Annotated in this window: 385 protein-coding genes, 4 tRNA genes, 1 other RNA gene and 2 pseudogenes (2 of these 392 running past the window's edge); 190 read left to right on the top strand and 202 right to left on the bottom strand. The window is 35.0% G+C overall.

Annotated features, from left to right (window positions below; all coding sequences use genetic code 11):
• Both BUA98_RS12215 and BUA98_RS12210 read left to right on the top strand, forming a co-directional pair.
• A protein-coding gene (locus BUA98_RS12215) for an ACT domain-containing protein (RefSeq protein ID WP_072972850.1) crosses the window boundary here: on the top strand, window positions 1–36 show its 3' portion. The gene continues 351 nt to the left of window position 1, outside the view; 36 of the gene's 387 nt are visible here — the last part of the coding sequence; its start codon lies off the left edge, out of view; it ends in the stop codon at window positions 34–36.
• A 201-nt stretch (window positions 37–237) separates the two neighbouring features.
• A complete protein-coding gene (locus tag BUA98_RS12210; RefSeq protein WP_072972848.1) occupies window positions 238–855 on the top strand; it encodes a hypothetical protein in 618 nt (205 codons plus the stop codon).
• A gap of 43 nt (window positions 856–898) precedes the next feature.
• Here the strand turns inward: BUA98_RS12210 and BUA98_RS12205 are convergent, their stop codons facing one another.
• Window positions 899–1,462, bottom strand: a complete 564-nt coding sequence (locus tag BUA98_RS12205) for a porin family protein (protein ID WP_072972847.1) — start codon at window positions 1,460–1,462, stop codon at window positions 899–901.
• 162 nt (window positions 1,463–1,624) lie between these two features.
• Here BUA98_RS12205 and BUA98_RS12200 point away from each other — a divergent pair, with 162 nt between their 5' ends.
• From BUA98_RS12200 to BUA98_RS12175, 6 genes are all read left to right on the top strand, one after another.
• The gene (locus BUA98_RS12200; protein WP_244279200.1) at window positions 1,625–2,053 is read left to right on the top strand and encodes a GNAT family N-acetyltransferase; all 429 of its coding nucleotides are present in this window, start codon (window positions 1,625–1,627) and stop codon (window positions 2,051–2,053) included.
• Between the two features lie 273 nt (window positions 2,054–2,326).
• A complete protein-coding gene (locus tag BUA98_RS12195) occupies window positions 2,327–2,674 on the top strand; it encodes a hypothetical protein (protein ID WP_244279199.1) in 348 nt (115 codons plus the stop codon).
• Window positions 2,675–2,850: 176 nt separating this feature from the next.
• Complete coding sequence (locus BUA98_RS12190; protein ID WP_072972843.1) at window positions 2,851–3,933, top strand: efflux RND transporter periplasmic adaptor subunit; 1,083 nt, start codon at window positions 2,851–2,853, stop codon at window positions 3,931–3,933.
• A gap of 155 nt (window positions 3,934–4,088) precedes the next feature.
• A complete protein-coding gene (locus BUA98_RS12185) occupies window positions 4,089–7,256 on the top strand; it encodes an efflux RND transporter permease subunit (protein ID WP_072972841.1) in 3,168 nt (1,055 codons plus the stop codon).
• On the top strand, window positions 7,249–8,688 hold the full coding sequence (locus BUA98_RS12180; protein WP_072972840.1) for a TolC family protein: 1,440 nt from the start codon (window positions 7,249–7,251) through the stop codon (window positions 8,686–8,688). Before BUA98_RS12185 ends, BUA98_RS12180 begins: the two co-directional genes overlap by 8 nt.
• 396 nt (window positions 8,689–9,084) lie before the next feature.
• On the top strand, window positions 9,085–9,693 hold the full coding sequence (locus BUA98_RS12175; protein ID WP_072972838.1) for a GNAT family N-acetyltransferase: 609 nt from the start codon (window positions 9,085–9,087) through the stop codon (window positions 9,691–9,693).
• Between the two features lie 281 nt (window positions 9,694–9,974).
• Here BUA98_RS12175 and BUA98_RS22285 read toward each other — a convergent pair whose 3' ends face one another.
• Complete coding sequence (locus BUA98_RS22285; RefSeq protein WP_139257012.1) at window positions 9,975–10,157, bottom strand: hypothetical protein; 183 nt, start codon at window positions 10,155–10,157, stop codon at window positions 9,975–9,977.
• Between the two features lie 138 nt (window positions 10,158–10,295).
• On the opposite strand from BUA98_RS22285, the gene BUA98_RS22585 reads away from it, so the two are divergent.
• Complete coding sequence (locus BUA98_RS22585; RefSeq protein WP_262987435.1) at window positions 10,296–10,430, top strand: hypothetical protein; 135 nt, start codon at window positions 10,296–10,298, stop codon at window positions 10,428–10,430.
• Between the two features lie 526 nt (window positions 10,431–10,956).
• On the opposite strand, the gene BUA98_RS12160 is transcribed toward BUA98_RS22585, so the two are convergent.
• Together BUA98_RS12160 and BUA98_RS12155 are read right to left on the bottom strand one after the other, a co-directional pair.
• Window positions 10,957–12,663: a tetratricopeptide repeat-containing sensor histidine kinase gene (locus BUA98_RS12160; protein WP_072972833.1), complete on the bottom strand. Its 1,707-nt coding sequence runs from the start codon at window positions 12,661–12,663 to the stop codon at window positions 10,957–10,959.
• Window positions 12,664–12,733: 70 nt separating this feature from the next.
• Window positions 12,734–12,925 (bottom strand): hypothetical protein, encoded by a 192-nt coding sequence (locus BUA98_RS12155; RefSeq protein WP_072972832.1) that lies wholly within the window; start codon window positions 12,923–12,925, stop codon window positions 12,734–12,736.
• A 642-nt stretch (window positions 12,926–13,567) separates the two neighbouring features.
• Here BUA98_RS12155 and BUA98_RS12150 point away from each other — a divergent pair.
• Window positions 13,568–14,200 (top strand): hypothetical protein, encoded by a 633-nt coding sequence (locus BUA98_RS12150; RefSeq protein WP_072972831.1) that lies wholly within the window; start codon window positions 13,568–13,570, stop codon window positions 14,198–14,200.
• 362 nt (window positions 14,201–14,562) lie between these two features.
• Here the strand turns inward: BUA98_RS12150 and BUA98_RS12145 are convergent, their stop codons facing one another.
• Window positions 14,563–15,696 carry a nuclear transport factor 2 family protein gene (locus BUA98_RS12145; RefSeq protein WP_072972829.1) on the bottom strand — a complete coding sequence of 378 codons (1,134 nt, stop codon included), beginning with the start codon at window positions 15,694–15,696 and terminating at the stop codon, window positions 14,563–14,565.
• Between the two features lie 281 nt (window positions 15,697–15,977).
• Between BUA98_RS12145 and BUA98_RS12140 the strand changes: the two genes are divergently transcribed.
• From BUA98_RS12140 to BUA98_RS12115, 6 genes are all read left to right on the top strand, one after another.
• Window positions 15,978–16,346: a hypothetical protein gene (locus BUA98_RS12140; RefSeq protein WP_072972828.1), complete on the top strand. Its 369-nt coding sequence runs from the start codon at window positions 15,978–15,980 to the stop codon at window positions 16,344–16,346.
• Between the two features lie 168 nt (window positions 16,347–16,514).
• Entirely contained in the window at window positions 16,515–16,763 is a 249-nt protein-coding gene (locus tag BUA98_RS12135; protein ID WP_072972826.1) for a hypothetical protein, read from the top strand.
• Window positions 16,756–17,001 (top strand): hypothetical protein, encoded by a 246-nt coding sequence (locus tag BUA98_RS12130; protein ID WP_072972824.1) that lies wholly within the window; start codon window positions 16,756–16,758, stop codon window positions 16,999–17,001. The genes BUA98_RS12135 and BUA98_RS12130 overlap by 8 nt, the downstream gene beginning before the upstream one ends.
• A 191-nt stretch (window positions 17,002–17,192) precedes the next feature.
• Window positions 17,193–17,411 carry a hypothetical protein gene (locus BUA98_RS12125; protein ID WP_072972823.1) on the top strand — a complete coding sequence of 73 codons (219 nt, stop codon included), beginning with the start codon at window positions 17,193–17,195 and terminating at the stop codon, window positions 17,409–17,411.
• A 354-nt stretch (window positions 17,412–17,765) separates the two neighbouring features.
• Window positions 17,766–18,233 (top strand): nuclear transport factor 2 family protein, encoded by a 468-nt coding sequence (locus BUA98_RS12120; RefSeq protein WP_072972821.1) that lies wholly within the window; start codon window positions 17,766–17,768, stop codon window positions 18,231–18,233.
• Between the two features lie 175 nt (window positions 18,234–18,408).
• Window positions 18,409–19,008, top strand: coding sequence for a hypothetical protein (locus BUA98_RS12115; protein WP_072972820.1), 600 nt, complete (start codon window positions 18,409–18,411; stop codon window positions 19,006–19,008).
• A gap of 59 nt (window positions 19,009–19,067) precedes the next feature.
• Here the strand turns inward: BUA98_RS12115 and BUA98_RS22360 are convergent, their stop codons facing one another.
• The 14 genes from BUA98_RS22360 to BUA98_RS12055 all read right to left on the bottom strand — a co-directional run bounded on the left by BUA98_RS22360 (window position 19,068) and on the right by BUA98_RS12055 (window position 28,735).
• The gene (locus tag BUA98_RS22360; protein WP_159433465.1) at window positions 19,068–19,232 is read right to left on the bottom strand and encodes a hypothetical protein; all 165 of its coding nucleotides are present in this window, start codon (window positions 19,230–19,232) and stop codon (window positions 19,068–19,070) included.
• A 34-nt stretch (window positions 19,233–19,266) separates the two neighbouring features.
• The gene (locus BUA98_RS12110) at window positions 19,267–20,619 is read right to left on the bottom strand and encodes a GH1 family beta-glucosidase (RefSeq protein ID WP_072972818.1); all 1,353 of its coding nucleotides are present in this window, start codon (window positions 20,617–20,619) and stop codon (window positions 19,267–19,269) included.
• Between the two features lie 239 nt (window positions 20,620–20,858).
• Window positions 20,859–21,068, bottom strand: a complete 210-nt coding sequence (locus BUA98_RS12105; RefSeq protein ID WP_072972817.1) for a hypothetical protein — start codon at window positions 21,066–21,068, stop codon at window positions 20,859–20,861.
• A gap of 11 nt (window positions 21,069–21,079) precedes the next feature.
• Entirely contained in the window at window positions 21,080–21,490 is a 411-nt protein-coding gene (locus BUA98_RS12100) for a hypothetical protein (RefSeq protein ID WP_086065267.1), read from the bottom strand.
• A 77-nt stretch (window positions 21,491–21,567) separates the two neighbouring features.
• Complete coding sequence (locus BUA98_RS12095; protein ID WP_072972815.1) at window positions 21,568–22,632, bottom strand: type I restriction endonuclease; 1,065 nt, start codon at window positions 22,630–22,632, stop codon at window positions 21,568–21,570.
• A gap of 11 nt (window positions 22,633–22,643) precedes the next feature.
• On the bottom strand, window positions 22,644–23,549 hold the full coding sequence (locus BUA98_RS12090; RefSeq protein ID WP_072972814.1) for a hypothetical protein: 906 nt from the start codon (window positions 23,547–23,549) through the stop codon (window positions 22,644–22,646).
• 4 nt (window positions 23,550–23,553) lie between these two features.
• On the bottom strand, window positions 23,554–24,822 hold the full coding sequence (locus tag BUA98_RS12085; protein ID WP_072972812.1) for an ABC transporter permease: 1,269 nt from the start codon (window positions 24,820–24,822) through the stop codon (window positions 23,554–23,556).
• A gap of 3 nt (window positions 24,823–24,825) precedes the next feature.
• Window positions 24,826–25,221: a hypothetical protein gene (locus tag BUA98_RS12080; protein ID WP_072972810.1), complete on the bottom strand. Its 396-nt coding sequence runs from the start codon at window positions 25,219–25,221 to the stop codon at window positions 24,826–24,828.
• Window positions 25,222–25,233: 12 nt separating this feature from the next.
• On the bottom strand, window positions 25,234–25,566 hold the full coding sequence (locus tag BUA98_RS12075) for an excalibur calcium-binding domain-containing protein (RefSeq protein ID WP_086065265.1): 333 nt from the start codon (window positions 25,564–25,566) through the stop codon (window positions 25,234–25,236).
• Between the two features lie 2 nt (window positions 25,567–25,568).
• Entirely contained in the window at window positions 25,569–25,799 is a 231-nt protein-coding gene (locus BUA98_RS12070) for a DUF4236 domain-containing protein (protein WP_139257011.1), read from the bottom strand.
• Between the two features lie 13 nt (window positions 25,800–25,812).
• The gene (locus BUA98_RS22355) at window positions 25,813–25,971 is read right to left on the bottom strand and encodes a hypothetical protein (protein ID WP_159433464.1); all 159 of its coding nucleotides are present in this window, start codon (window positions 25,969–25,971) and stop codon (window positions 25,813–25,815) included.
• A 145-nt stretch (window positions 25,972–26,116) separates the two neighbouring features.
• A complete protein-coding gene (locus BUA98_RS12065; protein WP_072972806.1) occupies window positions 26,117–26,785 on the bottom strand; it encodes a response regulator in 669 nt (222 codons plus the stop codon).
• Between the two features lie 7 nt (window positions 26,786–26,792).
• Window positions 26,793–28,493 carry a tetratricopeptide repeat-containing sensor histidine kinase gene (locus tag BUA98_RS12060; protein ID WP_072972805.1) on the bottom strand — a complete coding sequence of 567 codons (1,701 nt, stop codon included), beginning with the start codon at window positions 28,491–28,493 and terminating at the stop codon, window positions 26,793–26,795.
• 56 nt (window positions 28,494–28,549) lie between these two features.
• On the bottom strand, window positions 28,550–28,735 hold the full coding sequence (locus BUA98_RS12055) for a hypothetical protein (RefSeq protein WP_072972803.1): 186 nt from the start codon (window positions 28,733–28,735) through the stop codon (window positions 28,550–28,552).
• Window positions 28,736–29,046: 311 nt separating this feature from the next.
• Between BUA98_RS12055 and BUA98_RS12050 the strand changes: the two genes are divergently transcribed.
• On the top strand, window positions 29,047–29,949 hold the full coding sequence (locus BUA98_RS12050) for a hypothetical protein (protein ID WP_072972801.1): 903 nt from the start codon (window positions 29,047–29,049) through the stop codon (window positions 29,947–29,949).
• Between the two features lie 82 nt (window positions 29,950–30,031).
• On the opposite strand, the gene BUA98_RS12045 is transcribed toward BUA98_RS12050, so the two are convergent.
• Entirely contained in the window at window positions 30,032–31,657 is a 1,626-nt protein-coding gene (locus BUA98_RS12045) for a L,D-transpeptidase family protein (protein ID WP_072972799.1), read from the bottom strand.
• Between the two features lie 283 nt (window positions 31,658–31,940).
• Here BUA98_RS12045 and BUA98_RS12040 point away from each other — a divergent pair, with 283 nt between their 5' ends.
• Window positions 31,941–32,726 (top strand): bestrophin-like domain, encoded by a 786-nt coding sequence (locus BUA98_RS12040; protein WP_072972797.1) that lies wholly within the window; start codon window positions 31,941–31,943, stop codon window positions 32,724–32,726.
• 8 nt (window positions 32,727–32,734) lie between these two features.
• Here BUA98_RS12040 and BUA98_RS12035 read toward each other — a convergent pair whose 3' ends face one another.
• Window positions 32,735–35,365: a glycoside hydrolase family 3 protein gene (locus BUA98_RS12035; protein WP_072972796.1), complete on the bottom strand. Its 2,631-nt coding sequence runs from the start codon at window positions 35,363–35,365 to the stop codon at window positions 32,735–32,737.
• Window positions 35,366–35,604: 239 nt separating this feature from the next.
• Between BUA98_RS12035 and BUA98_RS12030 the strand changes: the two genes are divergently transcribed.
• The 12 genes from BUA98_RS12030 (at window position 35,605) to BUA98_RS11975 (ending at window position 52,567) form a co-directional block, all read left to right on the top strand.
• Entirely contained in the window at window positions 35,605–36,651 is a 1,047-nt protein-coding gene (locus BUA98_RS12030) for a LacI family DNA-binding transcriptional regulator (protein ID WP_072972794.1), read from the top strand.
• A 228-nt stretch (window positions 36,652–36,879) separates the two neighbouring features.
• A complete protein-coding gene (locus BUA98_RS12025) occupies window positions 36,880–38,976 on the top strand; it encodes an alpha-glucuronidase family glycosyl hydrolase (protein ID WP_244279198.1) in 2,097 nt (698 codons plus the stop codon).
• Between the two features lie 19 nt (window positions 38,977–38,995).
• Window positions 38,996–39,733: an SDR family NAD(P)-dependent oxidoreductase gene (locus tag BUA98_RS12020; RefSeq protein WP_072972790.1), complete on the top strand. Its 738-nt coding sequence runs from the start codon at window positions 38,996–38,998 to the stop codon at window positions 39,731–39,733.
• A gap of 391 nt (window positions 39,734–40,124) precedes the next feature.
• On the top strand, window positions 40,125–41,288 hold the full coding sequence (gene uxuA / locus BUA98_RS12015; protein WP_086065291.1) for a mannonate dehydratase: 1,164 nt from the start codon (window positions 40,125–40,127) through the stop codon (window positions 41,286–41,288).
• A gap of 153 nt (window positions 41,289–41,441) precedes the next feature.
• Complete coding sequence (locus tag BUA98_RS12010) at window positions 41,442–42,578, top strand: endo-1,4-beta-xylanase (protein WP_072972789.1); 1,137 nt, start codon at window positions 41,442–41,444, stop codon at window positions 42,576–42,578.
• Between the two features lie 190 nt (window positions 42,579–42,768).
• Window positions 42,769–44,202 (top strand): MFS transporter, encoded by a 1,434-nt coding sequence (locus BUA98_RS12005; protein ID WP_072972787.1) that lies wholly within the window; start codon window positions 42,769–42,771, stop codon window positions 44,200–44,202.
• 36 nt (window positions 44,203–44,238) lie between these two features.
• The gene (locus tag BUA98_RS12000; RefSeq protein WP_072972785.1) at window positions 44,239–45,267 is read left to right on the top strand and encodes a glycoside hydrolase family 43 protein; all 1,029 of its coding nucleotides are present in this window, start codon (window positions 44,239–44,241) and stop codon (window positions 45,265–45,267) included.
• Between the two features lie 434 nt (window positions 45,268–45,701).
• A complete protein-coding gene (locus BUA98_RS11995; RefSeq protein WP_072972783.1) occupies window positions 45,702–46,712 on the top strand; it encodes a GntR family transcriptional regulator in 1,011 nt (336 codons plus the stop codon).
• 3 nt (window positions 46,713–46,715) lie between these two features.
• Window positions 46,716–48,203 (top strand): xylulokinase, encoded by a 1,488-nt coding sequence (locus BUA98_RS11990; RefSeq protein WP_072972782.1) that lies wholly within the window; start codon window positions 46,716–46,718, stop codon window positions 48,201–48,203.
• 6 nt (window positions 48,204–48,209) lie between these two features.
• Window positions 48,210–49,535, top strand: a complete 1,326-nt coding sequence (xylA, locus tag BUA98_RS11985) for a xylose isomerase (protein WP_072972780.1) — start codon at window positions 48,210–48,212, stop codon at window positions 49,533–49,535.
• 347 nt (window positions 49,536–49,882) lie between these two features.
• On the top strand, window positions 49,883–50,539 hold the full coding sequence (gene fsa, locus BUA98_RS11980) for a fructose-6-phosphate aldolase (RefSeq protein WP_072972778.1): 657 nt from the start codon (window positions 49,883–49,885) through the stop codon (window positions 50,537–50,539).
• A 114-nt stretch (window positions 50,540–50,653) separates the two neighbouring features.
• Entirely contained in the window at window positions 50,654–52,567 is a 1,914-nt protein-coding gene (locus BUA98_RS11975) for a sialate O-acetylesterase (RefSeq protein WP_072973295.1), read from the top strand.
• 122 nt (window positions 52,568–52,689) lie between these two features.
• On the opposite strand, the gene BUA98_RS11970 is transcribed toward BUA98_RS11975, so the two are convergent.
• The 8 genes from BUA98_RS11970 to BUA98_RS11935 all read right to left on the bottom strand — a co-directional run bounded on the left by BUA98_RS11970 (window position 52,690) and on the right by BUA98_RS11935 (window position 65,187).
• A complete protein-coding gene (locus tag BUA98_RS11970) occupies window positions 52,690–56,703 on the bottom strand; it encodes a PAS domain S-box protein (protein ID WP_072972776.1) in 4,014 nt (1,337 codons plus the stop codon).
• Between the two features lie 12 nt (window positions 56,704–56,715).
• Window positions 56,716–57,165, bottom strand: a complete 450-nt coding sequence (locus BUA98_RS11965) for a response regulator (RefSeq protein ID WP_072972774.1) — start codon at window positions 57,163–57,165, stop codon at window positions 56,716–56,718.
• Window positions 57,166–57,646: 481 nt separating this feature from the next.
• On the bottom strand, window positions 57,647–58,858 hold the full coding sequence (hmpA, locus tag BUA98_RS11960; RefSeq protein ID WP_072973293.1) for an NO-inducible flavohemoprotein: 1,212 nt from the start codon (window positions 58,856–58,858) through the stop codon (window positions 57,647–57,649).
• 126 nt (window positions 58,859–58,984) lie between these two features.
• The gene (locus BUA98_RS22350; RefSeq protein ID WP_072972772.1) at window positions 58,985–59,725 is read right to left on the bottom strand and encodes a ZIP family metal transporter; all 741 of its coding nucleotides are present in this window, start codon (window positions 59,723–59,725) and stop codon (window positions 58,985–58,987) included.
• A 72-nt stretch (window positions 59,726–59,797) separates the two neighbouring features.
• Complete coding sequence (locus BUA98_RS11950; protein WP_072972771.1) at window positions 59,798–61,228, bottom strand: anion permease; 1,431 nt, start codon at window positions 61,226–61,228, stop codon at window positions 59,798–59,800.
• A 22-nt stretch (window positions 61,229–61,250) separates the two neighbouring features.
• Window positions 61,251–62,402 (bottom strand): porin, encoded by a 1,152-nt coding sequence (locus BUA98_RS11945; RefSeq protein ID WP_072972769.1) that lies wholly within the window; start codon window positions 62,400–62,402, stop codon window positions 61,251–61,253.
• Window positions 62,403–62,616: 214 nt separating this feature from the next.
• Window positions 62,617–63,510: a dienelactone hydrolase family protein gene (locus BUA98_RS11940; protein ID WP_072972768.1), complete on the bottom strand. Its 894-nt coding sequence runs from the start codon at window positions 63,508–63,510 to the stop codon at window positions 62,617–62,619.
• Between the two features lie 87 nt (window positions 63,511–63,597).
• Window positions 63,598–65,187 (bottom strand): tetratricopeptide repeat protein, encoded by a 1,590-nt coding sequence (locus tag BUA98_RS11935; protein ID WP_072972766.1) that lies wholly within the window; start codon window positions 65,185–65,187, stop codon window positions 63,598–63,600.
• A 208-nt stretch (window positions 65,188–65,395) separates the two neighbouring features.
• Between BUA98_RS11935 and BUA98_RS11930 the strand changes: the two genes are divergently transcribed.
• From BUA98_RS11930 to BUA98_RS11905, 6 genes are all read left to right on the top strand, one after another.
• Entirely contained in the window at window positions 65,396–65,650 is a 255-nt protein-coding gene (locus tag BUA98_RS11930) for a hypothetical protein (RefSeq protein WP_086065263.1), read from the top strand.
• Window positions 65,651–65,752: 102 nt separating this feature from the next.
• Window positions 65,753–66,958, top strand: a complete 1,206-nt coding sequence (locus BUA98_RS11925; RefSeq protein ID WP_244279197.1) for a DcaP family trimeric outer membrane transporter — start codon at window positions 65,753–65,755, stop codon at window positions 66,956–66,958.
• Between the two features lie 48 nt (window positions 66,959–67,006).
• Entirely contained in the window at window positions 67,007–68,455 is a 1,449-nt protein-coding gene (locus BUA98_RS11920) for an aspartate ammonia-lyase (protein ID WP_072972761.1), read from the top strand.
• A gap of 23 nt (window positions 68,456–68,478) precedes the next feature.
• Entirely contained in the window at window positions 68,479–69,546 is a 1,068-nt protein-coding gene (locus tag BUA98_RS11915; protein ID WP_072972759.1) for a type II asparaginase, read from the top strand.
• A gap of 90 nt (window positions 69,547–69,636) precedes the next feature.
• Window positions 69,637–70,875, top strand: a complete 1,239-nt coding sequence (locus BUA98_RS11910) for an OprO/OprP family phosphate-selective porin (RefSeq protein ID WP_072972757.1) — start codon at window positions 69,637–69,639, stop codon at window positions 70,873–70,875.
• A gap of 352 nt (window positions 70,876–71,227) precedes the next feature.
• Entirely contained in the window at window positions 71,228–73,549 is a 2,322-nt protein-coding gene (locus BUA98_RS11905) for a TonB-dependent receptor (RefSeq protein WP_072972756.1), read from the top strand.
• A 101-nt stretch (window positions 73,550–73,650) separates the two neighbouring features.
• Here BUA98_RS11905 and BUA98_RS11900 read toward each other — a convergent pair whose 3' ends face one another.
• A complete protein-coding gene (locus tag BUA98_RS11900) occupies window positions 73,651–74,220 on the bottom strand; it encodes an LURP-one-related family protein (protein WP_072972754.1) in 570 nt (189 codons plus the stop codon).
• 345 nt (window positions 74,221–74,565) lie between these two features.
• Here BUA98_RS11900 and BUA98_RS11895 point away from each other — a divergent pair, with 345 nt between their 5' ends.
• The 11 genes from BUA98_RS11895 (at window position 74,566) to BUA98_RS11845 (ending at window position 93,337) form a co-directional block, all read left to right on the top strand.
• The gene (locus tag BUA98_RS11895) at window positions 74,566–76,554 is read left to right on the top strand and encodes an ATP-binding protein (RefSeq protein ID WP_072972752.1); all 1,989 of its coding nucleotides are present in this window, start codon (window positions 74,566–74,568) and stop codon (window positions 76,552–76,554) included.
• A 77-nt stretch (window positions 76,555–76,631) separates the two neighbouring features.
• Window positions 76,632–76,997, top strand: coding sequence for a response regulator transcription factor (locus BUA98_RS11890; RefSeq protein ID WP_072972750.1), 366 nt, complete (start codon window positions 76,632–76,634; stop codon window positions 76,995–76,997).
• On the top strand, window positions 76,997–78,211 hold the full coding sequence (locus BUA98_RS11885; protein WP_072972748.1) for a YaiO family outer membrane beta-barrel protein: 1,215 nt from the start codon (window positions 76,997–76,999) through the stop codon (window positions 78,209–78,211). The genes BUA98_RS11890 and BUA98_RS11885 overlap by 1 nt, the downstream gene beginning before the upstream one ends.
• 1 nt (window position 78,212) lies before the next feature.
• Window positions 78,213–79,034 carry a hypothetical protein gene (locus tag BUA98_RS11880; protein WP_072972747.1) on the top strand — a complete coding sequence of 274 codons (822 nt, stop codon included), beginning with the start codon at window positions 78,213–78,215 and terminating at the stop codon, window positions 79,032–79,034.
• Window positions 79,035–79,043: 9 nt separating this feature from the next.
• On the top strand, window positions 79,044–80,474 hold the full coding sequence (locus tag BUA98_RS11875) for a glycosyltransferase family 2 protein (RefSeq protein ID WP_072972745.1): 1,431 nt from the start codon (window positions 79,044–79,046) through the stop codon (window positions 80,472–80,474).
• A gap of 451 nt (window positions 80,475–80,925) precedes the next feature.
• The gene (locus BUA98_RS11870) at window positions 80,926–82,437 is read left to right on the top strand and encodes an alpha-L-rhamnosidase-related protein (RefSeq protein WP_244279196.1); all 1,512 of its coding nucleotides are present in this window, start codon (window positions 80,926–80,928) and stop codon (window positions 82,435–82,437) included.
• Between the two features lie 198 nt (window positions 82,438–82,635).
• Entirely contained in the window at window positions 82,636–83,679 is a 1,044-nt protein-coding gene (locus tag BUA98_RS11865; RefSeq protein WP_072972742.1) for a GntR family transcriptional regulator, read from the top strand.
• Between the two features lie 159 nt (window positions 83,680–83,838).
• Complete coding sequence (locus tag BUA98_RS11860; protein WP_072972740.1) at window positions 83,839–86,175, top strand: beta-glucosidase family protein; 2,337 nt, start codon at window positions 83,839–83,841, stop codon at window positions 86,173–86,175.
• A gap of 217 nt (window positions 86,176–86,392) precedes the next feature.
• Window positions 86,393–89,431, top strand: a complete 3,039-nt coding sequence (locus BUA98_RS11855) for a SusC/RagA family TonB-linked outer membrane protein (protein ID WP_072972739.1) — start codon at window positions 86,393–86,395, stop codon at window positions 89,429–89,431.
• Window positions 89,432–89,457: 26 nt separating this feature from the next.
• Complete coding sequence (locus BUA98_RS11850; RefSeq protein ID WP_072973291.1) at window positions 89,458–90,960, top strand: RagB/SusD family nutrient uptake outer membrane protein; 1,503 nt, start codon at window positions 89,458–89,460, stop codon at window positions 90,958–90,960.
• Window positions 90,961–91,066: 106 nt separating this feature from the next.
• Window positions 91,067–93,337 carry a cellulase family glycosylhydrolase gene (locus BUA98_RS11845; RefSeq protein ID WP_072972737.1) on the top strand — a complete coding sequence of 757 codons (2,271 nt, stop codon included), beginning with the start codon at window positions 91,067–91,069 and terminating at the stop codon, window positions 93,335–93,337.
• 126 nt (window positions 93,338–93,463) lie between these two features.
• On the opposite strand, the gene BUA98_RS11840 is transcribed toward BUA98_RS11845, so the two are convergent.
• From BUA98_RS11840 to BUA98_RS11800, 9 genes are all read right to left on the bottom strand, one after another.
• Window positions 93,464–94,051 carry a LutC/YkgG family protein gene (locus BUA98_RS11840; RefSeq protein WP_072972736.1) on the bottom strand — a complete coding sequence of 196 codons (588 nt, stop codon included), beginning with the start codon at window positions 94,049–94,051 and terminating at the stop codon, window positions 93,464–93,466.
• Window positions 94,044–95,444: a lactate utilization protein B gene (locus tag BUA98_RS11835; protein ID WP_072972734.1), complete on the bottom strand. Its 1,401-nt coding sequence runs from the start codon at window positions 95,442–95,444 to the stop codon at window positions 94,044–94,046. The genes BUA98_RS11840 and BUA98_RS11835 overlap by 8 nt, the downstream gene beginning before the upstream one ends.
• Window positions 95,445–95,468: 24 nt before the next feature.
• Complete coding sequence (locus BUA98_RS11830) at window positions 95,469–96,209, bottom strand: (Fe-S)-binding protein (protein ID WP_072972733.1); 741 nt, start codon at window positions 96,207–96,209, stop codon at window positions 95,469–95,471.
• Between the two features lie 2 nt (window positions 96,210–96,211).
• Window positions 96,212–97,582 (bottom strand): FGGY-family carbohydrate kinase, encoded by a 1,371-nt coding sequence (locus tag BUA98_RS11825; protein WP_072972731.1) that lies wholly within the window; start codon window positions 97,580–97,582, stop codon window positions 96,212–96,214.
• Between the two features lie 2 nt (window positions 97,583–97,584).
• Window positions 97,585–98,859, bottom strand: coding sequence for a sugar isomerase (locus BUA98_RS11820; RefSeq protein ID WP_072972729.1), 1,275 nt, complete (start codon window positions 98,857–98,859; stop codon window positions 97,585–97,587).
• Window positions 98,860–99,049: 190 nt separating this feature from the next.
• Entirely contained in the window at window positions 99,050–101,185 is a 2,136-nt protein-coding gene (locus BUA98_RS11815; protein WP_072972727.1) for a bifunctional aldolase/short-chain dehydrogenase, read from the bottom strand.
• 30 nt (window positions 101,186–101,215) lie between these two features.
• Entirely contained in the window at window positions 101,216–102,265 is a 1,050-nt protein-coding gene (gene rhaT, locus BUA98_RS11810; RefSeq protein ID WP_072972725.1) for an L-rhamnose/proton symporter RhaT, read from the bottom strand.
• Between the two features lie 1,135 nt (window positions 102,266–103,400).
• Window positions 103,401–103,796, bottom strand: a transfer-messenger RNA (tmRNA) gene (gene ssrA / locus BUA98_RS11805).
• Window positions 103,797–104,015: 219 nt separating this feature from the next.
• On the bottom strand, window positions 104,016–105,218 hold the full coding sequence (locus tag BUA98_RS11800; protein ID WP_072972724.1) for a serine hydrolase domain-containing protein: 1,203 nt from the start codon (window positions 105,216–105,218) through the stop codon (window positions 104,016–104,018).
• Between the two features lie 240 nt (window positions 105,219–105,458).
• Here BUA98_RS11800 and BUA98_RS11795 point away from each other — a divergent pair, with 240 nt between their 5' ends.
• Window positions 105,459–106,658: an NAD(P)-dependent oxidoreductase gene (locus BUA98_RS11795; protein WP_072972722.1), complete on the top strand. Its 1,200-nt coding sequence runs from the start codon at window positions 105,459–105,461 to the stop codon at window positions 106,656–106,658.
• A 200-nt stretch (window positions 106,659–106,858) separates the two neighbouring features.
• On the opposite strand, the gene fumC is transcribed toward BUA98_RS11795, so the two are convergent.
• Window positions 106,859–108,244 carry a class II fumarate hydratase gene (gene fumC, locus BUA98_RS11790; RefSeq protein ID WP_072972720.1) on the bottom strand — a complete coding sequence of 462 codons (1,386 nt, stop codon included), beginning with the start codon at window positions 108,242–108,244 and terminating at the stop codon, window positions 106,859–106,861.
• Between the two features lie 318 nt (window positions 108,245–108,562).
• On the opposite strand from fumC, the gene BUA98_RS22185 reads away from it, so the two are divergent.
• Window positions 108,563–108,736, top strand: coding sequence for a hypothetical protein (locus BUA98_RS22185; RefSeq protein WP_026984685.1), 174 nt, complete (start codon window positions 108,563–108,565; stop codon window positions 108,734–108,736).
• A gap of 167 nt (window positions 108,737–108,903) precedes the next feature.
• Here the strand turns inward: BUA98_RS22185 and BUA98_RS11780 are convergent, their stop codons facing one another.
• Together BUA98_RS11780 and BUA98_RS11775 are read right to left on the bottom strand one after the other, a co-directional pair.
• Window positions 108,904–111,366, bottom strand: a complete 2,463-nt coding sequence (locus BUA98_RS11780; RefSeq protein ID WP_072973289.1) for a TonB-dependent receptor — start codon at window positions 111,364–111,366, stop codon at window positions 108,904–108,906.
• Window positions 111,367–111,460: 94 nt separating this feature from the next.
• Complete coding sequence (locus BUA98_RS11775) at window positions 111,461–111,805, bottom strand: arsenate reductase family protein (protein WP_072972717.1); 345 nt, start codon at window positions 111,803–111,805, stop codon at window positions 111,461–111,463.
• A 112-nt stretch (window positions 111,806–111,917) separates the two neighbouring features.
• Between BUA98_RS11775 and BUA98_RS11770 the strand changes: the two genes are divergently transcribed.
• Together BUA98_RS11770 and BUA98_RS11765 are read left to right on the top strand one after the other, a co-directional pair.
• Entirely contained in the window at window positions 111,918–112,850 is a 933-nt protein-coding gene (locus BUA98_RS11770; RefSeq protein ID WP_072972716.1) for a CPBP family intramembrane glutamic endopeptidase, read from the top strand.
• Window positions 112,851–112,856: 6 nt separating this feature from the next.
• Window positions 112,857–113,897 carry an AMP-binding protein gene (locus tag BUA98_RS11765; protein ID WP_072972714.1) on the top strand — a complete coding sequence of 347 codons (1,041 nt, stop codon included), beginning with the start codon at window positions 112,857–112,859 and terminating at the stop codon, window positions 113,895–113,897.
• Between the two features lie 173 nt (window positions 113,898–114,070).
• Here the strand turns inward: BUA98_RS11765 and BUA98_RS11760 are convergent, their stop codons facing one another.
• The 3 genes from BUA98_RS11760 to BUA98_RS11750 all read right to left on the bottom strand — a co-directional run bounded on the left by BUA98_RS11760 (window position 114,071) and on the right by BUA98_RS11750 (window position 118,853).
• Window positions 114,071–115,285 carry an RsmB/NOP family class I SAM-dependent RNA methyltransferase gene (locus tag BUA98_RS11760; protein ID WP_072972712.1) on the bottom strand — a complete coding sequence of 405 codons (1,215 nt, stop codon included), beginning with the start codon at window positions 115,283–115,285 and terminating at the stop codon, window positions 114,071–114,073.
• Between the two features lie 148 nt (window positions 115,286–115,433).
• Window positions 115,434–117,407, bottom strand: coding sequence for a KUP/HAK/KT family potassium transporter (locus BUA98_RS11755; RefSeq protein ID WP_072972711.1), 1,974 nt, complete (start codon window positions 117,405–117,407; stop codon window positions 115,434–115,436).
• Between the two features lie 129 nt (window positions 117,408–117,536).
• Complete coding sequence (locus BUA98_RS11750) at window positions 117,537–118,853, bottom strand: hypothetical protein (protein WP_072972709.1); 1,317 nt, start codon at window positions 118,851–118,853, stop codon at window positions 117,537–117,539.
• Window positions 118,854–118,973: 120 nt separating this feature from the next.
• Between BUA98_RS11750 and BUA98_RS11745 the strand changes: the two genes are divergently transcribed.
• Complete coding sequence (locus tag BUA98_RS11745; protein ID WP_072972707.1) at window positions 118,974–120,035, top strand: sialidase family protein; 1,062 nt, start codon at window positions 118,974–118,976, stop codon at window positions 120,033–120,035.
• A gap of 86 nt (window positions 120,036–120,121) precedes the next feature.
• Here BUA98_RS11745 and BUA98_RS11740 read toward each other — a convergent pair whose 3' ends face one another.
• The 5 genes from BUA98_RS11740 to BUA98_RS22530 all read right to left on the bottom strand — a co-directional run bounded on the left by BUA98_RS11740 (window position 120,122) and on the right by BUA98_RS22530 (window position 123,212).
• Entirely contained in the window at window positions 120,122–120,577 is a 456-nt protein-coding gene (locus tag BUA98_RS11740) for a sensor of ECF-type sigma factor (protein ID WP_072972706.1), read from the bottom strand.
• Window positions 120,578–120,594: 17 nt separating this feature from the next.
• Window positions 120,595–121,011 carry a hypothetical protein gene (locus BUA98_RS11735; RefSeq protein WP_072972704.1) on the bottom strand — a complete coding sequence of 139 codons (417 nt, stop codon included), beginning with the start codon at window positions 121,009–121,011 and terminating at the stop codon, window positions 120,595–120,597.
• A 33-nt stretch (window positions 121,012–121,044) separates the two neighbouring features.
• The gene (locus BUA98_RS11730; RefSeq protein WP_072972702.1) at window positions 121,045–121,587 is read right to left on the bottom strand and encodes an RNA polymerase sigma factor; all 543 of its coding nucleotides are present in this window, start codon (window positions 121,585–121,587) and stop codon (window positions 121,045–121,047) included.
• A gap of 100 nt (window positions 121,588–121,687) precedes the next feature.
• Window positions 121,688–122,827, bottom strand: a complete 1,140-nt coding sequence (locus tag BUA98_RS11725) for an SRPBCC family protein (protein ID WP_072972701.1) — start codon at window positions 122,825–122,827, stop codon at window positions 121,688–121,690.
• Window positions 122,828–123,023: 196 nt separating this feature from the next.
• Window positions 123,024–123,212, bottom strand: coding sequence for a hypothetical protein (locus tag BUA98_RS22530; RefSeq protein WP_072972699.1), 189 nt, complete (start codon window positions 123,210–123,212; stop codon window positions 123,024–123,026).
• A gap of 92 nt (window positions 123,213–123,304) precedes the next feature.
• Between BUA98_RS22530 and BUA98_RS11715 the strand changes: the two genes are divergently transcribed.
• Entirely contained in the window at window positions 123,305–123,685 is a 381-nt protein-coding gene (locus BUA98_RS11715; RefSeq protein WP_072972698.1) for a pyrophosphohydrolase domain-containing protein, read from the top strand.
• 145 nt (window positions 123,686–123,830) lie between these two features.
• Here BUA98_RS11715 and BUA98_RS11710 read toward each other — a convergent pair whose 3' ends face one another.
• On the bottom strand, window positions 123,831–124,901 hold the full coding sequence (locus BUA98_RS11710) for a branched-chain amino acid aminotransferase (RefSeq protein ID WP_072972696.1): 1,071 nt from the start codon (window positions 124,899–124,901) through the stop codon (window positions 123,831–123,833).
• A gap of 308 nt (window positions 124,902–125,209) precedes the next feature.
• Between BUA98_RS11710 and mnmD the strand changes: the two genes are divergently transcribed.
• Window positions 125,210–125,875, top strand: a complete 666-nt coding sequence (mnmD, locus tag BUA98_RS11705) for a tRNA (5-methylaminomethyl-2-thiouridine)(34)-methyltransferase MnmC2 (protein ID WP_072972694.1) — start codon at window positions 125,210–125,212, stop codon at window positions 125,873–125,875.
• A gap of 167 nt (window positions 125,876–126,042) precedes the next feature.
• Entirely contained in the window at window positions 126,043–126,240 is a 198-nt protein-coding gene (locus BUA98_RS22525) for a hypothetical protein (protein WP_017496117.1), read from the top strand.
• Between the two features lie 34 nt (window positions 126,241–126,274).
• Here BUA98_RS22525 and BUA98_RS11695 read toward each other — a convergent pair whose 3' ends face one another.
• The gene (locus BUA98_RS11695) at window positions 126,275–127,216 is read right to left on the bottom strand and encodes a LysR substrate-binding domain-containing protein (protein ID WP_072972692.1); all 942 of its coding nucleotides are present in this window, start codon (window positions 127,214–127,216) and stop codon (window positions 126,275–126,277) included.
• A 108-nt stretch (window positions 127,217–127,324) separates the two neighbouring features.
• Between BUA98_RS11695 and BUA98_RS11690 the strand changes: the two genes are divergently transcribed.
• The 4 genes from BUA98_RS11690 to can all read left to right on the top strand — a co-directional run bounded on the left by BUA98_RS11690 (window position 127,325) and on the right by can (window position 130,692).
• Window positions 127,325–127,804: a Dps family protein gene (locus BUA98_RS11690; RefSeq protein ID WP_072972691.1), complete on the top strand. Its 480-nt coding sequence runs from the start codon at window positions 127,325–127,327 to the stop codon at window positions 127,802–127,804.
• Between the two features lie 134 nt (window positions 127,805–127,938).
• Complete coding sequence (locus BUA98_RS11685; protein WP_072972689.1) at window positions 127,939–128,223, top strand: hypothetical protein; 285 nt, start codon at window positions 127,939–127,941, stop codon at window positions 128,221–128,223.
• Between the two features lie 79 nt (window positions 128,224–128,302).
• Window positions 128,303–129,946, top strand: coding sequence for a SulP family inorganic anion transporter (locus tag BUA98_RS11680; RefSeq protein ID WP_072972688.1), 1,644 nt, complete (start codon window positions 128,303–128,305; stop codon window positions 129,944–129,946).
• Between the two features lie 107 nt (window positions 129,947–130,053).
• Window positions 130,054–130,692: a carbonate dehydratase gene (can, locus tag BUA98_RS11675; RefSeq protein ID WP_072972686.1), complete on the top strand. Its 639-nt coding sequence runs from the start codon at window positions 130,054–130,056 to the stop codon at window positions 130,690–130,692.
• Window positions 130,693–130,740: 48 nt separating this feature from the next.
• On the opposite strand, the gene BUA98_RS11670 is transcribed toward can, so the two are convergent.
• Together BUA98_RS11670 and BUA98_RS11665 are read right to left on the bottom strand one after the other, a co-directional pair.
• On the bottom strand, window positions 130,741–131,943 hold the full coding sequence (locus tag BUA98_RS11670) for an LETM1-related biofilm-associated protein (RefSeq protein WP_072972685.1): 1,203 nt from the start codon (window positions 131,941–131,943) through the stop codon (window positions 130,741–130,743).
• 105 nt (window positions 131,944–132,048) lie between these two features.
• Window positions 132,049–132,576, bottom strand: a complete 528-nt coding sequence (locus BUA98_RS11665) for a superoxide dismutase family protein (protein ID WP_072972683.1) — start codon at window positions 132,574–132,576, stop codon at window positions 132,049–132,051.
• Window positions 132,577–132,789: 213 nt separating this feature from the next.
• Here BUA98_RS11665 and BUA98_RS11660 point away from each other — a divergent pair, with 213 nt between their 5' ends.
• From BUA98_RS11660 to BUA98_RS11645, 4 genes are all read left to right on the top strand, one after another.
• Window positions 132,790–133,215, top strand: coding sequence for an META domain-containing protein (locus BUA98_RS11660; RefSeq protein WP_072972682.1), 426 nt, complete (start codon window positions 132,790–132,792; stop codon window positions 133,213–133,215).
• Between the two features lie 35 nt (window positions 133,216–133,250).
• A complete protein-coding gene (locus tag BUA98_RS11655; protein WP_072972680.1) occupies window positions 133,251–133,772 on the top strand; it encodes a DUF4251 domain-containing protein in 522 nt (173 codons plus the stop codon).
• Between the two features lie 54 nt (window positions 133,773–133,826).
• Window positions 133,827–134,744, top strand: a complete 918-nt coding sequence (locus BUA98_RS11650; RefSeq protein ID WP_072972679.1) for a transporter — start codon at window positions 133,827–133,829, stop codon at window positions 134,742–134,744.
• A gap of 82 nt (window positions 134,745–134,826) precedes the next feature.
• Window positions 134,827–135,315, top strand: a complete 489-nt coding sequence (locus BUA98_RS11645) for a hypothetical protein (protein ID WP_072972677.1) — start codon at window positions 134,827–134,829, stop codon at window positions 135,313–135,315.
• A 75-nt stretch (window positions 135,316–135,390) separates the two neighbouring features.
• Here BUA98_RS11645 and BUA98_RS11640 read toward each other — a convergent pair whose 3' ends face one another.
• The 7 genes from BUA98_RS11640 to BUA98_RS11610 all read right to left on the bottom strand — a co-directional run bounded on the left by BUA98_RS11640 (window position 135,391) and on the right by BUA98_RS11610 (window position 145,648).
• A complete protein-coding gene (locus BUA98_RS11640) occupies window positions 135,391–136,485 on the bottom strand; it encodes a glycoside hydrolase family 18 protein (RefSeq protein ID WP_072972675.1) in 1,095 nt (364 codons plus the stop codon).
• A 335-nt stretch (window positions 136,486–136,820) separates the two neighbouring features.
• Window positions 136,821–138,626 carry an acyl-CoA dehydrogenase family protein gene (locus BUA98_RS11635; RefSeq protein WP_072972674.1) on the bottom strand — a complete coding sequence of 602 codons (1,806 nt, stop codon included), beginning with the start codon at window positions 138,624–138,626 and terminating at the stop codon, window positions 136,821–136,823.
• A 234-nt stretch (window positions 138,627–138,860) separates the two neighbouring features.
• Complete coding sequence (locus BUA98_RS11630; protein ID WP_042563104.1) at window positions 138,861–140,042, bottom strand: thiolase family protein; 1,182 nt, start codon at window positions 140,040–140,042, stop codon at window positions 138,861–138,863.
• 73 nt (window positions 140,043–140,115) lie between these two features.
• A complete protein-coding gene (locus tag BUA98_RS11625; protein ID WP_072972673.1) occupies window positions 140,116–142,506 on the bottom strand; it encodes a 3-hydroxyacyl-CoA dehydrogenase/enoyl-CoA hydratase family protein in 2,391 nt (796 codons plus the stop codon).
• Window positions 142,507–142,571: 65 nt separating this feature from the next.
• Window positions 142,572–143,030 (bottom strand): MarR family winged helix-turn-helix transcriptional regulator, encoded by a 459-nt coding sequence (locus tag BUA98_RS11620; RefSeq protein ID WP_056193743.1) that lies wholly within the window; start codon window positions 143,028–143,030, stop codon window positions 142,572–142,574.
• 227 nt (window positions 143,031–143,257) lie between these two features.
• Window positions 143,258–144,289, bottom strand: coding sequence for a helix-turn-helix transcriptional regulator (locus BUA98_RS11615; RefSeq protein WP_072972672.1), 1,032 nt, complete (start codon window positions 144,287–144,289; stop codon window positions 143,258–143,260).
• Between the two features lie 744 nt (window positions 144,290–145,033).
• Complete coding sequence (locus tag BUA98_RS11610; protein ID WP_072972671.1) at window positions 145,034–145,648, bottom strand: HD domain-containing protein; 615 nt, start codon at window positions 145,646–145,648, stop codon at window positions 145,034–145,036.
• A gap of 486 nt (window positions 145,649–146,134) precedes the next feature.
• Between BUA98_RS11610 and BUA98_RS11605 the strand changes: the two genes are divergently transcribed.
• The 4 genes from BUA98_RS11605 to BUA98_RS11590 all read left to right on the top strand — a co-directional run bounded on the left by BUA98_RS11605 (window position 146,135) and on the right by BUA98_RS11590 (window position 154,677).
• Complete coding sequence (locus tag BUA98_RS11605; RefSeq protein WP_072972670.1) at window positions 146,135–147,652, top strand: TROVE domain-containing protein; 1,518 nt, start codon at window positions 146,135–146,137, stop codon at window positions 147,650–147,652.
• A gap of 636 nt (window positions 147,653–148,288) precedes the next feature.
• Window positions 148,289–149,710 (top strand): RtcB family protein, encoded by a 1,422-nt coding sequence (locus BUA98_RS11600; RefSeq protein ID WP_072972669.1) that lies wholly within the window; start codon window positions 148,289–148,291, stop codon window positions 149,708–149,710.
• Between the two features lie 248 nt (window positions 149,711–149,958).
• Window positions 149,959–150,804 carry a hypothetical protein gene (locus tag BUA98_RS11595; protein ID WP_072972668.1) on the top strand — a complete coding sequence of 282 codons (846 nt, stop codon included), beginning with the start codon at window positions 149,959–149,961 and terminating at the stop codon, window positions 150,802–150,804.
• A 138-nt stretch (window positions 150,805–150,942) separates the two neighbouring features.
• Window positions 150,943–154,677, top strand: coding sequence for a leucine-rich repeat domain-containing protein (locus tag BUA98_RS11590; RefSeq protein ID WP_072972667.1), 3,735 nt, complete (start codon window positions 150,943–150,945; stop codon window positions 154,675–154,677).
• Between the two features lie 82 nt (window positions 154,678–154,759).
• On the opposite strand, the pseudogene BUA98_RS22520 reads toward BUA98_RS11590, so the two are convergent.
• Window positions 154,760–154,867: pseudogene (locus tag BUA98_RS22520) on the bottom strand (transcriptional regulator); the annotation flags it as partial.
• Window positions 154,868–154,884: 17 nt separating this feature from the next.
• The gene (locus BUA98_RS11580; protein ID WP_159433463.1) at window positions 154,885–155,760 is read right to left on the bottom strand and encodes a chloride channel protein; all 876 of its coding nucleotides are present in this window, start codon (window positions 155,758–155,760) and stop codon (window positions 154,885–154,887) included.
• A 1,049-nt stretch (window positions 155,761–156,809) separates the two neighbouring features.
• Here BUA98_RS11580 and BUA98_RS11570 point away from each other — a divergent pair.
• Both BUA98_RS11570 and BUA98_RS11565 read left to right on the top strand, forming a co-directional pair.
• Entirely contained in the window at window positions 156,810–157,286 is a 477-nt protein-coding gene (locus BUA98_RS11570) for a hypothetical protein (RefSeq protein WP_072972664.1), read from the top strand.
• 34 nt (window positions 157,287–157,320) lie between these two features.
• Entirely contained in the window at window positions 157,321–157,866 is a 546-nt protein-coding gene (locus BUA98_RS11565; RefSeq protein WP_086065261.1) for a 3'-5' exonuclease, read from the top strand.
• Window positions 157,867–157,919: 53 nt separating this feature from the next.
• Here BUA98_RS11565 and BUA98_RS11560 read toward each other — a convergent pair whose 3' ends face one another.
• From BUA98_RS11560 to BUA98_RS11540, 5 genes are all read right to left on the bottom strand, one after another.
• Window positions 157,920–159,698 carry an AMP-dependent synthetase/ligase gene (locus BUA98_RS11560; protein WP_072972662.1) on the bottom strand — a complete coding sequence of 593 codons (1,779 nt, stop codon included), beginning with the start codon at window positions 159,696–159,698 and terminating at the stop codon, window positions 157,920–157,922.
• A gap of 180 nt (window positions 159,699–159,878) precedes the next feature.
• Complete coding sequence (locus BUA98_RS11555) at window positions 159,879–160,310, bottom strand: hypothetical protein (RefSeq protein WP_072972660.1); 432 nt, start codon at window positions 160,308–160,310, stop codon at window positions 159,879–159,881.
• A gap of 360 nt (window positions 160,311–160,670) precedes the next feature.
• Window positions 160,671–164,324, bottom strand: coding sequence for a phosphoribosylformylglycinamidine synthase (purL, locus tag BUA98_RS11550; RefSeq protein WP_072972658.1), 3,654 nt, complete (start codon window positions 164,322–164,324; stop codon window positions 160,671–160,673).
• A gap of 349 nt (window positions 164,325–164,673) precedes the next feature.
• The gene (locus tag BUA98_RS11545) at window positions 164,674–166,518 is read right to left on the bottom strand and encodes an endonuclease (RefSeq protein ID WP_072972656.1); all 1,845 of its coding nucleotides are present in this window, start codon (window positions 166,516–166,518) and stop codon (window positions 164,674–164,676) included.
• 361 nt (window positions 166,519–166,879) lie between these two features.
• Window positions 166,880–168,391 (bottom strand): hypothetical protein, encoded by a 1,512-nt coding sequence (locus BUA98_RS11540; RefSeq protein ID WP_072972654.1) that lies wholly within the window; start codon window positions 168,389–168,391, stop codon window positions 166,880–166,882.
• A gap of 127 nt (window positions 168,392–168,518) precedes the next feature.
• Here BUA98_RS11540 and BUA98_RS11535 point away from each other — a divergent pair, with 127 nt between their 5' ends.
• From BUA98_RS11535 to BUA98_RS11520, 4 genes are all read left to right on the top strand, one after another.
• On the top strand, window positions 168,519–168,950 hold the full coding sequence (locus BUA98_RS11535; protein ID WP_072972652.1) for a PaaI family thioesterase: 432 nt from the start codon (window positions 168,519–168,521) through the stop codon (window positions 168,948–168,950).
• Between the two features lie 4 nt (window positions 168,951–168,954).
• Window positions 168,955–170,037: a chorismate-binding protein gene (locus tag BUA98_RS11530; RefSeq protein ID WP_072972650.1), complete on the top strand. Its 1,083-nt coding sequence runs from the start codon at window positions 168,955–168,957 to the stop codon at window positions 170,035–170,037.
• A gap of 63 nt (window positions 170,038–170,100) precedes the next feature.
• Window positions 170,101–170,817: a bacillithiol biosynthesis deacetylase BshB1 gene (gene bshB1 / locus BUA98_RS11525; RefSeq protein ID WP_072972649.1), complete on the top strand. Its 717-nt coding sequence runs from the start codon at window positions 170,101–170,103 to the stop codon at window positions 170,815–170,817.
• Window positions 170,818–170,893: 76 nt separating this feature from the next.
• Window positions 170,894–170,967 (top strand) — tRNA-His (locus tag BUA98_RS11520).
• Window positions 170,968–171,292: 325 nt separating this feature from the next.
• Here BUA98_RS11520 and ypfJ read toward each other — a convergent pair.
• The 8 genes from ypfJ to BUA98_RS11480 all read right to left on the bottom strand — a co-directional run bounded on the left by ypfJ (window position 171,293) and on the right by BUA98_RS11480 (window position 182,058).
• Window positions 171,293–172,141 carry a KPN_02809 family neutral zinc metallopeptidase gene (ypfJ, locus tag BUA98_RS11515; RefSeq protein ID WP_072972647.1) on the bottom strand — a complete coding sequence of 283 codons (849 nt, stop codon included), beginning with the start codon at window positions 172,139–172,141 and terminating at the stop codon, window positions 171,293–171,295.
• Between the two features lie 94 nt (window positions 172,142–172,235).
• Complete coding sequence (locus tag BUA98_RS11510) at window positions 172,236–175,919, bottom strand: response regulator (protein WP_072972645.1); 3,684 nt, start codon at window positions 175,917–175,919, stop codon at window positions 172,236–172,238.
• An 89-nt stretch (window positions 175,920–176,008) separates the two neighbouring features.
• Window positions 176,009–176,812: a hypothetical protein gene (locus BUA98_RS11505; RefSeq protein WP_072972643.1), complete on the bottom strand. Its 804-nt coding sequence runs from the start codon at window positions 176,810–176,812 to the stop codon at window positions 176,009–176,011.
• A 125-nt stretch (window positions 176,813–176,937) separates the two neighbouring features.
• Window positions 176,938–178,266 carry an aldehyde dehydrogenase gene (locus BUA98_RS11500; RefSeq protein ID WP_072972642.1) on the bottom strand — a complete coding sequence of 443 codons (1,329 nt, stop codon included), beginning with the start codon at window positions 178,264–178,266 and terminating at the stop codon, window positions 176,938–176,940.
• A gap of 76 nt (window positions 178,267–178,342) precedes the next feature.
• Entirely contained in the window at window positions 178,343–179,032 is a 690-nt protein-coding gene (locus BUA98_RS11495; RefSeq protein WP_072972640.1) for an RluA family pseudouridine synthase, read from the bottom strand.
• A 60-nt stretch (window positions 179,033–179,092) separates the two neighbouring features.
• Window positions 179,093–179,443, bottom strand: a complete 351-nt coding sequence (locus BUA98_RS11490; RefSeq protein ID WP_072972638.1) for a four helix bundle protein — start codon at window positions 179,441–179,443, stop codon at window positions 179,093–179,095.
• A 105-nt stretch (window positions 179,444–179,548) separates the two neighbouring features.
• Window positions 179,549–180,367 (bottom strand): 3-methyl-2-oxobutanoate hydroxymethyltransferase, encoded by an 819-nt coding sequence (panB, locus tag BUA98_RS11485; RefSeq protein WP_072972636.1) that lies wholly within the window; start codon window positions 180,365–180,367, stop codon window positions 179,549–179,551.
• 263 nt (window positions 180,368–180,630) lie between these two features.
• A complete protein-coding gene (locus BUA98_RS11480) occupies window positions 180,631–182,058 on the bottom strand; it encodes an L-serine ammonia-lyase (RefSeq protein ID WP_072972634.1) in 1,428 nt (475 codons plus the stop codon).
• A 318-nt stretch (window positions 182,059–182,376) separates the two neighbouring features.
• On the opposite strand from BUA98_RS11480, the gene BUA98_RS11475 reads away from it, so the two are divergent.
• The 3 genes from BUA98_RS11475 to BUA98_RS11465 are packed head-to-tail and all read left to right on the top strand — an operon-like array spanning window position 182,377 to window position 185,382.
• Window positions 182,377–184,524: a cation:proton antiporter gene (locus BUA98_RS11475; protein WP_072972632.1), complete on the top strand. Its 2,148-nt coding sequence runs from the start codon at window positions 182,377–182,379 to the stop codon at window positions 184,522–184,524.
• A gap of 38 nt (window positions 184,525–184,562) precedes the next feature.
• Window positions 184,563–184,991: an SMI1/KNR4 family protein gene (locus BUA98_RS11470; protein WP_072972631.1), complete on the top strand. Its 429-nt coding sequence runs from the start codon at window positions 184,563–184,565 to the stop codon at window positions 184,989–184,991.
• A 31-nt stretch (window positions 184,992–185,022) separates the two neighbouring features.
• Complete coding sequence (locus tag BUA98_RS11465) at window positions 185,023–185,382, top strand: VOC family protein (RefSeq protein WP_072972629.1); 360 nt, start codon at window positions 185,023–185,025, stop codon at window positions 185,380–185,382.
• Between the two features lie 18 nt (window positions 185,383–185,400).
• On the opposite strand, the gene BUA98_RS11460 is transcribed toward BUA98_RS11465, so the two are convergent.
• From BUA98_RS11460 to BUA98_RS11380, 17 genes are all read right to left on the bottom strand, one after another.
• Entirely contained in the window at window positions 185,401–186,507 is a 1,107-nt protein-coding gene (locus BUA98_RS11460; protein ID WP_072972627.1) for an acyltransferase family protein, read from the bottom strand.
• 113 nt (window positions 186,508–186,620) lie between these two features.
• On the bottom strand, window positions 186,621–187,301 hold the full coding sequence (locus tag BUA98_RS11455) for a 2'-5' RNA ligase family protein (RefSeq protein ID WP_072972625.1): 681 nt from the start codon (window positions 187,299–187,301) through the stop codon (window positions 186,621–186,623).
• A 9-nt stretch (window positions 187,302–187,310) separates the two neighbouring features.
• A complete protein-coding gene (locus tag BUA98_RS11450) occupies window positions 187,311–188,207 on the bottom strand; it encodes a TlpA family protein disulfide reductase (protein ID WP_072972623.1) in 897 nt (298 codons plus the stop codon).
• A gap of 62 nt (window positions 188,208–188,269) precedes the next feature.
• Complete coding sequence (locus BUA98_RS11445; RefSeq protein WP_072973286.1) at window positions 188,270–188,638, bottom strand: iron chaperone; 369 nt, start codon at window positions 188,636–188,638, stop codon at window positions 188,270–188,272.
• Between the two features lie 81 nt (window positions 188,639–188,719).
• Window positions 188,720–189,187, bottom strand: a complete 468-nt coding sequence (locus tag BUA98_RS11440; protein ID WP_072972621.1) for an SRPBCC family protein — start codon at window positions 189,185–189,187, stop codon at window positions 188,720–188,722.
• A gap of 147 nt (window positions 189,188–189,334) precedes the next feature.
• Complete coding sequence (locus BUA98_RS11435; RefSeq protein WP_072972619.1) at window positions 189,335–190,561, bottom strand: porin family protein; 1,227 nt, start codon at window positions 190,559–190,561, stop codon at window positions 189,335–189,337.
• 85 nt (window positions 190,562–190,646) lie between these two features.
• The gene (locus BUA98_RS11430) at window positions 190,647–191,228 is read right to left on the bottom strand and encodes an LOG family protein (protein ID WP_072972617.1); all 582 of its coding nucleotides are present in this window, start codon (window positions 191,226–191,228) and stop codon (window positions 190,647–190,649) included.
• A 126-nt stretch (window positions 191,229–191,354) separates the two neighbouring features.
• Entirely contained in the window at window positions 191,355–191,882 is a 528-nt protein-coding gene (locus tag BUA98_RS11425) for a GNAT family N-acetyltransferase (protein ID WP_072972614.1), read from the bottom strand.
• A gap of 212 nt (window positions 191,883–192,094) precedes the next feature.
• Entirely contained in the window at window positions 192,095–193,219 is a 1,125-nt protein-coding gene (locus BUA98_RS11420) for a lactonase family protein (RefSeq protein ID WP_072972612.1), read from the bottom strand.
• A 431-nt stretch (window positions 193,220–193,650) separates the two neighbouring features.
• Window positions 193,651–194,748, bottom strand: a complete 1,098-nt coding sequence (locus tag BUA98_RS11415; RefSeq protein WP_072972610.1) for an MBL fold metallo-hydrolase — start codon at window positions 194,746–194,748, stop codon at window positions 193,651–193,653.
• 6 nt (window positions 194,749–194,754) lie between these two features.
• Complete coding sequence (locus tag BUA98_RS11410) at window positions 194,755–195,180, bottom strand: DUF1801 domain-containing protein (protein WP_072972608.1); 426 nt, start codon at window positions 195,178–195,180, stop codon at window positions 194,755–194,757.
• 3 nt (window positions 195,181–195,183) lie between these two features.
• Window positions 195,184–196,233, bottom strand: a complete 1,050-nt coding sequence (locus tag BUA98_RS11405) for a serine hydrolase domain-containing protein (protein ID WP_072973285.1) — start codon at window positions 196,231–196,233, stop codon at window positions 195,184–195,186.
• A 126-nt stretch (window positions 196,234–196,359) separates the two neighbouring features.
• Window positions 196,360–196,728 (bottom strand): nuclear transport factor 2 family protein, encoded by a 369-nt coding sequence (locus BUA98_RS11400; protein ID WP_072972607.1) that lies wholly within the window; start codon window positions 196,726–196,728, stop codon window positions 196,360–196,362.
• Window positions 196,729–196,910: 182 nt separating this feature from the next.
• A complete protein-coding gene (locus BUA98_RS11395) occupies window positions 196,911–197,324 on the bottom strand; it encodes a hypothetical protein (RefSeq protein WP_072972605.1) in 414 nt (137 codons plus the stop codon).
• A 79-nt stretch (window positions 197,325–197,403) separates the two neighbouring features.
• Window positions 197,404–197,889 carry an SRPBCC family protein gene (locus BUA98_RS11390; RefSeq protein ID WP_072972604.1) on the bottom strand — a complete coding sequence of 162 codons (486 nt, stop codon included), beginning with the start codon at window positions 197,887–197,889 and terminating at the stop codon, window positions 197,404–197,406.
• Window positions 197,890–198,238: 349 nt separating this feature from the next.
• Entirely contained in the window at window positions 198,239–198,580 is a 342-nt protein-coding gene (locus tag BUA98_RS11385; RefSeq protein WP_072972602.1) for a nuclear transport factor 2 family protein, read from the bottom strand.
• Between the two features lie 159 nt (window positions 198,581–198,739).
• A complete protein-coding gene (locus tag BUA98_RS11380) occupies window positions 198,740–199,336 on the bottom strand; it encodes an NAD(P)H-dependent oxidoreductase (RefSeq protein WP_072972600.1) in 597 nt (198 codons plus the stop codon).
• Between the two features lie 205 nt (window positions 199,337–199,541).
• Between BUA98_RS11380 and BUA98_RS11375 the strand changes: the two genes are divergently transcribed.
• Entirely contained in the window at window positions 199,542–202,049 is a 2,508-nt protein-coding gene (locus BUA98_RS11375) for a M14 family zinc carboxypeptidase (protein ID WP_072972598.1), read from the top strand.
• Between the two features lie 181 nt (window positions 202,050–202,230).
• Here BUA98_RS11375 and BUA98_RS11370 read toward each other — a convergent pair whose 3' ends face one another.
• From BUA98_RS11370 to truA, 12 genes are all read right to left on the bottom strand, one after another.
• Complete coding sequence (locus BUA98_RS11370; protein WP_072972597.1) at window positions 202,231–203,379, bottom strand: DUF6438 domain-containing protein; 1,149 nt, start codon at window positions 203,377–203,379, stop codon at window positions 202,231–202,233.
• A gap of 29 nt (window positions 203,380–203,408) precedes the next feature.
• Complete coding sequence (locus BUA98_RS11365) at window positions 203,409–204,089, bottom strand: DUF4919 domain-containing protein (RefSeq protein ID WP_072972595.1); 681 nt, start codon at window positions 204,087–204,089, stop codon at window positions 203,409–203,411.
• A gap of 156 nt (window positions 204,090–204,245) precedes the next feature.
• Complete coding sequence (locus BUA98_RS11360) at window positions 204,246–206,579, bottom strand: hypothetical protein (RefSeq protein ID WP_139257009.1); 2,334 nt, start codon at window positions 206,577–206,579, stop codon at window positions 204,246–204,248.
• Between the two features lie 162 nt (window positions 206,580–206,741).
• The gene (locus BUA98_RS11355; RefSeq protein ID WP_072972592.1) at window positions 206,742–207,131 is read right to left on the bottom strand and encodes a DUF1801 domain-containing protein; all 390 of its coding nucleotides are present in this window, start codon (window positions 207,129–207,131) and stop codon (window positions 206,742–206,744) included.
• A 295-nt stretch (window positions 207,132–207,426) separates the two neighbouring features.
• A complete protein-coding gene (locus BUA98_RS11350) occupies window positions 207,427–207,630 on the bottom strand; it encodes a helix-turn-helix domain-containing protein (RefSeq protein ID WP_072972590.1) in 204 nt (67 codons plus the stop codon).
• A gap of 2 nt (window positions 207,631–207,632) precedes the next feature.
• Window positions 207,633–208,172 carry a DUF2975 domain-containing protein gene (locus tag BUA98_RS11345; protein WP_072972589.1) on the bottom strand — a complete coding sequence of 180 codons (540 nt, stop codon included), beginning with the start codon at window positions 208,170–208,172 and terminating at the stop codon, window positions 207,633–207,635.
• Between the two features lie 184 nt (window positions 208,173–208,356).
• On the bottom strand, window positions 208,357–209,016 hold the full coding sequence (locus tag BUA98_RS11340) for a carbonic anhydrase (protein WP_072973283.1): 660 nt from the start codon (window positions 209,014–209,016) through the stop codon (window positions 208,357–208,359).
• Between the two features lie 119 nt (window positions 209,017–209,135).
• Entirely contained in the window at window positions 209,136–210,035 is a 900-nt protein-coding gene (locus BUA98_RS11335; RefSeq protein WP_072972587.1) for an arginase family protein, read from the bottom strand.
• Window positions 210,036–210,197: 162 nt separating this feature from the next.
• The gene (gene lpdA / locus BUA98_RS11330; protein ID WP_070907207.1) at window positions 210,198–211,586 is read right to left on the bottom strand and encodes a dihydrolipoyl dehydrogenase; all 1,389 of its coding nucleotides are present in this window, start codon (window positions 211,584–211,586) and stop codon (window positions 210,198–210,200) included.
• Window positions 211,587–211,933: 347 nt separating this feature from the next.
• Window positions 211,934–212,518 (bottom strand): NUMOD4 domain-containing protein, encoded by a 585-nt coding sequence (locus BUA98_RS11325; RefSeq protein ID WP_072972585.1) that lies wholly within the window; start codon window positions 212,516–212,518, stop codon window positions 211,934–211,936.
• A 145-nt stretch (window positions 212,519–212,663) separates the two neighbouring features.
• Window positions 212,664–214,418 (bottom strand): ABC transporter ATP-binding protein, encoded by a 1,755-nt coding sequence (locus BUA98_RS11320; RefSeq protein WP_072972583.1) that lies wholly within the window; start codon window positions 214,416–214,418, stop codon window positions 212,664–212,666.
• A gap of 81 nt (window positions 214,419–214,499) precedes the next feature.
• Window positions 214,500–215,234: a tRNA pseudouridine(38-40) synthase TruA gene (truA, locus tag BUA98_RS11315; protein WP_072972582.1), complete on the bottom strand. Its 735-nt coding sequence runs from the start codon at window positions 215,232–215,234 to the stop codon at window positions 214,500–214,502.
• A 405-nt stretch (window positions 215,235–215,639) separates the two neighbouring features.
• Here truA and BUA98_RS11310 point away from each other — a divergent pair, with 405 nt between their 5' ends.
• Window positions 215,640–217,553, top strand: coding sequence for an SPFH domain-containing protein (locus BUA98_RS11310; RefSeq protein WP_072972580.1), 1,914 nt, complete (start codon window positions 215,640–215,642; stop codon window positions 217,551–217,553).
• Between the two features lie 189 nt (window positions 217,554–217,742).
• A complete protein-coding gene (locus tag BUA98_RS11305) occupies window positions 217,743–218,237 on the top strand; it encodes a metallophosphoesterase family protein (RefSeq protein WP_072972579.1) in 495 nt (164 codons plus the stop codon).
• Between the two features lie 9 nt (window positions 218,238–218,246).
• Here BUA98_RS11305 and BUA98_RS11300 read toward each other — a convergent pair whose 3' ends face one another.
• From BUA98_RS11300 to BUA98_RS11290, 3 genes are all read right to left on the bottom strand, one after another.
• The gene (locus BUA98_RS11300) at window positions 218,247–219,080 is read right to left on the bottom strand and encodes a sensor histidine kinase (protein WP_244279195.1); all 834 of its coding nucleotides are present in this window, start codon (window positions 219,078–219,080) and stop codon (window positions 218,247–218,249) included.
• An 84-nt stretch (window positions 219,081–219,164) separates the two neighbouring features.
• Entirely contained in the window at window positions 219,165–219,827 is a 663-nt protein-coding gene (locus BUA98_RS11295) for a response regulator (protein WP_072973281.1), read from the bottom strand.
• A 147-nt stretch (window positions 219,828–219,974) separates the two neighbouring features.
• Window positions 219,975–220,391: a DUF4293 domain-containing protein gene (locus BUA98_RS11290; RefSeq protein ID WP_072972575.1), complete on the bottom strand. Its 417-nt coding sequence runs from the start codon at window positions 220,389–220,391 to the stop codon at window positions 219,975–219,977.
• Window positions 220,392–220,574: 183 nt separating this feature from the next.
• Between BUA98_RS11290 and rho the strand changes: the two genes are divergently transcribed.
• A complete protein-coding gene (gene rho / locus BUA98_RS11285) occupies window positions 220,575–222,410 on the top strand; it encodes a transcription termination factor Rho (RefSeq protein ID WP_072972573.1) in 1,836 nt (611 codons plus the stop codon).
• A 201-nt stretch (window positions 222,411–222,611) separates the two neighbouring features.
• Here the strand turns inward: rho and BUA98_RS11280 are convergent, their stop codons facing one another.
• The 6 genes from BUA98_RS11280 to BUA98_RS11255 all read right to left on the bottom strand — a co-directional run bounded on the left by BUA98_RS11280 (window position 222,612) and on the right by BUA98_RS11255 (window position 229,225).
• The gene (locus BUA98_RS11280) at window positions 222,612–223,628 is read right to left on the bottom strand and encodes a M28 family peptidase (protein ID WP_072972571.1); all 1,017 of its coding nucleotides are present in this window, start codon (window positions 223,626–223,628) and stop codon (window positions 222,612–222,614) included.
• A gap of 9 nt (window positions 223,629–223,637) precedes the next feature.
• Entirely contained in the window at window positions 223,638–224,648 is a 1,011-nt protein-coding gene (locus tag BUA98_RS11275; protein WP_072972570.1) for a DUF3667 domain-containing protein, read from the bottom strand.
• A 158-nt stretch (window positions 224,649–224,806) separates the two neighbouring features.
• Complete coding sequence (locus tag BUA98_RS11270) at window positions 224,807–225,580, bottom strand: dienelactone hydrolase family protein (RefSeq protein WP_072972568.1); 774 nt, start codon at window positions 225,578–225,580, stop codon at window positions 224,807–224,809.
• A gap of 98 nt (window positions 225,581–225,678) precedes the next feature.
• The gene (locus BUA98_RS11265; protein ID WP_072972566.1) at window positions 225,679–227,880 is read right to left on the bottom strand and encodes a penicillin acylase family protein; all 2,202 of its coding nucleotides are present in this window, start codon (window positions 227,878–227,880) and stop codon (window positions 225,679–225,681) included.
• A 2-nt stretch (window positions 227,881–227,882) separates the two neighbouring features.
• Entirely contained in the window at window positions 227,883–228,746 is an 864-nt protein-coding gene (locus tag BUA98_RS11260) for a cyanophycinase (RefSeq protein WP_072972564.1), read from the bottom strand.
• 26 nt (window positions 228,747–228,772) lie between these two features.
• Window positions 228,773–229,225 carry an Lrp/AsnC family transcriptional regulator gene (locus tag BUA98_RS11255; RefSeq protein WP_026984584.1) on the bottom strand — a complete coding sequence of 151 codons (453 nt, stop codon included), beginning with the start codon at window positions 229,223–229,225 and terminating at the stop codon, window positions 228,773–228,775.
• Between the two features lie 214 nt (window positions 229,226–229,439).
• Here BUA98_RS11255 and rocD point away from each other — a divergent pair, with 214 nt between their 5' ends.
• Window positions 229,440–230,693, top strand: coding sequence for an ornithine--oxo-acid transaminase (rocD, locus tag BUA98_RS11250; RefSeq protein WP_072972563.1), 1,254 nt, complete (start codon window positions 229,440–229,442; stop codon window positions 230,691–230,693).
• A gap of 231 nt (window positions 230,694–230,924) precedes the next feature.
• Complete coding sequence (locus tag BUA98_RS11245) at window positions 230,925–231,377, top strand: DUF1810 domain-containing protein (protein ID WP_072972561.1); 453 nt, start codon at window positions 230,925–230,927, stop codon at window positions 231,375–231,377.
• Window positions 231,378–231,504: 127 nt separating this feature from the next.
• Here the strand turns inward: BUA98_RS11245 and BUA98_RS11240 are convergent, their stop codons facing one another.
• The 9 genes from BUA98_RS11240 to BUA98_RS11200 form a co-directional block, all read right to left on the bottom strand.
• Entirely contained in the window at window positions 231,505–232,896 is a 1,392-nt protein-coding gene (locus tag BUA98_RS11240; protein ID WP_072972560.1) for a RagB/SusD family nutrient uptake outer membrane protein, read from the bottom strand.
• A gap of 11 nt (window positions 232,897–232,907) precedes the next feature.
• Window positions 232,908–235,895 (bottom strand): SusC/RagA family TonB-linked outer membrane protein, encoded by a 2,988-nt coding sequence (locus BUA98_RS11235; RefSeq protein WP_072972558.1) that lies wholly within the window; start codon window positions 235,893–235,895, stop codon window positions 232,908–232,910.
• A 352-nt stretch (window positions 235,896–236,247) separates the two neighbouring features.
• Window positions 236,248–237,903, bottom strand: a complete 1,656-nt coding sequence (locus tag BUA98_RS11230) for an arylsulfatase (RefSeq protein ID WP_072972557.1) — start codon at window positions 237,901–237,903, stop codon at window positions 236,248–236,250.
• A 50-nt stretch (window positions 237,904–237,953) separates the two neighbouring features.
• Entirely contained in the window at window positions 237,954–239,216 is a 1,263-nt protein-coding gene (locus tag BUA98_RS11225) for a YeiH family protein (protein WP_072972555.1), read from the bottom strand.
• A 302-nt stretch (window positions 239,217–239,518) separates the two neighbouring features.
• Window positions 239,519–240,238, bottom strand: coding sequence for a rhodanese-like domain-containing protein (locus tag BUA98_RS11220; protein ID WP_072972553.1), 720 nt, complete (start codon window positions 240,236–240,238; stop codon window positions 239,519–239,521).
• 105 nt (window positions 240,239–240,343) lie between these two features.
• A complete protein-coding gene (locus BUA98_RS11215) occupies window positions 240,344–241,405 on the bottom strand; it encodes a sterol desaturase family protein (protein WP_072972551.1) in 1,062 nt (353 codons plus the stop codon).
• 373 nt (window positions 241,406–241,778) lie between these two features.
• A complete protein-coding gene (locus BUA98_RS11210; protein ID WP_072972549.1) occupies window positions 241,779–243,704 on the bottom strand; it encodes an arylsulfatase in 1,926 nt (641 codons plus the stop codon).
• Window positions 243,705–243,732: 28 nt separating this feature from the next.
• On the bottom strand, window positions 243,733–245,205 hold the full coding sequence (locus tag BUA98_RS11205) for a RagB/SusD family nutrient uptake outer membrane protein (protein WP_072972547.1): 1,473 nt from the start codon (window positions 245,203–245,205) through the stop codon (window positions 243,733–243,735).
• 16 nt (window positions 245,206–245,221) lie between these two features.
• A complete protein-coding gene (locus tag BUA98_RS11200; protein ID WP_072972546.1) occupies window positions 245,222–248,353 on the bottom strand; it encodes a SusC/RagA family TonB-linked outer membrane protein in 3,132 nt (1,043 codons plus the stop codon).
• Between the two features lie 939 nt (window positions 248,354–249,292).
• Between BUA98_RS11200 and BUA98_RS11195 the strand changes: the two genes are divergently transcribed.
• The 9 genes from BUA98_RS11195 (at window position 249,293) to moaA (ending at window position 256,746) form a co-directional block, all read left to right on the top strand.
• The gene (locus tag BUA98_RS11195) at window positions 249,293–250,465 is read left to right on the top strand and encodes a molybdopterin molybdotransferase MoeA (protein ID WP_072972542.1); all 1,173 of its coding nucleotides are present in this window, start codon (window positions 249,293–249,295) and stop codon (window positions 250,463–250,465) included.
• A gap of 168 nt (window positions 250,466–250,633) precedes the next feature.
• Entirely contained in the window at window positions 250,634–251,380 is a 747-nt protein-coding gene (locus tag BUA98_RS11185; protein ID WP_072972537.1) for a sulfite exporter TauE/SafE family protein, read from the top strand.
• 244 nt (window positions 251,381–251,624) lie between these two features.
• The gene (locus tag BUA98_RS11180; RefSeq protein ID WP_072972534.1) at window positions 251,625–252,197 is read left to right on the top strand and encodes a molybdenum cofactor guanylyltransferase; all 573 of its coding nucleotides are present in this window, start codon (window positions 251,625–251,627) and stop codon (window positions 252,195–252,197) included.
• A 5-nt stretch (window positions 252,198–252,202) separates the two neighbouring features.
• Window positions 252,203–252,994 (top strand): uroporphyrinogen-III C-methyltransferase, encoded by a 792-nt coding sequence (gene cobA / locus BUA98_RS11175; RefSeq protein ID WP_072972531.1) that lies wholly within the window; start codon window positions 252,203–252,205, stop codon window positions 252,992–252,994.
• Entirely contained in the window at window positions 252,994–253,230 is a 237-nt protein-coding gene (locus BUA98_RS11170; protein ID WP_072972528.1) for a MoaD/ThiS family protein, read from the top strand. The genes cobA and BUA98_RS11170 overlap by 1 nt, the downstream gene beginning before the upstream one ends.
• Window positions 253,231–253,242: 12 nt before the next feature.
• On the top strand, window positions 253,243–254,319 hold the full coding sequence (gene moeB, locus BUA98_RS11165; protein WP_072973280.1) for a HesA/MoeB/ThiF family protein: 1,077 nt from the start codon (window positions 253,243–253,245) through the stop codon (window positions 254,317–254,319).
• Between the two features lie 88 nt (window positions 254,320–254,407).
• Window positions 254,408–254,845 (top strand): molybdenum cofactor biosynthesis protein MoaE, encoded by a 438-nt coding sequence (locus BUA98_RS11160; RefSeq protein ID WP_072972525.1) that lies wholly within the window; start codon window positions 254,408–254,410, stop codon window positions 254,843–254,845.
• Window positions 254,838–255,752: a bifunctional molybdenum cofactor biosynthesis protein MoaC/MoaB gene (moaCB, locus tag BUA98_RS11155; protein ID WP_072972523.1), complete on the top strand. Its 915-nt coding sequence runs from the start codon at window positions 254,838–254,840 to the stop codon at window positions 255,750–255,752. Before BUA98_RS11160 ends, moaCB begins: the two co-directional genes overlap by 8 nt.
• On the top strand, window positions 255,739–256,746 hold the full coding sequence (gene moaA, locus BUA98_RS11150) for a GTP 3',8-cyclase MoaA (protein ID WP_072972520.1): 1,008 nt from the start codon (window positions 255,739–255,741) through the stop codon (window positions 256,744–256,746). Before moaCB ends, moaA begins: the two co-directional genes overlap by 14 nt.
• A 154-nt stretch (window positions 256,747–256,900) precedes the next feature.
• Here moaA and BUA98_RS22275 read toward each other — a convergent pair whose 3' ends face one another.
• From BUA98_RS22275 to BUA98_RS11135, 3 genes are all read right to left on the bottom strand, one after another.
• On the bottom strand, window positions 256,901–257,539 hold the full coding sequence (locus BUA98_RS22275; RefSeq protein ID WP_139257008.1) for a hypothetical protein: 639 nt from the start codon (window positions 257,537–257,539) through the stop codon (window positions 256,901–256,903).
• 157 nt (window positions 257,540–257,696) lie between these two features.
• Window positions 257,697–259,127: a rubredoxin gene (locus BUA98_RS11140; RefSeq protein WP_072972517.1), complete on the bottom strand. Its 1,431-nt coding sequence runs from the start codon at window positions 259,125–259,127 to the stop codon at window positions 257,697–257,699.
• Window positions 259,128–259,214: 87 nt separating this feature from the next.
• Entirely contained in the window at window positions 259,215–262,733 is a 3,519-nt protein-coding gene (locus BUA98_RS11135; RefSeq protein WP_072972513.1) for a nitrate reductase, read from the bottom strand.
• Between the two features lie 186 nt (window positions 262,734–262,919).
• Here BUA98_RS11135 and BUA98_RS11130 point away from each other — a divergent pair, with 186 nt between their 5' ends.
• The 5 genes from BUA98_RS11130 to BUA98_RS11110 all read left to right on the top strand — a co-directional run bounded on the left by BUA98_RS11130 (window position 262,920) and on the right by BUA98_RS11110 (window position 268,666).
• A complete protein-coding gene (locus tag BUA98_RS11130) occupies window positions 262,920–263,624 on the top strand; it encodes a Crp/Fnr family transcriptional regulator (RefSeq protein WP_072972510.1) in 705 nt (234 codons plus the stop codon).
• A gap of 404 nt (window positions 263,625–264,028) precedes the next feature.
• Window positions 264,029–265,468, top strand: coding sequence for an alginate export family protein (locus BUA98_RS11125; RefSeq protein WP_208857987.1), 1,440 nt, complete (start codon window positions 264,029–264,031; stop codon window positions 265,466–265,468).
• 28 nt (window positions 265,469–265,496) lie between these two features.
• A complete protein-coding gene (locus BUA98_RS11120) occupies window positions 265,497–266,726 on the top strand; it encodes a CmpA/NrtA family ABC transporter substrate-binding protein (RefSeq protein WP_072972507.1) in 1,230 nt (409 codons plus the stop codon).
• A gap of 137 nt (window positions 266,727–266,863) precedes the next feature.
• Window positions 266,864–267,751: a nitrate ABC transporter permease gene (gene ntrB / locus BUA98_RS11115; protein ID WP_072972505.1), complete on the top strand. Its 888-nt coding sequence runs from the start codon at window positions 266,864–266,866 to the stop codon at window positions 267,749–267,751.
• Between the two features lie 108 nt (window positions 267,752–267,859).
• On the top strand, window positions 267,860–268,666 hold the full coding sequence (locus BUA98_RS11110) for an ABC transporter ATP-binding protein (protein ID WP_072972502.1): 807 nt from the start codon (window positions 267,860–267,862) through the stop codon (window positions 268,664–268,666).
• A 59-nt stretch (window positions 268,667–268,725) separates the two neighbouring features.
• Here the strand turns inward: BUA98_RS11110 and BUA98_RS11105 are convergent, their stop codons facing one another.
• From BUA98_RS11105 to nirB, 11 genes are all read right to left on the bottom strand, one after another.
• Window positions 268,726–269,349: a class I SAM-dependent methyltransferase gene (locus BUA98_RS11105; RefSeq protein WP_072972497.1), complete on the bottom strand. Its 624-nt coding sequence runs from the start codon at window positions 269,347–269,349 to the stop codon at window positions 268,726–268,728.
• A 3-nt stretch (window positions 269,350–269,352) separates the two neighbouring features.
• Window positions 269,353–270,066 (bottom strand): endonuclease/exonuclease/phosphatase family protein, encoded by a 714-nt coding sequence (locus tag BUA98_RS11100; RefSeq protein ID WP_072972494.1) that lies wholly within the window; start codon window positions 270,064–270,066, stop codon window positions 269,353–269,355.
• Window positions 270,067–270,097: 31 nt separating this feature from the next.
• Window positions 270,098–270,769, bottom strand: coding sequence for a hypothetical protein (locus tag BUA98_RS11095; RefSeq protein WP_139257007.1), 672 nt, complete (start codon window positions 270,767–270,769; stop codon window positions 270,098–270,100).
• 164 nt (window positions 270,770–270,933) lie between these two features.
• The gene (locus BUA98_RS11090; RefSeq protein WP_072972488.1) at window positions 270,934–271,299 is read right to left on the bottom strand and encodes a hypothetical protein; all 366 of its coding nucleotides are present in this window, start codon (window positions 271,297–271,299) and stop codon (window positions 270,934–270,936) included.
• Window positions 271,300–271,437: 138 nt separating this feature from the next.
• Entirely contained in the window at window positions 271,438–272,700 is a 1,263-nt protein-coding gene (locus tag BUA98_RS11085) for an alginate export family protein (RefSeq protein WP_072972485.1), read from the bottom strand.
• A 90-nt stretch (window positions 272,701–272,790) separates the two neighbouring features.
• Complete coding sequence (locus BUA98_RS11080) at window positions 272,791–274,269, bottom strand: MFS transporter (protein WP_072972482.1); 1,479 nt, start codon at window positions 274,267–274,269, stop codon at window positions 272,791–272,793.
• Between the two features lie 98 nt (window positions 274,270–274,367).
• Entirely contained in the window at window positions 274,368–275,027 is a 660-nt protein-coding gene (locus tag BUA98_RS11075; RefSeq protein WP_072972480.1) for a response regulator transcription factor, read from the bottom strand.
• Between the two features lie 358 nt (window positions 275,028–275,385).
• Window positions 275,386–277,191, bottom strand: a complete 1,806-nt coding sequence (locus tag BUA98_RS11070; RefSeq protein ID WP_072972477.1) for a PAS domain-containing sensor histidine kinase — start codon at window positions 277,189–277,191, stop codon at window positions 275,386–275,388.
• A gap of 9 nt (window positions 277,192–277,200) precedes the next feature.
• A complete protein-coding gene (locus tag BUA98_RS11065) occupies window positions 277,201–277,785 on the bottom strand; it encodes a DUF4202 domain-containing protein (protein WP_072972474.1) in 585 nt (194 codons plus the stop codon).
• 347 nt (window positions 277,786–278,132) lie between these two features.
• On the bottom strand, window positions 278,133–278,513 hold the full coding sequence (gene nirD, locus BUA98_RS11060; RefSeq protein ID WP_072973274.1) for a nitrite reductase small subunit NirD: 381 nt from the start codon (window positions 278,511–278,513) through the stop codon (window positions 278,133–278,135).
• A gap of 242 nt (window positions 278,514–278,755) precedes the next feature.
• Window positions 278,756–281,269, bottom strand: coding sequence for a nitrite reductase large subunit NirB (gene nirB, locus BUA98_RS11055; RefSeq protein ID WP_072972472.1), 2,514 nt, complete (start codon window positions 281,267–281,269; stop codon window positions 278,756–278,758).
• 291 nt (window positions 281,270–281,560) lie between these two features.
• On the opposite strand from nirB, the gene BUA98_RS11050 reads away from it, so the two are divergent.
• On the top strand, window positions 281,561–282,334 hold the full coding sequence (locus BUA98_RS11050) for an META domain-containing protein (RefSeq protein WP_072972469.1): 774 nt from the start codon (window positions 281,561–281,563) through the stop codon (window positions 282,332–282,334).
• 183 nt (window positions 282,335–282,517) lie between these two features.
• Here BUA98_RS11050 and BUA98_RS11045 read toward each other — a convergent pair whose 3' ends face one another.
• Both BUA98_RS11045 and BUA98_RS11040 read right to left on the bottom strand, forming a co-directional pair.
• A complete protein-coding gene (locus BUA98_RS11045) occupies window positions 282,518–283,798 on the bottom strand; it encodes a DUF2130 domain-containing protein (RefSeq protein ID WP_072972466.1) in 1,281 nt (426 codons plus the stop codon).
• Between the two features lie 315 nt (window positions 283,799–284,113).
• Complete coding sequence (locus BUA98_RS11040; protein WP_072972463.1) at window positions 284,114–284,995, bottom strand: LysR family transcriptional regulator; 882 nt, start codon at window positions 284,993–284,995, stop codon at window positions 284,114–284,116.
• A 240-nt stretch (window positions 284,996–285,235) separates the two neighbouring features.
• Between BUA98_RS11040 and BUA98_RS11035 the strand changes: the two genes are divergently transcribed.
• The gene (locus BUA98_RS11035) at window positions 285,236–285,943 is read left to right on the top strand and encodes a class I SAM-dependent methyltransferase (protein WP_072972460.1); all 708 of its coding nucleotides are present in this window, start codon (window positions 285,236–285,238) and stop codon (window positions 285,941–285,943) included.
• A gap of 115 nt (window positions 285,944–286,058) precedes the next feature.
• Here the strand turns inward: BUA98_RS11035 and BUA98_RS11030 are convergent, their stop codons facing one another.
• From BUA98_RS11030 to BUA98_RS11015, 4 genes are all read right to left on the bottom strand, one after another.
• Window positions 286,059–286,520 carry a DUF3291 domain-containing protein gene (locus BUA98_RS11030; RefSeq protein WP_072972456.1) on the bottom strand — a complete coding sequence of 154 codons (462 nt, stop codon included), beginning with the start codon at window positions 286,518–286,520 and terminating at the stop codon, window positions 286,059–286,061.
• A 58-nt stretch (window positions 286,521–286,578) separates the two neighbouring features.
• Window positions 286,579–286,857, bottom strand: a complete 279-nt coding sequence (locus tag BUA98_RS11025) for a putative quinol monooxygenase (protein ID WP_072972453.1) — start codon at window positions 286,855–286,857, stop codon at window positions 286,579–286,581.
• 2 nt (window positions 286,858–286,859) lie between these two features.
• Window positions 286,860–287,465, bottom strand: a complete 606-nt coding sequence (locus BUA98_RS11020; RefSeq protein ID WP_072972450.1) for an NAD(P)H-dependent oxidoreductase — start codon at window positions 287,463–287,465, stop codon at window positions 286,860–286,862.
• A gap of 314 nt (window positions 287,466–287,779) precedes the next feature.
• Entirely contained in the window at window positions 287,780–288,766 is a 987-nt protein-coding gene (locus tag BUA98_RS11015; protein ID WP_072972447.1) for an aldo/keto reductase, read from the bottom strand.
• A 119-nt stretch (window positions 288,767–288,885) separates the two neighbouring features.
• On the opposite strand from BUA98_RS11015, the gene BUA98_RS11010 reads away from it, so the two are divergent.
• Window positions 288,886–289,731 (top strand): AraC family transcriptional regulator, encoded by an 846-nt coding sequence (locus BUA98_RS11010; protein ID WP_072972444.1) that lies wholly within the window; start codon window positions 288,886–288,888, stop codon window positions 289,729–289,731.
• Between the two features lie 139 nt (window positions 289,732–289,870).
• Here BUA98_RS11010 and BUA98_RS11005 read toward each other — a convergent pair whose 3' ends face one another.
• Window positions 289,871–290,632: a C40 family peptidase gene (locus tag BUA98_RS11005; RefSeq protein ID WP_072972441.1), complete on the bottom strand. Its 762-nt coding sequence runs from the start codon at window positions 290,630–290,632 to the stop codon at window positions 289,871–289,873.
• A gap of 70 nt (window positions 290,633–290,702) precedes the next feature.
• Window positions 290,703–291,881, bottom strand: a complete 1,179-nt coding sequence (locus tag BUA98_RS11000) for an acetyl-CoA C-acyltransferase (RefSeq protein WP_072972438.1) — start codon at window positions 291,879–291,881, stop codon at window positions 290,703–290,705.
• Window positions 291,882–292,131: 250 nt separating this feature from the next.
• On the opposite strand from BUA98_RS11000, the gene BUA98_RS10995 reads away from it, so the two are divergent.
• The 4 genes from BUA98_RS10995 to BUA98_RS10980 all read left to right on the top strand — a co-directional run bounded on the left by BUA98_RS10995 (window position 292,132) and on the right by BUA98_RS10980 (window position 294,016).
• Window positions 292,132–292,215, top strand: a tRNA-Ser gene (locus BUA98_RS10995).
• A gap of 15 nt (window positions 292,216–292,230) precedes the next feature.
• Window positions 292,231–292,305 (top strand) — tRNA-Pro (locus tag BUA98_RS10990).
• A 32-nt stretch (window positions 292,306–292,337) separates the two neighbouring features.
• A tRNA-Arg gene (locus BUA98_RS10985) sits at window positions 292,338–292,411 on the top strand.
• Between the two features lie 273 nt (window positions 292,412–292,684).
• Entirely contained in the window at window positions 292,685–294,016 is a 1,332-nt protein-coding gene (locus BUA98_RS10980) for a site-specific integrase (RefSeq protein WP_072972435.1), read from the top strand.
• A gap of 314 nt (window positions 294,017–294,330) precedes the next feature.
• Here BUA98_RS10980 and BUA98_RS10970 read toward each other — a convergent pair whose 3' ends face one another.
• The 4 genes from BUA98_RS10970 to BUA98_RS10955 form a co-directional block, all read right to left on the bottom strand.
• A complete protein-coding gene (locus tag BUA98_RS10970; RefSeq protein WP_072972429.1) occupies window positions 294,331–294,585 on the bottom strand; it encodes a DNA-binding protein in 255 nt (84 codons plus the stop codon).
• A gap of 405 nt (window positions 294,586–294,990) precedes the next feature.
• Window positions 294,991–295,524, bottom strand: coding sequence for an acetolactate synthase small subunit (gene ilvN / locus BUA98_RS10965; protein ID WP_072972426.1), 534 nt, complete (start codon window positions 295,522–295,524; stop codon window positions 294,991–294,993).
• 417 nt (window positions 295,525–295,941) lie between these two features.
• Window positions 295,942–296,631: an alpha/beta hydrolase gene (locus tag BUA98_RS10960; protein ID WP_072972423.1), complete on the bottom strand. Its 690-nt coding sequence runs from the start codon at window positions 296,629–296,631 to the stop codon at window positions 295,942–295,944.
• 65 nt (window positions 296,632–296,696) lie between these two features.
• Complete coding sequence (locus tag BUA98_RS10955; RefSeq protein WP_072972421.1) at window positions 296,697–297,272, bottom strand: Crp/Fnr family transcriptional regulator; 576 nt, start codon at window positions 297,270–297,272, stop codon at window positions 296,697–296,699.
• 200 nt (window positions 297,273–297,472) lie between these two features.
• Between BUA98_RS10955 and BUA98_RS22515 the strand changes: the two genes are divergently transcribed.
• The 19 genes and pseudogenes from BUA98_RS22515 to BUA98_RS10855 form a co-directional block, all read left to right on the top strand.
• Window positions 297,473–297,826, top strand: coding sequence for a DUF6122 family protein (locus BUA98_RS22515; RefSeq protein ID WP_072972418.1), 354 nt, complete (start codon window positions 297,473–297,475; stop codon window positions 297,824–297,826).
• 92 nt (window positions 297,827–297,918) lie between these two features.
• Window positions 297,919–298,866 carry a thioredoxin-disulfide reductase gene (trxB, locus tag BUA98_RS10945; RefSeq protein WP_072972415.1) on the top strand — a complete coding sequence of 316 codons (948 nt, stop codon included), beginning with the start codon at window positions 297,919–297,921 and terminating at the stop codon, window positions 298,864–298,866.
• 104 nt (window positions 298,867–298,970) lie between these two features.
• Entirely contained in the window at window positions 298,971–299,465 is a 495-nt protein-coding gene (locus tag BUA98_RS10940; RefSeq protein ID WP_139257006.1) for a hypothetical protein, read from the top strand.
• 414 nt (window positions 299,466–299,879) lie between these two features.
• Window positions 299,880–301,505: an L-glutamate gamma-semialdehyde dehydrogenase gene (gene pruA, locus BUA98_RS10935; protein ID WP_072972409.1), complete on the top strand. Its 1,626-nt coding sequence runs from the start codon at window positions 299,880–299,882 to the stop codon at window positions 301,503–301,505.
• 377 nt (window positions 301,506–301,882) lie between these two features.
• A complete protein-coding gene (locus BUA98_RS10930; protein WP_072972406.1) occupies window positions 301,883–303,403 on the top strand; it encodes an aminotransferase class V-fold PLP-dependent enzyme in 1,521 nt (506 codons plus the stop codon).
• 544 nt (window positions 303,404–303,947) lie between these two features.
• The gene (gene ppdK, locus BUA98_RS10920) at window positions 303,948–306,728 is read left to right on the top strand and encodes a pyruvate, phosphate dikinase (protein ID WP_072972400.1); all 2,781 of its coding nucleotides are present in this window, start codon (window positions 303,948–303,950) and stop codon (window positions 306,726–306,728) included.
• A 774-nt stretch (window positions 306,729–307,502) separates the two neighbouring features.
• Window positions 307,503–308,072, top strand: a complete 570-nt coding sequence (locus BUA98_RS10915; RefSeq protein WP_072972397.1) for an RNA polymerase sigma-70 factor — start codon at window positions 307,503–307,505, stop codon at window positions 308,070–308,072.
• 168 nt (window positions 308,073–308,240) lie between these two features.
• Window positions 308,241–309,428 carry a FecR family protein gene (locus BUA98_RS10910; protein WP_072972395.1) on the top strand — a complete coding sequence of 396 codons (1,188 nt, stop codon included), beginning with the start codon at window positions 308,241–308,243 and terminating at the stop codon, window positions 309,426–309,428.
• A gap of 96 nt (window positions 309,429–309,524) precedes the next feature.
• The gene (locus BUA98_RS10905) at window positions 309,525–312,983 is read left to right on the top strand and encodes a SusC/RagA family TonB-linked outer membrane protein (RefSeq protein WP_072972392.1); all 3,459 of its coding nucleotides are present in this window, start codon (window positions 309,525–309,527) and stop codon (window positions 312,981–312,983) included.
• 71 nt (window positions 312,984–313,054) lie between these two features.
• A complete protein-coding gene (locus BUA98_RS10900) occupies window positions 313,055–314,500 on the top strand; it encodes a RagB/SusD family nutrient uptake outer membrane protein (RefSeq protein ID WP_159433462.1) in 1,446 nt (481 codons plus the stop codon).
• A gap of 376 nt (window positions 314,501–314,876) precedes the next feature.
• A complete protein-coding gene (locus BUA98_RS10895) occupies window positions 314,877–316,142 on the top strand; it encodes a TlpA disulfide reductase family protein (protein WP_086065257.1) in 1,266 nt (421 codons plus the stop codon).
• A gap of 72 nt (window positions 316,143–316,214) precedes the next feature.
• Entirely contained in the window at window positions 316,215–316,730 is a 516-nt protein-coding gene (locus tag BUA98_RS10890) for a protein-disulfide reductase DsbD domain-containing protein (protein WP_072972383.1), read from the top strand.
• A 22-nt stretch (window positions 316,731–316,752) separates the two neighbouring features.
• Window positions 316,753–318,252: a hypothetical protein gene (locus BUA98_RS10885; RefSeq protein WP_072972380.1), complete on the top strand. Its 1,500-nt coding sequence runs from the start codon at window positions 316,753–316,755 to the stop codon at window positions 318,250–318,252.
• A 42-nt stretch (window positions 318,253–318,294) separates the two neighbouring features.
• Entirely contained in the window at window positions 318,295–319,668 is a 1,374-nt protein-coding gene (locus tag BUA98_RS10880; protein WP_072972378.1) for a TlpA family protein disulfide reductase, read from the top strand.
• A 444-nt stretch (window positions 319,669–320,112) separates the two neighbouring features.
• Complete coding sequence (locus BUA98_RS10875) at window positions 320,113–322,155, top strand: protein-disulfide reductase DsbD family protein (RefSeq protein ID WP_072972375.1); 2,043 nt, start codon at window positions 320,113–320,115, stop codon at window positions 322,153–322,155.
• A gap of 97 nt (window positions 322,156–322,252) precedes the next feature.
• Window positions 322,253–323,779 (top strand): aminotransferase class V-fold PLP-dependent enzyme, encoded by a 1,527-nt coding sequence (locus BUA98_RS10870; protein WP_072972372.1) that lies wholly within the window; start codon window positions 322,253–322,255, stop codon window positions 323,777–323,779.
• A gap of 43 nt (window positions 323,780–323,822) precedes the next feature.
• Window positions 323,823–326,621 (top strand): M16 family metallopeptidase, encoded by a 2,799-nt coding sequence (locus BUA98_RS10865; protein WP_072972370.1) that lies wholly within the window; start codon window positions 323,823–323,825, stop codon window positions 326,619–326,621.
• 209 nt (window positions 326,622–326,830) lie between these two features.
• Window positions 326,831–327,304 (top strand): hypothetical protein, encoded by a 474-nt coding sequence (locus tag BUA98_RS10860; RefSeq protein WP_072972367.1) that lies wholly within the window; start codon window positions 326,831–326,833, stop codon window positions 327,302–327,304.
• Between the two features lie 107 nt (window positions 327,305–327,411).
• Window positions 327,412–328,392 (top strand): annotated as a pseudogene (locus tag BUA98_RS10855) (aromatic amino acid hydroxylase); the annotation flags it as partial.
• Here BUA98_RS10855 and BUA98_RS10850 read toward each other — a convergent pair.
• On the bottom strand, window positions 328,382–329,278 hold the full coding sequence (locus tag BUA98_RS10850) for a helix-turn-helix domain-containing protein (RefSeq protein WP_072972364.1): 897 nt from the start codon (window positions 329,276–329,278) through the stop codon (window positions 328,382–328,384). The pseudogene BUA98_RS10855 and the gene BUA98_RS10850 sit on opposite strands and share 11 nt — an antisense overlap.
• A gap of 183 nt (window positions 329,279–329,461) precedes the next feature.
• Here BUA98_RS10850 and BUA98_RS10845 point away from each other — a divergent pair, with 183 nt between their 5' ends.
• The 17 genes from BUA98_RS10845 (at window position 329,462) to BUA98_RS10765 (ending at window position 343,591) form a co-directional block, all read left to right on the top strand.
• On the top strand, window positions 329,462–330,439 hold the full coding sequence (locus tag BUA98_RS10845; protein WP_072972359.1) for an aldo/keto reductase: 978 nt from the start codon (window positions 329,462–329,464) through the stop codon (window positions 330,437–330,439).
• A 43-nt stretch (window positions 330,440–330,482) separates the two neighbouring features.
• Window positions 330,483–331,322, top strand: a complete 840-nt coding sequence (locus tag BUA98_RS10840) for an aldo/keto reductase (protein ID WP_072972357.1) — start codon at window positions 330,483–330,485, stop codon at window positions 331,320–331,322.
• Between the two features lie 44 nt (window positions 331,323–331,366).
• Window positions 331,367–331,834: a nuclear transport factor 2 family protein gene (locus BUA98_RS10835; protein WP_244279194.1), complete on the top strand. Its 468-nt coding sequence runs from the start codon at window positions 331,367–331,369 to the stop codon at window positions 331,832–331,834.
• Window positions 331,835–331,855: 21 nt separating this feature from the next.
• The gene (locus BUA98_RS10830; protein ID WP_072972354.1) at window positions 331,856–332,836 is read left to right on the top strand and encodes an aldo/keto reductase; all 981 of its coding nucleotides are present in this window, start codon (window positions 331,856–331,858) and stop codon (window positions 332,834–332,836) included.
• 61 nt (window positions 332,837–332,897) lie between these two features.
• The gene (locus tag BUA98_RS10825; protein ID WP_072972351.1) at window positions 332,898–333,758 is read left to right on the top strand and encodes a helix-turn-helix domain-containing protein; all 861 of its coding nucleotides are present in this window, start codon (window positions 332,898–332,900) and stop codon (window positions 333,756–333,758) included.
• Between the two features lie 127 nt (window positions 333,759–333,885).
• Window positions 333,886–334,506, top strand: a complete 621-nt coding sequence (locus BUA98_RS10820; RefSeq protein WP_086065283.1) for a flavodoxin — start codon at window positions 333,886–333,888, stop codon at window positions 334,504–334,506.
• Between the two features lie 15 nt (window positions 334,507–334,521).
• Entirely contained in the window at window positions 334,522–335,544 is a 1,023-nt protein-coding gene (locus tag BUA98_RS10815; protein WP_072972346.1) for an alpha/beta hydrolase, read from the top strand.
• A 200-nt stretch (window positions 335,545–335,744) separates the two neighbouring features.
• The gene (locus tag BUA98_RS10810; RefSeq protein WP_072972343.1) at window positions 335,745–335,957 is read left to right on the top strand and encodes a hypothetical protein; all 213 of its coding nucleotides are present in this window, start codon (window positions 335,745–335,747) and stop codon (window positions 335,955–335,957) included.
• Between the two features lie 137 nt (window positions 335,958–336,094).
• The gene (locus tag BUA98_RS10805; protein WP_244279193.1) at window positions 336,095–336,757 is read left to right on the top strand and encodes an NAD(P)H-dependent oxidoreductase; all 663 of its coding nucleotides are present in this window, start codon (window positions 336,095–336,097) and stop codon (window positions 336,755–336,757) included.
• A 35-nt stretch (window positions 336,758–336,792) separates the two neighbouring features.
• Window positions 336,793–337,419 (top strand): NAD(P)H-dependent oxidoreductase, encoded by a 627-nt coding sequence (locus tag BUA98_RS10800; RefSeq protein WP_072972340.1) that lies wholly within the window; start codon window positions 336,793–336,795, stop codon window positions 337,417–337,419.
• A 1,804-nt stretch (window positions 337,420–339,223) separates the two neighbouring features.
• Window positions 339,224–339,745, top strand: a complete 522-nt coding sequence (locus BUA98_RS10795) for a Crp/Fnr family transcriptional regulator (RefSeq protein WP_072972338.1) — start codon at window positions 339,224–339,226, stop codon at window positions 339,743–339,745.
• Window positions 339,746–339,895: 150 nt separating this feature from the next.
• The gene (locus tag BUA98_RS10790) at window positions 339,896–340,897 is read left to right on the top strand and encodes a vWA domain-containing protein (RefSeq protein ID WP_072972335.1); all 1,002 of its coding nucleotides are present in this window, start codon (window positions 339,896–339,898) and stop codon (window positions 340,895–340,897) included.
• 572 nt (window positions 340,898–341,469) lie between these two features.
• Window positions 341,470–341,718 (top strand): hypothetical protein, encoded by a 249-nt coding sequence (locus BUA98_RS10785; protein WP_072972332.1) that lies wholly within the window; start codon window positions 341,470–341,472, stop codon window positions 341,716–341,718.
• A gap of 37 nt (window positions 341,719–341,755) precedes the next feature.
• The gene (locus tag BUA98_RS10780) at window positions 341,756–342,043 is read left to right on the top strand and encodes a hypothetical protein (protein WP_072972330.1); all 288 of its coding nucleotides are present in this window, start codon (window positions 341,756–341,758) and stop codon (window positions 342,041–342,043) included.
• Between the two features lie 157 nt (window positions 342,044–342,200).
• Window positions 342,201–342,665 carry a hypothetical protein gene (locus BUA98_RS10775; RefSeq protein ID WP_072972327.1) on the top strand — a complete coding sequence of 155 codons (465 nt, stop codon included), beginning with the start codon at window positions 342,201–342,203 and terminating at the stop codon, window positions 342,663–342,665.
• 71 nt (window positions 342,666–342,736) lie between these two features.
• Complete coding sequence (locus BUA98_RS10770) at window positions 342,737–343,144, top strand: hypothetical protein (protein WP_072972324.1); 408 nt, start codon at window positions 342,737–342,739, stop codon at window positions 343,142–343,144.
• A 6-nt stretch (window positions 343,145–343,150) separates the two neighbouring features.
• Window positions 343,151–343,591, top strand: coding sequence for a DUF1810 domain-containing protein (locus tag BUA98_RS10765; RefSeq protein WP_072972322.1), 441 nt, complete (start codon window positions 343,151–343,153; stop codon window positions 343,589–343,591).
• A gap of 71 nt (window positions 343,592–343,662) precedes the next feature.
• Here the strand turns inward: BUA98_RS10765 and BUA98_RS10760 are convergent, their stop codons facing one another.
• The 4 genes from BUA98_RS10760 to dinB form a co-directional block, all read right to left on the bottom strand.
• Window positions 343,663–344,109, bottom strand: coding sequence for a hypothetical protein (locus BUA98_RS10760; RefSeq protein WP_072972319.1), 447 nt, complete (start codon window positions 344,107–344,109; stop codon window positions 343,663–343,665).
• 11 nt (window positions 344,110–344,120) lie between these two features.
• On the bottom strand, window positions 344,121–344,744 hold the full coding sequence (locus tag BUA98_RS10755) for an SOS response-associated peptidase (protein WP_072972316.1): 624 nt from the start codon (window positions 344,742–344,744) through the stop codon (window positions 344,121–344,123).
• 294 nt (window positions 344,745–345,038) lie between these two features.
• Window positions 345,039–348,092, bottom strand: a complete 3,054-nt coding sequence (locus BUA98_RS10750) for a DNA polymerase III subunit alpha (RefSeq protein ID WP_072972313.1) — start codon at window positions 348,090–348,092, stop codon at window positions 345,039–345,041.
• Between the two features lie 4 nt (window positions 348,093–348,096).
• Complete coding sequence (dinB, locus tag BUA98_RS10745) at window positions 348,097–349,278, bottom strand: DNA polymerase IV (protein WP_099049343.1); 1,182 nt, start codon at window positions 349,276–349,278, stop codon at window positions 348,097–348,099.
• Between the two features lie 410 nt (window positions 349,279–349,688).
• Here dinB and BUA98_RS10740 point away from each other — a divergent pair, with 410 nt between their 5' ends.
• Window positions 349,689–350,138 (top strand): response regulator, encoded by a 450-nt coding sequence (locus BUA98_RS10740; RefSeq protein ID WP_072972307.1) that lies wholly within the window; start codon window positions 349,689–349,691, stop codon window positions 350,136–350,138.
• Window positions 350,139–350,242: 104 nt separating this feature from the next.
• Here the strand turns inward: BUA98_RS10740 and BUA98_RS10735 are convergent, their stop codons facing one another.
• A complete protein-coding gene (locus BUA98_RS10735; RefSeq protein WP_072972304.1) occupies window positions 350,243–350,479 on the bottom strand; it encodes a DUF6965 family protein in 237 nt (78 codons plus the stop codon).
• 461 nt (window positions 350,480–350,940) lie between these two features.
• Here BUA98_RS10735 and BUA98_RS10725 point away from each other — a divergent pair, with 461 nt between their 5' ends.
• Window positions 350,941–351,972 carry an IS110 family RNA-guided transposase gene (locus BUA98_RS10725; RefSeq protein WP_072972298.1) on the top strand — a complete coding sequence of 344 codons (1,032 nt, stop codon included), beginning with the start codon at window positions 350,941–350,943 and terminating at the stop codon, window positions 351,970–351,972.
• Window positions 351,973–352,178: 206 nt separating this feature from the next.
• Here the strand turns inward: BUA98_RS10725 and BUA98_RS10720 are convergent, their stop codons facing one another.
• Together BUA98_RS10720 and BUA98_RS10715 are read right to left on the bottom strand one after the other, a co-directional pair.
• On the bottom strand, window positions 352,179–353,171 hold the full coding sequence (locus tag BUA98_RS10720; protein ID WP_072972295.1) for a phospholipase D-like domain-containing protein: 993 nt from the start codon (window positions 353,169–353,171) through the stop codon (window positions 352,179–352,181).
• 18 nt (window positions 353,172–353,189) lie between these two features.
• Window positions 353,190–354,014 (bottom strand): hypothetical protein, encoded by an 825-nt coding sequence (locus tag BUA98_RS10715; RefSeq protein WP_072972293.1) that lies wholly within the window; start codon window positions 354,012–354,014, stop codon window positions 353,190–353,192.
• Between the two features lie 562 nt (window positions 354,015–354,576).
• On the opposite strand from BUA98_RS10715, the gene BUA98_RS10710 reads away from it, so the two are divergent.
• Genes BUA98_RS10710 through BUA98_RS10680 form a run of 7 tightly spaced genes read left to right on the top strand, consistent with a single transcriptional unit; the run spans window position 354,577 to window position 359,757 of the window.
• The gene (locus tag BUA98_RS10710) at window positions 354,577–354,972 is read left to right on the top strand and encodes a single-stranded DNA-binding protein (protein WP_072972291.1); all 396 of its coding nucleotides are present in this window, start codon (window positions 354,577–354,579) and stop codon (window positions 354,970–354,972) included.
• Between the two features lie 45 nt (window positions 354,973–355,017).
• On the top strand, window positions 355,018–356,088 hold the full coding sequence (locus BUA98_RS10705; RefSeq protein ID WP_072972289.1) for a DUF932 domain-containing protein: 1,071 nt from the start codon (window positions 355,018–355,020) through the stop codon (window positions 356,086–356,088).
• Between the two features lie 41 nt (window positions 356,089–356,129).
• Entirely contained in the window at window positions 356,130–356,807 is a 678-nt protein-coding gene (locus BUA98_RS10700; RefSeq protein WP_449757694.1) for a PRTRC system protein E, read from the top strand.
• A gap of 18 nt (window positions 356,808–356,825) precedes the next feature.
• On the top strand, window positions 356,826–357,044 hold the full coding sequence (locus BUA98_RS10695) for a PRTRC system protein C (protein ID WP_072972286.1): 219 nt from the start codon (window positions 356,826–356,828) through the stop codon (window positions 357,042–357,044).
• Window positions 357,045–357,060: 16 nt separating this feature from the next.
• Window positions 357,061–358,233 (top strand): hypothetical protein, encoded by a 1,173-nt coding sequence (locus tag BUA98_RS10690; RefSeq protein ID WP_072972283.1) that lies wholly within the window; start codon window positions 357,061–357,063, stop codon window positions 358,231–358,233.
• On the top strand, window positions 358,226–358,954 hold the full coding sequence (locus tag BUA98_RS10685; protein ID WP_072972281.1) for a PRTRC system protein B: 729 nt from the start codon (window positions 358,226–358,228) through the stop codon (window positions 358,952–358,954). Before BUA98_RS10690 ends, BUA98_RS10685 begins: the two co-directional genes overlap by 8 nt.
• On the top strand, window positions 358,951–359,757 hold the full coding sequence (locus BUA98_RS10680) for a PRTRC system ThiF family protein (protein ID WP_072972279.1): 807 nt from the start codon (window positions 358,951–358,953) through the stop codon (window positions 359,755–359,757). The genes BUA98_RS10685 and BUA98_RS10680 overlap by 4 nt, the downstream gene beginning before the upstream one ends.
• Before the next feature lie 231 nt (window positions 359,758–359,988).
• Here BUA98_RS10680 and BUA98_RS10675 read toward each other — a convergent pair whose 3' ends face one another.
• From BUA98_RS10675 to BUA98_RS10595, 17 genes are all read right to left on the bottom strand, one after another.
• Window positions 359,989–360,546 carry a hypothetical protein gene (locus tag BUA98_RS10675; RefSeq protein WP_072972276.1) on the bottom strand — a complete coding sequence of 186 codons (558 nt, stop codon included), beginning with the start codon at window positions 360,544–360,546 and terminating at the stop codon, window positions 359,989–359,991.
• Window positions 360,547–360,746: 200 nt separating this feature from the next.
• Window positions 360,747–361,175 (bottom strand): DUF3872 domain-containing protein, encoded by a 429-nt coding sequence (locus BUA98_RS10670; protein ID WP_072972274.1) that lies wholly within the window; start codon window positions 361,173–361,175, stop codon window positions 360,747–360,749.
• 11 nt (window positions 361,176–361,186) lie between these two features.
• A complete protein-coding gene (locus tag BUA98_RS10665) occupies window positions 361,187–361,747 on the bottom strand; it encodes a conjugal transfer protein TraO (RefSeq protein ID WP_072972271.1) in 561 nt (186 codons plus the stop codon).
• A 20-nt stretch (window positions 361,748–361,767) separates the two neighbouring features.
• Entirely contained in the window at window positions 361,768–362,661 is an 894-nt protein-coding gene (gene traN, locus BUA98_RS10660) for a conjugative transposon protein TraN (RefSeq protein ID WP_072972269.1), read from the bottom strand.
• 23 nt (window positions 362,662–362,684) lie between these two features.
• On the bottom strand, window positions 362,685–363,968 hold the full coding sequence (gene traM, locus BUA98_RS10655) for a conjugative transposon protein TraM (protein ID WP_072972266.1): 1,284 nt from the start codon (window positions 363,966–363,968) through the stop codon (window positions 362,685–362,687).
• A gap of 4 nt (window positions 363,969–363,972) precedes the next feature.
• Window positions 363,973–364,266 carry a nitrogen regulatory IIA protein gene (locus tag BUA98_RS10650; protein WP_208857986.1) on the bottom strand — a complete coding sequence of 98 codons (294 nt, stop codon included), beginning with the start codon at window positions 364,264–364,266 and terminating at the stop codon, window positions 363,973–363,975.
• Window positions 364,263–364,700, bottom strand: a complete 438-nt coding sequence (locus tag BUA98_RS10645) for a hypothetical protein (protein ID WP_072972261.1) — start codon at window positions 364,698–364,700, stop codon at window positions 364,263–364,265. Before BUA98_RS10645 ends, BUA98_RS10650 begins: the two co-directional genes overlap by 4 nt.
• A gap of 12 nt (window positions 364,701–364,712) precedes the next feature.
• A complete protein-coding gene (gene traK, locus BUA98_RS10640) occupies window positions 364,713–365,336 on the bottom strand; it encodes a conjugative transposon protein TraK (RefSeq protein WP_072972258.1) in 624 nt (207 codons plus the stop codon).
• A gap of 19 nt (window positions 365,337–365,355) precedes the next feature.
• Window positions 365,356–366,351 carry a conjugative transposon protein TraJ gene (gene traJ / locus BUA98_RS10635; protein WP_072972255.1) on the bottom strand — a complete coding sequence of 332 codons (996 nt, stop codon included), beginning with the start codon at window positions 366,349–366,351 and terminating at the stop codon, window positions 365,356–365,358.
• A 1-nt stretch (window position 366,352) separates the two neighbouring features.
• Window positions 366,353–366,985 (bottom strand): DUF4141 domain-containing protein, encoded by a 633-nt coding sequence (locus tag BUA98_RS10630; protein ID WP_072972252.1) that lies wholly within the window; start codon window positions 366,983–366,985, stop codon window positions 366,353–366,355.
• 25 nt (window positions 366,986–367,010) lie between these two features.
• Window positions 367,011–369,515 (bottom strand): TraG family conjugative transposon ATPase, encoded by a 2,505-nt coding sequence (locus BUA98_RS10625; RefSeq protein ID WP_072972249.1) that lies wholly within the window; start codon window positions 369,513–369,515, stop codon window positions 367,011–367,013.
• Entirely contained in the window at window positions 369,512–369,844 is a 333-nt protein-coding gene (locus BUA98_RS10620; protein ID WP_072972246.1) for a DUF4133 domain-containing protein, read from the bottom strand. Before BUA98_RS10620 ends, BUA98_RS10625 begins: the two co-directional genes overlap by 4 nt.
• Window positions 369,845–369,853: 9 nt before the next feature.
• Window positions 369,854–370,159 carry a DUF4134 domain-containing protein gene (locus BUA98_RS10615; RefSeq protein ID WP_072972243.1) on the bottom strand — a complete coding sequence of 102 codons (306 nt, stop codon included), beginning with the start codon at window positions 370,157–370,159 and terminating at the stop codon, window positions 369,854–369,856.
• A gap of 209 nt (window positions 370,160–370,368) precedes the next feature.
• Complete coding sequence (locus BUA98_RS10610; RefSeq protein ID WP_139257004.1) at window positions 370,369–371,214, bottom strand: hypothetical protein; 846 nt, start codon at window positions 371,212–371,214, stop codon at window positions 370,369–370,371.
• A gap of 40 nt (window positions 371,215–371,254) precedes the next feature.
• Window positions 371,255–371,887 carry a conjugal transfer protein TraD gene (locus BUA98_RS10605; protein ID WP_072972239.1) on the bottom strand — a complete coding sequence of 211 codons (633 nt, stop codon included), beginning with the start codon at window positions 371,885–371,887 and terminating at the stop codon, window positions 371,255–371,257.
• A gap of 2 nt (window positions 371,888–371,889) precedes the next feature.
• Window positions 371,890–372,306 (bottom strand): DUF3408 domain-containing protein, encoded by a 417-nt coding sequence (locus tag BUA98_RS10600; RefSeq protein ID WP_072972238.1) that lies wholly within the window; start codon window positions 372,304–372,306, stop codon window positions 371,890–371,892.
• Between the two features lie 4 nt (window positions 372,307–372,310).
• Entirely contained in the window at window positions 372,311–373,078 is a 768-nt protein-coding gene (locus BUA98_RS10595; protein ID WP_072972235.1) for a ParA family protein, read from the bottom strand.
• A gap of 651 nt (window positions 373,079–373,729) precedes the next feature.
• Between BUA98_RS10595 and mobA the strand changes: the two genes are divergently transcribed.
• Together mobA and mobB are read left to right on the top strand one after the other, a co-directional pair.
• Complete coding sequence (gene mobA, locus BUA98_RS10585; protein ID WP_072972229.1) at window positions 373,730–374,167, top strand: conjugal transfer protein MobA; 438 nt, start codon at window positions 373,730–373,732, stop codon at window positions 374,165–374,167.
• Between the two features lies 1 nt (window position 374,168).
• Window positions 374,169–375,467 carry a conjugal transfer protein MobB gene (mobB, locus tag BUA98_RS10580; RefSeq protein WP_072972227.1) on the top strand — a complete coding sequence of 433 codons (1,299 nt, stop codon included), beginning with the start codon at window positions 374,169–374,171 and terminating at the stop codon, window positions 375,465–375,467.
• A 25-nt stretch (window positions 375,468–375,492) separates the two neighbouring features.
• Here mobB and BUA98_RS10575 read toward each other — a convergent pair whose 3' ends face one another.
• Window positions 375,493–376,050: a hypothetical protein gene (locus BUA98_RS10575; protein WP_072972224.1), complete on the bottom strand. Its 558-nt coding sequence runs from the start codon at window positions 376,048–376,050 to the stop codon at window positions 375,493–375,495.
• A gap of 198 nt (window positions 376,051–376,248) precedes the next feature.
• Between BUA98_RS10575 and mobC the strand changes: the two genes are divergently transcribed.
• Window positions 376,249–378,273 carry a conjugal transfer protein MobC gene (gene mobC / locus BUA98_RS10570; protein WP_072972221.1) on the top strand — a complete coding sequence of 675 codons (2,025 nt, stop codon included), beginning with the start codon at window positions 376,249–376,251 and terminating at the stop codon, window positions 378,271–378,273.
• Between the two features lie 42 nt (window positions 378,274–378,315).
• Here mobC and BUA98_RS10565 read toward each other — a convergent pair whose 3' ends face one another.
• The 5 genes from BUA98_RS10565 to BUA98_RS10545 all read right to left on the bottom strand — a co-directional run bounded on the left by BUA98_RS10565 (window position 378,316) and on the right by BUA98_RS10545 (window position 385,857).
• The gene (locus tag BUA98_RS10565) at window positions 378,316–380,397 is read right to left on the bottom strand and encodes a type IA DNA topoisomerase (RefSeq protein ID WP_072972218.1); all 2,082 of its coding nucleotides are present in this window, start codon (window positions 380,395–380,397) and stop codon (window positions 378,316–378,318) included.
• Window positions 380,398–380,402: 5 nt separating this feature from the next.
• Complete coding sequence (locus BUA98_RS10560) at window positions 380,403–381,863, bottom strand: DUF3945 domain-containing protein (RefSeq protein WP_072972216.1); 1,461 nt, start codon at window positions 381,861–381,863, stop codon at window positions 380,403–380,405.
• Between the two features lie 82 nt (window positions 381,864–381,945).
• Complete coding sequence (locus BUA98_RS10555) at window positions 381,946–382,254, bottom strand: helix-turn-helix domain-containing protein (RefSeq protein WP_072972213.1); 309 nt, start codon at window positions 382,252–382,254, stop codon at window positions 381,946–381,948.
• Between the two features lie 224 nt (window positions 382,255–382,478).
• Window positions 382,479–383,330 carry an RteC domain-containing protein gene (locus BUA98_RS10550; protein WP_072972210.1) on the bottom strand — a complete coding sequence of 284 codons (852 nt, stop codon included), beginning with the start codon at window positions 383,328–383,330 and terminating at the stop codon, window positions 382,479–382,481.
• Between the two features lie 100 nt (window positions 383,331–383,430).
• On the bottom strand, window positions 383,431–385,857 hold the full coding sequence (locus BUA98_RS10545) for a bifunctional aminotransferase class I/II-fold pyridoxal phosphate-dependent enzyme/GNAT family N-acetyltransferase (protein WP_072972206.1): 2,427 nt from the start codon (window positions 385,855–385,857) through the stop codon (window positions 383,431–383,433).
• Window positions 385,858–386,099: 242 nt separating this feature from the next.
• On the opposite strand from BUA98_RS10545, the gene BUA98_RS10540 reads away from it, so the two are divergent.
• The 5 genes from BUA98_RS10540 (at window position 386,100) to BUA98_RS10520 (ending at window position 389,843) form a co-directional block, all read left to right on the top strand.
• On the top strand, window positions 386,100–386,483 hold the full coding sequence (locus tag BUA98_RS10540) for a DUF7793 family protein (protein ID WP_072972204.1): 384 nt from the start codon (window positions 386,100–386,102) through the stop codon (window positions 386,481–386,483).
• A 45-nt stretch (window positions 386,484–386,528) separates the two neighbouring features.
• Window positions 386,529–387,452 carry a helix-turn-helix domain-containing protein gene (locus tag BUA98_RS10535; RefSeq protein WP_086065255.1) on the top strand — a complete coding sequence of 308 codons (924 nt, stop codon included), beginning with the start codon at window positions 386,529–386,531 and terminating at the stop codon, window positions 387,450–387,452.
• Window positions 387,453–387,561: 109 nt separating this feature from the next.
• Window positions 387,562–389,082 carry a MauE/DoxX family redox-associated membrane protein gene (locus tag BUA98_RS10530; protein WP_072972199.1) on the top strand — a complete coding sequence of 507 codons (1,521 nt, stop codon included), beginning with the start codon at window positions 387,562–387,564 and terminating at the stop codon, window positions 389,080–389,082.
• Between the two features lie 124 nt (window positions 389,083–389,206).
• Complete coding sequence (locus BUA98_RS10525) at window positions 389,207–389,461, top strand: hypothetical protein (RefSeq protein WP_072972196.1); 255 nt, start codon at window positions 389,207–389,209, stop codon at window positions 389,459–389,461.
• Between the two features lie 106 nt (window positions 389,462–389,567).
• The gene (locus BUA98_RS10520) at window positions 389,568–389,843 is read left to right on the top strand and encodes a DUF6520 family protein (protein WP_072972192.1); all 276 of its coding nucleotides are present in this window, start codon (window positions 389,568–389,570) and stop codon (window positions 389,841–389,843) included.
• 80 nt (window positions 389,844–389,923) lie between these two features.
• Here the strand turns inward: BUA98_RS10520 and BUA98_RS10515 are convergent, their stop codons facing one another.
• The 3 genes from BUA98_RS10515 to BUA98_RS10505 are packed head-to-tail and all read right to left on the bottom strand — an operon-like array spanning window position 389,924 to window position 397,017.
• A complete protein-coding gene (locus BUA98_RS10515) occupies window positions 389,924–392,590 on the bottom strand; it encodes a S9 family peptidase (protein ID WP_086065251.1) in 2,667 nt (888 codons plus the stop codon).
• Window positions 392,591–392,600: 10 nt separating this feature from the next.
• Window positions 392,601–393,983 (bottom strand): RagB/SusD family nutrient uptake outer membrane protein, encoded by a 1,383-nt coding sequence (locus BUA98_RS10510; protein WP_072972187.1) that lies wholly within the window; start codon window positions 393,981–393,983, stop codon window positions 392,601–392,603.
• A gap of 10 nt (window positions 393,984–393,993) precedes the next feature.
• Window positions 393,994–397,017: a SusC/RagA family TonB-linked outer membrane protein gene (locus BUA98_RS10505; RefSeq protein ID WP_072972184.1), complete on the bottom strand. Its 3,024-nt coding sequence runs from the start codon at window positions 397,015–397,017 to the stop codon at window positions 393,994–393,996.
• A 528-nt stretch (window positions 397,018–397,545) separates the two neighbouring features.
• Between BUA98_RS10505 and BUA98_RS10500 the strand changes: the two genes are divergently transcribed.
• Window positions 397,546–397,797 (top strand): helix-turn-helix domain-containing protein, encoded by a 252-nt coding sequence (locus BUA98_RS10500; protein ID WP_072972180.1) that lies wholly within the window; start codon window positions 397,546–397,548, stop codon window positions 397,795–397,797.
• A gap of 178 nt (window positions 397,798–397,975) precedes the next feature.
• Here BUA98_RS10500 and BUA98_RS10495 read toward each other — a convergent pair whose 3' ends face one another.
• From BUA98_RS10495 to BUA98_RS10470, 6 genes are all read right to left on the bottom strand, one after another.
• Window positions 397,976–399,010 carry a hypothetical protein gene (locus tag BUA98_RS10495; RefSeq protein ID WP_072972177.1) on the bottom strand — a complete coding sequence of 345 codons (1,035 nt, stop codon included), beginning with the start codon at window positions 399,008–399,010 and terminating at the stop codon, window positions 397,976–397,978.
• A gap of 1 nt (window position 399,011) precedes the next feature.
• On the bottom strand, window positions 399,012–400,661 hold the full coding sequence (locus BUA98_RS10490) for a restriction system-associated AAA family ATPase (RefSeq protein ID WP_072972174.1): 1,650 nt from the start codon (window positions 400,659–400,661) through the stop codon (window positions 399,012–399,014).
• 3 nt (window positions 400,662–400,664) lie between these two features.
• Window positions 400,665–402,029 (bottom strand): restriction endonuclease subunit S, encoded by a 1,365-nt coding sequence (locus BUA98_RS10485; protein ID WP_072972171.1) that lies wholly within the window; start codon window positions 402,027–402,029, stop codon window positions 400,665–400,667.
• The gene (locus BUA98_RS10480; RefSeq protein WP_072972167.1) at window positions 402,026–403,558 is read right to left on the bottom strand and encodes a class I SAM-dependent DNA methyltransferase; all 1,533 of its coding nucleotides are present in this window, start codon (window positions 403,556–403,558) and stop codon (window positions 402,026–402,028) included. The genes BUA98_RS10485 and BUA98_RS10480 overlap by 4 nt, the downstream gene beginning before the upstream one ends.
• A gap of 544 nt (window positions 403,559–404,102) precedes the next feature.
• On the bottom strand, window positions 404,103–404,906 hold the full coding sequence (locus BUA98_RS10475) for a HEPN domain-containing protein (protein ID WP_072972165.1): 804 nt from the start codon (window positions 404,904–404,906) through the stop codon (window positions 404,103–404,105).
• Entirely contained in the window at window positions 404,903–406,015 is a 1,113-nt protein-coding gene (locus BUA98_RS10470) for a DUF262 domain-containing protein (RefSeq protein WP_072972162.1), read from the bottom strand. Before BUA98_RS10470 ends, BUA98_RS10475 begins: the two co-directional genes overlap by 4 nt.
• Window positions 406,016–406,352: 337 nt before the next feature.
• On the opposite strand from BUA98_RS10470, the gene BUA98_RS10465 reads away from it, so the two are divergent.
• Complete coding sequence (locus BUA98_RS10465; RefSeq protein ID WP_072972159.1) at window positions 406,353–407,135, top strand: hypothetical protein; 783 nt, start codon at window positions 406,353–406,355, stop codon at window positions 407,133–407,135.
• A 470-nt stretch (window positions 407,136–407,605) separates the two neighbouring features.
• On the opposite strand, the gene BUA98_RS10460 is transcribed toward BUA98_RS10465, so the two are convergent.
• A complete protein-coding gene (locus BUA98_RS10460) occupies window positions 407,606–407,890 on the bottom strand; it encodes a hypothetical protein (RefSeq protein WP_072972157.1) in 285 nt (94 codons plus the stop codon).
• Window positions 407,891–407,945: 55 nt separating this feature from the next.
• Window positions 407,946–408,215 carry a hypothetical protein gene (locus BUA98_RS10455; RefSeq protein ID WP_072972154.1) on the bottom strand — a complete coding sequence of 90 codons (270 nt, stop codon included), beginning with the start codon at window positions 408,213–408,215 and terminating at the stop codon, window positions 407,946–407,948.
• Window positions 408,216–408,452: 237 nt separating this feature from the next.
• Here BUA98_RS10455 and BUA98_RS10450 point away from each other — a divergent pair, with 237 nt between their 5' ends.
• The 23 genes from BUA98_RS10450 to BUA98_RS10340 all read left to right on the top strand — a co-directional run bounded on the left by BUA98_RS10450 (window position 408,453) and on the right by BUA98_RS10340 (window position 438,887).
• Entirely contained in the window at window positions 408,453–409,043 is a 591-nt protein-coding gene (locus tag BUA98_RS10450; RefSeq protein ID WP_072972152.1) for a TetR/AcrR family transcriptional regulator, read from the top strand.
• A gap of 112 nt (window positions 409,044–409,155) precedes the next feature.
• Complete coding sequence (locus BUA98_RS10445; protein ID WP_072972149.1) at window positions 409,156–409,920, top strand: SDR family oxidoreductase; 765 nt, start codon at window positions 409,156–409,158, stop codon at window positions 409,918–409,920.
• 25 nt (window positions 409,921–409,945) lie between these two features.
• Entirely contained in the window at window positions 409,946–410,947 is a 1,002-nt protein-coding gene (locus BUA98_RS10440) for an NADP-dependent oxidoreductase (RefSeq protein WP_072972146.1), read from the top strand.
• 302 nt (window positions 410,948–411,249) lie between these two features.
• Window positions 411,250–411,441, top strand: coding sequence for a cold-shock protein (locus tag BUA98_RS10435; protein WP_056194237.1), 192 nt, complete (start codon window positions 411,250–411,252; stop codon window positions 411,439–411,441).
• Window positions 411,442–411,694: 253 nt separating this feature from the next.
• Window positions 411,695–412,516, top strand: coding sequence for a phospholipase A (locus BUA98_RS10430; RefSeq protein ID WP_072972142.1), 822 nt, complete (start codon window positions 411,695–411,697; stop codon window positions 412,514–412,516).
• 327 nt (window positions 412,517–412,843) lie between these two features.
• Window positions 412,844–413,365, top strand: a complete 522-nt coding sequence (locus BUA98_RS10425; RefSeq protein ID WP_072972139.1) for an RNA polymerase sigma factor — start codon at window positions 412,844–412,846, stop codon at window positions 413,363–413,365.
• 46 nt (window positions 413,366–413,411) lie between these two features.
• On the top strand, window positions 413,412–413,651 hold the full coding sequence (locus tag BUA98_RS10420) for a hypothetical protein (protein ID WP_072972137.1): 240 nt from the start codon (window positions 413,412–413,414) through the stop codon (window positions 413,649–413,651).
• On the top strand, window positions 413,633–414,478 hold the full coding sequence (locus tag BUA98_RS10415; protein ID WP_072972134.1) for a FecR family protein: 846 nt from the start codon (window positions 413,633–413,635) through the stop codon (window positions 414,476–414,478). Before BUA98_RS10420 ends, BUA98_RS10415 begins: the two co-directional genes overlap by 19 nt.
• 98 nt (window positions 414,479–414,576) lie before the next feature.
• The gene (locus BUA98_RS10410) at window positions 414,577–417,189 is read left to right on the top strand and encodes a TonB-dependent receptor (protein WP_072972131.1); all 2,613 of its coding nucleotides are present in this window, start codon (window positions 414,577–414,579) and stop codon (window positions 417,187–417,189) included.
• 5 nt (window positions 417,190–417,194) lie between these two features.
• The gene (locus tag BUA98_RS10405) at window positions 417,195–418,037 is read left to right on the top strand and encodes a DUF4249 domain-containing protein (RefSeq protein ID WP_072973267.1); all 843 of its coding nucleotides are present in this window, start codon (window positions 417,195–417,197) and stop codon (window positions 418,035–418,037) included.
• A gap of 174 nt (window positions 418,038–418,211) precedes the next feature.
• A complete protein-coding gene (locus BUA98_RS10400) occupies window positions 418,212–419,315 on the top strand; it encodes a fatty acid desaturase family protein (protein WP_072972129.1) in 1,104 nt (367 codons plus the stop codon).
• Window positions 419,316–419,580: 265 nt separating this feature from the next.
• The gene (locus BUA98_RS10395; RefSeq protein ID WP_072972126.1) at window positions 419,581–420,282 is read left to right on the top strand and encodes an outer membrane beta-barrel protein; all 702 of its coding nucleotides are present in this window, start codon (window positions 419,581–419,583) and stop codon (window positions 420,280–420,282) included.
• 14 nt (window positions 420,283–420,296) lie between these two features.
• Window positions 420,297–421,028, top strand: a complete 732-nt coding sequence (locus BUA98_RS10390; protein ID WP_072973265.1) for an outer membrane beta-barrel protein — start codon at window positions 420,297–420,299, stop codon at window positions 421,026–421,028.
• 30 nt (window positions 421,029–421,058) lie between these two features.
• Window positions 421,059–423,023, top strand: a complete 1,965-nt coding sequence (locus BUA98_RS10385; RefSeq protein ID WP_072972123.1) for a T9SS type A sorting domain-containing protein — start codon at window positions 421,059–421,061, stop codon at window positions 423,021–423,023.
• 92 nt (window positions 423,024–423,115) lie between these two features.
• On the top strand, window positions 423,116–432,988 hold the full coding sequence (locus BUA98_RS10380) for a SpvB/TcaC N-terminal domain-containing protein (RefSeq protein ID WP_072972120.1): 9,873 nt from the start codon (window positions 423,116–423,118) through the stop codon (window positions 432,986–432,988).
• Window positions 432,942–433,346: a hypothetical protein gene (locus tag BUA98_RS10375; protein WP_072972117.1), complete on the top strand. Its 405-nt coding sequence runs from the start codon at window positions 432,942–432,944 to the stop codon at window positions 433,344–433,346. Before BUA98_RS10380 ends, BUA98_RS10375 begins: the two co-directional genes overlap by 47 nt.
• 142 nt (window positions 433,347–433,488) lie before the next feature.
• Window positions 433,489–434,706 (top strand): RHS repeat-associated core domain-containing protein, encoded by a 1,218-nt coding sequence (locus BUA98_RS10370; protein WP_072972114.1) that lies wholly within the window; start codon window positions 433,489–433,491, stop codon window positions 434,704–434,706.
• A 14-nt stretch (window positions 434,707–434,720) separates the two neighbouring features.
• Entirely contained in the window at window positions 434,721–435,092 is a 372-nt protein-coding gene (locus BUA98_RS10365; RefSeq protein ID WP_072972111.1) for a hypothetical protein, read from the top strand.
• A 352-nt stretch (window positions 435,093–435,444) separates the two neighbouring features.
• On the top strand, window positions 435,445–436,461 hold the full coding sequence (locus tag BUA98_RS10360; RefSeq protein WP_072972108.1) for a hypothetical protein: 1,017 nt from the start codon (window positions 435,445–435,447) through the stop codon (window positions 436,459–436,461).
• A 58-nt stretch (window positions 436,462–436,519) separates the two neighbouring features.
• Entirely contained in the window at window positions 436,520–436,924 is a 405-nt protein-coding gene (locus tag BUA98_RS10355; protein WP_072972106.1) for a hypothetical protein, read from the top strand.
• Entirely contained in the window at window positions 436,924–437,331 is a 408-nt protein-coding gene (locus BUA98_RS10350; protein WP_072972103.1) for a hypothetical protein, read from the top strand. The genes BUA98_RS10355 and BUA98_RS10350 overlap by 1 nt, the downstream gene beginning before the upstream one ends.
• A 25-nt stretch (window positions 437,332–437,356) precedes the next feature.
• Window positions 437,357–437,755: a hypothetical protein gene (locus BUA98_RS10345; RefSeq protein ID WP_072972100.1), complete on the top strand. Its 399-nt coding sequence runs from the start codon at window positions 437,357–437,359 to the stop codon at window positions 437,753–437,755.
• A 490-nt stretch (window positions 437,756–438,245) separates the two neighbouring features.
• The gene (locus BUA98_RS10340; RefSeq protein ID WP_072972097.1) at window positions 438,246–438,887 is read left to right on the top strand and encodes a hypothetical protein; all 642 of its coding nucleotides are present in this window, start codon (window positions 438,246–438,248) and stop codon (window positions 438,885–438,887) included.
• A 68-nt stretch (window positions 438,888–438,955) separates the two neighbouring features.
• Here the strand turns inward: BUA98_RS10340 and BUA98_RS10335 are convergent, their stop codons facing one another.
• Window positions 438,956–439,486: a hypothetical protein gene (locus BUA98_RS10335; protein ID WP_072972095.1), complete on the bottom strand. Its 531-nt coding sequence runs from the start codon at window positions 439,484–439,486 to the stop codon at window positions 438,956–438,958.
• A 199-nt stretch (window positions 439,487–439,685) separates the two neighbouring features.
• On the opposite strand from BUA98_RS10335, the gene BUA98_RS10330 reads away from it, so the two are divergent.
• Complete coding sequence (locus tag BUA98_RS10330; protein WP_244279192.1) at window positions 439,686–440,339, top strand: M15 family metallopeptidase; 654 nt, start codon at window positions 439,686–439,688, stop codon at window positions 440,337–440,339.
• On the opposite strand, the gene BUA98_RS10325 is transcribed toward BUA98_RS10330, so the two are convergent.
• From BUA98_RS10325 to tsaD, 8 genes are all read right to left on the bottom strand, one after another.
• Entirely contained in the window at window positions 440,340–440,906 is a 567-nt protein-coding gene (locus BUA98_RS10325) for a hypothetical protein (protein ID WP_072972089.1), read from the bottom strand.
• Window positions 440,907–440,908: 2 nt separating this feature from the next.
• Window positions 440,909–442,090, bottom strand: a complete 1,182-nt coding sequence (locus tag BUA98_RS10320) for a THUMP-like domain-containing protein (RefSeq protein WP_072972087.1) — start codon at window positions 442,088–442,090, stop codon at window positions 440,909–440,911.
• Between the two features lie 2 nt (window positions 442,091–442,092).
• A complete protein-coding gene (locus BUA98_RS10315) occupies window positions 442,093–443,184 on the bottom strand; it encodes an AI-2E family transporter (RefSeq protein ID WP_072972084.1) in 1,092 nt (363 codons plus the stop codon).
• A 112-nt stretch (window positions 443,185–443,296) separates the two neighbouring features.
• Window positions 443,297–444,247 (bottom strand): zinc metalloprotease, encoded by a 951-nt coding sequence (locus BUA98_RS10310; protein WP_072973263.1) that lies wholly within the window; start codon window positions 444,245–444,247, stop codon window positions 443,297–443,299.
• A 159-nt stretch (window positions 444,248–444,406) separates the two neighbouring features.
• Window positions 444,407–444,901, bottom strand: coding sequence for a TrmH family RNA methyltransferase (locus BUA98_RS10305; RefSeq protein WP_072972081.1), 495 nt, complete (start codon window positions 444,899–444,901; stop codon window positions 444,407–444,409).
• 10 nt (window positions 444,902–444,911) lie between these two features.
• The gene (locus BUA98_RS10300; RefSeq protein WP_072972078.1) at window positions 444,912–445,550 is read right to left on the bottom strand and encodes a DUF4159 domain-containing protein; all 639 of its coding nucleotides are present in this window, start codon (window positions 445,548–445,550) and stop codon (window positions 444,912–444,914) included.
• A 65-nt stretch (window positions 445,551–445,615) separates the two neighbouring features.
• Window positions 445,616–446,329 (bottom strand): 16S rRNA (uracil(1498)-N(3))-methyltransferase, encoded by a 714-nt coding sequence (locus BUA98_RS10295; RefSeq protein WP_072972075.1) that lies wholly within the window; start codon window positions 446,327–446,329, stop codon window positions 445,616–445,618.
• Between the two features lie 2 nt (window positions 446,330–446,331).
• Window positions 446,332–447,354, bottom strand: coding sequence for a tRNA (adenosine(37)-N6)-threonylcarbamoyltransferase complex transferase subunit TsaD (gene tsaD / locus BUA98_RS10290; RefSeq protein WP_072972072.1), 1,023 nt, complete (start codon window positions 447,352–447,354; stop codon window positions 446,332–446,334).
• Window positions 447,355–447,560: 206 nt separating this feature from the next.
• Between tsaD and BUA98_RS10285 the strand changes: the two genes are divergently transcribed.
• The 5 genes from BUA98_RS10285 (at window position 447,561) to BUA98_RS10265 (ending at window position 455,812) form a co-directional block, all read left to right on the top strand.
• A complete protein-coding gene (locus BUA98_RS10285; protein ID WP_244279191.1) occupies window positions 447,561–452,048 on the top strand; it encodes a translocation/assembly module TamB domain-containing protein in 4,488 nt (1,495 codons plus the stop codon).
• A 308-nt stretch (window positions 452,049–452,356) separates the two neighbouring features.
• Window positions 452,357–453,343, top strand: a complete 987-nt coding sequence (pfkA, locus tag BUA98_RS10280) for a 6-phosphofructokinase (RefSeq protein ID WP_072972069.1) — start codon at window positions 452,357–452,359, stop codon at window positions 453,341–453,343.
• Between the two features lie 95 nt (window positions 453,344–453,438).
• Entirely contained in the window at window positions 453,439–454,443 is a 1,005-nt protein-coding gene (gene gap / locus BUA98_RS10275; RefSeq protein WP_026984486.1) for a type I glyceraldehyde-3-phosphate dehydrogenase, read from the top strand.
• A 132-nt stretch (window positions 454,444–454,575) separates the two neighbouring features.
• Window positions 454,576–455,427, top strand: coding sequence for an N-acetylglucosamine kinase (locus BUA98_RS10270; protein WP_072972066.1), 852 nt, complete (start codon window positions 454,576–454,578; stop codon window positions 455,425–455,427).
• A 10-nt stretch (window positions 455,428–455,437) separates the two neighbouring features.
• The gene (locus BUA98_RS10265; protein WP_072973259.1) at window positions 455,438–455,812 is read left to right on the top strand and encodes a methylglyoxal synthase; all 375 of its coding nucleotides are present in this window, start codon (window positions 455,438–455,440) and stop codon (window positions 455,810–455,812) included.
• Here BUA98_RS10265 and BUA98_RS10260 read toward each other — a convergent pair.
• Both BUA98_RS10260 and BUA98_RS10255 read right to left on the bottom strand, forming a co-directional pair.
• Window positions 455,793–456,173, bottom strand: a complete 381-nt coding sequence (locus BUA98_RS10260) for a Rid family detoxifying hydrolase (protein WP_072972063.1) — start codon at window positions 456,171–456,173, stop codon at window positions 455,793–455,795. The genes BUA98_RS10265 and BUA98_RS10260 overlap by 20 nt on opposite strands.
• A 24-nt stretch (window positions 456,174–456,197) precedes the next feature.
• Entirely contained in the window at window positions 456,198–458,894 is a 2,697-nt protein-coding gene (locus BUA98_RS10255) for a putative LPS assembly protein LptD (protein WP_072973257.1), read from the bottom strand.
• A gap of 82 nt (window positions 458,895–458,976) precedes the next feature.
• Between BUA98_RS10255 and BUA98_RS10250 the strand changes: the two genes are divergently transcribed.
• The 3 genes in view from BUA98_RS10250 to BUA98_RS10240 are tightly spaced (at most 50 nt apart) and all read left to right on the top strand, a layout consistent with a single transcriptional unit that may run on beyond the window.
• Complete coding sequence (locus BUA98_RS10250; RefSeq protein WP_072973255.1) at window positions 458,977–460,095, top strand: N-acetylmuramoyl-L-alanine amidase family protein; 1,119 nt, start codon at window positions 458,977–458,979, stop codon at window positions 460,093–460,095.
• 50 nt (window positions 460,096–460,145) lie between these two features.
• A complete protein-coding gene (locus BUA98_RS10245; protein ID WP_072972059.1) occupies window positions 460,146–461,111 on the top strand; it encodes an MlaD family protein in 966 nt (321 codons plus the stop codon).
• Between the two features lie 6 nt (window positions 461,112–461,117).
• Window positions 461,118–461,373 carry the 5' end (the start) of a 4Fe-4S dicluster domain-containing protein gene (locus tag BUA98_RS10240; RefSeq protein WP_072972056.1) on the top strand. The gene runs 1,082 nt beyond the window's last position, so the window shows 256 of its 1,338 coding nt (coding positions 1–256); its start codon is at window positions 461,118–461,120; its stop codon lies off the right edge, out of view.

The following is a 461,373-nucleotide window of genomic DNA, read 5'->3' as shown; positions in this document are numbered from 1 at the left end:
ACAGAAAAAGCAATGCAAATTTTAAAAGCGTTTTAAACTAGGCTTTAATTTTTTTTTGGAAGAATTGTGTAGGGTTTTAACAATGATTACGGATAATTTATCGAAATAACCTTCTAGCGCCTGTTTTAATTATTTTAATATGTTAAAATTTCAGTATTCGTAATATAAATAAGGAATGGTATAATATAGTTAAGTCCGAACAATGTACTTTTGCAAAAAACAAAATAATACCTACAAATGAAAAAGCCACTAATTTTTCTTGTCCTACTATTCTCATACACGATGATTGCTCAGAACGATCCAAAGGTTGCATTTCAAAAAACAAGATACGAATTGGCCGTTTCCTGCTACAAGAAAGCTGATTTCGTAAAAGCACTTGATTTGTTTTCTATTGCTTCTAAAATTAAACCTGAAAATGAGCTGGGAAAAGAGTCAATTAAAAAAGTAGATACTTTAAAAATTATGCTTAGAAAAAGCACTTTGGAGAAAGTTATCGGGACCTGGAAAATGAATGGAGATCAACCACTTTGGTCTGTAAATGCTGGTAATACAGCCACTAGTAATGCGGTAGAAGAATTAGTTGAGATTACTCATAATCAGATTTTGTTTTATGAATTTGACACTAAAACGAAAGCAAAAAAGCTTATCAAATCGGAAGATTTAAAGTATTATAATAATGACGTATCAGATGCCTTGTTTTCGGCCATTATTTTGTCTGATGGAACTATTTGGAATTGCTCTTTAAATGAAGATTCAGATATCTTACATGTAATCAATATTGCCAAGCAAACTGAAAACGGTGTTGAGAAAATAAAAGCTGATAATCTTGAAAGATTTTACAGCAAAGTAAAATAAACAAAAGGGAATCATTTGATTCCCTTTTGTTTTATTAGAAGTTTTATAAAAATTTAAAGCCTACCGATAAATTAGAAATTCCGGTTTTGATACTTCGTCCAGAAGGATCGAGATCGGTTACACCGGCAAGATAACGATAGTCTACAGTAAATCGCCATAAATCTACACCGGCACCGCCAAGAAAACTGCTGTTGTTGTTCTCAAATGCAATGTAATTGAGGTTATTACTCGCTTTTATATCAGAATAGTTTTTCCAGTTGTAGCCAACAAAAATCCGGATGTTTCCCATTTTTCCTAACGGAACAATTTTAAAACCTGCAATCAATGTTGCGTCTGTTCCTCCCAATGTATATTCGGTTTCTCCAATTCCGGTTTGCGAAACACTAAATTTTGAGGAGGAGTATCCAAACTCACCCTGACCATAGAAAAGTAATAAATTCACTCTTACAAAACCAGCAAAACCAACGTCGGTTCCAGAGCTTTTTGAGCTAAAATCATCAGTAATTACCGAAGTGATATTGGTAGAGAATTGAGGTCCAATTTGTATCAATTGTGCAAAACCATTCACACTAATACATAATAATGCTGCTAAAATGAATTTTTTCATAATCGGGTTTATTTGTTTTACGTACCATAAAAATAATTATTATTAATCAGAATTGTATCATAATTTGGAATTTATTTTAATGTATCTTTTTGATAATGAATGTTCTGTGATTTATTTGGTCAGTTAATTAAATACGGTACAATTGCTTTAAATTTGTTTTGCATGATAAGCAATTACAATAAAATGAAAATTACATCAATCAAAGCTTCAGAAACCTGGGAAATTCGACATAAAGTTATGTGGCCGGATCAGCCATTTGAATTTGTGCAATTAGAAGAAGATGATTTCGGACTACATTTTGGAGTTTATGCTCAGGAAAAATTAGTTTCAGTTGTTTCGTGTTTTATTGTTGATGATGAAATGCAGTTTCGCAAATTAGCAACGCTTGTCGACTATCAGGGAAAAGGGATTGCTTCACTTTTATTAAATCATATTTTGAAGCTTGCAAAAGATAAAGGTTTGACAAAAGTATGGTGTAACGCAAGAAACAATAAGAAATCATTTTATGAGAAATTTGGGATGGCATCGAGCGGAAAAACTTTTATTAAATCAGATCAGGAATTTTTAATAATGGAAATTTTACTGTTGTAATTTAACCACTTTTGTGGAATAAAATGTTATACGTTAAATAATTACGATTTTGATTTTATAATAACTTTATTAGTAGGTTTTTAATTACAAATTGTTTTTTTATGAGATTTTGAAAGAAATCTTTAAGGTTTTATTATAATTTCTGAGCAAAAAAACGATGAAAACGTTTTCGTGTTTTTTTAATGTTAAAGCTTATAAAAATTTCTTTTTTTGTATAATTACTTTGCTTACTTTCGCACCCAAATGAGAAAGTTAGTAGTATTTTTAGTGTTTATGAATTTCCTTCTGCTAGGCGGAGGGCAATATCTTAATGCTGAAACGCATCAAAGTTCTCATCACTATCTGGAGAAAAGACACCGCGTTAAATTCACCAATCAAGATCAGGGAAGTTCTATTATTGAAGATGCCGATGTAGATCTTGACGAAGAATGTCTTGGTAATGATCTTAAAGATGGTTTAAGTACTAAATTTTTTGCAACAACTTACAGTCTATTAGATAGCTGGTATTTGACAATCTCTCGTCAAATCGTTGTAAAATCTTTTAATCGTTTTGAAATTTTCGGCTCATCTTGTGGCCAATCTAATCCTATTTATATTACTCAACGAGTATTAAGAATTTGATTTACAATATACATCAGTCACCTTTGTTGTGATCGTGCATATCTTTTGATGTATATTTTTTCTACTTCTTCTTATATGAAATTTTAAGATCTGACTTAGGCTTGCTGATGCATTTTTTCATCTCAAGGAATCATCGCATTCCAAGCATTTCAATCGCTTAAATTTCCATTAAAATCATGAAAAGAATTATCGTGTTAACGGGCATGCTTGCCTTGTTGTGCCTAACCAGTTGTACATCAAAAAAAGAAGAAAAAGAAGAAGTTGAAAAATTTACAGTGACAAGCCCTGTAAAAATCGACACTTCATTTACCAAAGAGTATGTTTCACAGATTAAATCTGTTCGAAATATCGAGCTCCGCGCTCAGGAAAAAGGGTTTCTACAAAACATTTATGTTGACGAAGGTCAGTTTGTAAAAAAAGGACAGTTGTTGTTCAAAATTATGCCAAATATGTATCAGGCTGAATTACTGAAAGCGCAGGCTGAACAAAAATCAGTAGAAATTGAATTACAAAATTCGAAATTACTGGCAGATAAAAATATCGTTTCTAAAAACGAATTAAGTGTAGCTCAGGCAAAATTACAATCAGCAAAAGCTGAGGTTGCATTGGCAAAACTTCATTTATCATTTACTGAAATCAGAGCTCCGTTTGACGGAACAATCGACCGTATTCCATTAAAATTAGGAAGTCTTATCGACGAAGGTGAATTGTTGACAAGCCTTTCAGACAATAGCCAAATGTTTGCTTACTTCAATGTTTCGGAACCTGAATATCTTCAATATCAAACAGATGTAAAAGACCGTGCAGAAAACAAAGTGAATTTACTTTTAGCTAATGGGGAGTCTTTTAAATACAAAGGAAATGTTGAAGTTATCGAAAGTGAATTTAATAATGAAACCGGAAATATTGCTTTTAGAGCGAGATTCCCTAATTCAGAAAAATTACTTAGAAACGGTGAAACAGGAAAAGTTCAAATGCTTGTTCCGCTTAAAAATGCGATTGTAATTCCGCAAAAAGCAACTTACGAAATTCAGGATAAAAAGTATGTTTTTGTGATTGGTAAAGACAATAAAGTAAGTTCAAGAGAAATCACCATTACAGGTGAAGTACCTGATTTGTATGTAGTAAAAACGGGACTTACTGAAAATGATAAAATCCTACTTGAAGGAGTTCAGAAAGTAAAAGAGAACGACAAAATTAATTTTGAATTCCAATCTCCACAAACGGTAATCAATCATTTACGCGTAAAAGCAGAATAGAAGTTTTGTTTCAGGTTCTAAGTTTCAAGTTTCAGGTTGCTTCACTTTGGCTTTAGGCCTCAGTTCAAGTTTTAAGTTCAGTTCAAAACTTGAAACCTGAAACTTGAAACACTTTTAAACTGTTGCATGGTTTAATCATAAAAAAAAATATAAAAATGTTTAATAAATTTATACAAAGACCCGTTCTGTCGATAGTAATATCGTTGGTTATTGTCTTTTTAGGAATATTGTCGGTGATGAATTTACCTATCACGCAGTTTCCTTCCATCTCGCCACCGATGGTAAACGTTACGGCAGATTACCCTGGATCGAATGGTGAATTGATGATCAAATCAGTTGTTATTCCATTAGAAAGAGCTTTGAACGGAGTTCCCGGAATGAAATACATGACTTCTGATGCCGGAAATGATGGTGAAGCAAGTATTCAGGTAGTATTTAACTTAGGTACAGATCCGAATCAGGCAGCAATTAACGTACAAAACCGTGTGGCTTCGGTTACGAATAAACTACCACCATTGGTAGTTAGAGAAGGTGTTAAGATTACCCGTGAAGTTCCGAGTATGTTGATGTATGTGAATCTTTATAGTACGGATAAAAATACCGACATGAAGTTCCTTTACAACTATGCTGATATCAACGTATTATCAGAATTGAAAAGGGTAAACGGAGTTGGTTCCGGAGATATCTTAGGAACACGTGAATACGCGATGCGTATTTGGTTAAAACCTGATCGTATGCTGGCTTACAAAATATCTGCTGATGAGGTAATGGAGGCATTATCAAGTCAGAGTTTGGAGGCTTCTCCTGGTAAAACGGGTGAAAGTTCCGGTAAACGTTCTCAGGCATTTGAATATGTATTGAAATATTCCGGACGTTTTACAACCAAAGAACAATATGAGAATATCGTTGTAAAATCAAATAGTAACGGGGAACTTTTGCGTTTGAAAGATATTGCCAAAATTGAATTTGGCAGCTCGATGTATGATATTTATTCTAATTTGAATGGAAGACCATCTGCGGCTATTGTATTGAAACAATCTTTTGGTAGTAATGCGAATCAAGTTATTGAAGATGTAAAAGCGAAACTGGAAAAAATCAAACAGAAATTTCCAAAAGGAATGGATTACGAAATCTCGTATGACGTTTCGAAATTCCTTGATGCTTCTATTGAGAAAGTAATTCACACATTGATTGAGGCCTTTATTTTGGTTGGTTTGGTTGTGTTTCTTTTCTTAGGAGACTGGAGATCTACAGTTATTCCGGCAATTGCGGTACCGGTTTCGTTGGTTGGAACCTTTGTGTTTATGACCTTCTTTGATATTTCATTGAACTTAATTACACTGTTTGCTTTGGTTTTGGCAATTGGGGTCGTCGTCGATGATGCGATTGTGGTTATCGAAGCCGTTCACGCCAAGATGGAGGAGGAACATCTTTCGCCATTGAAAGCAACTAAAAAAGCGATGCACGAGATTGCAGGAGCTATTGTGGCGATTACATTCTTAATGGCAGCGGTATTTATTCCGGTTGCGTTTATGTCTGGTCCGGTTGGAGTATTTTACCGACAGTTCTCAATTACAATGGCAACAGCGATTATCCTTTCTGGTATTGTGGCTTTGACATTGACACCGGCACTTTGTGCGATGATGCTAAAAAACAACCACGGAACACCGAAAAAGAAAACACCTGTAAACCGATTTATAGATGGTTTTAATAATAAGTTTAATCTTGCCCAGGGTAAATACCAAAATGTATTAGCTAAAATCGTCAACAGAAGAGCCGTAACTATTATTGCGCTCCTTGGATTTTGTGCGGGAACATGGTTGATTAGTAGCACTGTACCTTCAGGATTTATTCCAAATGAGGATCAGGGAATGTTTTATGCGATTATCCAGACACCTCCGGGTTCATCATTAGAAAGAACCAATAATATTGCGGAGAAATTGCAAAAAATAGCCGAAACGGTTGAAGGAGTTAAATCTGTTTCTTCATTGGCGGGTTACGAAATTTTGACGGAAGGTACCGGATCTAACGCGGGAACTTGTTTGATCAACTTAAAAGACTGGAACGATCGTAAGCAATCGGTACAGGAAATTATGATCGAACTGGAAGAAAAATCAAAAGATATTCCGGGTGCTAATATCGAATTTTTTCAACCACCAGCGGTACCGGGATATGGAGCTGCAGGAGGATTTGAGCTTCGTTTACTGGATAAAACCGGTGCAGGTGATTTCAAAAAAGTAGAAGAGGTTAATAAAGAGTTTGTTGAAGAATTGAACAAACGTCCGGAGCTATCAAACGTATTTAGTTTCTTTAGTGCGAGTTTCCCTCAGTACATGATGAAAGTAGACAATGATTTGGCACAGCAAAAAGGAGTTTCTATCGAAAATGCGATGAACACTTTGTCAACTCTTGTGGGAAGTAACTATGAGATCAGTTTCATTAAATACGGAATTAACTATAAAGTAATCGTTCAGGCGGCGCCGGAATACCGTGCACAGCCAGATGACATTTTGAAATTGTATGTGAAAAATGATCGCGATGAAATGGTGCCTTTTTCTGCCTTTATGAAATTAGAAAAAGTATACGGTCTTTCAGAAATTACGAGACATAATATGTATACCTCAACAGAAATTAGTGGTGGGCCTGCTCCGGGATATAGTTCCGGTACGGCGATTAAAGTAATTCAGGAAGTTGCGGCTAAAAAATTACCTAGGGGATTTGATATTGACTGGGCGGGTATTTCTGCCGATGAGGTAGCACAAGGAAATCAGGCAATTTGGGTATTCCTGATCTGTTTAGGATTCGTTTATCTGGTTTTGGCTGCACAATACGAAAGTTTCATTTTGCCATTATCAGTAATTCTTTCTTTACCGGCAGGTATTTTTGGAGCTTTCCTTTTATTGAAAGTAACTGGATTAGAAAATAATATTTACGCTCAGGTTGCGATGGTAATGCTTATTGGTTTACTGGGTAAAAATGCCGTGTTGATCGTAGAGTTTGCGATACAGCGACATGCTGCCGGCAAGACCGTTCTTGAAGCTGCAATGGAAGGAGCGAAAGCGAGGTTCCGTCCAATTTTGATGACTTCATTTGCTTTTATTGCCGGATTATTGCCACTTGCATTTGCTTCTGGTCCGGGTAAAATTGGTAACAGAACCATTGGTACTGCTGCTGCCGGAGGTATGCTTATCGGAACTATTTGTGGGGTATTTGTAATTCCGGGATTGTATTACATTTTTGGAAGAATTGCAGAGAAACACAAACTGGTTAAAAATGAAGAAGAGAATCCATTAACTGAAGAAATTGATAACAATCATGTCTAAATTCAAATTATATCAATATAGTGTTGCGGTAGGTCTATGTCTTGCTGTTGCAGGCTGTAAAGCTCCAGCGGCAGAGACGGCAACGACCAGCACACCTGTTCCTGAAGCCTTTGGTATTGCAAAAGCTCAGGATACAACCAATACGTCTACTGTAAAATGGAATGAGTTCTTTAAAGATCAAAACCTTGTTGATTTGATTGATGTGGCCCTGAAAAACAATCAGGAGTTAAACATGACGCTACAGGAAATCGAAATAGCAAAAAATGATGTTAGGGTTCGCAAAGGCCTTTTATTACCAACTGTCGGAGTACGCGCCGGAGCTGGAGTAGAGAAAGTAGGTAGGTACACCAGCCAAGGGGCTGGCGATGCCTCTACAGAAATAAAACCAGGTGTAGAAACGCCTGATCCGCTTGGAGATTTCACCATTGCTGCTTATGCTAACTGGGAAGTCGATATCTGGAAAAAACTACGCAATTCTAAAAAAGCAGCGGTAAGCAGATATTTGGCTACTGTTGAAGGTAAAAACTTTGTAGTGACCAATCTTATTGCTGAAATCGCTGATTCTTATTATGAATTATTGGCTTTGGACAGTCAGCTTGATATTGTAAAACAAACGATCAAATTGCAATCAAACGCTTTGGAAATTGTGAAAATCCAAAAGCAAGCTGCGAGAGCAACAGAATTGGGTGTAAAGAAATTTGAAGCTGAGGTTTTAACTTCAAGAAGTCTGGAATTTGATATTCTACAGCAAATCAAAGAAAATGAGAATAAAATTAATTTCTTGTTAGGACGTTATCCACAGGAAATTAAAAGAACAAATACCAACTTCTTAACGTTGTTGCCAGCTTCAGTTAGCGCCGGTATGCCATCACAATTGCTGATGAACCGTCCTGATGTTAAACAAGCCGAATTAGAATTGGTTGCTGCCAAATTAGATGTTAAAGTAGCTCGTGCCGAATTTTATCCGTCACTTGATATTTCTGCAGCGTTTGGAGTGCAGGCTTTCAAACCTTCTTATTTGTTTACGTTCCCTGAATCTATTTTGTATTCTTTGGCTGGCGATTTGGCTGCGCCTTTGATTAACAGAAATGCCATTAAAGCGGAGTTTTCAAGTGCCAATGCAAGACAGCTGCAGGCTTTATATAATTATGATAAAACTATTTTAAACGCTTATTTAGAAGTATCTAATCAGCTTTCTAAAATCGATAACCTTCAAAAGAGTTATGATCTAAAATCACAACAAGTTGATGCCTTAAACACTTCAATTGATGTCTCTAATGATTTATTTAAATCGGCCAGAGTAGATTATTTTGAAGTTTTAATGACACAACGTGATGCATTAGAATCGAAATTAGAACTGATCGATACTAAAAAAGAACAACTCAACGCTGCAGTTCATGTTTACAGAGACTTAGGCGGGGGTTGGAAGTAGAGTACCATTTTAATTAGTTATTAGTAGAGGCCTCTCGGAAGTGAAATTCTGGGAGGTTTTTTTTTAGGGGAAGAATAAAGAACAAAGAGGAAAGAAGATAGATTGATTCGGTTTGTGCGAAAATAAAAACTCCTTATTGAAATGAATATTTCAGTCGATATAGGATTTAGTTTTTTGAAATGTTGTTGTTAATCAATATTAGTTTGTAATAAATAAAAAGTCCTTTTTGCAATTTGAAAAAAGAAAATAATATATTTGAAAATAAATAAATACTGATATTTGTCAGATATAGCGCTCTGATTTAGGATAGATCAGTCGGATATCGTCAGACACATTTACAAGTTGTCGATAATGCTAAAAAACGACATCAAGATAACCGAAATACATAAAATTTAAATGGGTAAAACAAAATTTGACTACAAAACTGACTATGTTTTAGAAGACGAAACTGTACTTTTACGACCTTTGAAATCAGACGACTTTAAATATCTTTTAAACTTTTCAATTAACGAACCCGAAATTTGGGAATTTAACATTGGTGGTGCAAACGGAAAAGAAAATTTAGTAAAATATATCGACAATGCTATCAATCAAAGACAAAGCGAAAAACAATATCCGTTCATTATTTTTGATAAAAGGACAAACGAATATGTTGGAAGCAGCAGATTTTACAATATTGATTTGGAAATGAACACAATTGAAGTCGGCTACACTTGGTATGGAAAAAAATATCAAGGAACTGGTATAAATAAAAATTGCAAATACTTAATGTTCAACTTTGCATTTGACAAACTAGGAGTTGAAAGAATTGGACTTGGAGCTAACAGTAAAAACACAAGAAGTATAAACGCTATGAAAGGAGTTGGTTGTACAGAAGAAGGAATTTTAAGAAGCCGTAGTTTAGACCAAAATGGGAACAGAATAGACGCAATAATTTTGAGTATTTTGAAAAATGAATGGAATGAAATATGGAAAACAAAGCTTAAAGAAAAAATGATAAAATAAAGTACTACTGCCAACAGCTACAACAGATTTGGGCAATATGCTTAATATAAAGTTGGTTTTGTATTTGGTCCCGATAGCTATCGGGATTGGCAAATCCGAAGAATGGGCTTATTTTAGTCCCAAACCCGCTGTAATACCAGGACGTTAACAGTAATATTCGCAGAACAGAACTTTAAAATTATGATTTCAGAAATTCTAGACATAATAGCAAATCTTAGCAACTTGCCCAACAAGGAAAGTAAACCAGCAAATTCTGAAAAAAATATTGGTCTTTTTATGTGTTATTTTATTTCTGCAATTTGTTTGATATTTTTAATTCCAGAATTTAAAGAAATCAGATTAAATGAAAATTCATCGTTACTTATAAGTTTAATAATCATTGCTTCATTATTTTTAGCTTTAATTGGAGTTAAATTGATAAGGAAACTAAATCTATTTGAACAACAAACTTTTTCAAAATTCATAACTTTATTAATTTCTGCGTTTCTTTTTTTTATGTTTTCAATGTGTTTAATATTTAATAAATGCTTTTAGAATTTATTAATTGAAGAAAATGAGTATATCAAAAAATTGAAAGCGAAAAAAAATAAATAAATTAAGAAATGAGTACAAAAATACTACTGGTAACAGCTATTACAACAGATTTGGGCAATAGGCTTAATGGAAAAATGGTTTTGCATTTGGAAGATTCGGCAAATCCGAAAATAGATCTTAATTTAGTCCCAAACCCGCTGTAGTGCCCGAACGTTGGATACAATGCTAGAACAAATACAACGATAATGATAGTTTTAATTTTATTATTCTGTGGAATTTATATCCTCCCATTTATGGTTGGAGAAGGTAAAATATTGCGAAATCCTGAATATTTCAAATTATCGATATTATTTTCACTAATTCCAATAATATTAGCAATTATTCTACTGATGAAAAGTGGAGAGAATTTTATTTTTGAGTCCCTAATTCCGATATCAATTTTAATATTATTTAAACGGGCAGACAACTATGTATTGAAAAAATTTAATCACCATTTGTATTTTTCAAAAAAACACAGTTTTGACCTTGAATCTAAAAACGCAACTTGGTTGGAATTTTTCATTCAAATGTTTATTGCTTTCGGACCACTATTTTTTTGGTTTTTTATTGGTAGAACTTTAACTTAGTAAGCAGTAGAGTCGACAGCCGTTTGGCGAGATTGGGGTTTTAGTCTGAATTTAAAGATGGTTTGGAATTTAAAATTTAGAATTTAAATTTTGGAATTTCACTTTACTTCGGTATTGAAATTTTGACCTTAAACCCTTTATCAGGTTCTGTGTCAAAATTAATAGTTCCTTTAACGGCCTGAATACGGCTTTCCATGTTTTGGAGGCCATTTTTTGTCATCTTCGTTTTTTCGCAACCTACACCATTATCCGTGTAGTGTATTAAAATAGATTTGTGATCATTTTCAAATTTTATAAGCACTAAACTTGCCTTACTGTGTTTCTTCATATTCACCATTAGTTCCTGTAAAACTCGACTGATGGTAATCTTTTTTGTCTCGTCAATAATTTCCCAGTTGATATCTTCTAAATTAGTGGCAATGATATTTCTTTCATTGGTATTAAAAGCCAAAAGCATTTCTTTTATACTGTTGGTAAAATCTGTTCCGGTTTCAATTCTATTGTTCTCTTTTGAAATTCCTCTCACACGTCCGTAAATATCATCTAATTTTTCGAGTAGATTCTCTTTAGTACTTTCATTAGATAGAGGTTGAGATTCGGCAAAAGCAATTACATGATACACATCGTTTGCTAATTCGTCATGGATTTTTTTAGCAATTCGGGTTTCGGTGTTATACGAAGTTTTAAATGCTGTAACCTTGTTTTTATTTTTATAATAGCGAATTAAAATGGCTATTAAAATGACTAGAAAAATAAAAACAATTCCAAAAACAATCCGTAAATATTTAGCTTGCTGTAGGGATAATAAATTTTCTGCTTTTTCTAAACGAAGTTTTGCGTTTTCGTCTTTTTCTATTTTAGCATCGTATTTAATTTTGGCAAATTTATTTTTAAAGTTATTTCTAACTTTAATGATGCTGTCATTTAGTGTAAAATACTGTTGCACATATTTGCTGTGCTGACTGCTGTGATTATTTGAAATTATAATTTGAAGCGCTTCTAATCTTTCATCAACACTATTTAGTTTGGTAGCAATATTGTAAGCCTTAAAAGCATTTTCATCTGATTTTTGAATGTCTTTTTTGGAATAGTAATCAGCCAGGTGCAGATAACTTTCAATACTACCATAAGTATTCTTAATTTCAATTTTTCTATGGAGCGCTTCAGTCATTAAATAGAATCCTTTTTCATTCATTCCGTTTTTAAAATAGGAATAACCCAGATTATCTTGAATTATTGATAATGCTTGAGGAGTTAGCTTTTTTGATGTTTTTTCGCTTAATATAGATTCTATAAGGATAATCGCCTTATCGTATTTTTTTTGATAAATATAGACATTAGCAATATTGCTTAGGGGCGTGTATTTAGCGACAAGATCTGGCTCATCTTTTATGGATTCCTTATAATAAAAAATAGCATCATCGTAAAGGGATAATTCCTTATCAGCAACACCTAATATATTATATATTGAAGAGGTGTATACATTCCTTTTTTTATAATAAGCTAAGGCTTCGGTAACAGTCTCCTTACTTCCATAGTAGTCTCCATTGACTTGTTGAATGAATGCCATTTCAATAAGTATGTATCCAATATTGGCACTGTCTTTTAAAGTTTCAAAAAGTTGTTTTGATTTATTGAACTCGTAAAAAGCAGTATTAAAGTTTTGTTTGTTTTTATTTTCGATTGCTTTATCTCGTAAGCTAAGTGCTACGTTTTGTAAGGATTCTGAATTAGTAGTAATGGCCTTTTTTTCCTGGCAGGAAAAAAGAAAAAGCAGTATAATGAAATAAAAAAACGGGGACCGTAACATATAAATTTACTTTCCCCGAAAATAGTAATTAATTAAATACTAAAAATATATATTTATTGATCTTAATCTTTTATGGTTTCGTTGGCGGCGGCGGCGGTGTTGTAGGAGTGTCACCAGGACCACCAGGAATAGGAATTTCAGCCTGGATAGGATTAGTAATTTTTTCGATTTTCTTTTTTGGTTGAGTTTCAATCTCATCCGGAGTACAAGAAAATATAGTAAATAGTAAAGCGAAAGCGCTTAAAAGTATTAGTTTTTTCATTTTAATTTAATTTAGAAATTAGACATGGGTATGGCCGTCCGGAATATTCCGGCGCTTGTTAATGGCGACACCAAATTGATTTTGGGAAGTAAAAAGTGTAGAACTGTAAGACGTTATTTATACTTCCCGAATAAACTCGGTCTTACTGTTTTCCACAATGTTAATTTGAACTAGTTTTATATTTTTGTTTTAATCTGCAGACAAAACTTGAACTAATTTCTATGGCAAAGGAAAGGCGCTTTTAGCCCTTTGTTGATAAGGAATTCCCAGAATTCCCGCGTTTTCCTGAGATTCCCGCGAATTCCTAAAAAACAAAATACAATGCATAGTAATTTAGGTTTGTTAGAACATGTTTTGTGAATGTAAAACCACACCTGACCTTTATTTAATAGAGATAAAAACCACTAAAAAGGTTGTCTCGGACTATTAAAAAAAGATGAAAAATGGAGTTTTGAAGAAATCAGCCCGTTTACGGTTTTCCACATTTTTAATTTGAACTAGTTTTATATATTTGTTTTAATCAGTACATAAAACGTGAACTAATTTCTATGGAAAAATAAAGGCGCTTTGAAGTCTTTTTTTATACGGAATTATCAGAATTGTTACGTTTTTCTGAGATTCCAAAAAATCTTAAAAAATACCATGCATCATACATTAGAAGAATATAAAAAAGCGATTAAAATTAAATACGAGATAGAAAAAGAAGCAGAACATTTTGATTTTTTGTATAACCCTTCCCGCGGAAAACTCCGTGACTTGTGCTGGCTCATTTTTGAAAATAATCCAACGAAAGAGGACCTAAATGTTTTTAGAAATTTATTTTGTTTAGATTTTGATCATACTAAAAAAAATAAGTTTAAGGAACAAAAAGACAAGTTCAGGCCTATTGAAACTTTCTTTAAAGGCGAAACAGATCCATCAAATATTGATGCAATAAATCTCGCAGCAGTTATGGTCGATTTTCAACCGCGGCCTTTTAAAAAATTCAATGAAAAATATAGAATTGAAGAAGTAAAACAAATTGAGATTGCGCATAAAGCTAATGCAGTTGTTGAAATAGAAAAAGAAGTCATAGGCGTAGAGTGTTTAGTGAAAAATGAACATGAAGAGTCGAAAGAGCATCCTAAAAAAGGAAATCTTTTGTTTGATTTTGCAGCTACATTTTCTAAAAAAATAGGTCAGAAAATATATCCACGAAAAATAATTACGATAGGAATTGGAGCGGTTGCTCTGATGTCTTCTGCGCTTTTATATTTTGTGCAGAAAAAAGATTAGAAAGCAAAGTTTCTAAAGAATAGTGGAAAGCATTTTTTAGAAAAATAAAATGCGTAAAGAAGTAAAAAGAATAATTTTTTAAAGGGAAATTTTGACTTTGAAATAGTTTGTTTTTCGGCATATATCATCTGTTATTTATACTATAAAGATAAGAAAAATAATCCGTTAAACCTAATAAATATCAAGGAAATAGCGATTTTTTTTGCTATAAAATGCATTTTTTTTTAGAAATTTATTGGATGATTATAGCATGAAAAAATAAGGTATTTTTTAGATCATAATTTCGCAGGGAATGATAAAAAAAAGCCTGCAATTTTTATTTTACAGGCTTACGATTTTTCATTTGTGCAGATCAGTTACTACTAAAGTTGATTATTTGTTTTTGCACCATTTAGTATTTCTATAATTTTTAAAGCTACGTCGCTTGAGGATTGAAAATTTTGTCCGGTAACGATTCTCCCATCCGTTTCTACATGTGAAACATCACCTTTGGAAAACTTAAAAGTGCCACCTCTTGCTTCAATTGTCTTTTGAATTAAAAAAGGAAAGTGCTTAAAATAGGCTCCATCTTGTTTTTCGAAGGAATCGGGATAACCGCTAATTTTTTTCCCCGCTACTAAATATTTGCCATCATTTGTTTTTAAGTTCACAATTCCGGCGGTTCCATGGCAAACAGAAGAAATAACCCCTTTATTTTCTTCATATACTTTTAAGGCAATAGTTTGAATTTGCTTGTTCTCTGGTACATTGTACATAGCAGCTCCACCACCAACGTAATAAACCGCTTTATAATTTTTGGAATCTATTTCTTCTGGCTTTTTAGTATTTTTTATCGCATACATAAAATCCGGGTCAAATAAATATTGCTTTTGTAAAGTGTCGGAGGTATTGATGTAGGCTAACGGAATACTTCCTCCTTCCGGACTTACAAATTCGACGTTGTAACCTGCTATTTTAAAAGTATTGTAGGCGTTTACTATTTCAGCAAAACTATTGCCTGTTGCTATGGTCGATTTGCCATAATAATGAGCATTAGAAACAATAAATAGAATTTGCTGTCCTGATTTATTACTAGTCATACTGCCAGCGGACTTACTGATTATTTTCCACTCGCCCTGAATCTTTTTGAGTAAAAAAAGATCAATAAATTCCATTTTTTTGTCGGGTATTAGTATTTCTGCCTTAGCCAAAGCTATATTGTTAAATAAATCAATTGAAATAACTCTGCCTATGCGACCATTAAACTGTCCCTGCTTATCATTTTTAAACCATGAAGTATATTCACTAATGGGTACAATCCATAACTCCTTGTCTTTATGGCTCAAAAATAAATTGGCCTCCGGATAAAATGCTTTTTCGATGCTTTCCGGTTTGTTGTATGAGGTACCATCAATGTAATTCTGAATACATTTTTTAATAGCTGCCTCTTCTTCTGTTTGTGCCAATAAACAAGTTGGTAAAAATACCAGTGTGATAAAATAGATGATTTTTTTCATAAGCTTTTAGAATTAAAATTTTCACAAAGCTATTATGAGGACTATTGGAACCGGAATAAATTTATAATTCAGGAGTACTGATTTATAAATTAGGACAAAAAAGTACGTTTTTGATGAGTTTACAAGTGCTGTTTCTTTAGCTTTTTATAAGTTAGTCATTGAGAATTATTATGTTTAAAATATGAAAACTTCCTTTTTCCGGACAATTGATTTGTAATAAAATTATTTATATTTATAAAATATTACAATAGAGTCGATCACTTGTAACTAAAAACATTTTTATGAAAAAGCTCCTAATACTATTCATTCTTTTATCAACTTTTGGTTGTAAAAAATATGTTGTCTCGTTTGAACAGCCAACAAATATGAAACTTGATAAATTAAAACTAGAAGTACTTCTGGATAAAAAGAAAGTTCAGGATATTAACTTGAATGCAACAAATGCGCTGCCTTCGTATGAAACAGTAGCATTGTCAGCATCAGGTGATGGAAAACATCTGCTTCAGGTAAAAGTAAAAGATACTGTCTTTAGTTATGATATAAACTATCCCGAAGAAAAATATATTCTTTTGACAGCGCACTTAAAAGAGAATGGCAAGATTCATATTGGGATTTTAAAACAGCAGTATAAGTTTAGATTTCAAAGATAAGTAGTTGTGAATAGAAGCTTTTTTTAATTGAAAAAAAAATTCCTAAAAAAAATAATGCGTGATTAAAATCATACACATCTATCTTAATTTGGGTAGCTATGTATGATTTTATCATACATATAAAAAAGTTACCAGTAATGCCAAATCGAAATTCAAAAATCATAAAAAGTGGAAAATCAGTTTTTTGTTGGACAAGCAGAATTTAAAACCGGACATGTTTTGAGGAAAGACTTATCATTATTTATAACTGGCGGTGACAAAAATGAAATTTATGAAATTTTTGACTCAAAAAACAATGCGATTGAATACGCTAAAAAAATGAATAGCAAAAATCCTGAAATAGAATATTGGGTCGAAAACAATAGCAGAAAAACAGTTTTCTACATATCACAGAAAGAAATAAAGTTTTATGACTAAAGAAGAACTTAATAAAATAGAAGAAAGACTGAATAAGGCTCAAAAGGGAATTTGGAAAGCATATATTGAAGGGAAAGACCATACAAGTGGTTCAAGTTTTATAATGACAGGAATTGGAAGCGAAAGAGGAAATGACATAGAGCTATTTGGTGCAACGGAAGCGGATTATGATTTTATTGCAAATGCCAAACAAGACATTCCGAAATTGATTGCCGAATTGAGAAAATTAGCAGAATAAATGCAATACCCGCCAACAGCCACTACAACGGATTTGGGCATTGGGCATAATGGAAAGATGGTCTTGTACTTGGGATGATTTGGCAAATCGTAAAATAGTGCTTAATTTAATCCCAAACTGCTTATAGCGCGGGAACATTGCAGTGCATAACTTTTAAAATCAGAAACACATTAACTTTTAATCAAAAAATCATGAAACAAATTACAATTGGAAATTTAACTTTCTCAAAAAAAGCAATTCAAATAATTGCCTTTGGTCTTTTTTTTACAGGAATTATGATAGGATCTTTTATTGCTCTAAGCATAAAAACAGAAGCAGATTTTAACTTTGGTTTACTTTTGATTTTTAGTATTCCTCTTTGGTTTTTTTTGAGGTCAAAATTAAAAACTGAAATAGATAAAAAAACATAAAAAAATCTTGATTTGAAAATAAAAGCATTGAGAAAAACTGTAAGCTGTAAATGATTTTGAGTACTATTAGAAAAATTGAGTATCTAAAAACGGGCATAAGGAAGAAACCGTAAAAAAGAAAAAGTCAAGCCAATTTGCGGCCTAAACGGAAGTGAAAAGCAGAATACAAATAGAAACGGAAATGTTTTGCACAGATTGTTACGCCCTACCACACACGTCTATAGCGATTTGCGAATTTAGTGGAATTACCATTTCTCATCGAATTTTCGTTTAACCGAAAATGATCGTTTTCAAAATTCCAAAAAAGCCATAAGTGCGGGAACGTTAAGTAGAATTTGAACTAACAAAATACATATGAAAACACATTTAAAAATATTATTTTCTATTTTATTACTTTTTTTACTAACTAACCAAATACTTGCGCAGGATACCTCAAAAGCGCATAAAGACTCACTAGATACTGTAGTGAAGAAATATTACGATTTGAACCTTAAAATATTTCAGAAAAACTCAACAATCGAAGATATTGATCGCGCTTTTGAACTTTTTACGGATGACTTTGAATATGTTCATCCAAAGTATGGTGGAACTTATACCAGACAAGATTTGTATAATGGATACGTCAGAAATCAAAAAAAAGGAGGTTATGACGGAAAAATTACAGATATAAAAATAGTAAACAAAATTATCGGCCTAAACGCAGTAGTTGTAGAAAAAAGGTTTGTTAAAAAGAAAGATGATGGTATTAAAGTTGGAGACTCAGAAATGACACTTTTCGAGTTCAAAAATGGGAAAATTTCTCGAATCTTTGAATATTGGTAATGAACTGAAGACTACATCTAAAAGCTACTACAACGGATTTGGGCAATTGTATTTCCCGAAGTATCGGGAAGAAAGTTGGTTTTGTATTTAAGGTTATGTCGCAGATCAGAATAATGGATTTAATTTAGTTTTAGACCTACTTTAGTACTTAGAGTTACTATTAATAAAATCGCATATGAAAGAAAATTGGTTGTTTATAAAAACTCCGGACCATTATGGAAAACCTGAAATAATTCAGTTTGATGATAATGTAATTGATTATTTTAACGTTGAGAAAAATGATGCCTCTTTAATAAAAATAGTAAACGAAAACAGAAACGAAAAACTAAGCGAAACGGAATATAAATTTATAAATGAAAACCGAATCAGATTTTTTAGAAATGGAAAAATTTACAAAGTTTTAAGTGATGAAAAGACAATAACAGAAGATTGTATTGTTGAAGATGATTACGAAAAACTAAACGCTACTGAAACTGAATTAACAGAAAGTGAAATTCAGAATTTAAAGTTTGAGATCAATTGGAATGGAGAAAAAATGAATGTCAGGTTCAATGAAGTTTTAGATCCGCCATATATTCAAGAAATAAACGAACGTTTAAATAAGGAAGGAAGTAGAATTATACTAGAAAAACTAAATGAAACACTATTTCTTTCACTTTATACAGATATTTATCTTGATATCCTAATTCCAATAAAATACGTAGACAGACAAAAGATTATTTTATATGGTTTCCATAAAGAACCGTATGAAATTAGCTGTCAAATAATAGAATAGAAAAACAGCTAAAATTACTAATGTGAATGGATTTGAGCAATTGGCTTAATGAAAATGGATTATAAATTAGGATCATTATTGATCTCTACTTCATCAGATTTTTTAGTGAAGTTTAGCTCTTCTTCGATCTTTTTGCGGTCTTTTTTATTTTGCTTGATTAGAAAATAAACTAATATAGCAACTCCAATTACGATTGCAGAAATGATAAGCCAATTGATTTCCATAAGATTGCTATTTTAAGTTTATCAGAATTTTTATTTAAGATAAGAAGTCGCGAAACCATAAACCGGAATGCTTGATGGTTCTTTTCTGCGTTTCAAAATCAACGTGTATTAATCCGAAACGGGCGTTGTAACCTTCTGCCCATTCAAAGTTATCGGTAAGGCTCCACACAAAATAACCTTCCACATTTAAACCATCTTCTTTGGCCTTCAGAATTTGCTCTAAATGATCCTGAATAAAGTGTGTACGTTTGATATCGTAAACTTTTCCATTGGTAACCGTGTCGGGAAAAGCAGCGCCATTCTCCGTAATTATAATTTTTCGGATGCCTTCATATGCATTAAATCTTTTTAAGATATGATATAGGGCAGGAGGATAGACTTCCCAACCCATGTCAGTGGCAATGACATTTCTCTTTTCGGCACTGATTAATTCGGCACCAATGTAGGGCGTCAATAACGAAGCTTTTACAATCTCTCTAGTATAACATTGAAGTCCGATAAAATCAAAATCAAAGGCCAGATTGTTGAGGTCATCTTCTTTGATATAATTGTTCAGTTTTTTTAGTACTGCCAAATCTTTCTGAGGATAACCCATTCCTAAAATAGGTTCTATAAAAGTTCTGTTCAGTAAAGTATCAACGCGTTTTGCGGCTTCGATATCTTTTATGTTCTGAGAGAAAGGTTCAATATGAGTACAGGAAAATGTTGTTCCGATGTTAGCATCAGCCACTTTATCTCTAAGTATTTTTCCGCCGGCAGCTGTGGCCAACGTTACATGATGCATGGCTTTTAGGTAATTGGTAATTCCTTTTTTTCCGGGAGCATGAATGCCCAGAAAATAACCCGCTCCGGTAAAAACAGAAGGTTCGTTAATAACCATCCAGTTTTTTACCCGATCACCAAAGTATTTTGCACAAACCTCGACATAGTCAGAAAACCAGGAAACCGAATCGCGATTGGTCCATCCGCCTTTTACTTCGAGTGCGTGTGGCAAATCCCAATGATAAAGTGTAACCCAGGGTTCGATACCTTGTTCGAGTAATGAATCAATGATTTTATTGTAGTAGTCAATTCCGGCCTGATTTACAGGATGCGTTCCAGTAGGCATAATTCGCGGCCAACTGATCGAAAACCTAAAATTCGGAATATTTAAGTGGCTTATGAGATTAATATCGTTTTGGTACGAATTATAAAAATCACAAGCTGTTAGGGCATGATGACCGTTTTTTACTTTCCCTTTTTGAGATGTAAAAACATCCCAGATAGAAGAACCTTTTCCGTCTGCATCATGAGCCCCTTCAATTTGGAAAGCGGCAGTAGAAACACCCCACAAAAAATCTTGTCCAAATTGGTCTTTATGTAAAAATGACTTCTCAACTTTATTCATTCAATTGACTTTCCTTATTTTTTTAGACTAATAATTTATTTTAAAGTAATAAATTTATTAGTGAAGGAAAGTAGAATGCATCGCTCTTAAAAAAAGCCATTCTTTGAATGAAACCAGAAAATTTAGATTGAAGAATTTCATAATATTTAGTTTTACTCAAATTAATAAAACTAATGTGAATTGAGCGTAATGTTAAGATTATGAAATTGTTAAGAGATTTAAGTGCGTGCTAAAAACCGTTAGTCTTCCCAGCCGCACAGCGTTAATCCGTAGCCTTGTGCCTGTGAAAGAGTTACTTTTGTTAGTACGTGTCTACAGGCGGTGAGTCCGCGGCAATTTTCATTATAATGATATTTCTTTGCTCCCGTTGGGCCGCAGATATATACTTTGGTCTCAACGGGATGAAAAGAGGTCAGGAACATAAATAAAAAGAGTAGGGTATATTTCATTGGGGCGACTTTTATTTGACGATTAATTGGTATTCATTTCCTTTTTTATCAGTTGCTTTTAGTTTTCCAAAAGAGATCCACTCGGTATTAATTTCAAGATCAGCAATAGAATCATTAATCAATATTCCGGCACCATATTTTCCGGAAACGTTAATGTTTCCGAAAACAGAATCACCAACGCTGTTTATTCCTTTTACATCATAATTATATTCATAATGTCCGGAATTCCCTGTCCTGTATTTGTATTCATAAACATCATCTACATGATAAGTTTTAGCTTCTTCAGGAGTAATAGTTTTTCTGTCGTCAGCTGTAATCACCTCCTTATAAAATGTGTTTATTTTTTGAGGAGGCGGAGCAGCTGCTTTTTTACAGGAAACTATAGTTACCAGGAAAAATGATAGTAAGTAGTTTTTTAGCATAGGCTTTTGTATAAAATATTTAATGCCTGATAAAAGTAATTGGAACTGATATTTTATAAATGCGTAGTTATACGGGATTAATTACTTTGTTCGGTTTCATATAGCGCAACGGTTTCTAGTAACTCTTTTTCAAATTGATAAATGTCATCAATACTTGAAAGAGCAGATTTTGTTTCATTCTTATTGTCATTAAAAAGGCTGATATATTTTTTGCCACCATTTAAATGAAGTCTGCATAAAGGTTTACGATTATTGTCATCTAATAAAACTCCAAAATAAGATTGCGTATCGCGATGTACTATTCGGTTAATTGGCAATTTTCGTCGTAAAATGGCAACTACAATACGATAACCGTCTAGTTCTTCATCAGTTGTATTAACCTTATTGTCTTCTTCAATAGTTGTAATTTCTTCATCCTGTTGTTTAATCGTTTCTTTAGTAAGCGCAGCATTTAGTCTGTCATTAATTTTTTCATTAATATATTGACTAACTGATTTTTGAACTAAATCTTTAAATTCATCTACGACTTTTTCCGTAAGTCTTCCAGTATAAACTTTATTCGCAAAAAGTTTAGTAAAATCGTTAGAAGGATTTTCTAATTCGGCGTTGATTTGCTTTTTAATTTCTTTGATATATTTCAGCGAACTGGCATTACTTACAATATTATCAACATTAAAATTTGTTTTATGAAATTTCGCAATTTCATTAATCGTATTTTCTTTAAGGCTGGTAATATCAAATTCCAAAAATGGTTTTTCATCCATTTTATTCTGATCATCCAAATCAGTAAAAAATTGATACGTAATTCCATTTGTTAATAATGCGAATCTTGTTTTAGTAACATGGAAATATCGAAATAATTGCGAATTATGAACGGTCAATTTTTCTTTCCAACTTTTGCATTCAACAATAATGATGGGATCGCCATTTTGAAAAATTGCATAATCTACTTTTTCTCCTTTTTTGAGTCCCAAATCAGCTGTAAATTCTGGAACAACTTCTAGTGGATTAAAAGCGTCATATCCTAAAATATGAATGAATGGTAAAACAAAAGCATGCTTGGTAGACTCTTCAGTCTCAATTTTGCTTTTAAGCTGTGTAATTTTGTCAGCCAGTGATTTAAGTTGAATATTGATTTCCATAATAGTAAAATTTAGATTTGTTGTTTTTTTAATATAAAGTCATTGATGATTTTGTCCATATTCGATGGTAAATCGGCATTTTTAATTTCAAAATGTTTTATGTTCATTTCGGCAAACCATTTAGTCCAATATGCTTTTATTATTTTTTCTTCGTATGGATTGCTTTTACTTGGGTTTATTCCTAAGACTAAAACTTCGAGATTAGATAAATCACTATTTATTTTAATGAATCCAAAATCCTGATCTTTTATTTTCTTTTCCCAATCCTGAGTGTTTAAACCATTTTTGCGAATAAGTTCCGGAGTAATATAAGTACTTCTATTTTTTTCTTTTATTAAAGTACCATCATAATATATATAGCCATCAGTAAGAACAATAAGTATATTTCGATATCCATTTTCAATACATTGATCTTTTACTTTATTGTCGAAAAAGCTCCAAATATCAGACCCTATATAATTATCATCTTTTATCGCTGAGGTGTAAATTTTGGAAGTTTGTGCGGTATAATTTGCATTTATAGAGTTTAGAAAACCTTTTGATGCATTATTTTTATCAATGACAATTCTTAGATCTTTAGAGATTGAATTAATTTTTGGATCTAAAGGTTCCGGATTAAAAAACAATTGCATTTTGTCATCAATTTGCCTTATCCTTTTTTCTTTTAAATGCTGTGTAAAAGTTTCAGAAACTGATTTTATATAACCCAAATCTCTTTGAAAATATTCCATCGTTGGATTTGGATTTTTTTTAAGGCTAATTCTATCTGATAAATCGATTAGGATGCTGAGGTTGTAATTTTCTGCTCCATAGTTTTTAATGGAAATTTCGTTCTCATATTTATGAGTATCTTGTTTGCATGAAAAAATAGAAACTAATAATACAGCCATTAGTATTGTTTTGAAAATATTTTTCATCGTACTAGTTTTTAGAGTATACTAAATGTTGAAAGTCGGGGTCAACTAAATTCAGTTTACCAAGGTGCTCTTCGGATAAGTCTTCGCAACCTTCCAACAATTCTACTTTTTCTTTGTGTGGTAAAGCTATTTCAGTGTTAATTGCCTGGAACCAACCTTCTTTATACTGGTGATGATAATGAAGATATTCTTTGACAGGAAAAACAAAGCCATCAATTTTAGACTGTAATTCTGAAATTTTTCCATTGATAGTAATCACCTGTTGTTTAAAATCATTGATTTTAGCAATAACATCAACCTTCACTTTATTTAAGTCTATTTGTTTTTCTTTTTTACCTCTTATGAAAGCCCTGATTTTATCAATGTTTTCAAATTCTTTCATTACAAAATCAAAAACAAGTCCCCAAATAATATAAACTACAAATCCTGCGAATATGATCATCCAAAATTCAGCTTCGCCTAATGCAATATTTAAATTGTAAGGAGCAGAATCTGTTGTTTTGTTAAACTCGTAAATCTTTTTTTCAATTTGATACGCCAAAAGAGCATCAAATAAAAATGTTGTTACAAATAATCCAATTATTCTAAAGATGTTCTTAATACCTTTTTCTTTTTGAACCATATGAATTACATAACCTAATCCCATAAATACAAACGGAATCGTAATCACTAAAACACCTTCAAGCCAACTTGCTTTAAAAGAATTTGTTAAAGCATCTGCATCAAAAATGGCAGCTGTCAAACTATCATTTGCAAATTCCTTGAAAAAAGCAGAATACGACGCCGAAATATAAAAGACTAATAAATAAAGAGTTATTGGGAATAATAAAAATAAACCAATATAAAATTGTGCTTTTAAGCCTTTACCATCTTCAATACCGTATTTATCAGGATTACGTTTGACTTCGATAATATCATTTTTTATTTGGTCAATTTCATCATTAATATCCTGTTCTTTCTTTTCGAAAATTCCTATTGCGGCTTCAGATTTTTTAAGTTCCGTTCTGTTTTTTTCCTGCTCTTCACGATAAGGCTGCTTTAAGCGATCTTGCTCAAGTTTTTGCTTGCGGCATTGATCTTCAAAACTCATATAGAGATTCTGTAAACATGCTTTTAAAACAATTGGTTTCCCAGTTGCTTTTACTGATGCAGCAAAACCACTTTGATAATAGGTTATTCTTATTTGTTCTCTATCTTCTTCATTGTCATCAAAAGTTTTGACAGGAGAATCTTCAGCTTTTTTTATACTGAATAATTGGGTAAGTGATTTCATAACTTAAGAATTTAATTGACTAATAATTTCTTCTTTCTGAATGTCTTTTTGAACACAATCGATGAGGTAAGAAGAAAGTTCATTTATGTTTTCATCCAAAAAATTGAATTTCCTACAATACTTTTTAAGCATGTTTAATTCGTCATCTGTAATTTTTCCATCGGCCCAAATGATTCTTGTAAAATCATATAAATATTCTATTCGGGTATTTAATTCTTCAGGAATAATAAGCTCTGTATTAATTGGATTTAGAAAAAGTTTATCCAGTTCTTCTCTTGGAATTCCTCTTTCATCGGCAAAATGATACATCATTTGCAGTTCTAATACATCAAATTGATCATCCGATAATGCCATTTGATATAATCTTAGGAAGTGACTTTTTAGTTCTAGTGTTATCATTGTTTTAGATTTTTATTTGCCTAAATTTTCGCATGCTATTCCGTCTCCATCAGAATCCAAATTTTTATAGCATTTTTTGTTGTTGTTGTAAGTTGATTGTGCTGCAGCTTGAGATGAAAAATCGCCGCAGGTTTTGGTCGGGCAATTTGAGTTTGAAGTGTTGCTTGATCCATTTGATGTATCTGAAGATTCTGAGCAAGAAATTACAGATCCTATTAATAGTGATAATAAAAAAATAAGTATACATCCGCTATTTTTCTTTGTAAAAGATCTTGACCTTGTATTAGCGAAATGCCCTTGAACATAAGTTCCATCTTTTTTATAATATCCTTTTCTATATCCCATGATTATAAATGTTTTAGTGTGAAAATTAAAAATGTTATGATTCCTGTAAAGGCAAACAATACAATACAGCCGCTATTTTGGTATCTCAATCCAGATATACCTGTTTTTACAGAATAACCGTTTTTGCTAAATGTTCCCATTTTTGTTCTTAAACTTGGAGAAATTCCGGATTTACTAATATTTAATCCAAGTCCTCCTCCAAGTGTAATTCTCTTTTGAAATCGAAATCCCATGATTTTAGAAATGTTATTTTCTTTTTTTATAGTGGTTATGGGTACTCGAATTTTTGTACTTTCCTCCTTTATGAGAACTTCCTTTTCCATTTTTATAATGACCACTTTGTGCTTCAATACTACCTCCCAGAACCAGGAAGAACAGACTAAATAAAACGACTAATTTTTTCATAATTTTGATTTTAATTTGATTTATAATCCAAACTTAAACCTATTTAAAACCAGTATTTTACGGAAATCCATAATCTCTAAATTATTAATTTTCAGAAATAAAAAAAGCCCCCGAAGGAGCTTTGTAAATTATATAGCGGCTGAGGTTAAATAATCCCCAGATCTTTTGCAATAAAAACCAATTGTACGGTATTGTTTGCTTTGAAAAAATCTTTTAATTTAGAAAGTCTTTTTTCCATGGCACTTTTACTGTTGGGTTTTATACCCAAGTCCTTAAAGATTTGTATGATTTCATCCTGCGGTGTTCCTGATGATAAATGTTTTAAAATCTGAATATCTAAATCATCTATTTCAAAATTGTTTTTCTCCTGAAGTGCAGAAGCAACTTCAGGCGAAATAAATTTTTGATCTGAAGTTGAGGTAATATGAATAGCTTTTTTCAATTCCTCAATGCTATTCAGGCCTTTTAATACAAATGCATCAATTTCGGCATTATCAAAAAGTGATTTAATTCGGTAATTTTTATCTTCAACAGAGTAGGCGATGATTTTGATGTCAGGCTGTAACTCCCGAACTTTCTGAACCAGTTCGTCACCATTAGCAATTTTTACTTCCCGATGATTTGTCTTGAAGGAAAGATCGCTGATCAATAAATCATACGGTTCATTTTTCTGAATAGCCGCGCGTATTTTAAGAAAAGCATCATCGCAATATTTTGAATGTTGAAAATCAACAATATCTAAATCTTTTAAGACTTGCTCGATTCCTAAACTGATAGCATCCAGATCTTCGGCTATTATTACTTTTTTAAACATAAGGCATTTATTTAGGCATGGATATTTTTACTTTGAATCCTTTTTCTGGTTCAGAGTCAAAAGTAATAGTTCCTTTTATGGCCAGAATACGGTTTTCCATATTTTGTAAGCCATTTTTGATAATTTTATCTTTGGGGCAGCCTTTTCCATTATCTGTATAATTGATTTCGATTGTATTTGCAGTACTTTCAAACTTTAACACTACTATTGAAGCTTCGCTGTGTTTTTTCATATTAACCATTAATTCCTGCAATACTCTATGAATGGTAATTTTTTTAATTTCATCAATAGTATCCCAATTTACTTTTTCAATGTTATTTATAATGACATTTGTGTTATCACTATTATAAGTAGAGAGCATTTCTTTTAAATGAATGGAATAATTTGTTCCGGTTTCAATTGTATTGTTTTCTCTTGAAATTCCGCGAACACGAGTGTAAATATGATTGAGTTTTTGTAGTAAAGTTTCTTTTATATCTTCTTTTGTTAATGATTGTGTCTGTGCAAAAGTGATGGCATAAAAAACATCGTTGGCGAGTTCGTCATGAATATCCTTTGCAATTCGGGTTTCGGTATCGTATGATGTTTTTATTTTGTCAATTCGGCTTCTATTTTTGTAATATCGTACGAGAATGACTATTACAATAATCAAAAAGATAATCCCAATTCCAGCCACTATTTTTTGGTATTTAGCTTCCTGAAGTGATAACAAATTTTCGGCTTTTTCTAAGCGAAGTTTCTGATTTTCGTCTTTCTCTTTTTTTGAATCGTATTTAATTTTGGCAAATTTATTTTTGAAGTTGTTTCTGATTTTGATTATACTGTCGTTTAAGCTAACATATTTTTGAGCATATATTGTATTATTAAGGGAATTGTTTGTCATTAAAAATGATAAGGCTTCCAATCGTTCATCAACGCTATTAAGCTTTGTAGCAATTTGGTAAGCTAATTGAGCATATTCATTAGACTTTTTAGAATCGGCTTTGGAATAATATTCAGCTAGATGTAAACAACTTTGAATATGACCGTACGAATCTTCAAGTTGAGTTCTTAATTCAAGACCTTGATTCATGAACAAAAATCCTTTTTCATATAAACCTTTTTTAAAATAAGCATAGCCTAAATTATCTAAAACTCTTCCCTTACTTTTTTGTGATCTTATTTCAGATGTTTTTTTGTTTAGAATTGATTGTAAGAGAGAAATAGCTTTGTCGTACTTTTTTTGTTTTATATATACAACAGCAATATTATTTATTGGAGCTTGTTTTGCCGACTGGTCTTTAGAATTTTTAATCGCTTCTTTATAATAAAAAATAGCATCATCATAAATAGAGAGTTCTTTATCTGCAATACCGAAAAAGTTATTAACTGCAGTTAGATAATTTTTGTCATTTGTAATGTAGGGTAATGCCTCTGTCAATGTCTCTTTACTTCCATAATAATCACCATTTACTTGCTGAATATTTCCCATTTGAATTAAACTGAAGGCAATATTGCTACTGTCTTTTAATTTTTCAAAAACAATTTTAGATTTATTAAAATAATAAAAGGAACTGTCGTAATTGTTTTTCTGAAAATAGGAAATTGCCTTTTCTTGTAAAATTGAAGCTTCTTTTTTGTTTGGATTTGGTTTAATTGCACTAGTTTTTTTTTCTTTACAAGAAAGAAAAAGAAGTATAATTAAAACAAAAAAAGGGGATCGTAGCATAAAAGTTACTTTCCCCGAATTTAGTAATTAATTACAGATTATGAATTTTTAATTAATCATTTTTTAGGCGGATCAATAATCACAGGGTCATCATCTGGACCAGCATATGATGGAGTCGCAGGATTAATTTCCTTTTTTACCTCCGTTGCAGACTTGTTATCTGATGTTTCATCATCATTTGTACAAGAGAAAATTGTAAGACTCAATAGCGCGCACGCTCCCAATGTAAATAGTGTTTTCATTTTTTTTATGATTTAAAATTTAGATAAAGGGCATTGCCGTTCAGAATGGTTCTGAGTTTTGTTATAGCAACACCAAATTGCTTGGGAAGTGAAGTATGTAGAACAGTAAGATTTTATTTATACTTCCCGGATAAACTCCGTCTTACGGTTTTCCATACTTTTTAAGTGAACTAGTTTTGTACATTTGTCCTTATCGCGAATAGAACAGCAACTAATTTCTGATACAAAGGAAGTACGTTTATAAGCCTGCATTGCTAAGTAATTCCGGTATTTCCGATCATTCCGATATTTCCAATAATTCCGTATAGCTTATGAATAACTTTACTATTGAAGATTATAAAACAGCCATTAGAGCTAAGTATAAAATTGCTATTAGAGAAGATGTGTCTGGTGTTTTATCAGATCCAACTCCGGCGCAATTGAGAGATTTTTATCTTAGACTTTTGGAGAGAGGCCTGAGTAAAATTGATGAAGAAATTATAAAAATGTTTTTTGAAGCCAATGAAAGCTTGTCATTAAAAAAAACAATTGGGAATTGTAATATTGGAAAATTGAAACCTATAATTTCTTTTTTAGAAGGTGGCAATACAGATAATAAATCTAGAATTGAAATGGCTGCAATTTTAGTTAATTTCAAGCCACGACCTTTTAGAAAATTTCAAGAAGAGGAAGATAATTTTGAAGATGATAACTCAAATAAGGATTCGAATAAATCAGAATCAATTATTATTGAAAATGAGAGCGGAATGGAAGAAAATGAAAACAAAAACGAAGCTAATTTTGAAAATATTCAAACAGCTAAAAAAACTTCTGTTTATAAATTTCCAAATCGATTTAATAAAAAATTAAAGTTGACTGCTGCTGGCATTTTAATTGTCTTTTGTTTAGGATTTGGAATCAGTTATTATGTTTTTCCAAAAGAACAATGCATGCAATGGTCGAATGATCATTTCGAAAAAGTAGATTGTGATGTGAAAACTGGAAAAATAGAACGATTTGATGAAAGTAAGTTTGGACTTAAAAAAATAAAAGTCTACGATACGACAAGCTGCTTTATAAATGGCGAAGCAGTTGTTTGGTATGCCAAAATTAGCAGTGATAAAGCAGATTTCTTTAATACGCACGGAAGACATCCTGAAAATAATAAGCCATTAAGACCAGTAACTGATTATATCAAAAAAAGATACGCAGAAAAAAGTGTTTACAAAAAATAAAAAAACCTCCAGAAATATCATTCAAGGAGGTTTATTCTCTATACTCTTTATTCTTTACTCTACATTCTATACTCTAAAAAAATCAATTATTAGCTGTCTTATACCCCGTATCCAAAGGAAATAGCAAGCTGTTAAGTTTAACATCACGTTCATAAACGTCAGGAAAAAATCCAATATCACCTTCTTTACTTACCCAGGCAGTGAAATAACCTATATAGATTGGGATTTTTTTAGTTAGCTTGAAAGGTGTTTCTTTTTCGCCACTCATCGCTGCATTAATTTTATCGAGAGTCCAGTCAGGATAGTCTTTCATCATCGAAACAGCAAGATCTTTTGCTTTTTCAACATTGATACAGCCGTGACTGAAGATGCGTTTTTCAAAACCAAACAAGGTTTTAGAAGGGGAGTCGTGCATGTAAATATCGTTTGGATTTGGAAACATAAATTTCACAAGTCCCAAAGCGTTTTCCGGACCGGGCTTTTGTCTTACGTTTCCGCCATTCCATTCCATATTATGATCCGCCAGATAATTTTTGTCTTCCGCAATTTTTAACTGTAATTCATTTTTAATGATACTTGACGGAACATACCAATACGGACTAAAAACAATGCGATCGATCTGTCCGCTAAAGATGACGGTTTTGGTTAATGGAGTACCGATGAAAACTTTAGATACAACATCGTAATTTCCATTTCGGACAAAATATAGCCTGAACGACGGAATGTTAACCATCACATATTCTTCCTGGTTTTCTAATGTTGGCGGAATCCATCGACAACGCTCCATATTGAGCATCAAAGTTTTGATACGATCACTTACCGGCTCATTCATTTGATTAATATGCTCTTTGTTAATAATATAATTTGGAGTGAGTACATGGCGAAGTTTGTATTTCATTACACCATCCATTAATTCCTGATCATAAAAATTACTTTTAGAATCCTGTGCCAAGTCACCAATCACAAAAAGTCGTGTTCTAATGTCCTGAATCGTAACTCCGGTATCATCTGGTCTTAAGTCTTTGTATGGATTTGGCATTGTAATGGTTTTCCAGGTATTGTTTTTTTCAATTTCCCTGTATTTTTTTAAAACATTCTGAAGTTTGTAATATTGACTAAAAAGAATATGATTATTTTCATCCAATAAATTGGGATTGGTAACAATAGAATCTAATAAGGTCTCATAAGAAAGTTTTTTCTTTGGCAAATACCATTCTATTTTATTTTGTTCAGCGGCATCCATTCCCTGAAAAACATGTTTTGCATAAAGAATATACATGGAACTCAATAAAAGCTCAGTATCAGAATCTGAAATCTTTTCAGTCAAATCTTCATCAAAAACCTTATCTATTTTATCTTTATACGGAATTCTGACCTGAACACCTTGTTCGTAAGTAGAGTTCAGTTTTTGATACATTAGATGTCCAAATTCGTTGATGTCATTGCCCTCGTACCAGATTGTTTTATATGATCTGTCTTTGTAAAGCGTTGAAACATCTTTTTGATACTCTTTTAATTGAGAATACTTTTTAAAAAAAGCCAACACAGTTGCATCGTCGATAATGGGGGCTGCGTAATTATCAAAAGAAGGAGCAGGAATAAAAAAAGTAGTTTTCTTATTTTCAGAAAGAGTTTTATCCTTTGAAAATCCAAAGGAAGAAACAGTAAGGCAGGAAATTAAAAAGATTGTCAGAGTAAAATTTTTCATTTTTTTTCATTTTACGTTACTACTATTTGCCAAAAGGTCAATGTAGGTTGAGGTAATAAAAAAAATGATTTGGGGAAATCGTATAGAATGCAAATTTCTATAATCAAATTTAGAAAAAAAATCTTATTATTTTTCCTTTTTCTCTGAGAATAATATTTGATTTAATTTTAAATAGAAAAGAGAAAAAAATAGGTTGTAATATTTTGAAAGTCAATAGTTTTAGGATTGCGAAATAAAGATTATATTTGATTAGCCAGATTTATTATCCAAATACGAAAGAACCATGATAAATGTAAGTTTTTTTGAGCTTTTAGGAATGTTTCTTATTCCTTTCTTCAGTATTTTAATCCCCATTCTTGCAGGTCAGTATTACGGTTTATTTGTAAAGAGTAAATCCGGAAAAGTAAACGATTCTCCAGTCGGATCAGTAGTTGGAGCGGCACTGGGACTTTTGGCTTTCATGCTGGCTTTTACATTTCAGATTGTAGACAATCGCTATAATAACAGAAAAGAGCTTTTGCTGGAAGAAGTGACCATAATCAGAAAGGCGTATCTTCAATCCGGATTAATACCGGAACCCTATCGTTCTTCTTCCCGAAATCTTTTAAAAGAATATACAGATTTGCGTGTTAGTCTTTTTAAAGATCTTTCAGTAAAAAAGATAGAAAATCTAAAGGAAAGATCACAAAGTATCCTTGATTCGCTTTGGAGCTATTCTGAAGCTCTGGCAGCGCAAGATCGCAGTTCTGAAGCGTATTCACTTTATACCGGTTCAGTAAACGAACTCGTTGACAATTATAATAAACGCGTCACTTTTACTTTCGAATACCGACTGCCTGCTACCATTTTATGGGTACTGTTTATAATAACTTTATTTACGATGCTCATTCTGGGCTATCAATTTGGAATTTCAGGTAAAAAGAATCATGTTTTAGCGGTTTTTATTTCCATTATTTTTTCTTCGGTAATGTTTCTGATTTTAGCTTTAGATCGCCCGGAGACGGGAATAATGCAATTAAATCAGGCTCCGATGGAAACGCTTTATAAACAGCTTCATAGTAAAAAATAGCTTTGTCTTTATTGAATCAAAAGACTTTTAGTTAAAACATTACCACTTGTTTTATTAGCTTCATCTGGCTGATGACCGCCAATGGCAATTTTAATTTCGCCATTATATTCCTGCGAAATACCTTCATTGGTAATATGCGATAAATCTTCGGGAGAAAGTGTAAAAGTTATGATTTTGCTTTCGCCTGATTTAAGATTGATTCGTTCAAAACCTTTCAAAGTTTTCAAAGGTGCTTTGATGGTTTTGTTTTGATTGATGAGGTATAACTGCGCTACTTCTTCGCCGTTCATTTTTCCTGTATTCGTAATGCGTACAGAAACAGAAACGCTTTTTCCTTTGCTAATTTTTGATGGCATTTTCAATTGATCATATTTAAAAGAAGTATAACTCAAACCATATCCAAAACCATAAAGTGGCTTGCCTTCAAAATAGCGATACGTTCTGTTGTCCATTTTATAATCTACAAATTCAGGTAAGTCTGAATCGCCTTTGTAAAAAGTAATTGGCAATCTTCCGGCAGGATTATAATCTCCAAAAAGAATATCCGCAACCGCAGTTCCGGCTGCCTGTCCGCCATACCATGCATTTACGATCGCAGGAATATTTTGAGCTTCCCACGGAATAGCGATTGCGCTTCCGGTCATCATCACAAAAACAACCGGTTTTCCAGTCGTTTTGAGTGCTTTCATCAAATCAGTTTGTACCGCTGGTAATAAGATGGAAGTACGATCCCCGCCTTTAAATCCCGGGAAATTCACTTTCATTTCTTCGCCTTCTAGTTGAGGTGAAATTCCACCAGCAAACACAAAAGCATCAACATCTTTTAAACGATTAACAAGCGCTGTAAAATCAGTTTTTTTATAATTTCCTGCATTCAGGGCAACATTTCCTTTTCCTTCTCCCTGCCAATATTCAACTACTAAATTATAAACCGTTCCTTTTGTTGTTTTTAATTGAAAAGTTTGTCCGCCCCAGCGATTCTTTTTCCAGGCATTTAGTTCTTCTTTTCCATTCACAAGAAAACGGTAACCGTCATCAGCAGCAAGTTCAAAAGTAATGCTGCCATCTTCAATTGCAGTGAAATTTGTTGTGTAACGGGCAGAAAAATTATTGGCTTTGATGTTTTGAACAACCGCTTCACCTTCCTGCCAAAAATGATTTAATTTGGGTTCAGTTCTTGTAATTTCCGGTTTCCCTGAAAGTTCGGTGTTGCTAAAATATTCGGCTTTAAAACCTTGTTTTCCTTCAAAAGTATATTGGTTTTTGACATCAGAATATACTAATAAAGTATCATTTGTAAAGTTGATGGCTTGCTCATAAATCACTTCGGTATTGGCACCTAATTTCTCTTTAATGCCTTGTAATACTGTGGTTAATTTGGATGGAGTTCCGTTGTAATTTCCTAGAATAGAAATCGAATTATCTGCGTTTGGACCCAGAACTGCAATCTTCTTTATTTTTTTACTCAGAGGTAAAGTATTGTTTTCATTTCTAAGCAAAACCATAGATTGTTGTGCCATTTTTAAGGCATGTTCCTGATGTGCCGGACTTTCTAAAACAGAAGCTGGAGTTTGAGCATATTTTACCATTTCGACAGGATCAAACATTCCCAATCTGAAACGAATCATAAAAAGACGTTTTACCGAAATATCAATTTGTGATTCCGGTATTTTTCCGGTTTTCACCGCTTGTACCAAAGCTTTGTAGGCATCCGTTCCGCAGTCAATATCCGTTCCGTGGAAAACGGCATCAGCTGAAGCAGACGCAGCATCCGGATGTGTTTTATGATTTTTGAAGAAATCATCAATCGCCCAACAATCTGACGTTACGTAACCATCAAATTTCCATTGATTGCGCAAAATATCCGTCATCAAGATATCGCTGGCACAACAAGGTTGAGTTCTAAAAGCATTGTAGGCACACATTACGCCGGCAACTTTAGATTCGGTTATCAGTTTTTTAAAGGCAGGTAAATACGTATCCCAAAGTTCGTACGGCGTTACATCAACATCAAAAGTATGGCGCAAAGGTTCCGGGCCGCTGTGAACCGCATAATGTTTCGCACAGGCTGCGGCTTTTAAATATTTAGGATCATCGCCCTGAAGACCTTTAACAAAAAAGTCCCCTAAAGCAGCAGTCAAAAAAGGATCTTCACCATACGTTTCCTGTCCGCGTCCCCAGCGAGGATCACGAAAAATATTAATATTGGGTGTCCAATAGGTAAGTCCAAGATAACGTTCGTTTGTTCGGCCTGATTCAACCGCTTTATTGTAAATCGCTCTTCCTTCTAAAGCAGAATAATCAGCCATTGTAAAAAGGGAATTTTTATCAAAAGTAGCCGCCATAGCAATAGCCTGAGGGTAAACGGTAGTTTTAAAAGGAGTTCTTGCAACGCCATGAAGTGTTTCATTCCACCAGTCATAAGCGGGAATGCTCAATCTCGGAATAGCAGGTGAAGAATTCAGCATTTGAGATACTTTTTCTTCCAGTGTTAAATGGCTTACCAAATCATTTACACGCTCTTCAAAACTTAAATTTGAGTTCTGAAAAATATATTTTTCTACGGTTGTTTGCGCATTAGAATGAATTGAAATGCATAAAATTATAATAGTTTGAAAGAAGAAGAATGATTTTTTCATAAGATGTTTATTAATAGATTAATAACTATAATTTCGTACCATAAAATTATTTCGCAACCGATTGTGTAAAGAAAGAAAAATAATTTAATTTTGACAAAGAATAGTAGACAAAATTCTATATATGGTTTTTAGAAAGGTTTTCTGTAGAGAAGTCCTTGTTTTTATTTTAGGATCATTTAATATCCATTTATTGGTTGATCTAAAATATATTTTATCAATTGTTTAGTATTTAAATTTTTATGGAAGAGAGCAAAGACGTTACCATTTATGATATTGCTGAACGAATGAATCTTGCCACTTCGACAATTTCAAGAGCTTTAAAAGATCATCCTGCTATAAGCGATAAAACCATAAAAAAAGTAAAGAAAGTCGCTGAAGAAATGGGTTTTCGGCCTAATATTTTAGCAGCAGGTTTAAGGGGAAATTCAACCAAAATTATTGGAGTTTTAGTAACCCGAATTAACAGGCCTTTTATCTCATCTTTAATTAGTGGTATTGAAGAGATTGCCCAAAAGGAAGGATATAGTATTATGATCACACAAAGCCATGATTCTTATGAGGCTGAAGTTAATTTGTCAAAAGCACTTTATGATAGCCGGGTTTGTGGTGTAATTTGTTCCCTGGCAATGGATACGCGCGATACTTCTCATTTTCAGAAATTTATAGATAAGAGTATTCCATTGGTTTTTGTAGACAGGGTACCAAAGGATTTTAGTACGTATCGCGTTATGATCGATAACTATTCTGCAGGTTATAAAGCGACAAAACATTTGATTGATCAGGGCTGTGTACGGATTGCACACATTACAGGTTCGCCATACAGAAACACTTATAGTGAGCGAAGAAGAGGTTATACCGATGCTTTATTAGAAGCTAATCTGACTGTTAATGAGGAGCTAATCATCGAAACTGCTTTGACTTATGAAGAAGGAGAAACGGCCGCTACAATCTTATTTGATCTGCCAAATCGACCAGATGGAATTTTTGTTGTGAATGACACAGCGGCTGTTGGTGTGATTCAGATTGCTAAAAAACGAGGCTTAAAAATCCCTCATGATATTGCTATTATTGGTTTTAATGATGACCCAATAGCATCTATAATTGACCCGGGATTAACTACTATTTCACATCCTGCCGTAAAAATGGGACAGACAGCAGCCAGGAAAATTTTAAGTCACATAAAGACAGGTAAAAAGAGTGATGAGGTTCTTAAAAAAGATAGTATTACTGAAGTTACTTTTCTAAATACCCAGGTTTTGGTTCGGGCATCTTCGAAGAGAAAATAAATTACCTGGATATAAATTGCTAGTTTCTTGTCAATTATTTCCTTTTTTAACAAAAGAATTTGTGTTGTGTGAAAATTTTTGCAGTAAAGTTTTTTTGTTAAAACACAATATCATATTTTTACGCAACCGATTGCAATTTTTTAATCATTCAAAAATAATCTGATGCGATATCAAAAGAAATATTTATTTATACTTTCTGTTTTTCTGCTTTTGTTTTCATTTAAAACAATGGCTCAAAAGGATTATAAATTGTGGCTTCAGTATGATAAAAAAACTGATGCGGAATTGGTTTCCAAATACCTTTCTAATGTTCAGGGAATTGTTTCTTTAGGGAATGCAGAAACTTCAAAAATTGCTTCAAATGAATTGCAATTGGGTTTACAAAATATGTTAGGGAAGAAGTTCGAAATTAAGGCAAAAATTGATTTAGATAAAACTGTAATTATTGGTTCTAAAGCATTACTAAGTGCTGAAATTCAAAAGGAAATTGGAAATTTTGATCAGATAAATGAAGAAGGATTTATCATTAAAACGATTTTCTTAAAAGGAAAAAATCAAATTGTCATTACGGGCAAAAAAGAGGTTGGGGTTTTGTATGGCGTTTACAATTTTTTGAGATTGATTCAGACCAATAAAAACATCAAAAATCTTAATATAGTCGATTCGCCAAAAACGAATATTAGAATTCTAAATCACTGGGATAATTTAGACCGAACTGTAGAACGTGGTTATGCAGGGTTCTCTTTATGGAACTGGCAGAAATTACCTGATTTTATCGATCAGCGATATATTGATTACGCAAGAGCAAATGCGTCTATCGGAATTAATGGAACAGTTTTAACGAATGTAAATGCCAACGCTTTAATCTTAACATCTCAATATTTAGAAAAGGTAGAAGCTTTGGCGAATGTGTTCAGACCTTATGGAATAAAAGTTTATTTAACCGCTCGTTTTTCGGCACCAATAGAAATTGGAGGTTTAAAAACAGCCGATCCAAAAGACGCTGATGTAGCCAATTGGTGGAAAAATAAAGCCAAAGAAATTTACAAAAGAATTCCGGATTTTGGTGGATTTTTGGTGAAAGCAAATTCAGAAGGGCAACCTGGTCCTCAAAATTATGGAAGAGATCACGTTGACGGAGCCAATATGTTAGCCGATGCTGTTGCACCTTTTGGAGGCGTAATTATGTGGCGCGCGTTTGTTTATTCAGAACATGACGCCAATGATCGTGCAAAACAGGCTTACGCCGAATTTGTAACGTACGATGGAAAATTCAAAGACAATGTAATTGTTCAGGTAAAAAATGGAGCAATCGATTTTCAGCCTCGTGAACCTTTTCATCCCATGTTTGGTGCCATGCCAAAAACACCTTTGATGATGGAGTTTCAAATCACACAGGAATATTTAGGTTTTAGTACGCATTTGGTTTTTCTGCCTAAATTATTTCAGGAAGTTTTAGCATCTGATACCTATCAAAAAGGAAAAGGGACGACTGTTGCCAAAGTTATTGACGGTTCTTTAACGAAAACAAAACTGACCGGAATTGCCGGGGTTTCCAACATAGGAAATGACTTAAACTGGACCGGTCATCCTTTTGCGCAGGCAAATTGGTATGGCTTTGGAAGATTGGCGTGGAATCCGGAATTAGATTCTGAAGTTATTGCGGATGAATGGCTGAGATGCACTTTCTCCAATGATGAAAATTTCATAAAACCAGTTGCAGCAATGATGATTGAATCACGGGAAGCGGTTGTAAATTATATGACGCCCCTTGGGTTGCATCATATTATGGATACAGGTCATCATTATGGGCCGGGGCCATGGGTTTCGAATTTGTCAAGACCAGAATGGAATCCGGTATATTATCATAAAGCAGATAAAAACGGAATAGGTTTCGATCGTTCTAAAACCGGAACCAATGCTACAGCGCAATATGCACCGGAAGTAGCCAAAATTTTCTCTACTTTAGAAACCTGTCCAGAAAAAGATTTATTATGGTTTCATCATGTTTCCTGGGATTATAAATTGAAAAACGGTCAGACACTTTGGAACGGTTTGGCTTTAAAATATCAGGAAGGTGTAAATCAGGTAAAAAACATGCAGGACGTCTGGAATAAAAGCGCAAAGTATGTTGATGAAGACCGTTTCAAAGAAGTGCAAATGTTATTAGAAATTCAGTATAAAGAAGCAAAATGGTGGAGAGATGCGTGTTTACTTTATTTTCAACAATATTCTGGTAAAGAATTGCCAGCAGGAGTAGAGAAACCAACACAAACTTTAGACTATTTTCAATCCTTAAAATTCCCCTTTGCACCGGGAAATTAAATATTCAAATTAAAAAAATATGAGCACAAAAGCAGCAATTGTAACCGGAGGGAATTCGGGATTGGGTTTTGCAACAGCAAAGAAATTATGTGATAACGGAATCAAAACCTATATAATTGGAAGATCAAAAGAGAAAACAGAAGATGCCTGCAAAGAGATCGGACCAAATGCAATTCCGGTTATTTTTGATCTAAATGATTTGGCAGGAATTCCTGCTATGATTGAAAACATAGCTAAAGAAAATCCGATTGATATTTTAGTAAACAATGCAGGAATCAATCTTAAAAAAGAATTTTTGGACGTAACAGATGAAGATTTTTTATCTATAATTCATACGAATCTTTTGAGTGTTTTTGCGGTTAGCAAAGCTGTGGTAAAAAACATGAAAGAAAATGGGACAGGAAGTATTATCAACATTAGTTCGATGGCATCACAATATGGTATTCCAAAAGTAATTGCTTACTCGGCAAGCAAAGGAGCAATTGAATCAATGACCAGAGCAATGGCGGTAGAATTGGCTCCATTTGGAGTTCGTGTAAACTGTGTCGCTCCAGGATTTATCAAAACAAAAATGTCTTCGACGGCACTTGATAATGATCCGGAAAGAAAAAATAAAGTGCTGGGAAGAACGCCAATGGGATTCTTAGGAGAACCATCAGATATTGCAGATGCTGTTTATTATTTCGCTTTAAGCGAATCAAAATATACAACCGGAACCGTTTTGCCAGTTGATGGCGGAAACAGTATTGGGTTTTAAGAAAAAAATTTAAACACATTATAGTTGTGTTGGAAAAGATTTAAACACATAGAAACATAGATTTGGTTTAACGTAAAGACGTTTCACTCGTTTTGAAAACTCATAAGCTGTGTGTTAATTTTTTTTAAACACATAGATACATAGATTTGGTTTGACGGTCAAGGCGTTTTACTTGTTTTGAAAACACATAAACTGTGTGTTTAAAAATCTAAACAGACAACATTAAAGGTTGTAAAAAATAAAATACATTAGTACACATAGCCTGCTATGTGTTTTTTAAACAAGTGAAATGCCTTTTTTCAACACAATGTTAAGCTATGTCTCTATGTGTTTAAAATTTAAAGTGTTTAAAATTAAAGTGTTAAAAAATAAAGTTAGTATTATGATAAAAATGCAACAAACCATGCGCTGGTTTGGCCCTCAGGATAATGTTACTTTAAGAGATATTAAGCAGGCCGGAGCAATCGGAATTGTAACGGCTTTGCATCAAATTCCCGTTGGGGAAATTTGGTCAATCGAAGACATCAAAGAAAGGCAGCAAATTATCAGGGAGGCCGGATTAGAATGGTCTGTTGTGGAAAGTTTACCGGTTCATGAAGAAATAAAACGTGCAACCGGAGCTTATTTGCAATACATCGAAAATTATAAAATCAGTTTAAAAAACCTGGCGGATTGCGGCATTAAAATCATCACCTATAATTTTATGCCGATTCTCGACTGGGTGCGAACCAATCATAATTTTATTAATGAAGACGGAAGTAAGGCCTTGTTATACAATCAGCTTGCTTTTGCTTATTTTGATGTGTTTTTATTGAAAAGACCCAATGCTGAAAATGATTATTCGGAGGAAGAAAAAGCAAATGCATTGGAATTCGGAAATAAACTTTCTGAAGAAGAAAAAGCATTACTTTTTAAAAATGTTTTATTAGGATTGCCTGGCAGTAAAATCAATTTTACAGCTGAGCAGATTCTTTCGTTATTAGATAATTACGCTGAAATTGATAATACTAAACTAAGAGAAAACCTGATTTATTTTTTATCGGAAGTAGCTCCGGTTGCTGAAGAATTAGGTTCTAAATTAGCGATTCATCCGGATGATCCGCCGTTTTCGGTTTTAGGTTTACCCCGAATTGTTTCCACAGAAAAAGATATCAAAACGATTTTGGAAGCTGTGCCTTTAAATGCAAACGGACTTTGTTATTGCACAGGTTCATTGGGAGCAGATCCAAAAAATAATCTGGAGAAAATTATTGATGATTGCGGAGATCGAATCCACTTTTTACACTTGCGAAATACCTTCCGCGAAAGCGAAAACATTTTTAGGGAATCTGCCCATTTAGAAGGAGATACCAAAATGGAAGTCATTATTGAAAAACTGCTTTTATTGATGAATAAAACAAAAGTGAGTTTGCCCATGCGTCCGGATCATGGCTTTTTACATGATGTGGATGAAAAAACAGAAGCGTATCCAGGCTATTCTCTAGTGGGAAGATTAAAAGGTCTTGCCGAATTAAGAGGATTAGAAATGGGAATTGCTTATAAATTGAAAAACTGAGTGTATGGGATTTTGACCTAAAAGATTTTTAAAATCTGTCAGGTCTTAAGGAAAGGAATTATGTTTTTTTATCAAGTGAAACACCTTTGCAGACAAAGAAAATCTATGTCTCTCAGTGCTTAGAAATTAACTATCAACCAAAAAATAAAAAAAATGAAATTAATTAAACCTTGTTTACTGGCAATAACCACATTGCTGTTTGTAAATTGTACGGCGCAAAAAAAAGCCAGCTCCCTGAAAGAGGCGTATAAGAAAGATTTTTACATCGGTACTGCTTTAAGTGCGAATCAAATTGAAATTAAAGATGCCAAACAAGACGCACTGATTCGTAAAGAATTTAATGCGATCACGGCAGAAAATATAATGAAATCGATGTTTGTACATCCTCAAAAAGACAAATATGATTTTGCAATGTCTGATAAATTTATAGCCTATGGCGAGAAGAATAAAATGTTTATTCACGGCCATACTTTAATTTGGCACAGTCAGTTAGCTCCGTGGATGGAAAAAATCAAGGACAGCACAGAAATGAAAGCTTTCATGAAAGATCATATTACGACAATCGTTTCAAAATACAAAGGAAGAATAGGTTCGTGGGATGTTGTGAATGAAGCTTTAAACGAAGATGGAACCTTACGAAAATCCGTTTTTTTAAATACACTTGGCGAGCAATATCTTACTGATGCTTTTAAATTAGCCGCCGCTGCAGATCCTAAAGTAGATTTGTATTACAATGATTATAACAATGAAGAACCTGCGAAAAGAGAAGGTACCATCAATTTAATTAAAAAAGTTAGAGCAGGAGGAGGTAAGGTTGACGGAGTTGGTATTCAGGCGCATTGGCGTTTGGAAAGTCCTTCATTACAAGAAATTGAAGAAAGTATTTTGGCTTATTCTGCAATAGGTTTAAAAGTTGCTTTTACAGAATTAGATATCACTGTTTTGCCAAATCCATGGGATTTAAAAGGGGCTGATGTCAATCAGAATTTTGAAGGTAGTGCCAAAATGAATCCGTATCCGGAAAAACTTCCAGCTGAAGTGCAGGACAAGTTAGCACAGCGTTATGCAGCTATTTTTAAGTTATTTTTGAAACACAAAGACAAAATCAGCAGGGTAACTTTATGGGGTGTTTATGATGGACAATCCTGGCTAAATGACTGGCCCATAAAAGGCCGTACAAATTATCCTTTATTATTTGATACGCAATTGCAACCAAAGAAAGCCTATGAGAGCATAATGCAACTAAAGAATCAGAAGAATACTGGGATCGACAAAGGGTTTAAAGATTAGTGCAACAGGTTGTTTTTCAAAAAAATACGCAATAAAGCAAAGTAAATTTGCATGATATGTTTTTTTTGCTAATTTTACACAACCGATTGCTTAAATAAAAGCCTTTTGAAAACAGTATACTAGCTAACTAAATAATCAAATTTAAATCAACTTTGATTATAAAATTAACCAAAATAACCACAAACAAATAATGAATTTTAATTCTCAAAAACTATCCATAAAAGAAAAAATTGGATACAGCTTAGGCGACCTTGCGGCAAATTTAGTCTTTCAGACACTGATTACTTACCTCGCTTATTTTTACACTGATATTTACGGATTATCGCCTCAGGATTCTTCTATAATTATGTTGGTTGTCGGTTTGATAGCAGCTTTTGTTTTTAATCCAATTATTGGGGTTTTGGCAGACAGGACCAGTACCAAATGGGGAAAATTCAGACCCTGGATTTTATGGACCGCAGTACCTTTGGGAGTTATTTCTTTGTTAGCTTTTACAACACCTAATTTTGCCTATCACGGTAAAGTAATTTATGCGGTTGTGACTTATACCTTTTTGTTACTGTTTTATGCCAGTAACAATTTGCCGTATTCTGCTTTAAGCGGTGTAATTACTGGTGATATGGGCGAACGCAATAGTTTATCATCTTATCGTTTTGTGGCCGTAATGTTTGCACAGTTTTTTGTTCAGGTTTTTATGCTTGGGATCATCAAAAGTGTCGGAAATGGTGATAAAGCAATTGGTATTGAAAAAGTAATGACAGCGTTGGCCATATTTGGTACCATAATGTTATTGATTACATTTTTTACAACAAAAGAACGTATCGTTCCAAAACCAGAGCAAAAATCAAGTATTAAAGAAGATTTAAGTGATTTGGTAAAAAATAAACCTTGGTTAATCATGCTGGCCTTGACGACTTTGGTATTTATTACTTTGGCAATGAAAGGCAGCGCTTATGTGTATTATTTTGAAAATTATGTAGACAAACAACAACTGGCGATTTTTATTCAGCCAATATTAGATGGTCTAGCCGGGATTGGACTGAATCAGTTTGGTGATGACCCTATTGCGGCTGGTTTTGGATTATTTAATGCTGGTGGTATTATTTTCATGATTGTCGGAATCACTTTGTCAAAAAGATTGGCGGATAAACATGGTAAAAGAAATGTTTTTGCATCCTTTTTATTCGTGTCGACTTTATTCATTTTAGCCTTTTATGTGTTTTCATCCAAATTCATCGGTCTGATATTTTTCTCCCAAATTTTGCATGGGTTTTTCTACGGAATCACCATTCCAATTCTTTGGGCGATGATTGCCGATGTGGCTGATTATTCAGAATGGCTAAATAACCGTCGTGCTACCGCAATCATATTTTCGGCTATGATGGTGGGTTTAAAAGCCGGGTTGAGTATTGGAGGCGCTTTAACAACTTCATTATTAGGATATTTTAATTACGTTCCAAATTCGTTAGTACAAACAGACGTCGCAATTAATGGAATCAAATTATTGGTAAGTATTTTTCCTGCGATACCATTTCTAATTGGTGTTGGATTACTGTTTTTTTATAAAATCAATAAGAAAATGGAAGTGCAGATTGAAGCTGATTTGAAAGAAAGAAGAGTTTAGATTATTTAAATAAAAATTAAAAAAATAGAGAGCAATATGCCTGAAGATAGCATTGAAGATATTGATTTTGCAGCGTTAGACAAACGCGCGATATCAAATCCGTTAGTAAATCATATGTATACCGCAGATCCATCTGCGCATGTATTTAATGGAAAAATATACATTTATCCCTCTCATGATATTGATGCCGGAATTCCTTTTAATGACAATGGAGATCATTTTGGAATGGAAGATTATCACGTCATTTCGATGGAAAACGTAAATGCGGAAGCCGTGGACAACGGTCTGGCTTTACATGTAAATGATGTTTCATGGGCAGAGCGACAAATGTGGGCTCCCGATGCCGCATGTAAAAACGGAAAATATTATTTGTATTTCCCGGCCAAACGTGCCAACGGAATTTTCCAGATTGGAGTAGCGATAAGTGATTCGCCAACTGGTCCTTTTATACCGGAACCAGAAGCAATCAAAGGAAGTTATACTATTGATCCTGCAGTTTTTGAAGACAAAGACGGAAAATATTATATGTATTTTGGTGGTATTTGGGGTGGTCAGCTTCAAAAGTACCGAAACAATAAATACGATGAATCGAATGAAGAACCTTCTTCAAATGAACCTGCATTAGGACCAATTGTAGCTTTATTGTCGGATGACATGAAGGAATTTGCAGAAGAGCCAAAAGAAATTAAAATTTTGGATGAAAATGGAGCTGTTTTATTAGCGGGTGATAATGATCGTCGTTTTTTTGAAGCTTCATGGGTTCACAAATATGATGGCAAATATTACTTCTCGTATTCAACAGGAGATACGCATTTCATCTGTTATGCAATAGGAGATAATCCGTATGGGCCTTTTACTTATAAAGGAAGAATTCTGAATCCGGTAATTGGCTGGACTTCGCATCATTCTATTTGTGAGATTGAAAACGAATGGTATTTGTTTTATCACGATTCAAGTTTATCAAAAGGAGTAACGCATTTAAGATCTATCAAAGTAACAAAAATTGAATATAATGCTGACGGTTCGATTGTTACGATTAATCCGTATGATAAAAAAGAGGAATAGGCATTAAAAAAATTTGAAGAAAATCACAACCGGTTGTTTGATAAAGATTTAATAAATAAGTCCCATCGGGACGCCATGTTTATAGAATTGATAAGATTAATATAAATAGCGAACCCCATCGGGGTGACATCATAGACTATGATATCGCTCCGCTGGAGCTCTTATAAAGATGAGGGACTTTTTGCTATAAATATTACGCTCCGCTGGAGCTTTTGAAAATTAGTATCCTGTCACCTCTTTTGAAAACGATTTGCGTGAGGGATAGCAGTGGAAAGCCCGGAGCCTGACGGAGGAAGAGCGAGGACTTGAAACGGATAGCCCGGCCCGGAGGGACACGCCCTAATTATTTTAAAAGTTAACATTTTTATTGTAAAAAGTATTTTTTTATTACAAACATTTATCTAATTTAGCATACCAGAACAGAACGGAACAGTATGTTAAACGAAGAGCAGGAAAAATTTGTATTTGTAATCAATCACGACAGTGATATTCCGAAATACCAGCAGTTGGTCAATGGAATAAATAATGCTATTGCAGAGAATATTCTGCAAAAAGGAGATTTGCTTCCGTCGGTAAATGCGATTTGCAAAGAAAATCAGTTGTCGAGAGATACTGTTTTTAAAGCGTATACTATTTTGAAGGATCAGAATGTAATTGATTCTGTTCCGAATAAAGGTTATTATGTATCGGGTGAAACCAGAAAAGTGCTTTTGGTATTAGATACTTTCAAGGCGTATAAAGAAGTTTTGTATCACTCGTTTGTGAATAATTTACCGGACAATGTTATTACTGATGTACAATTTCATCATTATAATATTGATGTTTTTAAAACGATCATTAATAATAGCGTTGGCAAGTATTACAAATATGTGGTGATGAATTTTGACCACAAAGAAGTGTCGCCAACATTATCGGCAATTTCGAATGATAAATTGCTTTTGATTGATTGGAATATTCATGTGAAGAAGGAGAATAATTATGTTTTTCAGGATTTCGGAAAAGCATTTTATAATTCGCTTAAAGAAGCCGTTGATTTGTTTAAAAAGTATAAAAACATACAATTTATTTATCCGGATTATACGAATCATCCAAAAGAAACATTGGAATCCTTTAAGAAATTTTGTGCCGATTTTCATTTTAAATATGAGATTATCACAGATTCAAAAAAGTTCAATATCGAAAAAGGAATCGCTTATATCAGTGTTAGTGACAGGGTTTTAGGAGACTTTTTGGAACAGTGCAAGGAGAAGGATTTAGAGCCGGGAACGGATGTTGGTTTTTTATCGTACAATGAAACACCAATGAAGAAATTTATTTATAAAGGAATCTCAGTAGTGTCGACAGATTTTAAGGAAATGGGAACAAAAGCAGCAGCATTTATCACAACAGATGAAACGGTGCAGGAATATATAGCAACAAGTTTAACAATAAGAGAATCATTATAAAGTATGTATTATATAGGATATGATATTGGAAGTTCTTCGGTCAAGGTTGCCTTGGTGGAAGCAGCAACAGGCAAAAAAATAGTCGTTTTGCACGAACCGCAAAACGAAATGGAGATCGTTTCATTGCATGCTGATTGGGCAGAGCAGGATCCGGAAATCTGGTGGCAGCACATTTGTGTTGCGACAAAGAGAGCGATTCGCGAAGCAAATATTGATGCCTCTAAAATTCAGGGTGTGGGTATATCGTATCAAATGCACGGATTAGTTATTGTGGATGAAGCATGCACCCCATTGCGCAATGCGATAATTTGGTGCGACAGTAGAGCTGTAGCGATAGGTGATAAAGCTTTTGAAGAAATTGGAGCAGAAAAATGTTTCAGCCATTTATTGAATTCTCCTGGGAATTTCACCGCTTCAAAATTAAAATGGGTTAAAGAAAACGAACCAGAAATATACAGTAAAGTTTATAAATATATGTTGCCGGGTGATTATATCGCTTACAAACTAACAGGCGATGTTACGACCACTAAAAACGGACTTTCTGAAGGAATGCTTTGGGATTATAAAGAGAACAAAGTGGCCGATTGGTTGTTAGATTACTACGGAATCGACCAGTCATTAACACCTACAATTGTGGAGAATTTCACGAATCAAGGGGTGTTGAATGAGAAAGGAGCCAAAGAAGCAGGACTTCCAACAGGAATTCCAGTAGTCTACAGAGCGGGTGACCAACCTAATAATGCATTGGCTTTAAATGTATTAAATCCGGGTGAAGTTGCAGCGACTGGCGGTACGTCTGGCGTATTTTATGCCGTTAGCGAAATGTCAGCCGGAAATAAAAGCACAAGAGTAAACAACTTCGTTCACGTTAATTATGAAGTGTCTAAACCAAGAATTGGGAAATTACTGAATATTAACGGAGCCGGAATTCAGTACAGATGGTTGCGCAATAATATGGGTGATGAAACCTATGAATCGATGAACCGCAAAGCATCAAAAATTGATATCGGATCTGATGGAGTTGTCGTTATTCCGTTTGGAAATGGAGCGGAACGTATGTTCAACAATAAAAACATCGGAACACACTTTTTAAACCTGAATTTGAATATTCACAGCAGTTCGCATTTGTTTAGAGCTTCTTTAGAAGGAATCGCTTTTTCATTTGTCTATGGAATGGAATGTTTAAAAGATGACAATGCGACGATTGGAGTAATCAGAGCCGGAAATGATAATTTATTCCGCTCCGAAATTTTCTCTAATACAGTGGCAACACTTATTGGGCATGAAATCGAAATTTACAATACAACCGGAGCAGTAGGTGCAGCGAGAGCAGTTGGTTTGATCGATGGTGATTTTGAAAAGTTTGGTTCAAGTATTACCACAAACGACCACGTAATGACTTTTTTACCGTTGCAAAACAAAGAGCCATACGTTCAGGCTTACCAAAAATGGAAACAGGAATTAGAATTAATATTAACATACAAAAAATAAAAAGATATGATAGTTTTAGGCAATAAAGAATACTACAAAGGTATAGGCCAGATTAAATTTGAAGGCAAAGAGTCTGATAATCCATTGGCATTTAAATATTATAATCCAGATCAGGTTGTGGCTGGAAAAACAATGCGTGAGCACTTTAAATTTGCGATCGCTTACTGGCATACTTTCTGTGGTCAGGGTTCAGATCCATTCGGACCAGGAACGCAACATTTTCCTTGGGATCAGCCTACAGATGCTATCGCTGCCGCAAAAGAAAAAGCAGATGCAGCATTTGAATTCATTACCAAAATGGGATTTGACTACTACTGTTTTCACGATTATGACTTGGTTAATGAAGGAGCTACTTTCGCAGAATCAGAAAGCAGATTGGCTACCATTACAGCATATTTGAAAGAGAAACAAGCTGCTTCCGGAGTGAAATTACTTTGGGGAACTGCAAACTGTTTTTCTAATCCAAGATATATGAACGGTGCTGCTACTAATCCAGATTTTAATGTATTGGCAAGAGCCGGAGGTCAAATAAAACTGGCATTGGATGCTACCATTGCTTTAGGAGGAGAGAACTATGTATTCTGGGGAGGTCGTGAAGGTTATATGACTTTACTAAACACAGATATGGGAAGAGAATTAGACCACATGGGACAATTCTTAGCTCAGGCAAGAGATTATGCAAGAGCACAAGGATTTAAAGGGAATTTCTTCATTGAGCCAAAACCTATGGAGCCAATGAAACACCAATATGATTTTGACTCGGCTACAGCTATTGGATTTTTGCATAAATACGGCTTAGAGAAAGATTTCAAGATGAACATAGAGGTGAATCACGCTACATTAGCGCAACACACTTTTCAGCACGAAATGGAAGTGGCTGCCAAAGCTGGAATGTTAGGAAGTTTAGATGCTAATAGAGGTGATTACCAAAATGGATGGGATACAGATCAATTCCCAAATAACATTCAGGAAGTTACAGAAGCAATGTTGGTTTTCTTAAAAGCAGGCGGACTACAAGGTGGAGGAGTTAATTTTGATGCAAAAATAAGAAGAAACTCTACCGATATGGAAGATGTATTCTTAGCGCACATTGGTGGAGCTGATACTTTTGCCAGAGCCTTATTGACAGCTGACAAAATTATCACATCTTCTCCTTATGATAAATTAAGAACACAACGTTATAGTTCTTTCGATTCTGGAAACGGAAAAGCTTTTGAAGAAGGAAAATTAAGTTTGACTGATTTGTATAAAATTGCCCAGGAAAATGGTGAATTGAATTTACAAAGCGGTAAACAAGAATTGTTCGAAAATATCATCAATCAATACATTTAATTGATTGACGACAGAAAAATAATTTTCGGTTAAAGTGAAACCGAAATCAAGATTGTTTTTTGTAGTTTTTTTGTCTCTGGCAAAATATTTTGGTTAGTGTATTTGCCAGGGAAAATGAAGTGAATTATTTAGTAATTATGGCCGTTGATGTTGAAGAGATCAACGGCCATTTCACTAATTTCTTATTCAAAACAGATAGTTTTTCAAATTGTCTTCACAGTGATTTCTTTCACTGTTTTTTTATATTTCAAATTATATTTCAATCATATTACCTGTTTCTAATTCATTTTTATGAATTGGAATACAATACTATTATTTAATCAAAAATAAACTTAAACCCAAAACCAATGAAATTTTTTATTGACACAGCAAATTTAGAAGATATTAAAGAAGCCCAGGCACTAGGTGTTTTAGATGGCGTTACAACAAATCCGTCTTTAATGGCCAAAGAGGGAATTACAGGAAAAGAAAATATTTTGAAGCATTATCTGGCAATCTGTAATATTGTAGATGGAGATGTTTCTGCAGAAGTTATTTCAACTGACTTTGACGGAATGATCAGAGAAGGAGAGGAGCTTGCTGCTTTGCACGAACAAATTGTAGTGAAATTACCAATGATTGCTGATGGAATCAAAGCGTGTAAATACTTTTCGGATAAAGGAATCAGAACAAATGTGACTTTAGTTTTTTCACCGGGACAAGCTTTATTAGCTGCAAAGGCAGGAGCGACTTATGTTTCTCCATTTTTAGGAAGACTAGACGATATCTCAACAGACGGAATGCATTTGATTTCTGAAATCAGAGAGATCTATGATAATTACGCTTTCAATACACAAATACTTTCAGCTTCCATCAGACATACCATGCACGTAGTGAATTGCGCTAAAGTTGGATCTGATGTAATGACCGGACCATTATCGTCTATTAAAGGATTGTTGAAACATCCTTTGACTGATATTGGTTTGAATCAATTTATTGAAGATTCTAAAAAGATGCAGCTTTAAAATAAAAGACAAATAGTTTGTTTCGATTGTCATTCAAATTTTCTACAGTCCCTTTTGTATAAAACCAGTTTTCATGCCGTAAATTGTTCATTGATTCCTGAAAGAAAAATAAAAATGAAAAAAATAGTAATCCTTATTGCCTTTTGTCTTTGCAGCGGTATGCATGCTCAGATAAAACTGCCTCGTTTAATTAGCGACGGAATGGTTTTACAACGTGATATTCCATTAAAAATTTGGGGTTGGGCATCGCCAGATGAAAATATTGAAATTAATTTTAATCAAAAGAAATTCAAAACGACAGCTGCAAAAGATGGAAACTGGATGGTTATATTGCCGTCTCAAAAGGCAGGCGGCCCTTACGAAATGACTTTATCAGCCAGCAATATTATTGTCCTGAAAAACATTTTGATTGGTGATGTCTGGCTTTGTTCCGGACAATCGAATATGGAACTTCCAATGGAGCGGGTTAAGGATAAATACAAAGATGTAATTGCAAAAGCTGATAATACCAACATCAGACAGTTTTTGGTGCCTGATCAATACGAATTTGCAAAAGAAAATACAGATCTTTCTTCAGGAGAATGGCTTTCGGCAAATCAGGGAAATATTTTAAAATTCTCGGCGGTTGCTTATTTTTTTGCCGATGAAATCTATCAAAAGTATAAAATTCCGATCGGGTTAATTAATAGCGCATTAGGTGGCTCGCCTGCAGAATGCTGGATCAGTGCCGATGCAGTAAAAAAGTTTCCGGAATATGATGCTGAATATCAAAAGTTCAAAGACGGAACTTTAGGTGCGCAAATTGAGGAAAGTGATAAGAAAATCAGTTCAACCTGGTATGCTACAATTAACAAAGAGGATGAAGGTTTGAAGAATAAATGGTCAAATCCTGAATTAGAAGATTCAGATTGGAAAGGCATGAATATTCCCGGATATTGGGCTGATAATGAAATAGGAAATGTAAATGGTGTTGTCTGGTTCCGAAAAGAATTTACAGTTTCAAACTTAAAAGAAAGTAACGCAAAACTTATTTTAGGAAGAATTGTTGATGCTGATTCGGTTTATGTAAACGGGCATTTTGTGGGTACAACCTCGTATATGTATCCGCCAAGAATTTATCCTTTTGATACTAAATTTTTAAAAGAAGGTAAAAATGAAATCGCGATTCGTGTTATTAATAATACGGGAAGAGGTGGTTTTGTAGAAGATAAATCGTATGAATTGATTCTTGGTAATGAAGTTATTGATTTGAAAGGTTTCTGGAAATATAAATTAGGAGTAAAAATGCTGCCATTGCCTGCACCGACTTTTATCAGATGGAAACCAGTCGGATTGTATAATGCAATGATTGCACCATTAAAAAATTATGGAATAAAAGGCGTGCTTTGGTATCAGGGTGAATCGAGCACTAAAAAACCGGAAGAATATTCGGCTTTGATGGAAACTTTAATCACGAATTGGAGAGCAGAATGGAAGCAAGGTTCCTTTCCGTTTTTATACGTACAGCTTACTAATTTTATGGCACCAAAAACAGAGCCGGGCGAAAGTAATTGGGCAGCATTGAGACAACAGCAAAAAAATATTTTAGCTGTTCCTAATACAGGAATGGCTGTTACTATTGATCTTGGAGAGTGGAATGACATTCATCCTTTAAACAAATACGATGTCGGAAAAAGGCTTTCTTTATTGGCGAGAAAAATGGTTTATGGAGAAAAGAATCTTGTTGCCTCCGGGCCGCTTTTTAAAGCATTGGAACAAAAAGGGAATAAACTTATTTTAAGTTTTACAGATATTGGAACAGGTTTAATATCCAAAGAAAATAAACCGCTTAAAGCATTTGAAATTGCCGGAAATGATGGAAAATTTGTTTGGGCTAATGCAGTAATTGAAGGAGATAAAATTATAATTTCGAACACAACTATTTTAAATCCTAAAAAAGTTCGATATGCCTGGGCAGATAATCCGGATCAGGCGAATTTATATAATAAAGAAAATTTACCGGCTTCACCTTTTGAAGCCAGTTTGTAAAATCATAATCGAATTAAAGAAAAAAAAGCGGGAGTTTTAAAATAGACTCCCGCTTTTATATTGATTTAAATCTTGAAGTTTAAGTTTTGGAATTTGGAATTTAAAAATTGGAATTTAATTCATTATTGAACCGGAAGATAAATATCAAAAGTAGCTCCTTTGTTCTTTTCACCGGTTGCAGTGATAATTCCGCTATGGTTGTCTACAATTTTTTTCACAATGGCAAGACCAATTCCAGTTCCGGTATATTCTAATTTCCCATGTAAACGCTGAAAAACTTCAAAAATCTTGGAGCTGTATTGCTGCTCAAAACCAATTCCATTGTCAGAAATTTTAATATGACAATAGTGGGTGTCTTTTTCTAGTTTTTCATTGTTTAAAAGTGCTCCGCTAACAATTTTACTTTGAATCTTTATTACGATTGGTGTTTCAGGATTGGAGAACTTAAGTGAATTGCTCACCAAATTATACAAAAGCTGTCTAAATTGAAACGGAATAATATTGGCCTCGCAATTTTCACAGTTTTCAATTGTGGCATTTTTTTGCTCAATTTCTTCCTTTAGATCGTCTTTAACTTCATCAATAATTTTAGAAAGATCTGTTTTCTCAAAAACGCGCTCCTGAATATTCGTTCTGGAGTACGAGAGTAAATCATTAATTAGCGTTTGCATACGTTGAGCCGCATTTTGCATGCGCTGAAACTTATCTTTTCCGGCATCAGATAAATTTTCAAACTCTTTTTCCAGGATGAGCGTAGCAAAAGTTTGAATTTTTCTAAGCGGTTCCTGTAAATCATGACTTGAGATATAAGCAAAAGACTGTAACTCCTGATTCATTTTCTCGAGTTCTATGTTTTTTTGCTCCAGTTCTAAAGCATTTAATTTTAATTTGTCATCTGCTTTCTTCTTTTCAGATAGATCATGTGTCACTTTTGAGAAGCCAATAACATGACCTTTTTTGTTGTGAACCGCAGTAATAACAGAACTCGCCCAGAAATAGGTTCCATCTTTGCGAACGCGCCATCCTTCATGACTTGATTTTCCTTTTTCTATAGCTACATTTAGTAGTTTTTGAGGAAGATTTTTCTTTATATCTTCTTCTGTGTAAAATTTAGAGAAATTGTGCCCAATAATTTCTTCAGCTTTATATCCTTTGATCTTTTGAGCTCCTAAATTCCAATTTTCTACAGTTCCTTGATGATCAAGGTATAAGATGGCGTAATCCTGTACCTCTTCCACCATTAAATGATAACGTTCTTCACTTTTTTGAAGTGATTCGTTCATTAAATTCAACTCTCTGGTTCTCGCAGCTACTTGCTGTTCTAGCTCATGCGTAAAGGCTTTTTCAGTATGAATATCGGTGAAGGCACCCACCCATTTTAGAATTTTACCATCAATATCTAAAACCGGTTCACCAATTACGGCGTGCCATCTGTAATTGCCATCTTTCCTTCTAACGCGAACATCACAACGATAGACTTCTCCGGTGGCCAAACTATGGCTCCAAATTCTGGTATTTTCTTCAAAATCATCAGGATGAATCATTGCTCTCCATTCGGCTTCGCCAGCGGGATGGGTTCCGGTGTATTCAAACCATTTTCCGGAAGCAAATAAAGCATTTCCTTTTTCATCCGTTTCCCAAATTAATTGCGGAATACTTTCGGTCAAAGAGCGAAATCTTTTCTCGCTTTCTTCGAGTTCGTGTTGATGGTTTTTTTCATCCGTAATATCCCGGATGGTTCCAATTAACTTTTCTGGGTTATTATCTTCATCGTAGAAAAGTTTTCCTTTTCCTTCAATCCAGTGAATTGAACCATCAATCCATATTGTTCGTGCTTCATAATGAAGATATCCAGAAGCAAGCGCTTCTTTAAAAGCTTTATTGCGAATGTGCATATCATCAGGATGAAGATGTTTAAGCAATTGATCATGGGTTAATTTTAGATTCTCTTTGTAACCACCAACAATTTCAAGATATCTATAAGAATAAATTGGTTCTCTGGTTTTCACATTCAATTCCCAGGTGCCTAATTCACTTGCTTCTACAATAATTTTTAGCCTTTCTTCGTTTTGTTCTATTTCTTTTCGGGCTTCTACTTTTTCGCTGACTTCTGTAACCGTTACGATAATACCTGAAATAGTCCCGTCTTCTTCTTTTAAAGGAGAATATAAAAAGTCGAAATATGAAATTTCCAGTTTTCCATAGCGATTTAAAGGAATAGGAACTTCATACCCGTGAAAAGGAATTCCGGTAGTTAAAACATCATGTAATAAAGAATTTACACTACTTTCGACTTCTGGTAAAGATTTAAATAATGGCTTTCCAACAAAAGTATGCTCTTCTCTGTCAACTAGTTTTAAGTAAGCTTCATTTGCCATTTCAACCATATAGTCAGAACCACGTAAAATAGTGATTCCAATCGGAGCCTGTTTTACAGTATTACGAAATCGTTTATCTGCTTTTTCAATTTCTTGTCTTGCTTTTACCTGAGGTGTATTGTCCAGAACCCAGATAGCGACTTTGGTAACTTTTCCTTCTATATTTTTAAGAGGTGCATATACAAAAGTCACATATACAATTTCTTCTTTACCATGACGCACAAGCATCATTTCTACTTCATTTGCATGAAAGGGCAGACCTTCATTTATAACTTTTTGTAATGCTTCTTCGTAGTAAGGTTTAACTTCGGCAAAGGAATCCCAATAGTGTTTTCCTGCAATTTGATCGTATGATTTTCCTGCGACTTCAATAAAGCTTTCGTTTACGATTTCGCTTATCAAAGTCTTAGCATCTAAAACACAGATGCCAATTGGAGCTTCCAAAACCATGCTCCGCAAATTATTCTCGTTTTCTTCTATTCTTTGCTTTGCGAGATTAAGGTCAGTTGTTTCGGCTGCCGTATTCATTACGCCATAAATGTTCCCATTTATATCGTATAATGGTGTAAAACTATAATCAAAATAAAAAGTTTCTAATATGCCATTTATAGTCAGATCAATACGGGTGTTTTTGGAGTGGAAAGATTCACCAGTTTCAAAAACACGAGTAATCTGATCAAAAACCAATTGATTGTCAAGTTCCGGTAAAATTTCGGTGTATAATTTTCCAACGACATCATTTCCTTTTCCCCAAACGTCCATAATCGATTGGTTAGCAAGTTCAATTCGTTTTTCTTTACCCACATACACACCAATAGGGAAAGGGGCATTTTCTACAAGCTGTCTTGCTTTTTGTTCTCCTTCGTGAATTCTTTCTCTGGCTAGAACCTGTGCTGTTACATCAATAGCAATTGCTACAACTCCAGAGATAGTGCCGTCACTTTCTTTAAGAGCATCATAAACAAAATTCAGATAAAAAGTTTCAATTTTTCCGTTACGTGGCAATTGAACCGGACGTTCATTTGCAATAAATTTTTCCCCCGTTTTATAAACGGTATTGATTAAGTTTTCTAAACCCTGATCTTTTGCTTCTGGCAAGCCTTCAAAAATAGGTTTATTTAATACTTTTTCTGCAGTTGTTCCCCACAATTGAATCATTTTTTCATTTGCAATTTCTACAATATGGTCTTTTCCTCTAACAACACACATTGCAACGGGAGCCTGCATAATATTATTTAAAAAACGGGAATTGCTTTCTTTTAATGCATCAGTAGCCCGTTTCTTTTCTGTTGTTTCAATGACAGTAACAAGGACACCTCCAACGGTACCATCTTCTTTTCTAATTGGGCTGTATGAAAAATCGAAGTAGCATTCTTCTACAAAACCATTTCTATTTAAAGGCAGCATAAAATCTGGAAAGCCAATAGGTCTACCCTCCATTACGCCATCAAACATAGGTCCTATAATGTCCCAGATTTCAGAGAATGTTTGTCTTGTGCCAATCCCCAGAGCATCTGGATGTTTGGTTGAACCTAAAATAGGACGATATCCATCGTTATACAATTGCGTATAATCGTCACCCCAGGCAATATACATTCCAAAAGGGTTTTCAAGCATAACCGCCACCATTGTACAAAGACTCTGAGGCCAGGTTGAAGGATCGCCTAATGATGTTTTACTCCAGTCTTTGGCACGAATCAATTCGCCCATTTCGCCACCACCGGCTAGAAAATAATGTTCCTCGTTTGTACGGTTCATTCTCAAAACTATTTAAGGTTGAAGAACAAAATGCTCTCGTACAGGTTGTTTTAATTTATTTTCAGAAACTACATTCAGGGCGTTGCCGATAACTTTTTTTAACATAGAGAATTCACCGGGTTTCCGGATATAGTAAGTAGCGCCTTTTTTGTACATCAAATCAACAATTTCTGTATCCAGTGATGTTGAGAAAATAATCACCGGCAGCGAATGGAGGTCGGCAATTTCTTTTATTTCTTTTAAGCATTCATGCCCATTTTTACGAGGCATATTAAGGTCAAGAAATAACATATCCGGTAAATTATCAGAAGAATTGGCAGCTAAATAATCCATAAGCTGAACGCCATCATTAACAACAGCAAGTGATACCGGAAGCGACAGTTCATCAAGGGCTTCTTTAAAAAAAGCGCAATCGTCTTCATCATCGTCCGCTAGTAAAAGATTGTAATGCTGTTTATTCATTGTATTGTAGGATATAATCTGGGTTAAAATGTTTTTTTGTTGAATGTTCTCATCCTGTTTAAGTTAGATAAGGTTTTCAATATTTTGTTTCTGCTAAGATAGCACTAATTACAATCTTAGGAATCAACAATATCGCAATAAATTTAACGATTTAAACTAGAAATTCACAATCTTTTTTTTGATTTTACTTTTTTATTTGTCTGTAAAGTACTTTTAAAGTGTAATAAATATTCAAAAAATAAAAACCTCTCAATCAATTGATTGGAGGTTTTTAGGGATTTATCTTTTAGAAGATAACAGAAAGGAAAAAAAGTTTGAAATCAAACAAGCCACGATCCAGGAACGCATCCAAAAAAATAAAAAATTTGATTTGTCCGCACAATTGATACAAGCCAATGTGAACGTGATAAAAAATGTTGTTATGCAATTTTTTAAGAATGGGTTTGACTTTTTTTTCCTGTAAAAAGAAATGAATTTCACTTTAGTTCAGATTAATCAATTGAGGGCCAAATTCTTCATAAAATATATTTTCCTGATTGATATTCAAATTGATTAACGCTTCGTATTGCGTTTTAATAAACATTTCAGGACCACAGATGTAAAATTTTGCTTCTTCCAATAAAATAGCTTCTTTACATTTATGAAGATCAACGCGACCTTCAATTATTTCATTTGAAAAAGCTTCATCATTTGGTGCCGAATCATAAAAAGTAAAGGTTGCAAGCCATTCTGCTTCTTCTTTTAAAGCCGAAATTTGTTCTTTAAAAGCATGAACCGACTCATTTCGGCAGCCGTGAATCCAGACTGTTTTTTTATTTTGAAGCGCATTTAAATTGGTTTCCAACATGCTTAACATCGGCGTAAGCCCAACACCTCCGCTGATTAAAACCAAAGGACTTTTAGAGTCCTTTTCTAAATGAAATAATCCGGCTGGAGCCGAAATAGAAATCACGTCGCCTTCTCGTTTTGAATGTAAAGTTTGGGAAACCAGACCGGATGGATTTGGTGCAATTCCACTTTCTTTTTTTACTGAAATTCGGTAATATTCGGGATTGAAAGCACTCGATAAACTATATTGTCTTGGTTGTAAAAGACCTAATTCCGGAACAAAAACCTGAACGCTGATAAATTGTCCTGCATGAAAGTTGGCAATTTCTTTTCCGTCTTCAGGATACAGATAAAACGATTTGATTTCTGTTGATTCTTCAACAATCTTTTTAATGACAAATTTTCTCCAGCCGTTCCAGCTTCCGGGTTTGGCGGCATTTTCTTCGTATAAGCCTTTCTCAAGATCGATCATAATTTTTGCCAACTGATAAAAAGCAACTGTCCAGGCTTCTAATATTTCGGGTGTCGCAGCTTCTCCGACAACTTCGGCGATTGAAGCTATTAATTGTGTTCCGACAATTTTATATTGTTCTGGTTGAATATTTAAGCTTCTGTGTTTGGTTCCTATTCCTTTCAGAACGCCGATTAAAACACTTGGGTCTTCAATATTTTCGGCGTAAGCCAAAACGGCATTGGCTAAAGCAGATTTTTGTCTTCCGTTTGCCTGATTTCCCATATTGAACATATTTCGCAATTCAGGATGCTCTCTAAACATTCTGGCATAAAAATAATTGGTAAGGTCTTCGCCACTTGCTCTTAATATTGGAATTGTAGCTTTGATCAGTTCTTTTTGATTTGAATTCATTTTGTGATATTTAGAATTTATTTTAAATAAATGCTGTCTGTCGAACATTTATAAGGACAAATCTAATTATCACGTAAGGCTACTTTTTATGACTCAAATCATAAGAGGTAAAAATGATTCTATTTTTTAATGGAAATTTTCAAAAACAACCAGACATACAGAGAAAAAGAATCCAAATACAGTAAAAACTCCTGCCAGTTTTCCTCCATGTTCATAAGCTTCGGGAATCATAGAGTTTGCGAGCATCATTAAAATTGCTCCACCGGCAAAAGCCTGAATAAACGAAAGCCATTCCTGCGAGGCACTGCTAAAAACCGAGAAACCAGCAAGTGTTGCCAGTGCGCATAGCAATGCAATACAGATCCAGAGCAATATGATTTTTTTATTACTCCAGCCACTCGATTTCATTCCGGAAGATCCTGCGATAGCTTCCGGTAAATTAGAAATGAAAACCGCTACTAACATCGTAAGATTTCCTGAAACTCCTTCAAAGAGTCCTAAGCCGATAATGATGGATTCTGGAACTCCATCCAGGATAATCGCCAAGACCATCGGGATTATTAAATTGGAGTTTTTACTTTGCCCTAACTTCATTGGATTATTGGTCCCAAAATTGGCAATAAGCTTGTCTGAAAAATAAAATATGGATGCGCCTGCAAAAAAACCAAAAGCTGGATACATAGTGCCTCTCCCAAGTTTTACTGCTTCAAAGATTAACTCATATGATATGGCCGAAATTAATGTTCCGGCACCAAATCCCATAATGATACCAATGGCTCGATTACTTAGCGAATACCGAATTGCCAGTATGCCGCCAATAATTAGAGATGAAGTTGCTAATAAACCTGTGATAAAAGCTTGTAGCATAATAAATATGTTTTATGGCATGACCGTACTTTTGAATTGCTGATTTTAAATCTAATTGTCTTTTATTTACTTTTAAAAATATCCAATAACTCTCATCCACAATCCGCCAATTACCATGTAAATAAGCAACATGACAAGTCCGGTTATTAAACCTTTAACCCACCAGCTTTTTAAGTCGACATAACCGCTACCAAAGAAAACAGGTGCGGGTCCGTGACCGTAATGTGTTAAAGTTCCGTATAAAGAGCCTACAAATCCAAGCATGAAAGCAAGCAGTAAACCCGGAATTCCGATAGAAATACCAACGCCTAGTAATGCAGCATACATCGCAGCCACGTGTGCTGTTGCGCTGGCAAAAAGATAATGACTAAAGAAGTACACTAAAATAATAATTGGAAAAGCCATTTGCCAGCTTAAACCACCAATCTCCGCTTTTACCTGATCGCTAAACCAGCCAATAAAACCTAATTCGTTGAGCGAGCTTGCCATCATTACCAAAACAGAAAACCAGACAATCGTATCCCAGGCGCCTTTTTCGGCCTTAATATCTTCCCAGGTTAATACAGAAGTTAGTAACAATACAACCAGACCAATAAAAGCTGTTGTTGTAGCATCGATAGAAAATAAATCACCTGTGATCCAAAGAAATAATAAGATGAAAAACGTTAATAACATTAACCATTCATTTCGGGAAATGGGTCCCATTTCTTTTAGTTTCTGACTGGCGATTTGTGGGGCGTCTCCGGTACTTTTAAGTTCAGGTGGATAGATTTTGTACAAAACAAATGGAATGACAAAAAAGGAAACGATTCCGGGAACAATTGCTGCGATTGCCCACGACATCCAAGAAATTTTGATTCCAAGATTAAGCGCAAATTTTTGACACATCGGATTACTGGCTGTTCCTGTTAAAAACATGGAAGAAGCAATCAGGTTCATGTTGTAACTGTTCAATGTTAAAAACGCACCTAATTTTCTATGTGTTTCCGGCTGATCCGGCATGGAACCAAAACTCATAGACATTGATTTCATGATAGGATAAATAATTCCGCCGCCTCGTGCCGTATTACTTGGTACGGCTGGTGCGAGAACAACATCTGCAAGTCCTAATCCATAAGCTAATCCCAGTGAACTTTTACCGAATACTCTGATGAATAGAAAAGCAATTCTGTTTCCCAGACCAGTCTTAATAAAACCTCTCGCAATAAAGAATGAAATTCCAATTAACCAGATAACCTTATCTCCAAACCCCTTTAAAGCCAGTGTGATCGATTTTCCTGCTTCGCCTGGAGCAAGAACTTGTGTAAAGGCAGTCAATGCAATCGCAATCATACACATGGTTCCCATTGGAGCTGCTTTGAGAATGATTCCGAGAATAGTAGCCACAAAAATGGCAAATAAATGCCAGGCTTCAATTACAACGCCCTGTGGAGCCGGAATGAACCAAATAATAAGGCCAACGGCAAATGTGATAATGGTTTGGGTAATTTTTACTTCTTTCATAATGAACGAGAATTAAATTAAACTAAAGGCGGCATTGCAGCTGAATTAAAAATAAATTACTGCTATATACCGACGTATCCGGAATGTCTTTTTCATAATTATCAAGTGTGAATCCTAACTCGATGCGGCCGGTGTAGGCTTTACCAAATTCAAGGCTGATCATTGGCGTATACGTTTGTCTTACGTTTGAGTTGATTTTATAACTGGAATTAAAAGTTTCATATCGGCAGGAAACTTCTATGGAGGATAATCTGTTGTACGCTATTGAATATCTTAAATTAGGCAAAAAATAAAAACCTCTCATTTGATAATCTGCAACACTTGCCGTTCTGCCTTCAACGGGTAATGAAAAATATAAATTATGGTTTGTTCCTTGTTTATATTCAGCTTGCAGCTCTAAATGAAGTTTATCAGCAAGTTTAAAATTGCTTGTAATATCTGCACCAATAGCAAAAACTTCCTGGGTAGAAACTCTTCCGGTTCCTCCGTTTAAACCCAAATTTATGTTGTTCTTTTTTGATAAACCGAAAACCCATCTTGAAAAATATTGTTTTCCGTTATCCTTATCTTTTTCCTGATTCTTTCCATTTCCATTGACGATAGTAAAGGCATAATTTGCAGGAACTTTTCCAATATCAACTGATCCGAGAACAGAAGCTCCAATTTGAAAACTAGTCCAGCCATTTTTTCCGAATTCATAATATTGGTTAGAGAAATCAAAAGATTTTATGATATCCACTGAAACCTGATCTTCTATACCAAATGGGGCTCTAAACTGCCCACCAACTAATGCTGCATATTTATTAAATGTATATTTTGCGTAAGCATTCTCTAAAACTTTCCCTTTTGTATCCGATTTAAAATCGGCTAAGTTTACCAGAATTACGACTTCCGTTTCCGGACTAATTTTAGTGGTAAGACCAACACGCATTCTTTTGATATCAAATGACGTTTGAGTAACTTCTCCAGTGGTATGCTGAACGCCGAGCACATCAACATTATCTGTCATTGCTGCCAGAAACCTTCCCTGAAAAAGTCCTCTAAATTGAAATTGAGGATATTTTACACCACTTTCGGCTGTGGTAGCTTCCGTAGTTTGGGCGTGTATGGTAAGTGGAAACAGTAAAAAAGTAAAACCGGCAAATACTATTAAAATTGTACGGATACAGTTCATAAATAAAAAATTTTAGCTTCTATTATTGATCCTAAATTAGTAATTAAGAAAGGGAAAAGGAATGTAACAGATTGTTTATCAGTATTGATAAAGCCGTACTAAAATAATAAAAAAAAGAACGACTTGTAAAAAAAATAGCATTAAAATAGTGTTATTATTTTTGATTAAAAAAAGATCCCTTTAAGACTATCACCTTTAAAATCAACTCCATAAATTATTTCTTTTTCAATTTCAATTTAAAAAAATCAATAGTCCTTGTCCAGGATAAAGTTGCTGCAGCTTCATCATATCTTGGGGTTGTATTATTATGAAAGCCGTGATTAACTCCCGGATAGAAATAAGCGGTGTTTTCAACTTTGTTTTTTTTAAGTACTTCTTCAAAAGCTGGCCAGCCTTCATTTACGCGTGTGTCCAGACCGGCGTAATGCAGGAGTAACGGAGTTGTTATTTTTTCGGCTTCTTCTTTGGTAGGCTGCCCACCATAGTAAGGAACAGCGGCAGACAAGGTTGGTATTTTTACGGCCATCATATTAGAAATCCATCCACCAAAACAAAATCCGACAACACCTACATAACCGTTACAATCTTTGTGGGCTTTTAAATATTCATAAGCGGCAATAAAATCTTCGAGCATTTCTTCGCGGGTACGTTTTTTTTGTAGTTCGCGTCCCGCATCGTCATTTCCGGGATAACCTCCTAATGGTGTTAAAGCATCTGGAGCAAGTGTAATAAAACCTTCAACAGCGGCTCTTCGGCCTACATCTTCAATGTAGGGATTAAGGCCACGGTTTTCATGAACGACAATAATTCCGGGTAATTTTTTCTTGGTTGCAACAGATTGCGATAAAAGACCTTTAATAGATCCGCCACCTTTAGGAGATTGATAAGTGATATAGTCTGATTTTATTCGTGGATCTCCCGGTTTGATTAAGATGCTGTCCTCATAATTAGGCATCATAAAACTTAAAAGAGATGGAAGTGTAAGAGTTCCTACGGCGAAAATGGATAGTTTTTCGATGAATTGTCTGCGCTCAATTTTATTATGAGCATAATCATCATAGAGGTCAAATACTTCTTGTGAAATATCTTCTTTGGTTAATTTCTGCATGGCATTTATTTTTTGAAACTATATTTTGAAATAAAAATGATTGTTTTTAATTACAGTGCAACTTGTTGATTTTCAATTTTGAAAAAATTAAGTATTTTGAATTAATTCAATTCTTCCTACTGCTTCAATTATTTCTGTTACTAAATCTTCAGAAAGAATCAGGCTTGAAAGTATTTGATGGATTTTGTTTGGCGCTTCAGGCATTAAAACTAAAAGTTTAGAAAGATATTTTTTTGCTTTAATGTCTTCATTGATCAAAGATAGTGTAGCACATTTAAGCAGTGGATCCAAAAACGTTTCTTCAGAATCCATTTTTTCAGCCCATAAAAAAGCGTTTTTATATTCTTTTTTGGATAAATAATAGCAGCAATAACCAATATTAATCCACCATGGAGAATATGGATTTTTTTGAATGGCATTTTGCATAATAGGAAAGCCTTTATCAAAATATCCTGCAAAAATAAGTATACACCCAACTCCGGAAATGCGACCCGACGCATTAGGATTTATTTTAATGCATTGTTCAGCAGAATAGAGACAGGCGTCTGGATCTTTTTTAAATAAATTAATCGCAGTCAAGCTATGCCATGCCTGTTGGCAATGCGGATCTATTTTTAAAGATTTCATTACACATCGATAAGCTTCCTCAATAGTATTTTCATCATTGTCAATAGCAAATACAACTCCGTAAAGATGAAATTCGCCTAACATCGCCCAGGTTGTTGCGTGATTGGGATGTAATTTTGTTGCCTCAGCCAAATTTCTGAAAGCCGACCAGTAATTCTCAAAGGTACAGTCACATTGATATTTATAATAACTGTAAATTCCTTTCCAAATACTCAGATTGTCTGTAATTCTGGAAGGAGAAGTTTTAATGATTTCTTTAAAAATAATTCCATAATATCCGCCTATTTCACTAACAATACTGTGGGTGATTTCATTTTGAATATGATGAATGTCTTTTATATTAATATGATCGAAAGATTTCGTCATTACGAATTCTCCGGTCTTTGAGTTTAAAAGATTAACTCTTATTTGTATTGTTTTATCATTGCATTGAATATTTCCGGTAATAATAAAATCGGCACCTATTGACTTAGCTGCCTCCATAATATTTTGATTAATTTTTGAAATCATCTCTGAAGAAAAATTTCCTACAACAGAAAGATCATCAAATAATGAAAGTTGTGCGCTTAACTCTTCGCAAAGCATTAGCGAAAAAAGATCTAAATTTTGATCAGTAGTGATTGATTTAAATGGGAATATGGCAATGATTGGATTTGTGTTGTTATGGGGAAGCACAATGGGGAGCGCATTTTCCTCTCGATCATTGTTCTTTCGAATAAATTTTGGAATATAACAGCCTTTCGGAATGTCTATTATTAACGAATTGTTTTGGCCAATGGTCAAATAATATTCGTTCAAAATTCTCCTTAATCTACCCGCATGAATACGTACAACGGCATCATCGTTAGAATTAAAATCAGCTGATCTGTTAAGCACATTTATAGCAATAGAATATTCTTTGATAAAGTGTTGGTTCTCATTAACTGTTTCCTCCACGATATATCTCAAAAATTTACTTAAGATAGGAGAGTTTTTTAATGAGTGAAAGTTTAAAACAGATTCTAGTTCGGTAAAAATATCTTCATGCGTATTCTTTTTTAAATTCTCCATGTAAGTTTCATTAAATGAGAATAATAAGGTGAAAATTTGGTATGACTAAAGTTAAAAAAAATATTTTCATTTTATGATAAAATTTGGTTTTTTGTAAGAAAATTTACCAAAAAATAAGGTTTTTCCTGCATTTAACGGTTAAATTTAACGGTTTTTAACTGTTTTTCGATTATCTACTTTTTTATATTTGATTGAATATCAGTGTTTAATGAAAGATAAAATGGCAATTCCGGAGAAATTATATAGCGAAAAGCTTTCCAGTTTTCAAGAATCTATCAAGGTATTGTACCTGGTTGATGATGATTTCAAAAGCATGTGCGATGATTACTGCTGCAGTAAAATCAATGTTGAAAAATATACACAAATACTGCAGGATAATTTTCAGAGGAAGGTAGAGTATGAAAATTTGACAAAAGAACTCGAGGACGATATAATACACTATATAATAAAAAACATGGAATAAATTTTCTCCACTAATTATAAAACCCTTACAGTTAGTGGTTCGGCAATACTAGCAATCAAACAATTTTAAACCATAACCAATATGAAAAAAATGTTTTTACAAATGGCAAGGATTAGAGATCTGGCCATTATAATTTGTTTTCTGACGGCAAACCTTATGCATGCGCAGGAGGATGAGGGTAACAAGAGTATGGAAATTTATGGGTTTATCATGACCGATATTGGTTATAATTTTAATCAGATTCAACCAGACTGGTATGATGCCGTTCGACCTACTAAATTGCCATCCTATGAAAACGAATATGGACCGGATGGGAGTTATTATGCCTCTGTACGTCAGACCAGATTTGGTATCAAAAATTATTTTGATACCGGAATTGGAGAATTGAAAACACAATTTGAATTTGAGTTGTATGGTACAGGTGTTGATGCAGGTCAGACTACTTTTCGTTTACGACATGCTTACGCGGAGTTAGGAAAATTTGGAGCCGGTCAGACCTGGAGCCCTTTTATGGATATTGATGTTTTTCCGAACACATTAGAATATTGGGGACCAACGGGAATGGTATTCTTCAGAAACATACAAATACGCTATATGCCTATTCAGGGCGATACCCGTTTGACTATAGCATTGGAGCGACCGGGAGCAAGTGCTGATCAGGGGATATATGAAAACCGTATAGAACTTCAGGGCGTTAAAGGAAGGTTTCCACTGCCGGATCTTTCAGCAGAATATCACCATGGATTTGACTGGGGATATCTGGAGTTAGCCGGTATTGTGAGAAAGATTGAATGGAAAGACCAAAATAACGATCAGTTTGATTTATCCGGAGATGCTGTTGGCTGGGGATTGAATCTGAGTACCAATGTAAAACTTGGACAAAGTACCGTTTTCAAAGGTCAGGTTGTGTATGGTGAAGGAATTCAGAACTACATGAATGATGCACCAGTTGATATTGGTATTGAAAATAATCCGGGAAATCCTGTAACGCCGGTAAAAGGTGTGGCACTTCCGTTGGTTGGAGTAGTTGCTTTCCTTGATCATTCTTGGAGTGAAAAATTCACCAGCTCAATTGGTTATTCTATGATTGACATTGATAATTCTGACGGACAAACTCCTGACGCTTTCAAAAAAGGACAATATGTAATAGGAAATATATTGTATTCTCCAGCAAAAAATTGCCTGGTGGGAGCTGAATTTCAATGGGGGGATCGTGAAAATTTTAGCGACGGATGGAGTACTTCTATATCAAAAGTACAATTCTCATTTAAGTATAACTTCTCGCAAGCATTCTACAGAAAAAACTAAAAACAAATATCTCTCTAAAAGTTACCAAAAACTAAAAAACAGAACACCATGTGTAAAAAAATACATTATGTAATCCTCTTTGGATTATACATCAGCTTCCTTAGTGCTCAAACCCGAACTGAAAAAGATCTTTTGGGTGAGAAGCAAATTCCGAACAATGCTTACTACGGAGTTCAGACCGCCCGTGCCCTTGAAAATTTTCAGATTAGCGGAATGACAACACAATTTTATCCCGATTATGTAAAAGCTTTTGCTATGGTAAAATTAGCCGCAGCACGTGCCAATGCCGCTGATGGCCGACTTAAAAAAGAAAGGCTGGCGGCGATAGAAAAGGCTTGTCAGGCTGTTATGGACGGAAAATACCACGATCAGTTTCTGGTAGATTTGTATCAGGGTGGTGCAGGTACTTCTGCCAATATGAATGTCAATGAAGTTCTTGCTAACATCGGTTTAGAAATGAGCGGCCACAAAAAAGGGGAGTACCAATATTTAGAACCGCACGACGATCTAAATATGGGACAATCTACAAATGATGTTTATCCGACAGCGATTAAAGTCGCTTTATTACTTCATAATGATAAACTGATAAAAGAAGCCGATTTGCTTGCCAAAGCATTCCATAAAAAAGGAGACGAGTTTAAAGACATTCTAAAAATGGGTCGCACTGAAGGACAGGATGCCGTACCAATGACAATGGGACAGGAATTTCATGCTTTTGGAAATCAGCTTGACGCAGAGATTGCCACTTTACGAAAAGTAGAAGTGTTTTTATGCGAACAAAATATGGGAGCGACAGCAATAGGAACCGGAATTACAGCTTCGCCAGGTTATGCTGAAAAAGTAGCAACTGAACTGGCAAAAATTACAGGAAAACCTATAGTGATGAGTAAAGATCTTATTGCTGCCACTTCTAGTCAACAGGGATTTGTGATTTATTCTTCGGCACTTAAAAGTATGGCTATTGCCATGTCAAAAATAAGTAGTGACCTTATCTTTCTGGCCTCAGGACCACGCGCTGGTATATTTGAAATCAATTTACCCGCACTTCAACCGGGATCTTCGATTATGCCGGGTAAAGTAAATCCTGTAATGCCGGAGTTAATGAATGAAGTTTGCTTCAAAGTAATAGGAAATGACCTGACTGTTACGCTTGCTGCGCATTCCGGTTTACTGCAATTGAATGCTTTTGAGCCAGTTGAAGCTATTGCCATGATGGAATCACAAGGATTGTTTTTTAAAACATTTCCTTTATTCAGAAAAAATTGCATTGAAGGTATTACAGCAAATAAATCAGTGCAAGACCATTATATGGAAAGAAGCGTAGGTATTGTGACTGCTCTTAATCCGGTTTTGGGTTACGAAAAAACTACTGAGCTGGCCAAAGAAGCTCTGCAAACCAACAAAGGAATTCTGGAACTTATTCGCGAAAAGAAATTGCTTACAGAAGATCAAATTAAAAAATTGCTTGATCCAGCCAGTTTAACAGGACAAAAATAACCATCAACTAAAAAATCTATATTATGAAAGTATATACAATATCTTATAAAAAACTGTTTCTTATTATCTTATTATCATTAAGTACAGGTATAATTGCTCAAACGAAACCTAAAGTTTTAATCCTGGCAACCGGAGGTACCATTGCAGGATCTGCTGCAAGTGGTGTCCAATCGGGTTATACTTCCGGACAGGTAACCATCGATGCGATGGTAAATGCAGTACCAGATGCGATGAAGTTGGCAGATATTAAAGGGGAACAAATTTCGAATGTTGGATCTCAGGATATGTCATTTGAAATCATGCTGAAAGTAGCCAACAGAATTAATGAATTGGCAGGCAGTAAAGATGTTGACGGTTTTGTGATCACACACGGAACGGATACTATGGAAGAAACGGCTTATTTTCTGAATCTGGTGGTAAAAACAGAAAAACCTGTTGTACTTGTAGGATCGATGCGACCATCGACTGCAATTAGTGCCGACGGGCCTTTAAATCTTTATAATGCTATTGCTGTGGCTGCAGATCCTAAAGCTAAAGCTCACGGCGTACTTTTGGTAATGAACGACTGGATACATTCGGCACAATCTTTAACCAAAGTTAGTACAACTGCTGTTCAGACTTTTATGTCTCCTATACGCGGACTTATCGGAACTACTTCTTACGGTGTAAACGATTTTTATCATTATCCTGATCAAAAATTCGGAAAAAGTTCTGAATTTGATGTGAAGGGAGTTACGACTTTTCCTCGTGTTGATATTATTTATGCCGATGCCGATATGAAACCAGATTTAATAGATGCCTCAATTGAAAAAGGCGCAAAAGGAATTGTAATTGCGGGCGTTGGTAACGGAAACATGAATAAAGCTTCTCTTGATGCCTGCGCAAGAGCGAGTAAAAAAGGCATTATCGTTGTTCGAAGCACACGTGTTGCTACTGGTATTGTAGGGCGTAACGTAGAATGTAATGATGACGAATTAGGACTTATTGCTTCTTATGGACTAAATCCGCAAAAATCAAGAATTCTACTTACTGTAGCTTTATTGAAACAAAGAAAACTAGATGAATTGCAAAAAATATTCTTAGAATATTAATTCGTAAATAATGGTATTTTGAAAGCAAAACGAATCATAGCGAATTGTTCATTTCTGTCCCAATTGCGAGTTGGTTTGATTGTCTTTATAATGCTGATTTTACCTTGTCGATCCTTATGTCAGGAACTGCCAAAAACTGTACCTGACGGAACTGAAGGTGATGTGTTACAGGCTGCAGATACTACAAAGGCTGAAAAATTACCTTGGAATATGTTTGACACCAGTTTTACAACGATCAAATTGGGTGCTGGTTTTTTATATGAATATGCTGGTTACACCCAGAATGCAACCGGGAAACGACAAATGGATTCTATTGGCAGTGAATTGAAATATGATTTTGATGTTCGTGACTTTAGGGTTTTAATTGGAGGCCAGCTTAAAACAAAAAGAACCATAACCTGGAAAGCCGGTTTTATGTATGACGGAGATGCAAAAGAATGGTATGTTCGTGAGTCAGGAGTAATGATCGCAACTCCAGAAATCTGGGGAAGCATTTTTATAGGTCGAACTAAAGAAGGTTACTCGCTTAGTAAAGTCATGAATGGTTATTCCGGAGAATCTTTGGAACGACATATGGCAATTGATGCGATACCCATTTTAGGTGATGGTATAAAATGGCTTGGCTATCTTCCTAAACAAAGAATCGTCTGGAATATGGGGATTTTTGCTGACTGGTTATCGCATAATCAGGGTTTCAGTACGTATAGCTGGCAATTTATCACAAGAGCTGCGTGGCTTCCAATTCATTCTGAAGAAAAACAAACGACACTTCATATTGGAGGTAATTTCAGAATTGGACAGCCGGAAGATAATATGATCAGACTTAAATCAAGACCCGAGTCCAATACCGCTCCCATTTTTATAGATACAGGTACTTTTTCATCCAATCAGGGAACTTTTGTGGGTTGGGAAATCTACTATAACAAAGGACCATGGTTGTTTGGAACTGAGTATGGCTGGCAAATGTTTAATTCAAAAGAAAAAAACGATCCGGTTTTTCATGGTGGAGAAGTAATGATGAGCTACATTTTTACAGGAGCAAGCAGACCTTATACAACAACAAGTGGAATTTATACTTTCATCCCGGTTAAGAAATCTGTTTTTCAGGGAGGATTAGGAGAAATCGAGGCAGCATTGAGATATTCGACCAATGAATTAAATGGCGGATTAATCGAAGGCGGGCGTTTCTGGAGAATAACGCCTACGTTTAACTGGTATCTTTCTGCAAACTTAAGATTTGAATTTGCTTATGGTTATGGAATATTAGATAGATATAGCCTGAAAGGGGCAACCCAGTTTTTTCAATCCCGAATTCAGATCTTACTTTAATAACACAAATAAATATTCAAAAAATAAAGGTTGGCTTAAATTGTTTCATTGAAAATTGTTTTTTAGTTGAATATAGCGAAGTGGGTTTTGTTATATTGATGAATAATAAAGCCCATTGAGCTATATGTAGTAAAGAAGTTAAAAAGAATTTAAAATACAAAGGTCTGTAGAACTTAGTTTTACAGACCTTTCTTCGTTTGTATAAGTAATCTAATAAGGATACGTATTTTAATTTGCTTTAGCTAAATACCATTAGACAAAATAAATACTTGTTAAACAATTATTAATTTTTACATTTGCACTGTTTTTATTAATTCTAAATAAAAATAAAACCAATCAAATTTGAAAATCAATGAAATATCTTAGTTTAAAAACAGTATTCTTTTTATGTGTTATCACTCTTTTATTTTCAGTCCGTTCGTTTTCACAAAGTCATGGAAAGGTAAAAGGACAAATCACAACTTCAGATGGGGCTCCGGCTGCAGATGTAAACATTACGCTTAAGAACTCAAAATACAATACATCAACAAATGACGATGGAAGTTTTGAATTGACCAGAGTAAAAGCCAATACGTATACTTTGCAAATATCCCTGACAGGTTACGAAACTTCGGAACAAGAAATAAATGTTGCAGATAATGAAACGACTACAATTAGTTTGCAATTGAAAGTTTCAAACAAAGAATTGCAGGAAGTTGTTATTAATAGCAGAAAAAGTATTTTATCAAAAAAGACAACTTATGTAGCCAGAATGCCTTTAAAAAATCTCGAAAATCCACAAGTTTATAGTGTAGTTCATAAAGAACTTTTACAGGAACAAATTGCAGTCGAGATTGGAAGTGCTATTAGAAATTCACCCGGAGTAGTACCGCTTAATTATCCATCGGGTGGTTTTGCGGCGATTTTTAGAGGATTTGCCGTTGGGATAAATTCAAGAAACGGAATGGAAACATTATCAGGCCGTTCTTCAGTTGGGATTGCGAATGTAGAACGAATCGAAATTTTGAAAGGCCCTTCAGGAACTTTGTTTGGATCTTCGGCATCTTCATTTGGAGGAGTTGTTAATTTGGTGACCAAAAAGCCTTTTGAAGCTTCAGTAACTGAAATCGCGTACACAGGAGGAAGTTTTGGATTAAATCGTCTTACAGCCGATATTAATACGCCGCTTACAAAAGATAAAAATGTATTATTCCGACTAAATGTAGCGGTAAACAGAGAAAAAAGTTTTCTGGATTATGGCTTCAACAATACTCTCGAATTCACGCCAAGCATTACGTATAAAGCATCAGAGAAACTTACCTTTAATATCGATGCGGAGTTGTTTAGTACGAATAACACAAAACCTTTGTACCCTAATGCAACTGCTGCATCCGGTATAACAAATCCTGCTGATATAAAACTGGATTATAAAAAAGCATTAGTTCACGATGATGCTGACGCTAAATCATCATCAGCAAAAGCTTTTGTACAGGGAGAATATCAAATCAATGATAGTTGGAAATCGACTACTTTATTTTCTTATGTAAGTGAAAACGTGGAGTATAGTTATCAGGCTTTGCCAACCTGGACTTCACCAACAACGGTGACCATGCGTGCTACCGTTTTTGGTCCGATATCAAGTAATTATACCAACATACAAGAAAATATTAATGGTGAATTTGTAACCGGATTTCTAAAACACAAATTGCTAACCGGTGTGAATTACAGATATTATTCGGATACATTTTCAACTGTTACCACTCCTGTAGCTCCTTTTAGAACAATTGATGTGACAACGAACTTTGTTCCCGTGAGAAAAAAAGAGATTGATGATGTACTGGGAAATCCAACGATAAGAGCGGGCAGGGAAGAATTTACTTTTAGTGCCTACGTTTCTGATGTTATCAGTATCGCTGACCGATTTTCTGCCATGTTGAGTTTACGTGTAGATAATTTTGATCGTAAAGAAAGTGGTACTACGCCAGCTTATAATCAAACTTCTTTGTCTCCTAAATTAGGATTGGTGTATCAAATAGTTAAAGATCAGATTTCTGTGTTCGGGAATTATTTAAATGGATTTCAGAATCTTGCTCCCGTAAATCAACCTGATGGCGGACAGTTGATCTTAGACCCACTTTATGCAAATCAGTTTGAAGCTGGTATCAAAGCAGAAGTTTTCAATAAGAAATTAAGCACTACAATCAGTTATTACACCATTACGAATGATAATGCCGTAATGCGATATGCGGACTTAACTTATGAGCAAGGAGGAAAGCAGGTAAGTAAAGGCTTTGATTTTGAATTGATAGCCAATCCAATTGCAGGCTTAGATATTATTGCGGGATATGCATACAATGAAAATAAGATTGTAAAATCTACTACTTTTCAAGGAAATAAGGCAGCAGATGCACCTGAAAATGTGGTGAACTTTTGGGCTTCCTATAAATTCCAGAACAAGTTAAAAGGCATAGGTTTAGGTTTTGGAGCTAATTATGTAGATGAGACGTATATGTCTACTGCCAATACCTTCTATATTCCATCTTATACTATTTTAAATGCGACTGTTTTTTATGAACGACCAAATTGGAGAATCGGAATAAAATTAAATAATTTAAGTAACGAACAATATTGGAGTACGTGGGGTGCTCCGCAAGCTCCAACTAATTTTTTGGCTAATCTTACTTTTAAATTTTAGTCTTCTTTTTTACGCAGAGGTTAAACATAAGAAAGGGAATAGTATTTTACTATTCTCTTTCTTATTATGTGCTAAAAGATAAACGTATCGACTATCCTCGTTTAAAAAAACATGTTTATAGCAATAGCGGTAGATAATATTGCTACTTTTTCTTCTTTATTAGTATAGTTGGTCGCAATATTTACATTATAGCTATTATCTGATCTGAGAACATTTTTCATTGATCCTTTCCAATCATTATTAATTGTACCTATTTGGTTTTCTGATGGGCCATTAATAATAAAATTAGATTTTTTCCAGACATCGCCTATTTCGGCAATGACTTCGTTGGCATTATTTAGAATTTTAAATTCAGGTTTAAAACGATTTAATTTTTTAGCAATGACTCCCACTTTTTTTCCGGAAGCATCCTGTACAATAATTTGAGATTTTGAAAAGATACCTTTTTTTAATATTGATGCTACTAGACCTCCATTGGCACTTCTAATTTCAATAGAAAAAGGAAATAATGTTTTGCTTACGGTTAAACGCAGTACTTTTTGTATTACAGTTAGTTTTTGTTTAATTCTGCCAATGCGTTCGCGCTTGTCGTTATAAACATTGTAGTGCTCCTGAAAACTATTTTTTTTGTCAACGAAATAGTTATTTGTATCAAAGAAATCTGAGATCATAATTTTGGTTCAAAATGAATTAGTTAAAAAATATTTTAAGGGGCTTTCAAATGTATCACTTAAGTTGAAAAAACAACTAAGTATATATACCTGTTCTTAAGGAATATATGTTGTTTGATTAGAAATTACAAAGTTATATTTGTCTTGTTTTCAGTTGGATAATTAATCATTAGGCCGCAATATAAATTTGTGAAATCATGATGCAAATTGTTAGTGTGGATTGCTATTTCAGAAGTATTTGGAACTAAAAAATAATTAGTTTTCCCTTAAAGTGATTTGTCATGATTAAATTTGTTGCTATAATTTTAGTTGAATTTATTTATATTTATACATTTTACTTTTAAAATGGACCACACAGAAGAACCAATACCGCACAATGAGCTGGCGCGTCTTGCCGCATTAAAACGCTATAATATTCTCGACAGTTTACCTGATCATGCTTTTGATGATGCAACTAAACTAGTTTCCTATATCTGTGGCGTACCCATCGCCCATATTTCTTTTATTGATGAAAGCCGTCAGTGGTTTAAATCTGAGATAGGAATAGGAGTTTCAGAGGTACCGCGAGAAATTAGCTTTTGCCGATATACCATTATGGATTCACATATGGTTGAAATACCCGATACTCATTTAAACGACAGATTTAAAGATGATCCCAATGTTGTTGGTGGTTTTAAGGTGAGATTCTACGCAGGAGTTCCGCTAACAACGCCAGATGGTTATAATATAGGAACTATTTGCGCTATAGATCATGTGTGTAAAGATCTGAATGAAAACCAACGTAATGCACTTTCAATAGTAGCAAAACATGTCATAAATCAATTAGAATTAAGAACAAAAAATATTGAACTCGACGCGCAAAAAAAAATTGCAGAACGTGCAGTATTTGCAAAAGATAGTTTTTTGGCAAACATGAGCCATGAAATCAGAACGCCGTTAAATGCTGTAATTGGTTTTACAGATCTTCTGGCTCAAACCAAATTGGATCCTGTTCAGCAGGATTATATTTCAAGTGTACAAATAGCCGGAGAAAATCTGCTTCTTATTATTAATGATATTTTAGATCTTTCTAAAATTGAATCAGGTAATTTGGTTATTGAAGCGCAGCCATTCAACTTAAAAAAGACGCTAAAACATATTTACAAACTGCTAAAAGTAAAGGTTCCGAAAGAAATTGAATTCAATCTTTTCCTGGATGCCGATATGCCGGACATAGTAATTGGTGATCAGGGTAGATTAAACCAGATATTGGTTAATCTGACAGGTAATGCTTTGAAATTTACAGAAGAAGGTGAAGTAACGGTTTCTGTAAAATTAGTTGATGAAACAGACGATCATTATTCGCTTCGGTTTTCAGTTAAAGATACCGGTATTGGTATACCGGAGGATAAGCTAGTAACTATTTTTGAACGCTTTAAACAAGCGGAAGAAAGCACCACGAGAAGATTTGGCGGTACAGGGCTTGGTCTCAATATTGTGAAGCAATTGGTTGAGTTGCATGGAAGTGAAATTCAGGTAAAAAGTAAACAAAACAGAGGTTCAGAGTTTTTCTTTGTGTTTCATTATAAAAAAGTAACACAGGATGAGATAGCGGTCGAATTAATTTCAGAAAATAAACTAGGGAAACTTAAAATTCTGCTTTGCGAGGATAATTTTTTAAACCAGAAATTGGTAAGAAGTGTTATTCAAAATTTTGGTTTTGAATTGGATATTGCCGAACACGGTGAAGCAGGAATAGAATTGTTATCTAAAAACAAATATGATTTGGTGCTGATGGATCTTCAAATGCCAGTTAAAGATGGGTACCAAACTACAGAATATATAAGGAATGAAATGAATTTATCGATTCCGATTATTGCAATGACGGCACACTCGTTGGTGGGTGAGCAGGAACGTTGTTTTGATGTAGGCATGGATGGATATGTGCCAAAACCATTTAAGCAGGCAGTACTATTAAAGGCTATAAAAACAGTAATGAACAAAGATCTTCATGCTGTAAAGAAAAGAAAAATAGACTTTTCTTACTTAGATGAGATGGCATTTGGTGATCCGGCGTTTAAAAAAGAAATGATAACACTTTTTATAGAAAAAATTCCGGCTGAGTTTGAGCAATTAGAAGAAGCATTCAATAGTGAAAGTTATGATAAAGTAAAGAAACTATCGCATAACATGAAGTCTAGTGTAGGCATGTTTATGCTTGCGGATCTTAGTCATTCTTTATCTATTATTGAGGAAGAAGCTACAATGGGACATTTCACTTCTGAAGCTGGAAATCAAATGAATCTATTAAAATGTGGCGTTAATGAAGTAGTTAAAATTCTAAATGAGCTATGAAAAGAGAGAAATATACTCTAGCTTTACGTTATAACCAAAAGTTTTAAAATCAAATTTGCCTCAAAATCAAGTAACCTATGAGAATCATTTTATCTGAAGATAATGATATTCTACGTAAATCATTATCCTTTTTCCTGGAGTCTAAGGGATTTACCGTTGACCAGTTTTCTGATGGAAAAGAAGCATTAGATGCAATTGAAACAAATAATTATGATTTAATCCTGACGGATATCAACATGCCCGGCATAAGCGGAATGGAAATTACTCAATATGTTAGAGAGACTATAGGTTCTGATGTTCCGATCATTATATTTACTTCTTCAGGTGTCGAGCAAACAGAACTAGATTCATTTGATCTTGGGGCAAACGAGTTCATTGCGAAACCCGTGAGTCCTGCCGTGCTTTTAGTGAGAATTAATAAATTACTAAAAACACGTGCTTAATGAAGTTGCTATATTATACAATTTTCCTGCTGCTTATTTCTCCTGTCGTACTGGCACAGGAAAATACTATTGATGAGGTTATGGGACGCGCAAAGCGCGAAGTAGAAAAAGGTAACTATGATGCCGCACTCTCACTTGTTGAACCTTTAAGTGCAAAATTTCCTGAGAATGAAGAAATAAAAATTTTCACCGGACGTATTTATAGCTGGAAAAAAGATTATAATACTTCTGTCAAAATTTTAGCACCTATGGCAGACCGGACTAATCCAAGTCCCGATGCTTTATTGGCGATTATAAATACGTACTATTGGTCAGAACAATTCGAGAAGTGTATTACGTATTGCGATCGGTATTTAGTAATAGAACCAAATTCGCTTGATGTTTTAAGGATAAAAGTAAATTGTCTGGAAAAATTAAATCGCAATGAAGAAGCTTTGGCCATTATCGAAGAAGTATCGATTACCGATAACAGTACTCAGGCTTTTAGAGGAGTGAGAACACTGATTGGGCAAAAGGCAAAAAATGCAATAGCGGCTTCCTATTTAAATATTTCTACATCAAATCCGGGACAATCACCTTTACATTATGGTTATGTCGAGTATTCTCATAAGTTTACTAAATCAGCACTTGTGGGTCGTGCCAATGTTGGTCATGTTAATGGTGATACGCAAATGCTGTTTGAAGCAGACTATTATCAAACTTTTGCTAAAAAGAATTATTTGTATGTAAATGGAGGTATTTCAACAGGAGAGACAGTGTTTCCTGTAGCAAAAGCGGGTGTTGAATATTATTTCGTTCCACATAAAAAATTTGATTATGCCTTGGGAGTTCGATACATGCATTTTGAAGCAGACGATGTAACCTTACTAACGGGACAATTGGCCTATCATATTGGTGTCAATACAATTGCATACCGACCTTATTACGATACGGCAAACGAACTATTTTCTCATGTTTTGAGCTTTCAGAACACAAATGACGAAAAAGAAAGGATCATAAGATTAGAACTGCAATATGGTAATGTACCCTATCTTTATCTTTATAATAGCCTGACCCAGCCTTTAAAGTCCTACAGAGCTGGTATACAATACCAACATCGTCTTGGTAATTCCTTTTTTGTCAGACCTGTTTTTCTTTATGAGTACGAAGAATACTTACCTGATGAATTCAGAAATAGATTCAATGTTCAGGTTATCCTAACAAAACGCTTCTGATATGAAACTGTGGGAACTTTATAAGAGTGGAACCTGGGTAGAACCTTTTTTAATGCTGTCAATAGGCTTGTTTATTATAACATCTATTATTCTTTACGTATTAATTATTAGTAGCCGAAGCAGGAATATTAGAAGAAACAGACGGCTTACAGATTATAATAAAATAATTGAAAATTTAATGTTTTCGGTAGTTTTTCAGGATATGCCATTTTCTGAAGTGAAAAAGGATGAAAATTTTCACCGACTTATGAATAATACTTTTTTCAGGGAAGTTCTGATAGATTCGATTATGAATCTTCATAAAAATTATGAAGGAAATTATGCCGAAAAACTAGAGCGGTTTTACAAAGATTCAGGATTGATAAAAGACTCCTTCAAAAAACTCAGGAGTCTGAGGTGGGAAGTAAAATGCAAGGGAATTACAGAATTATCAGAAATAAATTGTGCTGACGCTTTTGACAGGATCATAAAAGCATCTCAAGGCGGAAATAAAATTTTAAAAATCACCGCTGTAAATGCCGCTATAAAGCTTGGAGGTACAAAAAGTATAATTTATCTCATAAAGTATTCTTATCCTATTGATGACTGGACGCAGATCAATATTATAAATGCTTTCAAAAAGCATGATATTGGTGATACTAAAGGGGTTGAGTTATTGCTTGAATCTCAAAATACAACAGTTATAGCACTTGGACTTAAGCTTATAAAAGAGCTTAAACTGACACAAAAAATTCCTTACGTAACAAAGCTGGTTGCCAATGCTCCAAATACATTAATAAAGTACGAAGCACAAAACCTACTGCAGATATTAACCGTAAAATAGAATCAACAAATGACTTTTGTTACTACTGAACTATCACTGTTTTTTGAGGAATATCTTTTCCTCATAATTGGTTATGCGGTATTAATTATGTCTTCTTATCTAATATTGGCACACCTTTCTACCAGAGAGCTTAGAGAATATCTTAAAAAAAATAGTTTTGTTGATTATGATGTACTTCTGACAAGTGAATTTGCGCCAAGTCTTTCCCTAATTGCTCCTGCTTACAACGAAGGTTTTACAATTGAAGAAAATGTAAAATCGCTGCTTTCCCTTAATTACAATAATTATCAGGTTATAGTAGTCAACGATGGGAGTAAGGATAATTCTATGGAAATCCTGATTAAAAAGTACGATCTTCTGTTGACAGAACTTGATATTCATCCAAAAATAGAAACTAAAAAAGTTAGAGGAATTTATGCTTCCAGAAATGCCGCTTTCAAAAAATTGATTGTTGTAGATAAAGAAAATGGAGGTAAAGCTGACGCGCTGAATGTCGGACTTAATATCGCCCAGAATCAATATGTGGTTTGTATTGATGTTGATTGTATTCTGGATAAAGATGCGTTGCTCAAGCTGGCAAAACCTTTTCTGGAATCTCACGGTAAACGTATTATAGCAACCGGAGGCGTAGTCAGGATAGCGAACCAATGTGTTATTAAAAACGGTCGTTTGGTTGAGGTAAATATTCCGGATAAGATGCTCCCAAGAATACAGGTTTTAGAATACTTAAGGGCATTTCTTCTGGGAAGAATGGCATGGAGCAGGCTAGATGGTCTATTGCTTATAAGTGGGGCATTTGGTGCATTTGACAAAGAGATCGCTTTATTGGCGGGCGGTTATAGTACAAAAACAGTTGGAGAGGATATGGAACTGGTGGTAAGAATGCGCCGTTATATGTTAGAGAGTAAAATACCGTACGGAGTCAGTTATATACCAGATCCGCTTTGCTGGACAGAAGCACCTGAAGATTTTAAAATTTTCAAGAAACAGCGCAGCCGCTGGATGAGAGGAACTATTGAAACGCTTAGCTTGCACAGAAAAATGTTTCTGAACCCTAAATATAAATTGTTGGGTATGATTAGTGTACCGTACTGGACATTATTTGAATTCCTGGCTCCCGGGATAGAATTTATAGGTCTTGTAATAACATTTGTATTTATTGTGATGGGTTTACTCAACTGGCATTTTTTCGTATTGTTGGTTCTTTTTGTTTACTTTTTTGCTGTAATGTTTTCTGTGATAGCGTTATATAATGAAGAGCGCTCTTATCATAAATACCCAAAGCAAACCGATTTTTTTAAACTTTTAATAGCAGCTTTCATAGAACCAATTTACTTTCATCCACTAACAGTTTATGCAGCTTTAGTTGGTTATAAAGAAAAAATTATGGGAACCAAAGGTTGGGGAGAAATGACCAGAAAAGGTTTTACTAAGAAATAAAAAAAAACGTAAAGACTTTTTTTTAGTCTGTTACGGTTTTTTTGTTGAATTGATGGGATCTCAATTGACCACCTTTTTTTTCGATATAGATATTTCACTTTGATACAGGTAATCTTGTGACAGCAAAAATATTTCATCTTTACTTGAAAAAAGAAGGTTTTACAGCATACTACAGGACAGCTGATATCCTATCTTACTTTATATTTGAGAAATTAAGATGCAAAAGATGTTGTATATTTTTATGGAACATCCTTTAGAATATTGCAGTTATTAATAATACTATTATCTAACAACCATTTTTACTATGAATCAGCAATTAAAAAAAATTATCCTTTCCACATTTGTTTTACTCTTTGCATCACAGCTCTCTGCCCAAGACTTTTATAATACACAAACACGTGATAAATGGCTCAAAATAGCTAAAGATAATCAACCAAAGCTGGTAGAAAAATTGAAATATCCAGTTTCACTGGCAGATATTACTGCCGATGCAAGTGCTTTTCAGGGATATAAAACAACAAAAGGAAAAGACATACAGACACTTTATACAACATCTCTTAAAAAACAGTCTGGAAATGTGATAGATTTTGGAGAGCACCTTACCGGTTATTTTACATTTTCATTGCAAACATTGAATAGTACTGCCGATGCTCCAGTACGCTTAAAGTTTACATTTGGTGAAGTACCTTCTGAAGTTTCTGTGCCATTTGACCCATATACTGGAGGTCTGAGCAGAGCTTGGCTACAAGACGAAGTAGTTACAGTTACAGAATTTCCTGCAACTATAACAATTCCAAGAAGATTGGCTTTCAGATATGTTAAAATAGAGGTATTGGGTAGTTCGCCTTATTTCGATTTTGTATTAAATGATTGCTTTATCAAAGCAACAACATCTGTATCTTCCTTACCAGCTCCATTAGCTTCAACAACACCTGAGATATTTTCAAAAATAGATAAGGTAGCACTAAATACGCTTAAAGAATGCATGCAGACTGTTTTTGAGGACGGACCTAAACGTGATAGAAGATTATGGATAGGAGACGTGGTTCTTGAATCTCAAGCAAATATGTATTCTTTTAAAGAACATACTCTCACAAAACGTTGTTTGTATTTATTAGCAGGGCTTGCGCAAGAAGATGGTTTTTTATACAGCAATGTATTTGAAACCCCAGTACCACATGCTCAGGAAAAATCTCCCTTTTTATTTGATTATTCATTGCTTTATAATGTTGCTTTAAAAGAATATTTGGGTGCTACCGGAGATAAAGAGACTGCCGAAGATTTATGGCCAGTTGCTAAACGTCAGATGGACAATATTTCAAAATATCTTGATAAAGATGGTGTATTTAATGCAGCGCAGGCTGCAAAAGATGGATGGTGGCTTTTTGTTGACTGGAATGATAAGCTAGACAGGCAGGCATCGTTGCAGGGTATAATGATTTATTCCATGAAAGAAACTTTAGCATTAGCAAAGATGATAGGAAAGGAAAAAGAGGTTAACCAACTTTCTGGATTAATAACAAAAATGTCAAATGGTGCAAAAACAAAATTATTTGAGAAAAAACTTGGGCTCTTTGTAAGTGGCGCTTCTCATCAGGTTTCTTATGCTTCACAATCTTGGCTTGTTCTTGCGGGTGTCCTAAAAGATAATGAGAACCAGAAAGTTCTAGCAAACCTTCAAAAGTATAATGAGGCAGTTAAACCAGGAGCTCCATATATGTATCATTATTATGTTCAGGCATTAATAAATTGTGGTCTTACAAATGATGCCAAATCTATAGTCGAGACTTACTGGGGAGGAATGGTAAATAAAGGAGCAGATACATTCTGGGAAGTTTACGATCCAACTAATGAAAAACTTTCACCTTATGGATTTTATCCTATGAATAGTTATTGTCATGCTTGGAGCTGTACGGCTACTTACTTTATTCGTAAATATCCTAATATATTTCAAAAGCAGTAAAAACGTATAAAATAATTAGTCGTTAAGATATAATTCTTATAAAACATTTATGTAAAAGCGGTTTGTCATGTGACAAACCGCTTTTTTCCATTAAAAATAAAAATTTATGTTTATTTCCCTGATAACTCAAAAGTTTAAAGCATATTTTTGCGCAAACTACAATAAGAATGTTAACTTCATTCTTGAAATATTACGATTATGAAAGAGATAGAAATTAAAATTAATGAAGACTCAAGAGTTCCTAAATACAAGCAGATTGTAGACTCTATCATAAATGACATTATATTAGGGAAAATAAAAGTAGGAGAAAAAATTCCATCTATAAACGAATTGAGTGAATCTTGCTACCTTTCAAGAGATACAGTTGAAAAAGCTTATAAAACACTTAAGGATCGAAAAGTAATTGAATCCGTACATGGAAAAGGGTACTATACTACTAAAACAGATTTGATTTCAAAACTGAACATTTTTTTTCTTGTCAATAAGCCAAGTACCTATAAAATGGAGGTCTATAATTCTTTTGTAGATACTATCGGCATTAATGCTCATGTGAATCTTTATATCTATCATTGCGATCAATCACTCTTTATAAATGCTTTAGAGGAAAGTCTGGGTGCATATGATTACTATGTGATCATGCCTCATTTTAGAGATAAAAATTCAAACCATGTTAGTTATACTGATGAAGTTCTTAAAGTAATAGAGAAAATTCCGAAGGAAAAACTTTTGATTCTTGACAATTCAAAACCAATTATCAAAGGAAAATACAGTACCATTTATCAGGATTTTAAAGACGATATCTATAATGCTCTAGGAGAAGCGCTTGAAAAATTAAAAAAATACGATAAAATCATTCTGGTTTATCCCACCAAATCAGTAAACCCATATCCACGCAGAATTCTTAACGGATTTCTTCAGTTCTGTCATGAACATGATCTGGATTTTGAGGTTATGGAGGAAATTTATGAAGGAATGGAATTTACAGGTAAAGATGTTTATATTGCTATTCAGGAAAGAGATCTTGTGAAATTACTACGTCAGGTGCGCTCTAATAAACTTGTATTAGGAAAAGATCTAGGAATTATTTCATATAATGAAACTCCATTAAAAGAACTACTTGACATAACGGTTATCAGTACTGATTTTGTCGCTATGGGAGTTACGGCAGCTAATATGGTATTAGGAAATAAAAAAGAAAATATAAAAAATCCGTTTAATTATATCGAACGTAATTCGCTCTGATTTCCTGATTATACTTTAATTACAGTACACTACAGGACGGCACTCCTGAAAGTTCTAAATAAGTTTGGGGAAAAGAAATTTAGTAATGGATTTTTGCAGAAATTTTAACTGCAATATCCATTTTAAGATTTCTGCTTTACTAACCCAAAAAACTTAAATATGATTAAAGGTAAGATAAAGGCATTTATTCTCTTTGCCGTACTATCCCATCTACAAGGAATTGCTCAAAAGACACCACAACTTGGAAAAGATCCAATTGACAAGGTTATCAATGCCATGACTCCTGAAGAGAAAGCTAGCATGCTGCTCGGATCAGAAATGCATGGTGCAACTTTAGATAACCAACCAAGGCTTCTTGTGCCTGGTGCTGCAGGAGGTACCTTTCCTATTAAAAGATTAGGTATACCGGCAGCTGTTCTTGCTGATGGACCAGCAGGTATTAGACTTGATCCTAAAAGGCCAAATGATCCTAAAAATTATTATGCTACAGCTTTTCCAGTGGGAACAGCACTCGCATCTACCTGGAACACTACATTAATTGAAGAGGTAGGCAGAGCCATTGGGAATGAAGTAAAAGAATACGGAGCTGATATACTTCTTGCTCCAGCAATTAACATACATAGGAATCCTTTGAATGGTAGAAACTTTGAATATTATTCTGAAGATCCTCTTATCGCGGGTGAAATTGCAGCATCATACATTAAAGGTGTCCAGTCAAACGGAGTTGGAACATCTATAAAACATTTTGCAGCTAATAATCAAGAAACGAACCGACTTTCAATCAATGAACATATCAGCCAAAGGGCAATGAGGGAAATATACCTTAGAGGATTTGAAACGGCCATAAAAAAATCACAACCCTGGACTGTAATGTCTTCTTACAACAAAGTAAACGGAACTTATACATCAGAACGAAAAGACCTTTTAAGTGATATTCTGCGTGAAGAATGGGGATTTAAAGGTTTTGTAATGAGCGACTGGTTTGGTGGTTATGAAAGTTTTGAAAGCATAGGAACAACTGCAAGTAATGTAATAGCGCAAATTGAAGCAGGAAATGACTTGATGATGCCAGGTATGAAATTACAGCATGAAAAACTTGTTCAGGCAATAAAAGACGGAACAATTTCTAGTGTTTCTGTAAATAATAGTATTAGAAGAATATTGGAAACTATTATTAAATCGCCTGTCTTTAAAAAATATAAGTACAATAACAGTCCTGACCTTAAAGCACATGCTGCTATCACAAGACAAGCGGCAACAGAAGGAATGGTCTTGTTGAAAAATGAAAATAATGCACTTCCATATTCTGTAAGCAATCTTCCGGTCGCTGTTTTTGGAATTACATCTTATAACTTTATTTCTGGAGGTACTGGAAGTGGTGATGTAAACGAAGCTTATTCTGTATCATTACTTGACGGTTTGAAAAATGCAAATTACAAAATTGATCAAAAACTTGCTGATCTATATATTCCTTTTGTTCAGGACGAGGCAAAAAAAGAAAGCGAACGCCGTGAAAAATCGGGTGGTATTCTGGCAGTTCCAAAAAAAATGCCTGAACTTGAACTTGAGAACTCTGTAATTAAGGAAAAAGCAAATACCTGTGATATCGCCATAATAACAATCGGAAGAAACTCTGGCGAGAATGCTGACCGCCAAATTAGTGAAGACTTCTATCTGGCCCAGGATGAAATCTCTTTATTAAACAAAGTCTCCAAGGCTTTTCATGCACAAAATAAAAAAGTGATCGTAATATTAAATATTGGCGGCGTAATTGAAACTGCAAGCTGGAAAGATAAAGTTGACGGTATTGTTGTAGCATGGCTTCCAGGACAAGAAGGAGGTAATTCTGTTGCCGATATATTGTCTGGAAAAGTTAATCCATCTGGAAAACTCCCAATGACTTTTGTAAACGATTATAATAATCATCCTTCAGCAGCAAACTGGTTAGGAACTCCCGCATCAAATCCAAAAGATGTTTCTTATGAAGAAGGAATATATGTAGGGTATCGATTTTTTAATACTTATGGTGTAAAAACATCCTATGAATTTGGCTATGGAAAATCATATACAGATTTTAAATATTCAAATATAAAATTATCTTCTACAACATTTGAAAACGAAGTTACAGTGAGCGTAACAGTTACAAATACTGGCTCAAAAGCAGGTAAAGAAACTGTTCAGCTTTATCTATCGGCACCAGCGGTTCTGGTTGATAAACCTACTCATGAACTTAAAGGTTTTGCAAAAACAAATATTCTTAAGCCTGGGGATTCTCAGACAGTTTCTTTGATATTAAAGATAAAAGATCTTGCGTCATTTGTTGAAAATAAAAACGCTTGGATTGCCGAAAAAGGTACTTATTCTGTGCAGTTAGGATCTTCTTCCAATGATATCAGACAATCTATTGAATTTAATCTAAATCAAGAAAATATTGTCGAAAAAGTGCACGCTGCATTTCGATTAGATGAGCAACTGAAGGAAATGCATTCAAACTAGAAAATATACATTCAAAAACTGTCGCCTTGGAAGAAATTTCAAGGCGATTTTTCTTTATAAAAATCATAGAAAATTGTTTAAAAGCCCTTTAAAATTAAGCAATTTAAGTTTTTTTTAACCATCTCATAACAGTACAGGACACCTAAGATAACGATTTCGTTTAATATTGAATTATAATTACAAACTAACTTTTTATTAACTAACCAATCAATTTATTATGCTAAAATCATTGCCAATACCTAAAAAGTATTTTTACGGATTGCTACTGCTATTTTTTGCAGCTGCCAATGCGTTTGCGCAGAATAGTAACATCACAGGAAATGTAAAAGACAAAACAGGAGAAATTCTTCCTGGAGTTAACATCGCTGTAAAAGGAAACGCAGGAGGTACTTCAACAGATTTTGATGGGAATTTTTCTATAGCTGCTCCAGCTGGAAGCACATTGGTATTTTCTTTCTTAGGATTTCAAAGTCAGGAAATTAAAGTCTCAGGTAGTAACTCCTTGAAAATTATAATGTCTCCAGACACAAAATCACTTGATGAAGTGGTAATTGTTGCTTATGGTACGCAAAAGCAAAAAAATGTTACCGGAGCTGTACAGACACTTAGTGCTGCTACCTTAAAAGATCAGCCGGTTCCACAGCTGACACAAAAACTACAGGGAAAACTTGCCGGAGTGCAAATTACGCAGAATTCAGGTATACCTGGCCAAGGAATGACAATGAGAATTCGTGGTGCTGCATCAATTTCTTCAGGAAGTGACCCTCTTTATGTTGTTGACGGTTTTCCTTTACAAGGGAATCTTGCAAATATCAATCCTGATGAAATCGAAACGATTACAGTATTAAAAGATGCATCATCCACGTCTCTTTACGGTTCAAGAGCATCAAATGGAGTTGTACTTATAACAACAAAAAAGGCAAAAGCGGGCAAAAGTCAGTTTGCAGTATCTATTTATACTGGTGTTCAGTCAATACCATCAAATGGTTTACCTGATATGATGAATGCACAACAGTTTGCCCAATTTAAAAAAGAAATCGCTATTGAAAGAGGGCAGCCTGTCGCACCAGAATATGCTAATCCACAACAATATGGAGAAGGAACTGACTGGCTTAAAGCTGTTACGCGTGATGCTCCAATTACCAATTACTCAATTACCTATTCTTCTTCAGGTGAAAAGTTCAGTACATCTATTATTGGAGGTTATAATAAAGTAGAAGGTGTTTTACTAAATTCAAGCTATGATAGAATTTCTGTAAGAATGAATTCTGAATATAAATTTAACGATAAGGTAAAAATTGGAGTTAATGCGGCTCCTACTTATACACATAATAAGACTCCTCAAAGTGACGGTATTTGGTACAACTCGCCAAGTATTATACAATCTGCATTATTAACATCACCTCTTGCACCATATAAAAATGCAGATGGAACAATTCCTACCACTGTGGGTTGGGAATATGGAACTGCCGCATCACCAAACTGGTATAATCAGGTTCAGATTATTAAGAATACATCAAGTAACGTGGGGCTTTTATCAAATGCTTTTATAGAAGCAAAATTAGTAAAGGGTCTTACATTTAAATCAAATATTGGAGTAGATCTTGGGAATTCAGTAAGTGATTTTTTCTCGCCTTCAACTGCAGGAAGTATTTTTAATCCACCAAATGAAGCCGATGCGTCACGTATCAGCGGTGCTCACACTAATCAATTCGCATACTCATGGTTGTGGGAAAATACACTTTTATATGAAAAATCTATAGGAAGTCATAATTTTGATGCACTGGTAGGTTATACAACTCAGGCAGCCCATTCTGAAAGTGCTTCTATGACAGGTTCAGGATTTCCTGATAACAGGGTAGAGACTTTAAATGCTGCTAAAACTATTAAAGGATCCACTGATATTCAAGAATGGAGTCTTGCTTCACTTGTGGCAAGATTAAACTACAATTATAAAAATAAATATCTATTCTCTGGAGCAATCAGACGTGATGGTTCTTCAAGATTCGGTTCTGATAATAAATGGGGTAATTTTCCATCTGCATCTGTAGGATGGGTTGCTACAGAAGAGTCGTTTATTCCTAAAAATAACACTTTATCATTTTTAAAACTTCGTGCAAGTTACGGTGTTACAGGAAATAATAATATAGGGAATTATCTTCAATATGCTAATGTTGTAGCTACAAATAATCCGTTCAACAACCAACTATTGAGTGGAAGCAGTATCGCTGGACTTAATAATAATGAACTTGGATGGGAAACAACAGAACAGTTCGATGCCGGAATTGATATAAACTTTTTTAATGACCGTATTCGCTTTAACTACGATTATTACAAGAAAACAACTGATGATTTGTTGTATTCTGTTGACATTCCAATTTCATCTGGATTTTTTAACTATACAACAAACATAGGAAAAATTGAATTCTGGGGACATGAGTTTTCAGTTTCAACAGTCAATTTTACCGGTCCGTTCAGATGGACAACCGATTTTAATATTTCTTTTAACAGAAACAAAGCTCTTGCTTTGGGAACAGCAAACGCAGCTATCTACGGTGATATGACTATTACACAAGTAGGGCAGCCATTAGGGCAGCTATATGGTCTTCAATGGGATGGAATTTACGAAACACAGGCGGAGTATGATTCATCTCCAAAACATGAAGGTGCAAGTGTAGGAAGTGTTAAATATAAAGATATTAATGGTGATGGTGTTGTAACAAATGATTCAAAAGACCAAACTGTCCTTGGAAATACAGCTCCTAAATTTAACCTTGGATTTACCAGCACGATGAATTACAAAGATTTTGATTTTACTGTTGTGTGTCAGGGAGCGTATGGAAATAAAATTATAAATACTGCTGAAAGATTTACAGCAAATCTTGATGGTACATTTAATGTGACTACTGATGTTGCGAATAGATGGAAATCTGAGGCAGATCCTGGTGACGGAAAATACGGAAAAGCATCAGGGAATACAGGACCTGAAAGAGATTGGGCAAGTTCAAAATGGATGTATGACGGAAGCTACCTAACTATCAAAAATATCACTCTGGGCTATAGTTTCAACAATGCCGGAGCAGATTATTTAAAAGGTCTTCGTCTATATCTATCTATTCAACAGGCTTATGTGTTTTCAAAATATCCGGGAAATAATCCTGAAGTTTCAGCAGGTGCTGGTCTTTTCTCAGGGGTTGATAATACAACATATCCAGTTCCAAGAACATTAGCAATGGGTCTAAACTACAACTTTTAATGAATAAATCTAAAAAAAAATATAGCATGAAAATTAAAATATTAATCGCAGTTTCAGTATTGATGCTTTCAGCATCATGCTCTGAAGATTTTTTGGATAAACTGCCAGAAACGGTAGTCTCAGCTGAGAATTTCTATAAAACAGAGACTGATTTTAAATTAGCTACTGTTGGAATGTATGTACCGTTAAGAAATCTATACGGAACAGGACTTGCTGACTTTGGTGCATGGGCAATGGGCGAAATGAGGTCAGATAATACAGTGTTTATTTATAATTATAACAATCGAGGTTATGCCGACCGCGAATATGTAGATCAATTTATCGACGATTCAAATGGCGGAGGAGTAAGTAATAAATATCAAAATGATTATATTATAATAGGACGTGCCAACCAAATCTTAAGTAAAATTGATGCGGCTGATTTTGACCAGACCAAGAAAAACAATTACAAAGGTCAGGCATTATTTTTAAGAGCTTTCGCATACTTCGATCTTGTGAATTACTTTGGAAGTGTTCCATTGACTTTAGTTCCCCCAACTTCGTATGGTGAAACAATTACCCCGCAAAGCCCTGTAGAGGACATCTATAAACAAATTATCGCAGATGCAACCGAAGCAGCTTCATTACTTCCAACAAAAGCCTCACAGGACGCTGGGTTTGTTGCAAATGGCGCAGCATATACACTATTAGGCAATGTTCATATTACATTGAAACAATGGCCTGAAGCAGAAGCTGCACTTTTAAAAGTCCAAGGCTATTCTTTACTTGGAGATTATGCTGCACTATATGATCCTGCAAATAAGAACAATGCTGAATCAATTTTCGAAATTCAATATTTGGACGAACCGACAGCTAATGCTGCAAGTAATTTTGCTTATAATTTCCTGCCTATTTTAGCAGATCCTGGTGTTATTCCTGGTTTTCCGAGCGGAAGCAGTAATACTTATGCAGGTTGGAATACTCCTTCTCCTGAACTGATTGCAGCATATCAGCCAGGCGATCTTCGTAAAGCAAAATCAATTGCTTTTTATACTGGTGAAGGATATAACAATATTCCTTACATCAAAAAATACGTAACAGGAGCAGCAATTGCACCAAATACAAATAATGACTGGCCGGTTTACCGCTATGCAGAAGTATTACTTTTTCTAGCGGAAGCTATGAATGAGCAAGGAAAACCTCAAGCACTTACATACCTTAATCAGGTCCATGCAAATCCAAGAACTGGATTGACTCCTATAACAATAAGTGACCAGACTCAATTGCGTGATCTTATACAAGAGGAAAGAAGGATTGAACTTGCTTTTGAAAATAAACGATGGCTGGATCTGGTTCGAACAGGCAAAGCTATACAGGTACTGAAAGCACAGGGAGAAAATATTAAAGCAAATCCGCAAAAATATTATTATCCTGTAAATATCACTCCTCCGGCATCATCTTATAATGTATCAGAAAAACATTTGCTTTTTCCGATACCAGAGCGTGAAATTAGGCTGAATCCTAGCTTTAAGCAAAACACAGGATACTAACCAAATCCTGAATAATTAATAAAAAAAGTCACTATAGTTTTTTGGATTATAGTGACTTTTTTGCCCTCTGGATTAAAACTTTACTAACCAATAACCACAAAAGAGTATGAAACTAAAAATTTTATCCGCTGTCCTGTTATATCTGATATTTAACAGCTCCGCTTTTTCACAAGCGTTAACCAGTGCTGACTTTTTAAAAACAAATGGAACAGTTATCCGCAAGAATAACGGAACTGGAGCTATAGTCAATCTGCGAGGAACCAATCTGGGTTCGTGGCTCAGCATGGAGTACTGGATGGGACCTCTTGGAACAGGTTCCCTTAATCGAAGCCAATGGACAGCCACTGCTTTCTCAACATATGCGGGAACAAATGTTCAAAATGTCTTCGACCGTAATCTTACCACAAGATGGAGTAGTGGCCAGGCACAAGCGCCGGACCAGTATTTTACAGTTGATTTGGGAAAAAAATCGATCTTTAATAGGATTTCATTTGAAGCAGCAGGATTTACCGGAGACTATGCTCGCGGTTACAAAATCGAAGTTTCAGATGATTCAATATCTTGGGAAACAGCAGTGTCAGGTACAGCTACCACCGAAAATGTTTTTCTTCAGCTACCAAACATATATTACAAACGGTATGTGAAAATTACACAAACCGGTACTGCTTCAGCTAACTACTGGTCTATCGCTGAATTTAATCTGTATATGGAAGATGATATAGCGGTACGAAACAGTCTTTATGATAGATTTGGCGTTGCAGCAGCAGACACACTTCTAGATGGTTTTCAAAACACCTGGATTACAACAACTGACCTTAATAATATTAAAAATATGGGAATGAACATGGTCAGAGTTCCCTTCTACTGGATGGAAGTTATGAATAATGACGGTACAATAAAAACAAACGGTTTTACTCAATTAGACTGGGTTATTGCACAATGTAGCAGCAGAGGAATGTACGTGATTTTAGATTTGCATGGAGCACCTGGTGGAATAAATGGATTTATTACCAGCGGTCAGGCATATATTAATAATTATTGGACTGATGCTACTTCTCAGCAAATGACAATAAATTTATGGAAAGCACTTGCAAACCGCTATAAAACTAATCCGGCGGTAGCAGCTTATGATCTACTGAACGAGCCACTTAGCAGTAATCAAACCCTTTATCCTATCAGTCAGTTTTATAATACATTATACCAGCAGATTAGAGCAATTGATGCTAATCATATTATTTCCATTGGTGCTTTTCCGGGATTCTCATTTGTAGAACCGCCATCAACATATGGATGGACTAACGTACTTTATCAAGTTCATAATTATAACGAAGATAAAACCAACTACAATTCTCAGAGTGGCTTCATAGATGCTATTTTACTGGATATTGCTAATCATCAGAATAACTGGAACGTTCCTGTATTGGCAGGAGAATTTAACTTCTGGAATTTTCCAGACTTGTGGCAGAAATATCTGCGAGGTCTAAATGCACTTAATGCTTCTTGGTCTAATTGGGCATATAAGGTAAAACGTGTTGACAGTCCAGTTGAAAATTGGGGTTATTATCAAGGAAATACCAATCCTGCACCAGACATTCATTATGATTCTTCATCTGTAATTCAAAGTAAATGGAGTATGTTTGGTACTTCAAGTTTTACAGCAAACACGACATTGATCAATACGGTTACACCGTACACAACTGTTGTTCCTTCCGTACCACCAATTGGAAGAACAATCTGGCTTAAAGGTAATAATGACAAATACGTAAGTACTGAAGGAAATAGCAATCCAATGACATGCACTCGATCTACATATGCGGGATGGGAACTATTTCAGGTTGTAGATGCAGGAGCAGGAAAAATTGCATTGAAAGGTTCTAATAATCTGTATGTAAGTTCAGAAAATGGTACATCATCGATGATCTGCAATAAAACAACAATTGGTGCTTCTGAATCTTTTACTTTCATAAATGTTGGTGATTGGAAAGTAGCACTGAAGGGTAATAATGGAAAATATGTATGTTCCATGAACGGAACAAGCCCTGTTATTTGTGACAAAGCAGAAATTGCAGTATGGGAATCTTTTACTTGGGGAGATGGTACATCAACAGCTAAAAAATCTTTAGTTCAACCACAGGAAGAGGATATTGATCAAGGAAATCTCATTTATCCGAATCCAGCTTCCAATACTTTTCATATAAAAGCTGAAATCAATCAATATGCAATTAAAATTTATAACAACGCAGGGACGCTTGTGAAAAATATTGAAAAGAGCAGTGATGCTGAAGACATAAATGTAGAGAACCTTCCCGCTGGAGTTTATTGTGTAAAAATTGAAGGGGAAGGAAAAGTAGTAAACAAAAAATTAATGATAAAGTAAAGAAAGAATACAGAAATACTGTCTTTCATTAGGAAGGCAGTATTTGTTTTTATCATATTCATCAGAATAAAGAAACTGAATCTCTTCACTCTAACTTTGCCTTATTTCCAATTTAAAATAATAAAATTAATCTTTTAGAAAAACCGTAAGTCCTCTGGCGCCATGCGCACCTAAAACCAATGACTGTTCAATGTCAGCCGTTTTTGATGGTCCGGCGATAAAAGTTCCAAAACCATATTCCTGATTTCCAATTCTGTCATAAGCCTGGTGCATTGTCGGAATAATGTCTTTTTTATTTACTATGATAGCCAAATATTGTGTTATAAAAGGCGCAACACGTTGCCCTAGAATATCATCTGTTACCCAAAGTGCACTATTTTCAGCTACTCCAAAATGCGCGTTTATAATCGTTAATTCCACATCTTTAAGTGAATGCGGATCGTCGTTTGTCCAATCTAAAACAGCGATTTCAGAAAGCTCCGGAATTGTCGTTATAATACGTTTTTCAAGTGGATAATTATTTTTGATGTAAGCTATTGCTTCACTATAATCAGCCACTTCTATCGGATTTCCACCAATATTTCTTAATACTGTTTTATACATTTCCAAAACATCAAACTGATCAGAACCCAAAACATTTAAATCAGGCAATTCAGCAGCTAGATTCGGCTGACTTTGTTTTATTTTATTTAAAATTTCAGCTTTACTACTCATCTTTTTTCGCTTTAGACTCCCTTGAATTTTTCTTGTACCATTCTCTAAAAGATTCCTCGGGAACTTCTGGCATTTCGCGCTGGTCGTACCATTTGTTCATTTTATTATTCACTAATCCGGGAATATTTTTCATTACAAATCTTCCCGATTTTCCAGCCAAATTAAATACGGTAGGATTCGCTAAAACGGTTGCCATGGTTTTCATCGCAATAGTTTTGGAAGTTGGCGTATGACCTTTTTTTACCAAAACCTGACGCCATTTATACAACTGGTCGTGAATATCAATTTTAACCGGACATACATTCGTACACGAACCACAAAGGGTACTTGCAAAAGGTAAATCGGCATTTTTGCTCATGTCTAAATTAGGCGCTAAAATCGACCCAATTGGTCCGGCAACGGCATTATGGTAACTATGTCCACCACTTCTTCTGTACACCGGACAAGTGTTCATACAAGCACCACAACGAATGCATTTTAAAGAGTTTCTAAAATCTGCTCTTCCTAATTGTGTACTTCTTCCGTTATCGACAATTACAACGTGAATTTCTTTTCCGTCTCTTGGTTTTTTAAAATGACTTGAGAAAGTCGTAATCGGTTGTCCTGTCGCGCTTCTGGCCAATAATCTTAGGAAAACGCCTAAATGTTTACGCTCAGGAATCAGTTTTTCAAATCCCATACAGGCAATGTGAACATCGGCTAAATGCGCACCCATATCAGCATTTCCTTCATTGGTACAAACTACAAATTCACCTGTTTCGGCAATGGCAAAGTTAACTCCTGTTAAAGCGGCTTTGCGTGTTAAAAACGTATCACGAAGTTCACGTCTTGCAGATTCCGTTAAATACTGCGGATCAAAATTTCCTTTTTCAGTTCCCAAATGTTCGTGAAAAGTTTCACTTACGTCTTCTTTTTTAAGGTGAATGGCTGGCAACACAATATGACTTGGCGGCTCTTTACGAAGCTGAACGATATATTCTCCTAAATCAGAATCGATAACTTCGATGCCTTTGTCTGCTAAATAATCATTCAGATGACATTCTTCTGTAAGCATCGATTTTGATTTCACCATTTGCTTTACATCGTGTTTCTGTAAAATCCAATGCACAATTTCGTTATGTTCTTTTGCATCGGCTGCCCAATGCACAATGATTCCATTTTTTTGAGCATTAGCCTCGAAATCACTTAAATAATCGTGCATATTGGCCAGTACATTATTTTTGATTTGAGAAGCCGTTTCACGAAGCAATTCCCAATCCGGAATTTGATGTGCCGATTTATCACGTTTTTCACGGACAAACCAAAGCGTTTCATCATGCCAGTTTACACGCTCTACATCTTTATTAAAACGTGTTGCGGCCTGGCTATGTTCTATTATTTTTTCTGAAGACATCTTTTGTGAGTTAAAAGGAATCTTTTAATTTTCCAATGAATTTAATATCTCGGCAATATGAATCGTTTTGATGTTGCTTTTTTGTCTTTTCAGAATTCCTTCCAAATGCATCAGGCACGACATATCACCTCCTGTTATGTAATCAACATTATGGCTTTCATGATCTTTAATTCGATCTTGCCCCATTTTTACTGATACAGCTTCTTCAGTCACACAAAAAGTACCTCCAAAACCACAACATTCATCTTTTCTGGTCAAAGAAACCAAATCGAGTCCTTTTATATTGTGTAATAATTGTTCCGGTTTAGAGAAAAACGGAGCGTTTAATTCGGTCATCTGCGAAAGCTTTAAACCGCGCTGTCCGTGGCAGCTCGTATGCATTCCGACCCTAAAGGGAAAGCTCCCTTCTATATGATCTACTTTTAGAACATCAGTAATAAACTCTGTCAATTCAAAAACCTTCTTGCGCATTTCAGTCGCTAAATCTTCTTGTTTTTCATCATGCAAATGATCTTTTACATGCAAAACGCAACTTCCTGATGGGCAAACGATATAATCAAAATCAGAAAAATTGGCTATAAAATTGGCGTCACAGCCTTTGGTTAAATATTGGTAGCCGCTATTTGCCATCGGTTGTCCGCAACAGGTTTGTCCCATTGGAAACTGAACATCACAGCCTAATTTTTGTAAAAGCTCATACGTTGCAATACCTACTTTTGGATAAAATTGGTCGACATAGCAGGGTATAAAAAGCCCAACTTTCATAATTAAAATAGTAAAGGAACTAGCTTTTTCATTCTGTAATTTTCTTTTAGAAATTGAGAAGTAACCTGTTTATCCGAAATAACCATAGCCGCACCCAATGCCGAGCCAAGGGGAGAATGTGTAGATAATATCTTAAATGAACTAAAATGATGTGACATTAACTTCATAAAAACATCATTATCAGTAAAACCTCCATCAATATATATTTTTTTTATTTTACTGTTTCCGATAGCTTTATCTATAGTATCAACCTGCAGTTCCATTAGTTCAATCATCAATTGATGATAAGCCTCCTCAAATGTTGCAAAAGGTTCTAATTCCGTTTTCTGAGGAAGACGCTGAAGAGAAATGCCTTCAAACTTAAAATAAACCGCTGGTTTTTGAATCAGTCCTAAATATATTTCCTGATCAAATTTTACTTCACGATGATAGCCATATTCTTTATTGTAATAGGCAGATAATTTTTCGACTTGAAGGCGGTATTCATTACCCATAAAAAAACGTGAAGCCTTAACTCTCCTGCCGTCAATCCTTAAATAATTTAGGCAATTATTTGAAATATCTTCCTTACTTAGGCTTTCGGAATTAAAGGGATTTAATGCAATACTCCATGTCCCGGTTGAAAGTAAAAGAAAAGGCTTTTTTTTACTTAAAATATAGGGAAGTAAGGCAGATGAACTATCGTGAATTCCAACTCCAATTTTAATCTTTTTATCTTTATAAGTAGTATTAATACTTGCCGATGTAGGTACAATTGGGGGTAGTATTTTATCAATATCCTCTGCATGAACCCACGCATGATAATCTTCTTCATCGTAGTTCCAAAGATTAGTATGACAGCCAATACTAGTATATTCACTAACAGGAATACCCGTAAACAAATAAGACAAATATTGTGGCAGATGAAGACTATACTTTATTTTACCGAATAAAGCAGGCTGCATTTTTTTTAGCCAATAAAGCTGCATGCCCGAGTTTAACATTCCGGATTGTGGTGATGCAGTCTGAGCACCAATAGTAAGTGCGTCCCCATATTGACTGTAAAAACCATCAAGAATTTCCTGAGGAATTTCCTTAATATAGTTATAAAGAGGTGTCAATGGTTTTCCTTTGTAATCCAGATGTACCAAACTTGCTCCATAGGATGAAAAATTCAAAGTTTTAACATCAAAGCGAGTATCCTCTAAAACAGCATCAAAGGTTTCTTTGATCCAATTACGCAGTGCTTCAAGATCTTCAGATTCAAAACCATCTTCGTCCGTTGTCAGCGGCAAATTTGCATAATCTCGATAGACCTCATTATAATCGTCATCAAAAAGGAAAAACTTTTTATTAGTCTTTCCAATATCGAATACAGCGTTTACTTTTTCCATTGCTATAAGCCTGTAGCCATTGTTTTTAATCCTCTTTCACTGATTAGATTTTTTCTAATAGTCTGAGAACGATACAACTCAACTGGATTTAATGCTGCACCAGAACGCAAACGAGCTTCAGCAACCAAAGCACGAACGTCTGTGCGGAAAGCATTCTGCAAAATCTCCTGAGCTTTTACCACATCATTTTCTTCCTGAGCCTTCTCTAAAGCTTTTCTGTCAACTGAAAGCGCTTGTGCATAAGCAATCATAATTGCTTCAACTGACTGCAATAAATCTTCTAAAGGATCTTTTATATTGTGAGAAGCATCAATCATCCAGCCTAAATCTTTGGCGTGATTCATTCCTCTGGCATCCATTCCTTCCACTAATTCATTAAAAATTAAGAATAATTGGTACGGTTTTAATGCTCCAGCAGTTAAATCATCATCTCCATATTTTGAATCGTTGAAATGGAAACCGCCCAATTTACCATCCATTAATAATAAAGAAACTATCTGTTCTATATTAGCATTTGGCAAATGATGTCCTAAATCGACTAAAGTCTGCGCTTTGTCTCCTAATTTTTGAACATATGAATATGATTGTCCCCAATCTGCCACAGTTGTAGAGTAAAAATTTGGTTCAGCACATTTATATTCTAAAAATAATTTCCAGTTTGAAGGTAATGCATCGTAGATTTCTTCTAAACTTTCTAATGTATTTTGATACGCTTTACGGAAGTTTAATTGCCCAGGAAAAGAAGATCCATCTGCAAGCCAAATCGTTAAAGATTCTGATCCCAGTTCAATTCCATGCTGAATCACCTCAATATTGTGAGCAATCGCTTCTTTTCGAACAGCTTTATTAACATTTTGTAAAGAGCCAAATTTATACGAATTTGCCTGAGAAGACTGATCCTGAAAAGTATTGGAATTCATGGCGTCAAACTTTAATCCGTGTTGTGCAGCCAGATTTTTGATTGCTTTATAATCAGTTGGAATATCCCACGGAATATGAAGTGAAATGGCCCCAGAAGCATTGTTTAAAGCATGTAGTAAACCAACATCTTCAATTTTTTCTTCTAATGAACGAGGCTCACCTCCGCCCGGAAAACGCCCAAATCTAGTTCCGCCAGTTCCTAATGCCCAAGATGGAATAGCAATTTGAAAATCAATTAATTTTTGAATGATTGATTCTGTATTTGCAATTTCTGAGGCTGTAAAAACAAGTTTGTTTTGATGCTTTTTTAGCAGCTCCTCATTATGAGATGCTATATTATTCGATTCAATTATCATGTTGTTATCTTTTATTATAGAGCTTACAATTTATAACTTTTGACAAGCTGTGCTCCAAATTAACTTTATTTTTTTTGCCTTCAGATTAATAAAAATTTTGATTTAAAAAATCTAACGTTCGAAAACCAACCGAACGTTAGATTACAAAAAAAACTACTAATGCTTAAAAACAAAATTTACAAAAAACAATTTATCTATAAAAGCCCATTGCAACACCGCCGTCTACGTTTAGGGCATTTCCTGTCGATTTATTTAATAAACCTCCAACAAAGGCAAAACAAGCGTTTGCAATATCATCTGGCAATATAATTTCATTTAGTAAGGTACGTTTTGCATAATAAGCAGGAAGTTCTTCAACTTTCACTCCATATGCTTTTGCACGACCTTCAGCCCATCCGCCAGACCAGATATTAGAATCTGAGATAACAGCATCAGGATTTACAGTATTTACACGAATTTTGTCCACTCCTAATTCAGCTGCCATCAAACGTGTTAAATGTGCCTGAGCTGCTTTTGCTGAACCATAACCTGGATTATTTGGACCTGCAACAACAGCATTTTTAGATACAATATTTACAATGTCTCCCCCAAATCCTTGCTTACGCATTACTTCGATTCCGGCTTTAGAAACAATAAATTGTCCTTTTACTAAGATATCATATAATCTGTCCCATTCTTCAAGTGTATGCTCTGCGATAGATTTAGAAATGCTTATTCCGGCATTGTTCACAATAATGTCAGCGCCCCCAAAAGCTAAAGAAGCTTGATCTAATGCTTTTTCTGTACTTCCTTCATCTGTAACATTTAATAATGTACTGGTAACTGCATCTTTTCCGAAAAGTTTAATAAACTCAGCTGTCGCCAATTCTAAACGCTCTTCGTTAATGTCATTGATTACTACACAAGCACCTTCCTGAGCAAATTTTTTCGCAATTGCTTTACCAATTCCGCCAGCCGAGCCTGTAATTACAGCAATTCTTCCTGACAATGCTTTTGGTTTAGGCATACGCTGGAGTTTTGCTTCTTCTAATAACCAATATTCGATATCAAAAGCTTCCTGATGTGGCAAAGATGTATATTCTGAAACTGCTTCAGCACCTTTCATTACATTAACAGCATTTACGTAATATTCTGATGCCAAACGCGCCATTGTTTTATCTTTCGCAAAAGTGAACATTCCCACTCCTGGATATAAAATCACAACCGGATTTGGATCACGCATTGCAGGCGAATTCGACTTTTTACACGCATTGTAATAGTCTTTGTACATTGCTCTATAAGCTTCAAATGCAGGAGCTAATTTTGCTTTTATGGCATCAACATCTGATAAATCTTCGTTTGGGTCTAATTCCAAAACAAGAGGGCTGATTTTCGTTCGTAAAAAGTGATCTGGGCAAGAAGTTCCAAGCGGAGCCAATTTTGCCAAATCATTAGAATTGATGAATTCCAAAACTCTTGCATCATCTGTATAATGTCCAATCATTTGACGCTCTGAAGAACAGAAACCTCTTAAAATTGGAGCCACTTTTGCCGCTTTCAAATGACGATCAGGAACAGGCAAACTTTCTAGTTTTTGACCTCCAAAAACAGTACGTTTTTTTCCGTAATTATCTTCTAAGTAAGTGGCACATTTTTCGATTACTTCAAGTGTATTGATATAACTTTCGTAGGCAGTGTCACCCCAGGTAAAAAGTCCGTGAGAACCTAACATAATTCCGCGTAATTTTTTACCTTTCTTTTCAGCCTCTTCTAAACAACTTCTTAATTGAAGTCCCAGATCAAAACCTGGACGCTGCCATCCAACCCAGCCAATTTCTCCATTAAATAATTCCTCTGTAATCTTAGCTCCGTCTTTAGCAGCAGCGATTGCTATTGCCGCATCTGGATGCAAGTGGTCGATATGTTTAAAAGGCAAAAATCCGTGCAAAGGTGTGTCGATTGAAGGTGCTTTTGAAGCTAAATCGAAAATGCAATGGTTGAATAATTCTACCATTTCATCTTCAAATTCGATTCCTCTGTAAACGTTTTCAAGATTGCGAAGCCTGTCTAAATAAAGTGCTGCACAGCCAGATTTTGTCAGTGTTCCGATATCTCCTCCGGAACCTTTGATCCACATTACTTCTGAACTCTCTCCTGTTAATGGATCCTTGTCCGTAATTTTAACTGAAGTATTTCCTCCTCCATAATTGGTCAATCGCAAATCAGCTCCCAGTAAATTAGAACGATAAATGAAAAGTGCTACTTCATCTCCTGCCAAAGCTTTTGCTTTAGCATCATCCCAAAGATAACTTACATGCTTAAAAGTCATATTGTTTGTATTTGACATTGTGTTGTTTATGTTAGTTTGATTAATTATCTATAATGAATTCCCGATTCCAACTAATACAATTGAAAGCATGATCAATCCGATACCCCATAAAAAAGTTCTGAAGGTTTTTTTTGATACTCCTGACCATTCTTTCAAATAGAATCCCCAGAAATTGGCAGTCAAAATAATGGTTGCCATATGTAGAATCCATGAACTTGCGCCGTTTCCTAGTTTGCTCTCTCCCATACCGTAGAAAAAAAACTGCAGAAACCACATTGTTCCTGCAAGGGCAGAAAAAAGAATATTTTTAGTAATTGGTGATTTTCTATTAGTGTAGTCACCAAAAGTTTTGTTTTTAAAATTAAGATACATACACCAGATAAAATTCGTTGTAAGTCCTCCCCAAAGCAAAACGATATAAGTAACATTATTTTGGAATAAAGGATTACATCCCGCTACAACAGCTGCTTCTGCCATTGGTTTGCCAGCCTCGATTCCATAATTAAAAAACGAACTCAAAATACCCGATATCACTGCAATAACAAGTCCTTTTACAAGACTAAAATCTTTGTCTTTATCTTCGTGTCCGACTGCAAAATCTTTTTCCTTGAGGATTCCAGCTTTTCCAGAAATAGCAATTCCTAAAAGACAAACAGCAACTCCTAATAATACAAGTTGGCCACCGGGATTTGAAAGCATATCACTAAATGAAATTTTCCCTTCAGTAGGATACAAATCATAATAAATAGATGGGACCAAAGCTCCAAAAGCAGAACAGAATCCTAAAATAATAGAATTCCCAAGAGACATTCCAAGATAACGAACGCCTAAGCCGTATGTTAGCCCTCCAATTCCCCAAACAAGTCCCATCGAATAAGTAAAAGCTTTGATTGCAGGTGATGCAGCATCTATAATTTCAGGAAAATGTGGAATGGTTAAATAAGCTGCAATGGGTGGCACTATAAGCCAGGAGAAAAAACCTCCAATAATCCAATAGCTTTCCCAAGCCCAATTTTTAACTTTTTTGAATGGCATATAAAAACTGCCGGAAGAAAATCCTCCAATGGAGTGAAAAAGAATACCAAGTAGTGATTCCATTTAATAATTTTGGTTTGTGGTTATTGATAGTTAATCTGATAGTGTAAAATAATAAAAATAAAAAACTAGAACTGTCCTGTACACTCCTTGTTGATAACCATAATACACTTATTTTTTAATAATTATTACGAATTTTATATTTTGTTGATTTTACTGTTTATAGTCGCGTCTTTGGATGTTATACTATACCCCACTAATCGAAATAAAAAGTAAAATATAAAAGTTGATTTTATAAAGGCAGGGGGGGAGCTTAATGAGTTCTTTATATAAAAACTTTTGCCTTTTTTTTAACCAAAACAATATTTATATGTAAAAAAGTAAATTATATTATCTTGAAGGATGTACAATTGAAAAAACATGATGGTTGAAAGCTCTTTTCTTCGCTATCTATGGAAGTATACATTCTAAAATCTAACCCTTAAATAATGAAATCGTCAAATAGTCGTTAAAATTCATTTTTTCTATTTTTAACATGTTTTATGTTAGATAGTTGTAGATTTAAAAGGTACTCTAGTCAATAGTACCTTTTGAAATAGTTTTATTTTGGCTGATATAAAAACTGATTTCTACAGTAATAAAGGTATGGACAAGACATAACCCTATACAGCTTGTTTTATTGATATTTGTATTTTTAGCTTTTTGTAAGCCTTTGAATTAAGTGTAAATAATACACTTATTATTGGTTGAAAGGTAACTTAAAAACTGTGTTAGATTTGAGTATAAATATTAGTTTCAATTTTAAATTTAAATAGGCCTTAAATAAAAGATATTTACATGCCTCCAGTTATTTTATGAGCTTTTTTTGCGGTTTCGTGTTCTTTTAGCTCTGTTTAAAGACTAATAATCATAGACGAAATGCATGATAAAAATAAGTATTAATTAAGAATTTAATGCAAAAATCACTTCTAGCACAATTAATACTGGCTTTTCAAATTAAATTATATCATTAATAACATCATAAATCGTATTAAATTGAGTTGCTGAAAAGTTACTGGACTTAAACTATTATCTTTTAATTAAAACTAAATCAGGAGTTTTTTAGTTTAAGATTTTGCAGTATAAAGGGGTGATTATTGGCACCTAAAATAGCACCTAAAAAATAAAACCCTTGAAAATCAATGATTTGCAAGGGTTTTTGTGGAGTCGCCGGGAATCGAACCCGGGTCCAAACAAGCAACTAAAGAGCTTTCTACACGTTTATTTCCTGATTGGATTTTCGATGTTAAGCTAGGTCAGGAACAACCACTCAACACTTATCTTCTTAATTTCGATCTCCACCCGAAGCTCATGGAAATCTAGGTTTATTTTTACGGTTCCCCTAAACTGACCGCCACAAACCAAGGCTTTCAAGGAGAATCCAGCTTCCCTATCTTATAGGGACGTGGCTAATCTTACTATAATTCGGATTATGCAGCTAAAGCGTAGTTATTTTCGCCGTGTAAAATTGTAAGATCTTATATTTACGAGCAAGGTCTCAATGCTCGACGTGCTTACTTTCCAATTCGACTTGCTGTCAAAACCAGTCGACCCCAAAAATGAGTTTGCAAATTTATACTATTTGAAGTTACTTTTTACTAAAATTTTCAGAAAAATTGTATTATTCTATGTAGTCGAAAGTCAAATGTCATAAAGTTTTTAAAGTCACATACTTTCGTGCTTTTTTCACCCAGTTGGTGTGTTTTAAAAAAGTACGAAGTCAATATTGATAATACATTTGTGACTTTACGACTTTTGACTTTCGACTATTGTATTATTCTTCATCCTTGAAATTAAAAGGATAATCTCCAAAGATTGGTGCCAGTTTACGAACCGCATAAGTGTTTCTGGTCATTTTATTGGATAAGGCAATAATCGTAACATTTTCTTTCTTTAAAGTAATGTAAGAAGAGGTGTTACCATGCCACCAGCCATTATGAAAATAGAAATTTTGTCCCGTTTCCCAATTGATCATTCGGATACCTAACCCATAATTTTTTGTGCCTTTTCTTTCGTTGCTATAACCTGTATATACTTCTTTTAACAAAGCAGGCTTCAAAAAGTCAGGTGAATTTCTTGCTCTGTCAAATTTTAAAAGATCGCGTACAGTCGAAAATACGTTTTTGTCTCCATAAACATTATCCAGATAATCAAAACCAATTTCGGCACCATTTCCTTTGTATGACGGAACAATCGTTTTTCTTTCTTTATCATCGTCAAAAACGTAAGTATGCGTCATTCCTAAAGGTTTGAAAATGATTTCAGACATGGCTTGTTTATAAGTTAAGCCTGTAATTTTTTCGATTATAAGGGCTAGCATGGCATAATTGGTATTGCAATAGCCAAAACGCGTTCCTGTTTTGGATTCCAGTCCAATATCTTTTGTTGCTAAAATGTCTAAAATATCCTTATTAGTAAGCTGATTATGTCTGTCCCAAACCGATTTGTCGTGATCTGTAAAATAGGCATAATTACGCATACCGCTGCGATGCGTTAAAAGCATTCGAACCGTACAATCTTCGTACGGAAAAGTTTTTAAGATTGTATTTACTTTCTGGTCTAATTTTAGTTTACCTGCATTGACTAATTTCAGTACCGCCGTTGCAGTTAATACTTTACTGACAGAAGCAATTTGTACAGGTGTTTCTGCCGTTATTTTTGTGCCCTCATTTTTGTTGGCATATCCATTATATCTTTCAAAAATAATCTGACCATTTCGGGCAACAAGAAAGCTTCCGTTCATGCTGTTGTTTGGCCAGTTTTTATTGTAAAAATGATTTATTCTCCCTTTTACTGAATTGATATAGGCCTGTGAAATTCTTTTTTCAGGACCTAATGGCTTCATTCTTGGCATTGTATCTTCAACTGTTGAAGCGGTATCAACACTTGTTTTTTTATCTTTTCCGCACGAACTTAAAACTAAGATTAGGAAAAGTATTTGTGGTATATTTGTTTTTTTTAGGAGACTCATTTTCATCATTCTTTAAAAACAAATATATAGAATTCAATATTTATGTTTTCAGTTTTTGACTCTTTCAGAAATCTGATTTTAACATTGTTTTAACTTCTTTTTTTGTTAGTCGATTGTACATCAGGTATTAGCGTTATAAAAATGTTTAAAAAGAGAAAATCACAACAAAATTTTAACTAATTTTGTTATATTTGAAACAAATTGAATCTAAAAAGTTATATTAATATCTATCTTAATCTCGTATAAATGAAATTTGGAATTATAAAAGAAAGAAAATCCCCACCAGACAGACGGGTAGTGTTCTCGCCAAGTGAGCTTGCTAAATTAAAACAGCTTTATCATGAAGCCACTGTTGAAGTTGAAAGTTCTGATATTCGAATTTTTACTGATGTGCAATATAAAAGTATGGGCATAACAGTGACAGATGATGTATCTGATTGCGATGTGTTATTTGGGGTAAAAGAAGTTCCTGTCGAAAATTTGATTCCAAATAAGGCTTATTTCTTTTTTTCGCATACTATAAAAAAGCAGCCTTATAATAGAAAATTGTTGAAAGCAATTTTAGAAAAAAATATCGATTTATACGATCACGAAACTATTGTGGATGCTGAAAATCGCCGTTTGATTGGTTTTGGAAAATATGCCGGAATGGTTGGTGTTTACAACGGAATTCGTGCTTTCGGAATAAAATTTGAATTGTTTAAATTGCCAAAAGCAGAAACACTGGCTGGAAAAGAAGCTTTAATCGCGCAATTAAAACGTACTACTTTACCACCTTTAAAATTTGTTCTTACAGGAACAGGAAAAGTAGGAAGTGGTGCAAAAGAAATTTTGGATGCTATTAAAGTAAAAGAAGTTACTGTCGATAATTATTTGACCAAAAATTATACGCAATCAGTTTATGTGCAATTGGATGTTTTAGAGTATAATAAACGAATTGACGGACAGGTTTTAGATTTCAATGATTTTACCTCTCATCCGGAAGCATACGTTTCTGATTTTGAAAAATTCACGAAAGTGTCTGATATATATTACGCTGGTCACTTTTATGACAATGCAGCACCAATGATTTTAACTCAGGAAATGTTGAATGCCAGCGACTGTAAATTGAGAGTGGTTGCAGATATTTCATGTGATGTTAACGGACCAATTGCATGTACGCTGCGTTCTTCTACTATTGAAGAACCTATTTACGGTTATTTTCCATTAGAAAATAAAGAAGTTGATGTTTTTCATCCTGCTGCAATTGTAGTAATGGCGGTTGATAATCTGCCATGCGAAATTCCGAAAGATGCAAGTGAAGGTTTTGGAGAGCAATTTATGGAACATGTTATTCCGGCATTTTTTAACGGAGATAAAGACGGAATTCTACAAAGAGCCAAAATTACTGAAAAAGGAAAACTGACTCCGAGATTTGCTTATCTGCAAGACTATGTCAATGGTTAATTATTAATTATTAATGGTTAATTGTAAATTAATGATTTGATCTAATAAAAAAAGGTTTTATAAAAGTCTAGACTTTTATAAAACCTTTTTTTATTATTGAAACTAACATAATTGTTCGCTATTAAGAAGTGACTTTTCTTTAGGTGAAGTGACGCAAACCAAATCAATTAATAATTCACCATTAACAATTAACAATTAAATCAAACCATCTCTTCCGGTTTCACCCAGGCATCAAAATCTTCTGGGGTTACATAACCCAAACGAACCGCTTCCTCTTTAAGAGTTGTTCCGTTTTTATGGGCGGTTTGTGCTATTTCTGCGGCTTTATAATAACCAATTTTGGTATTTAAAGCAGTAACCAACATTAAAGAATTATCAACTAATTCTTTGATACGTTTGTAGTTTGGTTCGATTCCCTGAGCACAATGTTCGTCGAATGAGACGCAGGCATCACCTAATAATCTTGCTGATTGAAGGAAATTTGCTGCCATAACCGGTTTAAAAACATTCAATTCATAGTGTCCCTGCATTCCGCCAATGGCAATCGCCATATCATTTCCGATCACCTGAGCGCAAACCATAGTTAAGGCTTCGCATTGTGTTGGGTTTACTTTTCCTGGCATGATAGAAGAGCCCGGTTCATTTTCAGGAATATGAATTTCACCAATTCCAGATCGGGGTCCGGATGCCAGCATTCTAACATCATTGGCAATTTTATTTAAGGAAACAGCCAGTTGTTTTAGCGCGCCGTGTGTTTCTACAATGGCATCATGTGCGGCCAATGCTTCAAATTTATTCTCTGCTGTTACAAATGGATGGTTGGTGAATTTTGCAATATATTCTGCAACTTTTACATCGTAGCCTTTTGGTGTATTAAGTCCGGTTCCAACAGCGGTTCCGCCTAAAGCAATTTCTGATAAATGTGCTAAAGTGTTTTTTAAGGCTTTTAAACCAAAAGATAATTGAGCGGCATAACCTGAAATTTCCTGACCTAAAGTTAATGGCGTTGCATCCATAAGATGCGTACGGCCAATTTTTACCACATCCTTAAATTCGACTGCTTTTGCTGCTAAAGTTGCATGTAATTTCTCAACTCCCGGAATAGTAGTTTCTACAACCATTTTATAAGCTGCAATGTGCATTCCGGTGGGGAAAGTATCGTTTGAGGATTGCGATTTATTGACATCATCATTAGCTTTTATGAATTGTTCGCCTTCTCCAATTTCAAAACCTTTTAGAACCTGAGCGCGGTTTGCAATAACTTCATTTATATTCATATTGCTTTGTGTACCTGACCCGGTTTGCCAGACAACAAGAGGAAATTGGTCGTCTAATTTTCCTTCTAATATTTCGTCACAAACTGCTGCAATTGCATCTCTTTTTTCTATAGGTAAAACGCCAAGATCATAATTTGCATAAGCAGCAGCTTTTTTTAGATAAGCAAAACCTTCAATGATTTCTGGTGGCATCGATCCCGATGGGCCAATTTTGAAATTGTTTCGGGAACGTTCTGTTTGAGCGCCCCAATATTTATCAGCCGGGACTTGTACTTCGCCCATGGTATCTTTTTCTATTCTGTATTTCATTATATATGTGTGTTTATTATTTTTAAAATTAAAAAATGAAAGGTCTTTTGAAAATGAGTGCCCTAGCCCTGATGGGAGGGAAAATCCTTTTGTGCCGGGGTTCGGCATAAAAGATTTGGAAGGACAGCAGGAAATAGCTCCTGAAAACACTCATAATCTTCTAATTTAAGTAGTTAAATAATAATTGACGAAAACCCTTATTTAAAATCAGTTTAAATATACGGATAATTGTGTTTTTATAAAAATTGATTTAGATTTTATTGCTAAGGAAAAATATAAAACTTACATTTGTCCTTACATTCAAAAATTCCGGAAAACATGTTTGAATTTTCACAGTACTTAGGCTTTTTACTTTTCTTGACCATACTAACTATAGGGTTTTGGTTGATGTTTTTCTTAGTTGGTTTCGTATCTTATTGGGTTACGGGAGCAAGCTGGGAAATGTTCAAAGAGAAAAGAGCAAAAAAGAGACAAGAAGAGCAATCAATTTAATTTTAAATTGACTTCATAAAGAAAGGACCCGTTTTATACGAGTCCTTTTTTTTATGCTAAAAAAATAGAAATTCTAATGAAAAAAATCCAAATTCCAATTTGTAAAACTTTAATAGTAGTCTAACAAATTGGAATTTGGAATTTTTAACTTTGAAATTTAAATAATATTATCCTTGAAATTCTCCACCGCCGTCACCTTCGTTTCTAGGCTGCGCATTCTTTTCTCTTTCGTTTTTAGGTTTGTTGAAACGGTATGTAAACGATAAGTTGAATTGACGTTTACGGAACTGCATTTCACCATAAGAGGTTTGGCTCTCAAGAGTTGTGTCATTTTGAAGGTATGTATACGATCTCATGATTCTTGAGTTGAAAATATCGCTTATGTTGAAAGCAATAGTTCCTTTGTCTTTCATTACATCTTTGCTAAAAGCTGTATTCATAGCAAACTGACCTAAGTTTTTACCTTGCGCTGTTTTTTGTTCACCGTTATAAGTACCGTTTAATTGCCAGTCTATTTTGTATGGTAACGTTATTTTTGAACTAACTCTGGCAAACCAAGTGTTGGCTTGGTTATCAAGATTTTGAACAACGTCGTTTCCATTTACATCTGTATAAGTGTTTGATCCCGTAGTTTTTACATTATAAAGATTGAAGTTACTGTTTAATTTCCACCATTTGTATGGGCTATAATTGAATGTAAATTCAAAACCAAATTTTTGTTCTTTCCCTAAGTTGATTGGTCTGCTTAGAATAACAGGAATTCCGTTAACTTCTTCACCATTAGGAGTTCTTACAAAGCTGAAAACGTCTTTTGTGTCTTCAAAATAGGCAGATGTTGTAAACGTTACTTTGTCCCAACGTTTGATATATCCAATATCATATTTATCAGTCAAAGAAGGATCTAAATCTGGATTTCCCTGAAAGATATTAACGTTACTTGAATAGTTTACAGCCGGGTTCATGAAACGTCCTCGTGGTCTTGTTAAACGTTTACTGTAACTAGCTGTAAAGTTGCTTTGATCTGAGATTTCATAACTGATAAAAGCACTTGGAAACAAGTTATTGTATTTTTTAGTATTGTAATCGTTATTGTCTAACAGGTTAACCTCAATGTTAGTGTCTTCCCAACGTAATCCAAATAAATAAGAGAATTTGTTTACTTTAAATCCGTATGAAGTATAAAGTGCATTGATGTTTTCTTTATACTCTAAAGTGTTTGAAAGGTTCGGATCATTTACACCCTGATCATCAGTAACGAAATATCTATTATTTAAATCTCCGAAACTTCCTTTATATCCAGCTTCAAATTGACTTCCTTTTCCTAATGGCAATACATAATCAGCTTGCAATTGTACTTGCTTTTGAACTTGATTGTTTAATGTTGTATTGTAATTTGGTGACGCTGTAATAATACTATTACTGTCATCAGTATTTCTTGAAATCGATAAATCGGCAGTAAGTTTATGTCCTTTGTCGTTGAAGTTTTTAATCAAGTTAGAAGTATATTCAACATTTTCGCTTCCAGTATCGCCATTGTTTAAACGGAAAGAAGATCCTGTAAAGGCATGAGCGGCATCATAATTACTATAATTAATTAAGTCTGTCGTGTTACCTGAATTTTTTTGATAGTTAATAGCGTTTGTCCAGAAAGTATTTGGCGCCACTGTCCATTCGATACCAGCCCTTCCATTAAATCCATCGTTTGTTCTTTTCGTATCACGATCTTCATCTAAAAAGCCTTTTGGTGTTCCGTCGGCATTAAAGTATGATGTGTTAGTTTCACCACCACCTTCGTTAGTTCTATAATTGTAACCTGCTGTAGTGAAATAGTTTAATTTTTCTGTTTTATAGTTTAAATTGGCGCTTAAACCATAAGTTTCAGGAAGTCCGGTAGAGGCAATAAAAGTTCCGTTGAATCCTTGATTTTTACCTTTTTTAAGGATGATATTGATTAATCCTGAACCACCTTCAGCATCATAACGTGCTGATGGGTTGGTAATAACTTCAACCTTGTCAATCGCATCTGCAGGAAGCTGACGTAAAGCTTCTGCAACGTTTATTGCGTTTGATGGTCTTCCGTCGATTAAAATTCGGATGTTATCACTTCCTCTTAAACTTACATTTCCTTCTGTGTCAACAGAAACTGATGGTACATTATCTAAAACGTCACTCACGGTTCCACCTTTAACCATCATGTCCTGTCCAACGTTGTATACTTTTTTGTCTAATTTAATTTCAACTGTAGATTTTTCAGCACGAACAACAACTTCACTCAATTGTGCTGCATCTTCTGATAAATTTACAGCTCCTAAATTAGTATCGCCTGAAATATTTTTTCCTTTGATTTCGGTTGATTTAAACGAAATAAATTCAACTTTTATATCATAAGTTCCAGGAGCAACAGCTACTTCAAATTCACCTTTTGGGTTGGTGATTCCACCCGCGATAACTTTGGTGTCGTTTGGAGCCATGATCGAGATTGTAGCATACTCAAGAGGTTGTTTACTAACTTTTTCGAATACTTTTCCGGTAACTTTTACCTTGTTTTTACCTGTAGGAGGCTGTTGTGCATAGTTGTAAAAACTTGTAAAAAAAAGAACAAGTAATACAGCAAATTTGATTTTTTTCATTGTTATTTTTGGTTTCATTTACTCTTAGACGGCAAAAGTAGCTTTTGGTTTAAAGAGTAAAATCACAAAAAAATGTTAATTCGATATTTTATATTCAATCTAAAAAAGAGGCCACCAGATCTAAGTCTCTACCGATAATAGCTTTCCCATCTTTAATTACTATAGGACGTTCAATCAAAATGGGATTGTCAACCATCGATTGAATGATTTCGTCATTACTCAATGTTTTCCCTTTGTAATTTTCAATCCAGATTTTTTCTTTAGTTCTGACTAATTGAAGTGGCTCAAGATCTAATTTTTGCAATAAAACTTTTAAATCACCAAATGTTGGAGTCTCTGTTAAGTAGGGAATAATTTCATATTCCTGATTAGCTTGGTCCATAAAAGCAAGGCAGGTTCTTGATTTTCCGCAACGTGGATTATGATAAATTTGTATCATTTTGTTATATTTAGATTGTTGTAAGAATAGTTAATGCAAAAAAAGGTATTTTAGCAACACCAAAAATAAGATTTACTTATTAAATTGAATCCTCATTTTTAAATTTTAAACTATGTTTTTAGAACAGGGAATTAAACCGCAAAATAAATTTTGGCTCTATCTCATCGGGTCCGTTTTAATCATTATAGCATCTTTTATAGGGCAAATTCCTTTTTCTGCAGCGATTTTGTATTCCAGTTTTGTAAACAAAAAAGCTTTTCCTACAGACAATGAGGGGGCTATGAGTATTTTCGACCCAAATCTAACTTTGTTTCTGGTTATGATTTCTTTTGCTTTTGCCTTTGCGGGAATTTACTTTGTTGTAAAATACTTGCATAATCAAACACTTTTATCTGTAACAACATCGCGTAAAAAGGTAGACTGGAATCGTGTTGTATTTTCATTTGTGTTATGGGCTGTATTTTCAGCTTTAAGTTTTTTTGCACTTTATATGAAATCGCCTGAGAATTTTGTCTGGAATTTTAAATTGGTGCCTTTCTTAATTTTAATAGTAGTAGGTACCATATTTATTCCGATACAAACGAGTACTGAAGAGTATGTTTTTAGAGGGTATTTGATGCAGGGATTTGCTAATCTGGCTCACAATAAATGGTTTCCACTTCTCATGACTTCGCTGATTTTTGGGTCAATGCATTTTTTTAATCCTGAAGTAGCAAAAATGGGCTACGTTATAATGATTTATTATATTGGAACAGGATTGTTTTTAGGAATTATCACATTAATGGATGAAGGAATGGAGCTGGCCTTAGGTTTTCATGCTGCTAATAATTTAGTTGGAGCCTTACTGGTTACTTCAGATTGGTCAGTGTTTCAGACCTATTCTATTTTTAAAGACATGTCAGAGCCGTCAGCCGGATATGATGTTATTCTGCCGATATTTGTCGTTTACCCAATTTTGCTGTTTATTTTTGCTAAAAGGTATAAATGGAGTAATTGGAAAGAGAAATTAACCGGGAAAATTAGTATCTTAGAATCATCAAACTAAATACTTATGTTAGAGTTAACACACAAAAATGTTCACAATCATTTTAGAATAAATGGATACCATTTAAACGCAACTGATTTGTGCAGGGTGGCTTATGATTATATAAAAGAAGGTGATTCAAATGAACAGGCGATAGGCGAATTTTTACTGGATTGGTTCGATCATAAAGACTATATCGAAATGAGAACTTCGGGGACAACCGGACTTCCGAAGACAGTAAAATTAGAGAAACAAGCTATGATTCAATCAGCCTTGGCTACTGGAGATTTTTTTGAATTAGAACCTCGTAATAAAGCTTTACTTTGCCTGCCGGTAAAATTTGTTGCCGGTAAAATGATGCTGGTTCGAAGCTTAATTTTAGGCCTCGATTTAGATGTCGTAACGCCAAGTACAGAACCGTTAGCCTTAAATGAAACCAAATATGACTTTGTTGCAATGGTACCTTTACAAGTTCAAAATTCGATTGAAGAATTGGTAAATGTAAAAAAGTTAATCATTGGAGGAGCAAAATTAGATTCGGCACTTGAAGCTAAATTATTGCCTTTGAAAACGGAGATTTACGAAACCTATGGTATGACTGAGACGATTACTCATATTGCTGCTAAAAAATTAGGGGAAAGTGTTTTTACTGTTTTGCCAAATGTAAAAATAGCACAGGATGATCGTGGTTGTCTGGTAATTACCGTTCCGTCAATTTCTGATGAGCCGATTGTTACTAATGACTTAGTTGAAATAATAAGAGAAAATCAATTTATTTTTTTAGGAAGAATTGATAATGTGATTAATAGTGGAGGAGTGAAGCTGATTCCCGAACAAATAGAAGCAAAGCTGATTGAAAAATTAGATTCCAGATTTTTTGTGACCGGAATACCTGATGTTACTTTGGGAGAAAAATTAATTTTGGTTATTGAAGGGGAAAAACAAGATTTTGCTGCTGATTTTTTTGATGTTTTAGATAAGTACGAAAAACCAAAAGAAATAGTTTTTGTTCCGAAATTCAAGGAAAATGAAAACGGAAAATTACTAAGAAAGCCAAGCTTACTTTAATAGAAATTCCAATTAAAAAAATCCAAATTCCAATTTTGGTATAGTCCCTACGGGGCAGATAATCACTTCAGGTATTTTATAATCCTAAGAAACAAAAAAATCCAAATCCCAATTATAAAGTTGGAATTTGGAATTTTTTTATTGGAATATAATCCCAAAGTTGGAATTTAATTTTAAGCTTTACGTTCTAACAATGCCATATAAAATCCATCAAAACCAGACTCAGAAGCCAAAATTTTACGATCTTTTATGAATGTAAATTGTTTTCCGATTTCAGTTTTTAAGAATTTTTCCACTTGTTCCTGATTCTCTGATGGCAATACTGAACAAGTTGCGTAAACTAATTTACCGCCTGGCTTTACAATTTTAGAATAACTTTCTAAAACTTCACTTTGAACTTTACGGATATTATCAATAAATTCAGGTTGTAATTTCCATTTGGCGTCAGGGTTTCTTTTTAAAACTCCTAAACCGCTACATGGTGCATCAATTAAAACGCGATCTGCTTTTTCGTGTAATTTTTTGATCACCTTTGTAGTGTCAATAATACGATATTCAATATTAAAAGCGCCATTTCTTTTAGCTCTTAATTTCAATTGTTTCAATTTGCTTTCGTACAAATCCATTGCAATCAATTGTCCTTTATTTTCCATTAAAGAAGCAATATGCAATGTTTTTCCTCCGGCTCCGGCACAAGTGTCAACCACACGCATTCCGGGCTTTACATCAAGGAAACCTGCAACCAATTGTGAGTTAGCATCCTGAACTTCAAAAAGCCCTTGTTTAAAAGCATCTGTTAAAAATACATTGGCTCTTTCTTTTAAAACCAAAGCTTCAGGCTGATCTTTTAAATATTCTGTTTCAATATTTAAATCCATCAAGGTATTTCTTAAGCTTTCTTTAGTTCCTTTAAGCGTGTTCGTTCTTAAAATTACTTTTGCTGGTTGGTTTTGAGCTGCAATCTCTTTAGACCAAACTGCTTCGCCAAGTTCTTTTACACCCAATTCATCCATCCAGTCCGGAATAGATTCTTTAAGTGCTCTGGTTTTTGAAAGTTCGTCAAAACGGCCTTTTATTTTTCTTTCAGGAGTTCCTTCCAATTGTCTCCAATCCGGAATAGGGTATCCTCTCAAAACTGCCCAAACAGCAAACATTCTCCATAAATTGTCTCTGTCAAAAGGTTCTTTAACTTCTGCAATTTCTGCGTATAATCTTTTCCAACGAACAATTTCGTATATCGTTTCAGCAACAAACTTCCTGTCAGAACTTCCCCAACGTTTGTCTTTTTTTAATGCTCTTGCTACCACTTTATCTGCATATTCTCCTTCATTGAAGATAGCATTTAAAGAATCGATGGTAGTATAAACTAAATTTCTGTGTAATCTCATTTTAATTATTTGAGTTGCAAAGGTACTATTAATTGATTGAAAGTTAAATTTTTAATTTTGATTGTTATTTTTCAACTTTCAGTAAAAGAAGAAAAACACTCTGATAAAGTTTAAAAGAGTGTTTTTCGGCGTTATTTTATAAATGATTTTATTTTATAATTCGGGTCAATCCGATGTTTTCCGGAGCGTGAAGCACCATTGGGAATTTCTCGATTTTCACAGAACTACTATCTAAACCAAAAGCTCTTTCTTCAGACAAACTCAATTTCTTAATAAAGAAATAAGAGTTCATGATAATGTTTTCGTGCCATCTTAAATCGTTGTCATTGGATAAAAATTTCTCAGACAATACAAATTTAAAGTCACCAATAATATTGTTTTTGTTTAATGATTCGTAACGGCTGGTGATATCAACTTCTCCACGTTTTACCATGTCACGAATTACTTCTCTAAACATCAAATTGATTTTGGTTGGTTCTCTAAAACCTAAGTTAAAGTCAATTCTGTAAATATCGTCTTTCGCTATTTCAGTAACTTTATATTGTGTTTTATAAGGTTCAGTCAAAATGTTTACGTGTACGAACCAATAGATATCAGCTCTTTTTGGACGTTTTTGTAAAATAGAGTAAATCACTTTTTCCTCCAATTCATCAACACGATTCGCATTAGTCATATATACTAAATGCGTTGCATATTTAGGGATTGAAAGATCTTCGCTCAACTCCATTAAAACTTTCTTATAATCATCGATTTTGATGATTTTAGTGTAGCTTTTATTAATTTTCTTAGCCAAATACCAAATCGTCATGATCGAAATAAGCATTATTGCAATGATTAAAGTCACATAACCACCTTCGGCAAATTTGGTAATATTAGCAAAAAGGAAACTGAATTCAATTAATAAATAAATCGTGATTAGTGGCACCATAAAATATAGTTTCACACGTTTCATGATTAAGTAGTAATTCAGCAAAATTGTAGTCATGATCATACATAAAATAATGGCAAGACCATAAGCATGTTCCATATTTCCTGATTCCTGAAAGTGCAATACAATACCCACGCAACCAAAAAATAACAACCAGTTAATTGATGGAATATACAATTGTCCTTTTACTTCAGTTGGATATTTGATTTTTACTTTCGGCCAGAAATTCAAACGCATTGCTTCATTTATCAATGTAAATGAACCACTAATAAGTGCCTGAGATGCAATTACAGCCGCTAATGTAGCTACTACAATTCCGAATGGCAAAAACCAGTGCGGCATAATAAGATAGAAAGGATTTCCGTTTTCTCCGCCTAATTGTTGTAATGTATTTCCTTCATGGTGAATTAAGTAAGCTGCCTGACCAAAATAATTTAAAACCAAAGTTGTTTTTACAAAGATCCAGCTAATTCTGATATTTTTTCGTCCACAATGTCCCATATCTGAATACAATGCTTCAGCTCCTGTAGTACATAAAAATACAAATCCTAAAACGAAGAAACCATCAGGATGTATAGATAGCAAATGGTAAGCATAATATGGATTAATAGCTTTTATAACCTCTGGATGATCTAAAATTTGAATAGCTCCCAACGTACCTAACATCGCGAACCAAATTAACATCATAGGAGCGAAAAACTTACCAACTAGTTTAGTTCCAAATTGTTGTATGGTAAAAAGTATGAATAGAATTCCAATTACAATATAGACAATAGTTGAAGTTTCCATTGTTGGATAGAATGCCCTGATTCCTTCTACAGCAGAGGAAATCGAAATGGGTGGGGTAATAATTCCATCGGCAAGCAATGCACTTCCTCCAATAATGGCGGGCACGATGAGCCACTGAATTTTGGTTTTTTTAACTAAGGCATACAAAGCAAAAATACCGCCTTCACCATGATTATCTGCACTTAAGGTGATAAGTACATATTTTATAGTGGTTTGTAATGTCAGTGTCCAAAAGACACAAGAGATACCTCCTAAAACGATGTCCGCATTGATGATATGATCGCCTAATATGGCTTTCATTACATACAATGGAGATGTACCAATATCTCCATAAATAATTCCTAATGTGATCAATAAACCCCCAATAGACAACTTACTGTGTAAGTTTTTATGCGCTGCGCTCATGTATATTTTTATAAAAGACGGTTGCAAATTTACTGTTTTAAAATAAATTAGCGTCAATTAATAGTAAAAATAAAAAAAAGCACAATTAAACAATTGTGCTTTTAGTTTTTATTGAAACCTGGCTTAAGATTATATTCTTCTACCGTTACCTCTTGAACCACCAGAGTTGTTCTCTTTTTGTGAATTACCTCCTCCTCTTGATTCCTGACTTACTCTCGGAGCTTCAGATCTTTGAGGACTTTGAGTAGTTTGTGGTCTTGCAGTACTAGCTCTGTTTTCAGTGTAGTTTCTTGGAGCTTCTGCTCTTGGAGACGAAGCTGCTCTGTTTGTATTCATTCTTTTTTCTGAATTTCCTCTTGAGTTATTCGTATTATAGTCTGAGTTTCTAGGTGCTTCGGTTCTTGGAGTTGCAGCTGTTCTGTTTGTATTCATTCTTTTTTCAGAATTCCCTCTTGAATTATTGTTTTCAGAATAATCACGTCTTGGTTCAGTAGTTCTCTGTGTATTTTCAACTCTTGTAGGTGTACTTACTTTGTTTTCGTTATCTCTTGATGAAACACGATTTGAGTTGTAGTTTTTGTCAGAATTACCTCTGTTTTGAGTATTGTCTCTGCTTATGTTTCTGGTGTTGTTATCAGAAACTCTATTTGTATTAGATCTGTTACTGTTGTAAACATTAGAATTTCTGCTAGATTCTCTGCTTGCAACACGTCTTTGATCTAACTCATATCTATTACTAACATTCGAATGTCTTTGCGCAAAACTATTGTTCGGACGCATTTTTTCATATCCGTAAGTACGTCTTGATTCGTATAAAGCAGGAGCTCTGTAACTCCTTCTGGTGTTTACATAATTGTAATGGTTGTTTACATTAATACAAACATTGATGTTATTTCTGTATCTGTAGATTGGATAAGGTCTCCATGCAGAATAATAAGTAGGATAATAACCCCAGGTCCAGGTAGAAATATAAGGTCTGTAGTTTGTTATCCAAAATGAGGTATAAATTACCGGAACAACACTGTAAACAGGCTCATAAATATAGTTGGCTCCGTATAAGTAGCTGTTTCCAACAACCTGTACATTTACCTGATTGTAATTATCTCTTTCTACATCAATTGTAGCAATATCCTGATACACATCACGATCAAGAGCCGCCTGGATGATTACGACGTGCGTTCTGGCTTCTACAGATTCGATTACACGAAGATAATCAACCTGATCGTCTCCATTTAAATCAAGATTTGATATTTGATATTTTGGATCATTTAAACGTCTTTCGAAATCCTGTAGATTAGCTGATTCTCCAAAAATGGAGGCAACCGCTCTTAAATCTAAATTATCGCTGATATCTGAATTTTTCGCATATACTGTGGTTTGGCTTTGTGCAGAACAAGAGCTAAGACCTATTGCTAAGAACACTAAAAAAAGTACTTTGGCTTTCATGGCAAATCATATTAAGATTAATATTCAGGGATATCCAATTACTGTGCCAGAAAAAAAAACAAAAGCTATTTTATATGTTATAAATAATTGTATTTTAGCAACACCTAAATCTCTACCTATATGAAGAAAGTATTATTGTTTTGTTGCGCTTTTGTTTTATTCGTGTCCTTTAAAACATTGAATAAGAAAGATAAAAAGCTGTTTATTAATGGTTTTACATCGATGCAGGTGGATACTTTATTTCAGGATAAGATTAGTATTAGAGCCATTTCTATTGATAAAAATAAAATTTGGTATGGCGGAGATAATTCACGTTTTGGTTATTATGATTTAGAAAAAAAAGAAAAATTTGAAGAGCATATTTATCGCGATACTTTGAAGCTAGAATTTAGAAGTATTGCCCAAACTTCAAAAAATATTTTTTTATTAAGTGTGGGAAATCCTGCACTTCTTTATCAGGTTTCTAAAAAAGACCATAAAGTGAAATTAGTTTATAAAGAAATTAATACTAAAGTTTTTTACGATAGTATGCAATTTTGGAATGATAAAGAAGGGATTGCAATAGGAGATCCTACTGAAGATACTTTTTCTATTATTGTTACTCGCGACGGAGGGGAATCCTGGACAAAATTATTGTCGGATAAACTACCGACTAATGCTCAGGGTGAAGCAGCTTTTGCAGCCAGTAATACCAATATAGTAATAAACGGTGATGAAACCTGGCTGGTTTCAGGGGGTAAAAAAGCACGTGTTTTTTATTCTCCTGATAAAGGTAAAACATGGAAAGTAACTGAAACTCCTATTGTTCAGGGAAAAACAATGACAGGAATTTTTACTGCTGATTTTTACGACTCTAAACACGGATTTATTGCCGGTGGTGACTATGATCTTCCAAACAAAAAATCTGGAAATAAAGCTTTTACCGCAGATGGTGGAAAAACCTGGCAGTTAATAGGTCAGGATATGGGATTTGGGTACGCTTCATGCGTGCAGTATGTTCCCGGAGGAAATGGTAAAGAGATTGTTTGTGTTGGTTCTGAAGGAATTCAATATTCTCAAAATGGTGGCGAAAACTGGACACAATTATCCACTGATACAAAACTTTTTACAATTCGTTTTGTTAATCGAAATACTGCAATTGCTGCAGGTCATAATAAGGTGGTAAGACTGCGCTTTAAATAGAAAACAAGATAATTTAAAAATAATAAGCCCCCTAAATAATAAAGTAAGTATTATTATATAGGGGGCTTATCGCTGTTGTTGCTTTTTTATTTTCCAGCCTTATCGCGATATTGTTTTAGCAATTTTCGGTTAAAATCATCTTCTGATTTTTTAAGCTTTAATATCTTTTTTGCTGAAAGTATCTTTTTAAGATTTGACATGTATTTTTCACGCAAGAGATAAAGTTCTTTGTCTGTGCTTTCTATTTGAGATAGAAGAGTTGCAGCCTCTTTTTCTGAAATCGAATTAATCTTGTCATCATCTAGTTTACGCAGATAAGTTTTCATTTTCTCATGACGCAATTCATATTGCTTGTCATCAAAAGCATTATAAATAGGCCAGAATTTTTCTGCTTCTGTAGAAGTAAGCTCAAGTTCTGTTGTTAAAAATGATACTTTATAGGCTTTAATTTTCTCGCGTTTTTCATCTACTTTTTCATTTTGTGCATAAAATGAGAAACTGATTAAGAACATCAATAGCGGTAGTATGTTTTTAATTTTCATCTTTTTAAGTTTTTGTTTTATTCTGAAATTAAGTTTTCAATATTAGGATTGGAAGACAAAATATCTTCTAATGTTTCTTGTTCAAGTGCTACACCTTTATTTAGTTTGTCAATATCTTTTGTATCAAGTTCTTTCATTAAATCATATTGATTTAAATTGGATTGATACGATAAATAAGTTTCTAATGTCGCTTCATCAAGCTCTTTTGATGTTGCATTGTAATTGTTTACTACAGGAATCATAAGAGTTACTACAACTGCAGCAGCAGCCACTAGTGAAAGTACTTTTTTACGTTTGTAAATCGGAATTACTTTTACTTCTTTTTTGTCGTTTATTTGCTGTAAAACTTTTGCCGATAAAGTATCAAAATAATGATCCGGAGTTTTAAATCCGGTTTGTATTTTCGGTTCGTTTTCTAATTTAAATGCTTTCATAATGTCTATAAGATAGGTTTAGTTACAAAAGGTTTAATTTGACGTAACATATAATTCAATTTTTTTTACTGCATGATGATAAGAAGCTTTCAATGCACCCACTGACGTTCCTAAAATTTCTGCAATCTCTTCGTATTTTAATTCTTCAAAATACTTCATTTTAAAGACTAATTGTTGTTTTTCTGGTAAGGTAACAATTGCTTTTTGGAGTTTAATCTGAATTTCATCTCCGTCAAAATAAGTATCAGCTTTTAAATTGTCTATGGCTTTATTCTGTAAAGCTTCAGATGTTATTCCGTTTAGCTTTGCTTTTTGGTTTAAGAAAGTCAAGGCTTCATTTGTTGCAATGCGATATATCCAGGAAAAAAGTTTACTTTCTCCCTTGAAGCTTTTTAGGTACTGAAACACTTTTACAAAAGTATTTTGTAAAACATCATCAGTGTCATCATGATTCAAAACAATGTTTCGAATATGATTGTACAAGGGTTTTTGATAATCTGACAAGAGTTTTTGAAACGCAATATTTTGCGTTTTAGGATCTAATAATTGTGCTATAAATTCCTTCTCGTTTGTCAAGCTTTAACCTTTATCTTGTTACAACATATAAAGTTAGGAATTTTAACCTTATAATAATTAGAATGAATTTTTGGCAAAAGGTTTAATACCTTTATTTTTTTTAGAATTCTGAATCTTCTTCTTCAGCTGTTTTTGGTGCAGCCGGAGCAGGAGTTGCTGGTTTTGCAGTTTGTGTTTCTGTCTGAGGCTGATAAACAGGAACTTTTGCAACCGGAATTACTTTAGGTTTTGTTGGGAAATAGATTTCTGTCATTAGTTTTGATGGGCTTTTTGTGTCCAATTTGCTAATAGTTAAGATCTCAAGGTGTGACCAGCTTAAATCCGGAACAATTTTTTCATTATTGATAAAAGCAGTTGTTTTGGCAATTGCTTCATTTATGTGGGTATAATCTCCTTTTAGAGTTGTTTTTACAGCTTCAAATCCATTTAGCGTTCCTGCCGTAATATCGCTTCCTGCGCTTGTTGAGATCTCTTTGTTTATAGGTAAACATATTGAGATTTTTGCCAATCCACTTGCCGTGTCATAAGTATGATAAATGATAAAAGGTTTTCCGTTAGTAGCTAAACCATTTGTTTCGCTGAATTCGATCAGTTTCGGAATTACGATTCGGGCATTTTTGTTTACCTTCAGAATTTCACTTGTGAAAGTCTGTTTGATGTAAGGTGTCTCGATTTTTTTAACTACTCCATTAACTTTTATAGCATAAGTTCTGGTTTCATAATCCAGATTTTTATCGATGTTTGCCAGACTTTTTTCAGAAATGGTTCCAATGATGTTATCTGAACCACCATTTAAGGCAGTGTAAATTTTAAATAAGAAACTCATAGTTCCTTTGGCTTTCCAGGTTACTTTTGTTTTACCTGCCAAAGTATCTTTAAATGTCCAGTTGATATCTGCTGCTGTACCGTCAAAATTCATTTTTTGCTGAATACTTTCTCCTTCTTTTGTTTTAAGAGTTATCGCATTTCCTTTTCCATCAGAACCTTCCCAGTAAAACGAAGCCCCATTACCAGCTGTTTTGTTAGGAAAAGTCATTCTCATTGTAGGATCTTCTACTGACCAGGATTCAAAATCTTCGTAATTTCTAAAATCGTTTACGTAGTTATAAACAGTCGCGCGGGGAGAGTTGATGACTTTGCTTCTTTCTACAGAAAAAATCCCTTTTTGTGTAGCAACAAAAACGGTTAGCGCAACTAAGCTTAATAACGATAAAAGAAATAAATATTTTAAAATCTTCATTGGTGGTAGGTTGTTTGGTGTCGTAAAGTTATAAATTTTATTACTAGTCGCACTATAGCAGAAAAAAAATAAAAGTATACTTTTTAAATTGTTGTTTCTAGTTAAAATTAACTTTAAGCAGAACGATTTTGGTGAAGTTTAATTGCGAAACTTCGGCATTTATTTTATATTTTTAAATATAGAAATAATTACTGAATTACCTTTTAAAAAAGAATTTGATAACAAATAGTATCGCAATAAAAAGTAGAAAAACGATTAAGACTTTGTAATTTCCTTTGTAAAAAATCTTGTGTAATGCAAGATCTTTTCGATAAGCAAATATCATTACGATTACAAAGGCGATGAAAAAACATACTGCGAATATTAATTGTCCCTGACTAAACATAGTTTAAATAATTTTTGACAAATTTAGAGAATTGTATATGAATAGTTGCTAATTTGGCTTTTCATTTCATTAAAAAACAAATTTATCTACATATGAAAAAACAAATAGACGCAGTAAAGGAATTTCACGCTGCTTTTAAAATAGGACACAGCGAAACTCCGATTGCAGATGTGGGCGAAACCAAAAAATATCTTCGTTATAATTTAATGAAAGAAGAAAATGAAGAGTATCTTGATGCAGTGCAAAATAATGATTTGGTAGAAATTGCCGATGCCCTTGGCGATATGATGTATATTTTGTGCGGAACCATTATTGAACATGGTTTGCAGGATAAAATTGAAGCTGTTTTTGATGAAATTCAGCGTAGTAATATGAGTAAATTAGGTGAAGATGGTCAGCCAATTTATCGTGAAGACGGAAAAGTAATGAAAGGGCCAAATTATTTTAAACCTGATTTTTCGAAACTTTTATAACGAAGATTAACCGCAAAGAACGCTAGGTTTTTTTTCTTGAGTTCCTTTACAAACACAAAGTTCGGAAAGCTTTGTGTTATTTTTGTGAAAAAATAAAACCCGACAACTAAAGCTGTCGGGTTTTTGTATTTAATATCCTTTTTAATTACTGAACTTTAACAGTCCAGCCAAAAGTATCTTCAGAAAGCTTGTTTTGAAGACTTGTTAGTTTTTCTTTTAAAAGAGAAGCATAAGAATTTTCAATTGGAGTCATTTCATAGTAAACATCCTGATAAGAGAATCCTTTGATTACGCTAATTACGGCAGCAGTTCCGGCTCCAAAAATTTCTTTTAAAGATCCGTTTTTAGCAGCTTCTACTAATTCTGATACAAGAACTGGACGAACTTCTACATTTAATCCTTCTTTTTCAGCCATAGCAATCAAACTTTTTCTGGTAATACCATCTAAAATTCTTTCGCTTGTTGGAGCAGTCATTAAGGTATCGTTAATTCTGAAGAAAACGTTCATTGTTCCCGCTTCTTCTAATTTAGTATGTGTTGCATCATCGGTCCAGATTACCTGTTGGAAACCATCTTTGTTAGCCAAATTAGTTGGGTAAAACTGTGCAGCATAATTTCCAGCCGCTTTTGCAGCTCCAATTCCACCATTTGCAGCTCTACTATAGTGTTCAGCAATAATTACTTTCACTTCACCTCCATAATATGATTTTGCAGGAGAAAGTAAAATCATGAATTTATATTCGTCAGACGGATTTGCAATAACTCCAGGTCCTGTAGCAATCATAAAAGGACGGATGTACATACTTGCTCCGTTTCCTCTTTGAATCCATTCCTGATCGATTTTTAATAATTCATTTAAACCATCCATAAAAATAGCTTCCGGAACTTCTGGCATTGCCATACGTACAGCAGAATTATTGAAACGTTTGTAGTTTTCATCAGGTCTGAACAACCAAACATCATTATTTTCATCTTTATAAGCTTTCATTCCTTCAAAAATAGCCTGACCGTAATGAAAGACTTTTGAAGAAGGGTCCATTAAAATAGGAGCGTACGGCTTAATGACAGGATTTTGCCATTCTCCATTTTTAAAATCACATTCGAATAAATGGTCTGTGAAAACAGCACCAAAGCTTAAGTTTTCAAAGTCTACCGCGCTTATTTTTGACGACGTAGCTTTTCTGATTTCAATTTTGCTTGTTTGAGTTGTACTCATAATAATATATGTTTTATGTAATTTTCATCTCCAGAGAAAGGCTCCTAACGTGATGATTTGGTGTAAAATAGGTTTTATTAAATGCAAAATTAAGTAAAAATATATAAATTACTTGCTAAAACTGTATTAATTACGGCCTTTAACTGAGATTTATTTATCTTATAATAAACCTAAAAAAATGACTGACTTTTATAAAGAATTTATGAAAAAAGTATCGTTTTTTAAGGCTTTACGCATTTGTTTTGACTAAATTTGACTAGTAAAATGGTCTGAAACACAATAAAATCAGATTGTAAATATCTAAAAAGGTGGAAAGAGAAATAATTAAAACGCTAGATGGTTCAACAACAATTCATTTGAAAGAATGGAATGAGTGTTATCATTCCAAGCACGGTGCCATTCAGGAAGCTAAACATGTATTTATAAAAAACGGACTTTCATTATTCGAAAAAGGTCCGGTTAGTATTCTTGAAATTGGTTTTGGAACTGGGTTGAATGCTTTTATTACTTTTTTAGAATCAGTTAAAAAAAATCAGAAGATTGATTATGTTGGGGTAGAGGCCTATCCTGTAAATGCCGGGGAAGTTTTAGCGATGAATTATGTGGAAGAGCTGGAGGCATTGGAATTTCATAACATTTTTGAAAAAATGCATAAATGTGAATGGGATAATAAAGTGGAAATTTGCGATCAGTTCTCGTTAACCAAAAGGAAACAATTTTTTGATGAAATCGACGATTTTGAAACTTTTGATTTGATTTACTTTGATGCCTTCGGATATCGTGTACAACCTGAGTTGTGGAGCACCGAAATTTTTCAAAAAATGTACAATAGTTTAAAATCAAACGGCGTTTTAGTAACATATGCCGCCCGTGGAGTTGTTAAAAGAAGTATGATTGAAGTAGGTTTTACTGTCGAAAAATTAGCTGGTCCTCCAGGTAAACGTGAAATGTTTCGGGCCTTTAAAAAGGTTTAAATTAGTTATTTATAATGGTTCTATATTGATTTATCTGTACTAAGAAAACGGTTTCGTTGCTAAAGTTTTTAAAAAAAAATAGTTAAAATGAAGCTTTGTATGTGTTATTTGTTTAAATTTGGTGCGAGTTTAGAAATATAGATAACCCCCAAAAATCTTATTTTATTATGTCAAAAATGATGTTTGATTACACGAAATCAATACTTGAGAGAGTTAGTTTCGATCCGATACTTTTCTGCAAAGAGCTGGAAAAAGCTATCAAAACACTGTTACCGTATGAGATGGAACAATTGCAAGAATGGTTATTGAATTTTATTATTGAAAAACCAGAATTAAAACAAAGTCTACTACTAATTAAAGTATAAAGAAAAAGGAGCCAAATTGGCTCCTTTTTTATTTTTATTTCTTTTGTAGCGGACTAATGATTTGAACATTCTGAAAAACTATTGCTCCTTTTACAACTCCGGCAATGGTTGATCGAAGCGCGTCAATGATTTGCATTTTTAATTCGCTCTTCGGGTAAATTAAACTTACCTCACGAGCAGGCTTTGGTTCCTTAAAATTACGTAGTTTCAGTTTATCGGAATCCTTTAAATCCATGGTGTGCAAGTACGGTAGTAACGTTGTGCCCAAGCCTTCGTCGGCCAATTTTATCAGCGTTTCAAAACTTCCGCTTTGAATCTGAAAATTGTTTTGTTCGACATCGGTTCCGTTTTTGCATAAATTCAAAATACCATCTCTAAAGCAATGCCCGTCCTGCAAAAGTAAAATTTCATTAATATTTAAATCAGAAACCTCAATTTCTTCTTTCTGGAAATTAGCGTGATGTTCTGGTATATAAGCGACAAACGGCTCAAAGTACAACACAATCTCTTTTATCTTTTCATCTTCAAGTGGAGTAGCGGCAATTGCAGCATCCAAATGACCATTTTTTAATTTTACAATAATCTCATCAGTATTAAGCTCTTCGATTAAGAGTTTTACTTTTGGATATTTTTTAATAAAATTGTTAAGGAACATTGGTAAAAGCGTCGGCATAATCGTCGGAATAATTCCCAAACGAAATTCTCCCCCAATAAAACCTTTTTGCTGTTCTACAATATCTTTGATTCTATCTGCCTCGTTTACAATGTTTTTAGCCTGATTAACAATTTTCTGGCCAATGTCTGTAAGTTGAATTGGTTTTTTACTTCTGTCGAAAATTAAAATATTAAGTTCTTCTTCAATCTTCTGAATCTGCATGCTTAAAGTGGGCTGAGTCACAAAACATTTTTCCGCAGCAAGAGTAAAGTTTTTGTGTTCGGCAACTGCTAACACATATTGTAATTGAGTTATCGTCATTTTGATAGTATTTTGTGATGCAAAAATAAGAAAATATAATTTTTTTTTATAACTTTTTTTAAGATGTTCCCTTAAATTTGTAGTAACTTACTGTAAAATAATAAAAACATGAAAACGAATATTTTAGGATTGCCTGTAAAAGAGTCAGAATTATTAGTGAAAGAATTGAATGTCTTGTTGTCTAATTTTCAGGTTTACTACCAAAACTTAAGAGGAATACATTGGAATATTAGAGGAAAACGTTTCTTTGATTTACATGTAAAATTTGAAGAGTTATATACTGATTCTCAATTGAAAATTGATATGATAGCGGAAAGAGTTTTGACAATTGGTGGAACTCCTTTTCATACTTTTGAAGACTACATAAAAAACAACAAATTGACGGTTGGAAAAAATATTTCAAACGATGAAAAAGCAGTTCACCTGATCGTACATTCTTTATCAGATCTGCTAAAAATTGAAAGAGAAATCTTAAATCAATCCGCTGAAATCAATGATGAAGGAACAAATTCTATGATGAGTGACTTCATTGCGGAGCAGGAAAAAACGATTTGGATGATGAATGCATGGCTTGAAGAAGAGTTGTAATTCGTTGTTTATAAATAAATTAAAAAGCAGTATTGTCTCTATAGATGATGCTGCTTTTTTTATGAATGTTAAATTTCTATAAAAATTTTTGCTTCAAGCTTTGATTTTATTTGTTTAACACTATTTTTGCGACAATGAAATTACTCGCTCGCATATTATTATTCATATTTATTGCTTTCCTGGCAACGCCTACTGTTGTGACGTTGATGAAGAAAAGTAATGATACGTCTATATTCTTCAGTTTTTCTGAAGAGGAGCACTCACACAAAGAACTTAAGGCTGCGGTTTATCCGGCAATACTTCACCACGAAGTTGTAATGCCTGCTTATATTGAAAAAAAGACCATCGTGTCTGAAAATATTGTAAAATTAGACAATATTTCGCCGAGCATATTTGCTCCACCACCCAATTTAGTATAATACTTCCGATTATTTTAAACTAACTGTATTTATAGTAAACGCAGTAGATCTTTAATGTATCAATTTTTAGTATTGTATTATGTCAAAAAAAATTAATCTTTTTGCCAACCTTAAATCTGATTTTGCTTCAGGTTTGGTGGTTTTCTTGGTGGCTCTTCCATTGTGTTTAGGTATTGCAATGGCTTCTGGAGCGCCGTTATTTTCTGGAATTATCGCAGGTGTTGTTGGTGGTATTGTGGTAGGCTTTTTAAGCCAGTCACATATCAGTGTATCTGGTCCGGCAGCTGGTCTAACAGCTATTATTCTTACCGCTATCACTGATTTGGGTGCCTTCGACGTTTTTTTAATGTCTGTTTTTATTGCTGGATTAATTCAATTAGCATTAGGATTTTTAAAAGCCGGAAGTATTTCAAATTATTTTCCAACCAATGTAATCGAGGGAATGCTTGCGGGTATCGGGATTATTATTATTCTGAAACAATTGCCGCACGCTTTTGGTTATGATGCTGACTTTGAAGGTGATCAGGCTTTTATTCAGAATGATGGTAGCAATTCATTCTCCTTTTTATTCGATGTAATTAATCACATTCAATTAGGAGCTGTAGTTATTTCGCTAGTTTCATTTGTAATATTAATTGCCTGGGAAAAAGTTCCTTTTTTGAAGAAACTAAAACTAGTTCCGGGAGCACTTATCGCGGTTATTGCAGGCGTAGTCTTAAATGAAGTTTTTACTTCTACAGGAAGCTCATTGGCAATTGCAAAAGAACATTTGGTTTCTTTGCCAGTTCCAAAATCTTTTGACGAATTTAAATCAATTCTTATTACACCAAATTTTGCTGCCGTAACAAATCCGCAGGTTTGGGTAGTAGCTGTTACAATTGCCATTGTAGCTTCTATTGAAACTTTATTATGTATTGAAGCTGCTGACAGAATGGACGTTCAAAAACGTTATACCAATACAAACGTTGAGTTAAGAGCTCAGGGAATTGGTAACATTGTGAGTTCACTTTTAGGAGGTTTACCAATGACATCAGTTGTAGTTAGATCATCTGCAAATAATAATGCAGGTGCAAAATCTAAGATGTCTGCCATTATTCACGGTGTACTTTTATTAGTAAGTGTTTTGAGTATTCCGGCAATATTAAATAAAATACCGTTAGCTACTTTAGCTACCGTTTTAATACTAGTTGGTTACAAACTAGCTAAGCCGGCAACTTTCTTCCATTTCTGGGAAAAAGGAAAATACCAATTCGTACCTTTTATCGCAACTTTAGTATTTGTTGTAGCAACAGATTTATTGAAAGGTGTTGCATTAGGAATTATCATCAGTATTATTTTTGTATTGAGAGGAAACCTCAAAAGAGCATACAGCTTTAAAAAGGAACAATACGAGGATGGTGATGTTATTCATATCGACTTAGCTCAGGAAGTTTCTTTCTTAAACAAAGCGGCTATCAAGTTAACATTGAATGAAATTCCTGAAAATTCGAAAGTGATCATCAACGCGCATGATACGGAATATATCGCACACGATGTTTTAGATTTAATTCGTGAGTTTAAAGAAACGCGTGCTATTGATGAAAATATCAAAGTAAAACTGAGAGGCTTTAAGAAAGCTTACGAGTTAGAAAACACACCTGACAAAGATAATCACGTTACAATTGAACATTATTATGATGTTGCGAAGAGAGCATTGGTTAAAAAAGAAACAGTAAAAAAATAAATTAAGGTATTTCTGCAGTGGTAGAACCATCAAAATTTAGGTAACTTTACATAAGTTCTTTTGGTACGTTTAATCACATGGAAATGCCATTCAAAAATTAAAAAACAATGAAAGAGTTTTATAAGCAATTAATAGAAAACAACAAGCAGTGGGTTGAAAAATCATTAGAATTGGATCCAAATTATTTCGCAGATTTAGCAAAAGGACAAACACCGCCATTGTTATGGATTGGATGTTCTGATAGCCGTGTTCCTGCAAACGAAATTATTGGAGCTAAGCCAGGTGAGGTTTTTGTACACCGTAATATTGCTAATATGGTAGTGCACTCAGACATGAACATGTTAAGTGTATTAGATTATGCAGTAAATGTTTTAAAAGTAAAACACGTTATTGTTTGCGGGCATTACGGTTGTGGTGGTGTAAAAGCTGCTATGGGAAATATGTCTGTTGGAATTATCGACAACTGGATTCGTCACATTAAAGATGAATACCGTTTGCATGACAAATACTTAAACTCAATCGAAGATGAAACAGAGCGTTTTAATGCTTTTGTAGAAATCAATGCTAAAGAACAAGTTTATAACTTAGCAAAAACTTCAATTGTACAAGGAGCATGGAAAAATGGTCAGGAATTGATGCTTCACGGCTGGGTTTACGGTTTGAATTCTGGTTTTGTAACTGATTTAAATGTGAACATTGCTTCGAATGCTGAATTAGATGATGTATATCAATTGAGTAATCTGTAAGAAGATAAATTATAAGAATAAAAAATCGCCTCAAAAGGGCGATTTTTTTTATTCGTTTTCATCCAGGTTTTCGTTGAAAGCAGATGGTAACATGGTTGGAATAAACTTTATTAAGATCGGCAATAACAAACTTCCTCCGGGAAGTAAAAAGATGGTAAGCGACGGAATTGTTTTACAGATATCCAAAAGCTGTTTTTTTACTTTTTTCTTTTCCTTGGCATCCAGATCTCTGGTTGTAGAATAGGCCAGTAATACCATTAATTCTTTACTCTGAACAATTTCCTTAACCAGTCTGTTTTTGTTTCTAATAATCAATTTTACGACTGTGTGTGTCATCTGATCGTAAAAATGTTTCACCGGATTTGAATAATTGAAATACGGAATCTTCTTTTTATGTGTTGTGATGAACGAATTGGTAGTATCGATACTATGTGTTACAAAATCGTCTGAAACACGCATCATTGATCCTAAGGAATACAAGAAGTAAGCTTCTTCATTCTCAACCACGCCATCACTCCATAAAGCCATTCCGGCCATATCTATAAGGTAATAATGCTCTAGTTTATTGGTAAAATAATCAAGTTGTAAAGTTTCTAAAGTGTCAACCGTAACTTTTGAAAATTTTGAATAGCGTATTGACGCTTCAAAAAGCTTAATCAGTAAATCATCATGCTGCGATTTAACTGTTTTGGTCTTTAAGGCCAAGCCAACAATACCCAAAACGGTTTCTTCAATTCGTTTTAAATATTTCTCCGGAATTGCACCGTGTTCTAAATATTGTCTAAAAGCTAATACATCAATAAACAACAAAGCATTGGTTACCAGATGCGAAAAGTTTTTACTGATAATACTGTCATTCGTCTGTACTCGCTGATCGATTATACTTTCTAATGAAAGGGAAGGAGTATCTTTTGGAAGTAAAATTTTAAACAGATTAAACCCTTCAGGATTCATTTCTTTATAAAATTTTAAAACTTCGGCAGTGAAATTGTTGGGTTCAGAATTTCTTTTTTCCAGACAAAAAACGCCATATAAAGTATTTAGTAAAGCAATTTTAGAAATCTCGGTTTTAAACCAGCCTTTTATCGGAATAGGAATTTGAGAATCAATCGAAATGATATGGCCATAAATAAATCCCGTTGCTCTGACTTTATCGTAAAACGATTCATTAGTTTCAAAAGGAATTGCTTCTGAAAACTTTTGTTCGCTAAAAAACTTATCTATCCAACCTGGTGCTGATGGGTTAATCATTAACTTTTGTTTGAGGCTACAAAGCTATATCTTTTTCTTGTTTTAGAATTACTTTAAAATGAAATAACCACTAGATTTTGTGAAAAAATAGTGGTTATTGAATTTTTATTTGATGATACCTGCACAGGCAACCCTACCGCCGGCATTTCCGGTAGGCTGAGTAGTAAAATCATCTGTTCCCTGATGTACGATCAAACCTTTGCCTAAAACATCTTTGGATGCATCACCACAGCCAACACACCATTCGTCTGTAGTTAAAGTGATCGTTCCGTTACCTTTTGCATCAGCAGTGAAGTTTCCGATATCACCTTTGTGATATTCATCAACTCCCCATTTTCCGTGTTTTTTAAAGGTTGGATTCCAGTGTCCGCCAGCTGAACTTCCATCGGCTGCAGTACAATCTGATTTTTCGTGAATGTGGATTGCGTGTACTCCGGGTTGTAGTCCGGCTACTTTTGCAACAAAAGTTACTTTTCCGTTTTTCTCTGTGAAAGTTGCTGTTCCGCTTACGGTACTATTGCTTTTTGGCTCTAAATTTACAGTTAAAGTTTTGGCATCATTCGATTTTGTATTTGTCTTACAGCCAATAATTAGGGCAGTAATTATAGCGAAAGAAACAATTATTTTTTTCATACGTGAGGCTTTTAAATTAAAGATTAAGTAAATTTAACATAAAAATTACGATATAACTTAACATCTTAAGTTAAAAAAATCTAAAACTATTCGTTGTATTTTACTAATAGTTTGAGGCTGAAGACAAAAATATTGTTTAAATTCGTAAAGGTTTTTAACGAAAATTTTCCCAGATTCTATTTTCTAATTCATTAATATTTAATCTTTAACGTTATGATGAAGAATGTTTTTATCCTGTTTTTTTTAAGCACTATACTAATTTCGTGTAAATGCAAAAAAGTAGATTCCGTTTCTAAACTAGAAGGAAATTGGGAACTAAATTATATTTCGGGTCCAAGAATTGCTTTTGATGGATTATATCCGACTAAAAAACCAACAATAAATTTTGACCTGAAAGAAAATCATATTTCCGGAAACAGCAGCTGTAATTCATTTAACGGAAAACTGGTTCTCGACGGTAATAAAATTGATTTCACTCAACCTATGGCAATGACCAAAATGATGTGTCAGGACGGACAGGGAGAACAGGTATTTATGAGCACTTTGCAAAAAATAACTTCTTATGACGTGACAGATGATGGTAGGACGCTCAATCTTATTTCTGGTGATATTGCTATGATGCGGTTCACCAAAAAGTAAAACTTTCATTTATTAACTCTATTAAAAATTTATTTATGAAACGTAAATTATCCATTTTATTAGTGTTATTGTGCTTTATAAGCTTTCCGGTTTTGGCCCAGGAAAAAACAAAGAAAGAATTAAAAGCAGAGCGTGAATTACAGAAACAAAAAGAAATCGAAGCACTTATCGATTCTAAAAATTTTGTTTTTGAAGGACAAAAAGCAACTCCACAAGGGGGTAGGATGTTGAATTTAGATTACAATACCTATTTTCTGAAATTTAATACAGAGAAAACAACTTGTGATTTACCTTTCTTTGGACGCGCTTTTAGTGTGCCATATGGCGGAGATGGCGGTATAAAGTTTGAAGGCGTTCCTGAAGATATTAAGATTGAGAAAAAGAAAAAATCGTATACTGTTAAAGCAACTGTAAAAGGTAAAGATGATGTTTATACGCTTTATTTTAATATTTTTTTTAATGGAGGGGCCTCGCTTTCTATCAGCAGTAATAACAGAGCCTCGATTTCCTATGATGGAGAAATTGAAGCTCCAAAAACGGATGAAATTAAGAAATAAGAATAGTAAGAGCGTTTTTAGTTTTAATAATAATATCCCCGAATTCTTTACTTTATGCCAAAAAATACTTTTTATGTTTTGATTGGAAAACATCATTTTCTGATTTTGTTTCTACTAGGAATGTTTTCAGGTTTTAGCCAGGATTTAGAACCTCGGGTATATGCTAATGTTCCTAAAAAATTAAATGTAGCAGCCATCGGATATGCTTTTATGGATGGAAATGTACTAACAGAACCATCATTGCCAGTTTCTGATTTCGTTATTCAAAGTCATAATCTGGCTGCAACCTATGTGAGAACATTTGGTTTGGCAGATAAATTGGCTCGTGTGCAAGTTGCATTACCTTTTACTTTTATGGATGGATCAGCGAATGTAAGTGGTCAGAATATAACAGGTTCAAGAACGGGGTTTGGTGATATGAAAGTGCGATTTGGAATTAATTTATTAGGTTCCCCGGCTCTTGATAAATCAGAATTTAGAAAATTCGAGCAAAAGACCATTTTAGGGGTGAGTTTAGTGACATCAATTCCAACAGGAAAATATTATGATGATAAGCGCGTGAATATTGGTACAAATCGTTGGGGATTTAAACCCGAAATTGGTATCTCGCAGCGGTTCTCTCATTTTTATGCTGAAGTTTATGGAGGCGTCTGGTTTTATACCGATAACAATGATTTTTTAGGAAAAAAAATGGAACAGAAACCTACAGGAAGTTTACAGGCGCATGCTAGTTATTATTTTAAAAATGGTATGTGGCTTGGGTTTAATACAACTTGGTTTTTTGGTGGGCAAACCATAATTGATGGAGTAGGAGAAGCCAGTGAAGTGGATAATTGGAGAGTTGGAGGAACATTCTCAACACCGATTGCAAAAGGCCAGTCTCTTAGGTTTCAATACCACGTCGGGGCTTATACAAATAATGGCTTAAATTATTACGCTTTAACGGCAGCGTATCAATATTCTTTCTTTTAAAGATTGAAATAGTGTAATGTGTTTAAAATCAGTATATTTGATAATGAATAAATGTTTGAAATTAATCTAAAACCAAAAAACTATGAAAAAATTAAGTCTTATTCTTGTTATGGCAATCGCCTCGTTTTCATCGTATGCGCAATCTTCCTATAAAGAAGATGTAGAATTAGTGCAGAGTATTTATGGAAAATCTAAAAGTGACCTTGTAAAACAATATATGAATTTGTCTGATACTCAGAATGCTGCTTTTACAAAAGTATATGACAAATACGAAACCGAACGTAAAGCGCTTGGTCAAACAAAGTTGCAGCTAATTAATTATTATGCAGAGAATTATGCAACTCTTACAGAAGAAAAAGCAGACGAATTAGCTAAAGGAACTTTAAAAAATAATCAGGATTACGAAAAGTTATATTCAAAAACGTATGGTCAGGCCAAAAAGGCAATTGGAGCCATTAATGCAGCAAAATTTATTCAATTAGAGGTTTATTTGCAAACTGTTATTCGTAACGAAATTCAGGATACAATTCCTTTTATTGGAGAATTGGATAAAACGAAGGTTCAGATGTAACAACTTTTACCTTTACTAAAAAAAAGCGACAGTTATAGATTTCTACAACTGTCGCTTTTTTTATTTTTAAACTCTTTATTTAGCTACTTTAACTTCATAAATAGCATTAACCATTCCATTTTTCGGACTATCGAGAGTAAGTTCCCAAAACATGATGCCACCTAATTTTTTTGCTTTGGCATATTCTGTTTTTGCTTTCACAGATCTAATATCATCAGATGTTGCAAATGTTTTTGTTCCTGCGTTGTACCAATAAGGCGCTTGCGCTTTTTCATCATAAAAATATTTCCACCCATTTGCTTCTGTATAAGTTGTAGCAAAGTTTTTGAAATCGGCGCCCGGAATGTGCTCACCAGCCTGATATAAACCATTGTTGATGTTTTCAACATTCTTCCATGTTCTGGTATAAAAAGCAGCACCAATAACTAACTTTTCAGCAGGAACGCCTTGTTTTAATAGATAAGTAACTGCTCTGTCAGTAGATTCTTCTTTCGGATTTGTACTGTATAATGGCGTATGATGTCCAGTGACCTTAGAATACCCGTTTACTAAATCGTAACTCATAATATTAATACGATTTACATATGGTGCAACGCCTTTCCAGTCTATAGATTCATCCAAACATTTTTGAAAACCTCCCGCAGCAAAACTTAGTTCGTACTTTTTACCTAGAGTTGAACGCAATTTTTTTAACAAATCAGTAAAATTAGGTTTATCCGCGACTTGGTATAAATGTCCTGGAAGGCCTTCAATTGATGGGTATTCCCAGTCTAAATCTAAACCATCTACTTTAAAATAATCACTAACTTCTTTCACGGATTTTGCAAAAGCAAGTCTGCCTTCATCTGTCGAAAATGCCGCAGAGCAAGGTTCGCAGCCTCCCCAGCCACCAAGAGATAAAACAATTTTAAGTTGCGGATTCTTAGCTTTCAAAGAAACCAGATGTTTAATTGTTATAGAATCTTTAGGCGAATCAACACTTAGCTTTCCATTTTTTAAATGACAAAAACTAAAAATAATTTGATCCAGTTTGTTGATTTCGTATTCGTTAATCAATTTGTCATCGCCGGTGTAGTAAGCAATGATGTCCATTTTTTTGTTTTTTTGTGCAAAGCTATTTGTAGTAAATAGGCACAATAAAAACAAAGCTATCAGGTTAATTTGTTTCATTTTAAAGTTTTTTGTTTTTTGAATGCTAAATATAAGGCAATACATTTAATATTTAACTATGTTATTTGTATCGTAAAGCTAATTTTAACGAAAATTTGCAAATTTTTGCAAAAATATTGCGCCTCATAAATTGGATTTTCAAAGATTATTTTAATGCTTCAATCTGTCACAAAAACTATTTTATATGCGCTATGGTCTAGATACACTGCTGTGAGTCTCTACTTTTAAATGAACTTATATGACTTATATGGTTGAAAAAAAAGAAAAAAATAAACCCGCACAGTTTCGGACTTGTGCGGGTTTAAACAAATTAAAAGCTAAAAACTATTTTTGTATTAGAAGCAGTATTCGTTTTCTGCAACTAACTTAGAAGTAATCGTTTCTCTTAATGCTACAACATTTGGATTGTTTGTATATTTTGTGAAACGTTTTAATCCCATTAACATCATACGTTGTTCGTCACCTTCAGCAAAAGAAATAATTCCTTCTTTTCCTCTAGAGTTAACGATGTCTACCGCTTTGTATAAGTATAATTTTGCCATAGCAATTTGCTCTTGTACTTTAGCTTCACCTTGATTTTTGGCTAATTTTTCAGTTCTCAAAATAGTACTTTCAGCCATGTAAACCTCGATTAAGATATCAGAAGCAGCCATTAATAACTGTTGGTGAGAATCTAAATCCGGTCCGTATTTTTGAACAGCGCTACCAGCAACCATCAAGAATACTTTTTTCAGATTAGCGATAATTCCTTTTTCTTCAGCAAATAATTCAGAGAAATCAGGAGTATCAAAAGATGGAATTCCCATTAATTCTTCCTGAACTTTCATTGCAGGTCCTAATAAATCAACGTGTCCTTTCATTGCTTTTTTGATCAACATGCCTACAGAAAGCATTCTGTTGATTTCATTTGTTCCTTCGTAGATTCTTGCGATACGAGCATCTCTCCAGGCACTTTCCATTGGAGTGTCTTCAGAGAATCCCATTCCACCAAAAATCTGAATTCCTTCGTCAGCACAAGATTGTACGTCTTCAGAAACAGCAACTTTCAGGATAGAACATTCGATAGCATATTCTTCAACACCTTTCAATTCCGCTTCCTGGTGAGAAGTTCCTTCTGCCTCACGAGCAGCAATTCTGTCTTCGATATCTTTTGCAGCTCTGTAAGAAGCACTTTCTCCAGCGTATGCATTAGTTGCCATTTCAGCTAATTTTGAACGGATAGCTCCAAAAGATGAAATTGCAGTGTTGAACTGTATTCTTTCGTTAGCATATTTTACTGCATTTGAAGTAACTCTACGTTGTGCATCTAAACAAGCTGCTGCCAATTTAATACGTCCAACGTTCAAAGCATTCATTGCAATTTTGAAACCGTTTCCTCTTTCAGATAACATGTTTTCAACAGGAACTTTAGTATCGTTAAAGAAAACCTGACGAGTAGAAGAAGCACGGATTCCTAATTTATGCTCTTCTTCATTCATAGAAATTCCGTTTGAAGGATCGTTTTCTACGATGAAACCTGTAATATTTTTATCATCTCCAATACGGGCAAAAACGATGAATACGCTACAGAAACCTGCATTCGAAATCCACATTTTTTGTCCAGTGATTGAGTAGTATTTTCCATCTTCAGATAAAACAGCTTTTGTTTTTCCTGAGTTTGCATCAGATCCTGCACCAGGTTCTGTTAAACAATAAGCTCCAAACCATTCTCCAGAAGCCAATTTCGGAACGTATTTTTTCTTTTGTTCTTCTGATCCATAAAGTGTAATTGGCATAGTTCCAATTCCTGTATGCGCACCAAAAGCAGTTGAGAAAGATCCTGTAGCACCAGAAATGTAATCGCAAACTAACATTGTAGAAACGAATCCCATTCCTAATCCACCGTATTCTTCAGGAACTGCAACTCCAAGAAGTCCAAGTTCACCCGCTTTACGCATAGATGCTTCTGTATAAGCGTAATCTTTTTTCTCAAAACGATCTTTATGCGCCCATAATTCTTTGTCAACGAACTCTTTTACAGAGTCACGCATCATTAACTGCTCTTCTGAGAAATCTTCTGGTGTAAAGACATCTTCGCACTTTGTTTCTTTAACTAAAAACTGACCACCACGGGTTACGTTTTTTTCGATTGTATCTGCCATTGCTTTTTGTTTTTTGTATATTTTTTTATTTTATAACCTTGTATAATTTAGTATTTCCAGCTTTTTTGTCATTCCGACGGAGGAGGAATCCCCGCAAGTAGCTCCACAACGATTGACAAACTATGCGGATAATTGTCGCGGAGATTCCTCGTTCCTCGGAATGACAAACTAAACGTTTACTTTGTCGAATCACTAGTGTGATTTCTCCTTCGTCGAAATGACAAAGAAGACGTTTTACAATACCTCGTAAATCCCAGCACTTCCTTGTCCAGTTCCCACACACATAGAAACAATTCCGTATTTACTACCTCTACGTTTCATTTCGTCGAATAACTGAACAGAAAGTTTAGCACCAGTACATCCCAGAGGGTGACCTAAAGCGATAGCTCCACCGTTTACGTTTACGATATCAGGATTTAAACCTAACTCACGAATTACAGCCAAAGACTGAGAAGCAAAAGCCTCGTTTAATTCAACCAAGTCAATGTCTTTTAATTCTAAACCAGCTTGTTTCAATGCTTTCGGAATAGCTTTTACAGGTCCGATACCCATAATTCTTGGCTCAACGCCAGATGAAGCAAAATTTACTAATCTGGCAATTGGCTCAAGGTTTAATTCTTTAACCATGTCCTCACTCATGATTAAAACAAAAGCAGCACCATCACTCATTTGTGATGAGTTACCTGCTGTAACGCTACCATCCGCAGCAAAAACAGGTCTCAATCCAGCCAAAGCAGCAACTGATGTTCCGGCTCTTGGACCTTCGTCTTGTTTTACAACGTATGATTTAGTTTCTTTTTTTCCATTTTCATTGATGAAAGTTTGGTCAACAGTAATCGGAACGATTTGTTTGTCGAATTTCCCTTCAGCCTGCGCCTTTAACGCTTTCATATGAGAGTTGTAAGCAAACTCATCCTGATCTTCTCTTGAGATTTTGTATTGGTTTGCGACCGCTTCAGCAGTTAAACCCATTCCCCAGTAGTAATCTTCGTGACCTGCAGCAGCAACTTTATAATCCGGAGTTGGTTTGTAACCTCCCATCGGAATAAAACTCATGCTTTCAGCTCCACCGGCGATAATACAATCTGCCATTCCTGATTGGATTTTAGCAGTTGCCATTCCGATAGTTTCTAATCCAGAAGCGCAATAACGGTTAACTGTTACACCAGGAACATCTTCAACTTTTAATCCCATTAAAGAGATCAAACGTCCAACGTTAAGTCCTTGTTCTGCTTCCGGCATGGCATTTCCTACCATAACGTCATCAATACGTTTTTTGTCGAAATCAGGCAGTTCATCCATCATAAACTGAATAGTTTCTGCTGCTAATTCGTCAGGTCTTTTAAATCTAAAAACCCCTTTTGGTGCTTTTCCAACTGCGGTTCTATATGCTTTAACTATATATGCTGTTTTCATGTTTTTTTCTTGTTTAGATGAAAGAAGAAAGAGTCAAGAGAAAAGACTTTATCTTGCTTCTTGTTTCTTGTCTCTAGTTTCTTAATGGTTTACCTTTTGTTAGCATGTATTGAATACGTTCAAGAGTCTTTCTTTCTGTACAAAGCGATAAAAACGCCTCTCTTTCGATATCTAATAAATATTGTTCAGATACTAAAGTCGCTTCAGATAAATCACCACCAGCCATTACGTAAGCCAGTTTGTTAGCGATTTTTTTATCGTGCTCAGAAATGTATTTTCCAGCTTCCATTTGGTCAGTTCCAACTAAGAACATTCCAAGAGCTTGTTTACCTAAAACCTTAACATCAGTTCTTCTGATAGGCTGCGTATAACCTGCTTCAGCCATTAACAAAGCATGTTTCTTAGCTTCAGCGATCTGACGATCTTTGTTTACTACGATAATATCTTTACCATGTTGAAGAAGTCCGGTATCAAAAGCTTCGTAACCTGAAGTCGATACTTTTGCCATAGCGATAGTTAAGAAATACTCCTGAAGAACATTCAATTCCACATCGTTTTTGCGGAATAAATCTGAAGCTCTCAAAGCCATTTCTTTAGATCCGCCACCACCAGGAAGTACACCAACACCAAATTCAACTAATCCCATGTACGTTTCTGCAGCAGCTACTACTTTATCAGCATGTAAGCTCATTTCGCATCCACCACCAAAAGTCATTCCGTGAGGCGCAACCACAACTGGAATAGAAGAATAACGAACGCGCATCATCGTGTCCTGGAACAATTTGATCGCCATGTTCAATTCGTCATATTCCTGCTCAACTGCCATCATGAAAATCATTCCGATATTAGCTCCAACAGAGAAATTCGCTGCCTGGTTACCAATAACCAAACCTTGATATTCTTTTTCAGATAAGTCAATTGCTTTATTGATAGCCTGAAGTACATCGCCACCAATTGTATTCATTTTAGATTGGAATTCTAAGTTCAAAATTCCGTCTCCTAAATCCTGAATGATTGCGCCACTATTGCTCCAAACTTTTTTGCTTTCGCGAATGTTGTTTAGGATAATGAATGAATCTTGTCCAGGAACTTTTACTTGTGATTTTGTTGGAATATTATAGAAATAAGAAGCACCTTCTTTTACAGTATAAAAACTGTCACTTCCGGAAGCTAACATTTCAGTAACCCAAGCAGCAGGTTCCAGACCTTCTGCTTTCATGATTTCGATTCCGTTGGCAACACCAATCGCATCCCAAATTTCGAATGGACCATTTTCCCATCCAAAACCGGCTTTCATCGCATCATCAATTTTGTATAATTCGTCAGATATTTCAGGAATTCTGTTTGAAACATAAGCAAACATTCCTGAGAAACTCTTACGGTAGAATTCTCCCGCTTTGTCTTTTCCTTTTACCAAAACTTTAAAACGATTGATTGGTTTATCAATAGTTTTTGTCAGTTCAAGCGTAGCAAAATTTGCTTTTTTAGCAGCGCGGTATTCTAATGTATCTAAGTCTAAAGAAAGAATATCTTTATCTACTTTTTTATAAAATCCCTGACCAGTTTTGCTTCCCAACCATTTATTTTCCATCATTTTGTTGACGAAATCAGGAAGTTTAAACAATTCGTGTTGCTCATCGTTAGGGCAGTTTTCATAAATACCGTTGGCAACGTGTACCAAAGTATCCAAACCAACAACGTCAACTGTACGGAAAGTAGCCGATTTTGGACGACCAATTACCGGACCAGTCAATTTATCCACTTCTTCAATTGTTAATCCCATTTCTTTAACCAAGTGGAACAAACTCTGAATTCCGTAAATACCAATTCTGTTTCCAATAAACGCCGGAGTATCTTTAGCAACAACCGAAGTTTTTCCTAAGAATTTAGAACCGTATTCGTTTAAGAAATCCAATACTTCAGTTGAAGTTTTTGGACCAGGAATAATTTCAAATAATTTTAAGTAACGCGCAGGGTTAAAAAAGTGAGTTCCGCAGAAGTGTTTTTGAAAATCTTCGCTTCTTCCTTCGCTCATAAAATGAATCGGAATACCAGAAGTGTTTGATGTAACCAAAGTTCCCGGAGTACGGAATTTCTCGATTTGTTCAAAAACCAGTTTTTTGATATCCAAACGCTCTACAACAACTTCAATAATCCAGTCAACATTGGCAATTTTTGCCATATCATCAGTCGTATTTCCAGTTGTGATTCGGCTAGCAAATTTTTGACTGTAAATAGGAGACGGTTTCGATTTTAATGAATTCGCCAAGTGCTCGTTTACTACACGGTTGCGAACTGCTTTACTTTCAAGTGTTAATCCTTTTTTAGCTTCAGCTTCTGTCAACTCGCGTGGTACGATGTCAAGCAGTAAAACTTCAACACCAATGTTGGCAAAATGACAAGCTATTCCTGAACCCATAATTCCGGATCCAATTACAGCAACTTTTTTAATTGTGCGTTTCATAATTTGTTACTATTTGTTTTTTGTATTTTAAATCGAAATAAGCCGTCTCCATTTACGAATACTGCTTATTCCTTTTCTTTGTTTTCTGTTTGGGTAAATATGTTTTTGTCCTGAATCAACTCGTTGATAATTTCAGAAACTTCAATAAAATGTTTCAGCTTTTCGTCTGATACATGTTTTCTAACCGTTTCATTAAATTTCAGAACGGTATTCTTAGATAAATCTCTTTTTTCTTTTCCAAATTCGGTCAGGTAAATCAAAACACCGCGTCCGTCAGATGGATTTTTTTTGCGAACAATCAAACCTTTGTCTTCCATTGATTTTAATGTTCTGGTCAGGCTCGTGGCTTCCATTCCCATTCTTGGCCCCAACGCTGTCGAAGGTGTTCCTTCTTCCTTGTCGATACTCAAAAGAGCAAACCCGGTGGCCATAGTGGCATCGTACTTTGCAGCTTCTTCATTATACATTCTTGAAACAGCCTGCCATGTCGCTCTCAAAATATAATCTATTGTTTTGTCTTTCATAGGTAACTATATCGATTTCAAATATAATCAAAAAATACTATGCATGCATATTATTTTAAGATAAATTTTTGGTTAATAAATTTTTTGTTCTGGTTTTCAGTGTTTTATGGTTATTTTTAATTTGAAATATACTATTCTTTTTTTAGATTTTAACAAATTTATTGCGGTAAAAATTGTTTTATGACTTTAAAACGAGGTTAAATTCCGTATAATGTAAAAATTGATGTTTATAATGCAGAATTATTATCCAATTCGTATCTGGAAAGTGCCTTTTGCAGTATTTTTTGCATTCGCTTTCGTAAGTTTTCTGGACGAAGAATTTCGATTCCGTCGCCAAAACCCAATAAGATGCGTTCCATTTCATAATTGGGTAAAATAAACAAGTGCACAATGATACTTCCGTCTTCATTTTCTTTAATCAATCGTTGTGACGAATGCAGTGGTTTTGTCAAAACATAAGGCGCATTTACTGCATCAATCCAAAGCTCGATTCTTCGTGGCTGTAAACCCTGATTAACCGTAACGCCAATTACATTTTTATAAAACAAATCGGCATCAAAATCTTCTTCTATATAAGGAAGGTTAAAATCGTAGTCGATGGCGATAATTCGGTCCAAAGCCAAATTGGTAATCGGTTGTGAACTTTTTGTCTTTCCAACCAAAAACCAGCGGTTATTAAATTCCTTCAATATAAAAGGATGGAAATGGAATTTGGTTTCTTCTCTCGATTTAAAAGATTTATACGTAATCACAATAGCGACCTTTTTGATAATCGCCTGATAGATCTCGTCTAAAAAATGAAGCCCTTTCAAATTCTCATTTTTGTCCAGATAAATAACCGGTTTCGTATGCGATTTCTCCGCATAGATTTTATCCTCCAAACGCTGTAAAATATCCGATACATCGCTAAACAAAGAGAAATCCTTAAACTGTTTCAGCATCGAAACCGTTTCGGTCAAAACATTCATATCCGTTTCCGTCAGCGGAATATCCGTTATCGAAAATTCGTCGTCCTCATATTTATAATACTTTTTATCATAAACGACAATCGGTGCATTATAACCCAGTTTTTCACTGCGCATCAACTGAATATCCATCTGAATCGTTCGTTTACTGATCGGGTTTTCCCGACCTTCATATTCAAACAAAGCTTCAGAACAGCATTCGATCAAGTCTTCCAAAGTCCATTGCCGGTATTTATTCTGCAGACATTTATCAATCGTTTTGTAGCGTATTAAGGCATTTTTGTTTTGTGACATAGTTTTATGTTTTGCCGCGAAGGCGCTAAGGCTCAAAGTTTTGTTTCACGCAGATTTTGCAGATTTAAGCAGATTTTGCAGATTTTTTAAATCATTTTAATCCTTTAATCTGTGGCTATAAAAACTTTGCGACTTTGCGTCTTTAAGCGATTCAAATTTCCAGTATTTCAATTACGTATAATTATTTTCAGTTTTTGGGCGTGTTTCGCCGCGGCGAACCGGGCTTTCGGCTTTATCTTTTGTTCCGTTCCACTTCACAAAAGGATATCGCCTCTATCCCTCACGCGTCTCGTTTCATAATGGCGTTTATGTTATTACAATATTATTTACCGTCACAATATTTAAGTCCCAGCGGGACGGCATGTTTATAGAAACCAGCGGGACAACATATTTATAGAAATAATAAAACACGTTTTCATAAACCCCATCGGGGTGACATATTTTGTAATGTATTTACAGCCTAAATATCGCTCCGCTGGAGCTTTGATTCAACAATTCAATATTAAGCTATAAACATATTGCTCCTCTGGAGCCTTTAATTAAATTCAAAAAAATCCGCAAAATCTGCAAAATCTGCGAGAGAAAAATTTTGCGTCAAATTTTTTATAGCCACAGATTAAAGGATTCAATTGATTAAAAAATCTATTTAAATCTGCTTAAATCTGCAAAATCTGCGTGAAACAAAAACTTTGCGACTTCGCTCCCGATAGCTATCGGGATTGCGAGATTAAAACAATCCCAACCTTAAATTAATAGCTTTATTTCTTTTTCAATATTAACCCGTGCCTTCTCTTCATATAATTTCCTGAATTCACCCGTCTGAAAAATAAATTCATTCTCCAGAAAATGTTTCAACGCTTTTGCTCTTCCGGGTTTGTAGAGGAAATCAGGATAAATGCGGTATTCTTTTCTAATCTGTTCAAAATAGATTTTATAATTGTCCCAATCTCTCGCAAGAATCTTCAAATCAAAATCAATCAGCCAGTTAATATCTTCTATTTTATTATGCTGATGCAATTGCGTGGCACAAATCATATCAAAAACCAATGCCGAATTCAAAGTAGTTTCTTTCGGAAGAATCTTAACCGCATATTCAGCGCTTTTTAGTTCGTTGTCTTTTTTAGAAGCCGAATAAATAACATCATGATAAAAGATCGAATACATAACTTCATTCGGAAATTGAAGCTGATCAAAATACTTTTCATAACACGCAATCATATCTTGTATATGCGTCAGATTATGATAATGTCTTGATTTTTTGGAATAAGCCTTTTCTAAATCAAGCCAGTTTTTCTGAATTTCATTTGCTGAAAAGCCAATATTCGAGAGTAATTCAAAATAGATTTTCTGCAAATTCATATTGTTTTATATTTAAGTCTGATGTAACACGCTAAATGAGAGTGATATCTATAGAGAATTATATTTCGAATTGAGATAGCTCCATCGGAGCGATATATTTATAGCTAATTCAGATTGTTGGGCATTGAGCTCCAGCGGAGCGTAATATTTATAGCAATTTATCATAAGAGGATCAAACGCTCCAACAGAGCGACACTTCGGCTTTATGTTTAATCAATATATGTCACCCCGCTGGGGTTCTTGAAATGTTTCTAGAAAAATAACTATAAATATTTTGTCCCTCTGGGACTTTATTGGTTTGTAAAATTTAAAATAAAAACTATAAATGTGCCGTCATTATGAGACTTATGCGATTTCGCTAAATCAATATTTACTCAAATATAGAATTCTTTTTTTACTGCGCAAAATAATTGCGTAGTACTATTGAAATCTTTGTAATGTCAAAACGAAACAACATTGATTGTTTAATTTTAAAAACCAGAAATTATGAAATTCAATTTTTTAGCAAAAGAGAAAAACAATATAGTTAATTACGAAAAGGCACCGGCTTTTTCATTAACATCAGAATATGAATTGTATGCAGCAGTTGTAACAACAAGTTTAAATGCTTCATTTTATGAAAAAGATACTGCACGTTTAGATCGAATAAAAGATTTGATCAATAAATGCGATCCGGTTTTTGTAGCTAAGTTGGCGATTTATGCACGAAATGAAATGCACATGCGCTCAGTTCCATTAGTTTTAATCGTAGAATTGGCCAAAATATATTCAGGCGATTCCTTAATCAGTAAAATGATTGTGAAAGTTATACAACGTGCTGATGAAATAACAGAATTATTGGCCTATTACCAAATGGCAAACGAGCGAAACGATATCAAAAAATTGAATCGTTTGTCTAAGCAAATACAAAAAGGTTTGGCAACTTCTTTCAACAAATTCGATGAATATCAATTTGCAAAATACAACCGTGATGGTGTGGTAAAATTGAAAGATGCTTTGTTTTTGGTGCATCCAAAAGCAAAAGACGAAGCGCAGCAAATATTGTTCAATAAGATAGCGAATAACACTTTAGAAACGCCTTATACCTGGGAAACTGAATTGTCACAATTAGGTCAGGTGAAGTTTTTTAACGAAGCAGAAAAACAAAAAGCATTCACCCAAAAATGGGAAGAATTGATCGATAGTAACAAAATAGGCTATATGGCTTTGTTGCGTAATTTGCGAAACATATTAGAAGCGAATGTTTCTGGTTTTCATATCGCAAAAGTGAGTGATTATCTTTCAAATGAAAAAGCCGTTTTGAATTCAAAACAATTGCCATTCCGATTTTTGGCTGCTTATCGCGAATTGAAAGCCTTGAATTATAAATATACTACAATGCTTTTAGATGCTTTGGAAGATGCCGTTATGATGAGCGCACAAAATATAAAAGGTTTTGATATCAACACAGCTGTTGTAATTGCTTGCGACGTTTCGGGTTCGATGCAAAAGAATATCTCACCAAAAAGTAAAGTCATGCTTTACGATATCGGTTTGATGTTGGGTATGTTGATGCAAAATCGTTGTAAAAATGTGGTAAGCGGTATGTTTGGTGACCGATGGAAAATAATCAATATGCCAAAGCGAGCGATATTAGCAAATGTAAACGAATATTACAAGCGAGAAGGTGAAGTAGGTTACGCAACAAATGGTTATTTGGTTTTAGAAGATTTGATAAGCCGAAAAGAAATCGTTGATAAAGTAATGTTGTTTACCGATGTTCAAATGTGGAACAATGCTTACACCAAAGATAGTTTTGCCAATTCCTGGAACCGATACAAAAAGATCGCTCCAAATGCAAAATTGTATTTATTTGATTTGGCTGGTTACGGTCAGGTACCAATAAATGTCGAGAAAAACGATGTTTATTTGATAGCAGGCTGGTCTGATAAAGTGTTTGATGTATTGAATGCTTTAGATGATAAAAACAGCGCTTTGAATTACATTAACAGAATAGAATTGTAAAAAAAGAATCTACTGCGCAAAATAATTGCGCAGTAGTATTTGAATCTTTGCAATAGAAAAGTTCATTGAAAATTAAAAGTAAAAAAAACAAGTACCGTAAAAAAGAGCTCCTTCGTGTCGTGGGTTCAATTCCCATCAATTTTATTATCAAAGATAGAATTGTAGCTCAGTGGTTAGAGCAGAAAATATATCTTTTTGAATATTGTCTTGTTTTAAAATAAAAAAAGAATGTCGTAAATAAGGGTTACTTCGTCTCAAATTTGGGGAGGAATAGCGAAGTTGTAAAATCAGCAAGGCTATCCAGTTCGACTCTGGCAAGACAAGCCCCGTTTCTCTTATTGCTTTTTACTTCTTTTTAAAACTGAAAAATGTCGTGTGTCAGAGCTACTTCGTAAAGGATTCAAAATACTCTGGCCAATTATCACTTTTTCAAATTTATAAGATGCCGTATATAAGTATTACTTCGTTGGTAGATTTAATTAGGTTCGAATCCTAAAGGTTACTTATAAAATATTGCTCTTAAAAAAAAAGAGTGTCGTCAGGAAATGGTTCCTTCATTCCAAAGAAAATTAAACCATTCCTAAACATTACCTCTTTTAAAATTATTAAATAAAAAACTATCAAAAAAAAGAAATAATGAGTACACAAATCAACGGATTTGAATTAATGGAATTAGGATTCCCGGAAGGAAAAATAATCGGAATCGCATTAAAAATAAACAGTAAAAGACACGGGTTAAAACGCGATGAAATGATAACCAATTTCAAAAGCGTTTTGGAAACACCAGAAAATTATACAGACGATGCTATTTTTAGCAAACTTGCTATTGCCTTAATCGAAAAAGCAAATGAAAAACCAGAAGATTTCATCACTTTAAATCAAAATCCAAACACATATTCGGCTTACGGATTAGAACATATCGAAGATGGAGCCAGAAAACAAATGGAAGTGGCCATGAAATTGCCGGTTACGGTTGCCGGAGCTTTAATGCCAGATGCGCATCAGGGTTATGGATTGCCTATTGGCGGCGTTTTAGCTACCAAAAATGCGATTATTCCGTATGGAGTTGGAGTTGATATTGGTTGTAGAATGGCGTTGTCGGTTTACGATATTCCGGAAGATTTTTACTTTGAAAACGAAGCCAAATTCAAAAGAGAATTAGTGGCACATTCTAAGTTTGGTGCAGGTCATGGTTTTCAGGGACAATACAAATCAGATCACGCGATTTTAGAAAATAACGCTTTCAATATGAATCCGTTTGTGAAGAATTTGAAAGATAAAGCCTGGTCGCAATTGGGCTCTTCTGGTGGAGGAAATCACTTTGTGGAATTCGGAATCATGGAATTTGCCAAAGATGATGCTGTTTTAAATATCCCAAAAGGGAAATATGTCGCTTTGTTAACGCATTCGGGTTCGCGTGGAATGGGCGCAACTATTGCCGGACATTATACCAAAATGGCCAAAGAGGTTTGTAAACTTCCGGAAGTAGCAAAAAACTTAGCGTATTTGGATATGAATTCGCAATTGGGTCAGGAATATTGGATGGCGATGAATCTGGCGGGAGATTACGCTTCGGCTTGTCATGAAATTATCCATAACAAAATGGAGAAAGCGTTAGGAGCAACGATTTTAGCCAAAGTAGAAAACCATCATAATTTCGCCTGGAAAGAAACCTGGAATGGAGAAGAAGTAATTGTGCACAGAAAAGGGGCAACCCCAGCCGGAAAAGGCGTTATGGGAATCATTCCGGGAAGTATGACCGCACCGGGGTTTTTAGTGAGAGGAAAAGGCGAGGAGAACGCGATCAATTCGGCGTCACACGGAGCGGGAAGACAAATGAGCAGAACTCAGGCGATTAAAAATATTACTAAAACCGAAATGCAGTCCATCCTAAAAGACCACGGCGTAACGCTTATTGGTGCAGGTTTAGACGAAGCGCCAATGGCCTATAAAGACATCAATCAGGTTATGGAAGCACAACAGGATTTAGTAGATGTTGTAGCAAAGTTTACCCCAAAAATGGTCAGAATGGCTGATGACGGGAGTAGAGAGGACTAAAAAAGAGGCAAGAAGCAAGAAGCAAGAAGCAAGAGGCAAGAAACAAGAAGTAAGAAGCAAGAAGTAAGAAGCAAGAAAATAGACTTTCCTCATTTTATGTCAGAAAAGACAAACATCGCTTAAAAAACTTTGTGTCTTAGTGTCTTCGTGGCAGAAAGAAAACTTAGTGTCTTCGTGGCATAAAGAAAACTTTGCGCCTTAGTGCCTTCGTGGCATTAAAATACTTTAATTTGCCGAAAAAAAACTGAATGAAATTTATACAGCAGCGAACCATAATCCTAAAGTCCTTTATTGCCGCATTAGCCATATTAGTAATTAAAAATTTTGTGTTCAAAAAACTTTCCCTTTACGGACAGGATTTTCACGATTTGATAGAATTATCCGATATCACGATTATTTTTACCGGAGCCTTTTTTGTATTTGGATTATTATTGGCCGCAACCATGACCGATTTTAAAGAAAGTGAAAAAATCCCGGGCGAAGTGGCCTCTAATCTCGAAGCGATCAAAGACTGGATTTATCTGGCTTTCAAGGCGCCAAGAACAGGAACTTCTGATTTGTGCAAGGAAGAATTAGACAGCACTTTTTTACGCGATCAAATGATTGCCATTACCGATGGTATTATTGCATGGATTTATTCCCACGGAAAAGATTCTACGGTTATTTTTCCCTTAATTCGAAAATCGAATGAGATAGCCTATTATTTTGCTGAAAGAGGTGTCGATAAAGAAGCTATAAAAGGCATACAGGAAAATACGAATGCGATGCGAAAACAGCTTACCCGTGCCTATTCGATTTCGAGAAACAACTTCATCAAACCGGCTTATACCTTGCTGCAAAGTATTTTGTTTATCGTAATGTCGCTTTTACTGATAACCAAATTCAAAAGCCCTTCAGCCGATTATTTGGTAACTTCTGCGATTACGTTTTTGTTTTGCTATTTGTATTTATTAATTAGCGGTTTAGACGATCCTTTTGATATTCTCAACGGAGATACCAATGTCGATTTGAAACCTATCGATCGATTTAAACAACGATTGTGTTCGGATTTTTTGGTTGGAAAAAAAGGAACTTCTTTTGATGAACTCATTTAGAGAAGGGAAGAAACTAAGTTTGTGAAAGAATTTATTTATGTTCTTTAAATCAGGTGTTTTTACTGACGTTAAAGGCTTTTTGTTTAATTACTTTTGAAGAATTCATGAAAGAAAAATGGCAATGATTAAATTACAAATATGAAGAAAAATAAACCTAATGAAATTATAAGTCTAGAAAAGCAACTTAATATTGTAATTTCTGAATATTCTAATTCAAGCTTCAGAAATAAAAATTACTTTTTACTTGATGTAGATGGTAAAATTGTCTCCTTGAATTTAGTTCATAATAAAATTTCGAATATATCTTTTTTAGATAATTTCCCTTTTTTATTATCTCTCAACTTAAGTTATAATCAAATTTTAGATATTTCATGCGTTCAAAATTTACAAAATTTAGAAAGTCTTAATTTAAGTGGTAATCAAATTTCTGATATTTATTGTTTGGGAGGATTAACAAATTTAAGAACTTTAATACTAAATGGTAATTCTATCTATGATGCTTCTTGTCTTGCTAATTTAATATACCTGAATAATTTAAATTTAAGTGAAAATCAAATTTCAGAACTCGAGTTTCTTTGTGAATTAACAGAGTTGATAGATCTAAAATTAAATTATAATATAATTCACAATCTTTCTTTTTTAGATAATTTAATTGGATTGAAATCTTTGCATCTAAATAATAATAATATTTCTAATATTTTTGTACTTGAAGATTTAAAAGAATTAAGTTTTTTAGATCTATCCAATAATGAGATTACTGATATTTCACACTTAGAAGGACTAAAAGAATTAACAAGTTTATATCTAAATAAAAACGAAATTTCTAATATATCTTCTTTGCAAAATTTATTAAAATTAAAAAATTTATTTCTGCAAGGCAATCGAATTTCTGATATAACGCATCTTGAAAATTTGATTAATTTAGAACTTTTACAATTAGAGAATAATAATATAGAAGATTTATCTTCTCTAAAAAATCTGCTAAAAATCTCTAATTTAGATTTAAGTAATAACAAAATTTCGAAAATCTCAACATTAGAAAATCTTATAAATCTTACAGATTTAAATTTGTCCAGAAATGAAAACATTTCGGATATTAATATTCTTAAAGGATTAAAAGAAATTTCTTTTTTAGATTTGAGCAATAACAAAAAAATATCTGATTTTTCTATCATTAAGAATTTAAAAAAAATTAACAGATTATTCTTAAGCAATGTTATAATTTTAGATTACTCTTTTCTTGAAAAACTAAATATCAAAACCTTATTTCTGGGTAGTAATAATATTGTAGACATTTCATTTTTAAAAAAAATGAAAAGTATTGTTACCCTATACTTGAATTATAATAATATTTCAAATATAGATGCGTTAAAAGATCTAATTGAAATCAATTCGTTATATCTAAGCGGTAATGATATTAAAGATATTTCGGTACTTAAAGAACTTAACTCTTTAAAAATTTTAGAAATAGAAAGTAATCAAATTTCAGAAATTGAGCAGTTCGAGTTTATTTATAATTTACCTTCATTAAACATAAAAACCTCTTATAATCCTTGTTTTAAAATTAATGGGATACGTTTAGAAGAAAAAAGCAATCATTATGATACAATTTTGAATGCTTTAAAAAAAATTAACGAGTCAAAAAAATTGTATAGGTTACCAGCTAAGGTTCTATTTTTAGGAAATACAGAAAGTGGAAAATCTACCTTATTAGATTATATTTTACAAAATAAGGAACCAAGAATAATAAAAAATAATCTTCACAGCACTCATATTGTACAAATTGAAACATTACCCAAACACCTTAGAAAAAATGCAATACCAAAAGCAGTTTTTTATGATTTTGGAGGACAAGATTACTACCATGGTTTGTATAAAGCCTTTTTAAGTAATGATTCAATTAATATTCTTTTATGGAATGAAAATTACGATAAGAATCAAATTAGAAGGGATAGAAATTTACAATTAACAAGAGACTATAATCGAGATTATTGGTTGAATCAGTTAAAATTTCAATACGACAGAGGAAAAAAAAATATAGATGTTTTAAAATTAGAAAAAAACGAGCCAATTTTATTAGTACAAACCCATGCTGATAAAGAAAATCATAAACGTCTTGCTTACAAAGGTGATTGTGAAATTTTTAATATTAAAAATGAGTTCTTTATAGCTCTTAATCAATTTTCAATTGAAAATTCTGTTACCCATAATATTGGGTTACGTTATTTAGAGGAGACTTTAAATGAGCTAATTAACCAAAAACAAATTGAAAAAAGGGAGCCAATCTGGTTTAAGGAGTTTTTAAATTATATTTTAAGAACAAGTACTCCAAATTATATTTTATTGTCTGAATTGGCAAATGAATATAAAAGGGATAGCGATAAAGAGAATTTGTTATTACCAGAAGTTTTAAGGGAATTGGCTCAAACAGGTTTAGTTCTATATTACAAAGATGATATTGATTTGAAGGATATTGTTTGGCTTGATCCTTCAAAAACAATTCAATACATTCATGATAGTATATTGTCTAAAGATAATATCATAGAAAAGAAAGGTATTGTTGAAAGAAGTGTCTTAGATGGATTTGCTGATGAAAGAATAGTTAAATTATTAATAAACCAGAAAGTTATATTTTTTGATGAATTTGATGATCAATATATCATACCAGGTTATTTATGTCTGACAGAAGAAGATGATAGAATATATGAGCTACTGACTTTTGATTTTATTGAGCCAAATTTTATAATGAAATTTGAATATTTTATTCCATTTGGATTAATTAATCAGTTAATATGTCATTATGGGAAAAATATGCATAAAAAATATTATTGGAGAGATCAGCTTTTATTTACAAAGGATAATTGTAAAATATTAATTAAACTTGATTTTAATAATTTAGAAATATCAGTTTCAATAAAATCAAAAAAGAGTAATAGTCGATTAAATAAATTGGAACAAGAAATATTTAGAGATATTTTAAATTTATATTGGGACAAAATACCTTTTGAGGGTAAACGAAATGATCTAAAAAGAGACAATATAAAAATTGAGGATATTAATATTGAAAATTTAATTGGAGGTGAGCTGGAAGTTAGTATTTCTCATGAAGATATTAAAGTTGAAAATTTAGTCCAAGATGCATCAGTAAGTAATGCTATTGAGGCTAACAATTATCCACTTGTTAGCCCAGATGATTTATATATTTCAACAGACAATAAATTTTTTGTAAAACATAAAGATTTACAAAATGAAGATAAAACGTTTAGTAAAATAATCTCTTTTGGTTTATCAATAAAAAAAGAAGTACAAAATGATAAAGAGATTGAAATTAGAAGACTTAATAAGAATTTAGTTGTTGAAAAAAGTACTGGCTTATTTAAGAATTTTACAAGTAATAAAAATACTGAAAAAATGAAAAAAATATTTATTAGTTATTCTAAATTTGATGATGATTACAAACGAGAATTTGTAAAACATCTTATTACATTAAAAGATGAAAATTTAATAGATCCATTTAATTGTGATGAAATAGATTTAGGCGATGACTCTCATGAGGTTATTCAACGTAAACTAGCAGAATGTGATTACATGGTTGCCTTGGTAAGTGTTGATTTATTAAATACTAAATATATTAGAGATTTTGAGGTTGATAAAGCGGAAGAATTAGGAAAAAAAATAATTCCTATTATTATAAAACCATGTGACTGGGAAACAAGTAAATTAGGGAAGCATCATGCTAGTCTGAGAGGAACTAATATTTCTTTGGATAAAAAATTATATTTAGACGGAGATATTAAGGAAGTATCAAAAATAGAAAGAGCAGCATTTTGGACAGCAATAATTAAAGAGTTTAGAGAAAAATTATTTAAATAGTATTAAAGAATCATCCAATAAAAAACAAAAAATGCGCAAAATCACTTTTGCGCATTTTGTATATAAATCCCATATAAGAATATTATTTCCCTTTCAACAATTTCTCTAAATACTCAACCTTTTCTTTTTCAGCCAAAACCAAACGTTCATAAAGTTCCACAACTTTATCAAGAGGATTGAATGTGCAATTGAAAACGACAATCGAAATTAAGAAGCAATCACATTCTCAACAGGCTTCAACCCACTAAAATCATCATCCTTCCTTTTCACAAACCTCAAATAAATAAAATACTCTACAAAAGGAATAAGCAAAAACAACAAGAAAAAAAGCAATTCATGTTTCAGGATTTCATTAAAAATAAGATCCAGTCCGGATTGTAATTTGCGTCCTATTTCAGATTGTATGGAGTTTTCGATTCTTTGCGGTTCTATTTGATCTAGTTTTTGTAAAAGCGTTTTGAATTTAGCGTAATCAATATCTTTTACGTTTTTCATGTCGGCTTTGTCGTCAACGACTTTCATAAAACCATACACGCAAGCGCTGTACACTTCCGACTCGTATTTTTGAAGCAAATACGATGTCGACGAATTCTTGAAATTATCTACAGTTTGTAAACCGCTATTGTTTTGTTTGATATAAAGGGCCAATGCCTGGGTCAAAGATTTGCTGACATCTTCTGAAGAATTAGAAAGCAATTGAAGCGAATGCAGAAAATCTTTTTTCTCCTTTTCAGATGAAAAAGTTGTTCCGATTGTTTTCGAATAAATATTGGCGGTTATGTTTTTGTTTTCTGATTTCAAAACAGATTTTCCTCCATACAAAAGGCCAATCATAGCAAAGAAATAAAGGAAAACAATCATAAAATACGGAATCCAGAGTTTGGCAATCCAATTGTAATATTTCCGGTCACGACTGAAAATGTTTTTCCCGTACAAAAAGACGTTGAAAACGATTCCAAGAATAAGCCCCAGAATAACAAATAAAACAAACCAGAATATAAACCAACCAATATTGGGTAAAATAAATTGTTTCGAAAATTCCCAAACTTCAGACCAAACAATACTGTCAATATATTCTTTCATAGGTTTCATTAAAGCGAGATAAAAATAATGAAAAGTAGCTTTCAAAATGAAAATATGTTGAAATCAACAGTAATTTTTTTGTGTTAATTTTAACATTTATAGGAGGAAAAGTTATATTAAATCGAAAAATGATTTATATTTGTCTAAGAATTAAAAATAAAAAACATTCATATGAACCTGTCAGCCATAAAAGTTAGCGATCGTTTAGCGGGATTTTCTCCGGCTAATGATTCAGGATGTCATATGTATTTAATGAATTAGAAATGTATTGTAGTTTCAAACTCAAAAATAAATAGATAAAGCGTCCTCATTGGGACGCTTTTTTTGTTTTAAGGCAGGTTTGTGTCCGGGACTTCGGAATCGGCTTCAATAAGTACGAAAAGAAAATGAAAGAAAAATAATATATAACTAAAAACGATTAAAAAATAAATTGACCAAATGTTTTATGAGTAAACAAAATAGCGAATTATAACTTGGAAAGTAATCTGATTGAGAAACAGTGAATTGATAAAAAAGAGTTCTGCACTAGCATGCGGACAGGAATTTCTTTGCTTTAATTTTGGGTATAAATAATTGATAATCAGCAAAATGATGTTAAAAAATATTTGGATAATTGATTTTTTCGACTTTATCTTTGCCAGACAAATCAGAACAAAAGATTTAAACAACACAATGATTTTAATATATAATACATATAAAATGAATTTTAAAACTAACAGCAGTAAAGCCAAATCTTTAGACGCCATTTCGGGTCTGGAATGGATTAACATATCGGTGCATCACTATAGGCATAGGATAATTTGTATTATCGTATCTGTTATGAAGCACCTTTTATCGGGTGCTTTTTTTATGCCCGTATGTTTTGCCACTTGCCACGAAGGCACAAAGGCACAAAGCTTATTTCCTTAGCGACTTTGCGTCTTTGCGCGAAAATTGCTTGCCAGCATGTACTGTGTCAATCTCACGCAAAGTCGCAAAGCAGCAAAGTTTATTCCTTTGTGTCGTAGTGCCTTGGTGGCAAAAAAAAATAATAAATAAAAAAATATACAATGAGTACAATATTAAAAGAATACAAAAAAGCGATTAAGATTCAATACGAAATCGAAAAAAAAGGAAAACACTTCGATTATTTGGAAAGTCCTTCTCGTGGAAAACTACGTGATTTTTGCTGGCTTATTTTCGAGAATAACCCAACGCAGGATGACTTAAATGTTTTTAGAAATTTATTTTCTTTAGATTTTGATCATACCAAAAAAAATAAGTTTAAGGAGCAAAAAGATAAGTTCAGACCTATTGAAACCTTCTTTAAAGGCGAAACAGACCCAGTAAATATTGATGCAATCAATATGGCGGCAATTTTGGTTGATTTTGAACCGCGTCCTTTTAAAAAGTTTCACGACAAGTACAGAACTGAAGAAGGTAAACAAATTGAAAATAGCGAGAAAAAAGTCATAAGCATTTTCAAATGGCGGAAACGTTATAAAGCAATCGAAAGAAATTTTCGTCAAATGATTGCCCTTTTTTAGAAATAGAATTATAGAATAGTAAAAATTAAAAAAAATGAAAATGACAGATAAAATTATTATTATCGATTTAGAAGCCACCTGTTGGCAAAGTGCGGTCCCACAGGGGCAGGAAAATGAAATTATCGAAATCGGATTGGCGGTTTTAGATTCAGAAACGGGTGAGATAACCCAAAATCAAGGTATTTTGATCAAACCGCAACGTTCCAGTGTGAGTCCGTTTTGTACGGAATTAACAACGATCACTCAGGATTTACTGGATAAAAACGGAATCAGTTTTGAGGAAGCAATTGAGAAATTAGTTGACGAATATCATCCGGATTTATATACTTGGGCAAGTTACGGTAAGTACGATCTCAATATGCTTAGAAAACAGTGTAAATCATTCGGAATCCAGTATCCAATGGCCGACGAACATATTAATGTAAAAGTCTGGTTTGGAGAAAAATTCGGTCTGCAAAAACCAAACGGAATGAATGGCGCTTTGCATTTATTGGATATTCCGCTGGAAGGAATACACCACAGGGGAATTGATGATGCAAAGAATATCGCGAAGATCTTAAATTGGTGTTTGCGCAATTAAAAAAGGCTGTTCTTGGGAGAACAGCCTTTTTCTTGGTTAATTATTTTGGAATGTTATTCGTGACCATAGATTTTAGCGTAAAGATCTTTGTAAATTTCTTTAACGATTTTACGTTTTAATTTCAGCGTAGGAGTAAGCTGTCCGCCGTCGATAGACCAAACATCAGGAGTTAACTCAAAACGCTTGATTTTTTCCCAGTTTCCGAACTTCTCATTAATTGTTTCAACTTCTCCGTCAATACGTTTAATCACTTCCGGATTAGCGCTTATTTCGGCATTTGTGCTTCCTAAAGTTATTTTATGAAGCTTTGCCCATTCTTTTACAAATTCAAAGTTAGGCTGAATAAAAGCAGCCGGCATTTTTTCACCATCTCCAATAACCATAATCTGCTCGATGAAACGCGATTGTTTCATGGCATTTTCGATCAGCTGAGGTGCAATATATTTTCCGCCTGAAGTCTTGAACATTTCTTTCTTACGATCTGTAATTTTCAGGAAACCTTCGCTGTCAATTTCACCAATATCTCCAGTATGGAAATAACCGTCTTGCATCGCTTCAGCGGTTTTTTCAGGATCTTTATAATACCCTAACATTACGTTTGGTCCTTTACAAAGAATTTCTCCGTCAGCAGCAATTTTCACTTCTACGTTGCGAATTACTTTTCCAACAGTTCCAATTTTAAATCCTTTATTTCTTTGATCGTTTACGGCAATTACCGGAGATGTTTCAGATAAACCGTAACCTTCCATAACCGGAATTTCTGCAGCAGCAAAAACTCTTGTTAAACGTGGCTGTAAAGCAGCACTTCCGGAAACCATTAAATCTAAATTTCCTCCCAAACCTTCTTTCCATTTGCTGAAAATCAATTTGCGGGCAATTTTTAATTGAAATTCATACCAGGCGCCATTGGCTCCGTATGGTTCGTATTTTAAACCTAAATCAATAGCCCAGAAAAAAAGTTTTTTCTTGATACCGGTTAATTCAGACCCTTTTGCATAAATTTTATCGTAAACTTTCTCTAAAAGTCTTGGTACAGCTGTAATTACAGTAGGACGAACTTCTTTTAAGTTATCACTGATTTTATCAATTGATTCTCCAAAATATACCGAAACACCATAATATTGATAGATGTACAAAATCATTCTTTCAAAAATATGGCAGATAGGCAAGAAGCTCAACGCAGTGCTTTTTCCCGGATCAAACGGAATTCTTGGCGCGCTGTCTAAAACATTTGAAACAATGTTTTTGTGCGAAAGCATAACCCCTTTTGGTCTTCCTGTTGTTCCTGAAGTATAAATAATGGTTGCTAAATCGTCAGTTTGAATACTGTCTTTTCTGGCTTCAACTTCGTTTTGATTACTTTGGTCTTCACCAAGTGCCAATAAATCACTCCAGTGTTTACAACCCGGAATTTCATTAAAAGAATACACTTCTTTTAAAGTTGGAACATTGGCCTGAATAAGTCTTACTTTTTGAAGTACTTCATCATCAGATACAAAGCAGTAAATACTACCGCTATGGTTCAATATATATTCGTAATCTTCTTCAGAAATAGTTGGATAAATTGGAACATTCTGAGCACCAGTCTGTAGAATACCAATATCCATGATATTCCATTCTGTGCGGTTATTTGAGGTGATTAAAGCGATTTTATCATCTTTCTGAACGCCCATGCGCAACAATGCTCTCGAAACAGCATTGGCTTTTGCAATATATTCTTCGCTAGATGTTTTTTCCCAGACTCCGTTTTTTTTAGTTGCTAAAGCAACCGGAAGGTTGTAAGTTTCTTGTTGATAATAGGGAAAATCAAAAAGGCGTGTGATTGAAACCATGTTTAATATGTTGAATTTTATCGCAAATTAAATAAAAAATAGGTATAATTTTTAATTTTGTGAAATTTTATGGGAAAATTTATAGGGACTCTTGAAAATCAACGAAAACGTTTTCTTTTTTGTGGTAATTTTTCCCAAAAACTAAAAATTATGTAATTTGAGGTCTAATTTTTTTTCAGATTATTGAACATCGTAATCGACATATTCTTTCACTCTTTCTCCCATCAAAAACATTTTTTTCTTTGTAAAATGAATAGAAAATTGAGAGTTAATCCATTCGTTGCTATCGTTTGGCCTGTACCAAAAAGTATAAGAGGCACTATTAAAGCCTTCTCTGAAAATAGGAGTTCCTTCTTCTGTACATTCAATTCCCCAATTCATCTTTGTTTTGCTTAAATCTTCAGACTGAATTACTCCGGTTCCATCAGGATTTAAAACGGTGCTTGGCTCTTTTTGTCCTGTCGGAATATAAGTACCGGGAACGGGATAACCAATTGTTGTGGTAATGTAACGATCACGACCATTATAAGAAATTTTATTTACCTCGACTTGTGAATAAGACTGTGCAACAGTAAAAAATAATGTAATTATTAATAAATGTAGTGCTTTCATTCTTTGTGGGTTTAAAAGTGTTTTTGGGGTTAAAAAAGATTTAGCGGCAAATATTTTTTACGAATATAGTCCAAATTTTAATTACAAATATGTATTATTTTAACTAAAAAGAACCTTTTTTTCTGTGGTGAACACGAAAGTCTATGGCCAGAAAATTTTACCGCAAAGTGCGCTAAGTTTTTTTTTACTGTGTGTTTATAATTGCTTTATTAAGTTCGCAAAGCTATGTGAATAAAACTTTGCGGCCTTTGCGTAGACTCTTTGCGGACATTGCGGTTAAATTCAATTCGTGTAAATTCGTGAAATTAGTGGCATAAAAAACGCCCGAAATTTCGAGCGTTATTTATAGTAATATAATTTTTAGTTTTTCTCAATCCATTTTCTGGCATTGATAAAAGCTTCATGCCAAGGGGTAAACTCGTCATTTCTGTCTTTTGGATAATGTGCCCAGTTCCATTGGAAAGTTGAACGCTCAATATGAGGCATTGTAACTAAGTGTCTTCCTGTTTTGTCACACATCATAGCTACGTCATAATGAGAACCATTCGGGTTTGCAGGATATCCTTCGTAAGCATATTTAGAAACAATGTTGTAGTTTTCTTCACCCATTGGTAAATTGAATTTACCTTCTCCGTGAGAAACCCAAACTCCCAAAGTAGTTCCGGCTAATGTCGATAACATAACCGAGTTGTTTTCCTGAACTGTTACAGAAGTAAAAATACTTTCGTGTTTGTTACTATCATTATGAAGCATTTTTCCATGAACTTCATGCTCCGGATTAATAACTTCTAATTCCATAAACAATTGACAACCATTACAGATTCCAACAGATAAGGTGTCTTCTCTTTTGAAGAAATTATCTAAAGCTGTTTTTGCTTTTTCGTTGTATAAGAAAGCTCCGGCCCAACCTTTTGCAGAACCCAAAACATCAGAGTTAGAGAATCCTCCAACAGCTCCAATGAACTGAATATCTTCTAATGTTTCACGACCAGAAATTAAATCCGTCATGTGAACGTCTTTTACATCGAATCCTGCCAAGTACATTGCGTTTGCCATTTCGCGCTCAGAATTACTTCCTTTTTCACGAATAATAGCCGCTTTTGGTCTTGGTTTTGAAGCATCAATTAAAGGAGCTTTTCCAGTAAAGTGAGCTGGGAAAGTATAATTTAAAGCCTGATTTTTATAGTTTTCAAAACGTGCTTTAGCCGTTCCGTTTTTAGATTGTTTTTGGTCTAATAAATAAGAAGTTTCAAACCAAACATCTCTGTAAGTTGGAATATCCAATTTATAAATTCCAAATTCCAAACTTGGTTTGCTTTGAACTGAACCAATTTTGAAGAATTCGATATTGTTGGCGTTTAATTTAGCTTCAACAGCAGCATCAGATTTAGCCTGGAATACAATTCCGATGTTTTCAGCGAAAAGGATTTTTAATAGATCTTTTTCTGCAAAAGCACTAAAATCAATTTTAGCTCCCAAGTTCACATCGGCAAAACACAATTCTAATAAAGTAGTAATTAAACCACCGCTTCCGATATCGTGTCCGGCTAAAATTTGGCTTTCGCCGATTAGCTCCTGAACCGTATTAAAAGCATTTTTGAAGAAAGAAGCGTCTTTTATTGTAGAAGTTTCATTTCCGATTGTATTTCTAATTTGTGCAAAAGATGAACCTCCTAATTTGAAATCATCCTGAGACAAATTGATATAATAAATAGAATCTCCGTCTTTCTGTAAAACAGGTTCAACTACTTTTCTAATATCCGTACAGTTTCCTCCAGCAGAAATAATAACCGTTCCCGGCGCAATTACTTCGTCATTTGGATATTTTTGTTTCATTGAAAGTGAATCTTTTCCTGTCGGAATGTTGATTCCCAATTCGATTGCAAATTCTGAACAACCTTCAACAGCGGCGTACAAACGAGCGTCTTCACCTTCGTTTTTACAAGCCCACATCCAGTTGGCAGATAATGAAATTCCTTTTAAACCGTCTTTAATTGGAGCCCAGATAATGTTTGATAACGATTCTGCAATAGCATTTCTACTTCCTGCAACTGGATCAATCAAAGCCGCAATAGGAGCGTGGCCAATAGAAGTGGCAATTCCTTCTTTCCCTAAATAATCCAGAGCCATAACTCCAACATTATTCAAAGGCAATTGCAAAGGTCCTGCACATTGTTGTTTGGCAACTTTTCCACCAACACAACGGTCCACTTTGTTGGTTAACCAGTCTTTTGAGGCAACAGCTTCAAGACGTAAAACGTCTTTTAAATAGGATTCGAAGTCTGCTTTGTCGTAAGATACTGCAGCATATTTTCTATCGATCGTTTTATCGGTCATAACCGTTTTTGGAGAACTTCCGAAGAAATCTTCTAAAGCATAATCCATCGGTTTTGAACCATTTGATTTTGATTCGAAAGTAAAACGGTGATCTCCCGTAACATCTCCAACCTGATACATTGGCGAACGCTCTCTGTCAGCGATTCTTTGCAAAGTATCAATATCTTTTTGACCAATAACCAATCCCATTCTTTCCTGAGATTCGTTACCGATAATTTCTTTTGCAGAAAGTGTTGGATCTCCAACCGGTAATTTATCTAAATCGATTAAACCTCCCGTTTCTTCCACTAATTCAGAAAGACAGTTTAAGTGCCCACCAGCACCGTGATCGTGAATAGAAACAATTGGGTTATTGTCACTTTCTACTAATCCACGAATCGCATTAGCAGCACGTTTTTGCATTTCAGGGTTTGAACGCTGAATCGCATTTAACTCAATTCCTGAACCAAAAGCTCCGGTATCTGCAGAAGAAACCGCAGCACCACCCATTCCGATTCTATAATTTTCTCCACCAAGAATTACAATTTTATCGCCTTCTTGTGGTTTCTTTTTGATTGCCTGATCTAATTTTCCGTAACCAATTCCACCCGCTTGCATGATTACTTTATCGTAACCAATTTTGCGGTCGTTTTCTGAATGTTCGAAAGTTAAAACCGAACCAGTAATTAACGGTTGCCCGAATTTATTTCCGAAATCAGAAGCTCCGTTTGAAGCTTTGATTAAAATATCCATTGGAGTCTGGTAAAGCCATTTTCTTTCTTCAAGAGCATTTTCCCATTTTCTGTCATCGTTCAAACGAGAATATGAAGTCATATAAACTGCAGTTCCTGCTAATGGCAAAGAACCTTGTCCACCTGCTAAACGGTCACGAATTTCTCCTCCAGAACCTGTTGCAGCTCCGTTGAAAGGCTCAACTGTTGTTGGGAAATTGTGTGTTTCTGCTTTTAAAGATAAAACCGAATCAAATTCTTTTATCTCGTAATAATCAGGTTTGTCAGCTGTTTTTGGTGCAAACTGCTGCACTTTTGGTCCTTTTACAAAAGCAACGTTGTCTTTGTAAGCAGACACGATATCGTTAGGATTTTCCTGTGATGTTTTTTTGATTAATTTGAAAAGAGACGTTTCTTTTTCTTCACCATCAATAACAAAAGTTCCGTTGAAGATTTTGTGACGACAGTGCTCTGAATTCGCTTGTGAGAAAGCAAAAATCTCAGAATCGGTTAACTTTCTTCCTAATTTTACAGCAAGATTATCTAAGTAATCTACTTCTTCCTGACTTAAAGCCAAGCCTTCAACTTTATTATATGTTGCAATATCATCGATTTCCAGAATTGGTTCCGGTTGTACGTTGATAGTGAAAATTTCCTGATCTAATTGAGTGAATTTTTGAAAAAGCATCGGATCAAAATCACTGAAATCAGCCGTTGCAGGATGAAATTCTTCAATTCTGATGATGCCCGGAATACCCATGTTTTGAGTAATTTCTACAGCATTTGTACTCCAAGGTGTGATCATAGTGGCGCGGGGACCAACAAAAAAATCCGTCAAGGCGGATTTTTCGATCTTATTAGAGTTGGCAAAAAGCCAGTTTAATTTTGAAATGTCTTGAGCCGAAATTTCGTTTTGCGTTTGTACCGCGAAAACAGTTTTGCTTTGGTTTTCAAAGAAATGGATCATTGTGATGTGTAGTTTGTTGTATTGAAGGTGCAAATTTAGTGTAAATAAATAGTAAGCGCAAATTTGAAAAGGAACTCTTTTAATGTTTTTTTGCCACAAAGACACAAAGGCACAAAGTTTTTAATTAAAGTAATGATTAATCGTACTGTTTGTCATTTCGACGAAGGAGAAATCCCCACAAGTAACTCCGTAACGATAGTCCCAATCTTTGAGGAGCTTCTCGCGGGGATTTCTCCTTCGTCGAAATGACATAAAATGAGAATTAATTTTGTGTCTTAGTGCCTTCGCAGTAAAACAAAAAAAAAGCGGCAATATGCCGCTTTTTAAATGAAGTAAGATGTGGTTTTAATTATTTGATAACGATGTTTTTAATAATCGTTTTGGAGTCTTTTGTGATTTTTACCAGATAAATTCCTTTAGCAAGATGACTTACTGAAATGGCAGGATCTGATGTGTTTTGTTTTTCAAAAACTTTTTGTCCGGCAAAGGAGATAATTTCAATAGAGTAAATTTCGTCTAAAGCAGAAAAACCAACATAGAAGTTTCCATCAGAAGGATTTGGATAAAGTATGATTTCATCTGAAAGTTCAATAATTTCGTTCTCTTCTGTTTGAGCCATTTTGCTGGCCAGATTATTACAAGTATCTGTGGTATACGAATCCCATTGCGAACTTAGATTAAATGTTGTTGAGGGAGAAGTCACGGTTGATTTTCTTCTTAAAGTAACATCGGTTGCAAAGTTTGCAGTTCCGCCGCTGAAAGTTCCAATAATATCAATTAAAACACCATTTTTGAATAAACCCACAGCGTCATTTCCGTTGAAAGTTAATTCGGTTGCCGTTGTCGAAATATTGGCTGCACTTGTAGAAAAACAAGCTGATGAAATCGAACTGTTTACGATTACAAATTTACTTCCAGTTGTTAGCGTTCCGGTTAAAGCTAAGCCAGTACTCCAGGAACCGGCACCGTTGGTTTGTTTTTTTATAGTGTAAGCGGATAAGCTAACGGAATTGCCAGTGTTATTTGCAATTTCCAAAGCTTTATTATTGCTTGAGCCTTCAATGTATTCAGAGAAAAGCAAATCGGTCGCGGTTCCGGTACCGCTGCTGTTTGTTGTTATGGCAATTGTGTTGCTTGAAGCAGAAGTATTACCGGCAGCATCTTTTGCTTTAACATAAATTGAATAATTTGTTGAAGCTGTTAAACCAGTAATCGTTGCTGTTACTCCTGAAACAGTAGTTTTTAAAACGCTGTTTGCATAAACATCATAACCTGTTACACTAACATTATCTGTTGATGCTGTCCATGCAACAGTGATTGAAGTAGCTGTTTTTGAAGTAGAAGCCAAACTCGTTGGAGTAGTTGGCGCCTGAGTGTCTCCGGAAGGAGTACCACCCCAAATTTGATTCACATATTCCGGATGATCGATATACGGATTTCTGTTGTTTTGACGCGCGTAGATTGCATTGTTTCTGGCAATTTCTCTCGCACTTACCGGGTCCTGTGTATGCCAGGCCAAAAGAAGATTTAAAAATGCCGTTGTAAAAACTTTATTGCTGGAACCATCAAACATGGCATACGAATATCCGGCAACGGTATTCTCATAACGTGTTGCAAAATAGAGATACATTCTGGCAATGTCGCCTTTAAAAGCATTTACAGGTTCAAAAACAGTTCCTGAATATCCAGATACAGAACTCGAACCTAATTTTCCTCCATTTTGAGCAGTATAAGTGGCTGAAGCTACAGTTCCATGAGGATAGTTGGAACGTATTCCGTTTACTTTTCCATCTGTTGGTGTGATAAAATGAGCATCAGAAACCATTGGAGATTGCTCGTTAAATACTGATTGCGGAATAATATGTTCTCTATTATAACAATCACCTTCAACCGAATAACTTCCGCATCTTTGTGTTGTTCCTGTGCTGTAATTGTAAGGATCTGTTCCCGAAGGATTTTCAGAATACATGTCCAGAACTGTTCCGTCATTTTCGTAAAAATTATCAACGTCAGAAGTTTGATAAGTGGTGTACAAACCAGCATACCCATTATCGGTATGTCCTTTAATGATGTTGTACAATTGTGTTTTTAAGGTATAACCTGTTCCGGTTGCAGTGTTGTAGTACCCACTTGGAATCTGGGCAAAACTTGCCGTAAAAACAAGTAATAAGAGAAAAGAGTAGTGTTTTTTCATAGAAAAATAGTTTTAGATTTGAGTGGTAACAAATTGATTTTAAGAATCTTAGTTTGTTGTTGTATCAAATTTACTATTTTTAAGAATATGCTGAGTTAAGGAATGTTTATTTTTAGATATATTTTCTTACGGATGGTTTTTCTGCCACGAAGACACAAAGGCACAAAGTTTTTTTAATTTCGCAAAGGCACAGAATCCCTAGGTTATTTTCATTTTTTTCCATTTCGAGAAATGAGATCTTTAGCTTAATTGTTTCTTAAAACAAAAAAAAAATGAGACTTTACGAGATTATTTCACCAGCATAGATTCACATAGAAAAATAAAAAACTTGGTGTCTTAGTGCCTTCGTGGCAAATTCTCTTTATTTAGGAAAGACTGCACTTTGATAAGCACCCAAATCCGGAGGAGAAGTTCTTGTTGCTCCAATAATATCCAACGGTATTATGTAAATCTGATTTCCTTTCGCGAAAGCGGGTGACGTATTATCAATGTTAAATTTATTCTGAGAAACATTATAAAATTTAGGGTTTTCATTCAGGATAATCTGATTGTAATGAACAGCATCCGTTTTAAATTGATAATCTGGGTCGGTTGAAGAGCTGCTAAATTTTAACAGACAATTGTTTAACTGATAAACAAATGGAGCGCTGGTACTTTTGTTTAAATTAAATTCATTGGTATTTGAACCGTAAATGATACAATTGTTAAAAGTTGCGTTCGTAAGTGGATTTGTTTCAGGTGTTTCGCCGGCCAGACTATTACTTAAATTAACAGCAAAATGTGTGCTGTTTTGCCAGTTATTATTGAAGGTACAGTGTGCAAAATTATAGTTACCGCCATACACACAAGATAAACTCGCCAAACCAGCATAATTAATTACAATGTTTTCGCCAATGATGTGGGTGTTTTTAGCTAAAATCCCATATTCGACACAATTGTAAATTTGGGTATTTTTTATTTCAACCGTATTAAATGGATTTTGGAAATCTAAACCAATAACAGCATTTTTTAGCGTTAAATGATTGATAGTATGATTTGCGCTTCCATTGGAAAAAATAACCGAATTCCATTGTCCTGGAATATCTGAATAAAGCGATTCCAATCGATCTCCCTCAAAAATAACTTCGTTTTCAAGTTTATCAGTTGTTGAAGCTGCACCATTAATTTGTAGCGAAGCATTGTCACCGATGTATAAGCCCGAATTAGCATGAAAATGAACTCTTGCGCCGGCTTCAAATTTTACAGTTGTAAACTCAGGAACTCCGGCATAACCATAAATTACATAAGGTTTATCATTCGTGAAAATCAATTCATTTCCGTTTGCCGCATCATTTTCATCCAAATAAAATCCATCAACATCTTTGCCGTCAATTTGAATTTTTTCCTTAGTTCCATAAGTATTTTGCTTCGGATATAAAAAAACAGCATCCTGAATTAAAGTCACTAAAGCTACTTGTTGCAGATTCGCTCCGCTGTCAAACTGAATTTCATCAGTATATAAAAAATCAGTAGGATCAGCATCGGTAATATCTGCTGTAGTTTCTACAAAAATATACAAACTGTCTTTGGCTAAAAGGGTAACATTATTGAAGATTTTTCCGTTGTTGCCGGTCATTCCGTCAACCGTCATTCGGTATTTAGAATTCAATCCTTTTTTAAGTTGAATAATCGGAATCGAAATATCGTTTTTAGTTTTATTGTAGACTTTTAGTTGGTAAGTACTCGAACCAATATTCTTAAAAACGGTATCCAAATAAACGGTATCTTTTGAAAACTTTAAATCTCCTGTGCTGGCAACGGTATCAAAATCAGTTCTGCAAGAACTTAAAGCTAAAAGTAGGCCGAGAATGAAGAGTGCAAAATAGTGACGCATTTAAATTCTTTTTTGTAAAAATAGCAAAAAAGGGTCAGGTTCATAAATGATTTTTAATATTAGAATTGGATTTTCTAATTTGTATCTCATCTTTTCTTTAATTTTACGATTTTAAAGCCTATTCTAAATGAAATATACAAAAGAACAAATTTTAGAGCGTTGCAATCAGTTTTCTAAAAACACTTTGATGGAGACGTTAAAAATTGAATATATCGATGCAGGCGAAGATTTTTTAACTGCAAAAATGCCTGTAAATCCAAGTGTTCATCAACCAATGGGTTTATTGCACGGAGGAGCTTCAGTCGCTTTGGCAGAAAGTGTTGGAAGTGCTGCTTCTTTCTTTTTTATCGACACAAAAGAGCAGGAAGTTCGTGGAATCGAAATTTCTGCAAATCATTTAAAAAGTATTCGCGAAGGCTGGGTTTTTGGCACAGCGCGAATCATTCATAAAGGTAGAAGTATTCATCTTTGGGAAATTAAAATTACCGATGAAGCCGGAAATCTTATTTCGCTTTGCAAACTGACTAATATGGTTTTGGATAAAAAGAAAACCGAATAAAAACATGAACGACTTTTTCTCTACTATAAGAAAACATCAAGAGCAAAAATTGCCTTTTGTCATTTATTCTAAACCTAATTCGTCAAGTGTTTTTGCGCTGTTGCAGCAAGATGATACTTTGTATAAAGTCACAGATTATAGCGAAAAAGGTTTCGTTTTTGCTTCTTTTGATGAAAAACAGCTGCTATTAATTCCGGAGAATGAATCGAAAATTATCAGTGCAGAACAAACGACTGGTAATTTTGAATTTAATGAAATTGAGGACCCAACTTTTGATTCAGAAGCAAAAATACAATATGAAACTTTAGTTGAAAAAGGAATTCAGGCGATTAAGAATGAAGAATTCAAAAAAGTAGTTTTATCAAGAAGCGAAATTGTTGACCTGACTGATTTTGATTTTATCGTCACTTTTAAACGTTTGATTCATTTGTATCCATCGACTTTCACGTATTGTTTTTCGCATCCCAAGATTGGATTTTGGATGGGGGCAACTCCTGAACAATTATTAAAAGCAAGTGGAAGTGTTTTTGAAACTACCGCACTAGCCGGAACCCAAAAAGCGGTTTCTGAAGAACATATTTCCTGGCAGCAAAAAGAAAAAGACGAGCAGCAATACGTAACCGATTTTATTATTAAAAGATTGCGAGAAGTGGCCTCGTCTGTAAATGTTACCGAACCATATAGTATAAAAGCAGGATCGATCTGGCATATTAAAACCGATATCTCGGGAGTTTTAAAAGAGAATTCAACTTTAGAAGAAGTTATTGATACTTTGCATCCAACACCAGCTGTTTGTGGCTTGCCAAAGAAAAAAGCAAAAGCATTTATCATTGAAAACGAAAATTACGACAGAACTTTTTATACCGGTTTTCTGGGCGAATTAAACAGCAGTTTTGCCCATAAAGCAGCAAGTTCTGATTTATTTGTAAATTTACGCAGCATGCAAATCAAGGACAATAAAGCGATTTTGTACATGGGATGCGGTATTACAAAAGAAAGTGTTCCTGAGAAAGAATGGGAGGAAAGCGTCAATAAGTCAATGACGATGAAAAGAGTTTTGAATATAAAAAAGAATAATAATTGTTAAAAAGTTTCAAGTTTTTGGAACGTAAAACCTGAAACTTGAAACCTGAAACTTGAAACAAAAAAAATGAAATTAGATATACTAGCCTTTGGTGCTCATCCTGACGACGTAGAATTGGGTTGTGCGGGAACAATTTTAAAAGAAGTTTCACTTGGTAAGAAAGTGGGAATCGTAGATTTAACAAGAGGAGAATTAGGAACCAGAGGAACAGCAGAAACCAGAGATGAAGAAGCGAAAGCTGCTGCAAAAATATTAGGTGTTTTGGTTCGCGAAAATTTGGCCATGCGTGATGGTTTTTTCGTTAATGATGAAAAGCACCAGTTGGAGGTTATTAAGATGATCCGAAAATATAAACCGGAGATTGTATTGTGCAATGCAATTGACGATCGCCATATCGATCACGGAAAAGGAAGTAAGCTGGTTTCAGACGCTTGTTTCTTATCTGGGTTGATGAAAATCGAAACGGTTGTTGATGGCGAAAAACAAGAAGCCTGGAGACCGAAAGTGGTTTATCATTATATTCAGTGGAAAAACATTGAACCAGATTTTGTTGTAGACATTACGGGGTTTGAGGATAAAAAAGTAGAAGCAATTGCAGCTTATAAAACACAATTTTATGATCCAAATTCTGATGAACCTGCAACGCCAATTACAAGCAAAAACTTTTTTGAAAGCCTAAATTACCGTGCTAAGGACTTAGGAAGGCTTGTTGGCAAAGATTTTGCCGAAGGTTTTACTGTTGAAAGATGTTTGGTAGTCAATAGCTTAGAGAATTTGATGTAAAAAGTTTAATATTTTTTCAATTTTTTATTTGCGGAAGTAAACATTAGTTGTATATTTGCAACCGCTAAGCAAAATGGTGGTTGTAGCTCAGCTGGTTAGAGTAGCGGTTTGTGGTGCCGCGGGTCGCCGGTTCGAACCCGGTCAGCCACCCAGAAATTTAAAGCCTTGAAGAAATTCAAGGCTTTTTTTGTGCACTTAATTTTTTCACCATATAAGTCACATAAGCTTTTTTTAAAATTACTGCGGAAGCTTGTGGAGTGATTAAGTTTAAGTACATAAATCTAGTGTGGAAAGGAAATATTTGAACTTCGTATTCTGAAGGAAAAACTCAAACAACACAAATGAAAACTTAAAAAGTCTTTATAAGTTCAAAGTAGTTTTTAAATGAACTTATGTGACTTATATGGTGGAAACAAAAAAAAGCATGACGTTTAAGTCATGCTTTTTCCTGGTTATTATAGTTTGGTTTATTAAATTATCGTATTTCTTCAAATGTAGTTCCTTGCTCAATGTCTCCGGTTTTAAAACCTTTTTTAAACCAATACATTCTTTGCTCTGATGATCCGTGTGTAAATGAATCCGGAACTACCTGATCACTCATTTTGCTTTGAATGGCATCATCTCCCACAGCATTGGCGGCGCTTAAAGCTTCGTCGATATCGTCAGTATCTAAGTTTTTCTGATTATAATGTGTCCATACTCCAGCATAAAAGTCGGCTTGCAGTTCTAATGCAACTGAAAGCTTGTTTGCTTCGGTCTCACTTTTTCCTTGCTGAGCCTGACGCATTTTTGCCGACGTTCCAAGTAAGGTTTGAACGTGATGACCAATTTCGTGCGCTATAACGTACGCAATAGCAAAGTCGCCACCCTTGGCACCAAATTTAGTTTTAAGCTCTTCAAAGAAGCCTAAATCCATATAAACCTTTTGGTCGCCCGGACAATAAAAAGGTCCGGAGGCAGATGATGCCCCACCGCAGGCTGTTTGTACAGAACCTCTAAAAAGCACCAATTTTGGTTTTTTATAGGTCATGCCATGTTCTTCAAATATTTTGCTCCAAATGTCTTCGTTGTCCGCAAGGATTACGCGCACAAAGTTTCCCATTTCCTCATCTTCTTTGCTTAATGGAGCAGCCGCTTCAGTTTGCTGCTGACCACCTTGAAGTTGTTCTAATGCAGATCCGACAGTTTGACCTGTTTCGCCACCAAAAACATTTAATAACAAAATAATGATACCGATAACGCCGCCTCCAAGAGCTACTTTTCCTCCTGAGACACCTCTTCGGTCTTCAACATTATCACTTTGTCTTCTGCCTAACCATTTCATAATATATTGGTTTTAAACTTTTTTAGGTTTTCTTTCACACGAATTTATGTATTTTTTGGGAATTACGCATTAAGAGAAACAATTTAGTTTAAAATTATTTTAGCCACTTTCGTATGGCTTCTTCAACAGTACCTCTTATAATAGGTTTTGAGATATAATCATTCATTCCGGCTGCCAAACATTTGTTTCGTTCTTCTTTTTCAGCACCGGCGGTTACGGCAATTATAGGTATACGCTGACCTATTTCAGTAACTCTGATCGCTTTTGTAGCTTCATAACCGTTCATAATTGGCATCTGAATATCCATAAAAACAAGATCAGGATTGATGCTTTCAATTTGTTTAACGGCTTCGTATCCGTTTTCACATTCAAAAATAATGGCATTCAGATTAAGATTTTTTACAATCGTTTTCAAAAGAAGCATATTTACTTTATTGTCTTCTACGATTAAAATGCTCACCTTTTTTCGATTAGAACTATAGCTTAGGGTATATTCTGGATTATTTTGCTTCGAAATTTCTTTGAATTTTTCATTGATGCTTTCATGACTGGTTTTTAAATTCAGATCAAAGTAAAAATTACTGCCTTCATTTATTCTGCTCTTAAGCTGTAAACGACTTTCCATTAAAGCTAATAATTGATTTGAAATCGTTAATCCTAAGCCCGTTCCTCCAAACTTTCTTGTTGTTGAGCTATCTTCCTGAGAGAAGGCTTTGAATATTTTTTTCTGATTTTTTTCTAAGATTCCAATTCCGGTGTCAATAACAGAAAAACGAATGATGTAGTTATCATCTGCTTTTTTATCCAAAACAGTTACGTTTAGTTTTATTGATCCTTCGTTTGTAAACTTGATCGCATTGGATAAAAGATTGATCAAAATTTGTTTAAGACGAACAATATCTGTCCAGATATATTTTGGTACTTCAGGATCGAGGTTTAATTCGAGTTCAAGATTTTTTTGATTGGATTCGTAAATAATTAAATCAAATATTTGCCCCAATATTTTCTCAACATCATATAAATCAATAAAAAGTTCCAGTTTTCCGGCTTCAATTTTAGAAAAATCAAGAATGTCATTGATGATTTCCAGCAGTGAATGTGCAGACTGATTGATGGTTGTCATGTATTTTTCCTGAATTTCTTCAAGATTGGTCTTCATCAATAAATGGGTAAAACCTATAATACCGTTTAAAGGTGTTCTGATTTCATGCGACATATTGGCCAGAAAGTCTGATTTCGATTTATTTGCAGCCTCCGCAAGTTCTTTGGCTTTAATTGCATCTTCACTTTCTTTTATTCTGGCGATATTTCTGTTTCGGTCTAAGGCAGAAGAAATGTTATTGGCTAATGTTTGAAAAATGTAAATTTCATCATCAGTCCATTTTCTCTCTTTGGTACAATCATCAAAACCAATAAAACCTGAAAAAATGTTGTTGGTAAACAGCGGTAATATTAATATGGATTTAATATTATTGGCAATTAGCAATTGCTTAAAAAAAGTGTCTTCCAAATCACGGGTTCGTGTATTTAAGACTTTTCTATTATGAGAATGAAGAATAATTTCTTTTAAATTGTCTTCAGTAAAATCTTGTAATTCAGTTATCTGGTGTTCAATTCCATCTCGGGACCATTTATACTGCTGACTTATAGTATTGGTTTCAAAGTTTTTATCATGGTAAAAAATATGATCTACTTTTGAAGCTTTTCCAATAATATCAAATGTTTCCTGAAACATTTTTTGCAGACTTTTACTCAGCAGAAACTTTTCGGTACATAAAGCCAATGCAGATAATAAATCACTTTTAAGTTCTAATTTTTTCTCCGCTTTGAGTCGCATTTGAGATGAAATAGCCAGTGAAATTACATCAGAAATAGTTCTGGCGTAGTTGATGTCTTCATTGTCCCAATCTCTTTTTTCTCCCGTACTTTCAAAACAGACTACACCGGCCAGTTGTCCATTTGAAAAGATAGGGACATCAAGCATCGATTTTATTTTATTTTTATTAAAATAAATTTCTTGAAATTCTGAGGTTTCTAATTTATCAAAAACATCAGGCGCATTTATTATGGCTTTGTTTTTTAGGGTTTCAAAATAAATAGGATACGACTCTTTGTCCAGAATGTTTTTATCACTTAAATTTTGATCATCACTACTGAATAAATTTCTGCAAATAATTACATCTCCCGTAAATTTCCAGAAACTCACTCTGTTTGCTTTTGAAATGGTTGCAGCTTCTTTAATTATGGAATCAATTACGGTTTGCAGATTGTTATATTCACGAAAATCTGTTGTCGATAATTTTTTAGTCGAATTATTATAGGCTTCAATTTTTTCTAAACGTCTTTTTTTCTCATTTTCAATATTTTTCATCTCCGTAATATCTCTGGCGATACCGGCAAAACCTATGATTTCGTCTAAATCATTTTTACGGACAATTACTTTTTGTGAGATCCATATTTCACTGCCGTCCTTCTTTATAATCGGAATTTCAATAGTGGGATAGTTGTTTCCGTTTTTTTCCAGATTTTCATAAAAATCAACAGCATTTCTAATATAATCTTCATGAATAAAATTAGAATAATGCTGTAAAATCACTTCATTTTCAGCATAGCCTAAAAGTGAAAAACCAAATTCATTGATAAACGTAAAATAACCATCTGCACTTATTTCAAAAATAATATCGGTCGCGGTCTGGATAAGATTCTTATATTGGTCCTGAACAATAATTTGTTCTGTAACATCCTGACCAATACTAATAATTAGGCGTTCTGAGAATTTTTTATCCTTCCATTGAATGTATTTAAATTCCCCGTTTTTGTTTTTTAATTTTCTGATGTATAATTTATTGTCAATATAGTTTTTTTGATAATTCTCTTTATTGAATTCGGGGTCTTCCGTAAGTCTCCAGAATTCCAGTCCTTTGACATCTTCTGGCTGATAACCTAAAATTGAAGTGATGGTTTCACTGCAAAAAAGCAATTCACCTTTGTCATTTGTGGCAATTGTCAGAGAGTTTCCTTTATGAACAATTTCATTGGTAAACCTAAAGTTGTCGCGGTTGTTTAATAAAACGGCATATTTTACCTGATTGATAATAAAAGTAACAATGCTGAAATTGATCAGTAAAACAGATGATTTAAGCGGAATTAAATTGAAAACAACCGTTATGGTTAGAAAAGTAAAAGTGAACGCAACGAATGCCCAATATATTTTTATTGGTTTTAAGATGTTGTATGAAAAGAAAAATGAAATTAAAAAAGTAATAATGGGCACAACATCATTTGGAAGATAAATAATATTGCTGACAACATAGCTTATATAAATAAAAAACGAGATAATAAAAACGCTCTGAATTTTATCACGTAGTACTTTTATTTTATCTGTAAGGACATAGATTATCAGTACAAAAACACCAATACTGACATTGGTTACCAGTAAGCTTTTTGGTCTTATTTTAAAGATTTCATTTATGATTTCAATTAAAATAACCGCAATACCAAAAAATAAAGTATATAATTGATATTCGTTGTTGGCTGTGTCGGCTTCTCTTTTTTTCTCTATGAAATTACCAATTTTAGCCTTAATTCTAAAAAACTGATAGACGAGAATGCTTAAGAAGCCCAAAAGAGATAAACCTAAAATAATAAGTTTCGGATTGTTGTAGAAAATAATCTCAGGAGCAAACACATACCAATTTGTTATAACTGCTTTCAGGGTATTACCAAAATAGGTAATTCCTGAAAGCAGTGAAGTGTAAAAACTATAGTTTACTACCATAGTATTCGTGGTATGTTGGTTTACTAAATAGCATTTTGAATTTTCTAAACAGAGTTGGTTAAGCTCTTAATTTATTTAGAATTTTCGTTTTATTCTAAATCTGACTGACCTATTGTGTCAATTGGATCTTCTTCTTCCATATTAAAAATTCCGTAGTAAGTCGCATAGGTCATTGATGTATTAAAAGCAAGCGTGAAAATTATTGCAATACAACATCCAAAGAAACCGATGAAAGAGCCTATAAAACCAACAATAACAAGGGCAAGGATTATTAGCGGATTTTTACTAATGATAATTAAACATGATTTCAAGGCGTCTAAGGCTTTTAGATTTCCAAAAATTACCAGTGGAATAGCCAAATAGGTAAGAAATGATATGATTAAATTTAACAAGATCGACATACCAATGATGCCCATTTCGTTGAAATAAGCGCCTATAATTGTTGAAATTGCACCGCTAATAATAGCGATGATAAAACCAACTGTAAATATCTGTGAAAAATGATGTGTTTTATAATAGGTAAAAATAGTTGAAACATTAAATTCTTCATCCTTGTCTGCACAGTCTGCCATTTTAAGAAAACCGGCGCTAAAAGGAGCGATAAGACCACTTATTACTGAAGTACCAAGCAAAGAAATAAGCATTTGTACCGAGCTTTGTTTCTGACTATCGAAATTTTCAAAAAAATCTTTACTCATACTTTCTACTCCATATATAGCAAAAAGCACACTAAAAAGGCCGAAAAAAAAGATAACTGAAAAGACTAAAATTATAAGCCCGAAGTAAAGTGCTATTTTTTTATAGTTTTCAAAAGCATGGTTAAAGACAGTTGAAAAATCTAAGGAATAGCCGTGATTTTTAATGTCTTCGATTTGATCAAGTGTAGATTTCATTTTAATAGTAGAATTGTTTTTTTATATTTTTTACGCTTATGTTAAATACTGAAACGTAAATATAATATTTTTAATCAATTACATATGATAATCTACAAAATATACATGGACACATTTTTGTTTATTTACATCCAATCCAGTAATCGTTTGATAGAGGCTAATTTATCTTTGTAAGGTGCATATCGCATAGGAAGATCTAGCCAATTTCCTTTTTTAACAATTGCTTTATGATGAGAGAAAATGTCAAAACTTAATTTACCGTGATAAGCGCCAATTCCGCTATGGCCAACGCCGCCAAAAGGTAATCTTTTATTTGAGAAATGAACGACGGTATCGTTTATACAGCCTCCACCAAAAGAATAATTTGCTATAAGTTTTTTAGCAAAAGAATGATTTTCGCTGAAAATATAAAAGGCAAGTGGTTTTTCATATTTGCTTATCACGTTGTGAATTTCAGCTTCAGTCTCATAAGTAAGAATAGGTAAAATTGGGCCAAAAATTTCTTCTTTCATTACAGGACTATCAAGTGCCGGTTCTTCGATTAATGTTGGTGAAATAAATAGCTTATTGGCATCTGTTTCTCCTCCAAAAATAACTTTTTCGCGCTCGATCATACTGTCTAGTCGAAGAAAGTTCTTAGTATTAATAATGCGGGCAAAATCGGGAGATTTGTCCAGTTTTTTACCGTACGCTTTTATAATTTCTTCCATTAAAAAGCTAATGAAATTAACTTTCATGTTTTTCTGAATTAGAATATAATCAGGTGCAATGCAAGTTTGGCCGGCATTGATGAATTTTCCCCAGACGATTCGTTTGGCGGCTAATTTTAAATTAGCAGTTTCATCAATAATACAAGGATTTTTTCCACCTAACTCAAGCGTTACAGGAGTCAGATTTTCGGCCGCTGCTTTGGCAACCACTTTACCAACAGCAACACTTCCGGTAAAGAAAATATAATCCCAACGCTGTGCCAGTAATTTATTAGAAACTTCAACGCCGCCTTCGTGTACTTCAACATGATTTACGTGGAAAGTCTTTTCAATAATTTTAGCAATGATTGAAGAAGTATTCGGAGTGAGTTCAGATGGTTTTAAAACAACTCTGTTTCCTGCTGCAACTGCTGCAATAAGAGGGCACAAAGCCAATTGAAAAGGGTAATTCCAGGGGGCAATTACCAAAACGTTTCCGTATGGTTCTTTATAAATATAATCAGTAGAAGGGAAGTTGAGAATGGAAGGAAAAACGCGTTTACGACCGGACCATTTGTAAATGTTTTTGATGGTGTCTTTTAGGTCTGAAATGACATAATTTGTTTCTGTTAGAACAGCTTCAAATTCTGGCTTTTTAAAATCATCGTGTAAAGCTTTTACAATTAAATCTTCGCTTTTTTGTATGTTATATAATAACTTTTTAAGCGTTTCTTTTCTGTATCCGATGTCGTTTTTATAGTCCATTTTTTGATCAACTTGTTTTTTTAGCCTATGCAAGTTAATCGATAAAATTTAAAAAAGTAACAATTAAATCATAAAATCACAACGCATTCCAAATGGTTTCATCAGGAGTAGGCGCAATAATTGTGATATTTTCTTTAGAGACCGGATGTACAAAAACAAGTTTTCTGGCATGAAGATGAATACCTCCGTCAGGATTACTTCGGTCAAAACCATATTTCAAATCCCCTTTTATTGGCGATCCAATAGCCGCTAATTGCGCGCGAATTTGATGATGACGACCGGTGTGAAGATTAATTTCTAAAGCCACATAATTTTGAAGTTCTTTGAAAACAGTATAATCCAAACTGGCAATTTTACTGTCCGGAACTTCTTTTAAATGTGCTTTTGAGGTATTATTTTTTTCATTTCTTTTTAAAAAATGTACCAGTTTGGCAGTTGCTTCCTGAGGTTTATTCTTGACAACCGCCCAATAAGTTTTTTGCGTTTCACGATTACTGAACATTTCGTTCATTCGTGTTAAAGCTTTACTTGTTCTGGCAAAAACAACAATTCCGGTTGTAGGACGATCCAAACGATGAATCACACCCAAAAACACATCCCCAGGTTTGTTGTATTTGTCTTTGATATACTCTTTAACAACATCAGATAAAGGTTTGTCTCCGGTTTTATCACCTTGCACAATATCACCCACGCGCTTATTAACTACAATAATGTGGTTGTCTTCGTGCAGGATTTGGAGGTTGTTTTTATCTGAAATTATTTTCATTTTTAGACTGGCTTAGATTTTTAGACTTACTTAGACTTCTTAGATTTTGGATTTAAGATTTTACAATAAAGTTGCTCTAAATCTTGACGTCATTTTTGTAATTTCCTCTAACATGTTTGTTAATTCAATTGTTTTTTCTTCATTAATAAATCCTAAGTCAGAAGAAATTAAAAGTTGTGTTTCCACTTCGTAAGCTGAGCCAATAGCAATTTCTAAAAATCGGGCAAAATCTTTATTAGAATTTCTAGATGAGCCCTCCGCAATATTAGAAGGAATTGAAACAGAAGCTCTTCGTAGTTGATTTATAATTCCAAATTTTTCTTCACTTGGAAAAGTGGAAGTTACATTATAAATTTTAGAACAAAACAATCTGCTTTTTTTCCAAATTAAAAGTTCTTTAAACTGATGCATTTTTTTTAGATTATTAGATTTTCAGACTGGCTTAGACTTCTTAGATTTTTAGAATATAGAATTAAAATCTAAGAAGTCTAATGTCTAAGAAGTCTAAAATCTAATTTAGTACTGTTCACTAGAATTCGGAAAGTCACTTGACTTAACATCAGCCGCATACTGACCAATTGCTGTAGTCATTTGTTCGTATAAGTTTAAATAACGACGTAAAAATCTTGGGCTGAATTCATTGTTCATTCCTAACATATCATGAATAACCAAAACTTGTCCGTCAACGCCGCCTCCAGCTCCAATTCCGATAACTGGAATCGAAATACTTTTAGCTACTTTCTCTGCTAAATCAGCAGGTATTTTTTCTAAAACTACTGCAAAGCAACCTACTTTTTCAAGCATTTTTGCATCTTCAATCAATTTTTCAGCCTCTTCATCTTCTTTGGCGCGAACGCTGTAAGTCCCGAATTTATAGATAGATTGAGGTGTTAAACCCAAATGTCCCATTACCGGAATTCCTGCGTTTAATATTTTTTTGATAGATTCTTTAATTTCTTTTCCGCCTTCTAATTTTACAGCATGTCCGCCACTTTCTTTCATGATTCTGATCGCAGAACGCAAAGCTTCTTTAGGGTCAGACTGGTAACTTCCGAAAGGTAAATCGACTACAACCAATGCTCTTTCGACAGCACGAACAACAGATGAAGCGTGGTATATCATTTGATCTAAAGTAATAGGCAAAGTTGTTTCGTGACCAGCCATAACATTTGATGCAGAATCTCCCACTAAAATTACATCGACTCCTGCGGTATCAACAATTTTAGCCATTGTGTAATCATACGCGGTAAGCATAGAGATTTTTTCTCCATTGCTTTTCATTTCGATTAATGATTTGGTAGTGATTCTTTTATAATCTTTTTTAGCAACTGACATTATATAAGTAAGTTTTAGTTTTTTTTGAATAGTTTTAAAAGCAGAATGTACTTTTAAAACGAAAATTTTTTGACTGCAAAATTAAGTAATTATATCCCAATAGTCGCAAGTCAAAAGTTTAAAAGTCAAAAGGCATTGTCTATATTGACTTTGCGCACTTTTTGAGTACACCATAAGGGTGAAAGTAAATGAACGAAAATCAGTAAGTACAGGACTTTAAAAACTTTATGACATTTGACTTGCGACTTTAGGGTAATTATATTCTAACAATCGGCCATATTAACCGCAATTGCCAATCCGCCTTCAGAAGTTTCCTTGTATTTAGAATTCATGTCTTTAGCGGTTTGCCACATTGTGTTAATTACTTTATCCAAAGGTACTTTTGCATTTTTAGAATCGGTTTCTAAAGCTAATTCGGCAGCATTTATAGCTTTTATAGCGCCCATTGTATTTCTTTCAATACATGGAATCTGAACCAAACCTCCAATTGGATCACAGGTTAAACCAAGATGATGTTCCATGGCAATTTCGGCAGCCATTAAAACCTGCGCAGGACTTCCACCCATTAATTCGCAAAGTGCCGCAGCAGCCATTGAGGATGAAACACCAATTTCGGCCTGACAACCACCCATTGCTGCAGATATAGTCGATCCCTTTTTGAAGATACTTCCAATTTCTCCGGCAACCATCAAAAATTGTTTGATTTCTTTTTCGCCGGCATTATGGTTTTCAATTACTAAATAATACATTAAAACAGCCGGAATTACACCTGCGCTTCCATTAGTTGGAGCAGTAACAACACGGCCTAAAGATGCATTTACTTCATTCACGGCAAGCGCAAAACAGCTAACCCATTTTAAAATCTGGCGGAATTTAACTTCGGTCTTTCTAATTTCTTCCAACCAGGATTGTGGATTATCATAATTGGCAAGACCAATTAAATTCTGATGCATGTCAAAAGCTCTTCGGCGAACATGTAATCCGCCAGGAAGAATTCCTCCTGTATGGCATCCAATATACATACACTCTAACATTGTATTCCAGATACGCATTAATTCCGAATGAATTTCTTCTTCGGGACGCATCGATTTTTCGTTTTCATAAACAATTTCTGAGATTGATTTGTTCTCTGAAACGGTATAATTTAAAAGCTCAACAGCATTTTGAATCGGGAAGGGGAAAGCGCATTTAATCTCTTCTTTGATCTTGGCATTGGTACGTTCTTCTTTAACGACAAAACCTCCTCCAATAGAATAAAAAGTAGATTCATATTCAGAATCATCAGCTTTGTAGGCTGTGAATTTTAATCCGTTAGCATGAAAAGGAAGGAAGTCTTTGTTGAAAACAATGTCCTGAAGAAAGTAAAACGGAATCGTAATCTGATTTCCTAAAATGATTTCATTTTTGGTTTCGATCGTTTTAATAATTCCCGCAATATTGTCTACCGGAATATATTCAGGATCCTGGCCACTTAAACCTAACATTACGGCCAAATCAGTAGCGTGACCTTTTCCTGTCAACGAAAGTGAACCATATAAATCAACCTTGACTCTGGTAACTTGTTCTAAAATAGATTCGTTTTTTAACTCTTCTAAAAAACGTTCTGCAGCGCGCCACGGTCCCAAAGTATGAGAACTTGAAGGGCCAACACCAATTTTAAGCATATCAAAAACAGAGATACATTCTTCCATTGTACAATTTTTATTAAGACAAAGATAATTGAATAATGCAATGATGATTTATTTTTGATTGTTAATGTTGCAGTTTTGTTAAAATAAATATTAAATATTAATAATTTGGCAAAGAAGTAAATTTAATTACTTAATATCGGTCTTTCATAAAAAGTTCGGGAATTTTTTAGGTATTTTTGTAAATAGCTATTACTAGAAGAAACTGATCTTTTTAGTTTTTAATAATCGAAATAAACTGCAACTTTGGGTATTTTGTCTGAATGCTAAAATGTCTTTTTTAGGACAATTAAAAAATACCACAGGAGCTAAAACCACATTATGATAGAATTTTTCAGGAATTTATTAGAAGAGTTTGAACTGCCACTTAGCAATCCAGTATTGATTTTTTCGTTAATACTTTTTATCATCTTATTATCGCCAATTTTACTAAAGAAAATTAATATTCCCGGAATTATAGGTTTGATAATTTCAGGAGTAATTATCGGGCCTCACGGACTTAATATTTTGGCTAAAAATTCGGCAGTAGATTTGTTCTCAACTATAGGACTACTTTATATCATGTTTATTGCAGGTTTAGAACTCGACATGAATGAATTTAAAGCCAACAAGAATAAGAGTTTATTATTCGGTTTTTTTACCTTTATTTTTCCGCTTTCCATTGGTTTTCCGGTTTGTTTTTACCTTTTAAAATATGATTTTAATGCCAGTTTTTTAACGGCAAGTATGTTTGCTACGCACACTTTGGTTGCGTACCCAATTGTAAGTAAATTGGGTATTGCCAAAAATCAGGCAGTTGCCATTACAGTGGGAGGAACCATTTTGACCGACACTGCCGTTTTGATTATTTTGGCCGTTATTATGGGAAGCAGTGAAGGAAATCTGAATCAGGCTTTTTGGCTGAAACTAACCGCTTCATTGATTATTTTTTCAGCCATTATGTTTTTGGTTATTCCACGAATTGCGAAATGGTTTTTCAAGAAACTGGAAAGTGAAAAACATGCCCATTATATTTTTGTACTGTCTGTTGTTTTCTTTGCTGCATTTTTAGCGCAGGTAGCAGGAGTAGAGCCTATTATTGGTGCATTCGTTGCTGGTTTGGCGCTGAATCCTTTAATTCCGCAATCATCGGCATTAATGAACAGAATTGAGTTTATTGGGAATTCATTATTTATTCCGTTTTTCCTTATTTCTGTGGGAATGTTAGTTGATATCAGTGTGATTTTAAGCGGCCCGACAGCCTTGATTGTAGCCGGAACATTGAGTGTGGTTGCTATTTTCGGAAAATGGTTTGCTGCATTTTTTACACAGATCGTTTTTAAATATACCAAAACCGAAAGACAGCTTATTTTTGGATTAAGCAGCGCGCATGCCGCAGCCACTTTAGCGGTTATTTTAGTAGGATATAAAGCTAAGATATTAGATGAGAATATCTTAAACGGTACAATTATCTTAATTTTAATTACTTGTATCGTAGCTTCTTTTGCAACAGAAAAAGCAGCTAAAAAAATTGCAATTTGCGAAGAAGAAATTTCTCATGAAGATACGCATAGTGATCAGATTTTAGACGAGCACATTTTGATTCCGCTGGCAAAAACCTCTGCAACAGCAAGTTTATTAGATTTTGCACTTTTGATTAAAGATAAAAAATCATCAAATCCAATTACTTTATTGACGATTGTTCCAAATAATGATCAGGCTGAAAAGAACATTTTAAGATACCGAAAAGCAGTTGATAAATTCGTAATTCAGGGTTCTGCCTCAGAAGTAAAAATCAATACGATTGCCCGAATTGACCATAATCCTGCGAGTGGTATTGCCAGAACTTCAAAAGAAATTATGTCGGATATTGTGATTGTGGGCTGGCCGAGAAAAACAGGTTTCTTAGATAAAATTTTTGGTGAGAACGTAGATTCAATTATAAATAACGTTGATAAAAGTTTGTTTATCTGTCGTTTCGAAAAGTCCTTTATAGAAGAAAAAAGAATGGTGTTCATTTGTCCGCCATTTTCTGAAAGAGGTGCCGGATTTCAACTTTTGATTCAGAAAATCGCTCGCTTATCTCAAGAATTAAGTGTTCCGATTGTGATTTACGCCGAATATAAAACGCATCAATCCATTCAGCAAATTGCCAATTATTTGAAGCTGAACGCTAAATTAGGCTTCAAAAGTATTTTAGACTGGGATGATTTCGATGCTATCTCAGATGAAATAAAACCAACCGATTTAATTGTTTTCAATTTATCCCGAAAAGGCTCTGTTTCGTACCAATCAATCTTTGATAAATTACCTCAGAAATTCGAAAAATCATTCAGTGAAAACAACCTGATTTTGGTGTATCCGCAAGATGATAACAAAGTAACTTCTATGGATGCTTACGAAGATTTTACCGCAACGCCTTTGACAAAAGGTCTTGAAGCAATTGAACAGATTGGTAGAGGTTTGGGAAATATTTTGAAGAAAGGATGAAAGAATAATTATTTTTAAAATAGTTTATAAATAGCAATATGACTGAACATTTAGAAAAGATCGTTACAAAATATAATTTTCCAAAAAGAGATGTAACTGATTCAGTTGAAATTGCAGAAATTGAATCCTATTCGAAGTTAAAACTTCCCAAAGATTATATTTTTTACCTAGAAAACTATCATGGGATAGATCAGTTTATTGGTGTTGAATTTATAAATCTTTGGAGTTTAGAAGAAATTATTACATCCAATAAAAATTATAATATAGTTGAAGGTTTACAGCAGACTATTGGAATCGGATCCAATGGCAGCGGAGAATTCATCGGGATTAAATTCGATCAGGATGAAAATGTCAAAATAATTCTTTCGCCTTTTATTAATTTGAATAGTAAACATAATATCGAAATCGGGACTTCTTTTACTGATTTTCTTGTACGTCTTGATAAAGGAGTTGATTGGTTTCCTTGATTTCAAATTAAATTTTTAATGCTAAAAAAAAATGAATCACAAAGCCCATTCCATCAGACCATTCATAGGAGCCAAAGATTTCGAAATCTCCAGAAGTTTTTACCGTGCTTTAGGATTTGAAGAAACGGTTTTAGATCCCAAATTTTCTGTTTTCAAAACAGGAGAAATTGCCTTTTATCTTCAGGATTATTATGCCAAAGAATGGATCGAAAACACCATGGTTTTTTTAGAAGTTGATGATGTCGATCGTTATTATCAAGAACTTTTGGTTTTAAATTTAACTGAAAAATATGGAGTAAAATTAACTCCAACGCGTCATTTAGATTGGGGTAGTGAATGTTTTTTACATGATCCTTCTGGTGTATTATGGCATTTTGGGAAGTTTAAGTGATTCGTTTTTAAAGTAAGATCATTTACGCTGTTGTATTTTGGTTCTTAATTGCATAAAGGGTTTTTCTATTGTTTTATTAAGAATATAAGCAACAATAAGACAGGACATAATGCAAATTATCAATGTAAAAGTGCTGTTGGTATCTACATTAAAAGCCTGCAGTAATTGTTGCGTAAGGTGAATTATTCCCTTATGAATCAAATAAATTCCATAGGATAGTGTAGCGATAAATGTGGTTGTTTTTGAATTCCATTTATATAAGAAACTTGTTGGAGATATTGCACCTAAAACCATAAACCCATATCCTAAGGCTACTAAGGGGAACCCGAAAACAGAGGCATAAAAAGATGTTTCTTCATAACATAAAAAGTAGGCCGCTGTTAATAAAAGAAGACTTACGATTAGAAATTCATTTCCGAATCTGGAAATCCTGTTCCATACATTTGGTAAAAATTGATATAGGGCGGCAATAGATACACCTATAAGCAAGCCATCCAAGCGATTGTAGGTTGGATAGTAAATATATTTAGACCAAAATAGCCATGGATTGTCTGTGCCACTGTTTGGAAAGTATAAAAATTTCCAACTATAAAATCGAATTATAAAACCGAAAACAAACAAGGCAACTAAAATCCAATAGGATTTGCTGAAAAGATTAGTGGATTGTAGAAAAAGCAAAACAAGAGGTAAAAGCAAATAAAAATGTTCTTCAACACAAAGTGACCAAGCATGTGAAAATGTTCCGTAGTCCTGAATATTTAATCCAAAATTTTGAGTGAAAGTTAGTAATTTCCATAGCGGAGGAAGTGCTTCTCTTTCTCTAAATGCCGGAACAAGAAAATATATGGCGGTAACGAACCAAAATAGAGGCAAAATTCTGAAAAAACGTTTTAAGAAGAAATCTTTAAAAGAGATTTTTATTCCATTTTTAATATTAAAAAAGAGTTGCGAAGAAATTAAAAATCCGCTTAAAACAAAAAATAAATCTACTCCGGTCCAGCCAAATTTAGCAATACTGGTTAACCATTCCGGATGCGCAAAAATTGGAATTTGATAGTGATATAAGAAAACGAAACATATTGCAAAAGCCCTTAAATGATCTAGTCCGTATAATTTTTTTTGCACTTCCGTATCTGTGTATTTTGTTTTTAAAAGCTCAAAGATAACAGAATCAAAAGACGTTATTTTTTGAAAATATAACTTTTATTAACAAAATAAAAAGGAGCAAATTTAAAAGCCTACAAATATAAATCTGACAGATTTATTGTGTTTTTTTTTCTTTGATACCAGTCATTATATACTAATTCCAATTTATCAACTGTAAATTCTCCAAAATCGTAATCCCGAAATTTTTCTACAACAGCCATTAATTTCTCCGGATTTTCTACTTTTTCCTGAAATCTCAAAACCGTTGAATGTGCAGTCGCTATGGCATAACGGCTGTCAATACTTTCCTCTAAAGTTGATTTTTTGAAATTCTCACGCAATTTATCCCGTAAAATATTCAAAGATTCATCCGTTGGAAATCCCTGAATCATTATTGCCGAAGTAGAGGCTGTAATTCCTCTAAATTCGATTTTAATTTTATCTACATCAATTAAACTTTTTTCAATAATTTCGATATATTTTTCCGTCCTGATTTTATCCAAAGTAAATCCTTTATAACAAGAAATAATCGACATTAGGGTAATATGAATGTCTGAATTAGGATAATAATATTGTTTGGAATCAATTTCTCTTACTTCGTTTAAAAACAATTGAATTTTAGCTTTGATTTCATCGTTGGGACGAATCAATAGTGTAATTCCGAATCGGGAATCCGATACGTCATTAATTTGGTCATCAACTTTGTAATTTCCTTCTAAAATAGCTTTTGAAGATTTTGTATAAAGTTGGTTGTAATGTTCTTGTAAGTTCATTTCAAAAAATTATTCAGCTTCAAATATTGATTTCATAAGCTGTTGTAAATCATGTTTGTTAATTTCGCCGCTTCCTTTCCATTTTCCAATAATCATTCCGTTTTTATCAATTAAAACTTTATGCGGGATTCCAAAAACGTAATAATCTTTAATCACTCCACTTCCACTATCCGATGTAAAAACATGGTTCCAATGCTCTATTTTTTCTTTTTCAATGGCTTTTTTCCACAAATCAGGTTTGTCATCTTTTGCAATGTTGATTATTTCAAAACCTTGTTGATGGTACTTTTTATAAAGTTCTTTGACATAGGGAAGTTCTTCCCGACATGGACCACACCAGCTAGCCCAAAAATCAATCAGTACATATTTTCCTCTGAAATCCTGTAGAGAAACCGTTTTTCCATTTATATCTTTTAAGGAGAATTTAGGCGCTGTACTGCCCACTTTACTCTGATTGAAAAATTTCAGCTTTTCAGTCATGTCTTTTCCCTGTTCAGAATTTTTAACTTCAGGAGTAAAATTTTGAAAAACTTCCACGAAAGTGTCATAAAAATTCATTCCTATAAAACGATTAACGCTTCTGCGGATTAACTGCAAAGCCTCGATCGAATTTGGATGTTGTCTGGCAAACTCAAAATCAAGTTTTAGTTCGCTTATTTCGTTTTGATCTGATGCATTCCATATCGTATCTAAACGAAGCATTAGCTGAGAAAGTTTAACTGAATCTTTTTCTGCTTCTATTTTTAAATTGTATTCTTTTTTTAATTTTGAAAGAGAATCGTTTATTGCTTTGGTCGGTTTGTGGAGTTCGATAATTTCTTTTTCTATCGAGGGGTCGCCTTGGGCTTTAATAAAATGGCTCGTAAATAAAACTGAAATGAAAAATAGGAATTTTAAATGCTTCATAAGAATAGCGAAATTATTATTGGAATTTGGTTTTCCGAATATAAGAAAATATCAAACAATTCTTATTTCTTTTTAGCTTTCTCCAAATTTTCTTTAACTCTGAATTTTACAATCTTGGTAATCAAATCATAAGGCATTTGTTGATTTAAAGGAAATTGTACAGAACCTTTTCCGGATTTATATAGAGAAAGTTCTTCTTTGAAAGCTTCGTGACCGGTGGGCAAAGCATACAAACCAATATGATTTTTAAAGGCGGCAAAGTAAACTACAATTCCGTTTTGCTCAAATGCCGGCATCGAATAACTGATTTTCTCCGTAGCATCTGGAGCTGCTTTGTGAATCGTCATTCGTACTTTCTCCAGAATTTGCTGAACTTCATTTGGAAAAGCGCCAATGTATTCGTCAATGTTTAAAGGTTTTTTGATATCCATTGTGGTTAGTTTTTTTGTTTCAGGTTTCAAGTTTGTAGGCAACGAACTTGAAACTAAAAAAACTTGAAACCTGAAACTTTTTTATGCAAGTCCCTTAGGGAACCTGTCTAAAATTAAATTTAGTAAAAGATGATGCTCTAAATATGCTTTTGCTCCGGCTAAAACCAACGTAAAACCTTCAGTAGAATTACGAACCTGATCAATTATTTTGTCCGTATCTCCTTTAAAACCTGAATTCGTTATGCTTACAAAGGTTTCGTTTTCATTTAATGCTGTGAAAATCCACTCTACCAAAGTGCTTTCTTCAGGGTTTCCCCATTCGATTACAATTTTTTTATTTTCCTGTAAAACATGAGTCGTGACAGTCAATGAAAAACCATACATTTCCCAGGTCCATTCTGTTTTTTTATCTTGTTCTAATTTGCCTGAGCCTTTTGTAAACCAGAATTTGCTTGTAATTTCCGGGTCAATAAAAGCCTGAAAAACTTCCGATACAGGCTTTCTAATAAGCATTTCGGCTTTTGCGAACTTATTATTTTCTGTTTTCATTTGGGTTGAATTAGAGGTTGTTAATAATATGAAAACAGCTTAAAAAAAGGTTTTAAGCTGTTTTTTAAAGCCCTAATTTAAGAAAAAAGTATTGCAATAAAAAAGCTTTACTAATTACGTAAAGCTTCTTTATTTATTTAATGCGATTTAGAATATCGAATAACCAAAAGTTAAAGCGAATGATTTATAGTTCGAATTCCATTCTCTGTTACTGTCGAGAACATTTTTTCCGAAATTAGCTCTAAATTCAGCACTGTACTTTTTCTTAAATTTATATCCTAGACCAAATGTAAAGCTGGTAGTTGGTTTTAATTCAAGAGTAGTATTTCTCTGTGTAGAATATTCAACATAAGCTTCTGAATTAACTGCATGTTCCATAACCACTTGTCCGTTGATAAATAGACTCGAATTATTTTTTAAAAACATATAGTATCTTATTCCAAATGGTAATTCGATCGAATTGTATTCAATACTTCCTTTTAATTCTTCATTTGTTCTTGAATCTAATCTTGATTTTTCTGCTTTATACCCTCCTACATAAGTTGGTTCAAATATTAGAGCCCATTTGTTTTTGTTGATTGGTAAAATAAACTCCGCTTCAAGACCAATGCGAAAACCAATTTTATTGTCAAAATCTCTATCGTAATCAGGTGTTGACATTGAAGAATTACTTATTGATATTGCCGAAGTGGTAATTCCTGGTCTAATGTTTAGATTAAATAAATCTCTTTTTTCAGTAGTTTCAAAAACCGTATATTTTGAGTTATTACAGTCATTGTATTTTTTGAAAAATTTTATCAGACTATTTTTTTTGTAACTAAGTTTTTCAACATCATTAGTCGTAATATTATCACATTTTAAAGTCATCCATAATTGCTGTTTGTATTGATTGTTTTGCGCAATTTGTACTTCAGAAGTTTTATAAGATTTGTAAACCAACTGATTAATGGACAACGAATCTGTTTTATAAAAGTAACGTTTGGTATTGCCTGAAATATACTCAAACAAACTAGCTTTTCCTTCTAATAAAACCTTCAAGAGCGAGGTCTCTTTTTTGAATTCTGGATTTTTCTCGTAAGTCATGTTGCTGATTACCTGAGTAGATTTATCTATATCTACAGTAAATCGTTCGTATTTGGAATGATTGTCAATTCCGAATGCTTTTATTTGTGCTATTGAAATATTTATTGGCTGATCTTGTTCGTCTAACTTATATTGAATTTCTGTTGGATTATTGCTCCAATCAACGTTTTTAATTAAGCAAGTTGTTTTTTTATCATTATTGTCAACAAAATATCCTTTTTCAAATATAATTTGTGAGTACGTTTGGAAGCTTAAAAGAAACAGTAAGCAGATGAATAATTTATTCTTCATTTTGGGGTTTAGGTTAATTAGTTTTTGATTTTGCACAAATATATATGAAATGTTTTTACTACAAAGAACTAATTTTATACGCTAATTAAACCTTCTGATTATCAATCCATTTTCCAACTGTGGGCGGCGTATAATTTCTCATTTGAAGCAATAAATCATCAATAGTATCGCTTACCAATAGCATTTTTTGATTGACATCTTTAAGTAAACCTTTTTCAACCATAGTTTCGGTTAATGCAATTAAAGAATCATAAAACCCATTAATATTTAAAATGGCAATAGGTTTTTTATGAAGTCCCAATTGTGCCCAGGTTAGCATTTCGAAAAGTTCTTCCAGTGTTCCAAAACCACCCGGAAGTGCAATCACACCATCGCATAAATCATTCATTTTGGTTTTTCTTTCGTGCATGCTTTCAACCAAAATTAATTCGGTTAAACCGAGATGCGCGATTTCTTTTGATCTTAAAAAGTTGGGTAGAACACCAATTGCTTTTCCTCCATTATTTAAAACACCATCGGCTACTGCACCCATCAAACCTACGTTTGCGCCGCCGTAAACCAGTTCTATGTTTTCTTTGGCAAATGTTTCACCAAGTAATGTGGCTTGCTCTGTATAAATTGCTTCGGTACCAAAACTTGATCCGCAAAATACTGTTATTCTTTTCATTTTATTTGTGTTATGGGTTATAGGTTAGGAGTTAGAAGTTAGAAGTTCAGTGTTAAAGATAAAAGAAGGTAGAAGAAGATTGTTTTTTTATTAATCAATACATAACCTATAACCTTCGAATAACTTTTACCCTTTTACCAATTCATATTCATAATGCAAAATGCCATCGGGAGTAGGCGGAAAATTCATCTCATTTACTTTCGTTGCACCCAATTTTAAAACCGCTTTTTGCGAACGGAAATTTTCAGCTCCGATATGAAAAAATATAGAATTCACATGCTCAAAAGCATAATCAATCAATAGCTTTTTGTTTGATTTATTATAAGCTCCGCCCCAATATTTTCTGCCAATAAAAGTGTAACCAATGGCAATACTTGAATTTTCTGGTTTGTAATCATAGAAGCGCGTAGTACCTATTACTTCATTGGTAACTGCATCCAGAATTAAAAAACCACTTTTGGAATCCAAAGCAGCATCAAAGAAACCCTGGAAAACTTCTTTTTTGTAACGGTCTTTTATAGGATGTTGTTCCCAAAGTAAAGGATCTGATGCTATTTCATATAAAGCATCAAAATCGGTTTCCTGAAGTGGTACTAATTTGGTTATATTGTCTTCTAAGATTTCTGGTTGTAAATTGAATTCTTGATTTTTCATTTCTATTGTTTTTAATTTTTGCTACAGATTAAAGGATTAAATTCATTTTTTTGCTCTTGTAGGATAATTAACCATAAAGTTTGTCATTCCGAGGTACGAGGATCCCCGCAAGTAATTCCGCACAGAAATGCGGATAATCTTTGTCGATCTACTTACGGGGATTTCTCCTTCGTCGAAATGACAAAAAAAAACGACAAAATCTTTATAATTATTTATATCCTTTTAATCTGAACACAAGAAACATTTTCCATTTTAATCTCGTTTCCTGTTTTCTTTAGTAATCCTGTTTTCTCATTTCTTTTAAAAACAACCACATTTCCCGTTATAACATTACTGGCAACTAAAAATTTCCCACTTTCATCAAGAGCAAAAATTCTTGGATGTTTTCCTAAAGTCGATTGATATCCAATGGTCTTCAACATTCCATTTTCATCAATAGAAAAAATAGCAATGTTGTTTTCTTTGCCCCGGTTTGTAGCGTAAAGAAATTTTCCATCAGGCGAAATATGAATGTCTGAGCTTTCAAAACCTTCTATGATTTTATCAGGATGTGTATTGATTCGTTGGATCTTTTTTAATGATCCATTTTCGTATTGATACACACTAATCGCGCCGGCCATTTCTTCAATACAATACCCAAATTTCTGATTCGGATGAAAAGTAAAATGTCTTGGACCGGCTTCTAAATCGGTTTTTATAAACGGATTTTTTGTTTCGGCTAAAGGTTTTTTCAGCGTTTCATCAAAACGATAACAACGTATTTTATCTGCACCTAAATCGGGTAAAAATATGTAATCATTTTGAGGAGAAAATACAGCCGAATGCACATGCGATCTCGTTTGTCTTTCTTTATGAACACTGCCATCTGTATATTGAAAATTCTGCGTAAGCGAATCTATTTTTCCATTTTCTAATAACGGATGAACGGAAACACTTCCTTCTGTGTAATTCGCATTAACCAACCATTTACCGCTTTTATGAACAGAAACATAAACCGGATTTTCGCCGCCGCTCCTTTGTTTGTTCAAAAAAGTCAGGGTTTTGCTTTTAGGATTAAATTCAAAACTGCTGACATTCCCGTCGTTTGGCGTTTTGGTTTCGGTGCAGGCATACACATATTTTCCATTTGGAGAAACGGTTAAATAAGATGGATTTATGACATTTTTTGCTGAGGTAACTTTGGTTAGTTTTCCTTTTAAAGTATCTAATTGATAAACCTGAATAGATTCTGCTTCTTTGTCTTTATTATAGCTTCCTAAGAAGACATAGGTATTTTGGGAAAAAAGATTGAAGGTTACCAGAAAGGTAATTACTATGAAGTTGATTTTTAGTTTCAAGGTTTTATATTGTTTCGCGTTTTTTAATTGTTTGCTTCGCTAAGTTGGCTTTTGTTCTCGTGTCCGATTTTAAATTTATGTTCAATTTTGTCATTCCGATTTCTATGATAACACCAAATCTGTTTTTCAGGAGCTAATCCCGCTATCCGTTACAATCTTTTGTGGCGAACCCCGCCACAAAAGGATTTCCACTTCTATCGGGGCTAGGCCAAAAATTTTCATAAGAATATTTTCGTTAGTTTGTCATCCCGAACGAGGACACAAACGATAGTGAACTGGCGAAGCAAATCCCCACAAGTAACTCCACAATCAAAATCGTCAATCTTTGTTGAGCTACTTGCGGAGATTCCTCCTCCGTCGGAATGACAAATGGCACGTTTTCTTATCAGTCTTTAATCTATTCTCTATATTCTATTCTCTATATTCTAAAATTATCTAACTCCTTTCCACCATTGTTGAAATTGTTGATTTTCATTTTTCAATTCGACTACTTCACCAATCTTAGGTGTAATTAACGGAATCGGATTTTCAGATAAACGATTCAATTCGGTCACTTTAATCAAAGGTTCATCCCAGGAATGCAGAGATAAAGGAAATTTTGAATTATGTACCGGAAATACTCTTTTTGCCTTTAAGTCTTTCATCGCTTTTATTACATCTTCCGGTAAATTGTGAATGTATTTCCATGCCGGATTATACTGGCCATTATCGAGCAACACCAAATCAAAAGGACCGTATTTATTGCCAATTGCTGTAAAGTGAGAATCGTAACCGCTGTCGCCGCCCAAATACATTTTAAAATCTTTGGTTTCTAAAATAAATGAAGTCCAAAGTGTATTACAGCGCTTGATGCTTCTGCCAGAAAAATGTCTCGATGGAGCAGTATAAAGTGTCAAATTTTGATCTAATTCTATTTTTTCATGCCAGTCTTTTTCGATAATATTTTCTAAAGAAAAACCCCAAAATTCAAAATGCGAACCAACGCCAAGTGCCGTGATTATCTTTTTTATTTTCGGTTTAAGTTCCATAATGGTTTTATAATCCAAATGATCATAATGGTCGTGTGTGATTAGCAAATAATCAATTTCCGGAATATCATCGTAGGTATAAATATCAGTTCCTTTAAAGGCTTTTGTAGTGCCGTAAATAGGAGAGGCGTTTCCGCTGAAAACAGGATCGATTAAAAAACGCTTTCCTTCCAATTGAATAAAATAAGAGGAATGCCCAAACCAAACTAAAACATCCTGATTTATATCTAATTCTTTCAAATTAGTTTTTATCGACGGAATAATATCAGTTGGGATTTTTCGATCAACTTTCTTGAAAAAAAATTGATTTAAAACATCATAATAACCGTAACCTTCGGCAAGTTCGGGAGTAAAACTTTCATTTTCGAATTTTCCATTTTTGTATTGAGGAGACTTTTGTATTACAGCCAGCCTTTCGCCAGAAGGTTGTTTTCCAAATCTGGGATGGAATAAAAAATAAAATATAACGGCTAGTAGAAGAATTGTTATGGTAAGGATCATGTTTTTTTATTTAGAAGGATATAATTTTTGTAAATATTCAACTGAAGCTGAAGTCATTTCTTTTAGAATTTCTACATTAATATCGCTTAGTTTTTTGATGTAAATACAACCTTTAGCAGCTCTATGTTTTCCTAATTTAGAAAGTAAATCTTCTCTGTTTTCTTCAGACAAATAAACATAAAGCGAAATAGCCGCCTTTCTTGGCGAGAACCCTGCGAGAGGAGCATCGCCTTCGTGTCCGCTGGCATATTTGTAATGATAACTTCCAAAACCAATAATGCTTGGTCCCCACATTTTAGGTTCAAAACCGGTTACGTCCTGCATTATTTTCACAAGCTCAAAAGCGTCCTTTCTTTTTGCTTCATCCTCTACAAAAGTGTTTATAAAATCGATAACACTGACTGCTGTTTCTTCAGTTTTATTTTTTGCCATGATTTATTTTTTTGGATGAACTAAATCGCTTTTTAATAAAATATCTTTGATTTTTCTTTCAGAAGCATAAAACAAATTTGAATCTTCATTCATCTGATTCTCAATAACAATCAAACTCACGTCACTTTCCGGGAAATACAAATTAACAGAAGAAAATCCATCACCTAAACCGGTATGACCAAGATATTTTACTGTGTCTTTTTCAATAGTTCGAATGCTGTAACCGTAACCTTCCTTTTCTTTTCCAAAGAAATTATGCTGTGATAATACCGAAGGTTTAACGATTGATTGATAGGATTCCGGTTTTAGAATTTTTCCTTTATGAAAATTATCGTTCCAGATTGCTAAATCGTGTACCGTCGAAATAATTCCATCAGCACCCAAATTTTCAGGTGTTATAAGGGATTTTTTTACAGCTTCGTAGGTGTTTTTATTATTTATGTATCCAGTGGTCAAATTTTGAATTTTGTCCAGATTATAAGCAAAAGTATGCTTCATCTTAAGTTTCTTGAAAAGCGCATTGACCACTTCGCTGTAACTTTTATTTGTAGTGTGCTCAACAATTTGACCAAGAAGACTGTAGCTCATATTTCCGTAATGAAAATTAGTTCCGGGCTTAAATTCAAGAGGTTTATTAATGTCCACAATTCCGTGTGTGTGATTTAAAAGTTGATGAACTGTAACAGAATCTGCCCATTTTTGACTAAGCTTAGGAAGGTATTTTTTGACTGGATCTTGTAAGTTAATTTTTCCTTTCTCGACTTCTAATAAAATCAAAACAGCAGCAATTAACTTGCTGTTCGACATAATTTCAAATTGGCTGTTGATTGTTAAAGGTTTTTTAGTTTCAAAATTGGCAAAGCCTTGTGCCTTTTCGTATTTTGTTTTTCCGTTTTGTGCAATCAGAATTACACCATTAAATTTAGGATCGGCAACTTTAATTAAGCTATCAATTTGAGTAGCATAATTATCCTTTTTTTGAGCAAAAGAATTACAGTTAGAAAATAGAAAAACGATAGATAGCAGAAAGGAGAATCGGGTAATAGCGTTCATTAAGAGGGTTTTGTTTTTTAGTTTGTTTTTTATTGTTTCAAGTTTCAAGTTTCAGGTTTCAGGTTTTTCAGTCACAGTCACAGTTTTCAGTTGCAGCAACTGTCAACTGTGACTGAAAACTAATTTCTAGAACATTCCGTTTTCGTTAATCGTTTCTTTTGGAATTGGCTGTCCTAAATCCCAAAGCTCTATTATTTTATCTGCTTCAAATCTAAAGATATGAACGACGGCAGTTCCTAAGTCGACCGAATTTTGTTTAACACAGGAATGCACCGCAACCAAATCACCATCTCTCAAGGCATGGTGAATTTTGAAAATCTTATTCGGATTTTTTCTGGAAGATTCCTCCATGGCCAACATCAAAGTATTGGCATCGCCTTTAAAATAAGCATTATGATGCTTAAAATTCTCGCCTATATAAAGCCGGAAAGCTTCGTGTGAATGCCCGTTTGCAGCGAGTTTTAAAAATTCCTGGGCAATATATTTCTTAGTCATGACTCTAAAATTAAAAACAAACTAAGTTATGAAATTTAGAGGTATGTTTTCAAGGAAATAAACCTTAGAAAGGAAGTTTTTATAAATGATTCAATTTGATTTTAGAAGTGTCAATAGCCAATTTTTCAAACTCTTTTTCAACTAATTTGAAATGTTTTAGCAGAGAGATTAAATGGTATTCTCTAAACTCTTCTTTTGACTACTTTAATTGCCAGATAAGCCATTGGAATATACGCAAAAACTAAATCTACAACCGTAAACCACATAGGCGAAGGCAATGAACAGACGCTCACAATACCGCCCAACAAAAAGAAAGCTCCAATAATTAAACCGAGTTTTGTTCTATGATTAAATGCAATTAAAGACGTTGTTAGCGCGCCGGCAAAGGTTCCGATGGCGTGTGCCAAAAAAGGGAAAAGAAAATGTTTTGCTTCAAACAAATGCATCGTTTTTTGCAAACCTTCCATAGTGGTATTATCCGCTCCGTCTGGGGGAGGAATAATAGAACCGCTCATTAAAATAATACTCATGTTAACAATGCTTCCAACAATAAGGCCAGCAATAACGGCCAAAGTATTTTTTAAAATGGGATTCATAAATTTGGTTTTTAATTGCACTAATTTATGAAAAATATCATTAGCGAAAAGAACCAAATCTATTATTTTAGGAGTCTAGTTACTTAGCGCTCAGTTTCTTTTCGTTTTCTGTTTGTGGTTTGTCTTTGCCATTTGGCATTCCTTTTCCCGTAGTAATTAGTTTCTTTAAACTGTTCTGAATGTAATTGGTCCACGAATCTCTGCAAATATCAAAACATTCATAATCCGGAACCAGACCAACATGCGTAAAGCGAAGTGCCGTTTTTCCGTTTTTTTCCGAGATCTCAAAAGTGGGTTTTGTGTCCGTCCATTCCGTTTTGTCTTCGGTAAATTTGAAGTAATTTTGCTCCACCAGCCAAACAATTTTCTGATTCGGAATCACCTCAATCAATTTGACTTTGCAGCGATGTATATCTTCATAATGATAATCAAATATGTCGTTCAATTGGGCTGTATGGCCATCAATTTGTTCAGACCACCATCCGCGAACATTGGTTACGGCATTAAAAACTTCTTCGGGAGATTGGTCAACTATAAGGGTCGTGGTAAAATCTTGCGCACTCATTGTATATCGTTTTTAGAAAGTTAGATAACAAATTTACAATCTAAAAATCAATATGTTAGGGTGTTTGCAAGACAATTATAAGGGGTGAATCAGACAAGTTAGAATTTTAGATTTTTGGAATTTGGAATTTATCCCGAGACTTCGGGATTGGAATTTGGAATTTTTTAATTTGGAATTTTAAATATCAGGAGCAGAAGAGTTATTTTCAAAAGAACGATCAGTCCCGCTGTCCACTATATTCCCGATTAACAAAAACTACGGCTAAAAAGCCTTGTTTTTCTAAATCGGGAGATGCCGTTCCCATCGGGGCTAGAGTAGAGGTTTAGTTTTTAAAAGAAATGAAAACTTTCTACTCCCTCATAATATCCATTCTACTGATTTTTTGGTCTTGTATTTCAAAAATAACGACTTGTTCTTTTTTTTCCTTACTTCCATTTCGTCCGTAAACATATTCATGCACGATTGCTTTATTGGTAAAGTAAATGGTTTTTATAAAATCGGCATTCAAATCAGGTGATTGCTCAAATAGTTTGATAAACATTTCCTCACATTCTTTTTTACCATTAATTACCAATTCATGATCTGAAAAAGTATAAATCTTTGTGTCGTTTGTATACAAAGACATCATCTTTACAATGTCTTTGTTGTTAAAGGCTGACATTTGTCTGTCAATTATTTCTTCTATTGTCATTTTAGTTTAATTGAATTAATCTTTGCGAACTTTGCTGTTAAATTAAATTTTATTATCAGTTCTTCTCAGCAGCCCAATCAATAACTACAAAACTTATTTTAGTAAAGTAAAAACGAAATCTATGAAAATCTGCTTAAATCTGCAAAATCTGTGTCCAACTTAATCGCAATATTTACGAATCCTATCAACAACTTCTTCAATTTCAATAAAATGCTTCGCCATCACTTTCTCCAATTCCAATGTTCCACCTAGAATCAACATTTCTTTATTTTCGAAACGTTTTCCAAGACGGTCTTCGAGCATAATGGTCTCCATACTCTGCGCCATATTTATTTCTTCCAAAAACGCATTCGGATGCCCGGCGGGACAAATCACAAGTCCGTACGGAATGGTTTTCATACTTTGCGAAGTTTCATTTTGTCCGTAAGCATATCCAACAGAATACACACGATCAAACCAACCTTTGAGTTTCGCCGGACAATCGCTCCACCACACCGGATAAAGAAAAATAATGCAATCCGCTTTTTCGATTTTTGCATGTTCATCCAGAACATCATTAGAAATAGGAAGTTCCGTTTTGGCAAAACCTTCTCTTTCATACTCTTGTTCCGACATATCACTCTGAAAATTATTTGCGTATAAATCTGAAATTTCGAGATTCCAGTTTTGCTTTAAAATTTGAGATTTCAAATGTTCCAAAACCTGAAAAGTATATGATTTTTTACTAGGATGTGCGTAAATGATTAAAATATTCATAAGTGATTATCAAAGTTAGGATAATGAATTCTGTATACTATCAAACGAAAATACAAATTAAAACGAGATTAAAGATAACGAATTGAAAAATCAAATTCAGAATAAATAATGCAATGTTTTACTTAAAACGATATTATTTTTTGTGATTTGTAGGTCATTGTAAAGTTAATTCTTATTTTTAACCATCTACAAATTCAATTCACTTATGAAGAAAACATTTTGCGCCGCAGTATTGCTGTTAATTACTTCTTTTTCTGTTTTTGCACAATTAAAAACACCATTAGAGTTTATTCCCAATTACGGAAAACAAATCAGCTACTATCATCAGGTAGAAGATTATTTTAAATATCTGACAGAACAATCTCAGTTCATTAAAAAACAGAAATACGGTGCAACAAACGAACAGCGTGACCTGAATGTTTATTATATCTCAACTCCTGAAAATTTAGCCAATCTGGAGCAAATAAGAAATAACAATTTAGCCGCAATTGGATTATCAGGAAATAAAACCACAACCGTCGATGATAAAATAATTGTCTGGCTAAGTTTCAACGTTCACGGAAATGAATTTGCCGGAACCGAAAGTGCTATGACAGTTGCCTATGAACTTTTGAATCCATCAAACGAAGCTACCAAACAATGGCTGAAGAACACCATTGTAATTTTAGATCCGTGTATCAATCCTGACGGTTATTCACGTTACGGAAATTGGCTTAGAGAAATCACAGGCAAAAAAAATCATCCGGGTTTATATGACAGAGAACATATGGAAGTTTGGCCAGGCGGACGCTATAATCACTATCTTTTTGATTTAAACAGAGATTGGGCATGGCAAACACAAATTGAATCACAGCAACGTATTAAATTATACAATCAATGGATGCCGCAAGTACATACTGATGTACACGAAATGAGTTATAATTCACCCTACTTTTTTCCACCTGCAGCAGAACCTTTGCATGAATTTATTGAGCAATACCAAAAAGATTTTTACAATGTTTTGGGGAAAAATATTTCCCAAAAATTCGACAAGCAAAACTGGATGTACAATACCAGAGAGCGTTTCGATTTGTTTTATCCAAGTTACGGCGATACCTATCCAACGTACAATGGTGCGGTTGGATTGACATTGGAACAAGGCGGAATAGGAGCAGGCCGCGAAATAACAATGGAAAACGGAGCCAATGTAACAATCAAAGATCGTTTAACGCACCACGCAGCAGCAGTTTTAACAGTTGTAGAAAGTGCGGCTTCGCAAAAAGACATTCTCTTAAAAGGTTTTCGTGATTTTCATACCAATGCGCGTATAAAAGCGAAAGGGGTTTACAATACTTATGTTTTAAAAGCAAATCCAAAACTGGATCAGTTGGCCGAAATGCTGAAGAAAAATGATATTGAATTCAGTTATGCAGATGCTTCAGGCAGCGCATCAGGTTTTCATTATCAAAACAAGAAAAATGAAAGTTTTAAAATCGAACCAAATGATTTAATTATCAAAGCAGATCAGCCAAGATCAGTTCTCGCGCAGGTTTTATTTGAACCCAATCAAAAACTAAACGATAGCTTATCGTACGACATTACGGCCTGGGCTTTGCCATTGGCATATGGAGTTGAAGGTTATGCGGTAAAAAATAACCTTTCCGTTAAAACAAAAGCCAAAATAGAAACAACTGCAAAAACGCTTCCGGCCAGCGTTTATGCATTTTATGTGCCATGGAATAACAGAACTTCAGCGCAGGTAATTTCATTATTACATCAAGGCGGAATTAAAGTGCGTTCGGCGATGAAAAAAGCGGTTTTCGGAACCATGACAATCGAACCGGGAGGCTTAATTATTAGCCGCGCCGATAATCCAAAAATAGCCGATTTTGAAAAAACGGTTTCAGATATCATTAAAATTAAAACAGACTATAGTTTTATCACAACCGGATTTTCAACCAATTCGAAAGATATTGGTGGGGAGAATTTTGTATTGCTAAAAGCACCAAAAATCCTAATGTTATCAGGTAAAGGAATTGTTTCAACCGAATTTGGTGCGACCTGGCATTATTTAGACGAAACGATCAGTTATCCGGTAAGTATTGTCGAAACAGCCAATTTCAACAGAGTTAAATTATACAATTACAATACTTTAATTCTTAATGACGGTTCTTATGATTTTTCAGACGATCAGAAAAAACAAATAGATGAATGGGTTAAAAGTGGTGGAAAAGTAATTGCTATGAGCAGTGCTATTTCTTTATTTCAGGACCGCGAAGGTTATGCTTTGAGTTTGTTTGCAAGCAAAGAAGACAAAGAAAAATCAGAGAAAGAAGAAAAGGAAATCGAACTTAAAAAGCGCTTTTTGGACTTCGAAGGGTCGGAGCGAAGAGAGATTTCAGGAACAATTCCGGGCGCGATTATCGAAAACAAATTAGACAAAACCTACCCAATGGCTTTTGGTTTGGGTAATACTTATTTCAGTCTGAAAACCAACGAAAGATCCTACTCGCTTTTAAAGAGCGCCATCAATGTGGCTTATATTCCAAAAGGATTTGTAAGTTATGGTTTCGTTGGACACACGATCAGCAAAAAACTCAACGAAACGGTTAGTTTCGCGGTAGATAAAAGAGGCGACGGAAGTGTCATATACATGATGGATAATCCGCTCTTCAGAGGCTTCTGGGAAAACGGAATACTGTTATTCAGCAATTCATTGTTTTTAGTTAACTAACAAAAAAAATGCTCTTCATATAAAAGTTTGAAGAGCATTTTTTTTTATTTAGAAGCAGAAGATTTTATTTTCAAAAGAGCGGAGCTATTCGTTGTGATTTTTTGTGTTATTAATTAAGCGCGAAGAAGATAATACACAAGTATAGTTTACCATGTATAATTTAGATCTTGTTATAATTTTATTAATTTCCTTTTTTTACAAAACGTTGCATTAAATCATTTTTCTCTAAAAAATTATATCCTAAGTCCAGAGTTATTTGTTTTCCGTTTTCTAATCTAAATTGAAAATATTGCCCATCAGAAAAAATATATTTATAAACATCATTTGACCAATATTTAATGGTATATTTTTTTTCAAAATTGAAAACATTTTCTTTTGCATTTAAAAGAAATGTCATTAAATAAAAACTTTCAGAATCTGTTAAGGCACATTCCTGATCTTTTGCTTCAAAAGTAATATCTCTAAAATTCAGATAATTTCGATTATGATTAATTTTCCTTAGTTTAAGTTTTTGATAAAAAAATCTTAAAGGTGTATACGTCCAGCAAAACTCTGTTGGAGATTCATTTCCATAATCCGTAATAGTTTTTATTATTTTATTATTTTTAATGAAAGTTATGGTTATTGTTTCATCATCTGTATGACTAGCAATGTATCGATCATTAAGTTTTTTCCAATTTGTTTTTTGAAAATCAGTTTCAATTTTCGTGAATAGTTTTGGATTAAATGAAGATTGATATAAACCTTTTGGATAGGTATAAAAAAGACCGTTATAGATGATAGATCCATTTTTATTAATTAATACACTTGAAACGGGACAATTTCCATAGCAGCCAGATGACGAAATAATAACATTATCAAAATTTGCCGTATTATCTATTACATATTTCTTTTTTAAGAATTGTGTTGGCTTTGCGTCACTTCCTAAAATTGTTAAAGTATCAGAGGTAATACTGGAGATTTTATACGAATCCCATGTATTAGAGCTTAAGTCGAAAAGCTTTAAGCTGTCATTTTTAATCTTATATTTAGATTTGTTTCCGAGAAAGAAATTATAACTTCCGTGAGTTTTGGTTTTTTTAATACGTTTATAAAAACCAAGTTTGTTGTCATAAATATCATTTTCCTTAAACGAATAACCGGGCTTTAAATTTCCTAGATACCATAGTGGAGGAGGTGGTAGAGGATGACCTTGTTCATCATATTGCATTTTTTGATTTTCTATTAATTGCCAATCACCAATAATTTTAGTATCATAATCTTTTGTGTTTTTTTTGCAAGAAATTAAGAAGAAAAAAGAAATAATTATAAATTTTAAATATTTTGTCATGGGTTAGAGTCTGCTTTAATATTTATTTTCTACTTCAAAGCCTTAGATTCATTCTCCAACATCTTTTCGATATTAAAATAAATACCATCCACTTTATATTTCCCTTTTTCAAAACTTAGATAATCGCAATTGCCAACTAAAGCCTGGGATTTACTCTCTATTTCAAAAACATTTAGCATTAAATATTCATGTTCAACAAGTATAACATGAAATCCGGTTTCACATTGTTTTCCGTCTCCGGTCGAAAAAATGGCATTTAAAATGTTGTGGAATTTTAAAGAGGCCATTTTTGCAGCTTCTTCATCTCCTTTTAAGTGATAAATATAACTTAGAAAATTTAACTGCTTTAAATCAAAAGGAAAATCACTTAAGGAATGATTCGCTAACTTGATGATTTCATCGTAGTCCTTGGTGTCAAGTTGTTCTTTGCCATAAAATTCACGAAGTTTTTTTTCGTCTGGAGATCTCCAGAAGGCATTGTATTTTGGTTGAAAAACATAGCCAAGATATAAATGCTGATAATCGTCAGTGGTTAAAAGAGTATCATTTTTCACTAATCGTTCCATTAATTTCGGATAATAGTAAGAGGAGTTCTTGTCTTTAATTTCTTTTTCGATCGCTTTATAATCTGGAATTTTAAAAGCCGGTTCCTGAGAGAAAACATGTACTCCCATAAATAATAGGACTAAGATGAAAATTTTTCTGATCATAGGTTTATAATTTAGTTTGTGGTTTTTGGTAAAACTAAAGTACAAATTAATACTAATGTTTTCTATTGTAAGAAAAATAGAATAGTAAAAGATTTGAGTTATGATAAGCGTTTTATTTTTAGCCAATTAAATGAAAAGTAAACGAGCCAGTTAATTTTATTTAATTGTTATGATTTCTGAGATCAAAGAGCCTTCTTGTGTGTAGCCTTGAACTGAAAAAAGATAACCTTGTAATTGTTTATTTTGTTTAATTTTAATGTAAGTTTCGCCACTATTTTCGAGCACTAAATCTGGTTTCCAGTCAATTTCCAGCCAATTAGAATATTTATTTTCGTCGAAATCGTAGATTGGTGCATAGTATTTTTTTTCTCTATCAAATCCGTCGGTCACAAGATATTCTTCAAAAAGTTCTATAATATCTTTTTGATAATTTTCTGAAGTGAAAACCTGAAAAATTTTGTTGCCCCGAATAGGCTGAACCAGAATATTATCTATTTCATTTATTTGCAATGAAACACTTGATAGCTCGTTTGAAGTAATATATTTTCCGTCAATATACAAAAGAGCTTCCTTATTTATGCCGGTCTCTAAGTGGGTTTCAATGCCATTCCATTTTACCAGTTTAGTATCCTGGTCAAAATTTAAAAAGTACATTAAATCTTTATTTTTAAAATGATCTGCTATTGGTAAATTGTCATATTTTCCGATATCAAAAACTAATGGTTTGTATTTTCGAATGATTTTTTTTCGCTCTGTATACGTTTTGTTTTTTGAGGTTATATTAATTTCATCGAGTTTTATAGAACCTGACGTGTTTAATTCAGTCCACAAATCATCGTGTAAGACTGAATCTGTTGTTTTACTTTTTTCTATATTAAAATTAAAAAAAGGAGATGATTGAACAGAATCCACATGAAGGTTTTCGGGTTTAATGGCCTCGTTTTGATTTTTTAAAAACGAAATTTTCATATGATCGCCTTTGTAGATCAGGAGATTATTAAAGCTGAAGTCTTTTTTTTCGTTTAAAAATATTTTGTCAATAATCACATTGTCTTTTGTCATTAAGGCTAGCTGATTAGTTGGTTTAGGAAAAACATTTCCCTTTATTTTAAATCCAGCCTCAAAATCATATTGGTATGGAGGATTTAAATCTGTTATCATTTCTTTTGTGGAAAATTGAGTCCATCCCTGGGTGAGTAGTAGTAAATCAAGATGTTCATTTCTTTTTTGGTTTTCTTTCTTAAAGTAGTAAGCAGGATTTTCAATGTGTCCTTTTACAAATGGCGATAATAAGAAGGCACTTTTGATAGTAACAGTTTCTGTGTAATTTGTGGCATTTATAGGAAGTACTGATACACTTAAATTGGCTTGTAAACTTTTGTCTGTCTTAATTTTATAAGAGATAGAATCATTTTCTACAGTGTCTTTTTCTATTGTAAGGTTAACTGTTTTTCCTTTGTCTTCCTTATAAAATTTACGTTCTGCAATAGGTTGATTGTCTTTGAATAGCGTAATTGTGTTAACGCCTTCGACGAAGTTTTTTTTGTCGAATTCGAAAATGGTATTTTGAGTTTCTAAATCTGGAATCTCTACGTAATCAATAATTTGATTGCGTTGGTGAAATAAGATTTTATAAGTGCTTTTGAATGCCGTATTGCGGTTCGTTTTAATGATTAATTTTAAAATGTCCGAATTGTTGTTGTCAATATTCAGGAGTATACCGTTTTTTTGAGCAGCGGGAAGATTTACTTTAAACAGCGTGTCATTAGTTTTAATTAAGGCGGTATAGTTTTCGTTCAGGTCATAGAAAAAACTGCACTTTGACATTCCGGAATGTTCACTTTTGAAACTTGCAATTTCCTGATTTTTTTGATTAATAATTTTTCCCGAAAAATCATGTCCCTTACCATTAAGTAATGATTTTATACCTATTACGTTCTCAGCTCCTTCTAATAAATATCCTCCTTCTGGAAAAAGTTGAACATCATAATTGTTTTTGCCCTTACTTTCTTTTGATACAAGTTTGTTTATAATGTTGATTTCCTGAAAAAAGCGATGATCTACTCCAAAATTTCTCATGTAATTTGTAGAAGCCAACAGGTAATAAGTACCATTTTTTAAAGTATCATTCAAAACAAACTGGCCTTTGCCGACACCTTTATTTATAAAAATATTCTGGTTTTGAATTGTTTTTCCTTCTCCATTTAAAAGAGAAACATGAAGACGGCTTGTTTGATTGGATGGCTTGCTTTTTATATCACTTACATAGGCTTTGAACCAAATGATATCGTCATCGAAATAAGAAGTTTTATTAAGATGAAGAAATACTTTTTCAAAATACAATTGGTTTTTTTGCAATGGCAGAATTACAGTTTCTTCAAATGTTGTTTTTGGTAAAATGTCTGTGTTTGTTTTTTCTGAAGAGTTTTTTATCCTTGTGTTTTCTTGTGAAAATGAAAAACTGCAAGAAAGTATTAGAATTGATGCCATCAGAAAGTGTAGTTTTATCTGCAGCGTATTCTTAGATTTTGATAAAAAAGAGTTAGTCATAAAAGGCATTTTCAAAAATAGATTCTTCAATTCTTTAATGATCACCGAAGCGGGTTCTTAATTTTTGGAGTTATTATTTAAAGTTCTAGTTATTTCAAAATATCATTTTAATCGTAGCAAAACTCCTTTTCGTTTGACGATGTTTTTATAATCCCACTGTATTTCTCTTGCTTTATTGAGCCAGCGTTTTAAATCGTCTTCATTGATTTGTTCTGATGAAGTATATCGAAATTCGGCTGCTTTAAATGAACCTTCGTTTGAAAGTTTTTCTTCGTCAAAAGATTGACCGCTCCAAAAAAGTAAGCGAACATTATTTTTTAATTTACTATAACCAACAATCGGATTTCCGTCTAAAAACCAAACGGGGTGGGCATGCCATATTTTATTTTCTGCATCGGACAGATTTTCGTTAATTATTGCGGCAAGTTGATTGCAAATTTCTTTGTCTGAATCACTTTGTAAATTGTTATAATCTTGTACCGTTGGATTCATATCAATATATTTTGTAGAAAATAATTTGTTGAATTTTTGATGATTTAATTCTTAATCTAAAATAGTCTTTTTTTATTACAAAAATTTATGAATAATATCTTCTTATGAAAACTGGACCGCGTGAGGGATAGGAATAAGCTACCGAAGTAGCATGGATAGCCCGACAGCATCGCGATAAGAGGGCGTATATGCGCAAAGTAGTTTTGCCCTCTTATTGTGATGGTGGCACGCCCAAATAAAAAAACCGACTTGCTTTCACAAATCGGATTTTGTTTTGAAATTCTATGTAGTGTATTTATTCTACAAATTCTAATATATCGCCGGGTTGGCATTCTAATACTTTACAAATTGCTTCGAGAGTACTAAAACGTACGGCTTTTGCCTTGCCGGTTTTTAGGATTGAAAGGTTAGAAAGGGTGAGATCTACTTTTTCTGAAAGTTCGTTTAATGACATTTTCCTTTTGGCCATCATTACATCTAAGTTTACTATTATTGGCATAGTTAGATTGTTAATTCGTTTTCTTTTTGTAATTCAATTCCTTTTGCAAACAGCTGTGAGATGAAGTATAAGATTCCGGCGAAAAATAAAAAGGCATCACCATGTCCAATATGTTCTGTTAATTGCGACAGGTTCATTCCCATAGCGGTGAATTTTCCTGAATAAGAAACTGTTATGTTACTGAAAATACCAATTAATAGAGAGAAGCCGCTCATTTTCTGGATCAATTTTCCAATTGTTTCATGAAATGGACTAACGTAATTAATTTTTAAGAAAATTTGAATAACGGCATAAAATAGTAATGCTTCGAATATAGTAATTGTCGTAATGCAGAAAACCATAATGGAATAATCTACAACGTCATAGGCTTTTAATTCAGACAGATCTAAACCCAATGACAGGTTTTTTGCTCCGACCTCATTGATAAACATGCTTACGCCATAAGAGCATAATAGTGAACCTGCTTTTATACAAAGTCCAATAAAAACAATCCATGAAACTACATTCAGGAGTTTTAAAATGTAAGTAGAATTTTTTGACATGATTTTTGATTTTAAATAAATATACAGCAAATATAAATAAAAATTTATTGTTTATCAATAAATTTTTATTTTTACGAAAGAAATATTTTAAGCGGATGTTATTCTAACTCTACAGCCATTTCATTTTAAAAAAAAATCCGATCTGTTTTCACAAATCGGATTTTGATATTTTGTTTGAGTTTAATTATAGCTCCACTACTTTTCCTGTATGTACATCATATCGCATAGAAACGATTTTTATCTGATGCTCTTTTACAATTGGATTGTCCTGAATTAATTTTACAGAATGTTCGATATTAGCGTTAATCGCCCCTAAATAATTAGTTGCTTTTGGGGTTGCTTTATCGGCATCAACTTCTTCTTTTTCCTGTGAAATTGTTTCTACAATGTTGTCAATATGATTGAAATGTTTTTTGTACGAACCGTCTTTATCGTTTATATACGCTTTTATAGCACCGCATTCTGTGTGGCCCAGAACAACGATTAATTTAGTATCCAGATGTTCGACGGCGTATTCGATACTTCCCATATCGATATCAGAAATTAGATTTCCGGCATTTCGAATTACAAATAAATCACCAATTCCCTGATCAAATACGATTTCAGGCGAAACTCTGCTGTCTGAACAGGTAATCACTACCGCAAATGGTTTTTGTCCGTCCTGATTGGCTAAAACGGTTTTTTTGTTTTGACGTGGGTGAGCTGATTTCCCACTTAAAAACCTTTGGTTACCCTCTGTTAATTGTTCGAGAGAAGTTAAAATTTTTTCTTCTACTGTTTTGTGTTTTTTGCAACTAATTACAGAAAAAGCGATTAAGACAAGTATTGCGATTCTTATTTTCATTTTATGAATTTTTAAAGTTATTTTAATGTTGAGTTCTTTGTGATTTTTAGAACCGCGCAAAATTATTTTGATTTCACTTTAAAATTTGCCACAAGAAGTTTTTAAAATATCATTTGAGTCTATTTTTTAAAGGAGTTGAATGTAGTAGTAATATTAGCGACGAATTCTTTTGTGTATTGTCCGCTGGTATCTAAATCAGGATCTAAAATGGTTATTTCGAGTCCTGATAATTTTTCACTTTGAAATAAATGGGAGGTAAGTTCATTAAATTCGGAATATGTCAGTCCATCAGGAGTTCTGCTATCCACGCACGGCATTACAGCATCATTTAAAACATCGACATCAATATGAAGCCAAAAACCATCCAAATTCTTTGTTTCAATTTGGGAAAGAAAAGATTTTACACCATTTTCAATACCTTGTTTACGCAACATTTCAAGACTTAAATAAGTAGCAGTAGAATTTCGAATCTCATTTTCGTATTCATCATCATATTCGCGATTTCCTACGCACCAAAGATTTTCTTCTTTTATATAAGGAGATAAATTAAGGATATTGGTTAGTTTTTGAGGTCCGTTTCCTGTTACGATTGACGCTGCCATTCCACCAACTCCTCCCGTTTCAGATAAAGAAACATTTATAAAATCGGTATGGCCGTCAAGATAGAACAAACCGTAATTTCCTTTTTGTTTTAAAGCAATTGCTGATCCTAATAGAATACTGCAATCACCGCCTAATATAAAAGGGAATTTATTTTGAGTCAATAAATTATTTATTAAATAGGCTTGTTCCCGGGCATATTCAACTAAAGAATTTGCATTGAGAATTTGGGTTTCATTATCCTTATTACTGGTATATTTTGGAGGATCAAGTCGGATAATATCTTTATGCGGAATGAATTTATGCAAATTGTTTTTCCATAACCAGTCTGGTAATTTTTTTACGCCGGGTTCTTTTCCGGGTTGAGGTTCTTTTAAACCCAGATTTGATGGAAATTCAACTATGTATACTTCTTTCATAAATAATTTTATTTATTGTAAAGTTATAAAAATAAATAGGTTTGTTTTTGATGAAGAATTAAATACAAAATAAAAAATCCGACTTGCTTTCACAAATCGGATTTTTAAATTGAAAATTATATGTAACTGTGGAGGCGCACAGCAGTGCGTCTCATCTTAGTTTTACAAGTGAATTACTTCGCCGTAAGCATCAGCCACAGCTTCCATAACAGCCTCGCTCATCGTTGGGTGAGGGTGAATAGATTTTAAGATTTCATGACCTGTAGTTTCTAGTTTACGAGCTACAACTGCCTCAGCAATCATATCTGTAACACCAGCACCAATCATGTGGCATCCTAACCATTCTCCGTATTTAGCGTCGAAAATTACTTTTACGAATCCGTCTGGAGTTCCGGCAGCTTTAGCTTTTCCTGAAGCTGAGAATGGGAATTTACCAATTTTTAATTCGTAACCTTTTTCTTTAGCTTGTTTTTCAGTTAAACCAACAGAAGCGATTTCAGGAGTTGCGTAAGTACAACCAGGAACGTTTCCGTAATCGATTGGGTCTACGTGTAAACCAGCAATTTTTTCTACACAGTTGATACCTTCAGCAGAAGCTACGTGAGCCAAAGCTTGTCCTGGAGTAACGTCTCCAATAGCGTAGTAACCAGGAATGTTAGTTGCGTTGTAAGCGTTTACTAAGATTTTATCTCTGTCAACAGCAATTCCAACTTCTTCTAAACCGATGTTTTCAATGTTTGTTTTGATTCCAACAGCAGAAAGTACAATATCAGCCTCAAGAACTTCTTCTCCTTTTGCCGTTTTAACGAATGCTTTTACTCCCGCACCAGTTGTATCGATACGCTCAACAGATGAATTAGTCATTACTTTAATTCCGGCTTTTTTCAAAGAACGCTCAAATTGTTTTGAGATATCTTCATCTTCAACAGGAACTACGTTTGGCATGAATTCTACAATAGTAACTTCTGTTCCCATTGAGTTGTAAAAGTGTGCAAACTCAACTCCAATTGCGCCAGAACCTACAATGATCATAGATTTTGGTTGCGTTGGTAATGTCATTGCCTGACGGTATCCAATAACTTTTACACCGTCCTGAGGTAAGTTTGGCAACTCACGAGAGCGAGCTCCGGTCGCAATAATAATATGGTCAGCACTGTATTCAGTAACTTTATTGTCTTTATCTGTAACGTCAAGTTTTTTACCTGGTTTTAGTTTTCCAAAACCTTCAATAACGTCAATTTTGTTTTTTTTCATTAAGAACTGAACTCCTTTGCTCATTCCTTCAGCAACACCACGGCTACGTTGTACAACTGCAGGGAAATCTTTATCGAATTCAGAAACTTTTAATCCGTAGTCTGAAGCGTGTTTTAAGTAATCAAAAACCTGAGCTGATTTTAGTAACGCTTTAGTTGGGATACATCCCCAGTTTAAACATACACCACCAAGGTTTTCTTTTTCAACTACAGCTACTTTAAAGCCTAATTGTGAAGCTCTAATCGCTGTTACATATCCGCCAGGACCACTTCCTAAAACAATAACGTCGTATTTCATTTTTTTGGTTTTTAGTATTTATAACCGAAAATGAGGTTTATAATTCCGAAACTCACTCTTCGATTTTTCTTTTGTTATTTGTGATTGCGAATTTAAGGATTTATTTTAAAAAACACTTTAAAATTTATTTTTACCCGCGCTGATTTTGACCTTTTCACAGAAACTTAAGTAATTGTTAATTGTAAATTGTGAATTATGAAGTGAAAAATCAGATTTAAAAGCGAAGTCTCAAATTAAATTGTTTATCAAAAAGAAACGAAGTCGAAGTCCTTTCGTATGAAAGACCTTCGACTTCGTGCAAAGTGACTGCAATGATCAATTAACCATTTACAATTCACAATTTATAATTAAACTTTCACGTGTCCCCAGTTTTCTCCGCTGGCAATACGTCTGATTTGCATTTCGCTTACGCCAAATTGTTTGGCAATCATTTTAAGACGAGTTTTTTGTTCCGGTCTTGCCAAAATTTTCTTGATCAACATAACTTTAGTCGTAGTTAATTTTCGTCCGTCTGCTTTTAAGTTGTGTTCAATAAGATTTTTCTTTGCCTGAATTACACGCGGACTTTTACGGCTGTGCGCCATCATTTCGGCTTTTGTTGCCCAGCGTAAGTTGCTGACATCGTCATTACTTCGGTTGTAGTCTAAATGCAAAACATAAGTTTGCTCTTCAGATTCTTTTGGAAGAAAATATTGGGCAACTAATTTGTATAAAAAGAGGTATTTGTTGACAATTTTGTCGTCTTTTTTAACTTTAAATCTAAAGGTAGGATAACCATCACTCAAACCGCCTTTTAGGATGCGGCCGTTTTCAATTTCGTCAGTAAAGCTTATTAAACGGCCTCTGTTTGAAATGGCGTAACGTAATTGTAATGAAGCATTTATTTCTATTTCTTTGAATTGTTCGTTTGGGTAAAATCTGTTTTGTGGCATTTTCTTTTACATTTTGATTTCTATATATCTCAAAGATAAAAAAACCAAAAGTTAAAAAAGTTACATAATTTCCTCAGATTATTACATTTATGATTCCTATAACGCTAATTTAACTTTTTTAAGAACTTTTTTAGCATTTCGAAATCTAGTTTGCAACTGAAAATTGTGAATCGTATAAATTTTTGTAATAACCTTCTGCCTTATTCAATAATTCCTGATGAGTACCTTGTTCGACAATTAATCCTTTGTCCATTACAACGATTTTATCTGCATTTACAATCGTCGCTAATCGATGTGCAATTATAATAGAAGTTCTTCCTTTGGTAATAGTTTCGGTTGCACGCTGAATTAATTCTTCAGAATAAGTATCAATAGAAGAAGTGGCTTCATCCAAAATCAAAATACTAGGATTGCTCACATACGAACGTAAAAAAGCAATCAATTGGCGTTGTCCTGAGGATAACATAACACCACGTTCTTTTACATCAAAATCATAATTATCAGGCAAACTCATAATGAAATCGTGTACGCCAATTTTTTTCGCAGCGTTCAAAACCTGTTCACGGGTAATTTCAGGATTTTGTAAAGTAATATTATTGTAAATTGTATCGGCAAATAAAAACACATCTTGTAGCACCACTGCAATCTGTTTTCTTAAGGATGCCAAAGTATAATTCTCAATATTATGTCCGTCGATAAAAATGGTTCCACTGTTGATTTCATAAAAACGATTCAACAAGTTAATGATAGTTGATTTTCCTGCTCCTGTAGAACCTACAATAGCAATTGTTTGTCCTGCATCAACAGATAAATCAATTCCTTTAATAACTTCTTCTTCCGGAATATAACTGAAACGTACATCCTTAAATTCAATACTTCCATCAAAAATAGGAGCTTCAATCGTTCCCGTATCCTGAATGTGATCTTGTGTATCGATAATATCAAAAACACGATTAGCTGCAATCATTCCTAATTGCATCTCATTAAATTTATCCGCAATCTGACGCAATGGGTTAAACAACATCCCGATGAACATTGTATAAGAGAATAAATCTCCAAAAGTCGTAAAATGATCTCCGTTCAGGATTTTAAATCCGCCATAAACGACAACTAATCCTAAAGTTATAGACGAAATAATATCAGCAATAGGGAAGAATATCGAGTTGTATAGAATCGTTTTGATCCAGGCAACGCGATGTTTATTATTGATTTCTTTAAAGTTCTCCGCTTCGATTCTTTCTCTGTTAAAGAGTTGTACGATTTTCATTCCCGTAACGCGTTCTTGTACAAATGAATTCATATTGGCAATCTGCGTACGAACTTCTTCAAAAGCAACCTGCATTTTACGTTGAAAAATTCGGGTAATGTAAACCAGAATTGGCATCGCGACAATTACAATCCAGGTCAGTTTCCAGTTCATATAAAACATAAAAATCAGTACGACCAGCATTTTCATCATATCACTGATGATCATAAACAATCCCTGGCTGAAAATACGCGCAATCGATTCAATATCTGATACTGATCTGGTTACCAATTGGCCAACCGGAACCAAATCAAAATATTTCATTCTGAAGCTCAAAATATGTTTGAAAAGTTTGGTGCGAATGTCTTTTACAATGTCCTGTCCCAACCAGTTGGCCCAATACACAAAATAGAATTGGGAAAAAACTTCCATTATAAGAACTAACCCCATTAATATAATGTACATCAATAAGCCGTACTTATCATGGGTCTTGATATAGCCGTCGACCGTTTGTTTTAATAAGTAGGGGCGAAGTGCAGCAAAAATAGAAAGTGAGACTGCAAAAATAATAACGCCGTAATAGCGCCATTTATAAGGCTTTGTATAGGTTAAAATTCGTTTGAATAATCCAGTATCGAATGCTTTTGCTTTCATTATGTTTTTTTGCTTTAAGCTTTAGGCTTTAAGCTATAGGCTAAAAAATAAGGCGTAATGCCTACAGCTTAAAGCCTAAAGCTATAAATAATCGTATTTAATTTCGGTTAAATATAAACCATGTGCAGGAACCGAAAACCCGGCCTTTTCTCTGCTTTTACTCGCAATGATATTTTCAACATCAGCAAGAGTAATTTTATGTAACCCAACATTTACCAAAGTTCCAACAATGGCGCGAACCATATTTCTTAAAAAACGATTTGCCGAAATGGTAAAAATTAGCTTATTATTTTCTTGTTTCCAATAGGCCTCAAAAATCGTGCAATCAAATGTGTTGACATCTGTATTTACTTTTGAAAAACATTGAAAGTCGGTATGATTTAACAAAATCTTTGCCGCTTCATTCATCAAAACTACATCTAATTTTTGATTAAAATACCAACTCAATTCCTCCAAAAATGGATTTTTAACAGTGTTGATATGGTATTCATATGTTCGTTTTGTAGCATCAAATCGGCAATGTGCTTCATCATGAACCAATATAATGTCAAATATCGCAATGTCTTTTGGAAGATAAGAATTTAGTTTGTGTACCAAAGTCGGAACATCAATCTGAGTTTCGAAATCAAAATGGCCATACATTTCCTGAGCATGAACTCCGGTATCCGTTCGCCCGGCGCCCATAACATTTATAGGAGCATTCAATAAAACTGAAAGTGCTTTGTTTAAAGTTTCCTGAACGGAAGAAGCATTCGGCTGAAATTGCCAGCCATGATAATGTGTTCCGTTATAAGCAAATTGAATAAAATATCTCAAGGTAAAGGTTCAAAGGTTCAGAGAGGCAAAGGTACAAAGATTTTTTTCTTTATAGGTTCAAAGTCACAAAGGGACAAAGGTTCAAAGATTTTTTTGTTGCAAAGATACATTGCTGTATAAAAAAAAGATAAATTTCTAAAGACGTTCAATTTTGCATTCGTCAATAAAAACCTTTGAACCTTTGCCACTCTCAACCTATGTACCTTTCTCAAGAACTGTTAAAACCCAAAATACCAATCATAGTTTACACAGCAAAAAATCGTGTCAGAAATTGACAATTCCAACGATTTAATCAAAGCATTTTTTTTACTTTTTTTTGAAAAAGTAGTTAAACGTTAATTTTGAAAATATTTCATTTTAACAGGAAATATTTCTCCTATGTTTGTAGTCTAAATATCAAAAATCATGAATGAAATTACTTCTTACTGGTGGATTATTTTAATCTTATTCTCCATCATTTTTTACAAATTTATTTTGCGCGTTTTCTTCGGAATGGTAATGGTTCCCGAAGATAAAATTGGTCTTGTGACCAAAAAATTTGTTTTGTTTGGTACCGACAGGTCGCTTCCGGATGGTCGTATTATTGCGACAAAAGGTGAAGCAGGTTATCAGGCAAAAACGCTTGCTCCAGGTTTGTACTGGGGAATGTGGATCTGGCAATATTCAATTGACATGACTGGATTTACCGTTATTCCGGAAGGAAAAATTGGATTGGTTTTAAGTAAAGACGGACAGGAGATACCAACAGGACGAATCTTAGCCAGAAAGGTAGATAGTGATAATTTTCAGGATGCTACTTTTTTCTTAGACAATGGAGGACAGAAAGGACGTCAGACTGCTTTTATTACAACAGGATCGTATCGTATTAATACGTTCCTTTTCGAAATCGTAATTGCGGACCAAATCAAGATTTATGAGAACATGATTGGTATCGTAACCGCTTTGGATGGAGAACCAATTCCGCAAGGACAAATTGCAGGTAAGTTTGTTGAAGGCCATAATAATTTTCAGGATTTTGACAAATTTTTAGATACTGGCGGAAATCGTGGTTTGCAGCCTCAGGTAATGTTGGCAGGATCTTACTATATTAATACATGGGGAATTCAGATTGAACAAAATCCAATGACTGATGTGCCAATTGGATATGTGGGAGTGGTGATTTCTTATATTGGAGAAGACGGTCAGGATGTAACCGGTGATACATTTAAACACGGAAACATTGTTTCAAAAGGACAACGCGGTGTTTGGATGGAACCTTTTGGTCCGGGAAAATATGCGTTGAATAAATACACAACAAAACTAGAACCCGTTCCTACAACTAATTTAGTTTTGAATTGGGCAAATGCCAGAAGTGAATCGCATGATTTGGATAAAAACCTTTCAACGATTACCGTTCGTTCAAAAGATGGTTTCCCGTTTAATTTAGATGTGGCGCAGATTATTCACGTGCCAGCGGCCGAAGCACCAAAAGTAATTGCGCGTTTTGGTAGTATGAATAACTTGGTTTCTCAGGTTTTAGAGCCTACAATTGGTAACTATTTCAGAAACTCAGCTCAGGATAGTGATGTAATATCTTTCTTAAGTACCAGAAAAGAACGTCAGGAATCGGCTAAAAATCATATTAAATTGGTATTGGATGAATACAACGTAAATGCAGTTGATACTTTGATTGGAGATATCGTTCCGCCAGATTCATTAATGAAAACATTAACGGACAGAAAATTGGCAGAAGAAGAGCAGAAAACCTATCAAACCCAAAGAATGGCACAAGAGCAGCGTCAGGGAATGGAGAAAGAAACTGCGATTGCAGATATGCAGAAAGAAATTGTTCGAGCTTCGCAAAGTGTTGAAATTGCTCAAAGAACGGCTGATGCAACGGTTAAAAAAGCAGAAGGAGACGCAACCAGTTTAAAATTGAATGTAAATGCTGAAGCAGAAGCTACAAAAATGCGTGCTAATGCAGAAGCCGAAGCAACAAAAGCAAGAGCAGGAGCACAGGCTGAAGCAACCAAATTGAATGCAAGCGCAGAAGCAGAAAGAATCTCGAAAACAGGTTTGGCTGAAGCAGAAAAAATCATGGCAATTGGTAAGTCAACTGCAGAATCGTATCAATTGCAAGTAAGCGCAATGGGTGGAGACAACTTTACAAGATATAAAGTTACCGAGGAAATTGGTAAAGGAAATATCAAAGTAATTCCAGATGTATTAATTTCCGGAAATGGTGGATCTGATGGTTCAATAAGCGGTTTATTAGGATTAAAACTAATGGAAATGATGGATACCAAAGATTCAAAGGATGGTAAAAATTCTAAGAATTAATTAAATCCAGATGTTATATAACAATACCTAACAGGTTTTTAAAACCTGTTAGGATACAAATCCGGTTTGCGAAAGCAAATCGGTTTTTTTTAATAAAAAAACTTAACAACTTAGTATCTTAGAACCTTAGCACCTTTAAAAAAAACCTTTGTACCTTTGTACCTCTGAACCTTTGCCCCTTAAAAAAGAATGATCAAAATCCTCCTCCTTTCCGATACTCACAGTCATATTGATGATACTATTTTAAAATATGTGGCTCAGGCCGATGAAGTTTGGCATGCCGGAGATATTGGAGATTTGCATGTTACCGATACCATTAAAAAGCTAAAACCTTTACGTTGTGTGTATGGTAATATTGATGGGGCAGAAGCGAGATTGGAATTTCCTTTACACAATCGTTTTTCATGTGAAAATGTTTCAGTTTGGATTACGCATATTGGAGGTTATCCGGGAAAATATAATCCGGCGATTAGAGAAGAAATGACGTTGAATCCTCCTAAATTATTTATTTGTGGACATTCGCACATTTTAAAAGTAATGTTTGATAAAAAGAACAATTTGCTACATATGAATCCCGGTGCATGTGGGAAAAGCGGATTTCATCAAATGCGAACCATGCTACGTTTTGTGATTGAAGATGATAAAATTAAAGACTTGGAGATTATTGAAATAGGGAAAAAATGATCTTTTCACTTAATGAGGAAGCGGAATTTTAATTCTAATCTTTGTTCCTTCATTGGGTTTTGAATCTATAGTAAAACTTCCTTTGAATTTTTTAATTCGGGCTCTGATTCTGTTAAGGCCGAAACCTTCTGCATCTTTTGTTTTTTTAGTTGTGAAGCCTTTTCCATTATCATGAATTACAATAACTAATCGATTGTTTTTTTCGATTAAAGAAATTGTGGTTTTTTCTGCTTCGCTATGTTTTATAATATTACTGAAAAGCTCAGAAACAATAAAATAAAGCTTCATTTCGAATTTTTCAACATATCTTTTTTCTGTCGGAATTGTACTTGAAAATTCAAAAACAATACTCGAATTAGAATTTCTTTCGCATAAATCTTCGAGGGCATAAAGGAGTCCAAAACGAACTAAGAGAGCGGGAACAAGATCGTGAGATATGTCACGCAAAAGATCATGGACTTCTGCCAGAATTGCTTTTGTTTTCTGAATTTCTTCCGAATTAATATTGTTTTGGGTAGTGAAGACATTTAAATGCAATCCTGCTGATGATAAAAGTGAGTTGACGTTGTCATGTAAAAAAGAAGCAATTTTTTTTCGCTCTACTTCCTGATTGTCAATTCCGGCATTAATGACATTAAGCAGTATTCTTTGTTTGATGTCTTTTCGTTTTATTTTCTGTTTTAGTTGATTGTTCTGGTAGAAGAAATAAAACAGAAAAAATAAAATTACAATTAAGATGATAAATAAGCTGACTACTTTTTTGTTTCTTAATTGTTCGTATTTATGAAGTTCAGAAATGGTAGCTTTTTTTGATTTCTCACTTGTTTGAATTTCTACTTTCAATATCTCTTTTTGCTGACTAAAAACTGGAATTCTATTAGACGTAAAGGAAAAGAGAAGGACGACTAAAAATCTAATAAAAAACATCTAAGGATTAATTAAATTGTTTTTTAAAGCGTATTTAACCAGACCAATAGTATTTTTAGTCTGCAATTTTCTCATAATGTTTTTGCGATGGGTTTCGACCGTATTGGTACTGATGAAAAGTTGTTCACTTATTTCTTTTCCACTATATTCCAGCGAAATTAATGCGACAATCTCAATTTCACGGGGAGTTAAAATCGGATTTTCGATGTAGATGTCTTTATTTAATTTAGAATTATCGTGTGTGAAAACGTGGAAGATTTTCTCTCTCACAGCATCACTAAAATACTCTTGTCCCTGATAAACATTATTAATAGCCTGAATGATATGTTCGCCGGCGCATTTTTTGGTCAGATAACCTTTTGCATTTAATTTCATTACTTCCTTAATGATTTTTAGTTCATCATAACTGGATAAAATAATGACTTTGCAAGAACTGTTGTTGCTATAAAATTCCTGTAATACTTTGATACCATCTTTCTCAGGCATGCTTATATCGAGAACTAAAATGTCAGCATTGTTTTGAAGAACATCGTCATATATAGTAGTACCATTCAAGGAATTTCCAACTACTTCAAAATTAGAAACGGTTTGCAATAAATTGGTAAGACCATCGATCAGTACCTGATGATCATCGGCCAGATGTATCTTTATTTTATTTGTTATCATTGATTTTGGAAATGAAGGGCAAAATTAGAAAGAAGGTGTTTTATCTAAAAGCCTCAATAAAGTCAGATTATGTCATTTTAAGGCACAAAAAAACCCGAATATAAATTCGGGTTCTCTTCGCACAAAAAAATTAAGTTTATAGGTTTACCTCAAACGGTCTACAGATTTTACGAGATCTTCATCCTTCTTGATGGCCTTATTAGCTAAAACTAATAACACGATAGCAACAATCGGTAGAAACATCCCAATACCTTTCTCTGAAACAGCGTTAACTGTCTCTCCAGATAAATTTAGAGAGCGATATACAAATAATCCTAATAAAATTAAATTTAATATTATGTTCAGTCTGCCCATAACAAACTGATTTTGTCTCTTTTTGTATGAAATAATGCTGATAATTGTAAGCATTGTACTTAGACCTAATAGAATGGTGTAAAACTGGTCTTGCATAAAATAGAATGCTTTTCCGGTGTTTAATGTCCAAAGCGGAATAAAAAACATTAAAACCCCTGTTACAACAAAGGTAAGAAGTAAATAAACGGTTTGAATTCTTTGTATCATGGTCTAAAATTGTTTTACAAAAATATATTTTCTTTTTTTAAAATACTATTGTATGATTAAATTTTATTCGTATTATTGCATCATAATACCGTAAGCACTTCATACTGCGGTCAATTGAAAACAATTATCTACCTATTCTTTTTACAGTATTTCCTTTAAAATAATTAAATTCATAGAATATTCATGTTTGATATTTCTGCATTAAAAGAAATGAAGCTTTCTGAGCTTCAAGAAATAGCTAAGTTAGCTAAAACTATAAAGTTTAATGGCGTTAAAAAAGAGACTTTAATAAGTCAGATTTTAGCACATCAGGAAACGACTGAAAAGCCGCCTGTCAATGTTGCGCCCCAGGCAGAAATAGCAGATGATAAACCTAAGAGAGCAAGGATTCTTCCGGTTAAAAAAGCAGCAATTAGTAAAGATGCTCCTGTTTTAGAGTTTAATAAGGTAGAGGAAACAGCCGAAAAGATAGAGGAGGCACCTGAAAAAGTGGTAACACCTAAAATTTCAAAACCAAACGCAAAAATTCAGCCGGCTCCAAAAGCTCACGAAGCTGCAGAATCAGCACCGGTAGAGAAAAAAGGGCCAAAAATCGTAAAATTTAATAAATCTGCTTACGAGAAAAAGGTTGCTTTACAAAAGGAAAAAGAAGTTACTTCTGAACAAACAACCGAAATTGAAGCAGAAACTATTGCTCCGGCACCAGTTACTGAAAAAGTTGAAGGAGCTGCTCCGGTAAAAAAGATAAATCCAAATCAGAATAAAAATCAAAATCCGAACCAAAACCCAAACCAGAATCCAAATCAAAATACAAATGGAAATGGAAATGGGAACGGGAATAACGGAAACCAAAACCCAAATCATAAAAATAAAAAGAATAATTTCAGAGATTCAGATTTTGAATTTGATGGAATTATTGAAAGTGAAGGTGTTCTTGAAATGATGCCTGACGGATACGGTTTCTTGCGTTCATCAGATTATAATTATTTAGCCTCTCCGGATGATATTTATTTATCAACTTCACAAATCAGATTATTTGGTCTTAAAACCGGTGATACTGTAAAAGGAGTGGTTCGTCCTCCTAAAGAAGGCGAGAAGTTTTTTCCTTTAGTTCGTGTACTAAAAATTAATGGTCACGATCCACAGGTTGTTCGCGACAGAGTTTCTTTCGAACACTTGACTCCGGTTTTTCCTTCTGAAAAATTCAAATTAGCCGAAAAAGGAAGTTCTGTTTCAACTCGTATTATCGATTTATTTTCTCCAATAGGAAAAGGTCAGCGTGGTATGATAGTCGCACAACCGAAAACCGGTAAAACAATGTTGTTAAAAGACATTGCTAATGCGATTGCAGCCAACCATCCTGAAGTTTATTTAATCGTGCTTTTGATTGATGAGCGCCCTGAGGAGGTTACAGATATGCAAAGAAGTGTTCGTGGAGAAGTTATCGCTTCTACTTTTGACAGAGAACCACAAGAACACGTAAAAATTGCCAATATTGTTTTAGAAAAAGCAAAACGTTTAGTTGAATGCGGACATGATGTTGTAATCTTATTAGATTCGATTACACGTTTGGCAAGAGCTTACAATACAGTTCAGCCAGCTTCCGGAAAAGTATTGAGTGGAGGTGTTGATGCTAATGCATTGCAAAAACCAAAACGTTTCTTTGGAGCAGCAAGAAATGTTGAAAACGGTGGATCATTAAGTATCATAGCAACAGCATTGACTGAAACGGGTTCTAAAATGGACGAGGTTATCTTTGAAGAATTTAAAGGAACCGGTAACATGGAACTTCAATTGGATCGTAAAATTGCAAACAAACGTATTTTCCCTGCAATCGATCTTACGTCTTCAAGTACACGTCGTGATGATTTGTTACTAGACGAGAAAACATTACAAAGAATGTGGATCATGCGTAAATATCTATCTGATATGAATCCGGTTGAATCTATGGATTTTGTAAACGATCGTTTCAAGAAAACTAGAAATAACGAAGAGTTTTTGATTTCTATGAATGACTAAAAAAGTTGCAAAGGTTCAAAGTTGCAAAGGTTCAGAGGTTTCTCTTTTAGGAATTTAGAATATATAAAAAAAGGGATGAGTTTTTAAACTCATCCCTTTTTTATTTTTGTCTTTATAAAATTAGTTGCTCAGAATTTAATAAACTTTAAAAAAGACCTTTGAACCTTTGCAACTTTGAACCTTTGTCCCTAAAATAAGAACCTATTTCTTATCCACTACCGGTCTATTTTCTCTATTGGCTAAATCCCAGGCCACAACAAACGCTAATTGTGTTCTTTTTGTTAAAGCGTCGTATTCAATTTTTTCTGGTTCATCACCTTTTTGGTGATAATCTTCATGCACTCCATTGAAGAAGAAAACGGCAGGGATACCAAATTTTGCGAAGTTATAATGATCAGAACGCTCATAAAAATGATTAGGGTCTTTAGGATCGTTAAATTTATAATCTAAATCTAATTTGGTGTATTTGTTATTTTGAGCAACAACAGCATTATCTAAATCTGTTGAAAGTCTGTCAGCACCAATTACATAGACATAATTGTTGCTTTTAGCATGTTCAACGTCACGACGTCCAATCATGTCGATATTGATGTCACTAATAGTGTTTGCAATTGGAAACAATGGGTTTTCAGAATAATAACGAGAACCGTGTAAACCATGTTCTTCACCAGTTACATGTAGAAACAAGATAGAGCGTTTTGGTCCATGTCCCTCTTTTTTTGCTTTTGCAAATGCTTTGGCCATTTCTATAACTGCTACTGTTCCAGAACCGTCATCATCAGCTCCATTATAGATTTCTCCTTTTTTAATTCCAATGTGATCGTAATGCGCTGAAATCACCAAAACTTCATCTGGTTTTTCAGAACCTTCAATGTAGGCCCAGATATTTTCAGAATCCGGTAGGTTTTGATTTCGCTTTGCATTTAAAAATGCTGCTGGAATATGTTGGTAATAATCTGTTGCACCTTTTGGGAACGAGACTTTATTTTTCTTGTATTGCTCAATCATGTAAAGTCCTGCTTTTTTCTGACCTTTTGAGCCAGTTTCACGGCCTTCCATTTCATCAGAGGCAATAACATAAAGCATTTTTTTTAAGTCCTTTGCTTTAATCGAGTTCATGTATTTGGTAGGGTCTGAGTTGTCTTTTGAAGTAACAGACTGTACATTTTTACATGAAAATGCTGAAGCAATTAGTAATAGAATTGCAATTTTTTTCATTGATGTAGTTTAGTGTAAGTTGATAAATATATATAGCACGTAAAAAGTGAGTAAAAATAGGATAAAAAAGAAGTTTATAAAGAATAAGATAAAACTTTTAACAAATGAAACTATTCTGGTTTCACCATAAAAACGATGATGTGCCGGATAAAAATAATAAGACATCCAGACAATTCCAACAAAATTAATAATATTACTGACGAAAGTAATTAGGCCATTTTCTCCAAATAAGCCAAGTATTCTGGTGATGATAAATAAAAGGAGAAATATTAAAAGTAAAAAGGAGAAATAATGTAAGGTGAAAATACCGTGATCAAAATAGTACCATTTCTTTTTGCTATGAAAAATCCATAAAAAGAAGGCAAAGAAAGGCATTATAATGAACAGAATTTTGGGGATATTATGAATAAAAGACTCGATGAATTTTGCGATAATTTCCTTTTTGGTATTATGCTCCGTAACATGCACAGCTTTTTCATAAACCCAATATTGAAAATCAGAAAGTTTTTCGCTCTCTTTTCCATACTTTTGAACAGAGTCAATTTCTTTCATTGTTTTTAATTGAAAGTAATTTTTATTGACTTGTTTCATTGTTTTTGATTCAATGTAGTTTTTATCTTTTAAAATTTCAGTTTTATCTTTACTGGATTTTTCAAAATTTGAACTAATTTCTTTTTCACCTTTGGTAAGATTCTCAGTTACCTTGTTCGGAAACATGGCAATTAAAAGGAAAGTAATAAAACTGATAAAAATATAAAGACGAACAGGGGCCAGATACGATAATCTTTTTCCGGATAAATATTCTTTAGTTAAAGTGGAAGGTTTAAAAAGAAGATTTTTGATCGTTTTCCAAAATGCATTTTCATAATGCGTTAAATCTTCAAAAAAATGAATAAATAAATGATGAAATGTTTTTCTTGAATCTGTATTTTCCTGCCCGCAATTTGGACAAAATTTTTGTTCAACGACATGCCTGCAATTTAAACAGGTTTTATCTTTTCTAATTGGACTATGTGACATTGGTTAGTTTTGGTTGTTTTTGGGTTTTAGTTTTTTTTTTGCCCGCGGATGTTACGGATTTAAACCGGTTTACGCTGGTTTTTTTAGCCAGTGGGAATAAATAATTATCTGCGTAAATCCGTTTAATCGGCGTCATCGGCGTGCCATTAAAGCAAGTGTTATTTTTTTAACACTTCATCAAGAAATAATTTCAAATGTTCAAATGATCGCTTAGCGGCAACAGCATTGTAGGCAGCTCCTTTAGAATTGTCATTTCCTGCTTCCGGATTAGTGAAAGAGTGAACAGAATCTGAATAGTAAATCATTTGCCAATCGGCTTTTGAATCACGCATTTCCTGCTGAAAGGCAGCAATTTCCTCTTTAGAAACAAAGGGATCATCAGCTCCGTGACAAACTAGAACTTTAGTAGTAATTGGTGTTGCAGGTCGGGCAGCGTCTTTACCTAAACCTCCGTGGAATGAAACCACTCCTTTTACGTTCAAATGACCACGTGCAGCTTCAAGAACTCCCGTTCCTCCAAAGCAGTATCCGATAACGACAATATTATCTGCATTTGCGCCAGATTTGATTAATTCCTGTAGCGCAAGATTGATTCTTTTGTGATAAGCTTCATAATTCGTTTTATAGAAACCTGCTTGTTTTCCTGCTTCTGCAGTATTTTTTGGGTAGTTTCCTTCGCCATAAATATCAGCGATAAAAACATGATAGCCTAGCTTGGATAAATTCCCAGCAATTTCTTTTGAGGCAGTGTCAATTCCAAGCCATGCAGGCAAAAGTAAAATTCCTGGATTGCTATCGCTTTTTTTAGCAGCTTTTATTGATAAACCATTTAATTTCTTATCACCGTCAGCGTATTTTACAGGTTTTAATTGTGCGTTCATGTTGCCCGAAAAGAGTATGGTTGCAAAAATAAGTGCGATTGAGTTTTTCATTTCTTACAATTTTTAACAAATATCAGAAATATTATGTTACAAAAAAACCTCGAAAGCTATTTCTTCCGAGGTTATTTAACAGATACGTTTAAATTTGATTATTCACCGGGGTGATAGGTTTTTTCGGCATGTTTTACAATATCTTCTTTGTAGAATAAGACATCCTTAAATTGCCCTTTTTGATACATTTCTGCCTGATCGGTAAAATGTTTTGAGTTTTCATCGCCACTATTTCCTCCGGCTAATACTGATTTAGCTTTTATTTTTGGGCCAAATTCCACGGCACACACAAAACTGTTTCCGTTGTAACCGTAACGTTTTTTAGAACCGTTTTGATAACTGCTTTTGAAAGAAGGCAAACTTCCCCAGGAACCCGGGCCAAAACCAATTGGCAAACTAGGTTTGGTATCCTCATATTTCAAATCGATAGCACCGCTTGAACGCTGAAAACGATTAATTTCTCCCCAGGCAACTTGCCAGGTTCCCCATTTCGATTTCAATTCTTTCAACACGGTTTCTAATTGAGGAATAAATTGGTCAACTCCTGCAGTTGCAGCAAAATTTTTGGTATTTTCAACCTGATCCAATTCGCCTTCATCAATGTACGCTTTTTGAATAATAGGGTTTAATTTATAGGCCCATTCAACTGCTAATGTGGTTGCTACTGAATTTTCTTTAGCATAATAATCCCAGTTTTTTAAAATTGAAATTGCTTCTGATAATTCATTATAATCAGGATAATCCGGTTTTATATTTTTTTCAAAAACATTGACCAGACTCGGAATCAAAACTTCAAAAATGGATAATTTAGAATCATAACCATCAATGATTACTTTGTCTAAAGTATATTTATCGCCTTTGCTGAAAATTCGAACGGCATTTACACCTCTGAAATTTTCTCCGTCAGGCGCCATATAAGGCAGATAATTTGCTTCTTTCGGACTGTTTTCTCCCGCAACAGAATACGGTGTTGAATTACAATTCTGAAGCCAGCCGTTTACCGGATTGTATAAATGAACTGTTTCATCAACTTCATGTAAGCCTTTCCATTGTGTAGTGGAAATCGAACCATCAATAACTTTTGACCAATTCAGGTTTTTATCTCTTATCGGAATAAAGTTGCCGTGCCAATATGCGATATTTCCTTTACTATCGGCATAAACCGTATTGTTGGAAGTGTTGGCTTTTAAATCCATTGCCTTTTTATAATCGTCAAAGTTTTTAGATTTTGTCCGAATCCAACTCTGAATCAAACTGGTGATCGAACGATTATTCGATTTTAAACTGATCCATTTCCCGTCACGTTTAGCTATAATAGGGCCATTGTTAGTGGAATAGGTTTTGAATTTCTTCGGAATTAATTTTCCGTTTTCCGTGTAATTTATAGTGATTTCCTTTTCGACTACCGGTAAAAGCTTCTTATCGAATTCGTAAAATAGTTTTCCGTTTTTATTGGTGATTTTCTCTGCATACATATCGGCAACATCTACGTTTGATGAGGTGTGCATCCAGCCACAATTTTCGTTGAATCCCTGATAGATAAAGAATTGCCCCCAGGTTACTGCTCCGTAAACATTCAAACCTTCTTCACTAGTAATTTGAACTTCGGGTCTGAAATAAAAAGTAGTGTGCGGATTAATGTATAAAATGGCATTTCCGTCAACCGTTTTTGATGGTGCAAAAGCAAATCCGTTAGATCCAGTCTGAACATATTTTTCTCGTTCTACATAAGCGACTTTATCATTATTTCCCGAATAAAAAGCTTTTAATTCTGCCGTCGTAAGATCTGCAGTGCTAATGGCGCCAATACTTCCGTCTGTCCAAAGCAAAGGAAACCAAGGTTCAAAATGCGTTAAAAGTACTGGCTTTACTTCAGGATGTTTGTAAAGATAAAAGTTGATAGCATCTGCATAACTATTCAATAATTTTTTAAGCCATGCTGGTGCTTTTTTATAATCGGCTTTGGCATCCTCAACATCAATCAAAAGTTTAATTTCTAAATCATTGTATAAAACAGATTGGCCTTTAATTTCTGAAAGACGGCCCAGTTTTTCAATATAATTCATTTCGATCCTTTTGAAATCGTCTTCGCATTGAGCGTAAAGCAAGCCAAAAACAGCATCGGCATCTGTTTTGCCGTATATGTGCGGAATGCCCCAATTATCCCGAATAATTGTAACTTGTTGCGCTAATTTCTCCAATCGGTTAACTTCTTTTGAATTGTTTTTTTGTGCCGAAATCTGAAAGTTAATGCAGCAAATAAAAAAGGTAAGTTTTATTATTTTAGAATAATTCAACATGCTTACTTGATATTAAATTTTTGTCCCGCCGTATAAATGCTCATTTCTAATTTTTCAATAGAAATAAGATTATTGTTTTTAGATTTTAAAATTCCCTTCGGATTTTTAACGACAATAACTTCGCTTTCTCCAGCAACTTCAATTTGATTGTTTCGAACGATAATTGCGGTCGCTTCATCAATTCCGATTCCGGTTAAAGTTGGAAATTCAACCAATGCAGAAAGCAGACGATTGTAACGGTTTCTCTTTAAAAAATGCTGATCAATAACCGCTGTTTTTAATAATCCCAAACCTTCTGAAGTTTCTAAATTATCATAACGAATATTATCAAAAGTGCCAGAATATTCTTTTTGAAGTTTCTGGTTTCCGGTAATCATTTTTTCAGACATTACAGCCGCTCCGGCACTTGTACCGGAAATAGTGCTTCCGTTTTCATATGCTTTTTGAATTGCCGTTTTGATTGGTGTATTTTGTACCACATTCATAAACCGACTTTGATCACCGCCGCTTATAAAAATCAATTTTGCTTTTTGAAGAGAGTCTGTCAAAGTTTTATTTTGAGCAGTTACTGCCGTGAAATTCAGCATTACAATTGGATTTTGAGTAAGCTTTACCATTTGGTTTTTAAAAAAGACAAATGAACTATCCGGCTCTTCACTCGACATGGGCAAAACCACGATATAATCTTTTTTTCCTAATTCGGCTATAGCCAAAACTTGTTTCATTAACGCGTCAGAACGATCTCCACCACCAATGATAAATAATTTTCCTTTTGGTGTTTGTGCATGGAGAAAATTACAAACGAAAAGAAATAGCAGCACAATAAATTGATTTGACGAAAACCTAAAAGGAAATTTATTTTTCATGGATTGAAAGGGTTAAGTAGATTCTCTTATAAAGTAATATTTCTTTTAAAAGCACAACCCAATTCAATAATCGAATCGGTTTTGGCAATGCCCGGAATACTGTCAATTTTTTCATATAGAATTCTTCGCATATGCTCGTGATTCTTCGCGATAATTTTGATGTAAAGCGTGAAAGAACCCGTTACATAATAACATTCAGTGATTTCGGGAATATCTTTTAGCGCTTCGATGATTCGATCTGAATCAGAATCTTTGTTCAATGTTATTCCGGTAAAAGAAGCCCAATCATATCCAATCTTTTTTTCTTGTATAATTGGTTTTATACCGCCAATTACCCCTTGTTCTATCATTCTGTTGATACGCTGATGCACCATCGTGTTTGATATTTTCAAATTAGCAGCAATTGCAGAAAAAGCCATTCTTCCGTCTTTTTCCAATTCCTTAATTATATTGATATCAAATTCGTCTAATGTTTCCATTCTTTAAATTGAGTTTACTTTTACATTCATAAAAGTAACTATTTTTTTTAATAAAAGGTTCTCAAATGGAATTTATGATAAAATCATATTTTACTTTTTAAGTAGAAAATTTACGTGTTTTGACTTATTTGGTTAAAATTAAAGTCAAATATTGATTTTAAATAGCTTAAATTAATATTTTTAAATACTTTTGTAGCTCTAAAAAAGAAAGATCATGATTCATACTGAAAATACCCTTTCGTCAAAATCAGAAATTTTGATTGAAAAAGAAAATAAATACGGCGCTCATAATTATCATCCGCTTCCGGTTGTACTGGAAAGAGGAGAAGGTGTATATGTTTGGGATGTAGACGGAAAGAAATATTATGATTTTTTATCGGCTTATTCTGCAGTAAATCAAGGGCATTGTCATCCTAAAATTGTGAAAGCAATGGTTGATCAGGCTCAAAAACTGACTTTAACGTCTCGTGCTTTTTATAACGATCAATTAGGAAATTACGAAGAATTTGTAACCAACTATTTTGGTTTTGATAAAGTGTTACCAATGAATACGGGGGCTGAAGCAGTTGAAACAGCATTGAAAGTTTGTAGAAAATGGGCTTATGAAGTAAAAGGAATCCCTGAAAATCAGGCGCAGATTATAGTGTGTGAAAATAATTTCCATGGAAGAACTACGACTATTATTTCATTTTCTAATGATGAAACTGCACGTAAAAACTTCGGTCCGTTTACAGATGGATTTATAAAAATTGAATACGATAATTTGGAGGCTCTTGAAAAAGCTTTAGCATCATCAAAAAATATTGCTGGATTTTTAGTTGAACCAATTCAGGGAGAAGCAGGAGTATATGTGCCTTCTGAAGGTTATTTAGCGAAAGCGAAAGCTTTATGTGAGAAACATAATGTTTTGTTTATTGCTGATGAAGTTCAGACCGGAATTGCGCGTACCGGAAAATTATTAGCCGTTCATCATGAAAATGTACAGCCTGATATTTTAATTTTAGGAAAAGCAATTTCTGGAGGAGTTTATCCGGTTTCAGCAGTTTTGTGTAACAACGAAATCATGAATGTAATTAAACCGGGACAACACGGTTCTACTTTTGGAGGAAATCCTGTTGCAGCAGCCGTTGCTATTGCCGCTTTAGAAGTAATTAAAGAGGAAAAACTGGCTGAAAATGCAGAACGTTTGGGAATCATTTTAAGAAAAGGATTAAACGAAATTGCTGAAAGAAATAATCTGATCACATTAGTTCGTGGAAAAGGTTTATTGAATGCGATTGTGATTAATTGCGGAGAAGATTCTGATCTAGCTTGGGAAATTTGTCTAAGATTTAGAGATAATGGATTATTGGCAAAACCCACTCACGGAAATAAAATCAGACTGGCACCACCATTAGTAATGACAGAAATTCAAATTCAGGAATGTCTTGAAATTATTGAGAAATCTTTGAATGATTTTAGAGATTAAGTTGATAATAAAATATACATAGCAAAAAAGCTGCAGGATAAAAGTCTTGCAGCTTTTTTTTTATGCATGTGAAATTATGTAACGATCTAAAATAATTATATAACTTTTAGATTAAGAGGTTAAGTAGTTTTGGATGTCTTCAATAAAGAAATTAAAATTAACCGTTTTATTTATTCGAAAAGAAGATAAACAACCAAAAACTGAGTTATAATCTTAAATTCAATTTCACAAATGGCTTATTCAAATACTGATATAACACGTTTTTTAGACGCGCAAAACAAACTTTATCTTACTGCTTTTTCTGAAATTAAAAAGGGAAAAAAAGAGACGCACTGGATGTGGTTTATTTTTCCTCAAATAAAAGGTTTAGGAAAAAGTACCATTGCTAATTATTATGCTCTCAATGGTCTTACAGAAGCAGAAGAGTTTCTTAATCATCCCATTTTATCAAAACATTTGATTGAGATTTCACAGCTTTTATTAGATTATAAAACAAAATCTATTGAGGCTATACTTGGAGAATTGGGTGCAAGAAAATTACGTTCTTCTATGACACTTTTTTCTCAGGCTGAAAATGCACATCCTGTTTTTCAGGAAATATTAGACACCTTTTTTTCGGGTTATTCAGATCCGTTCACATTGTCTATGCCAGCAGCATCCAGACAAATTGCTATGGCATCATAAATTTTAACTTTCATCATTTAAAAATAAAATAGATTTTATATTAATTTTCAACCTTATTTATAAAATCACATAAAAAAAACCATCCCTTAGTAGGGATGGTTTTTTTGTTTTATGGTGTGGTTTTAATTTAACTTCCGTAACCCGGGTTTTGGGTAATTAGTTTATTTGCATCCATTTCTCTTAATGGGATTGGGAATACTAAAGTTGGATCATCGTAAGGAATCAATTCTGATCCGTCTGCATTTACATCTATAGAACCTTTTGTTCTTTTTAAGTCATGAATTGCAAAACCTTCCATAGCTAGTTCTAATTCACGTTCTCTTAAAATAGTAGGAAGAGTCAGGGCTGTAAAATTTTCAGCATGTGCTCTGGTTCTAATCAAATTGATATCATTTAGTGCAGTATCTCCAACAGAAGTTCCTAATCTAAAGTTAGTCTCAGCTCTTATTAAATACATTTCAGCTAAGCGAATTATCCCCACATCTCCGTATTGGTTCGTGTATTTTGAAGTCAGTAATCTGTCGTTATCTGGATTTACATAGTTAAAATTTGCTCGATCATCATTCGGATCTGTAAATTTATTGATATAAGTATTTCTAATTTCGACATCACCGCCACGTCCTCCATTTCCTTCAGAGGCATACATGACAACAATTTCGTTTTCACCTGTTTGTTTTGTAATTTGAATGGCAAAGATATCTTCAATTTGGTTTTCATCATGATTAAAAGCATTTGCATAAGTAGTTGATAATGCTCTTCCGCTGCTTTCTATTACTTCGTTTGCTGCATCACGGGCCGCCGCATAATTTTGCTGTTGTAGATAGACTCTTGCTAATAATGCTTTGGCAGCATATTTGTCTGGATAAAAGCTATTCTCCTCAGGAAGTCCGTTATAAGCATCATTCAATTGCTGAATGATCAGGGTGTAAACTTCTTCGACTGTACTTCTTTCTTTTGAAAGATCGGCATTAAAATCATAAATCGCATTAGGTCTTATAATAACTCCAAGCTGTGTATTCTGTTTGCCCGCCTCATATGGCAATCCGAAGAAACGAACTAAATCAAAGTAAGCTAAACTTTTTAAAAAGTTAGCTTCAGCTATCATTCTGGTTCTTTTATCAGCATCTGCTACCTTGTCAATATTTTCAATTACGGTATTAGCGGCATTAATGATTTCGTAATTACGAGCATAGATTTGTCGAACAAAAGCATTATCTACCAGAACTGATTTGGTATACATTTGACGGAATTCACCATAACTTCCTCTCCATCTAAAATCAGTAGTACTGGTTAAGCCAGTTTGTGCCATTAAATCAGCAGAAACTAAGCTTCTTCCACCAAAAACATCTGCATCGGCGGCAATGGCGTACGCTCCGTTTAAAATATTTACGATACCAGTTTCAGTACCTAGGGTGACTTCGGAATCTTGATTTTGTCTTGGTTCAATTTCCAGTTCATCTTCACAGCTTGTTATAAAAGCTGTAAGCAGTATAAATAAGATAAATTTATATGATTTCATTTGTGTCGTTTTTAAAAATTAATATTTACACCTAAAGCAATTGTTCTGGCAGGAGGAGCAGAGTAAAATTCTTCTCCGATACCTGTATCATCTCTTCTGGCTTCAGGATCATAACCATTGTAATTGGTAAAGGTTAATAGATTTACTCCTGTTGCGTAAAAACGTACACTGCTTATTCCTGCATCTTTTAATGTAGTTTTTGGCAATGTATAACCAATTGTTAAGTTTCTTAGACGAACAAAATCGGTTTTATCAAGGAATCTTGTAGATTCGCCAGTTCCGTTACTTCCATATAATCTTGCTTGTGGTACATTTGTGATGTCGCCAGGATTTTGCCAACGGTTTAATTGATCTGTAGTTTGGTTGTCAAAATAATCGGCAGCTACAGATTGGTATTTTCCAGCCGAATTATAAATGCTGGCTCCCCATTCTCCCTGGAAAGTAAATGAAAAATCAATGTTTTTATAGTTTATCGTATTAGTTAAACCAGCCATTAATTCTGGAAATGGATTTCCTGCAATAATTCTTTTTGCTTCACTGTAATCATTAGTAGTGCTTCTGTCTAAGGAACCATCTGCATTTACAGTGTTTTTGTAATATAATGCATCTCCGTTTGCAGAATCAACTCCAGCATATTCAACTAAATAAAAAGATGAAATGTTTTCGCCAACTCTGTTTATTGTAAATGTCGAAACAATATCTTGTCCGTCAGGCATTTCTTCAACCTTAGAATCATTAGTAGTAATATTAAAGCTGGTCGTCCATCTTAAATTTTGATTCTCAATGTTTTTAGTATTTATTGTAACCTCAAAACCACTGCTTTTTACTTTGCCTATATTTTGAGTGATTGTTGTTGGACCTCCTCCACTAAGTGGTTTTGGTACGTCAAAAAGCAATCCGTCAGTACTTTTGTCGTAATAGTCAACTTCAAAGCTGAATTTGTTGAATAAACCCCATTCGATACCAACATCTGTCTGAGTTGATTTTTCCCAGGTTAAGTCATCATTTCCAGCCTGTACAAAAGAAAGACCTGATTTTAGATTGTAAGGTCTGGCACCGTATAATTGGCGCGAAGCGAAGTTTCCAATTTCAGCATTTCCTACTTTTCCCCAGCTTCCTTTTAATTTTAGAAAAGATAAAACATTGTTGTCTTTTAAGAAGCTTTCCTCAGAAATAATCCATCCTGCAGAGAACGCAGGGAAAGTTCCATATCTTTCATTTTTTCCAAAACGAGAAGAGCCATCACGACGAATACTAGCTTTGAAAAGATATTTATTGTCGTAAGCATAGTTTAATCTTCCAAATTGAGACACAAAAGTACTAGCAGTTTCATTTCCTTCTCCTGCATTTACTTCTGCACCTCCATCAATGGTTTGAAAAGAATCATCAGGGAAATAGATACTTGTAACAGATTGATATCTGCGGGTGTATTTATTAAACTCCATACCTGCAACCACATTTAAACTGTGCTTTTCTGCGAAAACCGCATCATAAGTTAGATAGTTACTCCATATGTATGTTTCATTATTTACAGATGTTGCATAAGCTTCTCCGTCTGTTGCCATAAATGGAGCATTTTTTCCTTGCCAATAGTCTTCTGTTTGTCCTAAAAGATCATATGCAAAATCAGAATTTATTTTTAAAGAAGGAATTATTTGATATTCAGCAAAAACTTTACCGGTAATTCTTCTCATCATCGTTTTCCAGAACGAATTATCTGCAGCTAATAAATAGTTAGCATATAGTGTGTTTGGATTTGCTGTACCATCTTCTAAACGTGCTGGCGATAATGGAGACTGTGCTACAGCCTGAAGTGGTGTAGTAAATGAGTTATCATCTTGTACACGATCTATTATAGATCTTGAAAAACTTAAATTCATTCCCATTGTAAAATTATCAGAAATTTTATGGGATATATTTGACCTTGCTGTAATTCTTTCTAATTCGTTACTGTCAATAATACCCGTTGTATTATTGTAAGCACCAGAAAAGAAATATTTTGTTTTAGCATCACCGCCAGAAACAGAAAAATCGACATCGGTAGCAAGACCAGTCTGAAAAGCAAGATCTTGCCAGTCTGTATTTACTTCTCGGTTTCTCCAATCTGTTCCCTGAGCAAGAAAATCGAATGTACTTTCAGCTTCTGCAGCATCTCCCGTTCCATTAATCGAAGCTTCTGTAAATAATTCAATATATTGATCTGTATTTAACCATGATTTTTTGTGAGTAGCTTCACTGACACCCTGAGACATATTAAGTGAAAAAGTACCTTTTCCATCTTTTCCCTTTTTGGTCGTAATGATCACAACTCCATTAGCACCACGAGCTCCGTAAATAGCTGCTGAGGAGGCATCTTTTAATACATCAATAGATTCAATTTCATTAGGACTTAATGTTATTAAAGGGTTTGTCGCTGCACCATTTGTTGATTCGTCTGAAGTGATTAAAGGAATTCCATCTAACACATATAAAGGTTGTGTCCCTGCACTAATACTTGCAGCACCACGAACTCTAATATCCATTCCTCCATCAACTTTACCATTGGTTTGCGTAATTTGTACACCAGCTAATTTACCAACCAAAGCATTCTGTACATTCGCAACCGGTACCTGCTGAATATCTTTTGCAGTAACTCGTGCTATATTATCTGTCGATTTTCTTTTAGTTTGAGTACCGTAACCTACAACAAGTACAGCTTCCAGTTCGTTTTGAGTTTCAACTAATTCAATTTTCATGTCATTTGAAGCTGCTACATTTATAGTTGCAAAACTTAGATAGCTTAGAGTTAAAATAGCACCTTTTTTAGCTTCTATTTTAAAATTTCCATCAAAATCACTTTGTGTACTTGTACTAGTACCTTTCAAAACAATATTTACTCCGGGAATAGGAATTCCTTTTTTATCTGTGACCTTACCGGAAATATATCCTTCCTGCGCGGTTGCTATTTGCACGAATAGTATCAATATGAACCATAAAAAATGCTTTAACTTAATTCTCATTTTTCAAATATTTAGGATTAGTTTTATCAAATATCTTAAAAATATGTTAATGAATCTAATATTAGTAATGTAAAATATAACATTAAAGCGTGTTTTTGTACTATATGTAACTTAAAGGGGTGAATAAATGGATTTTTTAAAAAATAACACCCATAAATTATTTAATATTTAATAGCTATTGATTGATATGGTGTTTAAATTTAAGTGATTTAACATTTTTGTGAATTAAATATATGTATTTTTTGATTTTTAAAGAGTAAAATTTATTTTTTGATTAAACGTTAACAAAAAAGCGATTGCTGTTACAAACAATCGCTTTTGGTTATCACCCCTAAAATATCAAAAAAAGCAGTTATTTTTTTAATAGTGCACCACCAGGCATTACCTCTGGTTTTAATTTGAATTTGCTGTACTCAACAACTCCGGTTCTGTCTGCCCATTCAAAATAAGAAGCAGAAAGTTTGTTTACGATTCCCGGATTTTGTTGTGCCACATTGGTCGTTTCACCACGATCCGTTTCAATGTTGTAAAGTTCCCATTCATAAGAAGGGTAGGTTGAAACTAATTTCCATTTGCCATCGCGAACGGCTCTGTTTCCTGCTCTTTCCCAAAATAATGGTGCGCCTCTGTTTACCTCAGAAACATTTTCAAATAAAACGGGTAATAAACTTTTTCCTGCTAGCGGATTTGAATTAACTCCATTGTATTCCTTCGGATATTCAATTCCGGCCAATTCATAAAAAGTAGGAGCGAGGTCAATAATATGTCCGGTTCCTTTATCGATTCGGCCTGCTTTTATTTTTGATGGGAACCAGGCAATAAAGGGCGAACTGAAACCGCCTTCGTGCATATTATTTTTATATTGCTGAAGTGGAGTATTTGATAAATAAGCCCAGTTTTGTTCCTGATAATCAAACGATCCTGAAGTTCCAACTGGTCCGTCATTTCGAACTAAACCTCTTCCAAGGGGATTATAAGTATTAAATCCACCTTGAGCACCATTGTCTGAAATGAAAATGATAAGTGTGTTTTTATCTTTTTTGAGTGCTTTTAATTTGTCTAAAACTTTCCCCACATTTTGATCCATATTATCAACCATAGCGGCATAGACTTCCATTTTGGCCTTCCAGAATTGCCTTTCGTCATAAGTCAGTTTGCTCCATTCCGGAACTTCAGGATCTCTTGGTGCTATCGTTTGATCAGCAGGCAGAATGCCGTTTGCTTTTAGTTTTTCGATTCTTTTTTCTCTTAAAACATCCCAGCCTTCATCAAATTTCCCTCTGTATTTGGCAATATCAACCGGTTTTGCCTGCAACGGCCAGTGCGGTGCGGTAAAGGCTAAATACAAAAAGAAAGGTTTGTTTTCTTTGTTTTGCTCGTCTAAGAAAGTAACGGCATTATTCCCAATTTCATCTGTAAAATAATAGGAATCATCTTTTGGATGCAGTTCTTCATTATTGCGAATTAGTTTCACGGGATATGGCGTTTTTCCAAAAGGCAAACCTTTGGTGTCAAAATAATTCGACGCCCCTTTTAAGATACCGTAAAATTTATCAAAACCACGTTGATTGGGCCATTGTGCCTGATCTTCAGATCCAACATGCCATTTTCCTGAAAGTAAAGTGCTATAACCACCCGAACGAAAAACTTCACCTAAAGTCAAAGATTCTTTATTCAGATAACCCTGATACGCCGGCAATCCTAAATTAACATCAAAGAAACCCATTCCGGCTTTGTGCTGGTATTGTCCCGTTAAGAGAGATCCACGAGTTGGTGCACAAATCGAGTTATTGTAAAATTCGCGTAAGCGTAAACCTTCACCGGCTAATTTATCCAGATTTGGTGTTTTAATTTCAGAACCATAATTTCCTAAATCGGAATACCCCATATCATCCACCATAATCAGGATAATATTAGGTTTTGAAGCAGTTGAAGTCGTTTTGTTTTGTGCCTGAATCAGCATAACTGCCGAAAGAAAAAGGCTGAATGTAAGAGATAATTTTTTCATTTTATTTTAAATTTAATAAGTCGCTATTCAGACTTATAGTGGTAATCAAATTATTTACTAAAAAGTAAAAAAGCTATTAGTAGTGTGACAATAACATTGAATAATTGGGCTATTAGAAAAGCGTATAGCGGTTTTTTGCTATTATTCTGAAAGAGATCTTTAAAATTCGTTTCCAAGCCAATGCTCGTAAATGCCAATGCAAACCAGATTCCCTGTAGATTTTTTAAACTGTCTTTTACTCCGTCCCGAACTTCAGAAGTAAGGAAAAAGGAAAATACTATTGAGGCCAGAATAAAACCAATTACAAACTTTGGAAAACGTTCCCAAATCACTTTTAATGTAGGTTTTGAAGTTTTGGCTTCCGCCGAATTATTATGTGTGTACGTCCAATAAACAGAGATTGCAAAAGCCGCTAAACCTAACAATACATTTTGAGAAAACTTGACAATAGTACTAATTTTTAAAGCTGTTTCTCCAACCAAAGTTCCGGAAGCCACAACAGCGCCCGAAGTGTCAATACTTCCTCCAAGCCAGGCTCCGGTAACTTCTTCAGGAAAATTGAAATATTTGGCAATTATCGGCATGAAAATCATCATGGGAATGGCAGTTACCAAAACAATCGAAATAACATAAGACAGTTTCTTCGAATCACCTTTAATCGCACCCGATGTTGCAATTGCAGCCGAAACACCACAGATGGAAACGGCACTTGAAATCATCATTGTCAATTCATCATCCATTTTTAATTTTCGGCAAAGCCAAAAAGCAAAATACCAAACGGACAAGACAACAAGCAAAGCCTGAATTAATCCTAAAGAACCAGCTTTCAAAATATCTGAAAAAATCACGCTGCTTCCCAAGAGAACTAATCCAATTTTTACAAAAACTTCTGTAGAAAGGGCAGAACGAAACCATTCCGGAAGTTTAAAAAAGTTGCCAATGGCCAAACCAATTATCAAACTGAAAATTACGGCTTCTAAATTTAACGCTTTTATTTCAGTATTTCCTGCAATTATCAGAGCAGTTACCGTTAAGAAATAGACTATTGGAAAAACCAGTAAAAAATATTTAACCGATTTTCCGATTAAAAAAGCACCTAAAGTGCCAATCGAAATCAGATATAAAAATTGTATTCCGAGGATTTTCAGATTTTCGAAATTAAAAACATCTGAAATTAAATCGGTTCCGTTTGACCATTTGAAAACAGGAACTTCGGGAAGGAAAAGAAATAACGAAATTCCGATAATCAGGAATCCGAGGATAACGACTGTCCAGTCTTCGTGGATGGTAAATTGTTTTGTTTGGGTTGACATATTTTGTTTGAATTAATCTAAACAGATTAAATTTTATTTTGAATTGCCTCCTGCTTTAGCTGGAGGTAAATAGTTTGTGAGTTAAATTGGCTTTAGCCGAATAAAATTTTTGGCTAAAGCCACTACACTATGAAATTTTTACACCTCCAGTTAAAACTGGAGGCTATTCATTTTTCTGCTAAACCGACAAAGTATTTTTGTTTATGGAATGCGTTAAATTAGGCATAAAGGTTTAACTAAACCTTTTTTCAAGTTTTGTAAAGAAGCATGTAATTCTTTTAATTAAGCTCATAGTTTTATTGTTATTTTGAAGCCAATACCACATCAACATCATTTTGCAAATCTCCTAAACCATCTTTTTTGAAAACAATTTCTCCATTTTGATATAAGATCAAAGTAGGGAAGACTTTTACCGTTTTTAAGTCTGCTATAACCTGTGGACTTTCTTCCAGTTCAATTTGAACAATTTTCAGTTTCTCGCCATATTGTGTTCTAAGATTCTCTAAAATTGGTTTTACTGTTCTGCACGTTGCGCAATATTTTGAACCAATGTCTACCAAAACATAATTATTATCGGCAATGATTTTTTTGTACTCCGGTAATGTTAGTCTGCTTTTTAAATTGGTGTAAAAAGGTTTTCCGCCACCAATCCAGCTGGCAATTCCGCCTTCTAAAATATACACTTCAGAAAAGCCTCTTTTTATTAATTCGGTTGATAAAATTCCGCTTCTGTAAGCAGCGATCGAATAAATAAATACAGGTTGTGCTGGGTTTAAAATCGCAATCTGTTTTTCGTAGTCTTCTGATTTAAGATTGAAGTTTACAGCGCCTTCAATATGGTTTAGTGCAAATTCATCAGTTCCTCTGGCATCAATTATTTGCGGATTTTTTTGACTTTTAATTTTCGCATAAAAGGCATCCAGTAATACAATACTACTGGAGCTTTTATCTTGCGAAAAACCACTTGTGGTAAAAAGAAAAAATAAGACTGTAAAACTACTTTTGAATATTTTGTTTGTCATGATTTGAGATTTAGAATTTTCCGGGGCAATAAAAATTAGCAGTGCTTTCAAAGTTTAATTTTGATTACACTGCTACATTTAATTTTAGAAAACTAATTTTAGTTTTTAAGACTGAACCTGTTCGTAATAAACCGGACTTGGCGTAACGTTTTCTGGTTTGGCTTTTAATGGAAATGCAACTACACCTTCAGCAAGTGGGCTTCCTTCTTTTTTAGATTTGAATATTGGCCACAAAAACTGTGCGTACCATTCTTCTTGTTTATATGATTTTGTTCCGTATGATTCTGGGTATTTACGAGTGATTAAACCCGTTCCGAAAATCACATCCCAAATGAAAAACATATTACCGAAATTTCCTTTAAAGTGTCCAACACCGTCTCCACTTGTATCAGCATGATGTGCGTGATGTGTTGCCGGAGTTGAAATCAAGCGCTCTAAAACCCATGCAATAGGGTGTAATGCTCTGTATTTATAAAACGGTTTATCCCATTTAAGACTTGAGTGCGCTCCCAAAGTAATGATGCTTTTGATAACCAAAACAAATAGGGCAGGTAATCCTAAACCTAAATACGTTAAAGTGGCAGTCAAATATATTTGAGAGAAGAAAAGCGTGTAAATAAAGTTTTGTCTTGAAGCCATCGCCATTCCCATATATGGAGCAGAGTGATGCGTTCTATGAAAACGCCATAAAAACGGAACCTGATGATGCAATCTATGGTACCAGTATTGCGTTAAATCATCAGCAATTGCAATCAGGAAAAATCCGCCCCAAAAAGGAACCCATGAAAGTGAATTAGCCAAGTTCGGAATTAAATAGGGTAAAGCAGTCAAGCTAAAAAAAGCAATTACCGGTGGTAAAAGCAATTTTGGCGCTAAGAAACAAATGATATCTACTTTACGTTCCTGTCCTGTCCATTCGTCATCGTATAAACCTGCAGTAAATTCTACTGCCCCCAAAACCAGCATAAAAACAGTTAATCCCCAGGTGCGGATATTCTGGAAAGCCGGTTGTATAAATTCTAAATACGATGGCAAGGTAATATGCGATTCTGCTACAAGACCATTCGTTAATTTGAAATAAAGGAAAATTGCCAGTACAGGCAAACTGTAGATTAAAAGACTAATACTTAAATCTCTTGTTAGTTTTTCTTTTTGAACTATTGCCATGATTTCTTATTTTAAAAATTGATTAATTAATGCTAAACCTCCCGCCAATATGACTAGCGGAACTAAAAAAACGATCGCTCCCACGATGATTTTTTTTCCTATAATTTCATAGTCTACTCGTTTCATTGCCTTTTTTTTTTATTGCTAAATGCTTTATAAAATCGTTTAAAACCTGTTTTTAAAATCCACCACTAGATTGTTGGTGTAAAAATAAAAAATAAAACTATTAATTCTATCTAATTAGTAGAGTTAAATTTAATTATTTTGTAAGATTTTGTTATATAAGTTGTTCTAATTCTATTTTTGCGCTCTTTATTTTTTGCAAATTGAATTTACCCTGCAAGTTTTTATAGACTTGCAGGATAAAATTTTATTAATTAGAACTTCCTGCGCTTCCAGGTTTAGTCGCTTGTTTAATTAAATCCTGAACTGTTTTACCTTTATCGGCACCTGTATTGTGTATTCTTCTGTTGTATACATCTTGCCAGTCAATTAGCGGATAAACGTTATTTTCTTTGGCCTGTTCATCAAACAACTTTTTAAGCTCAGCTAATTTTTCTGGATATTTTTGTGCCAGATTGTTACGTTCATTAAAATCTTCATTTAGATTATACAATTCCCAAACATCTGTATCAAAATTGCTTGGCGCTGGTTTTTCATTTTTCCCAAAAGACTTTTTAACCGCAAACGAATCTGGTAAATGTGCTGCTCCGGCTTTCCAGCCATCTTTGTAAATCGCTCTGTTTCCAAAAATGTAATAGTACTGGACTTTGTGCAATGATTCTGCTTTAGCATTATCCAAAGAAGCATAAAAAGAAGAACCCTGAATAATATCCTGTTTCACGTTTTTGATATATTCAGGAGCTTTTATTCCTGTAATATCAAGAGTTGTTGGAAGCAAATCGGTTACGTGGCTGTATTGATTTCTGATACCGCCTTTTTCTTTAATTCCGTTTGGATAATAAACAATCAGCGGATTATGAGTTCCACCTTCAGATTGAGCATCTTGTTTCCAGTTTTTGAATGGAACATTGGTTGCCTGTGCCCATCCTAAGGGAAAATTGGTGTTTAAACCTTTTGCTGTACCAATTTCGTCAATATTAGCTAAGTTTTTCTTCAGGTTTTCTTCATCAGATGTTCCTTGCGAAAACAAACTTTGATTGATTGTGCCTTCTGTGGTTCCTTCTTTACTGGCTCCATTATCACCAATAGCCACAAAAATTACGGTGTTGTCTAATTGATTGGTTTCTTTTAGATAATTAACGACTCTTCCCACTTCATAATCAGTATAGGTCAGAAATCCTGCATAAACTTCCATGAAACGAGCATAGACTTTCTTTTGATCCGGAGATAGTTTTTTCCAGTCTGTAATCAACGGATTACGCTCTGGAAGAACTGCATTGGAAGGGATTACGCCTAATTTCTTTTGGTTTGCAATAACTTCTTCGCGATAAGCATCCCATCCCTTATCAAATTTGCCTTTATAAGGATCGCTCCATTTTGTGGCCACCTGATGCGGTGCATGAGCAGCTCCGGGTGCGTAGTATAAAAAGAAAGGTTTTCCAGGTGCCGCTTTTTGCTGAGTCTTAATATAACTAATTGCTTTGTCGGTAATCAATTCATTTAAGTGACGCCCGTCTGGTTTAACGTGAGTCTGATCCTCCACTAAATCCGGATTGTATTGATCTGTTTGAGAACCTAAGAATCCGTAGAAATGATCAAAACCTTTTCCGGTTGGCCATCTGTCAAATGGTCCTGCATCTGTTGCTTCTTCGTCTGGAGTTACACCGTATTTACCAACAGCAAATGTGTTATAACCGTTTTCTTGTAAAATCTCAGCAATCGTTCCTTTGTCTTCAGGAATTCTACCATCCCAACCAGGAAAACCGGCTGATAAAATTGTGTGCGAGAAACCACTTACATGCACTCTTCCTGAATTTCTTCCGGTCAATAATGCTGCACGGGTAGGAGCACAAATTGCGGTAGTGTGGAAGTTAGTATAACGTAAACCATTATTGGCTAACTGATCAAAAGTAGGAGTCTGAATCAGACCTCCAAAAGCAGTTGAAGCTCCAAATCCAACATCATCCAATAAAATCCATATGACATTCGGAGCACCTTTTGGCGCTTTTACCGGCTCTGGCCAATATTCTTTAGAATCGGCTAAAGTTTTTCCGATTACACCTTTAAATTCTTCTGGCGCTGTTTGGGCAAAACCAAATTGTACTGCCAGCAATGCAGTAAGCAAAAGTCCTTTTTTAGTACTTTTGATTGAAATGTTATTTTTAAATTCTTTCATAATTTATAGTTTTAACTGTGGTTAATTTTTAATAACCAGGGTTTTGTGGTAAACCATCTGGATTGATGCTTCTTTCGCTTTGCGGAATCGGATACAGATTATTTCTTTCAGAAACCGAGTTTTTAGCGGTTACTTTTTTTACTTCCGTAACTAAAGTTCCCCAACGCACTAAATCGAACCATCTTTGTCCTTCCTGAACAAATTCTTTTTTGCGCTCTTCCTGAATAGCAGCTCTAAAAGAGGTTTGCGTTAATCCAACTAAATCTACCGTTGGATCTGGCGTATTAATATCTTTTCCGTAAGCTCTTCTTCTAACCTGATTAATCAATTCATAAGCTTCGGGTGTTGGCGCTCCTTGTTCGTTTATCGCTTCCGCTAAAGACAATAGAATATCTGCATAGCGAATAAGGGGAAAATTGATTGCTACATTCCCTGGAGTTGCTAAATTGGTTAAATCCAAATACTTTTTGAAGATTGGCTTCGGAAAAGTATACAACGTTCCTGTTGCCGGATTTAGCAATTGTTTGGCATAACTTACATCTCTTCTTGTATCTTCAGGGGCATAAATATCATAAAACAAGGCTACATCCGAGATAATATCAGCCGGTTCTGTTGCTGTAAATCCTGTAAAAGCTGTAGATTGAAAAGTACTTCCGCTTGAACCGTTTCCGGCTTGGTTTTTTTCAAATTGAACAGAAAAAATATGTTCTTTACCATTCTTTTTTGCTTTATTAAAAATGTCTCCAAAGCTTTCAAAAAGAGCATATCCGTATCCGCCATTAATTACTTCTCTTGATTTTGCAATCGCATTTGGCCAGTCTTTTCTGGTCAGATATACTTTGGCTAAAATTGCTTTCGCAGCTCCGGAAGTTGCGCGTCCGGCATCAGTTGCAGGATAAGTTGCTGGCAAACTTTCAGCATCTTTTAAATCGGATATAATTTGAGTATAAACTTCTTCAACAGAAGCTCTCTTGGTTTTTAAGTTTTCCAATTCGATAGAAGTTGGCTCGTGCAAAACAATTGGAACACCTCCCCAAATACGAACGGCCTGAAAGTATAATAATCCTCTTATGAATTTAGCTTCATTAATCAATCTCGTCTTAACAGCTTCCGTACCAGTAACCTTAGGGATATTATCAATAGATACATTCGCCCTGTTGATTCCGGCGTAAATCTGACGCCATGCCACCTGAACACGGTCATTAGTGGCATCGTGTGTTAAACTGCTCATTGCTCTTACCTGTGGATTTGTTGCAGAAACTCCCGCAGCTGCATAATCAGATCCCATATCGGTTAAGAAATAAAGATTTCTTCCGAATAAACTTTGCTCTCCCGGATCAAGGCTTAACGAAGCATAAACCGCATTTACACTGGCAACGGCATCGTCTTGTGTTTTGAAGTAATTATCTTCGGTTACAAAAGAGGTTGGTGCTACCTCTAAATCTGTGCACGATACAAATAGTCCGGCACTAAGTATGAATGTTATAAATATCTTTTTCATCGTTTATTTTTTTTACTTAGAAAGTTATGTTCAGGCCCGAAATGAATGTTTTAGAGTTTGGATAAGAACCAAAGTCAATTCCCGGATATAAGTTGTTTTGTTCGTATGAACTTACCTCTGGATCATAACCAGTGTATTTTGTCCATGTAATTAAGTTTTCTGCCGATACGTAGAATTTAATACTCTTTGCTTTTAATCTTGTTGAAATGCTCTTAGGTAGTGTATAACCTAAAGTAATTAGTTTTAGTCTTAAGAAAGAAGCATCTTCTACGTAACGCTCTGAAACGATTCCTAAAGGAGAGCTTGTTGCTCTTGGAATTTCATTACTTGGATTTGTTGGTGTCCAGCGATCTTCAAGGGTAACATTGGCATTTGTTCCAAGAGTCGAAATCTCTAATTGTTGATTCAGTGCATTGAATATTTTTCCACCGTAAGCGCCTTGGAAAGAGAAATTCAGATCAAAATCTTGGTACGAAATTGTGTTGCTGAAACTTCCAACAAATTTTGGTTGAGAGGTTCCAAGATTACCTTTGTCAAGTGCAGTAATTACACCATCGCCGTTAGCATCAATATATTTTCTATCCCCAACTTTTGTATTGGCCAAACTGTTGATTTTAGGCTGCGTGTTAACTTCTTCCTGAGTTTGGAAAATTCCATTTGTTTTGTATCCCCAAAAAGTACCTAAAGGCAAACCTACTTTTACCGTTACAGGTTGTTGTTGCAATAATGAACCATTTGGAACAACCGGGAAGAATTGATCAACACCATTTCCAATAGCTACTACTTTGTTTTTGTTAGTTGAGAAAACGAAATTAGAATTCCATGAGAAATTATCTGTTTTGATGTTTTCAGTAATCAAACCAATTTCAAGACCTTTATTTTCAACTCCCCCAATATTCTGTAGCACACTTGCATAACCTGAAGTCAACGGAATTGGCACGCTTATTAGTAAATCGTTTGTTTTTTTGTAATAAACATCAAAAACAAAATTGATTTTTCTATCTAATAATGATAAGTCTAAACCGATATTGTATTGGTTTGTTTTTTCCCATTTCAAATCAGGATTTGCTAATCGGGTAGGAGCTAGACCTGTATATAAAGTTCCTCCAAATGCATAGTTAACAGAACCCATTTGAGCAAGCGAAAGATAATTTCCAATTTCCTGGTTTCCTGTTGTTCCTGCTGTTACTCTCAGTTTGGCTTCGGTTACGCCTTTTATGTTATTGGCAAATTCTTCATCTGTAATATTCCATGAAAATCCGGCAGATGGAAAGTAACCCCAAAGTGATTCTGATCCAAATCTTGATGAACCATCTGCACGTCCGGAAAGCGTGAAGTTGTATTTTCCTTTATAAGAATAATTTACTCTCGCCAGCCATGATTTTAATACACTTTCAAAGGCATCTGTATAAGGTTTTACCGGAACTCCATCTTGTAAAGCATTATACGTATTGGCATCGTTTACAAAAGTGTTTGCACCCGCATTTACTACTTCACCTTCTGTATATTGAAGCGTGTATCCAGCTAAAGCGGAGAACTTATGATTTTCGCCAAAATTAGTATTGTAGTTTAGTGTATTTTCATTCAGAACTGAACTCACTAATCGATCTCCAACAGAACCTAAACCTTTTGTTCCGGCTCCTGTAGTGGTTGTTGATGGCGCGTAATAGTTTTGTTTAGTATCAAGGATGTCCCCGCTGACAGCCACTTTTGCAGTAAGTTTTTTGGTGATCTTATATTCGCCAAATAAACTCGCTAAAATTCTATTGATTTTAGTTTCGTTAGTAGTATTTTCCAAATCATTAATTGGATTAGGAACAATACCATTTATAGCTGTTGCGTAAGGGTTATTAGTTAAGTTGTAACTCCCATCAGGATTTCTAATTGGAACTACCGGAGGTTGATATAAAGCAACTACTAATGGGTTGGGTTGTCTGCCGGCAGAAGAACCACCGTTTGTTCCAATACCATTTGATACCGAGTTGCTATAGTTAGTATTTACACCAAATTTAAAGTTCTGCGAATAATTTCTTTCGTAGTTGGCACGAAGTGAAATTCTTTTAAAATCTGAAGCAATTACAATTCCTTCTTGTTGAAAATAACCTGCAGAAACGGCATATCGTGATTTTTCGTCTCCACCTGAAAAAGATAATTGATGATTTTGAACCGGAGCAGCCGTTCTAAAAATAGCATCCTGCCAGTCATAACTTCCTGACGTTTTAAAAGCTTCTATTTGATCTGCTGAAAATGAAGGTGCCTGACCAATACTTGCCTGAACGTCATTACGCAGACTTGCCCATTGGCTGGCGTTCATTACATGCAATTTTTTAGAAACGTTTTGGAATCCGAAATAACCCTGATATGAAATATTATCCTGACCTTTTGTTCCTTTTTTGGTTGTAATAATTACAACTCCATTAGCCCCTCTTGATCCATAAATAGCTGTTGCAGAAGCATCTTTTAAGACCTCAATCGATTCAATATCCGAAGGATTAATGGTTGATAATACATTGACAGTTGCTCCGGCATTAGCTACACCTGCAGTACTGTTGTTATTGTCATTGTAAATTAAAATTCCATCCAAAACATAAAGGGGTTCATTACCAGCGGTAATGGAATTTCCTCCTCGAATACGCACACTCGAAGATGCTCCTGGACGACCGGAACTTTGTGTAACTACCACTCCCGGAATTGCACCACGTAATAAATTATCTGCCGATGAGGTAACCTGTGAAAGATTTGCTTTTGGAACCGAAGCTACAGAACCCGTAATGTCTTTTCGCTTTTGAGAACCGTATCCAACAACTACTAATTCATCTAGTTCTTGGCGTTCTTCTTTTATACCGATCGTTACTGGATTTTTATCAACAATAACTTCGGTTTTTTTATATCCAATGTAGCTTATAATTAGAGTATAAGGTAATTTCTGACCGGTTTGAAAATAAAATTTTCCTTCTGCATCGGTTTGTACCCCGTGAGTTGTTCCTTTAATAACAACCGAAGCTCCAATAATAGGTTGATTTGTAACGTCATCAACAATAGTTCCATCTAGTTTTGACTGTATTAGCGGCGTCGTATTTTGAGCATTAACTCCTGCCGTTAGAAGCAGGAGAAATAGTATTGAGTATATTTTTAAATTTTTTTTCATTTCTTTGTACTGGTTTAAGTAATTAACAAGACGCCCTGGGCACTGATTTTTCAGCACCTGTAAATGTGTTCTTGATTTAGCGATAAATATTCTTTAAGCCTCGCCATTTCTGTTGCCGCAGAAATGGCTTTTTTTATTTATATACAACAGCGATGCATCTTTTTCATTTTTAGTTTTTTTAGTTGTTAATTATTTTTTTTGATTTATAGATATAGTTTCAATAATCAGATTGATACAGAAATGCATCAAATAGATTATTGTAATTTTCAATAAGAATTCTTTTGGTGAATTTTAAAAAGATTCGTTTTTGGTTCCGATTTAGAATGAATAAGAAAATCATCGGTTAACGAAAAAAATTGCTGAGATTTAGCAACAGAAGCACATATAACAAAAAGTGTTATAAGTATATTTTTTTGGAAGATTTAAATACGATATGCTTGCGGTTGTTTTCAAAATATAGTTTTTTTGGTTTTAAATATGATTTTAAACTCTACTAATCCTATAGACAAAGTTAATTTTAATCTAATAAAAACCAAAAATTTCTGAAGTTTTTTTTAAAATTAGTTCGAAAGCTAAGATTATTTTATTTAGTTAAAGTTTGTAATATATTGTTTTTCAGGTATTTAATGTGTATTATTTGAGTTTGTGAAATGTTAAAAAGACAGGGTTTATAAACTTAAAAAAGTAAGTATTTTATATCTTTTTTTAAGTTTTAGTTATCTTTTAAAGAGAAAAAGAGAAAGCTAAAACGTCTGAAAAAGACCAATTTGGATTTTTCAAGATGTTTTTTATTTAAAAACTAGCTTCATTTTCGAAGTTGATTTTGAATAAATTAGACTAATTTTATAGGAATTAAAATAAATTCAAATTTTTTATTCATCCTATGAATAAATACTTATATTTGTAATAAGTATTTATACGTAGTTTATATTTCTTAAAATGATAAAAGTAAGTGAAGCTTTAGCGATAGTGGCTGAAAACAGTTCGAATATGCCGGTTCAAAGAATTCCGGTTCGTAAAGCGTTGGGTTATATTCTGGCAGAGACATTGTATTCTCCAATTGATATGCCACCTTTTCGCCAATCGGCTATGGATGGTTATGCTTTTATTCACAGCGAAAAACATCAATATGATGTGATAAGTACTTCACAGGCTGGAGATCATTCGAATATAAAACTGAATGAAAATGAAGCTGTACGTATTTTTACCGGAGCTTTTGTTCCAAAAAATGCAGATACAGTAGTAATGCAGGAACATGTTTTGGCGAACAAAGATTCGATTTTGATTGCAGCGATGCCACCACAATTTTCCAATATTCGTAACAAAGGAGAACAAATTGCAAAAGAAGAAGTTGTTTTTGAAGCCAATACTTTAATAACGCCTGCCGCAATTGGATTTTTAGCTTGTTTGGGAATTACAGAAATTACAGTTTATAAAAAACCGAAAGTGGCGATTTTAGTAACTGGAAACGAATTGGTAAAACCAGGTAAAAAATTACCGAAAGGTAAAATATACGAAAGTAATTCGGTTATGTTAGAAGCTGCGCTTCAGACAATCGGAATCAATAAAACAAAAGTTTATAAGGTAAAAGACAATCTTAAAGCAACAAAAAAAGCATTAAAAGGGATTCTTGAAAAATATGATGTTGTTTTAATTTCTGGTGGAATTTCTGTTGGAGATTATGACTTCGTAAAAGATGCCCTATTAGCAAATGGAGTAGAAGAGCTTTTTTATAAAATAAATCAGAAACCTGGAAAACCAATGTTCTTCGGATCTAAAAAGGATACGTTAGTATTTGCGTTACCTGGAAATCCGGCTTCATCGCTAACCAATTTTTATATCTACGTTTATCCTGCAATTAAAAACCGAATGGGATTCTCAGATATTCATTTGCCGAAATTAGTTCGCAAGTTAAATGACCCGATAACCAATACAACTGGAAAAACGCTATTTTTAAAAGCGCTCTATGATGAAACCAATGTGACAATTTTAGACGGTCAGGCTTCATCAATGCTAAATACGTTTGCAATTGCCAACAGTCTATTGATTGTTCCGGATGATGTTGAAGGGTTGAAAAAAGGACAGTTAGTGACTTTATTGCCGATTAATTAAAAGATTTTAAGAATAAAGAATAAAGAATAAAGAATAAAGAATAAAGAATAAAGAATAAAGAATAAAGAATAAAGAATAAAGAATTTCAAGCTTAAAGAGCAGTGTGTAATTTTAAACATATAGCATAGAACTTGAAACTTGAAACAAAGAAAAACCTGAAACAAAAAAATGAATCTCCTTAGTTCCGAAAATATCCTCCTTTTTAGCTTCGCATTAATTGTGATTGCATTTTTATATTCTAGTGTTGGGCATGGTGGTGCTTCGGGTTATTTGGCTTTGATGACGATTTTTGCTTTTCCAATTTCAGTGATGAAACCATCGGCTTTATTATTGAATTTATTTGTTTCGAGTATTTCGTTTTTCTTTTATTATCGAATGAATTATTTTAAACCGAAATTGTTTTATCCGTTTGCAATTGCTTCAATACCAGCTGCATTTATTGGTGGTTTTATCACTTTAGATAATACAGTTTATAAAATTATTCTAGGAGTTGTTTTGGTTTTTGCAGCCTTAAGATTGTTCGGAATATTCAATTTTAAAGAAAAAGAAGCAGTTCAGATTAATTTACCTTTTGCCCTGGCAATTGGTTTTGTTATCGGATTATTATCGGGAATGTTGGGTATTGGCGGTGGAATTATCTTGAGTCCAATTTTATTGTTTTTGGGATGGGCATCGATTAAGGAATCGGCAGCGATTTCGAGTTTGTTCATTTTTGTGAATTCATTCGCCGGAATTATGGGCTTCTTTTTAGGAGGAAAAACAGTTCCGACAGAAAGTTTTTATTTGGTCCCGATTGCCGTGGTAGGCGGTGTTTTGGGTGGTTACTATGGCAGCGGTTATTTCTCCAATAAAACATTAAAAATTGTTTTAGGAACGGTGATTTTAATGGCAAGTATTAAATTAATTTTTCCTTGAAACATTTATAATGCGTCTCCCAAGGTTGAAACCTCGGGCTATATTTGAAAAAGGAATTTAATAAACATAGCCAACGGTTCCAACCGTTGGGAGTGCGAGATGATTAATGATACGTCTCCCGACGTTGAAACCTCGGGCTATATTTAAAAGCAAATGAAAAAAATGCTCCAGAAATATAGCCGACGGTTTCAACCGTCGGGACAAAGATTGGCAAAACCTGAAACCTGAAACAAAAATAAAAGTCATGGAAACAATATCAGTATTTATTCTTTGTGGAGGAAAAAGCTCTCGAATGCAGTCAGAAAAAGGATTGGTTTTGTTTCAGGATAAGCCTTTTATTGAACATATTATTCAGGCAATTTTGCCGATTTCAGATCAAATAAAACTGATCACGGCAACCAAAGAATATGATTATTTACCGTATCAAAAAATACCCGATATCATTTTAGATAAAGGACCATTGGGAGGAATATATACGGCATTGACGAATTCTGAAACCGAGTTTAATTTGATTTTGAGTTGTGATATTCCGTTAATATCAACGGAGCTGTTATCAGAACTTATTTCAAAACATAATAATGAAGCTGAAATAACAGTTTTTGCTTCAGAAAGCAGATTACATCCGTTGATTGGAATTTATTCTAAAAAAGTATTGCCCGTTATCAAAAGCGCAATTGATAACGATCAATTAAAAATGATGGATTTAATAGCGGCCATTCCGCATCAAATCCTCAATATTGACGAAAGTGAAAACTTTCATTTAACAAACATTAATTCGGTTGACGAATTAAACGACCTGAATATCAATTTAAGTTAGAAGTTATGCGAAACTCAAAAACACCAAAATTAACAATTGTAGGGGCAGGTCCTGGAGATGTTGAATTGATTACTTTAAAAGCAATAAAAGCACTGGAAAAAGCAGATGTGGTTTTGTATGATGCATTAGTAAATGAAGAATTATTGCAATATGCTACGAACGCAGAAATTGTTTTTGTGGGCAAAAGATTGGGGTGCCACGCCTATACGCAGGATCAGATTAACGAATTGATTGTTTCGATGGCAAGTCGCCACGGCCATGTGGTGCGTTTGAAAGGCGGAGATCCTTTTATTTTTGGAAGAGGAAGTGAAGAAATTGAATATGTTGAAAAATTTGGTTTAGAAACGGCTATTGTTCCCGGAATTTCATCTGCTTTGGGTGTTCCCGCTTCGGTTGGAATTAGCTTAACACAGCGCCAAATTGCAGAAAGTTTCTGGGTAATTACCGGAACGACTTCTAACCATGAATTATCGAAAGATGTATATTTGGCTTCAAAATCGGCTGCAACTGTGGTGATTTTGATGGGAATGCATAAATTGGATGAAATTATTTCGATTTACAAAGAAAACCGAACAGATGATTTGCCAATTGCCATCATCCAAAACGGAACAAAAAATACAGAACAAAAAGTAGTTGGAACTATCAGTTCAATTGGTAATTTAGTGGCAGAAAAGAAGATTTCTTCTCCGGCCATTATTGTGATTGGAGAGGTGGTAAAAAATACGTCAAAATTGACTTCTTATTTTCAGGAGCATTTTGATGATGAGTTTATCTTTCAGAATTTAAATTTAGAATAATGATTGAAGTTAAATATTTTGGAGCTGTGGCTGAAAAGACCAAATGTGAATTCGAAAAAATCCCTTTTTCTGAAGTTTCACTGCAACAATTATTGCAGGATTTAGAAATAAAATACCAATTCGATTCCCTTAGTTTTAGTGTGGCTGTCAATCAAAAAATAGTGCCAAAAACAATCGATTATAAATTGCAGACAAGTGATGTTGTCGCTCTATTGCCACCTTTCGCGGGCGGGTAAATAATGAATTTTATGAATGATTCAACACGTTATAACCGACAAATAATTCTCCCAGAAATAGGAGAGGCTGGTCAGTATAAATTATCAAAAGCGAAAGTTTTGATAATTGGTGCAGGCGGTTTGGGCGCTGCTGTTTTGCCCTATCTGGCTGCGGCTGGAGTTGGTGAAATCGGAATTGTTGATGATGATGTGATTGAAGTTTCTAATTTACAACGTCAGGTAATTTATAAAACTTCCGCTGTCGGAAATTATAAAGTTGATGAAGCCAAAGCAATGGTTTCGGAATTAAATCCGTTAGTGAAAGTGAATGCGATTGCAGAAAAGCTTTCAGGAAAAAACGCGATTTTCTTATTCGAACAATATGATATTGTAGTTGATGCAACAGACAATCTTTCAATTAAATATCTAATTAATGATGCTTGTTTAGTAACAAATAAACCAATGGTTTACGGATCTATTTTTAGATTTCAGGGACAGGTTTCAGTGTTCAATTACCAGAGCGGACCAACGTACCGATGTTTATATCCGGATGAAAATAGTCAATCTTTAAATTGTACAGATGCCGGAGTAATTGGAATTTCAGTTGGAATTATAGGAATGCTTCAGGCCAATGAAATAATCAAAATGATTCTAGAAATAGGAGAGGTGTTGAGTGGTAAAATACTGGTTTATAATGTTTTAAATAATGAGCAGCAAAAGTATGACTTTGAGAAGAATACAATTGCAAAACTGGATAAAAAGACCTTTGAGGAAAAATATAAAGTAACTGAAAATCAAATAGAAGAAATTGATGCAGAGGTAATTTTGAATGAAATAGATAATGATGAGGTTTTGTTTTTGGATGTTCGAAATGAAGAAGAACTACCGAAATTAAATTTCAAAAATGGGATTCAGATTCCGTTAATAAAGTTAGAAAACGAAATCGAAAAATTAAATCCTAATAATACAATTTATATTTATTGTCAATCGGGAATCAGAAGTAATATTGCAGCTGAATTGCTTCAGAAAAAGAATTTCAAAAATGTAAAAAGTATAGTCGGAGGAGCTTTGGCTTTAAGCCAGATAGTAAAAGAAAAAATTGCAGATTAGAGAAATTTTTTCGCCACGAATTCACGAATTTAAAGAATAATCATTCGTGAATTCGTGGCGGAAAAAACCTCAAAAAAAATAAAAGAAAATGAGTAAAAATGTATTTGTAGAAGGACCAATTGCTCCTGAATTCATAGCTGAGTCTATCGCTAAACATCAGTCAAAACATACAATTGGCGCACACAATATTTTTCTGGGACAAGTTCGCGCTGATGTGATTCACGACAATACGGTTGTTGCGATTGATTATTCAGCTTATACCGATATGGCAAACGAAGCTTTGCATGCAATTCGTGAAAAAGCTTTCGCTAAATTCGACTTAACCTGCATGCACATTTACCATAGTTTAGGCGTGGTAAAAGCAGGCGAAATTTGTTTGTTCGTATTTGTTTCGGCAACACGAAGAAAACAAGTTTATGAAGCAACGGAAGCAATCGTAAACTGGATCAAAACCGATGTGCCGATTTTTGGTAAAGAAATGTTTGAAAACGATACATTCACCTGGAAACAAAATACTAATGGTTGATATTACGCATAAAATAAACACTTTAAGAGCCGCGACGGCCACGGCAATTGTCAAAGTTAGCAAACAGGAAACAATTGATGCTGTGGTGAATAATCTGGTTCCGAAAGGGAATGTACTTGAAATGGCTAAAACGGCCGGATTATTTGCAGTTAAAAACACGCATTTATCAATCCCGGATTGTCATCCTATTCCAATTGAATTTACTTCGGTGGAATATAAAATTGAAGGTTTGACGATTCAGATTATCTTCAATGTAAAAACAGTTTACAAAACCGGAGTTGAGGTTGAGGCTATGCACGGCGCTTCGATTGTAGCGCTTACGATGTATGACATGTTGAAACCGATTGATAAAGAAATTGAAATTTCGACAATTAAATTAATTAATAAAGAAGGCGGAAAATCTTCTTTCAAAAATAAATTTCCAAACGTAATAAAAGCAGCCGTTTTTGTTTGTTCTGATTCGATTTTTGCCGGAGACAAAGAAGATCGTTCCGGAAAAATCATTGTTGAAAAACTGGATTCTTACGGAGTTGAAACAGCGCATTACGAGATTATTCCGGATGAAATGGACATTATTCAGGAAAAAACTAAGGCTTTCGCCAAAGAACATCAATTGGTGATTTTTACGGGAGGAACTGGTTTATCGCCAAGAGATGTAACACCGGAAGCATTATCGCCGTTATTAGAAAGCAGAATACCGGGAATTGAAGAAGCAATTCGCAATTACGGACAACAAAGAATGCCGTATGCCATGTTATCAAGAACCGTGGCAGGAACATTAGGAAAAAGTTTGGTTTTGGCTTTGCCAGGATCAACCAACGGAGCCAGAGAATCGATGGATGCTGTTTTTCCGCATGTAATGCACGTTTTTCATATTTTAAAAGGAAAAAATCATGACACCCTCTAAAACCATTTTAACGGATGATTTTGGGCGAAAACACAATTATTTGCGTATTTCGTTGCTGGAGAAATGCAATTTGCGTTGTACGTATTGCATGCCTGCTGACGGAATCGCATTGTCTCCAAAAGCCAGTTTAATGACGGCTGAAGAGATTTTTTCATTAGCCCAAATCTTCGTAGAAAATGGCGTTGATAAAATTAGATTAACAGGTGGAGAACCTTTATTAAGAAAAGATTTTCCGGAGATTATTTCTAAATTAGCAACTTTAAAAACATCACTTTCGATTACTACAAATGGTATTTTAATAGATCGTCATATTCAGGCTTTGAAAGAAGCCAATATCAAAAAAATCAATTTGAGTTTAGATACCTTGGTTTCATCTAAATTTCACACGATAACGCTCCGAAATCAGTTTGAAAAAGTAATTGATAACCTGCATTTGCTTTTAAATAATGATTTTCATGTAAAAGTAAATGTAGTTTTGATGAAAGGTTTTAATGAAAACGAAATTACTGATTTTGTTCAGTTAACGCAGTTTTTACCAATTTCTGTTCGCTTTATCGAGTTTATGCCTTTTGCCGGAAATGAATGGGACAGAAGCAAAATGGTTTCTCAAAATGAGATTTTATCAGAAGTAAATAATGTATTCTCATCTGAAGAAATTCAAAAGTTGGAAGACGAAAAAAACTTCACGGCAAGAACCTATAAAATAAAAGACTTTCAGGGCGATTTCGGAATTATAAGCTCTATTACAAATCCGTTTTGTGATGGCTGCAACCGCATCCGCCTGACAGCAAATGGTAAAATCAAGAATTGTCTATTCTCTAATTCAGAAACAGATTTATTAACGGCTTATAGAAGTGGTGAATCCATTACCAATTTGATCTCAGAATCTATTAAAAATAAAAAGAAGGTTAGGGCAGGAATGGTTACGGTTTCTGAAATGGATGATCCGGCATTGCATTTTGACAATCGTAGTATGATTGCGATTGGGGGGTGATTTTGCACATTTCAGTCATTGCGAGGAACAAAGCAATCGCATGCCGGGTGTCAATTTCGGTTTTTAGTATTTGTAGTGTGGTTGCTTCGTTCCTCGCAATGACTCATTGGAGCGCATAAAAAAAGGTTCAACTTTTACGTTAAACCTTCTTCAATTATTTTTTCTTCTTTTTATCCTTTGATTTACCTTTTTTAGCTTTTTCTTTTTCAGCCTTTTTAGCTTTTGCCTTGGCTTTCTTTTCCTTCTCTTTTTTAGCCTTTTCTTTCTTCTTAGCTTCAGCTTTTAGCTTTGCTTTTTTGGCTTTTTCAAGTTTTTTTATAACCGCTTTTATCGCTTTTTCTCTTTTTTTAGCCTTTTCTTTTTTCTCTTTTAGCTTACTTTTTACTTTTTTGTCCTTTGATTTGTTTTTTACAATTTCCAGGGCAATTTCTTCAATATTCAAAATAGCCTGATGATCCTGAGGTTTATCAATGGTTTTAATTTCAATTATTTCAGGAGTTACTTCTCCAGTTTTTGGTGCAGCCGTCGTTACTCTTTTAACTACCGCTTTCGGAGTACTTTTTGAAGCTGGTTTTACCGGAGTTTGGGCAGTCGCTTTTACAGTTGCTGCCGGAGTTTTAGCCGCGGTTCTTGGTGCTCTTTTAACCGGAGCTTTTGGAGTTGCAGCTTTTGGTGCCGGAGTTTGTGTTGCTGCTTTAGCTTCCGCGGCAATTTCGGTCGTTTCTTTTATAGGTTCTGTTGCTGGTGTTTCAGCATTTTTTACGGCTGGGGTTCTGGTTGTTCTTTTTATCATAACGGTATGTTTTATTGAGTAAATAGACTTAACTAAATGATTATCATAACAAAACAATTAAGTTGTCACAACATTAAATTTTAGTTAAGCTAAATTTAATCAATATTTGAATACATAAATGTTAAGATTTTCCTTAAGAATCTAATTACTAACGCAATTAATTTTCCACAGCCTCCAGAATCTTAAAATTATTCTTCGGAGCTTCACATAAAGAACAGCAATAACTTTCAGCCAAATCTGTAAATAAGATTCCCTTTGGAATTCCCTGACTTGCATCACCGTATTCCGAATTATAAAGCGTTAGACACTCCTGGCATTGATAAATGTCCAATTGCGTTTTCTCTTTTTTCTGTGTGTTTTCTGTTGACTCTGCAACTGAATTACCGAGTTCTTCAAAGTATTTTCGGCTTAATTCGATCAAAATGGTTGGCAATTCTAATTTGTCAATATCTTGAGAATGCACTATATATTCGCGTGTATTGGGATCGAAATTCTTTGCAAATAAAACATTATAAGTATCACGGATTTTGATCGATTCTAAAGCTGCTGGCAATTCGTTTTTTTCAACTACGATCGAAGTAAAATAATGACCGTCACGATTGTATTCGGAGATTCCAAAAGTCAATCCATAGGTACTGATATCAAATTGATCGAGTGTTCGAACTAAAAAGGTTTTTAGGTTCAAAGCCCATTCCATTGCAACCGGTAAATGCCAATTTAATTCCAATAAAGAATGACGAACGTTGATTCCTTTTTTTCCTAAGAATTTCTCCCATTCCAGTTTTCGGTCTTTCGGAATTCCTTTCACGATAAACGATTTCCATGGCGTGATACATATTTTCCCAATTTTGCAATCAAAACACAAATCGCACATTTCTTTGAGGAAATCTAAATCATATAAATTATTTCTCCAATATAAACCCAACCAATACTGATCAATCCCCATGCGGTTCATTCCTTCGTAGTATGGAAAAGGATAAAAAGGAACATTTAGGGGCTTGTCAATCGTTCTGTTATTGGTGTCTAGTGCTTCACTTACTAAGCTGAAAATCATATCAATTCCATAAGATTCTTCAGAAACGATTTTTTCGATTTCGTAATAAAAAGTAGCGATATCCCAACTGTAAATCAGGACAGGATAGACTTCCATACGTTCCCATTTTGGTAAACGAATGTATAAGTACCAATAATCTTCATGCTCTGAAGCAATAAAATTTAAATGTCCGGTAAACAACGGAACCAACTGTTGTTTAGGGTCATTAATGTTGACTTTTAGTTTTGGCTGTTCTTTAAATTGCTCTAAAATATATAAGAATTTGTTTCCCGTAAGCCAATTGGTATTTCTGAAAATATCAGTTGATACATAGGAAGAAACAATGTTGTTACCGCTTTTTTCATTTGGAAAAACAAAATGATGTTTCCCGATTTTTTCTTTACTGGAGAGATTTAATCCCTTCGGAAAAATAATATCCTGTCTTGAACCAAATGAAATCGAATCCAAACCATGATCCATTGCCATATTGACTACTTCACGTAATTCTCCTGGCGAAATAACGCCTCCTTTTACTATTAATCTTGTCAATTCCATAACTTTTGTTTCAGGTTTCAAGTTTTTTTAGTTTCAGGTTTCTGTGCGTTCCAATAACTTGAAACTTGAAACCTGAAACAAAAGAAACTAAATTTTACACTTTGCGAGTATCTCTTTTACTTCGGTTTTACAACTTCCGCAGCCCAAGCCGGCGCCCGTATTTTTACATAAATCGGTGAAGTTGTTGACACCGCCTTTAATAGTTTCTTCAATGTTTCCGGCCCCAACCTGACTGCAGGAACAAACTAATTTTCCTAATACCGGTTTTGCGTTTGAACTTCCTCTTAATAATGAATTCCGCTTGTCTGATAATTCGATTTTGCTTTCGATCATCGTTTTGAACTCAGCAAATTCATTCTTGTCGCCCATTAAAATGGCTCCAACAAGCAAATCATTTTTAACAATGCATTTTTTGTAATAACGCTGTTTTAGATCGGCAAAAACAATTTCTTCGTACGAATCATCATTTTCCGGAATCTCAATATCTCCGATACTGCAGAGATTAATATCTTCCAGTTTCAGAATGTTCATTAAAACCGAGCCTTTGTAATAACTGCTGATATCACCGGCTAAATAATTAGCTAAAATATCAGCCTGTTCTTCGGCAGCAGATGTGATTCCGAATAGTTTATTATCAAATTCGGCTATTTCTCCAATAGCATAAATATCAGGATTTGAAGACTGTAAATACTGATTTACCTTAACTCCACGACCACAGGCAAGTCCTGTTTCGCGGGCAATTTCGATATTCGGAATAGTTCCGATGGTATAAACGATCGTATTTGCGGTAATGATTCTGCCACTTTTTAAGGCAATTTCTAATTCGTTTGGATTCTCGGTTTCAAAGACAGTACTTACTTCATTATCAAAATAAATCTGAATGTCGCGAAGCTGAACTTCCTCAGCCAATAATTTACTTGAAATCAAATCCAACTGGCGCTCCATCAAACGAGAAGCCCTTTGAATTATCGTGATTTTTACTTTTTTATGCTTTAAGGCCGCAGCCAATTCCAATCCTAATAAACCACCACCAATAATAACAACATGTTGTTCTTCAGGAGGTAAATTGGTATTGTCAAGATAGGATTTTAGTCGGTCCGCATCTTCTTTACGACGAACGGTAAAACGACCGGGTAAATGAAGCTGAGCATTTTCAGGAATGAAAGGACGGCTTCCTGTTGCTAAAATTAAAGAATCGTAAGTGTGGGTTTCGCCTAAACTATCTGTTATGGTTTTTGACGTCGCATTTATTTTATCAATTGCCACGCCGGCTTTCATCGTAATTTTTAGTTTACTTAAAGCTTCACCGTCTTTTACTTTTAATAATTGTTGCCAGCTAAATTCGCCTGTCATGTATTCTGGTAGCAAAACGCGATTATAAAACGGATTTAATTCATTCGAAAAAACAATAATTTCATCCGTCGAATTGAATTCGCGATAATTTTGAATAAATCGGAAGGCTGCTGCTCCGGCTCCCACAATGGCAATTTTCTGGAAAAGTTTTACATATTTGGTAATGGCAACAGTCGTATATTTAAAATCTGGTTCTTTTGAAACAGGATCCACAACGGTATTTGTTAAATTATTGGTTCGGTTCAAATCATTATCAAGTTGTTTTCCCCAATGCATTGGCAGGAAAACTACTTTCTCTTTTATGGAATCTGTAACTTTTGCTTTTACGCGAACTTCTCCATTTTTGCTCGAAACAATAACAATATCACCATTTTTGATGTCGTTTTTATAAGCATCAATCGGATTAATTTCTAAAACCGGACTTGGTGTATGCGTCATCAAACGGGATACTTTTCCGGTCTTGGTCATCGTATGCCATTGATCGCGAACCCTTCCTGTAGTCAGGATAAACGGAAATTGCGGACTTGGTTGCTCCGAAGTATTTTCGATAGCCGTTGGTAAATTGAAAATTGCTTTTTTTGATGGTGTATAGAATTTTTTATCTGTAAAAAGGCGAGGCGTTCCCGGATGTCCATAATCAGGAACAGGCCATTGAAAAGTACCTTCGGTTCTTAAACGGTGATAATTTAAAAAGGAGATATCAATATTAGTGTTTTTCGTCAGCGCGCAATGTTCTTTATAGACTTCTTCGGCACTATTAAAATTAAAGCCGTTGAAATTCATTTTTTTAGCAAAGCGAATTAAGATTTCAATGTCCGGAAGTGCTTCTCCGGGCGCATTGATTCCTTTTGGTAGATACGAGATACGACGTTCTGAATTGGTCATGGTGCCTTCTTTTTCTAACCAACCGGCGGCAGGCAATAAAAGATCGGCATATTTAGAAGTATCAGCATTATGTGAAATATCCTGAACCACCACAAATTTGGCATTTTGAAGTGCTTTTTCAATGCGACGAGAATCGGGCAAACTTACCATCGGATTGGTACAAATAACCCAAACCGCTTTCATTTTGCCTGATTCCAATGCTTCAAACATTTCGGTTGCTGTTAATCCCGGTTTATCTGAGATTTCGTCAACGCCCCAGAAATCAGCTACTTCTTTACGATGTTCCGGATTTGCAATGTCTTTGTGTGCTGCTAAAAGTGTTGCCATTCCGCCCACTTCGCGTCCGCCCATTGCGTTGGGTTGACCAGTTAGTGAAAATGGCCCGGAACCCGGTTTCCCGATTTGCCCTGTCAATAAAGATAAATTTAGTAAAGCGGTATTTTTGTCGACACCAACAGCACTTTGATTTAAACCCATTGCCCAAAGCGAAATAAACCCTTTTGCTTTTCCGATAATATCGGCGGCAAGTTTAATGTCGTTTACGGAAATTCCGCAAAGTTTAGAAGCTTTTTCAAGGGAAGTTCCTAAAACTAAATCTTTATATTGTTTGAAATTCTCCGCATGATTCTTTACAAAATCGTGATCAACATATCCTTTCTCAATAATACGTTTTGCAATAGCATGGTATAAAATGATATCAGATCCGGGAATAATTTGCAGATGTAAATCGGCGAAAGCTGCCGTATCTGTTCGTCTCGGATCAATTACAATAATTTTTATTTTTGGATTATTCTCTTTGTGTTTTTCAATTCTTCTAAATAAAATAGGATGACACCAAGCAGGATTGGCTCCGGTAATCAGGAAAGTATCTGCCAGTTCGATATCGTCATAAGCAATTGGCACAGAATCTTCTCCAAAAGTCTTTTTATAACCCACAACCGCAGAACTCATGCAAAGTCTCGAATTGGTATCGATATTATTGGTTTTCAAAAAACCTTTTACCAGTTTATTGACCAAATAATATTCCTCTGTTAAACATTGGCCAGATATATAAAACCCAACGCTGTCAGGTCCGTGTTTTTTTATGATAGAAGTAAAAACTGCTGCCGCGCGATCAAGAGCAGTGTCCCAGCTCACGCGTTCCAGCGGATAGGATTTGCTGCCGCGCATTTCAGGATATAAGATTCGGTCAGAAGTATCATTGACTACGTAATGCAAGTTCATTCCTTTAGAACACAACATTCCTTTATTTACCGGATGATCTTTATCGCCCGTAACCATCACACCATTTTTGGCGTCATTGGTGACGATAATTCCGCAGCCGACGCCACAATATGAACAGGTAGTTTTGATTTTGGTATTTTGCATTACAGCTTCTTTTTTAAATACAACTATAGTAATTATGCCCAGTCCTAAGTGCCTCACGTATTTGACTTAGACAAAAATAAGTATTTTTACGTATAAATACTTATTTTTTGAAATTATTTTTCTATTTTTGATGAAATAAATGAGGAACAACAAATTAGTTTTTAAATCGATTAAAATTTAGGACTCATGAAAGAAGAGCAAGCCATTTGTTATTCCTGCGCGAACGAAAACTGTTTTATTAAAAAACATCTGCATCTGGAGCAAATGAAACAATATGTTCAGAAGAAACATAGTTTTGTTTGTAAAAAAACGCAGCAGTTTATCATCGAAGGCGCTCCAATTCAGGGACTTTATTTTATTTGTAAAGGAAAAGTCAAAACGGTTAAAACCGGAATTAACGGCCGTGAGCAGATTGTTCGCCTTACTAAAAATGGCGACACAATTGGCTTTCGTGGTTTCGGAACCAGCAAACGTTATCTGATTGGTGCTTATGCTTTAGAAGATACAGTTTTGTGCAATTTCAGCAATGAAACCATGATGGAGATTCTTCAAAACGTTCCCGAATTTACATACGCTTTAATGTTGTTTTATGCCGATGAACTCAATAAAAGCGAGAACAATATCCGTAAAATCGCCCACATGAATGTACGTGAACGCGTAATCGATTTGCTATTATACATCCACAGAAAATTCGGCCAAATGAACGGCTTAATTGATATCGAATTGTCAAGAAAAGAAATAGCAGACTTCGCCGGTACTACTGAAGAGCAAGTGATTAGAGTGCTTTCAAGCCTTAAAAAAGAGTCGCTAATAAAAACCGTAGGAAAAAGAATTGGCATCCTCGCCATTCCAAAGCTCCAGTCAGAAATAATGGAACATAAGTATTTTTAGTTTTTTTTGTTTCAAGTTTCAAGTTTCACGTTCAGGTTTCAAGTTCAGGTTTCAAGTTTCAAGTTTCACGTTTGTACCCATAATAGATACAAATCCATTCCTCTTTTCTCTATATTCTTTATTCTATACTCTTTATTCTTGCCTCTTGCTTCTTTGCTCTATTCTCTTTCTTCCAAAAATTATCTAATTGCCAAATCATCTAATTCTCCTAAGTAAATTACGTATACCTCAAAAATCTCTTATTTCACGGGACTTAATCCCAAATTCATGCGAAAACGCAGAAAACAAATTGACTTTCAAACGCTTTTTATGGGTTAAAAAAAATGTTTTAACATGGTATAAGTATTGTACTTAAGTATTTATACGTATATAAATTTGCTTCATACAAATCAAAACAAATTATTATGAGCAAATTAACCAACCTTATATTAAAAAAACACAGCACTATTTTTTCATCAAAATTTTCAAAATCTATTTTATTGTTATTTTTACTTACCATGTTTGGAAGCTATGAAGCACAAGCGCAATTTACACTTACAGGTCAGTTAAGAGACCGAGTTGAAATGCGCGCCGGACAAGGGACTCTTCAACAAGAAGGAGATAAAGCTGCGTTGTTTACAAGCCAGAGAACAAGATTAAATGCCGGATATTCCGGATATAGATTTAAAATATTTACCGCAGTACAAGACGTTCGCGTTTGGGGACAAGATGCTTCTTCGATCAACAGAACAACAACAGAAGCGAATAACGGAATTATATTGCACGAAGCCTGGGCTGAGATTTTTTTGAATGATACGGTAAGTACGATTCAGAATCTGTCTATAAAAGCAGGACGTCAGGAAATTTCTTATGACGATCAGAAGGTCTTGGGGAGTTTAGACTGGTTACAACAGGGGAGACGCCACGATGCGATCATTTTTAAATTCGCTAATAAAGGCTGGATTGCTGATGTTGGAGCCGCTTTCAATCAGAATAAAGAAAATAATGCAGGAACAATTTATAATGGCACAAATCCGGCTTACGGTGCAGGAACTAACGGAATTGGGACGATGTATAAATCATTTCAATATGCTTATGTGGGGAAAAAATTCTTCTTTGGTGACTTGTCTTTTTTATTCTTCAAAGATGATTTTAATAAATATACTTTAGTAACCGCAGGAACTCCGCCAATAACTACTAAAGTAAACGGAACTGGAGTTTGGAGCCGAAATACAACCGGAGTTTACTTCAATACCAATGTGACGAGAAAATTAAATTTGACAGGTAGTTACTATTACCAAGGTGGAAAAAATAAAGATGGAAGATCATTAAACGCCAATTTGTTTTCGATTACATCAACTTTACAAGTAGGAAGAAAATTGTTTATCGGCCCTGGAGTTGATTTTTTATCGGGTGATGACGGAACAAAAACTGTTACAGCTGATTCAAAAGACAATCGATTTGATCCTCTTTACGGAACCCCTCACAAATTCTGGGGAAGCATGGATTATTTTTATGCTGCAAACGGCTTTGGAAAACAAGGTTTACTGGATTACTTCTTCAAAATAAAATATAACGCCAAAGATAATTTAAGTTTCGCATTGGATATCCACGGTTTTGAATCGGCTAACACTTTATCTAATGGCGCTGGCGGAAAATTAAACTCTTATTTAGGAACTGAACTGGATCTACTTGTAAAATACAACCTAACCAAAATCATCAATATCGAAGCAGGTTATTCTTTCATGAAAGCTACAAACTCTATGGCTTCTGCAGCGGTTAAAAATGTTGCCAATGCCGATTTAAGTCCACAATTTGCTTATGTAATGCTAAATATCAAACCTAATTTTTTAGCTAAAAAATAAAAACCAATAACTTTTAAATTTCTTAAAAATGAAAAAAATACAGACAAATACAACAGAAGTTTTTAAAAGAATAGTACTGACTTTAATACTCGTTTTAGCCGTTTCTTTTTCGGAAGTATCAGCTCAGAATGATCCAGTAAAACTCGGGTTTATTCCGCTAACGGATTGTTCTCCAATTGTAATGGCAAAAGAATTAGGATTGTTTAAAAAATACGGAGTCGAAGTAGTGGTAACCAAAGAATCTTCATGGGCCAATGTTCGTGATAAAATTTTAACCGGCGAATTAGACGGAGCGCACTGTCTGTATTCAATGCCGTTTTCGGTTTACACCGGGGTAGGAGGAAAAGCAGGTTCTGAAATGAAAATCGCTATGATGCTGAATGTAAATGGCCAGGCGATTACACTTTCAAAAGATTTTTGTGGAAAAGTAGGTTTCAAACAAATGAATAAAATTGCACCTGTCGTGGCGGCCAAACTTAAAGCGGAGAAGGAAGTGACTTTTGCCATGACTTTCCCGGGAGGAACACACGATTTATGGTTAAGAAACTGGATGGCCATTGCGGGCGTAAATCAAAAAACATCTAAAATTATTACGATTCCGCCTCCGCAAATGGTAGCGAATATGAAAGTGGGAAATATGGATGGGTATTGTGTAGGAGAACCTTGGGGTGGTGTTGCAGTGAAACAGGGAATTGGTTTTACGCAAGTAGCTTCACAAGATATCTGGAAAGACCATCCTGAAAAAGCTTTGGTTGTGAATAAAGAATTCAGCGAGAAAAGAAGAACCGATCTTGTAAAAGTGATGAAAGCCGTTTTAGAAGCCTGTATTTGGCTGGATAATCCTGCTAATCGTAAAAAAGCGGCTGGAATAATTGGAAAAGCCCCTTATGTAAACGCTCCCGCAGATGTTATCGAAAATAGATTAATGGGGAATTACGATTTGGGCTGTAATCAGGGAACGGAAGTTTATGCCAAAGATTATATGTTGTTTTACAAAGGCGGTCTGGTGAATTATCCTAGAAAATCATATGCTATTTGGGCTATGGCGCAATATGTTCGATTTGGCTATTTGAAAGAAGCGCCAAATTATAAAGCAATTGCCGATAAATTGATTCTACAGGATTTATACGAAGAAGTGGCGAAAAGCATGAAAGTAAAAGTACCAAATGATGATATGAAGCCTTTCTCGCTAACAATGGATAAAACGGTTTTTGATCCTTCAAATCCCGCAGCTTATTTAAAAGTGGTTAAAAAATAATTTTTTCCGCCACGAATTCACGAATTAGTTTTTCTATTCAGTGCTAAAATAAATTCATGAATTACTTCGTCTCTTTCCTTCGGTCGGGTCGTGGCGAAAAATCCCTAACATAATTGTCAAATTTAAATCAGAATATCATGTCTAATAAAGATACTTTAACGCTAAACGATATCGCGGATCAAACAGAAGTTTTGATGGAAAACACCGCGATTGATACGGTAAGAAATGAGAAATTAAAATTGATTTTAAATGCAATTGCCATTAAACTAAAATCAACTGCGTTTGCAGGAATCGGAATCGCTTTATTTATTGGTTTTTGGAGTTTATTGAGTGTTTATACGAAAGATGCACTTCCTGGACCATTGGCTACTTTTACCGTTTTGAAAGAAATGTTAAGCGATCCTTTTTACGATTATGGACCGAATGATAAAGGAATCGGACTGCAATTATTCAATTCTATAAAAACCGTTTTATTGGGCTTTTTATTAGGTTCATTAGTAGCAATCCCAATTGGGATTTTGATGGGAGCGAGCACGATTTGCAAACAAATTATGTATCCAATTGTGCAGCTTTTAAAACCGGTTTCGCCTTTGGCATGGTTTCCAATAGGATTGGTCGTTTTTAAAGATACGGGTATGGCGACTATATTTATTGTTTTCATTACCTCGTTATGGTCAACCTTAATCAATACTTCCTTCGGAATTGCCTCTATCCCCCAAGATCATAAAAATGTAGCAAAGGCATTCGGTTTCTCAAAAATGCGTTATCTCACCAAAATATTAATTCCGTTTAGTTTGCCCCACATTATAACCGGATTACGTTTGAGTATTAGCGTAGCCTGGCTGGTAATTGTGGCCGGAGAAATGCTTTCAGGCGGAGCCGGAATTGGTTTCTTCGTTTGGGACAGCTGGAACGCCTTAAGTCTTGAAAAAGTAATTTCAGCCATTATTATCATCGGAATAGTGGGTTTGATATTCGATAAATTCTTCACGTTTATAGAAAATAAAGTTTCTTATAAAGCTTAATCAGAGGTGCAAAGGTTCAAAGTTGCAAAGGGACAAAGGTTTTCAAACTTGAAACTTGAAACTTGAAACCCTCCCAAATCTAAAATCAACAATCTAAAATCAAAATCCATGAGTTATTTAGAAATCAAAAATTTAGAGATATCATTTCCAACTCCAAAAGGGAAATACATTGCTGTTCGTGATATTAATTTATCCATTCAAAAAGGAGAAATCATTTCGATTATCGGGCATTCGGGTTGTGGAAAATCGACTATTATGAATGCTATTGGCGGGATGCTGACACCAACTGGAGGTTCAGTAGAATTAGCCAATCAAAAGATAAAAGGGCCGGGACCGGATCGCGGAATTGTTTTTCAGAATTATTCGCTTTTGCCTTGGTTAACGGTAGAACAGAACATCTTTCAGGCTGTTGATTCGGTTATGAATTGTTCTAAAAAAGAGAAACACGAGATTGTGATTCAGAATCTTAAAATGGTCAATTTGTTTGAACATAAAGATAAATTACCAGGGCAACTTTCGGGCGGAATGAAACAACGTGTTGCCATTGCGAGAGCTTTTGCGATTAATCCGGGAGTATTGCTTTTGGATGAGCCTTTCGGAGCTTTAGATGCCTTAACCAAAGGATCAATGCAATTAGAAGTTTTGAAATTATGGAATTTAGACAACAGAGAAAAAACAATCATTATGATCACGCATGATATTGAAGAGGCTTTGTTTTTATCGGATAGAATTGTGGTGTTGAATAATGGTCCGGCATCAACGATAAGAGAAATTGTAGAAGTGCATTTGCCAAGGCCAAGAAACAAAATAGAAATCGTAAAAATGCCTGAATATATAGCTTTAAGAGATAAATTATTGCATTTATTGACAGACAAATTCTCTATTGAAGATATGGGAATGAAATATAAAAATTAAAGAGAATTAAATTGAGATGTTCTGTTGAGACGCAAAGATTTGCGTCTCAACATTAAGTTTTATTTTTTCCTTCCAACAAATCGAATTACAGAACCTTTTCCGTTATGGAACAAACCTTCATTCAGTTCGATTTCTGTTTCTTCCAATTGAATGATTTCGTAGTTTGGGAAATCGGCTTTTATTTCTTCAATTGAAAATAAAGATTCAATATCTTTTGGTCCGCCAACTTTGTCATTTATTGCCAGATATTCTAAATGTTTTTTGCTGAAAGCTTCAAAAATAATAATACCGTCTTTTCGTAAATAAGTTTCAAGCATTTTATGAAGAGCCGATTTAATTTCTGCTGGAAAATGAGCGTAAATCAAAGCAATGGCATCAAATTGTTGAGGTTGATAATTTAGCGTTTCTAATGCTCCAACTTTATAATCGATGGTTACATTGTTGGCTTCAGCGAGTTTTAAAGCTTTGTTTTTTCCTTCTTCGCTGATATCAAAAGCAGCAACTTCCCAGCCTAATTTGGCAGCGTAAACAGCATTTCGGCCTTCGCCTTCGGCAGGAAAAAGAATCGTTCCGGCATTTAATTTTTCGATTTGTTCTTTAAAGAAATTATTGGGTTCTTCGCCATATGCAAACTCTTCGTTGCTGTAGCGGTCGTTCCATCTTTCCGTCCAGGTGTCATTCATTATTTATAGATTAAAGTTAATAATTAAAGGCTTGTGGTCACTGTGCATCGTCCAGTCGTGATAAGTTCCAATTTCAACATGGTCCAGGACTTCTATAAAATCATTTGATGCAAAACAATAATCCAGATGATAAGGTTTGTTTTCATGACGATAAAGATACAAAGTAGGATGCTCTTCTTTACCCTGAATTTGATTGAAATATTTGTGATAGGTACTGTAGATTTTCTTTGCTTCGAGTTTGTTTACCACTGTAGTATGGTTTCCTTCCCGACGTGGTTTGTCCCAAATGGTATTGCTGTTGAAATCACCAATTAAAATCGTTTTGGTCTCTCTAATTAGATCTTCGTAATAATTGATGGCTTTCCAGACCTGAGTGACGTATTGTCCGTCTTTATCTTCAGGATTATTGGCCCAAACTGCAAACAAAGTAAAGTCAATTGTTCCGCCAGAAACGGCAATAGGAAGAATGTTTTTAAAGCTCGGATTATGACAATCGAGCAATCGAAACCGATATTCACCATAAGAAAAAACGCCAATACCTTTATGCGGATTTGTACCATACCAAAGAATATCTGTTGGTAATTTTGTGTCGGCTGGGAATTTTAGTTTTTCAGGATTTTCACACTCAGAAATTACGACAATATCAGGATTGTACGGCAGAATGAATGCTGCCTTTTTTCTGAACGCCATGTTGCAATTCCAGTTTATGAGTTTCATTTATAAAAAAAATTAAAAAGAGAATAAAAGATTAGGCAATCCAAGTTCCTTCAACTTCATCAATAATCCATTTATTATTGACTTTTTTAATATAAATTCTAAATCCTTGTCCACAAAGCCTTCCGCAAGCAAAACCACCATCTAATATTCCGAATTTTTTATCCTTATCGAATTGTATTCTTGAAAAAAAAACCACTCCTGAAAATAGAAAGTTGTATTTAGTTTGCCAAATTACACCCCTTTCTTTTGGAAATTGAGAAATATTTTTAAGTGCAAATTTATTGTGAAGTTTAATGTTTTCAAATTCAAACAGGTATTCACTGTTTTTGTCTTTTAATTTGACGATCTGCGTTTTGAAGTGTTTTTGAAAATCTTTATTGAGGTCTTCATGGCTGTCTTTTATAACTGGATCAAATGCAACAATAATTTTAGAAGTGTCTTTCTTAATTTTTTCTGTATTGATTTTCCATTCTAACAATTTTTGCTCCTGTTCTTTCGTAGCTTTTGTGCTGTCAACGCCAATATAATGACCTGTTTTATCATATATTGATTCTCCGTATTCTGGTGGAAAATTGGTATATAATCTTATATCAATACAAGTTGAATCGATTAAACTTGGGAAAATTTCAGTCATTACATTTTTCTCAAATTCTAAATCTGTAACTTTCTTTTCACAGCTAGAAAAAAGAATAACTACTAGCATGAATATTACTTTTATAATTCTCTTCATATACCAAATATATCAATAAAAACTGCAAAATAATTTATGCAAATAAAAAAAATACCCTTTTCCAAAACTGAAAAAGGGTAAATTGAAAATGTATATTTTAGAAGATTGGATTAAATATAGCTTTGAACTTTTTAATCTTAACCCACAAGTTTTGTTATACCATTATTGATGTCAATTTCTGCAAAGTTATGTTTTCCCATAACGATAAGCAATTTGTCTGTATTATAGCCTACATATCTTATTTCTGGATTTCCATTTTTTGGTTTTCCGCAAATAGAAATTACATTAGTTTGCCATTTCAATTTGCTTCCTTTGTAGGCAGATATGGTTTGTAGATCGTTTTCAACATAATAAATAATGTTGTTTTTTTTAATTCCTCTTTTTTGTGTTTTTGCAAAATTAATTTCTGAGTTTTTTGAAATTAAAGTGTCATTGAATTTTTGACCAATGCCAGTGTGTGTGACAAAAAATGTCAACATAGATAGTTTTAAAAATTGTTTCATTTGGATAGAATTGGGGGTTCATAATCGATTCAAATATAATTAATTAAAGCAAATAATAACAATTTATTAAGAGAAAAAAAAAGACCCTTTTCCGAAATAGGAAAAGGGTAAAATATCTAACTTAATTTTAAAGAAAAACTATTTTTTCCAACTAAAAATTCTGGGATTCACAGAAACTATCATCCACGCCCAATTGTTGGTATGACCTGCGTCACCAGCTTTTAAAAATTCCAACGTTTTAGAGCCAAACATTTGAGAATAACCTCCCGTAAGTGTAATGTCTTTTTTGAAATTATAACCGGTTGTAAAATCAATTTCAGTTCCTAAATAATGTTTCAATTCTTCATTTTTAATTGGGTTTACAATTTTATTTGGAGTATTAAATACATGTGGAATCAAAGCAAATTGCCATTTGTTGCTGGTATAATTCAGTTTTAAATAAGCATCTTCTAAACCCATTGTATTTTGGTAATTACCCACATAAAAATAATCCATAAAGCCATTGTAAGCATGATTGTTACCGAAAATAGGAGAAAAAGATTTGATGACAGTACTTTTATCGTTTGTGTCTTTTCCTGATAAAAATTCGTAACCTAGACAAGCTTTAAAAGAATCGGTTACAGTATATCCAAAACTACCTCCGGTATACCAGGCGCTTACTTGTTTGTCAGCACTTTTTCCGGTTTGACCGTACAGACCAAGATTTGTGTCAATTTTTTTGGTTTTGTACGTTAGATACGTTCCAAAAGTTTGTTTGTAATCAACCAATAACTTTGCTTGCGTATTTGCGTATTCATAACCTGTATTCAAAAACAATAAGCTGGCACCAAAATTTTCATAATTAGAATGATACCATGCATATTGCATCGCTTTGTAATTTGTCACCGTATAGGGCGTCTGAATGATATTTTCTGCAGTTGAATTATAAGCTGCTCCTAAATCCAATTGATGATTTTCAGGATGAAAAGAAACCACTACTGCATCATGACTTTGTCCTTGTTGTGCCCAATCCATTTCGGCCATAATACGTTGATTATCGTAGGCTAATAATTGTCGGCCTATACGTGCACTCCATTTCTCAGTTATATCATATTGCGCCCAGGCTTCAAAAAGGGCAATGCTATTTTTATCAGCAAGTGTTGTGGTAGGAACATCTCCCCAGGTTCTGATATTTTGCAACGTTAATTTTGTACTTAACTGGTCTTGCTTGTAATTAAAATTTAATCTCGAACGCTGCGAAATTTGAGACGTACCTTCCTGACCTTCTGGTAAAAGTGTTCTGTACCCATTTCGATATTCAAAACGGGGTCTGATTTGTAAATTTGCCTCTAATTCTTGTGCCTGTACACCTGCTGTGATCATCCCCATCATCGCTAAAAGAATTATTCCTGATTTTTTCATATTGTGATTTATTAAAATAAGTCGCAATATTATAGGAATCGGATTATTTTTTAACTGACAAATGTCATAATTTTGATAAGGAAGAAGACATTAATTACGATCAATAACACGGGATAAAATAGGTTGTTTTTCGTTCATAATTTTAGTGATGGTATAATGCATCCAAATCAAACAAATAGCGGAAAAAACAAGAATGAAAATCCATGAACTAGACCAGATTCCGGTTGAAGTTAATAGGTAGCCAAAAATAATCGGTCCAAAGAAACCGCCTAATCCACCAATCATGCCAACCATTCCGCCAACAACACCCACTTCTGTCGGGAAGTATTCTGGAATATGTTTGTAAACCGCTGCTTTTCCAATCCCCCACGAAATTCCAATTAAAATTACTAATACAAGAAAAACCCACATATTGGCATCGAATTTAATTACCGTGATTCCTTTAGCCAGAAGCTCTTTTTTCTTCACTGTTTGGTTTTGTTGCACTACAACTTGCTGCCAGGAAGTTTTGGTTGGAAAAATAGCATCTTCGGTATCATTTTCCTTTTTTTGAGCAACAGCAAAGTCAGTATCGCCAATTTTTATTTTTTCATTTGAAACTTCTGTAATCGTTCCTTTTTTGGTAGCCAAAACTCCTGGTCCTGTAGTTGTGATTTCCATTTTCGGAATCATTAATAAAGCACTTAAAACAACAGAAGAACTCAAAACCCAATACATCACTTTTCGTGCTCCAAATTTATCTGATAAATAGCCACCAAAAGCTCTGATAACACCCGATGGTAAACTGAAAAGCGTTGCAAACAATCCGCCCATTACCAAACTCGTTTGATACACGTTCATGAAATTTGGCAACAACCATTGTGAATACGCCACGAAACATCCGAAAACTAAAAAGTAATATGCTCCGAATCGCCAAACTCGGGCAGATTTTAAAGACTGAAGCATTTGAGAAACGCTTTTGGTATTGTTTTCTATTTTTTTGTTCTTAGCGAATATTAAAAAGGCAATTCCAATAACGACCAATGCTACACCATAGATTACAGGCAATATTTTCCAGCCGTTTTGAGGATCTTGGATAGCAAAATGATTCAATAAGGATGGTGCTAAAAAAGTAGTGATTGCAGCACCGGCATTTCCCATTCCGAAGATTCCTAAAGCGCGTCCTTGCCATTCTTTAGGATACCAGATAGAAGTATATCCAATACCCACGGCAAAACTCGTACCGACCATTCCGAATAAAAAGCTTAGTAAAGCGAATGTTATAAAACTATCTGCAAGAGGCAATAAAAACAACGGAATCGAGCAGAGTAGGAGTAACAGTGAAAAAACATATTTTCCGCCAAATTTATCCGTCAAAATACCAATTGGCAAACGCATAATAGATCCGGTTAGAATTGGAATTCCAAGCAGCCAGCCCACCTGAACAACGCTCCAGTGAAAAATACCATTATCTACTAAAAAGGTTACTAAAACACCATTTAAAGTCCAACAGGCGAAACACACGGTAAAAGCCAGGGTATTTAAGAATAAAATTTTGTGTGATTGCGAGAGTGAGTTTGTAATTTTCATAGCACTTATATTTTTTAACAAAAATAAGTACTATAACGTAGTTAAAAACTGCGTTTTCGCAGTTTTTGAAAAATAATTACGTAATTATACGTAGTTTTCTATAGTAAGGAATACTCAGTCGCTTTATTAGAAAGTTCCATTAGATTTTTTACTTTCAATTTTTTCATCAGGTTAAAACGATGTACTTCTGCAGTACGCTTGCTGATATCAAGAGCTTCGGCAATTTCTTTGTTTCCTTTTCCGGATAATAAAAGTGTCAGGATTTCTTTTTCTCTTTTGGTGATCATCATTTCTTCACCTAAATTTTGCTTAGGTTCTAATGAAGCAGAAGAGTTTGTCAATTGTCCAATAAGTATAGAGGAAATATCTCCACTGAAATATTTTCCACCTGCAGCAACAGTATGAAGGGCCTTTAGAAATTCTTCTTTGCTTGAACCTTTCAATAAATAACCATCGGCTCCGGCTTTTATTGATTTTAATACGTATTCCTCTGATTCATGCATCGAAAGCATAATGATTTTTACCTCATTATTGTCGCTTCTAAGTTTTTCTACTACCTCGATACCGGTTAAGTTTGGCATACGAATATCTACTATAAGTAAATCGGGTTTACTGTCAGCGACAACTTCAAGAGCATCGGCACCATCAATAGCTTCGCCCACAACCTCAATGTTTGCTTCGTTTTCCAGTAAAGATTTTATTCCATCTCTTACAAATACATGATCATCTGCCAGGACAACTCGAATAGTAGCACTCATATTTTACTTAATTTTGATTCTGAATTTTTACGTATATTCATCTATAAAGAAGATGCTAATATACGTAATTTTTTAAATTAGATAATGGGTCAATTAGATAATTAGATAATGTGAGAATTGTTTAATTAGATAATGTGAGAATTGTTTAATTAGATAATGTGGCAATTAGATAATTAGATAATGTGAAAACAACTTTGTTATTTGGTTATTTTTTTGCGCAAACTTGTCATCTCGACGAAGGAGAGATCACACTTGTGGATCGACAAAGATTGGAGATTTTGATTGCGGAGTTTCGCGTGTCATTGATATATACAACGGGAAATTATCTAATTATCTAATTGGCAAATTATCTAATTATTCAAATTGGTATATTAAAAGTAATCCTTGTCCCTTCACCCGGAATCGATTTGAAGAAAACGCGCCCATTTATATATTGAATTCTTTCTTTCATAAACAACATTCCCATTCCGGATTCGCTGTTGCGTTTTTTATCGACAGCGGCTACATCAAAACCTTTACCATTGTCGTCTACAATAATACTTAGTAAAGAATTGCTGTGCGACAGCTGTACAATAATATGCGATGATTCGGCGTATTTAATGGCATTATTAATGGCTTCCTGAGTAAGGCGGTAGATGTTGATTTCGATCAAAGAATCCAAACGTTGGCTAAAATCGGTTTTATTGTAAAACAGGATTTCTTTTCCGGTTAGTTTAGAAAGTTCCTGAGTCAGTTTTGCCAGAGATGAAACAATTCCATGATCGCTTAATTCCGGAGGCATTAAATTGAAAGTTGCGGTGCGAACGCCTTTGATAATATCGAGCGATAATTTCTTTAGATATTCAATTTTTTGAGCCGATTTTTCCTTGTCGTCCAGATTGATACTCTCTAAACTGAATTTCAAACCCGTTAACATTTGCCCAATTCCATCATGGATTTCTTTGGCAATTCGGTTTTGTTCGTTTTCCTGATTCTCAACAATTTTACTCGAAATAACCTTTTGCTGATTGATTTTTTCGGTACTGTTTTCGATATTCAGACGTTCGACTTCACGCTGTGCTTTTTTGCGTTCTGTAATATTGAAACAAACAATTAAAAGTTCTAATTCATCTTTTTTAATCGTAACCGGAACCATTGATAAATCCAGCCAAATATTTTGACCTTCTTTATTGACAATATTAATTTCGCCCTGCCATCCGCTGCGCTGTTTTTCGAAAATAATACGATCAATATTCAGTTGTTCTTTCTCGTCGGTAGTTAGCACTTCTGAGAATTTTTTGTTGGAAGAAAACTTGGTATAATTTAAAAGTTTAGCAAATTTTTCTCCAATATGAATGATGGAACCATCAGGCGCAATACGGCAATAGAGCAGCGTATTTTCCATGGCATAATTCAGGGATTTTAATTCTTTTACGGAGTTTTCTTTTATCTCACTTATAATCTCGGTGTCGTAAGCGAGTTTTAAAGCTTTCTTTTCAGAAGATAAAAGTTTGGCAATCAGTCGCTCGATTTTTTTGTTAGTAGGTTTGAAGATGAAGAAAAACTCCAGAAGCAAAACCAATAGGGTAAAGGCAAAAATCCAATATTCGATTCTGCGTTGTTCGGTGACTTTTTCGTGCGCTTCCAGATCGTACTGACTCACAATCTGATTCATTTTCGAGAGAAAAAGACCTTCGTTTTTCAGAATGGTTTCAACCAGTTTTTGATTTGTTGCTAAGTTGTTTTTTTGCTCTAGATTCAGCAGAAATAAATCGGTTGTTTCTACAATATTGGTGAAACTAGGTTTTATTTCAAGGTATAATTTATCAAGCGTTTCGCTTTTTTCTTTCGGAAAAGCCAGGCTATCACTTCCATTTTCAAGTGAATTCTGATTGTTTTTCCAAACAGATAAAACGTTTTTTAAATGGGAAATTTGTTTTTGAGAAGCGGTATCAGAAACATAATGTAAAATCAAAACTTCTTTGACAATTTTCTGGCTCAGCATTCTCTGCTTTCCTGAAATATTAATGATTTTAGAATCGCTAAGCTGTTGTTTTAAATTGTATTGAACTAAAACCTGACTTATAATTATGGTTACAGCAATAGTCCAGAGTGCAAAAAAATACAGACGACGTAAATTTTTGAAAGTAATTTTATCTGCAGTTTCCTGATTGCTTTTTTTCATAAAATCAGATTACAACCCTAAAGATGCTTTTATCAAGTTTAAGTTTTCTTCAGAATAGTTGATTTTTAGGGCTTCCTGATGTCCTTTGTCCGACATTTTATCCCAGGTTTTTTTGATGATATTTTTTAGCTTTTCCTCATCATGTTTGTGCACAAAAGGATCTAAATAATATTCTAAAAACACCAAACAGATAACATCTTCAAGCAATTGTGTTTCGGCATCTTTTTTAAGTAATTTCTTTTCGATTAAAAAAGAAACGCGGTCAATAAAATCTTGATTATATCCTGCTTTTTCTAAGATTTCTGCAGTAAGTTTAGCATGAAATTTTTTCAATTCTTCTCTCCATCTCAAGTAGCCCACTCGATCCATTGGGTACGATTCGCGAGCGACTTTCCATCGGCAAATGTGTTGTGCTTTTGAGGCGATCTGAACTTCTTCTGAAGCTTCGGGCTCGAATTGCATCAGCCTTTCGTACATCCTGTTAGAATAGAGTAATTCTTTAGGATTTTCGTTGTTTTGGTCGATTTCGATATTTGGATCCTGAGCATTTTCAGCATCAATCCATTCGCTTGCTTTTTGAAAAGGTGTGTTCATTTTTGGTCAGATAATAGATTTCAAATATACTGAATTTAGTTTTAAAGCTTAATTATTTTCAGGAGCTAATCCCGCTATCCGTTTCAAACGAAGTTCACTGAACTCCGAAATAAAATAAAATTAAGTGAAGTAATCTTTTGTGGCGAACCCCGCCACAAAAGGATTTCCACTTCTATCGGGGCTAGGGCAATCATTTTTATAAGAATATTTTCGTCTAGTTTGTCATTCCGACGAAGGAGGAATCCCCGCGAGTAACTCTACAAAGATTGGCGATTTTCTGTGCGGAGCAACTTGCGGGGATTCCTCCTTCGTCGGAATGACAAGATTGAGTAACCGCAATTGTATAATTAATCCACAAACCCAACAAACACTTCGTCTTCAATAACTTTTATTGGATACGTTGCAATTTTTAAATCATCATCTCCATTTAAGTTTGAACCATCAACCAATGAAAAGGTTTTTTTGTGCATTGGACAGGCAATCTTCGGAATATCATCTGTTGAACCTGTCATTCCTCTGGCCAAAACCATTTCCATTTTATGCGGGCAGGCATTTTGACAAGCGTACCATTCGTTGCGGCGTGTAAAATTGAAAATCGCAATTTGCTTGTTTTTGTATTTGATACAGCCTCCGCGGTTGGTTGGAAAATCTTCTACTTTTCCGGCTTTGAACCAAATTGTAGCATCGTTTGGATGTACTGTTTCGTATTGACTTAAGATTTCTTCCATTTTGAGCATTTTTTTGTTCCTGTTTCTTATCCCTCTTTTTACAATCAAGAGAGTTTGATGGCGCAGTAAAAAAGAGGGTAAGAGGACAGCAAACGTTTGTGATATTTTTTTCTTTTTTTTGGAGCTTATTCCTTTAGGACGAAAATTTCTCGCAAAGACGCAAAGGCGCTAATTTTTTTTTCTTTAAGTTTTTATAATTTGACTTTGCGACTTTGCGTCTTTGCGCGATTAAAAAAACTTTTTTACGACCACGCTTTTGGCGCTTTTTGATCTCTTAACGGGACAAAAACAACATTGTCATCTTTCTCTTCAGAGTTTACAAAATGGTTGAAACGTTTTAATAATCTTGGTTTTTCTAATACTTGTTTCCATTCGCATTCAAAAGTGTTAACTAAAGTTTGCATTTCAGCTTCTAAAGTTTCGCAAAGGCCTAAACTATCTTCAATAATTACTTCTTTCAGATACTCTAAACCACCATCTAATTTTTCTAACCAGGTTGAGGTTCTAATAAGCGGACCAGCCGTACGGATGTAATACATTAAAAAGCGATCCATGTATTTGATAACCGTTTCTTTATCAATTTTTTCAGCTAATAAAAGAGCGTGTTTTGGATTGGCTCCACCATTTCCGGCGATGTATAAATTCCATCCGCCTTCAACAGCAATTAGACCAAAATCTTTTCCGCGGGCTTCGGCACATTCACGGATACAAGCTGAAACACCACCTTTTAGTTTGTGCGGAGAACGAATTCCTTTGTATCTGTTTTCCAGTTCGATGGCAAATCCGGCGCTGTCGTCCATTCCGTAACGACACCATGCGTTTCCGACACAGCTTTTAACAGCACGAAGTGATTTTCCGTAAGCGTGACCACTTTCAAAACCATTATCAATTAAGATTTTCCAGATTTTAGGAAGATCATTCAAATGCGCTCCGAATAAGTCAACACGTTGAGCACCCGTAATTTTAGTATATAAGTCGAATTGTTTGGCAACTTCTCCGATAACTATTAATTTCTCTGCAGTGATTTCCCCTCCGGCAACTCTTGGTACAACAGAATAAGTTCCGTTTCGTTGAATGTTAGCCAAAAATCTATCGTTAGTATCTTGTGTGGTTACGTGTTTGTTGGCTGTATCATTATAAATACTAGAGAAAATAGAAGCAACAACTGGTTTACAAACTTCACAGCCGTCACCTTTTCCATGATGATCGATTACATCGTAGAAATTCTCATATTTATTGATTTTTACTAAATCAAATAATTCCTGACGGTTATAATTAAAATGCTCGCAGATAACCTCTTTTACTTCTTTACCAAGTGATTTTTGAGTGGCTTTTACCAAATCAGAGACCATTGGTTTACAGCCTCCACAACCCGAAGTTGCTTTGGTATGTTTTACAACATCTGAAAAACTAGAGCAGGTTTCATCTAAAAGTGAACAACAGATAGAACCTTTTGTTACGTTTTCGCAAGAGCAGATTACGGCTGTATCTGGCAGATCCATAACACTTCCTAAACTTGAACCTTCAGACCCGTCTCTTGATCCTAAAATCAAATCTTCCGGATTTTTCGGCAAAGCCATGGCGTTGCTGTAAATCTGAAAAAGAGAATTGTAATCACTTGAATCTCCAACTAAAATCCCGCCTAATAAGGTTTTAGAATCTTTCGTAACATTGATTCTTTTGTAAATTCCAGATAATTTATTTTCATAAATAATCGCAGTTACATCGTCGTTTTCGATAAAAGGATCACCAAAACTCGCCACTTCAACACCAATTAATTTCAATTGTGTCGACATATCGATCGTTTCTCTCATGGTTTTAGAACCATTTAAGATTTGCTCAGCAGCTACATCGGCCATTTCGTAACCTGGAGCAACAAGTCCGTAAATGTTTTGATTGTATAAAGCCACTTCGCCAATCGCATAAATAGAAGGATCTGATGTTTGCATCTGATTGTTTACCACAACTCCGCCTCTTAAGCCAACTTCGAGTCCTGAAACTCGGGCTAATTCGTCGCGAGGTTTAATTCCTGCAGATATAACCAACATATCAACTTTTAACAATTCTTCGTTGGCAAACATCATTCCCGTTATGCAGGCTGCTCCGTCAATATATTGTGTAGCCTTGTTAAGATGAATTCCAATATTTAATTCTTCAATTTTAGATTGTAACATGTCGCTGGCGCCTTTGTCCAATTGTCTTGGCATCAAGCGTGGTGCAAATTCCACCACATGCGGATTCAGTCCTAAATCTCGAACCGCTTTTGCAGCTTCAAGACCTAATAAACCGCCACCTAAAACGGCAGCTTCTGTCGCACCTTTTTGCTTTATTTTTTTGGCATACCCCATAATGGCATCCAAATCTTCGATCGTTCTGTAGACAAAAACCCCTTCTTTTTCAACCCCGTCTATTGGCGGTACAAATGCCGAAGATCCAGTAGCAAGAACTAAGTAGTCGTACGTATGCGTTTTTTCTAAATGCGTATGTATTGTTTTTTCTTCACGATTAATATCTGTAATTAATTCAGAAGTGTTTAGAATAATATTGTTTTCTGCGTACCATTCACTAGTTGACATTGATAAGTCATCTGCGGTTTTTCCTCCAAAGTATTCACTTAAGTGAACACGGTCGTAAGCGCGTCTTGGCTCTTCACCAAAGACGGTAATCTGATACTTTTCCTGTCCTGATTTTGCAATGAATTTTTCGCAAAATTTATAACCAACCATGCCGTTTCCAACTACTATTACTCTAATCATGATTTCTTTAATTAAGTATTACTACGCAAATATAAGTATTTATACTTATAAAAATACGTATGCAATTTGATTTTTTGTTAGAAAACAATGAAAATTAATACGTATTTTATCGTAATCTCTTAAGTAGTGCGGATTTCAGACGGTTTCCCAACATTTTAAAATTTATGATTTTAGTACCCATTTTCTTAAATTTGAAAAGATTCTAAATAAGGATTTCAGAAAATTGTCGTAAATTCAATTCAATTTTTGAATTTGGATCTTAAAATTCAATTCATTTTAAATAGCAATCTCATGAAAAATATACTTGTATTTTTGTTCTTCTCGTCGTTGATAATCAGCTGTAAACCTGTGTCAACAGGTTCAAAAGAAACAGCTTCGGCATCAAGCACTCAGGAAGCCGATATGACCATCTATTTTAAAGCAACCGGAAATGAACCGTTCTGGGGAATAACAATAGGGAAGGAGCAAACCATTTTTACGTCGCTGATTCCGGGCAAAGAGAAAATCATTTTTTCATCTGTTGAACCAATTAAAGCAATGGATGCGAATGTAAAAATGTATAAATTAAGTAGCGAACAGGCAACAGCGAAAGTTACAATTCAGCAAGTAGATTGTCAGGATTCAATGTCGGGAGCAATTTCGCCTTATAAAGTTTCAATTGAAATTAAAAACAATGCAGAGCTTCAGTCTAAAAAAGTCGAAGGCTGCGGAAAATATATTACCGATTATCGCCTGCACGATATTTGGGTTTTGGAAGAATTAAATGGCTATAAAGTTTTCATAGCCGATTATCAAAAAGAGTTACCAAGAATTGAAATTCATGCTCAGGAAAGCACATTTATGGGTTTTGGAGGATGTAATTCAATCAGCGGAACACTTTTCTATGAAAAAGACGTATTAAGATTTACCAAAGTAATTTCGACTTTAATGGCCTGCGCGCCGGGTAATAAAGAGAGTGAATTTACCAAGGCACTTCAAAGTACGACCACTTATTCAATTGGAGATAACCGATTGACGCTTTCGAATCCTTCAGGGAAATTGTTGGTGTTTAGAAAGGTGGATTAGTTATAAATACCGATATTTTCGAATAGTTTGTCATTCCGAGGAACGAGGAATCCCCGCAAGTAACTCGACAAAGATTGGAATCTTTCTGTGCGGAGCTACTTGCGGGGATTCCTCGTTCCTCGGAATGACATACATCGCGGAAAATTGGTATTTGGAATTTAAAATTATTGGAATTTAAAAAAGTTATTCCAATAATTCCTTAGGATCTTCAGCGTCTTCTTCAATAAAATCCAGTTCTAAAGCACGTACCGTTTGAACCGCGTTTCCAGCGATACCACGAATCGATCCGTACATTCCTAAAGTGTTGTGAACTACTTTTTCGATTTGTTTTTCACGTTGTTTCCAGATACGTTGCATTGCTCTTTTTTCGGCATCAAGATCGCCTTGCATTTGCGTAAAACCTTCTACGATTCCTTCGATTTGTAAACGGAATTCATTGCTTGTTAAAAAATCATACAACATCGACATTTTATCACCTTTGTTTTCCTGCGCCTGAACCGCCTGACTTACCTGAATTAAAGACTGGCGTAAAACAGCGCTTAAACCTTTAAATTCTTCATAAGTACAAATCCAGATACCGTCGCGCATTCCCATTCGGTCCATTCCGGCTGGCATTACTTCGGTTACTAAAACACCGATATTGGCTCTTTTGGTTCGAATATCATTTTTGAATTTCTCAATCCAGGATGGCTGAAAAGCTTTGGTACGCTTGCTTTCGTAATAAATAGAACCACAATTTTGTAATTCGCGAGTGTTTACAATCTGAAGACAATCGGCACCATTTGCTCCTTTTTTAATTTCATCAATACTGTCTAACGGAAAATTATTCGCCAGCCATTCTTCGATGGCTAATTCCATTACTTCGCCTTGTAACTGCATAGAACCTTGTTCCTGCTTGCGTTTCATTTCTTCGATTAGCTTTTTCTGATCGTCAGATTGTTTTTGGTATTCTTTTATTTTAAGCTCGTTTTTTTCTTCTTCCTGTTTGCGGATTTTATCGCGTTCCAAAACCAAAGTAGCGTTCAATTGTTTTTGAGCCTCGGCTTCGATTGCTTCTTTCATTTCCAGTTTTTCACGTTGGAGTTTCGCAATTTCGCCCGTCATTTTATTTAATTCGCGAAGTTTCTCAGATTTCTCAGAAAGTTCCTTTTCCATTAAGGTCAAACGATCCTTGTTTTCTTCTTCGAGTTTGGTTTTTAGTTTTTCGGTAATTTCTTTTTCAGCTGTCTTTTTTTCGCGTTCTAAACGTTCAGCGAAAAGTTCATTTTCCTGTTTCTTTTTAGCTTCAAAGTCGGCTTTGGCTTTTTCGAATTGTTCATTTTTAAGCTCCAATTCTCTGCTTTGAGCATTGGCTTTTTGTTGAAATTCTTTACGGATACTATCTTCCAATTGATGTTTTAAAACATCATTAACATCGATTGGTGTCCCGCAATTTGGGCATATAATTGAAGATTGCTCAGCCATTTTTATTGTTTTTTTAACGAGAATTATAATTTGCTAAGGTATTTAAAAGTTCGTTGTTTTTAAGGAATTTACTTGTGATAAATTGTAACTTTTTTGACGTGAAATTGGCAGGATATTTTATTAATCGCGCAAAGGCGCAGAGTCGCAAAGCTTTTTTTATTATTATAAGTTGTAAGTTAAACGCACTGTTTGTCATTGCGAGGAACGAAGCAATCACGCTAGAAAAGCAAAAACTTATTCAGCTAATGTGGTTGTTTCGTTCCTCGCAATGACATAAAATGAGGAAAAACTTTGCGACTCTGCGACTTTGCGCGATTATCTTTTAAAATTCAACAAAAAATCAACGGCAGATTTTGTAATCTTAGAATCATCTTCTTTTGAAGTTATTAAAGAAACATCCGTAAATAAATTGACTTTTTTTAATTCAATAAAACCAATTTCTGGATCCTGATTATTCTTCGCAATGTTCGATGGAACGATCGAAATTCCCAAACCATTTTTGACCAACTGTACTATCGAATTAATGTTGTTTGATTCGTGAACGACTTTTGGTTCAAAGCCATAAAAGGCGCAAAGTTCCAACAAAACTTCATGATAATGTGGTGCGTAATCTTTATTGAAAAATACAAAAGTTTCCTCTTTTAGTTTCGGAATCTCTTCTTCAGATTTAATTTGAATTAAACTCTTATTATAAACTACAGAAAATCCATCCTTAAACCACAATTGCGATTTTATTTTAGGAGACTTTACTGGTGACCGAATAATACCTAAATCAATTTTCCTTTGTTCCAAAGCTAAAATTTGTTTGGTAGTGGAAACTTCAAATAATTTGAAATTTACATATGGGAATTGTTCTTTCAATTGTTTGATCAAGTCTGAAATAACGGAAGAGTAAATTGAACTGATATACGCAATTCTGAATTCGCCGGAAACATTCTCGGCAATCTTTTTTGTTTTAACGGAAATGCGTTCCAGATCTTGAAAAAGTGATTTGACTTCTTTTTCGAAATATTTTCCAGCTTCGGTAAGTTCTACTTTTTTGTTATTTCGATTAAATAAGCGCGCCTGTAGTTCTTCTTCCAATTCCATAATCTGCCGGCTCAAAGGCGGTTGCGAGATAAAGAGTTTTTCTGAAGCTTTAGTAAAGTTCAGTTCTTCGGCTACAGCCAAAAAATATTTTAAATGACGTAATTCCATAAATACCTATTAAGTATTAATAAGTGACAAAATAAGTATTTTTGAAGTATATATCAAAATGATAGTTTTACAAAAAAAAAATAATGGCACACGGATGACGCGGATTTAAACTGGTTGGCGCAGATTTTATTGTTTAAATTACTCATTTAAAAAATGTAATGGATTCAATGGATAACAAAACCAGCACATATCAGTTTAAATCCGCGTCATCCGCGTACCATCAATAAAGCAAAGAAAACTATGAAAAAATCAACAATTGAAGAGATCAGAGAACGTTTTGATAATGATGTCGAACGATTTTCGAATTTAGAAACCGGACAAGTGGCCACAATTGACGCTACTATTTCTTTAGAATTAATTACAGAAGCCTCTAAAAGGATTGTTCCAAATGCCATAAATGTTTTGGATATAGGCTGTGGTGCCGGGAATTATACTTTGAAAATGTTGTCAAAATTGCCCAATTTGAATAGTACTTTGGTTGATTTGAGTTTGCCAATGTTGAACAAAGCTTTTGAAAGAGTTTCTGCGGAAACAAATGGAAAAGTAGAAGTAAAGCACGGAGATATACGTGAAGTTCACTTACCCGAAAATCATTTTGATATTATTTTAGCCGGAGCAGTTTTACATCATTTAAGAGATGATGAAGATTGGGAAACGACTTTTACTAAAATATTTAAGTTATTAAAACCAGGCGGATGCTTTATGATTTCGGATTTGATAACGCAGGATACTGAATTATTAAACGAATATACCTGGCAACGCTACGGCGATTACTTGGAAGGAATTAGTGGAGCAGAATACCGTCAGAAAGTTTTGGATTATATAGAAAAAGAAGATACACCAAGGTCAATGAATTATCAATTGGATTTGATGAAGAAAGTTGGCTTTACAAGCGTTGAAATTTTACACAAGAATATGTGTTTTGGTGCTTTTGGAGGAATAAAGTAGTTTTTTTTTTCGCCACGAATTCACGAATTAATTTTTTTAAATCTATGCGCAAAGCATTTAAATTAATTCGTGAATTGCTTCGCCTGTTCGCTATCGCTCGGGTCGTGGCGGAAAACTATGCAATTTGTTTTGGTGCAGGAAATTTATTCCTCAAATCAAAAACCAATTGTGAAGGACCATTTTGCTGTAAATAATCTAATTTTTCTACGGCTTCTTCAAGTGTTGGGATATGTCCTTTTGGAATCCACCACATTGCTGTTGCTGCTTTTCCGAATTTTAGGAACCATTCTTTACGGCGTCTTAAAAATTCACTGTGAAAGGTTTTGTACATATAATGTTCCAACGTTTCAATATTCTCCCAAACCGAAACATTCACAATAATCTGTTCGTCGTTATATGGGTTCAGGTTTGTTGCATTGTAACTGTCATCTTTCAATCTCCATACAAAACCTTCGCTGTCTTCGGCTAACTTGTTCACAAGATCAAGATTATCTACAAATTCCTTCATGATTGGATCGTTTATGGTGACTCCTTTCATTTTGGCAATATTAATTTCGGCAAGATGATATTTACTCATGTTTAACTAATTAAATAAGAAGCAAGTTAATTTATTGATGCCTAATTATTGTAACTTTTTATAATGATTGTGTTGTTTTGTAAACCTGAATAGGAGAGGCAACCAAGTCTTCGCTTTGTTTGATAAAATCCTGTAAATACGGTTGATTGTTGTGGAAATCAAGCCCTGGCTGATCTTGCCATTCTTCCCAAATAATAAAAACATTTTCAGTTGTATGCAGGTCGTAACGTATGCATGCAGTTTCTTTTCTGGTTTCGGTAACCAAATGATGAACCATGTTTCGAACTTGTTCGATGTTTTCCTTTTTACTTTTGATGATTGCGGTAATAGAGATCATAGTTATAAAGTTTTAAAAATTTGCTCTAAGTGATTGGTATAGTTTTTCTTAAAAATGTCAATGTTTTCGGCAGTGGCACCTTTTTCAACGTCATGGAAATGGAAACCGTTTAGTTTTTCCATACCTACAAATTTATTCATTTTATGGAAACCAAACATAGCTCCCTCATCTACAGATGTTTCTTCAAAAAACTCTCCCGGAAGTGTGAAGGCAGTTGCAGGTGCGTTCCAACTTGTGGTTAGCATATATTTGCGTCCGTGTAATTGCCCGCCGGTTCCGTAATTGATGTCCGGATTTGTTCTGGTTCTTCCGTCGCTTCTGTAAATTCCTTTGTTGTGTCCGGCTGTGAAAACGTCGTCAATGTATTTTTTGAAAAGATTGGGTAATTGAAACCACCAAACCGGCGTGTGATACACTACAATATCAGCCCACACGAATTTTTCGACTTCTTCGTCAAGATCAAAGTCTTGTTTGATGTCGGTCGTTTTTATTTCGAATTGCTTGCTGTTTGTTAAGTATTCGATTGTCCAGTCGGTAACGGTTTGGTTGAATTTTCCGCCTGAATGTGCGAAATTTTGACTTCCGTTGATGATAAATATTTTCTTCATGTTTTTAAATCTTCTTATGAAATTGTGAGTGTGAGGGATAGGAGCAAATATCCTTTTTGTTTTTTCTTTAAAAACAAAAAGATATTGTGGATAGCCCGACCCCGCTTTTTCTGCGGGGACACACCCTAATTATTTTTATTGTTTTTGTAAATGTGTTGCGAGTAATTTTAAACGCATAGAAACATAGTTTTCTTTGGCTAAAAAAGGATGTGGAAAGAAACTAGTTTCTCACACATAGCTATGTGTTTTTAGGCTAAGTGAAATGCATTTCAACAGTGTGATTAGCTATGTTTCTATGTGTTTAAAAAACTTTTTTAGTTTACTTTTGAAATAGCTTGATGGATGAAATCTAATTCTGAAAGTGATAAATCAAAATCCATTGCTTTTGCATTTGAAATCGCTTGTTCTGCGTTTCTGGCGCCGGCCAAAACGATTGTGATTCCTTTTTGTAAAGTCGTCCAGCGTAAAACCAATTGTGAAATCGAAATGTGTTTTGCATTTGCCAATGAACTCAATTCTTCTACTAAAGTTTTTACTTTTTGAAGATCGAACTGACCAAAATACCCATTTCTGTGATCGTTGTCTTTTAGTTTACTATCTGTGAAATATTTTCCGGTTAATAAACCTCTTTCCATTGGGCTGTAAGCAATAATTCCGATATTTTCTGCAATTGTTAGCGGAATCAAATCGGTTTCGATTTTGCGATTCAGCATGCTAAACGGAACCTGGTTTGAGGCTAATTGAATTGTTTTTTGCGCTTCCTGAATTTGTGAAGCGCTATAATTGCTAACTCCGGCTGCTCTGATTTTTCCTTGTTGAATCAAAGTTTCAAGCGCTTCCATTGTTTCGTGAATTGGAGTAGTGGAATCTGGCCAGTGAATTTGCAGTAAATCGATATAATCGGTTTGAAGGCGTTTTAGACTTTCTTCGACTTCTTTAATAACATTTGCTTTTGAAGCGTATTTGTAAACCGGGATTTTCTTTCCGTTGTCATCGGCATCGAAAAAGAAATCGCCTTTTCCGTTGTTGCTTCCGTCCCAAACCAAACCAAATTTGGTTAATAACTGAACTTTTGAACGATCGTGAGATTTTATGGCTTCGCCAATCATTTCTTCGCTTAAACCAAATCCGTAAAAAGGAGCGGTGTCGATTGTGGTCACGCCGTGGTCGATTGATGCCTGAATAGAAGCGATTGAATCTGCTTTTTCGTTTCCGCCCCACATGTTTCCGCCAATGGCAAATGCGCCGTATGTAATAGTTGATAATTCAAGTTCGGTATTGCCTAATTTTCTATATTCCATAATGTTGTATTTTTAAATCTTAAATTTCACTTGGCAAAATTATACCATTTTTAAGAGTGATAACTTGTATATATTTGTCTTTTTTATGTAAATTTGCGACTTCAAATAATTTACATCTCATGAAAAAAGAAAATTTATACGAGCCGTTTACCGTTTCCTTTGAAACTCTGGATGAATATCCTGATGTGGGAGATCGTCATAATTTCTTCGAATTGGTTTATATTTTGGGAGGAACTGGTTCGCAATGCATCAATAAAAATATTTTTGAATATGATGCGGGACATATGTTTTTATTGACGCCTGAAGATTGTCATAATTTTACGATTGAAACCAAAACGAAGTTTTTCTTTTTGAGATTTAATGATATTTATTTGAAAAATTCGAGTTTACAAAATGAGAATATTCAACGTTTAGAATATATCTTACAGAATGCGAATCATCAGCCGGGCTGTATTTTGAAAAATGATGCTGATAAATGTTTGGTCAAAGTGATGATCGAAGCGATTTGTCGTGAACATCAGGATAAAGATGTTTACAATCAGGAATTGATTCAGCAACTCGTTAATACACTGATTATTATTGTAGCGAGAAATATTGCAAAGTATTTACCAGGACAGGTAAATGTTGGAACGGAAGGGAAAGCGATGGATATCCTGCAATATATTCAGAATAATATTTATTATCCGGAGAAAATAAAAGCAGAATCACTAAGTGAGTATTTTGGAATTTCGAATACTTATTTGGGGCGTTATTTTAAGAAGCATGCGAGTGAAACGATGCAACAATATATCAGCAATTATAAAACGAAATTAATTGAGCATCGTTTGCAATTTAGTGATAAACGGATTAATGAAATTGCTTATGAATTTGGTTTTACGGATGAAAGTCACTTCAATAAATTCTTTAAAAAGCAAAGAGGGAATAGTCCTTCGGAGTTTAGGAAAACGATTCGTGTTAGTGCGTAAGTGTTGGCACGCGGATGACGCGGATTCGCAAGCGAAAACACGGATTATTGCGGATTTTTTCTTTTTTTGACCACGGATTAAAGGATTAAAATGATTTTTAACTTGTGTGAATTCGTGAAATTCGTGGCAGAAAAATAAATTATATAATCTTCTTAATCACTCTCAGTTTATGGGTGTGTTTATTCAATTCGGGATTGTAAATTCCTAAATGGTCTAATCGGTCAATGCGAACTTTTCCACTTGCGTGAATTATGTAATTATTGTCCATAATGATTCCGACATGAATGATGTTTCCTTCGTCGTTGTCGAAAAAGGCTAAATCTCCAGCTTCGCTTTCTTCAATAAAACTTAGAGGTTCTCCGTCAAGTGCTTGTTGTGAAGCGTCGCGATGAATTTTATAGCCGTTTAGTTTATAAACCATTTGAGTAAAACCGGAACAATCAATTCCGAAAGGTGTTTTTCCGCCCCAAAGATACGGAGCGTTTAAGTACATAAAAGCAGTATTTATTAAAGCACTTTTAGGTTTTATACCGCTAGTTTTTGTTCCTTCGAAATCAAAGTTTGAGGTATTGATTTCGCTATTGTTTAAAAAGGTAAGGGAAGCGCCAAGCGGAATTGGCAATAATAAGTTGTCCGGAGCTGTTATGTAATCAATCAAATCAGCATTCAGAATAATAGCCTCTTTGCTTAACTGATTGTAATTTGCTTCAGAAATTACCTGATATTGTTTAGAATCTACCCAGCCTTCATAATCATCAAACTGAATTTTTATTCGGGCCCATTGATTTTGACGTTCTAAAATTTCGATGTGCTCGCCAAACAAAAGTTGTGTAACGATTTCACTTCTGTCACTTGGTTCAGATCGAACGGGTACTATGGCTAGATTGCAAATTCCGAACATTTAGGGTAATTTATAAGTTGAAAATTGGGAGTTACTTAAAGCAATAACTCCCAATCTATTGTATTAGTATTTAAGCTCTTTCGATAACAATTGCAGATGCTCCTCCACCGCCATTGCAAATTGCAGCAGCACCGGTTTTAGCATTGTTCTGTTCTAAAACATTTAGTAAAGTTACGATGATTCTGGCTCCTGAACAACCTAGAGGATGTCCTAATGAAACTGCACCACCATTTACGTTTACTTTATCGTTATCCAGATCAAGGATTTTTGAATTGGCTAATCCAACTACTGCGAAAGCTTCGTTGAATTCGAAATAATCAACATCTCCAATTGCGATTCCTGCTTTGTTTAAGGCTTTAGGTAATGCTTTTGCCGGACTCGTTGTAAACCATTTTGGTTCCTGAGCAGCATCAGCGTAACCTTTGATGTACGCTAAAGGTTTTAATCCTAATGCAATCGCTTTTTCTTCAGACATTAAAACTAAAGCAGCAGCTCCGTCGTTTATTGTTGATGCATTTGCAGCAGTAACAGTTCCGTCTTTGGTGAAAACAGCTGCTAATGAAGGAATTTTATCCAGTTTTACATTAGTGTATTCCTCATCTTTAGAAACGATGATTGGTTCACCGCGTCTTTGTGGTATTTCAACAGGTACAATTTCATTGTCGAATTTTCCGGCATCCCAGGCTTTTGCACTTCTTTCGTACGATTGAATAGCAAAATTATCCTGTTCCTCACGGCTGATGTTGTATTCAGATGCACATAAATCAGCGCAAACTCCCATTGCGTTGTTATCGTAAGCATCTGTCAAACCATCTTTTTGCATTCCGTCAAGCATTGTTGCAGGACCAAATTTAGTTCCGTTACGCATTTGAACGTAATGCGGAATCAAGCTCATGTTTTCCATTCCTCCGGCTACTACAATTTCGGCATCACCACAAGCGATAGCCTGTGCAGCGAACATTACAGCTTTCATTCCTGAAGCACAAACTTTGTTTACAGTTGTAGCGGCAACTTCTTCAGACAAACCGGCAAAAAGCGCAGCCTGACGTGCCGGAGCTTGTCCAACTCCTGCCTGAACAACGTTGCCCATAAAAACTTCATCAACTAATTTTGGGTCTAGGTTAATTTTTTGAAGTGCGCCTTTTATAGCGGCAGCACCTAATTTTGGTGCGGGTACGGTAGATAACCCTCCCATGAAACTTCCGATAGGTGTTCTAACGGCAGAAACGATAACAACTCTTTTGTTCATTTTCTGTTTAATATTAGTTAATGTAGCAAATTTACTCTTTATTTAAATAAATTCAAATTTTGTATCAATATGTATCAGTTTCATTGGATTTTAAATTTAATATCAATTTTTTGTTAATTCTATTCGTTTGATTGTGAAGTGGTTTTAAAAAAAGATTGAAAAAAGATTAAAAAAAGCGCAGAAATAGTTGTGAGATATGGAATGTTGTCTTACATTTGCAACCGCAAAACAGAACACGTTTCTTGAGCTTGGAGAGGTGCCAGAGCGGTAATGGAGCAGATTGCTAATCTGTCGACGGGTAACCGTCGCCAGGGTTCGAGTCCCTGTCTCTCCGCTTAAATTTTGCCTTCGGGGTGTAGCGTAGCCCGGTTATCGCGCCTGCTTTGGGAGCAGGAGGCCGCAGGTTCGAATCCTGCCACCCCGACAGAAACTTTACCATAAAGTTTTAAAACAAATGGTTCCATAGCTCAGCTGGATAGAGCAACGCACTTCTAATGCGTAGGTCGAAGGTTCGAATCCTTCTGGGATCACTTAGACTGATTTTTGACTTATTTAAAAATTGGTTAAAACACCGAAAACCCGCATCTTTACTAGATGCGGGTTTTTTTATTCCTTATTTTTAGTTTCAAAAACACACATTATTGCACTAAATTTTATGGCACATTCATGGCAATTTATTATGATGAAAAAAACTGCCACAGAAAACTAGATAAAGCCTTGTTTTTCAACAGGTAAAGCTCGTTAACGACTTGATTTTGAGATATTATAATTCGACCTTTATTAACTTATTAAATTGTTGAATTATGTTAGAAAGCAGTTTCGGAATTACCTTCTTTTTGAAGAGTTCCATAAAAAGTACAAATGAAAAATACATCTATCTAAGGATTACTGTAGATGGTGTTCCTAAAGAAACATCAACTAAGCGCAAGTGGGATATAAACCGCTGGGAGCAGAAGACGGCCAGGGCGACAGGAAATAAAGAAGATGCTAAGGCCTTGAATTTGTTTTTAAACTCTCTTGAGCTTAAAATAAGCAGATACAGGGATGAACTTTCTGAAAAACGTGACAATATCAGCAGTATAAAGCTCATTAACTACGTTTTAGGTAAAACTGCTTTAAAGTCTACAGTAATGCAGGAATTTCAGCTTCACAATGATCAAATGCTGGCTTTAGTCGAAAAAAAGGTGTTTGCTATTGGTACGCATGTACGCTACAAAATATCAAAAAATCACGTTAAAGAGTTTATGCTTTTTAAGTATGGGGTGGAGGACATGGAATTTAATGAACTGAATTTTGAATTTGTAAAAGATTATGAGTTTTATCTTAAGACGGTAAAGAATATTAGTAACAATACTGCTCTTAAATACATTACTAATTTTAAGAAAATTGTTCTCACTGCTGTTGATAAGGAAATTATACCGGCAGATCCATTTAAGCGTTTTAAATCAAAAAAAATTAAAGTTCCTAAAAAACCTTTGACTAATCATGAGTTAGCATTACTGGAGAAACATAAATTTTCTACAGCTCGTCTAGGTGTTGTCAGAGATGTTTTTGTATTTCAATGCTATACAGGTCTTGCCTATATTGATGTCTATAATTTAAAACAGTCTGATTTAAAAGTGGGTGTTGATGGTGAGAAATGGATAATGGCAGGGAGGCAGAAAACGGGAAGCCCCATTAATATTCCTCTGTTGCCTAAAGCTGTTGAGATTATTGAGAATTACAGAAATCATCCTCTTTGTATGGAAAGGAATTCAGTACTGCCGGTAAGTTCAAATCAGAAAATGAATGAATATCTAAAAGAAATAGCCGATTTGTGCGGAATTACAAGCGCTTTGAATACTCATAAGGCAAGAAGAACCTTCGGCAGTACCGTAACGCTGAACAATAATGTACCGATTCATGTGGTAAAGGAAATGCTTGGGCATAAATCCGTAAGTCAAACTGAGCAATATGCAATAACAGAAGAGGTTGCAATCGGCCGTGAGATGCAGGGTTTAATACAAAGACTGGCAGACAAGGAGAATAAAGCAACTGAGATAACTTTAGAAACAATTGAAAAAATGGAAGTGGAGTTAAAGGAAATGAAAAAAATGCTTGCTCTTATGCCGAATTTATTAAAACACAATCAGTAATTAATTTAATTGTGTTTTATTGTTTGGTTAAATAATAATTCCACTTCACTTTTATATTTAGGATTGTAAGATGGGGTATATTTTATATATCCCATTCTTTGTAACTCTTTGAAATATTTGTGATACGTAGGTAGAGTTTTAACATGTGATAATGACATAATTCTGCTTCTACTGACTCGTATGATTTTTGATTGACCTTGTCTGTATCCTAAATATAAAATGGCGTTAAGTAATGCAAAATGCCATACGGTTAGCCTAATATCTTTTTCGCATATTTTTAAATAGTTGAAAATATTGTAAATTTCCATGCCTAATTAGTCTTTAAAAAGATTATTCAGATCAGTTTTACTGTAGTAGTACGAACCGAGTATTTTTCGGCATCTCACTTTTCCTGTTACGCGTAGACTTTGAAGTGAAGCTGAAGAAATATTCAACGATTTTTTAACTACACGACTTTTTAGCCAATCAGGGATAAATTCTTCTTCTTTTTTGTTGCGATCATATCTAATTTCATTAATGATGATTTGACTAAATTGTCTTAAATCATCTTTTGTTACGTGTTCACTCATAATCTTTCGTTTTTTTAATTTTTAACTCCATATAAAAGTAAACAGCTTAAACACCTATTAATCATAATTGGCTTCTAAAAGGCTATTTTGACTTTGATTTTCTAGTTCTTAATACAAGATACAGTAGATCCAAAGTTGTATCGCCAAGATAAGCTTCGATTATAATATATTCCAGCCAATAATTCCTTTGCATCGAAAAGAAGACTCATTCATGTGCCATTTATATTGTAAAATTAAAATGAAAGAAATTAGTAATAACACTCAAAATTTATCATAATCTTTCATATAAGGAACCAATGAATCAGTCTATTTAAAAGTATAAATTACAAGGCATTATAAGTTATATCGAAAATTGGCAATATTAAATCGTTGGCAAAGGTTCTAAAATTTGTATCGATTAATTTCTTAAGCATGACTTATTGTTTCCATTTCTAATAATTCCTTTTTAAAGCCTTTACCAGATCGTATAAGCGCAATTCTGGAACTTTTTATAAATTCAATAAGACCATACGGAACTAATTCTGAAGTCAACTCGTCCACTTCGGATTCTTGCCCGGTAAGGTCAATTATGGTGTAATCTTTTTCAATTGAGATTAAATTTGCTCCATATTTTCTTAGTATTTGATTTATTACATCGTCATTCATAATTCTATCTGTAGGCAATTTAAATAATGCAGCAAGCGTAGTGATGATTTCTGAATCTCTGCTGTAATAGCACTTATAAACCTCAATAATTTTCTCTATCTGAAATGTCAGGTTTTTCACAATTTCAAAAGTTTCACTCACTACGATAGTAAAGCGGTACATATTATCAATTTCGCATGAGGAAATATTAAGGCTGTTTAAATTAATTTTCTTCCTAAAAAACATTATTGTTATTTTATTGATAAGACCTATTTGATCTTCTGTGTAAACTGTTAAAGTGTATTGTTCTTTCATAATTATTTTTTTTTCTCTTTTTTGTTAATGTATGATCTAAAATTATTTAAATCAATATGTCTTTATTGCATAAAAAAACCTTTCTCGTTAGAAGGAGAAAGGTTCGTATTTCGACAATAAAATCCTACTCCGTTATAAGAGACGAATAATGATTATTGCGATAATAATTGTTAATGAATTTTTCATGTTGATTTTAAACAAAAAAAACCTCCCGAGACAGGGAGGTTTTTAAATTGATATAGTTTTCTAATTATATAACAGCTCCTTCATGATTATCGAATGATAATAATGCAAATGATAATAATGCTGTTAATTAAGTTGTTCATTTCTATTTTTTGAGCAACAAATATATTAAAATTTATTATATTTAAAGTTCTTAGCCAGCGAAGTATTAAAAAAAATATTCTTTTATATTTGTTATAAAGATGCAGCAGCCTCCAAAATTAATTCAGATACTGCCTCTGGTTGTGATACTGCAGAAATATGACCAGATTCAAGATAAATAATTTTTTTAGCACTTATTCTCTCTGCCATTTCTTTTTGCGTTTGCACCGGAATCATATTATCGTTATTGGAAACCTGATACCAAGTTGGTTTGTTCTTCCATGCCGGTACTTTGGTTTTATCACCAAAACACTGCCCATTTATAGGACGCTGTGTCAAAGCCATTATCCTAGCAGTCTGCTTGTCTAAGTCCTGACATAATGCTTGATGGAACTCATCATACTTAATCCAGAAAAATCCTTTTGTGTCAGAATAAATGCTGGCTCCTCCAGATCCGGATCTTTTTTCTAATAGTCCAGCTATATTTTCTTCAGCATCAGGTGCAAATGCCGCTATATATACCAGTCCAACTACATTATCATTATTTCCCGCTCCTGAAATTACAGCACCGCCGTATGAATGACCAACTAAAAGTACATTTGAATCTTGTAAATCAATTAAATCATTTGTTTTATCGATATCTTCCTGTAGTGAGGTTAAATTATTTTGAACGCATCGTACTTTGTATCCCGCTTCAACTAAAACCGGAACTACGTGTCTCCACTGTGATCCGTCGCTCCAAGCACCGTGAACTAAAACAATAGTCAAATCTTTTGCCATCATATTTTTTGAATTATTTTTAAAGAGACAAAATTACCGGCTTAAAACTCAATGGACGTTAACTTAAGTTAACTAATGAAAATACGTTTTCTAATCCTGCTTAGTGATTGTGGAGTAACTCCTAAATAGCTTGCAATTTGTTTTTGGCTGATTTCCTGAAAAATTGAAGGATTTTCAGTCATTAAATTTATATATCGTTTCTCAGGAGTGTAGTACAATAAATCTTCAATTCTTTTTTTAGCATCAATATAAAGTTTTTCTTTCATCTTTCGGCCGAATTCCTGCCAGTACGCTCCTTTCTCGTAAAGTTTTTTTAGATCCTCTTTATGAAGAATTAATAGTTCTGTTCTTTGAACTGCCTCAATATTCAGTTTTGATTTTTTATAGTAAAGTAGGCTTTCATAATCAGCAAAAAACTGATTGATGAAGTGAAAATTAAAACTTATATCATTTCCAGATTCACTGATGTAGAAGCTTCTCATTGTTCCATGTTTAACAAATCCAATGTATTGACATTCGTCATCCTGTTTTAAAAATAATTCTCCTTTCTCAAGGGTTATACATCGAAGAAGGGAAAAAAAATCTTCAAAATGCTCAATGTCAATTTGAAGAAGTTTGCTGTATTTTTGAAAGTTTTCGGACATTTTTAATTTTTAATTTACGCTAAGATAAAATATTTTATGGCTTACCGTATCTGCTTCTTTAGAATATCATAAGAGGTTATTTAGGGGATACACTAAAAAAAAGGCACTATAATAATGAGATCAGTTTTGTATTGACCAAAGGAAGATTTTTTTTTAACTACTTCACTAAACACAGTACTGTAAAAGGTATTTTTTAACTTATGAATATTGAAATTTTACGATTGTTACAAAGTATTCTTCATTACAGCCTTCATTTTTTAGCACCTGGAATAATTGCATTTGTTTTTTTTAAATCACAATGGAAACGTGCCTGGCTAATCATGATAGCTACTATGATGATTGATTTGGATCATCTGCTTGCTACACCGATTTTTGACCCGACCCGATGCAGTGTTGGATTTCATCCCCTCCATTCTTATTATGCTATATGTGTTTATTTTCTGCTGCTAATTTTTCCTAAAACCAGAATAGTTGCTATTGGACTTCTTTTTCACATTATTACTGACTGGCAGGATTGTTATTGGTCAAATTGGATACTTCTTAATTCAAAATGATAAATTTCCTGCAGAGATGATCGATGGCAGTTTTTTTAATCCCAATTAATAAATTATAAATTAAAGTTAAACTTAAAAATTTAATATCAGTTATGTCTCATAGAATCGAAAAAATTAAATGTCTTATTATAGGTTCTGGTCCAGCAGGTTATACTGCTGCGATTTATGCTGCCAGAGCTAATATGAATCCAATATTATATCAGGGAATGCAGCCAGGTGGCCAGTTGACTACAACAAATGAAGTAGAGAACTTTCCAGGTTATGTTGATGGAGTTACAGGACCGGAAATGATGATTCAGTTGCAGGAACAAGCGAAACGTTTTGGTGCTGATATTCGTGATGGTTGGGCAACTAAAGTTGATTTTTCAGGAGATATTCATAAAGTTTGGATCAATGATATTATCGAATTGCACTGTGAAACTGTTATTATTTCAACAGGAGCGTCGGCTAAATATTTAGGATTGCCATCAGAGCAGCATTATCTAGCCATGGGAGGTGGAGTTTCTGCCTGTGCCGTATGTGATGGATTTTTCTATCGTAATCATGAAGTTGTAATTGTTGGAGCAGGAGATTCTGCGTGCGAGGAAGCACATTATTTATCTAAACTTTGTAAAAAAGTTACCATGCTTGTTAGAAGTGAAAAATTTAGAGCCTCAAAAATCATGGAAGATCGAGTTCGCAAAACCGAGAATATTGAGATTTTAATGAACCACGACACTGTCGAAGTTTTAGGAGATAACAGCGTTGTTCATGCTATAAAAACCTTGAATAAAACTACTGGTGAAGTTATTGAGATTCCTGCAACAGGATTTTTCGTGGCCATAGGTCACAAACCAAATACTGATATCTTCAAAGATTATATTAGGCTTGACGAAACTGGTTATATCATCAATACACCGGGAACATCAAAAACAAATGTTGATGGTATTTTTGTAGCGGGAGATGCGGCAGATCATGTATACCGTCAGGCAATTACAGCAGCGGGAACAGGATGTATGGCAGCTCTTGATGCAGAACGATATCTGGCTTCAAAAGAATAAATTATTTTAAGAAATATATTGATAGCTGTAGAACGTTTTGTAAAAAAAAGCAGCAAAGTAAATGAGAGAGTGATGGAAGTTATGAAGGGTAAAAAGTAATAATTTTGAATGCTATATTAATACAATCATCAAAAGAGATAGATGTTCCTTCTGTGCAAATATTTAAGCTCATTACTGATTTCGATCTTTTAATGGCTTTTGATAATGTCCCATTTCTCAAGGGACTTGGACGAATCGATCAGTCACAAATAAATAGAATTGCGGGCAGCGAATGTATTATTTTTTTTGAAGATTGTAATTCTGCCAGGCATATCTCATTGACCTTTATAAACGACTGGTCCTTTTCAGCACGGATTGATAATTTTACATCATTACTATTAAGTCCATTATCGGCAGTGGAGTATCAGTTTACTGTTTTTGATATTGGACATCAGAGTGCTATCGTGTCAGCAAGTTACCATTTTCAAATGCGTTCTATACTTGAAATGTTTTTAATTAAGATTCTTGCGGGGAAATTTATACGCAAACAAATCGATTTTTTTTTAAAAAGAATAATAGAAAGTTCTGAACAATATAAAATTGTGAAGGATAATTATTAAAAAGAGTCATATAGTTTTTATTAATGAGAGATTGCAGTAATGGAGATTACTTTTTAATGGTTTATGCGATCGGAAGTGAGTCTAAGAACTATAGGATACCCGCTGATGCTTATAGCAGCCGCAAGCGGTGGGGGCCGCGCAATGCGCGTTGCTAGATAAGTCAGCGCGTTATCCAATAGCTTCATCAGACCCTAAGACAGACCTAAACTTCTTTTGGCAATCCTTTTTCTTTAAAAATTATTTTAAACTCAAAACTTGTTGAAGTCCCAGATCTTGGAAGAGAACATGGCAATGTCGCATCATTTTAGGGTGATTGTTGTGATCGGAGAGAATTTCAAAAGTTGTGGAGATTAGTTTTTTTAAATATTAGAATTTTCTAAATCATACTTCGTCTAACTATCAAATTTAAATATCATGTCAAAAGGAATTTATAACATACCTAAAGCGATTAACGAACCTGTTAAGTCCTATGCCTCCGGAAGTCCTGAACGAGAGGAAGTTTTAGCTACTTTTAAAAAAATGTACAATGAAAGCGTAGACGTTCCTTTATATATAGGAGGAAAAGAAATCCGGACAGGAAATATCAAACCAATTAAGCCTCCCTTTGATCATAAACATACTGTTGGCCAATACCATCAAGCTAGTAAAGAACATGTTGAAAAAGCGATTGCTACAGCTTTAGTAGCGAAAAAGAAATGGTCTGCTTTATCATGGGAGCATCGTGCTTCAATCTTTTTAAAAGCAGCTGAATTAATTGCCGGGCCTTACCGTGCAAAGATAAATGCCGCAACTATGATTGCCCAGGCAAAAACAGTGCATCAGGCTGAAATAGATGCTGCTTGTGAATTTATAGATTTCCTGCGTTTTAATGCACAATTTATGACACAAATTTATTCAGAGCAACCAGTTTCTTCAGAAGGAGTCTGGAACAGGCTAGAGCATAGGCCCCTTGAAGGTTTTATATATGCTATTACCCCATTTAACTTTACAGCAATTGCCGGTAATTTGCCTGCAGCTCCTGCTTTAATGGGTAATGTTGTAATCTGGAAACCAAGCGCGGCACAAATTTATTCTGCCAATGTAATTGTAGAAGTTTTCAAAAAAGCTGGTTTGCCAGACGGAGTTATCAATGTAATATATGGTAATTCCGAGATGATATCTGAAACAGTTCTTGCGAGCCGTGATTTGGCCGGAGTGCACTTTACTGGATCAACTCGTGTATTTAATGATATATGGGCAAAAATCGGTCAAAATATCAGTAATTATAAAACATACCCTAGAATTGTCGGTGAAACGGGAGGTAAAGATTTCTTAATAGCGCACTCCTCAGCAATTCCGGCTCAAGTTTCGACGGCACTTGCAAGAGGAGCTTTCGAATACCAAGGACAAAAATGTTCTGCTGCTTCAAGAGCATATATACCTGAATCAATCTGGCCTGAAGTTAAAAGATTGTTAGTAGCTGATTTGGCTTCAATGAAAATGGGATCGCCCCAAGATACAGCTAATTTTGTTTCTTCTGTAATTTCTGAGAGTTCGTTTGATAAACTGGCTGGTTTTATTGATGAGGCTAAAAAAGACACTGATACCGAAATTATCGCAGGTGGAAAATACGATAAAACTGTTGGTTATTTCATCGAACCTACTGTTATCGTTACGACTAACCCTCAGTATTGTACGATGAAAATTGAATTATTCGGACCAATCTTGACTATTTATATTTATGAAGATGCAAAATGGGAAGAAACCCTAGCATTAGTTGATTCTACTTCTGAATATGCTTTGACGGGTGCTGTTATAAGCCAGGATCGTTATGCTATAGAATATGCTACGAAAGCATTAGAAAATGCTGCGGGTAATTTCTATATAAATGATAAACCTACAGGAGCAGTTGTCGGCCAACAACCTTTTGGAGGCGCAAGAGCATCAGGAACCAATGACAAAGCTGGATCTGTATTAAACTTATTGCGTTGGGTATCTCCAAGAACCATTAAAGAAACTTTTGTTACTCCTGAAAATTACAGATATCCATTTTTAGGATAACACTTTTCTTAGTACTACCTTATATAATAGTGGTAAAACTAATAAGAAAACCCCAAGAATCATATTATTTTTAATTCTTGGGAATTTTTTTTAATGATAACTTTCTGCCAAAAAATAGTTGAATAAAGAATTGAAAAAAAAATTAATTATTATAGTAATAGTACTATAATTATTTTGTCTTTAAGTGGTTGAAATATAGGAGAATAATATTTGTAGAACTGTGACAAAAAACACACAGTGTATGAATGTGATATTTTACATTCGCACTTTAATAATTATGTCATATTGAATTATAAATTATTTGATTTTAAAATTAAAGATACTGATCTATATTAATTTGAAATTTTAAAAAATAAGAAAAACACAGGACGAAGTAAATGAAATTAAAAGATATCGATACAACAGATAATTCAGGATTCTCCGAGAGAATAGTGAACCTGGAATCTTATTTCAGCGCATTTCGCAATGGAATTGTTGGAACAGAACAAAGTTTTGAATCTCCCTACGGGATTCAGAAAATTATTTATGCAGATTGGACCGCCAGCGGGAGATTATACAGACCAATTGAAGAAAAGCTGCTCAATGAAGTTGGACCCTACGTGGCAAATACCCATACAGAAACAGCTGTTACCGGCTCTGTAATGACGCATGCTTATCATGATGCGAGACAAATTATCAAAGACCACGTAAATGCATCGGCAGATGATATATTGATTACGGAAGGAACAGGAATGACCGGCGCGATTAATAAATTTCAGCGTATTTTAGGACTAAAAGTCAATGAAAACTTAAGAAAGCATACTACTGTTCCTGAGGAGTTAAGACCTATTATTTTTGTTTCGCACATGGAACATCATTCCAATCAGACATCATGGCTTGAAACTATTGCAAGAGTAGAGGTTATTCCGGCTGATTTAGATGGTTTGCCTTCGTTGACTGGCCTTGAAGATTTGCTTAAGAATTATAAAGATACACCTATAAAGATAGCGGCGATAACGGGTTGTTCTAATGTAACAGGTATACGAACCAATTATCATGCTATAGCAGGAATAATGCACAAACATGGTGGGCTTTGTTTTGTAGATTTTGCCTGTTCAGCGCCTTACACAGATATCGATATGCACCCTGGAAAAGAAGAAGAGTATTTAGATGCCATTACTTTTTCACCTCATAAATTCCTTGGGGGACCAGGTTCCTGCGGCGTATTGATTTTTAATAAAAAGCTGTATAAAAATCTGGTTCCTGACAATCCGGGAGGAGGAACTGTATCGTATACCAATCCGTGGGGAGATCGCGATTATATTGATGACATAGAAACCAGAGAAGACGGCGGTACGCCAGGGTTTCTTCAGACTATTAGAACAGCTATGGCCATTAGACTGAAAGAGCAGATGGGAACGAAGAATATTTTGGAAAGAGAGCATGAACTTAATTCAATTATTTTTGAAAGGCTCTCCAAAATAGAAAACCTACAGATACTGGCACCAAAAAACACAGATCGTCTTGGAGTATTTTCTTTTTATATTGAAAATCTGCATTATAATTTGATTGTAAGGTTGTTAAATGATCGTTTTGGAATCCAGACTAGAGGCGGCTGTTCTTGCGCAGGTACATACGGACATTATTTATTGAATGTAGATGTGTCACTGTCAAAATCAATCGAGCAGAAGATATTAGGCGGATGTCTGGCTGAGCGTCCAGGCTGGATCAGAATGTCAATTCATCCAACTATGACTAATAAAGAGATTGAGTATATATGTGATGCTATTGCGCTTGTTGCACAAAATACTGAGCACTGGCAGACTGCTTATTGTTATGATAATAAAAAGAACGACTTTATTCATCTGGCAGGTGAGTCAGTTGAAAAAGATATTATTAAAAATTGGTTCACTGCTTAAAGCTATTTAATTAGTATTATAAATAAGAATTACTAATTTTGGAAAAGATACATATTGAATGAGTTGCGGATAATGTTTTGTTTATAGCAATAAAATTTATCGGAAAGTGAGCCTGACAAAATTTTTTGCTTATTAAGAATAAAGCGTTTAGAAGCTACATTGCATTCAGTACTATAAAATTTGTTTAATATTTTATTTAAATTATTACGATGAGAATAATTTCTAAAATGCCAGTTGCAAATAGAGGAGAGATTGCACTGGGAAGATTCCGTACAGAAACGGAATTTGTAAAAAAAACTGTAGTAGTCAAAGAGCTATTGGTGCAGCGAATTTTATCAATGATTTTACACTTTGTAAGAGAACTGTTATTTCTATGGAAGTATCGGAACTTTTGAAAAAACGAAATTATAGTTAAGGCATTTCTTAATTAGAAAACGCATAAAAAAAATATGAAGTAATTCATATTTTTTTTAACCTATTTAACTATATCGATTTCGTGACTCTTAAATCATTTTAAAAATCAGCACACTAAATAACTTAAACAATGACTGACACAAAAAAAACAGTATACACTTTTGGGAGTAAAAAAGCGCAAGGGAATGCCCAGATGAAAGATCTTCTTGGAGGCAAAGGAGCAAATTTATGTGAGATGAATCTTTTGGGAATGCCGGTTCCTCCGGGATTTACAATAAGTACCGAAATGTGCGCACTCTATTCTGCCGGTGGGCGTTCAATAGTTCTAAACAGAATTAAAGATGAAGTACAAACGGCTATCACAGAAATGGAAAGCCAAATGGGAAACTTATTTGGCAGTAATACAGAACCACTTCTGGTTTCTGTTCGTTCTGGTTCAAGGGCTTCTATGCCCGGAATGATGGACACGATATTAAATTTAGGATTGAACGATAAATCGGCAGAGGGATTAGCAAACAAGACAGGAAATCCTCGTTTTGTTTGGGATTCTTACCGAAGATTTATTCAAATGTACAGTGAAGTCGTTTTACACATTAAGCCTTTAAACAGAGAAGCTAAAAATCCGTTTGAAGAAATTATTGAGGAATTAAAAAAAGTAAAAAACATAAAACTGGATAATGAATTCACAGCCGAGGATTTAAAAGAAATAGTTTATCTTTTTAAATCTATGGTTAAAAAGGTTTCAGGAACAGATTTTCCTTCAGATCCTTGGGAGCAGTTGTGGGGAGCAATTACAGCAGTTTTTGATAGCTGGATGAATGAAAGAGCTGTTTATTATCGTCAGTTAAATAATATTCCGGAAGATTGGGGAACAGCTGTAAATGTTCAGGCAATGGTATTTGGTAATATGGGAATAAATTCAGCAACAGGAGTAGCTTTTACCCGTGATGCCAGTACAGGTGAGAATATTTTCAATGGTGAATATTTAATCAATGCACAAGGTGAAGATGTGGTGGCCGGTATCCGCACGCCTCAGCAAATTTCATTGGAAGGTTCCAAAAGATGGGCGACTTCAGCTGGAGTTTCAGAGGATGAGCGTTTTGAAAAATTTCCTTCATTAGAAGAAACCATGCCTAAAATTTTTAAGGAACTTCAGGATATTGGATTAAGACTTGAAGAGCATTATAGAGATATGCAGGATATTGAGTTTACAATTCAGGAAGGTCAGTTATGGATGTTACAGACCAGAAATGGAAAACGCACCGGAGCGGCAATGGTTAAAATGTCTGTAGAAATGTTTGAAGAAGGAATTTTGACTGAAAAAGAAGCTTTGTTGAGAGTACAGCCAGAGCGACTAGACGAATTATTACATCCTGTTTTTGAAAAAAATAATCTGGAAAAAGCTGTTGTTTTAGGACAGGGACTTCCAGCTTCACCCGGTGCAGCTTCTGGTCAGATTGTGTTTTTTGCCGAAGATGCTGTTAAATGGGCAGAGGAAGGAAAAACGGTTGTTTTGGTAAGATTAGAAACCTCACCGGAAGATTTAAAAGGAATGGTAGCTGCACAAGGCATTCTTACGGCTCGAGGCGGAATGACATCACATGCTGCGGTTGTAGCCAGAGGGATGGGAAAATGCTGCGTGTCAGGAGCAGAAAGTTTTAGAATTAATTATAAGACACGTACTCTGAAATGCGGTGATATTGAACTTAAGGAAGGGGACTGGATTTCTCTTGACGGTTCTACCGGAAAAATTTATAAAGGACAGATTACAACAACTGCGGCAACGTTAAGCGGCGACTTTGATGCATTGATGAATATGACCGATAATCATGCTACAATGAAAGTTCGCACCAATGCTGATACACCTCAGGATGCAGAAGCAGCAAGACGTTTTGGAGCGCAGGGAATTGGATTGTGCCGCACGGAACATATGTTTTTTGAAGGAGATAAAATAAAAGCTGTACGTGAGATGATTTTAGCAGAAGATAAAGTTGGACGCAATGCAGCGCTTGCTAAACTGCTTCCGATGCAACGTCAGGATTTAGAAGGAATTCTTTGGGCTATGGAAGGGCTACCGGTTACTATTCGCTTATTAGATCCCCCTTTGCATGAATTTGTTCCTCATGAAGAAGCAAGCCAAAAAGAAATGGCAGAAGAGATGGATATTTCGGTTGCAGTGTTGCAGGAAAAAATAAGAACTATGCATGAGTCTAACCCAATGTTGGGGCACAGAGGATGCCGTTTAGGCAATACCTATCCAGAAATTTCAGAAATGCAGACAAGGGCAATTATAGAAGCGGCTCTGAATCTGAAAAAAGCAGCTATAAAGACTTTCCCGGAAATTATGATTCCTTTGACAGGAACTCCTGCCGAAATGGAAATGCAAAAAAAGATTGTAAATAAAACAGCAGAGCAGGTTTTTCGTGAATATGGCCAGCGCATAGATTATAAAGTGGGAACGATGATAGAAGTTCCTCGTGCCGCTCTTGTTGCCGATAAAATTGCTCGTAGCGCTGAATTTTTCTCTTTCGGGACAAATGATCTTACACAGATGACTTTTGGTTATTCAAGAGATGACACTGGTAAATTTCTTCCGTTCTATCTTGAAAATGGTATTTTAGAAAATGATCCTTTTCAGGTGCTGGATCAAAAAGGTGTAGGGCAACTTATGAAAATGGCTGCTGCTAAAGGCTTGTCTGAAAGACCTGATCTTAAATTAGGAATCTGTGGAGAACATGGGGGAGATCCATCCTCTATAGAATTCTGCCATAGTATCGGTATCGATTATGTGAGCTGTTCTCCTTTTCGAGTTCCAATTGCTCGACTTGCCGCAGCTCAGGCAGCAATTAAAAATCATAAACAGATAGAATCAGAATCATTCAACAGTCAGCCTGAGCTCTTAGAAATATGATTAATTATTTAGGGCAGTTTCTAGACGATTATTTTGTGCCCAAATAGGCTAATTTCTGCTGGTGAAGCAATATTTATGTCTGCTGGTGCTGCTGGTTAGTATTTGGCTTGTAAAGTCAATTTAAGATCATAATGAAAAAGTAAAAAGTACGGACAATCAATGTTCTACCATTCTCTGTATTATATGATTGATTAATGTATTTAGAAAGTATTTTTTTAATCTATCACTTAATTTTACAAGTTGTTATAAATAAGTAAATTACAAGCGCTCCTTAGGTAAGGAGCGTTTTGTTTTTGTTAAAACAAATGTTTTGAATGATATTTCGTGAAGTGCTTAATTATATATTTTAGAGTAATTTGAATTCATTTTTTTTCTCTAAAATATAATAAAAATAAAATTCTAATTGTAGTTAGTTTTTATCCTGCCTTGATAACGATAATGGATTTTAAATCGACTTTTGTTGACTTAAAAAAAAGTAGACCTGCTGTTTCAGAATGTTTCGCAACATCAAATTTTTAAATATTAATGTTAAAGTGGTTTTTTTCTGATTTTACCTAGTCAGAACCCTCTGCTTCACACCAAATCTAAAGCAACGATTATGAACAGTATATAAAAAAATATTCTTTTTAATTTATGAAAATGGAAATAATACATTCTTTAGAGGTGTTATTGATAGAGAATTCTTAAAAAAACAAGAAATTTATTTGTAGAAAGAAGAAAAAGTGTTGAAATTGTTATCTTTTGGTTAAATTGCAAAAATATTTGTATTACAGAATGAATATTACAGACGACGAAATACTTCAACGCCTCAAAGGGGGCGATAAAAAAGCGCTAACAATACTGTATGATACATATTGGAAACGTCTTTTTGCTTCATCATACCTCTTGCTTAAAGATAGGGAATTATGTGAGGAAATTATTCAGGATATATTCATAGAGATATGGAATAGGCGAGAGGAACTACAAATTAAAGTTTCTTTCAATAGTTATCTTTATGCTTGCGTACGCTACAAAGCTTTTTCCGAATTTAGAAAGGAAAAGCCCGAGCGCGTTGAATTGTATGATGATATTAACGGGAGGTTTCAATATTCCACACCTGAAACCAGAATGATTCATGAAGAATTAGAAGAACAGGTAAAACTATTGGTTGAGAGCTTGCCTGATAAATGCCAACTGGTATTTAAACTTAGCAGAAATGAACAATTAAGCCATAAACAAATTGCCGAGCAGCTTGGTATTTCGACTAAAACAGTTGAAAATCACATAACCAATGCACTTAAAGTATTGCGCGATGCTTTAGGGAATGTAATGGCGATCGAAATTATACTTCATTTTATACGTTAAAACCTAGTTAATTCTAAAATGTTGAATTATTATAGAATTTACGTATTGTTTACAATAAATTCATCATAATTAACCTTTTTTATATATAATTACCTGCGAAATATGAAAAAGTATCTCTTTTTTTAGGGGATACCTTCTTTTACCTACACTCTACTAATATACACTATAATGAACAAACAAAAATCAATGGATACTAACTACAACAAACAAGATTTTCAAGAGCTTATTGAAAAATATCTTGATGGTAAAATATCTTTGGAAGAGGTTAAACTGCTTGTAAACTATTACCATAGTTTTAAGCAGGATAACGACTGGGTTGACGAATTAGGTCCGGAGGATCCTATTAAGCACAGGATGCTTATCAATATTTTAGAAGCTATCCAGGATGAAGAGCCTCAGCAGTCTAAGGTAATTAGATTGTTTAGAAGTAATGTATTCAAGTTTAGTGTGGCGGCGTCAATTTTACTTTTTGTTTTTTTTAATGCAGTTTACAATGATGATAACTTGCAAAAAATTAAAAACCCTCAAACAATTGTTGTAAATAATGATATTAAAATCGGTACAGACAAAGCTACATTAACTACAGAGGATGGTACAACGATTGTTCTTGAAAAGGGGAAATCATATACGGCAAAAAACCTGGTTAGTAATGGCGAAGAGCTAATTTATAATAAGGAGAACAAAGCAAAAAGCGAAGTAGTATACAATTATTTGAGTATACCTAGAGGTGGAGAATTTTTTTTAAAATTAGCTGACGGAACCCAAGTTTGGCTGAATTCTGAGTCTAAGCTTAAATATCCGGTTTCATTTGTTGAAGGAGAAACCAGAAAGGTAGAATTGGTATATGGTGAGGCATATTTTACTGTGTCACCGAGTACTGCCCATAAAGGTGCAAAATTTCAAGTGCTGACTGGTCTTCAGGAAGTCGAGGTTATTGGTACTCAATTTAATATAAAAGCATATAAAGATGAAGATCTAATTTACACTACTCTAGTAGAAGGCAAGGTTGCAGTTGATATTGCGGATAAGAAGGAAATGTTAAAACCGAATCAACAACTGATTTTAAATAAAAGTAATAAAAACAGAGTGATTGCGGAGGTTGATGTTTATTCTGAAACAGCATGGAAAAAAGGATTATTTGCTTTTCAGAGCAAAACTTTAAAAGAAATTATGCAGGTACTCTCAAGATGGTATGATGTAGATGTTGTATTTCAAGATAAGAGACTTGAAAATATTGAATTCAAAGGCGTGTTAAATAAAAACCAAAATATTGAAGAAATACTAACCCTAATTAAGAAAACTAAATTTATAAATGCCTATGAAATAAAAGAGAAGAAGATAATAATAAAGAATTAAAGGGAACAAAGTTTAGACCGACCAAAGTATAAATGCTTTATCCCCTTAATAATGACTAATCAATTAATGCTATAACCAATTAGAACAACCAAATTTATGGAAAATAAATTAACCAGTGTTTTTTTTAACCGCAGAAATGAAATTTTAAAAATAAAGACCTTTCGCAATCTTGTATTTTTAATTTGTATTACCATTTTTGGGTTATTACCATATAATGCTGCAGCACAAAGTGCTAAAATAAAAATAGACCAAAATAAAAGCATGAGCGTCGATGAGATTTTTAATCTGATAATGAGTCAAACCAGCTATATTTTTATTTACCAGGTTGAACAGTTCAAAAATTACCCTAAAGTCAATCTTGAGAAAGGAAGTATTCAGACTGATGTTTTATTAAAAAAAGCTCTTTCACAAGGAAATTTTAATTATAGCTTCAATAATAATACAATTGTTGTTAGTGAATTGCCAAAACTTAAGGAAAAAAGTGAAATAAACATTTCAGGTAAAGTTACGGATGCCGCTGGATTGGGAATTCCGGGTATTACTGTTTATGTCTCAACTACAGGCGATGTAAAAGGGGAGAAAATTAGTAAAGATTTTTTGATCCGTGGAACTGCGACTGATTTTGACGGTTCATTCTCTTTAAAGGCAGAAACAGGAAACTTTATTTATGCAGCAGGCATGGGTTTTGAGGTATATACGGAGCGTATAACCGGTGCCCAAAAGGTTTTTAATATTAAACTTCGTGAAAAGGCAAGCGAATTAGAACAGGTTCTTGTTGTAGGATACGGAACAACTAAAAAGAAAGACTTAACAGGCTCGGTAGGTTCTGTTAAAGCTGAGGAAATTGCTCAGATCAAAACTCAAAGTATTGATCAGGCGCTTGGAGGAAGGGTAAGTGGAGTTTATGTGAGTGCACTTAACGGACGCCCAGGCTCTTCAGGTTCTATAAATATTAGAGGTCTTACCGATCTTAGAGGAGATAACCAACCTTTATATGTTGTGGACGGCGTGCCTATACAGCTTAATCCAAGTTTTGAATATGGAGGTTTAGGAAGTACAGGACAACGTGAAAATCCACTAATGGCTATTAATCCTAATGATGTTGAACGTGTTGATATTCTAAAAGATGCTTCCGCAGCTGCTATTTATGGATCAAGAGCTTCTAAAGGAGTTGTCATAATTACAACTAAACATGGAAAGAAGGGACAGAAACCACAGTTCACCTTTACGGCTAATTCAACCTTTCAAAATCCAACTAGAAGAATAGATTTTTTAAGTGCTGACCAATTCAGAGCATTCAATATCGATCTGGCTCAAAAAAGAATTGATGCCGGTACCGGTTCCCCTGATGATCAAAGTATTGTGGCCGGAACTTATTATGGAAATGCCAATACTGACTGGCAGAAAGAAATAAGCAACCAAAATGCACTTTGGAACGATTACCGCTTCAGCCTTTCGGGAGGTAGTGATAAGGTCACTTACATGACTTCAGGAAACGTTACTGATCAGGAAGGTATGCTGATTGGAAGCAAACTTAAAAGATATACTTTTTCAGCAAATGTAGATGCAAATGTAACTGATCATCTTAAAATAGGAACTTCTATTAATTATAATAATTCAATTAATAAAAGTTCAGATATACAGGGACTTCTACAAGGGGATTTCAGACCTGATCTTCCTGTCTTTGACGAAAATGGCGAATATACAACTGTACCTGCTCTATATGGAGTTAATCCGACTACGCGAAATCCGGTAGGAGGTGAGGGACTTGCTAGTAATAAAACACTAAGCCAGAATGTATTTGGAACTTTATACGCGGAAATTGAGATAATTGAGGGCCTAAAATTTAAATCATTATTAAGTGCTGCCTCAAATAGTGATGAAACTTCCCAGTTTGATCCCTCATTTTCAAGAGGTGCAGTGGTTAACCCAATTAGCGGTACTGCTGATGCTGTACTGAGCGTACAACATAATAGAGGTTATAGTACTTCTTTTAGTAATACTTTAAGCTATATTAAAACTTTTGAGAGCGGACATAGAATTGATGCTGTTGCGGGTGTTTCATGGGATCAGTCCCGCATTGAACTTGCACAACAAAATTATGCAGGCTTCCCGGATGATTTTATTTTAACAAATATAGGTTCGGCTAACCGTGCTACAACCTTTTTTAGTGAGGCTATTGAAAACGGATTAAATTCATTATTTGGAAGGGTAAATTACTCATACAAAGATCGTTATTTGGCTACTTTTACGGCAAGACGTGATGGATCAACAAAATTTGGAACAAATAACCAATATGGATTTTTCCCATCGGGTGCTCTGGCTTGGAATGTTCACAATGAAGAGTTTTTCAAAAATGATGTTATGAGCCAGTTAAAATTAAGAGCGTCGCTTGGAAAGACAGGATCAGATAACTTGGGATCATTTTCTTATTTGGCTTATCTGTCATCACTTCCAGGAGGAGAATCAGTTTATGCTGATATTAATGGTATTGCAATTAATTCACTACCTAATCTTGATATTAGATGGGAGGAAACAACTCAGCTTGATATAGCAGCAGAATTAGGATTCTTTAACAATAGATTGACAGCAGAAGTTGGTTATTTTAGTAAAAAGACAAGTGGAATTATTCTTTATACGCCTGTACCAGCTGAAACAGGAACTTCTTCATACAATTCAAATGTTGCAGATGTAAGTAACAAAGGATGGGAAGTCACAGTAGGTGGTGATATTATCAGAGGTAAAGATTTTAGATGGAATTCGTCATTTAATATTTCTTTTATTAAAAATAATGTTGACCGATTAAATGGTGGCTCTGTTTTCGCTTTTGGAAATATATCAGCAATTACTGAAGGTCAGCCTATTGGAGTTATCATGGGGTACGACGTACTTGGAATTGCGCAGAATCAGGCAGAGATCGATGCTTTAAATACTGCTTCGCCAACAGGAACGTATTACCAAAGTTTGAACCAGCCTGGCGACTTTATTTACAAGGATGTAAATGGGGATGGAAAAATAGATACTAATGACATAATTCCTTTAGGAAGTCCTAATCCTACCTATTTCGGAGGATGGAACAATACCATAAGTTATAAAAATTTTGATTTTGGATTTAATTTTCAATACCAGCAAGGAGCTGAGAAACTGGTAACAGTTGGTAATTTCACAAATGCTGTTTCTCCTGGTATAAATACTACTACGTTAATATATGATACTTGGACACCAGAAAATCCCGATGCCAAATATGCAAGGGTAGGTGCAGCAAATGAATTGTATGGTAATTCAAGACATATAGGGGACGCTTCTTATATCCGTCTGCGCTCTGCATCGATAGGGTATAATTTTCCATCTCAATGGCTTAAAGAAACTGGTATAAGCAACATAAGACTGTCATTACTGGGTAATAATTTATTTGTAATTAGCAATTATATCGGAGGAGATCCGGAGTCAGTTTTTCAGCCTCGCGGTGGGTCAACTACTGATTTGAACCGAGATGAATCATTTAATTATCCACTGGCTAAAACAATAACAGTTGGATTAAACGTGACTTTCTAATTTAAAAAAAGATGAAAATGAAATCAAAATACAACCTATATATTGCTGTCAGTTTTTTTTCCGTGTTTTTTATGTCATGCGATCTTACCAAAGATTTGGACGAATATGAACCACTTTATTCGCTGCCTGCAGAAACTGCAATATCGGATGAGTCCTCAGCTGAACTTGCACTGACCGGTGTTTATGCAATTCTGCAGCAGAAAGGCGGAGCAAATCCGCAAAATTCTATGATTGGAAGTACTCTAAGCGGTATAAATGCGGGCGGTTATCCGGCATTTTTATATGCCGAAGACTATTCTCTTATGGCTAATAATCCGATTACTGACGGTGATATAGTAGCCGGCATTTATGCAGGACAGTATACTATGATTAACAGGGCCAACTGGGTAATAAGCGGGGTCGAGAAATTAACTGCTAATAATTTTGTAAACGATAACCGTCAAGCTGAGATTGTTGGAGAGGCAAAAATACTAAGAGCAGTGGGGCATTTTTACCTGCTTCGTCTGTATGGGCAGTTTTATGATATTAATTCTGAGTATGGAGTCAATGTGAGATTAGAGCCTGCAAGGGATGCAACAGTACACCCTAGGATATCAGTTGGTGAAACGTACGATGCTATCATAAAGGATTTGGATGATGGTATTGCATCTGCCCCGGCCTTACGAACAAAGTATTATGTTAATAAAACATTTGCTAAAGGTTTAAAAGCAAAAGTACTTCTTTATATGGGGAAATATGCAGAAGCGGCAGCTTTGGCAAAAGATGTAATGCAGAATTCCGGCGCAAATTTCGCCTTAACTCCTACCTTCACAGAACTTTTTAATCATAGATCAGGCAATACCATTAAAAATTCCGAGTCCCTTTTTTCTATCTATGCTGATGATAATGAAACTTTGGGTAATGGGGCTTTCTGGTCCGTTTTTGCGGGAGTTTCGGACTGGTACTACAATCTGGCTAAAAATGGTTCGATGACTGTAGGTGGACAGGTTATTAAATATGATCAAAACAGAATTCCTTTTATGGAGACTGGTACTTATATATTCCAAGGCGCTGGTATAAACGGAAATATGAAGTTTGCCCAGTTCACAGGACCTGATGCAATTTTTGATACTCTTTATTACCTTCGTATGGCCGAAATGTATTTGATCTACGCAGAGGCAGCGGCAAGAAGCACAAATAGTGTTCCTGCAGATGCATTAACAGCTTTAAATGCGATTAGAATAAGGTCAGGCGCAACTACCACAGGTGGCAATGGATTCGTAACTTATCCATCATCTATTTCCTATGCGCAATTCTTAGAAGCTGTGCGAATTGAAAAAATGATGGAACTAGGTACTGAATTTGGAGAAGAGTGGTTTGACTTGGTTCGTTATGATTATGCTGATGGATTTGGTACCGGGTTCAAGGCTTCTGATGTAAAACCTACAGCTACGAATTCTGATAAGTTTATTCTTCCGATTCCTGCTATTTCAATTAAAACAGGTAAAGGAATAATCAAGCAAAATCCAACTTATTAAAAGTTAACATAACTGGGCCTTCGGGACGCTGAAGGCCCTTTTTTTCTCATCATTTATTATCTACTTAGCATATACAATATTGTATAATGCTGTGATGCTGCACTGTTATTTATAGTGCTCTGAGATGTCTATTTTTTCAAATATTTTGTAGACAAAGGGATAGATTGTTGTAGAATGATGGCCAAATACTGATATGATAGTCCTAAGAAATGTCAATTATTGCGTGATTTCTCGTATAGTATCTGGCATTCTGAATCCCAATTTTTGCCTAGTTAAGATAAAGAGCAGGTTTAAGCAAGCACAGGGTTTTGTTTTAAAGAGTATGCGGTACCGATTTAAATGAAATAAACTAAAAATAAAAATAAAAAGACCGACCATGAGTAAAAGAGTAAAAATTAATATAAAATCAAGTTTATTTGCGGCCCTTTTGGCTGTTCTAATGATCAGTTGTCAAAAAGAGCAGACATCGTACACCTTCACAGGTATTGTACCGGGCGCTGCTAATGGGACCAAAGTTTTTCTAAAGCCTGTAACTGAAAATCTAATTATGTCTGTATTTTCCACAGGTGATATAACAGACAGCACTGAGGTCAAGGATGGCAAATTCCAATTTACGGGAAAACTACCCCAGGCTAAATTATATCTTGTTGTTATCAATAGTAAAAAGCAGGCTGATGACCCTAATATGCCTAATTATCAGGCGTCTGTACCGGTCTTTTTAGAGAACGGAGAGATTGAGCTTAAAGCTACCCTTGACAGTATTCCCTTGGCAAGTAATCTAATTAATATCGGCAGATTTTCTTTCAGTAATATAACGGTTACCGGTTCTAAAAGCAATGATATTTATATGAATTATGCAAAAGGTCTTGAACCTTTCGCAGGGCAAGGAGATAAAATTTTTAACGAGGAGTACTTGCCATATTTAAATCCAGAGAAAGGAGCAGCTAAACAACCTGTTTTAAAAGGTGTTGATATTGTGACAAGAATGGAAGCCAATAATGACAAAACGAATGCATATGTCCTGGATTTTGTAAAAAATAATCTTACCAATAGTGTAGGTTTAACAATTGCAACACAGGAAGCTTCAAGGTTTAGCCTTTCAGAATTGAATGAAATTAGTTCTCATATCACAAGTGAACTTAAGGCAACCCCACTAGGAAAAGAAACAGCACTGAAAATTGAGGAATTAAAAAATATTGCTCCTGGTGCTCAATATGTTGATCTGCCTTTAAAAGACAACAATGGAAACGATGTGAAACTTTCTAATTACCTGGGTAAAGGAAAATATGTTCTGCTGGAATTCTGGGCATCTTGGTGTCATCCCTGCAGAGCTGATATTCCCCATTTAAAAGAGATTTATGAGTTATATCACCCAAAAGGTTTTGAAATTGTGAGTGTTTCTATGGATAATGACAAAGAAATGTGGCAGAAGGCACTTAAAGAGGAGAATATGCCATGGGTACAAATTTCCGACTTGCAGGCATTTACTGGAAATCTGACTAAAACGTATAAATTTCGTGCTATACCAACCTGTTTCTTAATAGATCCTACAGGCAAAATTGTTACGACCAAAATGAGAGGATCATTTATGGATAAAAGGCTTATCGAGATGTATGGTAACGAATTTGATAAACAAAAGTAAATAAGGATTTCCTGTACAAAGCGTTTGTTTAAACTCTGTGAGATTAAAAAGAAAAAAAAAGGATACTACATTATGATAATTTTAAATCGTCAAATATTGATTTTGTTTTTACTAGCTGGTTTTCAAGTATACAGCCAGAAGCAGATCAGTGAAAAATTCAGCAAAACAGTTGATAAAGCAGTTAAGGCGCTTAACGTGAAAAGTCCGCCTGTTTCAGATCCTGTTTCAGTTAACACTACTCTGGTGTACAATGATGATAAAACTCAGGTAGCAGTTATAGTGAAAGCTAAAATCCTACAGGGCTGGCATATCTATGCTTATGTACCTAAAACAGAACCTTACATCCAATATAAAATGATTTTGGATGCTCCAAAAACTTTGATACCGCTTACCGAATGGAGTAAGCCTGGTTCTTATCCTTATGAGGATAATATTTTTGTCTACAAAGGGGAAGTTATTTTTACAAGATATTTTTCGGTAAAAGGCGTTACCGCAGGAACTAAAATTAGTGCTGGATTAGCTTATCAAACTTGTGATATAAAACAGTGTTTGCCTCCCAATACAAAAGTTAAGGAATTGAAATTATAAAAAATAAAAAAAAATAATAATAATGAAAGAAATAAGAACTTTAGTGGTATTGGTTGCAATACTCATTTTCAGCAGTGCAGGCATTTATGCCCAGCAAGTTCAAAAAGAAAACCTTTCGGTTTTATATGTTGGTTATGATCCTGCTGTTCCTGTAAGTGAAGATATAATTAATTCCCCAACGGGCTCAGGAGGAATGACCCCGGAGCGTTTCAGAGAGGATGTAAAAACAAGGTACAGTGCATTTGAGATTTATCTAAAGCAATACTTTACAACAGTAAAAGCAGTCGATGCAAGAAGTTATACTATGGAGATGTCAAAAAGTTATGATGTTACCATTTTTGACCAGACTATAAATGCATGGGAACAAGCAGTACGTTCTCCAAAATATGTACCTGCAAAATATTTAAATGAGGACTTTGATTTTCCAACTGTTTTCATCGGGCATACTGCGCCGAATATGGGAAATAGTATCGGTTTAAAATTGGACTGGCTTTGCTTGTGCCTGGATGCCGATGCTCATCACATAAAAACGGAGCATCCCATTTTTAAAGGACCTTTTCCAGTAAATCTGACTATGGTGGTCAAACCAACCCCAGAAGGGGTTTATCATTATGCTACAGGTAAAGATGTTCCTAAGGAAATACCAATGTGGAAGGTTCAGAAAGAAGGCTATATTGATGGTAAAGGATACCGAATTGGCCTTGTAGCCAGAGGTGATGGTTTTTTAGATTCACCTGATGCCGAATATATTTCAAGTGGTGTTAATACAAAGGATGTAGGTGCCGTAGCGATAGGCCGTCACGGGAATTTCTTGCTATGGGGTTTTTCCGGATCTCCTGATTATATGACTGACGAGGCTAAACAGGTTTTTGCAAATGCCGTGGTTTATATAAAAAAGTTTAAAGGACAGAAGCCTATTGCCAGAAAATACAATGACCGCATTGCTACTAAAAATTCAATTGATGAAATGGTAGCTAATCTCAATACAGAATCATTCGAGAAATTTAAAGCCTACATGGCCGAGCTCAATGTGTCAAGGGAGATTAATATAAAAAAATTAGTAGCAAAAAAAGAAAAAGGTGAGACTCTTTCTGAAATGGATGAAGCAGTATTAGGGATGCAATCCCAGCCAATTCCGGTTCCTACATGGGAACAATACATGCAGCAGACTGCACAGACTTTCTACAAACCTGAATATCTAAAAAACGTTGGTAAGTTAAAAAAATATTTGCTGGACAATAAAAAATATATGTACTCTGAACCTGATGGTTTCTATGAGTTGAAAGTAGATGAAGATATTAAAAAAATGGGTATCGGAAATGAGGACATAAAATTATTAGAGCGATGCGTGTCTCTTTTAAAAAGTGGAAAGGATGCAGATTTAGCCAATAGAGTTCTACTTCATTATACGGGTATGCAAAAAAGTCCTCAGCAGTGGGAGGAGTGGCTAGGAGATAATTCTTCGAAATTATTCTTTACTGAGGCCGGCGGGTACAAGTGGATGATAGACACTACAAAATAGCAGAATTGTCAGTTTAAAATATAAAAAATAAAATATCAAAAAATGAGAAAAATAATTTATTTAATGGCTTTGGCATTTGTGTTTGTTTCCTGGCAAAAGAAAGAAACAGACTATGCTATTATATCGGGTACTATTACCCATAAGTCGGCAGACTGGAAAATTGTAAGTAAAGACCAATCCTTTTCACATACTCTCAAAATTAATGCCCAGGGAAAATTCAGTGATACTCTTAAAATTAGGGAGGGCATATATTTTCTATATGACGGAAAAAATTTCGCTCAGCTATACATTGAGAATGGGGCGGCAATAATAATCAATGCTGATGCCGCTGATTTCAATAAAACAATAAAGTTTACAGGCAAGGGTAGTGAGGCTACTAATTACCTTGCAGTAAAACAACAAACCGAAGATAAGATTGTAGGTGACCAGAAAGCGTTTTACATGCTTGAAGAAGCTGAATTTAAAGCGAAATCTAAAGAGATCAAAACCGGATTGGAAACAGCGCTAGGAGGTGTTAAAGGGCTTTCGGAAAGTTATAAAACAAAAGAGAAGAAAAATATCAATTACAGCTATCTTTTAAGATTAGACAATTACGAAAAATATCATGAGTATTTTGCTGCAAAACCCGGCTTCAAAGTTAGTCAAGGATTTTTAAACGATCTTGATGGATTGTCATATGAGAATTTTGAAGATTTCAATTTCTCAGAAGATTACAGAAAAATTATTGTTTCCTACTATGCAAGGCAAGCTGAGATCATGAGTAAATCAGGTTCAATTGCAGAGGATGTAGCCACTATAAAATCAATAGGCAGCATTTCAAATGAGGGAATTAAAAATGAACTTCTTTATTCGATGGCTGGCGTAGGAATCACTACAACAACTGATTTGAAGGGATATTATAAAGAATTTATGGCAGCTTCTACTAATGAAGAAAATAAAAAAACGATTACCCAAAGCTATAACAAACTCCTTATTGTTGATATAGGACAGCCTTCTCCAAAATTTGAGGGTTATGAAAATAATGACGGCGGTAAAACATCGCTGGCAGATCTGAAAGGCAAATATGTATACATCGACGTTTGGGCAACTTGGTGTGGTCCATGTATGGCGGAATTACCTTTCCTAAAAAAAATGGAGGAGAAGTACGAAGGTAAGAATATCACTTTTGTAAGTATTTCTGCTGATAAGGCTAGTGCTCATGACAAATGGAAAAAAATGATAATTGATAAAAAATTAGGAGGTATTCAATTAATCGCGGATAAAGACTTTGACTCTCAATTTTTAAAGGACTATTCAATTATGGCAATTCCGAGATTCATCCTGCTAGATCCTTCAGGGAAAATTGTCAGTTCAAATGCTCCTCGTCCGGCTGAAGAAGATAAAATAGTTAAACTATTTACTGATCTAGGGATTTAAATAAAAAAACTGTAGTACATCTGCAAGGCAGAATATTAGTGATTTACTTTGATTAAGCTGTGAAAAAGCTTTTTTTTTAAGTGAGTGGTAAAATTATTGCCTATCTGTAAATAAAATATTAAAATTTTAACAGTTTTAGGCAAGGGTATGAACTCGTTTTAGACTCTATATTTAAAAACAGCGTCATGTTTGAAGTTAGCATTGCCTGCCATTTTTAAAGTACTCTTTAAATATCAACACTTCTTTATAATATTTGTTTCAATAAGAAAATTTTGAATTAGTAAGCAGATTTGGAAACAAGTAAGGAAGAAAGAAAAGAGGACTCAATACAATTGGTCCTCTTTCTCTTATAAATAGTTAATAAAGTACATAAAAACGCGGCAACGACGAATAAGGCTGTTCTATAACCTTTTAATGATTCATCCCAAATAAATATAAATATCTATGAAAAAAGCAATTCTAATAATAACTCTCCTATCTGTTTGGTTTGGAAACGCGCAGGTTCTAGATCCGGTAAAATGGACAACTGCAGTAGAAAAAATTTCAGATACAGAGTATAAACTAATATCAAAAGCTGTTATACAGCAAGGCTGGCACCTCTATTCACAAAGCGTTCCGGAGAACGGTCCGATTCCTACTACTTTTAAATATGATAATGAAAAGGCAACGGTTAAGTTGATTGGTGGCACAAGTGAAGAGAAAGGGCATAATATTGACGATCCAATCTTTAGGATGCAGATAAAATATTTTGAAAAATCTGCCGTTTTTGAGCAGAAAATTAAGGTTACGACTGGTTTGACTACAGTAAACGGAGTAGTAGAATTTATGGTATGCGATGATTCCAGATGTATGCCCCCATCTGAAGTTGAATTAAGTTTTAATTTAAGCAAGGCAAAGAACATCGTTGAGCAGGCAGTAGCGGTAAAGCAACAGAACACGGAAATTTCGGATTCAATTGTTGAGCAAAAGGAAACCGTAGATGTAAATTTAAAGACCGAAAGTAGACAAATTGTTACTGTTGCGAAAGAAGGCCCGGCGAAAACTGAACAAGAAAAAGGGCTATGGGGAATCTTTTTTATCGCATTTCTTTCCGGTTTTGCCGCGCTTTTAACACCATGCGTTTTCCCTATGATACCAATGACTGTAAGCTTTTTTACGAAGCAAAGTCAGAATAAGGCTGTTGGAATAAAAAATGCCATTATTTATGGTGTATGTATTATAGTGATTTATGTGCTTTTAGGAACCGCTGTAACAGGTTTATTTGGTGCTGATGCTTTAAATGCTCTGGCAACCAATGTATGGTTTAACATTATATTCTTTATATTATTAGTGTTCTTCGCAGTTTCTTTCTTAGGAGCGTTTGAAATTATGCTACCGAACTCATGGTCTAATAAAGTTGATTCGCAAGCCGATAGAGGTGGGCTCGTTGGAATTTTCTTTATGGCACTGGCCTTAGCTATAGTTTCATTTTCATGTACGGGTCCTATTGTGGGCACCTTGCTTGTACAGGCTGCTTCTAAAGGAGGTCTTGCGCCAATTATAGGTATGCTTGGATTCTCTTTGGCTATAGCGCTACCTTTTGCTTTATTTGCAGCCTTTCCAGGGTGGCTGAATTCCCTACCTAAATCAGGTGGGTGGCTCAACACTGTAAAAGTTGTTTTAGGTTTTTTAGAATTGGCACTAGCCTTCAAATTCCTTTCTCAGGCAGATTTGGTTATGCAAACGCATTTACTTGAGCGTGAAGTATTTTTAGCGATTTGGATTGCCGTTTTTGGCGCTCTGGCTTTTTATCTTTTCGGAAAGATCACACTGCCTCATGATTCTCCATTACAGCATATATCTGTAGGGAGATTAAGTTTAGGCCTTGTTGTCTTATCCTTTACAGTGTATATGATTCCTGGTTTATGGGGGGCTCCTTTGAATTTAATCAGCGCCTTTCCGCCACCTCAGGATTATAGCGAATCTCCTTATGGTGTGGGGGCATCTAAGGGAGGTTCTTCTGCTGCGGAAAGCCACGCTGATCTACCAGATGGAGCGCATCTTTTGGCACCACATGATATAATGGCATTTAATGACTATGATAAAGGTTTAGCCTACGCAAAAAAAGTGGGTAAACCTGTGATGCTTGATTTTACAGGCTGGGCATGTGTAAATTGCAGAAAGATGGAGCAAAACGTTTGGCCTGACCCAGCAGTTTTAGCTATGCTTAAAAATGATGTTGTTTTAATTTCACTCTACGTAGATGACAAAAGAGAACTTGCTGCTAGTGAAATTGAGGAATCTAAATTACGTCCAGGCAAACAGCTAAAATATATCGGTCAGAAATGGAGTGAACTTCAGACCCTTAAATACAAAGCCAATTCGCAGCCATTTTATGTACTAATGGATCATAATGAAGAAAATCTTACGGTGCCAACAGCATATACGCCGGATATTGAAGACTTTCATAACTGGCTGAAAATTGGAATTTCACACTATAAAAAGTAATTAAAAAAGGTTGTTAATTCTTAGAAAGGAATTGCTTTGAGGATCGCATTCAAAGTGATTCCTTTTCTAAACTATTTAACTTATTAAATGTTTTGTAATGGAAGACAGTATATTATCGACAGTCCAGGATAACTTTGAAAAGGTTCCTTCACTGGAGCATTATTTTGAAAAGTTTAGAGAGAATATAATAGGCAATAATCATGTTTTTAATTCAGGTTATGGAAACCAAAAAATGATTTATGCGGATTGGATTGCAAGTGGACGCCTATATCGCCCAATTGAAGCGGTAATGTGCAGTAAAATCGGTCCAATGGTTGCCAATACACATTCTTTTTCAAGTGAATCTGGAAAAGCATCTACGTATGCATATCAGCACGCCAGAAATATTATCAAAAAACATGTCAATGCATCAGAAGCTGATATATTAGTTACCACGGGAACAGGTATGACAGCTGCTTTGTCTAAATTGCAGCGAATCATGGGACTGCTTAAAGTTGATTTTTTAAAGGAAGGATTTCATAACAGTAATGATGATCAAAGGCCAGTTGTATTTATTACGCACATGGAACACCATTCCAATCAGGTTCCTTGGTACGAAATTAACGCAGATGTTGTTATTCTAAAGGCTGGAAAAGATAATTTGGTTGACACTGCTGTATTAGAGGCAGAACTTAAGAAATACGCATCAAGAAGTTTAAAAATTGGCTCTTTTACGGCGTGTTCTAATGTTACGGGGATAATCACGCCTTATCATGAGCTTGCTAAAATTATGCATCAGCACGGCGGTTTTTGTTTTGTCGATTTTGCAGCATCGGCACCTTATGTGAAAATTGATATGCATCCTGAAGATCCAGGTCAGGAATTGGATGCAATTTTCTTTTCGCCACATAAATTTCTGGGTGGACCAGGAAGTTGTGGCATTTTGGTTTTCAACGAAAAATTATACAAATCCAATTTTCCTGATAATCCGGGGGGAGGCAATGTGAAGTATACTACCCCTTGGGGTGAATTTTGTTATAGTGATGCTATAGAAGTTAGAGAAGACGGAGGAACTCCCGGTTTTCTTCAGGTTATGCGGACGGCATTGTGTATGGAACTGAAAACACAGATGGGTATCGAAAACATGAAAAATAGAGAAAAAGAACTCCTTGAATTATGTTACTCAGAACTACGCAATATTCCAAATATTTCGCTTCTGGGAGACCAGAAAAGTGAACGTATAGGCTGTATTTCATTAAATATCGAAGACATACATTATAATTTGGTGGTTAGGCTTCTCAATGACCGTTTTGGCGTTCAGGTTCGAGGAGGATGGTCATGTGCCAGTACTTATGCTCACAGTTTGTTTGGAATTGAAAGGGAAAAATCTAATGAAATAATAGCCGGTATTAAAAAGCAGAATTTAACGGATAAACCCGGCTGGGTTCGTATATCACTTCACCCGACAATGACTGACCAGGAACTATTATATATCTGTAATGCATTAAAAAGTATAATACTTCACCATAAGGATTGGGGCACTGATTATAATTATAATCAGTGTAATAATGAATTTGAAAATATGCTGGGTACAGATCCATTAATTGATGAAGTGAAAGGGTGGTTTTCGGCAGAACTTGTATAAGATTTATAAAGGGAGATAATTAAATTTAAAAATTAAAATTAAAATGAAAAGTAAAGTTATTTTGGGTTTCGGTTCATTATTTTTCTGCGCAATGGTTACTGCACAGAAAAGCAATCCGAATTTTAGTAAAGTAAAAGTTTTAGGTGGGTTTGAAGAATATTTGTACCAACCTAATGGAATGAACGTCCTACTGTTACAAGACAACGCATCACCTGTTGTTACAGTGCAGATTGTATACAGGGTAGGGTCCAAAAATGAAGTTTTGGGAAACACTGGAAGTACTCACCTTTTGGAGCATTTAATGTTCAAAGGAACGCCGACTTTTAATAAAAACAAGGGAACTACAATCACTGACGTACTTCAAAATACAGGAGCCCAATTAAATGCTACAACATGGTATGACCGTACTAATTACTATGAGACGTTACCAAGCGATAAAATCGCATTGGCGATGCAGATCGAAGCGGACAGGATGCGTAACTCTCTGCTTCTAAAAGAAGATAAAGAGGCTGAAATGACGGTAGTACGCAATGAATTTGAGCGTGGTGAGAATGATCCTAACAGTTTACTTGATAAGGAAATATGGGCAACAGCTTATATTGCTCATCCATATCATCATTCAACAATTGGCTGGAAATCGGATATCGAAAAGGCACCAATTGAAGTGCTTCGTAATTTTTATAATACCTACTATTGGCCTGATAATGCAACTTTGACGATAATCGGAGATTTTAAAAAAGAGAATGTTTTTGAACTTATTGAGCAGTATTTTGGAAAGATTTCAAAGGCACCAAATGTAATGCCTCAGCCTTATACTGAAGAACCACAACAATATGGTCCTCGTAAAATTATAATTAAGAAACCGGGAGAACTTGGAGTAATTAATAAAGCCTATAAAATTCCTGGAGCTTTACATGAAGACCTGCCAGCGCTAAATATTCTTGCCGAAATTATTGGATCAGGACCATCAGCGATTTTGAATAAAACTTTCGTAGATACGCGTTTGGGAATATATGCATACGCAGGTGCCAGTAACTTTAAAGAAGTGGGACTTTTCTCTATTGGTGTTGGATTTCCTACTACATCTAAACACGAAGATATTGATGCAAAATTAAGTGAGGTTGTTGCTAAAATTCAAAAAGAGGGAGTATCTCAGGATGAAGTAGATAGAGTAGTGGCTAAAATAAGTGCCCAAACTATCCTTGGCAGAGACGGATCAGGTATCATTGCGTCTGAATTAACAGAAGCCATTGCCAGGGGAGATTGGGCAGATTATGTAACAGGTGTTGATAGACTTAAAAAAGTGACACCCGCAGATGTGCTACGTGTGGCCCAAAAATATTTAGTGGAAGATCAAAGTACCACAGGTTATTTTGTTCCAAAAGAATCAGGATCAAATGTAAGTCAGGATTCAGGAGCTAGTAAATTAATGGCAGAAAATGGACCTTTTTATTATAGAGATCCAAGTCATGGTCATTTAGAAGATTCTTCTTCTTCCTCTTCTTCTGTTTTAGTTAAAGAAAAAGAGGTTGTTGTAAATAAAACTTATGCAGAGCAGATTTCGATGGAAAAAACTGCTTCCTTTTTCAAAAGAGAAAAAGTAGCAGGGATTGATGTGGTATCGGTTAAGACTTCAGCTAAAGATTTTGTCACAGTTTCTGCAAGTATTTCATTGGGTAATTTTGCCAATGAAAATAAAAATTCTATGATACCGACGCTGACAGCGGCAATGCTATCTCAAGGTACAGTGCTTAATAACAAATTTAAATTCTCTGAAAAACTTCAAAAATTAGGAGTGACTTTAAATGTTTATGGTTCGGCTTCGAAAATAAGCATTGATTTTAAATGTCTTAAAAAAGATTTAGATCAGGTAATCACTTTGTTGGCTGAGGAATTGCGTTCTCCGTTAATGGATAAAACGGAATTTGAAAACCTGAAACAGCAGTTTACAGGAAATACGCAACAAAATTTAAATGATCCTCGACAAAGGGGAAGCATCGCTTTGACCCAAGCGATCTACCCAAAAGCAAACCCTAACTATGACTTAAGTGTTGAAGAGGATTTAAGCAACATTAAAAATACCACTTTGGAGGAAGTTAAAGCTTTCCACAAAAAATATTTCGGACCAAATTCTATGCATTTAGTAATCGTTGGTGATACGGACGGTGCCAATTTGAATAATTCTTTAAAGAAATCATTTAAGAATTGGAGTGGCGGAGTGACAGAAACTTTAAAATTTGAAGACGCTCCAAAAGCCTCAAAAACAGAGGTGATTACAATTGCTGAAAAACCAAGTGCAGAATTATTTATAGGACAGTACACAGGATTAAAAAGATCCGACGCTGATTTTGTACCATTTTATATTGCAACCTACACTCTAGGAGGTGGATTTGCAGGACGCTTGATGCAGACTGTCAGAGATGTTGATGGATTGACCTATAATATTACTTCTGGAATGGGAGGCAATACCATGACTGGTGGTTACTGGTATATCAACGCATCATTTAATCCGTCTTTATTTCAAAAAGGATTGGACGCCACAATGGTTCAGGTTAATAAATGGCTAAAAGATGGTATTACGGCACAAGAATTAGAAAACAAAAAAACAAACCTAATTGGTAGTTTTAAAGTAAGTCTGTCAACGACGACTGGACTGAGTAGAACTATTTTAGGATTTGTTGAAAGAGGGCTGGATCCAAGCTATATTAATCAATATCCAAAGGAAATTGAAAAGGTGACTTTAAAGGAAGTCAATGAAGCTATCAGGAAATACATTCAAACAGATAAAATGGTGATCATTAAATCAGGTTCACTTGATAAGGACGGCAATCCTATGAAATAAGTTTTAATAGTCTGTCTTTCATAATTTTTATTTTTTTAGATAATGTAATTTGTTAACTATTTTTTTGAAGGACTCATGAAGAGCTGTTTGCCGACAGCTCTTTATTTTTAAAACCCCTATCAATCATTATAGTTAGTGCTATCACGCTTTTCTAAGAATATTAATGGATTCAGTTTCTTTATATGAATCATATTTGCTTATTATTTTTTATGAGAAAAGAACTTCAGTCATTTATAATAGTATCAGCACCACTTGAAGAGGTGTTTTCATATTTTTTTTCATTAAATCCAACAGTTGTACTGCAAAATATTTGGTTTGTTCCTAAAAATGAAAAGAATATTTTAAATACAGACATGATAGAGCCTGGGGATGAAGAGCTGATTTATTTTCAAGATGGCTCAACAGCGCTTTATCAATTATTCAGTCTTATTCCTCGTGTTTCTTTTTCAGTTCATATTGACGAATTTAGATCCAAACGATTTAAAGGCTTCAACGCAATGCGCTGCCATTTTACCTTTACACAGTTAGAACATAATAAGATTATAGTGGATTGTCGCTATCAGTTTTATATGGACTCCAGCTTGCGCCAGCTATTTTTTGATTTATTTTTAAAGGGTATTATACAGAAAAAACTTAATGCCGATTTAGCTCTAGGCGCCGATAAACTACATGTATTAGTGTAATAGACATTGCTTTGCCAAATAATTAAAGTTTTGTTATCGAATAAAGCTCTATATCACTTCGTTAAAAATTGCTCATTGATTTTTATTTTAATTGTTAATCTTAAACGATGAATACAAATATTGAAACAAACCCGTTATTAGAGCGCTTGCCAAAACATTTAAAGCAATTTATCAAACCTCAGGATTATAGCGATTATACACCAATTAATCAGGCGGTTTGGCGCTACGTGATGCGCAAGAATGTAGATTATTTATCAAAAGTTGCCCATCATTCTTATTTGGATGGTTTGAAGAAAACCGGAATCGAAGTAGATTCTATTCCAAGTATGTATGGAATGAACCGAATCCTGACTGAAATTGGCTGGGCGGCGGTTGCAGTTGACGGTTTTATTCCGCCAAATGCTTTTATGGAATTTCAGGCTTATAACGTTTTGGTTATTGCTTCAGATATCAGACAATTAGAACATATTGAATATACACCTGCACCAGACATTATTCACGAAGGTGCCGGCCACGCTCCTATTATTGCGAATCCTGAATATGCAGAATATTTGCGCCGTTTTGGTGAAATTGGCTGCAAAGCGATTTCATCTCACAAAGATTATCAAATGTATGAAGCGATTCGTTTGCTTTCGATTTTGAAAGAAGCCGAAGATACGCCTCAGGAAAAAATTGACGAAGCAGAAAAAGCCGTTGCTGATTTGCAAAACAATATGGGCGAATTATCAGAAATGGCTCAGATTCGTAATTTACATTGGTGGACAGTGGAATATGGTTTAATTGGGACTATTGAAGACCCAAAAATTTATGGCGCCGGATTACTATCTTCTATTGGAGAAAGCGCCTGGTGTATGACGGACAATGTAAAGAAAATCCCTTATGATATTTCGGCTGCGAATCAGAATTTTGATATTACACAGTTACAACCTCAACTTTATGTGACGCCAACTTTTTCTTATTTGAGTTTAATTTTAGAGGAATTTGCCAATAAAATGGCATTAAGAACCGGAGGTCTTTCGGGAATTCAAAAACTAATCCATTCAAGTGCTTTAGGAACAATTGAATTAAGCAACAATTTTAGTTTAAACTTCTATATTCAATAGGGGTATACCCTGTATTTTTTTTAAACATTCGATTAAAATGCTGTGGATATTTAAAACCCAGTTCAAATGCTATCTGGCTGATCGATTTATTGGTATCAAAAATTCGTTCCTTGGCTAAATTAATTAATTTTAATTGAATGTGCTCCTGAGCCGATTTGCCTGTTTCCTTTTTAATCAGGTCACCAAAATAATTAGGCGAAAGATGTAAAAGATCCGCAAAATATCCTACAGAAGGCAGACCTAAATTTCGCGTATTTTCCGATTCAAAATAGTCACTGAGCAAATTCTCAAATTTTGATAGAATGTCTGTGTTGATGTTCTCACGGGTTATAAACTGCCTGTCATAAAAACGAACGCAGTAATTTAAAAATAGTTCAATGTTACTTGCTATGATACTCTTACTGTGTTTGTCAATAGACCGATTTAGTTCATACTCTAACTTATTATACAAATCTTTAATAATTTGCTGTTCTTTCAATGATAAATGAAGGGCTTCGTGCGAATCATAAGAAAAGAAAGAATATTGGCTCATTTGCTTTCCTAAAGCAGTTCCTTTTATCAAGTCCGGATGAAAAAGCAGCGCCAGACCAGTAGGCATATAATTTTCCTCATTTTTAACTTCGATTACTTGTCCCGGAGCAATAAAAACCAAAGTCCCTTCGTCATAATCATAGTTATTTCTTCCATAGCGCAGCTCTCCGCAATGTCCGGCTTTTAAAAAAACAGCATACAAACCAAAATGCATTCGGGAATTGTTGGGCAGGGCATTTGTTATTGAATTATCAAAAACACTTATTAAAGGATGTTGGGTTTCAACACCTTTCAGTGCGTTGTACTGTGCTATGGTTTCGACTTTTATAATGTGTTCCATGAGATGAAAATTTAATTAACAGTACAAATATACTAAGCAGATTGCTAATAAGTTAAGGTGAATGTTCAAATCAGTAATAATGGTAATAATAACAGTAATATGTATAATAACCCAGTGACATTATTGGAGGAACTTTGTATTGTCAAAAATGATAAGAGAATTATTGTACGTAAAACTATAAAAATGAAAACAAGAATTTTAGGAACACAAGGGTTAGAAGTTTCCGCCTTAGGAATGGGATGCATGAACTTAAGTTTTGGAACAGGAAAGGGTGTTGATATAAAGGAAGGAATCAAAGTAATCCGTTCTGCTTATGAGAAAGGAATCACTTTTTTTGATACGGCAGAAGCTTACGGACCTTTTACTAATGAAGAACTGGTAGGTGAATCGCTAAAACCTTTTCGTAAAGACGTCATTATTGCCACGAAATTTGGAATGATTTCAGACACCGGAATTAATAGCAAACCCGAACATATCCGTCAGGTAGTGGAGGCCTCTTTGAAAAGATTGCAAACCGATTATATTGATTTATTGTACCAGCACCGTGTAGATCCAAATGTCCCTATTGAAGATGTAGCGGGAACGATTAAGGATTTGATTCAGGAAGGGAAAGTAAAATATTTTGGACTTTCAGAAGCGGGTGCAGAAACGATTCAGCGTGCACATAATATTCAGCCCGTTTCGGCAGTTCAGAATCAATATTCTATTTGGACAAGAGAACCGGAAGCTAAAGTTTTACCACTTTGTGAGCAATTAGGAATTGGTTTTGTGCCTTGGGGACCAATTGGAACGGGTTTTTTAACGGGTAAAATTACACCCGATACCAAATTTGACAGTGATACCGACCTGCGCGCAGTTTTTCCTCGTTTCACTCCCGAAGCGATAAGAGCCAATATGCCTGTTGTGGAACTGCTCACAAAGATTGCCAATAGAAAAAATGCAACTCCTGTTCAAATTGCTTTAGCCTGGTTACTGGCTCAAAAATCATTTATAGTGCCGATTCCCGGAATGGATAAAATAGAGTTTTTAGACGATAATATTAAATCTGTAAATGTGGAGCTTTCCACAAAAGATCTACAGGAAATTGAGGATGGGCTGGCAAAAATCACTTTTCAGGGAGCAAGACTCAATGAAGGACTGCTGGGTTTGTCTGAAGAATAAAAAAAGAGTTCTTTTAAATTATTATTAAATTAATTTCAATAAAATGAAAAATATTGTTTTAAATAACGGAATAGAAATGCCTTTATTAGGATTTGGTGTTTACCAGATTCCAGATGCGGAGGAGTGTGAAAAAAGTGTGTTAACTGCTATTGAAGCAGGCTACAGATTAATAGATACAGCATCGGCTTACGGCAATGAAGAAGCAGTTGGAAAAGCCATTAAGAAAAGCGGTGTGGCGAGAGAAGATTTGTTTATTACCACAAAACTTTGGGTATCAGATACAGGATATGAAAAAACGAAGAAAGCATTTGAAGCTTCACTTGAAAAATTGCAGTTAGATTATCTGGATTTATACCTGATTCATCAGCCTTATGGAGATGTCTACGGTTCCTGGCGTGCCATGGAAGAATTGTATGGTGAAGGAAAAATTAAAGCAATTGGCGTAAGTAATTTTCAACCAGACCGTCTGATCGATTTGATTATACATAACAAAATTGTTCCTGCGGTAAATCAAATTGAAACGCATCCCTTCAACCAGCAGCTTGAGACGCAGCATCTTTTAAAAGAAAATAAGGTTCAGATAGAAAGCTGGGGGCCATTTGCTGAGGGTAAAAATGATATGTTTACTAATAAATTATTGGTTTCAATCGGGGAAAAACATAATAAAAGTGTGGCGCAGGTTATTTTACGCTGGCTGGTGCAAAGAGGAGTTGTAGCCATTCCTAAGTCCGTTAAAAAAGAAAGAATCATAGAAAACATCAACATTTTCGATTTCGAATTAGGCATAGAGGATATGGATATGATTTCAATTTTAGATACTAAAAAAAGTGTATTCTTTGATCATCGTGACCCTGAAATTGTAAAATGGATTGGCAGTCGATAATGATTTTTTGAGCAATTAAACTTCATTTACTTTAAGTAGATAGCATGAAAAAAGTATTAAAATTATTGCTTGTGTTTCTGATTTTAATTTCTACTGAAGCTCACACACAAACAAAATCAAAAGAAATTATGGAAGCCGATAAGATAGCTATAGAAAAATCACAAATCCTTGCTGTAACCCGCCAATTCACTAAGCTTATGATTGACAGGGATATTACAGGATTAAACAAAATAGTAGATCTAAATTTTACCCTTACACATATTACAGGGTACGTTCAGTCAAAAGAAGAATGGTTCTCAGAGATTGACAAAGAAAGCATGAAATACTATTCTTATGAAGAGGTGAAAACTGCAGTTACAATAGATGGGGACAAAGCCATTTTTACGGGACAGAATCTGCTGGATGCAAGAATCTGGGGAACACGAAACAATTGGCGCCTGCAGCAGACAATGAATCTTGAAAAACGAAACGGCAACTGGATTATACTTAAATCAGTAGCATCCGTATTTTAAAATAATATAAGAATTACAATTATGGAAAAGAGATTATTAGGGACACAAGGATTAGAAGTTTCTGCTCTTGGAATGGGCTGTATGGGACTGAGTTTTGGTTACGGCCCTGCAACTGACAAACAGAAAGCGATACAATTAATCAGGGAAGCTTACCAGCAAGGCATCACCTTTTTTGATACGGCAGAAGCTTACGGCATTGCCAATGAAGAATTGGTAGGGGAAGCCTTGGCGCCGTTTAGAAAAGAAGTCGTTATTGCAACCAAATTTGGTTTTAAGGAAGGGGATTCCACTAAAGGGCAAGACAGCAATCCAAAAAGAATAAGAGAAGTTGCAGAGGAATCTTTAAGACGATTAAAAACGGACGTGATTGATTTATTCTACCAGCACAGGGTAGATCCAAATGTGCCAATGGAGGATGTGGCAGGAACGGTTAAGGATCTTATTGCAGAAGGAAAAGTAAAACACTTCGGGCTTTCAGAAGCAGGGGTTGAATCGATTCGTAAAGCGCATGCCATTCAACCTGTATCGGCTTTGCAAAGCGAATATTCTATTTGGTGGAGAGAACCTGAACTGGAAATATTACCAACATTAGAAAAACTGGGAATCGGTTTTGTTCCCTTTAGCCCTTTGGGGAAAGGATTTTTAACTGGTGCCATTACGGAGAACACTCAATTCGATGCTTCGGATTTTCGAAATGTTGTGCCTCGTTTTTCTGAAGAAAACAGAAAAGCCAATCAAAGATTAGTGGTTTTGCTGGGTGAGATTGCCGCGCAAAAAAAAGCCACACCGGCACAAATTGCCCTGGGATGGTTACTGGCACAAAAACAGTGGATTGTTCCTATTCCCGGAACTACAAAATCACACCGACTGACTGAAAATATTGGGGGTGCTTCTATTGTATTATCAGTTGGCGATATTCAGGAAATTGATGCTGCTTTTGCTAAGACTGATGTTCAGGGAGCACGTTATCCGGCGCATTTGCAAAAAAGAGTTGGGAAATAGATTTCGAAATTCGTGTTTATGTAACTGTTTTCCGAAAAAGTAAAATTTATATCTTTGGTAAATGATAACATTCAATGACTTTACTTCATACAACCAATACATAGGATTAGCAAAGCCTTTAGATAACGATATTGATGTAGGCTATTATGACGCCCCGAATATGCTTTTGAAGTCAGAAGCTATCGCGGTAGATTTTTACAGGATTTCTATAAAAGTAGGATATAAAGATAAATTTGATCCCAATTCAAAACCTGTAAACGCTGTATTTTTCAATAGTCCGGAAATGCCTGTCGGATGGGATGTTGACCCAACCTACACAGGAATGTACCTGCAGCTTTCCAAAAAAGCAATTGAAGAAAATCGCTATTTGTTCAAAAGCTACCTGGATTATGGACAACACGAAGCCTTATACCTGACAGATGAAGAAGTACAGGAAATCAGTGCTGTTTTTCATTTGATGATGAAATATTACAAAGCTGAAAAACAAAATTTTAATGTGCTTTTGTCTTATGTAAACGTGCTGGTTTCCTTGGTAGAGGAGTTTTACAAAAGGCAGTTTTCAACCGATCCAAAGCAGTACAGCAGGATTGTCAGCGACTTTCAGCAAAGTCTGATTGATTACTACAAACAGCCTGTATCACAACTTCCAAATGTGCAGTATTTTGCAGATAAACTGGGTTTGACAGCTAATTATCTGGGTGATATTATGAGACACTTTACCCAAAAATCTACTTTAGAAAACATTCATGAATTTGTAATCAAAAAAGCAAAAGAATTATTGGTAGAAGATAAAAAACTAAACACTACTCAAGTAGCTTACGAATTGGGTTTTGAATACCCCAATTACTTTTCAAAATTCTTTAAAAAACAGGTTAATCTCACCCCAAAAGAATACCGATTGCAAGCCATCAGCAAAAACTAAATTTTATACAAACGCCTCCACAAGAGGCGTTTTTTTTATTATCAGGGATTTGTTTCTTTTTTAGTATTGGTCTGTTTCCGTTTGCCGATTTACTTCCCTATAACTTTGCAGTATAAATTAGATGAAAATGGAAACAAAAAATCTTTACGTACTACTTATTTTACTTTTAATGTCCTGTTCAAACGCTCAAAACCCTGTTGAAGAATTAAAAGAATCAAAACCTGATGAGATTTTAATTGTGTATTTATCCCGTACCAAAAACACAAAAGCTGTTGGGGAAATCATACATGAAAATATTGGAGGCGATTTAGTGGAATTAGAACTGCAGAATCCTTATCCGGAGAATTACAGAGAGACAGTTGATCAGGTTTCCAGAGAACTTGAAACAGGATTTTTGCCACCTCTTAAAACAAAGATTGAAAATATAGAAAAATACAAGGTAGTATTTGTAGGCTTCCCAACTTGGAGCATGGCTCTACCGCCGCCAATGAAAAGCTTTCTAAAACAATACAATCTGGAAGGAAAAACAATTATCCCTTTCAATACCAATGCGGGCTATGGTGTTGGAAGCGGTTTTGAAACGGTAAAAGAACTTTGCCCAAATAGTACAGTTACTGAAGGCTATTCTACAAGGGGCGGTGTAGAAAGAGACGGGATTTTATTTGTAATGGAAGGGGATAAAGCTGTTGCAGTAAAAGACGAAGTTCAAAATTGGCTGCAAAAAATAGGAATCATTCAAAAAAAATAATTTAAATCAAACACTATGAAAATTTTCATTTCCATCCTGATGTTACTGGCAGGTTCAATAGACAGTGAAGCACAAAACAATAAAAATTCGAAAAACAAAACTATGACAACAACAAGCAACGGAGTAAAAGTTGAAAAAGTAACTTTCCCCAACAGGCACATTACCATTGTGGCCAATATTTTCTTTCCAAAAGATTTTGATAAATCTAAAAAATACCCGTCTATCGTGGTAGGACATCCTTTTGGAGGAGTAAAAGAGCAGACTTCGGGTTTATACGCAGAAAAATTAGCAGAAAAGGGCTTTATTGCCTTGGCTTATGATGCTTCTTATCAAGGAGAGAGTGGAGGAGAGCCGCGTTTATTGGAAGACCCGGAAATGCGTACAGAAGATTACCGTGCTGCTGCTGATTATATTACAACAAGAGACTTTGTTGATACAAGCAAAGTAGGCGTCCTTGGAATTTGCGGCGGCGGTGGATTTGCAATTCATGCGGCACAAACCGAACATCGTTTTAAAGCCGTAGCCACTATCAGCATGGTTGATGGGGGTGATTTGAGAAGAAACGGAATGAACGGTTCTTTGACAGCTACCATTCAACAAAGGTTAGATGAAGTAGCAAAACAAAGAATTATAGAAGCCAATGGCGGACCTGTTCGATACAACAACTATGTGGCAAATACCAAGGAAGATCTACCTAAAAATGCAACTATAATGTACACTGAAGGTTACGAATATTACAGAGTGACACATAAACACGAAAGATCGCCAAACCAATACAGGTTCACCAGTTTGGATCAATTAATCAATTTCACGGCTCTGGATCACCTTGATTTAATTTCGCCTCGTCCCTTGTTGCTTATAGCCGGTAACAAAGCAGACAGCTATTATTTCAGCGAGCAGGCTTACGAAAGAGCAAAAGAACCAAGAGAACTATACACTGTAGATGGAGCAACCCATATTGATCTTTATTGGAAACCGGAATATGTAACGCCAATTGTAGAAAAACTAACTGATTTTTACGGCAGAAGCTTTAAATAGGACACCGAAAACTGACCCGCCGGATTCAGAATGAAGATTTCAGTGAATTAACTTATAGCATTGAAAAATTGTAAATATGAGATATCAGCATGCATGTAGATTAAAAAAAATTGCGGGCATTTCGATTATTGCAAAAAACAAATAGTGTAGAAACAGAATTGAGATTAAACATTAATGGTATAGAAATATAAATATGCTTTATGAGAACATTTAAAGACTTCGTATCCTTCAACCAGCACATAGGCCTGGCAGCTCCAATTGACAATAATATTGATGTTGGTTATTACGATGCTCCCAATATGCTTTTAAAGTCTGAATCGGTAATAGTTGATTTTTACAGAATATCCATTAAAATTAATTTTGTTGACAAATCAAACCCTAATGCGGTACCTATCAATGCCATATTTTTTTAACAGTCCTGAATTAGCAACTAGCTGGGATGTTGAAAAACCGTCTTAAGATTTTAATGCCGGAAGCTCTTTTAGATAGTATTCAAAATCTTTATATCATGAAAATAAAAAACAAAAAAATGAAACTAAAAATTTATGTAATGGTCTTTCTACTGGCTGTGATCTCGTGCGCAAAAGCCCAGGAGTCTTCCTCTTCAAAAGATAGAACTAAAACTGTTTTACTAATCAATGCCCATTTGACTTATAAGGGGCTATCAGAAGGAACCCTTAATAAATCTTTTTACGAGGAAGCTAAAAAGTTTTTCATCTCTGCAGGGTATCACATTTTGGAGACAAAAATTTCAGATGGATATGATGTTGATAAAGAAGTTGAAAAACACATGCTGGCTGATATCATAGTACTGCAGACCCCTGTGAATTGGGAGTCAACCCCTTGGATCTATAAAAAATACGTTGACGATGTTTTTACCAGTGCCATGTTTAGCAAAAAATTCCTCAACGGGGATGGAAGATCTGCTCAGGATCCTTCAAGACAGTATGGGACAGGTGGAAATATGCAGGGCAAAAAATTCATGCTTTGCGCGACCTGGAATGCACCTGAGGAAAGTTTTAATGATCCCTCACAGCTTGTTTTTAAAGGTAAAAGTGCTGATGATGCCTTATTTAATGTAGCAGTAAACTACACTTTTGTCGGTTATGAAGTACTTGCGGGATATCACTGTTATGATATATTCCACAATAAGCATATCAAAGAAGACTTAAAGAAATATCCGGCCCATTTAAGAAAGGTCCTGACATTATAATTACATCATAAAATACAATTTACAATCAATAAAAAATGGAGAATACAAAAAAGGTTTTATTAATCAATACGCATTTAACTTATCCGGAATGGTCTGAAGGTTCTTTAACTAATTCATTTATCCAAACGGCCAGAGACTTTTTCACTTCAAAAAAATATGAAGTTTTAGAAACAAAAATAGAAGACGGGTATATGCTGGAGGATGAAGTTTCAAAACATTTACAGGCAGAAATTATTATTCTGCAGATGCCCGTTAACTGGTTTGGCGCTCCGTGGATCTATAAAAAATATGTTGACGAAGTTTTTAATACCGGACTTTTTAGCAAAAAGTTTCTTTCCGATGACGGCAGAACAAGGGAGAATCCTTCAAAGCAGTACGGTACAGGGGGACATCTTCAGGGCAAAAAATTTATGATCTGTGCCACCTGGAATGCTCCGGCGGCAGCATTTGGAGATCCACAGCAAATGTTACTGCAAGGCAGAAGCACGGCTGACCTGCTCTTGCCGATATCAAGTAATTACCGTTTCTGCGGAGTTGAGATCATGAGAGGATATAACTGCTTTGATATCTTCAAAGATTCACAAATTGAGTTTGATCTGAAAAACTATCCGGAACATCTTCAGGAAATTTTAAATATTTCTTTTAGAGAATCTCATCAGTAGATATCACTATCCAATTATACTCAGATATGGCAGTATGCAGAAAATCGCTTGTGCAATTAAAGACAAAAAAAACATCGCTTTTCAGGCGGTGTTTTTAGTTCATGTAAGTCCGGTTCCCACAGACATAAAAAAGAGTTGTAATATTGTTTAAAAATTTAAAAAAAAATAACTTCTTACAGTAAAATGTACACTCTGAGTTATCTCTTTTACACCGAATTTTAAAGACAAATATTTCTTTTATACATTTTAGATTTTAAAAAATGAAAAATTAAAACTGTAATGTTTAGCGAAGGCTGAATTTCTTTTTTTTGCTAAAAAGTAGAAACAGGAATGTTCTAATTTTTTCTTCCAAAGACATTGCTAGCGATTTGTTTTTGTGAACTTCATAAAATTAGAGGATTATCTATCTTGGGAGATTTGAGAATCCCAAGAATTAGTTATGTTTCTTTCATCATTGAAAACATTTAATATAATCTAATCGTAAGGTTATTAAATGACCGTTTCGGTATTCAGGTTTGCGGTGGCTGGTCTTGCGCCAGTACGTATGCCCACTATTTGTTTGAGATTGATCAAGAGAAATCTATCTCAATTGTAAATGGAATTCTGCAGAAAGACTTAACAGTAAAACCAGGTTGGGTCAGGATTTCACTTCATCCAACAATGAAAAATGAGGAACTTTTATTTATTTGCGAAGCAATTGAGGATATAGTTGCTAATATAACAGAATGAGAGAAAGCTTACAGGTATAATATAGCAACAAATGAATATGATCATCTTCTTCTACAAGAAAGTATAAAAGAAGAAGTAAAGAACTGGTTTTGCATTGGCCTATGACTTCGTGGTCTGATTTAATTTAATGAATTCTAAAAATTGTATTAAGTTATCCTCTGATAAAAAATGGTTTTCAAATGTTATTTCAGCGTTTCTAAGATGTAGTTTGAGAATATCAATTGAAAACCATATCTGTTATAACTGATCAATTGAGCTGAATGTTTTTTTTAAGCGAGCTTTTATTAAGTATTAATTTAAATAATTTAGAATGTAAATTTATCAAGTTTAGTATTTATTGTTTATTTAATTCTTATAAATTTTGCTTTATTGTCAAATTGTTGATTATTGTTATAATACAATATAGTTTATGAATAATTTGATAAAATAAAACCTGTTTAGTGCTTGTGTATTGTGAAAAGTTAAAAAAGTATATTTTTTTTAGGGGTTAGGTGTTTCTTATTGGCACTATATTAATAGATGCTCATTTGAATGGATGATAAAAGGGAGATTTTAGCCGAATGCTCTCGCTTCTTATTGGCAGCACGCGCGGTAGTATATGTGTATAGCTAACCGTCCACCATGTTATGCAAGACTGAAGGTAGATTTAAGCAAAAGTATAAAGTGTTAGGAACTCCTTAAAATTAAATTATAATATATAAAAAATTCCTATGGACTAAAAACATAAAGCAACACCTTGGGAGATAACTTAAGACCGACCAAATTTATAAAGGTACTTCCTTGGGGTGTTAGCAAACAATTTAATGCTATAACCATTTAAACCCAACCAAAATTTATAACAACTAAATTATTCAATATTTTTATCCAATATCCACAAGAGGGTTCTAAAGTAAGGAAATGTAAAAAGTTTATGCGATTCTGCTTGTGACAATTGCCTTTGTTCTGATACCATATAATATGCTATCGCAAAGTGCCAAATTAAAATTGATCAGTACAAAATGATATGGAGAAGTTTTATTTTCAAATTTATTGTAATTGGGAACTTATTGAAAATTAACTATAATTAAGATCGAGCATGCAGGAAACGCTTAAGGAACATATATGTAAAATAGTTCAAATATCAAATGAAGAATATTTAGAAATAGAAGATTTCTTTGATAATAAAAAATATAAAAAAGATAAGTATATCATAGAGTCAGGAAATACATCAACACATGAGTTTTTTATTATTCAAGGACTGGTTGCGGCTTCTCATATTAATTACGAAGGAAAAAGTCATATTGTTCAATTTGCAACAGAGGGTCAATGGATTTCTGACGTGCAGTCCTTCAATACGGGATGTTCTACAAATATTAGTATTAAATGTCTTGAAGATACAGAGTTATATTGCATATCATATCAAGACAAGGAAAAGCTATGTGCAATTTCTAGAAAAATGGAATTTTTTTTTCGAAAGAGAAGCAATGCTAACAATATCATGCTGCAAAACAGGATCCTGCTTTTTATGTGCTCTAATTCAAAAGACCGCTATGAACAGTTTATCCGACAATATCCGAAAATTCATCGCAGACTCCCCAAGGTATTAATTGCCTCTTAGCTAGGCGTAACTAGAAGGACGCTAAGTCAATTTTGATTGAAAGTTTAGAATTAAACCAGTATTGATAAGAAATAGTATTTTTTGACTTGGGGCTATATACAAGGTAAACAATAACAAAATAAAAATCAATCTTTAACCTATAGGTAACTAATGGAAAAAATAACATTTTTAAATCCTGAATTTTTTTGGCTGTTTTTACTAATTCCAATTGCAATTTGGTGGTCTTTCTCAAAGCACAAGCATCAATCTGCTACTTTAAAAATGAGTTCAATTCAGGGTTTTAAAAAAAGCGAATCAATATTGACAAGATTGAAACCTTGTCTCCATGTCTTCAGGATTCTTGCATTGAGTTCTTTGATTATTGCATTGGCAAGACCAAGAACAGTTAACATCAGCAATGAAACTAAGACAACAAAAGGGATTGACATCGTTATGGCGATTGACGTATCCGGAAGTATGCTCGCCAAAGATTTAAAGCCTAATCGTATGGAGGCCTTAAAAAGAGTAGTAGCTAATTTTGTTGTCGAACGAAGTAATGATAGAATCGGTTTAGTTCTATATGCTTCTGAAGCTTACACTAAAACTCCCGTAACAAGTGATAAGGCAATTATTTTAGAAGCAATAAAAGGAATCAAATACGATAAAGTACTTCAAGATGGAACAGGAATCGGAATGGGGCTTGCAACTGCCGTAAACCGACTAAAAGCAAGTAAGGCAAAAAGCAGGGTAATTATACTTTTAACTGATGGGGTAAACAATGCTGGCTTTATTGAACCCGAAACAGCATCTGATATTGCTAAACAGTTCGGAATAAAAATATATACCATAGGAATAGGTTCAAACGGACTTGCAGAATCTCCTTATTCATATGCACCTGACGGAACATTGATTTTCAAAATGCAAAAAGTAGAAATTGACGAGCAATTATTGAAAAATATAGCTAGGAAAACTGATGGAGTTTATTTTAGAGCAACAAGTAATGAGACATTATCCAAAATATATCATTCTATAAATAAACTGGAGACGACTGAAATTCAGGAATTGAAGTTCTACGATTATGATGAAAAATACAGAGTTTTCGTTCTGCTTGCCGGATTTTTAATAGTGCTGGAAATAGTATTACGAAACACCGTTTATAGAAGTTTTATTTAGTTATTGCAAATCTGTAATAGAGATTTCGAAAAAAAGAATTTGTTTTTGTAGGCATTTTGAAATCTCAAGAATCAGTTCTGCAATTGAAAACGAGAAACCGCTGTAGTGGTGGCTTCTTCACATTGTGAGATTGTGTGAGGTTTTATGACAATCCTAAAACTTTAATTCCTAAAAAAAAATCAATTTGCAATATAAGAAATAACCGCTAAAGATAGGGCTTTTACAATGTTTGAATGGAGAAAGCACGAAAACAGAAAGTTACTGACCTTCTCTTACAAATAAAGACAATCCGAATTCGAATATTTAATTTATGAGATGTTCAGTCGACGAACAGAGTAAATTAAAATCAAATTAAATAGAGGAAAGGAAAACCACCAAATTTTAATCAGATCTGAAAAGATCAATCTATAAAGTCCGGTTCAAACTTGTTAAACCTCGATTTGCCATAAAGCTCAGAAGAGTAATATTTATTCAAATTTTGGCTAATAAAGTTTTAATTTAAGCTGGAATAGACACTAAGAATTTTTATATTTGAATGCTAATAGCATCACATATTTTTTAAACTAATTGCAATGGAAAAGGAGATGAAACTGAAGGTTCGGAAAGAACTCAATGGCAGGCAGCAGTCCAATATTATTAAATTAAAAGGCAGTATAATCTCAATGGGATATACAGAAATCATACACATTGTGGATAAGGATGATGATTTTCATATCAATTTTTTTGACATTGAGAAGGGTACGGCCAGCGAAGTGCAGGAATTTATCACTGCATTTATAGCAAGGGAAAACCTCGAAGACAGCATATCGATTTATAAATAAAGGCCGTTGATGGATCAGAGGTAAAGCTGAAACATTCATGAAAAGCATTTTCTTCAAAAAGTCAGCAGCTTTTCATGCGTGGTATTGCCAAATTCATAAAAACTTAACAGCAGGTTTTCGTGCAATAGAAAACCATATTCTGATCATAGTAATATTGGATAGATATCAGATTAATCATTTTTTAGGAGTTCTTCCTGCTATAATTTCCAATCTTTTGGGCCAGGCCGCGGCAAAGAGTATTTTACTTTTATCGGGGCTAAATGTGGCGGAAGAGCCTGTTTTGTCATGGAGTACCGCACGGTCAAGCCCAAAAGTTATGTTTTAACCGATACTGAATTTTCAGTTTTTTTAGTACCACTTTCGCAATTCTCTCACAAAGATATTGTTACTTACTTCCAAAAACTTTTATAATCCACCCGTGCATTTTAAAATTTAGCTACTTTTATGTTTAAATTTACTTATACCTTTAAATATTTTATGATATGAATATTGATTATCAAGACACGAATTTTTTTAATACAGATTATATATATCGAATTCAAACCTTTGAAAAGTACCTGGCAAGTGGAATGGCTTCGGAGGAGCATTATGCCAATTATAAAGTGGGCCTGATACCTAATATTTTCTATGGACATAATTTATCAACCGTTTTAAGTTTATTCAAAAAGGAGTTCGTAGATGTAAAATATGGTGTTGAAAGATATGAAAAGGATAATAATAATGATTTTCCCATGTTAAAATCCTTTATCAATACCGAGAGAAATTTACGAAAAGTATTGGATGAAAGCCAACTTGGGGATTATACAGCACTTTTAGAACGTTCCTTTGACAATCAGAAAACAGATGCCACAGCGGCAGCAGTGAGCCGATTTTTTTTAGCAACACCGATACTAAAAACATATATCTTTCAAGTTGAAAAAGTATTTGGGAAAGGTATTCTTGATTGATTTGTACTAATTTACAGAACTCTTAATAATTGATTTTTTGTTAGTTTGGGAATCTCATTATTGATCAATTTATGGAATTACATTTTGAAGATTTAGCGCTCACCATTAAAGCTACCGATTTGGATGTTCCTTATAATATGAGGGACGAGACTTTGTTTTTGACGGTTCGCTCTGACTTGACTGATTTATTATCTAACAAGAAAACAGAAATTTTCTACTTTGGACTTGCTCCCGACAATACAGCAGATGGTCAGGATGAACTTTTAGAAAATGGGATTTTCTATCGCATTATTGGCTATGAAAAAAATTTAGGGATTGATTTGGAAAGCAGCCCGGAGGAGATTTTAAGTGCTTTCCATTACTTAGTTAGTAATTTCCAGCCCAGATGGGCTACAATCTTTGTTGAAGAAGGAGTGAGCAAAAAAGAAGTTACAATTGAATTAATGTATCAGGAAATACTATTAAATGATAAAAAATAAGCAGTGATGAACCTTGATGATGGAATAGAGAGATTTGTTACGGCGCAGCAGTATGTTTACCACCAGGCTTTAAATGAAATCAAAAACGGGAGGAAGCAAAGTCACTGGATGTGGTTTGTTTTTCCTCAAATCAGAGGTCTGGGATTTACCGACTTTAATGTGTATTACGGGATTAAGGACCTAAAGGAAGCCGAGCAATATTTAAGTGATCCAATGCTCGGAGGACGCCTAATTGAAATTTCATTGGCGGTTCTTTCTCAACAGGGAAAAACAGCCATGGAAATTTTTGGTAAACCTGACCAGAGAAAACTTAAATCCTCTATGACCCTCTTTTGCCAGGTACAAAATACAAATCCTGTTTTCCAGAAAGTATTAGAAAGATATTATCAGGGATCGGTTGATGAAAAAACTATGGCAATACTGCTATCTCAAAAAAGTAATTTGTGAAACTTTCAATCAAATTAGCATCGAATTATTTGCAAGAAGACAATGAAGGGTCACCTCGATTAACTTTTTGATTATAAATCAATAAAAGTAAGTTTTACGTTCTCAAGATAATCATCCTGTATTTTGGTGAGTTCAGCGTTTAGTTCCTGCATTTTTGCCCTTACAATTGTATTGCGGTTTTCCTGCTCCATTTTATAGCTTTCAGCTTTTTGTTCAGCAGTTGGTTCAATTTCGATTTGGTCCGAATGTGATTGCTGGTCATCTGAGTTTGAAATTGCTTGTTCTTCACTCTTTTGCTGTTCCCATCTTTGAAATTGCGCTTCAGGATAGGCGTTGTACAGGTATTCATATAGAATTCCCTCACATCTGTTGAAGTGTTCCCAAGGAAAAAGGCCATCCTCAGTCATCTCATTGGGATAGGTGTAAAGGGTAATTTCCATACGCGAATACAAATCCAATTTATAGTAATCAATAAACTGCTGATTGGTAACTCCTTTAAAATAATCAATTTCTTCCATGGCTATATTTTTTAAACTTGAAATGCGATAAGATTTCCTTCATATGGAAATGCAAAATCTTCAATTTTAACAGACCCGTCCAGCCATGCCGATTCATCATTTCTTTTAAGCATTATAGGCATTCGGTATTTATGGTTGTGTACATAGGACATTATTTTATTTGCCTTTGTGGTTACCATTGTATAGGTGTTTTTTATTTCATTTGAAACAGGATCTGTCCACGAGGAATACAACCCTGCGAAGGTGAAAATTTCATCATCCTGCGAGTTGATCTGGTATTTATCTTTGCTTTTTCCTTTTTCATCATTCCAATGCCATTCATAATAGGCAGAAGCAATTATGAGACAGCGGTTGTGTGTTATATTTTTAAAAGATGCTTTTTCGTCTATGGATTCAATCCTCGCATTGAGTGTGTTTTTTCTAAATTCAATATCTTTTGCCCATGATGGCAGTAGTCCCCACGTATAGTCCGTTGTAATTAAACCGGGTGAGGAATTGAGGATTATTGGGATATTAGGATGCGCGAATCCATTTATAAAATCTGACTGAAGATAAGTTTCCTCGTTATCCACTTCTGCATTAAAACGTCGTTTTACATTTTCAATTGCCGCCGACTGCTGAACATAGTAACACATAATTTTTTTGATTATTATAGTGTGAAAACACCTTATTTTAATACTATTAAACTTTATTTGGGCAGTTTTGTCAATTGCCCTGTGATAGATTTGCCACAAAAATTGTAGTGATAAATCGGTATCAATTTGACGTAAGGCGCATTGAAAAACTGCTTTTGGAAAATCAACAAAGAAAAAATAATCTTCACCAGAAAAACAGCAATAAACTGTTAGTCCTCTTTATTATTGTCATCTTCATATTTTTCACATTCTATCAAAATTAGTTCATAATTGGGACTTTACATAAATAAAAAATCAAAATTTCATCCGATGACGCGGCAGGTTAATTTCGTGTTCCTGCGGATAGGGTTTCCGATCCGTACTGCTGATGTCCTGCTTAATCTGGTTCTGAGTGACAAACCGTTTGTCTGAATCCATATATCTCGGATCGGGAACAAATGGCATTTTGGCCATTTTGTTTATCGTTATAGTTGGAAAATGATAATCAATTTCTACAGTTCCCAAAAGCAGGTAACATCCGCCCCCCTGAAAAGGATATTGGACGAGACTGTCAGGAAAATGTGCCGTGTCAAAGTAAGCACCTTCAACATCAATCCAAGTTCCGAAATACATATTTCCTCTTTTTGTGGGCACCTGTTTTGTGGAAATTAAATAGGCAAGCATCCTTACCTGCTTTTTAAAATGCTTCAAAAGATCTTTAACCAGTACGTCACCACGGTGTCTGGTCTGCAATAGATCAAAAACAGTACAGGAAACCGGAAAATTTAGAAGTTCAATCTCATCAAATGCATCTTCAAAAACAGAGCGTTCCAAAACGGGGAGTTTAAATTCCTTGGCAGGTTCCTGAAGCAGCATCAAACCACGATTGGCGGGCTTAAAATTATTTAATAGTAAACTTACGAGTACCAAAAGCTGGTTTTTGGTTTGACCTGTAAAGCGGAAGGCACCGATAAAAATCAGTACTTTAATGTTCTCAATTCCCATTGGGACCCTGTTTATGAAATCTTCCAGAGAGAGATATTCACCGTTTTTGCTGCGCTCAAGGGAGATAAACTGTGCGAGCTTTGAATCAATGTTTAAAAGATGCATAAATCCCAGATAGATATCACTGCCATACAAGGCAGTTTCATACTCACTTTTGTTTACACAAGGGTTATGAACAACTGCGCCGGCCATTCTTGCCTCGTGGATGTAAATTTCTGTCCTGTAAAACCCTCCCTGATTATTTATTACTGCTACCATAAATTCAATAGGGTAGTGCACTTTTAGATAAAGGCTCTGATAACTTTCCACAGCATAAGAGGCGGAGTGTGCCTTGCAGAATGAGTATCCGGCAAAGGACTCAATCTGGCGGTAAATTTCCTGACTAAGCGCCTCGGGATGTCCTTTTGCGGCGCAGGAAATAAAGAAATCATCTTTCACTTTTTGCAGTGCTGCCTTGGATCTTCCCTTTCCGGACATTGCCCTGCGCAGGATATCACCATCCGCGGCTGATAGCCCGCCGTAGTGCAGTGCAATTTTTATAACATCCTCCTGATAAACCATAATGCCGTATGTTTCCCCAAGCTGCTGCTGGAAAACGGGATGGAAATATTCAAATTTTGATGGGTTATTGTGCCGAAAGATATATTCTTTCATCATACCGGATTGTGCAACTCCAGGTCGTATTATAGAAGATGCTGCCACAAGGGTTTTATAATTATCGCATTTCAAACGTCGCAGAAGGCCACGCATTGCCGGGCTTTCAATATAAAAGCATCCAATTGTCTTTCCCTCTGCCAGAAACATGTTGGCTGACTGCTCGTTTTTGGACAATGAGGTGTCCCGGATATTGATTCGAAGCCCTCTGTTTTTCTCAATTAGTTTAACTGTATCGTCAATATGGCCAATCCCTCTCTGGCTTAGGATGTCAAATTTTTCAAAGCCGATATCTTCTGCCGTATGCATATCAAAAAGCACAATCGGAAAACCCTTTGGCGGCATTTCCAGCGGTGTATAATTGGTGAGTGGCTCTTCGGAAATTAAAATACCGCAGGAGTGCATACTTCTCATGTTGGGATATTTTTCTAGCATCATCCCATATTGCTGTACCAATTTTACAATTTCATTGGTCTGGTGCATTTTCATTGGGTTTTTGGCCAGCAGGTCCAATTCGTCCTTTGGCAGCCCGAATACTTTTCCGACTTCTCGGAAAATAGACCGGTATTTGAATTCTACGTTTGTGCCGCAAAATGCCACATGCTCATAACCGTAGCGGTCAAAGATGTATTTTAGGATGACGTCACGCTCTTTCCATGACCAGTCAATATCGAAATCAGGAGGGCTTTTTCGGTTTTCATTCAAGAAACGCTCGAAATATAAATCGAGTTCCAAAGGGCATATATCTGTTATGCCAAGGCAGTAGGCAATTATGCTGTTGGCACCGCTACCGCGGCCAATATGAAGAAATCCCCTGCTGTTACTGTAGCGGATGATGTCCCAGGTAATAAGGAAATATCCGCTGAAATCAAGATCATTGATAACTTTGAGCTCTTTTTCAACCCTGGCTTTTGCGGCCTTATTTTGAGGGCCGTATCTCCAAATCAGACCCTCATATGCAAGTGTTGTCAATAAATTAATATCACCTTTCTTGTCTTTGGTATAATACTTTTTATTCCTTGGTATCTGGAATTCATAATTAAAATTGCAGTCCTGAATTATTCTTTCTGTGTTCTCAATAATATGGGGATAGTCTTTGTACCATTCAAGTAGCTGATCGGGAGGTATCATAAGGTCGCTTTTTTTACAAAAATCATCCTGAGTCAGTTTTGATAAAAGCTCATTGAGGTCCACAGCTCGAAGTATCCTGTGCAGGTTGTATTCTCTTTTAGTTCGGAAAACTACTGGCTGCAGCACAACCATTTTTTGCTGTCTGTCTTTCCAATTGGATAACACCAATTTTTGCAGCTGGTCAGGACGAATACCGATATATTCATTTTCTTTCAGGACAGAGGGCGCATTTTCCAAAGGATAAATGATAAAAACATGCTTAAAATCAGGGGCAAATTGCCCCAATACAATATTTTGAAAGTTATGCTGTGTTAGAAAATAGTTCATTTCTGCAAGTCCCTGTGCATTTTTGGCAAGTGCTATATAACGAAGCTGGTGCTCCGAGCGGAATTCCATACCTACAAGGGGTTTTATTCCTGCTGCAAGGCAGAGTTTTATAAACTCATAAATTCCAGTAACGGTATTGATATCGGTAAGGGCCATAGCCTTAACACCAAAAGATGATGCCTGCTGCACCAGCTCTTCAACCGGAATAGTGCCATAACGGAGGGAGTGAAAGGAATGGCAGTTAAGGTACATGGAATTAAGATTTACGTTTTAAAATTTCATTTTTATTGTTGGGCTTAAAAGACGCTCCGGCACATCGCATTACGGCATCAAATCCATAGCGGTTTTTCATTCTGTCCATGGCCTGATAGAGTGCCAGCATTTCTTCGGTATCCTGAAAAATATCAATCTGATACGTTCCCCGTACCAGTCCGCTAAAGCGCACCCCAATAAGGCGCAGTCTCATTCTTCTCTGATATAATTTGTTGAACAAATCCGTTACGGTCCCCGTCAGTATATGATCGGCCGATGTGTAGGCGACCCTGGACTGTTTGGTTTCGGTATCAAAGTTGGCGTATCGGATCTTGACTGTGACAGTGGAAGTCAGCCACTCTTCAGAGCGCAGCTGGTAAGCCAGTTTCTCCACCATTCCCTGCAGCAGCCTGTTTAATTTCGCAACATCAATTGTATCCTGGGAAAAGGTATGTTCGGTGGAAATTGACTTTCGCTCGGTATAGGGTTCTACGGGATTATTATCAATGCCATTGGCCTTTTTCCACAGTTCTATTCCGTTTTTTCCTATCATCTGCTGTAGTGGTTCCACCGGCATTTCTGAAAGGGTTTTGATGGTCCTGATCCCGATGCGCGAGAGCAGCTGGAAAGTTTTCTCTCCTACCATTGGGATTTTCTGGATGGATAGCGGATTTAGAAAAGACTGGACCAGATGTTCGGGTATCTCAAGGTTCTGCTTCTGCTTTCCTTCACCGGTGCCGATTTTGGAAACGGTCTTATTGACCGAAAGGGCAAAGGTGAGTGGAAGGCCGGTTTGCTCGGTGATCCGATGTGCTAGTTCATTAGTCCATTTATAGCTGCCGTAGAATTTATCAATTCCGGTAATGTCAAGGTAAAATTCATCAATGCTTGCCTTTTCCACTACCGGGGCTTTCTCCTGAATAATTTCCGTGATGTCGTGTGAAAGCCTTGAGTATAATTCCATATCGCCTTTCATAATCTTGGCCTGCGGACAAAGCTTCATCGCCATATGAATGGGCATGGCGGAACGCACGCCAAAACGACGTGCTTCATAAGAACAGGAAGCCACTACGCCTCTTTCGCCTCCTCCTATAATCAATGGAATGCCGTTAAGCTCAGAATTGGTAAGCCTTTCGCACGAAACGAAAAACGTATTCATATCAATATGTACAATTGCCCTGCTCATAATCCTTTTCTTTATACAGGTCAAAATTAGTATAGATTGGAACAATTTGTAAAATAAATTATGTTATAAATGATAACAAAATTAAAAATATCTTATTTTATGCGGGATTTCAAAATAGGAAAAAATGGACTTTTTGCCCTTTATTCAGAATTTACATCATCCTAATTTAATAGTATCCTTTACATATTCCGACGGAAATACTCCTTCATTTATCGAAGTGGATTTTTTACTTTTTAATATTTTTATAACGTTTTCAAGGGGAATTATTTATGAAAAATTCTTAAATTTAAAGCTTCAATGTTCCAAAAATATAATCCGATCGTGTAAAGTTTTATAAAGTCTGATGTTTTTTTAATAACATGCCCAGTTTAGATTCCATTTTCTTGAACTGCAATATAAAATAAGAAGCTATGGTACAACAGCAAAACTCGCAAAGAACGATTTTTATGGCAGACGATGATGAGGATGACAGAATGTTGTTTCTTGATGCCATTCTGGAATTAAATCTGTCGGTTGTTGTTGAGTCGGCAGTCGACGGACTCCAACTTCTCGATATGCTGTCACAGGCAGTACAGCAACTTCCGGAAATTATTTTCCTTGATATCAATATGCCTGGTAAAAATGGCTTTGAGTGCCTTGAGGAAATCCGAAGTGCAAAGGGAGATCTGCAAGGAGTCAAGGTTGTTATGCTCTCTACAAGCAGTAATCCCGAAAATATTGAATTATGTTATGAACTTGGTGCCGACCTGTATGCTGTTAAACCCAGCACCTTTGCGGATTTAAAAAAATTATTGCTAAAGGTATTTCAATTGGATTGGTATGCAGTTAAGAAAGGCAATAAAAGAATTCTGATGGCCTGATATTTAGGTATAATTTAAAAGAAAATCCGATTTAAATTAAGTGTGCTAATTGACCTTAATTTCATACTTTTTTAAAGGTCACATCAGGTACAGTTACACTTGATTTATTCCGGCTGATTCTCACTTTTATTCTCCTGAGGGCTTCGTCTGACAAGTAAGTAAAAATCTTTTAAATGCCACCATGCAGGGCACATATCAAGACTTCCTTTGTAATTGTTTATAGTGGAGTAGCAGCTTTTGAGAAAAACCTGCGAATCTGTGATTTTCGCCCAGGGTTTCCAATCCACTTCCTTAGGCGGGGGCGTGGCTTCAAAGTAGCGTTTTATTTCTTCTGGAGTCATGGGACAAAATTAGACAAAAATTAGAGGCCTGTCAAGGGATGCGGGGGACTTGTTTATTCAATATTACACTTCATTTCTGTACAATTTCTCCAATTGTACTGGCAGTCATAGAATTATCCTGCTGATTTTTTTTTATTTTTTAGGAGCATTTCCCTCTATGCGCTGCAATCTTTTTTGCCGAACTCCGGCACAAAAGGATTTTCACTTCTCCTATGTTTGCGAAAGTTATTGGTTTGATGTTTTAAGTTGATAAATTTGACTTTTAAGTGAAAGAAAATGAGAGCAGGTTCGCTTCAAAATAGTCTTCGAGACATATTCGCCGATAGAAACAGCCTCATTTTCTTTTATCTTTTAGAGTCTGAACAGAATGTAAGGAATCGGACAAGATTCGATATCCAGAATATCCAGCCAGGAGAAAAGACGAAGGAAGATTTATCACTTTATTTATCAGATTTAGGTTTATGAAAGAATTAAAACATGTATTAGGAGTTGATGTTGCCCAAAAAGAATTAGTCGTTACGCTAGGCAAAATGTATGAAGACTTTTCAATCAGTTTATATGCCTATAAGGTTTTTAGGAATTCCGAATCAGGAATCCTGTCCCTTATAAATTGGGTTCAAAAGCTATTGAAAGATGAAGCCTCTAAAGTTCATTATGTAATGGAAGCCACTGGTGTTTACCATCAAAAGTTTGCCTATTATTTAAATGATAATGGATTAAAAGTAAGTGTTGTTTTACCTAATAAAATAAGTAACTATATACGGACTTTAGAATTGAAAACTATAACTGACAAGACTTGTTCAGAGGCAATAGCAAGATTTGGTTTAGAGAGGAAATTAGAGTATTGGATAAAGCCAAAAGATGCTTACAGGGAATTGCAGCAATTGACCAGAGAACGCGATCAGATTGTAAATGAAAGAGTTGTTGTAAAAAATCAACTGCATGCAGAGCAATCCGAAGCCATTCCAAACTTAAAAAGTATAAGAAGGCTACAATTAAGAATCAATTTTTTGAATGGTCAGGAAAAGGAAATCAAGTTAGATATTGCTGAAATTGTAAAAGCCAATGCCGAACTAGTAGCTGAGATAGAGAGAATGACTTCCATTCCGGGAATTGGAGCCCTAACGGCTGTTATTATTTTAGCAGAAACCAATGGCTTTGAATTGATACGAAATAAAAAACAACTCGTTAGTTATGTAGGTTTAGATGTGAAAGAAAAACAATCAGGAACATCAATAAAGGGAAAGCCCAGAATATCAAAAAGAGGAAACAGAAGTATTAGAAAGGCAATGTATTTTCCAGCAATGTCAGCTGTTAAATGGGATGATCATTATAGAGAATCATATGCCAGATTGGTATCTAAACAAGGAATAAAAATGAAGGCTTTGGTATCGATTCAAAGAAAACTACTTGAAATGACCTATATACTATATAAAAATAAAACCACTTATGAGAAGCAATACAAAAATAGCGTGCAAACACAAATGGCTTAACACGCTATGGAGTCTAGTTTTAAACTGACTTGATAGCAAAATTAAAAAAAATAGATTAAATTTTGAAATCAACACAGAATCTATCGGGGCTAAAAAATTGAATCCATTGTTTATGTTTAGTCTTTTAGTTTTTAAAGCATTTCCAAATACAACACTAACTTTCCATTTAATCATTTTCTCAAAGCAGTTGTAGCTGGTAGCACCATTTATTCCTTCTCTTCTTCAAGGAGTTCTGTTATTTTTTTGTTTATTACTTGTCGAACACCATTGTCTAATGAGAATTTCTCCATCCTCAAATTACCATAAATATCAATTGTAAAATGATATTTCATTTTTGCTTCTCCAGCGGGTTTCATTGGAAGTCCGTTTATTTTCATATCAGCAAACTTTGTGTTTTTACTTGCTATCGGATTTTCGCCAAAGTGAATTGTAGATGCAGAACTAGTTTGGTTATCCGCAACTGTTTTAACAAATTCGGTTTTATTAACTGGTAGATATGTGTCTTTCGGTACAATTATTAAATACTTATTGTGTTGAAGACTTGAACCAATCGAGTGCTTCAGCTTGTATCGTTTTGTCAAATTAAGATCAAAAGCAGTCTTTTGAACTTCGATATTTTCAGGAGCAATTTGGAAAGCACTTTCTATAATCTCTTTGTTTCCGGTAGCTTTGGCTTGAAATACAATGTCATTTGCTAAATAATCCCTTGCACGTAATAAATTGAATTCATCAACTTCAAATTTTGTCAAAGGTCTAATCTTATCTTCTTTTTCAGTTAGTGATTTAAGCCTGTCAAATTCAGTAATAAAAGCGTTGATTGTTTCCTGTTCATCTTTTATAAGCATTATATTTTCTCTATTTCTGTCTTCTGCATAGTAAGTCCAATTATACGAGCCGTTAATAAGGATTTTATTATCTATTACACAAAATTTATTATGCATCGGATTAAAAGTATTTGAAAAATAAAAATCGCCTCCTTTGTCGATAAAGTCTTGAAAATTTAAACCTGTTTCTCTATTGTTAATATAGTCGTTGTGAATAATTAACTCAACTTTTAGTCCGTCAGCAAGTTTAGTCATTAACTTTTGAAATAAGGTCTGATTTGTAAACCAATAAACAGCAACAACTATTTTCTCAGTCGCTTTGTCAAGTTCTTCTATAATGTTATGTCTTATATTCTCAAAATGTGCTTTTACCATTGTCTGTTATAATTGTTGCTACTGTTTTGGTGCTTGGTGGTAGTCTTTATTAGTCATTAGATCAATAAAATGCTGTTTTTGTCTTCCGATATTTTTACCTGTAGAATAAAAATTTCCACTACCAATCAGCCAAAATATTTTATCAATGGCGTAAGGTGTGACATTATTTGCTTTTGCAATTCTGTCTATTACTTTCAGTGTAGCATAATCTTGCTTAATTACAGACTTTTCATTTTTATCAATTGCGTTTAATGCCTGAAAAATGTCTTTTAAGTGAACATCTGGTTTACCATATTCATCAAATCCCAGTTCTTTCAAAAAGTCACAAGCTAAAGGAAAACCAATTCCTGTTATTTCCATGCTAATCATTAACGGGAGTGCCGGTTTTGCTCTAACATCGTTTGCAAAAAAGTTAGCCCATTCATAAAAATTGTCTGCTGTATCGAATGATTTTAAAAAATGTGCGGAGTCAATAATTGATTTACAAAATTGAGGCCATAAACTTTTTGTCGTTGTTCGAAATTGTCCTGTTGGATTTAACTTCAGCTTGATGTCTGTTAGCAAAGTTTGAGTGTCGCCTTTTTTATAAATGTTTGCTACTTGATGCGGGTCAAAATCGTATAGAATTCTTTTGAGATTGCCTATTCCTCCAATTGAATTTCCAATAACCCTTGTGCTCATTTGTCTATTTTGCGCAGATTCACAAAGGCATCTGTAAATTATTTTAAGGTCTTTTGGCTTTTCATGTTCAGATAAAAGATGCTTGTCCAAATCTTCTTTGGTTACGTCTTTAAATGATAGTAAAAATGCAACTGCTGAATTATAAAGGTCTATGTCTGTCATCGTGGATTTGTGCCATTAGTAAGATTTTTAAGCGAATATAAGAATAAATACCAACTCTTCTTAGATGTGAAGTAATAGTGGTGAGTAAGTAATTTTAGCCACGTCGTTTACAATACTTCGCTGGTTCAGTGGTGATTGTTTTGAATTCATTCCGAAGCTTACTGCTTTAACTTCACGACTAATCTTTATCCACAGTATCCCAATTACTTCCCTTTTATTTTTTATCAAAGAACCTGTATGCTGTTGTCCGATTCAGGAGCAAAGGTAACTCCGTGTTCTTCACGCACCAGCAAGGCCGTGCCTTACAGGTTTGATAAATAATCTCCACCCATTCGGGTTGTATTTTTTATCAAAGCCTTGCTTTTGCTAAACACTCACCTTTTTATGCTCATGAAACGAAACATAGCATACTCCGGCTCTTTAGACGAATAAAAAAAAATGTCAGAAATGACCTTTGAAATATTGAAAAAGCAATGATGAAACAAAACAGCGCCACCTCTCATTGCCGAATAAAATTTCAAAAAAAATAAAATAAAAATTAATCTTTTAAAAACTAGAAATCATGAACATCACAGGACGAGTGACAAAAGATGCAGAGGTACGCACATTGTCAAACAGCAGACAGGTAGTAAATTTTTCAGTAGCAATAAACTACAGCTACCGCAGTAAAGAAGGCAACAAGGTAGAGCAGACAACCTTTTTTGAATGCGCTTATTGGATAAGCCCCAAAGTAGCCAGTATCCTTACTAAGGGCACTGTGGTTGAGCTTACAGGAAGGGTAAGCGCAAGGGCGTGGACAGGAAGTGACGGAGAACCGCGAGCAGGACTAAACTTCAATACCTCCAATATTAAACTGCACGGGGGCGGTAAGAAATCCGAAGGCACGCAGGCAGTCCAAGCGGAAGACAAAAACAAAAAAGTCACAGTTAAAGAGCCTGCGGACGACCTGCCTTTTTAAAGTTCAGTATATAAAAACAATTTATAAATTTTAAAATCAATTATCATGGCACATAATATCAATTACAACAGTACAACAGGAAATTATTCTTTTTTCAGCGTAAAGGAAAAAGCTTGGCACGGGCTTGGGCAGATTGTGGAACAGTACCCGACAAGCTCCGAAGCCATCAAACACGCAGGACTTGATTATGAGGTGGCTAAAAGCCCGCTTTACACCAAGGCTTCGGGAATCCAAACTGCTGACGGTATCGTCACAGCACAAACCGAACTAACAGTGCCTGACTGCTTTGCCACTATGCGCACTGACAGCAATGCCGTACTTGGGGTTGTAGGGAAAGATTATCATATCGTGCAGAACCGAGAGGCGTTCAGCTTCTTTGATGCCATCGTAGGCGGGGGCGATGGTATTCTGTACGAAACAGCAGGGGCGCTCGGGCAGGGAGAACGCATCTTTATTACAGCCAAACTGCCCGATTACATCCGTGTAGGCAACGGGGACGATGTGACAGAAAAATACATTTTCCTGACCACCTCCCACGACGGGAGCGGAAGCATCACAGCGGCTTTTACACCCATCCGCATCGTATGCCAAAACACCCTTAACGCTTCGCTTCGCTCTATGAGCAATGTGGTGCGCATCCGCCACACCTCGGGCGCAAAACAGCGTCTGGACGATGCCCATAAAGTAATGGGACTGGCTGACACTTTTACCACGCAGTTAGAAGGGATTTTCAACCAGTGGGCAAAAATCAGCGTAACAGATGCTGAGGTAAAAAAGCTTATACAGTTGGCACTATGCCCGAATAAAGAAACCCTGAATTTAATCAAAAAAGGGGCAGAGGATGAAATTTCAACAGTGTTTAAAAATACCGTCGACGATGCTTTTGCCTATGCAATGGCAAGCGAATCACAGCAGATGGAAACCACAAAAGGCACGCTTTTCGGGGCTTACAATGCGGTGACGGGCTACTATCAGAATGTTAGAAAATATAAAGACAGCGAAGCAAAACTGCAGTCTATTGTTATGGGCGGTACGGCACAGCTAAAGTCCCAAAAGGCATTTGAACTATGCACCTCCTTTGTAACTGGCGGTGCAGAAATCCTAAACCTTAACTAGATAATTACAGGCTGTCGCCTTCAAGGGCGACAGCCTTATAAATGGGCGAAACCAAAGCACTATATAAACAATTAAATCTTAAAACGATGAACACCAATTTTTTTAATCAGATAGCACAGTTGCCCATTACAGGAGATTTGCACCTGACCATAGCAAAAGGGGCGGAAAACAATCTTATCGTATCGGTTATGCTTCAAAACGAGGCGTGCGGTGACAAAGCAAAGCATATCATACCGCCCCTTAATCTTAGAGGGACAGCCGAGGAACTCGACAGCGGTTTCTTTCAGACTATTACAACGCCCTTGCAGACCGTTTCGGGTCTGATGGTGGATATGGAAGCATTTATGAAACAGTTGGAAGAAGCCAAAAAGCACTCAGCAGTTGAGAAAGAGAAAACAGACAAGAACAAGAAGGAACTCGACGGCAAAGACAAAAAGTTTGCCGATGCAATGGCAAAGGCTGAACAGTTGGAAAAGGAAGGGAAATTCCGTGAGGCTTGGATGAAAGTGCCCGAAGTAGCAGAATTTCCACTTAAGGCTGAGCAGATTCTAAAACGCAGGAGAGAACTCTCAGACCAGTTTTCCACGCCGAGCCTTTTCGGGGCAATGGAAGAACAAAAGCCCGAACCGCCCAAAGAAGCGCTTTTTCCCGAATATGCCACTAATGAGGCGGAAGAAGAAGAAATGCCCATAGAGGAGGACGAAGAAAACGAATACTAACCCTTAAATTAGAAGGAAATGTTATTAGCGACACAGTTACAGCGGGTTTTTATACTCAAAGACAAGGGACAGGAAATTAGATTGACCGACCCTGAACCACGATGGAGCACAGAAGCGGTGCTGAATTTTTATGCCCCGACATACCCCATTTTGACCACCGCCAAAATCTCAGCCCCTGCCATCAGGGATGATGCAGTAGAATATCGATTTGAAACCGTCATGGGGACTAAAGGCTAACCAAAATTTTAAAGCGATGAATTATGCACAAGCACATTATATCGGGGACAGTCAGAATGCCCGAACAAAAAAGACAGAAGCAACTGCACGAACAGCTAAACGGCTTCGCCCAATGGATGCAGAGAACCAAAGATGCAGACGAGGTGCAGAAAGACAAGCGCAGGTCAGTGCCTGCGGGGATGCTTCCAATGGTTTTCTAACAAGTTTATTTCTGCCTAAACTGCATCGTACCAAAACGGTACAGGCTTGTCAGGAAACTGAAAAAATGCAGAAGGATTTTTATACCTCCCTTTGCAGTCTTGCCGAGCATTACGGAATTGTGCCGATGCCGTCCCGTGATTTTGAATATCCTTACAATATGGCACTCGCTGTTTGGGATTTGGAAGAAAAACTCAAACAGAAGTTTTTAAACTGCCACGAACTGCGGGTGGTACAGGACTGTAAGAGAACCTATCTCGTCAGCGAGGAAAAATACAGCACGGGAACGACTCTTTATTATATCCCGATTGAACCGCTTTATCAGATGGCGCATGACCGCAAGCGCAGAAAAAATGCCCAGTTACTGATTTCGGTCTGCTCTTATCTGTACCATATTGCAGGGATTCCATACTACAGGGAGCAGGGCAGTTACCTCTACTGGCTCTATGAAATGCACAGGGAATGGACGGAGCAGGACGAGGACAGGGAGGAAAATGAAAGGTATGTGCGTGAGTTTGACAGAGCGGAATTGATTGGGGACATTTTGGAACAAAAGATTTTCAACCGCATGAGCCTGCAAATATTTGAAAAACGGCTTAACTCTTTTAAAAGCCTTGATGCATTTGACATTGCCTGTGCTGAGGTGGCAGGAAAAGCCTTTGAACTTTACCGACAGTACCCCAGTGAAAGCATTTTTAGAAATGCACCGACACACGGCGGAGAGGAAGAAGACACGGAAACCGAAAGCATCGGCATGGAAAAGTATATTTCCTTTATATCCCACACCAAAGGGTGGCTTTATGAAAGTATTGAAGAGAGCATCAACAATGAGTTCAATGAATACGCCCAAATGGACGAGCCGACCATTTTAAAATGTTTTGACGGCACTGATACAGCAGACAGCAGTCTTGATTTTGAAAGCAGGCTGTTTGCCCTTTTGGACGACCTATGCGAATTACTGTACAACTATACACAGCACGAAAATGAATAATTTAATTGATATAACAGAAAGTTTCGGGACATTGTACCACCCGAAATCCGCCCTTGTTTTCTACGAATCCAAAGGAACAGACAAGGAAATGTATGTAGAGCATTTTGACATGGACAAAAACGGCACGCCTATCAATGCCCACCCGCTTACAGAGCGGGAAGCGGAAGCGCTTGCAAAAGCACTGCACAGTGAAAAGCAGAAGGAGAACGCCTTTTTAAAATCAGGCGGGATTCTCCCGACAAATATACTTCATATCAACCCGAGCAGGGATAAAGGTGCAGTACTATGGTATACGAAATCCCAAAAAAGACCCCTTTACTTTATTGAGGGTTTAGGGATTCCGAGTGGTCAGGCTTTTGTACCTCCCATGATTTGGCAGGCAACCAAAAACAGCCTCAGGGTTTTTGCCCTTATGGGCAACAGCAGACCCACAGAGAAAACACCGCTTTACTACGCACCATTTTTCAACATCTACGAGGATGGCAGGGTCTGTATGGGTTCTGTCCATATCAATATTAAAAATTCTGCATGCGTAGAAGAATTTACCAAAGCTTGGGAAGACTATTTTTTCAACAGTTATTTCAGTCACCTGATGGGAGAGAACAGCCCAGTAAAAGGAAACTGCGTGAGTCTTTGGAAAGACCTAGTCGGCACAGGCAGAAGTTTTCCGACAGCACTATTAAAAGCCAATAATAAAACACTTAAAAATCTATTGTCATGAAAACCGAGAAAACAAAAATACATTTTACAGACCCATACCTGATAAGCCCGACCAATCCTATTGCAATAAACCTGATAGGCGCAGGCGGTACGGGCTCAAAGGTACTGACTGCCCTGATGGAAATGAACCACAGCCTCACGGCGCTTGGGCACGCAGGTCTGTCCGTTCGCCTTTGGGATGATGACAGGGTTACCAGTGCCAACCTTGGCAGACAGCGTTTTGCCCAGTCCGAGGTCGGTCTTTACAAATCCGTGGCACTTATCAACCGTGCCAACCGTTTTATGGGGACAGCGTGGAAAGCTGAAACCGTCAAATTTGAAAAGGATAACTTTGGGAAACAGCCTAAAAATACGCAAGGGTCTATTTATATATCCTGTACGGACAGCGCACGGTCACGCTTTGAAATTGCGGAGATTTTAAACCTGCTCAGTAACCGCAGACACCACAGGTACATGCCCAAATACTGGATGGACTTTGGCAACAGCAACAGCACGGGGCAGGTACTGTTATCAACTGTCGGGGAGATCCCACAGCCCAATTCCGAAAAGTTTGAAACTGTGGAAAGCCTGCCGTTTGTGACCGAAGAATTTGCCGACCTGTTAAAGGAATCGGAAACAGCAGATGACACCCCGAGCTGTTCGGTTGCCGAGGCACTCGAAAAACAGGATTTATATATTAATTCTGCATTGGCGCAGATGGGATGCTCTCTTTTGTGGAACTTGTTCCGTCAGGGGATGACAGCGAACAGGGGATTTTTTCTGAACCTGAAAGATTTCCGCACAATGCCCATTCCTGTTGCGTAAGCCCGAAATCGGGCGGCAAAAAGACACTCCCTTCCTTTGGTCGGGACAGTCTTTTTGCTTTCATAGGTGGAGCGACTTTGCCAAAATGCAGTGCCCGCTATTTTACCAAACCCGCTGCGTTTTTTTTTAAAGGGATGTTTAGCATCCCTTTTGCTGTTTTTGGCGCGCTTCTTTTCTTTTTGGGAGCGGCAAAAGAAAAGAAGCAAAAGAAAACCGCCTTGTTGCCGGCTTTTATTTTAATTGTTCGATCGGCTCTTTTTTCCATTTCGAAAAGCCTTTGAAAAGATAGGCGATGTTTTCAAACTCAATAAAGGCAATGAGCTCTTCCTTGCACTTTATTTTAAATCCCCTGAAATGCTGAAAATCCTTTAGTGGTATATCGGCAAGTTCCCCGATACTTTTGATCTCTAAGGTTTCCAGTACGCCTTGCAGTCTTCTGCTGAAAGGAAAAGCACTGTTAAGGAGCAGTTTCTGCCGGTCTTTATCCGTTTTTTCTTTTCTGATTTGAGCAGGGGTGGGATTTGGATTTACTTGGCGTTTTAGCTCCTGAAGCTTTTTTTGGTAACTTTCTATTTCCGAGAACATCTCAGCCATCTCTTTTGCTTTACTAAAGGCTCTCTGGTAAAGTTTCTCCACATACTGGGATGTAACCCCGTATTGCTGCGCCGCCTCCCTTAAGGAGATCTTTTCCATCAGCAGTTTCTCCAGTACATCATATTCCTTTTCAGAAAGTAATTTTCGGGACATTTCAAGGTAAAATCTGTTGGTGCGGTCTAAAATATTTTGCATAAAAATACAGCTAAATCCTTAATGCCAAAAATGGTTTTTGACTCTTTCAGTTCCATGCTAAGATACTAACGTTAATCGAGTTATGCAATTGCAATGCCAGCCGGGCACAGTTGTCGCAGGCAACAAAAAAAGCCCGAAGCATTGGCTTCGGGCAGTAACTAGATAAGGATTTTCCACAGGGCTGTATTATATTTACAATGCTAGTCAGTGCTGTTAAACTGGAAGCTCAGCTGTTTTTCATTGCCGAAATTATCCGATATCCAGACTTCAAACGACTGTGAAACAACCGACTGCGACGTATAGAACAGCCTGAACTCTTTGGCTTTGAGCGGGTATAAATCGTTGGGCAGGTAAGGCTGCTCGTCGTAATACTGCAGGGTTCCCAGGCCGTCAAACTGAAAATAACGTATAAAATACTCAGCACCTGAATAGCTTTCAGGACGCTCAATGCTAATCCTGATCTCCACTGTGCTGTGATTGGCGACTTCTTTTGGGACTGGCATGACTTTCAATTCAAAAGGAAAATTATGCTTTATTTCCGGCTCATCGGTATCACAGGACAGGAGCGTAAAAAAGCACATCAGCACTGGCAGTATCGTTTTTTTGAATCTGTTAAGAATTGCTTTCATGATGTTGTGTTTTAAAAATTATACCTTACTCCAAGTCCAGCCGAGGCACGGAACTGCTGCAGGTCAGTGCCCCATAATACTTTGATGCGTCCCTGCAGCAACAACACCAGATGGTCACACAGGTATGTTTCAAAAGACAGCCGTCCGCCGGCTCCGTAAAGGAAGCCATCTTCGCTTATTATTTTTGCCCCGTCCTGAAGGAGGTCTTTTCCGCGGTTGATATTTTCATAACCCAGAACGCCAGTAATTGCCACATTAAGAGCGACGTTCCTGCGGGAATCGCCGACCACGAAGAAACTGTAACCGCCTTCCGCGACATAGGTTTCCATGGGCAGGTGCAGCCCCTTATACTTTGAATACTGGTGGCTGTATTCTAAAGCCCAAAGTTGGTAACTCCCGTTTTTTCCGTTTGCAGTCAAGCCAAGGTTCACGTAATAATTTCGCCAAGGGCTGTCACAGGAGAGGCTGCCGGCACTTATTTCAAATCCCTTTTGTCGGGGAATCATGCGCTGTGCCTGCATCATTGTAATGCCGGTCAATACCAGCATCATTGCATAGATATACTTTTTCATTTGTATGTTTTTAATGGTTGCTAAAATTTCAGGTGCATCTCACTTATGAGCGTTGCTTTTACAAGATCTGAGTTCTCGATCTTCAGGGTCTGGTGCCTTCCACCATTTTTCTCGAAAATTTCAATAAGCAGAAGCTTGTCATCTGCTATTGTAAACTGGTCCAAAAGGAATACATTCTGGTCTGTAGCTTTTCCCTGAACCTCCGCAAGAGGCTTGTAGGTGCGAAGCGGTACAAGCGGTATTTCCTGCGCAGCAGTGCGTCTGGCTGTTTTTTTATCGACGACCTTGAAACTCATATAATCAATGTTAAAAGGGACATTGGTGCTGTTTACCAGCTGCGTATGGAAATAATACCTGCCGTTGTGGATATAGATTCCCCTTAAGCTGAACTGTACACCGAAACTCTCAGACGCGATATGCTTTACAATTCGCTTGTTGTTTTTGTAAATGGTTTTCAGGATCAGACCTGCAAGCGACGGCGCTGTTTTTCCGAGCTCTTCAAAAAGAATACCGTTTCCGTCGGCTCTGTCCAATGCCTTTTGCATTGTCTGCAGTTCATAGCTCAGGCTGCTGGGAAATGAGCTGTACTGCACGTTGAAGCTGTAAAAAAGGCCGTCATCGGTAATTACCGAGAAGTTGGTTTCCTCTTCAAAACCCTTGACCGACGCCTTGACACGAAGCACGTTTTCGGCATCTTCTGCCTTTGAGGCTGTCAGGTACTCACTTCCAAGATCCACATAGCGGATAGCGGACGGGAAAATAAGATGGGAAGTTTTGTCATAGGTAACCTGCATATTGTATGGCGGTATCGTTCCCAAATCGAGGTTCGCTGTTTGATTGCCCTGTGCAGAGGCAGATAGTGAAAAGGCTACTAAAAGGGCTGCTGCCCAAAATGTTTTTATAAGATGTTTCATAATTAATTTATTAATGGTTGCTGTTATTTTTTGGACACCAGAAAAACCTGATGCCCCGCTTTTAGGGTAACTTTCGGCGTTCTTACTTTTTTGGAGAAATAGCCCGAGATGCCTTGAACGACCCCTCGGCTCAGGTCGGCGGCCATCTGCTGTCCTGCCGACTGGGTCATCATAAGGCTCGTGCCGGACTGCTGGCTCATATTGCCTGCCATTTCAGTCACTGCACTGCTTTCGGCAGAATAGGGAACAGGAACCCCCTGCTGGCCGTCCAGGTCATAAATTGTAATGTCCACCGGTATAATAGTGCCCTCCAATTCGATGGAAGTGATTTTCAACTGCAGCCGGCCTGACTGTATTTTCGCATTTGCCGTTACTATTGTGCCCGCCGTAACAATAAGGCCTGAAATCTTTGCGGGTTCCAATAAACGAAGCGGTACGCCTGCCTCGCCGATAATGGTCTGGGTATGCTGTACGCAGGCCTTCACGCTGTTTTTTGACGGGTCTGCCTGCTCCGATGCTCCTGCGGCATGAAATCCCTGATTTCCGTCTTTACCGCGGTTGGCCAGAAATGTGCTATCTGAAATCTTTCGGTACAGTGAAGAAACCCTGCTTTTTTTAGCAGGAACGAGTGCCGAGAAAATCTCCTTTTGCGAGTCACTCGTTGCCGCAGCAGTGTTTTTTACTGAAGTCGCGGTTGGACTGGATGATGACGGCAGATATTTTGCCGCCATCTGATAGGATTTTTCCATAAGTGCCAGCTGGTCGTCAACTGTGGCAGCGACCGGAACATCCTTTTGCGCGAGCTCCTCTTTCAGTTCTGCGAGCTGCCTGCGCAGCTCTTTTGTCTCTCCGTTTTCCTGCTGATAGAAAGAGCCCAGCGTGCTCTGGGCAGTGCGATAGCTGTTCAGCGCCGGATTTTTGGGTTCTTCTGCTTCATCGGGAAGTGCTTCTCTCTGCGCTGAACTGTCCTCATTCCAATAATCGGACAACGTGGTTAAAGCGTCCTTTTTTTGCTGTTCCTTCTGCTCAAGCATTTCCTGCTCATAGGCTTTCTGCTTGTCGGACTGCAGTACCGATTCGCTTGCCTGCGGCACGCTGTCGTTCAGCCCTGGGTTTTCAATCTTTTTCCTGTCCGTCGACGGCTTAAAGATCAAATACATGCAGCCCATGCAGACAATTCCCATCAGGGTGAATATCAGCGGTTTTTTAAGTCGCTCCATAACGTTCTTTTTGTCAGGCAAAAATGACGCGCTGTTGTGGCCGGTCACTTCTGTGAGAAGGCTGCTCTTTTTTTTAGTTTCTTTCATGATCTTATTTTTTTATAATTGGCTTCTGAAAGTCCTGCTGCTGCGCAGTACTTTCTATCCCTTCCTGGGCAGGGTTATCGATATGTTCTACTGCCAATCTGTTTTTAGCCTCTGCCGTATCATGGCAGACGTTGAAAATGACAACTGCAGTCAGCAGCACATACGCTGTAAAAAAGTACAGTATTACCTGATGCTGCCTTTTGATCGGCATTGCTTCCCAATTTTTGTCCAGTCTGTCAAGCCATTGGTCAATATTTGCTCTTAATTTTTTCATACTTTTATGATTATGGGTGTTCACATTCTAAACCCTCTTTTTTGGGGAGCAATCTCTTCTATATGTTTATCCGACACTTGGGCAATTGCCTCCAGTACTGTCGGCAGTGAATCTGCTGTAAGGCCTGTTAGTTTAGACTGCTTCAATAACTGCCCGTAGCGGTCTGTACTTCTTATATACATTTCCGTCTGCTCCATGTCGAATTTTCCGTTCTCATATCTAACCCACATATTGCACTCCACCCTTGGCTTTTCTTCGCCATTCCATTCGAGGTAGGTTGATAAATGAAGAAAATTTGCTATTAAGGGCGCATCATTGCCGTTTTTCACAAGCTCCAAAAATTCACCAATGCTGTCCCTTAGTTTGCCTGCACAGCAGCTCTCTGTATGGAAATAACCGTCATATCCCTTATCATTCAGGGTTTTTACAAATTCATCTAAATCAAGTAAAAGTTTCATGCCTTTTAATTTTTAGCGTTCAATGACTTCCAGGTCCTTATTTTCCACCACGGAAAACTTTTCAATATTAAAGCCCTGCGGGTTATTGTCCGAACGCACCGAGTTGACCAGAAGGCAGGATGTCACCAGACTGCGACTCGTTACATTGCTGGAGCGTATGATGATCTGCCGTGCATAGCTTCTTACCGCATACGGGTAGGTCTCGAAATTGCAGACCACGCTGTCCATCTCGATACGCTGCTGCACATTGCCAGATATGATCCGGTTGTAGTAGCCTTTTTCCAAAAGGTCCTTGTAATAATCAAAGGCGCTTTTATCGGCGAGGTTAAATGCCCTTTTGATATTGCTTTCAATAGCATTTTTGTCCGGTGCCAGGGTAAAGAACAGCTCGTGAAAACGCCTTACATGCTCGCGCGCTTCCACAGGTCGGTTGATCGAGGCGTCCTGCGCCAGTGCGAGCATGAGCGATTTTCCGTTGTCCAGCACGTAAATCTTCTGGCGCTGCAGCTCGGCAAAACCATACGATTTCCACAGTGCATATCCGGTCACCGCTGCACACAGCAGGGCAAATACGATAGCGTAGAGCCTGATCTGCCGGAAACTGTTTTCTATATTTCTGAGTGTTTTGAATTCCATTTTATTGAATGTTTATGGGTTACTTATTGATAAGCCTTCCGGCAATGTTGCCAGCGGCCGAGCCTGCTCCTGCGCCTGCTATATTTCCGGATTTCATGGCAGTCTGGTGGATGTTGCGTGAAAAGTTTCCTGCGCCGCCTGCCTGGATTATCCAGCCAGTCACCGTGGGTATGGTAAAATAGCCCACAATGCCGATGATCATAAAAATAATATACACTGTGTTTGACGTGTCGGGAATGAACGCGGGATCGGCAAGCATTTCGATGTCCCTTTCAATGATAAGGGACTGGATCTTTGCAAGCATTGAACTGAACAGGTCGGCCACGGGAAGCCAGAGATAAACACTGACATAGCGGGTTATCCATTGGGTTAGCGTTGACTGGAAGCCATCCCAAACTGATATGGCAAACGCAATGGGTCCAAGGATGGACAGCACGATCAGAAAGAAAGTCCGTATGGTATCGATAACCAGCGCCGCGGCCTGAAATAGTATTTCGAGCAGGTTGCGAAACCATTCTTTTATTATTTTCTCTATCTGATAGGTCTGCCTGTCCATGTACATTCCAGCCATAGTCCCGATGTCCGAAGGCGTCCACCCGAGCTCATCTAGTTTTTTGTCGAACTCCGCGTCCGATACCATATAGGCAGTTTCGGGACTACGGATCATCGCTTCGTGTTCCAGCAGGTCTTTTTTTGCCTGCAGACCGTTCAGGTCCAGTACCTGGTCTTCCAAAATGCCGTGTGTTCCCTGAACTATGGGGCTTAAAACGGCATTGATTGTGCCAAGTACGATGGTCGGGAAAAACATGATGCAGAGACCCAGTGCAAACGGTCTCAGTAGCGGGTACACATCGATGGGCTCTGCGCGGCTGAGGGCCTGCCACACTTTCAAGGCCACAAAAAACAGCGCTCCCAGTCCTGCGACTCCTTTGGCAACTGCCGCCATGTCTGCGGACAATGGGAGCATTTCATCATACAGAGAGCGCAGCACCTCATGAAGATTAGTGAATTCCATGCTACCAGTATTTTTGGTTTGGTGTGCCGTAAAGTTCAAGCACCCTTTTAGTGCTGTTCTGCTTTTTTGCGCGCAGTATACTGACTGAAATATTCTTATTGGTGTAATAGCGCACCAGACTGTGGTATTCTTTCACCTCTTTGTATACTCGGTCGACGATGTCCATGCGTTCCTTATCGCTCAGCGACAGGCTCGATGAGGTGACAATCTGCTTTAGCTCCTTTAGAAGTTCCGTGCTCTCTCCCAGAAGCGCCGAATATCCTTTGGCAATAGCGGTAAGCTCCCTTGGGGAAAAATTGGGATCATTTAGCATCCTGCCGAAATTCTGTACATACATTTCAGATACATCGCCTACAAGAAGCACCGTCTGCTGTACCTTTCGGGCGTCTTTTACTAGATTGTTGATTGCCTGCAGTTTGTCGTAATATTCTTTGCCCTGCTTGTAGACCTTTTCAACTTCCTTGAAATTTTTAACCACATTGCTTACCGTTGAGGAAGTCTGTATGATTTCGTTTGCACTGTTTAATATTCCCGAGGCCAGGTTGGCAGGGTCGGTAACCACAAACTGCGCATTTGCTGATGGCGCGGCGGCAAGCATAACTGCCGCAGACACCATGAATAGTAATTTTTTCATTGTTATCGTTTTAAATAGTTATTGATTATTGATTTTCCTGCTCGCGGCGCCTTATGGCAATCTGCTTGATGGCGAGCTCTACATTTCCGCCAAGTTCATCGGCAAGCTGCATCACTTCCATTTTTTCAGTTTCTTCGGTGGTGTAGGCCAGATACTCTTCAGCGCTCACTTCTGTGGCGTATACGGCGGAGTGCGTTCCTCCAAGTCCGATCCATACTTCCTTGTAAAGACGCGAGGGATCATTGTTCATATTAATGGAAAGCACCTGCGCTTTTTCTTTGTCGGTCAGTCCCAGCATAGCCTGGATGTCATCAAACTTGTTCATGTATTTGCGCTGATCGAGAAGGATCTTGCAGTCCGAATTGTTGATGATGCTTTCCTTGACAATAGGAGACTGGATGATGTCATCCACTTCCTGGGTAACCACTATGGCCTCGCCAAAGAATTTGCGGACAGTCTTAAATAAATACTTAATATATTCGGCCATTCCTTCCTTGGCAATGGCTTTCCATGCCTCTTCAATCAGGATGAGTTTGCGGATACCTTTAAGCCTTCGCATTTTATTGATGAACACTTCCATAATGATGATCGTCACAATTGGAAAAAGGATTTTATGCTCCTTGATCGCATCAATCTCAAAAACAATAAAGCGCTTGGACAGCAGGTCCAGTTGTTTGTCGGAATTAAGCAGGTAATCGTATTCTCCTCCTTTGTAATAGGGCTCCAGTACATTAAGAAAATTGGCAATGTCAAAATCTTTTTCCCTTACGTGTTTTGCTTCCAGTACCAGGCGGAAATCATCCTTAACGTAGCGGTAAAAGCCGTTAAAGGAAGGGAACGCATCAAGTTGTTTGATCCTTTCAATATAGCCGCTGACGGCATTTGAGAGTGCGACTTCCTCAGAACGGGTAGGAGGCTCGTCATCACGTTTCCATAAAGTCAATACCAGTGTTTTTATGCTTTCCCTTTTTTCGATGTCAAATACGCCGTCATCGGTATAAAAAGGATTAAAGGCGATGGGATTGTCTTCTGTATAGGTAAAATACACTCCGTCTTCGCCTTTGGTTTTCCCTTTGATAAGTTCGCACAAGCCCTGATAGGAGTTGCCGGTATCAACGAGCAGGACATGGGCGCCCTGCTCATAATACTGCCTTACCATATGATTGGTAAAAAAAGACTTGCCGCTTCCCGATGGGCCCAGTATGAACTTGTTTCGGTTGGTAATGATGCCGCGTTTCATCGGCAGGTCCGAGATATCAAGGTGGATAGGTTTTCCCGTCAGCCTGTCTGCCATTTTGATTCCGAACGGCGATGGCGAATCATGATAATTGGTTTCCTCAGTGAAAAAACACAACGCCGGTTCAATAAAGGTGTAAAAGCTTTCCTCGCTTGGAAAATCTCCTGCATTGCCGGGCATTCCCGCCCAGTACAGCGACGCCGTATCAGTAGTATTATGTCTTGGCTTGCAATCCATAAGGGCCATTGCGCTTCCGCAATCATTTTTCAGCTGTTTAAGTTCGGAAGGGTCGTCGGACCACGCCATGATGTTGAAGTGTGCCCTTATTGATGACAGCCCAAAAGAATGCGCTTCATTCAGATAGCGTTCGATCCACTCTTTGTTGATCTGGTTGGCGCGGCTGTAGCGCGCCAGCGAATGCATGTTTCGGGCCGACTTTTCAAACTTGAGCAGGTTTTCTTCGCTGTTGTCCAAAAACAGGTACTGGTTGTAGATGTGGTTGCAGTTAAGCAGCAGTCCCACTGGCGCGGCAAAGGAAAGACGGCAGTCGCTGCGGTCGGTAGACAGCTTTTCATATCGCGTATCGGACGATACCGATGATGGCAGGTCGTCGGTGTCGCTAAGGGTATGCAGGGAAAGCCTTTTGTTTCCGACCCGCACCTCTTCACTGCCCAGCGCAATATCCTGCAGCTGTGTACCTGTTTCCCTTGACAGGGTCAGGTATTGTTCCAGCAGTCCCTGTCTACCATCAGCCCCAATAATGTCATCTTCACTCAGGCGGCTGATTTTGACAAATCCGCAGTCGTTTATAATGCGCTCAAACTGCGCCACGGCTTCCATAAAATGTTGCACTGTTTCCTTATCCCTAATTTCTTTTGGTATCACGGCGCCTTTGCACAGCGAGGAGAAATTGCTCTGCATCCGCATGCGTTCTTTGGTGGTCTTGGTCAGAAAAAGGTAACAGTAATGGTTGAGGAACGGACGCTCATTAAAGTGGCGGTCGTATGACCTGGCCAGAAAACTCTGGTCAACTTTATCCATTTCAGGATCATAATTCTCCCTGATGTACCAATCCTGTTTGTGGACAACGGTAAAATCAGGCAGCGTCTTAATGGCCTTATGCCATGCAGAGTGTATTGACTCATACTCGGCTGAAGCAACTGTGAAGAGTTCCGGGAGCCGGACTTCAAAGCATGCCGTAATATCGGCGTCCTTGGAAAGGATGCAGTTGTTCTCGACTGCCAGCAGCGGAAATCTGCTTTCCAGTGTTGTTGTTTTAGCTGTGTTTCTCATACCGCTCTGGATTTAGTAATTGATCTTAAGAAGCGGCGCACAGGCTTGCGGCAGATGATGTATCGGGGATGCTTTTTCTTTGCGGCGATTTTCATAAGTCCGTGTTCTCCGTACTTTCTGTTCAGTGAGAACGTCTGCCATACAATCAGTGAGGCGCCGCCCAAGCCAAGAAAAAGGCAGATGTAGGAACTTGTCCCGGCCATATACAAGATCATGACCAGGATAAGTGTTCCCAGCAGTCCGCCTGCGAAAATGAACAGGTACTGCGCCTTGAGTCCCCTGAACTCTACGGTTCTCCCGATGCCTTTGTTGATACTGTAAGTAGTCATACGGCGGGGTTAAAGAAAGAAGGAGCGCAGGATGGTGGCCGCGACAATAAGAAAGATACAGGCACCGAACCAGCTTGCCGCGGTTTTTGAGGTATCGGGATCTCCGCTGCTGAATTTGTTGTACACCTTGACCCCGCCAATTAAACCCACTACGGCGCCTATTGCATAGATGAGCTGTGTGGCTGGATCGAAATAGGAGGTTACCATCTGCGTGGCTTCTGTGATGCCTGCTGTACCGTTGCCCTGCGCAGATAACTTTAATGACGACAGAATTACAATTGCTGCCGCGACGATTTTTTTTCTCTGTTTTTTCATAACTAAACACTTTAGATTGTTACAGTAGTCCCGCACTATGCGGGCTCTGGAGACAAAAGTGTCATGAAAACCGAATGCCTGCAGTAAAGTGGCAGCAGGTGGAACCAGTTGGCAGTCAGAAGGACAGCAAGTAATTTTCAGACATAAAAAAAACGCCAAAACCGCGGCGTTTTGACGTTTAAATTGTTTATTTATAAGACGTGTTTATGCTAAAATTTTCGCCCGTTTTTTGCCTTTAATGGCAGGTCTGCCAATTCAATTGCAGACGTATTTTTTTCGTGCTGCCGCTTTTGTTCAAGATTCAGCCTGATGCTGCTGGGAATGCTCGTTTCTTCCCAAGAGAGAGTTTGGGCTTTAAAATGCATCTGAAATTCTTTTTCTTTGATGCAGTAAAAAGGCGCAAAGCCATATTTTATATTCCAGCCGACCCTGTCAAGTTCCTGAAGATGGGGAAACTTTACCACTATGATTTCTGTGGGTAGCTGCGTAATAGACAAATGATCTATTTCCTGAAATTCACGTGTTTTCGGATTATAGGGAATGATGTAGGCGTGCGCAATCCGGTCGTAATAATTAGTTATCTGGTCAAGACTGATGCCTTTGGATGCAAAGTCATCTTTTGGACGAAGCTTATTTGCTGGTATATCTACAAAAAATGAATGTCCGGCAATTTTTAAAATTGGCAGCAGTTTCTGGTTCCATCTTAAATCAAGACAACTTCCTGCCGGTATGGTCAGGTCAAAGTCTGACTTTCCTTCAATATTTTTAACAGTCGTATGATACCTTTCAGCCATACGGGAAGGATCGAGCACGGTTAGATTAGGTATTGTGATCTTCTTGACCGCTTCAATTTCTTTGAACCTGCTGGCAGAATCAAGACGTGCAAAATTCTTAGCACTAGCGTCATAATGAAATTGATAGCAATGGCCTAAATAAAACATGTTTTTAATAGCCATTATATTTTGCGGATTAGCTTTCTCCGCCAGTTCCTCCTTTGCCACGTCAATGATAAATTCAGTTCCTTCAATGTTTATTGTTGGCAGTATTTTTTCCATAAGACATACTTTTTTAAAATGATAAAGGGGATTTTCATCCTTAGACAAAATCCCCGATATCAAAATCATTCAAATCAATTTTCCGCAGATAGGAAGGACCGGAATCATTTTCAGAAGAAAGGCTCCCGTCCAGCAGCTCTGCTATCTTCCGGGAGGCACTCTCTATGGAATTTTCCAGCAGGCTGAATAAATCGGTTCCCTGTATTTTTTGAACTAATGCAATAGCTGTTTCCTTTTGGGAAGGCTCCAGTTTTTCTTTTTCCAGCAGCATCCCTACAGCGCTTAGCTCTTCAAAGGTAACCCCTTGGGCAAAACCGTCATTCCCTTCCGGTATTCCATAACCGTTCCATTCTTCTTCTTCCTCTTCCAGATCAGGCTGATTTCTGAAAACATCGTCCAGCTCTTCCCGCGGAATCTCTGCATCGACATCTTCCTGGCCGATTTCAATATCAAAATTATTCGTTTCCTGTTGCTGCTTTTTAATTCGGCTTTCAGGGGCGTTTATTGGCATCGAAAGGCCTCGTGCCGTTCTCGGCTGTCCCATGATATCGGGAAGATCACTATTAGCCCTCTCCTGTTTTGGCTTTCCCTTTTTACTTATTTGAATAACAATCTTATCTTGCAGTAGCAGGATTATTACAAGCATAAGGCAGATTATGATGAGTATTTCCATGATTAAAATATAGGTTTGTATTTATCATTGAAACTTTTTATAATCTGGTTGCCGAACTCCTGGAAATGAAATTCGAGGAGATTGTCCAGATAGGTGTAAATACTGATCTTGTCTTCTCCGATTACCTGTACGATCCGGGTAAGTTTTTCATGAAAATCAGGCCGGATATATACGGTTTTCCCATCCCGCGCGTTGGTGCCGGACTTTTTGAAAAAGAGCCTTTCGTAATCCTGATCATCTTCTTTCCTGATTTTGCTGCGTTCTTTTGCCCATGCCTTTTCCTGTATTGGCTTAATTTCGTCTGCACGATCTTCTTGCGGTATCCGAAGTCCTTCCTTCCTGACCCCGTCTACCATAAGGTTCATCATCATCTCTTCGTTAAATTCGGGGATGGTTTTTTTCTTATTGTTTTTTTCCATGATGTTATAATTGGGTGATTCTTAAAAATTCAGTTATAAACTGGTCCAAACGGCAATTCTTCATTAGCCGCTCGTCAGGCGGCATCAAGGTGGAGCGAAAAACATTTCTGGCTCCCGCTTCGCTCTCTTTTCGGAAACGGGTGCTGCTCATGATCTGGCAGTTCATAAGGCTTAGCCCGAGCTCAGCAATAATACTGTTATAGACTTCGTACAAAGGGGAGCGTTCACGTCCATCGACCTGATTCCAAAACAAATTGATGGTTTCGATCGATGTTTCTCCTTTTTTCATTAAAACATCCTTCAAAAGCTGGCTAAAAATAAGTGTGCTTTCCATTACAACACGGTCTGCTGTTATGGGTGTAAAAATATGATGCATACCTGTCAGCGCTTTTAATATGCCCGGAGTGTTAACTGTTCCGGGAAGATCAAAAAAGATATAATCCACCTTCCCTGATGAAGTCTCTACAAAATCATATGCAGCCTGAAGCACACCTTCCGCTTTATGCTGGAAGATCGGGTATGCTTTTTTGTTAATAGCCGTGTACTGCCTGAATGCTGCCTTCTTTAAAAATTCATTTTCCATTACCATAGATAAATCGCGGGCTTTCATCTTCATAAGGCTGTGCTGTGGGAAGTCGGCATCGAATACCGCTACATTATATCCCAGGCGGTAATGCAGGGTACTAGCGGCAAGTGCCGTAAAAGTGCTTTTGCCTACACCTCCCTTTTGGGATGAAAAGGCAACAAATACTGGTTTGTGTTCTGTTTTCATTTTTATTGTATTTAGTTATTACTTATGTCTGTAAGTGCGTAAGTCCTTCTCTATATGAATTTGTCACTGCGCAGTTACGCGGAAAGCTGCATACCCTTGCAGCTAGTTACTTTTTTGTTTACACACTTAAATATGCATTTGAGTTTATGGGCGGATATATAAGCATGTGCCAATCGACCTATTTATGTATAATTGCAATTCTGTAAATCTGAATCTATGCTAGTGCATACCTGATTAAGTAATTAGGTCACTACATAATTACCTCCCCGCATCTTACTGCACGCACAAAGAAACACAGATATGTATGTACTCGTTTATAGTTGGAACCAGTTGGCGTTCCATGGAATCTTTCGGCATTATGCTGCTGTGTAAGGTTTTGCCAAAGACTTTTTTACTTTGTAGAATGATATTTATTAGTGAACGTATCGAAAAACAGCCTGCATTATCTGGTGGCAAAAAGGACAGCTTAAGGCTGTCAATCCTTCTACATTTAATCCGTCCCGAAGGGCGGATTTTGTGTTCGCCAGAACACGGCAAGTTGTGTTTTGAGGCACTCGAAACGCTGTTCGTGCCCCAAAACAACTTGCCCTGCCGGGGGCTGAAAAAACCTTCCGAAGTCAGGTTTTTTGGAGAATTTAAAATGGATTTGAGATGAAAGAAAAAAATAACGCTAATGGCGGCAAAGGGGGCAGGAATCCCAAAATTGATCCCAGTATACACAGGCATGTATTTCGTCTGACCGAAAGGGAAAATGCTGAACTTTTATCACTGTATGAAACGTCGGGAATGCATAATAAGGCAAAATTTATCATATCGCTTCTATTTGAAAGGGAAATAAAAACCGTTAAAATAGACAAGGGAACAGTTGATTTTTATATGAGGCTGACCTCATTTCACAGCCAGTTCCGGTCGGCAGGGGTAAATTATAATCAGGTCGTAAAACTTTTGTACCGCAATTTTTCGGAGAAAAAGGCTGCCGCATACTTGTACAAACTGGAAAAACAGACCGCCGAATTTGCAGCATTGTGCCGAAAAATTATTCTGATAGCACAAGAATTTGAAGATAAACACTTGAAAAAGGAGCATTAAAATGATCGCGAAAATTGGAAGAGGCAGCAATTTATATGGCGCATTGGCGTATAATCAGCTCAAAGTGCAAAAAGAAGAAGGACAGGTACTGTTTACAAGCAGGATGATCGAAACTGCAGGCGGGACATATTCAACTGCACTGTTAGCACGGTCCTTTGAGCCTTACCTGCTTGCCAACCGCAATACGGAAAAACCCGTAGTACATATTTCACTAAATCCTGACCCGAGGGATAATGTAAGCGATGAAGGACTTATAGCGATCGCAGAGCATTACATGGTGGAAATGGGATACGGGCAACAGCCTTTTGCAGTTTTCAAACACACCGATATTGAACGTGCGCATATCCATATCGTGACGGTATGTGTAGATGAAGAGGGCAAAAAGATCTCAGATAAGTTTGAGAAGAGAAGATCTATGGCCGTTTGCCGGGAGCTGGAAAGAAACTATGGACTGATGGCCGCAGTGGACAAAGAGGGTAAGGGACAAGAGAAAATTTTCAATTCGGTGGATTACCTCGGAGGCGATGTGAAAAGCCAGATTGCATCTGTAGTCAGGCATCTTCCCAAATACTATCAATTTCAGACATTGGGCGAATATAATGCCCTTCTTTCACTGTTTAATATTACTGTTGAAAAAGTGGAGAGCCAGTTAGAAGGAAATATCAGGCAGGGGTTATTGTATATCCCATTAAATGAAAATGGAGAAAAGGCAGGGAATCCTCTCAAAGCTTCGTTATTCGGGAAGAATGCAGGGCTTCCGGCTTTGGATGCTCATTTTGCGCGATGCAAGGAAGCTGTAAAGGAAAATGGAAAAAAATCTAAACTAAAGGAGACAATAGGTATAGCAGTTCAATCAACTGATAACGAAGAAGATTTTAAAAGGCAGTTAATTAGGCATGGGATTAACCCGGTTATCCGCAGAAACGGCGCAGGTCGAATTTACGGGATCACTTTTATTGACCACAATTCCAGAACAGTATGTAACGGTTCGCGTCTGGGAACTGAATTTTCAGCTAATGCATTTAATGAGCATTGGAGCAACAAGACAGTCGCCAGTTCAACGGAAGACGCAGCGTCAAAGTCGAAACACGTACAGCACAATTATGACGATCTTCAGGATGAGGATCCACACGAACTTTTTAATTTTCTGCCTAAAATAAGAGAGGTACTATATGAAGAAAACTTCTTTTCATTAGAAGGTTTTGGAGGACTGATACCAGGAGCTCACGGAGAAGATTATCAGGAGGATAATTTTGCCGCTGAAATGAGAAAGAAAAGAAAGCGCAGGAAGAATAAATAGGTTTTACGGTTAATCTAATAACAAGTTATAAAGACACTCTCAGACCAAAAGCATAACTCCAGTAAAGGAGCCTCGGCGCGTTTGCCGTCTTGAACCGGTAAATGCCATATATGTATATCGCAGAAAGTACAAATACGAACCAGCTGATTACACTGTAAGCTAGATCTTGTTTCTCTTTCAGGTTAAGCATTGCTGCCACAAATGATTTCACTATAAGGGCTGGAGCAATACAGCATACCAGTAAACAGACTGCCCAGGGCACTATCCATAAATTGCTTTTCTTTGCCCGCAGGCCAATGACAATGCCCTTGAAAAAATAGATGATGCAAAAAATTAAATAGGTGAATAAAAGTGTAAGCGCCCAAATTCTAAATTGGCCGGTGTCTTCTCCACACAGCTTTTTTGACAGCATAAATCCAGCATAGAAATAGATGCCGAAAATAACAGCAATTTTAAAAGCCAAAAAAAGCAGGCCGCCAATCCCAAACATAAAACCGGTTGCGGATTGGCTTTCTATGCTTTTCCGTGTTTCATATTCAGTCTCACTTTCTTCCGCAAAAGCATCAGGATTATTATATTTCATTTTTGCTTAATGTTTACTTGTCTATCAGATAAGACTTTGGTATTCAGGGTTATAAATTTACTAAAAATATTGATATAAAAATTAAAGCCGACTGGAGGACGCGCGCCAAAGGAGGACAGAAGCAGCTAAAGTCCGCCTTGTTCTTAATGCCGCGGTGAACAGCATTTAATTTCACGCCCTAACATTAAACATTGTAAAATGCAGGGCGATGATGATTTAAGAGGGCTAGCCAAGATAATGGCATTCATGAGAGCAGTTAGTATACTGATAGTACTAATGCATATATATTGGTACTGTTATGGTTTTTTTCTGGAAAAAGGATGGACACAGCTAACCGTTAATAAGATATTGGGCAGTTTCGACCGTGCAGCGGGCCTGTTTTCGCATAAGCTTTATACGAAAGTTTTTGCCGTTCTATTACTTGCTTTAAGCTGCCTTGGAACTAAGGGCGTAAAGAATGAGAAAATTTCCCGGGCTAAGATCTATAGTGCTTTCGGTACGGGCTTTGTTTTATTCTTTTTAAATGCCCCGTTGTTGAGGCTGCCCGAGGAAACAGCAGCCTTCTTTTATATCCTTACATTAGGACTGGGATACATCGCTTTAATGGTAGCTGGAGTCTGGGCTAGTCGTCTTTTGCGCACCAACCTGATGGATGATGTATTCAATAATGAGAATGAAAGTTTCCAGCAGGAGACAAAACTCATGCAAAACGAATATTCGGTCAACCTTCCTACCCGGTTCTTTTATAAAAACAAGTGGAATAATGGCTGGATAAATATAGTGAATCCATTTAGGGCAACAATTGTGCTTGGCACGCCGGGATCGGGTAAATCATACGCTATCGTAAACAATTTCATCAAGCAGCAGATTGAAAAAGGATTTTCAATGTACATCTATGACTTCAAGTTTGACGACCTTTCCACTATAGCCTACAATCATTTACTGAAGCATCATAACAGGTACAAAGTCAAGCCTAAATTCTATGTAATCAACTTTGATGACCCGAGGAAAAGTCACCGCTGCAATCCCCTGAATCCCGATTTCATGACCGATATTTCGGATGCATATGAGGCCGCATACACCATAATGCTCAACCTGAACAGGAGCTGGATACAAAAGCAGGGAGATTTCTTCGTTGAGAGTCCTATTATTCTTTTGGCTGCGATTATCTGGTTTCTTAAAATCTATGATAACGGCAGACACTGTACCTTTCCCCATGCCATTGAGCTCTTGAATAAAAAATATGCAGACGTTTTTACGATTCTCACATCATATTCAGAGCTGGAGAACTATTTATCACCGTTTATGGATGCATGGCAGGGCGGGGCGCAGGATCAGCTGCAGGGCCAGATTGCATCAGCGAAGATTCCTTTATCCCGTATGATCTCCCCAAGCCTTTACTGGGTAATGACCGGTGATGATTTTTCGCTGGATATTAATAATCCCAAAGAGCCAAAAGTATTATGTGTCGGCAATAACCCCGACCGTCAGAACATCTACTCTGCGGCACTTGGGCTGTACAATTCCCGCATTGTAAAACTGATAAATAAAAAGGGACAGTTAAAAAGTTCGGTAATTATTGATGAGCTGCCGACTATTTATTTCCGGGGACTGGATAATCTTATTGCCACAGCCCGCAGCAACAAGGTAGCAGTCTGTCTTGGCTTTCAGGATTTTTCACAATTAAACAGGGATTACGGCGACAAGGAAAGCAAGGTTATCCAAAATACCGTTGGCAATATTTTCAGCGGCCAGGTCGTAGGCGAAACTGCGAAAAACCTGTCGGAGCGTTTCGGTAAGATTCTGCAGAGGAGACAAAGCATGAGCATAAACCGCAGTGACACATCCACCTCCATATCGACGCAATTAGACAGCCTCATTCCAGCTTCCAAAATTTCAACATTAACGCAAGGCTTCTTTGTAGGGGCAGTTTCGGACAATTTTGATGAGCGTATCGAGCAGAAAATGTTTCATGCTGAAATTGTTGTAGATAATGAAAAAGTAACTGCTGACGCCAAAGCGTATCACGATATTCCCCAAATATTAAATTTTATTGATGACAACGGGAACGATACAATGAAGAGGGAGATTGACGCCAATTATAAAAGAATAAAACTAGATATTGTCAAGGTTATAGAAGTAGAGCTTAACCGCATTAAAAACGATCCTTCTCTACAACACCTGATACAAAAAGAGCAAAAAAAAGGACCATCAGCAATTTGATGGTCCCTCAATCCTTAGTAAGCGTTACAATTTCGGCGAGCATTATTTTTTAGCTTGTCTTGTACCGAATTCAAAAAAGGTTCCCCCTTGTTCGTTCAGTACGATATAAGCGCTAAATTCCTTTCCGGCTTTGCTTTTCATACCGCTTATGAGAGAGGTCCTGCCGTGAAGAACAAGTTTTTCAATTTCAGACAAGCTTAAATGTACGCCGCAGATGCTGCGGTACTGAAACCAGTTACATGCCTCGTCTTTGCATTTGGCAATTTTGTCCCTGATAATGAGATTGTGATTTTTGCATTTGGGACATAAGAGCTGCCTTTGGCTATTTTGAACAGTGGAAGTTTGCATCAATTCATATGTGATGCAGGACGTGTACATTTCCATTTCCTTTTGAAAAACTTCCGCATCAGCTTCATTGTTTTCGATTTTTTTTAAGGCACCCTCCCACTGGGCGGTCATTGCTGCATCGGCAATTTTCTTGTCCTTAACCAGCTCGTAAACCTGTAGGCCTTTTTGAGTAGGCAGGAGTGACCTTTTTTTCCTCTCTATATAATTGCGGGCAAAAAGGGTCTCTATGATACCGGATCTTGTCGCGGGCGTACCGATGGCAATACTTTGCATAGCGCTGGATCCTTCCGGCTTTTCGATGTCCTGTCCGGCTGTCTCCATTGCAGATAAAATCCCTGCTTCGGTGTACAGAACCGGAGGAACTGTTTTCTTTTCCAGAACATAACCATTTTTGATTTTGAACTGATCGCCTTTTTTAAGATCTGGCAGTTCCTGCGGAGCTTCCTTTTCATAAAAGCTGCCTCTGATCGAACGCCAGCCTGGCTCTGTTATTCTACTGCTATGAAGTATAAAATCAAGGTGCAGAACCTCTAGTATGATTTTGGTTGTCTCTTTGATACACGGTTGTGAAACCGCTTCAAGCAGCCTGAGGGCAATCATATTATAAACTGCATTTTCTTTTGCGGGGAGGGACGAGGGGATTTTTTCTGTGGTCAGCAATCCATGGTGATCGGTAACACGAAGGTCATTGACGATTCGTTTGTTTAAATGTCCCAATTTTACTTTTAAAATCTCTTGCCTGAAGATTTTATTGTCCTGCAAACCACTGACCAGGCCTGGGATTGTATCCCATACATCTTCGGGTATATACTTGCTGCCGGTTCGTGGATAGGTTATCAGTTTCTTTTCATACAGGATTTGAGCGACGTTCAGTGTTTCCTGTGCAGACAGGTTTAGTTTTATATTGGCTTCTTTCTGCAAGCCGGTAAGGTCAAAGAGCAATGGAGGCTGTTCTGTCAAATTTATGGTTTCTGCCGATACAACTGTCGCGGTATTATCGTTTCTTTTGATGGACTTCAGTGTATCTTGAGCCCCCTTTATATCATTTTCCCATTTGTTTTTTGAAAGGCTTTTAAAATCAATGAAGTCTTTTGTATGCTGTAATTCTATCTGCCAGTACTGCTTAACGGAAAAGTTTTTGTTTTCCAGATAACGCCTGCAGATCAAGGCGAGGGTAGGGGTCTGGACCCTGCCTAGTGAATAAACGCCATCACCTGCCGCTATGCTTAGTGCCTGCGAGGTATTGATCCCAACGAGCCAATCGGCACGGCTTCTGCTTTGTGCAGCCTTAAAAAGTCCGTCAAAATCGCTTCCCGGTTTCAGATTTTCAAAGCCTTTCTTAATGGCTTTTTCAGTAAGGGAACTGATCCATAAACGCTCAAATGGCTTGCTGCACTTAAGGTATTGGTAGATGTAGCGGAATATTAATTCGCCCTCCCGTCCTGCATCGGTCGCAGCAATAATCTTTTCGCTTCGTTCAATGACATCCTCAATAATTTTTATCTGCGCCAAAGCGCCCATATCTGTGCTATAGATTTTATCCTTTTTGACCTTGCGTATCATCAATAAAAAAGGATTGGGTAATATTGGAAGGGAGGATTTCTGAAATCCGGTAATTCCGTAATCTTCCGGCATCGCCAGCCCAATTAAATGTCCAAATGCCCATGTAACAAAATAGCCGTTGCCTGTCAGGTAGCCCTCTTTTTTTTCTGTGGCTCCAAGCAGTACGGCTATTTCCCTTGCTACACTGGGTTTTTCTGCAATAACAGTTATCATACATTTTACCTTTTACGGCCTTTGGATTGAGAAGATGAATCGGATACTTCCAGTTGCCCCTGTTGCTCCTGTTGTTTTTTATTATCAGGATTTGACTGTCCCGATTTTAAAGGCTCGTTTATATTCTTAGTAGCCTCATTGGTTTTTCCTTCGGAATTGACAGCAGTCTGTGTTTTATGCGCCTCAGAAGGTTTTATCTGTTCTTTGATCTTGTCTGGGTTCTGGAATGAAAATTCTGTTTTATTAGTTTCCTTGCTGTACGTAATGTAGCCATTATATTCCTTGCCTTTCTTATCCACTAAACCGCTGATATAAACGGTCTGGCCGTCTTTCAGTTTTTGATGTTGCTCACTGTCAAGTTCTTTGTCACGAAAGATTTTTGGCGCCCCGGGAGTCTGGTTCTGCTGATTGCCATGTGCCTGTTTATTGGAGTCTGTTCTGTCAAAAAGAAACTCTACAAAACGTTTATCTGCATTGAATTGTACAGTTGCATCAAAAGCAGTTCCTTTCTTGGAAACCATATTTTCCAAAAGAAGAGGTTTTCCTTCCAGCAAAGTCTGTTTCTGCTGATCGTTCAGTTTTATCCCTTTAATATCGTCAGGGATTTTAATGAAATCAGTACGTAGCGCTACCACTTCATTGGTAAGTCTGTCAATACTGATAATAGAGGGCATGATCTCATTATTTTTTGGATTCGTAAGGTTCACTACGCGACCCATATTACCAGTCTGCTGCAGATTTTCTTTATCTTCCTTGCTAAACTCGTGACCGAAGAACGGAAAATTTAGATTAGGCCCTTTACGGATGCCGTGTATGGCCACGACAACCTGTCCTTCGTCGTTTTGTTTAAGGGATAATCGGGCATCCAATCTTGTAACCGCAGTACCAAGGTTAAGACTGACCGGTACAAGCTCATTTGTTTTGTATCCTTTAAGCAGCGGATCGAGCAGGCTCATTTTTTCAAGTTTTTCTTTGCTTAAACCCAAATGGTTTAATGTTTCCCAATCAATCTGCTCCGGTTTGAATTTGTATTCACTTGTTTCCGGATTTGTCTGTGTTGTTTCCATATTATTTTTATTTACTTGTTTATTATTTTCCTGCACTTCTGTTTTAATTTTATTCTGCTCTATTATTTCTTCTATAGTAGATGTCGGTTCATTGATGTTTTTCTGAAGTTCCTTCGCTGCATCAATAGCTAAAGGTTCGGGAACTTTGAAGAACATGAAATTTGTGGGGTTTTTCAGCTGGCTGAAAAAATTGGAGAAGAAATTGGAAAACAGATCGCCTTGCCTGTCCACACGCATAAATTGGTTCTGGTTTTTCTTTACAGGCTGCACGGTTTCCAGATTGCCGTTTTCATCCAGTCCCTTCACAGCCATAATTTTCTTTTTCTCTTTGTCAAATACCAGCAGTATATCTGTCAGTTCTTCATGAGGTCGGACTGTATTTTCAGTTTTTTTATCCATAGTCTGAGATTTTTGAATTCATTTGCGAAATTAAAAGATGCCTTACCGTTGAACGGCAAAGGGAGCCAACTGGCTTCATTTTTCACTTGTTGTCGCATCTAATAGGAATGCGGGCAGTAAAACTGTCCCTGATGAACTGATGTACATCCGACAGCTTGTAATATATCTTTCCGCTGATCGTATAGTAAGGTAGCCTGCCAGAAGACCTGTATCGCTGCAGTGACCTGGAACTTATCTTTAGCATCTGTAAAATATCCTGGTTGTCTAAAAGTTCTTCGCCGTCAACAGTTCCGCGCTTTTTTTCCAAATCATTGATATGCGCGGTCATGAGATCGAAACGTTCTATGATCCGTTCCATCCACGATATGAATTCCATTCTATCTATATTCATGTTGATATCCTTTGCATTAATTCTGCAAAGTTGAGTATGACAAAACTTTTAATCTGCCAATGAAAGCCAATGGAAAAATGTGTTTTATGAAGATTTTAACAATTATCGAGCATTTGAGATTTACCGTTTTGCAACTGTTGGCGAGTATTTTGAACTATTGCTCCGCCTTAGCGCAGCAGCTGCCAATTGCATGACATTGGTAAGACAATTGCTGTGATAATGGTCTAAGCTTCCTTTTCCATATGCTGTTTAAGTGACGATTTCAGCTGGTCCAGAAAAATGCTTTTGCTGTCCGCCCTGTCTTTCATTCGATGGTAGGCATGATGGACATCACCTAGCTGGATTCTGAAAAGCAGCTGAAAAACCATACTTATTTTGCGGATTCCCGCTTTACCATGGGAAATGCTTCCTGAGGCATGAAGTGCGTAAATTAACTCGATCAGGGCATTTTTTGAGTCTGTCCAGAAAAAATCCCTGTTACTGTTATTTCCGTCTGCAAACAGATTGTTTTGCGAAGTATCGGGTTCAATTTTGGAAAGCAGGTAACTGTAAAGTAATTCGTTTGCAATTATGCGTGCTACTTTATAATCGTAATAGGTAGAGAATTGAGTGTCTATTTCAAAAACGAAACTATTGACTCCTTCATGCAGATCTATTTTTCCGAGACAAAAAAAATGATGGTCCCATTCAGTTCTTCCCGTGCGGTAGTACCGATAGAAATCAGTATTATAAAAGTGTTCTTTATATTCCTGTTTGAGCATGTTGAGCTCATTTGAAAAATATTTATGATGCATCTTGCCGCTCACTACGGGGCAAGCTGCCTCAATGCGAAAAACCTTATTATAGAAGATAAGTTTTCCCAGTATTTGGGGCTTAACACTTTTAAAAAAATTGATCTCTTCATTTTCATCTGAAAAACCTTTTTCTAATACATTTTTTTTAACCGTGCATAGCAAGTTGCGCAGCACGGTGGTCATGTGGTAGGATTTTTCAATTATATGTTCAGGATCTAAGCTGAATTCCTGTTCTGCTTTTCGAATAACCTGAAGCGCGTTATCACATGTAGATCTTATCATGGCAACAGAGTTTAGATTTATATGAACAAGGAAAAGCGAGGGCGTTACTGCCCTGAAACGTTATGAAGTCACTTTTCGTTGGAAATTAAAATGTGTTATATCAGCGCGCGGTGTTGGTTTCGTTCTGCAATGTCTGCATAAGTTCCATAGCGTAATTATCCCTGGCTTGTACATAAGCGACCTTCGGTAATATAGATGCGCCAAGTTTTTTCTTCTCGAAAGTTGCAGATATGCCGAAATCGATACGCTTAATCTGAAGTTCTCGTGCTCTTTTGATGGTTTGATAGAGAAGCTGCCTGTATAGATTGAAGCCATCGCCTGCAGCATAGTCCATGCCGATAAGTTCGGGCACATACACGGACGATGGATTTTTGTAGCAGAACATTATGCCTATGAAATCTTTTTCTGGTACATCTTTGAGGGTCAGGATTATGAATTCCCAGTTAGGAGAACTATTCATGTTTTGAAATACTTCCCTGCTATAAGTAAAGGTATTTATTGCGAGGTTGCGCTTTTTAACTTCGCGATACAGAAGGTAGGCCCTGTTTAGTTCTTCCTCGTTAAGGCAATCTTTTATTTTTACATCATAGAATTTTTCAAATGGCAGTATTTCCTTATTGAAGTGCTGGCGGGAGCGGCTAGAAAGAATCGAACCATAGTTCTCGAATACACGCAGATGATTATGTTCAATAACACATGATTCTGGCATATCGATCTTGAAATAGCCTTGGTTTCTAATCATTTCATCCCAGCGAAATCCAGGCTTGAAATCACGTAGAACTAGCATATCGGCACCTAGTGAATTGTAGTTTTCTTCAAGCTTATGCAATAGTATTTGCATTGATTGCTCTGCCAGGGGATGATCATCGTCAATATAACTGTGCAAGCCCTCGGTAAACAACGAGCCGGTACTTAGCACTTTGGAGGTCATATGCATAGGGTCTGTTTTTCGAGTTTCTTCGAGATGTCTGGACACTGATTCTGTAGAAAGCATATCATCTTTCCATAGACCGAATGTGCAGTATGTCATCAATACGATCTGCATCTTCTGGTCACGGATTATATAATAGAAGAAGTCCATCTTAGTGGCGGGATCCTGGCTATTTGCGAAAGTATGCTCTTGGTACAGCATTCCATCCCAATCAAGAATATTATAGGCACCCAAATATCTGTTCCATTCCTGCTTATCGATGTTCTTTATCGTAGTCTGCTCGTCGATTTGCATCAGGTCGCTGTGTTGTTTTTTAGCAGGAAGTTTTGTTCTGATTTCCATTCTAAAGGCTAGCCGTATCTTTTCATCACTGCTGCAGGTCTCTTCGACCGATTTATGGAAATGGTAATCCATTGCACGCGCAAGCTCGGAAATATCTTCGATCCGGTTATGTGCAGATATGGTGATACGTATTCCGGTATTTTTTATTGGTACAGCCGGGTATATGCCAAGGTTGAGGTAAAAGCCTTCTTTGAAGAGCCGCTTCGTGAAATTGTAAGCAGTAGCGGGCGTCCCCATTCCAAGAAAGAAAACAGGAGAATCGTTTTCAGATACCAGTGGCAGGCTGCTTTTTGAAAGTAGTGTTCCGAAATGAGCTGTTTTTTTTGCAAGCTCGGTCTGAAGCTCTTCGATTTCAGAAGAAAGATGTATGTTGCAGGATGCAATGGCTGCTGCTACCGATGCCGGCTCTAGTTGAGCAGAGAAGGTAAGAGGGCCGCCAAAAGTTTTAATCTTCTCACGTAATTTACTATCACTGCAGAAAAAGGTAGCGCCGCTGGCTCCAAATGTTTTGCTAAGTGTGCTGACAACCACAATATTTTCTTCCAGACTTCCAATGGCATCAAAGATAAAACCAGTACCATTTTTTCCTTTCCAGCTCATTCCATGGACATCATCAAAATAGAGGTGAAGCTGCGGATACTTTCGGGCAAGGTTCAACAGTTCCTGTACTGGCGCATAATCGCCGTACATAGAATATACACCATCGGCCATGTACCATATTTTGCCCGATTTGCCCATTAGTCTCCGAATTTTTTCTTCCAGCATTTCCAGGTTATTATGTCGTATCATCTCCACTGGTATTCCCCTAAGCTTAAGAACCTGACAGGCATTCTGTACACTCCAATGGGCCTGATGGTCCATAATAACCGCATCTTCATCTCTTATCAAGGTTGGAATAATTGCGATATGTCCAAGGGTACTGTTCTTTGTTATAATAGGAGGTATGCCGTACATCTGTTCTATCTTGTTTTCCAGTTCCGCATATAGGGGATGCGAGAGGTATGTTTTAGAAAGTGGGAACTGCGTCCCATAATTAGTTATGGCATTTATTGCAGCATCTTTTAACCTTTTGTCCTGTTCAAGCCCAAGATATCCTGTAGTGCCAAAATGAAGCATTTCGCTACCGTTAATTTTTATTGTTCGGCCATTGAGATATTCGCCTTCTGTGTAGAGGTGCAATAGGCCATTATCTTTTGCACTTGAAAAAACAGTGTCGACTGTATCGATAAAATTATTGTGCTTTATTTTTGCCATTTTTTATAAGATTTTAAGTTTTTGATTTAATTGTTAGGTGGGTTTCGAAAATTGATAGTTAAAATTCCTTATAAAAAATGAAACTACTTTTACTTACACATATTTTACTCCCAATTTGGCAAGCGTAATTCCCGATTTGACAACAAATTGCTTAGTTTTGCAAGAATTAATCCACATTTGACAATAATAATGTTTCTAAATCTTTATAATTTTGTTAAATTTCAGTTTTAAATAAACACGTCATGATTGCCTCATATGAATCTTTTGAGAATCAAAATGCAAGGTTTTGGATAGAAAATGGCATCCTCTTTTTCGAATATAAAGCTAATACAGCAATTGATTTGCAGGTAGCAATGCGCGTAGTTGCGGACAGGATTGCATTTCAAAATGATAGGTATCTATGTGTGTTTTGCGATACCAGGGGAATAATATCAATTGACAAGGCAGCCAGGGACTATCTGGCCAAGTCAGGATCACTGCTTGCTAAAGCAGTCGCTCTGATTGGCAGTGAAAATGTTTCTATAACTATGAGCACTTTTTATCTGGAAATCAGCAGGCCGTCCGTTCCCACCCGTATATTTACCGTTGAGAATGAGGCATTGGAATATCTAAAGGACTTCGTTTAATAACAACATAAACACGTAGACAGAAGTATATAAAAATTAACGTAGATGAAAAGCCCTCACAACCTTCAGCGGATGGTATCCATGCACAAGATGTTATTTGAAATGGCAAGGGGCAATTTCAATAACCATATTCCCTTAAGCAGTTATGATGACGAAATTGAAACTTTAGTTGTCCTGGTTAATATGGTCGCCGAGGAACTTAAGGAGTCCGCATTTCATTCCGGGTTTGTTAATCCATATATTACGCACAGGATGGCAACTCTTGCAATATTTATTCTAGATGAAAATAATCGCATAAAAAATGTGAATCAGGGTGCTTTGGAAATTTTAGGCTTTGACGCTAAAAATATGATCGACAGGCCCATCCATGATTTTTTAAAGATTGAAGACGAGGAAATATCCAAAATATCGGATGTCGAAAGAAATGCAATAAAAGAAAGGCTTCTATCTGGTGAAATTATTACATTAAATTTTATAACCTTCAAAAAACTAACTGTAAGCGCACAGTGTTCGGTATCTCGATTGTCGGAGGGAAGCTTCATCGCATTAAGTTTCGTGGCCCCTTTTCTTCAGGTTAACGAAACTTCTACCGAACCATTCGGAATAAAATTAGGACGCCATCACAATTTGACGAAAACAGATGCACGCTTAGTACAAAGAGTATACGATTACATATTAGCGAACTTAGCAGAACCCCTGCCATCGATAAAGGACCTTGCAAGGCAGTTCGGTACTAATGATTTCAAACTTAAGGATGGATTCAGATATTTTTTCCATACAAGCATTTACCAGTTTTATACTGAGGAGCGGCTCAAAAGAGCTTATCTCATGATTGAGCAGACAGATATTCCTCTAAAAAATATTTCATTTATGAACGGCTTTAACAGTTATCCAAACTTTTCTAAATCGTTTAAAAAACGTTTTGGATTTTCTCCAAAAGAGCTCGCCCGGAATAAAACGGAGAATTAAGTCTTGCAGGCGATATAAATCCTTCCTGAGTAAGTATCGCTCCCGATAGTACAAGTGTTATTGACTTGAAAATCTCAATTTTACATTGTCGATTTCAATGTACTGTATTATGATACTTATTGCAAATACTAAATTAAGATTATATATAACTGAAGTAGTAACTCTACTTTATATACTGCTTTTTGTTTATGCTGCAGTAAGCAAATTATTAGATTTTGAGAATTTCCAGGTTCAGTTAGGGCAGTCGCCCCTCTTAAGCGCATTTGCTTCCTGGGTTTCATGGTTGGTTCCGATTGTTGAACTGCTAATAGTACTAATGCTTATCATTCCGACATCCCGCAAGAAAGGCTTGATAGCGTCATTAAGTTTGATGACAATGTTTACAGCTTATATATTTATCATACTGCATTACAGTTCTTTTGTTCCTTGTTCATGTGGCGGCATATTGGAAAAAATGAGCTGGAATGTGCATTTGATTTTTAATATTGTATTTATGATTCTTACCACGGTAGCGATCATTTTCAGTAATTCCCCGGATGGGCATGACAATAGTTCGAGCCTTCTTAAATCCGTCAAATGGATTTCTGCTACAGTTGTCTTGAGCGCCGGCACCGTTATAATTTTATTCCTGAGTTCGGAAGATATAATGCATCATGATAACCCATTCATAAGACGATATTCACAGCATCCGGTTGTGTTTATCTCTGCAAAAGATTTAAAATTTAATTCCTATTATCTTGCAGGCTCTTACAATAATAAGGTATTTCTTGGGAACTTTACTGATCCGCTGCATATTCTATCAGTTGATGCCGGCATTCAAAATTCAAAAAAGAACACTATTGTTTTTGATCCTCAAAAAATCCCTTTTAGGAGCGTAAAGATTTTAGTTAGGGGTCGGTATTTTTATCTGACGGACGGTTCAGTTCCGGCTATATTTAGAGGAAGGATATCTAACTGGAAAGTAACAAAAGAGCTCAAAGGTATTCCATATTTTACTCTAGTTTCGCCTGTTGACAGCTCCACAATAGCATTCAGGTCCAATAATGCGAAAAATGCGGCAAATGTTCTGGGAACTTTTAACGGTGAGAGTGATCCCAAAATAATTTACCACAGGGACCTGCTGCAGGCGCAGGGCGGCGGGATATTTGATACAGACGGGACTATACTTTTTAGTGAGGAATTAAAAAAAACTATCTACCTGTACTATTACCGCAATGAATTTATGGTTATCGATCGGAGGGGAAAATTAGTTTATAGAAGTCATACGATAGACACAATTACTCATGCCAAAATAAAAGTAGCATCGCTTAATAATGGAAAACAATTTGCCATGTCATCGCCGCCATTTAGTGTAAATGCACATGCCGCTGTCTGTAAAAATTTACTTTTTGTTCACTCCGAGGTAAAAGGAAAATTTGAAAATGACAAGTTATGGGAAAAATCCTTTATCATCGATGTATATGATTTGAATAGGAAATCCTATTTAATGAGTTTTCCAATATTCCATACTGAAAGCAACAAGCTTAATTCTTTTATGGTAACTCCTTCACATTTGTATGCGCTGATAGGCAATAACCTTGTGGTCTACGAGATACGGCCTGTCCTTAAAAAAGAAATGAAACTTAATTAAATTTCATATTTAAAATGAATAATATACTGATCAGTGTCAGGAAGAAGATCGAACACCTGTAAAAAAAAGTAGATCAAATAATAATTTAAAATTTAATACCATGAAAAAGTTATTTATTAGAAACATGGCACCTATTGCAGTTGCCGTGTTAGGAATTTCAGGAGCTTTTGTAACAACCTCTATGCAAAATGCAGCGAAAAGTGTTGCTCCGCCTAAGATTGGATATCTTGCAAATGCTCAGGGTAAATGTACAGACACACCAGTGAACTGTAGTGATACCCCTAGTACTTTCATTTGCCGACTTGGAGTTAGTTCAGGACCTGTGGCATATAACAAAGATGCACAAAATAATTGTGTACAACCATTGTATCGTCCATAAGATGCAAGTACTAAAGTTCAGATCAAAAGGGCAATGCAGTTCCATTTGGAGCTGCATTGTTTTTTTGATCCAATTAGTTTTACAACAGCATTAAAAGTCAAAAATCATGAAAAAATCATTAAAAAATATTCTGCCAATTACTATAATAGCCTTTGGAATTTCTGGAGCATTTATATCAACAGCTATGGAAAAAGGGACCGCAAAAATTACTGCTCTACCATTAATAGGCTACCCTGTCAGTCCGGATGGAAAGTGTACGGATATTGCGGTCAATTGTAATGATCTTGGGACAGCTCTTTGCCGGGTTTCAGGATTATCAGGACCTGTAGCATATCAAAAGGACGCCCAAAACAATTGCCTACAACCGTTATATCGCCCATAATGATGGAAATGTTTATTACTCTAAAAAAACCATACATTTCGAAATGGAACTGTATGGTTTTTCTCTGTTACTAATACAATTTATTTAGTGCCATCGTTAATCCAACTGATAGATTTGTCGTCTTTTAAATAATAGTCAAACCATTGCAAAATTCGCTGAGTAAGATTGCTTTGATTTAGCGGTTTCAAAATAAGATGTTCTTCATTAGGATAAAGTAACAATATGCTTTTTTTGCCTAATCTGCGAAGCGCTAGATAATACTCTAAACTTTGGTGTATATCAACTGTTTTATCTTGTTTGCCCGACCATAACAGAACCGGTGTACTGATTTTATCAACATGGATAATTGGGGAATTAGCATTATAAATTGATAAAGCTTCATAGGGTGTTTTATTCATATTCCATTGTACGCTTTGAAATCTCCACATATCGGGTCTCCCATCGAGCTGACTGACAGTATGATAAAAACTGTTTAAATCTGTAATGGCTCCACTGGCAATTGCAGCTGCAAACATTGGTGTTTGTGTAATAATAAATGAAGATTCATAGCCTCCGAAAGAATGTCCCATGAGCCCAATTTTCTCAGGATCAATTATTGCTTTTTCCACTATTTTTTTAGTTGCTGATATAACGCAGTCTGTTGCTGATAATCCCGGGCTTTGTTCTTCGAGTATAATATCAGGTAAAAAAACAAAATAGCCATTACAAGTAAAAACAGAAATATTAAAACCATTCTCATTGTACAGGCTTGGATTGTCATAGACATGAAGTTCATCTGACTGAATCTCATAAATATTTATAATCATTGGATATTTTTTTTCGGGATCATATCCAGCCGGATAGAATAGCGCACCTTTTAATTTCTGGCCTTTTGAGTTCTCATATTCAATTAATTCTGACCTGCCCCAAAAATATTTTTGTTGTTGAGGGTTGCTTTTAAAAAAAGTTTTTCCTTTAGAGGAAAACGGTTTTACAATAAGCAAAGGTGACTGGTCAAATTTTTGTTCACGGAAATAAAAGTTTATTTCATCTGAATTGTATTTTAATTCATCCACAAAGCTGTTAGCGAAAACAATTGGTACTTCACCAGTCTTATTTTTCCATTTAAAAAAACCGGTTTTTTCATCCTGCCCATTAGCCCGTAAGAATAAGTTTTTTTCCAAGTCAAAAGTTCTTGAATCTTGACCATGGAAAACAGTACTCCCTAATGAATTATAAGTATATGCGGCAATTCGGTATCGGATCTTCGCTTCTCTTCCCCGGGTCAGCCTTTTGAAGGAAGTTCCCTGTGGGGAAACAGCCCAAATATCGTACTGATCATATAACAGAATTTCTTTGTCATCATTGCTCCAGCCAGGACTTCCACAAACAGACTCCGGTGCTAGTGTACGCTCCTTACCTTTAAATTTAGCACCTATTTTTGCAGTGATGTTATTATGCGTACCTGTTTGAATATTATAGACCCACCAGTTATTTTCCTTGAAATAGGCGATATATTTTCCTGCAGCAGAAAGTATTAATTCCCCGTCCAAACTGGGCAGTTTCTGCAGAAAAAGTTTTATTTCTAAATTGCTAAGGTCCATTATGTAATAATCCTTTGAGCATTCAGAATTGAATTGTGGTTCATAGTCAGTCGGATTTGATAAGATGGCATATTTAAAATCTCTGGAGATTATAAAGTCAGGCAGCTTTTCAGAATTGACAGAAGTTAATGTGCCCAGATCCGGCTGCCATAGTGCAATTTTTGGAATTTTCTCAAAATCACCATTATGCATCTGTTCGGTGGAGATCCATTTATCATTAGCGTTCCATATTTCAACAGCTGATTCCTTTTTTATTTTTGCCGTAGCCTCTTTGTTTTGAATATAGAAAAAGACTTTGTGAGCGTCATCCGCGATTGTCAACCGGTAATAGTCATCATAGCGTATATTGGATTCAGCGGGGAAATTCGGCTGTGAGTGCGGATCAAGTTTATAAAGTTTATCATTTCCTTTCTTATAATAAAAAACTCCATTAATCTGAAAATCAGAGGAAGCGGTAAGAAAAGCCACCGAACGACCTTCTTTTTGCCAGGTAATGCCTTTAAACTGATTTTCCTGAGCCAATAAAAGAAGTTTGGAATTCGTTAGATTTTTAAGATCGATTATGTGTAATGCATTTATATTATGGGATAATGTCGCATAAGTTAATTGATGACCTTTTGGGCTGAGGGAAAATTGCGTTACAAAATTGATTTCCTGAGCTGTATTATCTTTAAGAGAACGAATAATGAGAGTGTTTTCTTTTGGGCCAGTTCCTATCAGGTAAATCAAATGGTTACTTTCCGGACAATAGGCATACTTTACCACCCCTGTAATAGTTTCCTGTTTTGTGCTTTTCAAATTCTCAATTAGAAGATCCTCGTCGTTTTGGCAGATAAAAAAGTTACTAGGTGTAAAAGTAGAATTATAACCTTTTGCAAAAGCAAATGTTCTATTATTTGAAATGTTTCGTACAAATAAAGTATCCATGCCATTTTCATAGGATAGATTATAGCTTGCCCATTTTCCATCAAATGAAATTTTATCCAGATGAACTTCTCCCCAAAGGTGGAAGTCAGCAGCAGTCAGTTGTTTTTTTTGCACCACCTGCCCCCAAGAGGGACAGGTTACTAATGGCAAAATAAAAAATAAAAATAAAACTATTGAACAAGACAACAAAGAGGACTTGAAGTCTTTACTATTATGTACATTAAAGATGGCAAACATAGCTGTTGATTTAATATCCCGGATTTTGAGGGCGAAGATTTGGATTTGTGCTTAATTCGGTCTGAGGAATTGGAAATAGTTTGTCAGTTGTATTCCATCCCGGTTTTAATCCATTTAATACCGCGTCAAGCTGCGCAAAGCGTTTAAGGTCAAAAAAGCGATGACCGCGTTCGGTAAACAGTTCCCATCTTCTTTCCTGTAGAATGGAATTGAGAATTTCTTCTTTGCTAATGGCATCTGTATCGTTTAGTGCTGCACGTTTCCTGATTTTATTCAGATCTTCTTTTGCCCCGATTAGGTCACCCTGCCGGGCTCTGGCCTCTGCGCGGATAAGATATAGTTCGCCCAAGCGCAAAACAACTGAGTATTCTTTTGAAACTGCTGTCGCGTTGTTCTCTTTATATTTATAGGGGTGGTACCAAACATTAGTTCCGTTCGAAACTGATTTTATCCATTTTGTTTTACGCAGATCATTATCTGAAAAAGAATTAACAAGGTTATAACTGAGAGAAACCTGAGGGGGAGGAACGGAAGTAAAAGTAAAAAATGATGCTTCGGCAGTATTTCTGCCGGATTCTCCGGATTGCAGCTGCCAGATTGTTTCTTTCGAATCTATAAGAAATACGGTATCAATATTTTCCAAAAGATATCTTTCCTCTTGATTGAGAACAGCCGATGCCAAGTTTGAGGCTTCGGGATAAGAATTATTGTAAAGATATGCTCTGGCCATTAATGCTTTTGCCGCGGATTGGTTTGGCCTCAATCTTTCGAGATTATCAGCAGCTGGCAGCATTAAAATTGCCTCCTCAAGATCAAGGATTATACTTTCGTAAATTTTAGACGACGGCATTCTGGTAACAACCCTATTTTTTTTGTAATCAGTTTGGGTGATGTAGGGAATGTCTCCAAAAATATTAACCAGATATAAATGCAGCAATGATCGAATAAAAAGTGCTTCTCCCTTTAACTGTTTTTTCTGTTCGGCAGAAAGACTGCTGCTTGTCTGTAAACCCTCAATTATGGCATTGGCGGCATATATTTGATTGTAAGCCGAATTCCAGTAGCCTGCCACCACTGTATTGGAAGGCAGAAGAGCATTGTTATAAAAAGGAATGCTCGTATTGCCGGGATTTTCATTACTGGTCAATTCGTCTGTGTAATTTCCCAATTGGTTTGAAATTCCATAACCTTCTCCTGAGAGTATTCCTGTATCGCGAATGTTGGCGTAAATATCAGTCAACGCTGCATCTGCTGTGGCATAGTCTTCAAATACAGCTGTACTGGTTAATTGTGATTTCGGGAGATCTACTTCTACAAATGAATCGCAGGATACGGTGGTAGCCGTAATGCAGAATAGAAGAACAAATTTTGTGGTATGATATATTGTTTTCATAATAACTTATTTAGAATGTTAATTGTATTCCTGCTGTTATAACTTTTAATGGAGGCAGGAAACCATAGCTTGTAAATTCGGGATCGCCGTCGTCGTATTTGGTAAAAGTCAAAAGATTCTGACCCTGCAGCATGATCTTACATTGCATTTCCTTTAAATGCAGAGGAACATTATAAGTAAGTGATATGTTTTTTAGACGTATAAATGAAGCGTCAGTTATCGAAGCGTCGCTTTCAGAATACAGGTAATCTGCTGTTAATGCATCACTGTTATACCCTGTTGTAGCTATTTGGTACGGTTTTACATCACCTTGCTGTGTCCAGCTGTCTGCTATTCTTGCCTGTTGATTTGACATCATTCCGGCAGGCCCCATTGGATAGGTTCTGTTTTTTTGCTTTACAAACTGAAATAGGAAATCAAGTGTAAGGTTTTCGTAGGAAAACTGATTTTGAAGCCCTCCGTAATACTTTGGATTTAAATCTGCTATAGTCTGTTGGTCGTCTGGAAAAGATATTTTGCCATCCTTGTTTAGATCTTCAAATTCGTAAACCCCAGTTTGGGAATTAACCCCTTTGTACTTATAAAGCAGTTCAATATTCAGCGGCTGGCCGATGCGGTACTGCTGATTGTAGGGAGAGCTTTCAAGTCCGGGAAAATGCAGAAGTTTATTTTTTGCGAAAGTCAGGTTCAAACTTGTAGTCCAGTTGAATGAACTGCCTTTAAAATTTAGTGTACGTAGTGTAAGTTCCAGTCCCGTATTTTCGACTGTCGCATCCAAATTAGACTGAAGCACCGTAAAGCCGGTTGTTCCGGGAAGAGGAACACCTACAAGCTGGTTCGAAGAACGATTCTGATACCATGCAGCTGTAGTGAAAATACGGTCCTGCAGAAAGCCGAGTTCCATGGCAACTTCCAATTTTTTATTGGTTTCCCATCCAAAATCAGGATTAAAGAGCCTTGATGGTCTAAGACCAACAGTGCCATTATAGAGAACACCTGATGTGGTATATGTATTTAAGAACTGATAATCGCCGATTTGATCATTTCCTGTGGTTCCATAACTTGCGCGGATTTTCCCAAAGGTAAACCACGAGTTGTCATGAAAGAAAGTTTCATTGGAGAAAAGCCAGGCTGCACCGATGGCACCGAAATTGGCAAATTGATTTCCCGGTCCGAAGCGGCTGGAGCCGTCTCGCCTTGCAGTAAGATTGACAATATAACGTTGCTGCCAGTTATAATTAAGCCTGCCAAAAAAAGCCTGATATTTGTATTGGGTTTCATCATTCAGCAGGATTCGGGTTATAGAAGCGGCCGATAAATCATAAATAAGGCTGTTGGAGCTAAAGCCGGTGGCAGTTTGGATATTTCTGTCAGTTGTTTGGTTTTGAAAAGTTGCACCGGCAAGAAAGTCTATTTTTCCACCCCATAGTTCTTTTTTCCAATTAATCTGCGGCTCTATTATCCACGAAGACCGGTCTGTCGAATTTAGAAATATAACGGAATTGGCCGGACTTACATTATAAGCGGGATTGTATATAGTTGAAGGAATCACGCGTGTTTCCTTATTGTTAAGATTAGTATATCCCAGATTGCTTTTAAGCACTAGCTCCGGGAGTAATTCATATGATAAAACCGTATTGGCAACAAGATCATTTGTTGCAGACTCGAATTTTGTATTGAGATTCCGAAGCGGGTTTTCCCACGTCCCGTTCTCCCAGTTTAGTTCTCCATTTGGCAGATAAAGCGCCGGCGCATTTGGAGGCAGGGCACGCGCATCATATGAGAAATCATACGAAGGCTGATCATTTTTTTGAGCATTAAGTCCTGCTGAAAAAGTTAATCTGAACTTTTGATCGTTGGAATGATGGTTAATATTAAGCTGTCCGCCGCCTTTTTTATAGAGAAAGTCGCCTACAAATACAGTCGATTCCGTATGATAACTTCCACTGAATAGAAACTGAGTGTTGTCGGATCCTCCAGAAATGCTTCCCTGAAGATCTGTAATTTGTGCAGTCCCTCCCAAGAGCTCTTTTTGCCAGTCTGTGTACCGGTTTTGATCCCAAGTTCCATTGATGTCATAATCCCAAAAATTGTACTCGGTTAGTCCGTCATTTATAAAAGCCTGTTTTCGCATGGCTAAATATTGATTAGTATCCATAAGTTTTAAAAACTTAGTAACTGTTCCAGTACCTGTTGAGGCGGTAATGCTAAATTTTGTTTTTCCAGCCTTTCCTTTTTTTGTTGTTATAAGCACAACTCCATTCGCGCCTCTTGAGCCGTATATGGATGTCGCATCGGCATCTTTTAGTATTTCAATGCTCTCTATAGAATCTGGATTGATGCTATTCAGCGGGCTAGTTACATTTGGAAATGTAGTACCGGTATAATTGGAGCCAATGGGGTCAGAGGCAAATGGCACACCGTCAATTATATAAAGTGGAGCATTGCCTTCGCTTCGAATACTGTTCTGACCCCTTATTTTAATGTCAAAACCTCCACCAGGCACACCGGTGTTTTGTATGATGTTCACGCCCGCCATTCGGCCCTGCATTGTGGCCAGCACATTGGTTACCGGCTGTGTTTCGATATCCTTGGAGGTAATTCTGGCAATGCTTCCTGTGCGTTCGCTTTCTTTGACAGAGTAATATCCAGCATTAACTTTTACTTCCTGAAGCGTGGTAGTATCATAGGAAAGTATGATATTAACAACCGAGCGTCCCTGAATGGGAACAAGCGCAGTTTTAAACCCCATGTAAGAGACTACAAGTGTATCAAATGGGGACGTAGAAAGCGAGAACTGACCGCTGTAGTCAGTAATTACTATATTGTTTTTTTTGTTTTTAATGGCAATGGTTACGCCAGGCAGGGGATTGGTGCCATCCGTGACAGTGCCTTGAACTTTATGTTGCTGAAAAAACGAAGTGTAGTTCCTATCGGAAGATTTGGCAAAAATTGATGAGAAAGAGAAGCTTAGCCAGATAAAAAATAGGCAATAAAGAGCTTTCCCATCCTTGTAAAATGAAAAATTATTCATAATATTGGGATTGGTTAGTTAAACGTTGGTTTGATTGGCTACGGTCCTCTATACAAGTTTTGTCGCTGGTAGAGGGCCATTTTTTATGCATCCAGTAAACGGCTTGATGGTCATAATTTAATTTCTGGTCTTTTTACAAATAGAAATAGTTTAAGATTAGACATTTCGATTAACGCGAGACTAATTAAAAAAGCAATTGCTAAGAATTAAAGATGAAAATATGAATAGAACGCCCTAAAAAGGAGGCGTGGGTTTAAACTCATCTTATCGTTTCAAAGGTACTTGGCATACCTACCCACAAATAAGTGAGCCCACGCCTTTAAGCGTGAGCAATCTACTTATCATCCTGCGGGTTTAAACTGCCAAGTTTTTTGAAACAGGATTCAAAGCGAAATGCTTCAAATATTTTATATGAAGAATCGCAAATTTACACTTCTTATCAGAAGTAATTGCGCAAATATACAAAATAATTATTGCAGTACCTTTAAGGGTACCAGTTATTTTCTTTTTTCCGATGAAATTTAACGTATGAATGAAATTGACTTTATTAAGGAAAGAGTAAAATTTGGGGAGCATATTTTACAGTTAAGACGAAAAATTAAAAGCTCTGAATATCAAAACCGTCACATTTCACAGCAGGAACTTGCTGATCGAAGTGACTACTTAAACAAAAAGACTATTGGACAGGTTGAACGAGGTGAAGTAAATGTTCAATTCGATACTTTATTAGCTATAGCACAGGTTTTAAACATCTCATTAAAAGAACTTTTAGACTATTAAATTAACTTTTTGTATACTAAAAACTTAGCATAAGATATAGAAAACAAATATCACTTAATTTCAAAAGTTCAATCCTGAAATAGATTATAGAGTAAAATAAACAAGCATAAAAATGTTACTTTTTAAATAAATTATAGTAAGGTCGATTATGCTACTATGAATTTGAAATAAGTAATCGTTAGATGGAATTATTTAATTGTAAGTCTAATGCCGTTACGAAAGGAATTTGTATAAAGTGCTCATGTACATACAATTCATGATCAATCTCATCTATATACTCTTTAATCGCTGCAGAATAATCTCCAAGTTTTGTTTTCTTTTTAAAAATTTTCTTTAAAACTGAATTTGTGAAACCCTGCGTTCGATCAAAATATCTGCTTTTAATATTATATAATTCATTCCATGTATTAACCTTATCTTGCTCACCACCTTTTAATGTAATTTTAATCTGTTTTTGAGATATTTTTGGATTTAAATTATTGACAAGAATATCTTGGATAATATTTGTAAAATCCTTCGACAAAGTTATTTCAATTTGTATATTAGTTGGATTAGCTTGATATGGATAAAATGCTTTCCTCTCCTGTCCTAATTTCCCTAGTACTGGATTGAAATCCCTTTTGTTATCTGAGTTGCATTTACCACATAGTGGAGATAGATTATTTAGATTTATACTTGCAAAGGGAAAATGAGCTTTTGAAAAAAAATGATCTAAATCTTCTCTATTTTTACTAAAAACTCCTTCAAATGGCATATACCCACAACAAGGACAATTAATGAAGTTATTTAAGGATTGAAGCTCCTTGTAATATTCCATTTTCGATATAGGTGAAAGTTTTTTATCAAGGAGATCTTTATATAAATTTTCAAAAAATGGCTTCATTTTTAACTTTACAACATTTGGTAATTTATCAAGCATAACAAGTTGTACGTCATTTTCGCATAATTTTTCAATTTGGTTTGTTTTTATAAAAGCATCCTTTATTTTCCTTTTACTAGCTACTGATAGTTTAGAACACAGGGTATAGATATCATCTATATCTCTTTTTAACCATTCATATTTAGTATAAAGTTTTTTAAAATCCGCCATTAAAAGACTTTCAGCTGTACATACTAAGGAAGCTTCACACCAAACATTACACACTAAATGCTCGATCCAGTTATGTAATTGATTTTTATAGATACTTGCCGGTTGCTTTATATTTTGCAGCATATTAAAATTTCAATTTGTTAAGTCTTAAAAGAGTTAGATCTTTCTCTAAAGAATCTCCTAAAGTGGAGATTGATTTTTTTGCATTAAGTACATCTATTTCTGATTTTATATTAGAAAATTCGATATTCTGTAATTTACTTTTAGAATAGTCTCCGATAGTTTGAGTATTTTTAAAGATTTCTTCAGTTATGATATCAATTGAAGTTCCAAATGTATTAAATTTAGCATTTTCAGGTTTCTTACCTTTTTCAAATATAATAACTTTGTCCGGCAAACAATCAGAAATAATGAAAGGAGAATGAGAAGTTATAATAATGTCTTTTGATAAAAAGTTTTCGCCACCCGCTTCTAAGGTTTTACGAAGAATATAAATAAACTTTGAGCGCCAATTCGGATTAAAATGTGTTTCAGGTTCATCCAAAAGTAGTAGTGTCCTCTTGTTTTTTAGCATTAAGCATATTCCCAGTGTGTGTAAAAACTGTTGTTCACCGTCTGATAGTTGTTTTAAAAGTAAACTTTTAATTTTTTCAGTTTTCATATCATATTGCTTAATAAAGTAATTCGAAAAATTAAAAAACCAGTTGTACTCGGGTTTTTTGTAGTCCGTATAGTAGCCTTTTGAATTATAAACTTCAACTTTTTCAGAATTTTTTTCAACTCTTTCATTTAATGCATGTAGCATTTGAAAAATGCTAAAAAAATCATAAGGGTTGTTTTTAAATTTCTGCCGTATTAACTTTTTTGTGCAATCGTTTATCCAAAAATCAAGTGAGGTAAAATCTTCATTTTTAAAAGTACATGTAGCGCAATCTTCAATTTTTTTTAATTGTTCGCTAATGTGATCTAGTATTCGACCTTTATAATTCTTTTTTTCCTTATCATTTAAATAGTATTCATCGTTAACAGTTTCCATTTCCAATTCTCCCTCATAATTGCTAACTGTTTTTTGCCACTTGTTATTTAAATTTATTGTAAATTGTTGAATCCCTTTAATTCCTAATTCCTCATCTAATGGAAATAAAACGCTTTTTTTACCATCAATTTCAAAATCAAAAAATAATAATATTGTCAATAATACAGCTTGACTCATTTCATAATCTATAAACAATAAACTGCTTTTCGGCTTATCATAAATACTATTTTTTACAAAATCTTGTAAGTACTGATCATATTGAAAAAGCTTTGTTTTTATAAAAGGTAAACTTAATGTTTCATTTTCACCAGATGAATATGCTACTACAAGATCAGGTAAAAAACTTTTACCATAATCTTTAGTGACTTCTATAGACTCAGCACTGTTTATAGACATTTTAGGTGCGAATCCTTGATTTTTTGAAATTTTTATATGTGATAAATCATCAATTATTACTGAATTCACATTAGATATTAGATATTCAATCTCATAGACATCAGGTGTGCTTTCATGTCTTAAAAACGCATATTTGGGAAAATTACTTGTACAGCATTCAAGGTGGTAAAAAATATTGGCTAAAGCTTCTAAAATATTTGACTTTCCCGATCCATTTTGTCCTGCTAAACAAAAGGGATGGAATTCGGCTAAATTACCATTATTATAATCATGGAAGTTTATTTCAAAGTCATCTTTTAAACCTCTAAAATTATCTTTGATTTTCAATTTTATTAATTTCATGATTTATGAAATTTGTATTTGTATTTTTTCGTTATTTTCACAAGTTTGTGAAATTTTACTTTCACCGCTTTCTAGTAAATCAAACAGGATTTCTTTTGCTCTATCATATTCATTTTTTAGCTGAAAATCTTGTGTTGTAATTTTTCCAAATAATTCCTGTTGCAGAAACATATCATTCAAATATTTATGCAACTCAGTTTTTTCTTTACTAGTATTTTTTAAAAATGCAATTTGGAGATAGGATTTAAAAAGCATTTCTAATGTTTCCAGATTCGCAACAAGTTTTAATTTCTGCTTTTCAACTACTTTTATTTTTTTTTCAAATTTGTTCTGTAAATCAATAGGAGGAATAAAAAGGAATTGTTTTTTTAATAAGGGCGGACTGAAATTACACTGGTTTCCAGAGGCCTTTGCATAATTGAATAGCATTTTTTTTCCATAGTGAGAATTTAAAAACGCATTTATAAAATATGGATTTGCGGATTTTTTCAACTTAATCCTAACTAGGTATCCAGCAAAATAAAATTTTTCATCTCTATCCCATATAGCGGTTTTCCCCACTAGTTCTCTACTATTAGTTCTATTAAAAAGTAAGTCTCCTTTTTTAAGCTCATAAACAGAAGATTCTTTTGAATTTAATTTAATCCATTTTAGATCTTTTAAATCTAGTTTGCCGTCATAAGTAATGTTATTCATTCTTAAAATAGGAAAATCAGTTTTTTCTCTTGTTAAAGATTTTGGCAAGCCATATTGAGTAGTCAAAATTGCATCATTAAAAGTTCCTTGTTTCCATTCTTTCTTATTTTCTCCAAACATATCTAAAAACACAGATTGAGTTATTTCGTCAACGATTCTAATTGTCTTTTTTCTTAGTTCTATTAATGATTGAATTTTGTCTAAACTATTAACAATCTTATTTTGGACTTCAATAGATGGTAAGAATATTTCGGTACCTTCAATATCGGTAGTGCTTATATTAGCTTGGGCTCCACCCTTTTCTTTACTCTTTATCGAATCTATTATTTGAAATAAATAATAATATAAATATTTTATATTGACATCATTATTTAATGGTCTAATTAGAGCTACTCTTTGATTTAATAATGATGCTTGAGGATTGTCATACAGAGCAAATTTTCCTAAAGTCGCGCCTGATAATGCTATTAATATATCATTTTGTTTTACTAAAAAACTTGAGTGATCATTCAAATAGGAGTTTGGCAAATAATCCATATTCGTAAATGATAAGTTAACAGAATTTTCAGTAATATTCTTTATTTTAATTAGAGGAATACCAGATTTAATAAAGTCATCACTTTTAAAAGCAAATCCATTTTTTACTAAAAAATGATCTTTAATTTTTATCATAAAATTTCTTTTAATTCTTCAAGTCCATCAACAATTTCTTTTTCGAAGTCTAGTAACTTATTTAATAAAATTTTCGGATCTTCAAATTCTTGATTTTCATAAACAAATGATTTATATTGGTTAAAGCTTAATTGAAAATTATTATTCTTGATATCATCTAAACTGACAAAAAAATGATCTTTCTTACGATCAAAGTCTGAGAGTTGTAATCTATCTTTAAATGCATTTACAACTTGTGGTAAAGGCTTTTGTTTAAGCTGCTTTCTGCTCACATCTAAGCTGTAACCGTCGTTAATCATTCCGTAAAACCAAATTTTTTCAGTATTAAATCCTGATTTTTTAGTTTTCTTCTTAGTAAATACTAGTATTGAAGTTTTAACTCCTGTGTAAGGCATAAATACGCCACTTGGTAAAGAAATTACGGCATCAAGAGAGCAAGTATTTAATAATAATTCTCTAATGCTAGTTGCTGCCCTAGCTGATCCAAATAAAACTCCTTCGGGAACTATAACTGCCGCTTGTCCATTAACTTTTAGCAATTGAATTATTCTTTCTAAAAATAAGATTTCTGATTGGATTATTTGTTTGGCTCTCTTTCCATCTTTATAAATTGGTTTGTAAATTTTGCTAGAAGTTGTCGCTTCCAAACTGTCAATTCTTCCAGTAAATGGTGGATTCGCTAAGATTTTTGAGTAAGTAGTACCTTTCTCAATTTCATCAAATTTCTCAGATATTGAGTCGATATGTTTAATCTTTGGCTCTTTTATGTTGTGCATCAAAAGATTCATCATTCCAAGGCGAATCATAGTAGTATCTATGTCGTAACCGAAAAAAGTATTCTTTGTTAGTTTTTCTTCCTTTTTTGATCCTTTGATAATTAAATTTCCAGAATTTCTCTTTGGAAAGCCATTTTCATCAATTTTTACTTCTTCATCTGAATTTTGGCTTATAATATATTGATATGCACCGACTAAGAAACCTGATGTTCCAGCTGTAACGTCACAAATTGTATCATCAATAGTTGGTTGCAATATTTCACACATTAATTGAATTATATGTCGCGGAGTTCTGAATTGACCGTTCTTTCCAGCTTCACTAGTTTGTTTTAATATTAGCTCATAAAAATCCCCTAATGTATCCTGAAAATATTGACCTTCCTCTCTTTCTTTATCAGCCTCAGCATATATTACATTTATTAATTCTATTGCCGCATTTAATAATGATAATTTTTCAATCCGAAATTCTGCACCTTCCATAGCTGCAGCAAAAGACTCCTGTTGTGAGTACAAGTTTTTAATATAATTGAAGACTTCTTTCATATACGTAGGTAAGTCTGCTTTATATTTTTGCTCTGAAGTGTAAATACTCCATTTATATTTTTTTTCTTTAACAAGTCCTACATCCTCTGCTCTTTTCATAAAAAGTAGATATGATATTTGTTCTAAAGCTGTTAAAGGGTTTGCCATTCCTCCTGACCAGAATAAATCCCACAACTGATTGATTTTATTTTTTATTTCTTGATTAAGCATTTAATTTTCTTTATTTTATTGTATTTTAAACTATTGATAAAGCAGTCTAACATCAATTTAGTTTTTCACGAATTTTATTTTTTTTATCAAAATTTCTCGCAACTTAATGTATAATTTCCAACGAATAATTTACTTTAAATCGTTACTTGCAAATCGTATTATATTAAGACTTATCACTTTTCTGATCAATCTCAATGTAATGGTCCTTATTTCCAAATTTATATTTACGTGCTGACGAAAAATTGTAGACTAACATACTTGATTGAATTATCATACTATTTTGCTCCATTTAAATGATATAATTATAGTACGTACTTATAAATGATTTAAGTGCTTAGTAGCACTAGATTATATCGCAATTCTCTAATTAAAAATCCATTTTGTTCCGAAATGTAATATGCGCACGAAAAGCAAAATTATCTATAAGAAACCATTTGACAATATGGCTTTCAAAATTCTTCTGTTTCTGTGTCGTGCTCTGCCTCTTTAAGAGAATTTTATCTAAAATATAATTATTGCAATTTTCGATTAAAAATAACATTTTTTATTCTGGTAAATATATTATTGGACTCGAATTTGACGAAATGTTGATTATGTATACAAAAATAATTATTTCAATTTTTATTTTAGCTGATAGGAGTGATTCATGGTCGTTAGGATTGTCTAGCGTGTGACCGTGAATAATATTATGTCTTTCTTTTAAAAAATTATTTATGAAATCTTCCCATAGAGTTCTTTTCTTTTGGGTGTTCTCTTTGAGAGTTGGATTGTAAATACTTGTGTCAACTGTGTACGGGAAAGTCTGCGTGGACTTTTTACAGTACATTAAAAGTTTATTCCGCAGTTTCATGATTTTTGTTTTCTGGTCTTCAAAAACAATATCAAGATCAGAACCTTCTAGCGACCAAAAGAAATTTTTTATTCCAAATTTTTCTAAAATAGATTCAATTATTTGCGGCGTGGGATTTTTATTATCTACAAATAAAAATGGTCCATAATCTAACTTGCATGGATAATCTTTAAATGCCTCCCATAATCTTTGCCTGATAGTTTCAGAAGATTTGTCAGATTCACTTTGATGGATAAAATACGAGCAATAAGTCTTAAAAATTGGCCTTTTGATTTCATAAAATGTCGATCTGGAATTTAAATCGTCGATAATGTCCTTAGCAATATCTTTATACAGTCCTTCAAAATGACTAACTAGCATAACGTGGGCTGATCTACATAAAGATTGGTAAGTTTCTATATCAGATTGATACTGAACTGCTAATTTTATAAGTATCTCAACTTCATTAAACCGTTTTTCTATTTGTTCAAATCTTAAGCTTATATAAGTTTCGTTCATCTGAGAATTTCTTTGACTTTTTCTATTCTAAATTTAAGCTTAGTTATATCTAAATAACTTCCTGATATAGAATCATAAAAATCTCGGTCAAAAAACAGTTTTAAAAATTCCTGTTTTTTTGCACCAAACTCGAAAATTCCTTCATTAAAAATTAAATCATGACAAGTAGTCGCAAGTGCATCAAAAACTGCTACGTTATATTTGGACTGCAATTTTAGATTTTCATCATCATCTTTATATTTTGCAAACGCAGTATCTCCAAAATCACGATTAATTATAAAAAACGTTTTCTCAAATTTTGTTTTTAATGTTAGTAATTCACCGTCTTCTGCTTGTGAATATCTTTTCATGGTTGCTGAAAGAAAATCTGTAAAACCTTTATCTTTTGTTTTCTTGTAATTTTCGTAATTATTATCAATTAATGTAAAAAAACGCAAAACTATTTCTACATCTTCCATTTTTTTTACACGATTGTTCATTTCAGGAGTATCTATGTCGATCTGTAGAAGTTTTCTAAAATTAACATTTGAGCATAGGCTTTTACATAAATCATTAAATTTACCGCTATAAACAGCATTTCTTAATTCTTGTGCTTCAAGCTTAATGGATCCAGAATTTAGGCGTTCAAAAATATCATATTTTACTTGGGAATCGATTGTTGAATCGATTCTTAAACATTTTACACTTCTTTCCTCTAATCTTCTAATTAAAAATGGGGGTAAATCTTTATAGTAACAACCGTTAAGTTCGTCTAAGGTTTCAATACCAGTCAGAGCATACTTATTTTTTAAAAAATTATACATTGCTGTAAGTCTCTGTTGACCATCAATAACAGAATACCTGGATTCTTCAGTTTCTGAGTCTACATCTACATCCTGTGATATATAAACTATGGGTATTGGAATATTCAAGATAAGACTTTCAATTAGTCGTGAAGATGTTTTATCGTCCCACCTATGTCTTCTTTGATAATCAGGGTCTAGTTTCACAACACCTTTGTCGATCTTTTTAATCAAGGTCTCAATATCGTACTCAATACCTTGCGTTTTGACTGTCCGCTCTTTTGCTTTTTCCTGTAATGATGTAAGATTGTATTTTAAATTATCCATATGTAAAATATTAAAAACCAAAGATAGCTTATTTCACTAATTAAAAATCTTGAAATTAGACGTCGTGTTTACTTATAAATCTTTGTACTGCTACAAATGTGATTTAGTTGAATGTCAATTCAGATGGAAACAATTCAAAAACTTGGTTAAGTGTTTTTTTTTTGGATCTAAGAATTTTATTCTTAGATTTGTACATGCTTGTTGGCAAGCTTGCTCGTTCGTGCAAAGATTTTATCAGCCAATAGTTTAATAGTGCAAACCTTCCTGCATATTATCCAAACAAGATTACGAACGCTCAAATTCAGGATAATATTGCCGGTATTAAAAGGAATGTATTATGAAAACTATTGAGTACTTCAAACTCCAAGCAAAAAATCTTTACCGAGATTTTAAAACACAAAAGCCCTATTACGATCCCACTTATGGCCGCGACCTTTATCAGTATACGCCAAAGTATTTCGATGTAGATGCGCTAGCTCTCGATTTCGATATCGATGAAGGCAATTTCACCTTAATGAACGCTCAGCACTGCATTGCAAAGTTGGCGGGCTTTACAAAATGGACAGATATGCTAAAGGCATCTCCTTCGGCACTTCAATTGTCTAAACTACTATTCGAAAATATGCACAAAATCAGCATTATAGAATGGGATATATATCTTTCGGCAGAACAACGAGAGAAAGATTTTCTGTTCGATGACGAGGATAAACTGGATATTTTCCAAATTGTTTTTGCTGATGTAGACGGGCATCAAACTGATGGTTACGATTACCGTTTGAGCAAAAGCGAAAAATCTTCTGATAATAATCAAATATTTAAACCCATGAAAATTAAAAATAATTTGCAAATTTCTGCTTTACCACTGGCTGGAGCAGACAGGATTGAATTTCTCGAAACAGCTGAAGCATCTTTCGAAAGGGTAATGCAACGAGTTGAGCCTGATCATCCGGACTTAGTGAGGAACTTATGGAATGCGGAAAATTATATTGATGAAGTTTTACAACGGGATATGCTGCCTATTGATAAGGATTATGCACTTTCCCTGATTGATGCTTTTCTGGTTCAGCATGTTATTCAACTTGCAGTTGAAACGGACCAGCAGGCTGAATCACTGAATTAAAAAGTTTAGTCAATTAACGAAAATTAGTCGGGAATAATTAACTTTGCAATAGAATTACGATATTCTCTAGAATCAATAAGTAGGTTGTTTTTAAAACATCTAAAATAAATGTGGCAAAATCGTGGCAAACGGTTTTTGAAATTACTGAAAGTATAGTGTTGTTGCGGGTTTGTGACCTATGGTTCGAATCCTTCTGCGTTCACGTAGAAAGCCACTCATCAATTTGAGTGGCTTTTTTTGTTTATTTTAAGTGTTTTCAAAATCGATCAAAAAAATGTGGCAAAACCGTGGCAAAACGGTTTTTGAAATTACTGAAAGATAGAATTGATGCGGGTTTGTTGCCTATGGTTGCAATCCTTCTGGGATCACAACAAAAGCCACTCAATCGAGTGGCTTTTTTGTTTTTTGCATATTTTTCTAAAACTTAAAATCATTCCTTTTTATATTCTTCTTCTTTGGATATTTTAAGTTTATATTAAAAAAGCTCCAGGTTGTCCTTCGTTTTTATCATATTCACCTTCTAGGCCAATAGATTCCAATTCTTCCCAGTCATTTTCGTCGTATTCAGACTCCATATCATCTGCAAGATTTTCTTCCAAATAACCAAGTTCCAGGTTGTAATGGTTGCTGGCAGTCAATTCAGCCTCAAATGCGTTATCCAGATAATCATCATAATTTAATAACAACTGCTCTTCATAATATGTTATATCATCTATAGGTTCCTCAGATGAATAAAGATAATTTTCAGATTTCATATAAATTAGTTTAAAGTTAGTAGTTTGTCAGCAAACTATTTTTCAGTTAGACAGATTACGAAACTTCCTGTTCAGGGTTTTCAAAACTTGCAATTCCTGATTTTAAGACGTCTTTATATTTTGCAAGACCTATCCCTGCTATAGGCACAGCCAGTGATCCAATTATAGAGGCAGCATGCGTATGGCCTGTTTTATTTAAATAAGAAGATAAAATTATAGATCCAAGTGCGCCTGCAAGAATCAATTCTCCGGGAATATCTTTTATTTTGTTCTCTATAAGTTCTCTAATATCTTCGAGGTTTTCCTGATTAATTAAGTTTTCCATATGTTTTTATTTAAGTTTAATAACTTCATAAAATAAAATTACCTGTTTAGTAATAGATCATTTTATATAATAGGTCAGGTGTAATTATATAATTCACAGTACATTTAATTGTCAGAAATAAGAGTAATCAATTTTATTAGCTTTTTTTACGAGGTTAACAGTAAAGTATTTTTATTTTATTTTTATGTTGTTAAAATATACTTTTTAGTATATTTGTACTCTAATTTAGAAATTGCAATGCTAACAAAAGCAGAAAGAACAAAACAATTTATACTAGAAACTGCGGTGCCAATATATAATGAGAAAGGCATTGCAGGAGCGAATATTGATGATGTACTGGAAGCAACAAAGCTGACAAAAGGATGTCTTTATGGTCATTTTGATGGTAAAGATGATTTGTCGGAACAGGTTATTGATTTATCGCTTAAAATGGTTTCTGATAAAATCAGGGCAGAAGTTTATAAAGGAAAGACCATTAAAGCTAAAATATTTGCCTTTTTAGATTTCTATAAAAATCCTTTTGAAACTTATATTTCTGGGGGATGTCCGATATTTAATACTGCTGTACAAGTAGATGATAATTACCCGGTTATAAAGGAGAAAGTAGCAAAAGTAATTAAAATTGGTCAGCAGGAATTGACTGCTTTGCTTCAGTATGGAATTGATAATGACGAATTTTCAAAGGATCTTGATCCTGTAATTTTTGCCTTTAAATTAGTTGCTTCAGTTGAAGGAGGTATTGTAATGTGTAGAGTTATGGAAACAGCAAAACCAATGCAAGGTCTTATCAAAAGCTTAAAAATGGAATTAGAACAATATATAGTATAACTTTTTTTTATTACAAAATATACTTTTTAGTATATTTTGTAACATACTAAAAGTGTAAAAAATCTTCAGGTTATTCCTGTTGCTAATGCAAAACAATTTAAATAATTAGATTATGACTATTGAAGGAAAAACGATTTTAATTACCGGAGGTAGTTCTGGAATTGGTTTAGAATCTGCCAAACAATTTTTAGACGAAGGAGCTAGGGTAATTATCACAGGGAGAAATCTGGATAAATTAGAGGCGGCGAAAAAGTTACTTCCGTCAGTAATCATTATAAAAAGCGATGTTGAGAATCCTGATGATTCAAAAGTACTTTTTGATACAGTGGTTTCTTTAGGTGGAATAGATATTTTGTACAATAATGCAGGCGTTGGAAGTCCGGCGCTTAATCTCGGAATTAAAAATGAAGAAATTTTGAAGAATGCGATTTACGAAATGAATATCAATTATTTTGGAGTTTTAAGATTGAATAACCTTTTTATAGATATGTTGAAGTCAAGAGAAGAAAGTGCAATAATAAATACAACTTCAATTTTGAGTATTGTACCGGCTTTGGAAGAACCAACTTATTCGGCAACTAAAACGGCCTTGAGTTTTTATACCAGAACACTTAGAAAGAATTTGGAAATTTTAGGTAGTAAAGTAAAAGTATTTGAGTTGCTTCCTCCTGTTGTGGCAACAGAGATGACTGCCCAAAGAAAGGATAAGAAAATGACTCCGGAGCAGTTGGTAAAAGAGTTAATTACCGCTATTAAAAAGGATCGATATACCATTCGCGTAGGCGATACAAAACTGCTTTATATAGTGAGCAGGTTTTTTCCACAACTGGCTTTCAATTTGGTAAACCCTAAAAAAATATACCAAAGTCTGAAGTAATAAATAGAACTCTAAAATCGATAAAATGAAAGCATTTATAATTAATAAATATAGTAAAAAAGGAAGTTTGCAACTTACCGAAATGCCTGTTCCTGAAGTAAAAGATACTGATGTTCTGGTTGATGTTTACGCAGCCGGAGTCAATCTTTTAGATTCTAAAATAAAAACGGGCGAGTTTAAACTCATCCTGCCATACAAATTGCCATTAATTTTAGGGCACGATGTAGCAGGAATTGTTACGAAAGTTGGAAAAAATGTAAAAAAGTTTAAAGTTGGTGACGAAGTTTACGCTCGGCCGGCAGATCATCGTATTGGTACATTTGCCGAGTTTATTGTAATCGATGAAAGAGAGGTTGCGCTTAAACCTAAAAATATTTCGATGGAAGAGGCAGCTTCTATTCCATTAGTGGCTTTAACGGCTTGGCAGGTCTTGCTTGAAAGGGCACAAATTAAAAAAGGAGATAAAGTATTTATTCAGGCGGGTTCTGGAGGAGTGGGGACAATTGCAATTCAGTTAGCAAAATATTTTGGGGCTACAGTTGCTACTACTGCAAGTGCCAAAAGTTTTGATTTCCTAACAGAACTTGGAGCTGATGTTGTTATTGATTATAAAAATAGCGATTTCGAAAATAGACTGAGTAATTACGATGTTGTTTTGAATAGTCAGGATCAAAAAACGCTTGAGAAGTCTCTAAAAATATTAAAATCCGGAGGGAAACTCATTTCGATTTCAGGTCCTCCAACGCCAGATTTTGCAAAAGAAATTAAAGCACCCTGGTTTGTAAAAATAATTCTTTCTTTAATAAGTTCAGGTATTCGAAAAAGAGCCAAAAATAAAAATGTCGATTATTCTTTTTTATTTATGAGAGCAGATGGGCAGCAATTAAGCGAAATTACCTCACTTATAGAAGCAAAAATAATTAAGCCAACAGTTGATAAAGTCTTTTCCTTTCAAGAGACAAATGAAGCTTTATCTTATGTAGAAAGCGGGCGAGCCAAAGGAAAAGTTGTTATTAGAGTCAAATAAGAGTTTTTTAAAAGATTGATGATAAACTTCCAATTTGAAATGAGTATCTAATTTACAAATAGTTATAAATGAAATTTTGTAATTTCATTCATTGTGGCCCTATATGTAATTTAAAGGAAAATCAATTATGATTTAAATTTGGGAATGGGATTTAACTGATTTAGACCATAACCAAATGCTTGTTTTGAATTGGAATTGTTTATTATATTTAAAAATATTTTTTTATTTGAAATATAAGTGATTCTTTTTCAGTATGGTACTATTAATTGTCTTACATTTACGCTCAACAAATAATTATTAATATGCAAGAAGGTACAGTAAAATTCTTTAATGAAGAAAAAGGTTTTGGATTTATAACACCAAAAAATGGAGGAAGTGAAATCTTTGTTCATGTTTCTGGTCTATCAGAAAACATTCGTGAGAATGATGAAGTACGTTACGACGTAGCAGAAGGTAAAAAAGGACCTAATGCAGTAAATGTAGTTGTAGCTTAATACTACTTCTTTACAAAAAGTATAAAGCATCCGCCTATGGCCGATGCTTTTTTTTATTCCCAAAATTGATTTTATTTAGTTGGTCTGGAACTATAAATAAGGCTGCTTTGTTTTAAGAGAAAATAATCTATTAATAAATTTAACTCACTAATGATTGATTGAGACAAATCTCATTTTTATTGAGTCAATACCCTTCATTAAATTAATAGACATTTATAAAGTTTAAAAAATAACCCCAATTTAATCCTTATAAATGCATTTCAAATATCTATTCCTTTGTTTGATTTTCTTTTCTTTTCAATCCAATTCGCAAATTTTAGAAGAGAAGAAAAATTTTCGGGCTGCAGATTCACTACTAAAGGAACCTAGTTTTTCTGTTCATAAGGACAATTATTTTTTAACGGGAGTACCTTTGGATGAGCCTATCGATCGCAATTCTGCGGATGTGAAATACCAGATAAGTTTTAAACTGCGACTGAAATCAAAACCTTTGTGGGGTGGTTTTTTCCCTTATTTGATGTATACTCAAAAAGCCTTTTGGGATATTTATGCGAGTTCAAAACCATTTTCAGAAATTAATTTTAATCCGGGAGTAGCAGTAGTTCGCCCTTTTTATTTAAAAGGAGGGAGGCTTACTTACGGAACAATTTCGCTAGAACACGAATCAAACGGTAGAGATTCCATTTATTCTAGAACCTGGAATATGCTTGCTTTTTCTTTAAAATCGCAAATTTCACCACGATGGATTGTCGGGTTGAGAGGCTGGATTCCGATTGTGGATAAAGAAGATAATCCTGAACTTACGAAATATGTAGGATATGGAGAAGCTAGCGCAACTTATCAGATACAACCAGGAAGATGGAGTGCTGACATTCTTTTTAGAAAGGGAAGTGGTCTTATCAATTATGGCTCTTTACAGACACAGCTAAACTGGAGGCCTTATAAAAATGAGAATTATTATCTCACCCTTCAATGGTTTATAGGTTATACTGAAAGTTTAATCGACTATCAGGAACACAAAAATATGATACGTATTGGATTTACTATAAAGCCTGAAAATATGGGTATTTTTTAGAATAAATATTCGAATTTTACCCAATTAGATTCCAAAAAAGCCACTCCAATCGAGTGGCTTTTTATGATTGTTAAACAACGCTTTTTTAGTTACTTAATAAGATAGTTCGGTTTCTAATTTCTTTAATTGGACACTTTTTTCTCAATAGAATTTATAAAGAGTTGATGTTAAGATTACAAAATTTTAAAATTATATTTTTCCTATTAGATAATTTTGGTATAAAAAATTCAGTTCTTTGTAGTCATAACTTATTAAGTGAATCTTCAGCTATCAACTTAAAGGCAATATTATTCTGAGCATTGAGTTAAGACTAATGGTTATATTAGGATGGACAATAAAAAATTTATACTAAGTTTAAAAAAAGGTAATGAAGCTTCTTTCAAAGAAGCTTATTTGCAGTACTACGATAAACTTATAAATATTGCCAGACGCTTTAATTTTACGGTTCTTACCCCGCAAGATTTTGTTCAGGAGACTTTTTTGAGATTATATAATAAAAGAGAATTGCTTAATGAAGATGTTTTGTTTGATAAACAATTATTCACGATCTGTAAGAACATCATCATTAATCATGTTAATCGCGAGAATAAAATAATACAACTTGATTCTTCGCAAGTTGAAATGGTCGAAGAAACTGTAGAAACTGGTGTTTTTGAAGAAAGAAGAGAAAAATTACACAGCTTTATAAATCAGCTTCCTGAGCAACAGCAAAAAATATTTACTTTACATAAACTGGAAAACCTTAGCTATAAGGAGATTGCGGCTATGACGGATCTTTCTGAAAAGACCATTGCCAATCATATTTATCTTGCCAGTAAATTTATTCGAAAAAAAATCGAAGACCATTAGGAACTTTTTTGTTTTCGTTTGTTATATATAAAAACGAAACATAAATATGCGTATTGAGTCTTATAAAACTGACGTTAGAACGAAAGAAGATGCAAACTTTATTGTAATTCTTTTGCAGTTCGTTATTTCTGATTGTAAAATGAAATTTGATTTAGAAGATCACAATCATATTTTAAAAATTGAAACCAGCAGAGATATTAAGGAATTAGTTTATGGTGTTTTCAATAAGCAGGGTTTTTATTGTCAAAAACTTAACACTCCAAAAAAATGGATGACAAAAGAATAGAAGAAGAATTGAAAAAAGTTTGGGGAGAAATTCCTGTTTCACATTCTGATGATACAAAGGAAGCTTCCTGGGAGAAATTTCAATCTGAAGCATTTCCTTCAAAAAAACGAAAATTTAAGGCTTGGCGTTATTATGCTTCTGCCGCTGCAATTTTAATTTGTGGACTTATAGGAACAGGAATTTATTTTAAGAGCAGTCCTTTGCAGGATACTATTTATGTGGCTTCAAATGTTGTTGAAAATACTACTTCAAAAGTAAAAACTGTTTTGTTACCTGATAATTCCAGGGTTGAATTAAGTCCGTATTCTAAAATTGTTTATGCGAATAATTTTGAAAGTAACAGAAAAATTAAGGTGGATGGAGAGGCTTACTTTAAAGTTCAAAAAGATAAAAAACATCCTTTTCAGGTTTTCTGTAATGAGACGACGACAACAGTACTAGGAACTTCTTTTACTGTAACAGGACAAGAAAAAAGTGGTGTAATAGTACAGCTTTATGAAGGAAGTGTTCAGATGAATGTAAAAGACCAGACTCAAAAATGGATCTTAAAACCTGGAGAAAAATTTACTTACGGAAACAAAATAGCTTCGGTAATAGGATTCAACAGATTTACTGATTTTGATAACGAAAAACTAACAGCTGTTAGCGCATATATTGAAGCTAATTATGGATACAAAATGATAATTCCGCAGGAATATAGCAATCAGCGAATTACGGTTAGAATCAATAAAAAAGAAGATTTAAAAACAATTGTGCAATTACTATCAGAAATGTATAACCTAAACTTTGAAATAAATGATGAATTAAAGCAAATTACTTTTCGATAGAAAAGAAAAGGATGCAAGCCGCGAAACTACACATCCTCCTCATAATCAGGGTAGCAAAGAGCTATCCCATTTAATATTATTCAAAAATACAAAATTTCATGAAGCATATAATTTCAGCGTGCTTTTTTTTATTCAGTTGGTCAGTATTTTCACAAAGCATAACCGTAACTGTAGACAAAACCGTAACGCTAAAAGAATTATTTAAACAAATTGAAAATCAGACAGATTATAAATTTGCCTTTACCGATCAGATAGATACAAGTAGAAAATATTTTACTAAAAAAAAGACGTATAACGGTATCGAAATAAAACAGTTTGTCAATGAGCTGAATAGTATTACACCAATTCAGTTTTCGATCGTAGGCAATAATATTTTTGTCAAGCAAAAGCCCATAAATGCTGCTAAAAAAACAAGTAAGCTAACGGGTCAGGTTCTTGATGAAAGCAGGCAACCTGTTATTGGTGCTAATGTTTTCATTAAAGAACTTTCGACTGGGGCTACAACAGATGCAAATGGAAAATTTTCATTAGAACTTGATAATGGAAACTATACTGTTTTAATTACTTATGTGGGTTTTAAAAATAAGGAAAAACAAATTACGGTTTCTGGTGATGTACGAACTGATTTTAACATTGAAGCGGACAGTCAGCAATTAGATCAGGTTATTATAACAACCTCTAAAGCGGTTGATGTAAGAAATACTCAAATGAGTGTTAATAAGCTGACTATGGAAGAAATCAAAAAGATTCCGTCTGCAATGGGTGAACCGGATCCTTTAAAATCAATACTGACATTGCCAGGAGTTACAAATGCCGGAGAACTTTCTTCTGGTTTTAATGTCCGCGGAGGTGCAGCTGATCAGAATTTACTTCTTTTAGATGGTGCTCCTGTTTATGGAGACTCTCACATGTTTGGGTTTTTCTCGATTTTTAACGCAGATGTAGTCAGCGGACTGGATTTATATAAAGGTGGAATTCCGTCTAAATTTGGGGGAAGAGTTTCTTCTGTACTAGATGTAACGCAGCAGATTGGTGATTTTGAAAATTACAAAGTAAATGGTGGGATTGGTTTAATATCAAGCCGTTTATTGGTACAGGGGCCTATTCAGAAAGATAAAGGCTCTTTTCTTGTGGCAGGGAGGACTTCCTATGCGCATCTATTTTTGAAATTGGCAGATAATAATAATTCGGCTATGTTTTATGACATTAATGCTAAATTAAATTATCGGCTGAATGCTAATAACACACTTGCTTTTTCAGGATATTTTGGGAATGACGTTTTCGATATAAATGATCGTTTTGGGAGTACCTACGGAAATACAATGGGAATCGTAAGCTGGAAACATAAATTTTCAGACAATATAAACACGAATTTAGCTGTTTTCTACAGTGATTATAAATTTAATCTTGACATTACTACAGAGAATTTTGAGTGGAATAATGTTATAAAAAGTTACGGACTTACTTATAAATGGAATCATTCATTATCTGAAAAGCTGAAGCTTAATTACGGAATTGATGGCCAGTATTATGATTTTAATCCGGGTACTGTTAAGCCTACGAGTTCAGATTCGCAGTTTAATTACAAACAGTTCAATAAAAAATATGCTTTAGAATCTTCTGCTTATCTTGATTTCGAACATCAAATTACAGAGAAACTGAATCTTCGCTATGGAATTCGTTATAGCATGTTTTATCGTTTAGGAGGTGAGGAAATTAGTACTTACGAAAATGGACAGTCGGTAGTCTATAATCCGTTGTATAATATTTATGAAAAAGGTACTCCCACAGGAAGTATCTCATACAAAAGCGGAGAAACGATAAGTAAATTTAATAATTTAGAACCTCGTGCTGCATTGTCATATGCTTTTAATGCTAATACTTCAGTAAAAGCAAGCTACAACAGGATGGCACAATATATTCATATATTATCCAATACGCAGTCTCCACTACCAATGAGTATCTGGACACCAAGCGGACCTTTTACAAAACCGCAGCTGCTGGATCAATATGCAGCAGGGTATTTTAAGAATTTTAAAGATGATACTTATTCTTTTGAAGGAGAGTTGTTCTATAAGAATATTCAAAATCGTATTGATTACATAGATGGAGCTGATATATTGGCCAATAATAATATAGAGCAGGTTATTTTAAACGGTAAAGCCAGATCATATGGTATGGAATTATTATTTAGAAAAAATACGGGTAATTTTACAGGATGGGTTTCTTATACCCTGTCAAGGGCAGAGCAAAAAACTCCTGGCAGAACAGCTGAAGAACCTGGAATAGCAAATGGAGACTGGTATTTGTCCGGATATGATAAAATGCACAATTTGAATATTGTAGGAAGTTATCAATACAATCCGAAATGGTCTTTTAATGCCAATTTTACTTTGCAGTCTGGCCAGCCAGTAACGTATGCAAATGGTTATTATGAATTTGGAGGAATCAATATCCCTAATTTTTCGCTTAGAAATGAAAATCGGCTGCCACTTTACCATCATTTAGATCTGGCCGCAACTTACACACCTAAACCGGATAAAAAGAAAGGCTGGCAAAGCTATTGGGTGTTTAGTATTTATAATATCTACAACAGAAAAAATGCTGCTTCGATGACATTTGCGACAAATGAAGATACAGGAGCGAATGAGACCAGAAGACTATCTATTTTTGGGATAGTTCCTGGTATATCTTATAATTTTAAATTTTAATGACTATGCAAAGGATTGAAAAATATAATTTTAGAAATAAAGTATTGACTTTATTGAGTTTATTTTCTGTGCTGTTTTTTTCATCTTGTGAAGATACAGTGACTCTTGATTTGGAAACTGGTGAAACAAAAATAGTTGTAGACGCAGAAATTATCTGGCAAAAAGGGACAACCGGAAATGAACAAACCATTAAGATTAGTAAAACCGCACCCTATTATAATAATACTACACCAAAAGTTTCTGGTGCTCAGGTAAGAATTGAAAATACAAATGGTGATGTTTTTACTTTTAACGAAACGCAGCCAGGTTCTTATGTGTGTACTAATTTTGTTCCCGTTATCAATATGGATTATACACTTTATGTAACTGCAGAAGGACAAAGCTTCACCGCTGTAGAAAAATTGACTTCGGTAACACCTATTGATAAAATAGAGCAGGCGATTGTTCCTGATTTTGATGGAAAAGATGTGATCGAACTTACATTTTATTACAAAGATCCAGCTAATGAAACGAACTACTACCTTACGGATTACCAAAGTGAATTTCTGCTTTTTCCAGAATATGAACTTACAGATGATGAATTATTTAATGGAAATGAAATTAGTACACGATACTCAGACTCAGACAAAATGAAAGCGGGAAATACGGTTAACATTACACACCGTGGTGTTTCTAAAAACTTTTATAATTATATGAACTTAATTTTAGAAGTATATGGAGGAAGTCCTTTTTCGATTCCCCCAGGAAATATTAGAGGTAATATTGTCAATACAAGTGATTCTAATAATTTTGCTTTTGGTTATTTCAGACTTTGCGAAGCAGATAAAGTCAGTTATTTAGTAAAATAAGAAACGGCATTTTAAATTAAAGCTAAAAACCATTCAATCGAGTGGTTTTTTTGTTTTATATTGTTTTGATATTGGAATTATTTTATTCTTTTAATTAATAGTAACCTTTTCTTATACTGCGATTTAACTTTTTTTTATTAAATTTGATGTAAGAATTTCTAGCCATTAATCATTATGGAAAAATTAAATCGCCCGGTTTATGTAAAACCTGGTACTGATGATTTTTTTAAAAAGATTCGAAAGGAAGTAAATGAAACGGTTTTAAAAAAAACATCCCTGTATCGGTTTAATGTAATTAAGTCTTTAGGACTAGTAGTACTTTTCTTTTTGTTTTATTCCTGTATTTTGCTTTTCGGAAACAGCACACCTTTATTATTTCTCTTTTATATTTTGTGCGGTATTACTATGATCGTACTTTTTATAAATGCATTTCATGATGCTGCGCATGGCGCATTGTTTAAAAAACCTAAGCATAACGAATGGTTTATGTATGTGCTGGAACTTTTTGGTGGCAATCACTGGCTCTGGACACGTCGCCACATCAATCTGCATCATGCGTTTCCAAATGTTCCTGATTGGGATGTTGATATCAAACAAAGTGATATTATCCGGATTTTCCCTAATAGTCCGCTGTTTAATTATCACAAATATCAGCATTTTTACATGTGGCTTATTTATCCCTTGTACAGTTTGAATTGGATTTATATCAGAGATTTTAAAGATTTTTTTGGGAAGAAAGATAACTATGTAAAAAAAGTAGTGGATAAAATTCCAACCATAGAAATCTATAAAATGTTTGCTGCTAAAATAATTAATTTAGTGTATGTGCTTTTTGTTCCAATGTTATTACTGAATCAGCCCTGGTATATGGTCTTATATGCGTGGCTGGCAATGCACATGTGTGGTAGTGCCCTGGGCGTAGTCGCGCTCGTATCGACGCATGTTGATGAAGACGCACATTTTCCGGGTACAGATGAAGAGGGGAATCTTTCGGCAACATGGGCTATGCATCAAATGATCGTGACTAAAGATTTTAGTACGGATAGTAAATTGGCTAATTTCTTATACGGCGGCTTCACACATCATGTGGCACATCATCTTTTTCCAAACGTTGGTCATACATATTATCCATATATTACGCCTATCATAAAACGATATGCTGAAGAGTATGATCTTCCGTACACTTCCTATCCTTTTTATCATGCCGTACGTTCCCATTTCAGAATGCTGAAACAGAAAGGTGTGCAGGAGAATATTTTGATGACTGGGGAGATATAAGAGTTTTTTTATAAAAGTTTTAATTAAATCCATTCGTGCCAGAGTGGATTTTTTTGTTTTGAAGTACCCTTCCTTAAAGTTCATTTCAATTTTTTTAACATAACAAAAAAATATTTGATTGTAAATTAAGATCTTTTTTGTCAATTCTCGTATTTCAGTCGTTTTTTGTAAGAATGTGCAATTCGTCGGATTATTTTGATTTTAATCGATTTTATTCCGCTAGTTATTTGAATATTAATACATATATTCGCAAAAAATTTTGTGGATGAAAGTAATATTACACTTATTAATATTTGGTTGCTTTTTTAACGTTGCTCTTTATGGGCAGAATGAAACAAACATAACCTACGGTTTAAAGTTGGGTGGATTGTCTTCTAAAATTAGTAATTTGCCTGAAAGCATAAAAGGCCGCGACAACACTTTTGACAACAGTGTAATGGAAAGCAAAGGCGCTTATGGCTTAGAAGGCGGATTTTTCATGAACTGCAAACTTTACGATACCCGTGTTGCCATTCAACCTGAAATTTTGTTCAGACAAGCCGGAGAAACCGTTAACTATCATGATACTACAGGAAAAGAATTTGAGTTAGGTCTGCACTATGCTTATCTGCAGCTTGGGGCTTTGTATAAAGTTTATCCTTACGAAGGCTTAAATTTAGGCTTTGGTGCATTTTACGGAATCAGCTTATCGGCCAATAATGTTACTTATGAGTCTAATGAGGCAGGAGGTATGTACGATGTTGCCACCAGACAATTTTATAAAGATGGTCTTGACGGCGCAGACGATTTTTCTTTGTGCTTTGCAGTTGGTTATGAATTACACCAAAGTATTCACTTCGATTTGCGCTATTATTTAGGCGTAAAAGATGTGGTCAAAAGTAATTCTTCTTCGTTTCAGTTTATCGAAAATCAAAACAAAAGCAGTGTCATTTGTTTTTCGTTAGGCTATAGTTTTCATCAATGGTAATTTCAATAAAAAACATGAAAAAAATTATTTTACTTCTTTTACTAGTAAGTACAAAATCACTATTTGCGCAAGGGGACAGAGAGATAACGTACGGCCTTTTTGCAGGTGGAATTTATTCGTCAATGTCTAATCTTCCAGATGTGATAGTTCCAAAAGGAATTTATGAAGGTTATACATTAGAAGAAGAGGGCAAGTTTGGGGGCACGGCAGGTCTGGTCATCAATTGGAAATATCCGTATGCCAAAGTCAGTGTTCAGACCGAGCTTTCCTATTCCGGCCAAGGTACTGATTTGAATTATGAAGATAACGAAGGGCTTAAATATAAAATGACCTTTGGTTATAGTTATATCAATGTTGGAGCCCAGTTTAAATATTATCCTGTTGAAGGATTTTACATTGGGGCTGGGCCTTATGTAGGTTTCAACATTGCGAGCGATAATATCAAATATACCTCTAATGCACAGGAAGTTTTTGGAAACTCAGGTGCTTATTTTGAACCGGACGCCAATGTGCAAAAAGTGCTCAAAGAGTCGTTGACGGGGAAAAATTATTTTTATGGGATGTTAGCCTTAGGATATGAATTTAATTCCAATTTAAACATTGGTGCAAGATATACTTTGGGGCTTACGGATGCTTTGGCTACGGAGGAAAATGGACACCGTTACAGCGAAAATAAAAATAAAATCAATAGTATTTCATTGATTATCGGCTACTCTTTTGACTTTGATGACTTAGCCAATTTCTAATCGTTGCTTATCCTTTAAAACATAGAAATTATGTGTAAAAAGATTATTTTGATTTCAGCTGTTGTGACTTTGTTGACAAACAATCCCATTTTTTCACAGCAAAAAGTTTTACCCGGTTTAGTTGAAGAACCGCTATACTGGATTAAATCCAGAAATAGTGGTGACGCTTATTATTGGCAAAGTCTAACAAAAAAAGAAGCTAAAATATCAGGTAAAAAGCACGATGGAAGTGCTTTCAATTTTAATCCAAGTATTGTTTTTGACACTTCACAGGATTCTCTGACTTTGCCTTTGGGAGTTGAGAGTAAAAGAAAACAAACGTTATTTATGGTTTACAAAGTCAAAGATAGTTTGAAAGAGCAATTTTTATGGACTATAAACGACCCTCAAAAAACACTTGCCGTTGGAACCAATAAACGTTTGGTGGATTTAAAAAGATATTCCTATCAATCGTATCAGGAAAAAATTAAACCTCATAAAGCTAACATTCATTTTTTTCAGCAAAACGTAACAGATAGTCTTGCAAAGTTATCATCATTAACGATTGGGCAAAAATCAAAATTTGAAAAACTTCCGCCAGAAGAATTTAAAGGAAATATCAGCGAAATTCTGGTTTATAACCGGGTTTTATCAGGCCTTGAAACGCAAAAAGTAGCCAGTTATTTAGCGATCAAATATGGCGTTTCGCTTTCGCAGTTTGATATCAAAAACTACTTAAACAGTCAGGGACAAACCATCTGGGATATCAACCAGCATAAAGGATTTGAAAATTCGATTACCGGAATTGGCCGTGATGATGCCAGCGGATTATTACAACCCAAAAGCAGTAATATGGCCGAAGAAGGACTTTTGACCATTGGTCTTAAAAGTAAATCAAATACGATTCCGGATAATTTCTTTGCATTTTGGAGCGACAATGGAAAAAATCTTCTGGTCAAAAAACAGGAACAGGGTGAGCCAGTTGGAGTTTCAAGAGAATGGCAGTTAGACTTTAGCAATCCAACGGATCTAAGTCTGGACTGGAGTTTTAATCCAAATTTTATTAAAAGTGCATTACCGAAAGATACCTACTACTGGTTGTTGGTAGATTATTCCGGCAAGGGAACATACGATGAAAAAGATTCAGAATACATTCGTTTGGCAAGCACATCTAGTAAAGAAAAATTGGTTTTGACAGATTTTAATTGGGACAAGCAAAAATCTGGTAAGACGAAATTCACGATCAAAGTGGCACCTGCAATGTTTAGCAGAGTCTGGATTACGGAGGCCACTTGTGGAGTAGCCGGATCTGGTGAGTTAAATTATACTATCGAAGGTGGTGAAGCTCCCTTTACTGTTACGGTCAAAAAAGAAGGAAGTGAGGCTATTGTAAAGCAATGGAATCAGGCTGCAAAAAGCACTTCGGGACTGAAACTTACATCAGGAACTTATGATTATGTCGTAAGGGATGCAAAAGGAAATTTATATGCTGAAACTGTGTTTGTGGCAGATAAACAAGGAACATTTCCAAACCTAAAATCAGATTATCTCTTAACGAACGGAAACGCTTTAACACTTGACGCGAGTGCTGGTCTACCGACAGGAAATTACGAATACCAATGGTATTATGAAGGTAATTTTATAGATAATACCCCTAAAATATTAATTGATCAGCCGGGTACTTATGAATTAAGATTACTGAACGACCTGCAATGTAAAACCGCTACCCAGTTTGCAGTAACAACAGATGGAAAAGAGATTACGGATTCGAGCATTCTGATTTTGTATCCCAATCCAACAGTTGACGGCCATTTTTCTGTGGCGATGCAATTTCCAACAAAGACAAATGCAACAATCAGTATCTATTCGCCAACCGGAGCCCTTATACAACAAAAACAATTCACACAAATAGAAACGTATTTGCATGATGAGGTTATAAAAAGCGCCGCCGGTCTGTATCTGGTTACTGTAAAATCTGATTTTGGAAGCAAGACTTTTAAAGTTATTGTGAAGTAATTTAAACTGTTTTCAGAATAAATTACACGAATTGGATCTTGAAATAATTAAAAAAAAATAAACGATTGCCCCATAAATCGATTATCATACGTATGAAAAAGAAAATTATAATATTGGTATTTTTAATAGGTTCCTTTTTGTTTGCAGCCAATTTTGGCCCGTACAAAATAGCTTCTTTATTTACCCAAAATAATTCAGAAAAAGAGTCAATTGTTTCCGTAACAGATTCGGCTGCAGTTTATCATAAAGAAAATAAAAACACAAAATCATTTAGTGCCGATATTGTTGAAGGTATAATTGGAGTTAAGGATGAGTCTGACGTTGACGATGCTTATGATAACGTTTTCCATCTTAAAGTAGATGCGCTGCCTTCTACAAGTGAAAATGCTTATTTAGAATATGAATTGTATGGTTATGATCAGGCAGCTTCTGTTTCAAGAAGTTTAAACAATCAGCCGAGTATTGGAGGACAATTTTTATCTCAAAATAAAAACTGGACCAAACAATCGGAGTTGCTTTCCGAGAAGTCTTTGAGGCCAGGTGATAACGTTTTGTTGTTTACAGCGCCGGAAGGAATTTCGAACGGGTATCGCATTAAGAATGTTCGAATTGTTTACAAATCGGCAACACCTTCTTTTCAGTATACTTTATTACAATCAGAAAATAAACTGTACATCAAAGGCACCAATTTTCCTTCGCAGATCAAAAAAATGAGTATTGGTGGAATGGCTATTGATGTCAATCAGCCTGAATTTGAATTGGTTTTCGATGCTGCAACTGTAGGAAAATCGATTCAGGTTACGAAAGAGACTGCTTCCGGTGTGCTTATAAATGAAAAATTAGAAATTAAGCAGTTTATAAAAGTAGATAGTTTCAGACCAATTGAAAATGCTAAAGAACGCATTTCTAAATTAATTGATTTTCAATCTGAAAACATGCTGGTTTATAAAGATTTTTTAGCTGTTTTTCCTGTTGGAGTTTTAAAAAATAACGTTTCCGTATCGGTAAGTGCTTTACGAAAAATTGATATTGCACCGCTAAATTCTGCCATGGTCAATGTTACCGGAACAAATGCCGGATTTAGATTATTGCCACACGGTACTATTTTTGAAAAAGCCGTAACCTTATCATTACCATTTGACAAAAAAGCGATTCCGGAAGGCTACACAGAAAAAGACATCAATGTATTTTATTTTGATGAAAATAAAAGATTGTGGCAGGAAGTAACCAAAGACTCTTTGGATATTAAACAAGGAATTATTAAAGCTAAAACCACGCATTTTACCGACTTTATCGCCGGAATCATCAAGATGCCGGAATCGCCTGAAACTTCTGGATATACACCAACCAGCATAAAAGATTTAAAAGCAGCAAGTCCATTAGTCGGAATTCAGTCAATAGCGCCGCCTTCTGCAAATGGAAGAGGAACAGCAAGTACAGGATTTTCTATCGTGATTCCAAACGGAAGAGGAGGTATGCAACCCTCCTTTAACCTGCAATACGACAGTGATGGCGGTCACAGTTGGGCGGGTACGGGCTGGGATATTTCGGCACCGGCTGTAAGTATCGAAACCCGTTGGGGAGCACCACGATATGATGCATCAAAAGAAACAGAAACTTATGCCATTGCAGGAGAACAATTAATTCCCAACTCCCATAGAGCGGACTGGGTGGGCAGAGCTTCCGATAAGCAATTTTATCCAAGACGCGAAGGTGCTTTTCAGCAGATCATCCGTAAAGGATCTTCCCCTAAAAATTACTACTGGGTTGTACGAGACAAAAGCGGTGTAGCGAGTTATTATGGTGGAACAGCTTCAGGACTTTCTACTGATGGCGTTTTGCAGGATGTTTCCGGAAATATCGGGCATTGGGCCTTGTGTGAGCAGGTCGATTTAAAAGGAAATAAAGTCACTTACGAGTACGATAAAAAAGACGGGGAACTGTATCTTAAAAAAGTGTACTACACCGGTTTTGGTTCCGAAAAAGGGAATTACAATGTGACTTTCGTAAAAAATAGCGATTTAGGAGAAGCAAACCGTAGAGATGTTCAGGTTTCGGCCAGATTAGGTTTTAAACAACTGAACAATCAATTATTAAGAAAAATTGAAGTACGCTATAAAAGCGAAATGGTTCGCAGCTACGAACTGAATTATAAGGAAGGTGCTTTTAAGAAAACACTTTTGGAATCCATTTCAGAATACGATTCGGAATCTAAATTGTTTTATACCAATAAACTGGATTATTTTGATGATGTTCGTGATGCTTCAGGGAAGTATAATCCGTTTGGGGTTGCTCAAAGTTGGAGTGTACCCAATGACAATCTTAGAAATAATTCTATTCCCTCCTTTAGTGATGTGTTATTTTCAGGAAAACATTCTTTGGTAAGTAGTTCTGAAGGTGCTACAAATGGTGTAAGTTACCGACTTGGAGTAGGTTTAGCTACTAATGCCGGAAGTTTAAAAGGTTTTACCGTTGGAGGTCACGGAGGAAACAGCTGGGGAACTTCGGATACGGCTGTCATATTAGAAGATTTAGATGGAGATGGGTTACCAGATAAGGTTTTTAAAACAAAAGACGGTGTTTATTACCGAAAAAATTTGGCAGCAAGCGGGCAAAACGCTTTCGGAGAATTGCAGTCGATTAATATTAGTGATGTCGGGTTTTCAAAGTCAACTTCGTTTAACTGGGGTGTCGATTTAAATTTAAAATACGGAAATATAGGGTACGACCAACAGCGTTCAAGCAGTAAAACGAAAGTCTATTTTATGGACTTTAATGGAGACGGACTGATTGATTTTGTTCGAAACGGACAAGTATATTACAATAGATTAGAAAACGGAATTCCAACATTTAAAACGAGTAGTACCGGAACTCCATCACCTGTTTTTGGAGGAGGAAATGTAACTATTCCCGGTTATACATCCATTTCGCCGGAAGAGATCGAAAAACAAAATCCGTTACACGATGTCGTTCGTATGTGGGAGGCTCCTGTAAAAGGAATTATCTCTGTTTTGCATAAATATCAATTGGTTCAGGAAGCAACTCCGGAAGGAATTAAAGCCCGTGCAGAATATGTTAATAATACCGGAAATGATAAGGCAGATGGTGTTCATTTGTATTTTCAAAAGGGAAATCAATTGTTGTGGAATGAAGCAATAAATGCGACTGATTATACTAGTAAAAGCAAACAAAATACTGCAATTGCTGTAGAAAAAGGCGAACGTTTGTATTTTAGGGTGAGTTCTCTAAAAGATGGAAGTTTTGATACGGTAATTTGGGATCCGGTTATTACCTATTCACAGGTAAAACAGTATGACCGTAATGTTAACGGAAATTTGGTGGAAAGCGATGTTGTAGTATCAACTACTTTGAAAGATGTCAATTCTTATTCATTAAGTACTTATCAGGTAAGTACAGATTTTTTGAGTAGTTCTCTGGCAGGAAAAACAATAGCCACAGCCGGAAATGTTTTAGTGAAAGGAATTTTAAATAAACCTGTCACATCAGACCACGTCAGACTTGTCATTACCAAAACGTATCTGGATCAGTCGAATGCTCCTGTGGTTGTTTTCGAAAAGACTTTTTTAGCCAATGAAGTTACTTCTTTTAATCTGTCTTCCATCGCTTTACCAGCATTCGAAGCCGAAACGCAAATTAGTCTTGCCTTAGAAACAGACACCAATATCAATTGGCAAACTATTTCTTTTGCGCCAACAGTAACAGTACCTGCTTATCCGGGAGGAATTGTAGAAGAAGTACCTATGGAGGTTTCTCATTTATTGTACAATAAGAGAGAAGGAAATTATACAATTCCGGGTATTACTTCAACCATAGCAGGAAAAGTGAAATTAAATATATTGCCTACAGACTTGGTTTTGGCAACAGCTTTTCCTCCGGGGTCTTTGAATACCTATAATGGCGATGTAATTGTTTCGGCTAAGCAAAATAATTTACTATTAGCACGTAAAAGGTATAAACTGACAGCCGGAACTTTGACTGAAGTGATCAATGCTTTTGACAATGCAGTTGATTATCCTTCTGCAGTAGCGGGAGTTCCCATTCAATTAGAAGTAACTGTTTCCAATCCGTCGTCAACGGCTATACTTAGAAATTATCCCAAACAAAATGCATTAAATATTCAGGTTCAGGTTACCGATTTAAAAGATTTGGCTGATCTTACTGATGATGTAATTTGGAATGCTGCAACCGATGATTTTGCCATTTACAGTCTTTTAAATCCGGATGAAAGAACATTAGGATTGTACCATAGAAATTGGGGAGGTTTTGTTATTAATGGAAATTTAGCTTCCAATACCATAGATCAAACGCAATTAAAACAATCAGACGCTTATAATACAGAACCGGATTTAAATAATACCGATCCTGATAATTATGATGGTAAAGGTTATGAAGTCGCAGACAGTTATTTTGTTTCTTTAAATCCTTCTTATACAAAATTGAAATGGGAAGGTCTTGAGGAAGGAATTTATATCAAAGGACAAACTATCGGAACTTCAAGATTGGGAGAAGATGATATTGCTGATTATGCCGATTTTTCATTACCAACTTTACAGGGAGGAAGCACCACTGCACTTGATATGATTAGCGAAAGCAAAAGTAAAAGTATCTCAGCAGGCGCTTCTGCCGGATTTGCCAATATAGGTTACAGCAAATCGATAGATGGCGATTCGTATGTAACTCAGACTATGAGTGATTTTAACGGTGACCGTTTTCCGGATTATATTCGTGGTGGAAGTGTTCAGCTTACTGCTCCGGTTGGAAAAATATCAGATGAAATCATTGATATTGGAGACAATTTCAGTCATGCAAAGACAACCTCTGAAGGGCCGAATTTTGGAGGAAGTTACAGCCACGGCTCTGCTAAAAGCGGATTAGGTATGACAGTTGGAAAAGTAGCAGCTCAAAGAGAAGCTTCAAAAACTTGTGCCGATGAAGAAGCAGAAAAAGCAAAAGACCAGATATCTGTTAGTGCTTCTCAGGGCAAAGGAACAGATCGTGCCGTAATGGTGCACAGTGATATTAACGGCGATGGTTTGCCAGATAAGATCACAGATTCAGGTGATGTTTTGCTAAATACAGGTTACGGATTTGTACCAGGTGGAAACTGGAATCTTGGAAGCCTGAATAAAGGATTTTCTACCGACTGGAGTGCCGGATTAGGTTTTAGCATTAAGCAGGGGTCGATCTCGGGAGGAGCCAATTATGCAAGATCAGAATCAGATGTTGATGAATCCTTTTTGGATATAAATGGAGATGGTTTGGCTGATAAAATTAGCTATCAGGGCAATACGATGCGTGTGGCTTTTAACTTAGGAGGCTCTTTTGATACACCGGTTGTTTATCCAAAATATTCAGAAATGAATTTAAACAAAGGGGTGAGTTATGGTATGAATGCCAATTTCTCCTTTGATATTACCGTTTGGCTGCTGCGTATTACACCAACCGTTGGAGGAAGTAAAGGATGGAGTACAAGCCGTTCTGAAGGAACTTATATGGATATTGACGGTGACGGAAATCTGGATTATATCGTTTCTAAAGATGATAATAATCTTACGGTACAGCTTTCAAATATTAAGAGAACCAATAAACTTAAAAGCGTTACCAACGGAGCTGGAAACAGTTACGTTGTCGATTATGAATTAGTAAAACCAAGCTACGAAAACCCGTCAGCAAAATGGGTTTTACAGTCTGTGAATATTTTTGACGGACATGTTGGTGATGGAATTGATCATTCGATTGCTAAATTCAGATACGAAGAAGGATATTACGATCGTCGTGAAAGAGAATTTTACGGTTTTGCAAAAGTAATTCAGGAACAAATTGATGCGGCTGACAATTCGGTTTTCTCAACTACGGTTCAGGAATTTTACAATCAGGATTATTTCCGTAAAAACCTTTTGAAGCACAGTTATACGTTGGATAAAAACAATAAAATGCGTCAGGAATCAGAAAACGAATATAGTTTTATTGATGTATCAACGCAGGCTAGTGTTTCAGTATCAGAACTAAATTTACCTTTATGCGATGCCAAACGTATTTTCATAGGATTGATTCACGCCAATCAAAAGGTATATGAGGGAGGAAGTGATTATCTGGAGACGAATACGTTTAATACCTATGATGCCAACGGAAATATTTCGCAATATGAAGATTTAGGAAACGGAACGGCGACTGATAAAGTAACTGCCAAAATTAGTTATTACGAAAGCACAACGCCGTATTATGGCGGAATTCCAAAACAATTAGAGGTATTTACTACGGATGGTTTACGCCGTAAAAGGGCCACGACCATCAATACGACAACAGCTGAAGTTATACAGATAAAAAATTATAGTGCTGCCGATAAAATAGCTTTAACGGATATTACCTATGATACGTACGGAAACCTTCAAAAAATAACCGGTCCCGCCAATTACAAAGGGCAGCGTATGACTTTGGAGTATGCATTTGATGCTGACAATCATCAGTTCATGACCGAGATTAAAGATGCATTTGGGTACCAGAACAAAATGGAATATGATTACCGTTTTGGAGCACCCTTAAAAACTACGGACCGTAACGATCAAAGTACGCTTTATACACTCGATGGTAAAGGACGTATCGCTACAATCAAAGCACCTTACGAAATCGCCTCAGGAAAACCCTATACCATTGCGTATGAATACTTCCCTGAAGCAAAAGTTCCGTATGCCAAAACTAAAAATTACGATCCGGAATTGGATAAGGATATCGAAACCTTTACCTACACTGATGGATTAGGCAGAGCCCTGCAGGTGAAGAAAACAGCCAGTTTATTTACAGCAGCCGGAAGCCCGGATCAGGAGGCGCAAATCGTATCTGGAAAAATAATTTATGACGGATTGGGAAGACCTACAACAAGCTATTACCCCACAACGACTGCCACGATAGACAATAATTTTAGTACCGCAATTTCCAACGTAACACCCACTAAAACAGAGTACGATGAAGTAGGACGCGCGGTAAAAGTTACTTTGCCTGATGGAAGCAGCAATACCACAACTTTTGCTTTAGAGAATTATGATGGAGTTCCGGCATTACGTACTACACAAACCGATGCCCTGAATAAAACAAGCCAGACGTATACCGACGCCACAGGACAAAACATGGCCAGTTTGCAAAATGATTTGCTAACCAAGTTTGAAACTAACGCATTGGGTGAAATGATAAAAGTAACCGATGCGATGGATCATGTTACCAAAAGCAGTTACGACTGGTTGGGAAGACGAATTGAGTTTACGCATCCCGATGCAGGAACCACAACGATGCAATACGATTTGGCAGGGAATTTAACCTCCCGTATTACGCAGGATATTAAAAATACAGTTCCAAATGGAGGTGCCATACAATACGAATATAATTTTAATAGACTCGAGTCTATTAAATATCCTAAAAACCCACAAAACAATGTACAGTACAATTACGGTAAAGCCGATGGAACTGCAGCGCGCCGTGGCCGATTATGGTTTGTACAGGATGCCAGTGGCGGACAGGAGTTTTTCTATGGTAAGCTAGGAGAAGTAGAAAAAGAAATTCGCACCCTTCGTATTACACCAACAGATATACAGACGTATATTTCACAATTCGAATACGACACCTGGAACCGAATCCAGAAAATGACGTATCCTGATGGCGAAGTAGTGGAATACACTTATAACCGTGCCGGAAACCTGCAAAGTATGCAGGGTAAAAAAGAAAGCCATACCTACGATTACATCAAACAATTGAGCTACGACGAGTTTGAACAGCGTAAGTATTTAAAATACGGTAACGATACCGAAACGACTTATAACTATGATGCCGTTATGCGTAGATTACAGCAACTGCAGGTAAAAAGTGGTACACGACAAGTCATGAATAACAGCTATAGTTATGATCTGGTTGGAAATGTTTTAGGGATTAAAAATACTGCCCCGGTAGTAAATAATACTTTGGGTGGAACATCCAACCACGAATATCAATACGATGATTTTTATAGATTAAAATCGGCAAAAGCAACCTATCAGGGCGAGTTTACCAAAGCGAGTTATGAGCTGAATATGAGCTATAATAAAATGCACAATATCACAAAGAAAGATCTGGTGCATACAGTAAACAATGAGCAGAAAGGCTATGTGTTGGATTATAACTATGATAATGAACTGCATCCTAACGCGCCCAACAAAATCGCGGAAGCAGGAAAAGCTATTCCGAGAGAATATGCGTACGATGGTAACGGAAACCCAACAGGTTATACGGAAGAAAAAAGTTTCAGAAAAATGACCTGGGATGAAGAAAACCGCTTGTCAGGCATTAACGATAACGGAAGAATTCACCAGTTTACCTATGATGCCTCAGGGGAACGCGTAATTAAAAGTTCGGGAGATTCACAAAACGTTGCCATTAATGGAGAAACGGCTGCGACGATAGTACATACGGATGATTATACCGGTTATGTTTCTCCCTATTTTGTAATAAGCAAAGGAAAATTCACCAAACATTATTTCGAAGGAGCAGGACGTATTGTGAGTAAACTGGGTAACGGGTCATTTGCCCAACCGTTAAAATTAACGGCGGGTGGTGTAAATTATTCCAAACTTACAGCTGAACAGCAAAAAGCATTAGACAATTACGTAAGAGGTTTGGGAGTTCCTCCGGGACCACCAACACAACAAGGCATTTATGCGACACCAGAATTTACAGGCGATCCTTATCCTAGCGAAGTATTAAAACCTGTTGAAGAAAACCAGGAACCACCGGAAGGCTGGCCGAGAAACCCAATTTTTAATGCTCCGGGCGATGTGCCGGGACCGCCTGTACAATTTGGCCCTCCCGTTGAACCTGAAACTGTAAAAGCCGGTGAAGGGTTTACCGGAATTGGCTTGCCAGAGAATGATATTTTTTATTTTCATCCTGATCATTTGGGAAGTACTTCGTATATTACAACCCGAAACGGAAGCATAAGCCAGCATGTGGAATACATTGCTTTTGGAGAGGTTTTGTTTGAAGAGCATTCATCATCTTTTTCCAGTCCTTATTTATTTAATGGAAAGGAATTGGATAGGGAGACGAATCTTAGTTATTATGGGGCTAGGTATTTGGATATGAAGACTTCGTTGTGGTTGAATGTTGATCCGTTGGCTAATTATAATCCTATAATCGAAGAAGAGTTCTATTTTAATGGAGATCATAATGGAGGAATTTATAATCCTAGAAATTTGAATGTATATGGTTATTGTTATCAGAATCCAATTAGATTAGTTGATCCAAATGGAAAACAGGTAGATATAGTTGCAAATGAACAATCTAATACAATTACCATGACTCAACATTTAGTTTTTTACGGTGCCGAAGCGAGTACAACTTTATCAGGCACCATAGCAAGAAATGTTACTGATCAATTTAATAGAGAAAATTTAACATATAATATGGGTGGCAAAACATATAATGTAAAATTAAGAACTACCTATCAAACTGTATCAGTAGATGATGCAATTGAAATGGCTGAAAATAATACAGATAATAAAGTTCAATTTATAAGGGTCAGTAGTAATAAACGATCGAGCTTTCATAATATTAATGAAAACAGTGGTTTTTATAGTACTAACGATGATTTACTAAATTCAACAACAGCTTCTCATGAAGGCGCGCATGGTTTGGGTTTAAATCATACACAAGGAAGTAACAGTAAAACTAAGAGTCGTCCGAATATCATTACTCCTAGAGGTACCAAAGTACTTCCAAAATGGTCTATTGGTGGAAAAACTAAAAATGGAATTAATCCCTATTTAAGAGTATGGACAAATAGTTTAGTGAAAAAAATTCTTGATAAAGCAACTTGGTCAGGAGATGGTAAAACAGGAAGTACAGGACAAGCTACTAATAAAATATATTTATCAAATGGAGAAAAGAGAGGTCTTTGGGACCAAATTAAAGATTTATTTTAATTTTATATTAAAAATTTTAAGCATATTCTTTTTAATAAGTTGCGCAAAAGAAAAGAATAGTAAGCCATTTAATAAATGGATTGATGACAAATATGGGTGTAAAGGTTATAGAAATATAGAATTAGCAAAATCTATAGTATCTACAAATAAAATGATCAATAATTCTTCAGAATCTAGTGTTGTAAAAATATTTGGAGAGGCTGATCTTATTGAGGGAAATTTACTCAATAAAGAATTATTTTATTTGTCAAATTCAAATTGTGAAAATGGTAATCTCGTGAAAGAAAGTGATAAGTGTTATATCGTGTTTAGTTTTGAGTTAAATAAATTAAAATCGATAAGTGAATTATGTGAGTAACCCATACTCCTCATGCTACCGAGAATATCTATCTCGTGAATGAAAACGCTTATTGTCATGAAAAAAAAATCCATATTTATACTAGACGTAAGATTTAAATTCATTAGAAGAACCAGATTATAAAAAAAACTCGTCCTTACGGATGATTTTTTTTATAATATTCACAGGAGATCCATACCCGAGTGAAGCGCTTAAACCAGTTGAAGAAAACCAAGAACCACCGGAAGGCTGGCCTAGAAACCCAATTTTTAATGCCCCTGGCCATGTACCGGGGCCCCCAGTACAATTTGGCCCTCCCGTTGAACCTGCAACGGTTAAGCCAGGAGAAGGATTTACAGGAATTGGTCTGCCGGAGAACGATATTTTCTATTTTCATCCTGATCATTTGGGAAGTACTTCGTATATTACAACCAAAAACGGCTCTATTTCGCAACATGTTGAATACATAGCTTTTGGAGAGGTTTTATTTGAAGAGCATAATTCTAGTTTTTCTAGTCCTTATTTGTTTAATGGGAAGGAATTGGATCGTGAAACCAATTTATCGTATTTTGGTTCCAGGTATTACGATGCTAAGACTAGTTTATGGTTGAGTGCTGATTTACTCACAGAGAAGCACCCAAGTGTAGGCTCCTATGTTTACTGTTTAAATAATCCTATTAATGCAAAAGATCCTGATGGTAATGATTATATCTATGTAAATGGAGATGGGAGCATTAATAAAGTTGTCGTTAATAATTCACCTTTTATTACAGTAGTTTTACCTAATGGGAAAGGAATTTTGCTTTCAGATCTGGATATTTCAGGAAGTACATTTAAATGGAATAATACTAATAGACAAATTGTGGCAAATGTTGCGGGTTATTATGGTAAACAAGCAGGAGTAACAGGAATTGGAGCTAATTACGATGTCGACGACAAAAGTTTAGCTTATACGGATCCGAATAATAAAGTGTGGGTTCATCCAAGTTCTAAGGGTGGGGTTGATGCTACTCTTAATAATAAGTACGATCTAATGAGTACTTTAATACATGAAAATTTACATAAAAAAGAAGGAAATAGGAAAAATTATACCTATTCTAAACATGCTAAGGTCTATTTAAAGCAATTTCAACATAATAGTTTTAAAAAGACAAGTAAAGCTTTCTCTGAGGGTCAAATGGCTAATTTTATCCAATATTTAGATTATGCAGCAGGAGCAAAAGAAACTGGCTGGGAAAATATCCTAAAAGAATTTAATGATTCTAATATTTTAGGAGGTTATCAAATTAAATATAGAGAATCAGGCGGAACACAATTGTTTAACAATGAAGGAAAAGAACTTAGAATTCAAATACGTGAAGGTTTAGATGGACCACATTAAATAAATAGAGGAATATGAAAAGTAAAATTTTATTATTGATGTTAATTTTTATTCTTTTTTCATGTAAAAAAAGAGATGAGTTAGGATTAACGAATCCTAAAAAAAAATGGGTTTATTATGATTCAGATAATAAATTTGATAAAGACAGTAGTGAATTTATAACCTATTTAAAGTTTGATAATAATGGAAAATGTGTGAATTATTTCTTTAACGGAAATCAATATAATGCTTACATGGAGTGGGAATTTACAAAAAGTGATAGTATTTTAAAAATCAGTGACAATAAATTTTTAATCACAAAGATTTATAATGATAGTATTCTCATGAAAGATTTAAAATATAATAGAAAAGTCAAATTTTTAAATTGGAATATTTTGGAAAAGTAGTTAGGCTCTTTGTGTTGGAGGTTGATAATTTTAGTAACATGTACAGATAATTAGAGATTTATCGAAATATCGCATAAATAAAAAAACAACCTTCGGGTTGTTTTTTTATTTAAAATGTCTTAAATCGAAAAAAAAATAGGTCAAACAGAACTAGATGTTGGTGACCTTCGAAACATGTTAAAGTATGGAAGGCCAAAATCTGGTAATCTGAGAGTAAAATACTGCCACGGTAGTAAATAATACACTGGGCGAAACATCCAACCACGAATACCAATACGATGATTTTTACCGATTAAAATCGGCAAAAGCAACCTATCAGGGCGAGTTTACCAAAGCTAGTTATGAGCTGAATATGAGCTATAACAAAATGCACAATATCACAAAGAAAGATCTGGTGCATACCGTAAACAATGAACAGAAAGGCTATGTGCTGGATTATAACTACGATAACGAACTGCATCCTAATGCCCCAAACAAAATTGCCGAAACCGGGAAACCTCTTCCTAGAGAATATGTTTACGATGGCAACGGAAACCCAACAGGCTATACCGAAGAAAAAAGTTTCAGAAAAATGACATGGGACGAAGAAAACCGCTTGTCAGGTATTAACGACAATGGAAGAATTCACCAGTTTACCTATGATGCCGGTGGAGAACGAGTGATAAAAAGTTCAGGTGATTCTCAAAACGTTGCCATTAATGGGGAAACCGCTGCTACCATAGTACATACAGATGATTATACCGGTTATGTTTCACCGTATTTCGTAATAAGTAAAGGTAAATTCACTAAACATTACTTTGAAGGCGCGGGACGAATTGTGAGTAAACTGGGTAACGGATCATTTGCCCAACCGTTAAAATTAACAGCAGGAGGTGTAAATTATTCCAAACTTACAGCAGAGCAACAAAAAGCTTTAGACAATTACGTAAGAGGTTTGGGAGTTCCTCCGGGCCCGCCAACACAACAAGGCATTTATGCGACACCTGAATTCACAGGCGATCCTTATCCTAGCGAAGTATTAAAACCTGTTGAAGAAAACCAGGAACCACCAGGAGGCTGGCCAAGAAACCCAATTTTTAATGCACCCGGAGATGTTCCCGGACCACCGGTACAATTTGGGCCACCCATAGAGCCTACGACTGTAAAGCCGGACGAAGGCTTTACCGGAATTGGTCTGCCAGAAAATGATATTTTTTATTTTCACCCTGATCATTTGGGAAGTACTTCGTATATTACAACCCGAAACGGAAGTATAAGCCAGCACGTGGAATATATTGCTTTTGGAGAGGTTTTGTTTGAGGAGCATTCATCATCTTTTTCCAGTCCTTATTTATTTAATGGGAAGGAATTGGATAGGAGGCGAATTTGAGTTATTATGGTTCGAGGTATTATTCCTCTAAAGAAAGTATTGGTATGGATTAGATAAAATGGCAGAGAAATACCCTGATTTTGGAGGTTATATTTATACTTTTAATAATCCAGTTCGTTTTATAGATCCGGATGGGAATGATCCAAAACCTGTATATAATGGCTTTTCGAATGTTTTAAACGTTCTGTCAGGAAAAAAATGGATTCCATATATGTCTAAGACAATCCAAGAAAGTGAATGGAATTTTAGTTGGGGTAAAGGGTTTTATAAACAAACATCTTATAGAACTGGTGAATGTGCTGATTACAGTCGATTACAAGTAAACCAAGGTTCAACAGGAAAATATTTTTCTGACGGAGCAGATGGTAATATTCCATATAATCAAAATAAGAAAGTTGAAGTAGGTAATCAAAATAAACAACCTGCTAGATATATTTTAACAGAAGTAAGAGACAATGAATAATGGAAAAAAAAATAAATTTTTTAATTATATTAGTAATGATGTCATTTTTTTTAGGATGTAACAACATTTCACAAAATGAAATATTAGGCGTATATGTTATCGATAAGCAACCAATAGAATTGGCAAATAACAACATGTACTATTACCTTATTTTAGAAAACAATAATAAATATTATCTTAAATCTAATAATAACAATAAAGAAAATATTATTAGTTCTTGGAGAATACTAAATTTAGAAAATGATACTTTAAATATTGAATTTAAATACATGAATAAAACTGTTATAGGAAAACTAAAAGGAAATACTTTTTTGTTTGAAAAAAACAATATTTTTGATAAACGCATGCCTGCTTCATTATATGTAAAAACAAATTTAGAAAGTGGGAAAATTATAGGTTCCAATTAAAATACCTTCTCTATTACTTATAGAAATGAAAAAGAGAATACAACACAACAATAAAAAAAGTATTAGTCCAATTAAAGAGAAAAAAGAGATTAAATGGACTAATATTGGAAGATTAAAATTGCTTTTAGTGTTTTCAGGAATTATTCTTTTTTTCGTTTTTTTTATTAAAAATGGTATTGAGGATCGTGAAAAAGAACATAATCTTGTAAAATCAGATTATAAAGTAACGAAAGGAATTATAACTAAAATGTTTGTTTATAAAGGCAAAACTATTAGAGTTAAATTTAAAATTAATGATAAAACATATATTGGAAGCGATGGTATGTTTGAAAGAAAAAACAAAAATGTTGGAGACTCAATTTTTTTAAAATATTATGCAAAAGATCCTAATCTTTTTATTACTGAATTAAACAAAAATTATTAAAGTGATTTAACTTAATATTCCCCTCCGCTCTTCAAAGTGTTATCATGAAACGCTGTGTAAAATAAGAAGACTTCACAGAGCGGGAACTATTACAGACCTTTTTTATGATAATGTATTTCGCATTAGAGGCTATGAAAGATAAAGGGCATTATATAATTAAAGAAAATTTTTAATGAAAATAATAATTTATACTTTATTGGTATTAGCCTATGTTTTCTTTCTGTGTATATGCTTTCTATGGTTAATTACTTATGGTAGTGGTCATAATATTCCGGAAGAAACGAATAGATGGTTAATTTATATGACAATCTTCAGCGTATTATTTGTGCTAGTTTTTTCTATAATGAAAAAGAAGTTAACAGATAATTAATGTTTAAATATCAGTTATCAAAAAGTATTAGAGACTGATTATTTTTGTTTGATTTTTCTTGTGTTTTTATTTGTTTGATAAAATTAGTTTATACTATATTTACTGTTAAAATAATCAAACATGAAAAAAATAATTTTACTGGTAATTGCACTTTTATTTGCAACTACAGGACATGCTAAATTTAGCAAAGCAACTTTGTATATGGAAGACGGGTCAACAAAAAAAGGACTTGCTGAAATGGTAGAGAGCGATGATTCTAAAGTCGTTTTTAAAACAGATGAAGAAGCTAAAAAAGAAAAAATTGCAAGTGCTGACATTAAAAAAATCGAATTTGAATCTGATGATAAAAAGTATGTTGCCGAAAGATTATATGCAACTACAGCGAATCTTTTGACAGGGAAATTTTCGAGATCCAAAAAAAAGGTTTGGTTTTATATTATATATGACAAAGACGTAAAAATTGGCGGTATTGGTGCTGAAGGTGGCCGACGACCAAACGCAGGCGGGACCAGCACTGTAGTTACTTTTGCCAATACAGCGTATTATTTTGGTAAAAAGAACAGTGAAGAACTTGTTTTTGGTAATGCTACTACAGCCTCAAACGGTTTTGCAATAGGAACAGATTCATTAATTAGAAAAATGGCAAAAGAAGCTTTTGCAGGCTGTCCTAAACTAATTGAAGCAATTGAAAAAGAAAACTTTAAAAACGGTGATGTTTTGAACCAATTAAAAGCAATCTTCGAAAAATATAAATGCAAATAAATTTTATAGTACAAAAAAGAAACCCACTCAAATAGAGTGGTTTTTTTTTTTTTTTGAAGGTAACTGTTCTATTTCTCTTTCGGAATATTAGCATTGAGTTTTTTGGTATTTAAGTCCTGCAATAGGGAATCTTTTAATACGATGCGGTAATCATCCTCGGCAAAAACAGTAAGTTTAGATTGGCTAAATTTATAGACATTGATTTTATTGTTTTTTGTATCAATATAGAGATCATATGAGTAAGTATTACAATCATGTTGTTTACACCCGCTTGCATGTAAAATTTCTCCTTCTTTTGTGAAAGGAGTCTCTGTGTTCCAGTGTTTAACCATTTGATCATAATCAGTTCCTAAAAGGCTTTTTAGCCTTGGTGAAAGCGAACTCTCTGTTAATAAATGGGTTCCAATGACACTTTTGTCAACTAAATTATTTAAAGTATCTGATGGATTAATTACTGCTGAATCCGATTTTAAGGAATGTGTTATTATTGAAGTTGAATCTGTCGCAGGAACGCTTTTAACTGTTTCTTTTTTGCATGAAATCAAAGCTAAACTACTCAATGCAACTATAAATAAATATTTTCGTGTCTCTTCGTTCATAGTTATAGATTTTTAAATTAAATAATTGATTTTTAAAATCTTACTTAGCTAATTTAATGAAAAAACATCAAACGGTTGTAGTGAACAAGTGTAAAAAGCAGGAGGTCTTCTTCTTTAAAAGGATTTTTGCAGGTCTCAAATCGGCTTATTTATTCCTATATTTACTTTTCAGAAAATCTTTCAATCTAAAATGTCCGTCATGTCAAAATACATTAACTCTATATTTTTTTTAATTGCCCTTTTTTCAGGATTAGTTGCCAATGCTCAGAATGAAGTATATACAAGTGAAGCAAAACAAGCGATTGCCGATACCGTTTTTGTAAATCTAAAAGACTTCAGTCAGGATTTTATTTATGACATGAAATATGCAACCGATGATAATTTTCTGAAAGCAAAAGTCTATGATTGCGCTGAATGTTTTTTACGTTATAAAACAGTTCAGGCGTTAATTGCAGCTAATAATGATTTTAAGAAAAAAGGCTATAAAATCAAATTATATGATTGTTACAGACCCTTATCAATCCAGAAAAAGATGTGGGAAATAGTTTCAAATCCCGAGTATGTGGCGGATCCAAAAAAAGGCTCCATCCATAATAGAGGAGGAGCCGTTGATATTTCATTAGTGGATAAAAATGGTAAAGAAGTTGATATGGGAACTCCTTTTGATTTCTTTGGTATACAAGCTAGTCATAATTATACTAAACTTTCAAATGAGGTGAAATCCAACAGAAAGTTGCTGAAAAAAGTAATGATTAAAAATGGCTTCAATTCATTTGATTCGGAATGGTGGCATTATAATTTAAAAACAGGTTTAAAAGATAAAGTTTCTAATCAAAAATGGAATTGCGAATAGTTATTCCACACATCTGATGTTTTCCATCAAATAAGTATCGGGTTTATATACTTTTCCGTTCATTTCAGACTTCAATTCATTTTTTACAATATAATCTTCGGTGGAGGTTAAATATTTAATACGCATTATGTTGATTGGAGATTTTTTTAGTTCCTCAAAATTATCTTTTAGGAACATAAAGATCCCTGTGTTTACACGGTTATCATAACCTTTGTCATCACGAATTAAAGTGCCGCAGTTTTCCTGATCAACATGCATTAAAGTCACAACTTTGCCATTTTGTAATTGTAAAAATACTCTTGAATTTTTATCAAAGCAATTGGCTTTTATAAAGTCCTTACTTTTTTGAATTAATTGTAAATTTAGGGTTGGTAAACCATCTGTTTGTGCTAATGCAAAGAATACGTAATTAAACGTGTTTCCAAAGTTCTTCTCACTGATTAGGCATTCATTTGTAATTTTATAGGTACCAATCGAATCAGTAACATTGGCACTATATTCACAAGGTTTTTGAGCAAATGCGGTAAAGGTTAATAGAAAAAAAGTTAGTGTAATTAGTTGTTTCATTTTTAAGTTATTTTTCTGCAAATTAAAACTATTTTGTTATCATTTTTATCTGTTGTAAAAAAACAATATAAATCCCCTCCATTTTTTATTTTCCATTTTTTCCGAATGTTTTCTACTGTGTCCGGAAAATTGCGGGTTGTGATATTGGCTTGCTGATTTAAAAGCTCGGTTTTCATGTCATTTTTGTTGTAGGAAATCACTTTTTCTATTTCAAAAGTTCTTCCCGGAAATGCAATTAGCTCTTCAGAAGTATATAAATGAGAATGTTTGTGAAGTTTATTTATTTTAAAAATAGAACTCACTTCATCAAAGCCGCCGGATTTCATTATGGACGAATTGGGTTCGTACAGGTATTTTTGAGGTAAATTATAGGTCGGGAAATCCGATTCATTGCCTAAAACAAATTCAAATGATTCAATTTTATCTTTTAAGATATTAGCCGTTTTAATTGTGATTTCACCTGAGTAATGATTGTGAATTTCAAAGAGCAATTCTTTAACCTCATTTTCCAAAGCAATAATATGAATATTTTTAACGAATTTTAATTCTGATAAACCGGCTGATAGATCTAACAATGGAGCAGTCTTAATTAAAATAGAGTTCGTTTTTTCAAAATAGAAATCCAAAAATTCAGGAACATTTGGCAAGCAGTCTTTCAGCATAAAAACTTTGCCTTTTGCGTCATTTCTTCTGGATGGATCAATGTAAATCCAATCCCATTTTTGATTCATTTCATTTAAGACATTCGTTGAATCATCAGCAAAAAAATAACAATTTGTTATTTGTAATTGTTCGAAGTTATGTTTAACAATTTCAGATAAGTCTTTGTTTATTTCGCAATGGGTAACTTTTTCAAATCTTTTCGAAAAATAATAATCATCAACGCCAAAACCTCCTGTAAGATCAATTAAACTTTTCCCTGAAATCAAAGAAGCCTTATAAGCAGCTGTTTTTTCAGATGAGGTTTGTTCGACTGATATTTTACTTGGGTAAATGATGTTTTCGGTTGCAAACCAGGTTGGTAATTTGTCTTTTGCTTTTGTTTTTGCTTCTATTTGGTTCAGAATCAAAATCCAGTCGACTTCTGGAAAAGGATTTTTCTGAAGTGCAAGCTTTGTAAGGGATGCACCAGTATTTTTAGCTATAAATTCCTGAATGTTTTTACTTAAAAGAGACAAATTCAATGTTAGATTTTTTCAGTTAATACGGAAACAATTTTATTGTCAGGAAAAAATTCTTTTAAAATTACTTTTAACATGGTAAATACCGGAATTGCAATCACCATTCCGATAATTCCAAAAGTAATTCCACTGATTAAAGTAATCAGAAATATTTCTAACGGATGCGAATTTACACTTTTTGACGAAATTATGGGCTGGCTGATATTGTTATCAATAGCCTGCACCAGTAAAAAGCCAATTACTACGTAAATGGTTGTTGGTAAAATTTCTGATTGAAAATCATTTCCAATTAAGCTAATCATAGTTAATATGGCTGCTAGTATAGTTCCTATAATTGGCCCGATGTAGGGAATAATATTTAAAATGGCACATAAAAAAGCAATTACCAACGCATTTTTATTTCCGAAAATCATTAAAACGATTAAGTATAAAATAAAAACGACGGTTAATTGCAGCAGTAATCCAATGAAATAGCGGGTGAGTAAATGGTTTATTTTGGTAATAGAATTTAAGATTTTATCTTCGTTAGAATCGGGAAGAATCCTTTTGGCACCTGCTTTAAAATTCTCCTGGTCTTTGATGAAAAAGAAAGTGATAAAAAAAACAGAAACAAGTCCCATTCCCATATCAGCCATAAAACCCATTATTGAATTTATAAAACTTGTAAAATAGCCAAAACTAAAAGCAGTTGTAATTTTTGATTCTTTCAAAACTTTATTCAGATCAACATGCTGAATATTGAAGTAGCTTTCAATACTGCGTTCTGTTTCAAAGAATTGCTGTTGAAGATGATTAGTGTCTAAAAGAGACAAGTTGTTTGCCTGAGAAATAATTAACGGGACAAACAGCAAAATGAAACCAACCATTAGTAAAATAAAAAATATAATAGTTGTGGTTGCGGCTAATGAATTGCTAAACTTTAATTTGTTTTTTAAAAATTGAACCAAAGGATTTGCGATCAGACATAGTATTAATGAAATGCATAAATAGACAATCACAGTTTGTATTTCATATAAAAAATATAAAATAGCTGCCACGATCAGGATTGTAGTTAGAGCTCTTAAAATTCCGTTCGAAATGATTTTTGATGTTACCATGATTAATTTTTAGACTATAAATATAGGAAAAGCTTTTAAATTTTTTACGAATAAAAAAAGCGAGATGGTGAGATCTCGCTTTCTTGTTTGGTATGTTTGGTATGTTTTTTCTTTAGATTCCAAATCCTGCTCTTGGACCTCCAGAAGTAAATATAGCTGCCATTCTGCTTTTTTGACCTAGTGAGAACATGTACATTCCTCTGTCATCTGTATAGTCCATATAGTTCATGGTCATTTCTACAGGTGTTCCTGTACAAGTACTGTAGTGTGGGTAAGCTGGTACACCATAGTTTGCAGTATTATGTGTAGGAGTATCAGATACTAAATCGCTTCCACAGCTTGCATCTCCCCAAATATGACGTAAATTCATCCAGTGACCAACTTCGTGAGTTCCTGTTCTTCCTAAGTTATAAGGATAATTTGCAGATCCTGAAACACCAAAGTATTTAGAGTCAATTACAACTCCATCGGTTGCAGATGATCCACCAGGAAATTGTGCATATCCTAAAATACCACCACCAATAGTACAAGCCCATAAGTTAAGTTTTGTAGTTGGAGATGTAGGATCTAAACCACCTTGTTTGGTTTTCTTCATAGCATCTCTTGTACCCCATGAAGTTTTTGTAGTTGATTTTCTGTTGATTTTCTCCAGAACAAAAGTAATACCAACGTTTGCTTTAACACCTGAAAATAAAGCTGGTACATCATTGTAATCTGAGTTTAACGCATTAAAGTCAGCATTTAAAACATCAATTTGCGATTGAATCTGAGCATCTGAAATATTTTCAGCAGCAGTTTTGTACAATACATTTACTACAACTGGTATTTCAACTTTTCCATTTACTAAACGGTTTGTTAATAATCTATTGCTTGTAAAAGCTTCGATTTCATTCATTCTAATAGCCAATGTTGGGTCTTCTTTTAACTGTGCTTCTAAAACTTCCTGGGTAGCACAGCCACGATGCGCGATAGCGGCTGAAGTTGAATCAGACGATTCTGTTTGTTCATTTTGACAAGAAAACAGCACTAAAGCTGTAAATGCGGTAATAAAAACTCTTTTCATAATAGTTTGGTTTTTTGTTATAAAAAAATACATTTGGTTAATGATTTAGCAATTTTATAACAAAATAGATATTTAACCAAATTTTAATAACAAATTTTTTGTGAGAATTTTAAGAACCCCCCGTACAGCTTGATTCCTACAAAAATTAACGAGTGTTAATTAAGAGGTTAATTCGTACAAAGCGATACTAGTCGCCTGTACTACGTTCATACTGCTGTTCTTACCAAACATATTTATATGTACAATTTGGTTTGCGATTTTTAGAAGATCATCTGAAATTCCATCAATTTCGCTTCCTATAATAAGTGCAATTTTTTGATTTTCAGGAATATTGACTTCCTTTAAGGGTTTGCTGTTACTTGCTATTTCTAACGCAATAATTTCGAAGTTATTTTGTAGTAAATAGGTAACTAAAGCAGATGTTTCTTCGATTATAGTGTGTAGAACATGAAGATGAGTGCTTCTTGATGTTTTATTGATTTTTCGTGGCGTTAACGGAATGTCTTTTCCTAAAAAAATAATATTCTCGACACCAAAAGCCTCACTTATCCTAAATAAGGAACCAATGTTTTGCTGAAAGTAAATGTTATCACAAATCAGTGTTATCGGAAATGTTTTTCTCTCAAATTGATTTTCTTCGTGAGTAAGCTGCACTTTCTTAGAATTAATTAGTAAAAATATAGTTGATGATATTCGCGCCCATTTTTAAGGCTTTATCACGAACAGTAGCAGGGTCATTATGTACTTCAGGATCTTCCCAGCCGTCCCCTAAATCGCATTCGTATGTATAGAGTAAAACCAGTTTGTTTTCAACGAAAATTCCAAATGCCTGAGGACGTGTTCCGTCATGTTCGTGAATTTTTGGTAATCCGTTTGGAAATGGAAAAGGTTTCTGAAAAATAGGATGATTTGCCGGAATTTCCACTAAACTGTTATTTGGGAATATTTTTTTGATTTCTTTTCGAATGTATTGATCCATTCCGTAATTGTCATCAATATGAAGAAATCCTCCGGCAGTCAGGTAATTTCTAAGATTTGTCGCATCAGCATCGCTAAAAACAACATTCCCGTGTCCGGTCATATGTACAAAAGGATAAGAGAGTAAATCCGGATTACTTGGCTCAACCGTTGATGGTTTTGCTTTTATTCTGGTATTAATATTCGAATTACAAAAACGGATAAGGTTTGGTAATGAAGTCGGATTTGCATACCAATCGCCACCACCGCTATACTTTAATAAAGCGATTTCTTGTGAAAAGGAAGAAATAGAAAAAAGTAATAATAAGTAAAAGATTTTTTTCATATAATTATAAATTATCTGGGTAATTTGCTTTTTACATATGCCGCTTTTTGTGACAAGATCACGATTTAATTAATAATCTCATTAAAAAAAACAACACTATGGCAAGCCACAACCGCAGCAGTTTCAGTACGTAAGCGGGTATTTCCCAGCATAACCGGCTGGAAATTATTTTCTAAAGCCAATGCAATTTCCTTATCTGAAAAATCACCTTCAGGGCCAATTAAAATCGTGATATTTTCATTGGGTTTCAAAACTTCTTTCAACGATTTCTTATCTGCTTCCTCACAATGCGCGATTAATTGTAAGCCTTCATTCTTTTGTTTGATGAATTCCTTAAACGAAATTGCTTCATTCAATTTAGGCAGATAAGTTTCATTAGATTGTTTCATTGCCGATAGAATTATCTTTTCAAAACGCTCTAAATTAACCACTTTCCTTTCTGATCGATCACAAAAAACAGGAGTGATTTCCTGAATTCCAATTTCGGTGGCTTTTTCCAGAAACCATTCAAAACGATCATTCATTTTGGTTGGAGCCACGGCTAAATGCAAACGGATTTTTGGTTCCGGAGACTTTTTTATCGACAGCACTTCAACTATACATTTATTATCAGAAGCCAATGTAATTTCTGTTTCAAACAATAAACCTAAACCGTTTGTGACATGTAGAATATCCGAATCTTTTTTTCGTAAAACTTTGATGATATGTCGGCTTTCTTCTTTGTCAAAAGAAAAAGTTTCGGTCGTTTCGTCTATATCAGGATTGTAAAATAATTGCATAATTAAAATTGAATTCGTGCTTTTGAAACTACAGCCTGAGTTTCAAAACGATTTGATAAATATTTTTGGTAACCCACAATTCCAATCATTGCAGCATTATCTGTAGTGTATTCAAATTTTGGAACAAAAGTTTTCCATCCGTATTTGCTTTCACTTTCTTTCAATCGGGTTCTAATTCCGGAATTTGCCGAAACCCCCCCGCCAATTGCAATTTGTTTTATTCCGGTTTCTTTTACCGCCAATTTCAATTTATCCATCAAAATTTCGATAATAGTATATTGAATAGAAGCACAAATATCATTCAGGTTTTCTTCAATAAAATTTGGGTTTTCTAATTTCTTCTTCTGAATAAAATATAAAATAGCCGTTTTTAATCCGGAAAAACTAAAATCTAATCCGGGTACTTTTGGCTTGGTAAAAGCAAAAGCTTTTGGATTTCCTTCTTTTGCATACTTATCAATTAATGGACCGCCAGGATACGGTAGTCCAAGAATTTTGGCACTTTTATCAAAAGCTTCTCCAACAGCATCATCAGTGGTTTCTCCGATAATTTCCATATCAAAGAAGCCATTTACTTTTACAATCTGCGTATGACCTCCACTAATAGTTAATGCTAAAAACGGAAATTCAGGTTTATCAAATCCTTCCTCATCAATAAAGTGTGCTAAAATATGAGCATGCATATGATTGACAGCAATTAACGGAATTTGTAATGCCAATGATAGTGATTTACTGAATGAACTTCCCACTAATAAGGATCCCATTAAACCAGGTCCTTGCGTAAATGCAATGGCTGTTAATTGTTCTTTTTGTACATTTGCTTTGCGTAGTGCAGCATCAATTACTGGAACAATATTTTGCTGATGAGCTCTTGAGGCTAACTCAGGTACAACACCGCCATATTGGTTGTGAATAAGCTGATTGGCCACAACATTTGAGAGTACTTTATCGTTATGTAGAACTGCAGCAGCAGTATCATCGCAAGAACTTTCGATGGCAAGAATAAAAACCTCTGAATTTTGCATATAAAGGCACGAATTTTGGATTATATTTGACAAATCAAATTTTTAATTTTCTTTGATTATAAGGAGAAGCCAAAATTAAAGAATTTTTATCAAAAACAGTCGCTCTTTGTCTGTTCAAAGTGAATTTAAAAGAAAACTAAAATTAAGAAGCTATCAAAAAAGTAAAGAAAATAATATCAAGAACCCTAATTGGGTTAATTTTACTTTTGTTAGCACTTGCTATAACGCTGTCTTTGCCTGTCGTTCAGACTGAAATTGCACAATATGTGACCAATTCGCTGAACGAAGATTTTAAAACAGATATTCATGTTGATAAGGTTGCCATAAACATTTTTGGAGGCGTAAAACTTAAGAAAGTTTTGATTTATGACCATCACAAGAAAGTTTTAATCTACTCTGATATTATTTCTACAGACATTTTAAGTATCAAAAGATTGCTGGATGGTGATTTGATTTTTGGTGATTTGCGTTTAACAGGTTTGATCTTTAACCTGAAAACTTACAAAAACGAAAACGAAAACAATATCAATAAGTTTATACGACTTTTTGATTCTGATAAGCCATCAAAAACAAACAAACATTTTTTACTGACAGCTAAAAACGCCTATATTTCAAAAGGGATTTTTTCTGTAGTTGATGAAAATAAAAAGACACCTAAATTTTTGTCATTCACAAAACTTAATGCTTACATCAGTGATTTTAAACTCTATGGACCTGATGTAAATACGACAATTCATCGTTTTTCATTTTTGGATCACCGCGGTCTTTATGTGTCTAATTTTGCAGGGAAGTTTAGTTATACCAAAAAGCAAATCAAAGTTGAAAATCTTGCCATAAAAACGAAGAGATCCTCTATTTACGGTCAGGCAATTTTAAATTATAAAGTAGAAGATTTTTTAAATTTTACTGATAAAGTAAAGTTTGATGTTAGAATTGATTCTTCATCAATTGCGACAAATGATATCCGTTATTTTTATGATGGATTAGGCAAAAACCAGCATTTTAAACTGAAGACAAAATTAAACGGCCCTCTTAATAATCTTAATTTAAAAGGTTTGAGACTTACAGATACCAATGGTTCAAGAATTATTGGTAACATAAATTTTAAAAACCTCTTAGGAACCAAAGAACAAAAGTTCTCAATGGATGGGAAATTTGACAGATTGGTTTCCAGTTATGATAATATGGTTGCTTTGCTGCCAATTGTGTTAGGTAAAAAACTTCCAAAAGAGCTTAAAAGAATAGGTAAATTTACGATTATAGGAAAGGCAAAAGTTTCTACAACTGCTCTCGAGGCCAAATTTAAAATGGTTACGGATTTAGGTGGCGGTGATATTGATCTGCATTTAAACAATATGGATTTTATTGACAAGGCATCTTATTCAGGAAATATTGTTTTGGAGAATTTTGATGTCGGAACTTTACTCCAGCGTAAAGATCTTGGCAGAACAACTTTAAATTTAGATGTTGATGGAATTGGTTTTACCGAGAAATACCTTAACACTATTATAAAAGGAGATATTATAAAATTAGATTATAATAAATACACCTATAATAATATAGTAGTAAATGGGAATTTTAAATTGCCTTACTACAAAGGACAAATTTCTGTAAATGATCCTAATTTATCCTTAACATTTGATGGTTTAGTTGATTTAAGTACGCGCGAGAACAAATATGATTTTCATATTAATGTGGAGAATGCTGATTTACGCAAACTTAAATTCATAAATGATTCTATTTCGCATTTTACCGGTGATGCAGTTGTTCAGGTTTCAGGAAATTCAATTGAAAATCTTCATGGAAATATTTACATAAAAGATGCTATTTATCAGAATCCAAAATCAACATATGAATTTGATGAAGTGACAATCAATTCAAGTTTTGATGCAGATAGATTACGAACCATAACAATTAATTCTACTGATATTGTTGATGGTAAAATCGTGGGTAAATTTCAGTTCGCCCAATTAGGTAAATTGGCAATGAATTCCGTTGGAAGTCTTTACACCAATTACAAGCCATATAAGGTTAAAAAAGGGCAATTCTTACGTTTCAATTTTCATGTATATGATAAGGTTGTGGAGATGTTATATCCCGAAGTTAATGTAGATTCATCCACTGTGGTACGTGGAAAAATAGATGCTGATTTAAATGAATTTAAGTTTAGATTTAATTCGCAAAAAATTACCGCTGCAAAAAACACATTCGATAATATCCGAATAAGTATTGATAACAAAAACCCGCTTTACAATGCCTTTATTGAGTTAGACAGTATTAAAACGCCCTATTATAAAATACGCGATTTTAATTTGATCAATGTAACATCAAAAGATACTTTGTTTGTTCGTTCAGAATTTAAAGGAGGAGAAAAAGGTGAGGATTATTTTAATCTTGATTTGTTTCATACTATTGATAAAAACAAAAATAACGTAGTCGGTATCAAAAAATCTGAAATGAAATTTAAAGACTATTTATGGTATTTAAATGAAGATGAAGGAGATGATAATCAGATTATTTTTGACAAAAACTTTAAAAACTTTACGATTGATAATATTGTGCTAAGTCATGAAGATCAAAAAATTGATTTAAATGGAGTCTTGCGTGGTACTGATTATAAAGATATTGTGCTGAATTTTGAAGATGTAGATATTAATAAGATAACGCCTTTAAATTCTAAATTTGTTTTTAATGGAAATTTAAACGGGAACGTTAATTTTAAGCAGAATAAAGATGTTTATCAGCCCACAGCATCTATACAGATAGATCATCTTAACTTAAATAATACGGAATTAGGAACTTTAGATTTTGATATTTCAGGAGATGAGAATCTGAGAAGATTTACTATAAACTCATCAATTCATAATGGCTTTACAGAATCATTCAATGCTAGCGGAAATTTTGCCATTGAAAACAAAGAAACTATTCTGGATTTGAAGCTTAAACTAGAAGGGTTTAATTTGGCAACGTTAGGAAAAGTTGGTAAGGATGTTTTGTCTAATGTACGTGGTTCCGTTTCCGGAAATGCTGCTGTTGTAGGAAATATTAAAAAACCTGAAATAAACGGAAGGTTGTATGTTGAGAAAGCAGGAATGACAATTCCTTATCTGAACGTCGATTATGAGTTAAGCGATAGAACTGTAATTGATTTAACTGATGAGAAATTCTTGTTTAGGAATAACCAATTAACAGATACAAAATACGGTACAAAAGGGCTGTTGAATGGCGCTATTGAGCATCATAATTTTGGAGACTGGAAATTAGATTTGACCATTACTTCAAAACGATTAGTGGCGCTTGATACTAAAGATAGTGACGATGCGGCTTATTTTGGTACGGCATTTATTAATGGAACAGCAAGTATTAAAGGTCCAACGGAAAGCTTATTTATAAAAGTAGCAGCTAAATCAGAAAAAGGTACTGAGGTTAAAATCCCAATTAATAATGTACAAAGTGTTGGTGAAAGCAGTTGGATACATTTTGTAACTCCAAAAGAAAAATACAATTTAGCGAATGGAATTGTTGAGAAAACCAGAAACTATGGAGGTCTTGAATTAGAATTTGATTTTGACATTACACCAGACGCTGAAGTTGAAGTTATTCTGGATCGAAATTCAGGTCATGGAATGAAAGGAAAAGGATACGGATCGTTATTGTTTAAGATTAATACCCTTGGTAAGTTTAATATGTGGGGAGATTTCCAGGCATACGAAGGAACCTATAATTTTAAATACGGAGGTTTAATTGATAAAAAGTTTGCAGTTAAAAAAGGAGGTTCTATCATTTGGGAAGGAAACCCGATGAAAGCGCAGTTAAATTTAGAAGCCGTATACAGAACGTCTGCAAATCCGGCCGTACTTTTAGAAAATTCTTCTTTCAATAAAAAAGTTCCGGTAGAAGTTGTCATTGGATTAAGAGGGGATTTAGCAAGCCCTGAACCTAATTTTGATATTCAGTTTCCTTCTGTTAGCAGTGTTTTAAAATCAGAGATACAATATAAGTTAGATGATAAAGATGTTCGTCAAACTCAGGCTTTGTACTTGCTGTCAACAGGTTCGTTTATGAGTCCGGACGGATTTAACCAAAGTGATTTATCTGGAACATTTGCAGAGACAGCTGCCAGTTTATTAGGGGGGATTATAAAATCAGATAATGATAAGTTTAATATTGATCTGAACTTTATATCTGCAGATAAACGAATTGGACAGGAGGCAGATGGTCAGTTTGTGGCTAATATTTCTTCACAGATTAATGAGAAAATCTCGATTAATGGAAAAGTTGGTGTTCCGGTTGGGGGAGTCAACGAATCTGCGATTGTGGGAGATATTGAAATACTTTACAGGGTAAATGAAGATGGGTCTATGAACCTTCGTTTATTTAATAAAGAAAATGATATTAATTATATAGGACAAGGAATTGGTTATACGCAAGGTGTCGGTATTTCATATGAAGTAGATTTTGATACTTTTAGCGAATTGGTAAATAAGCTTTTTAAAAGCCATAAGCTGGAAAGAACAATAAAAAGTTCTCCAGATGATTTGCAAGATTCTAATCTGAATCCTGATTATATTAATTTCTCTACTAAAAAAGAGAGTGAAAAGAATAAAAAGAAGAACGATAAAAAAGAAGAAGAGAAGCCACCACAGCCTCAAAATAATAATCAGGGATTAATTCCCGATAATGACGACTTTTAAGCTTTTGTTAAAAAAGTACAATTATAAAACCATTCGCTACAACGAATGGTTTTTTTATGCTAATTTTAGATGTTGCAATTTTTTTTACCAAATATAGCGACTGCATATTTTTATAACACTTCATTTATGTATTGTTAATTTTAGAGATTTAATTAAAATAAGGTGCTTTTATTATTTTAAATGAATTTTTTCATATCAAAAAACTTATTAACGAAAACGTTTGAATTTAACATATTTTATTAATTTATTACAATCATAACCTGAAAAGTGGTGAATGTTTGCTAATTTTACACTTTAATACTTAAATAATGCCAAAAACAATAAAAAAAGTTGGTGTTCTAACCTCAGGAGGAGATTCACCTGGAATGAATGCCGCAATAAGAGCAGTAGTTCGAACATGTGCTTATCATAATATAGAATGCATAGGGATTTATAGAGGGTATCAGGGAATGATCGAAGGAGATTTCAAAGAAATGGGACCTCGAAGCGTAAATAATATTGTAAATAAAGGTGGGACGATCTTAAAATCGGCTCGTTCTCTTGAATTTAGAACCCCTGAAGGTAGAAAGAAAGCTCACGAAAATCTTGTGAAGGCTGGTGTAGATGCACTAGTTGTTATTGGAGGAGATGGAAGTTTTACCGGCGGTTTAATTTTTAATTCAGAATATGGTTTTCCTGTAATGGGAATTCCTGGTACAATTGATAATGATATTTTTGGTACAACTCATACTTTAGGTTATGATACTGCTTTAAATACCGTAGTAGATTGTATTGATAAAATTAGAGATACTGCAAGTTCACATAATCGTCTGTTTTTTGTGGAGGTTATGGGTAGAGATGCAGGGCACATTGCTCTTAATGCTGGTATTGGAGCTGGTGCTGAAGAAATCCTTATTCCTGAAGAAGATTTAGGTTTAGACAGATTGCTAGACTCTCTTCAAAAAAGTAAAGCTTCAGGAAAATCATCAAGTATAGTTGTTATTGCCGAAGGAGATAAAATTGGTAAAAACGTTTTCGAATTAAAAGATTATGTTGAAGCTAATTTACCTGAATACGATGTAAGAGTTTCTGTATTGGGGCACATGCAGCGTGGTGGTTCTCCGTCTTGTTTTGACCGTGTTCTGGCAAGTCGTTTAGGAGTAAAAGCAGTAGAATCTTTATTAGAAGGAAAATCAAATTATATGGTTGGACTTCGTGAGGATAAAGTGACTTTAACACCATTAGAGCAGGCAATTAAAGGTAAATCTGAAATTGATAGAGAATTATTAAGAGTGTCTGACATCATGTCAACCTAAAGATAAATAAAAGTTTAAAAAAGGAAAGAAGTTTATTGTGAGGAAATTAGACTTTTAAATTAGTGTAATAAAAACAAAAGCAAAAATTAAGTAAAATGTCAAAAGTAAAATTAGGAATAAACGGATTCGGACGTATCGGAAGAATCGTTTTTAGAGAAACTTTCAATAGAGATAATGTAGAAGTAGTTGCAATCAACGATTTATTAGATGTTGATCACTTAGCTTACTTATTAAAATATGATTCAGTTCACGGTCGTTTCAACGGGACTGTAGAAGTAAAAGAAGGAAAACTTTATGTAAACGGAAGAAATATCCGTATCACTGCAGAAAGAAATCCAGCTGATTTAAAATGGAACGAAGTTGATGTTGATGTAGTTGCTGAATGTACTGGTATCTTCACAACTATCGAAACTGCAAATGAGCACATTAAAGGTGGTGCTAAAAAAGTAATCATTTCTGCTCCATCTGCAGATGCTCCAATGTTTGTAATGGGAGTAAACCATGAAACTGCAAAAGCTACTGATTTAGTAGTTTCTAACGCTTCTTGTACTACAAACTGTTTAGCTCCTTTAGCTAAAGTTATTCACGATAACTTCGGAATCGTTGAAGCTTTAATGACAACTGTTCACGCTACAACTTCAACTCAAATGACAGCTGATGGTCCTTCTAGAAAAGACTGGAGAGGTGGACGTGCTGCAAGCATAAACATCATTCCATCATCTACAGGTGCTGCAAAAGCGGTTGGAAAAGTTATTCCAGAATTGAATGGAAAATTAACTGGTATGGCTTTCCGTGTTCCTACTGCTGACGTTTCTACAGTAGATTTAACAGTAAAAGTAGCTAAAGAGACTTCTTACGAAGAAATTATGGCTGTTTTAAAAAATGCTTCTGAAACTACAATGAAAGGTATCTTAGGATATACTGAAGATGCAGTTGTTTCTCAGGATTTTATTTCTGACAAAAGAACTTCAATCATTGATGCTACTGCAGGTATTGGTTTGAATTCAACTTTCTTCAAATTAGTTTCTTGGTACGATAATGAGTACGGATACTCAAGTAAATTGATCGATTTATCTGTGCATATCGCAGGTTTAAAATAATATTATATATTTTTGCAAAATCCCGTTATTTAATTAGTAACGGGATTTTCTTATTTTGTTTCGTCTTTAATTAATGTAAAAAATACACTTTTTAATTAAATTGAAGAAAAACTAATCCAAAAACAAAAAAAAATGAAATTAATAGTTGATAGTGGGTCTACTAAAGCCGATTGGATTGCAATTGATGATAATGGAAAAGTATTATTCACGACACAAACTTTGGGATTAAATCCTGAAATTCTTGACGGTCCGGAAATTATTGAAAGATTAAACGATCGTTTTGACATTTTACAAAATAAAAAAAATGCCTCACATTTGTTCTTTTACGGAGCTGGATGTGGTACTGACAGAATGAAAATTGCATTGACTCAGATCTTTCAGGAGTATTTTGTTAACGCAATTGTAGAGGTTCATGAAGATACTTATGCGGCTGTTTACGCTACAACTCCAAAAGGAGAAGAAGCTATTGTAAGTATTCTTGGAACAGGTTCTAACTGCAGTTATTTTGATGGAAAAGTATTGCATCAAAAAGTTCAGTCATTAGGCTATATTGCTATGGATGATTGCAGTGGGAATGTTTTTGGAAAAGAATTAATCAGAAAATATTACTTCAATAAAATGCCTAAAGAATTGGCTGTTGAATTTGAAAAAGAATATGATTTAGATCCTGATTTTATTAAAAATAAACTATATAAAGAACCAAATCCAAATGCGTATTTAGCGACTTTTGCAAAGTTCTTAATTAAACATAAAGACACTGATTTCTGTAGAAAAATCATTTTCAAAGGGATGAAATCATTTGTTAAAAATTATATCAAACAATATGATAATTGTAAAGAAGTGCCTGTGCATTTTGTAGGCTCTATCGCTTTTTATCTAAAAGACGAATTACAAGAAACATTTGATAAGTATGAGCTTCAATTAGGGAATGTTTTAAGAAGACCAATTGATGGATTAATTGCGTACCATGTTGCTAATCAATAGTTCTGGTTTCATGGAGATTGCAATTATTGCTCATGATGGTAAAAAAGCAGATTTAATTGATTTTTTAATTAAAAATGAAGCTGTTTTACATCACGAAAAAATAAAGCTTATTGGTACTGGTACTACCGGAGGAAAAGCAGAAGCAGCGGGTTTTAAAACCCAAAGAATGCTTTCCGGACCTTTAGGTGGAGATGCGCAAATTGCTGGAAGAGTGGCGGAAGGGATTACAAAAATGGTTTTCTTTTTTAAAGATCCATTATCAAGTCACCCACACGAGGCGGATATAAATATGTTAATTCGCGTTTGTGATGTACATAATGTGCCGCTGGCAACGAATGAAGCAACGGCACAATTATTATTAGATGCTATTGCACTGCAATTATAGAGATTTCAACATTTACATTTTTTGGCAAACATGCCACTTGAACCGTTTCACGTGCTGGAGCGGTTTTTTCGTTAAAATAAGATCCGTAAATGGTATTGATAGCAGCAAAATTATTCATGTCCATAATGAAAATAGTTGCCTTAACAACGTTTTCAAAAGTCATATCTGCAGCTTCCAGAATTGCCGCAATGTTTTCCATCACTTGTTTTGTTTCGTCATTGATGTTTTCAGTAACAATTTCTCCTGAAGCCGGATTTATTGCAATCTGCCCGGAAGCATAAAGCGTATTACCTGATAATACGGCCTGATTGTATGGTCCGATTGGAGCAGGAGCCTTTTCGGTAAAGATGATTTTTTTCATAATAATTATTTTAATCGATGTGAATTATCGGTTTGAAGTACTTCGTTTATTCCACTTAATATCACTTAATACTCCGGATTTAATTCCGATGAAAAAGTTCCAGTTTGAGTTTTCTCCAAGTGGTGTCCAGTTAAAAGCCATTCTCCAGCTTAATAAATCTCTTTCAAAACGGAATTGCGTAAAAGTAACTCCTTTTTGAACAAAGTCGTAACCCGTAGAAACTCCACCTTTCCATTTAGGAGTAATGTCCATATTGATGGAAACCATTATGGAGTTGTTGGTGATCTTGCTTTCTCTGTTGGTGTTAGAATAGGTTAATGAGTAAGCCATTGTCATATCCCATGGAATCTTTGAATTGAAGAATTCGGTTATAACATCTTCTCCGTCATCTTTTTCCTGGGCAAACTGGCTGTTACGACTGTCGTTTAAGTCTGTATTGGTACCAAACAAGTCATCTTTACGACCTCCATTCCGCTCACTCTGTTTGTTTTCTTCTTTTGTTCCTTTATTTGAAAAAGAGTAATTTAACGTTAAGTTCGCACTTGTCATTCTGAATAAACTACCACCGTTTTCAATGTTGTAGGTGCTCATTCTTTTTCCAGAATTGTCAATAGCGTATGGGTCTAGAGTAGCACCAAAATTCACATTCATTTTGTTGTCAAGAAGTTGTGTTCCACCGCTTACCAATACCGGTTGCCATGCAAGAATGTCTTTACCATCAGCGTTAAAATTGTAGCTGGTGCTAAAATTTAAGTTGTTTAACAGCATGATTTTTTTAGGTTCAGTCTTTGTACTGTCTCTGTCTCTTACTTTAGCTTCAAAAGTGTTACTTAAGGCAAAACCTACGATGTTTGAGTTTTCTTTACTAGGAGCTCCGTAAACACCTCCATCAAAGCGTGAATAAGAGTTTGATATCTTTCCTGATGCATCTACGTAATAATTGTCGTAATATTTTTCGAAGCTAGGAGTGTATGCATACGTAACAGAAGGTCTCATGACGTGACGAATTGATTGAATTCTTTTGTCATCACCAAAATTAAACGTACCATAAATTGTAGTTCCTAAGTTAGAACTAAAGTTGTAGGTTCTGTAAGCATCAAAACCGTTGACAGTTTGGGTAACAACTTGATTCTGACTTGCATCATAATTTTTTTCTACCGTTTTAGTAACCCAGGTTTCCTGATAGTTTGTAGATGCTCCGGCACTAAAATATTTGAATATTTTAAAGTTTGTACTAATCGGAATAGACTGTTGTAGTCCAATTTGTGCGTCTCTAAACATTTGAGGTTTAAAGAATAAAGAATCTGTTGTTACAAATTTATTTTGGCCGGTAACATTATATTGTAAGTTAATGTTTTTAATAAAACCTTTTTTAACACCATCTTTACCAACAAAAGGATAAACACGATCAATACTACCTTGTAATGAAGGTAATGTCATTTGAATTTCTTCCGTTTGTGTATTTTGCTGATGTGTTGCTGTTAATGCAATACGGGCTCCTGGGATTGTATTAAAGGTTTTATTGTATGAGATAGATGAACTTAAGGTGTTGTTCAGATTCGATCCAACGTTTGCCTGATTAATAGATTGCTTAAAGTATTTACTGCTACCCATATTCACCGAAGCAGAAAAACTTGAGTTCGGGTTTGATTTTGTATCCTTTGAGTGCGACCACTGAATATTGTAAATGTTTTGCTTCGAATAGTCAGGATAACCTCTTTCGCTGTTGATCAGGTTCTCAAAACGTATATTTACATTTCCACGATATTTATATCTTGTAGCATACGAAGATTCAAAGCGCATGGCATAACTCCCGTTGGTATAGTAATCTCCTAAAACGGTCAGGTCATAATTATCGCTTAAAGCAAAATAATAACCACCATTCTGTAAAGAGAATCCTCTTGTATTTGAGTCGTTATAACTTGGAATAATGATTCCTGAAACACTTTTCTCCTGACTCATTGGGAAATAGGCAAATGGCAAGGCGAGAGGAGTGGGTACGTCTGCAATAACCATATTAGTTAAACCAGTAACTACTTTCTTTCCGGGAATAAATTTTACTTTATTAGTTTGAAAATAATATTCGGGATTGTCAACATCTGCTGAAGTTGTGAAGCGGGCACCTCTTAAGAAGTAAACAGAATCGTTTTCTTTTTTGGTAACTGCTGCTTTAATTTTAAATTCACCCTGTTCTGTTCTGGAATTGAATATTAAAGCTTTTTTTGTTTTGAAATTAAAACGAATAGAGTCTGGCTGAACTTCACTGGCTCCTTGCTTAAAATTAGGGTATTGACTCAAAACACCTGCAGAATCTTTTATTCTTCCGGCATATACTTCGTCCTTTTCATAATCCAAAACAATTATACCCGATTTTAATTCTACATCTTTATAGTATAATTCAGCTTCGTTATATAAGGTGATGCGTTTGCTTTTCTGGTCGATTTTCGCATAATCCTTTGCCCTATATTTTACTTTTCCATCAAGAAAAGTCTTTTTAGGTTTAACAGTATCCAGTTTTATAGTATCAAGTACAGTAGTGACAGGTTTATCTGTTTGTTTTACAGCAGGTAATGCGTTTTTTTTTGATTTTATCTCTTGCGAATATAATTTACCACATCCTAGTGTTAGGAAAAATGATAATAAAACGATATTAAATAAGTTTGTATGCAAAGGTTTAAATGCTATTTTTGTAAAAGTATGGCTTGTTTTTTGACATGTCAAACTTACATATAATTTTTTGGCAAAAATAATCAATTGTAAAAATTATATCAGTTGCATTTTATTAAAATTAACTTTTAGATTTATGAATATATTTAACAAAACTAGGCTAATATTTAGTTTTTTTCTAACTATAATTTCATTTTGCGCATACAGTCAGGCAAATGTTTTTAAGGTAACTCTTGATGCTGGACACGGTGATCATGACTTTGGTGCTGTATATAGCGGAAGAATAGAAAAAAATATTGCATTGGCCATTGTGTTAAAAGTTGGAAAAATATTAGAGGACAGTCCAAATATTAATGTTATTTATACTCGTAAAACAGATGTTTTTATCGATTTGGTGGAAAGAGCCAATATTGCAAACCGTGCTAATTCTAATATTTTTGTTTCTATACATTGTAATGCCAATAAAAATACGGCTGCAGACGGAACCGAAACTTATGTAATGGGTCTAAGTAAGGTTGCATCGAATCTTGAAGCAGCGAAAAAAGAGAACTCGGTTATTACATTAGAAAAAGATTATAAACGTAAATACGAGGGTTACGACCCAAATTCGCCAGAATCTATGATGGCAATGACCTTGATGCAGGAAGAATATTTAGATAATAGTATCGCATTAGCGACTAAAATTGAAGATAATTTTGACAGATTAGGGAAAAAGCTTCGTCAGGGTGGAGTGAAACAGGCACCATTTATGGTGTTGCACAAAGCGTATATGCCAAGAGTTTTGGTTGAAACTGGATTTGTATCCAATCCAACAGAAGGAAATATTTTAAATTCAGAAGAAGGACAAAATGATATAGCAAAAGCTATTGCAGAAGCTATTATAAGTTATAAAAGAGAGTATTTTGGTTCTGGAGTTCCGGAAATAGCGGATGCAAGACCCGTGAAAGATACTGCCAAACCAAAAACGGTTGCAACTCCTCCAGCAAATAAAAACACACCAAAAGGAACTGTTTTTAAAGTACAGTTAATTGCCAGTATCAAGAAAACACCATTAGAGCCTAAAAATTTTAAAGGACTGACAAATGTAACAATGTTGTACGAAAATAATATTTATAAATATTTCTATCAGGAAACTTCAGATTACCAGGCAGCACAAAAATATTTGCAAGAAGCTAAAAGTAAGGGATATGGAGCTTCTTTTTTAATTGCTTACAAGGACGGCGAAAAAATCAGTATTCAGGACGCTACTAAATAATAAGCACAAGTTCGAATATTTATATTAATTTTGTACAAACACTTAGAATTTTGAAACTAACAAGAGAAATTAAAACGGCTATTTTAGTCATCGCGTCAATTTTATTATTTATTTGGGGATACAGCTTTTTAAAAGGCAGAGATCTTTTTACAAATTATAAAACATTTTATGTAGAATATGATAATGTGGAAGATTTGGCTCAGTCTGCCCCGGTTACTTTAAACGGATTGGCGATTGGTAAAGTAAATAAAATCACTATCAACGAAAACACTGGTAAACTATTAGTAGAACTGCAATTGAAAACAGACTTTCCAGTTTCTAAATCAAGTACTGCATCTTTATATTCTCCAAGTTTAATTGGAGGAAAACAGATCAAGATCATACCAAATCTTGCTGACAAGGAACTTGCAGTTGATGGTCAAACATTAGCTCCAGCTGTTGAATTAGGTCTAACGGAATCTTTAGGAGGTAAAATCGAACCAATTCAGCAAAAACTGAATGTGATGCTTGAGAATATTAATACTTTGGTAGCTGGTTTAAACAATGTTCTTGATAAAAAAGGGCAGGAAGATCTTAAAAAATCATTGGCAGAATTGAGTCAGACAATGGAGCAGTTTCATAAAGCTTCAGGAAGTATCAATTCTATCTTAGATACTAATAAAGCACAGATCAATGGAGCAGTTACTAACTTTAATAAAATGTCAAGTAACTTCAATAAAATCTCAGATTCTTTAAATAAAGCTGATTTAGGAAAAACGGTTAGAAATTTAAATCAGACTTTAGCTAAGCTAGATGGTATTATGAGTAATTTAAACTCTGGAAAAGGTACTGCCGGTAAATTATTGAATGATGATGCTTTATATAACAATTTGGCTAAAACTTCAAAAGAGCTTGAATTATTATTACAGGATGTTCGCTTATATCCAACACGTTATGTGAATGTTTCTCTTTTTGGAAAGAAAAACAAACCATACGTTGCACCTACAGAAGATGCCAATACAACTGAAAAAAAATAATAAAGAATGAGTTATTTAGATAATATTTTATTCGCTATACTTCTGATAGCTGGTTTTGGTTTTTTTGCTTCAAGTATAAAGAAAATCATTAGAAACATAAATTTAGGAGTAGATGTAGATCGAAAGGACAATCCAAAAGCACGTTGGAAAAACATGGCTATGATTGCTCTTGGACAATCTAAAATGGTGAAACGTCCGGTTGCGGGAGCATTACATATCATAGTATATGTGGGGTTTATTATCATAAATATTGAATTACTTG

The sequence above is a fragment of the Flavobacterium saccharophilum genome (assembly GCF_900142735.1).
Classification (GTDB): domain Bacteria; phylum Bacteroidota; class Bacteroidia; order Flavobacteriales; family Flavobacteriaceae; genus Flavobacterium; species Flavobacterium saccharophilum.
This window is presented reverse-complemented; position numbering and strand designations above follow the sequence as displayed.

Bases quoted from the DNA above. Each gene is read 5' to 3' on its own strand.
- BUA98_RS12210 (WP_072972848.1), top strand. From the start codon at position 238: ATGAAAAAGCCACTAATTTTTCTTGTCCTACTATTCTCATACACGATG.
- BUA98_RS12205 (WP_072972847.1), bottom strand. From the start codon at position 1,462: ATGAAAAAATTCATTTTAGCAGCATTATTATGTATTAGTGTGAATGGT.
- BUA98_RS12200 (WP_244279200.1), top strand. From the start codon at position 1,625: ATGATAAGCAATTACAATAAAATGAAAATTACATCAATCAAAGCTTCA.
- BUA98_RS12195 (WP_244279199.1), top strand. From the start codon at position 2,327: ATGAATTTCCTTCTGCTAGGCGGAGGGCAATATCTTAATGCTGAAACG.
- BUA98_RS12190 (WP_072972843.1), top strand. From the start codon at position 2,851: ATGAAAAGAATTATCGTGTTAACGGGCATGCTTGCCTTGTTGTGCCTA.
- BUA98_RS12185 (WP_072972841.1), top strand. From the start codon at position 4,089: ATGTTTAATAAATTTATACAAAGACCCGTTCTGTCGATAGTAATATCG.
- BUA98_RS12180 (WP_072972840.1), top strand. From the start codon at position 7,249: ATGTCTAAATTCAAATTATATCAATATAGTGTTGCGGTAGGTCTATGT.
- BUA98_RS12175 (WP_072972838.1), top strand. From the start codon at position 9,085: ATGGGTAAAACAAAATTTGACTACAAAACTGACTATGTTTTAGAAGAC.
- BUA98_RS22285 (WP_139257012.1), bottom strand. From the start codon at position 10,157: ATGAATTTTGAAAAAGTTTGTTGTTCAAATAGATTTAGTTTCCTTATC.
- BUA98_RS22585 (WP_262987435.1), top strand. From the start codon at position 10,296: ATGAGTACAAAAATACTACTGGTAACAGCTATTACAACAGATTTGGGC.
- BUA98_RS12160 (WP_072972833.1), bottom strand. From the start codon at position 12,663: ATGTTACGGTCCCCGTTTTTTTATTTCATTATACTGCTTTTTCTTTTT.
- BUA98_RS12155 (WP_072972832.1), bottom strand. From the start codon at position 12,925: ATGAAAAAACTAATACTTTTAAGCGCTTTCGCTTTACTATTTACTATA.
- BUA98_RS12150 (WP_072972831.1), top strand. From the start codon at position 13,568: ATGCATCATACATTAGAAGAATATAAAAAAGCGATTAAAATTAAATAC.
- BUA98_RS12145 (WP_072972829.1), bottom strand. From the start codon at position 15,696: ATGAAAAAAATCATCTATTTTATCACACTGGTATTTTTACCAACTTGT.
- BUA98_RS12140 (WP_072972828.1), top strand. From the start codon at position 15,978: ATGAAAAAGCTCCTAATACTATTCATTCTTTTATCAACTTTTGGTTGT.
- BUA98_RS12130 (WP_072972824.1), top strand. From the start codon at position 16,756: ATGACTAAAGAAGAACTTAATAAAATAGAAGAAAGACTGAATAAGGCT.
- BUA98_RS12125 (WP_072972823.1), top strand. From the start codon at position 17,193: ATGAAACAAATTACAATTGGAAATTTAACTTTCTCAAAAAAAGCAATT.
- BUA98_RS12120 (WP_072972821.1), top strand. From the start codon at position 17,766: ATGAAAACACATTTAAAAATATTATTTTCTATTTTATTACTTTTTTTA.
- BUA98_RS12115 (WP_072972820.1), top strand. From the start codon at position 18,409: ATGAAAGAAAATTGGTTGTTTATAAAAACTCCGGACCATTATGGAAAA.
- BUA98_RS22360 (WP_159433465.1), bottom strand. From the start codon at position 19,232: ATGGAAATCAATTGGCTTATCATTTCTGCAATCGTAATTGGAGTTGCT.
- BUA98_RS12110 (WP_072972818.1), bottom strand. From the start codon at position 20,619: ATGAATAAAGTTGAGAAGTCATTTTTACATAAAGACCAATTTGGACAA.
- BUA98_RS12105 (WP_072972817.1), bottom strand. From the start codon at position 21,068: ATGAAATATACCCTACTCTTTTTATTTATGTTCCTGACCTCTTTTCAT.
- BUA98_RS12100 (WP_086065267.1), bottom strand. From the start codon at position 21,490: ATGCTAAAAAACTACTTACTATCATTTTTCCTGGTAACTATAGTTTCC.
- BUA98_RS12095 (WP_072972815.1), bottom strand. From the start codon at position 22,632: ATGGAAATCAATATTCAACTTAAATCACTGGCTGACAAAATTACACAG.
- BUA98_RS12090 (WP_072972814.1), bottom strand. From the start codon at position 23,549: ATGAAAAATATTTTCAAAACAATACTAATGGCTGTATTATTAGTTTCT.
- BUA98_RS12085 (WP_072972812.1), bottom strand. From the start codon at position 24,822: ATGAAATCACTTACCCAATTATTCAGTATAAAAAAAGCTGAAGATTCT.
- BUA98_RS12080 (WP_072972810.1), bottom strand. From the start codon at position 25,221: ATGATAACACTAGAACTAAAAAGTCACTTCCTAAGATTATATCAAATG.
- BUA98_RS12075 (WP_086065265.1), bottom strand. From the start codon at position 25,566: ATGGGATATAGAAAAGGATATTATAAAAAAGATGGAACTTATGTTCAA.
- BUA98_RS12070 (WP_139257011.1), bottom strand. From the start codon at position 25,799: ATGGGATTTCGATTTCAAAAGAGAATTACACTTGGAGGAGGACTTGGA.
- BUA98_RS22355 (WP_159433464.1), bottom strand. From the start codon at position 25,971: ATGAAAAAATTAGTCGTTTTATTTAGTCTGTTCTTCCTGGTTCTGGGA.
- BUA98_RS12065 (WP_072972806.1), bottom strand. From the start codon at position 26,785: ATGTTTAAAAAAGTAATAATAGCCGAAGATCTGGATGCTATCAGTTTA.
- BUA98_RS12060 (WP_072972805.1), bottom strand. From the start codon at position 28,493: ATGCTACGATCCCCTTTTTTTGTTTTAATTATACTTCTTTTTCTTTCT.
- BUA98_RS12055 (WP_072972803.1), bottom strand. From the start codon at position 28,735: ATGAAAACACTATTTACATTGGGAGCGTGCGCGCTATTGAGTCTTACA.
- BUA98_RS12050 (WP_072972801.1), top strand. From the start codon at position 29,047: ATGAATAACTTTACTATTGAAGATTATAAAACAGCCATTAGAGCTAAG.
- BUA98_RS12045 (WP_072972799.1), bottom strand. From the start codon at position 31,657: ATGAAAAATTTTACTCTGACAATCTTTTTAATTTCCTGCCTTACTGTT.
- BUA98_RS12040 (WP_072972797.1), top strand. From the start codon at position 31,941: ATGATAAATGTAAGTTTTTTTGAGCTTTTAGGAATGTTTCTTATTCCT.
- BUA98_RS12035 (WP_072972796.1), bottom strand. From the start codon at position 35,365: ATGAAAAAATCATTCTTCTTCTTTCAAACTATTATAATTTTATGCATT.
- BUA98_RS12030 (WP_072972794.1), top strand. From the start codon at position 35,605: ATGGAAGAGAGCAAAGACGTTACCATTTATGATATTGCTGAACGAATG.
- BUA98_RS12025 (WP_244279198.1), top strand. From the start codon at position 36,880: ATGGCTCAAAAGGATTATAAATTGTGGCTTCAGTATGATAAAAAAACT.
- BUA98_RS12020 (WP_072972790.1), top strand. From the start codon at position 38,996: ATGAGCACAAAAGCAGCAATTGTAACCGGAGGGAATTCGGGATTGGGT.
- uxuA (WP_086065291.1), top strand. From the start codon at position 40,125: ATGCAACAAACCATGCGCTGGTTTGGCCCTCAGGATAATGTTACTTTA.
- BUA98_RS12010 (WP_072972789.1), top strand. From the start codon at position 41,442: ATGAAATTAATTAAACCTTGTTTACTGGCAATAACCACATTGCTGTTT.
- BUA98_RS12005 (WP_072972787.1), top strand. From the start codon at position 42,769: ATGAATTTTAATTCTCAAAAACTATCCATAAAAGAAAAAATTGGATAC.
- BUA98_RS12000 (WP_072972785.1), top strand. From the start codon at position 44,239: ATGCCTGAAGATAGCATTGAAGATATTGATTTTGCAGCGTTAGACAAA.
- BUA98_RS11995 (WP_072972783.1), top strand. From the start codon at position 45,702: ATGTTAAACGAAGAGCAGGAAAAATTTGTATTTGTAATCAATCACGAC.
- BUA98_RS11990 (WP_072972782.1), top strand. From the start codon at position 46,716: ATGTATTATATAGGATATGATATTGGAAGTTCTTCGGTCAAGGTTGCC.
- xylA (WP_072972780.1), top strand. From the start codon at position 48,210: ATGATAGTTTTAGGCAATAAAGAATACTACAAAGGTATAGGCCAGATT.
- fsa (WP_072972778.1), top strand. From the start codon at position 49,883: ATGAAATTTTTTATTGACACAGCAAATTTAGAAGATATTAAAGAAGCC.
- BUA98_RS11975 (WP_072973295.1), top strand. From the start codon at position 50,654: ATGAAAAAAATAGTAATCCTTATTGCCTTTTGTCTTTGCAGCGGTATG.
- BUA98_RS11970 (WP_072972776.1), bottom strand. From the start codon at position 56,703: ATGAACCGTACAAACGAGGAACATTATTTTCTAGCCGGTGGTGGCGAA.
- BUA98_RS11965 (WP_072972774.1), bottom strand. From the start codon at position 57,165: ATGAATAAACAGCATTACAATCTTTTACTAGCGGACGATGATGAAGAC.
- hmpA (WP_072973293.1), bottom strand. From the start codon at position 58,858: ATGAATTCAAATCAAAAAGAACTGATCAAAGCTACAATTCCAATATTA.
- BUA98_RS22350 (WP_072972772.1), bottom strand. From the start codon at position 59,725: ATGCTACAAGCTTTTATCACAGGTTTATTAGCAACTTCATCTCTAATT.
- BUA98_RS11950 (WP_072972771.1), bottom strand. From the start codon at position 61,228: ATGAAAGAAGTAAAAATTACCCAAACCATTATCACATTTGCCGTTGGC.
- BUA98_RS11945 (WP_072972769.1), bottom strand. From the start codon at position 62,402: ATGAACTGTATCCGTACAATTTTAATAGTATTTGCCGGTTTTACTTTT.
- BUA98_RS11940 (WP_072972768.1), bottom strand. From the start codon at position 63,510: ATGCAGAAATTAACCAAAGAAGATATTTCACAAGAAGTATTTGACCTC.
- BUA98_RS11935 (WP_072972766.1), bottom strand. From the start codon at position 65,187: ATGGAGAATTTAAAAAAGAATACGCATGAAGATATTTTTACCGAACTA.
- BUA98_RS11930 (WP_086065263.1), top strand. From the start codon at position 65,396: ATGAAAGATAAAATGGCAATTCCGGAGAAATTATATAGCGAAAAGCTT.
- BUA98_RS11925 (WP_244279197.1), top strand. From the start codon at position 65,753: ATGGCAAGGATTAGAGATCTGGCCATTATAATTTGTTTTCTGACGGCA.
- BUA98_RS11920 (WP_072972761.1), top strand. From the start codon at position 67,007: ATGTGTAAAAAAATACATTATGTAATCCTCTTTGGATTATACATCAGC.
- BUA98_RS11915 (WP_072972759.1), top strand. From the start codon at position 68,479: ATGAAAGTATATACAATATCTTATAAAAAACTGTTTCTTATTATCTTA.
- BUA98_RS11910 (WP_072972757.1), top strand. From the start codon at position 69,637: ATGCTGATTTTACCTTGTCGATCCTTATGTCAGGAACTGCCAAAAACT.
- BUA98_RS11905 (WP_072972756.1), top strand. From the start codon at position 71,228: ATGAAATATCTTAGTTTAAAAACAGTATTCTTTTTATGTGTTATCACT.
- BUA98_RS11900 (WP_072972754.1), bottom strand. From the start codon at position 74,220: ATGATCTCAGATTTCTTTGATACAAATAACTATTTCGTTGACAAAAAA.
- BUA98_RS11895 (WP_072972752.1), top strand. From the start codon at position 74,566: ATGGACCACACAGAAGAACCAATACCGCACAATGAGCTGGCGCGTCTT.
- BUA98_RS11890 (WP_072972750.1), top strand. From the start codon at position 76,632: ATGAGAATCATTTTATCTGAAGATAATGATATTCTACGTAAATCATTA.
- BUA98_RS11885 (WP_072972748.1), top strand. From the start codon at position 76,997: ATGAAGTTGCTATATTATACAATTTTCCTGCTGCTTATTTCTCCTGTC.
- BUA98_RS11880 (WP_072972747.1), top strand. From the start codon at position 78,213: ATGAAACTGTGGGAACTTTATAAGAGTGGAACCTGGGTAGAACCTTTT.
- BUA98_RS11875 (WP_072972745.1), top strand. From the start codon at position 79,044: ATGACTTTTGTTACTACTGAACTATCACTGTTTTTTGAGGAATATCTT.
- BUA98_RS11865 (WP_072972742.1), top strand. From the start codon at position 82,636: ATGAAAGAGATAGAAATTAAAATTAATGAAGACTCAAGAGTTCCTAAA.
- BUA98_RS11860 (WP_072972740.1), top strand. From the start codon at position 83,839: ATGATTAAAGGTAAGATAAAGGCATTTATTCTCTTTGCCGTACTATCC.
- BUA98_RS11855 (WP_072972739.1), top strand. From the start codon at position 86,393: ATGCTAAAATCATTGCCAATACCTAAAAAGTATTTTTACGGATTGCTA.
- BUA98_RS11850 (WP_072973291.1), top strand. From the start codon at position 89,458: ATGAAAATTAAAATATTAATCGCAGTTTCAGTATTGATGCTTTCAGCA.
- BUA98_RS11845 (WP_072972737.1), top strand. From the start codon at position 91,067: ATGAAACTAAAAATTTTATCCGCTGTCCTGTTATATCTGATATTTAAC.
- BUA98_RS11840 (WP_072972736.1), bottom strand. From the start codon at position 94,051: ATGAGTAGTAAAGCTGAAATTTTAAATAAAATAAAACAAAGTCAGCCG.
- BUA98_RS11835 (WP_072972734.1), bottom strand. From the start codon at position 95,444: ATGTCTTCAGAAAAAATAATAGAACATAGCCAGGCCGCAACACGTTTT.
- BUA98_RS11830 (WP_072972733.1), bottom strand. From the start codon at position 96,209: ATGAAAGTTGGGCTTTTTATACCCTGCTATGTCGACCAATTTTATCCA.
- BUA98_RS11825 (WP_072972731.1), bottom strand. From the start codon at position 97,582: ATGGAAAAAGTAAACGCTGTATTCGATATTGGAAAGACTAATAAAAAG.
- BUA98_RS11820 (WP_072972729.1), bottom strand. From the start codon at position 98,859: ATGATAATTGAATCGAATAATATAGCATCTCATAATGAGGAGCTGCTA.
- BUA98_RS11815 (WP_072972727.1), bottom strand. From the start codon at position 101,185: ATGTCAAATACAAACAATATGACTTTTAAGCATGTAAGTTATCTTTGG.
- rhaT (WP_072972725.1), bottom strand. From the start codon at position 102,265: ATGGAATCACTACTTGGTATTCTTTTTCACTCCATTGGAGGATTTTCT.
- BUA98_RS11800 (WP_072972724.1), bottom strand. From the start codon at position 105,218: ATGAAAATGAGTCTCCTAAAAAAAACAAATATACCACAAATACTTTTC.
- BUA98_RS11795 (WP_072972722.1), top strand. From the start codon at position 105,459: ATGAAATTTGGAATTATAAAAGAAAGAAAATCCCCACCAGACAGACGG.
- fumC (WP_072972720.1), bottom strand. From the start codon at position 108,244: ATGAAATACAGAATAGAAAAAGATACCATGGGCGAAGTACAAGTCCCG.
- BUA98_RS22185 (WP_026984685.1), top strand. From the start codon at position 108,563: ATGTTTGAATTTTCACAGTACTTAGGCTTTTTACTTTTCTTGACCATA.
- BUA98_RS11780 (WP_072973289.1), bottom strand. From the start codon at position 111,366: ATGAAAAAAATCAAATTTGCTGTATTACTTGTTCTTTTTTTTACAAGT.
- BUA98_RS11775 (WP_072972717.1), bottom strand. From the start codon at position 111,805: ATGATACAAATTTATCATAATCCACGTTGCGGAAAATCAAGAACCTGC.
- BUA98_RS11770 (WP_072972716.1), top strand. From the start codon at position 111,918: ATGTTTTTAGAACAGGGAATTAAACCGCAAAATAAATTTTGGCTCTAT.
- BUA98_RS11765 (WP_072972714.1), top strand. From the start codon at position 112,857: ATGTTAGAGTTAACACACAAAAATGTTCACAATCATTTTAGAATAAAT.
- BUA98_RS11760 (WP_072972712.1), bottom strand. From the start codon at position 115,285: ATGAGATTACACAGAAATTTAGTTTATACTACCATCGATTCTTTAAAT.
- BUA98_RS11755 (WP_072972711.1), bottom strand. From the start codon at position 117,407: ATGAGCGCAGCGCATAAAAACTTACACAGTAAGTTGTCTATTGGGGGT.
- BUA98_RS11750 (WP_072972709.1), bottom strand. From the start codon at position 118,853: ATGAAAGCCAAAGTACTTTTTTTAGTGTTCTTAGCAATAGGTCTTAGC.
- BUA98_RS11745 (WP_072972707.1), top strand. From the start codon at position 118,974: ATGAAGAAAGTATTATTGTTTTGTTGCGCTTTTGTTTTATTCGTGTCC.
- BUA98_RS11740 (WP_072972706.1), bottom strand. From the start codon at position 120,577: ATGAAAATTAAAAACATACTACCGCTATTGATGTTCTTAATCAGTTTC.
- BUA98_RS11735 (WP_072972704.1), bottom strand. From the start codon at position 121,011: ATGAAAGCATTTAAATTAGAAAACGAACCGAAAATACAAACCGGATTT.
- BUA98_RS11725 (WP_072972701.1), bottom strand. From the start codon at position 122,827: ATGAAGATTTTAAAATATTTATTTCTTTTATCGTTATTAAGCTTAGTT.
- BUA98_RS22530 (WP_072972699.1), bottom strand. From the start codon at position 123,212: ATGTTTAGTCAGGGACAATTAATATTCGCAGTATGTTTTTTCATCGCC.
- BUA98_RS11715 (WP_072972698.1), top strand. From the start codon at position 123,305: ATGAAAAAACAAATAGACGCAGTAAAGGAATTTCACGCTGCTTTTAAA.
- BUA98_RS11710 (WP_072972696.1), bottom strand. From the start codon at position 124,901: ATGAGTACAACTCAAACAAGCAAAATTGAAATCAGAAAAGCTACGTCG.
- BUA98_RS22525 (WP_017496117.1), top strand. From the start codon at position 126,043: ATGTCAAAAATGATGTTTGATTACACGAAATCAATACTTGAGAGAGTT.
- BUA98_RS11695 (WP_072972692.1), bottom strand. From the start codon at position 127,216: ATGACGATAACTCAATTACAATATGTGTTAGCAGTTGCCGAACACAAA.
- BUA98_RS11690 (WP_072972691.1), top strand. From the start codon at position 127,325: ATGAAAACGAATATTTTAGGATTGCCTGTAAAAGAGTCAGAATTATTA.
- BUA98_RS11685 (WP_072972689.1), top strand. From the start codon at position 127,939: ATGAAATTACTCGCTCGCATATTATTATTCATATTTATTGCTTTCCTG.
- BUA98_RS11680 (WP_072972688.1), top strand. From the start codon at position 128,303: ATGTCAAAAAAAATTAATCTTTTTGCCAACCTTAAATCTGATTTTGCT.
- can (WP_072972686.1), top strand. From the start codon at position 130,054: ATGAAAGAGTTTTATAAGCAATTAATAGAAAACAACAAGCAGTGGGTT.
- BUA98_RS11670 (WP_072972685.1), bottom strand. From the start codon at position 131,943: ATGATTAACCCATCAGCACCAGGTTGGATAGATAAGTTTTTTAGCGAA.
- BUA98_RS11665 (WP_072972683.1), bottom strand. From the start codon at position 132,576: ATGAAAAAAATAATTGTTTCTTTCGCTATAATTACTGCCCTAATTATT.
- BUA98_RS11660 (WP_072972682.1), top strand. From the start codon at position 132,790: ATGATGAAGAATGTTTTTATCCTGTTTTTTTTAAGCACTATACTAATT.
- BUA98_RS11655 (WP_072972680.1), top strand. From the start codon at position 133,251: ATGAAACGTAAATTATCCATTTTATTAGTGTTATTGTGCTTTATAAGC.
- BUA98_RS11650 (WP_072972679.1), top strand. From the start codon at position 133,827: ATGCCAAAAAATACTTTTTATGTTTTGATTGGAAAACATCATTTTCTG.
- BUA98_RS11645 (WP_072972677.1), top strand. From the start codon at position 134,827: ATGAAAAAATTAAGTCTTATTCTTGTTATGGCAATCGCCTCGTTTTCA.
- BUA98_RS11640 (WP_072972675.1), bottom strand. From the start codon at position 136,485: ATGAAACAAATTAACCTGATAGCTTTGTTTTTATTGTGCCTATTTACT.
- BUA98_RS11635 (WP_072972674.1), bottom strand. From the start codon at position 138,626: ATGGCAGATACAATCGAAAAAAACGTAACCCGTGGTGGTCAGTTTTTA.
- BUA98_RS11630 (WP_042563104.1), bottom strand. From the start codon at position 140,042: ATGAAAACAGCATATATAGTTAAAGCATATAGAACCGCAGTTGGAAAA.
- BUA98_RS11625 (WP_072972673.1), bottom strand. From the start codon at position 142,506: ATGAAACGCACAATTAAAAAAGTTGCTGTAATTGGATCCGGAATTATG.
- BUA98_RS11620 (WP_056193743.1), bottom strand. From the start codon at position 143,030: ATGAAAGACAAAACAATAGATTATATTTTGAGAGCGACATGGCAGGCT.
- BUA98_RS11615 (WP_072972672.1), bottom strand. From the start codon at position 144,289: ATGTCACAAAACAAAAATGCCTTAATACGCTACAAAACGATTGATAAA.
- BUA98_RS11610 (WP_072972671.1), bottom strand. From the start codon at position 145,648: ATGAATTTGCAGAAAATCTATTTTGAATTACTCTCGAATATTGGCTTT.
- BUA98_RS11605 (WP_072972670.1), top strand. From the start codon at position 146,135: ATGAAATTCAATTTTTTAGCAAAAGAGAAAAACAATATAGTTAATTAC.
- BUA98_RS11600 (WP_072972669.1), top strand. From the start codon at position 148,289: ATGAGTACACAAATCAACGGATTTGAATTAATGGAATTAGGATTCCCG.
- BUA98_RS11595 (WP_072972668.1), top strand. From the start codon at position 149,959: ATGAAATTTATACAGCAGCGAACCATAATCCTAAAGTCCTTTATTGCC.
- BUA98_RS11590 (WP_072972667.1), top strand. From the start codon at position 150,943: ATGAAGAAAAATAAACCTAATGAAATTATAAGTCTAGAAAAGCAACTT.
- BUA98_RS11580 (WP_159433463.1), bottom strand. From the start codon at position 155,760: ATGAAAGAATATATTGACAGTATTGTTTGGTCTGAAGTTTGGGAATTT.
- BUA98_RS11570 (WP_072972664.1), top strand. From the start codon at position 156,810: ATGAGTACAATATTAAAAGAATACAAAAAAGCGATTAAGATTCAATAC.
- BUA98_RS11565 (WP_086065261.1), top strand. From the start codon at position 157,321: ATGAAAATGACAGATAAAATTATTATTATCGATTTAGAAGCCACCTGT.
- BUA98_RS11560 (WP_072972662.1), bottom strand. From the start codon at position 159,698: ATGGTTTCAATCACACGCCTTTTTGATTTTCCCTATTATCAACAAGAA.
- BUA98_RS11555 (WP_072972660.1), bottom strand. From the start codon at position 160,310: ATGAAAGCACTACATTTATTAATAATTACATTATTTTTTACTGTTGCA.
- purL (WP_072972658.1), bottom strand. From the start codon at position 164,324: ATGATCCATTTCTTTGAAAACCAAAGCAAAACTGTTTTCGCGGTACAA.
- BUA98_RS11545 (WP_072972656.1), bottom strand. From the start codon at position 166,518: ATGAAAAAACACTACTCTTTTCTCTTATTACTTGTTTTTACGGCAAGT.
- BUA98_RS11540 (WP_072972654.1), bottom strand. From the start codon at position 168,391: ATGCGTCACTATTTTGCACTCTTCATTCTCGGCCTACTTTTAGCTTTA.
- BUA98_RS11535 (WP_072972652.1), top strand. From the start codon at position 168,519: ATGAAATATACAAAAGAACAAATTTTAGAGCGTTGCAATCAGTTTTCT.
- BUA98_RS11530 (WP_072972650.1), top strand. From the start codon at position 168,955: ATGAACGACTTTTTCTCTACTATAAGAAAACATCAAGAGCAAAAATTG.
- bshB1 (WP_072972649.1), top strand. From the start codon at position 170,101: ATGAAATTAGATATACTAGCCTTTGGTGCTCATCCTGACGACGTAGAA.
- ypfJ (WP_072972647.1), bottom strand. From the start codon at position 172,141: ATGAAATGGTTAGGCAGAAGACAAAGTGATAATGTTGAAGACCGAAGA.
- BUA98_RS11510 (WP_072972645.1), bottom strand. From the start codon at position 175,919: ATGGTAGTAAACTATAGTTTTTACACTTCACTGCTTTCAGGAATTACC.
- BUA98_RS11505 (WP_072972643.1), bottom strand. From the start codon at position 176,812: ATGAAATCTACACTTGATCAAATCGAAGACATTAAAAATCACGGCTAT.
- BUA98_RS11500 (WP_072972642.1), bottom strand. From the start codon at position 178,266: ATGGACTATAAAAACGACATCGGATACAGAAAAGAAACGCTTAAAAAG.
- BUA98_RS11495 (WP_072972640.1), bottom strand. From the start codon at position 179,032: ATGAAAATAATTTCAGATAAAAACAACCTCCAAATCCTGCACGAAGAC.
- BUA98_RS11490 (WP_072972638.1), bottom strand. From the start codon at position 179,443: ATGCATCAGTTTAAAGAACTTTTAATTTGGAAAAAAAGCAGATTGTTT.
- panB (WP_072972636.1), bottom strand. From the start codon at position 180,367: ATGTCAGTTGCTAAAAAAGATTATAAAAGAATCACTACCAAATCATTA.
- BUA98_RS11480 (WP_072972634.1), bottom strand. From the start codon at position 182,058: ATGGAAGAATGTATCTCTGTTTTTGATATGCTTAAAATTGGTGTTGGC.
- BUA98_RS11475 (WP_072972632.1), top strand. From the start codon at position 182,377: ATGATAGAATTTTTCAGGAATTTATTAGAAGAGTTTGAACTGCCACTT.
- BUA98_RS11470 (WP_072972631.1), top strand. From the start codon at position 184,563: ATGACTGAACATTTAGAAAAGATCGTTACAAAATATAATTTTCCAAAA.
- BUA98_RS11465 (WP_072972629.1), top strand. From the start codon at position 185,023: ATGAATCACAAAGCCCATTCCATCAGACCATTCATAGGAGCCAAAGAT.
- BUA98_RS11455 (WP_072972625.1), bottom strand. From the start codon at position 187,301: ATGAACTTACAAGAACATTACAACCAACTTTATACAAAATCTTCAAAA.
- BUA98_RS11450 (WP_072972623.1), bottom strand. From the start codon at position 188,207: ATGAAGCATTTAAAATTCCTATTTTTCATTTCAGTTTTATTTACGAGC.
- BUA98_RS11445 (WP_072973286.1), bottom strand. From the start codon at position 188,638: ATGGATATCAAAAAACCTTTAAACATTGACGAATACATTGGCGCTTTT.
- BUA98_RS11440 (WP_072972621.1), bottom strand. From the start codon at position 189,187: ATGAAAACAGAAAATAATAAGTTCGCAAAAGCCGAAATGCTTATTAGA.
- BUA98_RS11435 (WP_072972619.1), bottom strand. From the start codon at position 190,561: ATGAAGAATAAATTATTCATCTGCTTACTGTTTCTTTTAAGCTTCCAA.
- BUA98_RS11430 (WP_072972617.1), bottom strand. From the start codon at position 191,228: ATGAAAAGAATAACAGTATTTTGCGGATCAAGTTTTGGTACCGAAGCA.
- BUA98_RS11425 (WP_072972614.1), bottom strand. From the start codon at position 191,882: ATGAAAAATCAAGAATTCAATTTACAACCAGAAATCTTAGAAGACAAT.
- BUA98_RS11415 (WP_072972610.1), bottom strand. From the start codon at position 194,748: ATGATCCTTACCATAACAATTCTTCTACTAGCCGTTATATTTTATTTT.
- BUA98_RS11410 (WP_072972608.1), bottom strand. From the start codon at position 195,180: ATGGCAAAAAATAAAACTGAAGAAACAGCAGTCAGTGTTATCGATTTT.
- BUA98_RS11405 (WP_072973285.1), bottom strand. From the start codon at position 196,233: ATGAACGCTATTACCCGATTCTCCTTTCTGCTATCTATCGTTTTTCTA.
- BUA98_RS11400 (WP_072972607.1), bottom strand. From the start codon at position 196,728: ATGACTAAGAAATATATTGCCCAGGAATTTTTAAAACTCGCTGCAAAC.
- BUA98_RS11395 (WP_072972605.1), bottom strand. From the start codon at position 197,324: ATGAATCCCATTTTAAAAAATACTTTGGCCGTTATTGCTGGCCTTATT.
- BUA98_RS11390 (WP_072972604.1), bottom strand. From the start codon at position 197,889: ATGAGTGCGCAAGATTTTACCACGACCCTTATAGTTGACCAATCTCCC.
- BUA98_RS11385 (WP_072972602.1), bottom strand. From the start codon at position 198,580: ATGACAATAGAAGAAATAATTGACAGACAAATGTCAGCCTTTAACAAC.
- BUA98_RS11380 (WP_072972600.1), bottom strand. From the start codon at position 199,336: ATGAATATTTTAATCATTTACGCACATCCTAGTAAAAAATCATATACT.
- BUA98_RS11375 (WP_072972598.1), top strand. From the start codon at position 199,542: ATGAAGAAAACATTTTGCGCCGCAGTATTGCTGTTAATTACTTCTTTT.
- BUA98_RS11370 (WP_072972597.1), bottom strand. From the start codon at position 203,379: ATGACAAAATATTTAAAATTTATAATTATTTCTTTTTTCTTCTTAATT.
- BUA98_RS11365 (WP_072972595.1), bottom strand. From the start codon at position 204,089: ATGATCAGAAAAATTTTCATCTTAGTCCTATTATTTATGGGAGTACAT.
- BUA98_RS11360 (WP_139257009.1), bottom strand. From the start codon at position 206,579: ATGGCATCAATTCTAATACTTTCTTGCAGTTTTTCATTTTCACAAGAA.
- BUA98_RS11355 (WP_072972592.1), bottom strand. From the start codon at position 207,131: ATGAATCCAACGGTACAAGATTATAACAATTTACAAAGTGATTCAGAC.
- BUA98_RS11350 (WP_072972590.1), bottom strand. From the start codon at position 207,630: ATGCCAATAATAGTAAACTTAGATGTAATGATGGCCAAAAGGAAAATG.
- BUA98_RS11345 (WP_072972589.1), bottom strand. From the start codon at position 208,172: ATGTCAAAAAATTCTACTTACATTTTAAAACTCCTGAATGTAGTTTCA.
- BUA98_RS11340 (WP_072973283.1), bottom strand. From the start codon at position 209,016: ATGAAAATAAGAATCGCAATACTTGTCTTAATCGCTTTTTCTGTAATT.
- BUA98_RS11335 (WP_072972587.1), bottom strand. From the start codon at position 210,035: ATGAAAGAAGTATACATAGTTGAATTTCCATCAAATCTGGGTTTAAAA.
- lpdA (WP_070907207.1), bottom strand. From the start codon at position 211,586: ATGAAATACGACGTTATTGTTTTAGGAAGTGGTCCTGGCGGATATGTA.
- BUA98_RS11325 (WP_072972585.1), bottom strand. From the start codon at position 212,518: ATGCCACAAAACAGATTTTACCCAAACGAACAATTCAAAGAAATAGAA.
- BUA98_RS11320 (WP_072972583.1), bottom strand. From the start codon at position 214,418: ATGAAAGCAAAAGCATTCGATACTGGATTATTCAAACGAATTTTAACC.
- BUA98_RS11310 (WP_072972580.1), top strand. From the start codon at position 215,640: ATGAATGAAATTACTTCTTACTGGTGGATTATTTTAATCTTATTCTCC.
- BUA98_RS11305 (WP_072972579.1), top strand. From the start codon at position 217,743: ATGATCAAAATCCTCCTCCTTTCCGATACTCACAGTCATATTGATGAT.
- BUA98_RS11290 (WP_072972575.1), bottom strand. From the start codon at position 220,391: ATGATACAAAGAATTCAAACCGTTTATTTACTTCTTACCTTTGTTGTA.
- rho (WP_072972573.1), top strand. From the start codon at position 220,575: ATGTTTGATATTTCTGCATTAAAAGAAATGAAGCTTTCTGAGCTTCAA.
- BUA98_RS11280 (WP_072972571.1), bottom strand. From the start codon at position 223,628: ATGAAAAAAATTGCAATTCTATTACTAATTGCTTCAGCATTTTCATGT.
- BUA98_RS11275 (WP_072972570.1), bottom strand. From the start codon at position 224,648: ATGTCACATAGTCCAATTAGAAAAGATAAAACCTGTTTAAATTGCAGG.
- BUA98_RS11270 (WP_072972568.1), bottom strand. From the start codon at position 225,580: ATGAAAAACTCAATCGCACTTATTTTTGCAACCATACTCTTTTCGGGC.
- BUA98_RS11265 (WP_072972566.1), bottom strand. From the start codon at position 227,880: ATGTTGAATTATTCTAAAATAATAAAACTTACCTTTTTTATTTGCTGC.
- BUA98_RS11260 (WP_072972564.1), bottom strand. From the start codon at position 228,746: ATGAAAAATAAATTTCCTTTTAGGTTTTCGTCAAATCAATTTATTGTG.
- BUA98_RS11255 (WP_026984584.1), bottom strand. From the start codon at position 229,225: ATGGAAACATTAGACGAATTTGATATCAATATAATTAAGGAATTGGAA.
- rocD (WP_072972563.1), top strand. From the start codon at position 229,440: ATGATTCATACTGAAAATACCCTTTCGTCAAAATCAGAAATTTTGATT.
- BUA98_RS11245 (WP_072972561.1), top strand. From the start codon at position 230,925: ATGGCTTATTCAAATACTGATATAACACGTTTTTTAGACGCGCAAAAC.
- BUA98_RS11240 (WP_072972560.1), bottom strand. From the start codon at position 232,896: ATGAAATCATATAAATTTATCTTATTTATACTGCTTACAGCTTTTATA.
- BUA98_RS11235 (WP_072972558.1), bottom strand. From the start codon at position 235,895: ATGAGAATTAAGTTAAAGCATTTTTTATGGTTCATATTGATACTATTC.
- BUA98_RS11230 (WP_072972557.1), bottom strand. From the start codon at position 237,903: ATGAAAAAATTATCTCTTACATTCAGCCTTTTTCTTTCGGCAGTTATG.
- BUA98_RS11225 (WP_072972555.1), bottom strand. From the start codon at position 239,216: ATGTCAACCCAAACAAAACAATTTACCATCCACGAAGACTGGACAGTC.
- BUA98_RS11220 (WP_072972553.1), bottom strand. From the start codon at position 240,238: ATGACAAACAAAATATTCAAAAGTAGTTTTACAGTCTTATTTTTTCTT.
- BUA98_RS11215 (WP_072972551.1), bottom strand. From the start codon at position 241,405: ATGGCAATAGTTCAAAAAGAAAAACTAACAAGAGATTTAAGTATTAGT.
- BUA98_RS11210 (WP_072972549.1), bottom strand. From the start codon at position 243,704: ATGAAAGAATTTAAAAATAACATTTCAATCAAAAGTACTAAAAAAGGA.
- BUA98_RS11205 (WP_072972547.1), bottom strand. From the start codon at position 245,205: ATGAAAAAGATATTTATAACATTCATACTTAGTGCCGGACTATTTGTA.
- BUA98_RS11200 (WP_072972546.1), bottom strand. From the start codon at position 248,353: ATGAAAAAAAATTTAAAAATATACTCAATACTATTTCTCCTGCTTCTA.
- BUA98_RS11195 (WP_072972542.1), top strand. From the start codon at position 249,293: ATGATAAAAGTAAGTGAAGCTTTAGCGATAGTGGCTGAAAACAGTTCG.
- BUA98_RS11185 (WP_072972537.1), top strand. From the start codon at position 250,634: ATGAATCTCCTTAGTTCCGAAAATATCCTCCTTTTTAGCTTCGCATTA.
- BUA98_RS11180 (WP_072972534.1), top strand. From the start codon at position 251,625: ATGGAAACAATATCAGTATTTATTCTTTGTGGAGGAAAAAGCTCTCGA.
- cobA (WP_072972531.1), top strand. From the start codon at position 252,203: ATGCGAAACTCAAAAACACCAAAATTAACAATTGTAGGGGCAGGTCCT.
- BUA98_RS11170 (WP_072972528.1), top strand. From the start codon at position 252,994: ATGATTGAAGTTAAATATTTTGGAGCTGTGGCTGAAAAGACCAAATGT.
- moeB (WP_072973280.1), top strand. From the start codon at position 253,243: ATGAATGATTCAACACGTTATAACCGACAAATAATTCTCCCAGAAATA.
- BUA98_RS11160 (WP_072972525.1), top strand. From the start codon at position 254,408: ATGAGTAAAAATGTATTTGTAGAAGGACCAATTGCTCCTGAATTCATA.
- moaCB (WP_072972523.1), top strand. From the start codon at position 254,838: ATGGTTGATATTACGCATAAAATAAACACTTTAAGAGCCGCGACGGCC.
- moaA (WP_072972520.1), top strand. From the start codon at position 255,739: ATGACACCCTCTAAAACCATTTTAACGGATGATTTTGGGCGAAAACAC.
- BUA98_RS22275 (WP_139257008.1), bottom strand. From the start codon at position 257,539: ATGATAAAAAGAACAACCAGAACCCCAGCCGTAAAAAATGCTGAAACA.
- BUA98_RS11140 (WP_072972517.1), bottom strand. From the start codon at position 259,127: ATGGAATTGACAAGATTAATAGTAAAAGGAGGCGTTATTTCGCCAGGA.
- BUA98_RS11135 (WP_072972513.1), bottom strand. From the start codon at position 262,733: ATGCAAAATACCAAAATCAAAACTACCTGTTCATATTGTGGCGTCGGC.
- BUA98_RS11130 (WP_072972510.1), top strand. From the start codon at position 262,920: ATGAAAGAAGAGCAAGCCATTTGTTATTCCTGCGCGAACGAAAACTGT.
- BUA98_RS11125 (WP_208857987.1), top strand. From the start codon at position 264,029: ATGAGCAAATTAACCAACCTTATATTAAAAAAACACAGCACTATTTTT.
- BUA98_RS11120 (WP_072972507.1), top strand. From the start codon at position 265,497: ATGAAAAAAATACAGACAAATACAACAGAAGTTTTTAAAAGAATAGTA.
- ntrB (WP_072972505.1), top strand. From the start codon at position 266,864: ATGTCTAATAAAGATACTTTAACGCTAAACGATATCGCGGATCAAACA.
- BUA98_RS11110 (WP_072972502.1), top strand. From the start codon at position 267,860: ATGAGTTATTTAGAAATCAAAAATTTAGAGATATCATTTCCAACTCCA.
- BUA98_RS11105 (WP_072972497.1), bottom strand. From the start codon at position 269,349: ATGAATGACACCTGGACGGAAAGATGGAACGACCGCTACAGCAACGAA.
- BUA98_RS11100 (WP_072972494.1), bottom strand. From the start codon at position 270,066: ATGAAACTCATAAACTGGAATTGCAACATGGCGTTCAGAAAAAAGGCA.
- BUA98_RS11095 (WP_139257007.1), bottom strand. From the start codon at position 270,769: ATGCTAGTAGTTATTCTTTTTTCTAGCTGTGAAAAGAAAGTTACAGAT.
- BUA98_RS11090 (WP_072972488.1), bottom strand. From the start codon at position 271,299: ATGAAACAATTTTTAAAACTATCTATGTTGACATTTTTTGTCACACAC.
- BUA98_RS11085 (WP_072972485.1), bottom strand. From the start codon at position 272,700: ATGAAAAAATCAGGAATAATTCTTTTAGCGATGATGGGGATGATCACA.
- BUA98_RS11080 (WP_072972482.1), bottom strand. From the start codon at position 274,269: ATGAAAATTACAAACTCACTCTCGCAATCACACAAAATTTTATTCTTA.
- BUA98_RS11075 (WP_072972480.1), bottom strand. From the start codon at position 275,027: ATGAGTGCTACTATTCGAGTTGTCCTGGCAGATGATCATGTATTTGTA.
- BUA98_RS11070 (WP_072972477.1), bottom strand. From the start codon at position 277,191: ATGAAAAAAAGCAATCAGGAAACTGCAGATAAAATTACTTTCAAAAAT.
- BUA98_RS11065 (WP_072972474.1), bottom strand. From the start codon at position 277,785: ATGAACACACCTTTTCAAAAAGCAAGCGAATGGATTGATGCTGAAAAT.
- nirD (WP_072973274.1), bottom strand. From the start codon at position 278,513: ATGGAAGAAATCTTAAGTCAATACGAAACAGTACATCCAAACGATGCT.
- nirB (WP_072972472.1), bottom strand. From the start codon at position 281,269: ATGATTAGAGTAATAGTAGTTGGAAACGGCATGGTTGGTTATAAATTT.
- BUA98_RS11050 (WP_072972469.1), top strand. From the start codon at position 281,561: ATGAAAAATATACTTGTATTTTTGTTCTTCTCGTCGTTGATAATCAGC.
- BUA98_RS11045 (WP_072972466.1), bottom strand. From the start codon at position 283,798: ATGGCTGAGCAATCTTCAATTATATGCCCAAATTGCGGGACACCAATC.
- BUA98_RS11040 (WP_072972463.1), bottom strand. From the start codon at position 284,995: ATGGAATTACGTCATTTAAAATATTTTTTGGCTGTAGCCGAAGAACTG.
- BUA98_RS11035 (WP_072972460.1), top strand. From the start codon at position 285,236: ATGAAAAAATCAACAATTGAAGAGATCAGAGAACGTTTTGATAATGAT.
- BUA98_RS11030 (WP_072972456.1), bottom strand. From the start codon at position 286,520: ATGAGTAAATATCATCTTGCCGAAATTAATATTGCCAAAATGAAAGGA.
- BUA98_RS11025 (WP_072972453.1), bottom strand. From the start codon at position 286,857: ATGATCTCTATTACCGCAATCATCAAAAGTAAAAAGGAAAACATCGAA.
- BUA98_RS11020 (WP_072972450.1), bottom strand. From the start codon at position 287,465: ATGAAGAAAATATTTATCATCAACGGAAGTCAAAATTTCGCACATTCA.
- BUA98_RS11015 (WP_072972447.1), bottom strand. From the start codon at position 288,766: ATGGAATATAGAAAATTAGGCAATACCGAACTTGAATTATCAACTATT.
- BUA98_RS11010 (WP_072972444.1), top strand. From the start codon at position 288,886: ATGAAAAAAGAAAATTTATACGAGCCGTTTACCGTTTCCTTTGAAACT.
- BUA98_RS11005 (WP_072972441.1), bottom strand. From the start codon at position 290,632: ATGTTCGGAATTTGCAATCTAGCCATAGTACCCGTTCGATCTGAACCA.
- BUA98_RS11000 (WP_072972438.1), bottom strand. From the start codon at position 291,881: ATGAACAAAAGAGTTGTTATCGTTTCTGCCGTTAGAACACCTATCGGA.
- BUA98_RS10980 (WP_072972435.1), top strand. From the start codon at position 292,685: ATGTTAGAAAGCAGTTTCGGAATTACCTTCTTTTTGAAGAGTTCCATA.
- BUA98_RS10970 (WP_072972429.1), bottom strand. From the start codon at position 294,585: ATGAGTGAACACGTAACAAAAGATGATTTAAGACAATTTAGTCAAATC.
- ilvN (WP_072972426.1), bottom strand. From the start codon at position 295,524: ATGAAAGAACAATACACTTTAACAGTTTACACAGAAGATCAAATAGGT.
- BUA98_RS10960 (WP_072972423.1), bottom strand. From the start codon at position 296,631: ATGATGGCAAAAGATTTGACTATTGTTTTAGTTCACGGTGCTTGGAGC.
- BUA98_RS10955 (WP_072972421.1), bottom strand. From the start codon at position 297,272: ATGTCCGAAAACTTTCAAAAATACAGCAAACTTCTTCAAATTGACATT.
- BUA98_RS22515 (WP_072972418.1), top strand. From the start codon at position 297,473: ATGAATATTGAAATTTTACGATTGTTACAAAGTATTCTTCATTACAGC.
- trxB (WP_072972415.1), top strand. From the start codon at position 297,919: ATGTCTCATAGAATCGAAAAAATTAAATGTCTTATTATAGGTTCTGGT.
- pruA (WP_072972409.1), top strand. From the start codon at position 299,880: ATGTCAAAAGGAATTTATAACATACCTAAAGCGATTAACGAACCTGTT.
- BUA98_RS10930 (WP_072972406.1), top strand. From the start codon at position 301,883: ATGAAATTAAAAGATATCGATACAACAGATAATTCAGGATTCTCCGAG.
- ppdK (WP_072972400.1), top strand. From the start codon at position 303,948: ATGACTGACACAAAAAAAACAGTATACACTTTTGGGAGTAAAAAAGCG.
- BUA98_RS10915 (WP_072972397.1), top strand. From the start codon at position 307,503: ATGAATATTACAGACGACGAAATACTTCAACGCCTCAAAGGGGGCGAT.
- BUA98_RS10910 (WP_072972395.1), top strand. From the start codon at position 308,241: ATGAACAAACAAAAATCAATGGATACTAACTACAACAAACAAGATTTT.
- BUA98_RS10905 (WP_072972392.1), top strand. From the start codon at position 309,525: ATGGAAAATAAATTAACCAGTGTTTTTTTTAACCGCAGAAATGAAATT.
- BUA98_RS10900 (WP_159433462.1), top strand. From the start codon at position 313,055: ATGTCATGCGATCTTACCAAAGATTTGGACGAATATGAACCACTTTAT.
- BUA98_RS10895 (WP_086065257.1), top strand. From the start codon at position 314,877: ATGAGTAAAAGAGTAAAAATTAATATAAAATCAAGTTTATTTGCGGCC.
- BUA98_RS10890 (WP_072972383.1), top strand. From the start codon at position 316,215: ATGATAATTTTAAATCGTCAAATATTGATTTTGTTTTTACTAGCTGGT.
- BUA98_RS10885 (WP_072972380.1), top strand. From the start codon at position 316,753: ATGAAAGAAATAAGAACTTTAGTGGTATTGGTTGCAATACTCATTTTC.
- BUA98_RS10880 (WP_072972378.1), top strand. From the start codon at position 318,295: ATGAGAAAAATAATTTATTTAATGGCTTTGGCATTTGTGTTTGTTTCC.
- BUA98_RS10875 (WP_072972375.1), top strand. From the start codon at position 320,113: ATGAAAAAAGCAATTCTAATAATAACTCTCCTATCTGTTTGGTTTGGA.
- BUA98_RS10870 (WP_072972372.1), top strand. From the start codon at position 322,253: ATGGAAGACAGTATATTATCGACAGTCCAGGATAACTTTGAAAAGGTT.
- BUA98_RS10865 (WP_072972370.1), top strand. From the start codon at position 323,823: ATGAAAAGTAAAGTTATTTTGGGTTTCGGTTCATTATTTTTCTGCGCA.
- BUA98_RS10860 (WP_072972367.1), top strand. From the start codon at position 326,831: ATGAGAAAAGAACTTCAGTCATTTATAATAGTATCAGCACCACTTGAA.
- BUA98_RS10850 (WP_072972364.1), bottom strand. From the start codon at position 329,278: ATGGAACACATTATAAAAGTCGAAACCATAGCACAGTACAACGCACTG.
- BUA98_RS10845 (WP_072972359.1), top strand. From the start codon at position 329,462: ATGAAAACAAGAATTTTAGGAACACAAGGGTTAGAAGTTTCCGCCTTA.
- BUA98_RS10840 (WP_072972357.1), top strand. From the start codon at position 330,483: ATGAAAAATATTGTTTTAAATAACGGAATAGAAATGCCTTTATTAGGA.
- BUA98_RS10835 (WP_244279194.1), top strand. From the start codon at position 331,367: ATGAAAAAAGTATTAAAATTATTGCTTGTGTTTCTGATTTTAATTTCT.
- BUA98_RS10830 (WP_072972354.1), top strand. From the start codon at position 331,856: ATGGAAAAGAGATTATTAGGGACACAAGGATTAGAAGTTTCTGCTCTT.
- BUA98_RS10825 (WP_072972351.1), top strand. From the start codon at position 332,898: ATGATAACATTCAATGACTTTACTTCATACAACCAATACATAGGATTA.
- BUA98_RS10820 (WP_086065283.1), top strand. From the start codon at position 333,886: ATGGAAACAAAAAATCTTTACGTACTACTTATTTTACTTTTAATGTCC.
- BUA98_RS10815 (WP_072972346.1), top strand. From the start codon at position 334,522: ATGAAAATTTTCATTTCCATCCTGATGTTACTGGCAGGTTCAATAGAC.
- BUA98_RS10810 (WP_072972343.1), top strand. From the start codon at position 335,745: ATGAGAACATTTAAAGACTTCGTATCCTTCAACCAGCACATAGGCCTG.
- BUA98_RS10805 (WP_244279193.1), top strand. From the start codon at position 336,095: ATGGTCTTTCTACTGGCTGTGATCTCGTGCGCAAAAGCCCAGGAGTCT.
- BUA98_RS10800 (WP_072972340.1), top strand. From the start codon at position 336,793: ATGGAGAATACAAAAAAGGTTTTATTAATCAATACGCATTTAACTTAT.
- BUA98_RS10795 (WP_072972338.1), top strand. From the start codon at position 339,224: ATGCAGGAAACGCTTAAGGAACATATATGTAAAATAGTTCAAATATCA.
- BUA98_RS10790 (WP_072972335.1), top strand. From the start codon at position 339,896: ATGGAAAAAATAACATTTTTAAATCCTGAATTTTTTTGGCTGTTTTTA.
- BUA98_RS10785 (WP_072972332.1), top strand. From the start codon at position 341,470: ATGGAAAAGGAGATGAAACTGAAGGTTCGGAAAGAACTCAATGGCAGG.
- BUA98_RS10780 (WP_072972330.1), top strand. From the start codon at position 341,756: ATGAAAAGCATTTTCTTCAAAAAGTCAGCAGCTTTTCATGCGTGGTAT.
- BUA98_RS10775 (WP_072972327.1), top strand. From the start codon at position 342,201: ATGAATATTGATTATCAAGACACGAATTTTTTTAATACAGATTATATA.
- BUA98_RS10770 (WP_072972324.1), top strand. From the start codon at position 342,737: ATGGAATTACATTTTGAAGATTTAGCGCTCACCATTAAAGCTACCGAT.
- BUA98_RS10765 (WP_072972322.1), top strand. From the start codon at position 343,151: ATGAACCTTGATGATGGAATAGAGAGATTTGTTACGGCGCAGCAGTAT.
- BUA98_RS10760 (WP_072972319.1), bottom strand. From the start codon at position 344,109: ATGGAAGAAATTGATTATTTTAAAGGAGTTACCAATCAGCAGTTTATT.
- BUA98_RS10755 (WP_072972316.1), bottom strand. From the start codon at position 344,744: ATGTGTTACTATGTTCAGCAGTCGGCGGCAATTGAAAATGTAAAACGA.
- BUA98_RS10750 (WP_072972313.1), bottom strand. From the start codon at position 348,092: ATGTACCTTAACTGCCATTCCTTTCACTCCCTCCGTTATGGCACTATT.
- dinB (WP_099049343.1), bottom strand. From the start codon at position 349,278: ATGAGCAGGGCAATTGTACATATTGATATGAATACGTTTTTCGTTTCG.
- BUA98_RS10740 (WP_072972307.1), top strand. From the start codon at position 349,689: ATGGTACAACAGCAAAACTCGCAAAGAACGATTTTTATGGCAGACGAT.
- BUA98_RS10735 (WP_072972304.1), bottom strand. From the start codon at position 350,479: ATGACTCCAGAAGAAATAAAACGCTACTTTGAAGCCACGCCCCCGCCT.
- BUA98_RS10725 (WP_072972298.1), top strand. From the start codon at position 350,941: ATGAAAGAATTAAAACATGTATTAGGAGTTGATGTTGCCCAAAAAGAA.
- BUA98_RS10720 (WP_072972295.1), bottom strand. From the start codon at position 353,171: ATGGTAAAAGCACATTTTGAGAATATAAGACATAACATTATAGAAGAA.
- BUA98_RS10715 (WP_072972293.1), bottom strand. From the start codon at position 354,014: ATGACAGACATAGACCTTTATAATTCAGCAGTTGCATTTTTACTATCA.
- BUA98_RS10710 (WP_072972291.1), top strand. From the start codon at position 354,577: ATGAACATCACAGGACGAGTGACAAAAGATGCAGAGGTACGCACATTG.
- BUA98_RS10705 (WP_072972289.1), top strand. From the start codon at position 355,018: ATGGCACATAATATCAATTACAACAGTACAACAGGAAATTATTCTTTT.
- BUA98_RS10700 (WP_449757694.1), top strand. From the start codon at position 356,130: ATGGGCGAAACCAAAGCACTATATAAACAATTAAATCTTAAAACGATG.
- BUA98_RS10695 (WP_072972286.1), top strand. From the start codon at position 356,826: ATGTTATTAGCGACACAGTTACAGCGGGTTTTTATACTCAAAGACAAG.
- BUA98_RS10690 (WP_072972283.1), top strand. From the start codon at position 357,061: ATGAATTATGCACAAGCACATTATATCGGGGACAGTCAGAATGCCCGA.
- BUA98_RS10685 (WP_072972281.1), top strand. From the start codon at position 358,226: ATGAATAATTTAATTGATATAACAGAAAGTTTCGGGACATTGTACCAC.
- BUA98_RS10680 (WP_072972279.1), top strand. From the start codon at position 358,951: ATGAAAACCGAGAAAACAAAAATACATTTTACAGACCCATACCTGATA.
- BUA98_RS10675 (WP_072972276.1), bottom strand. From the start codon at position 360,546: ATGCAAAATATTTTAGACCGCACCAACAGATTTTACCTTGAAATGTCC.
- BUA98_RS10670 (WP_072972274.1), bottom strand. From the start codon at position 361,175: ATGAAAGCAATTCTTAACAGATTCAAAAAAACGATACTGCCAGTGCTG.
- BUA98_RS10665 (WP_072972271.1), bottom strand. From the start codon at position 361,747: ATGAAAAAGTATATCTATGCAATGATGCTGGTATTGACCGGCATTACA.
- traN (WP_072972269.1), bottom strand. From the start codon at position 362,661: ATGAAACATCTTATAAAAACATTTTGGGCAGCAGCCCTTTTAGTAGCC.
- traM (WP_072972266.1), bottom strand. From the start codon at position 363,968: ATGAAAGAAACTAAAAAAAAGAGCAGCCTTCTCACAGAAGTGACCGGC.
- BUA98_RS10645 (WP_072972261.1), bottom strand. From the start codon at position 364,700: ATGAAACTTTTACTTGATTTAGATGAATTTGTAAAAACCCTGAATGAT.
- traK (WP_072972258.1), bottom strand. From the start codon at position 365,336: ATGGAATTCAAAACACTCAGAAATATAGAAAACAGTTTCCGGCAGATC.
- traJ (WP_072972255.1), bottom strand. From the start codon at position 366,351: ATGGAATTCACTAATCTTCATGAGGTGCTGCGCTCTCTGTATGATGAA.
- BUA98_RS10630 (WP_072972252.1), bottom strand. From the start codon at position 366,985: ATGAAAAAATTACTATTCATGGTGTCTGCGGCAGTTATGCTTGCCGCC.
- BUA98_RS10625 (WP_072972249.1), bottom strand. From the start codon at position 369,515: ATGAGAAACACAGCTAAAACAACAACACTGGAAAGCAGATTTCCGCTG.
- BUA98_RS10620 (WP_072972246.1), bottom strand. From the start codon at position 369,844: ATGACTACTTACAGTATCAACAAAGGCATCGGGAGAACCGTAGAGTTC.
- BUA98_RS10615 (WP_072972243.1), bottom strand. From the start codon at position 370,159: ATGAAAAAACAGAGAAAAAAAATCGTCGCGGCAGCAATTGTAATTCTG.
- BUA98_RS10610 (WP_139257004.1), bottom strand. From the start codon at position 371,214: ATGGAAAAAATACTGCCAACAATAAACATTGAAGGAACTGAATTTATC.
- BUA98_RS10605 (WP_072972239.1), bottom strand. From the start codon at position 371,887: ATGGAAATACTCATCATAATCTGCCTTATGCTTGTAATAATCCTGCTA.
- BUA98_RS10600 (WP_072972238.1), bottom strand. From the start codon at position 372,306: ATGGAAAAAAACAATAAGAAAAAAACCATCCCCGAATTTAACGAAGAG.
- BUA98_RS10595 (WP_072972235.1), bottom strand. From the start codon at position 373,078: ATGAAAACAGAACACAAACCAGTATTTGTTGCCTTTTCATCCCAAAAG.
- mobA (WP_072972229.1), top strand. From the start codon at position 373,730: ATGAAAGAAAAAAATAACGCTAATGGCGGCAAAGGGGGCAGGAATCCC.
- mobB (WP_072972227.1), top strand. From the start codon at position 374,169: ATGATCGCGAAAATTGGAAGAGGCAGCAATTTATATGGCGCATTGGCG.
- BUA98_RS10575 (WP_072972224.1), bottom strand. From the start codon at position 376,050: ATGAAATATAATAATCCTGATGCTTTTGCGGAAGAAAGTGAGACTGAA.
- mobC (WP_072972221.1), top strand. From the start codon at position 376,249: ATGCAGGGCGATGATGATTTAAGAGGGCTAGCCAAGATAATGGCATTC.
- BUA98_RS10565 (WP_072972218.1), bottom strand. From the start codon at position 380,397: ATGATAACTGTTATTGCAGAAAAACCCAGTGTAGCAAGGGAAATAGCC.
- BUA98_RS10560 (WP_072972216.1), bottom strand. From the start codon at position 381,863: ATGGATAAAAAAACTGAAAATACAGTCCGACCTCATGAAGAACTGACA.
- BUA98_RS10555 (WP_072972213.1), bottom strand. From the start codon at position 382,254: ATGAATATAGATAGAATGGAATTCATATCGTGGATGGAACGGATCATA.
- BUA98_RS10550 (WP_072972210.1), bottom strand. From the start codon at position 383,330: ATGATAAGATCTACATGTGATAACGCGCTTCAGGTTATTCGAAAAGCA.
- BUA98_RS10545 (WP_072972206.1), bottom strand. From the start codon at position 385,857: ATGGCAAAAATAAAGCACAATAATTTTATCGATACAGTCGACACTGTT.
- BUA98_RS10540 (WP_072972204.1), top strand. From the start codon at position 386,100: ATGATTGCCTCATATGAATCTTTTGAGAATCAAAATGCAAGGTTTTGG.
- BUA98_RS10535 (WP_086065255.1), top strand. From the start codon at position 386,529: ATGAAAAGCCCTCACAACCTTCAGCGGATGGTATCCATGCACAAGATG.
- BUA98_RS10530 (WP_072972199.1), top strand. From the start codon at position 387,562: ATGATACTTATTGCAAATACTAAATTAAGATTATATATAACTGAAGTA.
- BUA98_RS10525 (WP_072972196.1), top strand. From the start codon at position 389,207: ATGGCACCTATTGCAGTTGCCGTGTTAGGAATTTCAGGAGCTTTTGTA.
- BUA98_RS10520 (WP_072972192.1), top strand. From the start codon at position 389,568: ATGAAAAAATCATTAAAAAATATTCTGCCAATTACTATAATAGCCTTT.
- BUA98_RS10515 (WP_086065251.1), bottom strand. From the start codon at position 392,590: ATGTTTGCCATCTTTAATGTACATAATAGTAAAGACTTCAAGTCCTCT.
- BUA98_RS10510 (WP_072972187.1), bottom strand. From the start codon at position 393,983: ATGAAAACAATATATCATACCACAAAATTTGTTCTTCTATTCTGCATT.
- BUA98_RS10505 (WP_072972184.1), bottom strand. From the start codon at position 397,017: ATGAATAATTTTTCATTTTACAAGGATGGGAAAGCTCTTTATTGCCTA.
- BUA98_RS10500 (WP_072972180.1), top strand. From the start codon at position 397,546: ATGAATGAAATTGACTTTATTAAGGAAAGAGTAAAATTTGGGGAGCAT.
- BUA98_RS10495 (WP_072972177.1), bottom strand. From the start codon at position 399,010: ATGCTGCAAAATATAAAGCAACCGGCAAGTATCTATAAAAATCAATTA.
- BUA98_RS10490 (WP_072972174.1), bottom strand. From the start codon at position 400,661: ATGAAATTAATAAAATTGAAAATCAAAGATAATTTTAGAGGTTTAAAA.
- BUA98_RS10485 (WP_072972171.1), bottom strand. From the start codon at position 402,029: ATGATAAAAATTAAAGATCATTTTTTAGTAAAAAATGGATTTGCTTTT.
- BUA98_RS10480 (WP_072972167.1), bottom strand. From the start codon at position 403,558: ATGCTTAATCAAGAAATAAAAAATAAAATCAATCAGTTGTGGGATTTA.
- BUA98_RS10475 (WP_072972165.1), bottom strand. From the start codon at position 404,906: ATGAACGAAACTTATATAAGCTTAAGATTTGAACAAATAGAAAAACGG.
- BUA98_RS10470 (WP_072972162.1), bottom strand. From the start codon at position 406,015: ATGGATAATTTAAAATACAATCTTACATCATTACAGGAAAAAGCAAAA.
- BUA98_RS10465 (WP_072972159.1), top strand. From the start codon at position 406,353: ATGAAAACTATTGAGTACTTCAAACTCCAAGCAAAAAATCTTTACCGA.
- BUA98_RS10460 (WP_072972157.1), bottom strand. From the start codon at position 407,890: ATGAAATCTGAAAATTATCTTTATTCATCTGAGGAACCTATAGATGAT.
- BUA98_RS10455 (WP_072972154.1), bottom strand. From the start codon at position 408,215: ATGGAAAACTTAATTAATCAGGAAAACCTCGAAGATATTAGAGAACTT.
- BUA98_RS10450 (WP_072972152.1), top strand. From the start codon at position 408,453: ATGCTAACAAAAGCAGAAAGAACAAAACAATTTATACTAGAAACTGCG.
- BUA98_RS10445 (WP_072972149.1), top strand. From the start codon at position 409,156: ATGACTATTGAAGGAAAAACGATTTTAATTACCGGAGGTAGTTCTGGA.
- BUA98_RS10440 (WP_072972146.1), top strand. From the start codon at position 409,946: ATGAAAGCATTTATAATTAATAAATATAGTAAAAAAGGAAGTTTGCAA.
- BUA98_RS10435 (WP_056194237.1), top strand. From the start codon at position 411,250: ATGCAAGAAGGTACAGTAAAATTCTTTAATGAAGAAAAAGGTTTTGGA.
- BUA98_RS10430 (WP_072972142.1), top strand. From the start codon at position 411,695: ATGCATTTCAAATATCTATTCCTTTGTTTGATTTTCTTTTCTTTTCAA.
- BUA98_RS10425 (WP_072972139.1), top strand. From the start codon at position 412,844: ATGGACAATAAAAAATTTATACTAAGTTTAAAAAAAGGTAATGAAGCT.
- BUA98_RS10420 (WP_072972137.1), top strand. From the start codon at position 413,412: ATGCGTATTGAGTCTTATAAAACTGACGTTAGAACGAAAGAAGATGCA.
- BUA98_RS10415 (WP_072972134.1), top strand. From the start codon at position 413,633: ATGGATGACAAAAGAATAGAAGAAGAATTGAAAAAAGTTTGGGGAGAA.
- BUA98_RS10410 (WP_072972131.1), top strand. From the start codon at position 414,577: ATGAAGCATATAATTTCAGCGTGCTTTTTTTTATTCAGTTGGTCAGTA.
- BUA98_RS10405 (WP_072973267.1), top strand. From the start codon at position 417,195: ATGCAAAGGATTGAAAAATATAATTTTAGAAATAAAGTATTGACTTTA.
- BUA98_RS10400 (WP_072972129.1), top strand. From the start codon at position 418,212: ATGGAAAAATTAAATCGCCCGGTTTATGTAAAACCTGGTACTGATGAT.
- BUA98_RS10395 (WP_072972126.1), top strand. From the start codon at position 419,581: ATGAAAGTAATATTACACTTATTAATATTTGGTTGCTTTTTTAACGTT.
- BUA98_RS10390 (WP_072973265.1), top strand. From the start codon at position 420,297: ATGAAAAAAATTATTTTACTTCTTTTACTAGTAAGTACAAAATCACTA.
- BUA98_RS10385 (WP_072972123.1), top strand. From the start codon at position 421,059: ATGTGTAAAAAGATTATTTTGATTTCAGCTGTTGTGACTTTGTTGACA.
- BUA98_RS10380 (WP_072972120.1), top strand. From the start codon at position 423,116: ATGAAAAAGAAAATTATAATATTGGTATTTTTAATAGGTTCCTTTTTG.
- BUA98_RS10375 (WP_072972117.1), top strand. From the start codon at position 432,942: ATGGAGAAAAGAGAGGTCTTTGGGACCAAATTAAAGATTTATTTTAAT.
- BUA98_RS10370 (WP_072972114.1), top strand. From the start codon at position 433,489: ATGATTTTTTTTATAATATTCACAGGAGATCCATACCCGAGTGAAGCG.
- BUA98_RS10365 (WP_072972111.1), top strand. From the start codon at position 434,721: ATGAAAAGTAAAATTTTATTATTGATGTTAATTTTTATTCTTTTTTCA.
- BUA98_RS10360 (WP_072972108.1), top strand. From the start codon at position 435,445: ATGAGCTATAACAAAATGCACAATATCACAAAGAAAGATCTGGTGCAT.
- BUA98_RS10355 (WP_072972106.1), top strand. From the start codon at position 436,520: ATGGCAGAGAAATACCCTGATTTTGGAGGTTATATTTATACTTTTAAT.
- BUA98_RS10350 (WP_072972103.1), top strand. From the start codon at position 436,924: ATGGAAAAAAAAATAAATTTTTTAATTATATTAGTAATGATGTCATTT.
- BUA98_RS10345 (WP_072972100.1), top strand. From the start codon at position 437,357: ATGAAAAAGAGAATACAACACAACAATAAAAAAAGTATTAGTCCAATT.
- BUA98_RS10340 (WP_072972097.1), top strand. From the start codon at position 438,246: ATGAAAAAAATAATTTTACTGGTAATTGCACTTTTATTTGCAACTACA.
- BUA98_RS10335 (WP_072972095.1), bottom strand. From the start codon at position 439,486: ATGAACGAAGAGACACGAAAATATTTATTTATAGTTGCATTGAGTAGT.
- BUA98_RS10330 (WP_244279192.1), top strand. From the start codon at position 439,686: ATGTCAAAATACATTAACTCTATATTTTTTTTAATTGCCCTTTTTTCA.
- BUA98_RS10325 (WP_072972089.1), bottom strand. From the start codon at position 440,906: ATGAAACAACTAATTACACTAACTTTTTTTCTATTAACCTTTACCGCA.
- BUA98_RS10315 (WP_072972084.1), bottom strand. From the start codon at position 443,184: ATGGTAACATCAAAAATCATTTCGAACGGAATTTTAAGAGCTCTAACT.
- BUA98_RS10310 (WP_072973263.1), bottom strand. From the start codon at position 444,247: ATGAAAAGAGTTTTTATTACCGCATTTACAGCTTTAGTGCTGTTTTCT.
- BUA98_RS10300 (WP_072972078.1), bottom strand. From the start codon at position 445,550: ATGAAAAAAATCTTTTACTTATTATTACTTTTTTCTATTTCTTCCTTT.
- BUA98_RS10295 (WP_072972075.1), bottom strand. From the start codon at position 446,329: ATGCAATTATTTTACAATCCTGATATAGACGAAACGACCGAAACTTTT.
- tsaD (WP_072972072.1), bottom strand. From the start codon at position 447,354: ATGCAAAATTCAGAGGTTTTTATTCTTGCCATCGAAAGTTCTTGCGAT.
- pfkA (WP_072972069.1), top strand. From the start codon at position 452,357: ATGCCAAAAACAATAAAAAAAGTTGGTGTTCTAACCTCAGGAGGAGAT.
- gap (WP_026984486.1), top strand. From the start codon at position 453,439: ATGTCAAAAGTAAAATTAGGAATAAACGGATTCGGACGTATCGGAAGA.
- BUA98_RS10270 (WP_072972066.1), top strand. From the start codon at position 454,576: ATGAAATTAATAGTTGATAGTGGGTCTACTAAAGCCGATTGGATTGCA.
- BUA98_RS10265 (WP_072973259.1), top strand. From the start codon at position 455,438: ATGGAGATTGCAATTATTGCTCATGATGGTAAAAAAGCAGATTTAATT.
- BUA98_RS10260 (WP_072972063.1), bottom strand. From the start codon at position 456,173: ATGAAAAAAATCATCTTTACCGAAAAGGCTCCTGCTCCAATCGGACCA.
- BUA98_RS10250 (WP_072973255.1), top strand. From the start codon at position 458,977: ATGAATATATTTAACAAAACTAGGCTAATATTTAGTTTTTTTCTAACT.